The sequence below is a fragment of the Bradyrhizobium algeriense genome (assembly GCF_036924595.1).
GTDB lineage: Bacteria > Pseudomonadota > Alphaproteobacteria > Rhizobiales > Xanthobacteraceae > Bradyrhizobium > Bradyrhizobium algeriense.
In genome coordinates this window covers 7651368-8102604 of the sequence record NZ_JAZHRV010000001.1, presented here as the reverse complement: position 1 = coordinate 8102604, position 451237 = coordinate 7651368, and the positions used below count along the sequence as shown (strand labels likewise).

Annotated in this window: 419 protein-coding genes, 3 tRNA genes, 1 other RNA gene, 9 pseudogenes and 2 riboswitches (1 of these 434 running past the window's edge); of the genes and pseudogenes, 199 read left to right on the top strand and 233 right to left on the bottom strand. The window is 62.1% G+C overall.

Translation table 11 applies throughout. From position 1 onward, the window contains the following. Window positions 1–2678, bottom strand: a 2678-nt coding sequence (locus V1286_RS38785; protein ID WP_334489458.1) for a bifunctional diguanylate cyclase/phosphodiesterase, incomplete at its 3' end; no start/stop codon positions are given. A gap of 382 nt (window positions 2679–3060) precedes the next feature. Between V1286_RS38785 and V1286_RS38780 the strand changes: the two genes are divergently transcribed. Both V1286_RS38780 and V1286_RS38775 read left to right on the top strand, forming a co-directional pair. Further along, the gene (locus V1286_RS38780) at window positions 3061–3726 is read left to right on the top strand and encodes a DNA alkylation repair protein (RefSeq protein WP_334489455.1); all 666 of its coding nucleotides are present in this window, start codon (window positions 3061–3063) and stop codon (window positions 3724–3726) included. A gap of 823 nt (window positions 3727–4549) precedes the next feature. Beyond that, entirely contained in the window at window positions 4550–5644 is a 1095-nt protein-coding gene (locus V1286_RS38775) for a tripartite tricarboxylate transporter substrate binding protein (RefSeq protein WP_334489453.1), read from the top strand. A 94-nt stretch (window positions 5645–5738) separates the two neighbouring features. On the opposite strand, the gene V1286_RS38770 is transcribed toward V1286_RS38775, so the two are convergent. The 16 genes and pseudogenes from V1286_RS38770 to V1286_RS38695 form a co-directional block, all read right to left on the bottom strand. Beyond that, complete coding sequence (locus tag V1286_RS38770; RefSeq protein WP_334489450.1) at window positions 5739–6977, bottom strand: CHRD domain-containing protein; 1239 nt, start codon at window positions 6975–6977, stop codon at window positions 5739–5741. A gap of 812 nt (window positions 6978–7789) precedes the next feature. Then, window positions 7790–7865: transfer RNA gene (locus V1286_RS38765), tRNA-Phe, on the bottom strand. A gap of 139 nt (window positions 7866–8004) precedes the next feature. Continuing rightward, window positions 8005–8244 (bottom strand): DNA gyrase inhibitor YacG, encoded by a 240-nt coding sequence (gene yacG / locus V1286_RS38760; RefSeq protein WP_334489448.1) that lies wholly within the window; start codon window positions 8242–8244, stop codon window positions 8005–8007. After that, window positions 8234–8857: a Maf-like protein gene (locus tag V1286_RS38755; RefSeq protein WP_334489446.1), complete on the bottom strand. Its 624-nt coding sequence runs from the start codon at window positions 8855–8857 to the stop codon at window positions 8234–8236. Before V1286_RS38755 ends, yacG begins: the two co-directional genes overlap by 11 nt. A 340-nt stretch (window positions 8858–9197) precedes the next feature. Next, window positions 9198–9665, bottom strand: coding sequence for an arsenate-mycothiol transferase ArsC (locus V1286_RS38750; RefSeq protein ID WP_334489444.1), 468 nt, complete (start codon window positions 9663–9665; stop codon window positions 9198–9200). Between the two features lie 57 nt (window positions 9666–9722). Then, entirely contained in the window at window positions 9723–10226 is a 504-nt protein-coding gene (locus tag V1286_RS38745) for a UPF0262 family protein (RefSeq protein WP_334489441.1), read from the bottom strand. Next, entirely contained in the window at window positions 10223–11518 is a 1296-nt protein-coding gene (gene hisD / locus V1286_RS38740; protein ID WP_334489439.1) for a histidinol dehydrogenase, read from the bottom strand. Before hisD ends, V1286_RS38745 begins: the two co-directional genes overlap by 4 nt. A gap of 222 nt (window positions 11519–11740) precedes the next feature. After that, window positions 11741–12196 (bottom strand): DUF2948 family protein, encoded by a 456-nt coding sequence (locus tag V1286_RS38735; protein ID WP_334489437.1) that lies wholly within the window; start codon window positions 12194–12196, stop codon window positions 11741–11743. Window positions 12197–12210: 14 nt separating this feature from the next. Next, complete coding sequence (murA, locus tag V1286_RS38730) at window positions 12211–13500, bottom strand: UDP-N-acetylglucosamine 1-carboxyvinyltransferase (protein WP_334489435.1); 1290 nt, start codon at window positions 13498–13500, stop codon at window positions 12211–12213. Window positions 13501–13685: 185 nt separating this feature from the next. Further along, window positions 13686–14145 (bottom strand): annotated as a pseudogene (locus tag V1286_RS38725) (NAD(P)H-binding protein). A 17-nt stretch (window positions 14146–14162) separates the two neighbouring features. Continuing rightward, a complete protein-coding gene (locus V1286_RS38720; protein ID WP_334489433.1) occupies window positions 14163–14987 on the bottom strand; it encodes an alpha/beta fold hydrolase in 825 nt (274 codons plus the stop codon). Window positions 14988–15079: 92 nt separating this feature from the next. Beyond that, entirely contained in the window at window positions 15080–15580 is a 501-nt protein-coding gene (locus V1286_RS38715; RefSeq protein WP_334489431.1) for a hypothetical protein, read from the bottom strand. A 184-nt stretch (window positions 15581–15764) separates the two neighbouring features. After that, window positions 15765–15908, bottom strand: coding sequence for an alpha/beta fold hydrolase (locus V1286_RS38710; RefSeq protein ID WP_334489428.1), 144 nt, complete (start codon window positions 15906–15908; stop codon window positions 15765–15767). A gap of 213 nt (window positions 15909–16121) precedes the next feature. Beyond that, window positions 16122–16433 carry a UBP-type zinc finger domain-containing protein gene (locus tag V1286_RS38705; RefSeq protein ID WP_334489426.1) on the bottom strand — a complete coding sequence of 104 codons (312 nt, stop codon included), beginning with the start codon at window positions 16431–16433 and terminating at the stop codon, window positions 16122–16124. 51 nt (window positions 16434–16484) lie between these two features. Then, a complete protein-coding gene (locus V1286_RS38700; protein ID WP_334489424.1) occupies window positions 16485–18191 on the bottom strand; it encodes an FAD-dependent oxidoreductase in 1707 nt (568 codons plus the stop codon). Window positions 18192–18277: 86 nt separating this feature from the next. Then, complete coding sequence (locus V1286_RS38695; RefSeq protein WP_417021233.1) at window positions 18278–18490, bottom strand: hypothetical protein; 213 nt, start codon at window positions 18488–18490, stop codon at window positions 18278–18280. 572 nt (window positions 18491–19062) lie between these two features. Here V1286_RS38695 and V1286_RS38690 point away from each other — a divergent pair. After that, window positions 19063–19137 (top strand) — tRNA-Thr (locus V1286_RS38690). A gap of 136 nt (window positions 19138–19273) precedes the next feature. Here the strand turns inward: V1286_RS38690 and V1286_RS38685 are convergent. Further along, window positions 19274–20038, bottom strand: a complete 765-nt coding sequence (locus V1286_RS38685) for a Crp/Fnr family transcriptional regulator (protein WP_334490239.1) — start codon at window positions 20036–20038, stop codon at window positions 19274–19276. Between the two features lie 357 nt (window positions 20039–20395). Then, window positions 20396–21436, bottom strand: coding sequence for an HD-GYP domain-containing protein (locus V1286_RS38680; RefSeq protein ID WP_334489421.1), 1041 nt, complete (start codon window positions 21434–21436; stop codon window positions 20396–20398). A 296-nt stretch (window positions 21437–21732) separates the two neighbouring features. On the opposite strand from V1286_RS38680, the gene V1286_RS38675 reads away from it, so the two are divergent. Both V1286_RS38675 and V1286_RS38670 read left to right on the top strand, forming a co-directional pair. After that, on the top strand, window positions 21733–22722 hold the full coding sequence (locus tag V1286_RS38675) for a glycoside hydrolase family 16 protein (protein ID WP_417021232.1): 990 nt from the start codon (window positions 21733–21735) through the stop codon (window positions 22720–22722). 12 nt (window positions 22723–22734) lie between these two features. After that, window positions 22735–24198: a GH1 family beta-glucosidase gene (locus V1286_RS38670; protein WP_334489418.1), complete on the top strand. Its 1464-nt coding sequence runs from the start codon at window positions 22735–22737 to the stop codon at window positions 24196–24198. A gap of 5 nt (window positions 24199–24203) precedes the next feature. Here the strand turns inward: V1286_RS38670 and V1286_RS38665 are convergent, their stop codons facing one another. Continuing rightward, window positions 24204–24437, bottom strand: a complete 234-nt coding sequence (locus V1286_RS38665; protein ID WP_334489415.1) for a hypothetical protein — start codon at window positions 24435–24437, stop codon at window positions 24204–24206. Between the two features lie 101 nt (window positions 24438–24538). Between V1286_RS38665 and V1286_RS38660 the strand changes: the two genes are divergently transcribed. The 4 genes from V1286_RS38660 to V1286_RS38645 all read left to right on the top strand — a co-directional run bounded on the left by V1286_RS38660 (window position 24539) and on the right by V1286_RS38645 (window position 29377). Further along, window positions 24539–24859: a helix-turn-helix domain-containing protein gene (locus V1286_RS38660; protein ID WP_108514432.1), complete on the top strand. Its 321-nt coding sequence runs from the start codon at window positions 24539–24541 to the stop codon at window positions 24857–24859. Window positions 24860–25082: 223 nt separating this feature from the next. Further along, window positions 25083–25808 (top strand): outer membrane protein, encoded by a 726-nt coding sequence (locus V1286_RS38655; RefSeq protein WP_334489411.1) that lies wholly within the window; start codon window positions 25083–25085, stop codon window positions 25806–25808. A 215-nt stretch (window positions 25809–26023) separates the two neighbouring features. Then, on the top strand, window positions 26024–28150 hold the full coding sequence (locus tag V1286_RS38650) for a methyl-accepting chemotaxis protein (protein ID WP_334489408.1): 2127 nt from the start codon (window positions 26024–26026) through the stop codon (window positions 28148–28150). Between the two features lie 165 nt (window positions 28151–28315). After that, window positions 28316–29377 (top strand): MBL fold metallo-hydrolase, encoded by a 1062-nt coding sequence (locus V1286_RS38645; protein WP_334489405.1) that lies wholly within the window; start codon window positions 28316–28318, stop codon window positions 29375–29377. Window positions 29378–29408: 31 nt separating this feature from the next. Here V1286_RS38645 and V1286_RS38640 read toward each other — a convergent pair whose 3' ends face one another. Further along, window positions 29409–30794, bottom strand: coding sequence for a malonyl-CoA decarboxylase (locus tag V1286_RS38640; protein ID WP_334489402.1), 1386 nt, complete (start codon window positions 30792–30794; stop codon window positions 29409–29411). Window positions 30795–30799: 5 nt separating this feature from the next. Beyond that, a complete protein-coding gene (mdcA, locus tag V1286_RS38635; protein WP_334489400.1) occupies window positions 30800–32500 on the bottom strand; it encodes a malonate decarboxylase subunit alpha in 1701 nt (566 codons plus the stop codon). A gap of 111 nt (window positions 32501–32611) precedes the next feature. Between mdcA and V1286_RS38630 the strand changes: the two genes are divergently transcribed. The 3 genes from V1286_RS38630 (at window position 32612) to V1286_RS38620 (ending at window position 38506) form a co-directional block, all read left to right on the top strand. Further along, window positions 32612–33490: a LysR substrate-binding domain-containing protein gene (locus V1286_RS38630; protein ID WP_334489397.1), complete on the top strand. Its 879-nt coding sequence runs from the start codon at window positions 32612–32614 to the stop codon at window positions 33488–33490. A 146-nt stretch (window positions 33491–33636) separates the two neighbouring features. Continuing rightward, window positions 33637–34866 carry a 5-aminolevulinate synthase gene (gene hemA, locus V1286_RS38625; RefSeq protein WP_334489394.1) on the top strand — a complete coding sequence of 410 codons (1230 nt, stop codon included), beginning with the start codon at window positions 33637–33639 and terminating at the stop codon, window positions 34864–34866. Window positions 34867–34996: 130 nt separating this feature from the next. Continuing rightward, on the top strand, window positions 34997–38506 hold the full coding sequence (locus V1286_RS38620) for a PAS domain-containing hybrid sensor histidine kinase/response regulator (RefSeq protein ID WP_334489392.1): 3510 nt from the start codon (window positions 34997–34999) through the stop codon (window positions 38504–38506). A gap of 21 nt (window positions 38507–38527) precedes the next feature. On the opposite strand, the gene V1286_RS38615 is transcribed toward V1286_RS38620, so the two are convergent. From V1286_RS38615 to V1286_RS38600, 4 genes are all read right to left on the bottom strand, one after another. After that, complete coding sequence (locus V1286_RS38615) at window positions 38528–39199, bottom strand: HAD family hydrolase (RefSeq protein WP_334489390.1); 672 nt, start codon at window positions 39197–39199, stop codon at window positions 38528–38530. Between the two features lie 8 nt (window positions 39200–39207). Further along, window positions 39208–39882 (bottom strand): response regulator transcription factor, encoded by a 675-nt coding sequence (locus V1286_RS38610; RefSeq protein ID WP_334489388.1) that lies wholly within the window; start codon window positions 39880–39882, stop codon window positions 39208–39210. A gap of 237 nt (window positions 39883–40119) precedes the next feature. Then, window positions 40120–42252 carry a DUF294 nucleotidyltransferase-like domain-containing protein gene (locus V1286_RS38605; RefSeq protein ID WP_334489385.1) on the bottom strand — a complete coding sequence of 711 codons (2133 nt, stop codon included), beginning with the start codon at window positions 42250–42252 and terminating at the stop codon, window positions 40120–40122. A gap of 45 nt (window positions 42253–42297) precedes the next feature. Next, complete coding sequence (locus tag V1286_RS38600) at window positions 42298–42918, bottom strand: hypothetical protein (RefSeq protein WP_334489383.1); 621 nt, start codon at window positions 42916–42918, stop codon at window positions 42298–42300. Window positions 42919–43208: 290 nt separating this feature from the next. On the opposite strand from V1286_RS38600, the gene V1286_RS38595 reads away from it, so the two are divergent. The 6 genes from V1286_RS38595 (at window position 43209) to V1286_RS38570 (ending at window position 48769) form a co-directional block, all read left to right on the top strand. Further along, window positions 43209–43487 carry a DUF4212 domain-containing protein gene (locus tag V1286_RS38595; protein ID WP_334489381.1) on the top strand — a complete coding sequence of 93 codons (279 nt, stop codon included), beginning with the start codon at window positions 43209–43211 and terminating at the stop codon, window positions 43485–43487. A 12-nt stretch (window positions 43488–43499) separates the two neighbouring features. Then, window positions 43500–45479: a sodium:solute symporter family protein gene (locus V1286_RS38590; protein ID WP_334489378.1), complete on the top strand. Its 1980-nt coding sequence runs from the start codon at window positions 43500–43502 to the stop codon at window positions 45477–45479. Between the two features lie 172 nt (window positions 45480–45651). After that, complete coding sequence (locus V1286_RS38585) at window positions 45652–45972, top strand: YggT family protein (protein ID WP_202975772.1); 321 nt, start codon at window positions 45652–45654, stop codon at window positions 45970–45972. Next, window positions 45969–46292 carry a hypothetical protein gene (locus tag V1286_RS38580; protein ID WP_108514447.1) on the top strand — a complete coding sequence of 108 codons (324 nt, stop codon included), beginning with the start codon at window positions 45969–45971 and terminating at the stop codon, window positions 46290–46292. Before V1286_RS38585 ends, V1286_RS38580 begins: the two co-directional genes overlap by 4 nt. A gap of 97 nt (window positions 46293–46389) precedes the next feature. Continuing rightward, window positions 46390–46758, top strand: a complete 369-nt coding sequence (locus tag V1286_RS38575) for a hypothetical protein (protein ID WP_334489371.1) — start codon at window positions 46390–46392, stop codon at window positions 46756–46758. Window positions 46759–47119: 361 nt separating this feature from the next. Continuing rightward, window positions 47120–48769: an MFS transporter gene (locus V1286_RS38570; RefSeq protein WP_417021308.1), complete on the top strand. Its 1650-nt coding sequence runs from the start codon at window positions 47120–47122 to the stop codon at window positions 48767–48769. An 84-nt stretch (window positions 48770–48853) separates the two neighbouring features. Here the strand turns inward: V1286_RS38570 and V1286_RS38565 are convergent, their stop codons facing one another. The 3 genes from V1286_RS38565 to V1286_RS38555 all read right to left on the bottom strand — a co-directional run bounded on the left by V1286_RS38565 (window position 48854) and on the right by V1286_RS38555 (window position 50674). After that, window positions 48854–49327, bottom strand: a complete 474-nt coding sequence (locus V1286_RS38565; protein WP_334490235.1) for a secondary thiamine-phosphate synthase enzyme YjbQ — start codon at window positions 49325–49327, stop codon at window positions 48854–48856. A gap of 118 nt (window positions 49328–49445) precedes the next feature. Then, window positions 49446–49985, bottom strand: coding sequence for a hypothetical protein (locus V1286_RS38560; RefSeq protein ID WP_108514451.1), 540 nt, complete (start codon window positions 49983–49985; stop codon window positions 49446–49448). Window positions 49986–50050: 65 nt separating this feature from the next. Continuing rightward, window positions 50051–50674 (bottom strand): 2-hydroxychromene-2-carboxylate isomerase, encoded by a 624-nt coding sequence (locus V1286_RS38555; RefSeq protein ID WP_334489364.1) that lies wholly within the window; start codon window positions 50672–50674, stop codon window positions 50051–50053. A gap of 275 nt (window positions 50675–50949) precedes the next feature. Here V1286_RS38555 and V1286_RS38550 point away from each other — a divergent pair, with 275 nt between their 5' ends. The 5 genes from V1286_RS38550 to V1286_RS38530 all read left to right on the top strand — a co-directional run bounded on the left by V1286_RS38550 (window position 50950) and on the right by V1286_RS38530 (window position 53531). Further along, entirely contained in the window at window positions 50950–51321 is a 372-nt protein-coding gene (locus V1286_RS38550) for an AtpZ/AtpI family protein (RefSeq protein ID WP_334490232.1), read from the top strand. 69 nt (window positions 51322–51390) lie between these two features. Further along, window positions 51391–52146, top strand: a complete 756-nt coding sequence (locus V1286_RS38545; RefSeq protein WP_334489361.1) for a F0F1 ATP synthase subunit A — start codon at window positions 51391–51393, stop codon at window positions 52144–52146. Between the two features lie 56 nt (window positions 52147–52202). Next, complete coding sequence (locus V1286_RS38540) at window positions 52203–52433, top strand: F0F1 ATP synthase subunit C (RefSeq protein ID WP_016847054.1); 231 nt, start codon at window positions 52203–52205, stop codon at window positions 52431–52433. A 59-nt stretch (window positions 52434–52492) separates the two neighbouring features. After that, a complete protein-coding gene (locus tag V1286_RS38535; RefSeq protein WP_108514455.1) occupies window positions 52493–53041 on the top strand; it encodes a F0F1 ATP synthase subunit B family protein in 549 nt (182 codons plus the stop codon). A gap of 4 nt (window positions 53042–53045) precedes the next feature. After that, the gene (locus tag V1286_RS38530; protein ID WP_334489359.1) at window positions 53046–53531 is read left to right on the top strand and encodes a F0F1 ATP synthase subunit B family protein; all 486 of its coding nucleotides are present in this window, start codon (window positions 53046–53048) and stop codon (window positions 53529–53531) included. Between the two features lie 53 nt (window positions 53532–53584). Here the strand turns inward: V1286_RS38530 and V1286_RS38525 are convergent, their stop codons facing one another. The 5 genes from V1286_RS38525 to V1286_RS38505 all read right to left on the bottom strand — a co-directional run bounded on the left by V1286_RS38525 (window position 53585) and on the right by V1286_RS38505 (window position 59168). Next, window positions 53585–54190, bottom strand: coding sequence for a hypothetical protein (locus V1286_RS38525; protein WP_334490230.1), 606 nt, complete (start codon window positions 54188–54190; stop codon window positions 53585–53587). Between the two features lie 134 nt (window positions 54191–54324). Further along, window positions 54325–54912: a GNAT family N-acetyltransferase gene (locus V1286_RS38520; protein WP_334489357.1), complete on the bottom strand. Its 588-nt coding sequence runs from the start codon at window positions 54910–54912 to the stop codon at window positions 54325–54327. Between the two features lie 98 nt (window positions 54913–55010). Beyond that, window positions 55011–56300, bottom strand: a complete 1290-nt coding sequence (locus tag V1286_RS38515; RefSeq protein WP_334489355.1) for a M16 family metallopeptidase — start codon at window positions 56298–56300, stop codon at window positions 55011–55013. Beyond that, a complete protein-coding gene (gene thrC / locus V1286_RS38510) occupies window positions 56297–57715 on the bottom strand; it encodes a threonine synthase (RefSeq protein WP_334489354.1) in 1419 nt (472 codons plus the stop codon). The genes V1286_RS38515 and thrC overlap by 4 nt, the downstream gene beginning before the upstream one ends. Before the next feature lie 181 nt (window positions 57716–57896). After that, window positions 57897–59168, bottom strand: a complete 1272-nt coding sequence (locus V1286_RS38505; RefSeq protein WP_334489352.1) for a lipoprotein-releasing ABC transporter permease subunit — start codon at window positions 59166–59168, stop codon at window positions 57897–57899. 279 nt (window positions 59169–59447) lie between these two features. On the opposite strand from V1286_RS38505, the gene V1286_RS38500 reads away from it, so the two are divergent. Beyond that, a complete protein-coding gene (locus V1286_RS38500) occupies window positions 59448–60095 on the top strand; it encodes an MSMEG_1061 family FMN-dependent PPOX-type flavoprotein (RefSeq protein WP_334489349.1) in 648 nt (215 codons plus the stop codon). 222 nt (window positions 60096–60317) lie between these two features. Here the strand turns inward: V1286_RS38500 and V1286_RS38495 are convergent, their stop codons facing one another. From V1286_RS38495 to paoA, 4 genes are all read right to left on the bottom strand, one after another. After that, window positions 60318–60713, bottom strand: a complete 396-nt coding sequence (locus V1286_RS38495) for a (R)-mandelonitrile lyase (protein ID WP_334490227.1) — start codon at window positions 60711–60713, stop codon at window positions 60318–60320. Between the two features lie 161 nt (window positions 60714–60874). Further along, window positions 60875–63079 (bottom strand): aldehyde oxidoreductase molybdenum-binding subunit PaoC, encoded by a 2205-nt coding sequence (gene paoC / locus V1286_RS38490; protein ID WP_334489347.1) that lies wholly within the window; start codon window positions 63077–63079, stop codon window positions 60875–60877. A 4-nt stretch (window positions 63080–63083) separates the two neighbouring features. After that, complete coding sequence (locus V1286_RS38485; RefSeq protein WP_334489344.1) at window positions 63084–64034, bottom strand: FAD binding domain-containing protein; 951 nt, start codon at window positions 64032–64034, stop codon at window positions 63084–63086. Further along, window positions 64031–64684 (bottom strand): aldehyde dehydrogenase iron-sulfur subunit PaoA, encoded by a 654-nt coding sequence (gene paoA / locus V1286_RS38480; RefSeq protein WP_334489342.1) that lies wholly within the window; start codon window positions 64682–64684, stop codon window positions 64031–64033. Before paoA ends, V1286_RS38485 begins: the two co-directional genes overlap by 4 nt. Window positions 64685–64916: 232 nt before the next feature. Between paoA and V1286_RS38475 the strand changes: the two genes are divergently transcribed. After that, a complete protein-coding gene (locus tag V1286_RS38475) occupies window positions 64917–65810 on the top strand; it encodes a LysR family transcriptional regulator (protein ID WP_334489341.1) in 894 nt (297 codons plus the stop codon). A 60-nt stretch (window positions 65811–65870) separates the two neighbouring features. Here the strand turns inward: V1286_RS38475 and V1286_RS38470 are convergent, their stop codons facing one another. Both V1286_RS38470 and V1286_RS38465 read right to left on the bottom strand, forming a co-directional pair. Then, window positions 65871–66083 carry a hypothetical protein gene (locus V1286_RS38470; RefSeq protein ID WP_334489340.1) on the bottom strand — a complete coding sequence of 71 codons (213 nt, stop codon included), beginning with the start codon at window positions 66081–66083 and terminating at the stop codon, window positions 65871–65873. Window positions 66084–66515: 432 nt separating this feature from the next. Next, entirely contained in the window at window positions 66516–67160 is a 645-nt protein-coding gene (locus V1286_RS38465) for a response regulator transcription factor (protein ID WP_334489339.1), read from the bottom strand. Between the two features lie 113 nt (window positions 67161–67273). On the opposite strand from V1286_RS38465, the gene V1286_RS38460 reads away from it, so the two are divergent. After that, complete coding sequence (locus V1286_RS38460) at window positions 67274–68611, top strand: histidine kinase (RefSeq protein WP_334489338.1); 1338 nt, start codon at window positions 67274–67276, stop codon at window positions 68609–68611. Here V1286_RS38460 and V1286_RS38455 read toward each other — a convergent pair. From V1286_RS38455 to coxB, 9 genes are all read right to left on the bottom strand, one after another. Next, window positions 68599–69003: a nuclear transport factor 2 family protein gene (locus tag V1286_RS38455; RefSeq protein ID WP_334489336.1), complete on the bottom strand. Its 405-nt coding sequence runs from the start codon at window positions 69001–69003 to the stop codon at window positions 68599–68601. The two genes, V1286_RS38460 and V1286_RS38455, sit on opposite strands and share 13 nt — an antisense overlap. A gap of 161 nt (window positions 69004–69164) precedes the next feature. Continuing rightward, on the bottom strand, window positions 69165–69932 hold the full coding sequence (locus V1286_RS38450; RefSeq protein WP_334489334.1) for an SURF1 family protein: 768 nt from the start codon (window positions 69930–69932) through the stop codon (window positions 69165–69167). Next, on the bottom strand, window positions 69929–70318 hold the full coding sequence (locus V1286_RS38445; RefSeq protein ID WP_334489332.1) for a DUF983 domain-containing protein: 390 nt from the start codon (window positions 70316–70318) through the stop codon (window positions 69929–69931). Before V1286_RS38445 ends, V1286_RS38450 begins: the two co-directional genes overlap by 4 nt. Before the next feature lie 69 nt (window positions 70319–70387). After that, window positions 70388–71278 (bottom strand): cytochrome c oxidase subunit 3, encoded by an 891-nt coding sequence (locus tag V1286_RS38440; protein ID WP_334489331.1) that lies wholly within the window; start codon window positions 71276–71278, stop codon window positions 70388–70390. A 105-nt stretch (window positions 71279–71383) separates the two neighbouring features. Further along, the gene (locus tag V1286_RS38435; protein ID WP_417021307.1) at window positions 71384–72010 is read right to left on the bottom strand and encodes a cytochrome c oxidase assembly protein; all 627 of its coding nucleotides are present in this window, start codon (window positions 72008–72010) and stop codon (window positions 71384–71386) included. Window positions 72011–72060: 50 nt separating this feature from the next. Further along, the gene (locus tag V1286_RS38430) at window positions 72061–72225 is read right to left on the bottom strand and encodes a CoxF protein (protein WP_108522215.1); all 165 of its coding nucleotides are present in this window, start codon (window positions 72223–72225) and stop codon (window positions 72061–72063) included. A 7-nt stretch (window positions 72226–72232) separates the two neighbouring features. Beyond that, window positions 72233–73171 (bottom strand): heme o synthase, encoded by a 939-nt coding sequence (locus V1286_RS38425; RefSeq protein ID WP_334489327.1) that lies wholly within the window; start codon window positions 73169–73171, stop codon window positions 72233–72235. Window positions 73172–73230: 59 nt separating this feature from the next. Beyond that, window positions 73231–74850, bottom strand: coding sequence for a cytochrome c oxidase subunit I (gene ctaD / locus V1286_RS38420; protein WP_334489326.1), 1620 nt, complete (start codon window positions 74848–74850; stop codon window positions 73231–73233). Between the two features lie 82 nt (window positions 74851–74932). Continuing rightward, window positions 74933–75769 (bottom strand): cytochrome c oxidase subunit II, encoded by an 837-nt coding sequence (coxB, locus tag V1286_RS38415; RefSeq protein WP_334489324.1) that lies wholly within the window; start codon window positions 75767–75769, stop codon window positions 74933–74935. 569 nt (window positions 75770–76338) lie between these two features. On the opposite strand from coxB, the gene V1286_RS38410 reads away from it, so the two are divergent. Continuing rightward, a complete protein-coding gene (locus tag V1286_RS38410) occupies window positions 76339–76878 on the top strand; it encodes an invasion associated locus B family protein (RefSeq protein ID WP_417021231.1) in 540 nt (179 codons plus the stop codon). Window positions 76879–77146: 268 nt separating this feature from the next. Here V1286_RS38410 and V1286_RS38405 read toward each other — a convergent pair whose 3' ends face one another. The 3 genes from V1286_RS38405 to V1286_RS38395 are packed head-to-tail and all read right to left on the bottom strand — an operon-like array spanning window position 77147 to window position 78718. Beyond that, window positions 77147–77758 (bottom strand): TlpA family protein disulfide reductase, encoded by a 612-nt coding sequence (locus V1286_RS38405; protein ID WP_334489321.1) that lies wholly within the window; start codon window positions 77756–77758, stop codon window positions 77147–77149. A 50-nt stretch (window positions 77759–77808) separates the two neighbouring features. Then, a complete protein-coding gene (locus V1286_RS38400) occupies window positions 77809–78315 on the bottom strand; it encodes a DsrE family protein (RefSeq protein ID WP_334489318.1) in 507 nt (168 codons plus the stop codon). A gap of 10 nt (window positions 78316–78325) precedes the next feature. Further along, the gene (locus V1286_RS38395; protein ID WP_334489315.1) at window positions 78326–78718 is read right to left on the bottom strand and encodes a DoxX family protein; all 393 of its coding nucleotides are present in this window, start codon (window positions 78716–78718) and stop codon (window positions 78326–78328) included. Window positions 78719–78850: 132 nt separating this feature from the next. On the opposite strand from V1286_RS38395, the gene V1286_RS38390 reads away from it, so the two are divergent. The 5 genes from V1286_RS38390 to V1286_RS38370 all read left to right on the top strand — a co-directional run bounded on the left by V1286_RS38390 (window position 78851) and on the right by V1286_RS38370 (window position 82770). After that, window positions 78851–79273 carry a winged helix-turn-helix transcriptional regulator gene (locus V1286_RS38390; protein WP_417021230.1) on the top strand — a complete coding sequence of 141 codons (423 nt, stop codon included), beginning with the start codon at window positions 78851–78853 and terminating at the stop codon, window positions 79271–79273. A 159-nt stretch (window positions 79274–79432) separates the two neighbouring features. Beyond that, window positions 79433–80857, top strand: coding sequence for a metalloprotease TldD (gene tldD / locus V1286_RS38385; RefSeq protein ID WP_334489312.1), 1425 nt, complete (start codon window positions 79433–79435; stop codon window positions 80855–80857). Window positions 80858–80871: 14 nt separating this feature from the next. After that, on the top strand, window positions 80872–81645 hold the full coding sequence (lepB, locus tag V1286_RS38380; RefSeq protein WP_417021306.1) for a signal peptidase I: 774 nt from the start codon (window positions 80872–80874) through the stop codon (window positions 81643–81645). 111 nt (window positions 81646–81756) lie between these two features. Continuing rightward, window positions 81757–82095 (top strand): MmcQ/YjbR family DNA-binding protein, encoded by a 339-nt coding sequence (locus V1286_RS38375; protein WP_334489304.1) that lies wholly within the window; start codon window positions 81757–81759, stop codon window positions 82093–82095. 102 nt (window positions 82096–82197) lie between these two features. After that, the gene (locus V1286_RS38370) at window positions 82198–82770 is read left to right on the top strand and encodes a nucleotidyltransferase family protein (RefSeq protein WP_334489301.1); all 573 of its coding nucleotides are present in this window, start codon (window positions 82198–82200) and stop codon (window positions 82768–82770) included. A 12-nt stretch (window positions 82771–82782) separates the two neighbouring features. Here the strand turns inward: V1286_RS38370 and V1286_RS38365 are convergent, their stop codons facing one another. The 5 genes from V1286_RS38365 to V1286_RS38345 all read right to left on the bottom strand — a co-directional run bounded on the left by V1286_RS38365 (window position 82783) and on the right by V1286_RS38345 (window position 86757). Beyond that, a complete protein-coding gene (locus tag V1286_RS38365; RefSeq protein ID WP_334489299.1) occupies window positions 82783–83499 on the bottom strand; it encodes a cytochrome c biogenesis CcdA family protein in 717 nt (238 codons plus the stop codon). A 6-nt stretch (window positions 83500–83505) separates the two neighbouring features. Then, window positions 83506–83910, bottom strand: coding sequence for a thioredoxin family protein (locus tag V1286_RS38360; protein ID WP_334490223.1), 405 nt, complete (start codon window positions 83908–83910; stop codon window positions 83506–83508). 91 nt (window positions 83911–84001) lie between these two features. Next, window positions 84002–84526 carry a PAN domain-containing protein gene (locus V1286_RS38355; RefSeq protein ID WP_334490221.1) on the bottom strand — a complete coding sequence of 175 codons (525 nt, stop codon included), beginning with the start codon at window positions 84524–84526 and terminating at the stop codon, window positions 84002–84004. Window positions 84527–84801: 275 nt separating this feature from the next. Beyond that, the gene (locus tag V1286_RS38350; protein ID WP_334489297.1) at window positions 84802–86172 is read right to left on the bottom strand and encodes a glutamate--cysteine ligase; all 1371 of its coding nucleotides are present in this window, start codon (window positions 86170–86172) and stop codon (window positions 84802–84804) included. Between the two features lie 96 nt (window positions 86173–86268). Continuing rightward, window positions 86269–86757, bottom strand: coding sequence for a MarR family winged helix-turn-helix transcriptional regulator (locus V1286_RS38345; protein WP_212422353.1), 489 nt, complete (start codon window positions 86755–86757; stop codon window positions 86269–86271). 128 nt (window positions 86758–86885) lie between these two features. Between V1286_RS38345 and gstA the strand changes: the two genes are divergently transcribed. Beyond that, a complete protein-coding gene (gstA, locus tag V1286_RS38340; protein WP_334489296.1) occupies window positions 86886–87500 on the top strand; it encodes a glutathione transferase GstA in 615 nt (204 codons plus the stop codon). Between the two features lie 189 nt (window positions 87501–87689). Here the strand turns inward: gstA and V1286_RS38335 are convergent, their stop codons facing one another. The 4 genes from V1286_RS38335 to V1286_RS38320 form a co-directional block, all read right to left on the bottom strand. Continuing rightward, complete coding sequence (locus tag V1286_RS38335; RefSeq protein ID WP_334489294.1) at window positions 87690–89900, bottom strand: FAD-dependent oxidoreductase; 2211 nt, start codon at window positions 89898–89900, stop codon at window positions 87690–87692. Between the two features lie 153 nt (window positions 89901–90053). Beyond that, window positions 90054–91262, bottom strand: coding sequence for an acetyl-CoA C-acetyltransferase (locus tag V1286_RS38330; RefSeq protein WP_334489292.1), 1209 nt, complete (start codon window positions 91260–91262; stop codon window positions 90054–90056). Between the two features lie 64 nt (window positions 91263–91326). Next, window positions 91327–93117 (bottom strand): acyl-CoA dehydrogenase C-terminal domain-containing protein, encoded by a 1791-nt coding sequence (locus V1286_RS38325; protein WP_334489289.1) that lies wholly within the window; start codon window positions 93115–93117, stop codon window positions 91327–91329. Window positions 93118–93292: 175 nt separating this feature from the next. Next, window positions 93293–93679 carry a nuclear transport factor 2 family protein gene (locus V1286_RS38320; protein ID WP_334489286.1) on the bottom strand — a complete coding sequence of 129 codons (387 nt, stop codon included), beginning with the start codon at window positions 93677–93679 and terminating at the stop codon, window positions 93293–93295. Between the two features lie 128 nt (window positions 93680–93807). Between V1286_RS38320 and V1286_RS38315 the strand changes: the two genes are divergently transcribed. The 5 genes from V1286_RS38315 to V1286_RS38295 all read left to right on the top strand — a co-directional run bounded on the left by V1286_RS38315 (window position 93808) and on the right by V1286_RS38295 (window position 101033). Next, the gene (locus tag V1286_RS38315) at window positions 93808–94404 is read left to right on the top strand and encodes a PadR family transcriptional regulator (RefSeq protein ID WP_334489283.1); all 597 of its coding nucleotides are present in this window, start codon (window positions 93808–93810) and stop codon (window positions 94402–94404) included. Window positions 94405–94721: 317 nt separating this feature from the next. Further along, complete coding sequence (locus V1286_RS38310) at window positions 94722–98102, top strand: hypothetical protein (RefSeq protein ID WP_334489280.1); 3381 nt, start codon at window positions 94722–94724, stop codon at window positions 98100–98102. Window positions 98103–98238: 136 nt separating this feature from the next. Then, on the top strand, window positions 98239–99039 hold the full coding sequence (locus V1286_RS38305; protein ID WP_334489277.1) for a COG3904 family protein: 801 nt from the start codon (window positions 98239–98241) through the stop codon (window positions 99037–99039). Between the two features lie 288 nt (window positions 99040–99327). Continuing rightward, window positions 99328–100254: a sulfite exporter TauE/SafE family protein gene (locus V1286_RS38300; RefSeq protein ID WP_334489274.1), complete on the top strand. Its 927-nt coding sequence runs from the start codon at window positions 99328–99330 to the stop codon at window positions 100252–100254. After that, window positions 100251–101033: a TIGR02186 family protein gene (locus V1286_RS38295; RefSeq protein ID WP_417021229.1), complete on the top strand. Its 783-nt coding sequence runs from the start codon at window positions 100251–100253 to the stop codon at window positions 101031–101033. The genes V1286_RS38300 and V1286_RS38295 overlap by 4 nt, the downstream gene beginning before the upstream one ends. 134 nt (window positions 101034–101167) lie before the next feature. Here V1286_RS38295 and V1286_RS38290 read toward each other — a convergent pair whose 3' ends face one another. The 3 genes from V1286_RS38290 to V1286_RS38280 all read right to left on the bottom strand — a co-directional run bounded on the left by V1286_RS38290 (window position 101168) and on the right by V1286_RS38280 (window position 104317). Continuing rightward, on the bottom strand, window positions 101168–102517 hold the full coding sequence (locus tag V1286_RS38290; RefSeq protein ID WP_334489271.1) for an NRAMP family divalent metal transporter: 1350 nt from the start codon (window positions 102515–102517) through the stop codon (window positions 101168–101170). Between the two features lie 91 nt (window positions 102518–102608). Then, on the bottom strand, window positions 102609–103388 hold the full coding sequence (locus tag V1286_RS38285; protein ID WP_334489268.1) for an MBL fold metallo-hydrolase: 780 nt from the start codon (window positions 103386–103388) through the stop codon (window positions 102609–102611). Then, window positions 103385–104317: a DMT family transporter gene (locus tag V1286_RS38280; RefSeq protein ID WP_334489265.1), complete on the bottom strand. Its 933-nt coding sequence runs from the start codon at window positions 104315–104317 to the stop codon at window positions 103385–103387. The genes V1286_RS38285 and V1286_RS38280 overlap by 4 nt, the downstream gene beginning before the upstream one ends. Before the next feature lie 96 nt (window positions 104318–104413). Here V1286_RS38280 and V1286_RS38275 point away from each other — a divergent pair, with 96 nt between their 5' ends. Further along, window positions 104414–105277, top strand: coding sequence for a LysR family transcriptional regulator (locus tag V1286_RS38275; RefSeq protein WP_334489262.1), 864 nt, complete (start codon window positions 104414–104416; stop codon window positions 105275–105277). Window positions 105278–105404: 127 nt separating this feature from the next. On the opposite strand, the gene pdeM is transcribed toward V1286_RS38275, so the two are convergent. The 4 genes from pdeM to V1286_RS38255 all read right to left on the bottom strand — a co-directional run bounded on the left by pdeM (window position 105405) and on the right by V1286_RS38255 (window position 111203). Then, on the bottom strand, window positions 105405–106076 hold the full coding sequence (gene pdeM, locus V1286_RS38270; protein ID WP_334489260.1) for a ligase-associated DNA damage response endonuclease PdeM: 672 nt from the start codon (window positions 106074–106076) through the stop codon (window positions 105405–105407). A 51-nt stretch (window positions 106077–106127) separates the two neighbouring features. Then, window positions 106128–108704, bottom strand: coding sequence for a ligase-associated DNA damage response DEXH box helicase (locus V1286_RS38265; RefSeq protein ID WP_334489257.1), 2577 nt, complete (start codon window positions 108702–108704; stop codon window positions 106128–106130). Window positions 108705–108939: 235 nt separating this feature from the next. After that, entirely contained in the window at window positions 108940–110169 is a 1230-nt protein-coding gene (locus V1286_RS38260; RefSeq protein ID WP_334489254.1) for an ABC transporter substrate-binding protein, read from the bottom strand. Window positions 110170–110276: 107 nt separating this feature from the next. Further along, on the bottom strand, window positions 110277–111203 hold the full coding sequence (locus V1286_RS38255) for a class I SAM-dependent DNA methyltransferase (RefSeq protein ID WP_334490216.1): 927 nt from the start codon (window positions 111201–111203) through the stop codon (window positions 110277–110279). Window positions 111204–111355: 152 nt separating this feature from the next. On the opposite strand from V1286_RS38255, the gene V1286_RS38250 reads away from it, so the two are divergent. From V1286_RS38250 to V1286_RS38230, 5 genes are all read left to right on the top strand, one after another. After that, window positions 111356–112393, top strand: coding sequence for a ligase-associated DNA damage response exonuclease (locus V1286_RS38250; RefSeq protein WP_334490214.1), 1038 nt, complete (start codon window positions 111356–111358; stop codon window positions 112391–112393). Beyond that, window positions 112390–114042, top strand: coding sequence for a cisplatin damage response ATP-dependent DNA ligase (locus tag V1286_RS38245; protein ID WP_334489251.1), 1653 nt, complete (start codon window positions 112390–112392; stop codon window positions 114040–114042). Before V1286_RS38250 ends, V1286_RS38245 begins: the two co-directional genes overlap by 4 nt. Window positions 114043–114138: 96 nt before the next feature. Further along, window positions 114139–114441, top strand: a complete 303-nt coding sequence (locus V1286_RS38240) for a DUF6460 domain-containing protein (protein WP_334489248.1) — start codon at window positions 114139–114141, stop codon at window positions 114439–114441. A 25-nt stretch (window positions 114442–114466) separates the two neighbouring features. Next, window positions 114467–115201 (top strand): MBL fold metallo-hydrolase, encoded by a 735-nt coding sequence (locus V1286_RS38235; protein ID WP_334489245.1) that lies wholly within the window; start codon window positions 114467–114469, stop codon window positions 115199–115201. Window positions 115202–115203: 2 nt separating this feature from the next. Next, a complete protein-coding gene (locus tag V1286_RS38230; RefSeq protein WP_334489243.1) occupies window positions 115204–116529 on the top strand; it encodes an MATE family efflux transporter in 1326 nt (441 codons plus the stop codon). Window positions 116530–116734: 205 nt separating this feature from the next. On the opposite strand, the gene V1286_RS38225 is transcribed toward V1286_RS38230, so the two are convergent. Together V1286_RS38225 and V1286_RS38220 are read right to left on the bottom strand one after the other, a co-directional pair. After that, the gene (locus tag V1286_RS38225; protein ID WP_334489240.1) at window positions 116735–117832 is read right to left on the bottom strand and encodes a quinone-dependent dihydroorotate dehydrogenase; all 1098 of its coding nucleotides are present in this window, start codon (window positions 117830–117832) and stop codon (window positions 116735–116737) included. Beyond that, on the bottom strand, window positions 117829–118173 hold the full coding sequence (locus V1286_RS38220) for a DUF952 domain-containing protein (protein ID WP_334489238.1): 345 nt from the start codon (window positions 118171–118173) through the stop codon (window positions 117829–117831). The genes V1286_RS38225 and V1286_RS38220 overlap by 4 nt, the downstream gene beginning before the upstream one ends. A gap of 295 nt (window positions 118174–118468) precedes the next feature. Between V1286_RS38220 and V1286_RS38215 the strand changes: the two genes are divergently transcribed. Both V1286_RS38215 and V1286_RS38210 read left to right on the top strand, forming a co-directional pair. Next, window positions 118469–119122, top strand: a complete 654-nt coding sequence (locus tag V1286_RS38215; RefSeq protein ID WP_334489235.1) for a S24 family peptidase — start codon at window positions 118469–118471, stop codon at window positions 119120–119122. Window positions 119123–119135: 13 nt separating this feature from the next. After that, on the top strand, window positions 119136–119639 hold the full coding sequence (locus V1286_RS38210; RefSeq protein WP_334489232.1) for a mismatch-specific DNA-glycosylase: 504 nt from the start codon (window positions 119136–119138) through the stop codon (window positions 119637–119639). Window positions 119640–119680: 41 nt separating this feature from the next. On the opposite strand, the gene V1286_RS38205 is transcribed toward V1286_RS38210, so the two are convergent. From V1286_RS38205 to V1286_RS38180, 6 genes are all read right to left on the bottom strand, one after another. Further along, on the bottom strand, window positions 119681–120466 hold the full coding sequence (locus V1286_RS38205) for a class II aldolase/adducin family protein (RefSeq protein ID WP_334489230.1): 786 nt from the start codon (window positions 120464–120466) through the stop codon (window positions 119681–119683). Window positions 120467–120759: 293 nt separating this feature from the next. Then, on the bottom strand, window positions 120760–122400 hold the full coding sequence (locus V1286_RS38200) for a lysine--tRNA ligase (RefSeq protein WP_334489227.1): 1641 nt from the start codon (window positions 122398–122400) through the stop codon (window positions 120760–120762). A gap of 187 nt (window positions 122401–122587) precedes the next feature. Beyond that, window positions 122588–123502 carry a transporter substrate-binding domain-containing protein gene (locus V1286_RS38195; protein WP_417021228.1) on the bottom strand — a complete coding sequence of 305 codons (915 nt, stop codon included), beginning with the start codon at window positions 123500–123502 and terminating at the stop codon, window positions 122588–122590. Between the two features lie 92 nt (window positions 123503–123594). After that, window positions 123595–124185, bottom strand: coding sequence for an SCO family protein (locus V1286_RS38190; RefSeq protein ID WP_108522175.1), 591 nt, complete (start codon window positions 124183–124185; stop codon window positions 123595–123597). Between the two features lie 22 nt (window positions 124186–124207). Beyond that, window positions 124208–124333 (bottom strand): hypothetical protein, encoded by a 126-nt coding sequence (locus V1286_RS38185; RefSeq protein WP_274542300.1) that lies wholly within the window; start codon window positions 124331–124333, stop codon window positions 124208–124210. Between the two features lie 227 nt (window positions 124334–124560). Next, window positions 124561–125034, bottom strand: coding sequence for a hypothetical protein (locus tag V1286_RS38180; RefSeq protein ID WP_108522173.1), 474 nt, complete (start codon window positions 125032–125034; stop codon window positions 124561–124563). Window positions 125035–125322: 288 nt separating this feature from the next. On the opposite strand from V1286_RS38180, the gene V1286_RS38175 reads away from it, so the two are divergent. Both V1286_RS38175 and V1286_RS38170 read left to right on the top strand, forming a co-directional pair. Continuing rightward, window positions 125323–126981 carry an FAD-binding dehydrogenase gene (locus V1286_RS38175; protein ID WP_334489223.1) on the top strand — a complete coding sequence of 553 codons (1659 nt, stop codon included), beginning with the start codon at window positions 125323–125325 and terminating at the stop codon, window positions 126979–126981. Between the two features lie 145 nt (window positions 126982–127126). Continuing rightward, entirely contained in the window at window positions 127127–127477 is a 351-nt protein-coding gene (locus V1286_RS38170) for a RidA family protein (protein ID WP_247782935.1), read from the top strand. A 69-nt stretch (window positions 127478–127546) separates the two neighbouring features. Here the strand turns inward: V1286_RS38170 and V1286_RS38165 are convergent, their stop codons facing one another. Next, on the bottom strand, window positions 127547–128689 hold the full coding sequence (locus V1286_RS38165; protein ID WP_334489218.1) for an alpha/beta fold hydrolase: 1143 nt from the start codon (window positions 128687–128689) through the stop codon (window positions 127547–127549). Between the two features lie 207 nt (window positions 128690–128896). Here V1286_RS38165 and V1286_RS38160 point away from each other — a divergent pair, with 207 nt between their 5' ends. The 4 genes from V1286_RS38160 (at window position 128897) to V1286_RS38145 (ending at window position 131058) form a co-directional block, all read left to right on the top strand. Continuing rightward, window positions 128897–129259 (top strand): nuclear transport factor 2 family protein, encoded by a 363-nt coding sequence (locus V1286_RS38160; RefSeq protein ID WP_334489215.1) that lies wholly within the window; start codon window positions 128897–128899, stop codon window positions 129257–129259. Window positions 129260–129428: 169 nt separating this feature from the next. Further along, entirely contained in the window at window positions 129429–130115 is a 687-nt protein-coding gene (locus V1286_RS38155) for an RNA polymerase sigma factor (RefSeq protein ID WP_334489214.1), read from the top strand. Between the two features lie 90 nt (window positions 130116–130205). Then, on the top strand, window positions 130206–130727 hold the full coding sequence (locus V1286_RS38150; RefSeq protein ID WP_334489211.1) for a DUF4142 domain-containing protein: 522 nt from the start codon (window positions 130206–130208) through the stop codon (window positions 130725–130727). A gap of 10 nt (window positions 130728–130737) precedes the next feature. Then, window positions 130738–131058 (top strand): cupredoxin domain-containing protein, encoded by a 321-nt coding sequence (locus V1286_RS38145; RefSeq protein WP_334489209.1) that lies wholly within the window; start codon window positions 130738–130740, stop codon window positions 131056–131058. Between the two features lie 28 nt (window positions 131059–131086). On the opposite strand, the gene V1286_RS38140 is transcribed toward V1286_RS38145, so the two are convergent. The 4 genes from V1286_RS38140 to V1286_RS38125 form a co-directional block, all read right to left on the bottom strand. Then, window positions 131087–133162, bottom strand: coding sequence for a methyl-accepting chemotaxis protein (locus V1286_RS38140; RefSeq protein ID WP_334489207.1), 2076 nt, complete (start codon window positions 133160–133162; stop codon window positions 131087–131089). Between the two features lie 118 nt (window positions 133163–133280). Further along, on the bottom strand, window positions 133281–133841 hold the full coding sequence (locus V1286_RS38135) for a hypothetical protein (RefSeq protein WP_334489205.1): 561 nt from the start codon (window positions 133839–133841) through the stop codon (window positions 133281–133283). Between the two features lie 120 nt (window positions 133842–133961). Then, window positions 133962–134323, bottom strand: a transfer-messenger RNA (tmRNA) gene (gene ssrA, locus V1286_RS38130). 47 nt (window positions 134324–134370) lie between these two features. After that, the gene (locus tag V1286_RS38125) at window positions 134371–134739 is read right to left on the bottom strand and encodes a hypothetical protein (protein ID WP_334489202.1); all 369 of its coding nucleotides are present in this window, start codon (window positions 134737–134739) and stop codon (window positions 134371–134373) included. A 582-nt stretch (window positions 134740–135321) separates the two neighbouring features. On the opposite strand from V1286_RS38125, the gene V1286_RS38120 reads away from it, so the two are divergent. Beyond that, a complete protein-coding gene (locus tag V1286_RS38120; protein WP_334489200.1) occupies window positions 135322–136029 on the top strand; it encodes a DUF1579 family protein in 708 nt (235 codons plus the stop codon). 286 nt (window positions 136030–136315) lie between these two features. Continuing rightward, window positions 136316–137899: a hypothetical protein gene (locus V1286_RS38115; RefSeq protein ID WP_334489198.1), complete on the top strand. Its 1584-nt coding sequence runs from the start codon at window positions 136316–136318 to the stop codon at window positions 137897–137899. 841 nt (window positions 137900–138740) lie between these two features. On the opposite strand, the gene V1286_RS39175 is transcribed toward V1286_RS38115, so the two are convergent. Continuing rightward, on the bottom strand, window positions 138741–140960 hold the full coding sequence (locus V1286_RS39175; protein WP_465249081.1) for an FAD-binding protein: 2220 nt from the start codon (window positions 140958–140960) through the stop codon (window positions 138741–138743). Between the two features lie 383 nt (window positions 140961–141343). Between V1286_RS39175 and V1286_RS38095 the strand changes: the two genes are divergently transcribed. From V1286_RS38095 to V1286_RS38065, 7 genes are all read left to right on the top strand, one after another. After that, complete coding sequence (locus V1286_RS38095; protein WP_334489196.1) at window positions 141344–142039, top strand: GntR family transcriptional regulator; 696 nt, start codon at window positions 141344–141346, stop codon at window positions 142037–142039. A gap of 87 nt (window positions 142040–142126) precedes the next feature. Beyond that, window positions 142127–143725, top strand: a complete 1599-nt coding sequence (locus V1286_RS38090; protein ID WP_334489193.1) for an ABC transporter substrate-binding protein — start codon at window positions 142127–142129, stop codon at window positions 143723–143725. 42 nt (window positions 143726–143767) lie between these two features. Further along, window positions 143768–144784, top strand: a complete 1017-nt coding sequence (locus tag V1286_RS38085) for an ABC transporter permease (RefSeq protein WP_334489191.1) — start codon at window positions 143768–143770, stop codon at window positions 144782–144784. Continuing rightward, complete coding sequence (locus V1286_RS38080) at window positions 144781–145695, top strand: ABC transporter permease (RefSeq protein ID WP_334489189.1); 915 nt, start codon at window positions 144781–144783, stop codon at window positions 145693–145695. The genes V1286_RS38085 and V1286_RS38080 overlap by 4 nt, the downstream gene beginning before the upstream one ends. Before the next feature lie 2 nt (window positions 145696–145697). Further along, window positions 145698–147563, top strand: a complete 1866-nt coding sequence (locus V1286_RS38075; RefSeq protein ID WP_334489187.1) for an ABC transporter ATP-binding protein — start codon at window positions 145698–145700, stop codon at window positions 147561–147563. A 1584-nt stretch (window positions 147564–149147) separates the two neighbouring features. Further along, window positions 149148–150737, top strand: a complete 1590-nt coding sequence (locus tag V1286_RS38070; RefSeq protein WP_334489184.1) for a serine hydrolase — start codon at window positions 149148–149150, stop codon at window positions 150735–150737. Window positions 150738–151414: 677 nt separating this feature from the next. Continuing rightward, the gene (locus tag V1286_RS38065; protein WP_417021305.1) at window positions 151415–153265 is read left to right on the top strand and encodes an outer membrane protein assembly factor BamB family protein; all 1851 of its coding nucleotides are present in this window, start codon (window positions 151415–151417) and stop codon (window positions 153263–153265) included. Window positions 153266–153552: 287 nt separating this feature from the next. Here V1286_RS38065 and V1286_RS38060 read toward each other — a convergent pair whose 3' ends face one another. Beyond that, window positions 153553–155496, bottom strand: a complete 1944-nt coding sequence (locus V1286_RS38060; protein ID WP_334489179.1) for a PrkA family serine protein kinase — start codon at window positions 155494–155496, stop codon at window positions 153553–153555. A 537-nt stretch (window positions 155497–156033) separates the two neighbouring features. Continuing rightward, entirely contained in the window at window positions 156034–157044 is a 1011-nt protein-coding gene (locus V1286_RS38055; protein ID WP_334489176.1) for a phosphotransferase enzyme family protein, read from the bottom strand. 297 nt (window positions 157045–157341) lie between these two features. On the opposite strand from V1286_RS38055, the gene V1286_RS38050 reads away from it, so the two are divergent. Next, window positions 157342–158214 (top strand): tetratricopeptide repeat protein, encoded by an 873-nt coding sequence (locus tag V1286_RS38050; protein WP_247780910.1) that lies wholly within the window; start codon window positions 157342–157344, stop codon window positions 158212–158214. 56 nt (window positions 158215–158270) lie between these two features. Here V1286_RS38050 and V1286_RS38045 read toward each other — a convergent pair whose 3' ends face one another. Further along, window positions 158271–158804 (bottom strand): hypothetical protein, encoded by a 534-nt coding sequence (locus V1286_RS38045; protein WP_334489174.1) that lies wholly within the window; start codon window positions 158802–158804, stop codon window positions 158271–158273. A gap of 245 nt (window positions 158805–159049) precedes the next feature. Here V1286_RS38045 and V1286_RS38040 point away from each other — a divergent pair, with 245 nt between their 5' ends. Beyond that, on the top strand, window positions 159050–159349 hold the full coding sequence (locus V1286_RS38040; protein ID WP_334489171.1) for a hypothetical protein: 300 nt from the start codon (window positions 159050–159052) through the stop codon (window positions 159347–159349). Window positions 159350–159881: 532 nt separating this feature from the next. On the opposite strand, the gene V1286_RS38035 is transcribed toward V1286_RS38040, so the two are convergent. Next, window positions 159882–160103: a hypothetical protein gene (locus tag V1286_RS38035; protein ID WP_334489169.1), complete on the bottom strand. Its 222-nt coding sequence runs from the start codon at window positions 160101–160103 to the stop codon at window positions 159882–159884. Window positions 160104–160237: 134 nt separating this feature from the next. On the opposite strand from V1286_RS38035, the pseudogene V1286_RS38030 reads away from it, so the two are divergent. Next, window positions 160238–161588: pseudogene (locus tag V1286_RS38030) on the top strand (IS701 family transposase). A gap of 407 nt (window positions 161589–161995) precedes the next feature. On the opposite strand, the gene tnpC reads toward V1286_RS38030, so the two are convergent. From tnpC to tnpA, 3 genes are all read right to left on the bottom strand, one after another. After that, window positions 161996–163570 carry an IS66 family transposase gene (tnpC, locus tag V1286_RS38025; protein WP_334490203.1) on the bottom strand — a complete coding sequence of 525 codons (1575 nt, stop codon included), beginning with the start codon at window positions 163568–163570 and terminating at the stop codon, window positions 161996–161998. Window positions 163571–163642: 72 nt separating this feature from the next. Continuing rightward, the gene (tnpB, locus tag V1286_RS38020; RefSeq protein ID WP_334489167.1) at window positions 163643–163990 is read right to left on the bottom strand and encodes an IS66 family insertion sequence element accessory protein TnpB; all 348 of its coding nucleotides are present in this window, start codon (window positions 163988–163990) and stop codon (window positions 163643–163645) included. Beyond that, on the bottom strand, window positions 163987–164400 hold the full coding sequence (tnpA, locus tag V1286_RS38015; protein WP_334489165.1) for an IS66-like element accessory protein TnpA: 414 nt from the start codon (window positions 164398–164400) through the stop codon (window positions 163987–163989). Before tnpA ends, tnpB begins: the two co-directional genes overlap by 4 nt. A gap of 992 nt (window positions 164401–165392) precedes the next feature. Between tnpA and V1286_RS38010 the strand changes: the two genes are divergently transcribed. Continuing rightward, on the top strand, window positions 165393–166154 hold the full coding sequence (locus V1286_RS38010; RefSeq protein ID WP_334489162.1) for a Crp/Fnr family transcriptional regulator: 762 nt from the start codon (window positions 165393–165395) through the stop codon (window positions 166152–166154). Window positions 166155–167028: 874 nt separating this feature from the next. Here the strand turns inward: V1286_RS38010 and V1286_RS38005 are convergent. Then, window positions 167029–167484, bottom strand: coding sequence for a hypothetical protein (locus tag V1286_RS38005; RefSeq protein WP_334489159.1), 456 nt, complete (start codon window positions 167482–167484; stop codon window positions 167029–167031). Window positions 167485–167819: 335 nt separating this feature from the next. Between V1286_RS38005 and V1286_RS38000 the strand changes: the two genes are divergently transcribed. The 4 genes from V1286_RS38000 (at window position 167820) to V1286_RS37985 (ending at window position 171724) form a co-directional block, all read left to right on the top strand. Beyond that, the gene (locus tag V1286_RS38000) at window positions 167820–168134 is read left to right on the top strand and encodes a hypothetical protein (protein ID WP_334489156.1); all 315 of its coding nucleotides are present in this window, start codon (window positions 167820–167822) and stop codon (window positions 168132–168134) included. 487 nt (window positions 168135–168621) lie between these two features. Further along, window positions 168622–168963: a hypothetical protein gene (locus tag V1286_RS37995; protein ID WP_334489153.1), complete on the top strand. Its 342-nt coding sequence runs from the start codon at window positions 168622–168624 to the stop codon at window positions 168961–168963. Window positions 168964–169307: 344 nt separating this feature from the next. Next, complete coding sequence (locus tag V1286_RS37990; protein ID WP_417021304.1) at window positions 169308–170573, top strand: serine hydrolase domain-containing protein; 1266 nt, start codon at window positions 169308–169310, stop codon at window positions 170571–170573. Window positions 170574–171094: 521 nt separating this feature from the next. Further along, a complete protein-coding gene (locus V1286_RS37985; protein ID WP_334489150.1) occupies window positions 171095–171724 on the top strand; it encodes a cupin domain-containing protein in 630 nt (209 codons plus the stop codon). A 165-nt stretch (window positions 171725–171889) separates the two neighbouring features. Here the strand turns inward: V1286_RS37985 and V1286_RS37980 are convergent, their stop codons facing one another. After that, window positions 171890–173779, bottom strand: a complete 1890-nt coding sequence (locus V1286_RS37980) for a recombinase family protein (protein ID WP_334489148.1) — start codon at window positions 173777–173779, stop codon at window positions 171890–171892. A 610-nt stretch (window positions 173780–174389) separates the two neighbouring features. Here V1286_RS37980 and V1286_RS37975 point away from each other — a divergent pair. From V1286_RS37975 to V1286_RS37965, 3 genes are all read left to right on the top strand, one after another. After that, complete coding sequence (locus tag V1286_RS37975) at window positions 174390–175475, top strand: transporter (protein WP_334489146.1); 1086 nt, start codon at window positions 174390–174392, stop codon at window positions 175473–175475. 209 nt (window positions 175476–175684) lie between these two features. Then, complete coding sequence (locus tag V1286_RS37970; protein WP_334489143.1) at window positions 175685–176215, top strand: hypothetical protein; 531 nt, start codon at window positions 175685–175687, stop codon at window positions 176213–176215. A gap of 75 nt (window positions 176216–176290) precedes the next feature. After that, on the top strand, window positions 176291–176728 hold the full coding sequence (locus V1286_RS37965) for a hypothetical protein (RefSeq protein WP_334489140.1): 438 nt from the start codon (window positions 176291–176293) through the stop codon (window positions 176726–176728). A gap of 370 nt (window positions 176729–177098) precedes the next feature. Here V1286_RS37965 and V1286_RS37960 read toward each other — a convergent pair whose 3' ends face one another. Continuing rightward, window positions 177099–178259 (bottom strand): serine hydrolase domain-containing protein, encoded by a 1161-nt coding sequence (locus V1286_RS37960; RefSeq protein WP_334489137.1) that lies wholly within the window; start codon window positions 178257–178259, stop codon window positions 177099–177101. 202 nt (window positions 178260–178461) lie between these two features. Continuing rightward, complete coding sequence (ltrA, locus tag V1286_RS37955) at window positions 178462–179991, bottom strand: group II intron reverse transcriptase/maturase (RefSeq protein ID WP_334489134.1); 1530 nt, start codon at window positions 179989–179991, stop codon at window positions 178462–178464. 48 nt (window positions 179992–180039) lie between these two features. Between ltrA and V1286_RS37950 the strand changes: the two genes are divergently transcribed. Further along, window positions 180040–180279 (top strand): hypothetical protein, encoded by a 240-nt coding sequence (locus V1286_RS37950; protein WP_187436064.1) that lies wholly within the window; start codon window positions 180040–180042, stop codon window positions 180277–180279. A 276-nt stretch (window positions 180280–180555) separates the two neighbouring features. Here V1286_RS37950 and V1286_RS37945 read toward each other — a convergent pair whose 3' ends face one another. The 3 genes from V1286_RS37945 to V1286_RS37935 all read right to left on the bottom strand — a co-directional run bounded on the left by V1286_RS37945 (window position 180556) and on the right by V1286_RS37935 (window position 183931). After that, a complete protein-coding gene (locus V1286_RS37945; protein ID WP_334489128.1) occupies window positions 180556–181395 on the bottom strand; it encodes a substrate-binding periplasmic protein in 840 nt (279 codons plus the stop codon). A gap of 302 nt (window positions 181396–181697) precedes the next feature. After that, window positions 181698–182690 carry an ABC transporter substrate-binding protein gene (locus V1286_RS37940; RefSeq protein ID WP_334489125.1) on the bottom strand — a complete coding sequence of 331 codons (993 nt, stop codon included), beginning with the start codon at window positions 182688–182690 and terminating at the stop codon, window positions 181698–181700. A gap of 278 nt (window positions 182691–182968) precedes the next feature. Then, on the bottom strand, window positions 182969–183931 hold the full coding sequence (locus V1286_RS37935) for an ABC transporter substrate-binding protein (RefSeq protein WP_334489123.1): 963 nt from the start codon (window positions 183929–183931) through the stop codon (window positions 182969–182971). A 608-nt stretch (window positions 183932–184539) separates the two neighbouring features. Here V1286_RS37935 and V1286_RS37930 point away from each other — a divergent pair. From V1286_RS37930 to V1286_RS37920, 3 genes are read left to right on the top strand one after another with little or no spacing between them, the layout of a single operon-like run. Further along, complete coding sequence (locus V1286_RS37930) at window positions 184540–187527, top strand: GAF domain-containing protein (protein ID WP_334489120.1); 2988 nt, start codon at window positions 184540–184542, stop codon at window positions 187525–187527. Beyond that, entirely contained in the window at window positions 187524–187889 is a 366-nt protein-coding gene (locus tag V1286_RS37925) for a response regulator (RefSeq protein WP_247518347.1), read from the top strand. Before V1286_RS37930 ends, V1286_RS37925 begins: the two co-directional genes overlap by 4 nt. Before the next feature lie 14 nt (window positions 187890–187903). After that, window positions 187904–189022 carry an adenylate/guanylate cyclase domain-containing protein gene (locus V1286_RS37920; RefSeq protein WP_334489114.1) on the top strand — a complete coding sequence of 373 codons (1119 nt, stop codon included), beginning with the start codon at window positions 187904–187906 and terminating at the stop codon, window positions 189020–189022. A gap of 206 nt (window positions 189023–189228) precedes the next feature. On the opposite strand, the gene V1286_RS37915 is transcribed toward V1286_RS37920, so the two are convergent. From V1286_RS37915 to V1286_RS37890, 6 genes are all read right to left on the bottom strand, one after another. Beyond that, the gene (locus V1286_RS37915; protein WP_334489111.1) at window positions 189229–190212 is read right to left on the bottom strand and encodes an ABC transporter substrate-binding protein; all 984 of its coding nucleotides are present in this window, start codon (window positions 190210–190212) and stop codon (window positions 189229–189231) included. Between the two features lie 292 nt (window positions 190213–190504). Further along, the gene (locus V1286_RS37910) at window positions 190505–191494 is read right to left on the bottom strand and encodes an ABC transporter substrate-binding protein (RefSeq protein WP_334489109.1); all 990 of its coding nucleotides are present in this window, start codon (window positions 191492–191494) and stop codon (window positions 190505–190507) included. A 231-nt stretch (window positions 191495–191725) separates the two neighbouring features. Further along, on the bottom strand, window positions 191726–192688 hold the full coding sequence (locus V1286_RS37905; protein WP_334489106.1) for an ABC transporter substrate-binding protein: 963 nt from the start codon (window positions 192686–192688) through the stop codon (window positions 191726–191728). Window positions 192689–192929: 241 nt separating this feature from the next. Next, a complete protein-coding gene (locus tag V1286_RS37900; RefSeq protein WP_334489103.1) occupies window positions 192930–193904 on the bottom strand; it encodes an ABC transporter substrate-binding protein in 975 nt (324 codons plus the stop codon). A 229-nt stretch (window positions 193905–194133) separates the two neighbouring features. After that, entirely contained in the window at window positions 194134–195138 is a 1005-nt protein-coding gene (locus V1286_RS37895) for an ABC transporter substrate-binding protein (RefSeq protein WP_334489100.1), read from the bottom strand. A 228-nt stretch (window positions 195139–195366) separates the two neighbouring features. After that, window positions 195367–196365, bottom strand: a complete 999-nt coding sequence (locus tag V1286_RS37890; protein WP_334489097.1) for an ABC transporter substrate-binding protein — start codon at window positions 196363–196365, stop codon at window positions 195367–195369. A 351-nt stretch (window positions 196366–196716) separates the two neighbouring features. Between V1286_RS37890 and V1286_RS37885 the strand changes: the two genes are divergently transcribed. Then, a complete protein-coding gene (locus V1286_RS37885; protein WP_334489095.1) occupies window positions 196717–197967 on the top strand; it encodes an adenylate/guanylate cyclase domain-containing protein in 1251 nt (416 codons plus the stop codon). Window positions 197968–198443: 476 nt separating this feature from the next. Here the strand turns inward: V1286_RS37885 and V1286_RS37880 are convergent, their stop codons facing one another. The 6 genes from V1286_RS37880 to V1286_RS37855 all read right to left on the bottom strand — a co-directional run bounded on the left by V1286_RS37880 (window position 198444) and on the right by V1286_RS37855 (window position 203682). After that, complete coding sequence (locus tag V1286_RS37880) at window positions 198444–199163, bottom strand: hypothetical protein (RefSeq protein WP_334489092.1); 720 nt, start codon at window positions 199161–199163, stop codon at window positions 198444–198446. Next, the gene (locus V1286_RS37875; protein WP_334489089.1) at window positions 199160–200536 is read right to left on the bottom strand and encodes an ABC transporter permease; all 1377 of its coding nucleotides are present in this window, start codon (window positions 200534–200536) and stop codon (window positions 199160–199162) included. Before V1286_RS37875 ends, V1286_RS37880 begins: the two co-directional genes overlap by 4 nt. Next, window positions 200523–201263 (bottom strand): ABC transporter ATP-binding protein, encoded by a 741-nt coding sequence (locus V1286_RS37870; protein WP_334489087.1) that lies wholly within the window; start codon window positions 201261–201263, stop codon window positions 200523–200525. Before V1286_RS37870 ends, V1286_RS37875 begins: the two co-directional genes overlap by 14 nt. Window positions 201264–201273: 10 nt before the next feature. Further along, window positions 201274–201510 (bottom strand): PepSY domain-containing protein, encoded by a 237-nt coding sequence (locus V1286_RS37865; protein WP_334489085.1) that lies wholly within the window; start codon window positions 201508–201510, stop codon window positions 201274–201276. 78 nt (window positions 201511–201588) lie between these two features. Continuing rightward, window positions 201589–202425, bottom strand: a complete 837-nt coding sequence (locus V1286_RS37860) for a DUF1259 domain-containing protein (RefSeq protein ID WP_417021303.1) — start codon at window positions 202423–202425, stop codon at window positions 201589–201591. A gap of 792 nt (window positions 202426–203217) precedes the next feature. Further along, on the bottom strand, window positions 203218–203682 hold the full coding sequence (locus tag V1286_RS37855; RefSeq protein ID WP_334489079.1) for a MaoC/PaaZ C-terminal domain-containing protein: 465 nt from the start codon (window positions 203680–203682) through the stop codon (window positions 203218–203220). 334 nt (window positions 203683–204016) lie between these two features. Between V1286_RS37855 and V1286_RS37850 the strand changes: the two genes are divergently transcribed. Further along, window positions 204017–205975: an adenylate/guanylate cyclase domain-containing protein gene (locus V1286_RS37850; RefSeq protein WP_334489076.1), complete on the top strand. Its 1959-nt coding sequence runs from the start codon at window positions 204017–204019 to the stop codon at window positions 205973–205975. Between the two features lie 372 nt (window positions 205976–206347). Next, the gene (locus V1286_RS37845; protein ID WP_334489073.1) at window positions 206348–206800 is read left to right on the top strand and encodes a hypothetical protein; all 453 of its coding nucleotides are present in this window, start codon (window positions 206348–206350) and stop codon (window positions 206798–206800) included. A gap of 92 nt (window positions 206801–206892) precedes the next feature. Here the strand turns inward: V1286_RS37845 and V1286_RS37840 are convergent, their stop codons facing one another. The 4 genes from V1286_RS37840 to V1286_RS37825 all read right to left on the bottom strand — a co-directional run bounded on the left by V1286_RS37840 (window position 206893) and on the right by V1286_RS37825 (window position 212206). Next, window positions 206893–207126, bottom strand: a complete 234-nt coding sequence (locus V1286_RS37840; protein WP_334489071.1) for a transporter — start codon at window positions 207124–207126, stop codon at window positions 206893–206895. Next, window positions 207089–209617, bottom strand: coding sequence for an alkaline phosphatase family protein (locus V1286_RS37835; RefSeq protein ID WP_334489068.1), 2529 nt, complete (start codon window positions 209615–209617; stop codon window positions 207089–207091). Before V1286_RS37835 ends, V1286_RS37840 begins: the two co-directional genes overlap by 38 nt. A gap of 845 nt (window positions 209618–210462) precedes the next feature. Then, a complete protein-coding gene (locus V1286_RS37830) occupies window positions 210463–211494 on the bottom strand; it encodes an IS110 family RNA-guided transposase (RefSeq protein ID WP_334489066.1) in 1032 nt (343 codons plus the stop codon). Between the two features lie 247 nt (window positions 211495–211741). After that, window positions 211742–212206, bottom strand: coding sequence for a cupin domain-containing protein (locus V1286_RS37825; protein ID WP_334485667.1), 465 nt, complete (start codon window positions 212204–212206; stop codon window positions 211742–211744). A gap of 469 nt (window positions 212207–212675) precedes the next feature. Between V1286_RS37825 and V1286_RS37820 the strand changes: the two genes are divergently transcribed. Next, window positions 212676–213524, top strand: coding sequence for an SDR family NAD(P)-dependent oxidoreductase (locus V1286_RS37820; protein ID WP_334489064.1), 849 nt, complete (start codon window positions 212676–212678; stop codon window positions 213522–213524). 227 nt (window positions 213525–213751) lie between these two features. Here the strand turns inward: V1286_RS37820 and V1286_RS37815 are convergent, their stop codons facing one another. The 3 genes and pseudogenes from V1286_RS37815 to V1286_RS37810 all read right to left on the bottom strand — a co-directional run bounded on the left by V1286_RS37815 (window position 213752) and on the right by V1286_RS37810 (window position 218265). Further along, window positions 213752–216934 (bottom strand): ATP-binding protein, encoded by a 3183-nt coding sequence (locus tag V1286_RS37815; RefSeq protein ID WP_334489062.1) that lies wholly within the window; start codon window positions 216932–216934, stop codon window positions 213752–213754. 60 nt (window positions 216935–216994) lie between these two features. After that, window positions 216995–217120: pseudogene (locus V1286_RS39095) on the bottom strand (double zinc ribbon domain-containing protein); the annotation flags it as partial. A gap of 752 nt (window positions 217121–217872) precedes the next feature. Continuing rightward, window positions 217873–218265 carry a hypothetical protein gene (locus V1286_RS37810; protein ID WP_334489059.1) on the bottom strand — a complete coding sequence of 131 codons (393 nt, stop codon included), beginning with the start codon at window positions 218263–218265 and terminating at the stop codon, window positions 217873–217875. An 823-nt stretch (window positions 218266–219088) separates the two neighbouring features. Between V1286_RS37810 and V1286_RS37805 the strand changes: the two genes are divergently transcribed. The 4 genes from V1286_RS37805 to V1286_RS37790 all read left to right on the top strand — a co-directional run bounded on the left by V1286_RS37805 (window position 219089) and on the right by V1286_RS37790 (window position 223907). Further along, entirely contained in the window at window positions 219089–220543 is a 1455-nt protein-coding gene (locus tag V1286_RS37805) for an IS1182 family transposase (protein ID WP_334489056.1), read from the top strand. Window positions 220544–220839: 296 nt separating this feature from the next. Next, a complete protein-coding gene (locus V1286_RS37800; RefSeq protein ID WP_334489054.1) occupies window positions 220840–221328 on the top strand; it encodes a hypothetical protein in 489 nt (162 codons plus the stop codon). Window positions 221329–221731: 403 nt separating this feature from the next. After that, the gene (locus V1286_RS37795) at window positions 221732–222040 is read left to right on the top strand and encodes a hypothetical protein (RefSeq protein WP_334489051.1); all 309 of its coding nucleotides are present in this window, start codon (window positions 221732–221734) and stop codon (window positions 222038–222040) included. Between the two features lie 316 nt (window positions 222041–222356). Then, window positions 222357–223907: an amidohydrolase gene (locus V1286_RS37790; protein ID WP_334489049.1), complete on the top strand. Its 1551-nt coding sequence runs from the start codon at window positions 222357–222359 to the stop codon at window positions 223905–223907. Between the two features lie 257 nt (window positions 223908–224164). On the opposite strand, the gene V1286_RS37785 is transcribed toward V1286_RS37790, so the two are convergent. From V1286_RS37785 to V1286_RS37775, 3 genes are read right to left on the bottom strand one after another with little or no spacing between them, the layout of a single operon-like run. Then, window positions 224165–225196: an L-idonate 5-dehydrogenase gene (locus V1286_RS37785; protein WP_334490199.1), complete on the bottom strand. Its 1032-nt coding sequence runs from the start codon at window positions 225194–225196 to the stop codon at window positions 224165–224167. A gap of 31 nt (window positions 225197–225227) precedes the next feature. Then, window positions 225228–225995 carry an SDR family oxidoreductase gene (locus V1286_RS37780; protein ID WP_334489046.1) on the bottom strand — a complete coding sequence of 256 codons (768 nt, stop codon included), beginning with the start codon at window positions 225993–225995 and terminating at the stop codon, window positions 225228–225230. Between the two features lie 9 nt (window positions 225996–226004). Further along, window positions 226005–227204, bottom strand: a complete 1200-nt coding sequence (locus V1286_RS37775; protein ID WP_334489044.1) for a mandelate racemase/muconate lactonizing enzyme family protein — start codon at window positions 227202–227204, stop codon at window positions 226005–226007. A gap of 200 nt (window positions 227205–227404) precedes the next feature. Between V1286_RS37775 and V1286_RS37770 the strand changes: the two genes are divergently transcribed. The 8 genes from V1286_RS37770 to V1286_RS37735 all read left to right on the top strand — a co-directional run bounded on the left by V1286_RS37770 (window position 227405) and on the right by V1286_RS37735 (window position 236091). Continuing rightward, a complete protein-coding gene (locus V1286_RS37770) occupies window positions 227405–228160 on the top strand; it encodes a GntR family transcriptional regulator (protein WP_334489041.1) in 756 nt (251 codons plus the stop codon). A 176-nt stretch (window positions 228161–228336) separates the two neighbouring features. Further along, a complete protein-coding gene (locus tag V1286_RS37765) occupies window positions 228337–229578 on the top strand; it encodes an ABC transporter substrate-binding protein (protein WP_334489038.1) in 1242 nt (413 codons plus the stop codon). 152 nt (window positions 229579–229730) lie between these two features. Continuing rightward, window positions 229731–230633: a carbohydrate ABC transporter permease gene (locus V1286_RS37760; protein WP_334489035.1), complete on the top strand. Its 903-nt coding sequence runs from the start codon at window positions 229731–229733 to the stop codon at window positions 230631–230633. Continuing rightward, window positions 230633–231463 (top strand): carbohydrate ABC transporter permease, encoded by an 831-nt coding sequence (locus tag V1286_RS37755; RefSeq protein ID WP_334489032.1) that lies wholly within the window; start codon window positions 230633–230635, stop codon window positions 231461–231463. The genes V1286_RS37760 and V1286_RS37755 overlap by 1 nt, the downstream gene beginning before the upstream one ends. A gap of 29 nt (window positions 231464–231492) precedes the next feature. Beyond that, the gene (locus V1286_RS37750) at window positions 231493–232653 is read left to right on the top strand and encodes an ABC transporter ATP-binding protein (protein ID WP_334489029.1); all 1161 of its coding nucleotides are present in this window, start codon (window positions 231493–231495) and stop codon (window positions 232651–232653) included. 566 nt (window positions 232654–233219) lie between these two features. After that, window positions 233220–233432 (top strand): hypothetical protein, encoded by a 213-nt coding sequence (locus tag V1286_RS37745; protein WP_334489026.1) that lies wholly within the window; start codon window positions 233220–233222, stop codon window positions 233430–233432. A 1321-nt stretch (window positions 233433–234753) separates the two neighbouring features. Next, window positions 234754–235311, top strand: coding sequence for an HD domain-containing protein (locus tag V1286_RS37740; protein WP_334489023.1), 558 nt, complete (start codon window positions 234754–234756; stop codon window positions 235309–235311). Window positions 235312–235314: 3 nt separating this feature from the next. Continuing rightward, complete coding sequence (locus tag V1286_RS37735) at window positions 235315–236091, top strand: N-formylglutamate amidohydrolase (protein WP_334489020.1); 777 nt, start codon at window positions 235315–235317, stop codon at window positions 236089–236091. Between the two features lie 64 nt (window positions 236092–236155). Here V1286_RS37735 and V1286_RS37730 read toward each other — a convergent pair whose 3' ends face one another. Further along, entirely contained in the window at window positions 236156–237034 is an 879-nt protein-coding gene (locus V1286_RS37730; RefSeq protein WP_334489018.1) for an ASCH domain-containing protein, read from the bottom strand. Between the two features lie 577 nt (window positions 237035–237611). Here V1286_RS37730 and V1286_RS37725 point away from each other — a divergent pair. Further along, window positions 237612–237809: a hypothetical protein gene (locus tag V1286_RS37725; protein ID WP_334489015.1), complete on the top strand. Its 198-nt coding sequence runs from the start codon at window positions 237612–237614 to the stop codon at window positions 237807–237809. A gap of 79 nt (window positions 237810–237888) precedes the next feature. On the opposite strand, the gene V1286_RS37720 is transcribed toward V1286_RS37725, so the two are convergent. The 4 genes from V1286_RS37720 to V1286_RS37705 form a co-directional block, all read right to left on the bottom strand. Further along, window positions 237889–238791 carry a nucleotidyl transferase AbiEii/AbiGii toxin family protein gene (locus V1286_RS37720; RefSeq protein ID WP_334490197.1) on the bottom strand — a complete coding sequence of 301 codons (903 nt, stop codon included), beginning with the start codon at window positions 238789–238791 and terminating at the stop codon, window positions 237889–237891. Next, the gene (locus V1286_RS37715; RefSeq protein ID WP_334489012.1) at window positions 238766–239488 is read right to left on the bottom strand and encodes a type IV toxin-antitoxin system AbiEi family antitoxin domain-containing protein; all 723 of its coding nucleotides are present in this window, start codon (window positions 239486–239488) and stop codon (window positions 238766–238768) included. Before V1286_RS37715 ends, V1286_RS37720 begins: the two co-directional genes overlap by 26 nt. Window positions 239489–240098: 610 nt before the next feature. After that, window positions 240099–240320 (bottom strand): hypothetical protein, encoded by a 222-nt coding sequence (locus tag V1286_RS37710; RefSeq protein ID WP_334356901.1) that lies wholly within the window; start codon window positions 240318–240320, stop codon window positions 240099–240101. 96 nt (window positions 240321–240416) lie between these two features. Continuing rightward, on the bottom strand, window positions 240417–240740 hold the full coding sequence (locus V1286_RS37705; RefSeq protein WP_334356902.1) for a hypothetical protein: 324 nt from the start codon (window positions 240738–240740) through the stop codon (window positions 240417–240419). Window positions 240741–241194: 454 nt separating this feature from the next. Between V1286_RS37705 and V1286_RS37700 the strand changes: the two genes are divergently transcribed. The 3 genes from V1286_RS37700 to V1286_RS37695 all read left to right on the top strand — a co-directional run bounded on the left by V1286_RS37700 (window position 241195) and on the right by V1286_RS37695 (window position 243703). Beyond that, complete coding sequence (locus tag V1286_RS37700) at window positions 241195–241485, top strand: hypothetical protein (RefSeq protein ID WP_334356903.1); 291 nt, start codon at window positions 241195–241197, stop codon at window positions 241483–241485. Continuing rightward, window positions 241482–241622 carry a DUF968 domain-containing protein gene (locus V1286_RS39170; RefSeq protein WP_465249085.1) on the top strand — a complete coding sequence of 47 codons (141 nt, stop codon included), beginning with the start codon at window positions 241482–241484 and terminating at the stop codon, window positions 241620–241622. The genes V1286_RS37700 and V1286_RS39170 overlap by 4 nt, the downstream gene beginning before the upstream one ends. Before the next feature lie 62 nt (window positions 241623–241684). After that, entirely contained in the window at window positions 241685–243703 is a 2019-nt protein-coding gene (locus V1286_RS37695; protein WP_334489010.1) for an AAA family ATPase, read from the top strand. Between the two features lie 57 nt (window positions 243704–243760). Here V1286_RS37695 and V1286_RS37690 read toward each other — a convergent pair whose 3' ends face one another. From V1286_RS37690 to V1286_RS37665, 6 genes are all read right to left on the bottom strand, one after another. Further along, window positions 243761–244666, bottom strand: a complete 906-nt coding sequence (locus V1286_RS37690; protein ID WP_334489007.1) for an alpha/beta fold hydrolase — start codon at window positions 244664–244666, stop codon at window positions 243761–243763. A gap of 39 nt (window positions 244667–244705) precedes the next feature. Continuing rightward, window positions 244706–244957: an Ada metal-binding domain-containing protein gene (locus V1286_RS37685; RefSeq protein WP_334490195.1), complete on the bottom strand. Its 252-nt coding sequence runs from the start codon at window positions 244955–244957 to the stop codon at window positions 244706–244708. A gap of 52 nt (window positions 244958–245009) precedes the next feature. Next, window positions 245010–245846 (bottom strand): alpha/beta fold hydrolase, encoded by an 837-nt coding sequence (locus V1286_RS37680; RefSeq protein WP_334489004.1) that lies wholly within the window; start codon window positions 245844–245846, stop codon window positions 245010–245012. Window positions 245847–245871: 25 nt separating this feature from the next. Beyond that, window positions 245872–246720 (bottom strand): isocitrate lyase/PEP mutase family protein, encoded by an 849-nt coding sequence (locus tag V1286_RS37675; RefSeq protein WP_334356908.1) that lies wholly within the window; start codon window positions 246718–246720, stop codon window positions 245872–245874. 73 nt (window positions 246721–246793) lie between these two features. After that, entirely contained in the window at window positions 246794–247357 is a 564-nt protein-coding gene (ogt, locus tag V1286_RS37670) for a methylated-DNA--[protein]-cysteine S-methyltransferase (RefSeq protein WP_334489001.1), read from the bottom strand. A 63-nt stretch (window positions 247358–247420) separates the two neighbouring features. Continuing rightward, the gene (locus V1286_RS37665; RefSeq protein ID WP_334356910.1) at window positions 247421–248173 is read right to left on the bottom strand and encodes a glucose 1-dehydrogenase; all 753 of its coding nucleotides are present in this window, start codon (window positions 248171–248173) and stop codon (window positions 247421–247423) included. Window positions 248174–248321: 148 nt separating this feature from the next. On the opposite strand from V1286_RS37665, the gene V1286_RS37660 reads away from it, so the two are divergent. Further along, window positions 248322–249950, top strand: coding sequence for an AlkA N-terminal domain-containing protein (locus V1286_RS37660; protein ID WP_334489000.1), 1629 nt, complete (start codon window positions 248322–248324; stop codon window positions 249948–249950). Here V1286_RS37660 and V1286_RS37655 read toward each other — a convergent pair. From V1286_RS37655 to V1286_RS37640, 4 genes are all read right to left on the bottom strand, one after another. After that, entirely contained in the window at window positions 249929–250126 is a 198-nt protein-coding gene (locus V1286_RS37655) for an amidohydrolase family protein (protein ID WP_334488997.1), read from the bottom strand. The genes V1286_RS37660 and V1286_RS37655 overlap by 22 nt on opposite strands. A gap of 114 nt (window positions 250127–250240) precedes the next feature. Further along, window positions 250241–251023, bottom strand: coding sequence for an amidase family protein (locus V1286_RS37650; RefSeq protein ID WP_334488994.1), 783 nt, complete (start codon window positions 251021–251023; stop codon window positions 250241–250243). A gap of 172 nt (window positions 251024–251195) precedes the next feature. Continuing rightward, window positions 251196–252905: an ATP-binding protein gene (locus tag V1286_RS37645; RefSeq protein ID WP_334488991.1), complete on the bottom strand. Its 1710-nt coding sequence runs from the start codon at window positions 252903–252905 to the stop codon at window positions 251196–251198. Next, window positions 252905–253672, bottom strand: a complete 768-nt coding sequence (locus V1286_RS37640) for a response regulator (RefSeq protein ID WP_334488989.1) — start codon at window positions 253670–253672, stop codon at window positions 252905–252907. The genes V1286_RS37645 and V1286_RS37640 overlap by 1 nt, the downstream gene beginning before the upstream one ends. Before the next feature lie 191 nt (window positions 253673–253863). On the opposite strand from V1286_RS37640, the gene V1286_RS37635 reads away from it, so the two are divergent. The 4 genes from V1286_RS37635 to V1286_RS37620 are packed head-to-tail and all read left to right on the top strand — an operon-like array spanning window position 253864 to window position 257058. Continuing rightward, entirely contained in the window at window positions 253864–254106 is a 243-nt protein-coding gene (locus V1286_RS37635) for a hypothetical protein (protein WP_334488986.1), read from the top strand. Between the two features lie 50 nt (window positions 254107–254156). Continuing rightward, window positions 254157–255314, top strand: coding sequence for an ABC transporter permease (locus V1286_RS37630; RefSeq protein WP_334488984.1), 1158 nt, complete (start codon window positions 254157–254159; stop codon window positions 255312–255314). Beyond that, the gene (locus V1286_RS37625; protein WP_334488982.1) at window positions 255311–256054 is read left to right on the top strand and encodes an ABC transporter ATP-binding protein; all 744 of its coding nucleotides are present in this window, start codon (window positions 255311–255313) and stop codon (window positions 256052–256054) included. Before V1286_RS37630 ends, V1286_RS37625 begins: the two co-directional genes overlap by 4 nt. Next, window positions 256054–257058: an efflux RND transporter periplasmic adaptor subunit gene (locus V1286_RS37620; protein WP_334488979.1), complete on the top strand. Its 1005-nt coding sequence runs from the start codon at window positions 256054–256056 to the stop codon at window positions 257056–257058. The genes V1286_RS37625 and V1286_RS37620 overlap by 1 nt, the downstream gene beginning before the upstream one ends. Before the next feature lie 254 nt (window positions 257059–257312). On the opposite strand, the gene V1286_RS37615 is transcribed toward V1286_RS37620, so the two are convergent. Next, window positions 257313–257714: a winged helix-turn-helix transcriptional regulator gene (locus V1286_RS37615; RefSeq protein WP_334356919.1), complete on the bottom strand. Its 402-nt coding sequence runs from the start codon at window positions 257712–257714 to the stop codon at window positions 257313–257315. Window positions 257715–257820: 106 nt separating this feature from the next. Between V1286_RS37615 and V1286_RS37610 the strand changes: the two genes are divergently transcribed. Together V1286_RS37610 and V1286_RS37605 are read left to right on the top strand one after the other, a co-directional pair. Beyond that, entirely contained in the window at window positions 257821–258219 is a 399-nt protein-coding gene (locus V1286_RS37610; protein ID WP_334488976.1) for a hypothetical protein, read from the top strand. Window positions 258220–258229: 10 nt separating this feature from the next. After that, window positions 258230–259882 (top strand): amidohydrolase, encoded by a 1653-nt coding sequence (locus tag V1286_RS37605; RefSeq protein WP_334488975.1) that lies wholly within the window; start codon window positions 258230–258232, stop codon window positions 259880–259882. 146 nt (window positions 259883–260028) lie between these two features. On the opposite strand, the pseudogene V1286_RS37600 reads toward V1286_RS37605, so the two are convergent. The 10 genes and pseudogenes from V1286_RS37600 to V1286_RS37555 all read right to left on the bottom strand — a co-directional run. Then, window positions 260029–260406 (bottom strand): annotated as a pseudogene (locus V1286_RS37600) (amidase family protein); the annotation flags it as partial. Window positions 260407–260438: 32 nt separating this feature from the next. After that, the gene (locus V1286_RS37595; RefSeq protein WP_334488972.1) at window positions 260439–261122 is read right to left on the bottom strand and encodes a DUF2848 domain-containing protein; all 684 of its coding nucleotides are present in this window, start codon (window positions 261120–261122) and stop codon (window positions 260439–260441) included. Continuing rightward, complete coding sequence (locus tag V1286_RS37590) at window positions 261106–261798, bottom strand: ABC transporter ATP-binding protein (RefSeq protein ID WP_334356923.1); 693 nt, start codon at window positions 261796–261798, stop codon at window positions 261106–261108. Before V1286_RS37590 ends, V1286_RS37595 begins: the two co-directional genes overlap by 17 nt. Continuing rightward, on the bottom strand, window positions 261798–262544 hold the full coding sequence (locus tag V1286_RS37585) for an ABC transporter ATP-binding protein (RefSeq protein WP_334488969.1): 747 nt from the start codon (window positions 262542–262544) through the stop codon (window positions 261798–261800). Before V1286_RS37585 ends, V1286_RS37590 begins: the two co-directional genes overlap by 1 nt. After that, window positions 262541–263464, bottom strand: coding sequence for a branched-chain amino acid ABC transporter permease (locus V1286_RS37580; protein WP_334488966.1), 924 nt, complete (start codon window positions 263462–263464; stop codon window positions 262541–262543). The genes V1286_RS37585 and V1286_RS37580 overlap by 4 nt, the downstream gene beginning before the upstream one ends. After that, the gene (locus V1286_RS37575; RefSeq protein ID WP_334488964.1) at window positions 263464–264363 is read right to left on the bottom strand and encodes a branched-chain amino acid ABC transporter permease; all 900 of its coding nucleotides are present in this window, start codon (window positions 264361–264363) and stop codon (window positions 263464–263466) included. Before V1286_RS37575 ends, V1286_RS37580 begins: the two co-directional genes overlap by 1 nt. A 47-nt stretch (window positions 264364–264410) precedes the next feature. Continuing rightward, window positions 264411–265706, bottom strand: a complete 1296-nt coding sequence (locus V1286_RS37570) for an ABC transporter substrate-binding protein (protein WP_334488961.1) — start codon at window positions 265704–265706, stop codon at window positions 264411–264413. A gap of 68 nt (window positions 265707–265774) precedes the next feature. After that, complete coding sequence (locus V1286_RS37565; RefSeq protein WP_334488959.1) at window positions 265775–266155, bottom strand: cupin; 381 nt, start codon at window positions 266153–266155, stop codon at window positions 265775–265777. A gap of 16 nt (window positions 266156–266171) precedes the next feature. Next, window positions 266172–267641 (bottom strand): 4-hydroxyphenylacetate 3-hydroxylase family protein, encoded by a 1470-nt coding sequence (locus V1286_RS37560; protein WP_334488957.1) that lies wholly within the window; start codon window positions 267639–267641, stop codon window positions 266172–266174. 21 nt (window positions 267642–267662) lie between these two features. Continuing rightward, window positions 267663–268181 (bottom strand): flavin reductase family protein, encoded by a 519-nt coding sequence (locus V1286_RS37555; protein WP_334488954.1) that lies wholly within the window; start codon window positions 268179–268181, stop codon window positions 267663–267665. A 148-nt stretch (window positions 268182–268329) separates the two neighbouring features. Between V1286_RS37555 and V1286_RS37550 the strand changes: the two genes are divergently transcribed. Further along, complete coding sequence (locus tag V1286_RS37550; protein ID WP_334488951.1) at window positions 268330–268935, top strand: MarR family winged helix-turn-helix transcriptional regulator; 606 nt, start codon at window positions 268330–268332, stop codon at window positions 268933–268935. Window positions 268936–269458: 523 nt separating this feature from the next. Here V1286_RS37550 and V1286_RS37545 read toward each other — a convergent pair. After that, the gene (locus tag V1286_RS37545; protein WP_334488948.1) at window positions 269459–269929 is read right to left on the bottom strand and encodes a hypothetical protein; all 471 of its coding nucleotides are present in this window, start codon (window positions 269927–269929) and stop codon (window positions 269459–269461) included. Between the two features lie 332 nt (window positions 269930–270261). On the opposite strand from V1286_RS37545, the pseudogene greA reads away from it, so the two are divergent. From greA to V1286_RS37520, 5 genes and pseudogenes are all read left to right on the top strand, one after another. Beyond that, window positions 270262–270751 (top strand): annotated as a pseudogene (gene greA / locus V1286_RS37540) (transcription elongation factor GreA). 424 nt (window positions 270752–271175) lie between these two features. Next, window positions 271176–272441: an MBL fold metallo-hydrolase gene (locus tag V1286_RS37535; protein ID WP_334488946.1), complete on the top strand. Its 1266-nt coding sequence runs from the start codon at window positions 271176–271178 to the stop codon at window positions 272439–272441. A gap of 67 nt (window positions 272442–272508) precedes the next feature. Beyond that, a complete protein-coding gene (locus V1286_RS37530) occupies window positions 272509–273435 on the top strand; it encodes a hypothetical protein (RefSeq protein ID WP_334488943.1) in 927 nt (308 codons plus the stop codon). Between the two features lie 31 nt (window positions 273436–273466). Then, window positions 273467–274159 carry a metallophosphoesterase family protein gene (locus tag V1286_RS37525; protein WP_334490193.1) on the top strand — a complete coding sequence of 231 codons (693 nt, stop codon included), beginning with the start codon at window positions 273467–273469 and terminating at the stop codon, window positions 274157–274159. 143 nt (window positions 274160–274302) lie between these two features. Then, the gene (locus tag V1286_RS37520; protein ID WP_334488941.1) at window positions 274303–275316 is read left to right on the top strand and encodes a hypothetical protein; all 1014 of its coding nucleotides are present in this window, start codon (window positions 274303–274305) and stop codon (window positions 275314–275316) included. A 376-nt stretch (window positions 275317–275692) separates the two neighbouring features. On the opposite strand, the pseudogene V1286_RS37515 reads toward V1286_RS37520, so the two are convergent. Next, a pseudogene (locus V1286_RS37515) lies at window positions 275693–276116 on the bottom strand (PIN domain-containing protein). Continuing rightward, window positions 276113–276366, bottom strand: a pseudogene (locus V1286_RS37510) (FitA-like ribbon-helix-helix domain-containing protein). Before V1286_RS37510 ends, V1286_RS37515 begins: the two co-directional pseudogenes overlap by 4 nt. A 512-nt stretch (window positions 276367–276878) precedes the next feature. Here V1286_RS37510 and V1286_RS37505 point away from each other — a divergent pair. The 3 genes and pseudogenes from V1286_RS37505 to V1286_RS37495 form a co-directional block, all read left to right on the top strand. After that, a pseudogene (locus V1286_RS37505) lies at window positions 276879–277094 on the top strand (DinB/UmuC family translesion DNA polymerase); the annotation flags it as partial. Window positions 277095–277155: 61 nt separating this feature from the next. After that, window positions 277156–277419 (top strand): hypothetical protein, encoded by a 264-nt coding sequence (locus V1286_RS37500; protein ID WP_334488940.1) that lies wholly within the window; start codon window positions 277156–277158, stop codon window positions 277417–277419. Continuing rightward, window positions 277397–277657, top strand: a complete 261-nt coding sequence (locus tag V1286_RS37495; protein WP_334490191.1) for a helix-turn-helix domain-containing protein — start codon at window positions 277397–277399, stop codon at window positions 277655–277657. The genes V1286_RS37500 and V1286_RS37495 overlap by 23 nt, the downstream gene beginning before the upstream one ends. Before the next feature lie 54 nt (window positions 277658–277711). Here the strand turns inward: V1286_RS37495 and V1286_RS37490 are convergent, their stop codons facing one another. Beyond that, the gene (locus V1286_RS37490) at window positions 277712–277987 is read right to left on the bottom strand and encodes a helix-turn-helix domain-containing protein (protein ID WP_334488937.1); all 276 of its coding nucleotides are present in this window, start codon (window positions 277985–277987) and stop codon (window positions 277712–277714) included. A gap of 581 nt (window positions 277988–278568) precedes the next feature. Between V1286_RS37490 and V1286_RS37485 the strand changes: the two genes are divergently transcribed. The 6 genes from V1286_RS37485 to V1286_RS37465 all read left to right on the top strand — a co-directional run bounded on the left by V1286_RS37485 (window position 278569) and on the right by V1286_RS37465 (window position 282254). After that, window positions 278569–278934 (top strand): hypothetical protein, encoded by a 366-nt coding sequence (locus tag V1286_RS37485; RefSeq protein WP_334488934.1) that lies wholly within the window; start codon window positions 278569–278571, stop codon window positions 278932–278934. A 245-nt stretch (window positions 278935–279179) separates the two neighbouring features. Beyond that, window positions 279180–279506 carry a DUF6634 family protein gene (locus tag V1286_RS39090; protein ID WP_417021226.1) on the top strand — a complete coding sequence of 109 codons (327 nt, stop codon included), beginning with the start codon at window positions 279180–279182 and terminating at the stop codon, window positions 279504–279506. Window positions 279507–279645: 139 nt separating this feature from the next. After that, a complete protein-coding gene (locus tag V1286_RS37480) occupies window positions 279646–281052 on the top strand; it encodes an AAA family ATPase (protein WP_334488932.1) in 1407 nt (468 codons plus the stop codon). 122 nt (window positions 281053–281174) lie between these two features. Then, on the top strand, window positions 281175–281363 hold the full coding sequence (locus V1286_RS37475) for a hypothetical protein (protein WP_334488929.1): 189 nt from the start codon (window positions 281175–281177) through the stop codon (window positions 281361–281363). Further along, window positions 281360–281770, top strand: coding sequence for a DUF6634 family protein (locus tag V1286_RS37470; protein WP_334488926.1), 411 nt, complete (start codon window positions 281360–281362; stop codon window positions 281768–281770). The genes V1286_RS37475 and V1286_RS37470 overlap by 4 nt, the downstream gene beginning before the upstream one ends. A gap of 67 nt (window positions 281771–281837) precedes the next feature. Next, window positions 281838–282254 carry a hypothetical protein gene (locus V1286_RS37465; protein ID WP_334488923.1) on the top strand — a complete coding sequence of 139 codons (417 nt, stop codon included), beginning with the start codon at window positions 281838–281840 and terminating at the stop codon, window positions 282252–282254. A gap of 830 nt (window positions 282255–283084) precedes the next feature. On the opposite strand, the gene V1286_RS37460 is transcribed toward V1286_RS37465, so the two are convergent. From V1286_RS37460 to ku, 6 genes are all read right to left on the bottom strand, one after another. Further along, on the bottom strand, window positions 283085–286075 hold the full coding sequence (locus tag V1286_RS37460) for a transposase (RefSeq protein WP_334488920.1): 2991 nt from the start codon (window positions 286073–286075) through the stop codon (window positions 283085–283087). 2457 nt (window positions 286076–288532) lie between these two features. Beyond that, window positions 288533–288691 (bottom strand): hypothetical protein, encoded by a 159-nt coding sequence (locus V1286_RS37455; protein ID WP_334488917.1) that lies wholly within the window; start codon window positions 288689–288691, stop codon window positions 288533–288535. Between the two features lie 685 nt (window positions 288692–289376). Then, entirely contained in the window at window positions 289377–291053 is a 1677-nt protein-coding gene (locus V1286_RS37450; RefSeq protein WP_334488914.1) for a recombinase family protein, read from the bottom strand. A gap of 225 nt (window positions 291054–291278) precedes the next feature. After that, window positions 291279–291896, bottom strand: a complete 618-nt coding sequence (locus V1286_RS37445; RefSeq protein WP_334488911.1) for a cell envelope biogenesis protein TolA — start codon at window positions 291894–291896, stop codon at window positions 291279–291281. 22 nt (window positions 291897–291918) lie between these two features. Further along, entirely contained in the window at window positions 291919–292824 is a 906-nt protein-coding gene (locus tag V1286_RS37440) for a ribonuclease Z (protein WP_334488908.1), read from the bottom strand. Between the two features lie 82 nt (window positions 292825–292906). Beyond that, the gene (gene ku / locus V1286_RS37435) at window positions 292907–293833 is read right to left on the bottom strand and encodes a non-homologous end joining protein Ku (RefSeq protein WP_334488906.1); all 927 of its coding nucleotides are present in this window, start codon (window positions 293831–293833) and stop codon (window positions 292907–292909) included. 179 nt (window positions 293834–294012) lie between these two features. Here ku and V1286_RS37430 point away from each other — a divergent pair, with 179 nt between their 5' ends. The 7 genes from V1286_RS37430 to V1286_RS37400 all read left to right on the top strand — a co-directional run bounded on the left by V1286_RS37430 (window position 294013) and on the right by V1286_RS37400 (window position 300949). After that, window positions 294013–294417, top strand: coding sequence for a hypothetical protein (locus V1286_RS37430; protein WP_417021225.1), 405 nt, complete (start codon window positions 294013–294015; stop codon window positions 294415–294417). Window positions 294418–294439: 22 nt separating this feature from the next. Next, the gene (locus V1286_RS37425) at window positions 294440–294889 is read left to right on the top strand and encodes a hypothetical protein (protein ID WP_334488901.1); all 450 of its coding nucleotides are present in this window, start codon (window positions 294440–294442) and stop codon (window positions 294887–294889) included. A gap of 2 nt (window positions 294890–294891) precedes the next feature. Next, window positions 294892–295620, top strand: coding sequence for an SOS response-associated peptidase (locus V1286_RS37420; protein ID WP_334488899.1), 729 nt, complete (start codon window positions 294892–294894; stop codon window positions 295618–295620). A gap of 138 nt (window positions 295621–295758) precedes the next feature. Beyond that, entirely contained in the window at window positions 295759–296031 is a 273-nt protein-coding gene (locus V1286_RS37415; RefSeq protein ID WP_334488897.1) for a hypothetical protein, read from the top strand. Between the two features lie 42 nt (window positions 296032–296073). Beyond that, on the top strand, window positions 296074–297177 hold the full coding sequence (dinB, locus tag V1286_RS37410) for a DNA polymerase IV (RefSeq protein WP_334488894.1): 1104 nt from the start codon (window positions 296074–296076) through the stop codon (window positions 297175–297177). 308 nt (window positions 297178–297485) lie between these two features. Beyond that, window positions 297486–298592 (top strand): NAD(P)/FAD-dependent oxidoreductase, encoded by a 1107-nt coding sequence (locus V1286_RS37405; RefSeq protein ID WP_334488891.1) that lies wholly within the window; start codon window positions 297486–297488, stop codon window positions 298590–298592. Window positions 298593–298696: 104 nt separating this feature from the next. Next, window positions 298697–300949, top strand: coding sequence for a hypothetical protein (locus tag V1286_RS37400; RefSeq protein WP_334488889.1), 2253 nt, complete (start codon window positions 298697–298699; stop codon window positions 300947–300949). Window positions 300950–301162: 213 nt separating this feature from the next. Here the strand turns inward: V1286_RS37400 and V1286_RS37395 are convergent, their stop codons facing one another. After that, window positions 301163–301573, bottom strand: coding sequence for a hypothetical protein (locus V1286_RS37395; RefSeq protein WP_334488885.1), 411 nt, complete (start codon window positions 301571–301573; stop codon window positions 301163–301165). A 343-nt stretch (window positions 301574–301916) separates the two neighbouring features. On the opposite strand from V1286_RS37395, the gene V1286_RS37390 reads away from it, so the two are divergent. From V1286_RS37390 to V1286_RS37380, 3 genes are read left to right on the top strand one after another with little or no spacing between them, the layout of a single operon-like run. After that, window positions 301917–304604 carry a PD-(D/E)XK nuclease family protein gene (locus V1286_RS37390; RefSeq protein ID WP_334488882.1) on the top strand — a complete coding sequence of 896 codons (2688 nt, stop codon included), beginning with the start codon at window positions 301917–301919 and terminating at the stop codon, window positions 304602–304604. Continuing rightward, window positions 304601–307903, top strand: coding sequence for a UvrD-helicase domain-containing protein (locus V1286_RS37385; RefSeq protein ID WP_334488880.1), 3303 nt, complete (start codon window positions 304601–304603; stop codon window positions 307901–307903). The genes V1286_RS37390 and V1286_RS37385 overlap by 4 nt, the downstream gene beginning before the upstream one ends. A gap of 7 nt (window positions 307904–307910) precedes the next feature. Further along, window positions 307911–308207, top strand: coding sequence for a hypothetical protein (locus tag V1286_RS37380; protein ID WP_334488878.1), 297 nt, complete (start codon window positions 307911–307913; stop codon window positions 308205–308207). A gap of 94 nt (window positions 308208–308301) precedes the next feature. Here V1286_RS37380 and V1286_RS37375 read toward each other — a convergent pair whose 3' ends face one another. After that, a complete protein-coding gene (locus V1286_RS37375; RefSeq protein WP_334488876.1) occupies window positions 308302–309489 on the bottom strand; it encodes a toll/interleukin-1 receptor domain-containing protein in 1188 nt (395 codons plus the stop codon). 116 nt (window positions 309490–309605) lie between these two features. Further along, entirely contained in the window at window positions 309606–310286 is a 681-nt protein-coding gene (locus V1286_RS37370) for a hypothetical protein (RefSeq protein WP_334488875.1), read from the bottom strand. A 206-nt stretch (window positions 310287–310492) separates the two neighbouring features. Between V1286_RS37370 and V1286_RS37365 the strand changes: the two genes are divergently transcribed. Both V1286_RS37365 and V1286_RS37360 read left to right on the top strand, forming a co-directional pair. Further along, on the top strand, window positions 310493–310933 hold the full coding sequence (locus tag V1286_RS37365; RefSeq protein ID WP_334488874.1) for a hypothetical protein: 441 nt from the start codon (window positions 310493–310495) through the stop codon (window positions 310931–310933). After that, window positions 310917–311978 carry a TIR domain-containing protein gene (locus tag V1286_RS37360; protein ID WP_334488873.1) on the top strand — a complete coding sequence of 354 codons (1062 nt, stop codon included), beginning with the start codon at window positions 310917–310919 and terminating at the stop codon, window positions 311976–311978. Before V1286_RS37365 ends, V1286_RS37360 begins: the two co-directional genes overlap by 17 nt. Window positions 311979–312009: 31 nt before the next feature. Here V1286_RS37360 and V1286_RS37355 read toward each other — a convergent pair whose 3' ends face one another. The 5 genes and pseudogenes from V1286_RS37355 to V1286_RS37335 all read right to left on the bottom strand — a co-directional run bounded on the left by V1286_RS37355 (window position 312010) and on the right by V1286_RS37335 (window position 316637). Then, entirely contained in the window at window positions 312010–314154 is a 2145-nt protein-coding gene (locus tag V1286_RS37355) for a hypothetical protein (RefSeq protein WP_334488871.1), read from the bottom strand. Between the two features lie 2 nt (window positions 314155–314156). Beyond that, entirely contained in the window at window positions 314157–314918 is a 762-nt protein-coding gene (locus V1286_RS37350; protein ID WP_334488870.1) for a PP2C family serine/threonine-protein phosphatase, read from the bottom strand. Beyond that, window positions 314908–315585: a vWA domain-containing protein gene (locus tag V1286_RS37345; RefSeq protein WP_334488868.1), complete on the bottom strand. Its 678-nt coding sequence runs from the start codon at window positions 315583–315585 to the stop codon at window positions 314908–314910. Before V1286_RS37345 ends, V1286_RS37350 begins: the two co-directional genes overlap by 11 nt. Before the next feature lie 256 nt (window positions 315586–315841). After that, on the bottom strand, window positions 315842–316066 hold the full coding sequence (locus tag V1286_RS37340) for a WGR domain-containing protein (RefSeq protein ID WP_334488866.1): 225 nt from the start codon (window positions 316064–316066) through the stop codon (window positions 315842–315844). Beyond that, window positions 316063–316637, bottom strand: a pseudogene (locus tag V1286_RS37335) (recombinase family protein). The gene V1286_RS37340 and the pseudogene V1286_RS37335 overlap by 4 nt, the downstream one beginning before the upstream one ends. 131 nt (window positions 316638–316768) lie before the next feature. Between V1286_RS37335 and V1286_RS37330 the strand changes: the two are divergent. The 3 genes from V1286_RS37330 to V1286_RS37320 all read left to right on the top strand — a co-directional run bounded on the left by V1286_RS37330 (window position 316769) and on the right by V1286_RS37320 (window position 318106). Beyond that, window positions 316769–317602 carry a hypothetical protein gene (locus V1286_RS37330; protein ID WP_334488864.1) on the top strand — a complete coding sequence of 278 codons (834 nt, stop codon included), beginning with the start codon at window positions 316769–316771 and terminating at the stop codon, window positions 317600–317602. Window positions 317603–317757: 155 nt separating this feature from the next. After that, window positions 317758–317964, top strand: coding sequence for a ribbon-helix-helix domain-containing protein (locus tag V1286_RS37325; RefSeq protein WP_334488863.1), 207 nt, complete (start codon window positions 317758–317760; stop codon window positions 317962–317964). After that, window positions 317954–318106 (top strand): hypothetical protein, encoded by a 153-nt coding sequence (locus V1286_RS37320; protein WP_334488862.1) that lies wholly within the window; start codon window positions 317954–317956, stop codon window positions 318104–318106. The genes V1286_RS37325 and V1286_RS37320 overlap by 11 nt, the downstream gene beginning before the upstream one ends. A 3-nt stretch (window positions 318107–318109) precedes the next feature. On the opposite strand, the gene V1286_RS37315 is transcribed toward V1286_RS37320, so the two are convergent. Beyond that, window positions 318110–318589, bottom strand: a complete 480-nt coding sequence (locus V1286_RS37315; RefSeq protein WP_334488860.1) for a thermonuclease family protein — start codon at window positions 318587–318589, stop codon at window positions 318110–318112. Window positions 318590–318936: 347 nt separating this feature from the next. Here V1286_RS37315 and V1286_RS37310 point away from each other — a divergent pair, with 347 nt between their 5' ends. Beyond that, a complete protein-coding gene (locus V1286_RS37310) occupies window positions 318937–319182 on the top strand; it encodes a hypothetical protein (RefSeq protein WP_334488859.1) in 246 nt (81 codons plus the stop codon). Between the two features lie 24 nt (window positions 319183–319206). On the opposite strand, the gene V1286_RS37305 is transcribed toward V1286_RS37310, so the two are convergent. From V1286_RS37305 to V1286_RS37295, 3 genes are all read right to left on the bottom strand, one after another. Continuing rightward, window positions 319207–319425, bottom strand: coding sequence for a TIGR02391 family protein (locus V1286_RS37305; RefSeq protein WP_334490189.1), 219 nt, complete (start codon window positions 319423–319425; stop codon window positions 319207–319209). 14 nt (window positions 319426–319439) lie between these two features. Beyond that, entirely contained in the window at window positions 319440–320099 is a 660-nt protein-coding gene (locus tag V1286_RS37300; protein ID WP_334488857.1) for a hypothetical protein, read from the bottom strand. A gap of 528 nt (window positions 320100–320627) precedes the next feature. Beyond that, window positions 320628–320701 (bottom strand) — tRNA-Gly (locus tag V1286_RS37295). 142 nt (window positions 320702–320843) lie between these two features. On the opposite strand from V1286_RS37295, the gene V1286_RS37290 reads away from it, so the two are divergent. The 6 genes from V1286_RS37290 (at window position 320844) to V1286_RS37265 (ending at window position 324330) form a co-directional block, all read left to right on the top strand. Then, complete coding sequence (locus V1286_RS37290; RefSeq protein WP_334488854.1) at window positions 320844–321422, top strand: methylated-DNA--[protein]-cysteine S-methyltransferase; 579 nt, start codon at window positions 320844–320846, stop codon at window positions 321420–321422. Window positions 321423–321431: 9 nt separating this feature from the next. Then, on the top strand, window positions 321432–322271 hold the full coding sequence (locus tag V1286_RS37285) for a helix-turn-helix transcriptional regulator (RefSeq protein WP_334488851.1): 840 nt from the start codon (window positions 321432–321434) through the stop codon (window positions 322269–322271). Window positions 322272–322324: 53 nt separating this feature from the next. After that, window positions 322325–322684, top strand: coding sequence for a VOC family protein (locus V1286_RS37280; protein WP_334488848.1), 360 nt, complete (start codon window positions 322325–322327; stop codon window positions 322682–322684). 167 nt (window positions 322685–322851) lie between these two features. Further along, window positions 322852–323253, top strand: coding sequence for an SRPBCC family protein (locus V1286_RS37275; RefSeq protein WP_334488846.1), 402 nt, complete (start codon window positions 322852–322854; stop codon window positions 323251–323253). After that, complete coding sequence (locus tag V1286_RS37270; RefSeq protein WP_334488844.1) at window positions 323250–323780, top strand: hypothetical protein; 531 nt, start codon at window positions 323250–323252, stop codon at window positions 323778–323780. The genes V1286_RS37275 and V1286_RS37270 overlap by 4 nt, the downstream gene beginning before the upstream one ends. A 97-nt stretch (window positions 323781–323877) precedes the next feature. Beyond that, entirely contained in the window at window positions 323878–324330 is a 453-nt protein-coding gene (locus V1286_RS37265) for a hypothetical protein (RefSeq protein ID WP_334488842.1), read from the top strand. A 130-nt stretch (window positions 324331–324460) separates the two neighbouring features. Here the strand turns inward: V1286_RS37265 and V1286_RS37260 are convergent, their stop codons facing one another. Continuing rightward, window positions 324461–325903, bottom strand: coding sequence for an MATE family efflux transporter (locus V1286_RS37260; protein ID WP_334488839.1), 1443 nt, complete (start codon window positions 325901–325903; stop codon window positions 324461–324463). A gap of 210 nt (window positions 325904–326113) precedes the next feature. On the opposite strand from V1286_RS37260, the gene V1286_RS37255 reads away from it, so the two are divergent. Then, window positions 326114–327451 carry a PQQ-dependent sugar dehydrogenase gene (locus V1286_RS37255; RefSeq protein ID WP_334488837.1) on the top strand — a complete coding sequence of 446 codons (1338 nt, stop codon included), beginning with the start codon at window positions 326114–326116 and terminating at the stop codon, window positions 327449–327451. Window positions 327452–327540: 89 nt separating this feature from the next. Here the strand turns inward: V1286_RS37255 and V1286_RS37250 are convergent, their stop codons facing one another. Next, a complete protein-coding gene (locus V1286_RS37250) occupies window positions 327541–328647 on the bottom strand; it encodes a 2'-deoxycytidine 5'-triphosphate deaminase (RefSeq protein ID WP_334488835.1) in 1107 nt (368 codons plus the stop codon). Window positions 328648–328756: 109 nt separating this feature from the next. Further along, window positions 328757–328836, top strand: a riboswitch (SAM riboswitch). Window positions 328837–328908: 72 nt separating this feature from the next. On the opposite strand from V1286_RS37250, the gene V1286_RS37245 reads away from it, so the two are divergent. Further along, window positions 328909–330102 carry an O-succinylhomoserine sulfhydrylase gene (locus V1286_RS37245; protein ID WP_334488833.1) on the top strand — a complete coding sequence of 398 codons (1194 nt, stop codon included), beginning with the start codon at window positions 328909–328911 and terminating at the stop codon, window positions 330100–330102. Window positions 330103–330282: 180 nt separating this feature from the next. Here V1286_RS37245 and V1286_RS37240 read toward each other — a convergent pair whose 3' ends face one another. The 3 genes from V1286_RS37240 to V1286_RS37230 are packed head-to-tail and all read right to left on the bottom strand — an operon-like array spanning window position 330283 to window position 333318. Further along, complete coding sequence (locus V1286_RS37240; RefSeq protein ID WP_334488830.1) at window positions 330283–331314, bottom strand: SGNH/GDSL hydrolase family protein; 1032 nt, start codon at window positions 331312–331314, stop codon at window positions 330283–330285. Window positions 331315–331327: 13 nt separating this feature from the next. Further along, window positions 331328–332080, bottom strand: a complete 753-nt coding sequence (locus V1286_RS37235) for an SGNH/GDSL hydrolase family protein (RefSeq protein ID WP_334488827.1) — start codon at window positions 332078–332080, stop codon at window positions 331328–331330. Continuing rightward, window positions 332077–333318, bottom strand: coding sequence for an OpgC domain-containing protein (locus V1286_RS37230; RefSeq protein WP_334488825.1), 1242 nt, complete (start codon window positions 333316–333318; stop codon window positions 332077–332079). Before V1286_RS37230 ends, V1286_RS37235 begins: the two co-directional genes overlap by 4 nt. Window positions 333319–333551: 233 nt before the next feature. Between V1286_RS37230 and apaG the strand changes: the two genes are divergently transcribed. Beyond that, window positions 333552–333944 carry a Co2+/Mg2+ efflux protein ApaG gene (gene apaG / locus V1286_RS37225; protein ID WP_334490187.1) on the top strand — a complete coding sequence of 131 codons (393 nt, stop codon included), beginning with the start codon at window positions 333552–333554 and terminating at the stop codon, window positions 333942–333944. Between the two features lie 267 nt (window positions 333945–334211). Here the strand turns inward: apaG and V1286_RS37220 are convergent, their stop codons facing one another. The 3 genes from V1286_RS37220 to V1286_RS37210 form a co-directional block, all read right to left on the bottom strand. Next, window positions 334212–335219, bottom strand: a complete 1008-nt coding sequence (locus V1286_RS37220; RefSeq protein ID WP_334488822.1) for an Hsp33 family molecular chaperone — start codon at window positions 335217–335219, stop codon at window positions 334212–334214. 264 nt (window positions 335220–335483) lie between these two features. After that, window positions 335484–336410, bottom strand: a complete 927-nt coding sequence (gene argF / locus V1286_RS37215) for an ornithine carbamoyltransferase (protein WP_334488818.1) — start codon at window positions 336408–336410, stop codon at window positions 335484–335486. Beyond that, on the bottom strand, window positions 336410–337618 hold the full coding sequence (locus V1286_RS37210; protein WP_334488815.1) for an aspartate aminotransferase family protein: 1209 nt from the start codon (window positions 337616–337618) through the stop codon (window positions 336410–336412). Before V1286_RS37210 ends, argF begins: the two co-directional genes overlap by 1 nt. Before the next feature lie 516 nt (window positions 337619–338134). Between V1286_RS37210 and V1286_RS37205 the strand changes: the two genes are divergently transcribed. After that, window positions 338135–338644: a GcrA family cell cycle regulator gene (locus V1286_RS37205; protein WP_108519551.1), complete on the top strand. Its 510-nt coding sequence runs from the start codon at window positions 338135–338137 to the stop codon at window positions 338642–338644. An 86-nt stretch (window positions 338645–338730) separates the two neighbouring features. Here the strand turns inward: V1286_RS37205 and V1286_RS37200 are convergent, their stop codons facing one another. Further along, on the bottom strand, window positions 338731–339672 hold the full coding sequence (locus V1286_RS37200) for a LysR family transcriptional regulator (RefSeq protein WP_334488808.1): 942 nt from the start codon (window positions 339670–339672) through the stop codon (window positions 338731–338733). Between the two features lie 89 nt (window positions 339673–339761). On the opposite strand from V1286_RS37200, the gene V1286_RS37195 reads away from it, so the two are divergent. Both V1286_RS37195 and V1286_RS37190 read left to right on the top strand, forming a co-directional pair. Further along, window positions 339762–340781 carry a tripartite tricarboxylate transporter substrate-binding protein gene (locus V1286_RS37195; protein WP_334488805.1) on the top strand — a complete coding sequence of 340 codons (1020 nt, stop codon included), beginning with the start codon at window positions 339762–339764 and terminating at the stop codon, window positions 340779–340781. A 7-nt stretch (window positions 340782–340788) separates the two neighbouring features. Further along, window positions 340789–341367, top strand: coding sequence for a protocatechuate 3,4-dioxygenase (locus V1286_RS37190; RefSeq protein ID WP_334488802.1), 579 nt, complete (start codon window positions 340789–340791; stop codon window positions 341365–341367). Window positions 341368–341380: 13 nt separating this feature from the next. Here V1286_RS37190 and phoB read toward each other — a convergent pair whose 3' ends face one another. From phoB to V1286_RS37140, 10 genes are all read right to left on the bottom strand, one after another. Beyond that, window positions 341381–342082 carry a phosphate regulon transcriptional regulator PhoB gene (gene phoB, locus V1286_RS37185; protein WP_108519555.1) on the bottom strand — a complete coding sequence of 234 codons (702 nt, stop codon included), beginning with the start codon at window positions 342080–342082 and terminating at the stop codon, window positions 341381–341383. Window positions 342083–342093: 11 nt separating this feature from the next. Next, window positions 342094–342810, bottom strand: coding sequence for a phosphate signaling complex protein PhoU (gene phoU / locus V1286_RS37180; RefSeq protein WP_334488798.1), 717 nt, complete (start codon window positions 342808–342810; stop codon window positions 342094–342096). Window positions 342811–342821: 11 nt separating this feature from the next. Next, window positions 342822–343643: a phosphate ABC transporter ATP-binding protein PstB gene (gene pstB, locus V1286_RS37175; protein WP_334488795.1), complete on the bottom strand. Its 822-nt coding sequence runs from the start codon at window positions 343641–343643 to the stop codon at window positions 342822–342824. After that, window positions 343640–344485 (bottom strand): phosphate ABC transporter permease PstA, encoded by an 846-nt coding sequence (gene pstA, locus V1286_RS37170; RefSeq protein WP_108519558.1) that lies wholly within the window; start codon window positions 344483–344485, stop codon window positions 343640–343642. Before pstA ends, pstB begins: the two co-directional genes overlap by 4 nt. Window positions 344486–344489: 4 nt before the next feature. Next, on the bottom strand, window positions 344490–345488 hold the full coding sequence (gene pstC / locus V1286_RS37165; protein WP_334488790.1) for a phosphate ABC transporter permease subunit PstC: 999 nt from the start codon (window positions 345486–345488) through the stop codon (window positions 344490–344492). A 150-nt stretch (window positions 345489–345638) separates the two neighbouring features. After that, window positions 345639–346649 carry a phosphate ABC transporter substrate-binding protein PstS gene (gene pstS, locus V1286_RS37160; RefSeq protein ID WP_334488787.1) on the bottom strand — a complete coding sequence of 337 codons (1011 nt, stop codon included), beginning with the start codon at window positions 346647–346649 and terminating at the stop codon, window positions 345639–345641. A gap of 141 nt (window positions 346650–346790) precedes the next feature. Next, entirely contained in the window at window positions 346791–348092 is a 1302-nt protein-coding gene (locus V1286_RS37155; protein ID WP_334488784.1) for a sensor histidine kinase, read from the bottom strand. A gap of 42 nt (window positions 348093–348134) precedes the next feature. Next, window positions 348135–349196 carry a lysylphosphatidylglycerol synthase domain-containing protein gene (locus V1286_RS37150; protein ID WP_334488782.1) on the bottom strand — a complete coding sequence of 354 codons (1062 nt, stop codon included), beginning with the start codon at window positions 349194–349196 and terminating at the stop codon, window positions 348135–348137. Window positions 349197–349474: 278 nt separating this feature from the next. After that, window positions 349475–349771, bottom strand: a complete 297-nt coding sequence (locus V1286_RS37145) for a hypothetical protein (protein ID WP_334488781.1) — start codon at window positions 349769–349771, stop codon at window positions 349475–349477. A gap of 2 nt (window positions 349772–349773) precedes the next feature. Continuing rightward, window positions 349774–351168, bottom strand: coding sequence for an OmpA family protein (locus tag V1286_RS37140; protein WP_334488779.1), 1395 nt, complete (start codon window positions 351166–351168; stop codon window positions 349774–349776). 168 nt (window positions 351169–351336) lie between these two features. Between V1286_RS37140 and V1286_RS37135 the strand changes: the two genes are divergently transcribed. Next, on the top strand, window positions 351337–352395 hold the full coding sequence (locus V1286_RS37135) for a polysaccharide deacetylase family protein (RefSeq protein ID WP_334488777.1): 1059 nt from the start codon (window positions 351337–351339) through the stop codon (window positions 352393–352395). Between the two features lie 205 nt (window positions 352396–352600). Then, the gene (locus V1286_RS37130) at window positions 352601–353401 is read left to right on the top strand and encodes an SDR family oxidoreductase (RefSeq protein WP_334488774.1); all 801 of its coding nucleotides are present in this window, start codon (window positions 352601–352603) and stop codon (window positions 353399–353401) included. A 158-nt stretch (window positions 353402–353559) separates the two neighbouring features. Here the strand turns inward: V1286_RS37130 and V1286_RS37125 are convergent, their stop codons facing one another. The 5 genes from V1286_RS37125 to V1286_RS37105 form a co-directional block, all read right to left on the bottom strand. Then, entirely contained in the window at window positions 353560–353838 is a 279-nt protein-coding gene (locus V1286_RS37125; protein WP_334488771.1) for a hypothetical protein, read from the bottom strand. Between the two features lie 27 nt (window positions 353839–353865). Continuing rightward, on the bottom strand, window positions 353866–355302 hold the full coding sequence (gene boxB / locus V1286_RS37120; RefSeq protein ID WP_108519675.1) for a benzoyl-CoA 2,3-epoxidase subunit BoxB: 1437 nt from the start codon (window positions 355300–355302) through the stop codon (window positions 353866–353868). Between the two features lie 137 nt (window positions 355303–355439). Continuing rightward, window positions 355440–357128 (bottom strand): 2,3-epoxybenzoyl-CoA dihydrolase, encoded by a 1689-nt coding sequence (gene boxC / locus V1286_RS37115; RefSeq protein ID WP_334488768.1) that lies wholly within the window; start codon window positions 357126–357128, stop codon window positions 355440–355442. A 106-nt stretch (window positions 357129–357234) separates the two neighbouring features. Next, window positions 357235–357753 carry a DUF309 domain-containing protein gene (locus V1286_RS37110; protein ID WP_334488765.1) on the bottom strand — a complete coding sequence of 173 codons (519 nt, stop codon included), beginning with the start codon at window positions 357751–357753 and terminating at the stop codon, window positions 357235–357237. A gap of 30 nt (window positions 357754–357783) precedes the next feature. After that, window positions 357784–358602, bottom strand: coding sequence for an alpha/beta fold hydrolase (locus V1286_RS37105; RefSeq protein ID WP_334488763.1), 819 nt, complete (start codon window positions 358600–358602; stop codon window positions 357784–357786). Between the two features lie 353 nt (window positions 358603–358955). Here V1286_RS37105 and V1286_RS37100 point away from each other — a divergent pair, with 353 nt between their 5' ends. Beyond that, the gene (locus V1286_RS37100) at window positions 358956–360239 is read left to right on the top strand and encodes an IS4 family transposase (protein ID WP_334489483.1); all 1284 of its coding nucleotides are present in this window, start codon (window positions 358956–358958) and stop codon (window positions 360237–360239) included. Window positions 360240–360275: 36 nt separating this feature from the next. On the opposite strand, the gene V1286_RS37095 is transcribed toward V1286_RS37100, so the two are convergent. Continuing rightward, window positions 360276–361814, bottom strand: a complete 1539-nt coding sequence (locus V1286_RS37095; RefSeq protein ID WP_334490185.1) for a benzoate-CoA ligase family protein — start codon at window positions 361812–361814, stop codon at window positions 360276–360278. A gap of 134 nt (window positions 361815–361948) precedes the next feature. Between V1286_RS37095 and V1286_RS37090 the strand changes: the two genes are divergently transcribed. The 5 genes from V1286_RS37090 to V1286_RS37070 all read left to right on the top strand — a co-directional run bounded on the left by V1286_RS37090 (window position 361949) and on the right by V1286_RS37070 (window position 364741). Next, on the top strand, window positions 361949–362854 hold the full coding sequence (locus V1286_RS37090; RefSeq protein ID WP_334488760.1) for a helix-turn-helix transcriptional regulator: 906 nt from the start codon (window positions 361949–361951) through the stop codon (window positions 362852–362854). A 140-nt stretch (window positions 362855–362994) separates the two neighbouring features. Beyond that, the gene (locus tag V1286_RS37085; protein WP_334488758.1) at window positions 362995–363354 is read left to right on the top strand and encodes a PilZ domain-containing protein; all 360 of its coding nucleotides are present in this window, start codon (window positions 362995–362997) and stop codon (window positions 363352–363354) included. Between the two features lie 25 nt (window positions 363355–363379). Next, a complete protein-coding gene (locus tag V1286_RS37080) occupies window positions 363380–363610 on the top strand; it encodes a hypothetical protein (RefSeq protein WP_334488755.1) in 231 nt (76 codons plus the stop codon). An 84-nt stretch (window positions 363611–363694) separates the two neighbouring features. Next, the gene (locus tag V1286_RS37075) at window positions 363695–364234 is read left to right on the top strand and encodes a P-loop nucleotide/nucleoside kinase family protein (protein ID WP_334488752.1); all 540 of its coding nucleotides are present in this window, start codon (window positions 363695–363697) and stop codon (window positions 364232–364234) included. Window positions 364235–364258: 24 nt separating this feature from the next. Then, window positions 364259–364741, top strand: a complete 483-nt coding sequence (locus tag V1286_RS37070; RefSeq protein ID WP_334488749.1) for a GNAT family N-acetyltransferase — start codon at window positions 364259–364261, stop codon at window positions 364739–364741. Window positions 364742–364848: 107 nt separating this feature from the next. Here V1286_RS37070 and V1286_RS37065 read toward each other — a convergent pair whose 3' ends face one another. Next, window positions 364849–365640 (bottom strand): IclR family transcriptional regulator domain-containing protein, encoded by a 792-nt coding sequence (locus tag V1286_RS37065; protein WP_334488746.1) that lies wholly within the window; start codon window positions 365638–365640, stop codon window positions 364849–364851. 94 nt (window positions 365641–365734) lie between these two features. Between V1286_RS37065 and V1286_RS37060 the strand changes: the two genes are divergently transcribed. Both V1286_RS37060 and V1286_RS37055 read left to right on the top strand, forming a co-directional pair. Next, window positions 365735–367093: an aromatic ring-hydroxylating dioxygenase subunit alpha gene (locus tag V1286_RS37060; protein ID WP_334488744.1), complete on the top strand. Its 1359-nt coding sequence runs from the start codon at window positions 365735–365737 to the stop codon at window positions 367091–367093. Between the two features lie 211 nt (window positions 367094–367304). Beyond that, window positions 367305–368741 carry a glutamine synthetase family protein gene (locus tag V1286_RS37055; protein WP_334488741.1) on the top strand — a complete coding sequence of 479 codons (1437 nt, stop codon included), beginning with the start codon at window positions 367305–367307 and terminating at the stop codon, window positions 368739–368741. A gap of 150 nt (window positions 368742–368891) precedes the next feature. Here the strand turns inward: V1286_RS37055 and V1286_RS37050 are convergent, their stop codons facing one another. The 7 genes from V1286_RS37050 to V1286_RS37020 form a co-directional block, all read right to left on the bottom strand. Further along, window positions 368892–369605, bottom strand: coding sequence for an ABC transporter ATP-binding protein (locus V1286_RS37050; protein ID WP_334488738.1), 714 nt, complete (start codon window positions 369603–369605; stop codon window positions 368892–368894). Beyond that, complete coding sequence (locus tag V1286_RS37045; protein ID WP_334490183.1) at window positions 369598–370365, bottom strand: ABC transporter ATP-binding protein; 768 nt, start codon at window positions 370363–370365, stop codon at window positions 369598–369600. Before V1286_RS37045 ends, V1286_RS37050 begins: the two co-directional genes overlap by 8 nt. A gap of 4 nt (window positions 370366–370369) precedes the next feature. Continuing rightward, window positions 370370–371317, bottom strand: a complete 948-nt coding sequence (locus V1286_RS37040; protein ID WP_108519585.1) for a branched-chain amino acid ABC transporter permease — start codon at window positions 371315–371317, stop codon at window positions 370370–370372. Further along, window positions 371314–372231 (bottom strand): branched-chain amino acid ABC transporter permease, encoded by a 918-nt coding sequence (locus V1286_RS37035; protein ID WP_334488733.1) that lies wholly within the window; start codon window positions 372229–372231, stop codon window positions 371314–371316. The genes V1286_RS37040 and V1286_RS37035 overlap by 4 nt, the downstream gene beginning before the upstream one ends. Window positions 372232–372378: 147 nt before the next feature. After that, complete coding sequence (locus V1286_RS37030; protein WP_334488731.1) at window positions 372379–373554, bottom strand: ABC transporter substrate-binding protein; 1176 nt, start codon at window positions 373552–373554, stop codon at window positions 372379–372381. Between the two features lie 252 nt (window positions 373555–373806). Continuing rightward, window positions 373807–374694: a sigma-70 family RNA polymerase sigma factor gene (locus tag V1286_RS37025; protein WP_334488729.1), complete on the bottom strand. Its 888-nt coding sequence runs from the start codon at window positions 374692–374694 to the stop codon at window positions 373807–373809. 20 nt (window positions 374695–374714) lie between these two features. Continuing rightward, window positions 374715–375023, bottom strand: a complete 309-nt coding sequence (locus V1286_RS37020) for a hypothetical protein (protein WP_334488726.1) — start codon at window positions 375021–375023, stop codon at window positions 374715–374717. A 209-nt stretch (window positions 375024–375232) separates the two neighbouring features. Between V1286_RS37020 and V1286_RS37015 the strand changes: the two genes are divergently transcribed. Continuing rightward, a complete protein-coding gene (locus tag V1286_RS37015; RefSeq protein ID WP_334488723.1) occupies window positions 375233–376507 on the top strand; it encodes an NAD(P)/FAD-dependent oxidoreductase in 1275 nt (424 codons plus the stop codon). Window positions 376508–376510: 3 nt separating this feature from the next. Here V1286_RS37015 and V1286_RS37010 read toward each other — a convergent pair whose 3' ends face one another. The 4 genes from V1286_RS37010 to V1286_RS36995 form a co-directional block, all read right to left on the bottom strand. After that, window positions 376511–378187, bottom strand: a complete 1677-nt coding sequence (locus tag V1286_RS37010) for a tannase/feruloyl esterase family alpha/beta hydrolase (protein ID WP_417021223.1) — start codon at window positions 378185–378187, stop codon at window positions 376511–376513. Between the two features lie 91 nt (window positions 378188–378278). Continuing rightward, on the bottom strand, window positions 378279–379493 hold the full coding sequence (locus V1286_RS37005; protein WP_334488720.1) for an ABC transporter substrate-binding protein: 1215 nt from the start codon (window positions 379491–379493) through the stop codon (window positions 378279–378281). Between the two features lie 86 nt (window positions 379494–379579). Next, window positions 379580–379903, bottom strand: a complete 324-nt coding sequence (locus tag V1286_RS37000; protein ID WP_334488717.1) for a 2Fe-2S iron-sulfur cluster-binding protein — start codon at window positions 379901–379903, stop codon at window positions 379580–379582. 10 nt (window positions 379904–379913) lie between these two features. Further along, a complete protein-coding gene (locus tag V1286_RS36995) occupies window positions 379914–381149 on the bottom strand; it encodes a cytochrome P450 (protein ID WP_334488714.1) in 1236 nt (411 codons plus the stop codon). 80 nt (window positions 381150–381229) lie between these two features. Here V1286_RS36995 and V1286_RS36990 point away from each other — a divergent pair, with 80 nt between their 5' ends. Further along, the gene (locus V1286_RS36990; protein WP_334488711.1) at window positions 381230–381760 is read left to right on the top strand and encodes a MarR family winged helix-turn-helix transcriptional regulator; all 531 of its coding nucleotides are present in this window, start codon (window positions 381230–381232) and stop codon (window positions 381758–381760) included. A gap of 258 nt (window positions 381761–382018) precedes the next feature. Here the strand turns inward: V1286_RS36990 and V1286_RS36985 are convergent, their stop codons facing one another. Further along, window positions 382019–383206, bottom strand: a complete 1188-nt coding sequence (locus tag V1286_RS36985; protein WP_334490180.1) for an ABC transporter substrate-binding protein — start codon at window positions 383204–383206, stop codon at window positions 382019–382021. A gap of 137 nt (window positions 383207–383343) precedes the next feature. Here V1286_RS36985 and V1286_RS36980 point away from each other — a divergent pair, with 137 nt between their 5' ends. Then, window positions 383344–383859 (top strand): MarR family winged helix-turn-helix transcriptional regulator, encoded by a 516-nt coding sequence (locus V1286_RS36980; RefSeq protein ID WP_334488709.1) that lies wholly within the window; start codon window positions 383344–383346, stop codon window positions 383857–383859. A 10-nt stretch (window positions 383860–383869) separates the two neighbouring features. On the opposite strand, the gene V1286_RS36975 is transcribed toward V1286_RS36980, so the two are convergent. After that, a complete protein-coding gene (locus V1286_RS36975; protein ID WP_334488706.1) occupies window positions 383870–385732 on the bottom strand; it encodes a feruloyl-CoA synthase in 1863 nt (620 codons plus the stop codon). 35 nt (window positions 385733–385767) lie between these two features. On the opposite strand from V1286_RS36975, the gene V1286_RS36970 reads away from it, so the two are divergent. Further along, window positions 385768–386418 carry a MarR family winged helix-turn-helix transcriptional regulator gene (locus V1286_RS36970; protein WP_334488703.1) on the top strand — a complete coding sequence of 217 codons (651 nt, stop codon included), beginning with the start codon at window positions 385768–385770 and terminating at the stop codon, window positions 386416–386418. A gap of 212 nt (window positions 386419–386630) precedes the next feature. Beyond that, complete coding sequence (gene atzF, locus V1286_RS36965) at window positions 386631–388439, top strand: allophanate hydrolase (protein WP_334488700.1); 1809 nt, start codon at window positions 386631–386633, stop codon at window positions 388437–388439. Window positions 388440–388562: 123 nt separating this feature from the next. Here atzF and V1286_RS36960 read toward each other — a convergent pair whose 3' ends face one another. From V1286_RS36960 to ugpB, 10 genes are all read right to left on the bottom strand, one after another. Continuing rightward, a complete protein-coding gene (locus V1286_RS36960; RefSeq protein ID WP_334488698.1) occupies window positions 388563–389297 on the bottom strand; it encodes a GntR family transcriptional regulator in 735 nt (244 codons plus the stop codon). Next, a complete protein-coding gene (hpxZ, locus tag V1286_RS36955) occupies window positions 389294–389704 on the bottom strand; it encodes an oxalurate catabolism protein HpxZ (RefSeq protein ID WP_334488696.1) in 411 nt (136 codons plus the stop codon). The genes V1286_RS36960 and hpxZ overlap by 4 nt, the downstream gene beginning before the upstream one ends. A gap of 2 nt (window positions 389705–389706) precedes the next feature. Then, window positions 389707–391104, bottom strand: coding sequence for an AtzE family amidohydrolase (locus V1286_RS36950; RefSeq protein ID WP_334488693.1), 1398 nt, complete (start codon window positions 391102–391104; stop codon window positions 389707–389709). A 7-nt stretch (window positions 391105–391111) separates the two neighbouring features. Next, complete coding sequence (locus V1286_RS36945) at window positions 391112–391294, bottom strand: DUF4089 domain-containing protein (RefSeq protein WP_334488691.1); 183 nt, start codon at window positions 391292–391294, stop codon at window positions 391112–391114. Window positions 391295–391315: 21 nt separating this feature from the next. Beyond that, the gene (locus V1286_RS36940) at window positions 391316–393127 is read right to left on the bottom strand and encodes an ABC transporter ATP-binding protein (protein WP_334488688.1); all 1812 of its coding nucleotides are present in this window, start codon (window positions 393125–393127) and stop codon (window positions 391316–391318) included. A 109-nt stretch (window positions 393128–393236) separates the two neighbouring features. Next, window positions 393237–394136, bottom strand: a complete 900-nt coding sequence (locus V1286_RS36935) for an ABC transporter permease (RefSeq protein ID WP_334488685.1) — start codon at window positions 394134–394136, stop codon at window positions 393237–393239. A 9-nt stretch (window positions 394137–394145) separates the two neighbouring features. Continuing rightward, window positions 394146–395159, bottom strand: a complete 1014-nt coding sequence (locus V1286_RS36930) for an ABC transporter permease (RefSeq protein ID WP_334488683.1) — start codon at window positions 395157–395159, stop codon at window positions 394146–394148. A 12-nt stretch (window positions 395160–395171) separates the two neighbouring features. Next, complete coding sequence (locus tag V1286_RS36925) at window positions 395172–396791, bottom strand: ABC transporter substrate-binding protein (RefSeq protein WP_334488681.1); 1620 nt, start codon at window positions 396789–396791, stop codon at window positions 395172–395174. A 228-nt stretch (window positions 396792–397019) separates the two neighbouring features. Next, window positions 397020–397976, bottom strand: a complete 957-nt coding sequence (locus V1286_RS36920) for an aminoglycoside phosphotransferase family protein (RefSeq protein ID WP_334488678.1) — start codon at window positions 397974–397976, stop codon at window positions 397020–397022. Window positions 397977–398084: 108 nt separating this feature from the next. Further along, a complete protein-coding gene (gene ugpB / locus V1286_RS36915) occupies window positions 398085–399461 on the bottom strand; it encodes a sn-glycerol-3-phosphate ABC transporter substrate-binding protein UgpB (protein WP_334488677.1) in 1377 nt (458 codons plus the stop codon). A 206-nt stretch (window positions 399462–399667) separates the two neighbouring features. Between ugpB and V1286_RS36910 the strand changes: the two genes are divergently transcribed. The 14 genes from V1286_RS36910 (at window position 399668) to V1286_RS36845 (ending at window position 413052) form a co-directional block, all read left to right on the top strand. Beyond that, complete coding sequence (locus V1286_RS36910) at window positions 399668–399940, top strand: hypothetical protein (protein WP_334488674.1); 273 nt, start codon at window positions 399668–399670, stop codon at window positions 399938–399940. Further along, window positions 399937–402030, top strand: a complete 2094-nt coding sequence (locus V1286_RS36905) for a sensor histidine kinase (RefSeq protein WP_334488671.1) — start codon at window positions 399937–399939, stop codon at window positions 402028–402030. The genes V1286_RS36910 and V1286_RS36905 overlap by 4 nt, the downstream gene beginning before the upstream one ends. Next, window positions 402000–403745, top strand: coding sequence for an ATP-binding response regulator (locus V1286_RS36900; RefSeq protein WP_334488669.1), 1746 nt, complete (start codon window positions 402000–402002; stop codon window positions 403743–403745). The genes V1286_RS36905 and V1286_RS36900 overlap by 31 nt, the downstream gene beginning before the upstream one ends. Next, on the top strand, window positions 403742–404485 hold the full coding sequence (locus V1286_RS36895) for a response regulator (RefSeq protein ID WP_334488667.1): 744 nt from the start codon (window positions 403742–403744) through the stop codon (window positions 404483–404485). The genes V1286_RS36900 and V1286_RS36895 overlap by 4 nt, the downstream gene beginning before the upstream one ends. A gap of 432 nt (window positions 404486–404917) precedes the next feature. Further along, window positions 404918–405529, top strand: coding sequence for a sigma-70 family RNA polymerase sigma factor (locus V1286_RS36890; protein WP_108519611.1), 612 nt, complete (start codon window positions 404918–404920; stop codon window positions 405527–405529). A gap of 176 nt (window positions 405530–405705) precedes the next feature. Further along, window positions 405706–405906, top strand: coding sequence for a hypothetical protein (locus V1286_RS36885; protein ID WP_247782850.1), 201 nt, complete (start codon window positions 405706–405708; stop codon window positions 405904–405906). A gap of 264 nt (window positions 405907–406170) precedes the next feature. Further along, window positions 406171–406860, top strand: coding sequence for a cytochrome c biogenesis CcdA family protein (locus tag V1286_RS36880; RefSeq protein ID WP_334488661.1), 690 nt, complete (start codon window positions 406171–406173; stop codon window positions 406858–406860). Between the two features lie 16 nt (window positions 406861–406876). Then, window positions 406877–407443 (top strand): thioredoxin family protein, encoded by a 567-nt coding sequence (locus V1286_RS36875; RefSeq protein ID WP_334488658.1) that lies wholly within the window; start codon window positions 406877–406879, stop codon window positions 407441–407443. A gap of 86 nt (window positions 407444–407529) precedes the next feature. Next, entirely contained in the window at window positions 407530–408498 is a 969-nt protein-coding gene (locus V1286_RS36870) for a hypothetical protein (RefSeq protein ID WP_334488656.1), read from the top strand. A 146-nt stretch (window positions 408499–408644) separates the two neighbouring features. Then, window positions 408645–410054 carry a cytochrome ubiquinol oxidase subunit I gene (locus tag V1286_RS36865; RefSeq protein ID WP_334490178.1) on the top strand — a complete coding sequence of 470 codons (1410 nt, stop codon included), beginning with the start codon at window positions 408645–408647 and terminating at the stop codon, window positions 410052–410054. After that, window positions 410051–411058: a cytochrome d ubiquinol oxidase subunit II gene (gene cydB, locus V1286_RS36860; RefSeq protein WP_334488653.1), complete on the top strand. Its 1008-nt coding sequence runs from the start codon at window positions 410051–410053 to the stop codon at window positions 411056–411058. The genes V1286_RS36865 and cydB overlap by 4 nt, the downstream gene beginning before the upstream one ends. Continuing rightward, on the top strand, window positions 411055–411186 hold the full coding sequence (locus V1286_RS36855) for a DUF2474 domain-containing protein (RefSeq protein WP_334488651.1): 132 nt from the start codon (window positions 411055–411057) through the stop codon (window positions 411184–411186). The genes cydB and V1286_RS36855 overlap by 4 nt, the downstream gene beginning before the upstream one ends. Window positions 411187–411358: 172 nt before the next feature. Beyond that, entirely contained in the window at window positions 411359–411958 is a 600-nt protein-coding gene (locus V1286_RS36850) for a L,D-transpeptidase (RefSeq protein ID WP_334488648.1), read from the top strand. 53 nt (window positions 411959–412011) lie between these two features. Next, window positions 412012–413052 (top strand): amino acid ABC transporter substrate-binding protein, encoded by a 1041-nt coding sequence (locus tag V1286_RS36845; RefSeq protein ID WP_334488645.1) that lies wholly within the window; start codon window positions 412012–412014, stop codon window positions 413050–413052. A gap of 168 nt (window positions 413053–413220) precedes the next feature. On the opposite strand, the gene V1286_RS36840 is transcribed toward V1286_RS36845, so the two are convergent. Together V1286_RS36840 and V1286_RS36835 are read right to left on the bottom strand one after the other, a co-directional pair. Further along, entirely contained in the window at window positions 413221–414360 is a 1140-nt protein-coding gene (locus V1286_RS36840) for an acyl-CoA dehydrogenase family protein (RefSeq protein ID WP_334488643.1), read from the bottom strand. Between the two features lie 144 nt (window positions 414361–414504). Next, on the bottom strand, window positions 414505–415689 hold the full coding sequence (locus tag V1286_RS36835; protein ID WP_334488641.1) for an acyl-CoA dehydrogenase family protein: 1185 nt from the start codon (window positions 415687–415689) through the stop codon (window positions 414505–414507). Between the two features lie 159 nt (window positions 415690–415848). Between V1286_RS36835 and V1286_RS36830 the strand changes: the two genes are divergently transcribed. Beyond that, on the top strand, window positions 415849–416394 hold the full coding sequence (locus tag V1286_RS36830) for a carboxymuconolactone decarboxylase family protein (RefSeq protein WP_334488639.1): 546 nt from the start codon (window positions 415849–415851) through the stop codon (window positions 416392–416394). A 177-nt stretch (window positions 416395–416571) separates the two neighbouring features. Then, window positions 416572–417066 (top strand): VOC family protein, encoded by a 495-nt coding sequence (locus tag V1286_RS36825; RefSeq protein ID WP_334488637.1) that lies wholly within the window; start codon window positions 416572–416574, stop codon window positions 417064–417066. A 46-nt stretch (window positions 417067–417112) separates the two neighbouring features. On the opposite strand, the gene V1286_RS36820 is transcribed toward V1286_RS36825, so the two are convergent. Both V1286_RS36820 and V1286_RS36815 read right to left on the bottom strand, forming a co-directional pair. Further along, window positions 417113–417625 carry a DUF2938 domain-containing protein gene (locus V1286_RS36820; RefSeq protein ID WP_334488635.1) on the bottom strand — a complete coding sequence of 171 codons (513 nt, stop codon included), beginning with the start codon at window positions 417623–417625 and terminating at the stop codon, window positions 417113–417115. Further along, window positions 417618–418493: a class I SAM-dependent methyltransferase gene (locus V1286_RS36815; protein WP_334488633.1), complete on the bottom strand. Its 876-nt coding sequence runs from the start codon at window positions 418491–418493 to the stop codon at window positions 417618–417620. The genes V1286_RS36820 and V1286_RS36815 overlap by 8 nt, the downstream gene beginning before the upstream one ends. Before the next feature lie 74 nt (window positions 418494–418567). Here V1286_RS36815 and V1286_RS36810 point away from each other — a divergent pair, with 74 nt between their 5' ends. Next, a complete protein-coding gene (locus V1286_RS36810; RefSeq protein WP_334488631.1) occupies window positions 418568–419023 on the top strand; it encodes a helix-turn-helix domain-containing protein in 456 nt (151 codons plus the stop codon). Here the strand turns inward: V1286_RS36810 and V1286_RS36805 are convergent. The 3 genes from V1286_RS36805 to V1286_RS36795 form a co-directional block, all read right to left on the bottom strand. Next, window positions 419015–420244, bottom strand: a complete 1230-nt coding sequence (locus V1286_RS36805; protein ID WP_334488629.1) for an MFS transporter — start codon at window positions 420242–420244, stop codon at window positions 419015–419017. The genes V1286_RS36810 and V1286_RS36805 overlap by 9 nt on opposite strands. 119 nt (window positions 420245–420363) lie before the next feature. Continuing rightward, the gene (locus V1286_RS36800) at window positions 420364–420720 is read right to left on the bottom strand and encodes a nuclear transport factor 2 family protein (RefSeq protein WP_334488626.1); all 357 of its coding nucleotides are present in this window, start codon (window positions 420718–420720) and stop codon (window positions 420364–420366) included. Window positions 420721–420746: 26 nt separating this feature from the next. Next, on the bottom strand, window positions 420747–421994 hold the full coding sequence (locus V1286_RS36795) for an MFS transporter (RefSeq protein ID WP_334488623.1): 1248 nt from the start codon (window positions 421992–421994) through the stop codon (window positions 420747–420749). Between the two features lie 216 nt (window positions 421995–422210). Here V1286_RS36795 and V1286_RS36790 point away from each other — a divergent pair, with 216 nt between their 5' ends. Beyond that, window positions 422211–424277, top strand: a complete 2067-nt coding sequence (locus V1286_RS36790) for a prolyl oligopeptidase family serine peptidase (protein WP_334488621.1) — start codon at window positions 422211–422213, stop codon at window positions 424275–424277. 87 nt (window positions 424278–424364) lie between these two features. Here V1286_RS36790 and V1286_RS36785 read toward each other — a convergent pair whose 3' ends face one another. Continuing rightward, the gene (locus tag V1286_RS36785; RefSeq protein WP_334488619.1) at window positions 424365–424859 is read right to left on the bottom strand and encodes a type II toxin-antitoxin system HicB family antitoxin; all 495 of its coding nucleotides are present in this window, start codon (window positions 424857–424859) and stop codon (window positions 424365–424367) included. A gap of 93 nt (window positions 424860–424952) precedes the next feature. On the opposite strand from V1286_RS36785, the gene V1286_RS36780 reads away from it, so the two are divergent. Continuing rightward, entirely contained in the window at window positions 424953–425822 is an 870-nt protein-coding gene (locus V1286_RS36780) for a protein-L-isoaspartate O-methyltransferase family protein (RefSeq protein ID WP_334488617.1), read from the top strand. Window positions 425823–425837: 15 nt separating this feature from the next. Here the strand turns inward: V1286_RS36780 and V1286_RS36775 are convergent, their stop codons facing one another. Both V1286_RS36775 and V1286_RS36770 read right to left on the bottom strand, forming a co-directional pair. Next, the gene (locus tag V1286_RS36775) at window positions 425838–426524 is read right to left on the bottom strand and encodes a DUF938 domain-containing protein (RefSeq protein WP_334488614.1); all 687 of its coding nucleotides are present in this window, start codon (window positions 426522–426524) and stop codon (window positions 425838–425840) included. A 51-nt stretch (window positions 426525–426575) separates the two neighbouring features. Beyond that, window positions 426576–426941: an ArsR/SmtB family transcription factor gene (locus V1286_RS36770; RefSeq protein WP_334488610.1), complete on the bottom strand. Its 366-nt coding sequence runs from the start codon at window positions 426939–426941 to the stop codon at window positions 426576–426578. A gap of 155 nt (window positions 426942–427096) precedes the next feature. Between V1286_RS36770 and soxC the strand changes: the two genes are divergently transcribed. The 10 genes from soxC (at window position 427097) to V1286_RS36720 (ending at window position 435054) form a co-directional block, all read left to right on the top strand. Then, the gene (gene soxC, locus V1286_RS36765; protein WP_417021222.1) at window positions 427097–428404 is read left to right on the top strand and encodes a sulfite dehydrogenase; all 1308 of its coding nucleotides are present in this window, start codon (window positions 427097–427099) and stop codon (window positions 428402–428404) included. Then, the gene (locus tag V1286_RS36760; protein WP_334488607.1) at window positions 428388–429059 is read left to right on the top strand and encodes a c-type cytochrome; all 672 of its coding nucleotides are present in this window, start codon (window positions 428388–428390) and stop codon (window positions 429057–429059) included. Before soxC ends, V1286_RS36760 begins: the two co-directional genes overlap by 17 nt. A gap of 80 nt (window positions 429060–429139) precedes the next feature. After that, window positions 429140–429463 carry a sulfur oxidation c-type cytochrome SoxX gene (soxX, locus tag V1286_RS36755; RefSeq protein WP_334490175.1) on the top strand — a complete coding sequence of 108 codons (324 nt, stop codon included), beginning with the start codon at window positions 429140–429142 and terminating at the stop codon, window positions 429461–429463. Between the two features lie 60 nt (window positions 429464–429523). Continuing rightward, the gene (soxY, locus tag V1286_RS36750) at window positions 429524–430012 is read left to right on the top strand and encodes a thiosulfate oxidation carrier protein SoxY (RefSeq protein ID WP_334488605.1); all 489 of its coding nucleotides are present in this window, start codon (window positions 429524–429526) and stop codon (window positions 430010–430012) included. Between the two features lie 83 nt (window positions 430013–430095). Next, window positions 430096–430407 (top strand): thiosulfate oxidation carrier complex protein SoxZ, encoded by a 312-nt coding sequence (gene soxZ / locus V1286_RS36745; protein WP_334488602.1) that lies wholly within the window; start codon window positions 430096–430098, stop codon window positions 430405–430407. Continuing rightward, the gene (gene soxA / locus V1286_RS36740; RefSeq protein ID WP_108519630.1) at window positions 430404–431270 is read left to right on the top strand and encodes a sulfur oxidation c-type cytochrome SoxA; all 867 of its coding nucleotides are present in this window, start codon (window positions 430404–430406) and stop codon (window positions 431268–431270) included. Before soxZ ends, soxA begins: the two co-directional genes overlap by 4 nt. 8 nt (window positions 431271–431278) lie before the next feature. After that, window positions 431279–431584 (top strand): hypothetical protein, encoded by a 306-nt coding sequence (locus V1286_RS36735; protein ID WP_334490173.1) that lies wholly within the window; start codon window positions 431279–431281, stop codon window positions 431582–431584. A gap of 84 nt (window positions 431585–431668) precedes the next feature. After that, window positions 431669–433417 carry a thiosulfohydrolase SoxB gene (soxB, locus tag V1286_RS36730; RefSeq protein WP_334488597.1) on the top strand — a complete coding sequence of 583 codons (1749 nt, stop codon included), beginning with the start codon at window positions 431669–431671 and terminating at the stop codon, window positions 433415–433417. Then, window positions 433417–433875: a DsrE family protein gene (locus V1286_RS36725; RefSeq protein ID WP_417021302.1), complete on the top strand. Its 459-nt coding sequence runs from the start codon at window positions 433417–433419 to the stop codon at window positions 433873–433875. The genes soxB and V1286_RS36725 overlap by 1 nt, the downstream gene beginning before the upstream one ends. 138 nt (window positions 433876–434013) lie before the next feature. Beyond that, window positions 434014–435054 (top strand): MBL fold metallo-hydrolase, encoded by a 1041-nt coding sequence (locus tag V1286_RS36720; RefSeq protein WP_334488594.1) that lies wholly within the window; start codon window positions 434014–434016, stop codon window positions 435052–435054. Between the two features lie 118 nt (window positions 435055–435172). Here V1286_RS36720 and V1286_RS36715 read toward each other — a convergent pair whose 3' ends face one another. The 3 genes from V1286_RS36715 to V1286_RS36705 are packed head-to-tail and all read right to left on the bottom strand — an operon-like array spanning window position 435173 to window position 437846. After that, on the bottom strand, window positions 435173–436024 hold the full coding sequence (locus V1286_RS36715; protein ID WP_334488592.1) for an ABC transporter substrate-binding protein: 852 nt from the start codon (window positions 436022–436024) through the stop codon (window positions 435173–435175). Continuing rightward, on the bottom strand, window positions 436024–436806 hold the full coding sequence (locus V1286_RS36710; RefSeq protein WP_334488589.1) for an ABC transporter ATP-binding protein: 783 nt from the start codon (window positions 436804–436806) through the stop codon (window positions 436024–436026). Before V1286_RS36710 ends, V1286_RS36715 begins: the two co-directional genes overlap by 1 nt. After that, on the bottom strand, window positions 436803–437846 hold the full coding sequence (locus V1286_RS36705) for a FecCD family ABC transporter permease (protein WP_334488586.1): 1044 nt from the start codon (window positions 437844–437846) through the stop codon (window positions 436803–436805). The genes V1286_RS36710 and V1286_RS36705 overlap by 4 nt, the downstream gene beginning before the upstream one ends. Before the next feature lie 146 nt (window positions 437847–437992). Continuing rightward, a riboswitch (cobalamin riboswitch) is annotated at window positions 437993–438192 on the top strand. Between the two features lie 112 nt (window positions 438193–438304). Here V1286_RS36705 and V1286_RS36700 point away from each other — a divergent pair. From V1286_RS36700 to V1286_RS36685, 4 genes are all read left to right on the top strand, one after another. After that, complete coding sequence (locus V1286_RS36700; protein ID WP_334488584.1) at window positions 438305–440566, top strand: TonB-dependent receptor; 2262 nt, start codon at window positions 438305–438307, stop codon at window positions 440564–440566. Between the two features lie 128 nt (window positions 440567–440694). Next, window positions 440695–441699, top strand: a complete 1005-nt coding sequence (locus V1286_RS36695; protein WP_334488581.1) for a DUF6925 family protein — start codon at window positions 440695–440697, stop codon at window positions 441697–441699. Between the two features lie 114 nt (window positions 441700–441813). Beyond that, a complete protein-coding gene (locus tag V1286_RS36690; RefSeq protein ID WP_108519637.1) occupies window positions 441814–442053 on the top strand; it encodes a transcriptional regulator in 240 nt (79 codons plus the stop codon). Between the two features lie 6 nt (window positions 442054–442059). Next, window positions 442060–442350, top strand: a complete 291-nt coding sequence (locus V1286_RS36685) for a hypothetical protein (RefSeq protein WP_334488575.1) — start codon at window positions 442060–442062, stop codon at window positions 442348–442350. 119 nt (window positions 442351–442469) lie between these two features. Here the strand turns inward: V1286_RS36685 and V1286_RS36680 are convergent, their stop codons facing one another. After that, complete coding sequence (locus tag V1286_RS36680; RefSeq protein WP_334488572.1) at window positions 442470–442712, bottom strand: hypothetical protein; 243 nt, start codon at window positions 442710–442712, stop codon at window positions 442470–442472. Between the two features lie 167 nt (window positions 442713–442879). On the opposite strand from V1286_RS36680, the gene V1286_RS36675 reads away from it, so the two are divergent. Continuing rightward, window positions 442880–443035 carry a hypothetical protein gene (locus V1286_RS36675; RefSeq protein WP_334488569.1) on the top strand — a complete coding sequence of 52 codons (156 nt, stop codon included), beginning with the start codon at window positions 442880–442882 and terminating at the stop codon, window positions 443033–443035. Between the two features lie 114 nt (window positions 443036–443149). Here V1286_RS36675 and V1286_RS36670 read toward each other — a convergent pair whose 3' ends face one another. Then, window positions 443150–444400, bottom strand: coding sequence for a hypothetical protein (locus V1286_RS36670; RefSeq protein WP_334488566.1), 1251 nt, complete (start codon window positions 444398–444400; stop codon window positions 443150–443152). Continuing rightward, window positions 444393–444683 (bottom strand): hypothetical protein, encoded by a 291-nt coding sequence (locus V1286_RS36665; protein ID WP_334488564.1) that lies wholly within the window; start codon window positions 444681–444683, stop codon window positions 444393–444395. The genes V1286_RS36670 and V1286_RS36665 overlap by 8 nt, the downstream gene beginning before the upstream one ends. Between V1286_RS36665 and V1286_RS36660 the strand changes: the two genes are divergently transcribed. Both V1286_RS36660 and V1286_RS36655 read left to right on the top strand, forming a co-directional pair. Next, window positions 444673–445911 (top strand): MFS transporter, encoded by a 1239-nt coding sequence (locus V1286_RS36660; protein WP_334488562.1) that lies wholly within the window; start codon window positions 444673–444675, stop codon window positions 445909–445911. The genes V1286_RS36665 and V1286_RS36660 overlap by 11 nt on opposite strands. 77 nt (window positions 445912–445988) lie before the next feature. Next, complete coding sequence (locus V1286_RS36655; protein WP_334488560.1) at window positions 445989–447731, top strand: N-acyl-D-amino-acid deacylase family protein; 1743 nt, start codon at window positions 445989–445991, stop codon at window positions 447729–447731. A 20-nt stretch (window positions 447732–447751) separates the two neighbouring features. Here the strand turns inward: V1286_RS36655 and V1286_RS36650 are convergent, their stop codons facing one another. Together V1286_RS36650 and V1286_RS36645 are read right to left on the bottom strand one after the other, a co-directional pair. Next, complete coding sequence (locus V1286_RS36650) at window positions 447752–448411, bottom strand: glutathione S-transferase family protein (RefSeq protein WP_334490168.1); 660 nt, start codon at window positions 448409–448411, stop codon at window positions 447752–447754. A gap of 5 nt (window positions 448412–448416) precedes the next feature. Next, entirely contained in the window at window positions 448417–449691 is a 1275-nt protein-coding gene (locus V1286_RS36645; protein WP_334488558.1) for an MFS transporter, read from the bottom strand. Between the two features lie 259 nt (window positions 449692–449950). Between V1286_RS36645 and V1286_RS36640 the strand changes: the two genes are divergently transcribed. Together V1286_RS36640 and V1286_RS36635 are read left to right on the top strand one after the other, a co-directional pair. Continuing rightward, window positions 449951–450625, top strand: a complete 675-nt coding sequence (locus V1286_RS36640) for an ABC transporter ATP-binding protein (RefSeq protein WP_334490166.1) — start codon at window positions 449951–449953, stop codon at window positions 450623–450625. After that, window positions 450622–451237: the 5' portion of an ABC transporter permease gene (locus V1286_RS36635; RefSeq protein ID WP_334488555.1), read on the top strand. It continues 1847 nt past the right edge of the window; only the first 616 of its 2463 coding nucleotides appear in the window; it begins with the start codon at window positions 450622–450624; its stop codon lies beyond the right edge, outside the window. The genes V1286_RS36640 and V1286_RS36635 overlap by 4 nt, the downstream gene beginning before the upstream one ends.

Below are 451237 nucleotides of genomic sequence, written 5' to 3'. Positions count from 1 at the left end.
GCTACGGCTTGCCGCTCGCTCTCGGAAAGGACTTGCTCGGAAAGGACTTGCTCGGAAAGGACTTGCGGCAGCAATTCGCCGAACGGCACGGGCTTGCTGAAGAAATACCCCTGGCACATGGCAATTCCGAGCGAGCGGATCTTTTCGACCTGTTCGTGTGTCTCGACGCCTTCAGCGACGATCGAGAGGTTCAATGTCTTCGCAAGCTGGACGATCGATCCGAGGACCGCGAGGGTCTCGGAGCGACCGATCTTGTCGATGAAGGACTTGTCGATCTTGACTTTGTTGAACGGAAAGGCGGTCAGATAGGATAGTGACGAATAGCCGACGCCGAAATCGTCGAGCGCAATGGAAACGCCAAGCCTCTTCAGGCGCTCGAGCGTCTTGAGATTTTCCTGGCTGTCAGCCAGAAAGACGCTCTCGGTGATCTCGAGCTCGAGCCGTGTTTCGGCAAGTCCGCTGTCTGTCAACGCGACCATCACGCAATCGACGAGACTGCCGCTCGCAAATTGCAGAGCAGACAGGTTGACGGCAACCTTGATATCATCCGGCAGCATCACGGCGTGGCGACACGCCTTGGCGAGCACCAGATTGCCGAGCTCGCCGATCAGTCCGCTCTCTTCCGCCACCGGAATGAATTCAGCGGGAGGGATCAAGCCTCGGGTCTTGTGGCGCCAGCGCGCCAGGGCCTCAACCGACGTCGCGCGGCCCGTAGAGAGCTTGAACACAGGCTGATAGAAGACCTCAATCTCTTCGCGCCAGATCGCCTCGCGCAGCTCGATTTCAAGGATGTCGCGCTGGTCGGCTTCGGCCTTGAGCTCCGGCGAGTAGAGATTGAAACAATTTCGACCGGCATTCTTCGACTTGTAGAGCGCAAGATCGGCATTGCGAAGAATTTCATCGGTGCGCGTGCCATGCTCGGGCACCACGGCGACGCCGATGCTGCATCCGATCACGACCGGGTGGCCGTCTATTTCATAGGGTTCGGCAATTGCCTGGACCAACCGCGCGGCGAGTGTCGCGGCGCTGTCCTGCAGCGCGGACGACTCCGGTACCACGACCAGCGCAAACTCGTCACCGCCGATCCTGGCCGCCGTATCGACCTCCCGGACCTGCGCCTTGATTCGACCAGCGACCTCTTTGAGAAGCGCATCGCCGCATTGGTGGCCAAGTGCGTCGTTGACGGACTTGAACCTGTCGAGATCCAGCAGGAGCACGGCGAACGGCGTATGCTGCAGAAGATACTTGTCCAGCGCTTCGTCAAGCGACCCCTTGAACAGGTTACGATTGGCAAGGCCGGTCAGGCTGTCATAGTGAGCCAGCCTCTCGATCCGGTCCTCCGAAGCCTTGCGTTCGGTGATGTCTTCGTGGGTCGCAACCCAGCCACCGCTCTCGCGCCGTCCATAGGAAATATAGATGACGCGGCCGTCCGGAAACTGCACCGTGTTCGAGGTCTGTTCCGATTTGGCGAGCCGCTCGTTCAGGTCAGCCAGATAGGCGTCGAGATCGCGCACAGCGTCCTGCTTTGCAAACACCTCGCGGAAATTCATGCCGATCCGCACATCCTCCGGCGAAAGCCCATAGGCGTCGAGCCATTGTCGATTGAACGCGATCAGGCGATCCTGACCATCGAACATGCTCAGCCCTTGCGGCAGGTTTCGCAGCGCATCCTCGAACTTGCTCACGGAATCGCGCAATTCGCGCTGTGCGGCGTAGAGAGCCTTCTGTCTTCGCCAGTGGAGCGCGGTCGCCCCCAGGATGATGAAGGTGAGCAGAAGCGCTCCGCCGAGATAGATTTTCTGCCTGGCTTGAGCGCGCGAATAGATCTCCGGCTCCGAAATGCCGGCGGTAAAGATCAGCGGAAAAGCGTGCGATCTGCGCGCGGTGACTAATCTGTTGCTCCGGTTCGGGCGACCTTCGCTCCGGCCCCAATTCCAATATTGGCTATGGGAGCCGTCCCCTAACTCGCCTTCAACGTGGCCGGGACTGCGCTGTGCCAGCACCGTGCTCTGATCTATTCCCCGCGCGGCGAGCACGATGTAGTCGGCATTTCTGAGAACGAGGGTTCCTCCGACACCGAGCTTTGCGGTGTCGTAGAACCTGCCAATCAGGTCCACACTGATCGAGCCTACAACGACGCCCGCCGGATTTTTGTCGTTGTCGAACAACTTTCTTGCGAGCTGGATGGTCCATTTGTTCGATGCCCGCCCGAGCACCGGCTTTGCGACATAAAGCCGATCTTCGGCCATCTCCATCACCTTGATGAAGTGCTCCCGGTCCCCGAGATAGAGCGGCGGGCCGGAGTAGCCGGTCGTCGTATCGAACAAATAGCCGTCCCGTCCGATCAGCGCGAACTGAACCACGTCGCCGCTGGCCATCTGGGCTTTATCGGCCCAGAATTTCAAGCTGAAGGTGTCCGGATTCTGCACGTAAAGCGCCCGCGCGACCCGCAGTGACTGATCCACCCTTTCGAATATCCGCTCGGTATTTTCCTCAAACAATTCGGCGACACTGTTTCCGTGAGCCCGCGCCTGTTGCAGCGCTTCCGCCCGTTCCGAAGACGTGATCGCGAAGTAGCCGATCCACACAAGCGGCAAGAAGAACAGCGCGATCTGCAGCGGGGCATTTCGCAGGATCGCTTTTGCGGCTTTGCGGACCAATCTGCGGGCGTGAATCACGGCGTGCGACCCCGCGCAAGCCGGAACCGCAGAGTGGCGCTCTCGGAGCATGGCAACGCCGTCAAATATGACACCGACTATCTCCGCCTGAAACCACCGAGGTCCGCGGGGCGCGCGGCCGGGCGCTGCCGAGATCTTGCAATCCTCGAAACGTAGGGTCGGCAGCCTTAAGTTTTGGTTTCGCGGGGGCTCAATGTTTATGTTTAAAGCCCCGTATGATCACGGGGTTAGCGGCGATCCTGCGCCTTGGCTGATCTGCGCGCCCGCCAAGAGCCGGCTTGTGCCAATAGCGGCTCTCTGATCGTCGGGGACCACGAGCTGCTATCTAGCTCTGCGAGCGACCGAGGATTACTCTATCGTTAGGCGATCATGGAGGAACTGCATGTCCGCAGCTACTGACGTCATGGCCGAACTGGCCTTACTGGAAAATCCAAAGCTGCGGGCAGCCAATGAAGAACGCGGCGACGATCATGGCGTCAATCTGTCTGCCGTGCGTGCGGTCGCTAAGCGCCTGAAGACCCAGCATGAGTTGGCAAAAGAACTCTGGACCACCGGTGACACGGCTGCACGGCTGCTGGCGACCCTGATCGCCAGGCCAAAAGCCTTCTCCGCCGATGAGCTCGACACGATGATCCACGACATTCGCGCGCCAAAGCTTCTGGACTGGTTTATCACCAACATCGTCAAGCCCGGGAAGCACGCCGAAGAGCTGCGTCAACGCTGGAAGGACGGCACGGATCTGGTCGGACGCGCCGGCTGGAGCTTAACGACTGATCGCGTGGTCAAACGTGCTGCCGGGCTGGACCTGGACGGCCTGCTGGACCAAATCGAGATGGAGATGAAGGATGCGCCTGCACCCAAGCAGTGGTCGATGAACCACTGCCTCGCCGAAATTGGCATCCATCACCCCAAGTACCGCGCTCGCGCCATCGGCATTGGCGAAAAGCTTCAGGTGCTCATCGACTATCCGGCGTCGCCGGGCTGTACGCCGCCTTATGCGCCAGTCTGGATTGCTGAGATGGTGCGTCGTCAAAAGGCGTTGGCGTAGTCGAGTGTGGCCATAGAATTACGCTCGATCAACGCCTTCAATCGAGCGTGCATTGAGTGCACCGTAATTTCCAGTTTTTCCGCCAGACCGGCACGCACACCCATGCTACATACCGCCGATGCAAGTGCCGCTGGCCGAAGCGATGGCCTTGCTGGATTTGGCCTCGGCGAGAGGTTAGAATTTAGAGCGGCCCGCGCCTTTCTCAGGAGGTCCGACCATGACACGGCACCTTTTTTTCGCGATTGCGCTCATAGGCACCGGAGTGCTCCTCAACTCACCTTCCGAAGCACAGCATTGGCGATGTGAAGACAGAGCCGCGAATTGCTTGGGCAGGTGTACCGACAGGGCGGCAGGGATAAGCGACTGGGGACATCAGGGCAAATGTTGGCGCTGCGACCGCCAAGTGATCAAATGCATGATCAACGCGAACATGCGCCGGTATAGTTATTACTGAATCCGACGGCTTGCCCGTGCGGGCGCGCTTGGAGGCAGTATGACACGCTGGACCGCAGGTCTCGTCGCAGTCTTGCTGGTGGCCTCGCCTGCCGTTGCGGACGCGCAATCGAATTGCGAGGCGATACCTCGCGGACCGGCGCGCACCGATTGCTATCTCGGCCTAAGTCAGCTCTATCGTGCGCAATCGGATCTTGCCGCGGCCAGAGCGCTCGCGCAATCAGACGCCGCGTGGTATCGGGCAATTACCGGAATAGACCCTCCGAAACACAAACCACGTCGGCGACGATAAAGGCTCAGCAAGTAGCCTGCATGAGCCAACGGGTCGCGCGAACGGCCGCCCGCGACCCGTTGACTCATGCGGCTATGCTTGCTGTTCGCTGTTCTTCGCCGAGCCGAGCAGTTACAAGGCGATACGCGTAAATCGTCGGCCGCACTGTCCTGGCGGCGGGGTGACCGGCTAACAACAAGAAAAGGGTGGAATGTCATGCATGGTAAGGTCGTCGCACTGGTTGCAGCAGTAGTCGGTTTCGCAGCTTGCGGACCAGCCTGGGCGGGATGGCCGGACGACAAGCCAATCGAAGTCGTCATCGGCTTTGCGCCGGGCGGCGGAACCGACGTCATGGCACGCAAGCTGCTGCCGTTCGTCGAGCAGAGATTGGGCGGAAAGGCCAAGTTTGTCGTGCTGAACAAGCCTGGCGCCGGTGGAGAGATCGCGTTTGCCGCGATTGCGCGCGCGGCGCCGGATGCTTACTCGATCGGCGTCGTCAACGTGCCCGGCTACAATTTCATCCCGATGACGAGAAAGACCCAGTACGGCATGGATGAGATCCGTTTGATCGCGCGCGTGGTGGACGACCCGAGCGTGATCGTGGTGCCTGCGGAAAGCAAGTTCGCAACGCTTGCCGACGTTCTGGCTGCGCTGCGCAGCAAGCCGGGTTCGGTAACGCTCGGTCATAATGGTGCGGGCACGAATGGACATCTGGCGATCCGCATGTTGGCAAGCGCCGCCAAAATTGAGCCCAACGAAATTTCCTATCGCGGAACGGCCGCGCAGAGGACTGATCTCCTGGGTGGCCATCTGGAGGTTGGAATGGTCAGCCTCAGCGAAGTTCCTGAAATGCACGGCACCAACAAGGGACCACTCCGCGCCATTGCCATCCTGTCGAAGCAGCGTTCGCCATCACTGCCCGATGTTCCGACGGCAGAGGAAACAGGCATCCCGGTCACGATGACCGCGGAACGCGGCTTCGCCGCACCGAAGGCCATTTCGGACGAGGTAGCCAAAAAGCTTGAAGCTGCCATTGCGGATGGCTTGCGCGATCCGGAATACATCAAGAGCTCGCCCGGCGATGCCCCCGTTATTGCCTTCATGCCCGGCGCCGAATGGCAAAAGCGTCTCGACGACATGTCGCAAACCTTGCGACCTCTGGCGGAAGAGATGCGTGCGCAAGAGCAGAAGTGAAAACTTGCAAATAGCCCGCATGAGCGAAGCGATATGCGGGAATCGGCACTAACCAAAACCCGGATATCGCTGCGCTCATCCGGGCACGCTTGCTTCAAGCGGTCACGAGGAAATTCGCAGCGTTCAACTCGGTCGGAAGAAGACCCAAGAACAGCACCTGATCGCCCCCGCCGAGATCAAGGGTGGTACCCGAAGCTCCCGCGCTCAGATTGTCCAGCGGGTCGAAGTCGGCTCCAAAGCCTTCCAACACCACGACGTCCTGCGTTACGTCGAAGTCGGTAATGGTATCATCGCCTCGTTCAGTCTCGCGAAAGACGAACTGATCGGCCCCACCGAAACCGGCGAGGGTGTCGTCGCCGGCGCCGCCTTCGATCGTATCAGCAGCATTGCCGCCGATGATGGTGTCATTCCCGCGGTCTCCGAAGAGGCGGTCGGGCGCGTGATCCGCCAACTGCTGGTTGGCGACCGCTCGGATGAGGTCGTCACCGTTACCACCAAAGATCGTATCGGCGGCAACGTCGCCGCCTCTCAGCGTGTCATTCCCGGCGTCCCCAAACACGACATCGCCCGTAGGGTCGTTCCAGATAATGGAATCATCGCCGGCACCGCCGAAGACTGTATCCCTTCCAGCCATGCCGCCAACGTCGTCGTTGCCGCGACCGCCGAAAACCAGGTCATTGCCAGCGCCTGTATTGATGTCATCGTCTCCCTGGCCGCCCCTGATAATGTCGTCGCCGGCGCCGCCTTCAAGTCTGTCGTTCCCGGCAAGGCCACGGATGATGTCGTTGCCGCCGAGCCCGGGAAGGAAATCGTCGCCGGGCGTTCCGACGACAACGTTGTCTTTATCATCTGCGATTGCGATCAACTGACCCCGGATCTCGCCCCCCATAAATTCGTTCGTATGGACGTTGAAATAGATCGGGATCTCCGATCCCACCGGAGCTGAACCGAATTCGTCGGCGAAGTTGGCGATTGAAACGTTGGCGGGGTCAGTCGTCTCCCATCGACCACTAACCGTCCAGGAGCCATCCATATTCAGGGCGATGTTGAGATCATCGTTGTCCTGTGCCGGGTTGATCTGCCCGAAGACAACGGGCCCGTTTGCTCCTCGCACCTGATTGTGAAAATGCGTGGAGGTGACGTCGTCGTCGGTCGATGGCGTCTGCGCCGAATCACCCGTGACCGGACCGTAATCGACGCCCTCGATCCGAAACGTATAGCTTGCGGCAACTTCCGTGCTGTCAAAGATGACAGTGCCGAGACCGCTTGCGGTCGAGTTGTTCGGGGGGACTTCCTGAGTGCCTTCGAGAACCACGCGGAACGCTGTGGACATGAGAGCCTCCTCTGCTGTTTGCTCAGCAGGTCGGCGGCCAGCGACGCCGGCCTGCACATGTGGCAGATGTTGCACCGGCTCGCGCCGGCATGGATTAGGCGCCGCGTCGCTCCGCTATCGCGGAATCGGCGCTTGTCCTTCTCGCGGTATTTCGGCCGAGAACAAGGGATCGCTGGATCGCGCCAACCCAAGTCCGCCGCTGTAGGGCATCGACCGGGCGTCATTGTGATTTGTTTATAGCGATCGACACATTGTGATCGATGCAATGTCCGGTTGCCGACGCTGGAACTTGTGTTCGGTTCCAACCTGCAGCTTTTGTCCGCGATCACGATGTCGCATTCGAAAGCGTGGCGCGCAATTCGGATCAACCGGGCAGTTGCTCGGCGGCCTGATTAGTACTGGTGTGAGGAACGTCGGGTGACCCGGCAATTGGCAACACCAACCATGTGGCAACCCGCTGCCGCCCGGCATCGAGGAAACGACCTAATCACGAGTGAGATTGCGGCTGCGTGCGCCGCGCTCGAGCAGATGTGGAAATTTCAGGAGCGCTCCGGATGCGCCAAGGGCGATTATCCGGGCCTTGGTCGCGAGCGCGGGAGGTTTCGCGCCCGCGCAGTTAACCGCCCTCGCTTCAGCCGTCCGCGAACGGGATGTGAAGATGGTCGCGTTCGATCCGATTGGCGCCACCGGGAGCGCCGACGCGAATACGCAAAGCTATCGCTGCTCGGATGATGAATCGTGGCGTGGTCCCACTTTCAGGACGATTGGGACCTTTGGACCAAAATCGCAATGAGATCAGCTGCTTGGTTTCATGGTGCCCAGGGGCGGGATCGAACCACCGACACTGCGATTTTCAGTCGCATGCTCTACCAACTGAGCTACCTGGGCATACTCGAGGGCCCAGAAGGCCTTAGCGAGCGGGCGGTTTATAGAGAGGTCGGGCGGTCATGTCCACCCAGCTTCGCCTTCGGCTTCGCTGGGCGCGGCCCGACTTCGTACCCATCCCCAAATATTTGGCGAATCACGGCTATTCGGCGTCTTCGGGGTCGGTGTCGCGGCCGGGGATGACGTACTTGCCGGATAGCCAGCGGTTCAGGTCGACGTCGCGGCAGCGCGGGGAACAGAAGGGCAGCGTGGCGGGGTTGGCCGGCTTGCCGCATTCCGGGCAGGGCTTTGGCGGCGGCTTTCCGCCAGCATCCTTGGCCCCGCCGGCGTCCTTAGGCCCGCCGGCATGCTTGGCAGTATCCTTGGGCGGATCAGGTGGCATTCAACCAGCCGAAGCGGATCGGAAAACCCTCGCCGCCCAATAGCGTGACCGATTCGTAGAGCGGCAGGCCGACGACGTTGGTGTAGGAGCCGACCATCTTGACCACAAACGATCCGGCGATGCCCTGCACGGCGTAGCCGCCGGCTTTGCCGCGCCATTCGCCGGAGCCGATATAGGCTTGGATGTCGTCCTCGCTTAAGCGCTTGAAGCGGACGCGGGTTTCGATCAGGCGCTGGCGGAACGCCTCCTTCGGCGTCACCAGGCAAATGGCGGTGTAGACGCGGTGATTGCGCCCCGACAGCAGCCGCAGGCACTGCGCGGCTTCATCCACCAGATTGGCCTTCGGGAGAATGCGGCGGCCGACCGCGACCACGGTATCGGCGGCGAGGATGAAGGAGCCGCGCAGCTCGTCGTCGAGTTGGACGGATTTCAGCGCGGCGTCGGCCTTGGCGCGGGCCAGGCGGTTGGCGCAGGCGCGCGGCAGTTCGCCCCGCTTCGGGGTCTCGTCGACATCGGCCGGGCGCAGCGCGTCGGGCTCGATGCCGGCCTGGTTGAGCAGGCTGAGCCGTCGCGGCGAACCGGAAGCGAGAACGATTTTGGGGCGGCCAAGCATGCGGGATGTGTCGGGGATTGGATTCGGATGGGATGCGCGCGCGGAACCTATCGGAAGGCACTCCATTCCACAACCGGGGAACAAGTGGTTGAGCAGGCTTTGGTATCTTCGTCGTCCCCCGTGAAACTTTCGTGTCCCGGACGCGGCGCGGACCCTCCCCTGGAGGGGGAGGGTCGGCTCGCATTGAGCGCAGCGAAATGCGAGGCGGGGTGGGGTGATCTCTCCACTCGGGCACTGTTGGATGTGGAGAGACCGTCACCCCATCCCGCCGCTCCTTTCAGGAGCGTCGACCCTCCCCCCTCCAGGGGAGGGTTAGACAGAGCCAGTCGCCCGCGGAGAGCTACCCGCTCGCCGCGCCGGCCTTGGCAAACCTGCGGCGGATGCGCATCGACAGCCCGTCGCAGACCTCGCGATAGGCTTGCAGCTTCTGCTCGCGATTGCCTTCGGCGCCGGTCGGGTCAGGTGTCGGCCAGTATTCGACATCGGCGGCCATGGTGCGCGTCAGCTCCAGCGCCTTGTGATGGGCTTCCGGCGACAGCGTGATGATGAGATCGAAATTGAGCCCTTCCCAGTCCTCGAGCTCCTCGAACGTCGTGGGCCTGTGGCCGGAAATATCCTGGCCGAGTTCGGCCATCACGGCGACGGCGAACGGATCGAGCTCGCCCTTCCTGACGCCGGCGGATTTCACGTAGAGCGCCTGCGGGAACATCTGCTGCAGCAGGCTCGCCGCCATCGGCGAACGCACGCTGTTCAGGCCGCATGCGAACAGCACGGCCTGCGGATTGCGCGCGCGGGGCGGCGCATCCATGCGGTCAGGCTTCTCTGGTTTGGGACGAAACCCTTTCGGAACGCCGCTCAGGCATCGTCATGCGTCCTGCCCCTTCCAGTGCAGGACGCAGATCAGCGTGAACAGCCGCCGGGACGTTTCGAAATCGACCCGCACCTTGCCCTTCAGCCGTTCCTGCAGCGTGCGCGAGCCTTCGTCGTGGATGCCGCGGCGGCCCATGTCGATCGCCTCGATCTTGTCGGTCGTGGCGGTGCGGATCGCCTGGTAGTAGCTGTCGCAGATCATGAAATAATCCTTCACGATCCGGCGGAACGGCGTCAGCGACAGCAAATGCGCGACCACCGGCGTGCCGTCCTCGCGGCGGATGTCGAACATCAGGCGGTTGCCGGTGATCGCGAGGTGCAGCGTGAACGGGCCCTCGCCCGCCCCTTCCGGCGCGAACAGGTTCTGCTCGATCAAATCGTAGATCGCAATCGCCCGCTCATGCTCGATATCGGGCCCGGAACGCCCGATCGATTCCTCGTCGAGCGTCACCGCGACGATGCGGTTGTGCTGGTCATCGTCTGGTGGCGGCTTGTTCATGGCAAATTGAGGCGCAATCCGACGGAGCGTGAATGGGCGTCCAAACCCTCGGCCTTGCCCAAGGTCATCGCGGCAGGCCCCAGCGCGCGCAACTGGTCCGGCCCGCATCTAAGAATCGAGGTGCGCTTCATGAAGTCTAGCACGCCGAGCCCCGACGAAAACCGCGCCGAACGCGCCGTCGGCAGCACGTGATTGGAGCCGCCGACGTAATCGCCGATCGCCTCCGGCGTATGGGGCCCAAGAAAGATCGCGCCGGCATTGCGAACTTTTGCCGACAAGCCTTCCGCATCCGCGGTCATGATTTCCAGATGTTCGGCGGCGATGGCATTCGCAAGCTCCACCGCCTCGTCGAGCTGCTTGACCATGATGATGGCGCCGAAATCGTTCCACGAGGCCCGCGCGATGTCGGCGCGGGGCAGCGTGGCGAGTTGCGATTCCACCGCGCGTTCGACCTCAGTGGCCAACGCCGCGCTGTCCGTGATCAGGATCGACTGCGCGCTCGCATCATGCTCGGCCTGCGCCAACAGATCGGCGGCGATCCAGCCGGCGTTGCCGGTGTCGTCTGATATCACGAGCACCTCCGAGGGACCGGCGATCATGTCGATGCCGACCTTGCCGAACACCTGCCGCTTGGCGGCGGCAACATAGGCATTGCCGGGGCCGACGATTTTCGCCACCGGCGCGATCGTCGCGGTGCCATAGGCGAGCGCCGCCACCGCCTGCGCGCCGCCGACGCGATAGATCTCGGACACACCGCCAAGGTGTGCTGCCGCCAGCACCAGCGGATTGAGCTTGCCGTCGGGCGAGGGCACCACCATGACGACCCGCGGCACGCCGGCGACCCTGGCCGGCACCGCATTCATCAGCACCGAGGACGGATAGGCCGCCGTGCCGCCGGGCACATAGAGGCCGACCGCATCGACCGCGCTCCAGCGCCAGCCGAGCTCGACGCCGAGCGCATCCGTGAAGCGCTCGTCCTTCGGCAATTGCCGCTGGTGGAACAATTCGATCCGGTCGCGGGCGAATTTCAGGGCATCGACGGTTGCGGCGTCGCAGGCCTTGACCGCAGCATCGACCTCGGCCGCGGTCACGCGCAGACCGGCGGCGTCGATGTCGAGCCGGTCGAATTTCCTGGTCGCCTCGAGCAGGGCCGCGTCACCGCGCGCGGCCACGTCATCGACAATGGCGCGGGTGGCGCGCTCGACATCGGCCGAAACCTCGCGCTTGGCGGCGAGGAATTGCTTGAAGCGTGGGTCGAAATCGGCGCTGCTGGTATCCAGGCGAACGGGCATGGCGGCTTTCTGAGAGACAGCGAAGGCCCCTGCTCAATGGCGCGGCGGCCAAGGGCCGTCAACCCTTGCCGCCCCGGAAACAGGACCCGTAGGGTGGGCTAAGCCACCGGGTCGCGCGAATGCGCGCCCGATGACAGGCTCCGCGAGCCCACCAAAATGCCTCTCCACCAACGGACGAAGATGGTGGGCACGCTTCGCTTTGCGCACCCTATGGCACCGAAATCACCCCTCCGGCCCCAGGGGGGCCATGGCGAGGTCGCTGGTGCCGAGGTCGTCGGTGCCGAGGTCGGTCAGCTCGCACTCCAGGCATTCGACGTCCAGCCGCAGCGCCTCGCCGTGGCTGAACAGGAGAAGCGCGCTGCCGCCGGGAGCTTCGCCGGGGTGGAATTCGATCCCGACCAGTTCCAGCACCGCTCTCGGCTGCGCCAGATCGATGTTGCGCGACTTGCAGGCCAGAACACGGTCGAAACGCAGCGCCGCGATCGAACGGCGCGGCTCGGTTCCGCCTGACAGCGTCTGCTCCCAGTCCAGCCGGTCGATGCCGACCACCAGCCGCTTTTCGTCCTGCCGCCAGACGATGTCGGACGCCTGGACGCGGGCGTCCTGCACATGGGCCGATATGACGGCGAGATCATCGGCATCGAGCGCTATCAGTTTGAGCGGGTCGGGCCCCGGCATAAAATCCTCGATATTTATTCGCTGATGCGCTGGATCGACGCGCCGCAGGCCGAGAGCTTTTCCTCAAGCCGTTCGAAGCCGCGGTCCAGATGATAGATCCGGTTGACCATGGTTTCACCCTCGGCGGCAAGCCCCGCGATGACCAGCGACACAGACGCCCGCAAATCGGTCGCCATGACAGGCGCGCCGCGCAGTTTTGCGGTGCCGTCGATGGTCGCGGTTTCGCCATCCAGTGATATACGCGCGCCGAACCGCGCCAGTTCCTGGACATGCATGAAACGGTTCTCGAAAATTGTCTCGGTGATCCGCGAGGAACCGCCGGCGCAGGTCATCAGCGCCATCAATTGCGCCTGCAGGTCGGTCGGGAAACCCGGGAACGGCGCGGTCGACACCGTCACCGGCCGGATCCCGGCGCCGTTTCGGGCAACCCGGATACCGTCATTGTTGACGGTGATGAGGGCACCCGCCTCTGTCAGCACGTCGAGCGCCGACTGCAGCAGCTCGGGACGGGCGCCGGAAAGCTGCACGTCGCCGCCGGTCATGGCGACGGCCATCGCATAGGTTCCGGCCTCGATCCGGTCAGGCAATACGGTGTGCCGCGCGCCGTGCAGCTTCTCGACGCCCTCGACCACGATCCGCGGCGTGCCGGCGCCGGTGATGCGCGCGCCCATCTTGTTCAGGCAATCGGCGACATCTGCGATTTCAGGCTCGCAAGCCGCGTGGGTAATGATGGTCGTGCCCTTCGCAAGCGTCGCCGCCATCAGGGCTACATGGGTGCCGCTCACCGTCACCTTGGGGAAATCGATTCCCGCGCCGCGCAGGCCGCCGGGCGCCTTCGCGACCACGTAGCCGCCGTCGATGGTGAGCTCGGCGCCGAGTTTTTCGAGCGCCATAATCAGAAGGTCAACCGGCCGCGTGCCGATGGCGCAGCCGCCCGGCAGCGAGACTTTTGCCTCGCGCATCCGCGCCAAAAGCGGCGCGATCACCCAGAAGCTGGCGCGCATCCGCGACACCAGGTCGTAAGGCGCCGTGGTGTCGATGATGTTGGCTGCCGAGATGTGCAGGGTCTGGCCCTGATATTGGTGGTCGCCGGGCCGCTTGCCGGCGGACATGATGTCGACGCCGTGGTTGCCGAGGATGCGCTGCAACTGCGCGACGTCGGCGAGCCGCGGCACATTGTCGAGGATAAGTGTTTCCTCCGTCAGGAGCGCTGCGATCATCAGGGGAAGCGCGGCATTTTTCGCACCCGAGATGGCAATGGTGCCGTTGAGCTTGCTGCCACCGACGATACGGATGCGGTCCATGCGACCCCCTTGCGATGCGCAATTTTATGGAGTCTGCGCCCCCAGGGCAGAAGCCGTGACATTTGCGGCGATTTGATGGGGTCAAGACTCAACACAGCCGGTTCCAGGGCGCGCGAAGCGCGAGCTTTGATACGCAAATGCACATCAAAGCTCAGCCCTGCGGGCTGCCCCGGAATGACAACGGACTAAATCGCGTTGATATCTTCGCTCTCAAGTATCGGCTTCGGATAGCCATCGCGCGCGACCTTGATCATGACGCGGCCGAGCTGCTCGCTGGTGGTCATGTATTGCGGCGCGGTGCGGGCGAGATACGACAACAGCGGCACGGTCACGACATAGATCGCGTTCACCCAGCCAGTCTTCGACCTGACGCCGTGCAGCGGCCGGATGCCGGTAGCGCTCCGGATCCATGCCGATCGAGGAGACGCCGAGGCAGAAGAAGCAGGCGTCGTATCCCGAAAGCTGCGATTCGATCGCGGAGAAATCCGTGAAATTGTCGTGCAGGACTTCATGCAGCTTGGCGTGCTGCACCCGGGTCGGGCTACGCCCGACCGCGAGCACGCGCTCGACGCCGGCATCGATCAGGCATTCGCGGAGCACGCCCTGCCCGACCATGCCGGTGGCGCCAAACAAAATCGCCTTCATGTCAGGGTGAGCTCCGCTCATCCCTTGATGAACGCTAACAGATCGGCGTTGATGGTGGCCGCTTCGGTGGTCGGCATGCCGTGCGGAAAGCCCTTGTAGGTCTTCAGCGTGCCGTTCTTCAGAAGCTTTGCCGACAATGGCGCGGAGTCCTCGTAAGGAACGATCTGGTCGTCGTCGCCATGCATCACCAGCACCGGCACGGTGATCTTCTTGAGGTCTTCGGTGAAGTCGGTCTGCGAGAAGGCAACGATCCCATCGTAATGCGCCTTGGCGCCGCCCATCATGCCCTGGCGCCACCAGTTCTGAATGATCGCTTCCGAGGATTTGGCGCCCGGCCGGTTGTAGCCATAGAACGGACCCGACGGCAGCGCGCGATAGAATTCCGAGCGGTTGGCGGCAAGCTGCGCCTGCAGGTCGTCGAACACCGATTTGGGCAAGCCGCCGGGATTGGCCGGGGTCTGCACCATCAGTGGCGGCACAGCGCTGAGGATCGCCGCCTTCGCGACCCGGCTCTCGCCGTGGCGGGCGATATAATGCACCACCTCGCCGCCGCCGGTGGAATGGCCGACGTGGACGGCGCTCTTCAGGTCGAGATGCGCCGTCAGCGCCGCGAGGTCGTCGGCATAATGATCCATGTCGTGGCCGTCGGCCACCTGGCTGGACCGGCCATGGCCGCGGCGGTCATGCGCGATGACGCGGAAGCCGTTGTTCACGAAGAACAGCATCTGCGTGTCCCAGTCGTCTGCCGACAGCGGCCAGCCATGGCTGAACACGATCGGCTGACCCTTGCCCCAATCCTTGTAGAAGATATCGACGCCGTCTTTGGTGGTGATGGTGGGCATGGGAATTCTCCTCTTGCTTGGTTGCAGTCAACAGCACGCGGTCCGGCGAACAGGCGTTCCCCGGACCGCAGGCGACATTCGGTGAGGTCCGATCACGCGGGGCGGAAGCGCCGCCACACGCCGATGATCATGACAGCGAAAAACACCAGTGCGATGCCCTGGGCCACCGCGAAGATGGGCCCCGCGGGCGGGTTGCCCGGTGCCAGCGCCATCAGCGCCGGTATCTTGAGGAAGCTCTGGATGACAAGCACGAACACGTTGAAATACAGCGACAGCAGCGCGGTCAGCGCATAGATCCAGCGCCACGGCCCGGCCAGATTCATGGCGTAGAGCGCAATGCAGGCGATCGCCAGCAGCACCAGCGACAGAATGCCGATCATGTGCGACGGCAACAGCTTTTCGGAGAGCAGAGGTGGAATCAGAAAGCCGGTGGCGCTGGTCAGGATCGTGAACAAAAGGAAGATCGCCGTCAGGCCCGGCATCCGCTTCGAGCCGAGCATTCCGAACATCACAATCAGGCCCGCGACGATTGCGATCAAACTGATGACGACATGCACGAGAACAAACGTCGCCACACTCATACCCAAAATCATGATGCGCCCCTCCGTTGGAAACCTTCTAAAGGTTACGACGCAGCACACGAAATTTCCACACGCATCGCGTGCGGCGCCGGCAATGCAGGCATGTGCGTGAATGAAGACACATCAACGAAAGTTGTATGATGCACGAAATATTTGCACTGCCGTCACAAATGACGGCAAAAGCGTCGGTCGAATTTTAGCGATCGAGAAATTCGACCAGCTTGGGAATCACCTGGTCAGGCGCCTCCTCCATCAGCCAATGTCCCCGGCCCTTCACCAGCACGCCCTTCATCCTGCCTTGCTCGATCAGGAACGGACCGGCTGGTTTGGGCAAAGCCATGCAGCAGCACGACGGGATCGCCCTTGCCGGCCACCAGATAGTGCAGCTTGGCACCGTTGACGTCGGCAAATTTGCTCTGAGGCGACTCTGCGAACGAACCGCTCGAAGGGATCAATGCGACCGATAATGCCATCCAGATGCTCGACGCGATGGCGCGCAGCGTTCTCGGTACGCATTGCATGTGAGATTCCTCATTCTTCGTTGAAAGAGGAATCAGTAGTAGCGCGGTATCGGTCCGTTGTGTGGAGTTTTTCGGTGCGACAGGTCGAACAGCACTTCGTCGATGTAGCACCAGCCCCAGCCTTCCGGCGGATCGTAGCCTTCGATCACGGGATGGCCGGTGGCGTGAAAGTGCGCGGTGGCGTGCTTGTTCGGCGAATCGTCGCAGCAGCCGACATGGCCGCAGGTGCGGCAGATCCGCAGATGCAGCCACTCGCTTCCGCTTTTCAGGCACTCCTCGCAACCGAGCGCGCTCGGGGTCACCGTTTGAATGCCGGCGATATGGCTGCAGCCCTTTTTCGTCACCGCTTCACACCTCGCGCGTCTCTAGATATTGGCGCCCGCCCATACGCCGCATCATAACGACGGTTTCACGGCGTCGGCGAGATAGCCATGCAGCGCGGCCACCACCTGCGCGCCCTCGCCGATCGCGCCGCCGACGCGTTTGACCGAGCCGGCGCGCACGTCACCTACCGCGAACACGCCGGGCACCGAAGTTTCCAGCGTCGGCACCGGGCGGCCGAGATTCTGCTCGGACTGCGCCCCCGTCACCACAAAACCCGCGCGGTCGAGCGTTACGCCGCAGCCGTTCAGCCAATGGGTCGCCGGGTCGGCGCCGACGAACAGAAACAGGCTCCGGACATCGAAATGGTGCTGTTCGGGCGCCAGGCGGCTCTTCCAGCGAACGCGTTCGAGCGAGCCATCCTCGCTGCCCTCGACCGCAACCACCTCGGCGTTGAAGATCAGTTCGATATTGGGGGCCGCCTCGATGCGCTCGATCAGATAGCGCGACATGCTGGCCCCCAGCCCGCCGCCGCGGATGATCATATGGACCTTGCGCGCATGGCCGGACAGAAACACCGCGGCCTGGCCTGCCGAATTGCCGCCGCCGACCAATACGACGTCCTGGCCCACGCACAGCTTGGCCTCGATCGGCGAGGCCCAGTACCAGACGCCGCGGCCTTCGAATTTCTCGAGATTCTCGATCTCGGGCCGCCGGTAACGCGCCCCGCTCGCCACCACAATGGATTTGGCGCGCAACGACTGCCCGCATTCGGTCGCCAGCGCAAACACGCCGTCGCGCTGCGAACAATCCAGCGACCTGACACAAACGGGAATCAGCATGTCCGCGCCGAATTTTTGCGCCTGGGTGTAGGCGCGGCCGGTGAGCGCCTGCCCGGAAATGCCGGTCGGAAAGCCCAGATAGTTTTCAATGCGCGCGCTGGCGCCGGCCTGGCCGCCGAACGCCCGCGCATCGAACACGGCGACCGACAACCCTTCGGACGCGGCATAGACCGCGGTGGCGAGACCAGCGGGACCGCTGCCCACGACGGCCACGTCGTAGAGCTTCTCATGCGCCTGGTTGGTGATCATCCCCACCGCCAGCGCCAGCGACGTCTCGGACGGATTGCGCAGCACGGTGCCGTCGGGGCACACCACCAGCGGCAGATCGGCGCGCGAGGGCAAATAGCGCGCGATGAGGTCGGCGGCGTCCTTGTCGGTTGCGGGATCGAGCACGTGGTGCGGCTGGCCGTTGCGCACCAGGAAATTCTGCAGCCGCGCCGTGTCGCCGAGCGAGCCCGGTCCGATCAGCACAGGACCGCCGACGCCGCCCTGGATCAGGCTGACCCGGCGCAGGATCAGCGCGCGCATGATGCGCTCGCCGAGTTCGGCTTCCGCGACCAGAAGCGCGCGCAATTGATCCGGTGGAATCAGCAGCGTTTCGACGTCGCCCTCGGCATAGCCGTCGACCAGCGCGACGCGGCCGGAGAGCTGGCCGATCTCGGCCAGAAACTGCCCCACCCCCTGGTCGATGACCGGGGTGACATGGCCGAGGCCATCGCGCTGGGTGATCGCGACCGTGCCAGACAGCACCACGAACATGCCGGGGCCGACCTTGCCGGTCTCGAACAGGGCTTCGCCGTCCTTGTAGGTCCGAAGCTCCCCGAACCGGCGCATCCGCTCGATTTCAAGCGGCGTCAGTGTCGGGAATGTCTGCTCGTGACGTGGAAACGCGAAAGAATTGGCGCCGGTCGCCGGACCGGCCGTGATGTCTGCACTCATTATCGCCGCCTAAAAAGAAACAGAGCCGTGCAGAGACGAGCCATGCAACGCGGCGAGCGATCAGGATTTTCCCTCTGCGCTGCTGGCTAAGGCTTTTCTCCGCTGGCGTCATCTAGGGAGGCATCGGCGGTTTCGGAAGATGCACCGCCATCGCTGCGCCCGCGAGCCTGCGACTTTCGCCGCTTGAGATTCTCGCGCAACGCCAGCTTCAGCCGGTCCCGTCGTGAATCCTTCACACCCGAGTCGGTTTTTCCCGCAGCCCTGTCTTGATTGTCCTTCATCGTCAGTCCGTCGAACACGCCTTGATCGAAACGACGTCAGCGGACGCCATCGCCGGAAGATGGCGGGGTTCGACCATTCATACTGCAATCATGCGCCCGGCACATCGGGCGATTCGGCCGAACAGCTCTTTCACCGAGGCCGGATCGAGCTGATCGATGCCCTCGAATTCCTCGGAATGCGGCGGTAGGTGCATCGCTGCACCGGACTCAAAATTGCGAAAACAACCCCATGCAAGGTAGGAATGGGCCTTACATCATCCGAAAACGCAAGACCTGGTAGGGCGTGGACCCATGAGAGGCAGCATGCCCGGGATTGGACCGGGCATCACGAGAAATTGGAGCGAGTTGGAGACCAGGCGGCTTACGCCACAAATATTCGACGGCCTGCGCGACCCGCAGTCCGGACGAGATCGGGAACCAGAGTAAGGCCCAAACTTGTCGAATTGCCTGATGTCGCTATCCTCAGCGCCGGTTTTTGACGATTTTGAGCCCTTTCCGGCCCGCCCGCGCGCTTGCGCCAGAGGGGCCCTTGTGGCAAGAACCGGCCGCCTAGTGGGCGGCCATTTGGGTCGATTCCCGATACCGGGCATGCTGCCGTAGCTCAGTGGTAGAGCACTCCATTGGTAATGGAGAGGTCGACAGTTCAATCCTGTCTGGCAGCACCAGTTTTTCCTCTTGACCATCAGCCACAAGGCCTCGGCGCGTCGGGTTTGCGGTGGTCATTCGCTTCCCTCGAAAACGTTGCGATTTCTTGAGCGTCGTCGTGGCCGTCTGCAGGAGCTTATGTAAGGTTGAAAACCATCATGCACGGTGGAGTTTGTCGGCCGACGCAAAATGCGGATGCGCCCCCACGACTTCATGTGGGACGATCCGATCTGTTGCACCGCGTATGATGTCGTAGCATTCACAGGTTGCTTCCTCGAGCCGCGCCCTGTCGATTTCGACCAAGCCCCGTCGAGCGGATCTGATGGCACCTAAGGCGCGGAGTTTGGCAATCACCTGCGTCACGGTCGTTCGTCGGACCCCGAGCAACTGCGAAAGCGTCTCTTGCGTTAATGGTAGGATGTTGTTGTCCTCGGTTCGATCGTGCAGGTGAAGCAGCCAGTGGGCCATGCGGGCCTCGACCGAGTGCAGTCCGTTGCAGGCTGAGACGTGCTGGAACTGCATGAGTATCGACCTCGTGTGCGCCTCGACCACATGTCTGATGGCGCCGCTCTTCATGTAGGCTGCATGAAACCGCGACACGGAGATTTGCGATGCGGTGCCGCCCACCCGCACGACCGCGGTCACCGACGACATGAAAGAGGGTCCCAGCACCGATAATGAGCCGATCGCTCCCTCGCGCCCGATTACCGCAGTTGCGATCGTTTCTCCGTTCGGAAGGCCGAGCATGAAGGAGATGGCACCGCTATGGGGAAAGTAAACATGGTCGCGTCGATCTCCCGCTCGTATCACCACGGCGTTCTGTTCGAGCGACACCTTCTGAAGATGAGGGGCGAGCAGCGCGAGGTCTGCCGGCGGCAACGCGTTGAGAAGACGATTACCGGCGCTCGCCGGAACTCCCATCACGAGAAACTTCCTCCCTCAGACGACGCAGCTTTGCTGGAATGCCTTTGGCAGGAATGTCTTTGGCAGGAATGTCTTCTGCGTTGCGCCGACACCAACTCCACTTTCATCGTGCCGGCTTTGAACGGCGTTCTTGGATACGACACTTGCTGAGTACCCTAACGCGCCGCGCCAGTAAAGGTAAGGCGACCCCTTAATGCGGCGCCGCGAAGCGAAAAAACTCAACGATTTCAGCGGAAGGGTTGCCCCTCAACCCTGTCTGGCAGCGCCGTCCCCTTCCAATGAAATGGCCCGCCTCAGTTGGGAAACCTGCCCGAGATCGCGATCACCTCCGCATGGAGCGTCGGCAGGTGCCGTTCACCCCGCCAGCGCCACTTTCCGGAACGCCCTGACCAGCGCTCCCTCCAGCTTGCCCTCCATGCCGCAGAGGATCTGGTAGGCGTCCTGCCGCGCCATTGGCGGCCGGTATGGCCTGGACTCGACAAGTGCTGCGAAGATATCCGAGATCGTCAGCAACCTGACCAGATCGGAAATCTGCGAGCCCGCCAGTCCATCCGGATAGCCGGAGCCATCGAGATATTCGTGATGATGCCGCACGCCATCAAGAATTTCCGGGCTGATGCCCGCTACGCCCTTTAGCAGATCATGTCCGATCACGGGATGACGCCGGATGATCTCCTCCTCCTCGGGGTCGAGGCGGCCCGGCTTGTCCAGGATCGACAGCGGAATGCGCGCCTTCCCGATGTCGTGGAGGGTCGCCGCGATTCCGAGCCGCGAGACGTCGCCGCCGGAGAACCCGACATCCAGGCCGAAGGCGACCGCAACACCGGTCACCAGCAGGCAGTGCTGAAACGTGCCCTCGTGATAGCGCCGCACCTCGTCGAGCCATGTCGAGAGTCCATCCTGCCCGACACGGGCGATGATCTTCGACGTCGCACGCTTCGCATCGACAAGCTTCAGCGGCCTGCCACGGCGCACATCCGAAAACATCGAGGCGAAGGCTGCCACGCCTTCGCCCATCTGCAATGTCGGATCCGCAGCCTTATCTTCCTCGGCGGCTTCCGCCGCCTCGATCTGCGTGACCTTGAGAATGGCTTCCTTGGGGCGTGAAATGATCGCGGTCGCGCCGAGGGCATAGGCCTGCGCAACCATCGAGCGGGAGAGATTGTGAACGACGAACAGCTTCTCGGGAATGCGGGCGAGGTTTTGCAAAATGACCCTGAGCTGATCGACGCGCGTCATCTGCCGCAGGTCAATGTCGACCATCAGCACGCCATGCGACCTGATCCCGGTGCCGTCGCCGCCCAGCACCCAGGGAACCACGGCGTGTTGCGGTTCGAGCATCGCGCGAATCGCCGGTAACTTCGTCGGTTCGTCTGTGACAAAATAGACGAGCATCCAAAAACTTCCGTACCCGGTACTATTGAGGTATCTGCCCTTTAAAATTGAAGCATTGAAAAGAAAATGAACTCTTTTACTATTGGTTCGGACGACCGAGTTCCGCACTCGGCGCCATCGCATCAAGCATTTTAATCAACATCAAACTTGGCTACCTTGCCGTTAAGCAGCCTCCACGTATAACTACGTACCTCAAACAGGTGAGTACGTCGGTCGTGTTCCGAAGGATCGTCAGACCGAGGGCAACGTCCGTGAATGATCGCCTGTCGTGCCGAAGCGAGCCGGGAACAGAGAGATTGGCGCTGTACGCCCTGGTGCTGTACCCTTTGGTTTCGATCGGCTGCCTGTTCGCCGGCCCGGCGTTCGCGCAGGTCGATCTCGCCGGCGCGACAGCCAAACTCACGCTGCAGGTCGCAACCGACATCCTCGGCGAAAAATGCCGCCGCGTCGAGGCGCCGAACCCCGCATCGTTCGCATCGGTATCGCTGCACCGGACCTTCCACGACGATTTCGACGCGCATCCGCTGCTGGACGCCAGATGGGCGCCGTACTACGCCGGCGGCGCTGCCTGGCCGGAAGCGCGCTATTGGGGCGGCGAGGGCTCCGACTTCAGGCGCAAGAGCACCTACAACGGCGAACAGCAGATCTATGTCGATCCGCGTTATGGCGGGCGGGAAACAACGCCGCTCGGCCTCGATCCGTTCAATGTCAAAGACGGCATTCTCTCAATCACAGCCAGCCGCACCCCGCCTTCGCTCAAGACCGTGCTGTTCGACAATGAATATATCTCGGGCATCCTGACGACGCAGAGCCGGTTTTCCCAGAAGTTCGGCTACTTCGAAATGCGCGCCAAGATACCGGTCGGCGTCGGCGTGTGGCCGGCGTTCTGGATGCTCGCCGATGACGGTGGCTGGCCGCCGGAAGTCGATATCATGGAGGGCCGCGGGCAACGGCCCGGTGACATCGTGATGACGACGCATTGGCGAATACCGGAGACGCAGCGCGTGGAACGCTGCGGGTTTGACTTCATTGTGCCGGACGCTCCGACCGCGTTCCACGACTACGGCGTGCTGTGGCAGCCGGATCGCATCACCTATTTCATCGACCGCCAGCCGGTCTCCGAGATCAAGGTCCCGGTCGGCTTCCACGACCCCATGTACATGATCGTGAACCTTGCGATGGGCACGAAGACTCTCGAGGGCGTGGGGTTCGTCGATGGCGAATCTCCCAATATTGTCGCATTCGAGATCGACCGGATATCCGCCTATCAAATCGACGAACGCTGACCGGAGATGACGATGTTCGGAAAATTCTCGCGTCGGCATTTTGCAAAGCTTGCAGGCTTGTCTGCGCTCGGCATCGCCGCGGCGCCGGCCGACGTCGCCGCGCAAGCGGCACCCGAGCGGCCGGGGCCTGCGAGTTTTCCAAAAGACTTCTTGTGGGGCACCGCCACCTCGGCCTACCAGATCGAGGGCGCCGTGAACGCAGACGGCCGCGGCCGCTCGATCTGGGACACGTTCGCGCATACTCCCGGCAAGATCGGGGACGGTACCACGGGCGATTTCGCCAACGATCACTACCACCGCTACAAGGAAGACGTCGGCCTGATCCGCGAGCTCGGCGCAAAGGCCTACCGGTTTTCGATCGCGTGGCCGCGGGTGTTTCCGGACGGAACGGGCAAGCCGAACCCCAAGGGCCTCGACTTCTACGACCGCCTCATCGACGAGTTGCTGAAGCAGGGCATCGAGCCATACGCGACGCTGTATCACTGGGATCTGCCGCAAGCGCTCGAGGACAAAGTGGGCGGCTGGCGATCCAGCGAAACGTCAAAGGCATTCGGCGATTATGCCGCCCACGTGGCAGCGCGTATCACTGATCGCGTCAGGTCGATCTTCACGATCAACGAAGCCGGAAGGTTCGTGAATTTCGGCTATGGATGGGGCATCGATGCCCCCGGCCTCAAACTGCCGGACGCAGACGTCAATCAGGTCCGCCACCATGTGGCGCTGGCGCACGGCCTCGCCGTGCAGGCGATCCGCGCGCACGGGCGCGCGGGCACCAGAGTGGGTCCGGCCGAAAACATCGCGGCTTGCGTGCCGGCATTCGACACACCCGAAAACGTTCGCGCCGCCGAGACGGCGACGCGCGAATTGAACTCAGGCCTCCTCGGCGTCATCCTGGAGGGCAGATACACCGACGGATTTCTTCAGTTCGCGGGCAACAATGCGCCGAAATTTACCGCCGAAGAACTCAAGATCATTTCCTCACCCAATGATTTCGTCGGCCTCAACATCTACGCGCCGCAGTTCTACATCGCCGCTTCCGACAAGGCGCCGGGCTGGCACGTGCTGCCGTTCCCGGCCTCGTTCCCGCATATGGATTCGGAATGGCTGCGCGTCGGACCGGAGACGATCTACTGGGCGCCGCGGCTGGCGGCGAAGGTCTGGAATATCAAGACGATCTACATCAGCGAGAACGGCACCTCGTCGGAGGACAAGCTGCGCGCCGACGGCCAGGTCTACGACCTCGATCGCATCATGTACCTGCGCAATTATCTCAGGCAGTTGCAGCGCGCGACGTCGGAGGGCGTGCCGGTCCGCGGCTATTTCCTCTGGAGCCTGATGGATAATTTCGAATGGATCTTCGGCTATAAGCAGCGCTTCGGGCTTTATCACGTCGACTTCGAGACGCAGCGCCGGACGCCGAAACTGAGCGTCGCCTTCTATCGCGACGTCGTCGCGCGGAATGCGATCGGCGTCTGAATACTTCAATACCGCGCGGCTTGCCGCAGCGGCGCCGCGATCTCGCCGATGGAGCGCGACTTGCCGTCGATGGCCACAGTCGTGACCGGTTGCTGCGCCAGCTTGCGCGATGATTCGTGACCCATGAATACACCTGCCGCGGCGAACAGCAGCACGACATAAAGTGCGAACATGCCGCCGACCCATTTCCAGTAGATCTGGCGGGCCTCGGGGGTAAGGCTCTCGAGTAATTGGCGCATGGTTGCCTCCTCATCAGGAAACCTTATGCATTGCGTATAGCCCCGACCCTCGAAGCCGTATGTGACGTACTTCACAGATGTCGATTTGAGACGGAGAAGCCGTGACCGGAGCGGAATTGAAGAAACTTCGCCAGCATCTCGGTGAGGCCATCGGCCAGCCGCTGTCGGTGGCCGACATGGCCAAACTCTGCGGGCTGCCGGCTGCCGATGGCGCCGACACCATCCGCCGATGGGAGGTCACCGGGCCGACCGGGCCTGTGGCGGAGCTGCTGCGCATCCTGGCGATGGCCAGCGACCACTATCCGATCCTCGAAATGTTCAACGTGTTCGACCGCCACGACGTCCCGGTGAAGGACCGCCCCGCCCGCCGGCAGGCCTTCCGCGAACAGATGCGCGGCGACGTGCGACGCCGCATTGGTTAAGCAAAGCTTGCCGGGAGGCCCGAACGGGCCTGAAAATTAAGCCTTTCCTAACCTTTGATTAGGCCTTCATTAAGTACAAAAAACGTTTGTCTGCCAATGGGTTGGGTTCGTATCCGCTGTCGCTTCCAAGTGACAGCATTTTAGTCAAATGCCGTCTATGTGCGTGGGCATGGAAGGCGCCCCGCACGAGGGTGTCGCCGAACGGTTTTCGGAGACCAACATAATGAAGAAGATCCTCGCAGCCCTCGTGGCCTTCGCAGCCCTCACCGCCGCCGCGCCCGCCACCGGCGCCGATCTCGGCGCGCGCCCCTACTACAACAAGGCGCCGGTCTATGCGGCGCCGCTCTACAACTGGACCGGCTTCTACATCGGCGGCCATGTTGGCGGCGCCTTCAGCGGCAGCAACGACTTCAACGGCGCCGTTCTGAGCGATTCCAGCGCCCGCGTGCTCGGCGGCATTCAGGCCGGCCTGGATTGGCAGTTCGCGCAGAACTGGGTGCTCGGCACCGAGGGCCAGTATTCCTGGCTCGGCAAGAGCAATCTCACCGCCACCTTCCCCGGCGGCTACGTCTATACCAACGATCAGCGCGGCCTCGGCTCGATCACGGCCCGCATCGGCTACACCTGGGGTCCGGGCCTGGTCTATGTCAAAGGCGGTTACGCCTATTCCGACAACAACGAGAGGGTGACGCTGGGCGGCGTTCCGACCGCCTTCCTGCTCAATGGCAACCACAGCAACGGCTGGACCGTCGGCACCGGCCTCGAGTACATGGTCGCCCCGAACTGGTCGGTCAAAGGCGAGTACATGTATTACGACTTCGGCAGCACCCGCTTCGTGACCCCCGCCGCGCTGGCGCCGTTCGGAAGCTTCCACACCGACGACCACACCCTGAAGCTCGGCGTTAATTATCGCTTCAACTTCGCAAGCCCGGTGGTTGCACGCTACTGAACGCATTCAACTGCGAATTGCGGAAGGCCGGCTTTCACGCCGGCCTTTTTGTTTTTGGCCAACGTCTTTCCGGTTCACGGAAAAAATCCATCAAAGCGAGCAATCCGCTGTCAAAAATGCGGCGAAAGCCCTTCCGGTTCCAAACTTGTTAACCGGGTACCGTGATACTGCCGCGAGGAAACACCTCAAGGTAGCGTAGACGGGACAGCGGGAAAATGTCGGCACGATCCAAATCACGGCTCAAGGGTTTTCGCTTCGGCGTCAGGGGCAGTCTGTTTGCCGCCTTCGCCGTCATCGCCGGCATGGCGATCGTCATCTCCGCCGGCGCCGGCCTGATGCTCGGACGGCTCGGCGGGACCATGGTCGATCTGAGCGGACGGGATATCCCCCGTCTCGCCGCCAGCCTGCAGCTATCCGCGCAGAGCGCGAGCCTCGCCAGCCAGGGGCCGGCGCTGCTGGCTGCGCGCAGCGAGGAGGCGCTGAACGATCGCACCAGGAAAATGAAGGAAACCCAGGCGGTCGCGCTGCAGAAGCTCGGCGAGATCGTCGAACTCGGTGCCGACAAGGCGGTCGTTGCGGCGCTCACCGAGAACATGAAGAACATCGATGAGGTGATCAAGAGCCTCGGCTCGGCCGCGCGCGCGCGGCTCGAACTGGGCGCCCAGCACGAAAAGCTCTACGACGCGGTGCGCAAGGCCCAGCGGCGCTTCGTGGCCGCGGCCGGCCCTGCAGCCATCGACGCGCAGACCGAGCTCTACAGCATCTACGCGGCCCCCAACTTCTCGCAGGCCGAAGCCATCCGGGCACACAAAACCGCCGACCAGCTCGCCGATATCGCCGCCAGCGGCAATCTCATGGCGTTCGACATGATCGCCGCGCTTTCGACCACCAGCGGCGATGTGCTCGAAGCCACCGCCCGGGACTTCCGCACCGCGCAGGCGCGCGTGAAGTCGAATCTCGAAGCGCTGCCCAAGACCACGGCGATGCGGTCCGTTCAAAACACAACCTTGAGCCTGCTGGCGCTTGCCGACGGCAAGATGGGCGTCTTCAAGGTCCGCCAGCAGGAACTGGATGCGGACGATTACGGCCAGACCATTCTGGAGGAAACCCGCAAGCTCAATGTCGGCCTCGGCATCAGCGTGCAGCAACTGGTCGACGCCGTGCAGAAGGAAACCGACGCCGCGGCCTGGCAGGCGCGTCAGGAGATCTCGTTCGGGACCATGGTCATGCTCGCCCTCGGCGTCATGACGCTGGTCGGTTCGATCCTGTTCGTCTGGCTCTATGTCGGCCGCAACATCCTGCGGCGGATCAGCAACCTGCAGCGCTCGATGCAATTGCTGTCCAGCGGCGACCTCGAATCGGAGGTCTATCAAAGCCACCAGGAGGACGAGATCGGCGCCATGGTGGATTCGCTGCAGGTGTTCCGCGAGAGCATGATCCAGACCCGCGCGCTCTCCGCCGAGCAGGACAAGGATCGCATCGCCAAGGCCGAGCGCGCCAACCGCATGGAAGCGCGCATCGTCGAGTTCGAATCCACCGTTCGCACCGCGCTCGACAGCCTGTCGTCCGCGGCTGGCTCGATGCAATCGACCGCGCAAAGCATGTCGGCGACCGCCGATCAATCGAGCGCACTGGTGACCGCGGTGGCGACCGCCGCCGAGCAGACTTCGGCCAACGTGCAGACCGTGTCGTCGGGCACCGAGGAATTGTCCTCCTCGATCGAGGAAATCGGCCGCCAGGTCATCACCTCGGCGGAGATCGCCCGCAAGGCGGTCGACGACGCCGGCGCGACCGATGCCACCATGCAGGGGCTTGCGGACAACGCCGCCCGGATCAGCGTGGTGGTCGATCTGATCCAGACCATCGCCTCGCAGACCAACCTCTTGGCGCTGAACGCCACCATCGAAGCCGCGCGCGCCGGCGATGCCGGACGGGGATTCGCCGTGGTCGCTTCCGAGGTGAAGAGCCTTGCCAACCAGACCGCGAAGGCCACCGACGAGATCCGTCAGCAGATCGTCAGCATGCAGACGGTGACGACGACGGCAGTCTCCGCGATCAGGAACATCAGCACCACGATCGCCGAGATCAACGAGGTGACCACCGCGATCGCCGCCGCGGTCGAGGAGCAGGGTGCGGCGACGCGCGAAATCGCGCGCAACATCCAGCACGCCGCCGGCGGCACCAGCGAAGTCTCCACCAACATCGTCGGCGTCTCCAGCGCCTCGTCGCAGGCCGGAACCGCGGCCGGCCAGGTGCTGACCGCCTCCGGCGCGCTGCGCCGCGAGGCCGACGTGCTGCGTGAGGAAATCGACGCGTTCCTGTCGAACATCCGGGCGGCGTAGAAAAACAACGTCATTCCGGGGCTATGCGAAGCATAGAACCCGGAATCTCGAGATTCCCCGGTGTGCAACCGCACACCTGAGGTTCGCATCTTCGATGCGCCCCGGAATGACGGCCACCCGCTTTTTCGGCTGGCGCGGCGCCGCCTCTGCCGCTAAGCCGGTAGCATGCATTCGAAAACCGACATCGCGCAGTCCTCGGCCGAGGCACTGCGATACCCCTTCGAAAACCACCCCGGCCACGATCAGGTCGTCGAGGTGGTGCCCGGCGTGCTTTGGGTCCGCCTGAAGCTGCCGTTCCGGCTCAATCACGTGAACATCTATCTGCTGGCCGATGGCGACGGCTGGGCGATGATCGATTCCGGATTCGGCAATGAGGAATCCATTGCGGCCTGGACCACCCTGTTCGAGGGGCCGCTCCGGCATGTGAAGGTGACGCGGCTGATCGTCACCCATTCGCATCCCGATCACGTCGGCCTCGCCGGGTGGATCACGGAGCGCTTCGACTGCCCGCTGCAGATGTCGCAGGTCGAATACCTGCAATCGGTCTATCACCAGAACCGCGGCACCGAGGAGCGCCGCAACGCGCAGCGGCTGTTCTTCCGCCGGCACGGCATGGATGAAAGCCTGACCGACCGATTGCTCGGCCGCGGCCAGGATTATTTGAAGCGGGTTTCGGTGCTGCCGCCGTCCTATCGCCGCATCTCGCATGGCGACGAGGTCGTGATCGGCGCCCGCCGCTTCAAGGTGATCACCGGCGGCGGCCACGCGCTCGACCAGGTGATGCTGTATTGCGCCGCCGACAAATTGTTCCTCTCCGCCGACCAGGTGCTGAGCAAGATCTCGCCCAATGTCAGCGTCTGGGCGGTCGAGCCCGACCAGAACTCGCTCGGCGAATATCTGGCCTCGCTGGCGAGCCTGACCACCACGCTGCCCTACGACGTCATGGTGCTACCCGGTCACGGCGTGCCGTTCTACGGGCTGAAGACCCGCATCAAGCAACTCGCCGACCATCACGAGGACCGCTGCCGCCTGATCGCCGAAGCCTGCCGGGAAGTGCCGCAGACTTCCAAGGAACTCGTGCCGGTCGTGTTCCACAAGCATGTGCTCGACGAGCACCAGATGGGCTTTGCCGCAGGCGAACTGGTCGCGCATGTCAACTACATGCTGGTCGAGGGCCGGCTGACCTGCGAGGTCAGCGACGGCATATTGCGGTTCCGCACCACCTGAACGGCCCGGCCTGCGCTGCCGCCTTGGGTAGCTAGTTGAGAGCGGACGCTTCGCGGCGTTGCCGGGCCATGATCAGCGCGTCGACGTCAGGCGACCGCACCACCGTCCCGTCATGGGCGAAGGTCTCGTGGTTGGCCTCGATCGTGCCGGGGTCGTAGAGGTAATTGACCATGATGCCGAAGGATTCCTCGATGCCGCGCGGCGCGGCATTGCCGAGCCAGTTGATGCGCTCCAGCCGCGCGCCATTGCCGAGATGGAAGCGCGCGACCGGATCGATCGGCGGCTTCGATGCGACGGGTCGCGTCAGATAGGCCGCACAATGGTGCATCAGCCAGGGACGCAGCGCCTCGCTCCGCGACGCGTCGCGCCACCACCCGTCAATCTTGAGTTCGGCCAATGCCGCAGCATCGGCCGCGCTCGCATCCGCCAGCGTGCCCGTCAGCCAGCGTCGAAAGCCCGGCACCGGCGACAGGGTGGAGAAGCGGGTCAAATGCGGCAGCTCGGCCTTTAATTCCTCCACCACCTGCTTGATCAGGAAATTGCCGAACGAAACGCCGCGCAGGCCGTCCTGGCAGTTCGAGATCGAATAAAAGATCGCCGTGTCCGCGCGCTGCGCCCGCTGCCGCGCGGCATCGTCGTCGCCGTCCTGGACCAGCAGCGGCTGCACCGCTCCGGCGAGCCCCTGCACCAGCGCGACTTCAACAAAGATCAGCGGCTCGCCCGGCAGTGCCGGATGAAAGAAGGCAAAGCAGCGCCGATCGGGCGCGAGGCGCCGGCGCAGATCATCCCAGCCCTGAATCTCGTGCACCGCCTCATAGGCGATGAGCTTGTCGAGCAGCGCCGCCGGCGACTGCCAGTCGATCCGCCGCAGTTCGAGAAAGCCGCGGTTGAACCAGGATGCGAACAGATGCTTGAGATCGCCGTCCAGCGACTTCAGGGCCGGCTCGTCGCGGAGATGCGCCGTCAGCTCCTTGCGCATGGCGACCAGCGCGCCGGTGCCGCCGGTTGCCATGTTCATTCGCCGCAACAGCTCCTGCCGCGGCGGATCGGCTGCTTGCGCCAGCCGCGCCGCGCTCTCGGCCGTGGCGCCGGCAAGATAGGCTTGCGCGGCCGCCCGCAACGCGGCCGCGTCGGGCAGGAAGTTGGTGGCGAGATGGCGGTGGAAACGACTGCGATCGTCGGCATCGAGGCCCCGCAGGACGTCGTGCAGTTCGCGCGCAACCACCGCGCCGGAAGCTTCGCCGCGTTCGGACAGCAAGGCTGCCGCGAGCCGCTTCGCCTGATCGAGCGGCGCGATGGCATCGGGCGCCGATCCGGCGTCGGCGCTGCCGCGCAGGCCGAGCGAAATCCGAAGCCGCTCCAGCCAGGACGACCCTGATTGTACGTCGCGAAAATGGCTGGTTCGGGCGTTCTTCATGACGTTTATCCTTCTGCGGAATGGAGCGCCGGCTTCGCCTGGACGTCGGCCGTTGCGGGCGTCGCGACTGACGGCCGAAGGAATTTCGCCGGCGGCGCGTAAAGACCGCCGGAGCAGGCGACGAGATCGTCGAGCGTCTGCGCGGCGAGCAGATCGCGCGTTGCCGTCGTGGCGTCGATGCCGAGATCGGACGGTCGCATCACGATGCCGCGCCTGCGCAAATCCTCGGTCATTTCGGCCGACCGCGCGCGCCCGAATTCGGTGTCACCGGCAATGGCGCGCAGCGCTGCCGCGCGTTCCGCCACTGAGCGGCAAAGCAGGAGATTTGCGACGCCTTCCTCGGTGATCACATGGGTGACGTCATCGCCGTAGATCATCACCGGCGGCAATGCGAAGCCCGCGGCCGCCGCCAGGTCGAACGCATCCAGCCGTTCGACAAAGCTCGGCGCGCCATTCGGCTGCCGGGTCTGGACCATCTGCACCACAAGCTTGCGCCCGCGGATGGTTTCGCCGGCCTCCCTGCCCGCGCGCAACCAGGCCGGACTGTCATGCCGCCGTCCGCGCGCATCGGCGCCCATATTTGGCGCGCCGCCGAAACCGGTGATCCGGTCCTTTGTCGCCGTGGAGCTGTTGCCCTCGGCGTCGATCTGCAGGGTGCCGCCGATGAAGAGGTCGCAGGCATATTGCCCGGCGACCTGGGCCAGCGCGCGGTTCGAACGCAAATTGCCGTCACTGCCCACCGGAAACACGTCGGCACGCGCCGACATGTATCGCTCCATGCCGAGCTCGGAGCCGAAGCAATAGACGTTGTCGACGAAGCCGGCCTCGATCGCGGGGATCAGCGTTGGGTGCGGATTGAGCACGAAGTGTCTTGCGACCTTCCCCTTTAATCCACGCGCCGCGGCGAAGGTCGGAAGGATCAATTCGATCGCCGCCGTGGCGTAACCGATGCCGTGATTGAGCCGCTGTACTTCGTAGGGCTCATAGACGGCGGCAATCGCCATCATCGCCATCAGGATGTTCTGGTCGCGGACCTTTGCGGGATCGCGCGTGAACAGCGGCTCGATGAGGTATGGCTTTGGGCCCGGGACGACGAAGTCGACCCAATCGCCGGGAATGTCGACCCGCGGCAAGCGATCGACGATCTCATTGACCTGTGCCACCACGATCCCGCCACGGAAGGCGGTCGCCTCGGTGATGACAGGCGTGTCCTCGGTATTCGGCCCCGTGTAGAGGTTGCCGTCGCGGTCGGCCTTGTCGGCCACGATCAGCGCAACGCGCGGCGTCAGGTCGACCAGCATCCGCCCGTAAAGTTCGAGATAGGTGTGGATCGCGCCCATCTTGAGCGAACCCGTCGCGACCAGTTCGGCGAGCTTGCGGCTTTGCGGGCCGGCAAAGGCAAAGTCGAGCCGGCTGGCGATGCCGCGCTCGAACACCGCGAGGTGATCGGGCAAGGCCAGCACCGACTGCACCATGTGAAGATCATGCAGCCGCGCAGGATCGGCCTTGGCGAGTGCGGCAGCGAGAAAATCGGCCTGCTTCTGATTATCCCCTTCGACCGCGACGCGGTCGAAGGGCTCGATGACGGCCTCAAGCAGCGTCGTGGCGCGATCGGGCGGACAGACTTTTCCGTCGCCGCAGACCGATTGAGCCCTGCGCAAGCGATCGCCGCGGTTTGTCGATCTCGGGGTTGGTTGTTGTGACATCGTGAGCCCTTCCATGGTCCGGGATACCGATGACTAACGGTAGGGGCGGGATATTGATTATAGAAACGATATTTTATAATATGATTGATCGCAAAGCATAATCAGTTGGCCATGCTCGAATTCGACCTCCTCCGCACCTTCGTCGCAGTCGCCGATTGCGGCGGCTTCCACCGTGCCGCCGAGCAGCTCCACCTCACGCAGTCGACGGTAAGCCAGCAGATCAAGCGCCTCGAACTCGAGACCAGGCGGCCGCTGTTCCGCCGCACCACGCGGACGGTCGCGCTGACCGACGACGGCGAGATGCTGCTGGATGACGCGCGGCGGTTGCTGCAGCTCGAAGAAGCGGCGCGGCGTCGCCTCCACGCCCCGCAACTATCCGGCATGGTACGCCTGGGCGCGGTCGAGGAAGTTGCCAGCGGTTCGCTGCCGCCCGCGCTCGGCCGCTTCGCCAAATTGCATCCGCACGTGAAGCTCGAGGTGCAGATCGGCGTCAGTTCCGAACTGATCGGAGAGCTCGACGCCGGGCGGCTCGACGTGGTGCTGGCCAAGCGTCCGCTCGGCACATCACGCGGACGTCTTGCATGGCGCGAGCCGCTGTTGTGGACCGCCGCAGACACCTTTGAATTCGCTGCTGGCGCGCCGTTGCCGCTGGCGCTGTATCGCGAGCATTCGGTGTCGCGCGAGGCCGCACTTCAAGCGCTGCGCACCAGCGATCTTTCCTGGGAGATCGTCTACACTAGCCCCAGCCTGACCGGTGTCCGCGCCGCGGGCCTGGCCGGCCTTGCCGTTACACCGCTGCCGGTGAGCGCCATCGTCGGCGGCTTACGCGTCCTCGGCGCCGCGGAGGGCCTGCCGCGCCTTCCGGACCTCGAATTCGCGATCTTTGAACGGGACCGGCCCGCTGCCGCGGCGGCGGCACTGGCGGCAACGCTGGCATCTCTGGCGCCGGTTGCAGAGCAACCCGTTCCCAGGACCAGGAAGCGCAACTAGCGCCTTGATCCCGATCAACATTTGCGCTGCGTTGGTAGCATCCCGGAGCCGCGCCGAAATGTGGGAATTCGCATAGACACCAAAGCTGGAAAGGCTCTAAAAAGGCGCGAAGCCAATCCGGCCGGTTCCGGTTCCAGGTCCTTGTGATGGATTACAGTAAATTTTTCAGTGCCGCCCTCAACCGCCTGCATGACGAGCGGCGCTACCGCGTTTTCGCCGACCTCGAACGGATCGCGGGCCGCTTCCCGCATGCGGTCTGGCACTCGCCAAAAGGCCCGCGCAATGTCGTGATCTGGTGCTCCAACGACTATCTCGGCATGGGCCAGCACCCGAAGGTGGTCGGCGCCATGGTCGAGACCGCCACGAGAGTTGGCACCGGCGCCGGCGGCACCCGCAACATCGCGGGCACCCATCATCCGCTGGTGCAACTCGAACAGGAACTGGCCGACCTGCACGGCAAGCAGGCTTCGCTGCTGTTCACCTCCGGCTACGTTTCGAACCAGACCGGCATCTCGACGATCGCAAAACTCATTCCGAACTGCCTCATTCTGTCTGACGCGCTGAACCACAATTCGATGATCGAAGGCGTGCGCCAGGCCGGCTGCGAGCGGCAGATTTTCCGCCACAATGACCTCGCGCATCTCGAAGAGCTGCTGATCGCGGCGGGTCCCGAGCGGCCGAAGCTGATCGCCTGCGAGAGCCTGTATTCGATGGACGGCGACGTAGCCCCGCTCGCAAAGATCTGCGATCTCGCCGAGAAATACGGCGCCATGACCTATGTAGACGAGGTCCATGCGGTCGGCATGTACGGCCCGCGCGGCGGCGGCATTGCCGAGCGCGACGGCGTCATGCATCGCATCGACGTGCTGGAAGGCACGCTCGCCAAGGCCTTCGGCTGCCTCGGCGGCTACATCGCCGGCAATGCCGAGATCATCGACGCGGTCCGCTCGTACGCACCGGGCTTCATCTTCACGACGGCGCTGCCGCCCGCGATCTGTTCGGCCGCAACGGCCGCGATCCGCCACCTCAAGACCTCGAACTGGGAGCGCGAGCGCCACCAGGACCGCGCCGCCCGGGTCAAGGCGATCCTCAACGCCGCAGGCCTCCCCGTGATGTCGAACGAAACCCACATCGTGCCGCTGTTCGTCGGCGATCCCGAGAAGTGCAAGCAGGCCTCCGACATGCTGCTGGAGGAGCACGGCATCTATATCCAGCCGATCAACTATCCGACGGTTGCCAAGGGAACCGAGCGCTTAAGGATCACGCCCTCGCCCTACCACGATGACGGCCTGATCGACGGGCTCGCCGAAGCGCTGCTGCAGGTCTGGGACCGGCTCGGACTGCCCGTGAAGCAGAAATCGCTCGCGGCCGAGTAACCCTACCCCTCCAAACCTTCGCAAATTGGGCCGGTAACGCGGTGCGCTGCCGGCCCAAAGCGCTTATACTCGCCTCTTCCGGCCCCGGCGGTTTCGAACGCCCCAAGGCCGGGAAGGGAGACAAGCAGCGATGCTGCACGACTGGGGCGTAATCGCCGCCGCGTTCGCCTATATCGGCCTGTTGTTTGGCGTCGCCAGCTATGGCGACCGGCTGTCGCCGGGTCAGCGCGGCCGCGCCGGCATGCTGATCTATCCGCTGTCGCTGGCGATCTACTGCACTTCCTGGACCTTCTTCGGCTCGGTCGGTTTCGCCACCCGCACCAGCATCGACTTCCTCGCGATCTATGTCGGCCCGATCCTGATGATCGGGCTTTGCACGCCGTTATTGCGGCGCGTGATCCAGCTCGCCAAGTCGCAGAACATCACCTCGATCGCCGACTTCATCGCGGCGCGCTACGGCAAGAGCCAGGCTGTCGCCGCCACGGTGGCTGTCATCGCGATCTTCGGATCGGTGCCTTACATCGCGCTGCAGCTCAAGGCGGTGGCGTCCTCGCTGGAAACGATCCTGAGCGAGGACAAGCTGTTCTCCTCGATGCCGATCATCGGCGACATCGCGCTGGTCGTGACACTGGCGATGGCGGCATTCGCGGTGCTGTTCGGCACCCGCCAGACCGACGCCACCGAGCACCAGCACGGCCTGATGCTGGCGATCGCCACCGAATCCATCGTCAAGCTGGTGGCCTTCCTCGCCGCCGGCGCCTTTGTCACCTTCTGGATGTTCACGCCCGTCGAGCTGATCGAACGCGCAATGAAGACCCCGGAGGCGGTGCGCGCCATCAACTATGTGCCGTCGATCGGCAATTTCCTCACCATGACGCTGCTGTCGTTCTGCGCGATCATGCTGCTGCCGCGGCAGTTTCACGTCAGCGTGGTCGAGAACTCCAGCCCCGAGGAAGTCAGCCGCGCCCGCTGGCTGTTTCCGCTCTATCTGATCGCCATCAACCTGTTCGTGATTCCGATCGCGCTCGCCGGCCTCGTCACCTTCCCGTTCGGCGCCGTGGACAGCGACATGTACGTATTGGCGCTGCCGATCGAGGCGGATTCCCCGCTGCTGAGCATTGCTGTCTTCGTCGGCGGTCTGTCGGCCGCGACCGCGATGGTGATCGTGGAGTGCGTCGCGCTCTCCATCATGGTCTCCAACGACATCGTCTTGCCGCTCGTGCTGCAGCGCAGCCCGGCGACGCGCGACGGCAGCAAGGATTTCGGCGACTTCCTGCTCAGGATCCGGCGCTTTGCGATCTTCGCCATCATGGTGATGGCGTATTTCTACTATCGCGCGCTCGGCAATGCGCAGTTGGCGGCGATCGGCCTATTGTCGTTTGCAGCGCTCGCCCAGCTGGCGCCGGCCTTCTTCGGCGGCCTGTTCTGGCGCAAGGGAACCGCCCGCGGCGCCATGACCGGCATGCTGATCGGCTTCGCGGTGTGGGCCTATACGCTGTTCCTGCCGAGCTTCCTGGAGGGCAATCCCACCGGCCTGCTGCTGCTGCAACACGGACCGTTCGGCATCGAGGCGCTGCGTCCGCGGGCATTGTTCGGCGCCGATCTGCCGCCGCTGATGCACGGCGTGCTCTGGTCGCTCTCGCTCAACATCCTGACCTACATCGTGATGTCGATCGCGCAACGGCCGTCGTCGATCGAACGGCTGCAGGCGGATCTGTTCGTACCCAACACGCTGACGCCGATCGCGCCGACGTTCCGGCGCTGGCGGACGACCGTTACCGTGCAGGACATCCAGACCACGGTGGCGCAATATCTCGGCCCCGAGCGCGCTGCCCAGGCCTTCGAGGCCTTTGCCGCCGGCCGTCCCGGCAATCTCGATCTGGCCGCGCCCGCCGATTTCGAATTGCTGCAACACGCCGAACGCCTGATCGCCTCCTCGATCGGGGCCGCCTCCTCGCGCCTCGTGATGTCGCTGTTGCTGCGCAAGCGCACCGTCTCCGCCAAGGCCGCGCTGAAGCTGCTCGACGATTCCCACGCCGCGCTGCATTTCAACCGCGAGATCCTGCAGACCGCGCTGAACCATGTGCGCCAGGGCATCGCGGTGTTCGATGCGGATTTGCAGTTGATCTGCTCGAACGCCCAGTTCGGTGAAATTCTGGCGCTGCCGCCGCATCTCGTTCAGCTCGGCATCCCCTTGCAGGAAATCCTCGAATTCATGGGCGCCGTCAGCCCGGCCGACTTCAGCGACCCCGACGGGTTGCTGCAGCGGCGGCTGGATGCCTACACCACCGAGGGCGAGCCCTATCTGGAGCGCCTGCCCGACCGCCACATGGTGATCGAGGTCCGCTCCAACCGGATGCCGGGCGGTGGCTTCGTCGTTACCTTCTCCGACGTCACGCCGAGTTTCGAGGCCGCCGAAGCGTTGGAACGCGCCAATGCGACGCTGGAAAAGCGTGTCCGCGACCGCACCGAGGAGCTCACCCGTCTGAATTCCGAACTGGCGCAAGCCAAGAGCACCGCCGAGGACGCCAACATCTCGAAAACGCGATTCCTGGCAGCCGCCAGCCACGACATCCTGCAGCCGCTCAACGCGGCGCGGCTCTATGTGACGAGCCTCGTCGAGCGGCAGAACGGCGGCGAGGATTCGCGCCTGGTGGAGAACATCGACGACTCGCTGGAGGCGATCGAGGAAATCCTCGGCGCGCTACTGGACATCTCGCGGCTCGATGCGGGAGCGATGACGACCTCGATCTCAAGCTTCAAGATGGCCGACCTGATGCGCTCGCTCGAGATTGAGTTCGCGCCGATCGCCCGCGCCAAGGGGCTGGAGCTGACCTTCGTGCCCTGCTCGCTGCCGGTGCAATCCGACCGCTCGCTGCTGCGCCGGCTGCTGCAGAATTTCATCTCGAACGCCATCAAATACACCCCGCGCGGGCGCGTGCTGGTCGGCTGCCGCCGCCACGGACAATCGCTGCAGATCGCGGTCTACGACACCGGTGTCGGCATTCCCGTGACCAAGCGCAGCGAGATCTTCAAGGAATTCCATCGCCTCGAGCAAGGCGCGCGGATCGCCCGCGGCCTCGGCCTCGGCCTGTCGATCGTCGAGCGGCTGGCGCGCGTGCTCAACCACGGGATCGCGATCGATGCCAATGTCAGCGGCGGCTCGGTGTTTTCGGTGACCGTGCCGGTCGCCAAGGCGATCGACCACACCGCCGCGGTCACCAGCGCGACGCCGCTCTCCAAAACGCCGATAAGCGGCGCGCTGGTCGTCTGCATCGAGAACGACCCGGCGATCCTCGACGGCATGAAGACGCTGCTGACGGCGTGGGATGCCGAGGTGATCGCGGTGACCGACCCCGAGGCCGCGATCGCGGCGATCGAATCCTCCGGCAGCAGCGTGACCGGCCTTCTGGTCGACTACCATCTCGACCGCGGCAACGGCGTCGCCGCGATCCGCGAGATCCGCCGCCGCTTCGGCGAAAACATTCCCGCGATTCTGATTACCGCAGATCGCAGCCCCAATGTGCGGGCGGCCGCGCGCGAGGAGAACATCGCGATCCTCAACAAGCCGGTCAAGCCGGCGTCGCTGCGCGCTTTGCTCGGCCAGTGGCGGGCGCAACAGCTGGTGGCGGCGGAGTAGCTGTTCCGCCTTCGCTGGACGTCACCAGCTCATTGTCCCTTCGACCAGCCTGATCAATTCCGGGTCGTCGAAGGCTTTGGCCGTGCAGACGGCGCCCGCAGCGACCAGATCGCCATGCCCAAGGCTCGTTCGCATTCCAATCGTCGCAATGCCTGCGCCGGAGGCTGACTGAATCCCGGAGCGGGAATCCTCGAACGCAAGAGACAGGTCGGGCGCGGCGCTTACCGCGCGCAGGCCTTCCAGATAAGGCATCGGATGCGGCTTGCCGTGCGCAAGTTCGTCGCCAAGGATGACAGCCTTGAACCGGTGCATGATCCCCAGCCCGGAAAGCATCATTTCCGCATTCAGGCGAGGTGCGTTCGTCACCGCCACCATGGGGACGCTTGCACGATCCGCGCGGTCGAGCAGTTTCATCAGACCCGGTAACGGCTGAATTTGCCCCGATGCGAGCTTGCGGAAGGCCTCTTCCTTTTCCGCCATGATAGCCGCCTGGCGCTCCGGCGAATGACCCGGCAGAAACCGTTCGCTGATCGAAGTATTGGAAAACCCCATCAGCTCTTTCGACGCTCGGTCGCGATCGAACACATGGCCGTGCGACGCGAACACTTGATTGAACGCTTTCAGATGAAGCGCATCGGTGTCGGCCAGTGTGCCGTCGATGTCGAACAGCAGCGCTTTCCCGAATCCCGGCATGCGTGCTGCTACGTCGTCGGCGTGCCCTGGCGCCACGGGCCGCCGGAGATCTTCGCCGCCGCGATCACGGCCTGCGTGCGGCTCTCGACGCCGAGCTTCTGCAGGATCGCCGAGACATGCGCCTTGATGGTCGCTTCCGACACCCCGAGCTCATAGGCGATCTGCTTGTTGAGCAGGCCCTCCGACAGCATCATCAGCACCCGCACCTGTTGTGGCGTCAGCGTCACCAGCCGGTCGCGCAACCGCGCCATGTCGGGATCGTCGGCAGAGGTGAGATCGGTGTCCGGCGGAACCCAGACGTCGCCCTCCATCACCTTCAAGATGGCGTCGCGCAGGGTTTCGACGCCGAAGCGCTTGGGAATGAAGCCGGAGGCGCCGAAATCCAGCGAGCGTCGGATCGTGCCGGCATCGTCGCTCGCGGACACGATCACCACCGGAATAGCCGGATACTGCGCGCGCAGATAGATCAGGCCGGAGAATCCCGAGATCCCCGGCATGGTGAGATCGAGCAGGATCAAATCGACGTCGGAATCCCGTTCCAGCAGCGCGGTGAGATCGTCGAACGATCCGGCCTCGCTGACGACGGCCGACGCCACCACACTGCCCACCGCCTGCCGCAAAGCATCGCGGAATAGCGGGTGGTCATCGGCAATGACGAGATGGGTATTGGCAGCGGCGGTCATTCAGTTCTTGCGCGAGGTTGCAACGGCACGGACGGGAACAGGCCCGCTGCGTGAATTCAATTGTCCTCCGCCGGGCGGCCGCATGCAAGGCGCAAATATTGCCCTGCGCAGAAGCGGTTAACCGCCCCCTTGTGCATCGCACAATGACCTGGCCGGCGGTCACGCAGGTCGGCAGGGCGCGGGTATTGGCCGTCAATCTCCGCGCGGTCCTTGATTGGCGATTGGTAAGACAAGCCATCAGCCCTTGAACGGGACGTCGCGAAGCAATTCGTCGACGGATGCCACCGCTTCAAGCGCCGCCCGCAACCGATCCCTGTCGTGAGTTGACAGCCGATTCACCGAGACGGCATTGGAGGGCGGTATGCCGTGAGTGACATCGTCAACCTGCTGCGACACGATCAGATCGAGAAATACGCCATGCGCTTCGGCAAGCGCGTCCAGATCCGTTTCGCTGACTCGGAGCAACGCCTTTACGCCAGCTAATCGAGCCGGCGTCGATCGATCCATCACGTGATAGCGGATCGCCATGGCGCGCGCTGCGGAAACGACCCCGAACAGTCCTGCCCTCTTTAGATCGATGCGGCCCTCTTCGGTGCGGATGCCGCCAAGAAATCTCAGGCTCCGGGGAACGCTGATCCCCTCGACCAGAAGCTTGGCGAACGCGACCTGACCCTCGGCTGCGGCGAAGGCAGCCCGCCGCACGGCGACTGCAAGACTGCCGTCGCCGTGGACGGCGCGCAGGTCGAAGAAAATATCCACGGACAGCAGGTCCTTGGGATCGGATCGCGCGATCCAGTGGTCGATGCGGCTCTGCCAGGTCGCGACCGAGCCGCGCCAGGGCGGATTCTTTGCCATGACACCGCCCTTGCAGTAGGGCACGCCGGCCTCGTGCAGGATATCCGCGACCAGCGTCCCCAAGGCCGCGAACCAACGATCCTCGCGACCCTCCGGCTCGCCCTGTTCGAAAATGACGGCATTGTCCTGGTCCATCGCCAGCAGGCTTTCGCCGCGACCGGCCGACCCAAGAACGATCGTTGCGTAGCGGCATGGCGGGCCGCCCTCGCCGCGTTCCCGCATGATTCGCTCGGCGATCGCGGCGGCCTGTCCGGTGAGCCCACCGAGTTCGCGGGAAATCACTTCCGCTATATCCCGGCCGGAGAGTCCCTCGGCCAGCAGCGCTTCCGCGACCCCCGGCAGCTTGGCCCAGGCAACCGCCAGGCCGTGTGCGTCCACCGCATCATCGATCTCCTCGCCGAGCGAAATAGCCTCCCCGGCGCGCAGGCGGAGCAGGTCACGCGCGGACAATGCCCCGACCACGTGGCCAGCCTCATCGACGACGCCGAGGTGGCGGGTCTTGAGACGGTTCATGCGGCCGATTGCTCGATAGACGAACGCGTCATCGAGAACCGCAGCCAGCGGCCGGCTCGTGATTTGTTCGACCGGCAGATCGAGCGCGGCGGCGCCGAACCGGTCGATCGCAGATAGCAGGTCGCGTTCCGTGACAATGCCCGCTTCCGCCGCCTTGACGACGCCGGCAACCGCATGCGGCGCCACGAAGACAGCCGATATTCTTTCGCTCGCAAGCCGCGCGAGCACGTCGTGAACTGAAATGTCGGCCTCCACAAAGACCGGAGGCGTCCGCATGATGTCGCGATTGCGATGCCGATAGGCGTAGCTGTCGAAGCGCTTCAGGGTGCGTTCCGCATCGGCGCGTTCCGGAGCTGCGACGGCCTCGATCCAGCCGCTCCGCGCCTGATCGTCGAGTACGGAGGTGAGAGCGAGGCAGGCCCGTTCGGCCTCGGCGATGGTGCGGATCCCGTGATCGCGCAACTTCGGCACCAGCGCCAGAAACATCCGCGACGCCGTCGTGGCGTCACCGAGCGCGGAATGCCTGCCTGCGACGTCGACACCGAGCCATGCGGCGAGCTCCTCCAGCGAATAGCCCACCAGTTCCGGTGCGGCAATCTGCGCCAGCAGCCGCGTGTCTAGCGTGCGTGGTCGTGTCCACGGCAGACCGGCGAGGTCGCATTCCCGCCTCAGCACCGCAAGATCGAAACCGACCGAATGCCCGATTACGACGGCCTGACCGAGAAACGCGGTGAACCGCGGCCAGACATCGGCGAACAATGGCGAGCCGGCGACCATGGCATCGTCGATGCCGTGAATGTGGGTCGTCTCGGCGGGAATCGATTGACCGGCCGGCCGCAGCAACTGACGGAACTTGTCGCCGGCCACCAGCTTTCCGGCCGACAATCGCACCGCGGCAAGCTCGATCACCCGCGCCTTGCGTGGATCGAGCCCGGTGGTCTCGGTATCGATGACAACGGCGTCGAGCGACAAAAGCGGGACGACGCCACCTGTCCTGTCCATCGCCTCTCCCTGCCGGCAGCCGCACGCGGGGTGATGATCGAAGAACTATGCCACGGCAGCCGTGGTCATTGCCCGCTCCAGCGCCGCCCTGTCCATGCGCGAGATCAATTCGTCGTGGATGTTGCACAGGCTGACCCGGAGATAATTCCGCGTGGTCTGGAAATCCCGGCCGCGCAGCTTCTCGTGGATCGGCATCATTGCAAAATAGGCTTCCGCCAGCGGCTCGGGAATGTCCATCACCCGTTTGGGGGCGTGCCCTCCGACGAGATCAAGCCGATGCGCCAGGTTGCTGCGCGCGGCCAGCCATGCCTCTTCTCCAATCGACGGCGGAACGGGATAGCGGTCGAAAACCGAAAGAACGACTGATATCAGCTGGTCGAGCATTTGGCGGCGCGGCATCACGGACTGGGAAGCGAGCACCCCGTCGACCATTTCACCGACCATCGAGAGCCCCAGCGGAAAGGCCTGCCAGCGAGCGTGCTCGACGGATTGCGCAAACCCCTCTTCGGCAAACAGAACCTTGGCGTAGTGACCTGCCCGCGCACGCGAGTATTCGTAGATGCCCTTCTGCACGATGAAGGCCGATTGCGCGTTGATGAAGTCGGCAAGCTCCTCACGGTCGCGAATCGGCGGACGTGGACGAAACAACTTTTCGAACAGCTTCATCGCACTCTTTCCTGCCAAATGGACCAGGCCGGTTCGCCAGTCTATCCGGCATTTGCCAAGCTCGCACGCTCAAGTGCTGCATTGCCGCTCTTAGCAGCTGCAGCATACGTCTTATTCCCCCAAAGTATTATCGAGTTGGAACCGCCGCTGGTGTTAGCCTTCGTTGACTCCAAACCGGCGCCAGACCGGTTGAAGCCGCGGCATGGGGGGCGCCGCACTGAAGGGATTGCATTCCCCTCGATCATTCGATCCCGGCGCTGACCGGGGTCTTGAGGGAGGATTTGCAGCTCATGGCTAACTCCACTGATCTGAAAGCGAAAGAAGAAGCACATTGGGCGAAGACATCGCGCCTGATGTACACGCACCTGGCCGTCTGGTTCTTCTTCGGCTTCATCATCCACATGTTCGTGAAGCCGCTCAACAATATCATCATTCCGATCCTCGGTTTCCCGCTCGGCTTCTACATGGCCGCGCAAGGCTCGCTCATCGTGTTCGTGGTCATGCTGTTCATGTTCGCGAAGCAGCAGGACAAGATTGACCGCGAATTCGGCTTTGCCGAGGAAGATTGAGGGGGATCGACCATGGCTACACAAGGCACTGCCAGCACCTCAGACTTCATCAAGAATCTGGGGAAGATGTACGGTACTTATACCGGCGGCTTCATCGGATTCATCCTCTTCCTCGCGGTTCTCGAGCAAGTCGGTGTTCCGAACAAGATCCTTGGCTACCTGTTCGTTTTCTTCACGCTCGCCGTCTACGCCATCATCGGCGTGATGACGCGGACAGCGGAGGTCTCGGAGTATTACGTCGCCGGACGGCGTGTCCCGGCTTTCTATAACGGCATGGCCACCGGCGCCGACTGGATGTCGGCGGCGTCCTTTGTCGGCATGGCCGGCACCTTGTTCCTGCTCGGCTATGACGGGCTGGCATGGGTGCTCGGGTGGACCGGCGGATTTGTGCTGGTGTCGATCCTGATCGGACCATACCTGCGCAAGTTCGGCGCCTATACCGTGCCCGACTTCCTGTCGTTCCGGTACGGCGGCAATTTCGCCCGCGCGCTCGGCGTGATCGTGCTGGTTGCCTGCTCCTTCACCTATGTGACGGCGCAAATCTACGGCACCGGCCTGATCGCCTCGCGATTCCTCGGGATGCAGTTCGAGCTTGCCGTTTTCGCCGGACTTGTCGGCATCCTGCTCTGCGCGATGCTGGGCGGCATGCGGGCGGTGACCTGGACGCAGATCGCGCAATACATCGTGCTGATCATCGCCTATCTGACCCCGATCGTTATCCTGTCCACCACGCAGTACGGAATTCCGATCCCTCAACTCACTTACGGACAGGCGATTGTGGATATTACCGCGCGCGAGCAACAAATGCTGGCGACGGGTCTGACGACAGCCGCAGCGCTGAAGCCGCACATCCAGCCCTTCATCAACTATAGCCCGCTCAACTTCTTTGGGATCATCATGTGCATGATGGTCGGCACGGCTTCGTTGCCGCACATCCTGATGCGTTACTTCACCACCCCGTCGGTGCGTGAAGCGCGCCAGTCCGTGGCGTGGTCGTTGCTGTTCATCTTCCTGCTGTATTTCTCCGCGCCGGCCTACGCGGCGTTCTCCAAGCTGGAAGTTTATACCAACATCATTGGACGCGACCTGACGGCCATTCGCCCTTGGCTGTTCAGCTGGGGTGAGCTGGGGTTGATCCAGATCTGCGGCAAGAACGCAGGCAGCATCGATGCGATTGTCGCAGCATGCAAGGCGATTGCCGGACATCCCGGTGTCGTCAGACTGCAGGACTTCGTGATCAACACCGACGTGATCGTGCTCTCCACGCCTGAGATCGCGGGACTTCCGTATGTGATCTCGGGTCTGGTCGCCGCCGGCGGTCTCGCCGCCGCGCTGTCGACCGCTGACGGGCTGCTGCTTGCCATCGCAAACGCATTGTCGCACGACGTTTACTACAAGATGATCGACCCCAACGCGCCGACCATGCGTCGGCTCACGGTGGCTCGCGCTCTCCTTGTGGTCGTCGCCGTGATCGCGGCCGCGACGGCGGCAACCAAACCCGGCGACATCCTGGCCATGGTTGGCTGGGCGTTCTCGCTGGCGATGGCCGGCAACTTCCCGGCGCTGGTGATGGGCGTCTGGTGGAAACGCACGACGGCGACGGGTGCGGTCTGCGGCATCATTGCCGGGTTCGGATTGTGCCTGTTCTATCTCGTGACAACGCGGTACTTCCCGGGCGCAGGCGTCAAGTATTTCGGCATGACCTCGCTGACCAACCCGCTGACCGGGGCGCCGCTGGTCGACATCGCGAAAGCCATGGCATTGCCCAATGCCATGGAAAGCTTCCCCACCCTCGCCCACCCGATGGCCAACAAGGTCGGCTGGTTCGACCTCAACAACATCAACTGCGGATTGTTGGGAACGCCACTCGGCTTCGCGGTCATCTACATCGTCAGCAAGCTCGGCAAGGAGCCGTCTGCGGAAATGCAAGCCTATGTCGACGACATCCGCAAGCCGCGAGGCAGGACGGTGCTCGAGGAGAGGACGACCTGACGCTTCTCAAACTGGATATCGACAGACGGGGCCTTTCAGGGCCCCGTCTTTGTTTGTCGCATCATATCTGCCTTGCCCGGACATCCTGCCCTTGCCATTGTTAGAGAACGGCCGATTGCAATAATCGGCCTTCGTCTCATCAGATGGTGTCAGGCAGCGAGGAGAAACTTCCTTGGATTTCGCAAGCTCGCTCTCCGCATATTGGTACTTCCATCTGCCCAACTTTGTTCTTGCAGTATTGATGTACACGCTGCTTGGCCGTGTCCTGCTCGGTTTGATGGTGGATGCAGACTCGCCGAATTACATCTGGCGGTTCTTTTGCCGAATCACTGATCCCGTCGTCGCCGCTGTCGCGATCGTGACGCCGAAGGTGACCCCACCGGTGCTGCTTTGGCTGTTCGGCTTCGTCTGGCTGTTCTGGCTGCGCGTCGTGCTTCACTACACGTTGCTGTTGCTGAATCTCGCACCCAGGATCGGCGGAGCAGCGTCATGAACCGCAATTTCTATTTCATCGGGATTGCGTTTTTCGGAATGATCAACGGCATCTTCAACCAGCTCGCGCTGATTTTCACGCTGCTGTATGTCCAGTTGCTCGCCGGCCCGCTGCTGTTTGGCAGCCTGTCCCTGACGCTGATGTTCGCATCGCTGATGGTCTCGACCGCCACCGTCATCCTGGGTGGAATTCCGGCGGCGCTCTACGAGCGGGCCACCGGCGCATCGGAATCAACCAACGCGTCGCTCTGGATATGGCTTGCTGGAACCGCCATTCTCGCGCTTCCCGCCGCCGGTAACTTTCTCAAGATCGGGCTCTAATCGTCGATAGGCGGTGTTGAGGACAAGCCTTGCTGCCGCTACGCTCCGGCCCAAATTGAATCCGACATAATTCCTTCCATTGACGGAATGGCGGATCATGGAAGAGATGCGCCGTATTGCCTATGAGACCGTGCTTCGCGCATGCGGATTCGCGTCGCTGGCCATCTTCTGCATCATGATCGGACTGTCGTTTCTGCCGCGCTCGGCCTTTCAGGCGGGAGGTTTCCTCAGCATTGTGATGACGCTCGTTCTGGTGCTGAAAGCCCGTGAAGCCCTGACCAAAGATCATCGCCGGACCGAGATGTGGCTCTATCTCCCCAAGGAGAGACGTCCGCCCCAGGCCTCCGCGCAGAGGGTGATTTCGACGATCATGCGCGAGACCTATTTGATGTTCGCGCGCTGGACTGCGCTCATCTCCATCCTGCTGTGGAGCATTGCGCTTCTTTTTTCTGTTATTGGACTTTAGTTCGAGCCGCCTTCCGACGGAACGCCGCGGCCGTCAGGTCTCTGCTTGCTGTTGGCGAATGCAGAACGGTCAAAGCATTGAGAACGGCGTGCAATGCCAAGACCTTCTGTGTTCCGGAAATCGCACTGCCCATTGATTATGCAGCTTGAACCGTGCGGGCGCAGTAGCCGGCTCTGAGGTTCTGTCGTGCACGAAAGCGCGCAGCGCCAGCCGAAAGTACTATTGGGCCAAGCTCCCCGAGCATGTAGGAAGTCCCAAATAATTAAGCGTCGATCTGACGCAACACACATGTTTGTGAGTGAAAAAGGGGAGCGAATCGGAAATGTCTACAATGACTGCCACGTCCGGCAAGGCCGCCGGGATGACGAAGGACGAACGTTTCGTCATTCTCGCCTCCTCGCTCGGTACTGTCTTTGAATGGTATGACTTCTACCTGTTCGGCTCGCTTGCCAGCGTGATCGGCGCGCAATTCTTCGGCGTCATTGATCCCGCAACGAATCAGCCGATGTTCAACCAGGCCACCCGCGACATCTTCGCGCTGCTGGCGTTCGCCGCGGGCTTCATCGTTCGCCCGTTCGGCGCCATCGTATTTGGTCGCGTCGGCGACATCGTCGGCCGCAAATACACCTTCCTGGTCACCATTCTGATCATGGGCCTGTCGACCTTCATCGTCGGCATATTGCCCAACGCGGCGACCATCGGCATTGCGGCGCCGATCATTCTGATCGCATTGCGCCTGCTGCAGGGCCTCGCGCTCGGCGGCGAGTATGGCGGTGCAGCGACTTACGTCGCGGAGCACGCGCCGATGGGCAAGCGCGGCTACTACACCTCGTTCATCCAGACCACGGCCACGCTCGGCCTGTTCCTGTCGCTGCTGGTGATCCTGTTCACCCGTTCCGCACTCGGCGAAACCGAATTCGCGAAATGGGGCTGGCGCATTCCGTTCCTGGTCTCGGTGCTGCTGCTCGGCATCTCGGTCTGGATCCGGCTGCGGCTGAATGAATCGCCGGTGTTCCAGAAGATGAAGGACGAGGGCAAGGGCTCCAAGGCGCCGCTGACCGAAGCCTTCGCCAACTGGAGCAACGCCAAGATTGTCATCCTGGCGCTGATCGGCGGCGTGATGGGTCAGGGCGTGGTCTGGTACACGGGCCAGTTCTACGCGCTGTTCTTCATGCAATCGATCCTCAAGGTCGACGGCTACACCGCGAACCTCTTGATCGCCTGGTCGCTATTGTTCGGAACCGGCTTCTTCGTCGTGTTCGGCGCACTCTCCGACAAGATCGGCCGCAAGCCGATCATTCTGGCGGGCTGCCTGATCGCGGCGCTGACCTTCTTCCCGATCTTCAGGATGATCACGACCAACGCCAACCCAGCGCTGGAGAAGGCCATCGAGTCGGTCAAGGTGGAAGTGGTCGCAGACAAGGCAGGCTGCGGCGACCTGTTCAACCCGGTCGGCACCCGCGTCTTCACCGCACCTTGCGACACCGCTCGCGCCTACCTCGCGCAGCAGTCGGTCAAGTATTCGACCAGCTACGGCGCGGCAGGCTCCGGCGTGAAGGTTGTCGTCAACGGCAAGGACGTTCCTTACACCGACGCCAAGGCCTCCAACCCGCAAGTGCTGACGGCGGTGCAGGGCGCAGGTTATCCGAAAGCAGGCGACGCCCAGATCGTGAAGATGTCGCACCCATTCGATATCTTCCAGCCGCGGATCGCGGCTGTGATCGGGCTGCTGTTCATCCTGGTGGTCTACGTCACCATGGTGTACGGGCCGATTGCGGCGATGCTGGTCGAACTGTTCCCGACCAAGATCCGCTACACCTCGATGTCGCTGCCCTATCACATCGGCAACGGCTGGTTCGGCGGCTTGCTGCCGGCGACCTCGTTCGCGATCGTGGCCTCGACCGGCGATATCTACGCGGGTCTGTGGTATCCGATCATCTTCGCGTCGATAACGGCAGTGATCGGCTTCTTCTTCCTGCCGGAAACCAAGGACGTCGACATCACGAAGTAACCGCTTTCGTTCGGCGGTGGCCGGACGAAGAAACGACGAACCGGCCGCGGAGCGATCCGCGGCCGGTTTGCTTTTGCGAGCACCTCAACCGGTCATGCCAATGAACTGCAGCACGATCTCGCGCCGGTGCGGCCGCGCGCGGTGCTCGACCAGATAGATCGCCTGCCACGTGCCCAGTGCGAGCGCGCCCTGCAGCACAGGGATGTGCAGCGAGGTCGCGGTCAGCATGGTCTTGATATGCGCCGGCATGTCGTCCGGCCCTTCGGTGTCATGGCGCCAGCCGGCATTCTCGGGCGCGAGCCGGTCCAGCGCCGTCGTCAAATCGACGAGCACGGTCGGATCGGCATTTTCCTGGATCGTGAGAGACGCCGAGGTGTGACGAATAAACAGCGTCACCGCGCCTTCGCGCGCACGCACTTCTCGCGCGAACTTCGCGACCTCGGCCGTGAGATCGGTAAAACCCACGCCTGAAATCTGCACGGTCAGCAGCGAGGACACGATGGTGTTGGCGGCGACGGCGGTGGGCGTGGTGCGGGAGAGGGATTTGGGTGCGGGCATCAAATCAATCTTCGTAGGGTGGGCAAAGGCGCGCTTCGCGCCGTGCCCACCAGTTCTTGCACGGATAAAGATGGTGGGCACGCTTCGCTTTGCCCACCCTACGAATTCAACGCCCCCGTCAAATCTTGCCGTTGACGTCCCTCTGCACCCGGTTGGCCATCTCGATCAAGCGCCGCCAGGCCCGCTCCAGGAACGACATCATGCGATCCATGTCGCGGTCGCTCGGCAGCGGAATCTCGATCTTGCGCTCGGCCTCGGCTACCTTCGGCTCGCTCTTCTTCAGCGAATCCGATTTCGGCAGCGGCTCTTCGATCTTGCCGGGCACGGTCGGCTCGCGCTCGGCGAGTTGCGCCTTGAACCTTTCATTCTCGGCCTGCAGCCGGACAATGTCGGCTTGCAGCCGGCCGATTTCCGTGTCCATCGCCGCGCGTTCGTCGGGGACGGCGTAGCAGGCCCAGCCCGCGCCCGAATTGTTGCAGGTCGAAATCGCGCCGGTTCTTGTATCGAGCCGAAGCACGCCCTCCCCCGTCGGTGACAGCGCATAGCGGCCGTTCTCGGTATCGGGCGCGGCTCCCGCGAGCGCGTGGCCGCCGACTGTGAGACAAAGCGCCAGCACGGCGGGCCTTAAGAATTTCGAGGACGATTTCGCTGTGCTCATGGGCTTGCTCCCGCCTCAGGACAGTACCGGTTTCCTCGACCGCCGGGGCGCTTTCAAGGCACCCCTTACACGACTGAGCTATAGGGCGCGCGGCCGGACTTCAACGCATCTTCCAGCAATTCGAGGCGGTCCTGTCCCCAGAACACTTCGCCCTCGAGCACATAGACCGGCGAGCCGAATACGTCGGCCGCGAGCGCATCCTGCCGGTTCTGCTCATACGCCGCGCTGATTTCCTCCGCGCCGGAGCGCTCCACCAATTGCTTGCCGGGCAGCCCCGATTCGTCGGCGAGTTTTTCGATCGTTGCGGGATCGGCGAGATTGAGCTGATCTTCCCAGACCGCGGCAAAGGCCCGGCGCAAATAGCGGTCGGGATCGTGGCCGGCCTCGAGCGCCGCGATCACAACGCCGTCGGCGAGGCGGGCATTGAATGGCCAGTGCGCCGGCTGCAGATGAAATTTCAGTCCGCGCTTGTCGCGCCAGCGCTGCAGTTCGACCATCCGGTAGCGCTGCCGGACCGGGTGGCGCTTCATCAAAGGCAGGCCGCCGGTCTCCGAAAACAGATCGACCAGCACCACCGGCCTGTGATTTACCTTGAGATCATAAATACTTACCAGGCGCCTAAAGGACTGATGCCCGATATAGGCCCAGGGCGACTGGAGCGAGAAATAGTAATCGACCTGACGCGGCATGTGGGCTCCGGGGCCGGGGATTTTCGTTTCGCTTTGGCCATCCCAACAGAGCGTTCAAACGGGTGCAAGATCGATCCGTGTGGCAATACTGCTGCACTGCGATCGCAGGTCCACAGTGTCGCAGGCGACAACCGAATAAACTCAATCAAATCAATGAAATAGCTGGTTACGGCCCAATCTTGACTTGATTAGACGCGGTAAGTATGGTCCGCGCGGCTTTCAAGGGTGACGGGCGTAATTTCCATCAACCGTTGGCATCGTTTAATGTCTTGGGCATGGCCGAAGACAAGAATGACAACGCAAGTGGAAATCGCGATCAGCCGTCCTCCGACGAAGCTGCGCTTTCCGCAAGGCTCGGAAGTCTGGATCAACGGTTGTCCGAAATTCGGGACAGCCGCAAAATCAGGACTGATCAACCCGGAACTGAAAGCGGAGACAGAGCTGCCAGAGCTTCTGCCATGGCGCTTGGTTTCCGGCTTTCCTCGGAATTGGTCGCGGGCGTTGTCGTCGGAGCGGCGATTGGCTGGGGGTTCGACCGTTTATTGTCGACATCGCCGTTCGGTTTCATCGTGTTTCTGCTGCTCGGCTTCGTCGCCGGTGTGGTCAACGTGGTGAGAACTGCAGGCGCAGGTCCAGGCAGGCGCTGAGCGTCGACGGGAAGTCACGACATTTGAAATTCGATTGCCGGCCAGGCCGGTGGATAAAGAGCCGCGCGGATGAAAATCGACCCGATCCACCAGTTCAATATCGAACCCCTCTTCACGATCGGCCATATCGGCAACCACACGATCGCCTTCACCAACTCGTCGCTCTACATGTTCCTCTCGGTAGCGGTGATCTCGCTATTGATGATCGGCGGCATGGCGGGACGGCAGCTGGTTCCGGGAAGGCTGCAGTCGATCGCCGAAATCTCCTACGAGTTCGTCGCCTCAACGATCCGCTCTACCGCCGGCTCGGAAGGCATGAAGTTCTTCCCGCTGATCTTCTCGCTGTTCATGTTCATCTGCATTTCGAACCTGATTGGCATCATCCCCTACACGTTCACGGTTTCGAGCCACATCATCGTCACCGCGGCGCTGGCCTTCCTGGTTTTCTTCACCGTCCTGATCTACGGGCTCTACAAGAACGGATTGAAGTTCTTCAAGATTTTCGTGCCCTCCGGCGTGCCGATCTACATCCTGCCGCTGGTCATGTTCATCGAAATCCTGTCGTTCTTCCTGCGGCCGGTTTCGCACAGCGTGCGTCTGTTCGCCAACATGCTGGCCGGCCACATCGCGCTGAAGGTGTTCGCGGGCTTCGTCGCCATGCTCGGCGTCTCGCTCGGCGCGCTCGGCTGGGCCGGCGGCATGCTGCCACTGGCGCTCACTGTGGCGCTGACCGCTCTCGAATTGCTGGTCGCGTTCCTGCAGGCCTATGTGTTTGCGATCCTGACCTGCATCTACCTCAACGACGCCATTCATCCGGGACACTAAGCGGTCCGGGGAATTTCCACCCACACTTTGTCTTACCCTCTCAAGGAGCTCTAGAAATGGAACCGGCAGCAGCTAAACTTATCGGCGCGGGCATCGCATGCATCGGCATGGGTGGCGCGGGCGTCGGTGTGGGCATCATCTTCGGCAACTACCTCGCCGCAGCGGTGCGCAATCCTTCCGCAGCCCAGGGCCAGTTCGGCAACCTGATCTTCGGCTTCGCCGTAACCGAAGCGCTCGGCATCTTCTCGCTGCTGATCGCGCTGCTGCTGCTGTTCGTTCCGCTCTGAGCTGCACCCTATCGCGCCGCCCGGTCCGGGCGGCGCGCTGACAGCAACAGGAGAACTCCGTGGCTGAAAAGAGTCATGGTACCGGTGCCCACACCGGAGCAGACGGCGGACACGGCGGAGGATTTCCTCCGTTCGAGTCGAGCACGTTTGCTTCGCAGCTGGTGTCGCTCGTCATCGCATTCGTCGCACTCTATGTGATCGTATCCCGCATCGCGCTGCCGCGCGTCGAAAGCGTGATCGACGCACGTCAGAACGCGATCGAGGGCGATCTGGCCGCGGCGCAGAAGCTGAAGGACGAGTCCGACGCTGCGCTGAAGGCGTATGAGACGGAACTCGCTTCGGCGCGTTCCCGCGCACAGGCCATTGGCAACGAGACCCGCGAGAAGCTGAACGCGGCCTCGGAAGCCGAACGCAAGAAGCTGGAAGACCAGCTGACCACCAGGCTTGCCGCCGCCGAGAAGCAGATCGCGGCGACCCGCGAGACCGCGATGAGCAATGTCCGCGGCATCGCCGCGGATGCTGCCGGCGCGATCGTGCAACGCCTCACCGGCGTGCTGCCCGACAAGAAGACGGTGAGCAAGGCCGTCGATGCTACGTTGAAGGGATAGACGGATGTTCACCGAACCGGAAACCTGGGTCGCGATCGCCTTCGTCATCCTGATGGCGCTGTTTGCCTATCTCGGCATCCACAAGACGGTGCTGACGGCGCTCGATCATCGCGCCCAGCGTATCAAGGCCGAACTCGACGACGCCCGCCGTCTCAAGGAGGAGGCCGCCAAGCTGCTCGGCGAGTACCAAACCCGGCGCGCCAGCGCCGAGCGCGAGGCCGAGGAAATCATCGCCAACGCCAAGTCCGAAGCCGAGCGCATCGCGGTCGAGGCCAAGGCCAAGATGGAAGACTTCGTCGCCCGCCGCACCAAGACCGCCGAGAGCAAGATCGCGCTCGCCGAAGCCCAGGCGCTGGCCGACGTCCGCGCCGCCGCCGCCAACGCCGCGGTCGAAGCCGCCTCGACCATCCTGTCGCAGTCGGTCAAGGGCTCGGTCGCCGACGACCTGCTCACCAAGGGCATTGCCGAGGTTCGTGCCAAGCTGAACTGAGCGCTTTCGACCCATCCATCAAAAGCCGGCGCGAGACGATCGCGCCGGCTTTTTTATTGCTTCTTCTTTTTCGGCGCCGGGCGTTCGGGCTTCAGGGCCTGCGGGTCGAAGCCGATATAGAAAATGTAGCTGTCGCCGACGGCGCCGGGAGGCGCCGGATAAGCGAGATCTTCGGCCACCAGCGTAAACGGCTCGCTGCCGCCTTCCTTCATGGCGACGGTGGTCTGGTAGGCCTTGGTGGCGATGGTCTTCTCAGACACGCCGCCCTGCACCACCGCGACGCGAATCGGAACCTGGACCGACGACGGGGCGCCGGCGGGGCCGGCAATGACGCGGCCCTGAATGCCGATCCGCGCCGTGATCACGCCGCCATTGACGCTGCATTCGCGGGCCATTTTGGAGATCGTCACCTGAAAGCGCAGGTCGTTGCCGACCGGCTGCTTGCCGGGCGCCGCCACGGCGTAGGTGGCCGCGCCGGCCCTGACCGTGACCGGTGGACAGGTCAGATCGCCCGTGTCCTCGGGCACCGCGGCATTCGCGGCCGGCTCCTCGTCCGACTTGCCGCCGAACAGGCTCTTGAAACGATCGGTGATCGATTGCGCCGATGCCGGCGCCACCATCAGGCAGGCCAGCCCGCCCGCGACTGCGGCTGCCGCCATCACCCTGGCCAAACGATTGTTACCCATGCGACGTCCCTGAAATCCCATCGTCTCACGTCATTGTTCCCGGGCGGCGTTATAGCAGCCCAATGGCGGCGAACCCAAGGCACCCAAAAGGCTTGGAAATCAACGGTTCAGCCGCGGAAATCCTCATGCAGCAGGCCGAACAGCAGATGGTCCTGCCAGACGCCATTGATGCAGAGATAGCGCCGCGCCAGCCCCTCGCGGGTGAAGCCGCATTTCTCCAGCACCCGGATCGAGGGCGTATTGGAGGGAATGCAGGCGGCCTCGATGCGGTGCAGATTGAGCTCGCCGAACAGCGTCGGCAGCAGCACCCGCAGCGCCGCGGTCATGTAGCCGCGACCGGCATGGGGCTCGCCGACCCAATAGCCGATGGTGCCGGCCTGCACGATGCCGCGGCGAACATTGGCGAGCGTGATACCGCCGATCATGGCCCCGTCAGACTGGCGGAAGATGATGAACGGATAGGAGCGGTCGGCGGCGATATCTTCGGCGTAGCGGCGCAGCCTTCGGCGAAAGCCGGCGCGGGTCAGATCGTCCGACGGCCAGATCGGCTCCCACGGCGTGAGGTAGGCGCGGCTTTGCTCGCGCAATTGCGCCCATTGCAGGAAATCCGCCATTTGCGGCGCGCGCAGCAGGAGGCCGTGGCCGCGCGGCACGAGCGCGGCCGGTCCGCTGGTTGGCAAACGAAACAGGGCCATGCCCGTTACTCCCCGCCCTCTAACTATCGGAGCATGATCCTTGCGGAAAACCGGAACCCACTTTGCGCTAACGCGGCCCTCGGGTCCGGGATCATGCTCTAATGCAGCAGCGTCTTCGCCTTCGACCTGGTCAATCCTTCCGCAAAAGATACCGCCGTGTCCAGCCCCCTGCCGCTGCCAAGTGCCACGACCGCCGGCCGGCTGCGGGACAGCAGCGCATGCGCAGCGTTGCGGGTCGATTCAACGCTGACCGCATCGATTCTGGCGACCAGTTCTTCCACCGTCTGCGGCCGTCCATAGGCCAGCACGTGCCGCGCCAGCTGTTCGGCCCGGGAGGAGCAGCTTTCCAGCGCCATCAGAAGCCCCGCCTTCATCTGCGCCTTGGCGCGGGCGATCTCGGCTTCGGTCAGGGTTTCCACCGCATCATTGATGACGTCGACGATCACTTCCATCATTTCCGGCGCGTCGCCGGGGTCGGTGCCGGTATAGAGGCCGAAAAAGCCGGTGTCGGAATAGGGCGCGTGGAAGGTGTAGATCGAGTAGCACAGGCCGCGCTTTTCGCGCACTTCCTGGAACAGCCGCGACGACATTCCGCCGCCGAGCGTATTGGTGAACACCTGCAGCGAGAACAGCGATAGATCCGTCTGCGGCACGCCCTCGAGCGCCAGCGTCAGATGCGCCTGTTCGAGGTCGCGATGCACCACCCGCGAGCCGCCCTTGCCGAACATCGCAGGCACCGGCTTCGGCGCGGACGTGGCGTCGAAGCTGGCAAATTTTTGCGCCACTTCCTCCACCACGCGCTTGTGGTCGACCGCGCCCGCGGCCGCCACCACCATGTCGGGGCCGCGGTAGTGCGTCGAGAGATAGCCGCGCAGCATGTCGCGATCGAATTTCTTCAGGGTCTTGGCGGTGCCCAGCAGCGAACGGCCCATCGGCTGGTCCGGAAAGCAGAGTTCGTTGAGGTGCTCGAACACGACGTCGTCAGGGGTATCCTGCGCCGCGCCGATTTCCTGCACGATGACGCTCTTCTCGCGCTCGAGTTCATCGGGCACGAAGGATGGATTGGCGAGGATGTCGGAGAGCACGTCGAGCGCGAGCGGCACGTCGGCCTTCATCACCCGCGCATAATAGGCAGTGGTTTCGGTCGAAGTGCCGGCGTTGAGATCGCCGCCGACCGCCTCGATTTCTTCCACGATCTCCCGCGACGAGCGCCTGGTCGTGCCCTTGAAGGCCATGTGTTCCAGAAGGTGCGAGATGCCGTGCTCGTTCGGCTTCTCGTCACGGCCGCCGACGCCGGCCCAGACGCCGAGCGCCGCTGTTTCCAGATGCGGCATGGTGTCGGTAACGACGGTCAGGCCGGACGGCAGCTTGGTTACGTCAACGCTCATCCGGCAACTCCCTGCTTCGCGGCACGGCTCACCGAGCGCACGAATCGCTCCACTTCAGCTGAATCGTTTTTCATCACCGTGATGTGCTCGGATTTGGTCATGAGACCGTCGAGCCAGGCCGGCAATTGCGGCCGCACGCCGCAGGCGGCTTCCACCGCATCGGGAAACTTGGCCGGATGCGCGGTCGACAGCACGATGTTGGGTATCCCTGAATCCGAGGTGTCGCGGTCGGCCACCGCCAGCGCCACCGCGGTATGGGGATCGACGAGGTCGCCGGCCTCGCGCCAGGCGGCGCGGATCGCGGCCGCCGTCTCGGTCTCGTCGGCGCGGCCGGCATCGAACTCCTCGCGGATCGCGGCCAGCATGGCATCCGGCAGCACGAAACGTCCGGACTGTTTCAACGAGCCCATCAGCCGGCGAACGCTGTCGGCGTCGCGGCGGCTCGCCTCGAACAGCAGCCGCTCGAAATTCGAGGAGATCTGGATGTCCATCGAGGGCGAAGCCGAGGCGTGAACCTCGCGCACCTCATAGATGCCGGTCTTGAGCGTGCGCGGCAGGATGTCGTTGACGTTGGAGGCGATGCGCAGCCAGCGGACCGGCAGGCCCATCTTCTTGGCGACATAGCCTGCAAAGATGTCGCCGAAATTGCCGGTCGGCACGGTGAAATCCACTGTGCGTGCGGGCGCGCCGAGGGCGACAGCGGAAGTGAAATAATACACGACCTGGGCCACGATCCGCGCCCAGTTGATCGAGTTGACGCCGGACAGCGAGACCGCGTCGCGAAAGCCGTGATGGTTGAACATCGCCTTCAGGATCGCCTGGCAATCGTCAAAAGTGCCTTCGATGGCGAGCGCATGCACGTTGGACGCGCCCGTCGTCGTCATCATCCGCCGCTGCACATCGGAGATGCGCCCGTTCGGGAACAGCACGACCAGATCGACATTGTCGAGACCCGCAAACGCATCGACGGCGGCGCCGCCGGTATCGCCTGAAGTCGCGACCACGATGGTGGTGCGCTGGTTGCGCTTGGCCAGCACGTGATCCATCAGCCGCGAGATCAACTGCATCGCGACGTCCTTGAACGCCAACGTCGGGCCGTGGAACAGCTCCAGCACGAATTGATTGGGCCCGACCTGGTTCAGCGGCACGACGGCCGGATGGCGGAACGTGGCGTAGGCTTCATTCGCCATGCGCCCAAGGTCGGCGTCGGAGATTTCACCCGCGACAAACGGCCGGATCACGTCGACCGCGACTTCCCAGTAAGGCCGGCCGAAAAATCCTGCGATGGTCTCGTGCGAGAGCTGCGGCCAGACCTCGGGCACATAGAGGCCGCCGTCGCGGGCGAGCCCGGTCAGCATCACATCGCAGAAACCCAGGACGGGGGCCTCCCCCCGTGTCGAAATATAGCGCGTCAAACCACCCTCCAAAGGCGCAAGCCCTATGCCAAGCCTTTGATATTGATCATGAATTCATTTCGCTAAATGCGAAGCGATGGGCACCATAAAGCGTTTTGGGGCGAAGGGGAAATGGCATTGGGGTGAAAAAAGAGCGGGTGGCGAGTCGTTCCAGGGCATGGCAGTGCCCGCGCGCGTCCGGCTACTCATATCGAAGCGCATCAACCGGATCGAGCCGCGCCGCGCGCCACGATGGATAGAGTGTCGCGAGGAATGACAGCGTCAGCGCCATGATCACAACGGCGGCGGTCTCGCCAACATCGATCTCCGCCGGCAGCTTCGACAGAAAGTAGAGTTTTGGCGGAAACAATTCGGTATTGGTGAGCCAGGACAGGAATTGCCGGATCGATTCGATATTCAGGCAAATCAGCATGCCGACGAGAAAACCGGTCAGCGTGCCGGCAACGCCGATGGCGGCGCCCGCGATCAGGAACACCCGCATGATCGATCCTCGCGAGGCGCCCACGGTGCGCAGAATGGCGATATCGCTGCCCTTGTCCTTTACGAGCATGATCAGGCCCGAAACGATGTTCAGCGCGGCGACCAGCACGATCAAGGTCAGGATCAGAAACATGACGTTGCGCTCGACCTGAAGTGCCGCGAAAAAGGCCGAGGTACGCCGTCGCCAGTCGACAAGAAACACCGGCCGCCCGGCGGCGTCGGCCACCGGCCGTCGGAAGCCGTCGACCTTGTCGGGGCTGGCTTCGATGAAAATTTCGATCGCGCTGACGTCATCGGCGCGATTGAAATAGGCCTGCGCCTCGGCAAGCGGCAGAAAGACCATCACGGAATCATATTCCGACATGTCGATGCTGAACACCGCCGCGACCTTGTAAGGCTTGATACGAGGCGCAATGGCCTTCGACGTCACGGCTCCGCCGGGTGCTACCAGGGTGATGTTGTCGCCGGCGCGCAGCGACAATTGATCGGCAAGCCTGCTTCCGATGGCGACCCCTTGTCCCTGCTCAAATGCGTCCAGCGAGCCCTGCTGGATGTTGCCGGCGATCGAGGCGAGCTTGTTGAGATCATCAGGGCGAATACCGCGAACGAGTACGCCAGAGGCATTGTGCGCCGAGGACGCCAGCGCCGGACCGTCCACCACCGGAGCGGCAAGCCGAATGCCTGGAACCTGGCTGATGCGCTCAGTGACGTCCTGCCAATCCGTCAGCGGCTGTTCGATTGGCTGCACCACGAGATGACCGTTCATGCCGACGATCTTGTCGATCAGTTCCTTGCGAAAGCCGTTCATGACGGCCATCACGATAATCAGCGTCGCAACGCCGAGCATGATGCCGAGGAACGAGAAACCGGCAATAACGGAAATGAAGCCTTCCTTGCGACGCGCCCGCAAGTAGCGCCCGGACACCAGCCATTCGAACGCCGCGAACGGCAGGGGGCGCGGGGATTTTTCCATGGCCCCACTCTAGCGCGTTTTTGGTACGATTCGAGCGCTCGCTTCGATGAACAATCTTCATCCACTGCCATATTCCCGTCATGCCTGATCGGGCGGCACGAGCATGCGGGCGTGGAAATGAAGCCGGTGACGAGAATGATCGACCGCGCTACGGCCGGCATGAAGCACGACGTCGATGGCGACGTCCGCTTACGGTCGACCGAGATGCTTCTCTAAACATAGACGCTTTCGCTTTCCCGAGATAGGTTGTGACACACCGAGTAACTCGGAGATTCCGGTATGGCTGCGATCAGTAAGTTACGAGAACGTTTTCGCGACGTTGTCTCAAGCGAGGCGGAGATCCGAGCAGTCGTTGGGGACCCTCCCCGCCACTCGGTAGCGAAGGTCGTCACGTCCATCGACCCCATTGCACGCACATTCATCGAGCACGCGCCGTTCGCCTTCATTGCCTCGGCAGGTGAGGCCGGTCTGTTGGACATCTCGCCGAAGGGGGATTCTGCTGGTTTCGTGAAGGTCCTGGACGAGCAAACCCTTGCAGTTCCGGACCGGCTTGGCAATCGCCGCATTGAGACCTTTCGCAACGTGCTGCGCAATCCGAATGTCGGAATGATCTTCCTCATCCCGGGTGTAACCCACACGCTTCGGCTTAGCGGGAAGGCAATCATCGTAAGAGATGATGCTCTCCGACATACGATGTCGGTTAATGGCAAGGCTCCTAATCACGTCCTGGTGGTAGCTGTTGAAAAAGTCTACGCACACTGTCCGAAGTGCATGATCCGATCCGGTCTCTGGCAGCCTCATACGTGGGGCGAATCGTCAGCCGTACCCACTTTCGCGGAAACGCTGGTCGCTCACGCCAAGACGCAAGAAAGCGTCGAGCAGATGCAGGTCATCATCGAGAAAGGCAACAAGGAACGGCTGTATTGAGGACAGATCGTCGCCCGGTGGAGCATTGCACATCAACGTGCCGCCGGCGTTGCTTGCCCGCGCTGACGGCGTAATCGAATAGCTCTACTTTTGGCTGCGGTGCATGAGTGCGGAATTGGCACATCGCGTCATTTCGGTGCGATGCGAAATTTGATCGCGACGTGGCATAGCGGACATCCCAACAAGCCGCACCGATCAAACCCTCAAGACAACCGCGCTCCATCAAGCCCGGTATTGCTCGTCGCGGACCTTTTCCATCCAGTCGACGGCCTTGCCGTCGAGCCGCTCCTGAATGGCGATATGTGTTATGGCCGTCGTCGGCGTCGCGCCATGCCAGTGCTTTTCGCCGGGCGGAAACCAGATGACGTCGCCCGGGTGAATTTCCTCGACGCGCCCGCCCCAGACCTGCACCCAGCCGCGGCCGGATGTGACGATCAGGGTCTGGCCCAGGGGATGGGTATGCCATGCCGTCCGCGCGCCGGGCTCGAAGGTGACGCTGGCGCCGGCGACGCGCGCCGGATCGGGCGCTTGCATGAGTGGATCGACACGCACGCTGCCCGTGAAGTATTCCGCGGGCCCTTTGCCTGACGGCCGTGAACCGCTTCGCTTGATTTCCATCGTTCCATTCCTTGCCTGCGCCGGGACAGCCGGCGTGGTGCCTGCCGCCAGCACCGCGAGACCGGAGGTGGCGAGCAGGCGTCGTCGCGTGATCATGATGCTTTCTCTAGAGGCGCTTGCGTCGAGCTTCGGGATACGCGCGGCCGCGCGCGTTTCAGCGCTCAACCCACGTCCGGCATTTGTTCCAGGAGCTTGTCGAGCGTGATCGGATAATCGCGGACGCGCACGCCCGTCGCGTTGTAAACCGCGTTGGCAACGGCTGCCGCCACGCCGCAGATGCCGAGCTCCGCGACGCCCTTGGCCTTCATCGGCGACGACATCGGATCGGTCTCGTCGAGGAAGAACATGTCCTGATGCGGGATGTCGGCATGAACAGGCACTTCGTAGCCCGCGAGATCGTGGTTGACGAAGAAGCCGGCACGCTTGTCGACCACGAGTTCTTCCATCAGTGCTGCGCCGACGCCCATGGTCATCGCCCCGATCACCTGGCTGCGGGCCGTCTTCGGATTGAGGATGCGTCCGGCGGCGCACACCGCGAGCATCCGCCGCACGCGGATCTCGGCGGTCGCGGCATCGACGCCGACTTCAACGAAATGCGCGCCGAAAGTCGATTGCTGGTACTTCTTGGCGATATCGCCGTACTCGATTTCGTCTTCGGCCGTGATGCCGCCATCGGCCGCGGCCTGCGCCAGCGGCACGCTGCGATTGCCCGCGCGCACCTCGCCATCGGCGAATTCCGCCTCGGCGGAGTTGAAGCCGAGTTTCTGCGCGACCGCCTCGCGCAGCTTGACACAGGCGGCATAGACGCCGGCGGTGGAGTTGTTGCCGCCCCATTGCCCGCCGGAGCCGGCCGACACCGGGAAGACCGAGTCGCCGAGGCGTACCTTCACCTTCTCGAGCGGCACGCCCATCATCTCGGCCGCGGTCTGCGCGATGATGGTGTAGCTGCCGGTGCCGATGTCGGTCATGTCGGTCTCGACGGTGACGACACCTTTGTTGTCGAGCCGGACACGCGCCGCTGATTTCGTCAGCAGATTGTTGCGAAACGCCGCGGCGGCGCCGATGCCGACCAGCCAGCGTCCATCGCGGATCCTGCCCGGCTGCGGGTTACGCTTGCTCCAGCCGAAGCGCTCGGCGCCGGTACGCAGGCACTCGACGAGCTGACGCTGCGAGAACGGCCGCTCCGGCTTTTCCGGATCGACCTGGGTATCGTTGACGATCCGAAACTCGATCGGATCCATGCCGAGCTTCTCGGCCATTTCGTCGACGGCGATTTCCAGCGCCATCATGCCCGTCGCCTCGCCCGGCGCGCGCATGGCATTGCCTTCGGCCAGATCGAGTGTCGCGAGCCGCGTGGCGGTCATGCGGTGTGCGCCGGCATAGAGCAGCCGCGTCTGGCTGACCGCGCCATCCGCCTTGCCGCCCGGCAGGTCGCCCGACCAGCTTTCATGACCGATCGCCGTGATCTTGCCGTCCCGCGTCGCGCCGATGCGGATGCGCTGGATTGTTGCGGGCCGATGCGTGGTGTTGTTGAACATCAGGGGACGCTGCAGCGCCACCTTCACCGGCCGCTTGGCGGCACGCGCGCCCAGCGCGGCCAGCAGCGCATCGGCGCGCGGGAACAGCTTGCCGCCAAAACCGCCGCCGATGAATGGCGAGTCGAGGCGAACCTTCTCCGCCTGCATGCCCAGGATCTTGGCCATCTCGGCCTTGTTCCAGGCGATCATCTGGTTGGAGGTCCATAGCGTGAGCTTGTCGCCCTCCCATGCGGCGATCGTCGCGTGCGGCTCCATCATCGCGTGCGCTTCATCGGGCGTTGAGTAGCGCGCATCGAGCCGGACCGGCGCAGCCGCAAACGCAGCGGCGAAGTCGCCGACCGCCGTATCGCCGGGACCGTTCGTGATAGGATTTGGCTTCGCCTTGTCCAGCAACGAAGCGAGATCGAACGCGCCCTGCTCCCTGACGTAATCGACGCGGATGAGCTGCGCCGCGGCGCGTGCCTGCTCAAAGGTCTCCGCCACGACCACGGCGATGGCCTGGTGATAGTGCTGGATCTCGGGGCCGCCGAGCAGTTTTGCGGTGTTGAGCCTGCCCTTGTCGAGCTTGCCGGCATTGTCGGCCGTGACGATCGCGAGCACGCCGGGCGCGGCCTTGGCCTTGCCGAGGTCGATGCCGGCGATCCGTCCTTTCGCGATCGCCGAACCGACCACGTAGCCATAGGCAGGGTTCGAAACGACGTCGTGGCGCTCGTAGGCATAGGGCGCCGTGCCGGTGGTCTTGAGCGGACCATCGATGCGGCTGAAGGCTTGGCCGACAACCTTCATCTGGTCGATCGGATTGGTCGTCGCGGGGGTATCGAATTTCATGAGGTCAGCCCTTCGCTTCGGTAAGCACCGCGCCGAGCGTGCGCTCGGCCAGCGACAGCTTGAATGCGTTCTCGCGCGTCGGCTTCGCATCGGCGAACAATTGCGCGGCGACGGCCCTGGCGCCGCGCGGCATCTGGGCCTCCGCCGCCTCGATGCGCCACGGCTTGTGCGCGACGCCGCCAAGCGCAATGCGCCCGGTGCCGTCGCGCTGCACGATCGCGGCGACCGAGACCAGCGCGAAGGCGTAAGAGGCGCGATCGCGCACCTTGCGATAGACCTGCCTGCCGCCGACGGGTTTTGGCAGCGTCACGGTGGTAATCAGTTCGCCCGGCTGCAGTGTGGTTTCGATATGCGGCGTGTCGCCGGGCAGGCGGTGGAATTCGGCGATCGGGATCGTTCGCGTCGCGCCGTCCGGCCGCACGGTTTCGATCGTCGCATCGAGCGCGCGCATGGCCACCGCCATGTCGCTCGGATGGGTGGCGATGCAGGCTTCGCTGGCGCCCACCACGGCATGCTGGCGGCTGAACCCGCCGATCGCCGCGCAGCCGCTGCCGGGCCGGCGCTTGTTGCAGGGCTGGTTGGTGTCATAGAAATAAGGACAGCGCGTCCGCTGCAGCAGATTGCCCGCGGTCGTCGCCCTGTTGCGCAACTGGCCGGAGGCGCCCGCGAGCAGCGCGCGCGACAGCACGGCATAGTCGCGCCGCACGCGGCTATCAGCAGCGAGATCGGTGTTGCGCACCAGCGCGCCGATCCGCAATCCGCCATCGGATGTCGGCTCGATCTTGTCGAGCGCAAGGCCGTTGACGTCGATCAGATGCGCCGGCGTCTCGATCTCGAGTTTCATCAGGTCGAGCAGATTGGTGCCGCCGGCAATGAATTTGGCGTCCGGTTGGCGCATAGCGGAGGCTGCAGCCTCAGCGGGGTTGCGGGCGCGCTCGTAGGTGAATGATCTCATGCGGGCCTCCCGGCCACTTCTGATATCGCCTCGGCGATGTTGGAATAGGCGCCGCAGCGGCAGATGTTGCCGCTCATGCGCTCGCGGAGTTCGGCATTGGTCGGTTGTGCCGGCGCGTTCAGGTCGGCGCTGACATGGCTCGGAATGCCGGCCTTGATCTCGTCGAGCACGGCGACCGCCGAACAGATCTGCCCGGGCGTGCAATAGCCGCATTGATAGCCGTCATGTTTTACGAATGCGGCCTGCATCGGGTGCAGGTTTTCAGGCGTACCCAGCCCCTCGATTGTCTTGATCTCGTCGCCCTCATGCATGACCGCGAGCGTCAGGCAGGAATTGATCCGCCGTCCGCCAACGATGACCGTGCAGGCGCCACACTGGCCGTGATCGCAGCCCTTCTTGGTCCCGGTGAGATGCAAATGTTCGCGCAGCGCATCGAGCAGCGTGGTTCGCGTGTCGAGCGCGATTTCGCGCGGCCTGCCATTCACACTGAAGGAAACTTTCGACATCGAAACAGCCTCGGCGGCGGCCCGCGCAGGAGCCGCAGGTGTTTGCGCCTTGGCCATCGGGGACGCCGCGCTAAAAGCCACCGATGCGGCGGTTCCCAGCAACAGTTTCCGCCGCGATAGATCGAAGTCGCTCGGACCTTGCATGTCGTGTTCCCATTCTGCTGTCGTTTTCTGCTCGTTCGGACGATGTGCGGCGCGACCGGCGTCCGCCTCAAGCATCCGTAACGGCGCCGCGTTTTGGCTGTTCCTCGCCGGCGTTCACGTTTGAAAGAGCTGTCGTGGAGGACCGCACTCGCCGGCCTTTAACAAGCTAACGGCTGCACAGGGTTTCGATTAGATGGTACAATCAGCTCATACTTATGAAATGGATTCATGAATGGCGCGGCAGAACATCAACGATCTCCTGGCCTTCCTGGTGGTTGCGCGGGAGCGAAGCTTCACCCGGGCGGCGGCGCAGCTCGATGTTTCGCAGTCCGCGCTCTCTCATACGATCCGCGGGCTGGAGGAGCGGCTCGGCCTGCGGTTGTTGACCCGCACCACCCGCAGCGTCGCACCAACGGAGGCCGGCGAGCGGCTGCTGCGGACGGTGGCGCCGAAGCTGGAAGAGATCGACGCCGAGCTTTCCGCGCTGACCGAGCTTCGCGACAAGCCGGCCGGCACCATCCGCATCACCGCCGCCGAACATTCGGCCGTCACGATCCTCTCGCCTGCTTTGGCAAAACTGCTGCCGCGATATCCCGACATCAAGGTGGAGGTGAACGTCGACTACGGTTTCACCGACATCGTCGCGGAGCGTTACGACGCCGGTGTTCGCCTCGGCGAGCAGGTGGCAAAGGACATGATCGCGGTGCGCATCGGGCCGGATTTCCGCATGGCGGTGGTCGGCACATCAGGCTATTTCGCTCTTCACCCCAAGCCCGCCAGGCCGCAGGACCTCGTGGCCCATAGCTGCATCAATATCCGATTGCCGACCTATGGCGGGATCTACGCCTGGGAGTTCGAGAAGCGCGGACGCGCCCTGAAGGTCCGGGTCGACGGCCAGCTGGTGTTCAACAACATGACGCTGCGGATGAACGCGGTGCTGGCCGGGCTCGGCCTCGCCTATCTGCCGGAGGATCAGGTGCAGGCGCACCTTGCCGACGGCCGCCTGATCCGCGTGCTGGCCGACTGGTGCGCGCCGTTTCCAGGCTATCATCTCTATTACCCGAGCCGCCGCCAGCTCACCCCGGCCTTTGCCGTGCTGGTCGCGGCGCTGCGTTACCGGGGCTGACACCATCTTCCCTTTTTTCCCGACGATAAGCTCGGCTCTCCGGCCGCCGACGGCATACGCCTAGCCGGTCGGGGACCCGTCCAGTCTCTTGAGATATTTGAGACCCTCGACCGCCAAAAACTCCGTCTCGTTGTCGCCCGCCTCCCAGCGCTTGCGAATAAAATGCCTCAATTTGCCTCGCCGCGCGTCATTCTCATCGATGCCGCGGTTGATCAGGAGGTAGACACCCCACGCCCGTGCGCAGGCGATCTCCACGATATCCGGGTCAGCCATTCACCACTCCTGCACCGCTCCTGCCATCGACCAGCGAGGCGCATGCTGCCAAGTTTTCCCGCCAATTGCCATAACAATGCCTGAGAACGGAAGGACACTGGATGAGACGTGTCGGCCTGATTGGTCTTGCGCTGCTGGCAATGACCGTATCCGCTTCCGCCCGGCTGGGCATCGCCCCCTCGGCCACGCAGGACGGCGGAGTGATTGAGGTCAAGCATGGGCGCGGCCACGGACACATGCACCGGGGACGCGGACACCATTACGGGTGGCACAGGGGCCGCGGTCATCACAAGCATCGCCATTACCGCTAAGCCTTCGCTGGATTCGCCTTCGTCCATCCCATTGCCCGGGCAAACGCGAAGTGCAGCGACGCGAACGGGTCGCGCCCACGTGGCGCGGCCGGTTCAGCGGTCACCGAACGGCAGACAGCGCTCAGCCGAGCCCCATCTCCACCGCGATCCGGATCAGGTCCGAATGATTCTTGGCGCCGAGCTTCTGCTTGAGCAGCGAGGTGGTGTTGGCCACCGTCTTGTAGGAAATCTCCAGCGCGTCGGCGACTTCGACGATCTTGTCGCCGCGGCCGAGCAGCCGCAGGATTTCCAGTTCGCGCGCGGTCATTTGCGACGCCGGATTGGCCTTGATCGAAGCGCCAGAAAACGTCACCGCTTCCGCCAGTTGTGGTGAAATGAAATTGTCTCCCGCGGCCACCTTGCGGACGGCCCTCACCAGCATCCGGGGGTCGTCACCCTTCGAGACATAGCCCTGCGCGCCCATCTCGATGGCGCGAACCACAAACGCCGGATCGTCGTTCATGCTGAACATGATGATCCGCGCGTCCGGATCGTCCTTGCGGATGCGGCGCATCAGTTCGAAACCCGACACATCCGGAAGCTTGATATCGATCACGGTGACGTCAGGCCGCTTCGCCATGTAGGCGCGATGCCCGGACTTGGCGTCGGTGGCCTCGTCGATCTTCACGGAATTGTCAGACGCAAACAGCAACCGGCAACCCGACAGGACCACCGGGTGGTCGTCGACGATCAGGACCTTCGTTGCCGATCTGGTAGAATTCTGCATCATCTATCCCCTTTAAGATTAAATAGGCGGTTGGCGATATTTGAAAAGAGAAATCTTGGGTTGCGGGAGTTATATTAGTCGAAATGTGGAACAGGCTTTCTCTTCGAACGCGGTTGTTGCTGCTGCTCGGCCTGATGTTCGTGGCCGCTCTGTTGGCCGGGGGCGTTTCGCTCCGGATCTTCGCCACGGCGCAACTTATGGAGGAAACCGAACCGGCTGCTCGCTCGGCCAGGGCGGTCGCGGCTGCGCTCAACGACGCGCTTCGGACCTCCAGCAATCCGCAAGCGACGCTCGAAGCGTTCGTGCAACCGCTGGGTGCCTCCGCAACAATCCGGTTTCGGCGCCTCGGGACTGACCTCGATGTTAATGCTGCCGAGGTGCAGACCCCCTTGGGGACGGTGCCTGACTGGTTCGTCCGCCTCCTCGCCCTACCCGAATTCAAAGCCACCTTCCCGGTGACGATCGAGGGAAGGCAGGTCGGCGACATCGTATTTGTGCCCGACATGACCGCCGACATCTACGAGAAGTGGATCGGATTTCTGGCGATCGTCTGCTCCGGAATTACTTTGATGCTGTTGACGTGGGCCATTGCCCATTTCGCCGCGCGTTCCGCATTGCGACCGCTGCAAAGTCTGGGCGACGGCCTGACCCGAATGCGATCGGGCGATTACGAGCAGCCGATTGCTCCCGCCGGCCCGCCCGAGATCCGCAAGAGCGCGCAGGAAGCCAACGAACTCGCCCGCACCCTCAATCGCCTCAGCCAGGATAACCGCAGCCTGCTGCGCCGGATCGTGTCGCTGCAGGACGATGAGCGGCAGGATATGGCGCGCGAGCTTCATGACGAACTCGGGCCGCTGTTGTTCGGGATCCGCGCCAACACGGTGGCGCTTTTGGAATCCATCCCGTCCGGCCAGGCGAAGTTGAGGCGCGCCGCCGAGGGCATTGTGCAGTCGGTCGAAACATTGCAGCAGGCGAACCGCCGCATCCTCGACCGGCTGCGGCCGCTCTACATCCAGGAGCTCGGCCTGGAGAGGAGCATCCAGACGCTGCTGCAGAACGTGAAGGCACAGGCGCCGGATCTCAAAGTGACGTCGCAGATCGACACGACGCTGAACGAGGTCGACGGCTTGCTATCACAGACAATCTATCGCGTGATCCAGGAGGCGGTGACAAACGTGCTTCGTCATGCCAGGGCGAACGCGATGCATGTCGCGGCTGACATCCACGACCGCGAGGTGATCGTGGAAGTATCCGACGACGGCATCGGCTTTCCGGCGGACCGGATGTTCGGCCGGGGATTGACGGGAATGCTGGAGCGCGTTCGGGCGCTGAGCGGGACGCTTGAACTGCTGCGCGAAGAGGGACGCACCTGCGTGCGTTGCCGGCTTCCGGCAGGAGATTCCGCCGCCCATGCGCGAGGCGAGAAACAGGCTAACGGTCAGCCAACCTGATCGGCAACGCTGGCAACTTCCTGATGCAACGCCTGTCCCGTGGGAGCGCAAGCGGCCCGCTGGATCTTGGCGTCGCGCGAAAAGGTGAACGCGATACGGACCGGCTCGCCTTCATGGCTCAGATAATCGAGCACGACGCCCTCGGCGGTCGGCGTGATTTCCTCCAGCCCGAATGCGGTGGGTGCGAGCGCATCGAGGCGCGGCCGCCAATAGGATTCGAGTTCGGCGCGGCCTTCGCTGACCTTGCCCCCGCCGCACTGGCATTCGAGCCTCGCGTCGTCGGCATAGAGGTCAAGCAACGCCGCCAGGTCGCGCTTCCGGCACGCATCGAGCCAGTCGACCACCAGAGCTATCTGATCGAAATCATCCGCCAAATCCGCGATCCCATCCACGTCGCTATTCCTGGTCCCAAGTGCTGACGCGGGTGATGGAGTATGGCGATCGTCGTGAATGGACATTGAACGGCCTCTTGTCGTGTACGCACCGTGGAACTCAAACGATTGTGAGGAACAAACGTTCCGACAAGCTAGTCCGGTTGAATACGGGGAGGAACTCAGGCGCGGCGCTGGGCGCGCCACCAGACGCCGAAGGCGATGATGACTGCAAACGCCAGTGTGAACCAGGTGATGGCGTATTGCAGGTGATCGTCCTTGAGACGCACGGAGAGCGGGCCGGGTTTTGGAATGCCGCTCTCGGGCACGGGCGTTTCCAGATCGACATAAAACGGCGCGACGGCCTTGCCGCCCTCCACCCAGCCCAGCACGCGGGACATAGCGAGATGATCGCGGGTGAACCAGAGCCGTTTTGCCACGCTCTCCGGCGGCGTCAGCGCGCCGGCGCTTTCGGGAAAACGGATGTAGCCGCTGAGCTGCACCGGGTCACCGGTGATGAGCCGTCTCACGGCGCGATCCTGCTGGGCGCGGTCCTGCATCGTGTTCTGCACGAAGCCGGTGTTGACCACGATGGTGTTGCCACCGGCGAGCTGCGCCGGCAGGAAGGCCCAGGTGCCGGGGCCGGAGACGTCGTCACGGACCGCGGATCCCGCGCTGTAGACCATCGCGTCCGGCAACGGCGCGTAGGTGGCGGTGAAGCTGACACGGCGGAATTCGTCTTTGGCCGGCGTCAGCGCATTCCATTGCGACGACGCCGGCAGCGCCTCGGGCGCGGCGGCGAGCCGCTCGTTCAGCAAGGCGATCAGCGCGTGCTTTTCGACCCGGCGCTGCAATTGCCAAATCCCGAGGCCCGTAAAGGCCATCACCATCAGCAGCGTGAAGATGGCAAAACCGGTAACCGCCGGCCGCCGCGACGAGGGCCCGGTCATTTCGGCTCGCGGTCGATCAGCCGGCCGGGCGCCGCCTTGTGATGGAACTGCAGCGCGATCAACAACGACTTCATCGAGCGCAGCGGCAACAGCGTGGTAGCTATGATCAGCGGCAGCCACAGCGCCGCATGCAGCCAGAACGGCGGCTGATACTTGACTTCGACAATCAGGGCCGCGGTGACGACGATGGCGCCCGCCAGCATGATGATGAAGATCGCAGGCCCATCGCCGGCATCGATGAAGGCGTAGTCGAGCCCGCACGCTTCGCAATTCGGGCGCAGGTCGAGGAAGCCCGCATAGAGCTTGCCCTTGCCGCAACGCGGGCAGCGGCAGGCGATGCCGCGGAGTACGCTCTGGGTGACGGTGATTGCCGCGTTATCTGTCATGGCTTCACTTTGCAAAGAAAAAGGGGGCGGTCCTTCCGACCGCCCCCCTTGTAGCACGTCAAGCCTGTATCAGTGCCCGGCCACCGGTCCCGCACCGCGGAACCAGACGTAGATGCAGATGAACAGGAACAGCCACACCACGTCGACGAAGTGCCAGTACCAGGCGGCGAACTCGAAGCCGAGATGCTGCTTCGACGTGAAGTGGCCGGCATAGGCGCGCAACAGGCAAACCAGCAGGAACACGGTGCCGACCAGCACGTGGAAACCGTGGAAGCCGGTCGCCATGAAGAAGGTCGCGCCGTAGATGTTGCCGGAGAAGTGGAAGGTGGCGTGGGCGTATTCATAGGCCTGCACGCAGGTGAAGGCGACGCCGAGCAGCACGGTGAGGATCAGGCCGTATTTCAGGCCCTGACGGTCGTCCTCGAGCAGCGCGTGATGCGCCCAGGTGACGGTCGTGCCCGAGGTCAGCAGCAAGAGCGTGTTGAGCAGCGGCAGATGCCAGGGGTCGAAGGTCTCGATGCCCTTCGGCGGCCAGGTGCCCGGCACGCTGCAGGCGCCCATCGCCGTTCCCGGACCGCAGCCGAACACCGCATCGCGGGTGGCGTGGACCGCGTCGGCGGGGAACAGCGCGGAATTGAAGAAGGCCCAGAACCAGGCGACGAAGAACATCACCTCGGAGGCGATGAACAGGATCATGCCGTAGCGGTGGCTGATCTGCACCACGCGGGTGTGGTCGCCCTTGTACTGGGCTTCGCGGATCACATCGCCCCACCAGCTCGCCATGGTGTAGAGCACGCCGATGGTGCCGACGCCGAAGATGATCGGCGCCGCGGCGAACATGTGATGCATCCAGGTGATCGCACCCACCGCCATGATGAAGGCCGAGATCGAGCCTACGACCGGCCACGGGCTCGGATCGACGAGGTGGTAGTCGTGGTGCTTCGCGTGCGCCGTAGCCATTGCGGTCTCTCCGTTGGATGTGCCGTTCCCTTCGGCACATATTCGTCTCAAATTTCAAATCCGAAATCCCGTTAGATACGGGATTCCTGGTTCACAAGTTTCCCGTCACAGGCTTCCTTTGCGCCTGTCGCCTTCGCCGGCCGCGACCGGCTTCGGCGCCGGATCGCGCACGGGATAGAAGGTGTAGGATAGCGTGATCGTTTTCAGGGTGTCGTTCTCGCTGTCTTTCGCAAGCTGCGGATCGACGTAGAACACGACTGGCATCTCGCGCTTCTCGCCCGGGCCCATGGTCTGTTCGGTGAAGCAGAAGCAGTTGATCTTCTGGAAATAGGCGCCGACCGTCAGCGGCGCGACGTTGTAGGCCGCAACGCCGGTGGTGGGGCGCGCGGCCTGGTTGGTCACGGTATAGAATACGGTGACGACCTCGCCGATCCGGACCTCGATCTCGTTCTGCTCGGGCTCGAATTTCCAGGGCAGGCCGGGGCCGACATTGGCGTCGAACCGCACCGCGATCTTGCGCTGAAGCGGCGCGTCTGATGGCGCCGAGGTCGCGACCTGGGTGGTACCGTTGAAGCCAGTGGCGCGGCAGAACCAGTTGTAGAAGGGCACGGCGGCATAGGACGCGCCGACCATGAACACCACCACGAAGCCGCAGATCGAGGCGACCGCTGCATCGCGCGTGAGCGTACGGCGCGAAGCGGTCTTGCCGCTCCCCGTCACTCCCTCGCGCATCTGCGGTTTGTTTTCCATCTCAACTACATTCAAATATTAACATTCAAAGATCACATGGGCCGGACGAGAACGGCTGGCCCCTTGACCATGGTGACCGCGAAAAACAGCACGACGAGGACGCCGAGTGCGAGCGCAATCGCGATCGAGCGCTGGCGGCGGCTTCTTTTCTGCGCCTCGGTGAGGACGATTCCATCTGGCTTTCGATTGTCGTCCATGCGCCCCCTACCCGAACAAAGGGACGACGGCGCGGACGACCACTTCGAGCAGCAGGGTCGCAAACAGCGCAAACAGATACAGGATCGAGAACGCAAACAGCCGGCGCGTGGCGCGCAGCGCTTCCCTGCCCTCGCGGCGGCGATAGACCGCGATGGCCAGCCACATCATGCCGGAACCGAGCACCAGCGAGGTGACGCCGTAGACCGCATCAAAATAGCCGAGCGGCCAGGGCGCGGCCGCGATCGCGACCAGCACGATGGTATAGAGCAGGATCTGCAGCCGCGTCGCATCGGGTCCGGCGACCACGGGCAGCATCGGAACGCCGGCGCGGGCATAGTCGTCCGAACGAAACAGCGCCAGCGCCCAGAAATGCGGCGGGGTCCAGAAGAAGATGATCAGGAACAGGAGCAGCGGCTCGATCGACAGCGAGCCGGTGGCCGCGGCCCAGGCCACGACAGGCGGCAGCGCGCCCGCGGCGCCGCCGATCACGATGTTCTGCGCGGTCCAGCGCTTCAGCCACATGGTGTAGACCACCACATAGAAGAAGATCGTGAACGCCAGCAGCGCGCCGGCCAGCAAGTTGACGAGGATACCGAGCGTCAGCACCGAGAAGAACGCCAGGATCAGGCCGAACGCCATCGCCTCGCCCTGCGTGATGCGTCCGCGCGGGATCGGGCGGTTGGCGGTGCGCGACATCAACGCGTCGATGTCGCCCTCATAGGCCATGTTCATCGCGCCCGAAGCGCCGGCCCCGACCGCGATGCAGAGGATCGCGGTGAACGCCAGCACGGGGTGCACGTGGCCGGGCGCGATCACGAGGCCGACCAGCGCGGTGAAGATCACGAGCGACATCACCCGCGGCTTCAACAGCGCGATGTAATCACCGACCTCCGCCTCGGAAATCCGGGGCAGAGCATCGATGGCGTTGTGATCGACTACCGACAAGATCTATCTCGCTTCACTCAAGCCGCGGCGCGCAACGGCGGCGCGCCGCGAACGACCGGTTACTGAACGCGCGGCAGCACTTCGAACTGGTGGAAGGGCGGCGGCGACGGCAGCGTCCATTCCAGCGTGGTGGCGCCGGCGCCCCACGGATTGGCCTCGGCCACGCGCTTCTTCGCAAAGGCATCGACCACGCCGTAGATGAAGATCAGCACGCCGAAGCCCGAAACGTAGGAACCAAGCGACGACACCAGGTTCCAGCCCGCAAACGCGTCCGGATAGTCGACGTAGCGGCGCGGCATGCCTGATAGCCCGAGGAAGTGCTGCGGGAAGAACACGAGATTCACGCCGATGAAGGTGAACCAGAAGTGCAGCTTGCCGATGGTCTCCGAGTACATGTAGCCCGACATTTTCGGGAACCAGTAGTACCAGCCGGCGAAGATCGCGAACACGGCGCCAAGCGACAGCACGTAGTGGAAGTGCGCAACCACGTAGTAGGTTTCCTGCAGCACGCGGTCGACGCCGGCATTGGCCAGCACGACGCCGGTGACGCCGCCGACCGTGAACAGGAAGATGAAGCCGATCGCCCACAGCATCGGTGTGCGGAACTCGATCGAGCCGCCCCACATCGTGGCGATCCAGGAGAAGATCTTAACGCCGGTCGGCACCGCGATCACCATGGTGGCGGCGACGAAATAGGCCTGCGTCGCCGAGGACATGCCGACGGTGTACATGTGGTGCGCCCACACCACGAAGCCGATGCCGCCGATCGCGACCATGGCGTAGGCCATGCCGAGATAGCCGAACACGGGCTTCTTTGAGAAGGTCGAGACGATCTGGCTGATCATGCCGAAGCCGGGCAGGATCAGGATGTACACTTCGGGATGACCGAAGAACCAGAACAGATGCTGGAACAGCAAAGGGTCGCCGCCGCCGTCGGCGGAGAAGAAGGTGGTGCCGAAATTGCGGTCGGTGAGCAGCATGGTGATGGCGCCGGCGAGCACCGGCAGCGACAACAGCAGCAGGAACACCGTCACCAGGATCGACCAGACGAACAACGGCATCTTGTGCAGGGTCATGCCCGGCGCGCGCATGTTGAAGATCGTGGTGATGAAGTTGATGGCGCCGAGGATCGAGGAGGCGCCGGCCAGATGCAGCGACAGGATCGCGAAATCCACCGCCGGCCCCGGATGACCCGAGGTGGACAATGGCGCGTAGATGGTCCAGCCCGCGCCGACGCCATTGGCGCCCGGCTCACCCTCGACGAAGGTCGACATCAGGAGCAGCGCGAAGGAGGCCGGCAGCAGCCAGAACGAAATGTTGTTCATGCGCGGGAACGCCATGTCCGGCGCGCCGATCATCAGCGGCACGAACCAGTTGCCGAAGCCGCCGATCATCGCCGGCATCACCATGAAGAAGATCATGATCAGGCCGTGCGAGGTCACGAACACATTGTAGGTGTGGGATTCGTGGAAGAACTGGACGCCGGGATACATCAGCTCGATGCGGATCGCGATCGACATCGCCGCACCGATGACACCCGCGAAGATCGCGAAGATAAGGTACATCGTGCCGATGTCCTTATGGTTCGTCGAATAGACCCAGCGCCGCCATCCGGTCGGATTGGCATGGGCGTGGTCATCATGGGCGTGATCGTGGTGTGTCGCTGCGGTCGTTGCCATTTTGAAATCCTGCCTTGCAGTCCCTTTTCGGACCTTTTCAGGTCCCGTCGCCCTTGTCCCGTGCTTGTCCCTTGGCCGCGCCTTACTGCGCGGCCTGACCACCAGCCGAGGCGAACGTGTTCGCCGGATTGGTCGCATATTTCTTCTGCGCCGCCTCAACCCAGGAAGCGAATTCCTGATCGGTCACCACCCGCACCGCGATCGGCATGAAGGCGTGGTCCTTGCCGCACAGTTCCGAGCACTGGCCGTAATACATGCCGACCTTGGTGGCCTTGAACCAGGTCTCGTTCAGACGGCCGGGGATCGAGTCGATCTTGATGCCGAACGACGGCACCGCGAACGCGTGAATGACGTCCGCGCCGGTGGTCTGGATCCGGATCACCTTGTTGACCGGCACCACCATCTCGTTGTCGACGCCGAGCAGGCGCGGCTGCTTGTCGGCAGCCATCAGCGAATCGAATTCGAACTTGCCGTTATCCGGATAAGCGTAGCTCCAGTACCACTGCTTGCCGGTGGCCTTTACCGTGAGGTCAGCCTTGGGAATGTCGAGCTGCTGGAACAAGAGGCGGAACGACGGCACCGCGATGGCGACCAGGATCAGCACCGGAATCAGCGTCCAGGCTACCTCGATCAGCGTGTGGTGGGTGGTCCTGGAGGGGACCGGATTGGCCTTGGCGTTGAACTTCACCACCACGATGACCAACAGCACCAGCACGAACAGGGTGATCAGCGTGATGAGCACCAGCAGCAAGTTATGGAAGCTGATGATGTTTTCCATCACGGGGGTCGCGGCTTCCTGCAGCGTCATTTCCCACGGCTTGGGCTGCGCCCCAAAAGCCGCCCCGCCGGCTGCGAGCGCCACGCCCGCCACCGTCAACCCCAGCAATCGCCGGCCCATCAGGCCACTCGACATCTTCATGCCGCTCGCGCTCCTTTGAATAAGTCCCCAAAGCATTTCAGCCGAATGGCCGGAAATGCCGCACGATCCGCCCTCACAAACGGCCTACCGGAGGTACTTTTGGAAGTACACCTTCAAAAGTACCTGCAACAGCATTGCTACAGTACCCTGGGCCTGATCGTTAGAACGCGTCGAAATCCAGCCTCTCAAACCATAATTCTAAGGCTCTCGCAATGCAGTAGTGGGGCGCAACGCCATGCGTCACCTGCTATTCGCCGGATGTCGGATTTTCCCGGCAAATCAGCAAAAACCCGCCATTTTGCAAGGCTTCGCCGCTTGACAGCCCGGTTGCCGGATGTAGGCACAGTCACGGCGCTCCCGGGCGGCCTGATTCGCGTGAGGCCAGGGGCGGTCCTCAGGCGGCGTGGATTGGCTGCGGGACCGCCTTCAAGGCGCCGTCATTGCGTATCAGTCCGGTAAGCTCAATCACAATGTGGTGCCGGCCTGGGCCGGAAATGTCGCCGGCGCTGCCGGAAAGATAAAGATCAAGAGGACCGACCCGGATGGGGCGTTCGAAACATCAGGCGGGAATGCGTCAGACGGGATTTGGCCAGGCAAGACTTGGCTTGGAACCGGCCCGCTGGCTCGGCGGCCTGCTCGCCGCAGCGTTCCTGCTCGGCCTGACCCAGACGGCCAGCGCCCAAGGCGCGGTGCGCTCGGTCCATGGCGACTGGCAGATCCGCTGCGACACCCCGCCCGGCGCCCAAGGCGAGCAATGCGCCCTGATCCAGAGCGTGGTAGCCGAGGACCGCTCCAACGCCGGCCTCACCGTGATCGTGCTGAAAACCGCCGACCAGAAGAGCAAGCTGATGCGGGTGGTGGCGCCCTTGGGCGTGCTGCTGCCCTCCGGGCTCGGGCTGAAGCTGGACAACCAGGACGTTGGGCGGGCCGGGTTTGTCAGGTGCCTGCCGAATGGATGTGTGGCTGAGGTGGTGATGGATGAGAAGCTGCTCGGGCAGCTTCGGAGCGCCAAGACGGCGACGTTTATTATTTTTGAGACGCCCGAAGAGGGAATTGGGTTTCCGCTCAGTCTGAACGGGCTGGGTGAGGGGTATGACAAGCTGCCGTGAGCCGCCGACGCTAGATCGGGATGGGTTGGAGTCGAATCGATTCGCCGTTAGCGCGAAGCACGATCCCGTGTCCCGGACGCCGTGCATATACTCTTCGGCGGTACACCGCAGGGCCGGGACACAAAATCGCGAAAACAACCCCATGCAAAGTAGAATGGGCCCCGGCCCGCAGCACTTAGGCCGCTCGCGTCCGGGGCACGAGATGGTCCGTCGTCACGGCCCAATCTAATCTCCTCCTACTCCAGCCTCAAAGCCGGGTTCGTCTCGGTCACCCGCGCCCGGCACTGGCGTAGTAATCGAACAATCGGCCCGCTTCCTGCGAGAGCCAATCCGCTTCACCGGTAATGTAGCCTTCGACTTGCCCGGTGACGCCGAGCAGGAAGGAAATCGGCATGCCGTAAAGCGCGAACGGCGTGTCGACGCCGTCGCTTGCGCCGGCACGCGCTACCAGTCCGCCGGGATCGAGGCCGATCGCGAGGTCGCGAAGCTTCAGTTTTTTCACGAAGGGCGCGACCAGCGATCGATCGCGATCAGTCGCGATGGCCACGACTGCAAGGTCGGCGCGGCCGTTTCCCGCGAGCCGATCCAGTATCGGCAGTTCAGTGCGGCAGGCCGGGCACCAGGTGGCCCAGAAATTGACGAGCACCACCTTGCCGCGGAAGGACGCCAGATTGAGCGCCGCTGCGCCGAGGCGCGGGATTGGCACTGCCGGGACCGGACGCGCGCCGCGAACCTCCGTGAACTGATGCCTGACGGTTGCGAATGGCGGCGGTCCGCCGGCCCGCGCGCGCCCCGGCAACGCCGGCATCGTCAGCGAGACGGCCGCACCCATCATGCCGGCGACGACGGTGCGGCGGTTCGGCCTGCGATACGACGTCATGTCTGATACTCCGCTGTGCAGACCTGGCCCGTGCAGCTCTGGCCCATTTGTCACGACCGGATGTAGGACCAGTCGGCTTCCTGCAATTCAATGATGCGCCCCGGCCCGCTCGGCACGAGATCGACGTTGTCGATCAGCGTGATCGGATGCCCCTCCTGGCGCTCCATGCCAAGCTTGGTCGCCTCGCAAACCACGAAACGGATGTTCGGATTGACTCCTCTCAGTATCCGCAGCATGTCCTTTACCGGTGACGTGTCGGCGCGGAGCATGTGAACGCCGGCGTTGTAGGCGACGACTTCGATCGTGAAGGCTTCGTTCCGCTCCTGATAGTACTTCGGAAGGTTGAGCGAGGTCGAGATCAGCGCCCGCATCGTGGTAGGGTCATCGGTATTGATCGGCAGCACCAGCCGATGCATCCGAACCGAAGCGGCAGGTTTCGGCTGCGGCTTTGAGTCCGCGGCCCCCGATCCTGTCAGCAACAGGATCACGGTCAGCGGCGCCACGAAGGCCAGGATCAGCCTCATGGCAATCGTCAACTCGCGGCGAGAAAGGCGCATCGCAGCAGCCTCATGCGGTCTCGGCAAGCAATGCGATCTGACCCCGCTCCGCATAGGCGACCACAGCGTTCAGCGCCAGCAGAACAATGGCCGGCACCGCCGAGCCGCCGATGACGAATAAATGGGTGATCACCGCGCCGGTCATGATGCAGATCAGCAGCAACGCGCCGAGGGCAGCCTTCCGCGGCAGGAGCAGCAGGATCGCGCCGATGATTTCGAGACCGCCGGTGACATAGCGAAACCATTGTCCGAGCCCGATGTGCTCGAACTCGTCGACCAGCATCGGAACGCCATAGAGCTTCGCCCCGCCGGCCGCCACAAAGGCGAGCGCAAGCAATCCCCTGACGACCCACAAGGCGGCAGAGGTCCAGCGCGGTCTGGCAGGCGCAACAATTGTCGACATCGAAAAACTCCTGGAATGGTGAAAGCGGTGGTGGACAGAAGTGCCGTCCGCCGGCGAGCCCTGAGGGGCTGTCAAACCCAAAATTCGGGACTAAGATGAAATTGACAAGTAGGATGATTTTTCTGGGGTAGTATGAAAAAGCAGACTAATGAGAATGAAGGGCAAGAATGCCCCTCTGAGCGGGCCAGAGCGCAGTTGCATCGGGCGCTTCGTCTGCTCTCAGGCAAGTGGAAGGGCGAAATCCTCTGGCAGCTTGTCGACGGCAAGCAGCGATTCGGCCAATTGCGGCGCGCTATCCCGGACGTGACGCAGCACATGCTGACGACCCAGCTCCGCGACCTCGAAAGCGAGGGCCTGGTGAAGCGCACGGTATTTCCCGAAGTGCCGCCACGCGTGGAATACGAGATGACCCCGGCGGCCGGGCGTTGCGGCCAGTATTCGACGAACTGTTCCGCTGGGCCAATGCACACGCCAGGCCGGAGCCCGGTGCGGAGGTTGCCGGCAAGGCGGACAACAAGCTGCCGTGAAGGGGCTCCCCTTTCGGGGCTGTCATGACTATCTTTCAAGCCATCGTCGTTCCTGCGAACCATAACCACAGATGTCCATGTTGTAATGTGAACTCGCCACACGTCTGCGCTTACAATGCCAGCGCTTGTGGTTATGGTCCCTGCTTTCGCAGGGACGACGAAGCATTTTCGCTGAATCGGAGTCTGCATGACCAATCCCGCCACAACCTCCCTGCTCGACCGCGCCAATCTCGACCGCGATGCCGTCCGACGTGAGATTACGCGGGGGCTTGAGGGGGCCGACGACGGCGAGCTGTTCCTGGAATATGGCCAGACCGAAGCGCTCGGTTTTGACAATGGGCGGCTGAAGCAGGCCACTTATGACACGTCGCAGGGCTTTGGCCTGCGCGCGGTGAAGGACGACGCGGTCGGCTATGCGCATTCCTCCGACGTATCTCTGCCGGCGCTGATCCGCGCGGCGGATGCGGTGGCCGCTGTGCGCGGTGGCTACAGCGGCAATTTTGCCGCTGCTCCCGCGCATACCAATGTGCGGCTCTATGGCGACGACAATCCGCTGGATGCGCCGGGGTTTGAGGCCAAGGTAAAACTGCTGGCCGAGATCGATGCCTATGTGCGCGACAAGGATCCGCGGGTGCGGCAGGCTTCCATCAGCCTGGGCGCCACCTGGCAGGTGGTGGAAATCCTGCGCCCCGACGGCGAGAGCTATCGCGACATCCGGCCCCTGGTGCGGGTCAATATTTCGGTGGTCGCAGGGCAAGGCGACCGGCAGGAGAGCGGCAGCAAGGGTTATGGCGGCCGCGAGGGCTATGCGCGGTTCATCGAGACCAAGGCGTGGCGCGAGGCGGCCGACGGCGCGATCCGCGAGGCGCTGGTCAATCTGGAATCGGTCCCCGCGCCTGCCGGTGAAATGGACGTGGTGCTGGGCGCCGGCTGGCCCGGCGTGATGCTGCATGAAGCCGTCGGCCATGGCCTCGAAGGCGACTTCAACCGCAAGCAGACCTCGGCCTTTGCAGGGCTGATGGGCAAGCAGGTCGCGGCCAAGGGCGTCACGGTGGTGGACGACGGCACCATGGCGTCGCGGCGCGGCTCGCTCTCCATCGACGACGAGGGCACGCCGACCAACCGCACCGTGCTGATCGAGGACGGCATTCTGGTCGGCTACATGCAGGACCGGCAGAACGCGCGGCTGATGAACATGAAGCCGACCGGCAACGGCCGCCGCCAGAGCTACGCCCATGTGCCGATGCCGCGCATGACCAATACCTACATGCTGGCGGGGCAGCGCGATCCGGCGGAAATTCTGGCCTCGGTGAAGAACGGCATCTACGCCGCGAATTTCGGCGGCGGCCAGGTCGACATCACCTCGGGCAAATATGTGTTCCAGTGCACCGAGGCCTACAAGATCGAGAACGGCAAGCTCGGCGCGCCCCTGAAGGGCGCGATGCTGATCGGCAACGGGCCGACCGACCTGCATCGGATCACCATGGTCGGCAACGATCTGGCGCTCGATACCGGCATCGGCACCTGCGGCAAGAACGGCCAGGGCGTGCCTGTCGGCGTCGGCCAGCCGACGCTGCGGATGGAGAAGATCACGGTCGGAGGAACGGGCTAGTGAGCGACGAGAAGATGGTGAGCGACCGGAAGGAAAGCTCGATCGCCAAACCGGTGAGCTGGCGCGCGCAGGCCGTGCAGTTGGCTGCGATCGTCGCCGTCGTGTTCGTTGCCAAGGGCGCGCTGGCCGAGCCGTTTTACGTGCCGTCCGGCTCGATGGAGCCGACGCTTCTGATCGGCGACGCGCTGCTGGCCTCGAAATTTCCCTACGGCTACGGCGCGGCGTCGCTGCCGATCCAGATCACGCTGCCGGAAACCGGCCGCGTGTTCGGCGATACGCCCAAGCGCGGCGACGTCGTCGTGTTCCGCTGGCCGGGCGACCGCTCGCAGGCCTGGGTCAAGCGCGTGGTGGGATTGCCGGGTGACCGCATCCAGATGCGTCAGGGCCAGCTCTTCATCAACGACCACGCCGCGGCGTTGAAGCCGGAAGGCGTCGGCCAGGCGGAAGACGATCGCGGCAACACGGAGCAGGCCTATCGCTTCGTCGAGACGCTGCCGAACGGCGTCAGCCACGCGATCTTCAAGATGCGCGACAATGGAAGGCTCGACAACACGCCCGAGGTGACGGTGCCGCCGGGCCAACTGTTCGTGCTCGGCGACAACAGGGACAATTCCGCCGACAGCCGCGTCGCGGTGCGTGACGGCGGCGTGGGGCTGCTGCCGATCGACAATCTGATCGGCCGGGCTGATGCCGTGGTCGGCTCCTGGGATCTCGGCATGCGTAGCCAGCCGGTGTGGACCTGGCTGTCGGGTTTTCGGCTGGCGCGGTTTTTTACATCCGTGCATTGAGCGCGTAGAAGTAGGGTGGGCAAAGGCGCATTTGCGCCGTGCCCACCAACTCGCCGGCGATCAAGCTTATGGTGGGCACGCTTCGCTTTTGCCCACCCTACGGCACAATCCATGACCTTCGACGACGTCAGAAAAATCGCACTGGCCTGGCCTGAGGTCGAAGACGGCACCTCCTACGGCACGCCGGCCTTAAAGGTGCGCAAGAAGATGCTGGCGCGGCTGAGGGAAGACGCCGACAGCCTGGTGATGCCGGGCGTGCCAAGGGACGAGCGCGAGATGCTGGTGGAAAGCCAGCCGAAGGTGTTTTACTTCACTGATCACTACCGCGATTATTCGATCGTGTTGATCCGCCTGTCGAAGGCCAGCCGCGCCACCGTCGAGCCGTTCCTGCGCCGGCACTGGCGCTCGCTGGCGTCGAAGAAGGCGGTGAAGGAATTCGACGCAACATAGTAGAATTCGTAGGGTGGGCAAAGGCGCTTGCGCCGTGCCCACCATCGGCACTCCGCAGGGAATGGTGGGCACGCTTCGCTTTGCCCACCCTACGGCATGATCATGAATACCGACCAATTCCTCACCGCCGCCTTGCAAAATCGCGCCAACGAAATCATTGCCGAGGAACTGTTTCGGCTGGCGCTGCCGGATGCATGGCTGGTCTCCGGATGCCTGGTGCAAACGGTGTGGAACGTGCTGACGAAGCGCGCGATCGACTACGGCATCAACGATTACGACGTGTTCTATTTCGATCCCGATATGTCGTGGGAGGCGGAAGACAAGGTCATCCGCACGCTGGCCGAGCGTTTCGCCACACGCGGGATCAAGGTCGAGGCGCGCAACCAGGCGCGCGTTCATCTCTGGTACCCCAAGAAACATGGCCTGCCCTATCCACCGCTGCGTTGCTCGGCGCAAGGCATCGACCGATTCCTGACCAGGAACACGCAGATCGGAATCCGCCGCACGCGCGAGGCTTACGAGGTCTACGCGCCGAATGGTTACGACGATATCGCCGCACTGATCGTGCGGCCCAATCCCGGCGCGAATTTTTCCGCGGCGAATTACGAAGCGAAGGCGCAACGATGGAAGGCGCTGTGGCCGGAGATCACGGTGCTGCCGGCGGTTTCGGCCTGATCACCGGCGCCACTAGAACGAGGTCGTCAAATCCGTCAGCCATTGCGGTGAGGCATCGACCAGCGCGGCCTCGATTTTCTTGTCCGTACCGCTGACGATCGTAGCGCCAATCAGAATAAATGCGGCTCCGAGCAAGCCCTTGCCGAGCTTTCCCGCTGACAACAGGCCGGAGCGGACGCGCATCAGGGAGGCGCGCGACAGCAATCCCAGCAAAACCAGCGGCACCCCGGCACCGATGCCGAAGACCGCCATCGTCAATCCGACCTGCGGCAGGTCGCGGCCCTGCGAGGCCAGCAGCGACGCCGCACCAAGCGTCGGTCCAACGCAAGGCGACCAGACGGCGCCGAGCAGGAGGCCGATGGCAAACTGTCCGGCGAGGCCCGAGGAGGCAAAACCGCCGAGGCGCTGATCGGCCCAACCGGCCACCGGCCCGCCGGCCGCCGCGAGCCTCGCTTGCCAGGCGGGAACGAGCAGCACCGCACCCAGCGCGATCATGATCGCTGCGGCAGCCATGCGGAAGATTCCGGCATCGATGCCGAGGCCGAATCCGACCAGCGCAAGCAGCAAGCCAAGCAAGGCAAAAGAGATTGCGAGGCCCGCTGCCAGCGCAAACGCGCCGAACGCGTGCGCGGCGACGGCAGCGCCGAGCACGATCGGCACCAGCGGCAACACACAGGGCGACAGGATCGAAAGCAGTCCAGCCACGAAGGCCAGCGCGAGGGCGCTCACGGCAGCTCAGAGGCTCTTGTCGAGCAGCGCCGCGATCGAGGGCTGCTTGGTATCGCCGACGGAACGGCCCTTCTCGGCGGATCCCTTGAACACGATCAGCGTCGACTGCATCTGGGCGCCGAATTGCTTCACCACCGGTTTCATCGTGTCGAAATCGACCCGGAATACCTTCAAGTCCTTGAACTTCGGATCCGCCGTCAGCTTGTCGAGGATAGGTCCCTGCGCCTTGCAGGTCGGACACCAGTCGGCATGGATTTCGACCAGGATCGGGCCGCCCGCGGCCTGGGCCGCCTTGAAGGCCTCCGCCGAGAACGGAATGGGCGTGCCGGCCAGAGCCGGCGACAGCGAACCGGCGAACGCCAGACCGGCCGCGACAACGGCACCGCCAAAGAACCTCCGCGAGAATTTCATCATGATCTCCCTGAATACGCGCAGCCAGATGCGCTCGACCGGAACGAACAGTTCCAGTGCGCATGCCAATTACGTCGCAGGGCCTGAAATGTTACCTCACCACACCGGACGTGAACCCCGCCTTCCGCCGCGGCGGCTTGATGTCCTTCTTCAGGAAGCAGTGCGCCTCCTTGCCGGCGTAGCCGGGCCGGGCATAGGTCCAGGCGCGGCATTTGTTGTCGGCGGCGCAGGCGGCCTTGCAGGCGTCGTCGCCGTCGCCGCTCTTGAGATCAAAACTCTTGTAGTCGCCGCCGAAGCGGTCGATCGAGGTTTCGGTTGTCTCGTTGCGCCGTTCGACCACGCCGGCGCCGCGCACGCCCGAGACGCAGCAATCGCTCTGTACCCGCGCCGGCACGTTGCTCTTGAGCCAGCATACCGCGCCTTTGGTCAGGTCGGTCGGATAGCTGAAGGTCCAGGCACGGCAGCGGCGGTCGCGCTCGCACACCAGCGCGCATTCCGCCGGATCGCCCGAGATCACGGGCGAGCTGAGATAATCGCCGCCAGGACGGTCGAAATTGGCCTGCGCCAGCGCCGGGCGCGCGCCTACGGCCGCCGCCAAAAAGGCGAGCGTCACCATACACGCCCTGAGCAGGCGAACAGTCCCCATGCAAGGTTGCTTTCGAGTACGTTGCTTTCGAGTATGCGCTTCCAGCGCGGGATGGCCTTCGAAAAGCCGTCCCGCCCCAGCCCTTTGATTCGAGCATGATTTCCTTGGAAGACCGGCACCGGTCTTCCTTCGCGACAAACGCGAAAAACGCGTTTGCGCGGAGATCATGCTCCATCCGGCCGTCATTTGAGCGCCATCAACCTGTACGGTGGATGAACGGCCCAAAGGTTAAGCAACCCGTTAAATTAAAACGCGTATTCCTGATAGACGGGCTCCACGGAACCGCCCCACTCGCCGTTGAATTTGTCGAGCATTTCTTCCGCCGGCGTGCGGCCCGATTCGAGGATGCGCTCCAGCGGTTCGAGGTAACGGCTCTCGTCGCGGCCGGAATGATCGACGCGGCCACGCCGCCGCAAGCCGGCATGCGACAGCTTCAGGCATTCCCGGGCGATTTCGAACAGATAACGGTCCTTGATCCTGGCCTTAAAGCCGAAGCGCGGCACGTCGTCGCGTAGCGCCTGACGCTCCGGCGCGGTCCAGTGACTGACCAGCTCCCAGGCCTCGTTCAGGCTTTCGTCGTCATACAGCAGCCCGACCCAGAACGCCGGCAGCGCCGGCAGCCGGCCCCATGGCACGCCGTCCGCACCGCGCATTTCCAGATAACGCTTGAGGCGGACTTCCGGGAAAATCGTCGACAGATGGTTGGCCCAGTCCGACAAGGTCGGACGCTCCCCAGGCAGTGAATTGTTGCGGCCCTCGAAGAAGGCGCGGAACGAGGAACCTGCGACGTCGATATAGGTGTCGCCGCGCTTGACGAAGTACATGGGAACGTCGAGCGCATAGTCGACCCAGCGCTCGAACCCCATGCCGTCCTCGAACACCCACGGCAACATGCCGGAGCGCGCGTTATCGGTGTCGCGCCAGATCTCGGAGCGGAACGACAGGTACCCATTGGACTTGCCTTCGGTGAAGGGCGAGTTGGCAAACAGGGCGGTCGCCACCGGCTGCAGCGCAATCGACACGCGCAGCTTCTTGACCATGTCGGCTTCCGAAGAGAAGTCGAGATTGGTCTGCACCGTGCAGGTCCGGTACATCATGTCGATGCCATATTGCCCGACCTTCGGCATGTAGTTGCTCATGATCTTGTAGCGGCCCTTGGGCATCACGGGAATCTGCTCCCGCGACCAGGACGGCGTCATGCCGAGCCCGAGAAAGCCGATCCCAAGGGGCGTCGCGATCTCGCGCACCTGCGCCAGATGCGCCATCAGCTCGGCCTGGGTCTGGTGCACGTTTTCGACCGGCGCCCCCGACAACTCGAACTGCCCGCCCGGCTCCAGCGAAATCGCGCCGCCGCCGGTAACGTCGTAGAGCCCGATGATGTTGCCACGCTCCATGATCGGCTCCCAGCCGAGCAGGAGCTGCATACCTTCGAGCAGCGCGCCGATGCCGCGCGCGCCCTCGTATGGCACGGGCTGACGGCCCTCCAGCGTGAACGGGGTCTTCTCGTGTTCGGTACCGATGCGGAACTCGGACCGCGGCTTGCAGCCGGCCTCGAACCACGTGACGAGTTCGTCACGCGATTGCAGCGGCGTCATATCGATCTGGTCACGCGCCATGAAAAAATCCGGATATCTGGCGATTCGACCGAACGCGCCTTATGGCCAAGGGAATGCGGACGGCGTCGTCCGCAACAACGAAATATATCAGGGTTATCATCGCGCCGGCACGCCGTCGCGGGCAGCGGCGGCCTTGACGTCGGAGCAGGAGCAGCCCAGCCGGTCGAGCAGACCGCAAAGCTTCATGGCGTCGGCATCGGACAGTTTCGAGCCGACGTGCTTTTCGATCGCCGCCGAATAGGCGCTCCACATTTTCTTCTGCAGTTCGCGCCCGGCTTCGGTGATCTCCACGAACTGGCCGCGCTTGTCGATCTTGCATTCACGCCGCGCCGCCAGGCCCTCGTCCACCAGGCGGTCGATCAGCCGCGAGGTCGAATATTGCGGGATCAGCATCTGCTTTTCCAGTTCCACCGGGCGCATCTCGCCGGACGGCGCACGCGACAGTTCCAGCAGCGCGTCATACCAGGCCAGCGGCGGAAAGCCCGCTTTCTTCAAATCCTGCTCGACGGCATCGAGCACCCGGCTCTGCACCCGCATCAGGCGGATCCAGGCGGCGGTCGCCTCGGTCGATGGTTTGCGTTTCATCATCCAGTCCGTATCTGTCACAGATCAGTGTACCGCACTAAATGCAGCTGCATCAATCTTGACTATTACATGCAAATGCATTTAGTCACTCCACCCGATAATGATAATATCGAGGGAAGGAAAAGCCGATGAAACTGTATTATACGCCAGGCGCCTGCTCGCTATCCCCCCATATCGCGCTCCTCGAGGCCGGTCTGCCCTATGACCTGGTCAAGGTCGACCTGCGCACCAAGAAGCTGGAGAACGGTGACGACTTTTTGAAGGTCAACCCGAAGGGCCAGGTGCCGGTACTGGCGCTCGATTCGGGCGAACTGGTCACCGAGGGGCCGGTCATCGTCCAGATGATCGCCGACAAGGCCGCGGCTAAGAACCTCGCGCCCGCCCGCGATAGCGCCGAGCGCTACAAGCTGCTGGAGTGGCTCAACTTCATCACCACGGAACTGCACAAGAGTTTCGGCCCGATGTTCTCGCCGGTGCTGGCCGACGAGGCCAAGGCGTTCTTCAAGGACCGGGTGATGGGCAAATTCAAGTATGTCGAGGCCCAGCTTGCGGGGCGCGACTATTTGATGGGCAGCCAGTTCACCGTTGCCGATGGCTATCTGTTCACGATGCTGTCCTGGGCGGACCGGTTGAAGTTCGATCTTTCCGAGATGCCGAACCTTCTGGCCTACAAGGCCCGCATCGCCGCCCGCCCGAAGGTGCAGGAAGCGCTGACCAAGGAAGGCCTGATGAAGGCGGCGTGAGATTTTCAACGATGGAATGCGAAAGGGCCGGATCGATGATCCGGCCCTTTTTGTTTACGTCATTGCGAGCGAAGCGAAGCAATCCATATCGCGGCATAACGGATGGATGGATTGCTTCGTCGCTACGCTCCCTTGCGCAAACGCTTCGCGTTTGTCGCAGGCAATGACGGGGTTGGCTACTTGGCCACCTTACGCCGCCTTCTTCGGCGGGAAGCGGCCGTAGAAGGTCTCGCCGCTGGCCGCCATGTCTTCCAGCAGTTTCGGCGGGGTAAAGCGCGAGCCGTATTTGGCCTCTAACCTGTGGCAGAGCTCGACGAACTTCCGCGTGCCCATGAAGTCGATGTAGGACAGCGTGCCGCCGGTGAACGGCGCAAAGCCAAAACCGAGTATCGAGCCGACATCGGCCTCGCGCGGATCGGTGATGACGTGATCCTCGACCGTGCGCGCGGCTTCCACCGCCTGCACCACCAGAAAACGCTGCTTCAGCTCCTCGATATCGAGCGTATCCGGATCGAGCTGCTTGGGCTGCAGCGCCGACAGGCCCGGCCACAGGCTCTTCTGGCCCTTGCCCTTCTCGGGATAGTCGTAAAAGCCCTTGCTGTTCTTGCGCCCCAAGCGCCCCTGCTTCTCGACCAGTTCCACCATCAGCTTCTTCTGATCCGGGTTGATGGAATTGGGACCAAGATCGGCTTCGGTTGCCTTGATGACCTTCAGGCCGAGGTCGAGGGCGACTTCATCGGACAGCGACAGCGGACCGACCGGCATGCCGGCCATCTTGGCGCAGTTCTCGATCATCGCCGGCGGCACGCCTTCGAGGAACATCTCGTTGCCTTCGGCGATGTAACGGCCGACGCAGCGGTTGGCGTAGAAGCCGCGCGAATCATTGACGACGATCGGCGTCTTGCCGATCATCCGGACATAGTCGAGCGCGGCGGCGAGCGCGATGTCGCCGGTGTTCTTGCCGAGGATGATTTCGACCAGCATCATCTTCTCGACCGGCGAGAAGAAGTGAATGCCGACGAACTTGCCCTGCTCCTTGAAGCTTTCGGCCAGCGAGGTGATCGGCAGCGTCGAGGTGTTGGAAGCGAAGATCGCGTCCGCCCTGAGGTATTGCTGCGCCTTGGCAAAAGTCTCAGCCTTGACCTTGCGGTCCTCGAACACGGCCTCGATGACGAGGTCGCAATCCCCGAGCGTGGCGTAGTCGGCGGTCGGCGTGATGCGCGCCAGCAGCGCGTCGCGGTCAGTGGCCTTGGCGCGGCCCTTGGCGACCTGCTCGTCGATCACCTTCTGCGCATGCGCCTTGCCCTTGTCGGCGCTTTCCTGGTCGCGGTCGATCAGCACGACGTCGAGGCCGGCGCGGGCCGAGACGTAGCCGACGCTGGCGCCCATGAAGCCGGCGCCGATCACGGCGACCTTCTTGATCCTGGTCGGCGGCACGCTTTGCGGACGCCGGGCACCCTTGTTCAGCTCCTGCATCGACAGGAACAGGCTGCGGATCATCGCCGCGGCTTCCTTGGAGCGCAGGACTTTCGTGAAGTAACGCGACTCGACGCGCAGCGCGGCGTCGATCGGCAACTGCAGGCCCTCATAGACGCAGCTCATGATGGCGCGCGCGGCCGGATAATTGTCGTAGGTCTCGCGGCGATAGATGGCGTTGCCGGCCGGGAACATCATCATGCCGTTCTTGGAGAACACCGGACCGCCCGGCAGCTTGAAGCCCTTCTCGTCCCAGGGCGCGACGGCCTTGCCGCCGCCCTTGATCCAGTCCTTGGCCGCCTTGACCAGTTCGGAAGCCGGCACGATGGCGTGGATCAAATTGAGCGCCTTGGCCTTGTCGATCGTGACCGGATCGCCCTTGAGCAGGATCGTCATCGCATCCTGCGGCGGCACGAGGCGCGGCACGCGCTGGGTGCCGCCGGCGCCGGGGAACAGGCCGACCTTCACCTCGGGCAGGCCGAGGCGGGTCTTGGGATTTTCAGCCGCAACACGGTAGTGGCAGGACAGCGTCACCTCAAAACCGCCGCCCAGCGCCAGCCCGTTGATCGCGGCTGCCCACGGCTTGCCGCAGGTTTCGATGCCACGCAGCACCAGCGAAAAGCGGCGGCTCTGGTCGAACAGCATCTGGTTCGCCGCGACCTCGCCCTTTTCCTTGAAGACCTTGGCGTACTCCTTGTTCATACCTTCGAGCATGGAAAGGTCGGCGCCGGCGCAGAACGCTTCCTTGCTGGAGGTGATGACGACGCCCTTCACCGCGGCATCGGCCGTGGTCTGCTTCAGGATCTCTTCGAGCTCGGTGGTCGAGGTCTCGTCCAGCACGTTCATCGAACGTCCGGGGATGTCCCAGGTGACGAGCGCAATGCCGTCGGCGTCGGTCTCTACCTTGAAATTCTTGAAGGCCATGTTGGTTGCTCCCTCGGTGCCGGCAGCCGATGTCAGGCGCGGCGGTTGACTTGGATTTCGTAGGGTGGGCAAAGCGCAGCGTGCCCACCATTCCCAGCGGAGTTCGTGATGGTGGGCACGCTTCGCTTTGCCCACCCTACGAATTGCGTCGCGTCACACCCGCTCGATGATCGTCGCGGTCCCCATGCCGCCGCCGATGCACAGCGTCACCAGCGCGGTGGACTTGTTGGTGCGCTCCAGCTCGTCGAGCACGGTGCCGAGGATCATGGCCCCGGTCGCGCCGAGCGGATGGCCGAGCGCGATCGCGCCGCCATTGACGTTGATCTTGGCATTGTCGATCTCGAACGCCTGGATGTAGCGCAGCACGACGGAAGCAAAGGCCTCGTTGAGCTCGAACAGGTCGATGTCCGACTTCTTCATGCCGGACCGCTCGAACAGCTTTTCCGTGACGTCGACCGGCCCGGTCAGCATCATCGCGGGCTCCGAACCGATATTGGCAAAGGCGCGGATCTTTGCACGCGGCTTCAGGCCATGTTTCGCGCCCGCTCCCTTGCTGCCGAGCAGCACCGCGCCGGCGCCATCGACGATGCCGGAGGAGTTGCCGGCATGGTGGACGTAATTGACGCGCTCGATTTCCGGATGCGACTGGATCGCCACCGCATCGAAACCGCCCATCTGGCCAACCACGGTGAACGCCGGCTGCAGTTGCGCCAGCGACTGCATGGTCGTGGTCGGGCGCATGTGCTCATCCTTGGCCAGGATTGTCAGGCCGTTGACGTCCTTCACCGGCACCACCGACTTGTTGAAGCGGCCCTCGTCCCAGGCCTTTGCGGCGCGCTGCTGGCTTTGCACGGCGTAGGCGTCGACGTCATCGCGCGAGAAACCGTATTTGGTCGCGATCAGATCAGCCGAGACGCCCTGCGGCATGAAATAGGAAGGCACCGCCATCGAGGGATCCATCGGCCAGGCGCCGCCGGACGCGCCGATGCCGACGCGGCTCATCGATTCCGCGCCGCCGCCGATCACAAGCTCATGCTGGCCGGCCATGATCTGGGCGGCGGCGAAATTCACCGCATCGAGGCCGGAGGCGCAGAAGCGGCTGATCTGCACGCCGGGGACGGATTCACCGAGGCCCGCCTTCAGCGCCGCGAAGCGCGCGATGTCGGAGCCGGCCTCGCCGACCGGATCGACCACGCCGAGGATGACGTCGTCGACGACGTCTTCGCCGAGATTGTTGCGCTCCTTCAGCGCCTGCAGCGGCACTGTCGCCAGCGCCAGCGCGGTGACCTCGTGGAGCGCGCCATCGGCCTTGCCGCGGCCGCGCGGGGTGCGAACGTGATCGTAGATATATGCCTCAGGCATGACGCCCTCCTGGTATGAGGATCATAATATTATAGGCGATAAGGACAGGAAACGGCGGAAAATCTCAGAACGCTTCCGCCGCCAATTCCATGGTGGTCGCGCAGCCGGTCTGGATGCGCGCAAGATGGACGTGGGTTTCCGGCAGCATGCGCTCCATGAAGAAGCGGCCGGTCACCAACTTGGTGCTCAGATAGGGCGTGGCGCCACTGCTCGCAATCTTGTCCTGAGCGACCTTGGCCATCCGCGCCCACATATAGGCGAAGGTGACGAGCCCGAACAATTGCATGTAGTCGGTGGCGGCCGCACCCGCATTGTCGGGCTTGGTCAGCGCGTTCTGCATCAGCCAGCCGGTGGCCTGCTGCAGATGGCCGAGGGCTGCCGAGAGCGGGGTGACGAACGGCTTCATCGCCTCGTCGCCGCCGTGCTCCTTGGCGAAGGCGCCGACTTCGGCAAAGAACGCCATCACGGCGCGGCCGCCGTCGCGCGGCAATTTACGCCCCACAAGGTCGAGCGCCTGGATGCCGTTGGCGCCCTCATAGAGCATGGCGATGCGCGCATCGCGCACGAACTGCTCCATGCCGTGCTCGGCGATATAGCCGTGGCCGCCATACATCTGCTGCGCCAGCACCGCGTTGGAGAAGCCGACATCGGTCATCACGCCTTTCATGACCGGCGTCATCAGGCCCATATGGTCGTCAGCCTCCTGACGGTCCTTTGGGTCGGAGGAGCGGTGGGCGACGTCGCTCTTCAGCGCGGTCCACACCACCATGGCGCGCGCCGCTTCGTTGAAGGCGCGGATGGTGAGCAGCACGCGGCGCACGTCGGGATGCACGATGATCGGGTCGGCCGGCTTGTCTGCTTCCTTTGCGCCGGTCAGGGAGCGGCCCTGCAGACGCTCGCGCGCGTAATTGACAGCGTTCTGATAGGCGACCTCGGACTGCGCCAGCCCCTGCACGGCGACGCCGAGGCGGGCCTCGTTCATCATCACGAACATGCCCTGCATGCCCTTGTTCTCTTCACCGATCAGCCAGCCGGTGGCGTTGTCGTAGTTCATCACGCAGGTGGAATTGCCGTGGATGCCCATCTTGTGCTCGATCGAGCCGCAGGACACGCCGTTGCGCGCGCCGAGCGAGCCATCGGCATTGACCAGCACCTTCGGCACCACGAACAGCGACACGCCCTTGATGCCGGCCGGCGCACCTTCGATGCGCGCCAGCACCAGATGGATGATGTTCTCGGCGATATCGTGCTCGCCCGCAGAGATGAATATCTTGGTGCCTGATATCTTGTAGCTGCCGTCGGCCTGCTTGACGGCCTTGGTGCGCAACAGGCCGAGATCGGTGCCGCATTGCGGCTCGGTGAGGTTCATGGTGCCGGTCCACTCGCCCGCCACCATCTTCGGCACGAACATCTTCTTCTGCTCGGGCTTGCCATGCACCAGCAGCGCCGCGGTGGCGCCCATGGTGAGGCCGCCATACATCGAGAACGCCATGTTGGCCGCGCTCTGGAATTCGGTGACGACCTGGCTCAGCGTGACCGGCAGCCCCTGCCCGCCATATTCCGCCGGCGCCGACAGCCCGAGCCAGCCGCCTTCGGCGACCTGCTTGAAGGCTTCCTTAAAGCCCTTCGGCGTCGTCACCGAGCCGTCGTCATGCCGCTTGCAGCCTTCGAGATCGCCGACACGATTGAGCGGCTGCAACACCTCTTCGGAGAGTTTTGCGGCTTCGCCGATGATCGCCTCGCGCACATCGGCGGAGGCGTCGGTGAAGCCGGGAAGATTGTCGTAGCGATCGATCTGGAACACGTCGTTGAGCAGGAAGGTGACGTCTTCCACGGGGGCTTTGTAGATCGGCATGGTGTTCTCCCGGCAGCGGCGAATGTGACGAAGGCGCTTGAAATGAAATTCGTGTGACGTTCCGGACGTAGACCTTATCCGGTTCCGGAGATTCCAGGGAGTGAGCAGGCCGGCAAATATCTCGTCAGCCATTGCGGCGTAAACGGCGCCGGAGATGGTCGCGGCCTTTGCTCCCTCACCCTTTGGCGAGCTGCTCCCCCATCAAGCGGTGCAGCAGATTGATTCCCTTCAGCGGACGCACCATCACCTTGAAGTGCGTGATCTTACCGTCATCGCTAAAGGTGATGATGTCGACGCCGTTGATCTTGATGTCCTCGATCTCGTTTTCGAATTCGAGGACCGCGCCATCAGCGCTGCGCCATTCGCCGGTGTATTTGAAGCCGGGGCCACCGAGGACCTTCCCGGCGCTTGCCAGATATTTGAAGGTGATGTCGCGCCCGCGCTGCGGCGTGTGGACGACGGGGCTTTCGAACACCGCATCCGGGTGCAGCAGGTCCCACAACGCCGCCGTGTCATGCGACTTCATGTAGCCGTACCACTTGTCGAGGCCGCTCATGGTCATCATGTCTCCTCTGGCGGACGATGGCGGGCTGACGCCGGGGAATGGGTTTGTCCGGAGCTTATGCGCGTTGACGCATATGCAATTTTATGCATAATGTCAATCAATCCTGAAAACTGGAGGCCGGCGTCTTGGCGCTTGGTGACGCGATCCTTGCCTGCCTGACCGAACGTCCGATGACGGGCTATGAGCTCGCCAAGACGTTCGACAACTCCATTGGATTCTTCTGGAAGGCCGACCACCAGCAAATTTATCGGGAACTGACAAAACTCCGCGACCGCGGCCATATCCAGGGCCGCGAGGTGGTGCAGTCCGGCAAGCCGAACAAGCTGGTCTATACGCTCACGCCGGAAGGCCGCGCCGCGCTCAGGCATTGGGCCGCCCGGCCGAGCGTCCCGGCCTCGATCAAGGACGACCTGCTGGTGCGGCTCTATGCGCTCGACAGCGTCGACGTCGAACCGCTGCGCACCGACCTGATGGCGCGGCTGGAGCATCACCGCGACCGTTTCGCCCGCTACGAGCGCCTGCTCAACAAACGTTTCCCCCAGGGCATCGCGGCGCCGGCCGATGTCGGCAAACTGCTCGGACTTCGCGTTGGCCTCAGCTATGAGCGGGCGGTGGCGGAATGGTGCGAAGAGGCGATCGAGGCGCTGTCGGCCCTGTCGCCCAGTGCAGAGCGGACCAACGTCGTGTCGCTCGAAGACGGCCAGCGCGAAAATAGCGGCTAGGGCTTTTCCGATCCGATCGAATCGGAACCGTCTTCCGGATTCCTGATCTGACGCGTTTTCCTGACGCGAACCAGCCGCCACGGCGGATCAAGTCCGGGGGCAGGCTTTCGCCGGAAAATGCTTTAAATCCAAAGCCGAACTGGCACCCGGTAACTTTTGCGGCCGTCCGTCCCATTCCTTAACCCGTTCTTTACCGTAACGCGAAAAAGTCAGTTCCGAGGCAGGCGAGCCGCGCGGAAATACGATTGTCTCTTTGGTGGGACGCGCGGGGAGGCTGATGGCGCAGGTGGGGCGCCGAAGCGGAACCGGACGAAAGCATGAATTCGCGCGTATCGTGGAGTGTTGACGGCATCGATCCATCCGTCCGCGAAAGGGCTGAGGCGGCCGCGCGGCGCGCCGGCATGTCGCTGAGCGACTGGCTCAATTCGACCATCGGCGAACCGCTCCCGCCCAGCTTCAGCGCGCCTGCCAGTCAGCGGCCGGCGATGCCGAGCCGGGAAAGCCGCGACGTTGCCGACATTCACCAGCGGCTGGATTCGATCACAAAGCAGATCGAGCAGATTTCGCGGCCGGCGCCGCGCGGCGAGACGCCGCGTGGCGAAGCAGCGCGCGGCGAGCCGACGGTGGCCCGCCAGCTCAACGACGCCATTTCGCGCCTCGACGCGCGGCTGTCGCAGATTTCCAACCCAGCGCCGACCCGGCAGGCCCAGATGCAGGAAAAGCAGCGTCAGACCGAGCAGGTCGAGCGGGCCGCGGCCCAGGTCTATCGCCCCGCGCCGCCGCTCAATCCGGCCTCGCTGGATTTTGCGATCGCCGAAATCGCCGCGCGCCAGAACGAACTCGACAGTCCGTCGCCGCGCCAGATGCCGCCGCGCCATGCCGCGCCGACGGCCCAGCCCAATTTTTCGCAGCCCAATTCTTCTCAACCTATGATGCAGGCAGCGACGGCCGGTCCGGACTTTTCCTCGCTCGAACGTCACCTGCTCAAGATCACAAGCCAGATCGAGGCGCTGCAGCGTCCCGATCACGTCGAGGAATCGATTGCCGCGTTCCGCAGCGAACTCGCCGAAATCCGCCAGGTCATCACCGAGGCGGTGCCGCGCCGGGAGATCGAATCGCTCGAGAACGAAATCCGCTCGCTGTCCCGCCGCATCGACGAAAACAGGCAGCACGGCAGCGACGGCCAGACGCTGACCGGCATCGAACGCGCGCTCGGCGAAATCCGCGAGGTGCTGCGCTCGCTGACGCCGGCCGAGCAGCTCACCGGCTACGACGAGGCGATTCACAACCTAGGCGCCAAGCTCGATCTGATCCTGCGCTCGAACGACGATCCGTCGACCGTGCAGCAGCTCGAAAGCGCGATCGCGGCACTGCGCGGAATCGTTTCCAACGTCGCCTCCAACGATGCGCTGGCGCGGCTCGCCGAAGATGTGCACACGCTGTCGGCCAAGGTCGACCAGCTTTCCCGCTTTGACGGCAACAGCGACGCCTTCGGCATGCTCGAGCAGCGCCTGGCCGCGCTGACCTCGACGCTGGAAAGTAGGCAGGCGCCGGCGGCGAGCGACAATTCGGAATATCTCGAAAACGCGTTGCGCACGCTGTCGGAGCGGCTCGACCGTATCCCGGCCGGCAACGACAATGCGTCGGCGTTTGCCCATCTCGAACAGCGCGTGTCCTATCTGCTGGAGCGCCTGGAAGCCTCCGGCGATCGTTCCGCTGCGCCTGCCATCGATCTCGGACGGGTCGAGGAAGGACTGCACGATATTCTGCGTTCGCTCGAACGCCAGCATGCCAGCCTGGTCGCGCTCGCCGATTCCAACCGCAATTCGACCGACACGACCCAGCCGGTGGACTCCGGCATCGTTGATCTGGTCAAGCGCGAGCTGTCCGACATCCGCTTCAGCCAGTCGGAAACCGACCGCCGCACGCAGGACTCGCTCGAGACCGTTCACAGCACGCTCGGCCACGTGGTCGATCGGCTGTCGACGATCGAAGGCGATCTGCGCACGGTTCGCACCGCGCCGCCGGCGATCGCCTCTTCTCCTGCAGCCGCCGAAATGCGCGAGGAAGCGCCCCGCGTGATGACGCCGCTGCAGACCTATCCGCAGCAACCGAAGCCGGAATTGCCGAATCCCGCCGCACTGCAAGCGAGCCCTCAAGAACATTTTGCCGCCGCGCCGCGCGAATTCCACGCCGTGCAGCCGGCGGCCCCGGCCGCGCCGGTCGCTCCGCCCTTGCCGCCGAGGGCGATCAGCGAAATCCTGGAACCGCATGCCGCCGCGCCGCGCACCGCGATCGCGCCGGAATTACCGCCGGATCATCCGCTCGAGCCGGGTACGCGGCCGATGGTGCGCATGTCCTCGCCGTCGGAACGGATCGCGGCTTCCGAAAACGCGATCAGCGAGATCGCTTCCGGGCCCAAGGAGCCGGTGAGTTCGTCGAGCTTCATTGCCGCCGCGCGCCGCGCCGCGCAGGCCGCAGCAGCCGCGCCGCCTCCCGAGAAGGCGGGACGTTCACCGGCAAAGGCCGCGCCCAAGGACAAGGGCGGCGACAAAGCCAAGGCGGACGACAAGAACCCCTCGAACATTTCCTCCAAGATCCGCTCGCTGCTGGTCGGCGCAAGCGTGGTCGTGATCGTGCTCGGCACGTTCAAGATGGCGATGACGCTGCTCGATACCGGCAGCGTGCTGCAACTGCCGATGTTTGAATCCAGCGAGCCGGCCGCTCCAACGCCGGCCCCCGCACCGGCGGAGAGCAGCACCAGGCCCGCAATGCCCGCCGCACCGGCGCCCATGATGATCTCGCCGACACCGGTCGAAAAGCAGTCGAACAATTCTTCCGCACCGAACACGCTGGATAGCGCGCGGATCGCGGTCCCGCCGCAGGCCGCGCCGTCTCCGGCGGCAGCCAGCGACGTCACCGGCGCGATCACGGCGATGCCGGCCACCGGCGGCAAGGTTGCCATGATCGCCGTGCCGCCGACCGAGCGGTTGCCTGACGGCATCGGCGGCCCGGTATTGCGCACCGCCGCGCTGAAGGGCGACCCGGCCGCGGCCTACGAGGTCGGCGTGCGCTTTGCCGAAGGCAAGGGCGTTGCCCCGGATCTCGACCAGGCCGCCAAATGGTACGACCGCGCGGCGCAGGCCGGCGTGGTGCCCGCGATCTTCCGGCTCGGCACCTTCTACGAAAAGGGCCTGAGCGTGAAGAAGGACGTCGATATCGCGCGGCGTTATTATGCGCAGGCGGCCGAGCGCGGCAGCGCCAAGGCGATGCACAATCTGGCCGTGCTCGACGCTGACGGTGGCGGCAAGGGCGCCAACTACAAGAGCGCGTCGATCTGGTTCCGCAAGGCCGCCGACCGCGGCGTCGCCGACAGCCAGTTCAACCTCGGTATCCTCTATGCCCGCGGCATCGGCGTCGAACAGAACCTCGCCGAATCCTTCAAATGGTTCAGCCTCGCGGCAGCCCAGGGCGACGCGGATGCGGGGCGCAAGCGCGACGACATCGCCAAGCGCCTCGACGTCCAGTCGCTGGCGGCGGCCAGGCTGGCGATCCAGACCTTTACGCCGGAGCCGCAACCCGACGACGCCGTCAACGTGGCGTCGCCCGCCGGCGGCTGGGATTCAGCTCCCGCACCGGCCACCGGCAAGCCCGGCGCCAAGCCGGCTGCGACCAAGCGCACCGCCGCTGTTCATTAAGCAAAAGTCGCGATGCGCGCCGTCGCATAGACAGGTCGCGTCGCCGCCATATCCTCGGCCATAAATTCGTATAATGCTTCGGGCTAGAGCATTATCGGTTCTGATTGAATCAGAACCGAACTGCAACGAGGACCGATTGTCGACCGAAGACAGCCAAAGTGGGGATAATCGCTTCCGCAGGTCGCCGACCGGCCCCGCGGTCGCGCCGCCGCGCGGACCTGCCGGTCAGGCCCCGCCGCCGGTGCAACCGCCCCGCCGCAGACGGCATTTCTGGTCGGTCGCGATCTTCATCCTGCTGGTCTCCGGCGTCTGCATTCGCGCCTACCGCGACCTGTCGCAGCCCGAGGCCTGGCACTACTGGAAAGACCAGTATGTCTCGCCGAGCCTGACTTTTTCGCTGATCGACAGGGTCGACCTCGACGGCGCCGCGCAGGGCCGCCGCGCCCTCTTCGTCAGCGGCACCATCGGCCCCGCCGCCGCAACGCTGTTTCGCGACAAACTGGACCAGGTCAATCTTGCGGCGGGCGACATCGTCCTGCTGGCCTCCCCCGGCGGCGATCTGAACCAGGCCACGATCATGGGCGAGATCATCCGACAGCGCTCGCTCGCGACCGCGGTCGGCGGCGCCGACGCCTCGGGCCGCGTCAAGCCGGCCTATTGCGCCAGCGCCTGCGTGCTGGTCTATGCCGGGGGCAAGACCCGCTTCGGCGTCCTGGGCTCGGCCTTGGGTGTTCATCGGTTTGTCACAACCAGGCCCGTGGAAGACCCCGTCGCAGACACCCAGCGGATTGCCGGCGCCGTGCTGGGCTACATGACGAAAATGGGGGTCTCGTCCTCCATCGTGGAAGCGATGTCCGAGACCCGGGACATTCGCTGGCTCAGCCCCAAACAGGCGCTGGCGATGAACCTCGTCACCGACCCGCTCGGAAAGCCCTGAGCCAGCCGGATGCCGAGCTTGCGCGAACCGACCTGTCTTTCGGATTTGTAACGCGTTTCAAACGTCCTGGCGGACGCGTGGCCACGTGAGGCAAAAATTTGCCTTCCCGGGCATTTTTAGTCCCCCCTCCCCCCGAATTCAGTTATGCAAAGACGCGGGAACCGGCCCTGCGCACGCAAAGGTGCATGCGCGAACCGGATTCCCCACTGCCGGCAAATACAACAGAAACCATGCCCTGAGCGGCCGCCCGGCCGTCTCTGGCGGCAAAGCCACAAAAAGCAGACGCGCGTGCAGCTCTACCTCCCGATCGCCGACATTCCAGTCAATGTTTTCCTCATCCTGGCGATGGGCGCGGCGGTTGGGTTCGTGTCCGGCATGTTCGGGATCGGCGGCGGCTTCCTGATGACGCCGCTGTTGATCTTCGTCGGCATTGCGCCGGCGGTCGCGGTCGCCTCCGTCGCCAGCCACATCGCCGCCTCCTCGTTTTCCGGCGCGCTGTCCTATTGGCGACGGCGCGCCATCGATCCGCTGCTGGCGGCGGTGCTGTTGACCGGCGGCAGTATGGGCACCGCGCTCGGGGTCTGGACCTTCACGCTGCTGCGCTCGCTGGGTCAGCTCGATCTCATGATCGCGATGTCCTACGTGATCCTGCTGACCACTGTCGGCGCGCTGATGTTCTGGGAAGGCCTGCGGGCGCTGTTGCGGGCCCGCCGCGGCGGCCCGGTCACCACGCGCCGCCCGGGCAGCCATGTCTGGATCCATGGCTTGCCGCTGAAGATGCGCTTCAAGCGTTCGAAAATCTATCTGTCCGTCATTCCCATCGTGGTGATCGGCCTGATCATCGGCTTCATCGGCGCCGTGATGGGCATCGGCGGCGGCTTCATCCTGGTGCCGCTGTTGATCTACGTGCTGCGGGTTCCGACCTCGACCGTGATCGGCACCTCGATGGTGCTGACCCTGGTCACGATGGTGTTCGCCACCATGCTGCACGCGGTCACCAACCATCTGGTCGATGCCGTGCTGGCGCTGATTTTGATGGTCGGCGGCGTCACCGGCGCGCAGTTCGGCGCGCGCGCGGGGCAGAAAATCCGCGGCGAACATTTGCGGCTGCTGCTCGGGCTGCTGGTGCTCGCCGTCGGCGTCCGGTTTGCTGTCGAACTGGTGATCCGGCCCGAGGATCTCTTCACCATCCGCGAAACCGGGGTGACGGGATGACCAGGCGCCTCATCCTCATGCTCGGATGGCTCGCGCTGGGCGCCGTATTCGCGGCCTCGCCCGCGCAGGCCGAACGGCTGATCGTGTCGGTGTCGAACCACCGCGTCACCGTGACGCCGAATTACTCCGGCGAGGAGCTCGTGCTGTTCGGCTCGGTGGAGAAGGACGCCAATACGCCGGCCAATCGCACTTACGATCTCGTGGTGACGGTGGCCGGCCCGCGCGCCGACATGGTCACCCGCCGCAAGGAGCGCCGGTTCGGGATCTGGATCAATACGGACTCCCGGCAGTTCCTGAAAGTGCCGGCCTATCTGGCGCTGTTCTCCAACCGGCCGTTCGACGCCATCGCTTCCCCCGAGGTGCAACGGCGGCAGCAGCTTGGGTTGAACAACGTGTTGCTGACCCAGCGCGTCGGTGGCGATTACGCCGACGTGGTGCCGGACGACGCGTTCCGCAGCGCCTTCGTGCGGCTGCGAAAGCAGCACGGCCTCTATCGCGAGGAGACTTCGGCGGTGACGTTCCTGACGCCGACCCTGTTCCGCACCAGCATTCCTCTGCCCGCGGAAGTGCCGATCGGCCTCTATAACGTCGAGATCAAGCTGTTCGCCGACGGCGCGCTGGTGGCCAAGACCGACACCGCGTTCGAAATCGTCAAGGTCGGCTTCGAGCAGTTCGTCGCCACTACCGCGCAGCAGCACGGCTTCGTCTACGGGCTGATCACCGCCTTCATGGCGCTGATGACGGGATGGATGGCGTCGATCGTGTTCAGGAAGGATTGAGGGGGCGTTCGTCATTCCCGGATGGTCCGAAGGACCAGACCGCAGATGCGCAATTGCGCATCGGGGAATCTCGAGATTCCACAATGTGCAATTGCACATTGGGGTTTGGTGCTTCGCATCGCCCCGGAATGACCTCAAACAAAAAACCCCACGCCCATCGCGACGACGCTGAGCACCATCGCTGATGTCGACAGCCAGCCGAGCCAATAAAGCCGACCCCTGATGACGAAGCGACCCATTACGTCCCTTCGCCGCGCCATCAACATCAAGAGCACCATCACCGGCACGGCGAGGACGCCGTTAACGACGGCGCTCCAGTACAGCGCCGAGATCGGGTTGATCGGCGTGAAGTTCAGCGCGATTCCGATACCAGCCGACAGCGCCAGCACGGCGTAGAAGGCGGCGGCTTCTTTCGGTTTGCGCGCGAGGCCAACCGGCCATCGCCGCCCCTCGCCGACGGCGTATGCCGCGGCGCCGGCGAGCACCGGAATTGCCAGCAGGCCAGTGCCGACAATGCCGAGCGCAAAGATCACTTCCGCGAACGCGCCGGCGATCGGACGCAGGGCTTCGGCGGCCTCCGCCGAGGTCTGGATGTCGGTCTTGCCGGAAACGTGCAGCGCCGCCGCCGCGGTGACGATGATCGACAGCGCAATCAGATTGGAGAACGCCATGCCGATGATGGTGTCGGCGCGGATGCGGGAAAATTCCCTCCGCGCGCCGTAATGCTTTTCGACCAAGGGCCGCTTGTGCGTATCGACGCGCTGGTCCTCGGCCTCCTGCGAGGCCTGCCAGAAAAACAGATAGGGCGAGATCGTGGTGCCGAGGATCGCAACGATGGTGGTGAAATATTCCGTACTCCAGGTCAGTTGCGGAAGCAGGATGCCAGCCAATGCCTCTCCCCACGACACCTTCGCAAAGGCCAGCGCGGCGACATAGGCGAACAGGCTAAGCGTCAGCCATTTCAGCACCGCGACGTAGCGCTTGTAGTCGAGGAAGATCTGCGCCACCACCGACGTCACGCCGAACAGCAACACATAGAAGATGCTGTGGCCACCGATCAGCAGTTTGGTCGCATCCGCCATGGCGCCGAGATCGGCGCCGATGTTGATGGTGTTGGCGATGAACAATAGCACCATCACGCCATTGAGCAGCCATAACGAATAATGCCGGGACACATTTCCGGCTATGCCGTGCCCGGTGACGCGGCCGACGCGCGCGGAAATTTCCTGGATCGCCGCCATCAAGGGAAACGTCAGCAGCATGGTCCAGCCGATACCGTAGCCGAGCTGCGCGCCGGCCTGGCTGTAGGTGCCGATGCCCGACGGATCGTCGTCGGACGCGCCGGTGATCAGGCCGGGGCCGAGCGCCTTCAGCGCATCGCGGAAGCGAAACGGCCGCGGCGGCTTGGCCTTCGTGGCCGGCTCGTCACCGCCGGTAGGCTTGTTCGCGTGATGCTTCGAATTGGATTTGTTGCGCTCTGCCATGCCGGGTCCAGCCGCGGCGATAACGAACCTGACGGGAGCAGGTTCCGGGCCGCGACCTTGCCCGAGGACGCCGTGGCAGCCGTCGATGCCGTCACGCGGCGTGCGCCGGCTCGATGACGGTCGCCACGCCGGGCTGCAGGATGCGCAAGCGCGATCCAAAACCCAGCGTGTCGAAGGTGGCGCGTAAATCGCCGGCGTTCTGGCGGAAATGCGCCCAGCCGTCGGTATGCACGGGCACGATCACCGCATCGGAAAAGGCGCGCGCGGTCTCGATCGTGTCGTTGGTGTCCATGGTGAGATGGAACGGACCGCGGGTTTGCGCCGCGCCGGCGAACGGCAGCACCACGCCCGCGTTGAAGCGGCGCGCGACTTCGGCAACGCCGTCGAACCAGGTGGTGTCGCCGCTGATGTAGATCGGGCGGCTGCCTGCTCTGCTTGATTCCACCACGAAGCCGATGACGTCGCCCGACAGCGGCTCGATGCCGGCCGGTCCGTGACGGGCTGGCGTCGCGGTGATGGTCAACGACTGGCCGCCCTTCTTCAACTCGGTCGATGCCCAGGGCGCAAAACCCTCGGTCTTGCCGCCGAGCCGCTTTGCGCCCGCCTCGGTCGTCAGCACGCGCTGCGCTTCCTTAAGAAAGTCGCGGCCGGAATGGTCGAGATTGTCCGAGTGCTGGTCATGGCTCAGCAGCACCGCGTCGATCGCGCCGACATCGCGCACGCTCAACGCGGGCCCGGTCAACTTCTCCAGCTTCACATGCGGCAGTTGATAGGCGCCGGGTTGGTCGAAGGTCGGATCGGTGAGAAGGCGAAAACCGTCGATCTCGATCAGGGCGGTGGGGCCGCCGATCAGGGTAATGGATAGGCTCATGTCGCACTCCTCTTGCTCAACGCTGACGCCGCGGGGCGGGTCACCAGATAAATGCCGAGGGCCACCGGAACGATGCCGAGCAGATCGCGGAATTCGACGTGCTCGCCGAGCACGAGGAAGGCGAACAGCATGCCGAGCGGCGGCATCAGGAAATGATAGGCGCTCGCGGCAGTCGCGCCACACACTTTCAGGAGATGAAACCAGAGCAGATAAGCGAGAATCGAGCCGCCGAGCACGAGGAACGTGAACGCACCCACGAGCCGCGCGCTCGGCACGACGTCGGCGACGCTCGAGAACGTGAACGCAAGCGGCAGCAGCACGATGCCGGCTGCGAGATTCTGCACGCCATTGCCGACCCAGAGGCTGCCCTTCGGCGCCAGCACCTTGAACAGGATGGTGCCGGCCACGATCGAGGCCAATGACGCCAACGTGAACAGAATGCCGTGCCAGTCATCTGACCCGACCGACATGCGGTGCCAGACGATGAAGCCGACGCCGGCAATGCCGAGCAAAAGGCCCATCACCTTGCGCCAGGTCAAGGCCTCGCCGAGAAAGGCCGCCGCGAGTACCGCGGTGAACACCGGATTGGCGCTCACGATCAGCCCGCCGAGGCCCGCGGATACGGTCTGCAGCCCGGTGTAGCCGAGGCCGAGATAGAGCGCGTTATTGGCGACGCCGAGGATTGCGAAGATGGCTGCGTCGCGCCAGGTGAGCGAGGACCACGCTTCGCCGCGCAGCACCGTAATGCCGAGGATCAGGACACCGGCCAGCGAGAAACGCGCCGCGAGCAGAATCAGCGGAGGGCAATCGGTCACGCCGATCTTGCCGGCGACGAAGGCGAAGCTCCAGAGCAGGCAGAACAGCGCGATATAGAGCGGGAGCGGATTGAAGGCGGCGCGGGGAACCGCCACCGAGGGCACGAGCGACATGGAAGTCTCCTTTGCCCATGACCTAGGCCTACGCCTTGCTATTTGGAAATTAAATGATAAACTGATGTCCAGTGATTTTATAAATGGAGCATTCGCATGCTCGATCTGGAGCTTTTGCGCAGCTTTGTCAGCGTCGTCGATTCCGGCGGCTTCACCCGCGCCGGCGAGCGCGTCCACCGCACCCAATCGACGGTCAGCCAGCAGATCAAACGGCTGGAAGACGATGTCGGCCAGCCGCTGCTCAACCGCAACGGCAAGGATGTGACGCCGACCGAAGCCGGCGAGCGGCTGTTGTCCTATGCGCGGCGCCTGCTGGCGCTTGCGGAAGAAGCACGTGACGTGGTGGCGCGCCCCGAGAGCGAGGGCGCGGTGCGGCTTGGTGTGCCCGAGGATTTTGCCGCGTATCGCCTGGCGAAGCTGCTTGCGGCATTCTCGCGCTCACATCCCGGCCTACGGCTCGACGTCCGCGCCGATCAAAGCGCCAATCTGAAGCGCGATCTCGAACGCGGCGAACTCGACCTGGCGCTGTTCAAGCGCTCGGCCGGCGAGAAAGGCGGCATCGCCGTATGGCCGGAGCGCGTACATTGGGTCACCAGCAAGAGCCATCCGCGCGATACGCGCACCGGCTCGGTGCCGCTGATCGGATTTCCCACCGGCTGCCTCTACCGGGCAGGCGCGATCCATGCATTGGAAAGTGCCGGGCGTTCGTGGCACATGACCTACACCAGCTCCAACCTCGCCGGCATCCAGGCCGCGATCGCCGCCGGCATGGGCTTGAGCATTCTTTCGGAAATCGCAATCCAGGCCGACCATCGCGTACTGACCGCCAAGGATGGCTTTGCGCCGATCGACCGGACCGAAGTGGCGTTGGTGGCGGCCCCCGGTACCAGCCCCGCGACATTGCGACTGGCGGATCGGTTGGCCGAGTTCTGCAGCACGGTGCAGGCGAAGGCGGCGTAGCCGTACGAAGGATTGTGGGGTGGGCAAAGCGCAAGCGTGCCCACCGACTCGCACTTTGCTCTTGATGGTGGGCACGCTTGTGCTTTGTCCACCCTACGCCGCTGCGGCAAGGTGCGGGCGCGAACGCTCAATAACACCGGGACGCCGCAATTGCGTGCACCCTGTTGTCGCCGAGCACATGCGCCATGAATCCTGGCGAACCGAAGATTTTCGCGAATGCCACATCGCGAATGCTCAGGCCGCCCGTATAGGCGCCGAACGCGGGCATCACGGCGCGCTCGCCGTCGCTCGCAAAACATCGCCGCTCCATCGATCGTCCCCGAGTCGCGACGCGCGCCTTGGGGTGCAGATGGCCGGCGATTTCACCCGCCGCCCCTGTCGGCTCATGGCGGAATGCAATCGGGCCGATCGCGACTTCGCTCGCCACCACGCCGCCGAGATCAGACGGCAGCGCCGGATCGTGATTCCCTGATATCCAGATCCAGTCGCGCCGCGCCTGCATCGCCGAGAGCGCCTCGCGGTCGAACGCCGACAGCCGCTCATGCGCATCGCGATCGTGAAAACTGTCGCCGAGCGCAATCACCATGCGCGGATCATGCCGCGCGATCACGGCGGCGAGACGGCCGAGCGTCGCCACCGTGTCATAGGGCGGCAGCAGCACGCCGCGCGCGGCGAAGCTGGAGCCTTTTTCGAGATGAAGGTCGGAGACGACGAGCAGACGCTGCTCCTGCCAGAACAGCGCGCCGGAGAGGTCGGCAACGAACGTGACGTCGGCAACCATGACCTTCGAGGCGCGCATCTCTTGATCGTCTCCCGAAGATTGCGCCCCTGCCGTCACGTGCCTTCCCGTCTATCCCATTGCCTCTTTGACGAGTTCATCGGCGGCTTCCGCCAGCAACTCATCTCCCGCTTCGCCATAAACTGACTCGCGGCCGATTTCCAGCATCACGGGAACGGCGAGCGGCGAAACATGTTCGAGTTCCCGATGGGTGATTCGCCCCTGGATGCGCGAGAGCATATCACCCAGACGCTTGAGATCGAGCAGGCCGGCGGCGGCGTCCGCGCGCGCCGCGCGGAGCAGCACGTGGTCGGCCTGATGCTTGCGCAAGACGTCATAAACGAGGTCGGTCGAAAACAGCACCTGGCGGCGGCTTTTCTCCTCGCCGGTGAAGCGGCGCGGGATCAGGCCCGAGATCAGCGCGCAATTGCGGAAGGTGCGTTTCATCAGCGCGGATTCCGCCAGCCACGCCTCGAGGTCGTCGCCGAGCATGTCGGCTGCGAACAAGGCGGCTAGATCGAGCTTGCCGTGGCGGATCATGAACGACATGTCGCCGAGGCCCCACACCGCCAGCGCATATTCATTGGCGACGAAGCCGAGCGGCCGCACCCGCGCGCGCTCCATGCGCCGTGTCAGCAGCATGCCGAGCGTCTGGTGCGCCAGCCGCCCCTCGAAAGGATAGCAGACGAAGTAATGCTTGTTGCCGCGGGGAAAGGTTTCGACCAGCAGTTCCCGCACCGCCGGCACAAGTGAAAAGCTCTTTTGCAGCGACAGCCAGTCGCGCACTTGTTCCGGCAGCGCGTTCCATTGCCGCCGGTCGTCCAGCAGTTTTCGCACCCGTTCGGCCAGATAGGTCGAGAGCGGAAACTTGCCGCCCATGTAGGACGGCACCTTGGCGTCCTTGTCGTTGGCGCGGGAGACGTAGACCTGATCCTCGACCAGCGCCTCGTAGCGCACGATCTCGCCGCCGAACACAAAAGTGTCGCCGGCGACCAGTCCCTCGATAAAGTATTCCTCGATCTCGCCCAGCATCCTGCCGCCGCGGCCGATCATGCCGGTGGAGCCGGCGCCGCCACCGCGTCCGCGCACCAGCCTCACCTTCAGCATCGCCTCTTCGACGATGGTGCCGACATTGAGGCGGTAGCTCTGCCGCACTTTTGGGTTGGTGACGCGCCAGCGCCCCTGCTTGTCCTGCTTGATGCGCGCAAAGCGTTCATAGGTCTTCAGTGCGTAGCCGCCGGTGGCGACGAAATCGACCACGTCGTCAAAGTCGGTTCGCGTGAGCGAAGCGTAAGGCGCCGAGGTCAGCACTTCCGCGTAGAGCTCGTCTGATAGAAACGGCTCGCCGCAGGCGCAGCCGAGCACGTGCTGCGCCAGCACGTCGAGCGCGCCGGTACGCAAAGGCGGCGTGTCCTGTGCATTCTCCGCGATCGCATCGATCGCGACGCGGCATTCCAGCACCTCGAAACGGTTCGCAGGAATCAGCACGGCGCGCGAGGGCTCGTCGAGCCGGTGGTTGGCGCGGCCGATCCGCTGCATCAGGCGCGAGGCGCCCTTGGGCGCGCCGACATTGACGACGAGATCGATGTCGCCCCAGTCGATGCCGAGGTCGAGCGAGGACGTGCAGACCACGCCGCGCAGTTTTCCAGCCGCCATCGCATCCTCGACCTTGCGGCGCTGAGCGACATCGAGCGAGCCGTGATGCAGGGCAATGGCGAGGCCGTCGTCGTTCATGCGCCAGAAATCCTGGAACAGCATTTCAGCCTGGCTGCGGGTGTTGACGAAAACGAGCGTCGTCTTGTTGCGCTTGATCAGCTCGTACATTTCGCCGAGCGCATGGCGCGCGGTATGGCCGGCCCAGGGTAAGCGCTCCTTGGTGTCGAGCATCTCGACAACAGGCGCCGCCGCGCCGCCGGCCACGACGATGTCGGCGGCGACTTCCTTACCGTCCAGCTGCGGCACCAGAAAGCGCGCCAGCGATTCCGGCTCGGCGACCGTCGCGGAAAGGCCGATCGCGCGCATCTCGGGCGCCAGCCGCCACAGCCGCGCCAGGCCGAGCGACAGCAGATCGCCGCGTTTGGAGGTGACGAGCGCATGCAGTTCGTCGAGCACGATGCGCTTGAGCGAGGAAAACAAGAACGGTGCGTCGTCGGATGACAGCAACAGCGCCAGTTGCTCGGGCGTGGTGAGCAGGATGTCCGGCGGATAGCGCCGCTGCCGCTGCCGCCGCGAAACCGGCGTGTCGCCGGTGCGGGTCTCGACCTTGATCGGCAGCCCCATCTCGGCGATCGGCGTTTCCAGATTGCGCGCGATGTCGACCGCGAGCGCCTTCAGCGGCGAGATGTAGAGGGTGTGGAGACCGCCGGTGCGTTTCACGCTGCGGCCAGTGGAGATGAGGTTTTTCTCGCCGACGCTCTTCGTGGAAGAAGACGAAAGCTCCACCAGCGTCGGCAGAAATCCGGCCAGCGTCTTGCCGGCGCCGGTCGGCGCGATCAGCAGCGCGGAAGCGCCATCGTTGGCTTTTGCCAGCAGCGCCAATTGATGCTCGCGCGGCGACCAGCCGCGCGCGGCGAACCAGCGCCGGAAGCGGTCGGGCAGCAGCACAGCCGTTTCAAGCGGCGTAAAGGGCAAGGGATCGGGCGACGGCACGGAGAAGAGGTAAGCCGTCCGGGCGGGTTCGTCGAGGGGCTGCCCTTACCTCGCCCCGCTTGCGGGGAGAGGTCGGATCGCCCTTGCGATCCGGGTGAGGGGGCACAGGTCTATCGACTCGCACCGCCTGGCGGAGAGAGCCCCTCACCCCGACCCTCTAAGAGCGAGCTTCGCTCGTCTCGACCCCGTGAAGAACGGGGAGAGGGAGGAGATGCAGCGGCGGAGTAAGCTCGCCCTACTCCGTCACCGGCTTGTCGGAAATATCCCAGTCCTTGCCGTTGAAGATCGAGATGTAGAGCGTCTTCATCGGTGTGTAGTCGTCGGGCGTGTAGCTGTAGGTGACGCCGTCCAGCATGTAGGGGGAATGGAAGCCCGCCAGCGTCGTGGCCTGCTTCAGAACGTTGGCGCGGGTGAGTTCGTCGCCGCAGCGGCGCAGGATCTCCGCCATCGCCACCACCTGGCCGTAGCCGGCAAAGGCGATGGTGTTGTCAGGGTCGACATTGGGCAGGTACCTTTTGCGCAGCTCTTCGAACGCCATCACATCGGGATCCTTTTCGAAGCGCGGCACGCCGACCTCCTTGGCGTAGCGGATCGCGACGATGCCGGTGCAGTTCTCGAGGCCGGCGGCGCTGAGAATCGAACGGCCCGTCGATCCGGCGGACAGCAAATGCAGCGGCTTCCAGCCGAGTTCGGCCAGTTTCCGTATCGACTGTGATGACGCCTTGCCGGTCGAGATATTGTAGAAAACATCCGCGCCGGATTTCGAGAGATTGATGAGCTGCGAATCGATCGTCGGTTCGGTCAGATCGTAGGTCTGCTCCATGATCACCTTGGCGGTGCCGCCGGCATCTGCCAGCACCTTCTTGAAGGGTGCGAGGAAATCGCGGCCGAAATCGTCGTTCTGGTAGAGGATGCCGATCTTGGCGTTCGGCTTCACACCCACGACATGCTTCGCGAGAATGCGCGCCTCGGTCGGATAGAGCGGCAGGCCCGCCATGGTCCATTTGAAGTTTTTCGGATCGTTCCATTTCGACGCGCCGGTATTGAGCAGGAGCTGCGGCACGCCCTTCGCGTTGAGATATTTGTGCACGGCGGTCTGCGGCGCGGTGCCGAGCGAGCCGTACAGCGCCAGCACTTCCTCCTGCTCGACCAGCCGGCGCGTCGCCTCGACGCATTTCGGCGCGCTGTAGGCGTCGTCCATGGAGAGGAATTTCACCTTGCGCCCGTTGATGCCGCCCTTCTCGTTCAGCATCTGGAAATAAACCTCGCCGACCCGCCCCAGCACGCCATAGAGCGAGCCGGGACCGGAATGCGGCACGGTCTGCCCGAGCTTGATTTCGGTGTCGCTGGCGCCAGGATCGTATTTCTTCTCCGCCGCCCAGACTGATGGCGCGGGCATGGCGGATGCGAGGACGGTAGCGAGCGCGGTGGCGCCGAATTCGCGCCGGGTCTGCTTGTTCTTCATTGTTGTTTCTCCCTGATGGAAGCCTTGATCAGCCATTCCGGCAGCACTGGCAATAGCTGACATGTCGCACGCAATGCCGCCATTCGCGGCGTGCGTAGCGTCTAGACTCAAGTTTTTGCGGCGACGGCGACCAGGCCGGGCGCCGGAGCGCCGTCCTCGTTGCGGGCAGAGCGATCTTCCAGCAGGGGCAATTTGAGGCCGGTGGATTCGACCACGACGCGCACATAGGCTGCCGCATGGGCGTAGCGCAGCCCCTGGCCGATGACGACGCCTTCGCCGTCATGGGTTTCGGTGGTGAAGGCGAGCAGCCCGCCGGGGGCCAGAACGCGAGCGGCTTCCGCGAGCACCGGCGCGAGTTCGGCGACGTACACCATTGCATCCGCCGCAAGAATGAGGTTGGCGCTGGCATCCGGCCGCGCCCGCAGACCCTGCAACATGTCGGCGACATCAAGCTCGGCGTAGAGGCCCGTGGCGCGGGAGCGCTCGATCATGCGTGGCGACAGATCGACGCCGATGAAATGATCGACCGTGCGGGCGAAGGCTGCCGCCGCCAGCCCGGTGCCGCAGCCGAGATCGATCGCGCGCTTGAAGTACGCCGGCCTGCGGGCGGCCGATCGCACCGACAGCACGGCCTTGAACAGCAGCGCCGGGCCGCGATAGCCGAGGTCATCCACCAGCGAGGCTTCGAACCGCGGCGCATATTGGTCGAACAGGGTCTGCACGTAGGCCTGCGGCATGCCGGCCACCGGCTCGGCGCCGAGCCGCATCAATCGAAGTCCGGCACCGTGGCGGTCATTGGCATCGCTGGCCTGAGCCCTGCGAAACGCCGCGATCGCCGCGTCATGCTCGCCGAGTTCTTCGCGGATGCCCGCGAGCGTGAACCAGGCGGACGTGAAATCCGGCACCAGTTCGATCGCCTGCATCAGCAGGTCGGCGGCGGCCGGCAGATCGCCCTTCAATTGCAGGTCACGGGCGAATTCGAACCGGCGGTCGGCCATCAGATCGCCGGAAGACAGAAAAAGGCGGGCAGGCATTTCAGGAACCAAATTCTTCATTGCCAGCCACCTGACCTCGATCGGGGACGACCCGGCAATCCATCAATAAAGCAATTCTTCCGAGATGGAGGCGCGGGTCAAGCGTGCGCATGACGGCTAAACATCGCAGGGAGACCGCCTATATAGAAGGCATGCGTCCGCAGGACATCCTGATCCCCGCTCCGGCCGGCCTTTGCTGCAAGCCAGGTGGCTTCCATATCGACCCGGTGCGCCCGGTCGAGCGCGCCGTGATCACCCACGGCCATTCCGATCATGCCCGGCCCGGCCATGGCGCCGTGCTCGCCACGCAGGAAACGCTCGACATGATGCGGCTGCGCTATGGCGACAATTTCGCTTCAACCACGCAGGCCGTTCGCTATGGCGAAGAAATCCGGCTCGGCGACGTCACCATCAAATTCCACCCTGCGGGCCACGTGCTCGGCTCGGCGCAGATCGCCGTGACCTGCAAGGATACCTGCATCGTCGCCTCGGGCGACTACAAGGACGCCGTCGATCCGACCTGCACGCCGTTCGAGGTGGTGCCGTGCGACGTCTTCATCACCGAGGCGACGTTTGGCCTGCCGGTATTTCGCCATGGCGATGCGGCCGATGAGGTGAAGAAACTGCTGGCATCGGTGGCGCTGTTTCCGGAGCGCGCGCATCTGGTCGGGGCCTATTCGCTCGGCAAGGCGCAGCGCGTGATCGCGCTGTTGCGCCAGGAAAGCTACGACGCGCCGATCTATCTGCATGGCGCGATGGAAGAGATCACGTACTATTATCAAAGCCGTGGCATTACCCTCGGCGAACTTCGCCCGGTCAAGGGCGTCAAGAAGGCCGATCTAGCCGGCACCATCGCGCTGGCGCCGCCATCGGCCACGTCAGACATCTGGACCAGACGTTTTCCCGATCCGGTTACGGCATTTGCCTCGGGCTGGATGCGCGTGCGGGCGCGCGCCCGCCAGCGCGGCGTCGAACTGCCGCTGGTGATCTCGGACCATGCCGATTGGGACGGCCTGACCGCGACCATCGCGGCCACCGGCGCCGGCGAAGTCTGGGTCACCCACGGGCAGGAAGACGCGCTGGTGCATTGGTGCAAGTCGCGCGGGCTTGCCGCGCGGCCGCTCGATCTCGTCGGCTATGGCGACGAGGAAGAGCACGAGGTGGTCGCGGCCAACGAGGCCGAGGCATGAACCGTTTCGCCGAACTGCTCGATCGCCTCGCCTACGAGCCCGGCCGCAACAACAAGCTGCGGCTGATCACGGCCTATTTCCGCGACACCCCCGATCCCGACCGCGGCTACGCGCTGGCGGCACTGACCGGCGCGCTGTCGTTCAAGCACGCCAAACCGGGGCTGATCCGCGATCTGATCGCCGATCGCACCGATCCGGTGTTGTTCGCGCTGTCGTATGATTATGTCGGTGATTTATCCGAGACGGTTGCGCTGATGTGGCCGAAGACCCAGCTGCCCGGCCATAACAACCCGCCGCCCCCCACCCTCTCCGAGGTCGTCACGACCCTTCGCACCCTCGGCAAGGCCGACCTGCCAAAGCAGCTCGCGCGCTGGCTCGACGAGCTCGACGAGACCGGCCGCTGGGCATTGTTAAAACTCGTCACCGGCGCGATGCGGATCGGGATTTCGGCGCGGCTGGCGAAAACCGCGGCGGCTGCGCTTGGCGACAAGGACCCGCATGAGATCGAACTGATCTGGCCGGGGCTGGCCCCGCCCTATCTCGACCTGTTCGCGTGGCTGGAGGGTCGCGGCGAGAAGCCGGTCAACCGCGATGCCGCGCCGTTCCGGCCTGTCATGCTGGCGCATGCAATCGAGGATACGGACTTTGCCAGTCTCGATCCTGCGGACTTCATCGCGGAATGGAAATGGGACGGCATTCGCGTGCAGGCGGTCTCCGGCCGCGATGAACGCGGCCAGCTGCAGACGCGGCTCTATTCGCGCACCGGCGAGGACATCACCAAGAGCTTTCCCGACCTGGTGCCGTCGCTGCATCTGCCCGGCGCCATCGACGGCGAACTGCTGGTGCTGCGCGAGGGACGCGTGCAAACCTTCAACGTGCTGCAGCAGCGGCTCAATCGAAAAGTCGTCTCGCCGAAATTGATCAAGGATTTTCCGATTCACCTGCGCGCCTACGACCTGCTCGGCGACGACGAAAACGACCTTCGCGAACTGCCGTTTGTCGAGCGCCGCGCCCATCTCGAAGCTTTCGTCACAAAGCTCGACGATCCGCGCATCGACCTGTCGCCGACCATTGCCTTCGATAGCTGGGACGCGCTGATGGCAGCGCGTGCCGATCCCTCAAGCGCCGGCGCGGGAGAGGATGCCGAAGCCGTCGAAGGCGTGATGCTGAAACGGCGCGACGCGCCCTACCTGCCGGGCCGCCCCAGGGGCCAGTGGTGGAAATGGAAGCGCGATCCGCACATCATCGATGCCGTGCTGATGTATGCGCAGCGCGGCCACGGCAAGCGCTCGTCCTATTATTCGGACTACACCTTCGGCGTCTGGACCGCGGGCGAGGACGGCGAAGAGCTCGTGCCGGTCGGAAAAGCCTATTTCGGTTTCACCGATGAGGAACTCATGCAGATCGACCGCTTCGTCCGCCGCAACACAACAGAGAAGTTCGGGCCGGTGCGGCATGTGGTGCACGAGCCGGAGCAGGGCCTGGTGCTGGAAGTCGCGTTCGAGGGATTGGCGCGCTCGCCACGGCACAAATCCGGCATCGCGATGCGGTTTCCGCGCATCAGCCGGCTGCGCTGGGACAAGCCGCCACGCGAGGCCGACCGGCTGGAGAGGCTGGAACGGATGCTGAAGGACGTGACGGCAAATTAACATTCCGTGGGCGTATGGCGGCCATTGATTGACACGAGCGGGTTCCCCATCTGCCCCGCCGTGCCTATAATGCGCGCGACCCGCGAGGAGAGAGCGATGCCCAACGACGTCAGAGACCTGTCGGCCAGCAATGACGGTCTGTACCGTTTTCTCGGTGGCTCGCCGCTGTCGGTGGCGTTCCGGCTGATCCTGCTGTCGATCCTGGTCGGCGTGGTGCTCGCCGCCATCGGCTTCGATCCCTGGAATATCCTGCACAGCATCCAGACCCTGTTCCGGCGGCTGTGGGATCTCGGTTTTGACGCCGTTAACTGGCTGTGGCGCTACTTCCTGCTCGGGGCCGTGATCGTGATCCCGATCTGGCTGTTGTCGCGGCTGTTCGGCAGCGCCCGCGGGCGATAGTCACGCAACAGGCGGTGAGCAGCCAATGCAATTGCTATTTGTCGGCTGCGGCGACGCGCTCGGTTCCGGCGGCAGGTTCAACACCTGCTTCCACGTCACGGGCGCCAACGTCAATTTCCTGATCGATTGCGGCGCGTCGTCGTTACCGGCGCTGAAACGCCTCGGCATCGCGCGCGACGCCATCGACCTGATCCTGATCACGCATTTTCACGGCGACCATTTTGGCGGCCTGCCGTTCCTGCTGCTGGACGCGCAGTTCACGCGCCGCTCCCGGCCGCTCGTCATTGCCGGGCCACAGGGCATCGAGGCGAAGCTCCCCAATTTGATGGAAGCGCTGTTCGAGCACTCCTCGAAGACCAAACAGCGCTTTGATCTCTCGGTCGTCGCACTCGAACCGGAGCAGAGCCGGACTTTTGGCGGGGTCAAGGTGACGCCCTATCCTGTTGTCCACGGCGAATCCGGCGGGCCATTCCTGGCCTATCGCGTGGAGGCCGAGGGGCGCGTCATCACCTATAGCGCCGATACCGAATGGACCGATATGCTGATCCCGGCGGCGCGCGACGCGGACCTGTTCATTGCCGAGGCCTATTACTACGACAAGATCGTCAAGAACCATCTCAGCCTGAAGACGCTGGAAGCGCATCTTCCCGAGATCAACGCCAAGCGGCTGGTGCTGACGCATATGAGCGAGGACATGCTCGCCCGGCTGGGCGAACTGCCCTACACGACCGCCCATGACGGCATGGCCGTCGAGCTCTAGGCATGCATTCGCCCGTAGCGTCATCCAGAGTCACGACGGCACAGGTGTTTGCGATCGCGGGTCCCGCAATGGTCGCGAATCTTACCACGCCGCTGATCGGCATCGTCTCGACCACGGCGATCGGCCGGCTCGGCGATGCCGCGATGCTCGGCGGCGTCGCGATGGCGTCCGTGCTGTTCGACTGCATGTTCTGGCTGTTCGGCTTCCTGCGCATGAGCACGTTAGCGTTTGCGGCGCAGTCGCTGGGATCAGGCGAGACCTCGGAATTGCGCGCGATCCTGCTACGCGGGCTGATCGTCGCGGCGCTGACAGGGACGGCTCTCATCGCCTTGCAGATCCCGCTCGCGGCCCTGCTGCTCGGCGCGATGGGCGGCAGCGAAGGCGTCACGCGCGCCGCGAAGACCTATTTTACAATCCGGATATGGTCCGCGCCGCTGGCGCTCGGCAACTATGTCGTGCTGGGATGGCTGATCGGACAGGCTCGCGCCAAACTGGCGCTCGGCACGCAGGTCACCATCAACCTGATCAACATGGCGGCAACGGTGCTGCTGGTGTTGGTATTCGACCTCGGCATTGCCGGTGCTGCAATCGCCGCGTTGATTGCGGAGGCGGCGGGCCTCGCACTCGGTGGCCTGATCGCACACCGTCTCTCGCAAGGCCAACTCGCGATATCCAGCGCCACGCTGTTTGACAGCACCAAGCTGATGCGAATGCTCTCGGTCAATCGTGACATCCTGATCCGCACGGCATCGCTGATCGTGGCGTTCCTGTTCTTCACCTCGCAGGGTGCGCGCGCCGGCGACATGACGCTCGCCGCCAACGCGGTGCTGAACAATTTTCTCCTGATTAGCGCCTTCTTCCTCGACGGTCTCGCGAACGCCGCCGAGCAGCTTTGTGGCCGCGCCTATGGCGCACGCGACAAGAATGCTTTTGCCGGCGCAGTGAAGCTCGTTGTCATATGGGGCTTTGGCTTTGCCCTTGCGGTGGCCGGGACTTTTCTGCTGTTTGGCCCGGCGCTGATCGACATCATGACGGCGAGCGTGGACGTACGGCGCATCGCGCGGGATTATCTGCCGTTCGTGATCTTTGCGCCGCTGCTCGGCGTATTCGCCTTTGCCTATGACGGTGTCTATATCGGCGCCACCTGGGCGCGCGACATGCGCAACCTGATGGTGCTGGCGCTTCTGATTTTTCTCGGCGCGTGGTTTGCGTTGCGTTCGTTCGGAAATGCCGGGCTGTGGGCGGCGTTCCTGGTGCACTATGCGGCGCGCGGCGGGCTCGAGGCGTTGAGATATCCGGCGCTGTTGAGGAAGTCGTTTGGAACGTGACGGCTGCTGCGATGGCGGTCTGCTCCCTCGCCCCGCTCTTGCGGGGTCGAGACAAGCGAAGCTTGCTCTTAGAGGGTCGGGGTGAGGGGCTCTCTCCGCGAAGAGCGTTCGCGGATAGAGCCCCTCACCCGGATTGCTTCGCAATCCGACCTCTCCCCGCGAAGAGCGGGGCGAGGTGACTTCAAACGCGCTCACGCGCGAAAAACTACACCACCGGCCAATCCTCGGCCGTGATCGTCGCGGCATCGGCGCCGACGATCTCCGACAGCGAGTCGCGCCCGGTTCGCAGCAATGTCGAGGCGAGATCGTTCTTGATGTCGTCGACCAGGCCGAGGCCCTTGTAAACCAGCGACGAGTAGAGCTGGATCAGGCTGGCGCCGGCGCGGATCTTCGTCAACGCGGCGCCGCCGGTATCGATGCCGCCGACGCCGATCAGCGGAAACGCGCCTTCGGTGCGGACATAGGTCTCGGCCACCATGCGCGTCGATAATCGAAACAGCGGCCGTCCGGATAGTCCGCCCTGCTCTTTCGCGCGGGCCTGTTCGCGCAAGGACGAGGGCCGCGCCAGCGTGGTGTTGGCGACGATCATGCCGTCGACCCGGCGCGAGCGCGCGATGTGCACGACGTCGTCGAGTTCAGTCAAACTCAGATCCGGCGCGATCTTGAGCAGCACCGGCGAATCGCCGGCATTCCTGCGCACCCGCTCCCTGGCATCGATGACCTTGGCAAGCAGGTCGTCGAGCGCCGCGGATTGCTGCAGATTGCGCAGGCCCGGCGTGTTCGGCGAGGAGACGTTGACGGTGAAATAGCTCGCGACCGGCGCAAATGTCTCGATCAGCTTGACGTAGTCGGCGACGCGGTCGGACGAATCCTTGTTGGCCCCGACATTGACGCCGACGATGCCGCCATGGTGGGCGCGCGCCGCAAGCCGGCGCAGCGCGGCCTCGGCGCCGTCATTGTTGAAGCCCATGCGGTTGATCACGGCTTCATCCCGCTCCAGCCGGAACAGCCGCGGCCGCGGATTGCCGCCCTGCGGCCTCGGCGTCACCGTGCCGATTTCGACGAAGCCGAAACCGAGCCGCAACAGCGCGTCGGGCACCTCCGCGCTCTTGTCGAAGCCCGCGGCCATGCCGATCGGATTGGGAAAATTCAGGCCGAAGGCCCGCACCGCCAGCTTGTGGTCGTCGGCCCGCGGCTTGACCGGGGGCAGCAGCCGCAGGCCATGGATCGCCATGCGATGCGCGTCTTCCGGATCGAACCAGCGCAGCAGCGGCAGCGAAAAGGCGTCGAAGGCGCGGATCACGGGAGAAGCTCCGGAATGTCGTGATAGCCGTCGGACCGCGCGCGCATGTCGAGGATGTCGGTCACCGCGCCGAGATCGAGTTCGCCATAGAGATGCGGGAACAGTTCGTCGTTGCGCGAAGGCTCCCAGCGCAAGGCATCGCCGAGCGCATCCGCGTCGACCGCGACCAGGAACAGGCCGGTCTGGCCGAAATAATGCTTTCGCGCCGTCTCGGCGACCTGGGACGCCGTGGAGAAATGAATGAAGCCGTCGCGCAGATCGTCGCTGCTGCCCCGGTAGACGCCCTGCCGTTCGGCCTCGCGCCAGGCCGAGGCGGGAGTGATTTTATAGATCGTGCGCACGGCTTTCCGGGCTTGTCGTTGAGTGGCTTGGGATTTTCCCGGAAATGGCCGGGGTGGCGGCCGACCGTAAAGGCGGCAGGCCGCCAACTCAAGCGCTGCTGCACCAGGTGCTGCGCCTGTTCGGCTCTTATTCGACAGAACCGGGCGCCAATTTCTTGTTTTGAGGCGTTTTCTTCACGCGAACCGGTGTCCACCCGGATCAAGTCCGGTGCAGGCTTTCGCTGGAAACGCCACGCGAGATTTGCGCAAACCGGCCGAATGAGGCAATAATTCCTAGGCGATTCAGGGATTTTCGATGGCGAGACAATCCAAGGCGCAACGGATTCTGACCCATGGCCAGGTCTGGACCGCGCTCGACCGGCTGGCCGAACGCGCCGGGATGTCGCCGTCCGGCCTTGCCAAGCGCAGTGGCCTAGACCCCACGACTTTCAACAAGTCCAAGCGCATCACCGCCGATGGCCGCGAGCGCTGGCCTTCGACCGAATCGGTTTCCAAGGCGCTGGCCGCGACCAATTCGTCGATCGACACCTTTGTGCAGTTGATCGGCGATGGCGCGCGCAGCCTGCAATCGGTGCCGCTGCTGGGGCTGGCGCAAGCCGGCGGCGGCGGCCATTTCGACGAGAGCGGCTTCCCCGCCGGCCGTGGCTGGGACGAGGTGGCGCTGCCACAGGCCTCTGACGAGCACGCCTACGCGCTCGAGATCTCGGGCGATTCGATGAAGCCCGCTTATCGCGACGGCGACATCATCGTGGTGTCGCCGGGAACGCCGATCCGCCGCGGCGACCGCGTCGTGCTCAAGACGTCGGACGGCGAAGTGATGGTCAAGGAATTGAAGCGCCGCACCACCAGGACGCTGGAACTGCAGTCGCTCAACCCGGCCCAGGCCGATCGCACGCTCGACGCCGAAGATGTGGCGTGGATCGCAAGGATCGTGTGGGCGAGCCAGTAGGATTCGTCGCTCCGTGACTGATGTGCTGAGCGACCTGCTGCAACATTCCCTTCGCATCGTGTTGTGCGGAACCGCCGCCGGAACCACATCCGCCGCCGAGCGGGCGTACTACGCGCACCGGCAAAACAAGTTCTGGAAGATTTTGCACGAAACGAGACTCACGCCGGAGCCGCTGCAGCCGCGTCAATTCCGCAACCTGCTGCAATATGGGATCGGCCTGACTGATCTGGTGAAAGCGGGCGCGGGGATGGACCGTGCGACGCTTCCGAAGCTGACGACGGCGGACCGTGCCCGGCTGAGCGATGCCATCGCGACATTCCGTCCGCGATTTCTCGCCTTCACCAGCAAGACGGCTGGACAAAAATTCTTCGACGGCAAGCGAGACTATGGCGAGCAGTTGGAGCTGATTGGCGATACCAGGGTCTGGATATTGCCTTCGACCTCGGGCGCCGCCAACGGAAGCTGGCGGCCGGAAATCTGGCACCGATTTGCGGATAAAGTCAGAGCGGCGAGCTGACTGCCTTCCCTTCTCCCACAAGGGGAGAAGGGAAAAAGAAACTACGTCGCGTAATCCGGCTCCTTGCGGTCCAGCATCCGCTTCAAGGCATCGAAATGCCGCTGGGCCGGAGTCGGTCCCTTGTAGAGATGCTCGTCCTTGTAGTCGCGCTTGGTTTTCTCCACCACGGGCGCCGGAAGCTGCTTCAACCTCTGCCCGGTCCACATCGCGTAGATCTGCACCTGCGCCGCACGCTCGACGTAGTAGAGCATGTCGTAGGCTTCGGCGACGGTGGCGCCGACGGTGGAGATGCCGTGATTGGCCATGAACAGCACGGTCTTGTCGCCGATGACTCTTGCGAGCCGCGCGCCTTCGGCGGGATCGAGCGCCGGGCCGGTATATTCGTCGTCATAGGCGATGGCGCCCGACAGCCCGACCTCGGTCTGGCCGATTTCCTTGATGCGGGGGTCTTCGAGCCGCGTCAGCGCGCTGGCGTGCGGCATGTGGGTGTGAAACACCGCCTTCGCCTGCGGCAGCGCCTTGTGGATCGGCGCGTGGATGCAATAGCAGGAACGCTCCACCTCGCCCTCGCCGCGCTTGACCTCGCCGTCGTCGATGCCGACTTCCATGAAGCAGGAAGCGGTGACCTCGGACCAATGCGTGCCGAACGGGATCTGGTAATAGCGATCGGTGCTATCAGGCACCACGAAGGTCAGATGGTTGAAGATGCCTTCGGAAAAACCCTGGATGAACGCCAGCCGGTGCGCGGCCGCGAGATCGACCCGCGCCTGCCATTGCTCGGTGCTGACATTGTCCTGAAGCGATTTTGGCGAAACCCTGAACTGCATCAGCTTTCTCCCTGATCCGCTGTGATGCCTGCCCCTCGGCGGAGGCTTTGACGGCTGTTATGGGAGGATTGTAGCGCAATCCGGCGCGGGCATGGCTGAAATTGCAGCGGGCCTGCCATCCGACTTTGCGGGCTCTGCCTCGGACCGAGGCGTAGCCCGGATGGAGCGAAGCGCAATCCTGGACCGCTCACGCCGCTTGCACTTTCCCGGATTTCGCTGCGCTCCATCCGGGCTACGAACTGGGTCCCTGCGCCCGTACGCAATTGCGCACTAGGCAGGGACGACGGAGAGAGCTACGCGCTCCGTGCCAGCGCTCCGTCGATCATGTTGACCGCATTCGTCACGCCATACACCGCGACGAACGAGCCGAAGCGTGGGCCCTTCTCCTGGCCGAGCAGCACCTGATAGAGCATGTTGAACCAGTCGAGCGAGACGCCGGGCCGGCCATCCTTGCCCTTCTTCACCGGATCCAGAAACGGCTCGCGGCGGCCGATTTCGTAGACCACGTTCTGGATGTCTTCCGCCGATGATCCCGCCGGCATGTTCGACAGCGCATCGCGCAGGTCCTGCAGCGCGGCGCGCTCGCCCTCGGTCGGCTCGCGGAACTGCTTGGTCGGCGCCACGAAGTCGCGATAGTAGTTGATGGCGTAGCCGACCATCGCATCGAGCTTCGCATGGGTCTGCGGCGTCACGCCGGGACGATAGCGCCCGATGAAACCCCACAGCGTCTCGGCATTCTCCGCATTCGACGACGACACCAGCGTTAGCAACAACTGGAACGTGACCGGCATGTCGGCCTTCGGCGGCTTGCCGGCATGGATGTGCCAGACCGGATTGGCGAGCTGCTGCTTGGCATCCTGCCGCGTGAAGCCGTCGAGGAATTGCTGATAATCGTCGACGTTGCGCGGGATGACGTCGAAATAGAGCCGCTTCGCCGCCTTTGGCTCGCGGTACATGAACAGCGACAGCGATTCCGGCGACGCATAGCGCAGCCATTCGTCGATGGTGAGGCCGTTGCCCTTCGACTTCGAAATCTTCTGGCCCTTTTCGTCGAGGAACAGTTCGAAATTGAACCCCTCCGGCGGCGTGCCGCCGAGCGCCGAACAAATCTTGCCGGAAAGCTTCACCGAGTCGATCAGGTCCTTGCCTGCCATTTCATAGTCGACGCCGAGCGCGAACCAGCGCATCGCCCAATCCGGCTTCCACTGCAGCTTGCAGTGGCCGCCGGTGACGGGAACGGTGACGCTCTCCCTGGTCTCGGGATCTTCATAGGAGATCGTACCGGCCTTGGCGTCATGCGCGGTCACCGGCACGTAGAGCACGAGGCCCGTGCGCGGGCAGATCGGCAAGAACGGCGAATAGCTCGCCGCGCGCTCCTCGCGCAATGACGGCAGCATGATCGCCATCACCTTCTCGATCCGCTCCAGCATGCGCAGCAGCGCGGCGTCGAACTTGCCCGAGGTGTAGTAGTCGGTCGCGCTTGCGAATTCGTAGTCGAATCCGAACTGATCCAGGAAGGCGCGCAGCCGCGCGTTGTTGTGCTGGCCGAAGCTTGGATGGGTGCCGAAGGGATCGGGCACCTTGGTCAGCGGCTTGCCGAGATTGGCTTCCAGCAGCTCCTTGTTCGGCACATTGTCCGGCACCTTGCGCAGGCCGTCCATGTCGTCGGAAAACGCCAGAAGCCGCGTCTTGATCTTGTCCTCGGTCAGCACGCGGAAGGCATGGCGCACCATGCTGGTGCGCGCGACCTCGCCAAACGTGCCGATATGCGGCAGGCCCGATGGACCGTAACCGGTCTCGAACAGCACCTCGTCCTTCGGGTTTTTCTTCAGCCGCGCGACAATCGCTTTGGCCTGCTCGAACGGCCAGGCGTTGGATTGTTCGGCGAGCGCGCGCAAATCGCTCGGGCTAAAGGCATGGTCTATCGTGGACATTTTGTAAGGGCTCTCTCCGGAAGCCGCGGAAACTAGCGCTTCCGCGCAAAAATGCAAAATGACGGCCGAAACTCCGTAGGGTGGGCAAAGGCGCACTTGCGCCGTGCCCACCCTCTCTCGCCGGTCTGCGTCTCCGATGGTGGGCACGCTTCGCTTTGCCCACCCTACGAAGCTACGAAGCAAACTCCTAAAACGGACTGATCGAAAAATACCGCAGCCACAAATCAGTGAAGCGGCCTTTTTCCCAGATCCGGAACAGCGCCCAGTTCAGCGACGTCCGCAGCAGATCGTTGCCCTTGCGAACGGCGATGCCGATGCCCTCGCCGAAATAGCGGCTCTCGACAAAGGGCCCGCCCGAGAACGCGCAGCATTCGCCCGAATCGGTGCCGTTGATCCAGAACGCCAGCGAGATCGCGTCGCCGAAGATGAAATCGACCTCGCTCCGCCGCAAGGCGAGCCGCAACGCGTCGTCATTGGGATAGGATTTGAGCTCGGCGTCGGTGAACATCGCCTTCAGATAGGCCTCGTGCGAAGTGCCGGCGATGACGCCGACCTTCTTGCCTTCGAGATATTCAGGGCGGATCTCCGGCATGACAGCGTCGCGCCGCGACACGAAGCGCGCCGGCGCGCGGTAATAGGGATCGGTGAAATCGAGCCTGGCGCGCAAGGCCGGCGTCACCGCCATGGAGGCGATGATGGCGTCGCCGCGGTTGCTGGTAATGGCGTCGACCAGCGTCTCGAACCGGCGCATCTGGACGGTGCAGGAAATCTTGATCTCGTCGCACAGCGCGCGCGCCAGATCGACATTGAAGCCGGCGGGATTGCCGTCGGCACCGGTGAAGTTGAACGGCGGGTAATCGGTCTCGGTCAGGAACCGGATCACGGTGAGGCGCGACATGTCCGGCCGATCCGGACGGCGCCGCGGGTCCCAGAAACCAGGCACCGCCTGCGGTGCCGCCTCGACCGCCGGGCGGGGTTGGGTCTGCGCCTGCGCAGCACCGCCAACAGCCATCAAGGCGAACGCAATCGATAGCCCGGCCAGCCAGGCGCGGACGCTTCGACGCAGTCTTGCATTGGTTAACGGTGCGTTAAGATATGGCATCTTCGGCAATGCTTGCGGAATTCACGGCCTTATAGACCATCCGACCCATGATGCGAGGGCCGTTTTTGGAGCTTTTGGCCAGCCCTGCCGGCTTAGAGATAGCGCTTCAAATCCTTGGCCGCTTCTGCTGGCGTCCGTTTCAGGTTGAAGGGCGCTACGAAATGGCCGTCGCGGTCCATCAGATAGACCAGCGCGGTATGGTCCATGGTGTAGTCGCCGTCCTTGAGCGGGACTTTTCTGGCATAGACCCGATAGGCTGAAATCACCTTGGCTACCGCCGCAGGCTCCCCGGTCAGCCCCTTCAAATGCGGATCGAAGCTGGAGAGATAGTCCTTCATCGCGGCCGCCGTGTCGCGCTCGGGATCAACGGAAACGAACCAGGCGTTGACCTTGTCGGCGTCCGTGCCCATTGCCTTCAAGACCTCGGAAATCTCGAACAGCGAGGTCGGGCAAACATCCGGGCAATGGGTAAAGCCGAAGAAGATCAGCGTCGGCTTGCCCTTCAAATTCTGCTCGGTGACGGCCTGGCCGGCCTGGTCGGTCAGTTGAAACGGACCGCCGATCGCAGCCGGCGCGGTCACGGTGCGCAAGCCGCCCATCGCCCACAGCATGATCACCAGCCCGACCACGAGGCTCGTGGCAAAGGCAGCGATAATCACCAGCGGGCGGATCGTCCGGTCCATCGTGGATTTCCTTTTCGCCGTATCAGAAGCAGGCCGAGATGCCGGCGGCGATCATCTCGAAAAACACCGCGGTGCCGTAATGGAACCACAATGCCGCCGCGCCGAGCACGGCCAGCGCGCCGAGGGCGGCTGCGCTCCAAACGATCATGGACGCCACCCTGCCCTGACGCGAGGTCGCGGTCATCATTCCGGCTTGGGTGGAGATCGGTTGAGCCATGCGTTTCAGATAGGGCTAGTTCCCGGGGCAGGCAAGCGGAATGGCCGCGCCGGACATCACGTCATGCGGAGGGGCAGACTGGGCGAGAGGTGCACGAAAAGTAAATGGCCGGAAGACCCGGCCACGACGTCACCTTTCGGCGAAACGGCCGCCCTGGTTCAGCGCGATGATGCCGGCTTGTTGGTGGAGGCTTGCGCGTCGAGGTAGCAGGGCTTGTACATCGACTGCAGCTGCTTGCCGCGCAGGAAGAGCATGCGCTGGGTCAGGCCGCCACGCGCCGCAATCCACTTCCGGACCGCTGGCGGATACATCGAATACAGCATGTGGGTGGCTTCGGCGTTGGTGACGGCGCGGCCGTTGGCGCCGAAATCCCAGGCGGCATGAAAGCCGAGATTGGCGTGTGACGTCACACAGATACGGTCATGGGGAACCGCGCCGAGCACGATGGTGCAGGCCGAGGCGCAGAGCCCATCGATGATGACGGTTTCGCCCGAGGTGCGCAGGCCCTGGTACTTGTCGACATAGGTGCCGATCCGGCCGCCGCGGTCGTCGGCAATCCGCACCACCGCATGGCTCGCCCCTACCCCCGCCAGCAGCAGCACCGCTGCAAGCAACCCCGTCACCAGCTTCATATCCCAGCCCCAGTCGAAGAAATGTCGAAACCGAATCTGATTGTCTTAGTGATGCAAGACAGGATGTAGCGTCGTTTGAGATCGTGATTTTGTCTAGGCAGACACAGCCCGTCAAAACAAATTCAAATTAAGTGTTGCCGGGCCGCTGCACCCTCCGCGCGAAAAGGTCCCATACTGGAACAAACGACTCTCGCCGAGGGTGGCGACGCAGCCACAGGCAAGACGCTTTGCCGTTGACCGCGCGCGAGGACGCGGGCTTGAATCATAAATGGCACGGGGGAGGAAACGATGACTGAGGTCACAGACGTAATTGTGGTCGGCGGCGGACTGGCGGGGCTGGTCGCGGCGACCGAAATCGCAGACGCCGGCAAGCGCGTCATCGTCGTCGATCAGGAAGGCGAACAAAGCCTTGGCGGACAAGCCTTTTGGTCGTTCGGCGGACTCTTCCTGGTGGACTCTCCCGAGCAGCGCCGGCTCGGCATTAAGGATTCCTACGAGCTCGCACTGCAAGACTGGATGGGGACCGCGGGCTTCGACCGCGACGACGACCATTGGCCCAAGCAATGGGCGGAAGCCTATGTCGCGTTCGCGGCTGGCGAGAAGCGCAACTGGCTGCGCGCGATGGGCCACCGTATTTTTCCGGTGGTCGGCTGGGCCGAGCGCGGCGGCTATGACGCGATGGGCCACGGCAATTCGGTGCCGCGCTTTCACGTCACCTGGGGCACCGGCCCGGGCATTGTCGAGCCGTTCGTACGCCGCGCACGCGAAGCGCAAACAAAAGGCCGGTTAACGTTCAGGTTTCGCCACCGCGTCGACACACTCGTGATGGCGAACGGCGCGGTCGAGGGCATCAGTGGTTCGGTGCTCGAACCTGACAGCGTCGAGCGCGGCAAGAGCTCCTCGCGCAAGGTCGTGGGCGATTTCAGCTTGCGCGCGCAGGCCGTGATCGTCGCTTCCGGCGGCATCGGCGGCAATCACGACATGGTCCGGCAGAACTGGCCGAAGCGCCTGGGCGAGCCGCCGAAATTCATGATCTCCGGCGTGCCCGAACATGTCGACGGCCGCATGATCGGCATCACCGAGGCCGCCGGCGCGCGGCTGATCAACCGCGACCGGATGTGGCATTACGTCGAGGGTATCCGAAACTGGAATCCGATCTGGCCGCGCCACGGCATCCGCATCCTGCCCGGCCCGTCGTCGATGTGGTTCGACGCCACGGGCAAGCGGCTGCCCGCGCCGCTGTTCCCCGGCTCCGACACCCTCGGCCAGCTGCACTACATCATGTCGACCGGATACGATTATTCCTGGTTCATCCTGACCCAGAGCATCATCAAGAAAGAGTTTGCGCTCTCCGGCTCCGAGCAGAATCCGGACCTCACCGGCAAGAGCTGGCGCATGACCATCAAGCGCGCCACCAACAAGGGCGCACCAGCGCCGGTGGAAGCGTTCAAGAAGAACGGCGCGGATTTCATCGTGCGCGACAATCTCGCCGACCTCGTCAGCGCGATGAATGCGCTTTCAGGCGACGGCCTGCTCCAGCACGACCACATCAAGGCGCAGATCGAGGCGCGGGACCGCGAGATCACCAACCCCTACGTCAAGGACGCGCAGGTGATGAACCTGCACAATGCGCGCCGTTACATCGGCGACAAACTGATCCGCACGGCGAAGCCGCATCGTATTCTCGATCCCGCACACGGCCCGCTGATCGCGGTCAAGCTCAACATCCTGACGCGCAAGACGCTGGGCGGCTTCGAGACCGATCTGGACTCGCGCGTGTTCGGCACGAGCGGCGAGATCATCCGGGGACTTTATGCCGCAGGCGAAGCCGCCGGCTTCGGCGGCGGCGGCGTGCACGGCTACCGTTCGCTGGAAGGCACTTTCCTGGGAGGATGCCTGTTCTCAGGGCGAAATGCGGGACGCGCGGCGGCAAAGGCGGCGGGGTGAAACGCCTCCCCGTCAAGGCCTGGCATAGCCGCCTGAAGGACGGCGTCGCTTCCGCTCGCCTGTGCCGAGGTTCGATGCAAATAACGCAGTAGTCCTCGAGGCGTGAGCGCGCTAAGAAGCCGCCGCCCCTTATCAGGAGAAAAACATGACCATCCAGCGCTTCGAAACCGGACCTCGCATGAGCCAGGTCGTCGTCCACGGCAACACCGTCTATCTCGCGGGCGTCGTCGCCGGCAAGGCGGCCGGCAAGAGCGTGACCGAGCAGACGCAAGACATCCTCGCGATCATCGACGGCCATCTCGCCAAGGCCGGCACCGACAAGTCGAAGCTCTTGTCCGCCACGATCTACATCACCGACATGAAGACGTTTCCCGAAATGAACGCGGCGTGGGACGGCTGGGTATCGGCCGGCAACACGCCGGCGCGCGCCACCGTCGAGGCCAAGCTCGCCGCGCCGCAGTACAATGTCGAGATCATGGTGGTCGCGGCGAAGTAAGGCCTACCGTAGCAAGGCATCTAGCTGCCCCGGATTGCAGACGCAATCCGGGGCATTTTCATTTGCATCTCACGCGCGGATTTTTGCGCCGGCAACATCGCTGATGTCGGCCTGAAGCCAGCGGGCGATCCGGCGCCAGGAATGGCTCAAGACCTTGCGTCCCATGAAAAGGCTGAGGTGACCGCACGGCTCGCAGGCCCGTTCCAGCCACGCCGACCGCGTGCCCAACAGCGGCACCGTGGCGAACGCCTGATCGCGCGGAACGACGATGTCGTCCGCTCCCGCCAGCAGGAAGACCGGCACGCGTACTTCAGTGAGATCGATCCTGCGGCCGAGCGCGACGAAGCGGCCTTTAGCGATCAGGTTTTGCCGGAAAACCTGCTCGGCCACCTCGAGATAATAGGTCCCCGGCAGGTCCAGCGTCGCGCGATCCCAGCGTTCGAAACGATCCAGCAGCATCTGCGCCTCATCCGATCCATCGCCGAGATTCTTTTGCAGCACGGCTTCCACGTCATGCTGGCTGAACGGAATGTTCCAGAGCTTAAGCATGTGCTCGCCGCTGACGAGGCCATCGCCCTGCTGCACCATCTGCTCGAAGGCCTGATGCGGAAGTGCGGCCACCATCTTCGAGAGTTCTGACGGCGTGGAGATATCGACAGGCGCGCCGGCAAGCACGAGCCGCCGCACCTTGCCGGGAAAACGCGCGGCATAGACCAGCGACAGCCATCCGCCCTGGCACAGGCCGACCAGATCGACCGGCGCGCCAATCTCGTCGATCGCCACATTGAGCTCGGCAAGATAATTGTCGATCGACATCTGGCGCATGTCGGCCGTGGCCGAGCACCAGTCAGAGACATAGACGCGGTCGATGCCGCCCTTGTGCAGCGCCTCGACCAAACTGTGGCCCGGCGCAAAGTCCGCGACCAGCGCGCTATGCAGCGCATAGGGCGCGCAGACGAGAACCGGCTGTTGCTCCGCCTTCCCTTGCAAGAATTGCCGTAAGCGCATCGATGGAAGTTGCAGGGTCACCGTATTTGGCGTGGTCCAGGCGAGCGGCGCTTGCTCGGGCGCACGGGAAGGCGCGGGCTTGGGATCGGCGAACCATTGCGCGTAGCTGTCGAACGCCAGCTTCGTGGCTTGCAGCGGCCACAGCCATACCTGTTGCGCCCAGTCGGCGCCCGCATGCTGCTCCGGCTTTGTCTTCTCTGTCACGCCCAGCTTTGCTCCTGATCAGGAACCAACGAGGTCGAGATCGTGCTTTTACGCCAAATCCGGCGCGGGCCCTAGCCCGATTGATCATCACCTCGAATCCCCAGACCTCCGAGGTCAAACCCTTGACCTCGGAGGTAATCGATTAGCGCGGGCGAATTTCCAATAGTCGGTCAGCCGGCCCATTCGGCACATGCGAAGGAGAGCACGATGACCGACATCAGCAAGATTGCCCGCAACTACATCGATCTGTGGAACGAGCGAACGCCCGGCCGCCGCCGCGAAATGCTGGCTGCGAACTGGACCAGCGACGCCCGATATGTTGACCCCCTAATGTCGGGCGACGGCCATGACGACGTGGACGCGCTGATATCGGGCGTGCAGCAGCGGTTTCCGGATTTCAGGTTCAGGCTGATCGGCGAGCCCAATGGCTTTGGCGATCATGTCCGCTTTTCCTGGGGACTGGGACCCGATGGCGGCGACAGCCCGATCAAGGGAACCGATTTCGCAGTGCTCCGCGATGGACGCATCCGCAGCATCATCGGGTTCCTCGATCAGGTGCCGGCGGCTTGACGGACATGTAGGGTGGGCAAAGCGAAGCGTGCCCACCATCCATTTCGCGAATGAGAGATGGTGGGCACGGCGCAGACGCGCCTTTGCCCACTCTACGGCTCCGAAATATTCCAGGAACCTTTTTATCCTCCCCGCATCCAATCCCAATACCCTGTTATTGGTGGACATCATGCGTCAGGTCCCTGTCCCGAATATCGCGCCGCTCGACACCGGCGACATCGAGCTGGTGCGGCGTGCGCTGGCCCGCGAGGAGGCGGCGGTGCGCGCGATCATGCAGGCGAACAACCGCCGGCTCTACCGGCTCGCCCGCGGCATCCTGCGCAACGATGGCGAGGCCGAGGATGTGGTGCAGGAAGCCTACGTCCGCGCCTTCACACATCTGGAAAGCTTTCGCGGCGATTCCAGCCTGTCGACCTGGCTGTCGCGGATCGCCATGAATGAGGCGCTCGGCCGGCTGCGCCGCCAGCGGCCCGCCGTCGAGATCGATTCATTGCCGCAGGGCGCGCTTGAAGCCCAGATCATTCCGTTTCCTCTTGCCGCCGCCAACGATCCGGAAAAATCAATGGCCCAGCGTGAAATCCAAGCCGTCGTCGAACATGCCATCGATGAATTGCCGGAAGCGTTCCGTCTCGTCTTCATCACCCGCGTGATCGAGGGCATGAATGTGGAAGAGACTGCCGAGATCCTCTCGCTCAAGCCCGAGACCGTGAAGAGCCGGCTGCACCGCGCCCGCACGATGCTGCGCGACATCGTCGAGAAGAAAATTGGTCCCGTGGTGATGGAAGCGTTCCCATTTGCCGGCAAGCGCTGCGAGCGGCTGACGGACACGGTGCTGAAGCGACTAGGATACGGTTAATTTTTCCGGGAACCTCTGCACTCCACGACCATCCAACTCCTGTGCATCAACAACGCGCGGCCTCAGCGCCGCGCCACAGGAGTGTCAGACATGTTCGTTCGATTGAGCGCGGCGATCGCCGCATTGAGCATCCTAAGCAGCGCTGCGCTGGCGCAAGGCGCAAAGCCCACCGATCCCCAGATCGCGCATATCGCCTACACCGCAGGGGTCATCGACATCGCTGCCGCCAAGCAGGCGATCGAAAAGGCCGGCAACAAGGACGTCAAGGCGTTCGCGCAGGACATGGTGCGCGACCATGAGGCCGTGAACAAGCAGGCGCTCGACCTCGTCAAGAAGCTGAACGTGACGCCGGAGGACAACGACACCAGCAAGGCGCTGTCGAAGCAGGCCACCGAGAAGCTTAATGAACTCGCCAGGCTGAAGGGCGCCGAATACGACAAGGCCTATGTCGCCAACGAGGTCGCCTACCACAAGGCCGTCAACGGCGCGCTGGAGACGCAGCTGATTCCGTCGGCCAGCAATGCCGAGTTGAAAAGCCTGCTGCAGACCGGCCTGAAGATTTTTCAGGGCCACCAGCAGCACGCCGAACAGGTCGCCGCCAAGCTGAAGTAGGGAGCCCGCCATGCGTCCGGGACGCTGTCTACTTGCCATGGCCGCCCTGCTGTTCGGCGCCATGGCCGTCCCGGCGCAGGCGGCGACGATCCAGATTACGACGACCGACCTGGTGTTCGCGCCGGCCGAAGTTTCGGCCAAGGTTGGCGATACCATCGAATGGATCAACACGGACGTGTTCGTCCACACCGCGACCGCCCGCAATGGCGACTTCGACGTCAACATACCGCCGAAGAGGACCGTGACGTCAGTGCTGAAGAAGGCCGGCGTCGTCGAGTATTACTGCCGGTACCATCCGAACATGAAGGCGGTGCTGACGATCGCGCCCTAACAGCGTCCGCTTTTGCGATGGGGGCGGCTCAGGCCGCCCGCACCGAGCTGAGGAACTTGCCGACCTCGCGCTTGAGCCGGTCGCTTTCGCCGGACAATGACTTTGCCGCGCCAAGCACCTGGGCCGAGGCGGACCCGGTCTCGCTGGCGCCACGCTGCACGTCGGCGATGTTGGAGGAAACCTGCTGCGTGCCGTGCGCGGCCTGCTGCACGTTGCGGGAAATTTCCTGGGTCGCCGCGCCCTGCTCCTCGACGGCGGCCGCGATGGTGGAGGCGATCTCCGACATCCGTCCGATGGTATCGCCGATCTCCTTGATGGCGCCGACCGATTCCTGCGTCGCGGCCTGGATGCCCGATATCTGCTGGCTGATCTCGCCCGTTGCTTTGGCCGTCTGTTCGGCCAGCGCCTTCACCTCGGACGCGACCACCGCAAAGCCGCGCCCGGCTTCGCCGGCCCGCGCCGCCTCGATGGTGGCGTTGAGCGCCAGCAGGTTGGTTTGGCCCGCAATGGTGTTGATCAGCTCCACCACGTCGCCGATCCGGGCGGCCGCCTTGGCGAGTTCGGCGACGCGGTCGTTGGTCTTCTGCGCCTGCTCCACCGCTTCACCGGCGATCCGCGCCGAGCCCTGGACCTGCCGGCTGATCTCGTTGACTGACGACGCCATCTCTTCGGTGGCGGATGCGACCGACTGCACATTGGTGGAGGCTTCCTCGGATGCCGCCGCAACCATGGTGGCAAGCTCCTCCGAACGCTCCGCGGTCGCCGTCAGCGTGCCGGCGGAGGCTTCCAACTCGGTCGAGGCCTGTGACACGACCTCGACAATCTGGCCGATCATCGCTTCGAAATCGCCAGTGATCCGGTCGACGCGCTGGCCGCGCCTGATCTTTGCGTCGGCCTCCACCGCGGCCGCCTCGTCGGCAGCCTTCTTGGCGATCAGGGCGTCCTTGAAAACCTGCAGCGAGCCGGCCATCGCGCCGATTTCATCAGCACGCTCGACGGTCGGGATCGTGACGTCGTGCCGGCCAGCGGCGAGATCGCCGACCGCGCCGGTCAAGGTCGCCAGCGGCGTGATCACGCGCCGGCGCAGCATCACGGTGACGCCGGCGAGCACGCCGAGCAGCGCCATAACGGCAAGGCCGGCCAGCGCCAGCATCGTCAAGGCCGCGTCGCGCGCGGCGCCCACACGTTCTCCCGCTTCCGCCAACGCGGCATCGCGCACGGCGAAGAAGGCCTGCACCGCCGGCACGATCGTGCTGGCGAGTTGATCGGAGCCGATGGTGTATTTGCCATCGTTGCGTCCGGCCGCCAATTCCTTTTCAAGCCATGGCGCGGCCTTTCCGAAATAGGCCTCGATCGCGTCGTTCATCGCTTTCGCAAGACGCGGCGGGCTGCCGATCTGATCCACGCCGGCCTCGATCCGTTCGCGGTCGAGATCGACGCGGCCCTGGGCGCGGTCCATGCTGGAAATTTCAGCCGCCGTCAGCGCACGGCGGGTGCTGATCGCAAGCGACACCGTAGCAGCCCGGCCGCCGGCCGAGATCCGCAGATCCTGCGACGTGCGGGCGACATTTAGCAGCGCCGTCAACGACGCGTCCGCCATCGCGACCTGATTTTCAAGGCGGTTCAACAGCGGTTCGAGAATCCCGACAACCCCGGCAATGCCCGGAAGGAAGCCCTTGATCGCGGCCTGATCGCGCGCGCTCATTGGCAAGGCCATCGCGCGATCGCTCGCTGCGCGAACCTCGGCCAGTTTGACCGCCGCCTGATTGAGGCCCTGGACGAGCGCCGCGCCATCGCTGAGCGCGCCGACGGCGGTTCGCGCCTTTGCGAACGCGGCATCTGCGGTCTGCACGGCCTTCGCCGCCACATCGAGCTGGGCCTGCGTCGCGGCGCCTTCCTGAAACAACGGACCGACATAGGGCGCGCGGTAGGCGGCAACCTGCTGGCCAACCGCAAGCACCGTGCCATAGGCCTCTACCGCCTGGATCGCTTCGGTCTTGCTGGCAAAGGTACGATATTGCGGGACGAGAACCCCGGCGCCAAGGATGACCGCCAGGACCGTCACCGAGAGCATCGATACCGCAAAGAGTCGACCGATCCGCATGTTGTGATTCCGCTGCATGAGGGAGCGGTCAACGTAGGCGGATCTGCGCTAAGGCAGCCTTAATGCAGGCTTTAATGCAGGGCGGTAGAACTACGGGGCTGCACGTGGCTCGGGGCCGTCACGACCGCAGCACCATCACCAGCCGCAGCGCGACCGCCGCCTGCCAGACCGGATAGAGCAACGAGGTCCGGTCGAGGCCGAGCGCATTGTCGAGCGCCAGCAGCGTACCGGCGAGCGTCCCCGTGATCAGCATCGGCCACCATGCGGCGGCATTGCGCGGCCCCGCCGGCAGCAGCGCGATTCCGAGCGCCATCAATGCCGTGCCGACGAGGCCGCCGGTCAATCCGGCGAGCAGATAGCGCATGACCGTGGCCGCGCCCGCGGTCTGTCCCTCGATAAAGATCGCCGCGTTCACCGCGCAGACAAAAGCGATCATGGTGATGATCGCGGCAAGCCCCGCCGCCCAAAGCGGATTGGCGCTGAAGCGCCGCACCAGAATGAAGACCAGCACGGCGAACGGCACCGCGATCAGCGAAATGCGAAGCTGGCCGGGCAAGCCAACGATCTGATCGATCAGCGTTGGCAACAGCGGCGTAAGGATGCCGGAGATGACGCCGCCGGTGGCGACCATCAGCAGATTGTTGCGGGAGGTGTCGGCGGAAGTGATCGCCTGGGTCAACGCGCACTCCTCTTTTGCGACACGCCTCATGCCTAACACGGCAGCGACGGAAATTGAAGACAACGCGCGAGGAGCGGGCCGGGCCGCAAATAAAAGCCGCGCCAACCCGAAGGCTGACGCGGCGATGGCCGTTCTGTTGCCAGGTGGACCAACCCCGAACAGGTTACGCCGCGAGGCGCACTTCGTTCAATGCAACGTTATCGTTTGCATTTAGGTTTTTGACCCGATAACGGCGGTATCATGCCGAGCACAATTCAGAGCTTCTTTGCGACCATCGATCCTGGTTCGCCCCCGCCCTAGCAGCCCTGGGATTCGGCCTTTCGGCAGAATCGATCTCACCGAGATGAGACCTTTAAGCTCAAGCTGCTAAGGTGGAGGCGCCGGGTACTGCCCCCGGGTCTGCCCGCAGTCCACTCTAAGGTTCAGCGCCATCGTCTTGCGACGAAGCGACCCTACGCGCGATCGAAAGCGAAAGATAGGCTTCCGTTGCCCGTAGTCGACGAGTCGAGCTGGCGACAGGCCTAAAGCATCACAATCCACCCTTCGGCAAGAAGAAGCAGAGCTCGTCGCCGGTCCTCCTGTTTATGAACAGCACGGGCAAATGATCTGGCGTGTCTTCAGACTTGATGATGTCGGGTGGGATGACTTTCCATTGGCCGTCTTTGAGGTATTGCCACTGGTCCGAATGGTCGTCTGCGACGCGAAAGCGTGTTTTGAATACATCGCCGTTGTCGCAACACGATTTCCAGGGAACACCGAGCCGGCGTTGGGCGGCAGGGTTCATTTCCTGTCTGTTGAACCACTCGTGGTGCGGCATCGACGCATCGTGAGCGTCAGCACGAAAGGACGCCAGAAGGAGAATACCGAACATCGTTAGTACGCGACCGAAAGCTTTCATGGCAGCCTCCATTGTGGACTGTCATCAATTCGCGAATCACACGAACTCCCGGCAATTAAGGAGGCCAGATTCCAAAAAAGAATGGGAGCCCATTTTCTGAGCGGCCAGCTTTTTCAGACAAGACTGTTGCTTTCCTGTTCGCGCGGAACGAAGTCGGAGGTCCTGCCACTGCAGCGAAGAAGCTTTCGGCGTTCTTCGTCAGCGCATCGATTTACCGTCGAGCGAGCTCTCAACCGTAGAAACACGGGGGGCTGAAATGCGGACTGCACTCATCGTCGCAATCACGCTTACATTGCGATTGGTGCACAGGCGCAAACGAGGGCCGACCGGTCCCCATCGGGCGGATCCGTGCAGGCCGCCGGCAAAGTGCGCGTTGAAACGCAGGCACAGTGTGAGGCGCGGCAACAGCAGTTACGCGACCCCGTCTTCGGCATCCGCATTCAGGCGGGTGATGCGGCGCGGTTCTGCAACAGACAACGGTCGAGGCGATGAAACCGATGCAGGGATAGGGATGCACCATGGAGTGGAGCGGGCGAAGGAAATCGAACCCTCGTATGCAGCTTGGGAACCTGCCGTTCTACCATGGAACCACGCGCGCACGCCTGTCGTCGCCGCACCAAAAGGATCGTGCGCCATGGGAACGTCATTGTCGACGGCGACTTATTCCGCATGCGGAACGCTCTGATCTTGCTGGTAACGGTTGTGCTCGCGGTCGCAGCGATGCTCAGTGGTGCGGATAGGGCGGCGGCGGAGCAGAATGCGCCGTCTGCAATCGCTCGGGTGATGGTGCCTGGTCCGGAGTATGACCTGATCCGCGCACTGGAAGGCGACTGGAGTGTGCAGCAGCGAGTATGGCCTGGGCCGGGGGCAGAGCCTATTGCCTTGACTCCCATGGTTGCGGAGCGACGGCTGATCGGCGAGGCCTTTCTTCAGGAGATCATGAAACCGGCGCCAGGCAGCGAGCAGGAGCCATTCGCCCGCCATGCCTACCTGTCATTCAACAATGTCGATCGGCGCTATGAGTATGTGAGTCTCGATACGCGCTATCCCAGGACGATGTATGAAACGAGCTTCGACGCCGAGCGCGCGCATCGCGACCGCATCATTGAGGTATTCATCGAAGCGTTTACCCACCCTGGTTGGGGAACGGAGTTCGTCGGACAGGCCATGAAACAACGGCGCGAGATCATCGTCGAGGGCGATCGTCGCAACGTCGTACGTCAATTCTGGACGCCGCCAGGCGGCAGCGAGTTCCTCGCCATCGAGTATGTTTATGTCAAGCGGCAGTGAGCGCACAGCCGTGACCCTAGCCGGCCGTTCCGTCGATCCCGGACCACGGCCCACGCCGTCGCGAAACCAGCTGCCCCACGCGGCGAACAGTATTGGAGCGGGCGAAGGGAATCGAACCCTCGTATGCAGCTTGGGAAAACGAATCTACTCCACCCAACCGAATGATTCACGATCTGTTAACCTATTGATTTTGCAAGAATTCCTGTCAGAATAGGACTTCCTGAAAGGCTCGATTGCGGCAGGGTCTTTTTAGCTGTTTTTGTACGCACGTTGTACGGACGGGAAGATGTCCTCAAAGACGATTTACGAACGAGAATCCCGGGCCTTGACAGACAATGACGTTCAAAGCGCGATTTCCTACAGCAACAGTAAGTGGATCATTGGCAAGATCTCTGAATGGCGAGACACGAAAACGGTTGGTTTGACGCTGCGTATCACGCCCGGCAAAGTCGTTTGGTACGTTCGCCGCCGCGAGATTACGCTACGGCTCGGGTTGGCATCAGACATCGATCTAGACGCAGCTAGATATTTTAGCGAACAGACCCATTTGGCGGCAAAGCGCAAGCGCAATCTGCGAGAGTTCGTAGAGACGCTTGTGCACTTGGAGACCAGCCACAAGTACAAGGATCCGTGGGGTAGTGCCCAGATTGCGGATCAGTTCGCGGACGAGACCTCTCTCCTAGCCTACCGAAAGCGCATCGGTGACACCGGCGCCACATGGACGTGGAAAGCACTCACTCAAAAATTCCTTGCGTATCAGTTACCGAGGCTAAAGCCAAAATACCGCAAGCAGTATGAGCACTACCTCACACTCAAGGAATTCTCGTGCATCAACGACAAACTTGTTGGCGAGATAAGGCTTAGAGATCTTGAGCGATTAAGAGATGAAATACATCTCAATCATGCTGCATCGGCAGTACACCGAGCACTAACCCAGTCAAAGCGAATGTTGACATGGGCTTGGAAGTATCAAGCCACGGCTTCGGGCCTCGATGAAGTCCAGGCTGAATGGTGGACGAGGTGGTCGTTCGAGTACAAGACCAAGCAACGCACGCATGCCCCTACGATTGAAGAGATAGCGCGGGCCTTAGTAATTGCGGAGAAATTCCGGAATTTGGCCGATGGCGAGCACGAAACCTATCCCGGCACGATTGGAGCCCTTTGGGGAGTTGCACTGACGGCACAGAGAACGGGTGCTTTCCTCCAGTTGCGGCTAGATCGACTTTTCGAGGCTTCGAGAATCGACCGAAAACTGCGCGGGTGGAAGATTGCAAACTGGACGTCGGAGGAGATGAAAGGCGGCCGAGATGGTGGTCGACCTCATTCACTTCCGATCCCTCCAGCAGCGCTGAAGGTAATGGCAACGTTTCATAGGGAAGCCGGTGGAAAGTCCTCTTGGATGTTTCCCGGGCGAGACGTGCGCAATCGAGTCACTCCTGCCGCACTTAACCTCTTGATGTATCGGCTCCAAGGCCGCGTTTACGATCACACGGTTCGACAAAAGCCGGCGCGAAAGGGAAAGCCAGGGCCAAAGCCGAAGCCGAGAAAGATGCGACCTGACCTTTTCAAGGAGTACGGTATCCGACCGTTCACACTGCATGACGTTAGAAGAACCGTGACAACGTTTCTTGACGACAGAAGATTGGGCGGCGCGGCAACAGCTATCCTGGGACACAAGACAGCACACTCCAGCATCGACGAACGCGAACAGCTCGCGTCGGTGACCGAACAACACTACAACCGCTCGCAGAAAATCGATCTCAAAGCTGAGGGTATGGCGATCTGGGTGAAAACACTTCTGGCGGCTTGCTATGCAGAACGACGGAAGCTCGAGGATTCACGAGCGCACCGACGGCGATTGGCCGCGTGACGCAGCAGTTTCACCACCACGCTGGCACTGCAAGCAAGCGATCAAGTTCAGGAGGGATCTCTATAGCGGAAGGCGGAGAGGGAGGGATTCTCTGCCAAGGTCCCATGGACCTCGAAAACCGCTGCAAAATCAGCGTTTCCAGACAGCCGCGGTGGGCTGTGTGTACCGCCAGTATGTACCGGAACCGATAGCCAGCTCAAGCGGGTTCGAGCAGGTGGTAAACGTTTTCTATCGTCCTGCCATCGGTCGCAAATCACACCGGGCCTGCTAGCGACACAGCCGCCGCATCAATGCAGCCGCGGCGGGATCACGGCGTGGTAAATTTCGCGCGGACCGCCAATTTCTGCTAACGGCGCTTTCTGAGACCGATATGTCGATCCAACCGAATGCCCCGCTTTGCACGAAGAGCTGCCCTCCGAGGGCAAGGGTCACACGTTCGAATCGTGTCGGGTGCGCCATTCTGTCATCATCTGCGAACCCGGAATCACTTCGTTCCGGATAGCTCGCATGGATACTTCCGACAGGGCCAGGTTTCCCCCATTGCTGGATGATCCAAAGAACTCTCGTCCCGCTCAAGCCCACGCATACGCATGGCGAAACGGTACCGTCCGGATGTGGCTATTGGAGTGATTGATATTGGGCGAGTCCCGAATTGAAGGTTGGGTAGCTCCAGACAAGCCACGTCCCATCAAAATCCGGTGGGGGCCGACAAAAAAGTCCGATGATCTTAGGGAATGATTTGGCGTGCCACAGGCAGCAACGCGGCCCGTTGAGCACTTCGCCCTGCGCATCGTCGAAGTCCAGCCGGCCCTTGAATTCCGAAGCCGACAGGTCCTAGGATTCAGCCGTGGTTGAGGAACTCGTCCAGCGTTTTGGCATCCGGCATGGCAAAGCCGGACTGGGGGACCCGGCTGACGCCCATCCCGCCCAGGCGGCGCAGTTTCACGGCCATCTCGGCTGCCTTGATCACGACTGTCACGCCGTTGACGACCGGTGCGCCATCGACATTGGCGCCACGTGCATTGCCAAACAGCATCATCGGGATTCCTCCCGTAGGCACGATGACGTCGGCCCCCGCGTCGAGAAGCTTGCGAGCCTCGCGGATGAACATCACCTCGAGTTCGGTCTTCCTGGCCGACGACGCGAAGGCTTCCATGTAGTCGCTCATGCTGGCGTCGATGGCGCGGATGCCTGCCACGCGTTGCTGCAGCCCGTAGCGCTGGACCTGGTCGGTGTGGATGGGGATGAAGGCCGGATTGATGGCCAGCAAGCCGAGCTTGCGTCCCAGGGTGCAGGCATGGAGCAGGGTGCTCTCACCCAGACCCAGCACGGGAATGTCGACCGAGGCGCGGGCTTCGTACAGCCCCACGTCCTGGAAGTGGTTCATGAAGAACACGTCGTAGCCTTCGCGCTCGGCCCGAATCGCCCCGCGGATGACTTCGCGCGAAAAGCGAAACTCGGAGAGTGCATGCACCGTCGTGACTGATGGCGTCGTGGTGTGGAATTCGATCTCGAAATCGGGATCGATGCAGGCCTGCATGTAGGGCAGCAGTTGCTCCAGATAGGCCTGATGTCCCGTCTTGTCGGTGGCTCCTTGCGCCCAGATGCGGAATTTCTTGCCGGTAGCGGTCATGATGGGTTCCTTTGCAACGAAGAGAAATGAGACAGGGCTCAGAGAACCTTGCCAGGATTGAGGATGCCCTTGGGGTCCAGCGCTTGTTTGATCGCGCGCATTGGCAGCGAGTTCGGCCGGGCTGCGGGTGTGGCCCAGGACCTTGCGTTTGAGGATGCCGATGCCGTGCTCGGCCGAGACGGCGCCACGATAGCGGCGCACCAGATCGTACACGATCTCTTCGATGGCGCGGGTTTCTGCCGCTGCACCATCTGCGAGGTGTGCGATTACGTGCAGGTTGCCGTCGCCAAGATGGCCAAAAACCAGTGCCGTGCACTGGGGCCAGCGCTGGCGCAGCAGGGTCTCGCATTCGAGAGCGGCCCGGCCGATGTCGCTAATCGCGAAACTCACGTCGAACGCCGCCATGCCGGGCAACAGGATCGGAAACTCGGCGGTGGCATCGCGCACCGCCCACAATGCACGCGCATCCGAGGTGGAGCGCGCGACCGTCGCATCCTCGAGCACGCCCTCTACCAGCATGCGGCCGAGGAATTCGTCGAACTCGGCGGGGTGGCCCGTCGCGTCGACGCCGGCGGTCTCCATCAGCACGTTCATGGCGTGGCGCCCGGACAGTGGCGCACGAAGCCCCTTGACCTTATCCAGCATGAAATCCAGGTAGCTGGGCCACATCACCTCGAACGCCAACACGCCGCCGGGCAGTTCCGCCTTCGCGCGCTGCAGCAGGATGGTCGCGGCGTCGTAGCTTGGCAGGCCGCACCACGCGGTCGAAACAGATTTCGGTTGTGGATGCAGTTTCAGGACGACGCGGGTGACGATCCCCAGCGTTCCCTCAGCTCCGGCCAGCAGGTGACGCATGTCGTAGCCCGTGTTGTTCTTGACCATCTTGTGCAGACCGCCAACCACGCTGCCGTCGGCCAGTACCGCTTCGATGCTCAGCAACTGGTCGCGCATGGTTCCGTAGCGGATGACGCGGTTGCCGCCCGCGTTGGTGGACAGGCTGCCGCCGATGGTACAGGTGCCTCTTGCCCCGAGGTCGAGTGCGAACAGAAAACCCGCCGCCTCGGCCGCTTCCTGCACGGCGTGGAGTGTGCATCCGGCCTGCGCCGTGAGGTTGCCGGACACTGCATCGATCTCCTCGATCGCGTTCATCCGCTCGAGGCTCACGGCCACCTCGCTGGAGCCGCAGCAGGCACCGCCGGCCAGGCCGGTCAGCCCCCCCTGGGGAACGACCGGCTGCCCGAACTCATTGCAGATGTGTAGCATCCGCGCGAGTTGTTCGGTGTTGCGGGGCCGCAGCAGCGCCAGCGGCACGCTGTACGGAACACCACTCCAGTCGCCATAGCGGCGATCGGGAATGCCAAGGCCGGTGGCCACGAGGTCGTTGCCGAGCGCCTGTACCAGGGCATCGATTGCTTTTGCAGAACTCATGATTTGGGAAAAGGCCTTTCTGGACCGGAGTGAACGACGGTTACGCCTGGACGGTCTGCATGGCCTGCCGCCGGTCGCACGTCCGATGTCATTGGCGACGGCAGCGCCCGTGCCGATGAAGACGACGTCGAGGTCCTCGACTGCGCAGGCATTCTGCGCGCACCCATGGCAGTCTCGATCTTCGTCCCCCACTGCCACGCGAGGCCTGCCGCGGAGGGCTCGGGACATGTACGAAGCGATTGACAACAATATATTGTTATGTGAAATGTAAAGTCAACGCGGTTTTGAAATCCAATAAAATTCCGGAAAAATCGTGAAATGGAAACGGGATTCTGCTGATTTCTTCGTCGTACCCCTCAAAACAGTATACAGTGGTGAACGCCATGAGCGGCAAGACATCAAAGGTCATGGAAGCTTCCGTACCGGATGCGTCGGGGCGCCTGAGCCTGAGTTCCATCGCCCATGACGCGCTGCGCGCGCGCCTGCGCGCCGGTCTGGTGACTCCGGAGGACCGGCTGGTCGACATGGAAATCGCCACGCAACTGGGCATGTCCCGCATGCCCGTGCGCGAGGCGCTCCTGCAGCTGGTGGCCGAAGGCTGTCTGGTCAGCACCGCGCGGGGCTATCGCATCCCGACCCTGAATCGCGATGACGTCATGGAAGTGTTCGAATTACGCAAGCTGCTCGAGCCCAGGGCCGCCGCACTCGCCGCCCGCGACATCTCACGCGAGGGAATCGCGCAGCTGGGAGCGGCGCTTGGGGAAGCCAAGACCGCCCAAGCGACAGTCGATTTTTCGCGCTTGTTCCGCGCGAACGCCGATTTCCGCGAGACGTGGCTCGGCGCCGTGCGCAACAGCCGCCTGGCGGCGGTGATCACGCGGTGCGCCGACCAGGTGCTGACCGTGCGCATGAGTACTTTGCGCGACCCCGCCATTCAGGTGATCGTCGTTGCGGGGCTGCAGGAACTGCACGCGGCATTTGCGAGGCACGATTCCGTCGCGGCCCACGATAGCATGGTCCGGTTCGTGTTTGCGGCCGAGCGCGGCTACGCCGCGCTCGCCAATGCGAGTGTCGAATGATGTCCTCGACTCGACCGCCAAGCGCGTAAACGTTTTGCTTTCGCTCTGGATCTCTCGTTCATTTTTTTCCACTTCCCAGGGGTACGCATGATGACAGGTCACTTGCATTTTCCCGCCGACCCGCATGAGATCGATGTGCAGTCGGCACTCAAGGACCCGGCGCGGCGGCGCATGATCCTGGGCTCGCTGGCTGCCGGCGTTGGCGCGCTCATTCCCTGGGAGCTGGCGCGCGCGCAGGTCAACGACAAGTCCACGCTTTCGATCGCCTATCCGGTCGACGTCCCGACCTGGGACCCGAACGCCTTGTCCATCCCCACCATCCAAAACCTGTACCAGTCGGTTTTCGACTCGCCCTTGCGCTATTCGCCGCAGTTGAAGTTGCAGCCGCGCCAGGTGACGGAGTGGAAGTGGGTCGACGACAAGGCGACCCGCCTGGAGATCACCCTGCGCGACGACATCGTCTTCCACGACGGAACGCAGGCGACCATGGAAGACGTCAAGTTCAGCCTGGCGGATCGCGCCAAGGCCGACAAGAAGCTGCTCGTCGGCGGCATGCTCAATACAGTCAGCGACATCGAGGTGGTCTCGCCGACCAAGGGCGTCATCGCCTTCAACCGCTCCACGCCGGCTGCTCCCATCTATTTGGCGTTTCTGGCCGCCTACATCGTGCCCAAGGCTTACATGGAGCGCGTCGGCGCGGAGGGCTTCAATGCCAGGCCGATCGGCGCCGGCCCCTACCGCATGATCGAGCACCTGCGCGGCTCGCGCATCGTGCTTGAAGCGTTCGACAAATATTGGGGCGGCTCGCCTTCGATCCGGCAGATCGTCTTCCAAATCGTCCCCGAAGCTTCGGCCCGGGTCGCGTTGGTCGAGTCCGGGCGGGCCGGGCTGGCGACCCGCCTGCCCGTGCGCGAGCTGCAGCGGCTGGCACAGAAGACCGGCATCGAGACCAAGGTCTATCCGTTCTCCGAGGTCTACATGATCCGGATTCCCAGCTACGTGAAGCCCATGGACGACGACCATGTGCGGTCGGCCATGCACCTGGCCATCGACAAGGCGGCCCTGTCCAAAGCCTTCTACGGCGGCGTGGCCAAGCCGCTATCGGTGATGACACCCGAAGGCACGCCGTCCTATGTGGCAGATTTCAACTATCCGTTCGACAGGAACAAGGCCATCGCCGAACTGAATGCCGCCGGTTTCGGGCCGGGCAATCCGGTGTCATTCACGCTGCTGTCCACCAACGGCGTATTTCCCAATGACTACGACATGGCCCGTGCGATCGCGGGGATGTGGAAGGCGGTTGGCATCAACGCCACGATCGAAGAGACGACGCCGGCGAAGCTCGTCGAGGCGGCCCAGAACGGCAAGCTGACCGGCCCACTGCTCTACAGCTGGGCCAACAGCACTGGAGACCCGGAAAACTACGCCGGCCGCATCTTCGATCCGCGCCTGCGGTTCTCGACGTGGAAGGACATGTCGCTGTCGCCCCGCATTGATGCGCTCATGACGGAAGTCGACGAGGCCAAGCGCATGGCCGGCTACAAGCAGCTGAACGTCGAATCGTCACAGAAGTCCTGGGCCATTCCGCTGCTGCAGGCAGTTGAAACAGTGGCCTATTCGGCCAGCTTGGAGCCGACCTTGTTCGACAACGGCTACATCCTGCCGGCGGAGTTCAAGTATCGCTGATCACCTGCTGACATGACAACTTAACCCGCCCGGTCAATCGACATGTTCCAGGTCGTTTCTGCCATCATATTGCGCCGGCTGCTGCTGGCCATTCCGACCTTGTTGCTGCTGTCACTGGTGGTGTTCGTCGTGCTGCGCATGCTGCCTGTCGACCCGCTTGCGATGCTGCTGCCCGCATCCGCGACCCCCGCCGATGCAGCTGCGCTGCGGCAGCAGCTCGGTTTCGACAAGCCCATTCCCCAACAGTTTCTGATCTGGCTGTGGGAGGCGATGAACGGCAACCTGGGCAACTCGATCAACTTTCGGCAACCCGTCGTCCAGCTGATGCTTGCCGCCGTCCCCGCCACGCTGGAACTCACGCTGACGAGTTTGCTGCTCGCCCTGCTGATCAGCGTGCCCGGCGGCGTACTCGCCTTCGTGCTTTACCAGCGCAGGCGCGAAGCCACCGCCGACGTGATCGTGGCGCTGATGCAGTCGATCCCGTCCTTTCTCTGGAGCCTGCTGCTCATCCTGGCATTCGGCGTGTTGTGGCCAGTATTGCCGTTCAGCGGGCGGGTCGGAGACGGCGTCGCGCTGCCAGGCATCACAGGGATCGCGCTCATCGACCTTCTGCTGGTGGGCCGGTTCGACGCCTGGCTGAGCGCGGTGTCCCACCTTCTGCTGCCTGCGCTGGCACTGGCGCTGGGCTTTGCCCCGCTGGTGATCCGCGTGCTGCGCTCCAGTCTGATCGACGCCGCCAACGAGCCCTATGTTGAGGTCGCCCGGCTGCGCGGCTTGTCGGAGACGCGTATCCTGTGGCGCCACATGCTCAAGAACGCCTCGCTGCCCACCATCACGATGATCGGCGTGCAGTTCGGCTTCCTGTTCGGCGGGGCGCTGCTGGTGGAGATGATCTTCGGTTTCCCCGGCGTCGGGAACCTGATGGTCCAGGCGGTCAAGGGCAACGACTTGCCTTTGATCCAGGGGATCGCCCTGATTTTTTGTGTCCTGATGCTGGCAATCACGATCATCGTCGACGTGCTGTACGCCGTGTTGAACCCGCGACTGAGAACCCTATGACTGCAAGCGCCCTGACGATCTCGCCGGCCCCGCGCGAGGGACGATTTCCGGTGACACGCGCCGCACTTCGGCAGCTCGCTCGTCAACGCCGGGTGTGGGTGGGCGGTGGCATCCTGCTGGTGATCCTGCTGCTGGCAGTGTTCGCACCCTTGGTGGCGCCCCACGATCCGCTGGAACAGGACCTGCTGCACATGCTGACGCCTCCGATGTGGGCTGCGGGCGGCAGCGGAGAATTCCCGCTCGGGACCGATGGCCTCGGACGCTGCGTCTTGTCGCGGGCCATCTTCGGCGCGCGGGTGGCCTTGACCGTGGCCATCGAGGCGGCGCTTGGTTCGATGCTGCTGGGCAGCGCACTCGCCCTCCTGGGCGGCTATTTCGGCGGCCTCGTGGACCGCGCTATCAGCTACGTGGTCGACCTCTGGATGTCGTTTCCGCCGGTGGTGTTGTCGCTGATCTTGCTGGTCGGGCTGGGCACCGGTGTGGACAAGGTGATCCTCGCCGTCGTGCTGGTGGACTGGACGCGGTTCTGCCGCGTCATTCGCGCCGACGTTTTGGTGATCCGCCGCCGCGATTATGTCCTGGCCGCGCGGTTGATCGGCTTCAGCCACTTGCGCACAATGCTGCGCGAAGTCCTTCCGGCGGTCGTGCCACTGATGATCACGCTGTTCTCGATCGAGATGGGCGTCGCCATCATCGTGGAGGCCACGCTATCCTTCATCGGGCTGTCGGTCCCGCCTGAGATCACGACTTGGGGCCAGATGCTGGCCGACGCCCGCAACGACATGCAGAGCGCCGCCTGGGTCATGCTGACGCCGGTGCTGTGCATCATCGTCACCGTGCTGGGCTGCAACCTGTTAGGCGATGGCGTCCGCGTCGCACTCGATCCTCGCCTGCGGCTGCGGGGGGAGTGAACATGTTGTCGATCACCAACCTGACATTGACGGCTCGCCTCGGTGGCCAGCGCGTCGAGGTGCTGCGCGACGTCTCCCTGAAGCTGGAACGCGGCAAGGTGCTCGGCCTGGTGGGCGAGTCCGGAGCCGGCAAGAGTATGATCGGCCGGGTCATCGCCGGCCACATTCCGACGGGCTTCGAGGTCTCGAAGGGCCGCATCGTGTTCGAAGACACGGATCTGCTCGCGCTCAACCGCAAGGCCTGGCGGCGGCTGTTGGGACGGCGCATTGCGTTCGTTCCGCAAGAGCCGTTGACCGCGCTCAATCCGGTGGAGACCATCGGCCAGACCTTCGCCGAGCACCTGACCCATCTTGGGGTGCCCGCCGCCGAGAGACGACCCCTGATGTTGCGGCAGCTCGACTCTGTGCATTTGCCTAACCCGAATGAACTGATCCACCGCTACCCGCACGAACTTTCGGGCGGACAATGCCAGCGAGTCCTGATTGCCATGGCCTTTGCCGCCAATCCGGCACTGATCGTGGCCGACGAGCCTACGACAGCCCTGGACGTCGTCAGCCAGGCGACCGTGCTCAGGCTGCTGGCCGAGCAAAGACGTATCCATCAGACGGCGATGCTGCTTATCACGCACGACCTGCGGCTGGCCTCTCATGTGTGCGACGATATCGTCGTGCTGTATGCGGGCGAACAGGTGGAATACGGACAGGCCACGGAAGTGCTGCGCCGCTCGCGTCATCCCTATACATGGGCGCTGGATCGCGCCACGCCGAACGTCCATGGTCCGCAGCGTCAGCTGCCAGCGCTGGCTGGGCAGATGCCCGGTGTGTCCGCACTGGGCGGAATCAGCGGGTGCCGGTTTGCGGCGCGCTGCTCGCAAAGCCAGACGGCGTGCATGGCTCAGCCGCCGGCGCTTGCAGAGTGCGCCAGCCGCCATTGGGTGCGCTGCATCTATCCGCGCGAGGTCTCGGCCGGCGCGAGGACGGCGGCCGATGAAGGCAGCGCAACAACCGCCACCAGCGGGTGGAGCGCCCCGCGCGGTGATGCTGCTGCGCCGTCCCTGGTGGAGCTGCAGGATGCGACGCTGCGGTACACCGCGCGCCGCGGCGTGCTGGGTCAGCGCAAGGTGCACAATGTGGCCGTCAACCGGTTGTCGCTCAAGGTTCAGCCTGGCCAGTTCGTGGGGATCGTCGGGGAAAGCGGCAGCGGCAAGAGTTCAGTGGCGCGCCTGATCGTGGGAGCGGAGTCGCTGACGAGCGGCAGATTGCTGATCGACGGGCAGGAACGAGTCGGCGCCAAGGCCCTTCGGCTCACGCGTGAACACGTGCAGATGATCTTCCAGGACCCGCACTCCGCGCTGAACCCGCGCCGCTCGGTGTACCGGCTGCTGACGCAGGCCTACGAGTCCGACCACATGGCGTCGAAACGCCATCCACGGCAGGAGCGCGCGCACGAACTGTTGAACGATGTCGGGCTGCCGCTGGACGCGCTGATGCGCTTCCCCAGTCAATTGTCCGGCGGACAGAAACAGCGCGTCAACATCGGCCGGGCTTTGTGTGTGATGCCGAGACTGGTGGTGGCCGACGAGATCGTGTCCGGCCTGGACGTGTCCGTGCAGGCACAGGTCCTCAACCTCTTGATCGAACTGGGGCGGCGACACGGCATTGCGCTGGTGCTGATTTCACACGACCTGTCGGTGGTGCGCTACCTGTGCTCGCGGGTGGTGGTGATGCAGCATGGAAACGTAGTGGAGCAGGGGAATACCGAAGAGGTCTTCGCGAATCCTCAGCATCCCTACACCCGGTTACTGCTGGCCTCGGTGCCGCCGGCGGACCCGTCGATCGCGTGGCCGCCCGAGATCGCCGTTGCCTGAGAGAGCACGGCCACGGCCGTGCTCGTCGGACGGAAGCGGCTTGATCGTCACGGCGTCGAACGTCTGATTTGCCGGCGAAATGGCATCCGAAACGCCAAAGGCGACCCTTCCGGGTCGCCTTTGCCAGTATCGCACGAATGGTTGCGGGGACCTGCAACCATCTCAAATTGCTGTTTCAGGCGCTGGCCTGACCCGATGAGCTTTGCCCTCCGAAGGCAAAGGTCACACGTTCGAATCGTGTCGGGTGCGCCAGTTCCTCCTTACTTTACAGCGCGATATGCGAGTCTTGACCAAGACTCCAGCTTTGTCGCATTCGAGCGAGTAAGCAATCTGGAGAAAATCGCCGCCCCGTGCAAATTGCGTGGCAACCTGATGTGTCGGTTGGAAGCTCGCTATTCTGAAAACAGCGATCGTTTCTACAAGCGGTCGGATTGGCGCTCTCAGTGCTGGTTGGTCCAGTCCAAAAGGAAGTTTGGACTAGTTCCAGTTTACGGGAGCTAGCGACATCTAACATCCACACCTCAACGACCGCCTTGCGCCAGAAGCGGTCATCCCGTCCATCTGCGTGTCGGCGAAGCTGCCGGGGTAGTCCGGTCTTCGTCGGCCAGTAATTAGACCGGCTGCTTGTCATCTCCGCCTAGGAAAGAATGGGTGGCGCAAGCCAGGACGGCAGATCCGAACCATGGCTGTACGTTCATTTTGGATCGGTCGTCCTGAGCCGCGGGTGGGGCTGTCTTGACGTGGGATATCCGGCCGTCTGGACTCAGACGAAAAAATAAGGAGACACCACGTGCCTCCCTCTCCTTCATGCGAACCCGTGACCGTGCTCGATCCCTGCGCGGAATTCGCGGCTATTTCTGAATGCAGGTATCCGCGGTCCCTCTGGCGCATTCGTCGAGGTCGGAAAATACCAGGTCATCCACTGATCCGGCAAAGCGCGGGGTGTGCACACATCACGCGAGGGCTTCATCCGGTCGCAAGACGGCGTGACCATCGTTTACCCTCTTCGAAGCGCGCGGTATCAATTCTAATATTATGGTGTACTCTGAATGCGTGCATGTCGATGGTCGGCCTGCATTGAGACAACTTTTGGGATGATGGAGGGCAACATGGCCAAGAAAGCGAAGAAGGCAAAGAAGACAGCCAAGAAGACGGCCAAGAAGAAAAAGAAGTAGTCGTTCGACGAAACCTCATAGCAATCGGATAGCGTCTGAGGTCCGTTGCGCCCTTCGCAGCACGGATCGGCGGCAGCCTTCGTCGCAGAATATCCGCGCAACGAACAGTCTGACCGGACCTTTATGCAGATGGCTGCTGCATAATGGTCCGGTTTTTCATTGAGGCTTGATCAAGGAGTCGTCGCCGGACTGCCTAGCGCACATGACAATTTAGGCCAACGTCCGCTTCGCGCCGCCAAAACCGGACGTTCTCTCAGAGTCGCTTGCCGGACCCATTGAGACATTGAACCCGATCAGCAGTTATGGGACGTTTTGGTAGAGAGACAGATTACCTTGCAAAAATTCGGCAGCAGCGACGACTGCAGTTCTTTCAACCGCGTATTACAACAGCGAACGCCGGAGTGCCATCATGTCCTTGCTGGAATCGGTTGTGTCACTTCGCCCGACCAAGAAGGTAATCACCACCGGCCTGGTTACTTTCTGTCTTCTCTGGGCTGACGCGCCGATGCCGAGCCGTGCCGATACATCACCGTCCCAGACCGCCGGCGTTCCGATCCCCGATGGCCAGATCGACAAGGCTATCGCCAGCCTCGACGCGATCGCCAGCGATGTCATGAAGAGAAGCGGCATCCCGGGCATGTCGGTCGCGGTGGTGCGGGATGGCAGGACGGTCTACGCGAGGGGTTTTGGTGTCCGGAAAATCGGGGAGAGCCAGTCTGTCGACGCAAACACCGTGTTTCAGATCGCGTCGCTTTCGAAATCGCTCGCGGCCAGCGTCGTCGCCCATCAGGTCGGCGCTGGCATCGTCAAGTGGGACACGCCCCTCGTCGCGCACTTGCCCTGGTTCAAGCTTGTTGATCCGTGGGTCACGCAGCATGTCACCGTTGCCGACATGTTCAGCCACCGCTCGGGTCTGCCGGCTCACGCCGGGGATGATCTGGAAGATCTCGGCTATGATCGACGAACCGTGCTGGAGCGGCTGCGCCTGCTGCCGCTTCACGGCTTCCGCGACATTTACGCCTATACAAATTTCGGCCTGACGGCGGCGGCGGAGTCGGTAGCTGCCGCATCGGGCAAGGACTGGGAAAGCCTTTCCGAAGATGTCCTTTACGAGCCGCTCGGCATGACGGCGACCAGCTCTCGCTTCGCCGACTTCGAAAAGCGGCCGAACCGCGCCTTGGGACATGTGAAGGTCGGCGACGGCTTCCGGCCGAAATACCAACGTTTGCCCGACCCGGAGTCGCCGGCGGGCGGCGTCAGTTCGTCGGCGAACGATCTCGCCCGATGGCTGGCGTTGGTGCTGCAGAACGGTAAATTCGAAGGTCGGCAGATCATTCCAGTCGATGCACTGCTTCCGGCCGTGACGGCCGAAATCATTTCGACCCGCTCCTCCGCGGTCGACGCAAGGCCAGGCTTTTACGGATATGGATTCGGCGTCGGAATCACACCGGCTGGCCGAACGATGATCAGTCATTCCGGCGCTTTCGCATTGGGTGCCGGGACCCATTACGCGATGATCCCGTCCACAGGCGTGGGGATCACTGTGCTGACCAACGCGGCACCAAGCGGCGCGGCGGAGGCGCTCGGTGCGTATTTTACGGATCTTGTCCAGTTCGGCATGGTCACGCGGGACTGGTTTGCCGCCTACGCTCCCATCATGGCTGGACTCATGGCGCCGACGGGCGATCTCGTCGGCAAGTCACCACCCGCCAGTCCGGCGCCGGCGGCAAAGCTTTCGTCCTACGTCGGTGTCTATGCCAACCCCTATTTTGGCAGTGCCGAGATCGCCGACGTGAGCGGCCATCTGGAGCTCAAGCTCGGCCTGTCGAACACGCCATACACGCTGACACACTGGGATGGCGATGTATTTTCGGTGAGCCCTTCCAGCGAGAACCAAACCGATGGTTCTTTGTCGTCGGTCACATTCCGACAGGCCGGCAAGGAGCTGAAGATCGAATATCTCGACGGCAACGGGCTCGGCCTGTTCCTGCGACGTTGACCACCGCCGCTTGATTCATGGCAAACCCGCCGGAATGCCGGCAGCCGGGGAGCGATGAGCTCAGGTGGTCTTAGGAGCCGTGAGCTAATCGCACTGCGCGCATTGCGTAATTTGTTAAACCGGATCAACGTGATTTGCTCCGTCCAGTCCCTCCCGTCGGCGCTTTGGCGCGTTTGAGACATGCCGACGGACCGTGAAATCGTCCGGTGATCGGAGAAGATCGGAAGCGATTTTCAGACAGTCGAAACGGCGCTTCTGACCCCAACTGACGATGGAGCCATTGCAACTCATGATGATGCACGGACAGGCAGCCTGCCCGCTGGGCTGATCGGATGGCGCACCTGGAAATATCGCGGCGGCATCACCGCATGCGCCGGCCTGCGTATTCTGGCAAATGTCCGTTTCGCGCCCAAACCGTTCTCCCGAAGCGCACACAAGGCAGGCGCCGCGGAAAGTGGATAAGCCGCGGCGCGGGCGGCCGTGACAGGACCGTATGGCATCGGTAGTCCTAGATCCCTGAGGTTCGCGTTGGTTGTTCATTCGTGCTAGGCGTGGACTGCTGCGCGGGCTGATCTACTGTTGCCGAAGCACGCGCCAGCTATGCGAGGGAGGCGAGAATGACGAGTACGCCCAGGCTCCGCTCTGGATGCACTCTCTCCGCACGTCTCCTGCTTGGAGTGGGCATATTGCTCGCTGGCGTCCTCCCGGATCGGGCGGAAGAGGCGCTGAGCTCGGGAGGCGAAGCGCTCTACCGCACGCGCTGCGCATCGTGCCACGAGGGCGGCGTGGCACGCGCGCCTGACACCAACGCGCTGCGGCAGTTCAGGCCTGAGCGGATGAGCTTTGCCCTGATGTTCGGAATGATGAGCCAGCAGGGACGCGACCTGAGCCAAGGCGAAATTCAGGACATCGTTCGTTATCTCGTCGGGGCACCGCCGCAGCAGCAGCAGCAGCCGCTGCCGGATTCCAAGTGCCGTGAGCAGGGCCCGATGCTTGCGGACGCTTCGTTGCCACGCTGGAACGGTTGGGGCGTCGACCTCGCTCAACGCCGGTTTCAACCCGCTGCCATGGCCCAGCTTTCGCCAGACAATGTTCCGCTCCTGAAGCTGAAATGGGCGTTCGGCTTTCCTGGCGATACCAAGGCCTATGCGCAGCCGACAGTTTGGGGCGGCCGAGTCTTCGTGGGCAGTGCGGGGGGCAAGGTCTATGCGCTGGATGCCAGACTTGGCTGCCAGCGCTGGGTGTTCGACGCCGGCTTCGGCGTACGCACCGCGATCACCATCGGCGAGGATGAGCGCGGCACGACCGCTTATTTCGGCGATCAACGCGGTGAAGCCTATGCGCTCGATGCCGAGAGCGGGAAGCTGTTGTGGAAGAGACGAGTCGATGCGCATGCGGGAGCCGTGATCACCGGCGCGCCGACATTGGCCAATAACGTGCTTTACGTGCCAGTCTCTTCGTTCGAAGAGGTATTGGCGATCGATCCACGCTACTCTTGCTGCACCTTCCGCGGTCTGATTGCCGCGCTCGATGCTCGGACCGGCGAAGTGCTGTGGCGCGGCTATGTCAGCCCGCCGGCGCAGCCCGTCCGCGTGAATGAGATCGGCGTGCAGCTCTTCGCGCCCTCTGGCGGCGCCATCTGGTCGTCGCCGACCATCGACCCCAGATCAAACCGGATTTACGCGACGACGGGCGACAGCTATCTGGACCCGGCCTCCACGACCTCCGACGCCTTTGTGGCCTTTGATCTGGCCACCGGACGGCTCGCATGGTCGCAGCAGATGACCGAGGGTGATGCATACAATATGGCGTGCAGCGGCCAGTATCGCTCTAACTGCCCCGGCACCAAGGGTCCCGATTTTGATTTCGGCTCCTCTCCGATACTGGTCGATTTACCTGACGGACGACGTGCGCTCATTGCCGGCCAGAAATCAGGCATGGTGCACGCGCTCGATCCGGATCGCGATGGCGCCATCCTCTGGCAGCGCCGGGTGGGACTCGGCAGCACGCTCGGCGGCGTGCAATGGGGCTCCGCTGCGGACGATGCGAACGTCTATGTCGCGGTGTCGGATGTCGGGATGAAGGCCGTGCCGCAGGCCACCGCCGGCGCGCAGAAATCTGTCTTTGGGGTTACCATGAAGCTCGATCCGAGCCAGGGCGGCGGGCTGTATGCGATGAACCAGACGACCGGCGAAATCGTCTGGCACACGGCACATCCGGGCTGCGGCGATCGGCCGGGATGCAGCCCTGCGCAGTCGGCTGCGGTGACCGCGATCCCTGGAGTGGTGTTCTCCGGCGGACTGGACGGCCACCTGCGGGCCTATGCCGCCAAGAGCGGCGAGATCGTCTGGGACGTCGACACCATGCAGGACTACGCAACCGTAAACGGTGTGTCGGCGCATGGTGGCGCGCTCGACGGGCCGGGGCCGGTGATCGCCGGCGGCATGCTCTACGTCAACTCCGGCTACACAAATTACGGCACCGCACCCGGCAATGTGCTGCTCGCCTTCTCCGTGGACGGACAGTAGGCGGGGATATTTCGCGCGATCAGCGCGGAATGGTATCCACGAGAAAGGTCCGCATTGCGCCAAAAGCTGTCGGTCGAGGAATGTCCGGGTTGGGTGTGCGCCGTGCAAAGGCGGCGCTTTCCAGTGGGTGCAAATCCCATCCGGCAACCGCTCCAATCGGAGCAGTCATGGAGGTAACGAAGTGGCTGAAGCCTTATTAGCGTGTCACAAATTGGCGGTTCTCAAGGCTTTTGCTGCCCGGATTCAGGCGCCGATCGACGATGTGCATAGCCACCCTTGCATTTGCCTCAGCCGGCTTGCTTCACCCGCATGTACCATTCGACGAGGCGGCGAACCTGACGCTCAGTATAGCCGCGTCCCACCATGCGCGCGACAAACTCGCCGTGCTTCTTTTCGGTATCGCCGTCCTTTTTCGAGCCAAACGAGATAACCGGAAGAAGGTCTTCGACCTGCGAAAATATCCGTTTTTCGATGACTTCTCGAATCTTCTGATAGCTGGTCCAGGACGGGTTTTTGCCGCTGTTCTGTGCCCTCGACCGCAGCGAGAACTTGACGACCTCGTTGCGGAAGTCCTTCGGGTTGGTGATGCCCGCAGGCTTCTCGATCTTGGTCAGTTCCTGGTTGAGAAGGTTGCGATTGAGCAGTTGGCCGGTATCGGGGTCCTTGAAGTCCTGATCTTCGATCCAGGCATCGGCATAATCCACGTAGCGATCGAACAGGTTTTGACCGTAATCCGAATAGGATTCCAGATAGGCTTTCTGGATCTCGTGGCCGATGAATTCCGCATAGCGCGGCACGAGTTCGGCCTTGATGAATTCGAGATAACGCTTTTCGACTTCCTCAGGAACCTGCTCACGGCGGATCGAATGCTCGAGCACATACATCAGATGGACGGGATCGGCGCCAAGTTCCGCGGTATCGTGATTGTAGGTCGCGGCTAGGACCTTGAATGCAAACCGCGTCGAGACGCCGGCCATGCCTTCGTCGACGCCGGCAGCATCCTTGTATTCCTGGACGCTGCGGGCCTTCGGATCGGATTCCTTGAGGCTTTCACCGTCATAGACCCGCATTTTCGCGAACAGGGTAGAGTTTTCGTGCTTGCGAAGACGTGACATCACCGAGAAGCGCGCGAGCGTTTCCAGGGTTGCCGGCGCACACGGCGCGGAAGCGAGTTCCGATCCCTGGATAAGCTTCTCATAGATCTTCTGCTCCTCGGTCACCCGCAAGCAGTACGGCACCTTGATCACGCAGATGCGATCGATGATGGCTTCGTTCTTTTTGTTGGCCTTGAAGCTTTGCCATTCGGCTTCGTTCGAATGCGCGAGAATGACACCGGTGAATGGAATGGCCCCGATATTCTCGGTACCGATGTAGTTGCCTTCCTGGGTCGCCGTTAACAGCGGGTGCAGCATCTTGATCGGCGCCTTGAACATCTCGACGAATTCGAGGACGCCCTGGTTGGAGCGATTCAAGCCGCCGGAATAGCTATAGGCATCAGGGTCGTTCTGGGCGAAGGTCTCCAGCCTGCGAATGTCGACCTTGCCGACCAGCGAGGAGATGTCCTGATTGTTCTCGTCGCCAGGCTCGGTTTTCGCGACCGCGATCTGCCGCAGGCGCGAGGGCTGGATTTTGGCGACCCGGAATCGTGAAATGTCGCCGCCGAATGTTTCCAGCCGTTTGTAGCACCACGGACTCATCGGTCCATGGAGGCGACGGCGCGGAATGCCGTACTTTTCTTCAATCATCGGCCCCAGCGATTCCGGATCGAACAAACTCAGGGGGCTCTCGAACACTGGACTGAGTTCGTCGCCGGCCTTCAGCACGTAGATGGGATGGACTTCCATCAACGATTTCAGCCGCTCCGCCAGCGACGATTTTCCACCGCCCACCGGCCCCAGCAGATAGAGAATCTGCTTGCGCTCTTCCAGACCTTGAGCTGCGTGCCGGAAGAAGCCGACGATGCGCTCGATGGTTTCTTCCATGCCATAGAATCCGGCGAAGGCCGGATAGGCGCGCATGGTCCTGTTCAAAAAGATACGGCCAAGGCGGGCGTCCTTGGCCGTGTCAATCATTTGAGGCTCACCGATCGCAGCTACCAGGCGCTCGGCCGCATTGGCATATCGCATCGGATCGCCTCGACACGATTCCAGATATTCCGCCATCGACATGTCGGTTTCGCTTCGAACCTCAAAGGACCGAGCGAAAGCATTGAACAGAGAATCGGCGTACATGATCCCTCTCCTCAAACTGCTGGAACGCGCGGCGAAGTCCGACGGCCGACCGAACAGATCGTCCGACTGCCGGAATCAGTTAGGATCGCGCGGCATCAACTAGTCAGCGACTTGCTGCTTCGCCGTGGACGCGCGAAAATCCCGAGGTGGTTATCTTATGGCCCGAGCAAATCTAATCGACGTAGGCCGCCCTAGCCGCGATCATTTTTGGCCTTCGGGCGCTTCGACCCGTTCTCCGCGCTGGGCTGCGTGTTGCGGACGGCCTCGGTCAGCATCTGGCGCAGCTCAGCCTTCGTCTCGGCGGCTCCCGCGTAAAGCTAGATTTTTGCCATTGGGTCACGGTGACTATGTGGGGATGCCCGAGGGAGAAGTAAATGCCACTGGGGCCGCAAAATCAGGGGCAGCCGACATCAACTATTTTGAGGATAATCCACGTCCGCTCCGGAGCGCTTAACGGACTCAACTGAGACATCGCGCTACGTCCGAAATGTGCCAACAAGCGACATAGGGGCCTTTGCCCCAGAGAATCCGATTTGCTCAGAACAGCCCTGGCGCCAGTTTCTCCTTTTCCCACGACAGCATGAAATCCAGCTGTGCGGCGATCCAATCAGCGGCCGCGGCTTGCCTGCCCCATTCGTGGATACGACTGGCATACTCCCCCATAAGCCAGATGTGACGGATGGGAACGAAAAGATGCACGGCTTCAAGATCCGCAGGCGGCACTTCGCGTATCGTGCGATAGCCTTCAATGAAGGCGTGCCAGAATGCGTGTTGCTTTCGCCCGAACGTAACACAACGCCAGAGAAATACCGCGACATCGTAAGCCAGATATCCCGGACCGCCATCGTCGAAATCGAAGAAGACCGCTTGGCCGGCCATGGGTCCCTGCAGCGCAACGACGGCGTTGTAACCGTGGCAATCACCGTGGCAGCGCGTCCAGGAAAGTCCGTCCCGTTCCGCGAACCCAGCTGACAATCGCCCAGTCAAATCGACCAACCCTGTGCGCACGGAATCGCTGAGATCCTCAAGCGCCAATATGGCGGATAAGGGTCTGTGCAGCAGATGGTCAATGTCGAGCCGGTAGCGGCCCTCGTCGCCTGAGGCGAAGCCGCCGGCGACATCATGAATCCGCGCCAGGGTCACCCCGTTTGCTCTTGCGTCGGCGGCGGAACTTCCTGCCTGAGACGGGCGTCCTTCTGCATAGCGGAACAGGACAGCGGGACGCTGACCTTCCGGAAAAAATGCCGACGTAAAAAGCGATCCGTCACGCATCGGAATGGCGGCAGCCACGGGAATGCCCTGGCTGTCCAGATGAGCGAGAAACGCGGTTTCCGAGGCAACGTCGGCGTCACCGCGCGCGCGTCGCGTTGAGATGCGAAAAATGAAACGCTCGCCGTTCTTGGTCCGAACCTCGAAGGTGTCGTTGAAGCCGCGGCGCAACAGCTTGCACGCAATCGAGCCGGGCAAGTCGTAGTGCATTGAGACAAAATCCGCCACCGCCTCTGCGCGCGGCGTTGAATAGAGAACCGGAAGAGATGATGAAGCCATCTGGATCGCTCCGTGCCGTGAATGTACTCGTCGAGTCCATCCTGCGATGGACCGGCGGCGCGTTATCGGCTCAGAACTCGGAAATAATCCTGATCAACATCGGGAAATCCTAGATGGAAGCCGGGCTTATACCATTCTGGTGTCGGCCTGTCGACGCTTGGAAGCGATCCGCCTAAGTGCTGCGTGACGTCGCATTTTTTGGGTCAATCGCGTCGATTTAACCCGACTTCCAGTCCACCCCGGTGAACGGACATTCTCATGACAGGCGGGCATGTCTCAAAGGTGCCAATAGGCGACATGCTTGCAAAGGCACGGATCCGGGCTAATGCGCAATGGTCGTTCGTTTGTGTCCGCAAGAGGCCGTCGGCGGTGAACCTATCGCGGGCGGCCCGCGACAAACAAGCCGCCATCGTCGCGACGGCGGCGCGTGCCGCGCCGATCGCGCGACGCCAATTGAGGTTTCCCATGCCGATCGTCCGAATCCTCCTGGTCCTTCTCGCGCTCGCTTCGCCGCTGTCGATGGCGGGAGGCGCTGTTGCGGGGCCGTTTGAGGATGCGCAGGCGGCGCATAGCAGACGCGACTACGCAACCGCGCTACGGCTCTGGCGTCCGCTGGCCGACCAAGGCAATGCCGAGGCGCAGTACGCACTCGGGTTCATGTACGACGGCGGCCAAGGTGTGCCGAAAAATTACGCTAGGGCTGCAAAGTGGTGGCGCCTCGCAGCCGATCAAGGCCATACCTTCGCCCAGTACAACTTGGGGACCTTGTACGACAACGGCAATGGGGTGCCTCAGAACAAAGCTGAAGCATTGAAGTGGTATCACCTTGCCGCCGAGCGCGGTAACGATGGTGCGCAGTTCAACGTCGGGGTCCTGCATTTCGCGGGCGTGGCCGTGTCCGAGAACCGGATCGAGGCTGCGAAGTGGTTTCGCCGCGCTGCAGACCAAGGTCATATTGGAGCGCAGGTATATCTTGGCCTCTGTTACGCTACGGGACTAGGCGTGCCGCAAGACAATATTCAAGCATACATGTGGCTCAGTTTGGCGGCTGCGCGAAGTGACCAAGATGCGATCAGCAATCGAAATCGCGTCGCGCAGCAGATGACCCCGGCACAGATCGCCGAAGCGCAGAAGCTGGCGGTTGAGTGGAAGTCGAAACCGGAACGGTAGTATTCCAGTGCGTCGCGGAAGCAATGTCTGCTGTGGATCAGCAGCGGACTCGTGCTTCACTTATTCGTAGAAAATGGGCTTTGCCCCCGGAGAAATGCGGATACTTCGGCCTCCCATCGAGCGTGCTGGGAGGGGCTGATCATGAATGACGCCAGACGACGAATGCCGTCTTCTGCCGAGTAGATTATCACCGTGTATTCCTGACTGAGTTGGTCAGGTGTTCGGGGAATGGCGACCGGGTGGGCAAAGTCTCGGTAGTCTGTTCGTAGCCCCATCCGGACATCGAAGACACGACCGTTTTCGGCGCTGCCTCTCTTTAAGTCGGTAATCTCGACTTTTGTCGCGAACACGTCGTTACCAGGTACCTCGCCGTGACGGCCAAGGAGCCAAATTGGCGGCTCTACAAAGCGAGCCTTAGCGACGATAACGTCCCTCGCGTTGGCAGGCAGGTTGTTCGGCACGGCGCCATCTGACGTCTCATCAAGAAAATATGCGATGGGCGCCTTGGCTTGCGCGTGCGCAAAGGGCGGTGCGCAGACTATCACGCCGCTCAAAGCAGCGAAGGCAAGACATAGCTCAAACAATTTCATTTATGCGCTGCATCGCATCAGGGATGTAGTGCTAGTCTACACCATTTTAGGATGGTCGAACAGATCAGGTCCGCTAAGGGTCAATCGCGTCGTTCTGGCTGTGCGCCGATGACTTCCGGTCTACCCCGATGAACAGACATTCTCAGTGTCCGCCGGCATGTCTCAAAGGTGCCAGAAGCGGAAGTAATTACAAATGCCTTCGATGCTTTCATTTAGTTTTAGGTAAATCCCGCCACAACTGTTGCATGAATCCGCTTCTCTACTTTGCTTTTGGAGCGCTTTGCGTTGCCGCTGCGGCGCTCATCATGGTCCTGCAATTTGGATTTCGCTTTTCTCCATCGCAGCGGCTTGCATTTAAAAAGATCACCAACGTCCTCCACGCAATCTGGGCGTTCTGCGCGATCAGCTTCGGAACGATAGTCGGCGTGGCATATGGATGGGACACGCACGGTTGGATTGGGGCCATTGCTGTTGGATTTATCGGATGTTTCGCCGGCGCAGTAGCCGCGGCTTCACCCGCGCTGATTCTTCAAATCTTTCGTTGACTTGTCCGGCCCTCACGGGACTGCTTGGAAGGCAACGCCCGACAGCTAGAGGCTTTGATGGGAACTCAATCGATCTAGTGCTCAAGGAAGAGGGATGCCTGTTTCAGCTAAGGTCCGAGTTTGGCGGTTACGAGCGCGAAGTTTCGCAGTCGGTGGAGCCCTATGTCTCGCCTTGATTTGCCTGCTGAAGATTTTCGATCCAACCAACTTCGCGAAGAACTTGATTGGTCCGCTTGTTCTAGTGTTCGTCTTTCTCTGGTTGTTCGGGCTATATTGTACCCACCGGTACTGGAAGGATTTTTGCGAAGATGAAATCCGGCGCGGCGGATCAAAGAAAACCGCGCGTGAAAAATGGCATTTACTGCACCGACCCCCGGATTAAGTATTGGCAGCTATGGGTCATTCCCGTCATTCTGACCGCCGGCGGATCACTTCCGGTCTACCCTAGGAAACAGACATTCTGGTCGTCCGTCGGCATGTCTCAAAGGGGCCAAACATTTTGAAATGAAGGCGGCCGCCAACTGAGGCCGCCTTACGGAAGTCCAAGTTCTTCGATCGCGCGCGCCGAAATTTGCGCTGGGTCTTTGAGGCCCGTCTGACCGATCTCGATTATTTTCTTGGCAATGAATTCGGCCAGAGGATCGTTGCGGTCTTTTACGGACAGAACGCTCAACGTGTGTTCGTAGGCATCGGCAAGCCGCTTTACCTCGTCGGGACCCAACGGAACGTTCTGCAATAGTCGGTAAATGGGCACTTTTGACCTCCTGCCGCACTGTAGCACGCTGGATCTAGTTCGAGGGGACACGAGACTAGCTAACTCGACTTAGCACTACTTTGGCAGATTGTTAGATTTGGGCGTTTTATTAGGATTCCCGAATCGATTTTTCAATGATTCATGGGTGGTCGGCTCTTGGAGGGCTGACCGATGGCGGAATGGGAAGACGAACTCGAACGTTGGCTGAAGCCGTTCCTGGATCGACTGGGTCATAAGACCCGGCAGCGGATGTGCCCCTTGTACGTTGCGGGATTGATCGGCCCTGGCGATCGCAAAAGCGTTCAGCCGATGGCAGAACGCCTTGCAACCGGCAACTACGATCAGTTGCACCATTTCATCGCCGATGGCGTCTGGGACGCGACGCCGCTAGAATCCGAACTGCTCAACCAGGCGGACCGGCTTGTCGGCGGCAAGGATGCGGTGCTTGTTATTGACGACACGGCAATGCCGAAGAAGGGCGACCGCTCGGTTGGTGTCGCGGCTCAATATGCGTCCTCTCTTGGCAAAACGGCAAATTGCCAAACGCTGGTGTCGCTGACACTTGCGCGCGGCGAAGTGCCCGTGATGGTCGCATTGCGTCTCTTTCTGCCCGAGAGCTGGACAGCCAATGTGTCTCGATTGAAGCATGCTCGCGTGCCGATCGAATACCGAACGGCACGATCCAAGCCGGAAATTGCTTTGGCCGAGGTTGATCGAGCGATGGCAGCCAACGTGCGCTTTGGATGTGTGCTGGCGGATGCAGGATACGGGCTCAGCGCACCGTTTCGACAAGGGCTAACCGAACGCGGGCTGGCCTGGGCCGTCGGCATTCCTCGGCACCTCAAGGTGTACCCGGTTGATGTACAGCTCATTTGGCCGATTACTAAAGTCCGCGGGAAACCACGAAAGCACCATGTGCCCGATATCTTATCGATTGCGGCAGAACAGATGCTGGCCAGCGCCAAATGGAAAACCGTGAGTTGGCGCAGCGGGACGAAGGGTCGGCTGAAAGCCCGATTTGCGGCTGTCCGTGTTCGCACCGCCGACGGCCCTCCGCAGCGGATATGGGATAAAGGTCAGCAGCATCTCCCGGGCGACGAAGCTTGGCTCATTGGTGAACAACGTGCTTCAGGGGAGAAGAAATACTATCTCGCCAACCTCCCTGCGGCGACGGATCTGCGCACACTGGCCGCTACCATCAAGGCACGATGGATTTGTGAGCAGGCGCATCAGCAGTTGAAGGAGGAGCTTGGACTTGATCACTTCGAAGGGCGATCATGGCAGGGCCTGCATCGCCACGCCCTGATGACAATGATTGCCTACGCCTTCCTGCAGCATCGTCGCCTCGCATACGCGGGGCGGAAAAAAAAGAATCAACGGGCCTCCGCCTCAGCCAACCATGCCCGCCGTACGTCACGCCATCGTCGACCTCATCCTTCGGCCGCCGTCAGAGCGATGTCCACATTGTCGGAAACGTATCCGTGACGAACTTCAAACGATTCTGCCAAAGTAGTGTTAGGCTCTGGGACTTAAATACGGGACAGGACCCGCAGCCGTATCGTCCTTGTTAGGGACATTCCCAGCCTACGACGCCGATCATCGCAAATGCGTGTTTCATGGCCGAATCCGCGGGCTAAGGCCCAGCGCCGCGGGGCAATGGGGACGCCGCGCTGGGCTTCCCGTCAGTGCTGGCATCGATCAAATAGATGGGCACCAACATCGCCGGAATGGTTCAACGCTAGTGCACTACACGAAGAAAATAATAGCTGACGCCACCGAGCACGATGATCGTGGGGACGGCCCAAAGGATGAATACGGGGGGCATGGTGTTCCTCCGTACGCATCCGGCGACGGCCCCGGGTAGGCCGTTTTTGGCGACAGGCTGACCGCGCTTAAGCGGCGTGAGCGACGCTCTGAGGCTGCCAATTCCAAGGCAGCAGTTGGTGAATGCGCTTGGCAGGGTGATCCGGCAGGCGCGCCAGCACGTCGGCGAGCCAAGCCTGGGGATCAATGTCGTTGAGCTTGGCGCTGGCAATGAGGGTGTAGATCGCCGCCGCACGCCGGCCACCCTCATCGGAGCCGGCGAAGGTCCAATTTCTTCTTCCCACAGCGACCGCCCGTAGCTCGCGTTCGGCGGCGTTGTTCGACATGCACAGGCGCCCATCGTCGAGGAAGCGGGTGAAGGCATCCCAGCGGCTGAGGCAGTAGTTGATCGCCTTGGTCGTGTCGTTGTTCCTGGAGAGCTTGGCGCGCTGCTCGCGCAGCCACGCCTCCAGCTCGACGATCAGGGGGCGGCTACGCTCCTGGCGCACGCGCAGGCGCTCCTGCGCAGCAAGACCGTTGATCTCGCGTTCAATGGCGAAGAGAACATCGATGCGCCTGACCGCCTCGGCCGCGATCGGCGCCTTGCTGAGCCGCGCGAGATCAAAGAACTTGCGCCTACCGTGCGCCCAGCATGCAGCCTCGATGATCGGGCCTCCCTTGCGATTGGCCTCGTAGAGCTTGCTGAAGCCGGCGTAGGCGTCGGCCTGCATCAGCCCTGCATAGCCCGCCAGATGCTGCTCCGGATGCGCACCGCCACGATCAGGCGAGTAGAAGAACACGGCCGCCGGCGGATCTGGGCCGGCAAACGGGCGGTCGTCGCGCACATAGGTCCAGAGCCGGCCGGTCCGGGTCTTGCCCTTGGCCAGGACCGGCACTGTGGTGTCGTCGGCGTGGATACGTTCGGCGGCAAAGACATGGCTTCGGATCGCATCGACCAGCGGCATCAGGGTTGCCGCCGCGGCGCCCACCCAGTCTGCGAGCGTCGAGACATCGAGGTCGAGGCCTTCGCGCCGGTAGACGTCGCTCTGACGATGGAGCGGCAGGTGCAGGCCGTACTTGGCGAACAGGACATGGGCGAGCAGTTTCGGCCCGGCACGCCCACGCGCAATCGGGTGCGAGGGAGCCGGAGGTTGGGTGATCGTTTCGCAGGCCCGGCAGACGAACTTCTCGCGTACGTGCTGGATCACTTTCCACTGGCGCGGAATGAGCTCCAGCGTCTCGGTTACGTCCTCGCCAATCTTGCGCAATCGGCTATCGCCGCAGCATGGACAGCTCGCAGGCACCGGATAGACAACGCGCTCCCGCGGCAAATGCTCTGGCAGCGGCCGGCGCGTCGGCTTGCGGCGTTCGAATGATGGCACCGTGATCTTGTCGGCTGCGACCATCTGCGCCGCGGTCTCGGCTTGCGCGGCGTTCTCCTCGAGATCGGCGAGCTGCAGCTCGAGCTGATCCAGCAATGCGCCGCGCTCCGAGGACTGGCCGAACTGCTCGTGCCGCAGCTTCTTGATCGTGAGTTTGAGCTTCTCGATCAGCAAGGTCCGCGCCTGGGCCTCCGCCTCCGCGGCCAAGCGTGCCGCTCGCTCGGCGCGCAGCATCGCCTTCAGCGTGGTCACATCGTCGGGGAGAGAATCATCGGCGCCCATCGCCGACCAGAGAATCACATCACGCCGGCGCTGTCCGAACTGCCGTCGTGTTATCGATTCAAATCCCAGCGATCAGCCAGCCGCCTGCGGTCGCCACGTGTGTTGCGGCATCCGCCAGTCAATGCCCTCAAGCAGGTAGCCAAGCTGGGCTGGGGTGATGGTCACCACGCCATCAGCCGACGACGGCCACAGGAAGCGGCCGCGCTCCAGCCGCTTGGCATAGAGCGACATGCCCAGCCCATCGTGCCAAAGGATCTTGATCAGCTTGCCGCTTTTGCCACGGAACACATAGAGGTCGCCGCCGTGCGGGTCCCGCTTGAAGGCTTCCTGCACCAATAAGGCCAGCGAGTTCATGCCGCGGCGCATGTCGGTGTGGCCGGTCGCAATCCACACCCGCACCGCCGGCGGAATCGGGATCATCGCTGCCGTCCATCAGCCAGCGCCGCGACCGCGGCCTTCAGCGTCGCCGCGTCGACCGCGCCCGTGATCCGCATCCGAACCCCGGCAGCAAACTCGATCTCGATCGACCCGTCGCTGCTGGCCGGCGCGACTGGACCAGGCCTTATGCCGGAGTCCGGGACCACCCTCGCTGGTACGAAGCCCATTTGTTGCCCGGGGGCATCCCTCGGCTCTGGATGGAACGACCGCCGCCATCGGAGCAGCAATGAGCGCGAAACACCATATCGCCGCGCTGTCGCCGCGACCTGGCGCGGCGCCTGCAAGCTCTCCAGGACGATCTTGAGCTTCTCATCCTCGGACCAGCGACGCCGCCGACCGGTGTCCACCACTTCAAGCCGCTCGACTTGGGCACTGCGCCTATCACTGTCCATAAGGACAGTTCTCAACAATGCGCCTCACTCGACAAGGCGGCCGTCACCGGATGCGTACGTTCCTCCTCTCAACAAACAAAGAACGGAGGGGAACGGTTGCGTTAACGCATGGTGCAGCGGAAAACCTTGAGCGCGCTGTCCCACTAGCGTTACCTAGGCACCTTCCGCATCAGCATCAAATCAGGCGAACGTAGGTGATGGCATGATCCTCGTCATATGCGGTGCGCGTTGGACCCGCAGGGGCGAGGTCAAGACTTGCGGATTGAGTTGCGGCTCTTTCATATGTCTCCCTGGTTTTTGGCGAAACGCGTCAGAGAAAGGATGGCTATTCCGAATCACGCAGGGAACTGCCGTGAATGTATGCCGCGAGCGCTGGCTGATCCTCATATTCAACATAAGTAGGAGACGGATTTCGGTGCTACGCGACCCTTGTGAAGAGAGCATCGTTTGCTGCGTCAGTACTTCCGCGCGGCAACGGCATCGATACTGCGATTTGCACTTACTCTCTTCCTTTACTCGCCGCGCGGCCCGCCGCGCTCACATTTATCCGTTCGTACAATGAGGACTTAACGTTGAGCCAACGCACAGTTGGAATGCCCGAGGCCGATGAATTGAAAGACATGACGAGGTTGTTAGCGAGCTTATGGGAAGCCGCGCAGCGGCTTCCTGAGGGATCAGAGCGGCAGGACGTGTTCAGACAGATTGGTAGCTTCCATAGGCGGGTGGCGGCATTAATTGCACGCGCTCTTTAAGCTCTCAGGTCGTGTCCGGCTCTGCGGTGGCCACCGCTCCAACTCGCGCCGGAAGATTGCGTTTTGGAAGTTGTTGATGCACGCCGACACGGCGCAGCTCGACGCCCTTTTCCCGAGTGAAGGTGTCTCGTAAGTGAGTTCAATATCGGTGCGCGTAGAGGATCAAACTATGTTGAGACCGCCGTTCCGCGACGCTCCAAATGGAGCAGACTGCGGATGCCTTACCGCTGGGTCCCGACGGTGACGGCTCCCGGCGGAATTTCTAACGGCCTTCTTGCAGCGCTGCCGGCGACGGACCTCGAGTTTCTGAGGCCCGAGCTAGAGGTGGTCGCGCTCGATCAGGACGCGGTCCTTTCGCGCGCGGGTGAGCCGATAGAGTATGTCTTCTTCCCTCATGGCGGGGCCATCTCGCTGATGATCGACATGGCGGACGGACAGACGGTTGCCACAGCCGCAGTCGGACGCGAGGGCGCAGTAGGCATGCTCTCGGTGCTCGGGCCGTCACCGTCGGCCGCTACCGCGGTCGTACATGCGGCAGGCACCGCCGCGCGGATCTCTGCGTCGCGATTTCACGCCGCTTTCAACCGCAGCCCTGCGATCCGGCACGCGGTCCAGAAATACACCAGAGCGATGCTGGTACAGTTCCAACTCGGCTCGGCCTGCAATGCGCTGCATCCGGTCGAAGCCCGCATGGCTCGCTGGCTGCTCCAGCTTCGCGACCGCATCGGCCACGACGTACTCCCGCTCACCCAGCAGGCGCTTTCGCAAATACTCGGTGTACGACGAACGACGGTGACGCTCTTGATGCGCAATCTGCGCGCGCGTGGGGCGATCAGGTCTGATCAACGAGGCCGAATCGAGATCGACCGATTGCGGCTCGCGGCGGCAGCGTGCGAATGCCACGATACCATGCGTCTCGAAGTCGAGGAGATCTTCTCGATCAATATGCCCGATCTCGCGCGGTGGCGCGTCTCAGGAGTTGAATCGGGCGATGCTATATGAGGGCGTTTCGGCCCGACGACCCCTATCCCGCTTGCTGAGGTAAGAGAGAGCGTTAGCGGTCAGCCAATGTCGGCTGCGGGTCAATCGCGTCATTTTGCTCGCCGGCCGACTACTTCCGGTCTCCCCCTGGAAACCGACATCGTCAGGGCCGGTCGCCATGTCTCAAAGGTGCCAAGAGCAGACTTCGACAGACCACCAACGGAAGCGAGCCCAAAGCGTCGCCTGATCAGTCGCGCAGTTTGTCAAGAACCCACGTTCGATTGAAGAACGGCTCGGCCCATACAGACGGAAATAGGCGAACCGGGATTTGCCCGGGATCATGGGCACCAAATCGCGCAAGGTTGGCCGCGGCGTCGCGGCCAGCGCTACAGGTCAACGCTAACTGATCCGCAGGGCTTGAAGGTTTGGAGCGAGCGCCCGTGCAAGCACCCCTCATGTTTCTGGGCGTAGGCAAGCACGCCCATGATAATCAAGGCCACCACGACCAATCCGGCTACTAGGTTCTGCACCATGGCTGTCACTCCAGGTGAATTCATGAACAAGGCGACCGGCGCGAATCGTGGGGATCAACGCCGGGGCGGCGCTCGCTCTCGAGCCGACCATGGGGCTGCGGTTGAAATGATCAGCGAGAGGTTGCGCAGCCAAAGAGAGCACAATTGTCGGCCTGATGGCAGTGCAAACTTGTTGCCGCGCTGCGCAAATTCGATGCGCGATCAGAAGCCGCGTCTTCGAAAATTCGCCTGTTTGGCGCCATTGCCGCGTTGCTGGCGCTTTCGGGGCGAGCGGCCGAAATGAACCTTGATGATCTGCTGCTCGTGCGCCTGCCGGCGCCGCCCGAAGGACGCCGTGCCCCGCTCCAGGTGATGGACGGCAACTACCAGAGGCTAAGCGGCGTTTGTCCGTGGTGGAACGCCATGGTCGCCCGGCAATGACCTGAATTCGATTCCCGCGAAAACCAACAACGGCCGATGCCAGCAACAGATTGGTGGCGATGTCGACAACCACGACGGCGGCGAGCTCGGCAGCCCAGGTCGCAACAAGTCGTCTGCGCTGGCGTCACCGCACCTTTGAGCTCGATCAGGTTCGCCAGGTCCCGGTCGTCGGCGAAATGCTGCCGGCAAACGTCCGCGGGCCGCCGCTTTTCCTTGTGGGCGATCAGGTGACACGCGGCGAGCCGCGCCACCAGGCCGCCAGGCGGCCGCGGGCGTGCGCGAGGCTCGGCCAGCCGGCGCACCTGGGTGTCGAGCCGCGACACGACGGCGTGCACGTCTTTGAACTCGCGACGGACCAGGCCAAAAGATGCGGTGATGTTTTCAAGATCGGTCGACATGGCAATTCCCTCGGCGCAACGCCGGGTTTGAAGTTGTTGGCATGCCTTTGCTCGGGGTGCGGTCCGGTGATCAGCCGGCGCATTATCGCGAGCGTTCGGAGTGTACGCCGACGCGGAGTGGACGCAAGGTCCGCTGGACCTGTTCAATTAGCGTAGGTTCACCCGCACAATGACTGCGCAAATAATACCATCACCCCTTAATCACATTAGCGCTCGGGAACCGCGTTGGTTGGTGCTCGGGAACCGCGCGGCGCAGCGATCATTAAAGGTGAAAAAACCCGTCGCACCGAGCCACGACCGCCAGTTCTGACAGCCGCCCAGAATGGTGAAACGGCATGCCGCTTTCCGACCAACATCGCCACGCCGTGCTGCTAGCCGGCCGCACCCAGGATGTCAGCGTTATCACCACCATTGTCGCAGAGGTGCTGCTGGCAAGCCCAGGAACGAACCTGTTCGAAATCGAACAAGCGTTTCGGGATAATGCTTCGGCGGCCTATTTGGTCGCCACGACCGAGGGGTTCGTGGTCGTGCTCGGTGCGATGGCAATGCTGGTGGCGGTTAGCAAGGAGGGCATGACGGTCGAGCAAAACCGGGCGGCGCTGGCGACGTGCCGACCATGGCCGGCACGACCCGCCGGATCTGCGAATTGATCCAGGTGCAACGCGATAAAGGCCGTTATGCGCTGGTGTTTTTTCGGATCAATCAAATCGCCGCGACACGTGAACTCGTTCACAGCCACTTGCGCTCTTCCCGGTACATAACGTGGCCGCGGAGGGCACACGCTATGACCCAACCTGCAAAGCGCATACCCAGATGGCTGACGATCGACCTGCTGGTGATCGTCATATCCCTGGCGATTATCGGGATCGGGATAGGGATCGGGATTGCTCCCTAGCACGAACCTCAACCGGATCGGTTCTGGCAGCTACCCAGTACTACCCAAATTGGTACATCCAGACTGCCGGCTTTCCGAACGGTTCGGTTCTCATAACATCGCAAACCAGAGGAGGTCTCTTGTGTGCGCGCTCCGGCGAGAAACCCTTGGCTCCCCCCTGCACCAGCGCCAAGGGCATTTAATCTCGTCGGGGCGCGCAAGCAAGAATTGCCTGGCGCAAAGCTCCTCGGGACGCTGTGGATGTGACTTGCAAGCGGAACGGCGGTGACCATGCGTGGTCGTTTTTACGGATTAGTCGGGTGTTTAATATATCAAGCACCAAACGCGGCTGCCCGAGTTGCATCGGCTGCGAACAGTCCGCTGCCAAACGCGACGGGCGGCCAAAAAAGGCCTCGACGGACGCGGGGCTTTCCGATGTGGGCATTTCTTACGATCAATTCTCGCGCTGGCAGAAACTCGCGGCCATACCCGAGGAAATTTTCGAGCGCCAGATGCAAGACAAAACTCACGTGCCGACCATGGCCGGCCTGATGCGCGCCGTTGCCGAGCCGTGGTATCCCGGCGATCAGCGCGATCGCAATTGACGCGCCAGCCTAGCGACGGCGGACGGGACTTCCGGTTCACCCCGAACAACGGACATGAACATGTCAGCCGAATTGGCCTGCTAAGTGCCATGAGCTGACTCATGCAGCGCGGCACAGGACATGCACGCACTACGATCGTCACGAGTGCAAGCCAAGGCCAACGCCCTATCAAGCGCGAATCGAGATCATGTCGCCTGCCCGACGACTGCTCCAATTGGGCAGCCATGCTGTCTTGTAACGAGCCCGAGCCGGCAGGAACGATAGCGGGTGCAGAACGACGAGACCTTTTGGCGCGGAAAAGCGCGGCCACCATGGGCAACGCGTTCAATTCAGTGGCAGCCCCGATCGCCCGGCGCATCGCCTTGGTGGCTGCTTTCGTGGCGCATTGCACAAACGGAAGCGGGACAGCTGGCGCGGCCGATGCGCCCGCGCCAGCACCGGAAAAGCTGCAGCTCATTGCCGAGTTCTTCAACAACGAGGTTGCAACAGGAAAGCTGCCGGGCGCCGTTATCCTGATCCAGCAGCATGGCCGCCCCGTCTACCTGAAGTGCTTTGGCGTGCGCGACGTCACAACCAAGCTCCCCATGACGCCGGACACGATCTTTGCCCTTCATTCCATGACCAAGCCGATCACGAGTCTGGCGGCGATGATGCTGATCGATGCCGGCAAACTTGCACTGGACGATCCCGTCTCAAAATACATCCCGGCCTTTGCCAATATGCAGGTGGGGTTGGAAAAGACGGATGTACGGGGCGAACCAACGCTGAAGCTCGTCCCGGCCGTGCGGCAAGTGACCATCATGGACCTGCTCCGGCATACTTCGGGCATCAGTTATGAATATATCGGCGGCAAGTGGGTGCTGAAGGTCTATTCGCAAGCGCATCTGTTCGACGGGAAATTCGACAACAAGGAGTTTGCCGAGCGCATCGCGAAACTACCGCTGGCACGGCAGCCTGGCACACTCTGGCGCTACGGTCATTCCACCGATGTGCTCGGCCGCGTAATCGAGATTGTCTCGGGCAAGACGCTCTATCACTTCATGAAGCAGCACACCTTGGATCCGCTGGGCATGAACCACACCAAATTCGTGCTCGACGCGACCCAGGAACTCACGCTGATGGCGGAGCCATTGCCAAGCGACAGGGTACTCGTCGATGCGGAGCGCGAGCGCCGTGCGCATCCGGAGTGGGAATCCGGCGGCGGTGGACTGGTCTCGACCATCATCGATTATGCGCGCTTTGCGCAGATGATCCTCAATGGCGGCGAGCTTGACGGCACGCGTTATATCAGCCCTGCGGCATTCGAGGACATGACGACGGACCATGTCGGGCCGGATTCTGGCGTCGGGCGCGACTACTTCTATTTTCCCGGCGACGGCTTCGGGTTCGGCTACGGCCTCGCCGTGCGTACCGATCCGGGGGAGGCAAAACCACCGCCGCCGGGTTCAATCGGCGAACTGAAATGGGACAGTGGCAGCGGCACCTATTTCGGCGTCGATCCCAAGCTCGACATTATCTACATCCTGATGGCGCAGACGCAGAACGAGCGCGCCCGCACCAGGGTTGCGTTCAAGAAACTGGTCTATGACGCCTTCGCCGCAGGCAATTGAAGCGACTGAAGTGCGCGCTCCGCCTGTCCAGGCGACGCTTGTTCTTTCTACTCACTATAGACGAGACTACGGCCTCGCCGAACCTCCGCTTTACCGCTGACAGCCGCCGCGACGAGGACGGCGAAGATGGTCAGGGTTGGGTCATTCGCGTCATTTTGGTCGTCGGCCGACTACTTCCGGTCTTCCCCTGGAAACGGACATCGTCAGGGCCGGTCGCCATGTTTCAAAGGTGCCATGAACAGACAGCGCCACTGTCTTGAATTTAATGCTGACCTGATCACACTTCGCCGGTCAATGGCCGAGCCCGGCAAAGGCGGTGCGCAGGAGACAGCGCGCCTTCTTCAACCGCAAGCAGGATACCCCCCACAGAGCGGGTAGTTAGGCTCTTCTACTTCCTACGGGCCATGAACCAAGGGTCGGCGGATGGCGGAAACCTGCCGATCTTCGAACTCATAAGTAGCGATCCGGGAGGAATTCTGCGTCGTCCAGGTGCAGGGCGCTCCGAACAGGGAGGACTTACCATGAACCATTCGTGCGGTCATAGCGTGCTCACCGCCATCGGTACTGGCTTAGCTGCCATTTGGGTTGCCATGCACGCCAAACTCATGAAGACGCGTTTCGGCCTTCTCTATTCACTTGTTGCGGCTGTTGTCGTCCTTGCTCTGCCCTCCATCTCAGCCCAGGTCTCCGCGGGCGAGGAGGCATTCATCGTCCTGCCCGGCGAAGCATCCCGCTACAGCGGACAGCAAGGCCGAGAGGGAGATTTCACCGAACTATTGGCGACGGCTGATAGAACTGGAGGTGTGCTCGGCTTCTTTCGTCAAACCATCGCACCCAAGAGCGGTCCCCCTACGCACCTGCACGAAATGGAAGCTGAGTTTTGTTACGTTGTGAGCGGTCAGTTCAACTTCAAACTGGGCGAACGCATTGTGAGCGCGCCCGCCGGGGCCTTTGTCTTCATTCCTCGCATTACTCCGCACACGTTCCAGAACATCGGGACGGAGCCCGGTGTATTGCTGTTCGGTGTAACGCCCGGTGGTTTCGAAAAGATGTTCGCGGAGCGGCAAGGTGTGGATGCCGATACGAACCAGAAGCTGATGGCAAAGCACCACATGCAAGTCGTGGGGCCGCCTCTTCAAGGCGCAAGATGAGTTTCTGCCGAGCTAGTAGAGCAGGATGGTAAGTAGTGGACTTCCGCTAAGGGTCATTCGCGTCGGTTTGGCCGAACCACGCCGACTTCCGGTCTACCCCGGTGAACGGACATTCTCAGGATAGGCGGGCATGTCTCAAAGGTGCCAATGGGCGACATCGTGTGTCTAATTTCTCTTTCCACTGACCTTACAGCGCGGCCAACCGAACCGAACGAGCTTACCATCCAACTGCACGATGCCAGCCTGCCTATACGCCTCACGAAGCGAGCCGAAATGGTTGATGACGCAGTCCGCCGAGGGTAGAGCCGGGTCCGCATTAATCAAACGTGCGGAAATCACCCCCGTTTTCTTCGCCAGGTTTTGTAAGCCGATCAAAATGCCATCCGAACGATAATGAAGTCCGATGCGTTGATCAGAATGGCGGCGCTGCCGTCCTATCGTCTTCTTGCCGTCTCGCTTTCGCTTACGAGCAGCCGAAACACGTTGTGAGTGAGTGAGCACAGGTAACCCCGCGAATCTCCTAGCTCCATCGAGAGAGCCAAATCGTCTAAGGTAATAGTCGGCACTCGGTGCGGCTTCGTTTTGATTGATCAAGTTCCCAGTTGTGTAACCGTACTCCTTGTGCAACTTACGCAACGCTCGCGCCAATTTCTCGTTCGACCATCGAACCCCCTGATAAATTTCGTCGCACCCCGCTGCCCTCCGTCGTTTCCACGCACGCTTCTGCGTCTCACCATGCGAAACGACAGGCAGGCCTGCTTGGTGAATTGCATTAGACAACGTACCGAATCGCTTCCTGACGAATGCTGCAGACGGCAAGTCAGCGCTCTCGTCGATGAGGTGATTCGAAACAAATCCGTGAAGGGAATGGATTTTCCTCAGCCCGGCGAAGAGCGCTTTGTTGCCCCAGAACTTTCCGTTCAGGCCGAACAGTCTCTTAACCTTCGGCACGAAGCCGACCACTGCATAGGCAGCGTCTAGCGACCCGAAGTGATTAACTACCGTCTCGTAACACGGTCCGCTCTCGGCTTCACCGATCACAATCTGAGTGAGACGTCCCTTTTCGGAAAGCAAGGTGCGTAGTGAAGCCGCTATCGATTCCTTATCCCATCGAACCTGGGATTGAGCGAGGCGCTCCTGAGCCCTTCTAAACTGGCTGGCGGATACCACAGGCTCGAAAGCTGGAAACCTCGCCCATAGTTCCTCAGGATTCCTCTTCGTAGGGCTCTGCAACTCTGATGTTGTCACGTTATATGTCATTTGCCCGATGCAAAGCTCGCAAGAAAGGATATGCCGGACAGCTTGATGCCCCAGCGCTTTACCTCCGTAGCCTGGTATTCCTTTCTTGGAGAGACGCCTTGTAATCTCAGCAATGGATAAACGATATTGTACATACAATTTGAAAATTCGCCTTATCACCGCGAGTTCTTCCGGCGGTCCCGGAACGATGACAACCTTGTCCGAACTCAGCGCTTTCCTCTCTCCAGAGCCTAGGATTTGTCGAGGATTGCGCGAGGCATCTACAAGAAGCCTGCGGAAACCGTATGTGAGGCTCCCACCTTGGCGGAATCCCAACAGAGCCTGCTGGTGATGAGCACGGCGCACCTTTGCCGAAAGTTCACGGCTGTATTCACCAGCCATCACGCGTTTCAAATGCTTGACGATGGTTGTAGCTGGTACGACATCATTGCCGAAGGGCTCGGCGCAATAAATTACTGGAACACCTGCTTGCCGGCACAGAAACTCATAGTGTCCCCCTTGGTCAGGGTTCTGAAAGCGCCCCCATCGGCTGACATCAAGCACCAAAATAACATCGAAAGAACGTTGGGTAGAAAGAGCGTCGGAGAGCAGTTGCTTCAATGCCGCTCGCCCATTTAGAGAAAGACCGCTCTTTCCAGCATCTCTGTAGGATGCGACGATATTGTAACCGTGACGCTGAGCATACTCCGCGATGGCGTTCTGCTGGTTTTCAGTGGAATAGCGTTGCACATCGGAAGACATGCGCAAATACTGCGCAGCTCGTACCAATTCTCTGTTTTCAGGCGTGTACATCATGTGCGGACACGCGCATGCAACTGCCAAACACCGCAATCTTTGGTAGAATGCGCTTGATTCGGGTTGAATGTCCAGCGAGTTTAGGCGACCGCTTTAATTCAAAGGCCGCATTCGGCAACGCAGGGGCCTGAGTCAGCCAGCTCGTTGCAGTCAATCCAGCAACCCTCTCTGCCGAGTATCAAGATGTCGCCGGGAGGGCTTGCTCACCTACAGTTATACTATTTTCGCGATTTTAGTATGACGCGGCTATCGTCATTAGCGCGCGGCCTGCGCTTCGTCCGCACTGGGTCCAGGCTGTGTGAAAAGTCAAAAGTTCGAAGTGCGACGAGAATGATATTCTTGATTTCGATTTCAAAATTGAATGCGCTTGCGATGTGGGCACATGAAAAGCCCTTGAACGAGTAACTTGTTCTATCGCGATTGATCGCCTTTGCGTTTTCACACGGCCTGGGTCAAAGTCGGAAGTTGGCTCGCCTGAACGGCATATCCGTTCTACCCCTCAACAGCAGACCTCATCGGATCGCTCCGGCACGTCCGGTTCGTGCCACTAACGGAAGTGCGGAAACTCACGTATGATGGATGCCACGCGGTGAGGTCAAAGGGGGGGACAATGATCAATCGACTCTCATTCCTAGTGGCTCTGGTTGCATCGACGGCCATCGGTGCGAGCGCCGCATCGGCCCATCATCCAGGTATCGGCGGCATCGGCGGTGCTGGCGGCATTTTCACGATTGGCGCCGGCACCCTCGATCAGGGGCAGTTCGCCTTCTCCGCGTTCGTTGATTATCTCCGGCTGAAACAACTGAGCGATCCGACTCTGCTCGCCAATATCGGTAAAGACGTCCATGGCCTGCAAACGGTTGAGAGTCGAGCGCTTGCGTTTGCCTATGGCATCACCAATGACCTAACGATCTCGGCGCGCCTACCATGGGTGCGACGTACCGGCATCCTAGAAGGCGTGCAGGAAGATCCGGCCGATCCCGCAACGGTACGTGATCGCGGCAATACATCTGGCTTTGGCGATGTGACCGTGCTTGGCCAATATCGCTTCTTGAACAATCAGGTGAGCGGAACGCAAGCGGCGGTGCTGTTCGGCGTCAAGGCACCAACCGGTGCGACCAACCTGGTTGACCCGTTCGGCGAGCTATTCGAGGCCGAATTTCAACCTGGATCTGGCTCTTGGGATGGGCTGTTTGGCGCCGCTTTCAGTCAGCGATTGACTCCGGCCCTGAGCTTTCACGCTAACGTACTCGCGATTGCGACCGGGACCGGGACGCAAGACACCAATCTGGGCAACCGATTTCTCTACAATGGCGCGCTGGCCTACCGGCTGTTCGGCGAAACCGCGAGCGAGCCGCATTCGCACGACCCGCGCAACGCCTATGCGCATGCCGGCCATGATCATTCGCGGATGGTGACCAAGGCTCCGATCGCGGCCACTCCGCACGGTCACATTGCCCTCGACGCTCTGCTCGAGGTCAATGGCGAGTGGCACGACAAGCAGCGAACCGCCGGCGTCATTGATCCGAATTCAGGGGGTAACACGATATTCATTTCGCCGGGTTTGCGCCTGACGGTTGAGAACTGGTCGAGCTACGTGCTGGTCGGCATCCCGGTCGTCAATGATTACAATGGAATTCAAGCGACCCCCACGTGGCGCGTCCTGGCCGGGGTCTCCGCCGTCTTCGGGCCCTGATCCACATAGGCCCCAAGAGACGCGCCACTTTGGCGCGCTGAACGCTGTGCCTGTAGGACAAATCCCCGCCAATCCTTGCCGATTGCGAGAAGAAGTATTTCTGCTCACTTTTGTCGCGATATCCCTTAGTCTATCGTGGCACGTTTTGACCGCTCGAGCTAAAACGACTTTCCATTCGAGTGCAGTAGTTCTTCATCGATTCGGTCCGTATGACGTCCTATGAAACAAATCATTCGCCTCCACCTGTGGCGCAACCGGCGGTCGATGGGGTGCTGGCAGCTTTTCAGGCTTGCCCGCTTGTGGGTATAGGCGACCATCATGGCTTGGCACAGGAATCGGTCTACGTGGACTTGGTAAGCGATCCAAGGTTTGCGAGAGACGTTCGCAATGTCGTTGTTGAGTTTGGCGGCGCCGCCAGCCAGCACATCGTTGACCGTTATGTGGCGGGGGAATCAGTCCGCTACGAAGAACTTCGAAAGGTGTGGAGCGAAGTTGTCGGCTGGGTACCGACCGTTCTAGACCTCGGCTTGATCAGGTTCTACGCGGCAGTGCGGGCAGCAAATTTGCATTTGCCTCCAGAGCAACGCATCCGCGTTTGGCTCGGTGAGCCGGAGATTGACTGGACGAAAATCAAGTCCAGTGAAGAGCTTCGTGCGCTACTGGGCTCACGCGATACTCACGCCGCAAGAATAATTTCTGACAATATTCTGAGTAAAGACAAGAAGGCTCTTGTCATCTAAGGGACGGGACACTTCCTGCAGGGTCTTGACCAGCCATCTCTCCGAGATCTGATCGAAGAGGACTATCCGGGATCAATGTTTGTCGTCGTACCCTACACCGGTTTCGCAGATGAGGCTTCTATCGAGGCATTTGAAGGCCAGTTTGGCAATTGGCCGACACCGGCGTTAGTGTCACAGATCAAGGGAACGTCTCTCCACGACATACTGAAGCTTCTGGGCTTTCAGGTCATCGACGTCGGCAAAGCGCATGGAAGTCAGGAGCTACCGGACGCTCAGCGTGCCCGGCTTGCGCGGCTTGAAAGGGCTGTTGCAGAGTTCACTGCTGACGCGATGTTGTACTTGGGTCCCACCGCAAGCCTCACCATGTCACCAATCGATCCGCGCCTTTATGTTGACTTGGATTTCTTGGAGGAATTGAGCCGTCGCACGGAGCTTCTTGTTGGCCAATCCATTTCATTGATCGAGGCAATAAATATGGGCGCGCCGACGCCACGTCTCGCACGCCCATCCTGATCGGATCAGTGCCTGACAAGCCGCGTCGCGTCGGGACATATGCTGACGGTGGGCCAATTCAGGAGCGTGACGCGGTCTCCGTGGTGGTCCCGTTTTGGTCATTCGCATCGATTGGCCCGGCGCTGATCAGCACCATCGCGGTCGAGCCGGTCGAGGCAAGCGCTGACGGGTATTCGAGCTGCCGACTGACATGATCGATCCACACGGTGATGTCGGAGTTGGGTCAAAAGCGTCACTTTCACAGCGCGCCGCGAACTTCTGCTCTTCTCCGATCAGCGGACATCGCCGACCGGGTGCGTCAGGTCCGAAAAGGGCCAATAGGCGACACGAAGGCGCCGCTGCACCGTGGCCTACTGCCAGTCCCGCCCCATCAGGAAGGCATTGCCGCAGGCAGGATAAACTCAAACTCGTTCAGCAAAATAGTCTCCGGAAGGTTCATCCGGTTCGGCAGCCATGCATGAACGAGCGCCACCAGGCCCAAATCCGGAATGATCATCAATCGCTGACCACCCCAGCCCATCGCACCGGCCCATTCGACGACTCTTCCGCGGCAGAACGAGCGCCCGAGCCACCAATGATAACCGTACAGGAACATTCCCGGTCCGTTGTTGCGAGGCTTGATCGAGTCCGCGATCCAGGCCGACGGGACAATCTGCCGGTCATTCCAGACACCGCGGTTTATCACCAGCTGACCAAGCTTCGCCCAGTCGCGTGGGCGAGCCCGCAATGCACCGCTCGCCTGCGGCTGACCATCCGGCAATTGTCGATTCCATTCGACGTCCTCGATGCCCAGTGGCGCGAGCAATTCGTCTCTCGCCAGCACGTCAAGCGACTTGCCACTCGTCTTCCGCAAGACCGCGCCAATCAACTCGGTCGCTCCGCTATTGTAGTTGTACGTGTGCCCCGGCGGCGCAGCGGCCGGCCGTTCCAGGACGTAGCGATAAGCGTCCTTCGCGCCACGCATGTTGCCGAGGCTATCGAACGGCGGCTTAAACTCGGACCAATCAAGGCCGTCCGACATCGTCAGCAGATGGTACAGCGTGATCCCGCTCTTCTCTGGCGTGCGCACATCGGCATATTCCGGAAAGTAATCCAGAACCAGTGCATCCAGAGTTTTGATCCAGCCACGCTGCAGGGCGACGCCGACCAGGAGCGAGGTCACGCTCTTGGTCATCGAGTTGCCATTGTGCCTCGTCGTCGCGTTGAACACAGTATGCTTTGCTGGCTCAAGACCATTTTGATCCTGCCCGGCAGCGTACTGCTCGTAAACAAGCACACCGTCGCGCGCAACGATGATGGCGTGAACGTTGTCGAGCCGGCCATCGGCCACACGCCGACGCATATCCTGCAGTAGCGCGGGGTCGAACCCATGCCCTGCAGGACTTCCGACACGCCAACCGTCATGAAGATCCGCAGGACTGTCCGACACGCTCTCCGAAGTCATCGGGGCTCCTTTTGCTGAACCGTGCCCGGCAAGCAGCAATGCTCCGGAGCCGACAATGACGGCGCGTCGATCCACGCTGCTAACCACGTTGCAAACTCCGTAAATGAGAACGAGAGGTTGTCTCTTCGGCGGTAAGAAATCAAGTCCAACTACGCTGCCAAGCCAATTCTATTGCTCCGGGTCACAAGGCGACACGACCCAGGCCTCTTCCTGTGGAGCCAAAGGTCCGCTTCGGGTCAAACGCGTCATTTCGACTGTGCGCCGACTACTTTCGCGGTAGGGACGCGAGTTACCTCGCGCCCCCCGCACAGATCCGTACGGGCCCAATTCGGGCATACGGCTCCCACCTTGGGTGTCTAACGGCGAAGCGACTCTCCGGCCACGGATGAAGGATTCGCGGTTTCGGGAGCCAGTCGTCGGCCAACCGCTTGATCCGCTCCCAGGTCGTCCAGTCTTTCTGGCTCCGCTGCCGTAGCGTGCGCCGCCAGAGATTGGTGACGTGGAATAGGAACGCGGTCAGCGTCGAACTATTTGTCGGCACCGCGTGGTAGTTGAAGTAGCCGGTGACGACCTGCTGCAACCATCTTCCCTGCTGGGGAATCGGCTGATGCATGCACCGTCGCAGTTCCTGTTTGATGGCTTGCAACTTTGCCTGCATGCGATCCCGCCGGGACTTCCGTTTGATTTGGAATTTGCCCCGACGAGTTTTGCCGCAGATAAAGGTGAAGCCCAGGAAGGTGAAGGTCTCCGGTTTGCCGAGCCCGCGCCGCTTGCGGTTTTCCACCGCGAAGCGTCCAAACTCGATCAGCCGGGTCTTCTCCGAATGCAGCGACAGTGCAAACTCCTGTAACCGCTTACGCATCTCGTCGAGGAAGCGACGGGCGTCGGTCTCGTGCTCAAAGCCAACAATGAGGTCGTCGGCGTAGCGCACGATGATCATATTGCCCGCAGCCTCACGCCGTCGCCAGCGCTCGGCCCAGAGGTCGAAAGCGTAGTGCAAGTAGAGATTGGCCAGAAGCGGTGAGATCACCGAACCCTGCCCGGTCCCCTTGTCACTGACCGTCACGATCCCGTCTTCCAGGACGCCTGCCTTGAGCCATTTCTGGATCAGGCGGATGATGCGTCGGTCGCCGACGCGATGTTCCACAAACTTGATGAGCCACTCCTGGCTCACTGTGTCGAAGAACGAGCGGATGTCGGCGTCCAGTATCCAGTTCACCTTTGTGCTCGTGATCCCGACCATGAGCGCATCCATCGCATCGTGCGTGCTGCGTCCGGGTCGGAACCCATACGAGAACCCGAGGAAATCTTCCTCGTAGATCGCGCTCAGCACCGCAGCCGTAGCCCTCTGGACGATCTTGTCCTCAAGGGCGGCGACCGCGATCGGGCGTTGCCGACCATCCGGCTTGGGTATGTAAACCCGCCGCGACGGTAGTGCCCGATACGCTCCCCGATGGACGCGAGCATGCAGGTCCTCAAGATTGCGCTCAAGGTGCTGCTCGTAGTCCCGACATGTCAGCCCGTCCACTCCAGCTGCAGCATTCTCCTTGAGTTCAGAGAATGCCTCTGCGAGGTGATCAATACTGACGTGATGGAAGAGCGCGGTGAACTTCTCCTTCTTCCTTTGCCTTGCAGCTTGCCGTATGCGCGCCAGCGCCTGTGACACGGTTCCCCGGTACTGTGCCCGGCCCGTGCTTTGCTGACTCACATTCCCCTCGGCCCCCGCCCTTGGCTCCACCAACTCCGCAGCCGGTTGCCCGGCTTTGTTCGTCGGCTTCACAGCTACTATGGCGGGGTCAGACTTCTCATGATCGTACATCGTCGGCTACGGCTCCTCGCCTTCCCGACGCGGACCAGTGCAGCACGCATGCTGGCGCTGGCCGACCATGAGATCTCCCGGTTCCCGAGCAAGGAGCGTGCGCACATGCCAGTGTCTAAGACCACGCCGGGCCGTCTGGGCGCTCGCGTTATCGCGCCCATCCGTGTTGCCTTCCGTCACCGGAACGACGTCGGCACCCAGGATGAGGGTACTTTCGCGGCTCAATGGCTGGCCTATGCGCTCCCCTGTCAACGCTTCGCCAATACCCTCACGGGTATCTGCGCATGACTCGGGGTCGATGCGGTTCGCTACTCCTTCATCGTGATGGACTTGCACCATCTACTCCTTGCCGGTCTCCCGGCGCACTCCGGTCTACCCCGGTGAACGGACATCCTCAGGATAGGCGGGCATGTCTCAAAGGTGCCATAAGCGGAAGAACTGTTCAGTAGCACAGTGCAGCTTCCTGTCCGTGAGCAGACGCCTTAACATCAAGGCATCTAGCCTTGCTTGCACCGTGAAGATAGAGCAGTGGGCGTAGTGTCAGTCGCACCAGGCTTTGCATCCTTACTGTAGACCTGCGCCGGAAGGGGGTAGATAGGTAATGCCATACTTCGCGTAGATCTGCGCTGGTATCCGCTGCTCGACAACTCGTGACACCGCAGCATCCACGGCTGCAAGCAGCGCATCGTCCGCTCGGCGAAGCCCGACTGAAACACTCCAGCGCAGTGCCGGTTCTGGCTCGTATCCGTCGGGTATCCTTACTGCCGTGCTGGGGTGTTCGTGCCGATACCAGCCGACAACCACGGGGTTTGTGGCGCCGACTTCGATTTCGCCTGCCTCGATAGCGGCAATTATGTCTTCTTGAGAGGCGAAGACCGAAACGCGGAAGCCGTGTTTGGCCAACCACTCGTGCTCGACGGTGCCAGCCATGACGCCAATCTTCTGACCGTGCAAATCCTCAAGCCGACGAACCGAAGATCGAGATGAAATGGCGAGGACAACACCACTGTCTGCGTAAGGTCTCGAATAGCGAAGAGGTAGATGGGTTGTCAGCGGCCCGGTAAGTCCCTCCCGATCGTAGCTTGCGGCGGAGGCGACGACGTCCATCAAGACATCGCAATCCGAGTTCTTAATATCACCGGCGTTTCGAACCCAGGTCACACCGAGCTCAAATCCCATCTCGTGCGCCAATACTTCCGCGAGCTCGACTTTGAACCCGGCAAGACCACCTCTATCGGTGAGGTTCGAATAAGGGAGTGCGGATGGGTTGGCGCAGAGGCGTAGGATACCATTCTGCCGCACCTCTGCTAGTGATGCACCGTCCGCACGGTGTGTTGTGCCTTGGGCGATGAGCGTCGCGAGTATGGCGATAGCAGCACTGCCAGGGATCAGACCATGATGCATCAACGAGGCTCCAGATTCCAAAGTCGCGCGCCGAGGCAAGTAAATAGTAGCGGTGTCGTCAGGCGACAACCCGAGTACTGCCGCCTGCCGTCAACACGATCAGTTGCCCCATCTCCTCACATCTGAGGTTCGCATCTAGGCGCGATCGGAAGCGCGCTGCCTAGGTCGCCTTAGGGTCAAAAGCGGCGGTGGAAGGGAGCAATGATCGATGTCCGGTTTGCCGCTGACAATCGACGTCACAAGGGCTTAGGCGCGGTTCGGCTGTGGGCCAACAACGGACTCATGCAACGCAGCAAAAAGCGCTATTCGATCACCTCGTCAGCGCGCGATAGGAGCGCAGCGGGTACAGTAAGGCCCAACGCTTTTGCGGTCTTTCCATTTATGATCAATTCGAAGCGAGTTGGCTGCAGGACTGGCAAATCGCTCACCTGGGCACCTTTGAGGATGCGGCCCAAGTAGGTGCCACCTTGACGATATACCTCAGCGCGGCTTGCGGCGTAGCTCATCAAGCCACCAGCTGCAACGAATTCGCGATACGACAAAATCGCCGGGATTGCGTGACGAAAAGCAAGCGCGCCCAGTTGTTCGCTGCGACTAACGAGGAACGCATCGGCGCCGATCAACAGCGGCCCCTTTCGTGTTTTGGCAAGGTTTTCGAACGCCACATCGATGTCGTGTTCGGCCGCGATATCAGCGGCATGTATGTCTAACTGTAATCCAAGTGTGCGCGCAGCGTACTGCATGTCTACAACGGTCAACTCCGCAACTGGGCTATTGCGGTTGATGAACAGCGTGATGATGGCAGCGTCCGGCAACATCTCATGCAAAAGCTCCAGCCGTTTTGGGCCCAGAGTGACATTGAGCAAAGTCACTCCGGTGACATTTGCAGCCGGACGGTTGAGGTTTGAGACGAGCCCGGCCCGAATCGGGTCGTCTCCTCCCAGGAAAACAATCGGAATGACGGTGGTGGCCGCTTGCGCCGCACGCGCCGCAGTTGTCCCGTCGGCGGCAATTACAGCCAAACGATGCCGCAGCAGATCGACGACCAGCCCCGGAATTCGATCGTATTGACCCTCCGCCCAGCGATATTCGATCGTGACGTTTTGGCCCTCGGTGTAACCGATTTCCTCCAGGCCCCGACGGATTGCGGTCAGGCGGCCGGCATATGATTCGGCAGAGTCGGAGCTGAGAAGCCCGATTAGCGGCATCGCTGACTGTTGCGCGCCTGCCGCGAGCGGCCACGCCGCTGCACCGCCAAGCAGCGTGATGAACTGGCGCCGTCTAATGTCGAACATGGGGCTTCCTCCCCTCAGGCAGGCGCCGCCAATAACGAGCACTGCAGCCGACGGCCCGAGCGATCGGTCTGCCCGAACAACGATAGCACATCACGGCGCGACAGCAGACTGCTGCGATGCGGAATTTCGATCGGGCTGATGACCGCCTTGGGTCATTCGCGTTGGTTTGGCCGGACCACGGCGACTTCCGGTCTGCCCCGGTGAACGGACATTCTCAAGATAGGCGGGCATGTCTCAAAGGGGCCAAAACCGGACTCATGCGCCACAGCAAGAAAACGCTATTCGATCACCTCATCCACGCGCGTAAGCAGCGACGGAGGAATGGTGATGCCAAGCGTTTTGGCGGTCTTGAGATTCACGATTAGCTCAAACCGGGTCGGTTGCGCGACTGGCAGATCGGCCGGGCGTAAGCCCTTCAGTATCTTGTCCACGTATATGGCCACTTCCCGCCACTGGTCGGGATCAGAGGCGCCGTACGACATCAGACCGCCCGAAGAAGGAAACGAACCAACCATCGAGAACGAAGGCATCTGATGCTTCAGTGTGAGTTCGATGACATCCCTCCGTACCAAGGTTGGTTGAATAATAACTGCATCCACCTTGCTTTGGCTCATTCCCTCAAAATGACCCTCGGCATTCTCCGTTGGATGCATCATTACCCGATTGATCTCGATGCCAAGGGCCGGTGCTGCGAGCTCGATCTGACTGAGAAAGGGCTTGCTGAAGGGGTCCACCGTGTTCGCCAGAACTGCAACGCGGCGAGCGGCCGGCAACGTCTCACGAATGAGTTCGACGTTCTTAGCCATGACTTCTGCAGCGATAGCCGTATTTCCGGTGATGTTACCTTCAGGCCGTGCCAGGTTCTTCACAAGTCCGGTAGCAACCGCATCGCCGACTGCCGCCATGATGATGGGAATGCTGTTCGTGGCTTGCTTCGCCGCCATGGCAGATGGCGTTTGCCAAGCGACAATAACGTCGGCTTTGAGGCGAACCAATTCACTAGCCAAATCTCCAAGGGCTGCCGCATCGCCACCCGCGGATCGCAGCTCTAGGCGAAAACTCTGGCCTTCGATGTAGCCAATTTTTCCCAGCGCTTCTCGAAGAGCTTTCAAAAAGGGACCGGGATTAGGATTCCCCAAAACGAGTACGCCGATTGTCGGAACTTTGATTTGCTGCCCAAACGCAGCAAAGGGACATATTACGGCTCCGCCGAGGCTTAAGAGAAATTCACGCCGTTTCATCCTTGTCCCTGAGAGCAATGAAGCGCGGCTATTCATTTAATTGCCCGAAGCCCAACGTGGTTTCCGGTGCCTGTTTTAGCCGCTTAACAGCTACCTGTATATCCAATTGGACTGGGTCATTCGCGTCGGTTTGGCCGGACCACGGCGACTTCCGGTCTACCCCGGGTGAACGGACATTCTCAGGATGGGCGGGCATGTCTCAAAGGTGCCAACTCGGACTCATGCACCGCAGCAAACTACGCCCTCATTGGATCACGTCGTCGGCGCAGCTAACGCATGCGATGGGAGGTGGAGCGCTGTCAGTGTCTCAAAATTACGAAGCGTCCGGGCCGAGTTTGGCTCCGAGATGATTGCTGCCGCACTCGCCATGGGCAAGCACGTCGCCGCGCTGCCAAGGAATGAGATGAATTCCTTTCGTCGCATGCGCCCTCCCCCTCAGAGGACCACGCCTGTGGCATGGAGAGTTTGGCAGCTTGGTGGTTGGTCGCCAGGGATTATCGCTTTCGGTACCTCTCTGCTGGGCGAGCAACCTCGGTTCCCGTCACCGGCCTGCCGGCTCCCGATCCGCAGAATGAGACAAGCTGCAGCATTGCTGCTAGATTTGAGCAATGAGCATCTCCCTCCACCCGGACACGCCACGGGGTCGGACGCTAGCGGGATCGCCGGTAGCGAGCGCGGGGTTGGGAGCGGTTTCATCCGGCGCGAGGAACCGCAGCGGGCTCTTCATCAAGTACGTTGCGCTGTTTGTCGCCGTGGTTGGCGTCGCGCTGCTAGCCAACGGGAGTTTCGAGGTTTTCTTCTATTACCGCGAGCACAAGGCCTCGCTGATCCAGATTCAGCAGGAACAGGCGGTGGCTGCGGCGGCCAAGATCAGCCGGTTCATCAAGGAAATCGAGAGCCAGCTCGGATGGACCACCCAATTACCATGGTCGGCGGGTTCAATCGAACAGCGCCGCTTTGACGCGCTACGATTGCTGCGTCAGGTGCCGGCGATCACCGAACTCGCGCAGGTGGATTCTGCCGGCAAGGAGCGGCTGCGCGTCTCGCGCTTGGCCATGGACGTGATCGACAGCGGCCTTGACCTTTCAAAGGAGCCGAAATTCACCGAGGCCGTCGCCCACAAGGTCTACTACGGGCCGGTCTACTTCCGCAGGGAATCCGAGCCCTATATGACGTTGGCGGTGGCCGGCACCCGTAAGGACGCTGGCGTCAGCATCGCCGAGGTCAACTTGAAGCTGATCTGGGACGTGGTGTCCCAGATCAAGGTTGGCGAGCACGGCCGCGCTTATGTCGTCGACGCTGAGGGCCGGCTGATTGCGCATCCCGACATCAGCCTTGTGCTGCGCAACACCGACATGTCCAAGCTCGCGCAGGTGCAGGCGGCGCAAGCTGGGCAGGCGGGCGGCACAGCCGACGAGCTGCAGGGCGCGCGCAACATCCAGGGGCAAGAGGTGTTGACCGCATCCGCGCCGATCTTACCGCTCGGTTGGACCATGTTTGTCGAACTGCCGGTCGAGGAAGCCTATGCCCCGCTCTACACCGCCTTGCAGCGGCTAGCGTTCGTGCTGCTTGCGGCATCAGTGTTTGCAGTGCTTGCGGGAATCCTGCTGGCGCGACGCATGGTCGGCCCGATCCAGGCTCTGCGCGCGGGCGCCGCACGCATCGGCGCCGGCGATCTCGGCCAGCGCATCTCAATCAAGACCGGCGACGAACTGGAAAGCCTCGCTGACCAGTTCAACGAAATGGGCGCGCGGTTGCAGGAATCTTATGCCGACCTGGAAAACAAGGTCGAGCAGCGGACCGCAGAATTGCGGGAGTCCCTGCAGCAGCAGACGGCGACCGCGGAAGTGCTCAAGGTAATCAGCCGGTCGGCCTTTGACCTGCAGACGGTGCTCGATACGCTGGTCGAATCTGCCGTGCGGCTGTGCGAAGCCGATTCCGCGCTTATCTCCAACCTCGAGGGAGAAGCTTATCGGGTGGTAGCAACCTTTTCCTTTGCGCCCGAATACAACGCGCTCATTCGAGGTCGCGTTTTGCCCGTTGGGCGTGGGAGCATGACCGGACGGGTTGCATCTGAGGGACAGGTCGTCCACATCGCCGACATCGCTTCCGACGAGGAATACTCCATAACCGAGACGGTGACGCTGGAAAAAACTCACACCATGCTCGGCGTGCCTCTACTGCGCGAGGGGGTCGTGGTCGGTACGATCAATCTCGGACGCCAGCGGGTGCAACCCTTTACTGACAGGCAGATCGAGTTGGTTCGGACTTTCGCCGACCAGGCCGTGATCGCGATCGAGAATGTTCGATTGCTCGATGAGCTTCAGGCGCGAACGGAGGAGCTCGGGCGCTCGGTCCAGGAGCTGAAAGCGCTCGGCGACGTCACGCAGGCGGTGAACTCGACGCTTGATCTCGAAACCGTGCTTGCGACCATCGTCGCCAACGCGGTGCAGCTCTCGGGTACCGATGCCGGCGCTATCTACGTGTTCGATGAGGCGCACCAGCAGTTCCGGCTGAGCGCCACCTACGGAATGGACGAGGCGCTGATTGCAGCGATCCGCGACCAACGAATCGGCGCCGGTGAGAGGCTGATGCAGCAGGCCGCTTCGGTTCGCGGACCCCTGCAGGTCCCCGACCTGCGTCAGGAGCCCTCCTCGCCGACGCTGGAGCTCATCCTACGCGCCGGCTATCGATCGCTGCTGGCTGTGCCGTTGCTCAGCCGCGACACCATCGTCGGCGCCCTGGTGGTACGGCGGCGCGACACCGGTACGTTCGCGGCTGGCAAGATCGACCTCCTGCAGACCTTCGCGGCCCAATCCGTGCTGGCGATCCAGAACGCCAGGCTGTTCCATGAGATCGAGGACAAGAGCCGGCAGCTCGAGATTGCGAGCAAGCACAAATCGCAGTTCCTCGCCAACATGAGTCACGAGCTGCGCACGCCACTCAACGCCATCCTCGGCTACACCGAGCTGATCCTGGACAACATCTATGGTGACATGCCCGACAAGATGCGAGCGGTGCTCGAGCGCGTTCAGAGCAACGGCAAGCACCTTCTTGGTCTGATCAACGACGTCCTTGATCTGTCCAAGATCGAGGCGGGTCAGCTCACCCTGTCGCTGACCGACTACTCGCTTAGAGACGCCGTACACGCCGTGGTCGTCGCGGTCGAGTCGCTCGCGACCGAAAAGGATCTGGCGCTCAATGTTGAAGTCGCCCCGGATCTGCCCATTGGCCGCGGCGATGAGCGTCGCCTCGCGCAGGTGTTGCTCAACCTTGTCGGCAACGCCATCAAGTTTACGGACCGGGGCTCGGTGTCGATCAAGGCTTCGGCAGCGGATGGCACGTTTACGGTCGCCGTTCGTGATACCGGGCCCGGAATTTCGGCAGACCATCAAGTGACGATCTTCGAGGAATTTGCGCAGGCCGACACATCCTCGACCCGCAAGAAGGGCGGAACGGGGCTCGGCCTGTCGATCGCCAAGCGGATCATCGAACTGCACCACGGGCGGATTTGGGTGGAATCGGTCCTTGGCGAGGGCGCGACATTTTCCTTTATGATTCCGGTGCGAGTCGAGCAACAGGCGAGGCAACCATGACCAAGCGCATCCTGGTGATCGAAGATCAGGAGGACAACCGGCGAATCCTGCGGGATTTGCTTTCGAGCGTCGGATACGAGCTGATCGAAGCCGAAAATGGCGAGGACGGCGTTGCGGCAGCCGCCGCGGATCGGCCCGATCTCATCCTAATGGATATACAGCTGCCCCTTCTGGACGGCTACGAGGCGACACGCCGGATCAAGGCTCAATCGGCGCTCTCCGCAATCCCCATTATCGCGGTGACCTCCTACGCCCTGAGCGGAGACGAGGACAAGGCGCGGGCTGCGGGCTGCGAGGGCTATGTCACCAAGCCCTTTAGTCCGCGCGAGCTGCTCGCCAAGATCCGGGAATATCTGCCCTAACGAGCCGAGCTCCGATGCACCATCCTCCCCGCATTCTAATCGTCGACGACAGCGAGGCGAACCGCGACATTCTCAGCGCACGGCTTGCGCCACACGGCTATGAGCTCATGCAAGCGGCCGACGGAGAGGAAGCGCTCGCTGCCGCGAGAGAAAGGGCCCCGGATCTGATCCTGCTCGACGTCATGATGCCCAAGATCGACGGCATCGAGGTCTGCCGCCGGCTCAAGCAGGATGCCGAGCTGCCGTTCATGCCCATCATTCTGGTGACGGCCAGGGCCGATACCAGGGATGTGGTCACAGGGCTCGAGGCCGGGGCCGACGAATATCTGACCAAGCCGATCGATCAGTCCGCGCTGGTAGCGCGTGTGAAATCGGTCCTGCGCCTCAAGGAGCTTCATGACAAGGTGCAGGGGCAGGCGCACGAACTCGCCGACTGGAACCGCACGCTCGAGCAGCGCGTCACGGAGCAAGTCGCCGAGATCGAACGCATGGGCCGGCTCAAGAGCTTCCTGGCGCCGCAGATTGCCGAGATCGTTCTGTCCTCGGGCGAAGAGCTCTTGGACAGCCACCGCCGCGATGTGACCGTGTTGTTCTGTGATCTGCGGGGGTTCACGGCCTTTGCGGAGACGGCCGAGCCGGAGGAGGTAATAGCGGTTCTGCGCGAGTACCACGCGGACCTCGGTGGGCTCATCCACGAGTTCGAAGGCACGCTGCACCGCTTTGCCGGCGATGGCATCATGGTCTTGTTCAACGATCCGCTGCCATGTGTCGATCCTGCGCTGCGCGCCGTTCGGCTCGCCGTCGCGATGCGCGACCACGCTGCCGCGCTTGCGACCAACTGGCGCAAGTTGGGTCACGAACTCGGGTTCGGGGTCGGCATCGCCCACGGCTACGCCACGCTCGGCCGCATCGGTTGCGAGGGCCGGTTCGACTATTCGGCCACCGGCTCGGTCGTCAATCTCGCCGCGCGACTGTGCGCCGAGGCGAAAAACGGACAGATCCTGATCGACAGCAAGGTGTTCGCGGCGATCGAGGAGCTTGCAGAGACCGAGCCTGTCGGCGGGCTCGTGCTCAAGGGCTTTCACCGTCCGATCCAAGCCTTCAATGTGAATGTGTGCGCACTTCACCCGTAAACGAAATTCAAGACTTGGTCGACTGAATCTCCAGACCGGTCGCAATTGTGTCGCTACGCCGATCTGAATCCCCATAGCCCACGTCCGGCCACTTACATGCCTCTCCCGCGGTTCCTTGGAGGTTTGCGACGCCGACCCCCGTGTGTGCGGCACCACCATCATGGGGCCGGCATCCGAAAACCTTCACAAACCCGGAAGTGCCGATCTTATTCGATCACCTCGTCGGCGCGGACGAGTAACGAAGGCGGCACGGTGAGACCGAGCGCTTTGGCCGTCTTCATGTTGATCACCAGTTCGAATTTGGTCGGCTGCTCCACTGGCAGATCGGCAGGCTTGGTGCCTTTGAGAATCTTATCCACGTGGCCGGCTGCACGGCGGAAAAGATCGGCTATATCGGGCCCGTAGAACGACAATCCGCCGGCATTGGCGTAGTGTCGGAAAAAGTAGTTTGCCGGAAGATGATACTTCGCCGCGAGCGCGATAACTCGTGGAGCCTCGACAAAGGTGAGAGGATCGCCAAGGTCAACTATGCCATCGGCGTGCTGGGCGGCAGCCGAGGCAAAGACGATGTCCAGTTCCTCAGCCGTGCTCGCCTCTACTATCGGGAGAGCCACGCCTAGTTTGCGGGCCGTTTGGGGCAACTCCTCGGCTACTATCAACCTGTGAATTGGATTGCCCGGATTGACCAAGATCGCAATTTTCGAGGCGGTAGGAACCATTTCCCGCAGGGTTCCTATCATTTTGCTGGTGAACTGTCCCGGTACCACTGTCGCAAAACCCGTAATGTTGCCACCTGGTCGCGATAGGCTTTGCACGAGGCCGAGCCCCACGGGATTGCCCACAGCCACGAATACAATCGGAATGGTGGCAGTTGCCGATTTCAGGGCTGCGGCTGCCCGTGGTCCCGCGACGATGAGCACATCGGGACTGAGAGCAATCAGGTCGGCAACCGAAGCTGGCAGTCGATCCGGGGGGTGGGAAAAACGATACTCGATAATCAGGTTTCTTCCGTCTATCCAGCTGTGGCTTCGCAGTCCATCAAACAACGCAAGCTCGGTTTGATTGAGGGCCTGCCCGCTCCCATCACCTACAGCAAGAAAGCCAAGCCGACGGCGTGTCCCCTGCGCCCACGAACGCTGTGGCGAAACGAGCAGCGCCGCAGTCGCCGCTATGAACTCCCGCCGCTTCATTCGATCCTCGTCGCAGCATGAGGAGACGGGTGAGAGTATCAGATTTCGATGGTCGTCGCACTCAGTGCTGGCGTAGATGCTGCGTCGCAAACGCGGCGCGTAGCGCACAACTGCTATGGGTCAAAAGCGCCGTTTTGAGCGCGCGCCGATCACTTCCGATCGACCCCTATAAGCAGACAATTTTATAGCCAGTCAGCACTTCGCATTTGTGCCAACTGCGGACGTGCCGTCACACACGTCCGGGGCAGCTATGTGCCAACTTCGAACTCATGCACCGCAGCAAACTACGCCCTCATTCGATCACCTCGTCGGCGCGGGCGAGCAGCGATGGCGGCATGGTCAGCCCGAGCGCCTTGGCAGCGCTGAGATTGACAATAAACTCGAACTTGGTTGGCTGTTGAACTGGAAGATCCGCAGGCTTGGTGCCCTTCAGGATCTTGTCTACGTAGGTCGCAGCGCGCCGGGACAAATCCGATAGGCTCGCGCCATAAGCGATGAGGCCTCCAGCCTCCACAAATTCCCGAACGCCGTGGATGGCAGGCAAGCGATTTCTCGCTGCGAAGTCGACAATCTGTTTTCGATAACCAACGGTGAGTGGGTCTTCGACCGTAATCAGGCCCTCTGGACGTTGGACTTTGGCAGCCTCGAACGCTGTATCAAAATCATCGGGACTGCGCACCTCAAGCGATTGCAGCGTAATTCGCAATGTCCGGGCGGCACGGTCCGTCTCTCTGAACACATCCGCCGCATAGGGATTGGCAGCATTCCACAGGATGGCCGCTCTGGAGACGTCGGGCAGAAGCTCCTTGAGTAGCTCCAACCGCTTCCCGCCCAAATCCGGAGCCATTAGGCTCAAACCTGTGACATTCCCGCCTGGGTGCGCCAAACTCGGAACAAGCCCGCTCCCGAGTGGATCGCCAGCAGGCGCCGTGACAATGGGGATCGTCGAGGTGGCTTGCTTGGCGGCGAGTGACGCCAATGTTCCGTTTGCAACGATGACATCGACCTTGAGGTGCACCAACTCTGTGGCCATGCCGGGTAGCCGATCCGAATGACCTTGTGCGAATCGGTACTCGAAGGCAATATTCTTCCCTTCCATCCAGCCCAACTCACGGAGGGCTTCAACGAAAGCTCGTTCGAGTCCGACGCCACCCTGCGCAGCTGCGGCGCCCGCGTTGACATAACCAATACGGTATAACTTGCCCGCCGGCTGTGCTCCTGCATTGAGCGGCCAAGCAAGTGCCACGCCGCCAATGAATTTAACAAATTGCCGCCGCCGCATGGCTGTCTCCCGGATCAGGAGAACGTTAGTCCCAATTCAAATTATCGCACTGAACGGGGTTCGGGGATAGCGTCAGCCGCGGTCGGCGGGAGGTGGCTGATGTCTCAAACGGGTCATTCGCGTCATTTTGGTCGTCGGCCGACTACTTCCGGTCTTCCCCTGCAAACGGACATCGTCAGGGTCGGTCGCCATGTCTCAAAGGTGCCTGCCATAAGCAGACATTCACCGGCCTCATTCAATCACCTCGTCGGCGCGGGCGAGCAGCGACGGCGGGACGATCAGGCCGAGCGCTTTGGCAGTCTTCAGGTTGATCACTAGCTCGAATTTGGTCGGCTGCTCGACCGGCAGATCGGAAGGCTTGATACCTTTGAGGATCTTGTCGACGTAGCCGCCAGCACGGCGGAACAGATCGGGGATTTCGGGGCCGTAGATGACCAATGCGCCATCGGCCAATATCCGGAAGAGATGGATCGCAGGCAGATGATGTTCCGCGGCGAGCGCGACAACTCGCGGGGCCTGGCGAACGGTCAGAGCATCGCCAAAAACAACCATTGCATCGGCGCGCTGGGCGGCGGCCGAAGCAAAGGCGGTGTCGAGTTCCTCGGCCGTGGTCGCCTCAACCATCAGCAGAGCTATGCTTAGCTCCCGGGCTGTGCGGGGTACCTCATCGGCTAAAATCTGCCTCTGCATTGGGTTGTCCCGATTGACTAAGAGCGCAATTTTCGAGGCGCCAGGAACCAGTTCCCGCAGGATTTCTATTTGTTTTCCGATGAAATTTCCCGGCACCACCGTCGTAAGACCGGTCATGTTGCCGCCTGGACGCGACAGGCTTTGCACGAAACCGATCCCCACAGGATCGGCCACAGCCACGAACACGATCGGAATGGTAGTGGTTGCCGATTTCAGGGCTACGGCTGCTTGTGGCCCGGAGGCAACTACCAGATCAGGAGTTAGAGCCATCAACTCGGCAACCAGCGTTGGCACGCGATCCGGGGTTTCGGCATAACGATATTCGATGAGCAGGTTCTTGCCCTCGATCCAGCCCTTTTCGCGCAAGCCACTGCGCCACGCTTCGCGAGCTATCGGATCTAAGAAGCCGAAGACACCGATCCGGCGAGGCGTCCCTTGCGCCCACGAACGCCGTGGCGAAACGAGCAGCGCCGCAGCAGATGCTATAAACTCCCGCCGCTTCATTCAATCCTCATCGCAGCTTGAGGAGACGCGGGTGAGAGTATCAGATTTCGATGGTCGTCGCACTCAGTGCTGGCGTAGATGCTGCGTCGCAAACGCGGCGCGTAGCGCACAACTGCTATGGGTCAAAAGCGCCGTTTTGAGCGCGCGCCGATCACTTCCGATCGACCCCTATAAGCAGACAATTTTATAGCCAGTCAGCACTTCGCATTTGTGGACTCATGCGTTGCAGTAATCAGCCGCGTCATTCAATCACCTCGTCGGCGCGGCTGAGTAATGAAGGCGATACCGTGAGCCCGAGGACCTTGGCGGTTTTGAGATTGATAACAAGTTCGAATTTTACAGGTTGCTCGATAGGCAAATCCGCCGGCTTCTCCCCGTTTAAGACCTTTTGCACATAGCCCGCCAAACGTTTGGCCTCAAAAATCCGACTCGGCCCGTAGGACAGCAAAGCACCGCTGTCTGCGAATTCCCGCCACGACGCAATCACTGGAAGATGACGCTCTTGGCCGTGTTGTGCGATTTTAGCGGCAACAATGCCAGTAAGGCGTGACGAGATGACGAGCAGGCCATCGGCGCCACTTGCACCCACCCCCTGCAGCGATGCATCGAGATCGGCGATCTTGTTTATCGGGTGGGTCGTTAGCTCAAGGCCGAGCGATTCGGCTCCGCGCCGTGCAAAAGTCACTTCGTCATCGAAATGCTGCGGATTGAATATCACCGCAACCTTCCTGACGTTGGGCGCCACTTCCTTGAGCAGTTCCATCCGCTTCGCCGCCATTTCATCCGTAAGAAACGTGATCCCAGTGAAGTTCTTGCTTGGTCGAGCAAGAGACACGGCAATTCCCGACCGGATAGGGCTATCACTAACGCCACCGACGATGGGTATGCTACCTTTGCTTGCCTCAAACAGTGGCTTGATAACATCACCGCCAACAGCGAGCAGAAGGTTGGGCCTTTGCGCGACAAGTTCGGTGGCCAATTCCGCAAGTCGATCCGGCATACCGTTGGCATAGCGGAAGATGATTTCGATGTTGCGGCCATCGAGAAGTCCGGCCTGTGCGAGGGCGTCCTTCAACGACTGATCGACTGGTCCCAATTTTTTGGCGTCGCCAAATACTAACCACCCAATCCGGGGCAGCGATTTCTGCGCACGCACGGCAAGCGGCCAAGCTGCCACCATGCCGCCAAGAACCGCTATGAACTCGCGCCGCTGCATCCGGACACGCTCATTTAGTTCATCTCAAAATCTAATCTAACACCTTGCGAATGAGCGGCGAGCCAAAAATGGCAAGCAAACGGCATCAAACGGTATCAGGGCCTGATGTCTCAGATGGGTCAAAAGCGGCGGTCTCTGCGCGCATCAGGTTCGGTTCCGCTCCGAGAGCCGCCTTCTGCGGCGGTTCATGGGCAGTTCGGCTAGGGGGCCATGAACGGACATGGCAGAATTATTCGATCACCTCGTCGGCGCGGGCGAGCAGCGCCGGGGGCAGGGTCAGGGCGAATGCTTTTGCCGTCTTCAGGTTGATTAGGAGTTCAAATTTGGTCGCCTGATAAATCGGAATGTCACCCGGTTTGGCACCTTTCAGGATTTTGTGCACGTCATCAGCTAACCGCCTGAACAGCTCCGTGAGATCGAGCGCATAACCCATCAGCACGCCGGCTTCGACGTAATCGCGGTACGGACATATCGTCGGCAAGCGTTTTTTCGCGGCGAGCTCGGCGATGAGCTGGCGGTTGGCGTAAAGGTCGCCCTCTCCGCTCACCAGCAGCGCGTCCGGCCGTTGCTCTGCTATCGCATCGAAGACGCGCTCAATCTCAGAGGGTTTCCCCTCCTGCGGGAAGACAAAAGCCAGCGAAATTCCCAAACGCGCGGCGGCGCCCCGCAAGACTTGCTCCACAGACCCTTCCCATCCGCCGCGCATCCCCAGGAATACGGCCTTCTGCATCGAAGGAATGGCTTCTTTCAAGAACTCCAGCCGCTTGCCCCAGATCTCGATGCCGGCATCAAGCGTGATGCCGGTGAGGTTGCCGCCGGGCCGCTGCAGGTTGGTCACCAGCCCCGCCTGCAGCGGATCCAGCATGAAAGCAACAATCGGTATCGTACCGGTTGCCGCCTTGAACACGGTCACGACGGGATTCGTTCCGGTGACGATCACATCCGGGTTGCGGGTCACGATTTCACGGACCACTTCGGCATAACGGTCATGACGTCCCTCGGCCCAGTAGCGTTCGATGATCAGACTTTGTCCTTCCACGTAACCCAAACGGCGCAACTCGCCGAAAAAGGCGCGCCATGCGCTGCCCCCGCCCGTTTCAGTCAGGAGCGCCGGCGGGATTGCCGGATGGAACATCGCCAGCCGCGGCGGTCTCGCCGCTTGCTGCGCGCGCGCCGCCAGCGGCCACGCCACCGCCGCGCTGCCGAGCAGAGTAATGAACTCGCGTCGCCTCACTGCCATCGCCTCCCGCGCTGACCAAAACGATAGCACACCTCAGTACGGTGGGAGACTGCTGCGCTGCGGAATTCCGGCCCAGCTTAGGACCGGATTGGGTCAAAATGCTAAGAACTCAAGGTAAGCAAATCTAGTCCGCCATGCCTCACTGAGCGGACCTCAATGAGGCGGGTCGCCACTTCGCTGATGGGCCAACTGCGGACTCACGCGCTGCAACAAAAAGCGCCATCATTCGATCACCTCGTCGGCGCGGGCGAGGAGCGACATCGGGACGGTCAGACCGAGTGCCTTCGCTGTCTTGAGGTTGACGATCAGCTCGACTTTTGTGGACTGTTGGACCGGTAAATCGGCTGGCTTCGCACCTTTAAGAATGCGTCCGACATAGGCGCCAGACAAACGATAGGAGGCCGTGACACTGCCCCCGTAACTCATCAGCCCGCCGGCGGCTGCAAACGCGCGGTATTGAAAGATCGCTGGTATTGCGTAGCGGACTGTCAGTGCAGCCAGCGTTTCGCTTTGGCTGACGAAGAAACCGTCGGTACCTATCACAAGCCCACCTATTTGCATCCGCTTGAGAAGCGCGAACACATCTTCGAAATCGCGTTCGGCACTCGCATTCAGCACGCGGAGTTTTAGGCCGAGCGCGATAGCTGCCGTTTGCAGGTCCCTGGACTGGACCTCGGTTACGATTTTATTTGTCGGGTTGAGGAGCAGGCCCAGCGTGGTCGCCGCTGGAACGACCTCGTGGAGTATTTCCAACCGTTTCCGGCCAGTATCTAGGTTCAAAGTAACCACCCCAGTGGCATTGCCGCCGGGACGGTTGAGGCGTGCAACAAGCCCGGTTTGGACGGGATCGAGACTACCGTGAAAGACGACGGGTATAGTTGTCGTTGCAGCCGTCGCGGCTAGAGAAGCTGGGTTTCCGCCAATCGTCGCAATGACAGCCACGCGGCGGTTGACAAGATCGGCAGCCAATGCCGGAAGTCGATCGTATTGGTCATCCGCCCAGCGATACTCAATGGTTACATCTCGACCTTCGACTAAACCTGCCTCGCTCAAACCCTGCCGAAAGGCCGCGAGCTGCGCCGCGTATCCTTGCGCTTTTGTCGCTCCCAGCAGCCCGATTATCGGCATGGATGGCTGCTGTGCACGTGCGACCAGCGGGATAACTGCCATGCCACCGCCCAGGCTGAATATGAATTCTCGCCGTCGGATGCAGGTTGCCATGCGACCCTCCCGTGGGGTCATGTCCATGCAACTGACCGGACGATATCACGCTTCAGCGGTGGAGCGAACATGCTTTTGCGCTGCGAACGTCCTGGGCCGCCCATGTCTCAGTTGGGTCAGACTCGGAAGTTCAAATCTTCAAGACTGGTTTCCGGTTTACCTTTGACAGCCGACGTGGAGAGGACAATTGCTTTGTTCGGTTGAGGGCCAACAGGGGACATTGAGCCGTTCCCGACAATCCAGGCTGCTGCTATAATTCCGGTCGGCCGGAAAGTCCCGGCAAGCGTGGGGTCGTCAATGCAGCCAGACACCCGATACGCCAAGAGCGGCGACGTTCACATCGCCTATCAAGTGTTCGGTGAGGGCCCGCTCAACGTTGTCTTCGCTCCGCCGGGCTTTACCAACGTCGAGCACTGGTGGGACGAACCGGAGGTCAGTCGTTGGCTGTTGCGCCTGGCGCGCTACGCCCGGGTGGTGATGTTCGACAAGCGCGGCACGGGCCTGTCGGATCGGGTCGCTGACTACCCGGGCCTCGACCAGCGCATGGACGACCTGCGTGCGGTTACGGACGCCACCGGCATGCAACAGGCGGCGCTTCTCGGCATTTCTGAAGGCGGCACGATGTCGGCGCTATTCGCCGCGACCTATCCCAGTCGCTGCCGCGCGCTGGTGCTCTGCAACGCCTATCCGGCATCGACATTTGCTCTGTCGACGCTGGAGCACTCTCTCGACTATATCGAGCGTGACTGGGGCAGCGGCGACAGCGTGGCAAGGTTTGCGCCCTCCCGCGTCAATGACTGCGCGTTCAAACGCTGGTGGGGCAAGAACGAGCGAGTGTCCAATAGCCCTGCTGGCGCCGCCGCGTACGCGCGCATGAACCGTCTGATTGACATCAGCGACATCGTCTCGACGATCCGGGTCCCGACTCTCGTCATCCACCGGACGGACGACAGGAACATCAGCGTCGAGGGCGGCCGGTTTCTCGCCACGCATATTCCAGGCGCTCGCTATCTCGAGTTCCCAGGGGTCGACCACATCCCCTTCGTCGGCGACAATGCCGACGACATCGCCGATGCGATCGAGGAGTTTCTGACCGGCTCGCTTGCGCCCGTCGCGGTCGACCGCGTGCTTGCCACGGTGCTCTTCACAGACATCGTCGGCTCGACCGAGAAAGCCGCCGCGCTCGGCGACCATCGCTGGCACGACCTCCTTGACACTCATCACACCGCGATACGGCGCACCCTCTCACGCTTCCGCGGCCACGAAATCAAGACGACCGGCGACGGCGTTCTTGCTACTTTCGACGGTCCGGCACGCGGCGTGCGCTGCGCTTGCGCCATCGCCGACGAAATCAGGCCGCTGGGCATTGAAGTCCGCGCCGGACTTCATACCGGCGAGTGCGAAGTGATCGGCGATGATATCGGCGGTATTGCCGTTCACATCGGAGCGCGTGTGGCGGCGCTCGCCGGCGCGAGTGAGGTGTTGGTGTCGGGCACGGTCAAGGACCTAGTGGCGGGTTCCGGCTTGCGTTTTGGTGATCGCGGCAATCATTCGCTCAAGGGTGTCCCCGGAGATTGGCGCATCTTTGCAGTCGAACGGTGAATGCGCCGTTCTAACCAATTCGGATTGACGCTGCTCTCTTCTCCCCGCGCAAATGTCTCTTGCGGGTCAATCGCGTCACTTTGGCCGTCGGCCGACTACTTCCGGTCTTCCCCTGTGAACAGACATCGTTGCCGTGCGTCGGTACGTCTCAAAAGTGCCAACAGCTGACAATGCAAGAGACCGTGCAACTGGATGCCCGCGATGCACGACGATAGGCGCCCAACCTTTTCGATCGCCGCCTCGTGCTTGACGCAGGAGCCGTCCTCCAGGAAGATTCGCCCAACGAAATCGTGCAACGCCTCGAACGCGGCGCGGCCGAGATCGTTGGCAACGAAGACCTCTCGGATGGCCCCGAGACAACGCGCGCCTTAGCTGCGCCGGCCATATCCAACCGCGAACAAGCGATTGCCTGCCATTACCACTTGCGGTTCATCGCAGTTCGCCTTTTCTCGGCACGCTGCTCGTCCAGCCTATTTTCAGTCGACCCTAATCGTGTAGTCGCTGAAATACATGTGGCTGTCGGCCTTGGACCACAGGCCGATGCGACCTGACACGGGCTGCGACAGCGTATCTTCAAGATAGAGCTTGCCGTCCAGATAGCCTTCGACCTTGGAGCCGCTGACCCGGACCTTGAGCTCATGCCATTGCTTGGTCGCGGTCGGCGTATTGCGTACCCATTTGACTGAGGAGCGCTTACCTTTTTCGAACTTCCACAGCACGAGGTTGTTTTCGAGGCAGTTGGCGCGAATGGTCAGGTAGTCGCCATTCGGCTTGAGATTGAACAGGATTCCAGCGCCCTGATCGATTCGGCCCGACAATCCCTCAAAGCGCATCGTAATCTCGCCGCCTGTGAAATTTTCGACGTTCGGCACGACGGCGTAGGGAAAGTAGGCGTAGGCCTGAACGCGGTCGAGAAACTCCGCGTAGCGTTCGCCATAGAGGGCGCGCGCTTTGTCGGCAATACCCGCCGATGACTGCCCTTCCTTCCATTGCCGCCCGTCAACTGTGAGCACCTTTTTTCCGCTGTCGTTCTCAATCCGCCAGATGCCCACGACCGGCACGAATGACTTTGGTTCGCCCCCGACGGTTTCGCCGGAAAAATCGATGGTCGTTGGCTGCGCGGCGAGTCCTGGCAGAGCCAGTGCCGCGAGACCGATTGCCGAAACAACACAAGCAATTATGTTTCTGTTATTCATGACGTGCCTCCTTCATACGCGAGAGAGTTGGAAGGTGGGCGGCGGATCCACCACCAGCAAAGAACAATCAGAAGCGGCAGTCCGCCGAAAAACCAGAAAAGCGCGGCATCAGTGCCGGCGACCAGCGGATAGCCGGGATATTCGCCGCCGGGTGTTGGCGCCGGCGACGAAACACCCGCGAGCGCGTAGAGCAGCGGCAAAATCTCGCGAGGACTGGTTGACCGGCTGATGTCGGATCGATTGCCATAAACGTATTCGACCTCGCCATAGGACTCGTCGCTGCTCCCGCCCGAGAAACCTTGCCGCCGGCCCGCGAGAGTGGCCGATACGTTTGGCATTGTGCGCTCCAGTTTTGCCAAGACGTTGCGTTGCAGGTCGGCATAGCGGGGGTCCTCGGGCGCGAGATGCACGGTCACGAGCAACGGGAGCCGGAGCGTCGCGAGCAGCTTCTGATCAGCTAACGGAAAGGAATTTCGCCTGTCCTCGGTGACGTCGAACGTCAGCCTCACCTGGGCCGCAGCACCGAGCATCAGCGCTACGATCAACACCCACGGCAGCGAGCGACGTAGTTTTTCGAGTGGTGGAACACCGGGCGGCAACCAAACCGTAGTCAACGCAATGAGACCAAAGATCACGAAAGCAGCTCCCAGCACGTGGCCACCCGAGAGCAGCCCCTGCTCGAACGGGCGCAACGTCTGGGTCAGCGACAGCTGCGCGATCCATGACAATGGTCCGGGGTTGCCGGCGACGGCGAAATCCAGGACCCATGACCCGATCGTGACGGCAAGCGCGATAATCGCCGCGGTAGACGCACTATCCGTGATCGACGCCGAGAACAGCGCGAGCGCGCCGACCAGCAGGCCATAGACCAGATGGCCAAATAGAAGGTTTGCCGTCTCCACCGCCGCCACATGCCCACCCAGGATGCGCCACAAGATAAGGGCGGAAAGCGCCGGGATACTCGCAAGACTCCATGCGCCAAACACGGCGGCGAGCTTGGCGGAGACGAGCGTCGATGGACGATATGGCAACTGCACAAGCAGGCGAAGCGCGCCGGTTTCCTTCTCCTGGCCAAGTGCGCGGATGGCGACGAACGGAAACAGTAACGTTACCGCTACATAGAACGAGCCGAGCGTAGGCACCAGAATGCCGTCCAGCGGAGATAGGCTGTTTGCCATGACTGGAGATTGCAGGGCCGCCGTGCTTGCTTCGCCGTAAAGCGAAACAGCTTGAAAAAAGCTGTAGCCAATCAGCGGGCACAGCAGCAGTAACATCGTCCACAGCGCCCGACCACTGGTGATTTCCCGCAGCTCCTTTGCGAGCAGCGGCCACAGCGGCGCGGCGCGCAAACCATATGTCTTAGGTGAGCGCAAGAAAAATGTCCTCCAGCGAGCCGGCAGGCAGCGACGCTCGTGTGCGCAATTCGTCCAGTGTGCCTGAAGCGCGAACCCGGCCACCGGCGAGCAGAATCAGGCGGTCACAGACACGCTCTGCATCGACCAGCTGATGAACGGCGAGAATGAATGTCCGGCCGTGAGCGGCTTGGTTGCGGAGCACGTCGACGATCTCGCGCGTTTGCCGCAGATCGAAGCCGTCGAATGGCTCATCCATCAGCAAGACAGAATGTGGCGTCAGCAGAGCCAGCGCCAGCAACAGTCGACGGTTGTACCCTTTCGACAGCGCATGCACGCGCTTGCGAAGAACGGGCCTCAGCCCCACTGACGTGACCGTGTCTGCAGTTTCTGCCTTCGATCGCCGGTAGACACCGGCAAAAAACGACACGACCTGGAAGGTCGCCTCGTCGCGATAGGGACGCACGCCATCCGGCAGATAAAAGAGTGCGTTGCGACGTTCCGATGCAGGCAGCGGCTCGCCATGCCATAAAACGTCTCCGGCTTCAGCGGGAAGAAGGCCGACGAGCGTTTCCAGCAGCGTGGTCTTGCCGGCACCATTCGGTCCGATAATGCCGACAACCTCACCCGCGCTCGCAGAAAAAGTTACGCCATCAATGGCACGCTCCTCGCCGTACCATTTCGTCAGATCGATGACGCGCAATGGCGGGACAGAGTTCTCGCCGGATGGCAACTCTGCGGAGAGCATGGAATGGCTCCTAGCGCCGCTCCTGGACTTTGCCGCTGCTATCGACGACGAGTGACACGTCCTTGCCGTCTTTCGTCGCCTTGACGGAAGTGCCTTCAGCGGTGGATTTGATGTCGCGGATTTGCGAATAACCTGCCGATTGCAGCTTGGCCACCAGCTCCTCTTGGGTCAGGGCATGAGCGGGCGAGAAGGCGCCAGCCATCATAAGACAGCAAAGGACTGCTTGAGAGAAGGCTCGTGCTGACATGGTCTCTACTCCTTCTTGATTGCGAAGAGAACTCCGTGGCGCGCGCGACCAGCATCCGAGCGACAGCAAAGCGGGCGCTTAGTTCAACGCGACCGCAGCCTTGTCGAGCGCCGCGCGCAAACCCTTCGCCAGCTTCACTGCATCGTCGTTGGCCCAGAAATGGCAGAAGAACAGCCTCGGCTGCTCGTCCAGCATGTGGCTGTGCAGCGCGGTTACCTCTATCCCATTACTCCGCAATGCCCTGATCACGGGGTTCACCTCGTCGGCCGTCAGGACGAAGTCACCGGTAGTCGCCGCCTTGCCAGCGCCTGTGGGCTGGAAACCGATGGCCTCGGCTACTCCCATGGGACCGACCGGAGCGAGCTGCATGCCGCCCTCGCTAATTGGATCGCGCCGCGGCACCGCGAACTGATAGACGCCGCCATTGTTCTGGCCCTTGGCGCCGATGATCTGGTCGAGCTGCGCCGTGTCGAGATCAATCGGTGGTGGCGCTCCGCCCGCAGGTGCGGTGAGCGGAGTTTTGCTGGCGGAAAGCGCATCGCGGATCACCGCTGCCATTTTGACGGGGTCGCCGTGACCTCCGACATGCATGTAGAAAGTCGCCGGGCTGGCGCGTAGCACATGATTGTGCACGGCCGTGATCTCCAGGCCGCCTTCGATCAGCTTGAGCATGACCGGATTGATTTCCGTTTCCAATAGGACGAGATCGCCCATCGCCATCGCGCCGCCATGGGCCGGCTTGAATGCGACCCAGCCGCCCAACGCAAGCGCCGGTTTGATCACAACGCTGTCAAGCGTGACCGAGAGATCGGTGCGCGGGAAGCCGTAACGATGCACATCGCCGCTCACCGCGGCTTTTCTGCCAAGGGTCTCATCGACCTTTTGCCAATCGATCTCCTGCGATCTCGCGGCCATGTTCAGGGACGCCGCAAGGATCGAAACCACAAACAAGAGCGCCAGACGCATGATCACTCTCCTTCTTCCGGCTGATTGCGCGTGAGGCCGTCCACTATCCCGGCACTCAGCCCCAGGAGTCCGAGCGCTATTGCGAAGCCTTCCCTCACCCGCGCAGCATCGCCGTAGTAGGCGGTGGTCGAGCCGACTCGGCTGCCGGCAGGGCGCTGTACCTCGGACTCGCCAGTGGGCGAGCCGCAGCTTCCAGATCGGGATGTCTGATTGTTCTGTTCGTCCATGCGCAACCCTCTCGACAAATCGAGTGTTTGCGCAGAGCTTGGACGATCAACGTCTAAAGGGGAGTCTGCATATCCCCGCCGAAATTATTACCGCGGATCGTATCTTGCAGGCAATTGGAAGCGAGTGCATCGGCAGGAACCCTCCGTCACAAGGGCGTGTGCGAAGAACTCATCGCGCCGAGGAACCCGCCAACCGTTCGGGATTGTCCAGACAAACGGGATCAGCAACAAATGTCTGGTAGGGGTCAAACTGAGAAATACTCGAAACGAGCAGATATTTTCCGCTCTCCCGCCGATAACAGACATCCTCGGCGACCGTTTGGCTAGGCTGAGTTCAGGCGGAAGGAAGTGTTTTCATTCCAGATCCAACATGACGAGCACCCTGCCCGCGCCTGAGCAGGCTGACAAGGTTTTACGATCTCCTTGGCGGTTGGAAACTGGATAGTTTTCTAGTCATTCGTTATCGACCACGAGATCCTGCGTATGAACGGCCGCTTTGCGCCAACACCGGACATTACCGAGGAGACGCATTCGCGTCCGGCCTCCGCGCAACGAAAATGGTGGAAATGCATTCCAGGACCGTCTCGCGCTTTTGATTGCGCAGCAGGTTTTGGTTGCGGACTATTCCCCAATCAGGTTTCGATTTCGAGGCGCGCAGCTCCAGAATCGTCATTTCGAGATTGAGCGCGTCACCCGGGCGTACCGGGTTCGTCAGCTTCAACTCATCCCAACCCAATCCCATCAGGACCTGGAAGTGCGGTTGAAGCTGACCCGAGAGCAGGATGTAGATCGCAAACGTATGCGACCCCGATGCCGTCAATCCGCCAAAGACCGATTGTGCCGCGAGTTCCTCGTCGATGTGGCGGGGTATCGGATCATATTGTTTGGCGAAACGGATAATCTCTTCCTTGGAGAGCGAATAGGGGCCCGCCGCGCTGCGGATTCCGATTTGCAGTTCTTCAAAATAAAGGTTGGTCATCGATGCCTCCGTCGATGAAGCGAGAGGCAATGCGACCTCCCGCTCGCCGGTTCAACGGGCGACATCGTAACGGCTAAAATTGGCCCCGGTTAGTGGCAATCGCTGGTTTGACCCCATGTCCGAGTTGGGTCTTGGTTGTGTAAAAACGTCCTAGCGGAAGCATAGACGCGTTCGCGAGCTTGGCGACGTGGCGGGGGCGCAGTCACACAGCCAGGGTCATGACCGGACATCCCCGCGATCAGACCTTTGGCGGTGCGGCTCACCGGGGAGACCTACCGGCTGTGCCATCCACAGGCCCGCAATTAGGTGTATAAGGAGGCTGGAGGTCAGCGCCATGGTTGCGTCGGGGCAGGACCGCATCGAACGTCGGCTTGCTGCCATACTGGCAGCCGATGTGGCTGGCTACAGCCGGCTGACCGGCGTGGACGAAGAGGGCACGCACGTCCAGCTTCAGGCCCATCTGCGCGCTCTTGTCGATCCTAAGGTTGCCGAACACCGTGGCCGGGTCGTCAAGAACACTGGGGACGGAATGCTCGCAGAGTTTAGCAGCGTGGTGGATGCAGTGCGCTGCGCGGTTGATGTCCAGTGCGGGATGGCCGAGCGCAATGCCGGGGTGCCGGACGAGAAGCGCATCGAGTTCCGCATGGGCATCAATGTCGGCGACATAATCATCGATCGAGGTGACATTTTCGGCGACGGCGTGAATGTGGCGGCACGTCTGGAGGGATTGGCGAAGCCAGGTGGCATTTGTATCTCCGATGACGCGCACCGGCAGGTTCGGGGCAAGTTCGATGTCACTTTCGAGGATGCAGGCGAACGGCAACTCAAGAACATCGCACGGCCAGTGCGGGTCTTCCGAGTCGCTCTCGATGATGCGCGGCCCGCCAAGCTCTCACAGCCGCGCAATGCGGCGCCGCCTGTACTTCGCGCCAGGTGGAGCACACGCGTCAGGGCGATCGGAGCCGCAGTTGTACTGATCGCCAGCGCTGTCGGCGCGGCACTGTACCTCCACCTCGGCCGCGCGCCCGTACAGTTGCCAGACCAGCTGGCAAAGCCCACTGAGCGCTTCTCCATCGTCGTCCTGCCCTTTGCCAACCTATCCGGCGATGCGAGCCAAGACTATCTGGCAGACGTCATCAGCGACGAACTGAGCACCGGGTTCTCGCGTTTTCGGAACAGCTTCGTCATCTCCCGGTCAACCGCTTTCACTTACAAGGGCAAGCCAGTCAATGTTCGGCAGATCGGCAAGGATCTCGGCGTGCGCTATGCGCTAGAAGGCAGCGTACAGCCGAGTGGTGACCGGCTGCGTGTGAATGCCCAACTCATAGATACCGAGAACGACGCGCATCTCTGGGCTGATCGGTTTGATGAGAACCGCTCCGACCTCTTGCAGATGCAAGATGCTATTGTAACGCGCATCGCGTTTGCGATCGGTATCAAATTGACTGAAGAGAGAGCCAAGCAGGCACAAACTCGCACGGCCAATCCCAATGCGGACGATCTTGCTTGGCGCTGCTCCGCTGCGGTTAATCGAGCGGTTTGGACGCCGGAACGCGATTCGGCCTTTCGCCTCTGTGAGCAAGCGTTGGAGATCGACCCTGAGAATGTTCGCGCGCTGTCCCATTTGACATTCAAGTTCACCCAGCGCGTTGCCTTTTTTGATGCACCCGATCGTCAAGCTGATCTTCGTCGTGCTGACGAACTTGCGTCCTTGGCGGTAAAGATCGACCCGGGTTATCACATAGCTCACGCCGCAAAAGGCGATGCTCTATTGTTGGCGGGGCGGCCTCGGGAGGCGATCGATTCATATGAGCGCGCCCTGATTTTAGCCCCAAACAGCATTCTGGTTGGATTGCCCTTGGCCTACACTAATATCGCTCAGCCGGAACAGGCCATCGCCTATGCCGACAGGGCGATGCGGATCAGCCCACACCACCCCGGGCTCGTCGGACCAATGTTTCATTTCGCCAAGGCGCGCGCCTTCGGTATGTTAGAGGACTACGAGCAGGCGCTTGTATCTATTGAGCGGGCTGAAGCTGCTGCTCCCGAGTTTCTGGTTTTGGGATTGGTGCGGTCTGTGCTGCTTGCCTTGGCAGGCAAGGAGGACGAGGCACGCGCATCAATGCAGCGCTACTTGGCGAACGACAATGCCCCTATTCGGACCATGTCTCAATGGCGTGCCCGATGGGCTCACGCATCGTGGCCGTCCTATAATCCGCGTATCCTTGCGCGTCTTGTTATATGGGGGAAGAAATTCGACGATGGCCTCCGAACAGCCGGACTGCCGGAGTGATCAAGCGGTTGCCCGCGCCGACGAGGTGATCGCAACAGCAGCTCGCTGCATGTCTCTTATGGGTCAATCGCGTCGATTGGCGATGTCAGAGTTACTTCCGCTTTTCCCCCGATAGCCGACCTTCGTCAGATGGATCGGCAAGTCCGAAAAGTGCCAATAGGCCGACTTGACGTAGCGGCAATGCACGGCCCGTAAAATTGACCCCAAATCAGGACAACCCTGCATTATTGGGTAATCAATTGGCAAACTTCGGCCATTAAAAACGCTTGCCCTTCGTAGCGCGACCTCGAAGTGTCGGTACTACGCGACACAACGAGCGCGCCAGTTCATGGGATCGGTCTTATCTTGAGGGAACGAACGAAAATCCGTCGCGTGACAATCATCGTCATTGCCTCGGCTTTGACTTTAGCTATTGGCTTCATTGTGTACCGAAATGTTGTTGGCTTTTGCAACTCGCAGGGAAGGTATCTCGACGATGCGGAAATGATCCGCCAAGCAATCCTTTACAGTCTACAAAAGCCTCCTCACGAACGCGTACCATCCCCAGATGTCATCCAATACCGCTCGGTCGCAGAGTTCATGGACCGAAACCGTGACTGTTGCATCATTCATCGCCATGACCGGGGTGAGTTTGAAAACGTCTTGGCAGATCGATGGGTACGCATATTCGGGTGGTACGTTCTCGTTGTAGATCTTTGGTATCAATACAAGGAAGCCGCACCGGATAACTTTTACGAAGCGTCCATCGCGATGAACTCGTGTGGACGGTTCGTGGAACGGCATGTTTCGCTGAACTCGCGTCCTAGGGTGCCAATAGAGAAGTAGATGACGATAGGTCCGCCTTGGGTCATTTTCGGAAGTTGGCCCTCGTGACAGGAGTGTCCGTGCGAGCTTCATGAGCAGACATCCTCGGGCCATCACAGCAGGTCCGAAAAGTGCCATAAGCGGTCATTCTGAAGTCGGCTAAACGACACGCCGGCGATGCGCGAGCGGAAGCCATCGAGTGCGGGAGGAGCTCCGAAGTCGTCGATCACTTGCTGCAGATAATAGCCGACCACGCCGAGCTTAAGCTTATTGTCGAAGAAGTGAGAAGCGTTGCGATCGTGCTCGTGGTCAAGCGTGGACGAGGCCCGCCTCGACCCGCTTCGCATCCACCAGCCGCTTCACTTCCTCCAGGTATGCGAACGCATCGGCGTGGGTCCTGATCAGCTTAACACGGGCACGTATGACGGCATGTTGTTCGGGGGGAGTGACCTCGAGGTGTTGGACGAGCGCGGAGTTGAGCGTTGAGGCTGCTACGCCCTCAAGATCCTTGGAGATGAGCGCGGTAGGATGGGGGGGAGCGTTTCTCGGTGCCGGTGCTGGGGCGCCAATTATGGCAGCGTTTGGCAGCCTCATCGGCGCGTCGGTTCGGGCCACGCTCCCGGCGAGGTGATCCACACCGCCAGTGATGCCATCTCGCCCCCCAAGCGACGGGAGCGCAAACACCCGGCGGAGAGTCGCGGGGATCGCGGTGTGATCATACACTCTATGGTCGATCAAGTTGCGAGGGATGAGCGGAGACACGACCACCGCCGGAACCCGCGGTCCTAGCTGATCGAAAGTAAAACCGCGTTCGCGTCCACGCTCTCCTGTTCCTTGGGCCGAGGGTGGAATGACATGGTCGTAGAAGCCACCATGTTCGTCCCAGGTGATGATCAGAAGACTTTTCTCCCACACGGGCGAGCTACGAACAGCCTCGTAAACCGCTTTGATGAGGCGCTCGCCTGCAGCAACGCTACCGCTGCCATGGGGGTGCTGCGAGTTGCCGCCCCGGAAACCGAATATGGCGTCGTAGTCCGGCTCAATGTGGACATAGCCAGCATCAAAAGATGGATCGTTTACATCTTCCGCAAAGTCTTCGAAATCCTTAATGTCATAGACCACGCTGACGCCATCGAGCCAGGCAGCTGTCGGAAAACTGTCCCCCCCATAGATGCGGTACTTCACGCCAGCCTGCTTGAGAAGTCCGAACACGGTCCCGCGTGGGAACTTTAATCCGCCGTCTGGGATCACCACCTGTGAAGGACGTTCGAAATCTCCCATATTGCAGTCGAAGTCACCGGACGTCTCGGCATACATAAACATTCTGTTGGGCTCGGTCGGCCCTGGCAGCGACGAGAACCAACGGTCGCAGACCACGAACTCCCGCGCCAGCGCGTTCAACACCGGCAACTGGTCCGGAGTGAAGCACTTCATCACGTTCCCGGCCCCCTCAGGGCCCACCCGTGGACCGTCGAATAGAGGCAAGAATTCTTCTTTTCGCTTCGCGTACGACGACGCGTAGCCGGAGCAGTTGATCGGGGGGTATTCACGGGCGATTGCGCTCGTCAGGTCGCCGTGGCGCCAGCCCCCAGAGTCCGACCACGACAGTTCATGGATGTGGTTGCCGCTTCCGCGATAGACCACATGCTGGGTGCCACCGAGCACGTATCCCGCTGGATCGCCTGCGGCATTTGGAGCGCCGGTTGCGCTGGTCAGGTCGCCGCGGCCCCAGCCCTGATCCCACCAGAGTTCATGGATGTGGTTGTCGCTCCCGCGATAGACCACATGCTGGGTGCCACCGAGCACGTATCCCGCTGGATCGCCTGCGGCATTTGGAGCGCCGGTTGCGCTGGTCAGGTCGCCGCGGCCCCAGCCCTGATCCCACCAGAGTTCATGGATGTGGTTGTCGCTCCCGCGATAGACCACATGCTGGGTGCCACCGAGCACGTATCCCGCTGGATCGCCTGCGGCATTTGGAGCGCCGGTTGCGCTGGTCAGGTCGCCGCGGCCCCAGCCCTGATCCCACCAGAGTTCATGGATGTGGTTGTCGCTCCCGCGATAGACCACATGCTGGGTGCCACCGAGCACGTATCCCGCTGGATCGCCTGCGGCATTTGGAGCGCCGGTTGCGCTGGTCAGGTCGCCGCGGCCCCAGCCCTCAGAGACCGACCACGACAGTTCATGGATGTGGTTGTCGCTCCCGCGATAGACCACATGCTGGGTGCCACCGAGCACGTATCCCGCTGGATCGCCTGCGGCATTTGGAGCGCCGGTTGCGCTGGTCAGGTCGCCGCGGCCCCAGCCCTCAGAGTCCGACCACCACAGTTCATGGATGTGGTTGTCGTTCCCGCGATAGACCACATGCTGGGTACCGCCGAGCACGTATCCCGCTGGATCGCCTGCGGCATTTGGAGCGCCGGTTGCGCTGGTCAGACCGCCGTGGCGCCAGCCCTCAGAGTCCGACCACCACAGTTCATGGATGTGGTTGTCGTTCCCGCGATAGACCACATGCTGGGTGTCATCGAGCACGTATCCCGCTGGATCGCCTACGGCATTTGGAGCACCCCAAATCGGGTACCTAACGCCTTCACCGCACAGCTGCTCGAGGACGTGGCCGAAGTCGTGACCTGGACCGGGATTTATGCGGTCGGCCGCGCCCCCGGTGACAGGGTACGCGCGGCCCTTGAAGCTGTTCGATTCGGTGCTATTCAGCCCGTTGATGGTTGCTGGTTGCCCAGTCTCGGCATCGGTCCCAGTGATGCCAGAGAACCCCAGCATGTGGTCGAAGGACCGATTTTCCATCATCAACACAAAGACGTGTTTGATAGGCGTGGGCATGGCTATGTCCCACTTGTAGGCTTCGGTAAACCCTAATCAGTATTATAACGCAAACACACCAGCTCGCCAAGCGGCTCGCACGCAAAGCTTCGTGAGCGGCAACGGCAGCGGGCTAGGTACTCCCTGCGGCTCTAGGCGCCTCTGCTGTGCGTTCTTCCAGCAGATCAAGCGCTAAGGCGATTGGATGGCCATTGCGACCTAGCTCGTCAACAATCTCGACTTGCCGCGCGATATGTCGGTCGATCAGTGCGACGTGGCGCTCTGCCTGAGCGAGATGTTCCCGGATGATGTGCAGGTCCATAGCGGGAACGCTATGCCTCGCGGATGATGGAACTGTTCAGCCACAAACCTCACCTGAAAGAATCCCGCTTGATGGAACGTCGGGCGAAGGTGGGCGTGCTTGTTGCGCACGCGCCTCAAGCTCTTCAGCGGACCGATGAGGCGCTATCGGAGGCCACATGACGGTACATGCACGGCCCATGCTCCACATACCTGTCGCCGTCACTCTGGGGTCCGCAAGTGTTGCACGACAGGTGATGTTGCGCGTCGGCAGATGTCTCATATGGGTCATGTGTGGACGACGCCCGCGTTGCAAGAAGAATCTGACGTTCGGCTTGCGGTCGGGTACAAGTCATGTGTCCGGCCTGTTTGCGCGGCACCATGACCGCTGGCCCTGATGTAGTCCGCGGATCGGGTCCCAATCATTCGCACGGGCTTTGACGCCCATGACCCAGAAGCGGGTTGTCCCAATCGACGGCTCGACCGTTTCGCATCACGCCATCATCACCCTCGCAATTCGGTTGTCTTGCTCCGCCGTCGCCTCAGGCTCCCATTGCCAAGCCTCTTCAGGCGGCTGCAGCAAGCTCCGGCGCTCGATAGTATCCTCCCTTGGCCATGATCGCCCAAGCGATGCGCGCCATCTTGTTGGCAACGGCAACGGCGACGAGCTTGGCCGGCTTCTTGGCCAGCAGCCTGATGATCCAGGGGTGCTTTTGCGGCTGCTGCCGGGCGTGTCGAACAACGGCTGTTGCACCGATGACGAGCAACCGTCGGAGATAGCGATCTCCCTGCTTGGAGATGCCGCCGAGCCGCTCCTTGCCCCCCGTCGAGTGCTGCCGCGGAACAAGTCCGATCCATGCTGCAAAATCCCGACCGGATTTGAAGTCACTCGGGTCTGTGACAGTGGAAGCGATGGCCGTGGCCCCGATCACGCCTATCCCGGGCACGGTCTCGAGGCGACAGCTCATATCATTGGCACGATGATGGGCGTGAATGGCGCGATCCAGGGTCCCGATCTGCAATTCCAGAGCAGCGAGTTGATCGACAAGGGCCTGCAATGCCTGTTTCATCGCAGATGGAAGAGCTTCGCGATTACTCTCGTCCGTGATGATCGCGGCAAGCTGCGCGAGACCTTCGCGTCCCGTCGCCGCAACGAGGCCGAACTCGGCAAGATGGGCTCGGAGCGCATTGATCAGCTGCGTGCGCTGACGGATTAAAAGATCCCGCGTTCGATGCAACATCAGCAAGGCTTGCTGATCGGCCGACTTGATCGGCACGAACCGCATCGATGGGCGTGTCACGGCCTCACAGATGGCGGCTGCGTCGGCAGCATCGTTTTTCGACCGTTTGACATAGCCCTTCACGTAGCTCGGCGGCATCAGGCGCACGGTGTGACCGAGCTTGGAGACTTCACGCGCCCAATGATGAGCGGTTCCGCAGGCTTCCATGCCGACCAGGCAAGGGGGAATCTTGCTAAAGAAGTCGATGACCTGCTTGCGCCGCAACTGACGAGTGATGACGACCTTGCCCGCACTATCCACGCCGTGCACTTGGAACACGTTCTTGGCGAGATCAACGCCGATGGTGCTAACCTGCATGTGGACGACCCCCCTCCGGTGATTCGTTGTTGAACAATCACCCTTTGGCACATTCGATGCCGGGAGCGGGCGTCGTCCACCACATCATTCGCGTCGGTTTTGCCGCGTACCGATGACTTCTGGTCTACCCCTATAAACAGACATCGTTATTGTACGCCGGGATGTCTCACATGCGCCATTACGTGCTGTCAGTCGGGCCAGAAAAAGCCCGGCCGTTAAGCCAGGCTCTCCCGTTGGCGTGTTTATTTCACTGCGTCTTCTTGCGCGGGTCGTCAGCCGGGTTGATGTAGTCGATGCCTGCTGGCCCGAGATACTGAATTTGGATGATCGCCTCCTCGTTCCCTGTCCAAGCGTAATGTGGGTGGTTCGCCGGGTGCGTATACAACGAACCCGCCTTCAACATCTCGCTTTTCTTTTCTAACTTTTCACCCTCGCCGGTCCCGAAGGTACCGCTGATCACGGTGGCAACCTCGACAAAGGGATGAGTGTGTGGCGGAATTTGATAGTTAGGTGGAAACTTAACGCGTTGGACGACCATCTCAGCTTTTGCCGGATCGCCCAGAATGGTCGTGAATTGCGCACCCTTCGGTAGGGTCGGGCTGTCCTTCCAAGTCAGCGCATCGGGCTTCACCACGATCCCCATCATGGCACCTTGCGCCAATGCCGAACTCGCCAACGCGATCAAGCCGACCAAGATAAGAAGCTTTTTCATGGAAGTCCTCCCTGGCATGGTTGACTAAAAGCCCTGCGCGCCGCGATCGACACGCGTTCCAACGACGCGCCAAAGGTTCGTAACATTAGGGCAGTCAATGAGCGGCGGCCATATAAAATTGAGCGTGCGAGTGACCTCGAGCGCCCAGCCGCCTATGTCGGGCCCGGTTCCCAAACCATTTGGGGGAGCGCCCTTGCGGGCCTTAGTGGATTGTAGGGCATCGCCTCGGCGCTCGATTGACGGAAGGCGCAGAGGACCGCTTAGGGTCAATTGCGTCGTTTGACCTCTGCCTGCCATTTCCGGCCTACCTCGAACAACGGACATCAACAGACCGGTCTCGTTGGTCCGGTTCGTGCCACGAACGGATATCCGGCACGCTTTCCAATCGCTCGAAAACGCGGTCATATGGCGTCCGAGGACACTTGGCGTTTGGGGGCGAGGGTGTCCGCTTGCACGGGGGAGAATGCGCATGAAGGAACTCGCTGGAAAGACTGTGTTCGTGACCGGTGCAGCGTCAGGCATTGGACTGGGGATCGCGACCGCCTTCGCCCAAGCGGGAGCGAAAGTCATGCTTTGCGACATTGAAGAAGCGGCTCTGTCCGCAGCGCTCAAGCAACTGAGGCTCACCAACGTCGATGTCGACGGCGTGAAGGCGGACGTTTCACTCAAAGCCGAACTCGTGGCGGCCGCCGAAGCCACGACTGCCCGCTACGGCAAGGTGCATATCCTCGTCAACAACGCGGGCGTCGGCGGCGGTGGGCCTTATGGCACCTGGACCGAGGCGTCGTGGGACTGGACCTTGGGCGTCAACCTGATGGCGACCATTTGGGGGATCGAGATTTTCGGGCCGTTGATCGAGCAGCATGGCGAGGGTGGACACATCGTCTCCACAGCCTCGATCGCTGGCCTCATTTCGGGGCAGAGCAATGCATACAACGTTTCCAAGTATGGTGTTGTCGCGCTGTCAGAGGGCCTGCGGCGTGAACTCGCGCCCCGCGGGATTGGCGTATCGGTGCTGTGTCCAGGGTTCATCCGCACTCAAATCATGAACTCAAGACGCAATCTCCCTATGCGCTTCGAGGGGGAGGTCCGTGCCTTGCCGACTTCGGGCCCACTTGCCGAGCAGATCAATATGATCCGGGAACGCGTCTCTCAGGGCATAGATCCGATCTATGCCGGTGAACTCGTCCGCGAAGGCGTCGAAAAGGACTGGCCATATATCTTCACCGATCTCGAATTTGAGCCGATGATCGAAGCGCGCTTCGCCGCAATCAAGCAAGGCTTTGACAACATCCGCGGGCGCAACCCGAAACGTTGAGCGCGCCGCCCTTCCACCAGCCTTAGCGGCTAAAACGAATATTCGGATAGGGCTGAAACCGGCTTCAAAACCGTTGCGCAGTGGACGGCCAATGTCTCAGTTGGGTCAGACTCGGAAGTCGGCCTCTGCAGGAAGCAGGTCCGCTCTTCCGCAAAAAGAGGACATCCAATGTGCTTCAAGGCAGTCGGAATTCGGGCTGGCAATGACGATCAGCCGGGCTTCGACTTCTATGCGCTTAGTTCGTCGAGTAAGGCTCCCGCATTTTTCAAGTCGGGTGTATCGAAGCCCTCGGTGAACCAGCCATAGACCTGCGCGAGGAGACCGCGTGCTTCATCGCGCTTGTCCTGGTCGCACCAGAGCCGGGCGAGGCTTATGGCGGAGCGGAGTTCCCAAAGCTTCGCCTCCTGCTGCCGCGCGATCGCGATGGCATGGCGAAAGTTGGCCTCCGCCTCGGCCTCGGCGTTTTGGCGGGTGGTCCGCAGCAGTTGGCCTCGACGGCATCGCAGTTCCGCCTCGAACCATCGCACGCCCGATTTCTCGGTCAGAGACAACGCCTCAATTAGTCGGCCGAGCCCGTCTTCGGGCGCTCCCGTCTTCACGTGCGCCGTGGCAAGCTGCGCGAGGTAGAACGGAAGTGTCCACGCCGCGCCGGATGCTTGGAATCTCTCGATCCCGAGCCGCAGCAGATCGGTCCCGGCGTCGGATTCCCCGGCCTCGACCATGGTCCAGCCGCGATACGCGGTTCCCATCGCGAGAAAGAAGGCAAAGCCCTGCTCGGTAGTAAGCGCGATGAGCTCATCCGCGAGCAGGCGCACAGTCCGTGGATCGTCGAGCACGAAATACAGCCGGCAGGCGACGCTTAACGCGAATGCGAGGCTGATGGGGTGCGACAGCTCGCGCGCCTCTGCCAGGGCTTCCCTGCTCTGCGCCCGGGCCTGATCGAAGAAACCTAGAAGCCCAAGCGTCAGCGATAGGAAGGAGAGCGTCGCCACGCGGGCATTCTCGGCGAACAGAAGCGTCAGAGATCGATGCTGCGTGGGGTCGTAAAGTGCGAGCCCCTGCTCGAGATGTGCGCGCGCCAAACGCAACTCTCCGCGATGCAGCCAGCTATCGCCGACCGCCCGATGACCGGCGACTAAGGCGGCCCTGTCGTTTTGTCGTCCGGCCAACTCGAGCAGTTCTTCGGCGGCGCGATGCGATAGTTTCGTCTCGGCGCGCACGTGGTGATGAACGAATTCGCCCCACAACGTCTTGAGCAGATTTGGCGTGTCGTTCAGCAACTCGCAGAGACGACGCGCCCGCGCGTAGGACTTTCCGGTCTCTTCGGCCGCATGGCCCTTCGCGGCGATCAGCGCGCCGCCGATTGCGAGCTGAAGCTGGAGTTCGGTGCGCTGGCTCTCGGCGGTGTCCGGTAGATGGGACAACAGATCGAGCGCCTTTCGCATTTGTCTGATCGCTTCTGCCGTGGCTGAGCGCGCTTTGGAACGTTCGCCGGCCTCCTGCCAATAGGAAACCGCCTTCTCGATCAGACCGGCATTTCCAAAATGATGCGCGAGGATCTCGGGTTGCGCTTCGGCCGTTGTCGCGAGCTTCTCCTCCAGCGCGCCAGCGATTCGGGCGTGCAGCTCACGACGCTGGCCGCGCAGCAGCGTGCCGTATGCCGCGTCCTGCACCAACGCGTGTTTAAAGAGGAAACTGGCCTCGGGTGGTTCGCCGCGCCGAAACACCAACCCGGTATCTATCAGGCGGTCTAACGCTGATCGCAGCTCGTTCTCGCTCCGCCGCGCGGCGGCGGCGAGCAGATCGTAGGAGAACTCCCGGCCGATGGCCGCGCCGACTTGTGCGACCTCCTTGGCGACCTTGCCGATATGGTCGAGCCTCGCCATCAGCGAAGCGTGCAAGGTGGGCGGGACCGCGAGCCCCGGGAGCGGCGCAGTGGAGATGGCGCGCTCGACCCCGGCAGCACCCGCTTCGAGCACAGCCTTGGTCAGTTCCTCGACGAACAGCGGCACCCCGTCCGTTCGCTCGGCGATCTCAGTGACGAGCTCGGGCGGCAGTCCCCGGTCGCCAGTCATGCTCCGGATCAGCGCGGCGCCCGCCGTATGATCAAGACGGTTCAGAACCAACGTGCTGACATGCGATTTTCCGGTCCATCCGGACTGAAACTCGGGACGGAAAGTGATCAGTGACAGCACCGGCAGTGCCGTCTCCCGATCGATGGTCCGGTCCAGCAATTCGCGCGAGCTCGGATCGATCCATTGCGCGTCCTCGAAGACCATCATGATTGGATGTCGCCGGGCCAGACCCCCAAGCTGCCGAAACAGGGCATCGAAGGTCTTCTCTTTCTTTCGCTGTGGCGTAAGGGCAATCGGCGGAAATCGCTTGCCGGTCGGGATCGATAGCAGCTCGGCGAGGATTGCGATGTCCTCGTCGGGCGGCAATGCCGGGGATAGCACCGCTTGCAGCTTGTCGAGCCTGTGCTCCGGCGTGTCGTCACGCTCGAAATCGACGGTGCGCTGCAGCTGAGCAATGAAGGGATACAGCGCGCTGTCCTGATGATGCGGCGAGCAGAAATAACGCAAGCGGGTGTGTGGCTCGCCCGCAATGCGCTCCTGGAGAGCCGCGACGAGGCGCGATTTGCCAATCCCCGGCTCCCCCACCAGCAACACTACCTGGCCAGTGCCCGTCCTGGCACGCTGCCAATGCTGCACCAGCAGTTCGAGCTCCTCCTCGCGCCCAACCAACGGCGTGAGCGCTGCCGCGTGGAATGCCTCGAAGCGGCTTTCCGCCTTTCCCTCGCGCAGCACCCGCCAGGCGCGCACCGGCGCTGCGAAGCCCTTCAGCGGCACCACGCCGAGATCCTCGTAATCAAAGAGCCCGCCGATGAGCCGCCGCGTGTCCTCGGCGATTACCACGCCGTCGGGCTCGGCGAGCGCTTGCAGTCGGGCGGCCAGGTTCGGCGTTTCGCCGAGCACGGCCTGCGGCTCGGCGGCCTCACTGCCGATGAGGTCCCCCACGATAACGAGACCAGTCGCGAGCCCGAGGCGAACTCGCAGCTCAATATCCGGTGGGGCGCCCGGCGCGTGCCGGGCTGCGGCAATCTCAAGCGCGGCGCGCACCGCGCTCTCGGGATCGTCCTCGCGCGCTGATGGATGACCGAACAGGATCAACATACCATCGCCGATGTAGCGGCTGATGGTGCCACCGTACTTGCGAACGATGGCCGCCACGCCATCGCGGTATTCGGCGATGACCTCCCGGAGATCTTCCGGGTCGAGCTTTGTCGCAAGCGCCGTCGAACCGACGAGATCGCAGAACATCACCGTGAGTTGGCGGCGCTCGGCGGAAGAGCCTGGCGCGGATGAGAAAGTAGGGGGCTCCGTGGCCCGCACCACGGTGGACGTCGACACTCGGGCCGCTGCCGATACTCGCGCAGCTCCCGTCGGCATGAGCGCTGCGCCGCAGTCGCCACAGTACTTTTTACCCAACGGGTTGTCGGCTCCGCACGCATGGCAGCGCAACAATAGCGGAGCACCGCAGTCGCCGCAGACCTTGTTATCCGCTGGGTTGACTCTGCCGCAGCTCGGGCAATCCATGTCGCACCCGATCCAATTGCTGATCTACATGAGCTCTCATCGGTTTTCCCTCTAAGAGTGAACCTTCAGAGCGCGACATTGCTCCTTGGCTCCAGCAATTCCGGGCTAATGCAATTGGGAAGCTTCCTGGCTGTGGCATTTGCCATTTCGAACGCAGCTGCGCCTCGTGCGATGAACCGTTTGTTCATGGCAAGCTCCCTAGAAAACAGGGATATTCGCACCACGACTTCCAGCATTAATCTTAGTCCAATCCGCTCGCAACACATGTGCGCCGTTTCACATCTATCGGTTTGTCCGCTCCTGGCAGCCTTAGGCTTCAACTTGCACCGGCTCCAACCGAGCATCGTGCCGTTCAAGTGAGCACATGGAACAGCGCGCGGTATGGTCAAGGCATGAACGTCCAGAGGACCGGACGCCGATAAACGGGCGGCCGGCAGACAAACGGGACATCTCAGACAGTCAGTAATTCAATTGACGTCGGCCATGAATGATAAGACATGGCGAGCCAAATCCCTTGCGTGCAGGCGGGAGAGGCCAGCGCGCATCGATGTCCAATCTACCGCTGACAGTCGACGTGACAATGGTCTAAGCGCTCAGGGCCTAGAGCGGAAATCAATTGGCGGGTGTGCTTAGACCAATTCGTCGCCGGTGATCCCCCGGGGATAAAAATCAGCAGAAGAAAAGCCCGGCTTTTTTTGGGCTGGGCTCTCGTTAAGTGTTGGTGCACCCGGTTCTAGGGGGCATCGAGGTTCTTATTTGATTTCCCACGTCGTGTTATGCGGGATGTCCATCGCGAAATAGCCGCCGGGGCCAGCTGGCGCAGGCATGCTTATGCAGGCAAATGGCTCACTCCCGGTGATCCCCTTATACTTCCCGGTACCGCCAGTGATGATATGGGTGCCACAATCCATTTTCGGCTGCGACTTATCGAGGTCGCGGGTATCGAAGGTCAAGAAGATCTTGTCACCGTCGCTGTCGGCCAGCACGCAGGCGCCGTCAATGTATTTCTTGTCGCCGGACGAAACGTTCAGCGCTGCGCAATGAGCCGACATCTTGTCCAGCGTCTTCTCTCCCTTCATGTTTTGGGTCGTCCCGACCGCCTCCAGCGCGGTGGCCGTACCGAGACCAGCGATGTCAATGCTCATCAACGGCTTAAAAATGAAGTGTGTCACGTAGGGCGTAGTCCCTTTCTTTTCAATCGGCTGCCCCGTGACAACCGCGGGGGCAAACGCTACGAGTACCCCTGCGAACAGCGTTGGTTTCGCAAGTGTCATCGCTGCGGCGGGATGCCGCGCTTATGCTGAAGTTGATGGGCCTCATTGATTCCTCCTTGGATCAAGCGCCGGCTCACGCCTATGCCGCGAGCTGCCGCGGAGTTGGAGACGACGTGCTTGCACGTAGGACGCGTATCATTGTCGTTGCTGCTATCGAATTTCCCGCAGGCGCTGAACGCCAACGCGATCCGCTCTAACGACGCTTCGCCGCAGACGGACGAAGTATGTGGGAGATTGTGGCTCCGATCGCCGGTTCATGACGTTCTCTCGTAGAACCGGAGTCAGACAGGGCTGATGAACGGTTTACACACCTGCAAGAAGGCATAACCCGCACGATCCGAGCGAGCGGCATGATAGCATCAAGTGCGACCGACGTCAGCCATCATGTCGTCTGGAAAGTGCAGCGTGTATCGTCAGTTGCCTTGACCTATCTCCATGCGGAATCTGACGGCAACGCTTGAAATTACGGTTGAGACAGGTGCGATCTCAGTCTTGCGTCCGCGGGCATTAGTTGCCGCGGGTGGTCTGTCCGCCTCGGGGTCACAAGCGGAGATCGAAGGATCGCTGATGCGAAGTCCGGACTGCCCTCAATACCGGACCAGCCGCAGCCGACGAAGTTGGTCAGCTTCGGGTCCAGGCTGTGTGAAAACCCCGTCGATGCTATGATTCTCTTGCTGAATCGACGGGGGAAGTGATGCGGGGTTTCGTTCAAGGGGCGGATCGCCAGCAGACGACGCTGTTGCCGGAATGCCTCGATGATTGGGTCGACGAGAGCAATTCTATTCGCGCGGTCGATGTGTTCGTGGATGCGTTGGAACTGCGCGACCTCGGGTTCGATGGCGTTGATCCTGCGGCGACCGGCCGGCCGGCGTACCATCCTTCGCCGATGCTCAAGCTCTACATTTACGGCTATCTCAACCGGGTGCAATCGAGCCGGCGGCTGGAGCGCGAGGCTCGCCGCAATCTCGAGGTGATGTGGCTGACCGGACGGCTCGCGCCGGATCACAAAACCATCGCCGACTTCCGCAAGGACAATGGCGCAGCGATCAAGAAGGTTTGCGCGCAATTCGTCGAGTTGTGCCGCAAGATGGGCCTGCTGACGAAGGCCAGCGTTGCCATCGACGGCAGCAAGTTCAAGGCCGTGAACAGTCGCGACAACAACTTCACGCAAGGCAAGATCCAGCGCCGCCAGAAGCAGATCGAAGAGAGCGTGGCGCGCTACATGAGTCAACTGGATACCGCCGACCGTCAGACTGCCGCAGGAGAAGAGCCGTCGGAAACGGTGCTGCTGACCAAGACGCGGCTTAGGGAAAAGCTGGCGAAGCTCGAAGAAGAAGTGAAACGGCTGGCCGCGATTGAAAAGGCATTGCTCGCCTCGCCCGACAAGCAGATATCGCTGACCGATCCCGATTGCCGCTCGATGGCAACGAGTGGGCGCGGCTCCGGCATGGTCGCCTACAACGTACAAAGTGCGGTCGACACCACGAACCATCTGATTGTCGCGCACGAGGTCACCAACGTCGGCACCGATAGATCGCAACTGGCGGCGATGGCGCAGGCAGCGAAAGCCGCGCTGCGCAGCGATCATTTGGACGTCGTTGCGGATCGGGGCTACTTTAAAGGTGAGGAACTTCTGGCATGCGAACAGGCCGGGGTCGCGGTCACGCTACCCAAGCCGCAAACCTCGGGAGCCAAGTCGGCAGGCCGCTTTGGGAAACCTGATTTTGTCTATTTGGCCAAGGACGATGTCTATCGCTGCCCGGCCGGCGAGAAGCTGGCGCACCACTTCACCGCTGATGAAGATGGCCAGAAAATGCGGATTTACTTGACGAAGGCGTGCCGCACATGCCCGTTCAAGGATCAGTGCACAACGTCCAACGAGCGCCGCATCAAACGCTGGGAACACGAACACGTCGTCGAGGCCGCGCAGATGCGGCTCGATCAGAACCCGCAAGCCATGCGTGTGCGCCGCGAAACCGTCGAGCATCCGTTCGCCACACTGAAGATGCGGATGGGGGCGACACACTTTCTAATGAAGCGGTTGCCCAATGTCGCGACCGAAATGGCGCTGAACGTACTCGCCTACAACCTCACGCGCGTAATGAACATCGTCGGCATCAAGCCGCTCCTGGCGGCAATCCGGGCGTGAAGAACTCGTGCTGTTATACGCATCGTGTGACCGTTCAGGCCGCTCAGCGTATCCCGAGGTTGCGCCCGGGTTGACTCCAGACCCGATACAGCAAAATACGCTCAGACCGTCGTGTCGACGCGGATCGTCCCCGGTTGCGTGCAGTTTTTTGGGGGCGGAAAAACGTTTTCACACAGCCTGGGCCATTTCCGGACTCTGAGATCGTCAAAATAAGACGTCTCGTGCTAGAGGAAGTCCGCATTGCGCCGCGCGGACGAACCCGCGTGCCGCAGCAACTGTGATCGAATGTCAAGCCAATGAAACGCACCACGCTTCTTGTCGCTTTTATGGTGCTCGCCACCGCGGCATTTGCGCACCAGGATCGTATCCTTTCCGTCCACGCGGATGGCGTCATCCCGGAGCTTCCGTCGGCCTATCAGACAACGCGCCTACACGTTGCCTTCTCCGAAGCCGATGCGGGGACCTTGCAGCAACTGAACTTCCTGTCCTCTGGAGGGGAAACCCGCGTTCAACCATGCTTACTAAGGCTGGTTTCGAGTGGCTCCTTTCGCAGCCTTTTTATCACAGGCTCCTGGTATCATGACGAGTCGATAGTGCCGCATTATATCGGAGTTCAGTTCCGCGACTCGCCATCTCCAGAGGGCTTGCCGGCGCACCTGGGCGTCCGCTTTCTCTTCAGCCTTCGCGACGCCAAGCTTCTCGAAGTCGAGCGGGTTGTTCTAATCCCAGGCCAGAACACCGTTCGCCTTCAGAACATCCGCCTGTCCAATGGCTGCCCCGAGTAAGAGCGCCAGCAAGTTTCCACGCGTCGGTGGCCAATGAAGACGGAAGGCGCCTGACTTCCGCGTTGGGTCAAACTGAGAACTCGACCCGCTGTCGCGGCATGTCCGTTCTGCCGCCAGGAGCGGACATGCCGTGACCGGCCGCTTTGCGCCACAAGCGGCCGATCAGAGACGGCCGCTTGGGTGAGATCAAAGGTCAAGACGGCTTTGAAGCTATGGTCTTCGGCTCGCCATAGAGCGACGCGGAGGGCGAGATGGTGGAGGAACTGTCATGCCTACGCCGCCATCGGCGTCCGGGGAATATCGCGGAAGTTCGAATGATCGAATCGCTGATTTACGGCAGTTCGAGGCGGAGGAGCCGCCTCGATCGTGTCACTGACAAGCAGCATCTGCAGGGAGAACACGTATGACGAATTCCGAGGATAAACCGCCTCCCGCAGTCGGGGCCTATTGGATCAAGGAGGAAGATTATCCAGCGTTGCTGCAACTTTTCGACGATGGCGACAAGATGCCACCGAACTGGAAAGAATGGCTGAAGATGGCCGAGGAAATGGAGCAGGGGCTCAAGGCCTATGGACACGTCGTGCTGCGTGTTTACATCGACCCCGCCACATTCCCGGACTGGTGCGCCGCCCATGGCACAAGCCCGGGCAGCACCGGACGCAGAAAGTTCGTCGCGGCGGCGGTAACCGAGAGTTATGGCCGACAGGCCTGACCAGCACCGTCTTGGCGGGACGCCGGCCCATCGCCAGCCCAGACCGTCATCCAGGGGACCTGCTCTCAGGCCAGTACCCGAATCCGGTCGGCACGGAATTAAACTAGATGCATTCTGCATCCATCGAACTATTGTTCGTCATCGAACAACGCGAGGCGGAGGAAATTTCATGATAAGGAAGGCAAACCCTCTGGTGATCCTGGGATTTGGCCTGTGCCTCGCCAGCCCAACGCACGCGCAGCAGGCGGACTCGAGTTCGCCCGACCTGGTTCTGATCAACGGAAACGTCCTGACCATGGATGATCGGTCATCCGTCGTGGAGGCGCTGGCCGTTCTGGACGGCAAGATACTCGCAACAGGAAGCAACGCGTCGGTCAAATCCATCATCAGCACACGGACACGTGTGTTGGATCTGGCCGGCAAGACTGTCGTTCCCGGGCTGATCGATACTCACGCGCATTTCAAGGCTGCCGGTCTCTCGGAGTACGTCGTGAGCATGAGCAAGGCGAAGACGGTCGTCGAGGCTCTCGATGCGATCAAGACATTCGCTGCCAAGAAGAACCCGGGCGAATGGATCGTGGGCGGCGCATGGCATCCGCCGTCGCAGCTCGCTGAGAAGCGCTATCTCACCAAACAGGAAATCGATGGCGTCGCTCCGAACAATCCCGTCTACCTGCGGACCGTTGGTCACTTTTCGATGGCGAACGGCCTGGCACTGCAGAAGGCGGGAGTCGACAAGAGCACGCCGAATCCAAGCGGCGGATCTTTCGAAAAGGACGCATCCGGGGAGTTAACCGGCGTTCTCGTCGAGACTGCGATCGATCGGGTCGAGAAGGCCGTGCCGCCGTGGAGTGAGGAAGACGAGGTCCGGCAGTTCAAGATCGCCGAGGGAGTCCTGAACAGCTTCGGGATTACGAGCGTGGTCGAGGGAGCGACGGAAGCTCGGGACATCCGGACACTTCAGAAGATCGCTGTTTCTGGAGAAGCCACTCTCCGCGCGGGTCTGATGTTCCGGCCGGAGCCGCCGGCGGACATGGCTGCGTGGGAAACGGTAATGTCCGGTAACGGCGCGTCGTCCGGATTTGGTGACGACTGGCTGAAGTTTGCCGGCATCAAGATCTTCTACGATGGCGGCATGACTCTGAAGACCGCGCTGACCCGCGATGTCTATCCCGATTCGCATGACGACTACCGCGGCATCGCGCAGCAGACGCCCGAGCGATTGAAGCAACTCGTGTCGATCTGCAACCGATACAATTGGCGCGTAGGCGTACACGTCGTGGGAGACCTCGGTATCGACCATGTACTCGACGCGTTCGAGGCTGCGGACAGGGAAAAGTCGATCCGCGACCGGCGCTTCATCCTCATCCATGCAAGCTTGATCCGGCCCGAACAGATGGAGCGCGCCCACAGGCTAGGAGCCCGCGTCGATTTTCAGAACGTATTCATGTGGGACAAGGCGGCGACCGTAGAGCGCTTCCTCGGGCGAGCGACTGCGGACCGTGCCGTGCCCACAAAGACCTTGATCGAGAGGATGGGCATCAACAGTCTCGGAGCTGGAACCGATTTTCCAGTCAATCCCATCAACCCGCTCCTCAACATGTACATCATGGTGACGCGGAAGGACCCCAACGGCAACGTTTACGGCGCTTCCGAAGCCATCAGCCGCGAGCAGGCTCTTCGCCTCTATACGAGTGCTGCTGCACGTTACACGTTCGAAGAAGGGCGGAAGGGTACGCTTGAGCCAGGAAAGTTGGCCGACCTAGTGGTTCTCTCGGCGGATTACGTGGCCGTGCCGGAGGATCAGATCAAGGACATCAAGGCCGACGTAACGATAGTTGGCGGCAAAATCGTATTTCAGCGCTGAGCCGCGGCGCCGGTAAGCGAGACCATAACGATCGAAGGCATTGGTACCTGGGCGAACGACCGCTTCGCGCCACGAGCGGCCGTTCGCTTATCGCGCATCAGCCGAAGACTGCTCGTGACTTGGCGCGGCGCCCGCGGCTTGGGTGCCACCGTCAATCGTGCGCGACCAAGACCGAAAAAAGCATTTCCCTACTCAAGGCCTCGAATTTCGTGCCGGAATGATGCGCATTTCACCAAGAAGCCACTTTGGAAATCCTTCTAGAACGTTAGTTGAACCTTCATGGATTTCGATCGGTCGCTGGCGAGTTCGAACGCGTCGATCGCCGATGCGAACGGCAGCGATGCTGATATCAGCGGTTTCACGTCGATCAGGCCCTCGCCCATCAAGCGCAGCGCCAGTTCGAATTCCGGATCAAAGCGAAACGTGCCGCGCAACTGCAATTCCTTGGCAACGATCGTGTTCACCGGAAGGGTCATTTCGCCGCCGAGCCCGAGTTGTACGATGATTCCGCCTGGACGCATAAGATCGAGTGCGGCGCGCAGTGCCGCCTGATTGCCGGAGGCCTCGAACAGGATGTCGAACACCCCCTTGCCGGTACGATAGGTATCGAGCGCGGAGGCTTCCGTCGTACTGTTGACGGTACGGCTCGCTCCGAGTTTGCGCGCAACAGCGAGGGGTGCGTCGGCGATATCGGTGACAACGACCTCCGCAGCACTGCCGTAGCGCGCCACAACGACCATCAGCGCGCCGATCGGACCGCAGCCCGTCACCAGGACGCGCTTTCCAAGCAGCCGGCCCGCCTGCTTTCCGGCGTGCAAGCAAACCGCGAGCGGCTCGGCCATCGCGGCTTCGCCGAGGGAAAGGGAATCGGCGATCGGCAAAGCCTGCGACGCGTCGACCGTCACGTTCTCGCGAAAGCCTCCCTGGACGTGCGGCATGCGCATTGCACTGCCCATGAAGCGCATGTCCAGGCATTGGTTGCGCATCCCCTCGCGGCAATGGAGGCAGACGCCGCAGGGCTGGCTCGGATTTACGGCTACCCGCATGCCGGGCTTGAGGTGCGATACATCGCCGCCGACCGCGGCGATCACGCCAGATATTTCGTGTCCGAGCGCCATCGGCTGCTGGATCCGGACCGTGCCGAAGCCGCCATGGTGGTAGTAATGCAGGTCCGAGCCGCAAATGCCGCCGGCGGCAATTTTGACGCGCACCTGGTTGGCACCGGGGGCCGGATCGGGAAAGCACTCGATCCGCAGGTCTTTCGGAGCGTGGATGACGACGGCTCGCATGAACATGTTCTCCCTGATCCTGCAGTCGCGCCTACATCGCAGCCAGCATCCCGCCGTCGACATAGATGATCTGGCCGTTGACGTAGTCGGACGCGGTTGAGGCGAGGAACACCGCGGCGCCTACGAGTTCATCGGGCCGTCCCCAGCGCTTCGAAGGAATGCGGGACATCAGCCAGGCGCTGAATTCGGGATTCTTGACCAGGGCCTCGTTCATATCGGTCAGCATGTAACCGGGTCCGATGGCGTTGGCCTGGACGCCGTTCGCCGCCCATTCGACCGCCATCGAACGCGTGAGGTTCTTGATGCCGCCCTTCGCCGCCGTATATGGCCCGACAGTCGGCCGTGCCAGTTCGCTCGCCAGCGATCCGATGTTGATGATCTTACCGCGCTTGCGCGGGATCATCCGTTTCGCCGCTTCGCGCCCGACGACAAAAGCGCTGGTGAGATTGGTCTCGATCACTTTGCGCCACTCGGCTGAAGAGAATTCGATCAGCGGCTTGCGTACCTGAATGCCGGCATTGTTGACCAGGATATCAATCTCGGTTCCAGCAGCGTCGAAGTGCGTAAAGGCCTCGATGATTCCGGCTTCATCGGTCACGTCGAAGGTCGAACCCTCGACCGCGTACCCGACGGCGCGGATTTCGGCCACAGCGGCTTCGACGCGAGCCGGATCGACGCCGTTGACGATCAATCGCGCGCCCGCTCTTGCGAGCCCCTCGGCGATGGCGCGGCCAAGTCCGCGTGATGAGCCGGTCACCAAGGCCGTGCGGCCGGACAAATCGAACAACGCATGGGACATTGCGAACCTTCAGACGTTGGAGCGGCGCACGGTCAAATCCGGACGGTGGTAGACCGCGGGTAGCAAGTCGATGCAGAGGCCCTCCCCCTCCATCGGATAGACGTATCCGTCCATGATCACGGGCATATTGGTGACGAGCTCATTGTACCAGCCCTTGTAGAAGGCGCGCACGGATTCCTGGATCAGCGTATTCGGCTGGCTGAACGACATGTGCACAGCGGCGGCAAAACCGACCGGGCCGATACAGTCATGTGGCGCAAAGGGACGGTGGTAGGTTTCGGCCATCGCGGCGATCTTGCGCCCCTCGGTGAGGCCGCCAGTCCAGCACAGATCGGCCATCACGACATGCATCGCGTCGCGATCGAGCATGTCCTTGTAGGGATAGCGCGAGCCGAGCGTCTCACTGGCGCAGACCCAGACGTCGGTCGAGCGCGCGTATTCGGCGAGCGCCTGCGGCGAATTCATACGGATCGGGTCCTCGTACCAGGTCGGCTTGTAGGGCTCGAGCGCCTTTGCGATCTTCATAGCGGTGGGCAGATTCCACAGCGAGTGGAACTCGACCATGATCTCCATCTTGTCGCCGACGGCCTTGCGGATCTTCTCGAACGGCTGGATGGCCTTCTTCATCTGTTCCGCGCTGATGAACAGGCCCTGGTTCTCCTGCGCCGCCGGATCGAACGGCCAGATCTTCATCGCACTGATGCCACTCTCCAGCAGACTTTCGGCCACCGCGTCGGCGCGATTCATGAAGCCGTCGAGGTCTTCATAGGGACCATCCGACACGCCGAGGTTCCAGTTGGACACCGGCTTGATGTTGGTAGAGCGGACGTATTTGTAGCCGGCACAGGTGTTGTAGATGCGCTGCTTGTCCCGGCACAGGCCGCCGAGCATCTGATGCACTGGTTGGTGACAGACCTTTCCGAACAGATCCCACAGCGCGATGTCGATGGCAGAGGCCGCGCGATATTCGACCCCGGTCGAGGACTGGGCCATCGGCAGGTTGAGCATGTCGCGATGAATCGCCTCGATATGAAGCGGATTGCGGCCGAGCAGCCGTCCCGCAAACGTATCGTGGATCTGCGCCTCGACCGCGCCGGCGCCGTAGAAGGTTTCGCCGAGGCCGATAACGCCGACGTCTGTATGGACCCGGACCCAAAGCACGTTGGCGAATTCTTCGGTGCGCAGAGTCTCGATCGAAATGATCCTCAAGGCGGGCATCCTCCCATCAGGCTGGGTCCTCGCGCGACGGCCAATCGAGGCAGAGGACTCTCTTGTTCATTGCAGCAAAGCGACTCGCAGCTTCCACCGCGAGGCAATCGAGCGTACCTCCAATTGTAATATTTCACAACATGTTTTAAGGTTATGCTTATAGTAGAGGATCGGCAGGAATGCGGACAAAGGAGCCGGGGATGGCAAAGCGCAAAGGCACTCTTGAATTGGTGCGCCCCGACGCAAGCGACGCGCCGAACAGACGAAATCGCATCAACTTCTTCGAACTCGCCTATCAGCGCATTGAGGACCTGCTGGTCAACTGTGAGCTAAAGCCTGGGCGGTCGCTCACCGTTCAGGAACTGCAGACCATTACCGGTTTCGGCCGCACGCCGGTGCACAACGCCGTCAATCGGTTCGCTGCCGACACGCTGATCGTAATACGGCCCCGCCACGGCCTGCAGATCGCGCCGATCGACTTGGCCCGCGAACGCATGCTGCTCGGCCTCCGACGCGACATCGAGCGCACCGTCGTCAAGCTTGCCGCCGAGCGCGCCAGCCTTTCCCACCGCAACCAGATGCTCCACATTGAGCGTGTTTTGAAAGAGAAGCGCGACACTCTGAGCCTCGCTGAATTCAACGCTCTTGATCGCCGCATCGACGCGCTCATTTTGGCGGCGGCCGGAGAACCATTCCTCGAGCACACGCTGCGACCGCTTCACACCCTCTATCGCAGGATCGGCTTCATCCACCACCACTACATGCCTGGCCAGTCCGACCTTGGCGGCACGGTCGACCACCATCTCGCGGTTCTCAACCTCACTGCCAACCGACATGCCGAACGCGCCGTTGCGGCCATCGACGCCTTGGTAGCGTTCGTCGATACGATGTTCGATGCGATGGAAACAGGCATCGACCCCAGTCTGCTCGATTGCAGCATCGAACCGCTCGTCTGAGCGGGTTGCCTTCCCCATCGGTACCGCGCTGCCTAGGGAAGGCGATCACTGTATTGACTTCTGTAATATATCACAATATTCTAGTAAATAACGACGCTGCATGAACGATGGCGTCCGGATTAAAAAGACACCCGACGTCATGAGATTGATCGGGGTGCGGCCAACGGGAGGAATGCATGACGTCCAACAAGCGCGTTTCGATGATTGTTGCGGCCGGAATGGCGTTCGCGCCTCTCCTCGGTTCGACTGCCGCCATCGCACAGTCGAAGGAAACGATCACTTTCGCCGGCGCCACCTTTGCTGAAGCCGGCCGCGGCGAGAAGCTCAAGGCCTGGGTCGAGAAATTCAACAAGAGCCAGGACAAGATCGAGGTCCAGCCACTCGCGATCCCGTTCTCCACGCTCGCCAACACGGTCTTCACCCAGATGGGCGGTGGTGGCGGTCCGGATCTCGTGCGCTTCGATCAGATCGATTTCTATGCGGCCGTGCCTGCTAATCGGCTTCTGCCGCTCGACGACGCGATCAAGGACACCGATTACAACTTCACCGCGCCGGACAAGTATCTGAAAGTGGGCGGAAAGCGCTACGGCGTCGCGTTCGAGATCAGCAACTACGTGCTGATCTATAACAAGTCGCTGGTCCCTGGCGGCAAACCGCCTGCCACTTTCGAGGAATTTCTGGCCAGCGCGAAGGCGGCCACAGTGGACGGCAAATTTGGCTTCGCGTTCCGCGCGACGATGGCCGAGCGCGCGGGCTTTTGGCAGGACGTATGCAATTTTGTGTTCGGCTTCGGCGGGCGTTGGAGCGACGACGCCGGCAACCCGACGGTCAACAGCGACAAGGTGGTCGAAGGCATCGCCGCCTATAAGAAGGTGTACGACCTCGGCGCGATACCGAAGGGCGCCGATGCAGCGACCTATCGCCGGATGTTCTGGGAAGGCAAATTGGCCATGGAGGTCGATAACGGCGGCGTCGCCGCCATCTTCAATCAGCAGGCCCCCGACCTGCCGCTCGCAGCCGCCCCCTCGCCGTTCCCGACGAGAGCGCAGGGCCTGATCCTGGCGCCGCTGACGATCAACGCCAACACAAAGCACAAGGATGCGGCGATCGCCTTCATGAAATGGGTGCTTCGTCCGGAAAATCAGCGAGAACTTCAGGACATCATCGGCGCCAGCAGCGTCGCCACCATTGTCGAGCGTTCTGCTGACGACATCGCCAAGAAGCCGTGGCTCAAGGTCTTTGATGACCAGACGCCGAACGCGGTCCCGCAACTGGTCATCGGCCTTGAGACCAAGACGCCGGACATCCAGCAGATTGTGCTCGAGCAGGTCTTGAAGGTTCTGCAGGGTGGGATGGACCCGAAGAAGGCGATGGACGACGCCCAGCGCATGGTGACGGCGCGCGTGGTCAAGAAGTGATCGCATCGTATCGATTACACGGCGCAGCTTGGCCGCAACCAGCTTACCAATTCAAGCGGTGAGAAAAGACGTCGATAAGGCTCTTGCGGTGAGAGACGCGCCCGGCTTCCGAACCGTGCCCTCCTTGCAGGAACAGCGAAAGCGGAGTGCCCATGGCCGACGAACGCTTGCACGGGAGCGCCTGGACTCCGTACCTCTTCATGGCGCCGGCGGCAGGCTATCTGCTGTTCTTTCAGGGTTATCCGCTGATCGAGGAACTCTATCTGAGTTTCACGTCAACTTCGCTGCTTTCGCCGCGCGATCACACCTGGGTTGGACTCGACAACTACCGGGACTTATTCGCGACGAGCGATTTCCATCACGTACTCTGGATTACTGCGCTCTATACCGCGGCTTGCGTGGTGCTGTCGATCGGCCTCGGCCTGACCGCCGCCTTGCTGCTGGATGAATCATTCCCGGGGCGAGCAATAGCGCGCACCCTGGTAACGATCCCCTGGGCCGCGCCGCCGGTCGCCGTCGCTCTCGTCTACATCTGGATGTACAATGCGCAGTACGGCATCTTCAGCCGCACGCTGCGGGCGCTCGGAATAGCTTCAGGCACCGAAAACTGGCTCGACGACCCCTCCCTGGCTCTGCCCGCGATCCTGCTCACGACCGTCTGGCAAATCTTTCCCTTTGCCTCCGTCGTCATTCTGGCAGCGCTCCAGGGCGTGTCGAAGGAACAACGGGAAGCGGCAGTCATCGATGGCGCCGATCGATTGAGCGTATTTGCCGCGGTGGTGTGGCCGACGATCCGGCCGACAGTCGCGCTGCTGGCGTTGTTCATCACCATCTGGTCGCTGCGCCGGTTCGATTTGATCTGGCTGATGACCCAAGGCGGTCCGATCGGCGCCACCAATACGCTGGTGATCGAACTTTATCGCCAGGCTTTTGTCTATCGCGATCTCGGGCGTGCCGCCGCGGTCGGCATGATCGGCCTCGGTACGGCATTAGCAATGACGCTGGTCTATTTCCGCTACACACAGCGGGCTGAGCGCGCCCAGGGGAACGACTGATGGGAGTGCTTTCCTTGCGACAGGGCTTGCACCTCGCCGCCATCCTGGGGCTTCTCGGCGCCGCGGCCTTCCCGCCGTACTGGATGTTCGTCACATCGCTGACGCCATCGGCCGCACTCTTCGCCGATCGCGCGCGTCTTCTGCCGACGCTTTCCGAGGCGGCGGCCTATCGCGAGGTTTTCCGTACCATTCCTGTGGCGACCTGGCTCGTCAACAGCGCTATCGTCGCGACGGGGACGACGGTGCTGAGCATCGCTCTCGCGATTCTACCAGCCTATGCGTTGTCGCGCTTCCGCTTCCGCGGTAAGGGCATTTTCGGGTTCGCTCTCTTTGCAACGCAGATGCTGCCTGAAGCGATGCTCGTGGTGCCGCTCTACGGCATCTTCGCCCAGATGTCGCTGCTGGACAGCCTCATCGGCCTTATCCTGGCGAACACTGCGTTCACGGTTCCCGTCATTACCTGGATCCTCAAGGGCGCCATCGACGGCATACCGATTGAGGTCGAAGAGGCGGCGCGGATTGACGGGTGTTCGCGGATCGACATCGTTCTCGCCGTGGTGGTGCCGTTGGTCGCGCCGACGCTTGCCGCCGCGGCGGTGATCGCCTTTTTTCACGGGTGGAACGAATATGTCTTCGCCCAGACACTGGTCAGCAGCGAGGCCTTGCGAACGGCCTCGGTCGGGCTCGCGGGATTTGTCGGCGAACTCTCTACGCCGGTGCATTCGGTCATGGCGGTGAGCGTGATCTACACGCTGCCGGCCGTGATTTTTTATCTTTTCGTGCAGCGCTATGTCGTCTCCGGCATGACTGCGGGCAGCGTCAAGGGCTGAGGCCGTTACATTCAACAGAGGCGTTACTGATGGCCGCAATCGAACTCGTTCACATTACCAAGTCGTTCGGAACCAAGACGGTGATCCAGGACATTTCACTCGACGTGCAGGACGGCGAGTTCCTCGTGCTGCTTGGCCCCTCCGGCTGCGGCAAGTCGACCCTGCTGCGAATGTTGGCCGGGCTGGAGACGATCTCAGGCGGCGAAATTCGCCTGGGCGGTCGCCGCGTCGATCAATTGCCGCCGAGCGACCGCGACATGGCCTTTGTTTTCCAGTCCTACGCGCTCTATCCCCATATGACGGTCCGTCGCAACATCACGTTCCCACTGATCATGCGGCGCTTCCGCTGGTGGTTTCACATTCCGCTCATAGGAGGCCTCGGCAAGCGCCAGGTCGAAAAATTGCCTGAGGTTAGCGAGCGCGTCGACCGCACTGCGAAGATCCTCGGTCTGACGAGCATGCTCGATAGTCATCCGCGCACGCTTTCGGGCGGGCAACGCCAGCGCGTTGCCCTGGGCCGTGCCATGGTGCGCGAGCCGGAAGTGTTTCTCATGGACGAACCGTTGTCCAATCTCGACGCCAAGCTGCGCACCACCATGCGGGCTGAGATCACCAAGCTGCATCGGGAGGTCGGCGGGACCTTCGTCTATGTCACCCACGACCAGGTCGAGGCAATGACGATGGGTACCCGCATCGCACTGATGCGCGATGGCGTCGTTCAGCAGTACGGAACTCCGCGGGAGTTCTATCAGAACCCGACCAATACCTATGTGGCTAGATTCATTGGCACACCGCCGATGAATCTGATCCATGCGACCGCAGGTAACGGTGCCCTGCGGGTAGGACAAACCCTGTTGGCGGCTCCGTCGCATCTCGCCGCAACCGCGTCGGGATCCGATCGGCCCGTGCTTCTGGGGCTGCGCCCCAACGCCGTCATGCCCGTCGAACAGGGCGGACCGGAAACCCTGGCAGGCCGCGTCACGCTGGTCGAACATGTCGGGGCGGATACGATCCTCGGAGTCCGGCTTGATGGCGCGGTAACGGCGCATGATGACGAAGGGGCTCCAAGCAGTGATGTCATGGTGACGGTGCCCGGCTATTCACTGCTCGCGCTCGGCGACGCCGTCGGGCTGCGCGTCACGCTCGCTGATGCAGTGTTGTTTTCGCCGGAGACCGGCCAGCGCCTGTGATCGCCACCCCGCACTTCTGGCCAGAAGCTCCGAAAGGAGGCCGACGCAATTTTCGGCTCGGCGATGCTGCGCTGACGCCTTCTGTCAACCGTCCCTTACTTCATCGTCCGGCTCGCTCACCTCAGATAAATTACTCGTGCATCGCCTTCAATTTGTTGACCTGCTCGGCCCAGGCTGGATGGCCGCTTTGCGCCAGCAGCGGCCGCTCACGAGCGCTACATCTCCGCCGCTTAACTTTGAGCGATCGTAACGTACCAGCGTCCTCATTCGGGAAACTGGGCCATCCGCAATCCTTCGGCGACATGCTCGGCATCGGCCGGCTTTGCAAACTGATGCAGATGGAGCCATTTTTTGATGGTGAAGGCAGGATCCCGCCGTAGCACAACCGCCGCCGCTTCCTGGGCCTCCCCATCATATCCGAGCTTGGCCGCGGTCGCGGCAAGCCAAACGAAGGTTGGTCGAAAAGTCGGCGAACGACGAGCCGCAGTCCTGAGATTTGCAATCGCGTCGGTGTATCGGCCGATCAAGTAATAGGCGTTTCCCAAGAAAGTCAGGCAGGTCGGTGCATGGAAGGGGTCGAACCGGATGATCCGTTTCAGGTGGTCCATTGCTTCTTCGGTGCGGCCCCAACGGGTGAGCGCGAGTGCGAACCGATAGTCCGCAAGATTCGGATTGAGTTCGAAGGCGCACTCGAATTCTGCGCGGCTTTCGGCGGGCCTGTGGAGCCACTGCAATATTGCCGCAAGCGCCAGACGGGCGTCAGCCAGATGGGGATCTAGTTCAACCGCTCTCTGCGCCAGTGAGAGGCCTTGCTCGAGTGTTGCCGGCTGCTGATACTCCCGGGCGAGCGCTTCATGCGGCCACGGCTCGAACCAGGCAGCAGCATAGGACCGGGCGAGACCTCGACAGACTCCCTTTCAACAGGCTTGCTGCCGGCAAGCCTAGATAGGCACGAGGCAAGCAGAATGGTAACTCGCATGCGGCTCAGACCAACAATCCAAAACCGGGACAAAAACCGGGACACCACACCGAATGCATTCGTCGCCTGAGCCTTCAAGCCATTGATAATGCAGATCCAAACTAAAACTCCATGCAGCACCTTATCCCAGTGGCCGGTATCGTCCGCTCCTGATCGCATTCAAATCGCAGTTCCTTTCCACAGCGGATCACTATGGCGAGCTTGGCGAACACGGTCGACAATTCGCAGCATTCCTAACCTACGCTGCTTTGGACCCCGTCAAAGGTTATACGTCGGCTGACTTTGGGACCGCCATTGGGGCAGTACCGCAAGAGGGTCTGCACGAAGTCGCGCGAGCACTCTCGCAAGCCCTCAAAGGCGGTGCTGAACAACGGGAGGACTATTGGAAGAACCGTGTCCGCCCATTCTGGCAGGAGGTCTGGCCCAAGTCACGGACCAAGCGTCAGACAGCATTGCAGAATCCCTTGCGCGCATGAGCATTGCAGCAGGCGGTGAATTTCCTTCGGCCGTTGCTGTTGTTGTTGACTGGCTACGGCCGATTGAGCATCCCCACTAGGTTGTGCACCAACTGCATGAGTCCGAGTTATCTGCCCGATTCCCGGAAGCTGCATTGCGTTTGCTCGACGCCATTCTCACTGACCAGCCGTGGGCACCCAGAGAACTTGCGCAATGCTTGGAAGCCATTGCACAGGCGATGCCGAGTTTGCGTAATGATCATCGGTACCCGCGGTTGGTCGAGTACGCGCGACGGCACGGCATCTAATGCCGCAATTGGTCCCGCCATTTGAATCTTACCGCTTGGTGGTCGTCGCTTCAAATTCCCGCTTGTTTCTTGCTTATTGACAGCCGCCCGTACTCAGATGCGTTACCAACGGGTTGCTTGTCATGGAAATTTTGCAAGGGCGCGAAGCGAAAGTCTAACGACTCCGGTGGCCGTTTTGCTCCCTACCCCGCAAAAACCCGGATTTGTGGATCGTCTGTATCGCTGGCCATTTTTTTGTGATTCGTAATGTTGTTTCGGCATCTGCTGACTGGCACGCGGCGATTTGCAGGTCACCGCGCCTAAAGGCGAAGTCGAGCGAATGACCAACCACCTCAGAAGGAGGTTTCGAGAGATCATCATGAAGGAATGGATTGCTGTACTGCGAGCTGCTGACGCTACCGCGCGGTGGCACGTTCACCAGCGACGCAAAGGCGCAGCTCAAGAACCCTACATTAACCACTTGCTCGAGGTCGCGAGCCTCATCGCCGATGCGACCCATGGTCAAGATCCCGAGCTGGTCATTGCAGCCCTCTTGCATGATGCCGTCGAAGACCAGGAAGTTCCCTTCGAACTCATTGCAAGAGAATTCGGCGACCGGGTTGCCGCGATTGTTGCGGAAGTCACCGATGATAAGTCGCTGGACAAGGCAGAGCGTAAGCGGCTCCAAGTCGAGCACGCGCCGAAAAAGACTGAAGCCGCGAAACTCATCAAGCTCGCCGACAAGACGAGCAACGTGCGCGCGATTGCGTTTGCGCCCTCTCCCGACTGGTCTGTTAGACGCCGACTCGAATATATCGACTGGGCCAAGAAGGTTGTTCAGGGCTTGCGCGGCGCCTCTCCTTGGCTCGAGGAGCAGTTCGATCGCGCCGTTGAGAATGCTGAACGGTCGTTGGCCGTTCCCAAATCGCGGACCTGAGGAATGCGTGGCATGCCGTCGCCAAATCTCTTACTTCACATTCCCCATAGCTCCCGGCTCATTTCGCCTGAAGAAAGAGCGCAACTTGCTCCGGACGACCGAATGCTGGAGCTGGAGTTGCTTCGCATGACCGATGCGTTCACGGACGACCTGTTCGCACCCACGCCGTTCGAAGCTGCGCGGATGGTCTTTCCCGTCAGCCGTCTGGTCTGCGACGTCGAGCGATTTCCTGACGACGCCGACGAACCGATGGCTGTGCGGGGCATGGGCGCCGTCTACGTGAAGACAACGGATGGACGGCCCCTGCGCGAGCACCTGACGACGGCCGAACGGGCCCGGCTTATCGAGACTTGGTACCGCCCCCATCATCAGAAGCTCACAGACTTAGCGGCGCAACTAATTGCCGAGGGGAGGAGCTGCATTATCGTCGATTGCCACAGCTTCTCATCGCGACCCCTGCCGCATGAACCCGACCAGGACCCGGCCCGACCGGATATTTGCATCGGAACGGACGATTGGCATACGCCCGCACGACTTCGCGATGAGCTGATTGCCGCAGCGTCCGCTGCCGGATTTTCCGTGCTTATCGATCGTCCCTTCGCTGGCGCACCGGTCCCTGCAAGACACTATCGGCGCGAGCCGAGCGTCCAAGCCGTGATGATCGAGGTCAATCGACGGCTCTACATGAATGAAGAGACTGGCGAGCGACTGCCGAGCTTCGGCGAGGTTCGGAAAGCCGTTTCCGACATGTTGGCAGTAGCCGGTCAGTATTCGCGGTGAGGCGGATGCGGCTCGGATCTGTGCCGCTCGATCCGCACGCATTTCCCGAACGTGGCTGCTGTGGTCAGGCATTCGCCACCTTGGAGACTTCGTAACGGTACGGCGCGGTGTTGGTCAGGCGCAAGGAGTCACCTTCCTTCACGCCTGCACGAGCAAAAAAATCAGCGACCGCTCCGCGCTCACGAAGAATGCGCTTTGCGCGATCGATATCGGTCTCCACAGTGGCCCCGGGAGTGAACGTGACCGAAATCATGCGCGAAGCTGCTTCCGATCTGTTCCTACCGCCGATCGCGTCGGTGGGAAAGAAATCGAGCGGGAGGTAAAGGTGATCATTGCGGAGATTGCCGCCTGTCACTTTGACGATGCGGCTAATCTCCGATTCCTCTGAAAGTGGCTGGCCCACGGTTTGCGAGCCCTGCGTCGCTTCTACAGGCTCGACCGCGTCCTTGTGCAGCCATGAGGACAGGCGACCCAGCAGTGACAGCCCAGAGGCCTTTTTATCATCATCCAGGCGGACGAACTTCCGATCCGCCGCGATTTTTTGTCCAGCCCCCACCAAACTACTCTTTGCCTCAACTGCGCCAACCACGTCCACATCCAGGTTGACCCATATCACCGCTCCGAATGGATGTTTGTAGGGCACTGGACTGGTGAGCGGCCGAGCGTTCACGAGAACCCAGGGAGTCCGCCAGCCATCGACAAATGCCTGATCCTGCCGGTCCGGAGGAATGCGATGCTTTGGTTCAGCATCGGCATAAGCGAGGGGTGATGAAAGCGGAGCCAGCGAACCGACGACGTTGGCAATGCCGACGACCTGACCGCTGCCTTTGCGGATAAGCGCAATGCGGCCTCGGTGATGACAAGCCGTCTTGCGCATTTCCCAAATCTTCTCGCCAGCCAGGATCAAGCTGATCCACGGTTCGTCGATGATTAGACCCTTCATGCCCCAATTTCCTCTCAGCCGATGCGCGCCCAACTGTTTAGGTCTGTCTTCCGAGAGACATTGACCAGCGCAACCTAGACATTAAATTGGGCGGTTGGGAAACACTTAACTCCGGTAGCGGACCTTTGAGCAGGGGATTGGGACGGGTCGCGCTGCGACTGAAGCATCTATTCGAAAAGCATCCGAAAAGGTCGTTCTCAACGTCCGAACTTTGTCAAAGTGCAGGGCAGCTCGTGCAAAAGAAACACAGGGTCTCCGTCTTACGCGCGCTGCAGACACTGTTGACAAGAGAGAGCCTTGAGATCTGGCGTCTCGAGCTTAGCCACGAGAAAACGGATTTGGAGTGGTTCGGTCCGCGGTGCCCGCATATGCCGAGAACCGCGCGACGTCTTCGTGCGTGAGCAAATCCTCGGTTGGAGAAAAGTTGGAGAAGCGCTACGCGAAGAGCGCCAGAATGCAGCCAAGTAATTTGAAATTGTTGGCGCTCCCTAGGAGAATCGAACACCTGCTGATGCTTGGGTGATGCGGGGCCATGGAAGGCCCCGATGGGCCGGGCCTCCGAAACAAGGAGGAAACCATGAGCACCTTCACCACGATCACCTCGCTGCAACGCATTACCGACCGGGAGCTGGACATCCGGTTGGAATCCGTGACGGACAGGCTCGCCGGCTGCCGCGAAGGCACGCCGGAGCGCCGCGAGGCCTTAGCGACGCTCGCCCTGATCCGCCGCGTGATCGCGCAGCGCCAGACGAGCAGGCCGAAGCCGGGGTGGTAGACCCGGCTTTGGTCGCTGCGCCAAGCACACCGCTACGCAGAACATGTCCGCGATGCCGTGGAGCAGATGTGCTAGCACGCTATCCTGCCCGCTTCACCGCGTCGGCCTTGAGAGCAGCTGCATCATCCTTGCGCGTGCGCTTGCTATCCTGCGCGATCCTCTTTTCAAGATCGGTCATCGGTCCCAGCCAGCGGTAATTGTCGGTGACGCGCTTGATCATCGCTTTCAGATCAGGCTGTTCGTCCTTGCGCAGCAGGTTTCTAAGATCGTTCAAATCGTAATCTTTGCCGCCCTCGACCTGCTTTGCGAATTTATCGTAGTCGAGATTGTCCTTGTCGCTCTCCCACAGCTTGATGACGGCAAGCGATCGCGTGAGATCGCGGTCGAACTTCATGTTCACCGCTTGCGAGAGATCGTGAAGGTCGCGGATTTTGGAACGCTGCGAGGCGGCCCGGATTTTCTCGGACAGCACTTCCTCGTGGGCAAGGCAGGGAATATCTGCAGGCTTGAATGGAAGCTGGTCGAAGTATCCCTGCTTGAGCTGCGGCAGTGTGCGGACGGGCAGAATAGGCTTTTCGCGCAGGCTCACCTGGATTTTGATCTTGATGCCCTTCTCGTTGCCTGCATGGGAGCAAGCGGGGTTCGCAAAGAAACTATTGTCCGTAAAATCCCAATCCTTACCGTCAATCTTGAAGCTGATGCCGTGATAGGACTCGCCGAGCGCATCAAGAACCATTTGCATCACCTGTTCGTCGGTGAACTCCGAGCGCAGCGTAAAATCAAGATCGGTTGAATAGCGCCCCCGGGGACCGAAGATCATCTTGCGCAGCATCGTGCCGCCCTTGAAGGCGACGTGCTCGGTGATTCCCTTCTCATGAAAGAGCTGGAGGAGATCAGTGAGGATGATATCGATTTCGACTTTCTCGATATCCCGCGCGCCGGACTGGGCCGCGACCTTACGGATTTGCTCGGTCGTCAGCATTCGTCCTGCCCTTTTTCCTGATGCGCGGCACTTCCGAAAGCAGTTCGTCCTTGCGCGCGTGAACGTGAAGTTCCCATTCTGGCGCGTACCCGATATCGCCTTCCCTGCGCGCGCGCACGCCAAACGTCGAGCGCGTTTTTTTTGGGATGGCGGCGCGAAGCTGCTGCCGTAATTCGTCCTTGAGCGGTCTTTCGACAAGGTCACTCAGGAAGCCAAGACGCTGCAGCAGCGCTTTTGTTTTCATCTGCAATGCCGCCGTCATCAGTTTTTCCTGATCGATTTCCGCCATGGCGGCATGAACGATGCGCGTTAGTTCCGCTGGGCCTCCGGCAAGATCGGGCCTGTCGATGCAATCGACCAGCGTTTTCTCGGGATCGGAAATCCGCGTGCCGCGCCCGTACACATTGTAGGAGTTGAAGCCGAAGAACTTGCGGGCGGAGGCGGTTACAAAGCGGATTTCCGCGCCCTCTATTGTGCGCGGCGCCATCTGCTTGCGAACCGCGACAAAGACCGTCGCCGGCTTTTGCGTCGTGAACCCATGAAAGGATGCCGCAGACCACCAGCCTATGTATGACTCGTCCACGACGGCCGCGGCGACGGCAAGTGGATTGTTTTCGCCGATGTTCTCGGCCCCGCGCTCGGGCGGCAGCAGCATGTAGCGCCCGCCGACGAGGCGGGTGAGCCAGCCCTTGCGCACGAGGTTTCGGATGACCTTGCGGCCCGTCTTCTCGGACTCAAGCAGGCTTATGATATCGTCCGCCTCGACGATATCCCTTCCCTGCTCGCGGAATGACAGGACGACGCGGGCTTCCGCCGGCCCGAGCGTCCTTGGAGTGGTTTCCATGGCGTTTTAGCCCTCTGGGGGCAAATCCTCCATATAAACTACTCCCAATGGGAGACTGTCAAGCTGAAGGGAGTGATATGTATAGAAAATTAGCCCTGCGGAAGGTAATTTTATATACAGACTACTCTCCAGGCTCCCGGGCGCGGTCTGCCTGGGCCCCCCCCCCCGCATCATCGGCAGCAGCAACCATCCCCTGCCGCGCCTTCGGCGGCGGCTGAAGATGATGATGCTGCTGATCATGATGCCGATGATGCCGCCGATCATCGGCAAGATGTCCGAAACGGGCAGCAGCATCACCATGGGCCTCATGACCGGCATTTAGATGATGACGATCGAGCGGAATAGTGTCTAGGCGCCGTCTGGACGCTTCGCAAGAAAAGCGCAGATAGCGCAGGCGACGCTCACGACAAGCTCCGCATCATCGTCGCTGACATTCTTGCCTTTGCGCAAATGCCGCGCGCGGTCAGAAGCGAACCCCCACAGCATCGCGCGCGGTGCATTCAAGCGCTGCGACAGCGTGCTGGATGGCGGCAGGATTCGTCGCGAGCCTCTTCATGCGCTTCGACCAGCCGAAGAACAATTTCATGGCCGCGACGTACCCGTCCTTCACCGTGACCGGCGACAGCTTCGACGCGAGCAGCGCGTCGCGCCAGTCGAGCAGGTGCTGCTCGGTTACGCGGGCCATGTCACGGCTTCCGATCCGTCGCATGAGCTGCTCGAAGTAGGGCTCCCATTTTTTCCGGGTCGCCGGCGAAGTATTCTTGGCCTCGCAGAACTTCGGCTAGAGGCTGCCGAATTGCCGCTCGGGATTCGGCGAGACGAATTTTGGATAGCGCGCGGCTTCCTCGTCGGGCTTGTAGTCGCCTTCGGCGTTTCGGAACAGGGTTCGCGACGCGTGCGTCTTGGCGGCGAGGAAGGCTTTGAAGAAGGCATCGTACTTCTCGCCGAGCAGGCGGATGCCGCGCCGTAGAAACGCGCGCGCGTCCCCACCGACCTCCAGCCATGCAGCGGTAGGCAGTATCCGCCTCGACTTCACTTCGGCGATCGCGTGCAGGCTGTCCTGCAATACGGAAGGGCGGCCCTCCGCGACGATACCCCGCACCAACGTGCTAGGACTTATCCGCTCAGGATTTTGTACGATTGTTGTACGAAGCGCTCCAGCGAACAACGACGTCGCCGCCCAGAAATCGCAGAACCGCTTGTCGGCTTCGCCAACATTGTATGACGCGCTACAAATTTGAACTCGTGCCCTCCAAGCTGGACTGAGCGGCACGTACGTCTGACGGAGTTAACGTCGTCTCCGTTCCGCAGCTTCAATGCTTAGAACTGGCCGCTCATAACTATCTGATTCCAGATTCGAATCCAGGCGACCTCATGCGGTAAGCGGACTGTTGTGCGGACACTGAAAGAACGACTCGATCTCATTTCTAAGAACGACTCGATTTTGAACCGTGGATGGCTCCACGAAATTCCTTCACGGCGTGGAGGATTTTGCCGCCACCTCAGCATCGCTGCCCCTACCAACGATGACGACTACGACACAGCCATGGGGATAAAACGTGCCGCATAGCAAAGCCGCGCAGATGAAGGAGCTGGAGCAACTTGCTTCCTCCAACATCGCTACGGCCGATACGCTGGAGGCCAACGGCGCAGATCGGGAGTTCACCCAGGAACTACGCGACCGAGCGGCGCTCTGGCTAAGCGCGGCAGAAAACCTGAAGAGAAGCACAATGCGTGAGAAAAAACCCAAAGCACCTCGCCCGCATCCGGCAAATGCCGTGCAGTGTGTGCGGCAAGTGTCCGCCGAGAACCCCACCACCCTCGGGGTGCCTAGTGGGGCACAGGGATAGGATTAAAGGCCCCGGACGATACAGTCATCCCCCTCTGCCACCACCACCATGAATCTCACCGGATCGGCGTAAAGAGCTGGGAAGCCAAATACGGCAGCCACGAGAACCATTTGGGGAAGACCCGCAACCGGCTGTAATACCCCCTTGAGGTCACACTACCGCAACGGGTAGAAATGTCCCGGGCACGAAGGGGGAACTATTGAAACTCACCAATTTCTCCGTCGAGAATTTCCGTTCAGTCGAGAATAGCGGCGACATTCCTATTGAACAGCTCACCGCCCTTGTTGGACGCAATGAAAGCGGCAAGTCCAACCTCTTGCTCGCACTGGAAACCGTCAATCCTATCGGCGGCCGGAAGGACATCGACCCTGTTAAGAACTTCCCCCGGGGTCGGCACCTCAACCAGTGCAAGCCGAATACCGTCGTGGCGAGGACGACCTGGGAGCTTTCAGACAGGCAGAGGACAGAGCTGGCCGGGATCATCAAAGACCAGACCATCTCAAAGGTCGTTATCGCTCGCACGTATCACGCAGCCCAAACCTCCGTGGAACTGGTCGGCCTCAAGGCACCCGTTCTCGATCCCAAGAAGGTGACCGGGCAGTTGAGACGGCTCACGCCTGTGCTGGATGGCGTTGTCAACGGACTCTCAGAGCCCCACCTCGACCCCTCCGAGAAAGCACTCCAGGCGCTGACGGACGCCGCCAACAAGCCGGATGACCCGAAGGCGTGGGGAGCAAACGTGGTCAAGACGTCGAAGGCGTTCCGCGCTGCCATGGGCGCAGCCGGGATTGCCTTGAACGAAAATGCCGACGAGTTGCTTGCCGGATTGGAAGAATTAGCCTCCGACATCTCCACTTTTGACGAAGCCCACGGCAAGGCCAGGGCTAAGGTTCTGGAGTGGGTGCCGCCGTTCATCTATATCGCTGAATTTCCGGAGCTGGATGGTCACCAGAATCTGGCGAAGATGCAGAAACGCCGCTCCGAGAACCAACTCACGGAAGCGGACAAGAACTTTGAAAAGTTGGCGCAGGTCGCCGGCTTCGACCCTGACGAAATTCACTCCCTCCAAAGCGACCACGAGAAACGTCAGACGCTCCTCAGCCGAGCAAGCGCGCTCATCACCAAGGAAATGCGCCGCCTCTGGAAGGATAAGAAGCTGACGGTCCGGCTTTCGCCTGACGGACCTAACCTCGACACCCTGATCTACGACGAGAATGTTGAATACCCTGTCGAAGTGAACTTGGATGAGCGGAGCCGTGGCTTCCGCTGGTTCTTCTCGTTTTACATTGCATTCTCGGCCGACACCCAAGGTGGTGACGCAACTGACGCAATTCTCTTGCTTGACGAGCCTGGACTGTATCTGCACGCAAGATCACAAGAGGATTTGCTGCACCATCTGCGCGACGACTACGGAAACCAGATTATCTACACCACGCACTCACCCTTCATGATTCCTCCGGATCTTATCGAAGTTGTTCGCACGGTGAACATCACGGAGAAAGGCACGCAAGTAACGAAGGACCCGAGCGGCGACGCGCGCACGCTTTTCCCGATACAAGCTGCCCTGGGCTACAATCTCTCGCAAACGTTGTTTGTCGGCTCTGCGAATCTGGTCGTTGAAGGCGTAACCGACTTTTGGATTCTCTCTTCGGTCAACGATTACTTCGCCGAGACAGGCAAGACCCGCTTGGTCGAAAAGATGGTGCTCACGCCCGCGGGTGGTGCTGGAAAGGTCAGCTACATGACTTCCCTGCTCGCCTCGCAGGAGCTCGACGTGATCGTTTTGTTGGATGACGACAAAGCCGGCCGAGATCAACGCGAGGAGCTGATCAAGTCAAAGGTGCTGCGCGATACGTCGATTGTCTTCACCGCCGCAGCCTTCGACCCTTCGCCAGCAGAGTCGGACATTGAGGACATAATCGACCCGGCCATTTACACCGACCTCGTCAACAAAACATACGCCAAGGAGCTGAAGGGAAAGACACTCAATCTCAATTCCAAAATCCCTCGCATCGTGAAGCGGTACGAAGAAGCATTTGAAGCGATCGGCATGGAATTTTTCAAAACCCGGCCCGCACGTGAGTTCATGGTGCAGATGGGCAAGGACCCGACCAAGGTCTTAACCGGAACCAGCATTGAGCAATTCGAGCGCCTTATTCAGGAAATCAACTCACGCTATCAGAAGCACAAGGCTGCGGGGCGCAGCGCATTTCAATGACGCCGTCAATGTCGCTGTGATGGCTTCTCAACGAGGACCTAGCTCACGTCAGGCTCCTCAATCGTGTTGCGCTGACGCGCTTTCCAAAAACGCGCGAATATAGCGATTGATGAGCGCCGGATGCTCATCCAAGATCCAGTGGCTTCCGCCCTCGATGCGGTGGATCGTCAAGTGGGGAACATACTTGTCGAGCCCATCATAATTTTGGGGTACAAGGAACTTGTCCCGGTCGCCATAGATGACGAGAGTCGGCATGGTAATGATTTGCGGAGATATCTCGTGGACATAGTTGCCATGGGCCGGTGACAATCCCTCGGCAGGCCCCCACCCTTCCGCATGATACCAGGCAACCATTCCTTCAATAGCACCTGGCTGACGCCATGCAGCGAGGTAGGCTTCAAGGTCATCCTTCGTGAAGAAGGAATGCTCAGCAAATGTCCGCTTCAACGCCTCGAAATCGTTTGCTGCAATTTTTGCCGCGCTATCCGGCCGGCGCAGCCTTAGCCAATGCTTGCCACCGACTATCTGGCTCTCGTTGCAGTGAAGGTCGCGGTCGAAAGTTGCAGGGTGCGAACCGGACATGACCACCAGGCGGTCGAGCATCTCGCGATGGTGCAGGGCGAACGAATATCCGACGGCTGTCCCCCAATCATGACCAACCATGATGCAGGTCGAGAAGCCCAGATGCTGGACCAGACACTTCATGTCATCTGCCGCAACCCAGACCCCATTGTCCCGGAGATTTTTTGGTCGCGACGACAGATTCACGCCGCGCAGATCGACTGCCACAACCGTGTGGTCCTTGGCAAACTCGGCGAGCTGATGGCGGAAGGCATACCAATGCTGTGGAAATCCGTGCACGAACAACATGAGCGGGCCGGAGCCAGCAATGACGTAGTGCAGGCGCGCCCCTTCCACATCCACAAACTGGTGTCGAAGCTCGGTCGCTGCGGTGGTGCTCATGGGAGACTCCTTGCAAGAAGCTGGAAGTTCGGCTGCGGGCTAAGTACTCGGGCTTTGCGGGGCCGCCAAGCTGGTCTTCGCCCACTGGGCGCGGTCTTTACGCCAAAGAGCGTAGCGGTCAGGAAGACATCGCGCGCAAGGTCGGTAGCCGGCGGCGATAGCGGTCGTTTCATCGGCGAAGAACACGCGATGGCGCGTGTAATGCCCGCGCGCGATCCATTGCCGGGCGCTCCGACAATCGAGCCTTCCATAGCCTTTGAGCCGCCGATGCCCTCCGAGCAAGCCAGGCATATCACTAAGATACGAGCGGCCATCGGCGCCAACCAGCTTGTACGGCATGGCGTTATCTCCGCGTCACGGCTCCCGCCGAGACCGATGAGCCCTCTTCGATTTCGTCGAGAAATGCCAAGACCGCGTCGGCGAAATCATCGGCCCTGTCGATCATGGGGCAATGGCCGCTTCCGAAGATGCAGGCCTGCTTTGCCCCAGGTATCCCTGCGGCTAACTGTTCGGCGTGCAACTTCTGGAAATCTCGGTCTTCATCACCCCAAACGACGAGCGTAGGAGAGCGGATCGCGCCGAGGCGGCCGAGTGTGTCGGCCTTCCTGGCGGCTGCGATTTGCCGCCGGACCGCCTCTCGCGGCGGCCGCGGGCCAGAGGCGAGAAAGACTTCGACGATCTTGGCAATCGGCGTCTTGCGAAAGAATGAGGGCCCGAAATTGAAGTAGATGCTCTGAGTAGCAAAGGCCTCATCCGATAGTTCTCGGCTGAAGGCTTCACGTATAGTCAGTAAAGCATCCAGCTCGCCATCGCCCTTCGACCACGTATTGGCGAGGATGAGGCCATTAACGCGGTCTGGCGCGCTCAGGGCGAGCTCCTGCGCGATCTGTCCGCCCAGCGAGTGTCCCATCACGTGGGCCTTCTTGAGCCCGAGATGGTCGAACAAGGCCAGGACATCGCCGGCCATGTCAGCAGGACCGTAGCTTGGCGCCTCGCAAACGCTGCTCCTGCCCGCATCCCGATTGTCGAACGAGATGACCCTGTGCGTGGCGGAGAGCTTCGGTAGAACGCGCCGCCATAGCCGCTCGTCGCCTGTTACCCCGGGAATCAGAACTAGCGGTTCGCCCGCTCCTTCCTCTGTGTACCAGAAGGTCAAATCGCTGTGCTTGAATGTTGCCATGGCAGGCTCCTTGGAAGAATAACGGCTATCGGCCGGCGGGAAAAAGCGCTTCCGCTTCGGCAAACCCATAGAAGCGGTCGGCAATTGCGTCCCACGTACCGGATGAGCGGATCTCCGATGCGATGTCGCGAAGATGTGCGAGAACCGAAAGCATGGCTGTTTGCCCAATGCTGACCCGGCTCGCGCCCGCCTCGAAGAGCGCCTTTGCGCTGGGCGCTCCAGGCATCGCCATGAGGCTAATGGGCCCACCGATGGCTCCCGAAAGATTTCGGATCGTGTCAGGATCCGTCAGCAAAGGGATAAAAACGATGTCGGCCCCGGCTTTCAGATAAGCGGCTCCGCGCTGAGCCGTGATTGCTGCGCGCTCGGCCGCATCTGCCCCGACGCCGGCAAGGAAAGTGTCAATGCGGGCGTTGATGACGAGGGGTACACGGCTGTCGTTCGCGGCTGAACGCGCAGCTGCGATCCGGTCCTCCTGCGCTGCGATTTCGAACAATGGGGATGCGCCATTCTCATGCCTGCTATCCTCGAGATTGACGCCCGCAATACCCAGGTCGAGAACACCTCTCACGGTCCTTTCGACGTCGTAGGGTGATGCCCCATAGCCAGCTTCAATGTCCGCATTGACCGGCACCGATACCGCCGCGACGATCGATGCAAACTCGTGCATCATCGACCCGCGAACGAGCTTCTGGCCGTCCCTGCGGCCACGTGCGTACGCTATTCCCGCGCTCGTTGTGCCGACCGCTGGAAAGCCTGCTTCCTCAAAGATTCTGGCGCTCGCCGCATCCCACGCGTTCGGCAAGATGAGGCTGCCGGCGCGGTTTAACTCCAGAAACTTGGTCGCACGATCGAGGTGAGCATCGAATTTCATTGACGTTTCTTTCTCGGCTGGTCGCAGAGCATCTGCCTCAATCGCGCGCACATCTCCGTAATAAGCACCAGGATCAAGGCGCGGCCGATCGGGTTGGCAGGAGCACGCCTTCATGCTCGAGCAGCCAGCGCTTGCGCTCGAGCCCGCCGCCGTATCCCGTCAGCGACGAGTCCTTACCGATGACGCGATGGCAGGGAACGACAATGCCAACGGGGTTTGAACCATTTGCCATGCCGACGGCGCGAATGGCGTTCGGGCGGTCGATCTCGGTGGCAAGCAATCCATAGCTTGTCGTCTTCCCGGCAGGGATCTTGCGCAGAGCCGACCAGACTTCTCGCTGAAACGGTGTGCCGCCCGTCTCGACAGAGATTTCATCGATGGCTCTGACATCTCCCGCAAAGTACTTCTCCAAGCTCTGGCGCGCGGCAGATTGGTCAGCCGCTTGAACAAGACGATAGCCACCGACGCCATAATGCAATCGCAGAAGGCGGTGCACGCGATCCTCGAAATTGAGCCAATCGAGGGCTCGCAGGGCGTCACGCTCGTCGGTCACAACGAGCATGTCATCCAGAACTGTCGACACCCGCTCAAGGCGGAGGACGAGGACGTTCGAACCGTTTCTTGCATTCCTAGCCAACGGACTCCCCCTCTCCTTTCCCGTGATACCGACGCTTCCTGTTTCGCGCTCGGATCGGTTCGGCTATTGAGCGACGAAGCCGCCGTCGATGACAAACGGATGGCCGGAAACATAGGATGCAGCTTCGCTCGACAGGAAGAGCACGGTCCTCGCGACTTCGTCCGGCTCTGCAATGCGGCCCGCGGGCATCGCGCCAGTCACGCGTTCTTCAACGCCAGGCATCGAAAACCACCGCTTGACCATTTCCGTGCGCGTTGCGGCCGGACAAATTGCATTCACACGAATGCCCTTCTTTGCGTATTCGAGCGCAGCGGCCTTTGTCAGGCCGAGAAGGCCATGCTTGCTCGCGATGTAAGCCGATTGTCCAGGGCTTGCCACAAGACCGCTGACGGAGGCGGTGTTGATGATCGACCCTCCGCCATTGGCGAGCATCGCCGGGATTTCATATTTCATCGACAGGAAGGCGCCGAGAAGATTGGTCGCGAGCACGTTAACGAAGCCAGCTTCTTCTTCGTCGGCGATCAGCTTGCCCGCACGACCGATGCCGGCGTTGTTGAAGGCGATGTCGAGCCGGCCAAATGTTTCGACCGTGCGCGACACCATGGCGCGGCAGTCATCTTCCTTGGACACATCGGCCTTGATGAACGCAGCCGTGCCGCCCGCATCCTTGATTGCGGCGGCTACTGCCTCGCCCTCCTTTTCCCGGCGGCCAACGATCATTACTTTCGCGCCTTCCCGCGCAAAAAGCTGAGCCGTTGACTGCCCGATGCCGGTGTTGCCACCGGTGACGAGCGCTACTTTGCCTTCCAGAATCATGCTCTCTCTCCAAAATTGAGCCTGCTGCATCGCAAATTGCAGGCTGGTTTTCTCGCAGGAATCGGACCTGGTCGTCGAAAACACCCGGGAGAGGTGATAGAGTCCGGAAACTGCCAGACTTCACTGGAGCGATATGAGATTGAGTCTCATGGATCTTAACCATGACGCCTGTTACCGAGCGATCTCGACCCGGGATGTTCGGTTCGATGGCCGGCTCTTTATCGGCGTTAAGACGACCGGCATCTATTGTCGGCCGATCTGTCCGGCGCGCGTTCCAAAAAAGGAAAACGTAACATTCTATTCGACGGCGGCGTCCGCCCACGAGGCGGGATTTCGTCCGTGCCTTCGATGCCGGCCCGAGGCCGCGCCCGACCTTGCCGCCTGGCAAGGAACATCCAGCACAGTGTCGCGCGCCCTCTCCCTCATCGAGGGAGGGGCTATGGACGATGGAGACGTCGTAGCCCTTGCCGATCGCTTGGGCGTTGGCGAGCGTCAGCTGCGTCGCCTGTTCCGCCGGCATTTGGGGGCATCGCCCATAACCGTAGCCCAAACGCGCCGCGTGCTATTGGCGAAGCAACTGATCCACGAAACCAGCCTCCCGATGACCGAAGTGGCGCTCGCCTCTGGTTTTGGCAGTGTGCGCCGGTTCAATCAGACGTTCCAACAATTGTACGGCCGCGCGCCAAGCGCTTTGCGTCGAAGCAGGGCCCCTGACGTATCCTTGGACGCTGCTGGCAGCGTGACGATCCGCCTGCGTTATCGTCCGCCCTATGACTGGTCGGCCATGCTGGGGTTTCTGCGGCTCCGCAGCATTCCCGGGATTGAGACGGTCGCTGGAGACGCCTATGCCCGCGCCATCGAACTCGACGGAGCGCAAGGGATCATCGTGGTTCGGCCCACCGGCGAGAATGCGCTTGAGGCCATGGTCAGGTTTCCGAAACTGTCAGCGCTTCCCGCTATCATCGCGCGCTTGCGGCGCGTGTTCGATTTGGCTGCTGATCCCGCGGCGATCGAGTCGCATCTCACCAAGGACCCCGCGCTCGCGGCCATGATTAAGGCGCGGCCGGGGCTGCGTGTGCCAGGCGCTTGGGACGGCTTTGAGCTTGCGGTGCGGGCCCTGCTCGGCCAACAAGTTACCGTGACTGCCGGAATCACGCTTGCGGGCAAGCTGGTTGCCGCTCACGGTAAGCCGCTGAAGACGAGGCATGCCGACTTTCCCGAACTGACCCATGTGTTCCCGCGTCCGAAGCGGATTGCGGAATCGGATCTTTCGCATCTTGGAATGCCAAGGAAGCGGATTGCCGCGCTGGCGGCCCTCGCCAATGCCGTTGTCGCCGACCCCAAGATCTTTGGTGCGCGTCGAAGTCTCGACGAAGCGATCGTGCAGCTTCGATCCCTCGCTGGTGTCGGCGAATGGACAGCCCAGTACATCGCGATGCGTGAGCTTCGTGAACCGGATGCCTTTCCGGCAGCAGATATCGGCCTGATGCGCGCGATGGAGGACTCGACGGGGCGGCGCCCAACTCCAACAGAGTTGCTAACGCGCGCGGAGGCTTGGCGGCCATGGCGCGCCTATGCCGCACAGCATCTATGGTCGTCTTGGGCTGATCGAGCCGCCCAGGAACGTAAACCGAAAGGAGGCTCAAGAAAAACGCATGCAAAGGAACTTGTAAGCGAGCTTGAGCCTAGTATCCAATCCGCTGGCGCGATCTTGTCGCCCGAATTTAGCGATGAGGTCCGAAAAGCGCTAGGCGATCAATCCAGTTCCGCGACGTAGAGCGCCTCCTCGTCCATCGCGGCCATCATCGGCATCAGGAGATCGAGCCACTCGAGGAGGCGGCGTTCCGGACCGATCGTGCGGCCGAACACCATGCAGAGATGCGTATGGGCATTGACAAGCCCTGGGAGCACGATCCTGCCGGTGGCATCGACGACGAGATCACAATTCGGCACGGGATCAGCGGTACAACGCTCAACGGCGACGATGTCGCGGCCACGCTCCACATGCGATCTTGCTAGGGTCTTTCCACTCGATCGTGGATTCGGCGGCCCATTCGCGCGAAAAGCTTAAACAGCATGCGAATAGCCTCGCAGCAGCGTCTCCACACTAGACGCAATCTCCAGCAAGCGCCGGTCTGCGTTCCTGCGGCCGATCAGCATCAACCCGGCGGAAAGACCGTCGAGCGATAACGGCAACGAGATCGACGGACAATCGAGCATGTTGGCGACGCGTGGATTGCGAAGTACCAGTCCATTGAACTCATGGAACGCGCTGTCCTCCTCCACCGATGACAGAAACGGCGCACGGATTGGCGTCGTCGGCAGAATGAAAACTTCATTCTCGGTGAAAGACTGTTCAAAGGAACGGATGGCAGCGTGCCGGAGCCGCGCCATGCGCACATAGTCAACAGCGAGGATGCTGGCGCCCGCTTCGATGCGAACGCGGGTTTTCGGATCGACCCCATCGAGCGTCGATATCCCGAGGCTACGCAGCGTCGCACCGACCTTGATGGACGGAAACGTGCCGATCTTGTCGATCCCTGCGACATTATCGAGAGCAGCCTCGATCGATCCATCGTCGATCTGCAAGCCATATGATCGAAGCCGCTCTACGGTACTCTCAAACGCGTTGAGCACTTCGGGCTCGCAGCGATGAAACAGGCGACCGCGGGCCACAATGAGACGGAAGGTGTTGGGAGAGGCTACCCGCGGTCGCGACGGCACGCCTTCCCCCGAAAGCACCTGATCCGCCACGAAGCAGTCCGCGACCCCCAGGGCGATCGGACCGATCGTATCGAGGCTCGTCGACAGCGAGAACTGTCTGGAGACAATATAGTTCTTCTTAAACAATATAGTCCTTCCTAAACAATAATGCTCTTTCAGGCGTCCGAGATCAGGAATCTGTTTGTCTGATGTCTCACCAAGTTTTGGCAGGACAATTGAGTTTTGGCCGAAAAGGGTCTGCAGCGCAGCCTTGGCGGGACGCCTGTGATTCAAGCTCCCAAACTGGGAGCCAGCCGCATCAGCGCGGAGCGTGCGTCAACGGAACAGTAGGCAGTACGGTCACGGGCAGGTTGACCAGTAAAGATTCAAGCGCTGGTTTATACCAACGGCCTGCCGATCCGGTTCGCGGTGACGCCCGGTGAGGCCCACGGCTTGCCGGCAAACTCCTGTGTCGTCTGGTCAGATCGACTAGGCGCTCCGCTTTACTTCGGCGGCGACATGGTCTTCGGCAATACGCTGACCGGAGCACCGCGCACAGCGAAGAAATTCCCGGCGAGGGTCGATCGCTCACCTTACAGCAACTCGGCGGGCAAGACCCGCTATTGGCCGGCTGCTCCTGTGCTGCTCCTCGTTGTGGGCAATCACTCTGGGCATTGAGGACACTTCGCTCGCGCGCAGGTTCGTTCTCATCTGCTCGCGGGATCTGGATTCGAACTATCAAGCCAGTCGGAAGCCGCTGGAGCAGGCTGATCTCACCGCGGTGCCCGCTCACGGCATCGCGCGCAATAGAAAGCCCAAGACCGAAACCATCCCCCGCGAGTGCGCGCGCGTCATCACCCTTGAAAAAAGGTTCGAAGACCTTGGTTCGGAGAGCGGCCGGGATGCCAGGTCCGTCGTCAGATATGTCAATTTCTGCTGTCCCATCGTCACGGGTTCTCAGGTTCACAGTGACGAACGAGCCGTGCTTCACACCGTTCGCAACGATATTGCTGATCGCGCGCGTGAGAGTGGCCGGTCTACACGTCCAAGTGAGCCGACCCGGTCCCTCATAGGAAACGTTATGGCCCACATCGGCGAAATCGGCACAGACAGTTTGCAGAAGGCTGGGCAGATCGACGCGTGACATTACCTCGGATCTTGCGTCATGGCGGAGATAATCCAACGTCTCGTTCAGCATGTGGCTGATTTGCTCGATCTCGCGCAGCATGCTTTCGCGCAAGCTTTGATCGGCAATCCTTTCCGCTCGCAGCCTCAGACGCGTGAGAGGCGTTCTGAGGTCATGACTGATGGCGGCGAGCATGCGCGTTCGATCATCAAGAAGGTTGCGGATACGGATCTGCATCTCATTGAGCGCGTCTGCGACCTGGGCGATCTCACGAGGAGCGGGGCGGTTGACCGCGTGATTGCTATCAGGAGAACGTCCAAATGATTGCGCTGCCGCGACGACGGCGGAGAGCGGCGCAATGATCCACCGGACAGCATAGATTGAAAGGAACAGGACGAAGACCAGAACGGTCGTTAGCGTCAAAGTGGTCGGCGCCAGAAGGAAGCTGTATGCGCTTGTCCCTGGAGATGCTGCAAAGATCAGGGCGGCGCGATCGTCCATTTTCACGACCAGTTGATAAGCGGGACCGGCCGGATATCGGGAGTCGGCGATAACCTCGATATTCTGACTAGATTCCAATTGGTGTGCGATTAGTCCAGACAGCACAGGCAGCTTGGCGTTGGGAGGCGATGCCTCCAGATCGGCCAGAGCCACGTATCTCACGTCGATGCCAGAACGCTGGGTGGCGGCTATGATGACGCCCACCTCAGTTGGACTGGCTGCAGAACGCACAAGCCGGGTAATGTTGGCAATCCGTCCGGCTACAGCCGACGGGCCATCTCTGATGCCAAAGAACAGCAACATGGTGACGGTGAGCACGACCCCGAGCACCACGGAAACTGCGACAATGCTGGTGATTTGCGTTGTGATGCTGCGAGGGATCAGCCGATCCGGAAATTGCATCAGGTTTCCTCTACGTCCGGCGTGAACAGGTAGCCGCCTAGGCGTACCGTCTTGATCAGCATCGGATCTCGCGGATCGACCTCAATCTTCTGGCGAATACGGCTGACGTGAACATCGATGCTCCGTTCGATCGGTCCTGCCAGGCCGCCATGAACCAATTCTAGCAGGCGCTCGCGCGAGAGAACGCGGCCGGGATTTCTACAGAAAGCCAGGAGCAGGTCGAACTCTACGCTAGTCATCGCGATCCTAACCCCTTCGGGGTCTTGTAACTGCCGCGTCGTGGGATTGATCCGCCATCCGGCGAACGCCAACTGTCGCGCGCGGAGGCGCGCGGTCTCGCGCCCGTCTAGCGCGCGGCGCAGGAGCGCGCGGATGCGCGCCACCAACTCCCGCGAATTGAACGGCTTGGCAACATAGTCGTCAGCACCGATTTCCAGGCCGACGATTCGATCGACGTCCTCGCCCCGCGCTGTCACGATGATGATCGGTATTGCGGACGCCGCCCTGAGCCTTCGGCAGATGCTGAGGCCGTCTTCACCTGGCAGCATCACATCCAGTACGACTAGATCGACCGTTTCTCGTGCAAGGAGCGCATCCATCTCCACGGCCGAACCGACGGACAAGGCAACGAACCCGCTCTCCGATAGCACGTCCGTTAGCATCCGCGAGATCTCCGGGTCATCCTCCACGAGCAGGATGTGGGGCCTTGCAGCCGGGTGAGCGGTGTAGGCGGGTGGCACGACTTCGCCGCACTCAAATATCGACATTTCGGCAGACTCCGCAGATAGCCCCATTATCCCAGCGACAATCTCCGACGTCACGGGCTCAAGTATTTATTTTTATTACGGCATCGACGCAAAGAGGCCCCACGGCAACATCTATTAACATGACTTAAACCTGGACGCCTCCGATAGCGCCTATGTGTGCATCGCAACGTTACGCACGGAGGTTGCCGATCATGAGACGAATTCCACTCGTCCTCGCCACAATTGCTGTCGTTCTACCCAATACTGCTGAGGCTCAACCGAAGCAAAGCCCGCAAGCTGAGATGAGCCAAGAGGTCAGACAGATGTGCCGGCAGGAAATCCAAAAAATCTGCCGACCGGGATTTGTGCCGAACCGGGCTGCGATCCAGCGCTGCATTAGTGAAAACAAGGAAAAGCTCCCCAAGCAATGCCTGCCGATCTTCCAGGGCAATTGATGCCCACCGCAGCAGCGCCCTCTTCGCGAGCGACTGAGCGGCGAAAGGCGATGGTCTTAGTCGCAATCAAGATGCTCACTGGAGATCGAGGAAAGTACCTGGGTATGGTACTGGGGCTTGTTTTTACGACCTTCATCATGACTCAGCAGCCGGCGATGTTCTTCGGGCTCGTGAAGAGGAGCTACGGCTTCGTCTCGGACGCGGCACTTGCCGACATCTGGGTGATGGACCCGATGGTGCGCTATATCGACGACATCAAACCGCTGTCGGACACGACCGTCGCACGCGTACGCGGCGTTGAGGGTGTTGGCTGGGCCGTGCCGATCTATAAGGGCACAACACGGGTCCGTCTCGCCGACGGCAATTTCCAGAATTCCGTCCTGATCGGCCTCGACGATACGACATTGATCGGTGGGCCGCCCATCATACTGTCCGGCAAACTCGCTGACCTTCGGCGAGCAGACGGAGTGATCGTGAGCGCTGACGGGGCGAACAACCGCTTTGCTCGCCCAAGTCCACGCTCCAGCGAACCGCCGATTCCACTCATGATCGGTGATGTCATTGAGATGAACGAGCGTCGGGCGGTGGTCGTCGGCATCAGCGAAGCCACCACAACCAACATGGGCGTGCCAACCATCTACACGACTTATTCTCGCGCCAAGTCTTACGTACCGAGCGAGAGGAAAACGCTGTCCTTCGTTTTGGTTAAGGCGAAGGCTGGAACTGAAGTGGGCCTAGTGATCTCCAACATTCGCCATTGGACGGGGCTTGCCGCCGTTACCAGGGAGCAATTCGAGCAGATGACGCTCTGGTACGTCATCCAAAACACGCCCGCGTTCACTCTCTTCGGACTCTCCGCCATCATCGGCTTTGGTGTCGGCGGCCTAATTGCCGGCCAGACCTTCTACAACTTCACACTTGAGAATCTACGCTATTTCGGCGTCATGAAGGCAATGGGTGCGACGAATCGAACGCTCCTCACGATGATCATGGCGCAGGCGCTCGTTGCTGGCGCGATCGGTTACGGTCTCGGCGTGGGTCTCATTTCGCTGTTCAGCCTTGTGATCGGACCCCGATTTCCGTTCGAACTGAGTTGGTCGCTGTTTCTCGTCAGCGCCTGCGGAATCGTTCTTCTATGCGTGATCGCTTCGGGCCTGAGCATGCGCAAAGTCATCCGTCTAGATCCGGCCTCCGTGTTCAAGACATGATCGCTGCAGCTGCAAGACAACATCTCGATGCTGGAGCAAGCGTCGTCTGCACCGACCTCACCAAAGTTTATGGGCAAGGCGCGCAGCAGGTGACCGCGCTACGCGGTGTCGATCTGGAAGTCGCCCGGGGCGAGCTCATCATGCTCGTCGGCCCATCCGGCTGCGGAAAGACGACCTTGATCTCGATTATCGCCGGCCTTCTCGATCATGACGGCGGGCGATGCGTTGTGCTCGGCGAGGATATTGAACGGATGGATCAAACGACCAAGGCCGCATTCAGGCGTCAGTCGCTTGGCTTTGTGTTCCAGGCTTTCAACCTGATTCCTCAACTGACGGCCGCTGAGAACGTCATGATTCCGCTCCTTCTGAACGGGATGAATGAAAGCGACGGCATTGCTAAAGCGCGTCAGGCGTTGGAGCGGGTCGGGCTCGCAGAACGTTCCGAACACTTTCCTTCTCAGCTGTCTGGTGGTCAGCAGCAAAGAGTGGCGATCGCTCGTGCTCTGGTCCACGAGCCGGAACTGGTCGTTTGTGACGAGCCGACCAGCGCGCTCGATCATGCGACCGGGCAACACGTGCTCGAGATCCTGCGCGGCATCGCCACAGGTGAAGGCCGTACTCTCATCGTCGTCACTCACGATCAGCGCATCCTCAGCTTTGCCGACCGGATCGCGCATATGGATGACGGCCGCATTACCCATTTCGAGGAGCCACGGAACGCAGCGGGAGCGACGTCTTGATGAAAAGCCGGCTTACCCTCCCGACACTAGGTGTGCTCGGCATTCTGGGCGGCCTCTGGCTTGTCCTCCAGGCAGGTACACCGCGCCCGGTAGCTCAGCCGATTGTGCAGCCGGCAGCAGCACCCTATCAAAGCTATGTTGCCGGCGGCGGCATGATCGAGGCCAGCACCCGCAACGTCGCTATCAGCACGCCAACCAGCGGGGTGATTGCGAAAGTCAATGTGAAGGTCGGCGACCGCGTGGAGCAGGGCCAGGCGCTATTTCACATCAATGGGCGTGATCTGGAAACCCAGCTTATCACGCGCCAGGCCGCTACGACGCTTGCGAAGATGCAGGTTCGAGAGGCCGAATTGTTGCTCGCTAATGCGCGTCGCCGGTTGGATCAAGCCAAGCCTCTTCACGACAGAAACGTGATTAGCCCGGATGAGTTCGCCGGCCGCGGACACGAGGCAGCGCTTGCGGACGCCAGACTCGCCTCTGCACGAGCCAATGCGGATCTAGCGGCCGCTCAACTGCAGGAAGCCGAAGCGGCGGTCGAGCGCCTCACGGTGCGTGCTCCCGTTGCCGGAGATATCCTTCAGGTGAACGTCGCCCCAGGAGAATATGCCCAGACCGGCACACTCTCCAAACCTCTCATCTTGATGGGAGACACGCAGACGCTCCATGTCCGGATTGATATCGACGAAAATGATGCATGGCGCTTTATTCAGGGCACGCCAGCCAAGGGTTTCCTTCGGGGCAATAGCGCGATCAGCTTCGATTTGCGCTTCGCCTACGTCGAGCCCTTTGTCGTGCCAAAAACTTCCCTAACGGGGCTCAGCGCAGAGCGCGTCGACACGCGCGTACTCCAGGTCATCTACAGCGTCAATAGAGGGGATCTCCCGCTCTATGCCGGCCAACAGGTCGATGTCTACGTCAAAGCCGACGGCCGTGCCGTCGCGCCCAGGCGGGCAGACCCACAATCGGTCGAACATCGCCATCGGCCAACCGTGACCGTTCGATGAGGCAGGTCGGAAGGGAAATACCTTTTTGCCAGCTTTGATCATCCCGTTGATATGGCCGAGTCCTATCGCCCTGGCTGGATTTCGCGTGTAGATCTCTATGGCAGTTCCGAGATCAAGTGCCTGCTCGGCCGAGAGTGCGCCTGAACAACCACCCTTGGGATTACGTCGCGCGCAGGCACCCCCTCGGCGCGATCCTGCCTCGCGCGTGAGAAGATCGGATAGTGATCTTACAACGGGATAATCGGTGATACTGGTCACCGCGCCGTTTCAGACGTGCCACCAGAGCTCCATGATTTGCGGCGGATGCGGGGCGCGCGCCACAACTCTCCCTTTTCGGCGAGAAGCCCGTTGCCCCAATCGGACAAGGGCAGCAGCAGCTGGACGAGTTCGCGCCCACGTTCTGTTAGTGCATAGCGCGTTTCTTTTGCATTGCAATCGTCCGCGCGTCGCACAATCCCGCTGGCCCTCATTTCGGAGAGAACGGTCGCAAGCACCTGCTGGCGAATATTGCCAACCGAAGCACGAACTTCGCCGAAGGTGAGATCGTCGAGGGACAGAAGATAGAGCACGCGCGCCTTCCACTTGCCGGCAACCATCGCGAGCACGGCTTCCACGGGACAGGGGTCGAGCGCCGGACGTTTTCGATGATAGACCATCGGAGCCTCCTAGTCATAATTTTATGTGTCTAGCTCGCCTCTAGTCTATATGTAACCGTTCCCTGCCAAAATGAGAGTACCGCCCGCAGGCGGTGAAGGGGACTCGATGGCGGACAAGATTCTCGGCGGATTGCTGTGGGCCGGTGTGGCCTATTTCTGTTGCATGGCGGCGGCGCATTTCGTCGGCTTCAAGATGCCGCTCCTATTCATCTACTATGATACGCCCCTCTACGCCTATCAGGACAAGATCATCGCTTTCGCGGTCGTGGCCTATATCTGCCTTTTTTATTCCGCCGCGCGCATACCGGATGTCGTGCCTGCGGCGCTCGCGGCCCTCTGGATCACGGTGATCGGCCTCTGCCTCGTCAATCTGTCAGACGCGCTGCGCATCGTTCTTGCAGGCAAGGGCACGACCGCCTATTGGCTGCAGACGTCGCTACTCGGCGTCTACACACTAACACTAACCCTTTGCTGGCGACGGGCGAAATCGCAGCCTGCGACCTGAGTCCGTGACAATGCAAGCCGCAGCCGATCTTATTCTCGAAAACGCGAAGATCTACACGGTCGACACGGGCAATCCCTGGGCCGAAGAAGTCGCGGTCCGCAAAGGTAAGATCATCTATGTGGGGTCGGCTGGCGGCGCGCACGCGCTCCGCAACGCCCAAACACGGGTTATCGACGCAAAGGGCCGCATGGTCCTGCCGGGCCTGGGCGACGTGCACAATCACCATACGCGCGGCGGCCAGCTTGACCTGTTCGAACTCTCGTTTCCCGCGAGCGCGACTTTCGACCAGATCATCGCGCTCGTTGGCGAACGCGCGGAGCGGCTCGGCTCGGACGAGTGGATTTGCGGCGGCATCTGGAGCAGCGAACTCATTCCGCGCCTGCGTACCTCCGAGGCGCGTGCCGCGCTCGATGCCGCGAGCGGCGGGCGTCCGGTGATGCTGCGCGACGATAGCCTGCACAATCGTTGGGTGAACAGCCGCGCGATCGAACTAATGGGTTTGACAGCCGCTACACCTGATCCGGAACTCGGACGTATCGAACGCGATCCCAAGAACGGCGCTCCAGTGGGTCTGCTTCTGGAAAAGTCGTCTGCGCTGGCGGAACGGGCTGCCCTTGTGTCAATCGCTGATCCGATCGCCCGAGAAACAGCCTCGACGAAGCGGGCAGTCGAAATCCTCAACGGATACGGCGTCACCGCCTATCAGGACGCTAATACCACGCTCACCATGTTGCAGGCACTGGCCGGACTCGACCGGCGCGGCGAACTCAACGCTTGGTGCGTTGGATCGCTGCCGGTTTTCGACACTTTGACCGGCACGGAATTTTTCGGCGAGGCGTTGATCTCGCGAAGCGAGCAATATCGCACGCCGCATGTGCGGCCGGATTTTCTCAAGCTGTTCATGGACGGCGTGCCGATGACGCGCACTGCCGCCATGCTCGAAGCCTATCTGCCCGACGAGCATGGTCGCGCAACGGTCTGCCATTCCTTTCTGCGCCTGCCCGATGTTGTGCACTGGCTCGTGCGCGCCGAGACGCTCGGGAAAGGAGTGAAGGTCCATTGCGCGGGCGACGCCGCCGTGCGCGACATTCTCGACGCCGTCGAAATCGTGCGGCGGATGCGTGGCCCGGGACCCGTGCACCATATCGCTCATGCGAGCTTCATCGATCCCGCCGATATTTCGCGATTCGCGGAACTGAATGTTGTTGCCGACCTCTGCCCCGCGATTTGGTTTCCTTGCGCCATCACGGTCGCCAATGCGGCGGTGATCGACGCCGGCCGAGCCGAACGCTACTGGCCAAACCGCGATCTGCACGCGACGGGCGCCTTGCTGGCAGCGGGCTCCGACTGGCCGGTTGTGGGTCTGCCCGACCCTTGGTTCGGTCTCGAGGGCCTGGTCACGCGGTGCAATCCGAAGCGACTGCATCCCGGCGCGCTCTGGCCGGAACAGGCGCTCGATCTCGAAACCGCGCTGGAAGTCTATACGCGCAATCCGGCGCGTGCGATGGGTCTCGGCCATGTAACCGGCTCGATCGAAATTGGTAAGTCCGCCGACATGGTTGTCCTGGAACGCAATCTCTTCGAGATCGAACCCGGTCGCATTTCAAAAACGCGCGTGCTCGCAACCTTCTTCGAAGGACGCCTCGTCCACGGCGAGATCTGAGGGCGGCTTGAGCAACAGCTCAGGCAGTTAAACCGGGAAATCGAACGACCGGCGGATGCGATTGCAAAAGGACATGGCGATCCATCCGATGACGAGCCTCCCGGAGCGCGCCTGCGGTCTCGGGGGTTGCCCGGCGTGCCGTCGTGGGGATTCGTGCCGAGCGCGGAAAAGGCAAACTCGGTCGTCTGTGCCTTGCCGACGATGATAGCACCCGCCTCGCGCAACCGCCTGACAACTTCAGCGTCCTCAACGGCGGGCGGCAGACGGCGCAGCACGGCGGAGCCCGAGCTCGTCACCGTTCCAGCGACATCGAACAGTGCTTTCACCGAAACGATACGGCCATCAAGCGGGCCGCGCGTCGCACCGGCGGCGGCACACCGATCCGCGGCCTCAGCCTCGCGCCGGGCGCTTTCCGCGAACACGGCGGTGAAGGCCTTTTCAGCCTCCGGCGAACGAATTCGCGTCAGCGCCGCTTCCAGCCGCGCAACGGCCGACGGCTGTGATCTGTCAGATGAGGCTGTCATTTGGTGCCGAAACCGGTTCCGCGGACTGATGATCAGGAAACGACAGGCAGCACGTCGATGTCGTAGCCGTGGGTCAGCGCGCGGTCGAGGACCGGATCATATAACTCCATGTCAAAACGCGTCCCCGGCCGAATGCCGCCGATCGCACCGGGCGTGCCGCAAAACATCAGCGTGCCGGCCGGTAGCGTGTCCGAGCCAGTGTGACGGCGAATGAGATCGCGCGGCGTCCTTAGCGACGAAACCGGGCTCTCCTGGTAGAGAACCCGCTTACCGTCGATCGTGGCCCACGAGCGAAGGACCAGTTCATCCCAATGCCCTTCGACATCAGCGTAAGACCAGAGCCGCGCGCCGACCGGCTTGCCGCAAAGCTGCTTCGAAAGGGCGATGCCTGACGCTTCCGCCTTGCGGTCGGTATGGTCAGATCCGATGCCGATCCAGAGCCCGTCAGCCATGGCGACAATGACGGGCTCGACCTCGCCAGAACTATCCGGGCCGAGCACGGTCAGGCGGCTTGCCTGAGTCAACGTTTGTGCTGCGACGCGGTAGTAGAGCGGTGTCGTCGAGGGGCGCGGAATGCCGAGCGCAGCGAGCTCCTCGATGTGGTGCTCGATCGCCGCGGCATCCCTGCCGGCCCACCCCGCGATGACGAGAGAGTTGATCTCGACCCCGACACGGTCGGTCCGGTCTTTGGCGATGCGGTCAAATTGCAGCAACATGGGATTCCCTATCCTTGGTCGATGTGGCGAGGATTTCGCCGCGCTCGATCTGCAGTGTCCTGTCGGCGATCCGGTCGAGCAGCGCCGGCGACGATTCGGTGATCAACAGCGAAAGCTCCGGTCGCCGCTTGCGCAACTCGCCGAGCGTGCGCGCATAGTTGAGCGCAAGCGCCGGCGCAAGACCCTGGAAGGGTTCATCGAGCAATAGCACCTTGCGTGCCACCGTGAGCGCGCGGCCGAGCGCAACCATCTTGCCCTGCCCGCCGGAGACGCCACCTGCCGGCCTTGCCCGCATGACATGCAGCTCGGGCAGCAAGCTGTAGACCTCATCGAGCCTTCGCTCGATCTCCGCCTTCTCGAGCTTCAACGCCAGCGCCGGAAGGCGAATGTTCTCGTCCACGCTCAATTCCGAGATCAGCCGGCGATCCTCCGGCGCATAGCCGATTCCGGCGCGTGCGCGGTGATGGGCCGGCATACGGCCGAGGTCGTCGGCGTCGAGACGGATGTTGCCGCCATCAAGGCCAAGCAGCCCCATGATCGCGCGCAGCGTCGTCGTCTTACCAGCGCCGTTGCGCCCGATCAGCACCGTCGTCTTGCGCTCGACGATGTCGCAGCTCACCTCGCGCAACACGCGAACGCCTTCGATCGAGACACAGACCTTGTCGAGGCTGAGCATCACGCCACCCCCACGACGCGTTCGCGGACCTGCGCGTTCTTGAATACCTCGTCGGGTCGCCCTTCGGCCATGATGTTGCCGGCGTTCCAGACCAGGACACGGCTCGCGTAGCGGGCAACCACGTCCATGTCGTGCTCCACGAACAGCGCCGTGATGCGGCGCTGGCGGAGCGCACCCATCAGCGCCTCCATGAGCTGAAAGCGCTCGAGCGCGCTGACGCCGCTGGTCGGCTCGTCCAGCAGCAGAAGGCGCGGCTTGAGAGCCAGCGCAACCGCGATGTCCAGGAGCTTGCGATGCCCTTCGGGCAAGGTGCTGCTGATCCGCTCACTGTCGTCGGCGAGCCCAACCAGGTCGAGCAGCGCCTCCGCCTCCTCGCGTCGCGCCGCGGTCTCGAGCGGGCGGCCCGCGCTCCACAATCCATCCGTTGCCGCCAGCGCCAGCATCATGTTGTCGATGGTGCGTTGCGCGGAGAACAGCTGCGGAATCTGGAAGGCGCGAGCGACGCCGCGGCGCGCGATGGCGCGCGGCGACAGGCGGGTGATGTCGTAACCATCGAGCTGCACGCTGCCGGATTTCGGCCGGATGTAGCCGGTGCAGATATTGAGCAGGGTCGTCTTCCCCGACCCGTTCGGTCCAATGATTGCGAGGAATTCGCCGTCGTGAATCGCGATGCTCACACCGTCGGCAGCCTTGATCCCGTTGAACGCGACATGAAGGTCCTTGGCCTCGAGAATGGGACGCGTCATAGGCTTGACGCCTCCTTGCGCGAGAACAGTCCATAAAACCCTTGCGGCATGAACATGATCACGGCGATCAGGGCCACGCCCACGATCAGATTCCAGGCGTCGGTCACGGTGACGGCGGCGCTGTGGAGCAACTCCAGGAACAGCGCTCCGAGGAAGGCGCCGGGCACGCCGCCGATCCCGCCGAGCACGGCGATCAGCACCAGATGGCCGGACGCGGTCCAAAAGGCGAATTCAGGCACCACTCGACCGATCGCGAAACCGGCGATCACGCCACCAAGCCCCGCCAGCGCCGCCGAAATGGCGTAGGCAATCAGGAGGATCGCCCAGACGGGTATTCCGAGATACTCAAGCCGGATCTCGTTGGTGTGGACCGCCGAGAGCGCATGGCCTAACGGACTGTTCAGGTAGCGCTGGACGGCAAAGCCGACCAGCACCATCAGCGTCAGGCTAAGATAGAAGAGCATGCTCTTGAAGACAGGCTCGGTCACCACGATGCCGAAGATGCCGGGAATGGGAACGGGCAAGCCGTCGGTCCCACCGGTGACTCCATAAAGCTTGGAGCACAATGCGTAGAAGACCATGGAGACCGCGAGGTTCAGCATCGCGAAGAAGATCGCGCGATATCGGACAAGGAACGATCCCGCGATGGCGCCGACCAGCGCGGCGGACAGCACCGAGAGGACCAGGAGCAGGCCGAAATCATTGATGCCGGCACGCGCCAGGAATGCGACACCATAGGCGCTGGCGGCAAAGAACATGGCATGACCGATCGAGATCAGCCCGGCGCGGAGCAGAATCGCAACGCCCAGCGCCGCAAAGCCCTTGGCGATCGCAAGCGTCAGCACGAATTGCAGCCAGGGTGCGGCGACCGGCAGCACGGCAAGTGTGAGTATCGCGGCGGCGGCAAAGATCGCTCGCATCATATCCTCCGCGCCGTCACCGATCCGAACAGGCCGTAGGGACGGATCAGGAGGACGACAAGCATCGCCGCATAGGGCGCAACGGCATCCAGCGACGGCGCCAGATAGATCGCGAGCACGCGCGCCAGACCGACGATTAGCGAGGCCACCGCGGCCCCTTCGATCTGTCCGAGGCCCCCGATCGCCGCCACCGCAAAGGCGAGCACCATGGTGTCGGCCCCGAGCCCCGGGGCGATGCCGGACGTCGGCGTCGCCAGGGCCCCTCCCAGCGCCGCCAGGAACACGCCGAGCGAGAACGCCAGGATGAAAATCCGGTTGGTGTCGATGCCCATCGCCTGCGCCATCTCACGGTCGGTCACGACAGCCGTGATCAGGCGCCCAAGCCGGGTATGGTTGATCAACAGCCGCAGACCGATGACGACGAGAAGCGCCATCCCGATCAAGAGGATCTGGTAGTTGAGATAGACGACCCCGCCGATGCTCGACGTGCCGAGCAATCGCATAGGCGCATCCTCGTAAAAGGAATTCACGCCGAAGATCACGCGCTGCAGGTCCTCCAGGATGAGGAACAGCCCGAACGTGATCAGGATCTGGACGGCTTCCGACTTGCCGTAAGTCCAACGGACCAGACCGCGCTCGATCAGCGGACCGAATATCGCCGCAACGAGGACGGCGCTGAACAGCAACGCCACGAACGACAGATACGGGTTGAGCTGGCGGTTCGCAATGAACAGGCAGATCGATGCCGCGACATAGCCGCCGATCGAATAGAGGCTGCCATGGGCCACGTTGAGGACGCGCAGCACGCTGAAGACCAGCGTCAGGCCAACCGCCGCAAAGAATATCAGTGCGGCGCTGGCCAGACTGTCCAGCAGCAGGGGGATGATTGCATTTGACATCGGCCTATGCCTTGCGTGTTTGGAGACAAATCGCGGCTACCGGCCGCCTATTTGTAGCTTCCCGGCTTCGGCAGGCTCTTCGCGAACTCCGGCTTCAGCGTCGAAATCCAGGCCAGCGGGTCCTGCCCGGCCTGTGGCATCAGGCTGTCGCCCTTGTAGCGGACCATGTCACCGATCACGGGGAACTGCTGCGCCGCTGTCTTCACGGTGACGCCGACGACCTGGTCGACGAGGCCGTCATTGTCGGCGCGCGTCTGCGCGGTGCCGGTCAGGGTCGCGACCTTGCTGCCCTTCATGGCGTCCGCCAGCTCGGCGCGCGTCGGCCACTTGCCGCCATTCTTCTGCATCGCAGCCTTGTAGGCAGCTTTTACGTAGATCAGCGCGTTGGCCATCTTGATGGACGGGAACACCGGATATTCGCCGAAACGGGCCTTGTATGCCTCGGCAAACTTCGCCGTCTCGGGATTGGCTTTGGCGTCCGGCGACATCCACCAGCCGTCGCCCAGAACCCCGACTATCACGCCGTCGGGTAACGGCACACGCTGCAGCACGGTCTCGCCGAGCGCAAGGACCACTTGACTGGACGTGAATAGCCCACGCGGCGCGGCCTGACGAACGAAATTTTCGAGGTCGGCGCCCCAGAGGTTTGAGAAGACCACATCTGGACGCGCGGTGGTGAGGCGCGAAATCTCGGTCTGGTAGTTTGGCGAGCCGAGCTTCGGATAGAGCTCGGCGACGATCTCGACGTCTGGCTTCAACGCCTTCAGCGCTGCGGTGAAGATCTTGGCTGCATCATGACCGAACGCGTAGTCGGGATTGATGATCGCGACGGTCTTCACGTTCGGCTTACGCTCCAGAAGATAGATCGCGTAGGCGATGAATTCAGGCACGGTGTTGCCGTTGGGGCGGAATACGTATTTGCTTTTGCCGTCGATCAGAAGCTGATGGGTGTCGCAATTCCACCCTACCGTCGGGACCTCAATCTGCTCCGCGATCGGTGCCAGCGCGAGGCAGTTGGCGCTCGACAAGGCCGCGACCATCACCTGGTTCTTGGCGTCACCTGCGAGGCGGCGATACTCCGCGATGACGCCCTGCGCGCCTTGTGCTTCATCGACATAGGTCGCACTAACAGGCACACCCTCGATGCCGCCCTTGGCGTTGATCTCGTCAATCATCAGGTCAGCCGCGTTCTTGCCGGGCATCCCGTAGGCTGCCGCAGGACCCGAGGTAAACGTGAAGATTCCGAGCCCCAATGAGGCAGGCTTTTGCTGCGCGGCGGCTGACGCCGCCGACGCAAGACCAATGACAAGCGAAACCGCAGACAAGCCGCTTCTCAGCTTCATGATTCTCCCCTCTCGTCAGATTGTTTTGGTGTTTTTGATCGAATGCGATGGTGACGCCGCTGTTGGCGTCACACCGGATCGAAGTAGTGCATTTCCAGCAGCAGGCAGCCGTTGACGGATTTGAACGGCCCATGCGGTGCATGCGGCGGCCGGCAGGCGTAGGTGTTTGGCGGGAAACTCTTGCCGCCCTCGCCTTTTTCGTCATTGCCGACGATCAGGTCGCCCGAGACCAGATAGACCTCTTCCCAGTACTCGTGCGAAAACGGCGCGGTCGTATAGACGCCTGGCGCGAAGCGAAGCAACCGGGTGCGCGTACCGCGCCGATTCGTCTCGTCGAGACCGCCCGCAATGATCTTCTGCTGGATGCCCGGCGGATACCCCACCGGGACTTCCCAGCCGGTATTCATGTCGAGCGTGTAGAATTCGTCGTGCTTCTTGTTGACAGGCATGGGTTGTCTCCTTGGTTCAGGCGGCCTTGCTGGAAGAAGAGACGCCGTTGAGGTCGTAGGAATCGAGCATGCTCTGGACCAGCCGATCGGCGCCGACCCAATCATAGGTGCGATAGGAGTGCCCCTTGGTGACGAAAGTCGCGCCGGCGTAGAACATCTCGTACTGCTGATGGCGCGAGCCGAACTCGGAGCCGACGGCATCCCAAGCGAGCTTGTAGAACTTCACGCGATCATGCGAGTTCGCCTTCGGGGACTGCTGGGTCTTGCCGATCAACGCCGCGATCTCGGGATTGGCGAAGTCGGCGACTGACGAAGGCAGCATGATCATGCCGCCGCCGGCGAGTTCGCGCAGCGAGCCGAGGATGTGTGAATAAAGCTGCTGCGTCAGCACCTGCGCGGAATAGAGCGTGTGACGGTCCGGGATGAAATAGGGACCGATCTGCTTGCCCTTCGCCTCCATGGCCGCAACCAGCGCGTCGACCATACCGGTCTCGGCTGCAAGCTGGCCGAGCATCTCACGCACCTGCGGAAACTGGGTGACTCCGTTCATCTCGGCGATCCGATGAGCAAGACCCGTCAGGAACTTGAGCTTCACGCTCAATCGGACCATCGCCTGGTAGTTCTGGTACACATGACAGGGTGTGGCGTGAAACTGCTTCTGGCACATCTCGACATTGCTTTCGACGAACACTCGGTCCCACGGCACCTTGACGTCGTCGAAATAGAGAACGGAGTCGTTCTCGTCGAACCGGCTGGACAGAGGATTGTCGAACACGGCGCCCGCCGCGTTCTCATAGGATTTGCGCGACAGCAGCTTCAGGCCCTTCGTACTCATCGGAATCGCAAAGGACATCGCATAGCGCTCCTCACCCGGGCGCATCGGCTGGATCGTCGTGACAAAGACCTCGTCGGCCACGACGCCGCCGGTGGCCAGCATCTTGGCGCCACGGATCGTAATGCCCTCAGCATCGCGATCGACGACGCCGGCGGTGAGAAACGGATCCGCCTGGTCGGCCGCACCCTTCGAACGGTCCGCCTGCGGATTGATGATGACGTAAGTGAGGTAGAGATCCTTGTCGCGCGCGTAACGGTAGTAGCTCTCGAGCGCCCCGGCGCGGGCCGGATCATACTCCTTGAAGACGTCGAGCCCCATGTAGAGGCCGGAAATGCAGGACGCCACGTGGTCCGGGGCGCGGCCCATGAACCCCGCATGCAACGCGGCCCAGGCCTCAAGCGCCTTCCGCCGCTTCACGAGCTCGGCATAGGAGGCCGGAAGCTGCCAGATACGGTTGGCGCGGCCTGCGCCTGTGTCGAACGTCATCAGATCCGCATTCTCGGGCGCGCTCGCAAAGCCAAACAACCCCGCCATCGAGCCAGCGAGATTGCGGAAGGCATGGTGCGCCGTTACATCGCCGACTGAGGCGCCGTCGATGTAGATGGTCCGGCCATCCTTCAAGCCTGACAAATATTCCTTTGCGCTACGCATCGCGGTTTCTCCAGTTCGAAGCTAGTAGTGAATGGGAAGCGGCCAGGTCGGCTCGCGTTCGGCTTCGTCCACGAGATCTCGGTAACGACCGCGAAAGAAGACCAGTGGGGCGGCCGCCTCAGAGCGGGTCGTGTGACGGACGACGCGCACGACAAAGATGATGTGGTCCCCGCCGTCATAGTTCGCGTAGGGCGCGCATTCGAAATGCGCCATCGCACCCGAGATCAGCGGGGCCTCGGCATGGCCGACCGAGGTCTTGACCTGGTCCCATTTGTTGGAGAGGGCTCGCGCAAATTGATTGGAGATGTGCTCCTGGTCGCGCGCAAGGATATTCACGGCGAAGCCCTTCGCTTCGAGCATCGCAGATAGGCTGCGCGCCTTGCGGTCGACGCTGAAAAGAACGAGCGGCGGATCAAGTGAGACGGAGTTGAACGAACTCATGGTCACACCGATGAGCTCTTCGCCCTTGCCGCGCGCGGTCACTACCGCAACACCGGTCGCGAACTCCCCGAGAGCACGCCTGAATGCACGGTCTTCCATTGGTACACGCGCCTCGATTCCCCATCCCTGAAATATAATTCCTAGATAGCTTTCTGACAAAGCTATTTGGAGATGTCAAGCCCTCTTGCTGAGCAGGCCCACGCATGGTTTCTAGGCAAGACCCATGGAATCGCCGGGAGAATGACTTTTGATCGATGCGCTTTTGACAGCGTCCAAGCCCGAGCTGCTCGATAAAGATGGAGACGGCACGCTTCGCGGCCTCCTCTACGACTATTTCGCTTTCGGGCGCAGCCTGGAAGCCGCCCGTGAGACGTTCGCGAGCTTTGTCGGTCTATCGCCTACCCAGTATCTGATATTGATCGCGATCAAGAATTCGACGGCGGAAGAGCCCATGGGGGTCAACCAGGTCGCCGAACGCTTGTATCTAAGCGGCGCCTTCGTCACCAACGAGATCAACAAGCTGGTGTCTGACGGGCTGATCGAGAAGACCCCCCATCCCGGCGACGGACGTCGGGTGCAACTTGCCCTCACCCAGCACGGAGTGAGCCGACTGATCCGCCTTGCGGCCTTGCAACGCCCGGTCAATGACGCATTGTTCGGAATGCTGACGCGCGAGGATTTCAAAGTGTTGTCCCAGCTGCTGTCTCGTCTTGCTTCGAACGCCGATAGCGCGTTGAAGCTCGCCGAACATGTTCAAGCGACGCTCAAGTTTCAGGAGAATCAGCGGGCTTCAGCGGCCAATTTGCCGGAGTCCCGCAAGAAGCGGCGTGCGAGGCCCCGCAACGGTCGGTAACGCCAATAGGGCAGCTATCGTTTGCCACATCGCTCATGTCACCTCTGAGCGGACCGTTGTCTGTCTCAATTCAAAGACGGAAGTCACGGCGCGCAGAAGGTGGGAGCTCAGACTTGCCGAGGCCGTCCAAAATCTGCGGTGCCCCAATTCGCCGATGGCCGGCAATTGGACCTACGACATTTAGCAGGCGATGAGACGTGCAAAGTTCAAGATCGTGTGCATTTGCCAAATCGACTCATGAATTTTTGTTTTGGACAAAAATCAACTCGCGAGTCTTTGGTTTTTCGACTCGCGAATTTTTGGCGACGAATAAGAAATCAATGACTTAGGCGACTCGCCTTTGATTGGTCCCGACATTTTTTTGTTGTGCGGACACTTTGAAAACGACTCGATTTGGGTTTTTAGAGCGACTCGATTTCGTTTTAAGAACGACTCGATCTCTCATCTCGCTGAAACAGCAAATTCCGCATCGACTTTTTCGCCGATATTTCGGGCTCCAAAAAGAAGGGGGGACGCAAATCGACTACTTCCGTTGCCCAAACCTCTTCATTCCACCGCACCATTTGCGACGGCAATAAAGCGCATCGGACTTCTCGATTCGAGTCCACCCACAATCTGCGCCCGAGAGAAAGCGCCGCTCCAGCTTCAATCGTTCTTCTTCCCTCCATCGGTGGTACTGCTCTTGCTGCTCCCGCCTGAGCCGCTCCTCCTCACGCTCTATGTGCTCTTGCAGCGCGCCAATGATCGCGCGGATCTCTGTGCCCAGCGCCTTCTCTGCCTGATATAACACGAGGCAACCGTCCTTGAACTCGTCCTTTGGATAGGTTGTATGTGGCTCTTCCCAGATCGCGCGTAACCGCTGCTCAATATCCGTCTTCGTCAGCGGGGGACCAGGCCACGTATTTAGAAAGGCTTGAAGATCTTCTGGCGGTATCCAGCAAGGAGCTGCGGCTTGTACGACCTCCTCCCGCTCCGGCCCCCACTTCTTCCACATGGATCTCGCTCTATCGAGAGCGTTCACGATGTCCCGTGCGAGTCTGTGTATGCTGTGAGGATCACGCAGATGCCGCAATGAGGGGCTCTTTACGTAGTCAAATAGTAATGAGGCAACCGCGTATTGGCGATCAGCGTCCATCTGCTATTCCTTCAGTCGATGCGGCATATCGAGGCCGGTTGAAGCCAACATCACTGCAGAGTTTAATGGATAACGGAGCACAAATGGTTCCCTGACGAAACTCTCTGACGCCGAGGCGATCCTTAGCGATGTGAGCCAGTGTAGCGTTTCCACACAACAAAATCCGGATAGCCGAAAATTGGAGATTAGGAGTGAGCGTCGCTTTTACAAAGGAAGAAAGTGCTGAGACTGCATCCGAGACGCTTTTGCCAGATCGTCCGATTTCACCCCATCCCAATCTGGTAACTGAGACGGGTCTGAAGGCCTTGGAGCGACAACTCCATGAAGCCCGCGCGGCCTACGAAGCCGCTCAAAAGACTGACGACGTCAATGAAAAACGGCGACTTTCGGCAATCCCCATTCGTGACACGCGATACTTTTCCGAGCGACTGCGAACGGGTCAGGTCCTTCCCAATCCCACGTCTGCGGACGTCGTCGCCCTTGGAAGCACAGTGACATTCAATCGACTGGACGGTCGCGCACAGAAGTTTCGCATTGTTATTGTTGGCGAGGACGGAGCGGATCCGAAGGCAGGGTTCCATTTCGTTTGCTTCCCCTGTCGCGAAATCACTGATGGGTAAAGCCGTGGGAGACACCGTAGGCTCTGGCACAAACGAAATTGAGATTATCGCCATTTCTTGAATCTCACCCAGAGAGGAGAGGGAATAACTTGGATCACGTGGTGGCGCCCTTGCCTGCCCAGCTGGCAAGAGTTATGCCCGAGGATCGTTCGGCGGAGCGGGCTCCCCATACTTTTCAAGACCAACGCCAATAGGTCCGTGCAACTCGACAGCTCCCGAATGTTGCTTGAATGCAACATCAATTATTTCTTGGCTTTAAGCCGCAATTTCCGGGGCCTTCAACTGAATATAGATATCTGATCGCTAAATTGGAGCCTACTTTGCATTCGTGGACCAAATCTTAGCATCCACCCCGATTCTCCAGATCGAACCCCTAGCCGGTTCGCTTCAGCAGGACGGCCGCCCGCATAGTCTCTCAGATCACGAACTGCTCGAGCAGATCACATCCATTCCCCGCTGACCCTCGCTCAAATCCAGAAGGCCTTATGAATACTAGATCCATGGGTGCATTTCGCGCTCGCGTTCACCGCGGCACTCGGCAAATTGGTGGGACTTGCATCGAACTGGAGGCGGATGGCCAAAGGATCTTGCTCGATCTGGGCTTGCCGCTCGACGCTGATGGAGCTTCGGACGATTTGCTGCCGGATGTCGCAGGGCTTCAAGGCGAAGACCCAAGTTTGAGCGCGATTGTTATTTCGCATGGGCACGGCGACCATTGGGGATTGCTGCCGTTGTGCAAGCCCGCGATCCCGTTAGTCATGGGGGCTGCAACGGCTCGCATTATGGGTGCCGCGGCACCGTTTGCGCCCAATTTCTTTGCGCCCAAGGTGTCGAAATATCTGAGTGACCGAACTCGCCTCCAGATTGGACCGTTCCGTCTTACCCCTTATCTTGTCGACCATTCGGCCTATGACGCCTACGCCCTGGAGATCGAGGCAGCTGGCCGCCGGCTGTTCTACAGCGGCGACATTCGCGCTCACGGTCGCAAAGCGGCTCTCTTCGAACAATTGGTGAGGAAGCCACCTCAACAGATCGACACGATGCTGATGGAGGGTTCGAGCCTCGGCCGACTCAACGAACACGACCATTTCGAAAGCGAACAGGAAATCGAGGCCAGGCTCATCGAGAATTTCAGCCGGCCAGGGTTCGTCACGATCTCCGCGTCGGCGCAGAATATTGATCGCATGGTCGGCATTTATCGCGCCTGCAAGCGGACGAACCGCACGCTTCTGCTCGATGTCTATGCGATGGAGATCCTGAGAGCGACCAGCAATCCAAACCTGCCGAACGTGGGCTGGCCTAACCTCTCGGTCTACGTTCCGGAATATCAACGCCGGCACATCGCCAGAAATCAGCGTTTCGACCTACTCGAACCTTACAAGTCCGCACGCATCTTCCGCGAGCATATAGCTGCAATCGCCGACAGGGTGGTGATGCTGTTTCGACCCGCAATGATGCGCGACGTGGAATTGGGCAACCTCTGGAACGACGCGAGGGCGATCTGGTCCCAATGGGACGGATACCTCCACGATGGTCCTGGCGCGAAACTAAAGGCCGACCTGCTGGGCCGAGGGATCCGGCTGGACGTCATTCATACATCGGGCCATGCCAGCATCGCCGATCTCAAGCGGTTGGCCAACGCTCTCAATCCGGGCCGGCTCGTGCCAATTCACACATTCCAGGGTGACCGGTTCTCCGACTATTTCGCGAATGTCACGCGTCGCGACGATGGCGAATGGTGGGATGTCTAGATCGTCTTTTTTTAGCACTGCAAAACAAGGGGCAATAGAGATGGGTAAGGCAATATCCGAGAAGTTTATGAAGGACCTGCAGGAAGGAGGTCGGCTGCATGAGCTTACGGAAAGGGTTCAGCGGGACGATACGCTGATGCTCGCGCTTCGCGACCACTATATCAACATCTACTATCGCGGCGGAAGCATCCTGCATCTTGAAGATAAGAACGGCGGATATGTTGGGACCTTCGATACCAACTATGCCCAAGGCAAGCCGGTCAAGCTGCCCCCTAACGTTGTTCAGGAGCCCAAGGATTGCTCGGCTTGGGTTGCCGCGCTGCCGGAGCTCAAGGAAATAATGAATTCGCACTTTGCAAGGAAACACAAATCCGAGCGCGAGTTTCAGCAGCTTGTCGCATGGGAGAACAACAGATCAGCTATATCGAACGAGACCGAATACTTTATCACGGATATCGAATTTGCTGACCCCGACCAGGGAGCCAAGCTCGACATGGTCGGGCTCAAATGGCTAAGCAAGAATAAAAAGGATGAGACCCGCTGCACACCTGTTCTCGTCGAAATGAAATATGGCATCGGAGCTTATGATGGCACCGCTGGCATCGCGAAGCATATCGCAGATCTCGAAAAGATCCTGGCTGATCCCATAAAGCGTGAAAGCCTCAACAGGACGATCGAACAGCAGTTTGAGCAGTTGCTTCAACTAGGACTCGTCCGTTTCAACAAGCATGTAAAATACGATCGGGCGATTGTCTCCGGTCGACCTGAAGTGGTTTTTCTCCTCGCCAACAATAATCCGCGCAGCACGAAGCTGTTGAACATTCTTGATGAGGTCAAAGAGCCTGCAGATTTCGACCTTCGCTTCTTCAATGCCAGCTTTGCTGGCTACGGAATGCATAATGCATGCATGCTCGATCTGACCAAATTCAAGGAGCTGTTGCGGCAGCTGGCGAAAGTTAGTCCGCCTGCGCACTTCGCTGGAGCAGACGCGTAAGGTAAACCGCTGTAGCCACCTGGAGTGAACTCTGACGCATTCGCTTACGTTCGCCATCGGCGATATTCACGGGTGCTTTGACAAGCTACGAACGCTTCTTGCCCTGTGCGAGATTGTTCGAGGTGGAGAGGATGCCCGGTTTATCTTCATTGGCGACTACATCGACAGAGGACCGGACAGCAGGCAGGTGGTGGATTTCCTGATCCGACGACAATCGGATCTGGGACGCCGCTTCATCTGCTTGCGCGGCAATCACGAGGAGATGTTGGTCCGCGCCGCGGACAAGCATCGCTCGGATCACGATCTCATGACTTGGTGGGGAAACGGGGGTGAGCAAACCCTCAAAAGCTATGGTGTTGACGATCCCAGCGAGCTGCCGGCTGAACACTTGTCATGGATGAAGCAGCTCCCGCTGACGCACATAGACCGGCATCGCCTTTTCGTCCACGCCGGTGTCCGGCCTGGTGTTCCGCTTGCTCTCCAGTCGGAAGAGGATCTTCTCTGGATACGGGAGCCGTTCCTATCCTCAAGGGACGATCATGGGGTGCTGGTTGTGCATGGGCACACCCCAACAACGTCACGGCAAGCCGATCTGCGGGCAAACCGGTTGAATCTCGATACGGGTGCCTGTTTCGGCGGTCCGCTAACGGCCGCGGCGTGGTCTGGCGCGCGGCGCGCGCCGATTATGTTTGTCACGGACACAGGCGAAATTGTTCGTTTGTAGACCGGCGATGCAAGAGCCTCCCAACCCAAGAGCCAGCCTCTTTGGCTGCGACGCGGGACAAGTGGGTGCGCGACCTAGACCGGTAGGGGCTTCCGTTCAGGAAATGACAAGATTGATTGTACGACTGATACTAAGGGTGGACGATGGATTGGTTTGAAAGAATTACGGGGTTTCGCGAATGCGGCTATCAGGACACCCAATCCAAGCTAGCCGTGGAAGGCGCGCAACTGCGCTCCCGCGCGAACGGCAAGGTTTACGGGATCGGACGCCTACGTATTCCTACTCTTGGTGAGCTGAGGAATTCGGCGAACTCAGCAAAGCTCGGCGCAGGAAATCTGACCATCCGGCTGGTGTCTGGTGATGTCAGAGCCATGCACCGCGACACGGACAACGCGACCGCCCTCTTTCAGGTGGCCTCCCAGTTCAATCTGTTGGAAATGGTATCTCCCAACGTTACTCCGGACATGGGGGTGACAAGATATGCAAGCGACCCCACCCAGGGCCCTGCCTGCGCGATAGCCGCAGGGGCGGCTACGATCTTCCGGAACTATTTTGCACCCGTAGGCGATCAGCAGGGGCAAACCGCTGAACGGCAGGTCGATTGCCTGAACCGCATCGGGCAAGAGCTCGAGACTGCGTTGGGACGACCGGTTTCAGAACTGTGGGAAATGAGGAACGGATATGCCCTATGCACTGCGGATGGCCTACGTAGCATAGCACGACATTTGGAGAGTCTGGACGAGGACTCCCGCGATTCGCTTGGGGCAACTCTTCAGATCGGACTGCATGAAGACGTCGAAATTACCGACGGATTCCGAGATCAGCCAGTGGTCGTATCTCAGGCATTCTGTTCCGCCTTGCCAGTTGCCTACAGCGGCCATCCGAAATCTCTTTGGGAGCCCTTTGCGAGATTGGTTCTCGAGGCTGCGTATGAGGCGACTCTGCTTTGTGGAGTCTTGAACATGGAACGCGGGCGCTCCAACCGAGTGCTGCTGACCGCACTAGGCGGCGGAGCTTTCGGCAACGATCCAAGCTGGATTCACGACGCCATGGTCCGTGCTTTGGACCGCGTCAAAGAGTTCGGCTTAGATGTGCGACTGGTCAGCTATGGATCTCCGCGGCCGATGTATCGCGCGATCGTTGATCGATTTCCGTGAGGTTGGCGGAACAGGTTGCCGCCGCCCATGACGCGCGCTCCTCGGCGACCGATTGGATCACGATGTAATCAAAAATCGATTGCAGCCCGGCTGTTCGGAACGTCTTCCTCGCTCATTCGTCTTAGTGTCCGCCGCCTGCTGCTCGAGTGGCGAGCTTCCGTTCCATTTGGCAGGCATCCTCCCGCGGAGGCTGCCTTTGAAGATCCAAGATGGACTTCGAAATTCTGGCTATTCGGATTACAATGTTGAACCCGCAATCAACCGACGTTTTTCCGAACAGTCTCGCTCAAGCTTGGTGAAGGGGATGGTTTTTACCCAGATCAGCAATTCCTTGCGGTTTCTGCCGTCACGGTGACGCGCCCGCTCGACAACCCTATCAGCTGGTCAGGGTCCAGGGATCGATCATCGTCAGACCGGCGGCATTGAACGCACTCGTGTCGCGCGATGCCACGGCGAACCCGTGCGCGGCGGCGATCGCAGCGATGTAGCCATCGGGCGTGGGGAAGCCTTTTCCGGCCGCGCGCGCCTTGACGGCGAGTTCGGCATAGCGCCGCGCCGCGGCGGTATCGAAGGGCAGGATGCGGGTCGCGAACAGGTCCAACACGCCGTCGAGCGCAGCTGCCAGCCTGTCCTTGCGCTTGCCGCGCGGCAGCGCGCCGATGCTGAACAAACAGTTCGGCGATGGTGACGCTGGAGAGAAACAGCGTCTCGGCCGCCTGGGCGTCGAGCCAGTCACGGACCGATGGGTGCGGATTGGGCTTCATCGCCTCGGAGACCACATTGGTATCGAGCAGGATCATTCGAAGCGCATCGGCTCAGCGGGACGCGCGTCGCGGCCCTGTTCAAGTGCCTCGACATCGGCATTGGTGAGGCCGATCTTCCGGCTCATCTCCGAAAGGGCGGTGCGAGCCGCAGCCGGCCCTCGGGACGCACGGCTGCCTCCAGAATGGCGCGCATTTCCGCTTACGCGCTGCGATTGTGCTGCGCCGCGCGGACTTTCAGGGCGCGATGCGCCTCCTCGGAGAGGTTGCGGATGGTGACAGCGGCCATGATGGCGTCCTTCGGAGACTGACTGCGATGCTATCAAAGTAGAGTGTTTCAAGAATGATTGCGGCACTCACGCGCCGCCGAACCTCCAGATCGGGATGCCGAACTTCTTCACCTGAGCATCAGTATAGGAAAGAGATGGTCTGCATCCCTCCAAACCGCCCCGAGAACGAGTTGGTCAACCAAGGCCGGGGAATACCAAAGGATTCGAGCGCGGTTGCCCGGACGGCTCCAGTGTTCTCGCGCAACGGATAATAGGTAATTTGCCATCACCCCACACCATAATCCGGATAACACCAATTATATGACTTATCATATAGACTGATGCGTGGGGCTTACTGACCGTGCCGAAATGGCTCGATCAGGGTTCGATGAGCGGTTTCCCGCCCGAAATTCGCAAATTGCAAAAGCGCTCGCACGCAATGTACTACGATTGCGAAAGGACAAGGCTGGACGCAGGACGAACTGGCGGCCAAGCTGGGCATTGAGCAGATGGCGGTTACCCGAGGTCGAACGTCACGCTCAAGGTGAAGTTCGCCGATTTCGATATCATCACGCGCAGTCAATCCGTTTCTACAGCCATAGCGAACCGCGACGATCTCGCGCATCTGGCGATCGGCCTGCTGGAGGACAACATGCCCCTTCCGAAAGCGGTGCGCCTCCTGGGCGTGTCGCTCTCGTCCCTGCAAGGCGCGGACGACGCCGAGCCGCAACTGGATTTCGAGATTTGAAGGGGTCTTGAGTGCGGCCTGTAGGTGCGCGTGCGACGCACCGGAGGATCGCAGAAATCCAATGCTTAAAAACGACTTCACTCCGGCCGCCATGGCCGAGGCATTGGCCAAATCAGCCGACTACCGGGTCCTTCAGCGCCCTGTTCGTCGTGGAGCTTTCACTCCACCTGTCGGCCAAAGCACGAAGACCGGCATCCTGCTCGACGTGGAGACGATGATCTGGAATTTACACAGCGACCCGTTGTCAATTTATATGATTAATCATATGGACCCGCTCCAAAGTTCATTTGACCGTGCCGTTCATGGTGCGGTCAGGATTCGATGAGCGTTTTCCCACACGCGATTCAACCATTGCCAAGGCATTGGGTCGCAACGTTCGAAGACTGCGAAAAGACAAAGGCTGGAGCCAGGACGAATTGGCCGCCAAGCTTGAGGTGGAACAGACGGCCGTCTCACTGATTGAGAATTGCCGCGCCAATCCTACGCTTCAGACGCTTGAGGCAATCGCGGATTGTTTCGGGGTTCGGTTCGTAGATCTGTTCGACACCCGCACCTCGAAATGAAATGCTCTTATCCTGCTCCCTTCCTGAAAGCGCGAGGCGAACTGCATAGTTCGCCTAGCGCGAGGGCTTCGTGGGCTTAGGTTGCCGAAAAGCAGGACCAGAAATGCCTGTTCCGAGCGCGCCTGCGAACCGAAAGTTGATTCCCGCCGCCTCAAGCGCATTTCGGATGTTGGTCAACGTACCGTCGTACGGAACCGAGCGCTCCGATTCAAATCGGGCGATCGACGTATGCGAGACTCCGGATCGAATGGAAAGATCCTCCTGGCTCCAGGAAAGCCACGCACGGGCCGCGCGGACCTGAGCTGGCGAAAGAGGAGGCTCGTTAACCATAAGTCAATTCTGTCTCGTGCGACTTACACCTGATGTGGGACAACATTCCAGTTTCGTGCTATCCATTAAGAAGATGTTAACCCTTTCTTCGGCGCACGTTCCGAAGTCGGGATTGGCATCGAGTGACGGCTCCGGTCCAAGCGTACAATTGAATCCTTGAAAAGGATTAAGGCGACCGTGAGTTTGATGCCGCCGGACGAATTCCGGCTACTTCAGACTTCAAATCCCGTAGTCCAGTCCTTGAAGGGCTGGAAAATGAGCGTGCACGCGGCCCTCAAGCCTCTCGGAAAGCGAGATCAGAACGAGACGACGTCTCAAGACGAGGCGCCCATGTCGTTCGAGTCCGATCATATGATTTATCACATCAAATGCGGATTTTTCCGGTGCCTAAAGAGCTCCCACCGAATGCTTCGAACGGATTGACCAGCGGGTTTCAACGCTCTCCAACTCAAGCGGACTTCGTGGCTCGCGCGAGGCGCAACGTGCCGGTCACCATCTTGTATCCGCACCCATTCAGTTGGTGGCGTACGCTCCGCGCTGAACAATTCAAACACGTTCATGTCCGAACCGCTCGGAGGCTGTTGACGAAGTTCGCCATCATCGGAGAACCGCGCTGGAACCTCGGAGCGGCTGGCGATGCTGCAGTGGGGATCGGTGTGGCTCTTCGCATTCAAAAACACGCCGGCAATACTACTGTCCAGTTCGACCTGGCCATGACCGCAGTCACGTGTGCGGCGATCGAAGGAAACTTGGCGGCCACTTTCATGCTGTCCTCCGTACTCAAGCGCAGAAGGGACATCGATGGGCTTTGCGGGCCTCTCGCGGACAGCTGGCTTGTCTACCAGGTTCGCAAGCGCCCGCGACAATCTTTGAGCTGCTGGGAGCGTCTAGTTGGGAGCATGATCGAAGAGCGCTTCGGCGAGGCTCCTCAATATCGAGACGAGTAAGATGAATTACCTCAAGTACATCTCAAGTCCCGCCTGGTGGCACAAGCCAGTCCGCTTGCGCGAATTCGAAGCGCCTCTTCATTCCGGATACCCCCTCAAGGAGCGGAACCAAAAGCACCGATGTGCTTCTTCCGGCTTTTGTGTAGCGAGGGCACGTCGCCCCGGAGCAGTGACCTGCCCGCGCTACCCAGCGTAGTTCCTAAGTTTAGGAAAATCCTTGGCTCATCCAATCCTCGGAGGCTGCAATGGCGACAGTGACCACTTCTCGCAACATCGGCTCTCTTTGCCGCGAATTAGAGAAGCTAACGTGCGATTTGCGTACCTTAAGCCAAGGCAGTCGGCCTTCCGAGCAAGATTTGCAAGCTTGCCCACTACTCGACAGGTGGTCGTTCGGGTTCTTGCCGGCTCCCTGTCTGCTAGGAGCGATATCTCATCACCCCATATTCGGTGCTCGTCCGCACATCCACACATCGGAGCTGGTGCTAATCGATCCGGACAAGCGGTGGGCCCGCACCTGGTCGAAGTTCTATCGGTTAGGAAAGCAAGTAGTCCCCGAGATTGAGAATGTCTGACAGCCACGATGCAGACAGAGCTCCGCGGCATGAGCTCTTGGCGTACCGCTCAACGGTTGTTGCGATGATCGATGACGTCGGCCACCGACTAACGTTGCGAAGCGCTGCCACCTAACGACCTAGACCGAGGAATTGATTTATGGCCGATTCAGCAGCCACTCAACTCTCGTCCACCCCGTTACCGGTCGAGCTATTGTGGCAGCGCGGCTGGCCGCTGGCCGCGCAAGTCTTCTGGTCGCGCATTGCTGGAATCGCGGGCGTCCCGCGTGATGACCTCGCGGCCCATTTCTGGTCAGAAGACAAGGACCGCTGCAAGCAGGCCAGCCGGAGCTTTGCCGACCTGCTGTTCGCCGCTGGCCATGGCGAGGAAGCACTCGCCGCGCTGATGCTCGCCGCCGATCCGGCCGTGCCGCAAAGCTTCGAGATCGTGCTGCCGCAACTCGCCTATGCCATCGAGCATTTCTGGGACTGGCCAGTCGCCAGTATCACCAGAGATCACGCCTTGCAGCGCCTGTTTGTCTGGTGGCGGGCGGCACGGGGAGATTTCGCCGAAGACGATCGCAGCATCTTCCTCATCATTAGGATGGAAATGCTGGAGCAGACCGATTCTTCCGAGGGGCTGCCGACGTCCGCCAGAGAACGCACCACGCGCAACGAGAACGAGAGAAGCCGGAACGATGCGCTACAGGCGCCCGGCCTTGTCGTGATGGCGAAAGGCAAGGCGACCAAGCTCACCAACGACCACTCCGAATTCAGGAACCTAATCGATGCCCACCTGCCGCTGGTTATCGCCCGCGACCTGACCGTGGTGCGCGCAACGCTCATCGCTGAGTATCCGCATGCCACGACCGCGGTCGATCTCATCCTGCGCCCCCTGCGCGAGGGCGAGCCGGTGCGGCCTGCCCCTGTCCTGCTGTTGGGCCCCGCGGGCAGCGGCAAGTCGCGCCTGGTGCGAAGGACTGCTGAACTTCTGGGGCTGCCGGTCTACCGATATGACGGCTCTTCCGCCAGCGACAACATGTTCGGCGGCAGCCCGAGAGCGTGGGGCAACAGCACGCCCTCCGCCCCGGCTCGTGCGGTGAATCAAACGCGAGTTGCCAATTGTGTCGTGATGGTGGACGAGCTCGAGAAGGCCGGCACCGCCTCACGGAATGGCAGGCTGTGGAACGCGCTGCTGCCGTTCTTGGAGAGGGAGACCTCCTGCCGCTATCGAGACGTCTCGCTCGACTGTGAACTGGACTTGTCCTGGATCTCCCATATGGCGACCGCCAACAGTGTCGAGGGACTGCCCGATCCTCTGAAGGACCGCTACCGCATCATCCGCGTTCCGGCCCCGACGCTGAAACACCTGGCGCAGCTCGCCGCCGGCGTGCTGAAGGAGATCGCGATCGAGGCCGGCGAAACGGGATTTGTCCAGCCCCTCGCGAACGACGAACTCGCCGTGATCGCTCGCGCCTGGGAGCAGGCCGGTCTATCTCTCCGCAACCTACAGAAGATCATCGCCGCCACGCTCGAGGTCCGCAACGCCACCGCGGTGAGGCATTGATGTCGCTGGCGCAAGTCTATCTCGACCGGCTGCTGAAGCTCGACATCGAGAGGTAACTGAAGGAGCCGAGTGCCATAGCACTCTCGGAGACCCCTCTCATCGAGGACTGGCGGGTCGATCTCGTGTTCGAGACCACAGAGAGTCCTTCGTCCATTCTGGTCGAGGACGCGAGGGTGCTTGCCGGCCGCGCGCAGGCTTCCGGCGGCGAGCTTGTCGCGACGACGCGGCTGGTCTGGCTCGACCGAAACAGTTCATGGGCGAGAACGAAGGACGGCCTCTACCGGCTCGGCCAACGGGCAACGTCGTCATGAGCCCGCAACGTCTTGAGCTTGCGAATGAGCTGGACCAGCAAAATCGGGGAAGTCTGACCATGTCGACCGATGACCATGACGACAACGGCACCGACGCGCGGCGGAAACGCGATGTCGAGTCCTACCTGAAAGGCGAGGCACCGCCGCCGCCCGAGCTTGCCTCCGCGCCGCGCCTCCAAGGCTGGCGAGCGGTCACCGTGCGCGTCAGGAGCGACGATGGTCGGCTGCTCATGGTTTTGATAGGGCACGTCTCGGGCCATCCCTACCTCGCCGACGGCCGGACGATTCACACATCGGAAGTGATCTGGCTAGACCGCAACCGACAATGGGCGCGCAGCTGGAATCGCGTCTATCGGCTTGGCGCGCCGGCCGGCGGCGGAGTCGATCCCGGTGAAACTGAGGCGTGAGCATGAAGCGCACCATGTCAAGACCAACCCGATTGGGAAGGGAGTGGAGAGAACAAGGAGTGAAGGCATGAATCTTACCGAAGCTATGATCGTGCGTCGTACTTTCATCGCACCCGGCCATCGTCACCGCCGCTGCGTTGCCTTTCACTGTCAGCCCTTCGCCACCACCAATTCGATCTCGTCGATGAGGTTGCCGTCTTCGGTGATCGTTACCGCGCCGCGTTGTCCCGCCGGGCCGATCACTGCACACCGGAAGAGCACGTCGCTAAATCGGAAGGAGATCTGCGGCGCTACGTGTGCGGATGCGATCGGCCCAGCGACTTTGGCTTATCGACAGGCATCAGCCGGAATACCGGGTTTCGGGTCGCACTTTTCCCTGGATATGCGGCGCGGTCGAACGCGGTTGTTCTCCAATTTTTGTGGGTACGGTTCTGAAAACGAAAGCTGCTTCGATCCGGCAATGATCATCGAGGTGAACGCATGACGGAATGTGTACCAGTGGAAGGGGTCGAAGAATGAAAGACTCAAATTGGGACGTGCCGCCTAGCGGGCACCTTAACTTAGATTTTCCGGCAATCAGCCGGAGTGTCCGCCTTTATGCTCGCGACGCCTTCGTCCGAGAGGTGGAGGCAGCTAATCTGTTGCTTAAACTCGCGCGAGCGCTCGGTGAACATCGGGCGCCGTCCATGCATTTCGAAGAGTACCAGCGAGGGCTCTTTTTGCCGAATGGCGCTTGGGATTATGTGCCTCAATTTTTCGAAGTGACGCAATCTCATCAAGGGGCTCAGCAAAACTCTGCGGGCTCAGCAAGCCTCGGATGCACCACGTGAACACTGGGCGCGCGCCTGGGACCTTCTTGAGCCAAATTGTCCAGCTCGACCTGGATGGAATGCTCTTGCGCCCTTTTGATCCACTCTTTGTACGCGTGCACTAACTCTACGGAGTCGCGGAGCCACACATGAAGACGATTAACCCGAAATCACAGCCTCCCGAGACGAAAGCGCGCGCTCTCGTTCGTGCGCTCGCATACATGATGGCAGACAGATATTTCGATGACCGCCGGCGAAATTGGCAGGCCAGGATCAATCTCGATGCTGTGGATCCTTACCAAAGGTCGAAGCGTCCCCGAAAGTAACGGTGCCTTCTGGCGCCTGTATCAGCGAGGTGCGCCTTTCGGTCCACCTCAAGAGGCCCATGTACCTCCGACCTGCTTTAGTCGTTGGGCCAAAAGAGAGCTTCATGGGAGCTATCGCGTCCAAGCCGGTCGCCGCTAAAATCAGCGATCGGGGTGGAGCGCCGCGTCCGGCCGTCGGATCACATCTCCGCTCCGGCATAGATCTCGCGCAGAGGCAGGGAGAGGTTCATCGCTTCGAAGATGACCGCATCATCCGCCTTCAAAACGCGACAAATCCACTTGCCGCCCTTTCTCTGGTGATGGTCGATGCGCATGCGCGCCGTGGAAACCACGAGAATGTGCTGGAGGCCTCCGGCTGCACGATAAGATGCGACAGTCGTGGCCGTCTGCGCGCCGCCCTTGTGGTGGCCGCGCTGCGCGACGATCACCGGCTGCGTGAATATCTTTCCGACGATCGCGTCAACCGGCCCGACGACGACGTTGGGTCGAAGGAGGGCTCTACCTGGAAGGCGGACTCGCGACCCGGACAGGCCGACCGCCAGGTCCGTACCCGTGGTGGCTGAGCGCAAAAGCGTCCCGATGTTCGCGAAAATCCCTCTCGAGTTATCCTTTCCGCGGTTGTTGATCACGGTGTTGCGCGTCTTCCTACGGTCGAGACTGGCGCCATGCCGATCGATGACGTCGACCGCAAGCCCGTCGAGGATTTCTGGGAATTTAACGCGCAATGCTTCGACGATTCTGCCCCACCCGCCGGAACGCGCCAAAGCCGCCGACGCACGCGAAAAGTCGCTGCCTTTGCCCCAAGGAGCGGGCATACGATTCCAAGTGATGCCGGAGCGGAGCTTCAGGACGATACCGTCGATAAGCTGACGCGCGTCGAGCGCTTGCCGTCCCTTGTTCGGCTCGAGAACACCCGGGTCGATCAGATCTTCGATGGCTCGGAATTGAGCATCCGTCAGGCTGAAGCGTTTCTCGGCCGCCCACGTCGCCGCTAGTTTGGTACCATCGTTGTCGAACAACCAAACCGGATCTTTGCGATGGGACCAGGCTTCGAATTCGCGCACGTCCAGACCCTCCGGCCACGACGGGTCGACCGCGCCCAGTCTCGTAATGATCTCGGTCATGCCGCCCATCCGAACGAACCGTCCGATGAGAGCACGCATGCCATTTGGCTCGCCAAACATTCGAGGTAACCGCAACGGGTCGACGCCGGTTCGGAACTTGAAGATGCAAGCGTCGGCCAGAGCGCGCGTCGGCATGGCCCGCGTGACGTTGCGGTAGACCTTGCTCATATTCGGCAGATGCGGTGCCACGATCTCCCACTGCGCGTCGGTGAGCGCGTAGTGGCCGGATGCGGCCAGCTCGTCCAACGCTGCGGACATCTTTTCAGTCGATTTGAGCAGCCTCATCCCGCGGATTTCCTGTCTTTCCAGGATCCACGTGCGCTCCGTGCGCTCCTTCGGTTCGAGGATGAAGCCTTCGACGTCGAGTGCGACCTCGATCTCGGCTCGGCCGACCGGTACGTTTTCGCGGCGGACCACTACCGTGCCGATCATGGACCGCAATCTTGACGCGACCTTTGCCTCGTTCTCACTCTCGGGCCTGAACGGAAGGTGTCCGTCGACTAACTCGAAGGCCTCGGACAAGTCGCCGGCGGCGCGTTCGACATCGACCGTGTCCGGATCGATCTTTGGAAGCTTCACGATGTCCGATTCCTTCTGGCGCAGAGCCTCCTCGAGCGCCTCCACCTTTTTAGCCACCCGGTCCCGACCGAAGCCGCTCTTGAGCGCATTCTCGAGCAGATCGTCGATCTGCGCGTCCAGGTCGTCACGCTCCCTCTGCATCTGGGCTCGCCGGAGCTCCTGTTCCGCTGCCCGCATCCTAACGCGTTCGATGAAGTCGGCGCGGAAGTCGGCGCTTTCGCACAGCGGCAGGGCGTGCCTTCGGAGGGAACTCATGATCACGCGCTGCACGTCCTCGACCATGATGTTGCTTTGTCCGAGCCGGCTGACGCAGCCGTGATAACCTCGCTGCTGCGAGCATTGGTACACCTCGTAGCCGTTGTTGCGGGTCAAGTGGAAGCGCTGGCTCGAAGCCCTTCCCGGACAATCGCAGATGGGATTGACGAACGGATCTCGGACGGATGTCTGACCCGCACGCTCGGCAGCTCCGGGGCCTCGACGTCGCGCCGTTCTCGCTCTGTCGGCCGCGACAAACTCCTCGTCCGTCACGATCGCATAACGCTCCTCGTTGTATCCCACGACCCACTCCTCGACGTCACGTTTGAAGTGGTTCTTGATGACCTTCATCTTCACGCTGATGTCGCCGAACGCCGGCTCGTGGTCCTCGTCCAGAAGTCTCGTGGTTTCCTGGTCCGTCGTTCGGAAATTGACGACGCCGATGTAGGCTAGGTTGTTGCATATCCGGGCGATGTCCCACTTGTCCCACGTCGTGGTACCGTTGGGACTTATGAAGCCCTCTTCGCTCAACTTGGTCGCCACGACCGCATCGGAATGGTACGGCGTGAGTTCGAAGGCGCGCTTCACGGCCTTCGCCTGCTCCACGGACTTGACCGGAAAGCCGGGAACGTCGCTCTCTTCGTAGCCGAAGCATTTGAACGGCATGCCGCCGCGGCGTATCAGGTCGTAGAGCCCGTCGGTCGTGAGCTCGACACGCCGAAATCGATCCGCCTCGGCGCGCTTGGCCTCGTCGAGGAGCTCTTGGCGGCTGACGCCTCGGTCGAGGTTCCAGACGTGAAGCTCGACCCCGTAGGCCTCCAACAATTCCCCGATCCTGGTGGCATCCCAGATCACGCGCGTGAGGCGGTCCATCGCCTCTATCACGATGTGGCGGACGCTGCCGGTCTTCACGAGTTCGAGCAACGCCATGAGGTTGGGCCGCTCCTGGAGAAGCGTTCCGCTACGCGCAGGATCGGAGAACATCATGTATTTGGCGCCGTCGAGCCTCCTGTCGATGTAGTCCCCACATCGTCCTTCCTGGCGCTCGATGCTCCGCTGCTTCTGCTCAGACGAGGAGAAGCGAGCGTACACGCACACGAGGGTCTGGGTCGGATGACGCTCGCCCGGCTTTGGCAGCCACTTGGTCCGAGCCGTGGGACTTTTGCGCTGAAGGATCGTCAACGAAGCGAGGTCGTGGGTAGTGCGAGCCAAGTTCGTCTGCCTCCTGCGGGTGGCCCCTGGGCCGAGAATGAAGATGTAAAAATAAACGTATTTATATGGAAGGCAATAGACTCGCTGGATTTTTTAGCGTGAACAAAAGCTTAACGGGCAGGCTATCGCATCTCGGTTGGCTTGTGCGAATTCTTCGGCGTTTGCAGTTCTGAGCAGCCACAGAACTTCAAAACGTGAACTCGCGCACATAATCGCCGCACCTAATCGGAACGGCGGGAATGAGCCGATATAACAACGTGTTAGCGAGGCTATTGGGCATCGCTCGAAAGCACGCGGGGGTTGAATTCCATGGCTGAAAACCCTCGGGAGCGGTTTGAGCAGCGGTTAACCAGTATGTATTGAATTCGTTTAATTAGCCGTATGTGCAATTGGCCTGCAGTGAGGTAATGCCTCCGGTAGCGACGCATTAGTGAGCCCGCCGGAAGCGATGAACTTGATCGACGCTTTTGCTGCTGCCGGCGCCCCCGTCTGCATGGTGCTCCGCGGGCCGGCCGGGTCGACTATTCTCACTTCTCAGGACTCGCGCTGATAGCGTTGCGCGGTCGCACGCGCGCGCCCAGTTCGCCAGCCGCGCGCCGGCAAGAAGTCCCGGACGGCGAAGCCGGAGACTTCGGCTGGATGCAATCGGCAGTACAAGCGCGCATCGTGTTCGGCGGTCGCGTACACCGGCCGAGAGTTGATTATTTCAAATAATTGTAGCGCCCAAGAGAAGTATCGGGATTGCCGTTTCCCCTGCCAAACGCGAGATTGGCCCGATATGCGCAAGCAATCATTACCGTAGCTGGCCTTCGAGCTTTGGTAATCCCGCTAGATCCCGTTCCCGTGCCGCTCCGCTAACAATTGCAAGCCCGTTTGGACATTCACCGATTGATCGACACCGATAGTCGACTGAAGCACGTTGTAACCGCGGAGCATTAGCGAGCGCTGGGAGACTTTTGGAGGCTTCCCACAAGCCGACCTACTAGCCCGCGAACCCGCGCAAGACGCGCGGAGTCAAGCCTAACTATCTCTAGGTTTCTTCCATCGGCAACGAGGTACTCCGTCTCGGCGAAATCGCTCGCGAGTGCCCGGGCAACGAACAAGCGAGAATACGACCCTGGTCGCGGATCTGCCGTATCTAGAAAGATGGAGAAAAGACCATCTTCCCAGTATTCCAGGTCAGCGGATTTTGGAAGTTGGACCACACCGTGAGGAATTGCCCTCGAGATGTCGCCGGAGCAGTCAAGTAGATCCGACCAGAGATACTCGGGTATAGCAACGACACCCACAGGGCGCCCAGTATCGAGGATTGGCGGTGGCTGGTTTTCGTGCACGAAAGGTAGAGAAACTTCGGCCAATCTTGCGAACTTTGAAGGGTCGCGTAGTACCTGATGAATCCTTGAATCCAAGTCGGCTCCGAGACCAGACGGCAATCGGCCGGTCGATAGCCAGTCGGATGAGACGGCAAGTTCCCTCGCATACTCTTCAAGCAACCCGTCGCTGATCCCGTTGGCACCATTCTCGTGCTTGAGATACGTTGGGGTTTTTATGCCCATTTTTCGAGATGCGACGATGGCGCTTGGCAGCCCTCGAAGGATTCGCGCGCATCGAAGTCGTCGAGCGACCTCTTGCCTAGGAGCTTGAGCCGAATTCCGAGCCTTATCGAGCTGCCGATCTATAGTCTGCGGATCAGGACTATGGATGGAGGTAGCAGAAACTTTGAAGGATTTCGCATAGACGCTTATATCGGCGTCAGGAATGTTGCGCGCTCCGCTCTCGTGTGAACGGTAGCGACCGACCGACCATCCGAAATGCGCTGCGGCTGCGGCGGACGTGTCGAATCCTGCAGCCTTTCGGGCAGCCTGTAAAGCTTCATGGATCGGAGGCGCATGCCTGCTAGGTGTCCGCACGAGCGCTTTGCTTCGCGTGAGTTTTTTGGTGCTGTGGATTTATTACGCAAGGATTCGAATATCGCAAGCGCCAAGGTTTCACATCGTTCGGCCTGCACTTCAATCAATACAGTGAATTATTCGCATTTGCACGCGGAGATATCCGCCGCTGTCGAGGCAGCAATCGCGCGTCGGAAGCCAAGGACACGCTCGATCACCGCCTGCTCGACGTACTCCGCGAGACCGGCGCACTACGGACGACCTGGGCTCGTCCCACGACGAAACCGTTTCGCGCGTGCGAGAAAAGACGCCGTTTCATGCTGTGAAAGCGACTGCCGCATGTCCGACCAATGGTGGCATTTTCGGGGTCGATCAACCACCCAGATAGGCGTATTCCATGTCTGCGGCTGGACCTGTGGGCCATCGTGATCCGCAGACGCGCACAAAGGAAGCACGCTATCTGCGACGCGACATTCTGCGTGGTCCAGCGGCGCGACGAATCGAAGCGGCTCGGTCGACCGCTGACGGCCCTCTACAGTCTGGCTTTCGCGCTCACGAGCGCGGCATGCTATTCGGCCGCCGCCGGCGCGGCCACCGCTTGGCGATCGGCATAGCGGATCCAGCACTTGTCGTCGGGCCCACGGAATTCGACCCGCTTCCGCAGATGCTCGACCCCGACCGCCACGTCGGCGAAGTAGTCCGTCTTGCGATCGTGGCCCACGATCACGCAGCGACCGAAGAGGTTCGCGTCACCATATCGCGACTGCCAGGCTGACAGCAGGTAGTCACCCGTCGGAAGGCGGATATTACCAGTCGTGCACGCCGCCCAGCAGACGCTCTGCGGCCAGAATGGGGGCGACCCGGGCGGAGGGGATCGCCCGCCCTAACAGGGCCGCTCGAAGAGCGGGTCTGCACAAGCGCGTGCCAAGAGTTCGGGCGTGGAGATCCGAGAAGCGCGGAAGACCGGGGAGACCACCCCGCCGGCGCTTGCCGGCGCTTTACCCTGGCGCGGCGCGAGGGGCTGCGGCCCTTAGGACTCGCGCAGTGCGAGCGAAGTCGCCTGAGTCCGACAAAACTAAAGCCGCAAGAGCGTCAGCATAGCGCCGACGCGGGAACGCGGCGGGACGCGGGACCGACTGCAGTCGCGAGACCGGTTAGGTTAAGAAGGCACCCCGCAGAGGCGCAGTGATAGCGCCGCCGGAATGACATGACGGCGGGGCGCCGGCGGCGAGCCCCCAACTTCGGAAAATCCGAAATTCCAATTGACTGGTCAGGCAAATCAGCGTTCTATGGGGCTCCTGGGATGTTTCCAGGGAGAATGTAATGTCCAACCAGCGTTCCGAGCTCGTCCAGATTTCGAAGCTCAATGGCGATTTCAGGAGAAACTAGGGCAAGGTATTGGGCGCAATTCTCTATCTGCGTTCCATTAGTGCCGCGCGGACGTTCCTGGTTCGGGGCCGGCTTGGTTTCTTTCGCTTGTTCGTTCGCCTTGGCCTGGTTGGCGAGACACGGCTGGCCGATACAAATCTCGCTGTGATGTCCCGAATAAGCTCGCTAACGGTGTCGACGCGAACAGCCTGGTGGCGAGCTAAAAGGCCATCTGACAGCGTCAAGTAAGGCGTCGTAGTGTCCGCTGAGGCCAACAATACATAGTCTTGAACCACCTCGTTGGAGTCGTTCAGTCGCAAGTAAACACACAGCTCGGATCGCTCCTTCCTCAGGTGGGCTCTCCATAGTGCAACGTGGTTTGGAGTCCTCTTCGCCATTTTCCGGACCACCTGAAATGAGATGATCTTTCTGTTTCCGTTCCGTGCCAGCCCTATACCATCGCTGGTTGGCTTCAAGCGAATCCCGCGATCGGTCCTTAGCGCCTTCGCAACCTGTGTTGCGAGCTTTGACAAACGCTCGGTCCAGTGATCTCGCACGTCAAACCACCTACAGTCGCGCGAACCTTCATAGCCGATGAGCTTGTAGGCATTTCTTATCGAGCCGAAATGCTTGACGTAACATGCGGGAGAGGGAAGTCCCGGCGCGTTTTTGATGATACTGGAGCTAAGCTTTCCCTTGCGACCGAGCGTGAGACGGAGCCTGCGGAGCATCTGATCTTCCGGGATTGAGATATAACGCTCGGCCATGATTTTTTGGGCGCGCGCGAAGAGGTCTTGATCAACCACTGGAGCGACCACCGATGAGGTCCGAATCCACAGGTGATCAGGGTTGTTCACCTGCTTCTGTCCAAGGCGCCGCGAGGTGCGGTTGTAAACGAGGTTTCCGATATAGTTCTCGTTCTTGAGAATGTAGTGGACCATCAGGTAGGACCAAGGACGCCCATGGTGATTGGGGATATTGGCCCTATTGAGCTGCCGTGCGATTTCAACGTCGGTCTTTCGCTCCATGACGAACTGCTGGAATATCCATTTGACGATCGCCATTTCTTCGCCAGACCCGAGCTGAAGCCGCACGCGGTCCGTTTTCAGGGCCTTGTACTCGCCCTTCCTGAGCCGACCTTTCGAGCGTTGCTTCTCATCGACCATCTCCCTGCCGAGCCCGAACGTCAGCGAACCACCAACGCGATAGCCAAGGCCCGCTATTCGGCAGTGGCCGGCGTGCACCTTGACGCCAAGCTCCCGGCTAAACTCAGCCGCCATGACGCGCTTGATGTTCTTTAAGATGCTCGACAGAAGACTTCCGTCGTTTTCGAATTGTTCAGCGCAATAGGCGACCTTGACGCCGCTTTGCTTGCAGACAAACTCATAATGCGCGCTCTCATCGACATCCTGGAAGCGTCCCCATCGGCTGACGTCGTAAACCAGAACGTGCTCAAAGTCCGTGTTTCCTGATTGAACATCCTTGATCAGTTCGGCGAGGGCCGGCCGCCGGTTGATCCTCACTCCGCTGCGCCCTTCGTCGACATAAGTCCGAACGATCGTAAGGTTTCGTTGCTGCGCGTATGCGGCGATGGCGGCCGCCTGGTTCTGGGTCGAATAGCGCTGAAGATCGGTGGACATTCGAACATATTGCGCCGCGCGAAGCGCCTTCTGGGCTTTTGCCAGTTGGGTATTGCGGCGAATGACGAGCGCATTGACCATGGATCAACTCTCCGGGCGGAAAACGCAATGAGGAACGCCCGGTTCCTCTAGGGGCTAGGGACAGCGTTGCGCCGCCCGAAAGCGCTGGATGCGCTAATCGCTCTGTTGGAGAGCAATAGGCTGCAGCGCTCACCGTGCTTTACCAGAGTATCAATCGTATCGAGCAAGTGACGGGCCGCGGTGTCATGGTTAACCACTCACCGGTTGCTTCCAGGTAGTGGCTGCTTACCCTCGCGCCCGTCGCAACGCAGCTTCCAGTCGCGTCCTCTCCTTCTCCCAACGCACCTCTTCGGCCTGCGACTCGTCCTCGAGAGCCTCTAGCTCGGCTCGAATGCCTGCTGTTTTCTCTTCGTGCTTCTGACGGGCTGCGTCCAAGGCGCCTTGTGCCTTGTCGATGGCGTGCTGCCGTCGCTCGCGCTCCTTCTCCCGGGCGGCTTCTTCCTTCGCGCGTTCGCGCTCGCGGCGATTCTGCTCCTTCTCAAAAGCGAGTGCAGCCTTCCGGTCGGCCGCCGGGTCGTTGCCTCGCCTCGGGGGCTTCTGTGCCCTGCGGCTCTGCGATTTGCGGCCTGACGTCTTCGCGCCATGGCCGCCGGCGAGATGGGTAGGCAGTTCGGCGTGCGCCTTGAAGGGTCCGCTGGACCCGACGGGGCGTTTCAGAACGACGCCCGGCGCCGCCATGGTCGCTGCGATAACGTCGGGATCCTCACTTTGCGTCGCCACGCCCTGGTGAAAAAGATTGCTGTCCGCGCCCCAGGCTTCCAAAGCCGCCTTCATCGAGGGCGCCGCTATCGCCAGATCGAAAAAGCCTAATGATGTCTCGTAGGTCTTCAGCTTCTTCGCCATGCATGTACTCCGCAGCGGCCGGTTAGATCACGATATGATCGAAATCCATGGCAATCCGGCTGTTTGGAAACGTCTTCGTCGCTTCCGCCAATAGGTCTTCATTAGTATAACGGCCGGAAATGTGAGTCAGGACGAGCTGCTTCACGTCGCACATTGCGGCAAGCGCGGCCGCTTCACCCGCGGTGAGATGTCCGTAGTCACGGGCAATCGCCGCGTCGCGGTCCAGAAACGTGGCCTCGATCACCAGCACATCCGCGCCGCGAACCGGTTCGGCCAATCCCTCGGTGGTTTCGGCATCGCCGACGATGACCAGCTTCCTGCGCCGCTCTGGCGGGCCGAGGATGCTTTCGGGATCAATTGTCCTACCGTCCGCGAGTGTCGCCGGCCTCCCTTCCGCCAGCTCCTTGCGCACCGGACCGTCGGGCACACCGAGAGCGGCGAGGCGGTCCGGCCGAAGGTGACGGCGAGCCCGGCTTTCAAACGAGAAGCCGAAACTGTCGGTATCGCGGTGGCGGACCGGGAAGCAGGCAACTGTGAACTCGCCTTCGTCAATGACCTGACCTGCCGTCAGCGGAACAAGCTCGAGTGGAATAGGTGCCCTCCCCTCACCCCAGAGGCCGGCGAGCATCCCGACGACGACTTCGAGTGTGGCCGGGCTTGCGTGAATCGTCATGACATCAGCGCTCTGTCGCAGCCGCAGAGTCGAAAAGAGACCGGGAATGCCGAGCACGTGGTCGAAATGGCCGTGGGTCAGCAAGAGCCGATCGAGCCTTCGAAAGCCCGCGCCGCTGCGCAGCAGCTGGCGTTGCGTCCCCTCTCCGCAATCCACCAGAATGCGGTGACTTCCGGCCTCGACGAGGAGACCGGGATGATTCCGTTCAGCCGACGGAACGCTTGCCGATGTCCCTAGGAATGTGAACGCGAACATCGTAGGCCGGCTTCTCCCTCTTACCGGCATTGGTAGCCAAGAACGCTCACGCGTGGTTTTCGCCGATCACACGGTATCACAATCAGGCGGACTTGCGTTGCGGCCTGGCTGCCGGCTTCCTCGCTGCCGTCTCCTTCGGCTTTTTGCCGGCGATCGGCATCAACATTTCCTTCTGTCCGGCTGCCGCCTTGCGCGGCTTTTTCACCGGCTTCTTCGTGGCCTTCGTTTCGGCCGCAGCCCCGCCGACGCTTCGCCGCAATGCCTCCATCAGATCGACCACGTTCTCGCCGCGCGGCCGCTCCTTTGGCGTGATCGGCTTGCCGGCACGCTTCTGGTTGATGAGGTCGATCAGGGCCGTTTCGTATTGATCCTCAAATTTCTCCGGCTCGAAGCGTCCAGACTTCTGGTTCACGATATGCCTGGCGAGATCCAGCATGTCCTTCGTGACTTTAACGTTCTGGATATCGTCGAAATACTCCTGTTCGGAACGAACTTCGTAGGGATACCGCAGGAGCGTCCCGACCAACCCTTTGTCCAGCGGCTCAAGCGCGATGATGTGCTCGCGATTGGTCAACACTACACGGCCGATCGCGACCTTGTTCATCTCGCGGATGGTCTCGCGGATGACCGCGAAGGCGTCGTGGCCGACCTTCCCGTCCGGACGCAGGTAGTAGGGACGGATCAGGTAACGTGGATCGATCTCGGACTTCTCGACGAACTCGTCGATCTCAATGGTGCGCGTGGACTCCAGCGCGATCTCTTCGAGCTCTTCCTTCGTCACCTCGATGAATTGGTCTTTCTCGAGCTGGTAGCCCTTGACGATGTCCTCGTTTGGCACCTCGTCGCCGGTGTCTGCGTCGACCTTGAGGTATTTGATGCGGTGGCCGGTCTGCCGATTAAGTTGGTTGAACGAGATTTTCTCGGACTCGGAGGTGGCCGGATACAGCGCGACCGGGCACGTAACCAGGGACAGACGCAGAAAGCCTTTCCAGTTGGCGCGGGGGGCCATGTACGCAGTACTCCGTTTTCGAGCGGCTCCGATTCAAGACGATCGAAAGGGGCTGGTTCCGACACTCCACTCTGTTTTGCGACTCTCAATTTGGCTACGGCCCGTCGCAACCAGAAAAATCATTCCCACCCACCGTTGGTCGGACTCGACATTTGTTCTCGATATGTTCTGGTTATGCCATGAGCGATCGACCCGCGAGTTGGCGGATGCCTACCCCGAAACAAATGGAAAAGCTGGTAACTTCGATTGGAGGTAAAGCCGCGGGGACGCGCCCTCTCGGCCCCCAGGACGAGATGCCGGACGAATATTGGCAGGCCGTGCTGAATGATGCCTATGTCGGCAACAGACCTTTGGGACAACCGGGCGCAGGGCAGCGTCTGTCCGAAATCCCGCAGCATATCTTGCGGGTGTCCTGCCGTCGGTGCGAGCGCATTGTCGAAATCCAGAAGGCCGATGCCATCCGCCTGTATGGGCAGCAAGCCAGCTGGAAGGAGGTCGGGCAACGACTGCTAGACAACACCTGTCAGAACCGGACTGGCCGCCATGAGGAAGACGGCTGCTGGCCGGCCTTCGAGCCCATCTGATCATGGCCCGGCTTCGTTCCGGATGACCCCCAAGCATCACCCGACGCCTTTGTCCGGCGGAGACCGCAAGGCCTTGAAGAAGGAGCTCGGCAAGGCGCGGGCGATGACGGGCATTTTGGCCACGCAGTCGGACGAGCTGCGCGCCAAGGGGGACGCACTGATACGCCAAGCCGATCGGCTCCCGGCTGAAAGCTGGAACGAGCGGATGTGGGCGGACGGAGAACCGATCGATCCCTCTCCCACCGTCGACCAGGCGATAAACGGCGGCTATCCTTGGCTTCAGATCGAGTGCTCGCGCTGCAAAGCGCCAAGCCAGGTCGATCTCGCTGCCCTGCCCCATCCACCGACAACCTTCGTTCATGATCTCGCCGGCAGGTTGCGCTGTCAGAAATGCGCTAAGGCGGGCCGGCGCCCCTCGGCGACGCTGCTGCAACTAACTCAGCGGCCGCGCAACGTGCCTCCGGAGGACTGAACGTGTGCAACCTCTATTCGATGACCAAGAACGTTGACGCGATCCGTCGCCTGTTCAGCGCACTCAACAGTCGCGTTGGCAACCTGCCTTCAATGCCCGGCATCTTTCCGGACTACCCAGCGCCGATCATTCGCAACGCGCCCGACGGCCGTGAGATCGTCATGGCTCGATGGGGCATGCCGTCCTCCCAGCAAGCGCTCCTGGACGCCACCAAGAAGCGAGCCCAGAAGCTCGAGGCTAAGGGCAAGCCAGTCGATTTCAAGGAACTGCTTCGGATGGAGCCGGACAGTGGCACCACCAACATTCGAAACGTGGGCAGCGCGCACTGGAAGCGGTGGCTCGGGACCGAGCACCGTTGCCTAGTCCTCTTCACGTCGTTCAGCGAGTACGACACGATCGATGGCAAAAAGGTGCCGGTATGGTTCGCTCCGGACGAAAGCCGCCCGCTGCTGGCGTTCGCCGGCCTCTGGACGAACTGGACGAGCGTCCGGAAAGCCAAGGAAGGAGAAGTCACGATCGATGTCTACGCCTTCCTGACCTGCAAGCCCAACGTCGAGGTGGAACGCGTCCATCCCAAGGCGATGCCGGTGATCCTGACGACAACCGAAGAGTACGATGTCTGGCTGCGCGCCCCCTGGAGCGAGGCCAAGGCACTCCAGCGCCCGTTGCCGGACGGGGCGCTGAAGATCGTTGCGACCGGCGAAAAGGAAGATCCCGCGCTGGCCGCCTGACATTTTGCACAGACCGATGGAACGATGGAACACGTGGAAAAGCCAGAGGCCATGCAATTCGGAATCCCTGACCTGTGTTAGCAGCCCGGAACGGACGGCGGCGAGGCGTGAGGATTCGCCCGGTAGGAGCCATTTCGAATGCTGATGACAAAGGAGAGACAAACCGCGATCCAGACGCTACGCGGCTGGGCGATTTCGGTGCTCAGTGAGGCCGGCGCCATTCGCGAATGTGAGGAGCACGGGTGGATGCAGGACCGCGCCGATCCACATGCCCACGACCGCGCATTTCAGATCGCTCGGACGGATCCGCCGGCCGGCGTTTCATCGCAAGTGGCTGCCGTCGCGATCGCCGAGGTACTGGACTCGATCGGCGACACCTGCCCTGAATGCCCCTCGGCGGATGGAGATTGACTTGGCCGCGACTTGGCTTGCGGTCCCCTATACAATCCGTCCATGGTCCCTCTCGATCCGGAACACAGGGCTTCGAGCGCTCCTCACCGCAAGATCATCCATATCGACATGGATGCCTTCTACGCGTCGGTCGAACAGCGCGATAATCCGGACCTGCGCGGCAAGCCGGTGGCAGTGGGCGGTTCCGCCGAGCGCGGCGTCGTCGCCGCCGCGAGCTACGAAGCCCGCCAGTACGGCGTTCGCTCTGCCATGCCCTCGGTCACCGCGAAACGGCAGTGTCCGGACTTGATCTTCGTCAAGCCACGCTTCGAAGTTTACAAGGCGGTCAGCCTACAGATTCGCAAGATCTTCGCCGAGCACACGCCAATCATCGAGCCACTTTCGCTCGACGAGGCCTACCTCGACGTCACCGAAAACCTGCAAGGCATCCTGCTGGCCAGAGACATCGCGCTAAGGATCCGCGAGAAGATCAAGGCTGAAACAGGCCTGAACGCCTCGGCGGGCATCTCCTATAACAAGTTCCTGGCGAAGCTCGCCTCCGATCACCGCAAACCCAACGGGCAGTACGTCATCTCGCCGGAGATGGGACCGACTTTCGTCGAGACGCTGCCGGTGGGGAAGTTTCACGGCATCGGGCCGGCGACCGCCGCCAAATTCAACGCGTTCGGGATTTGGACCGGCCTCGACATTCGCAACCAGTCCCTCGCTTTCCTGCAGGAGAACTTCGGCAAGTCCGGTACCTATTACTATTGGATTTCGCGCGGCGTCGACGACCGCCCCGTACGGGCCAATCGTATCCACAAATCGGTCGGCGCCGAGAACACGTTCTTCACCGATCTCACGGAGTTCGACGCAATGCGCGCCGAACTCCAGCCGCTAATAGAGAAGGTCTGGCAACATTGCGACTCGGCGGGCACCCGGGGGCGAACGGTGACACTTAAAGTGAAGTTCGCCGACTTCGAGATCATCACGCGCAGCAGATCCGTGTCTGCGGTTGTCGCGAATCGCGACGATCTCGCGCGTCTGGCGATAGGCCTGCTGGAAGAGGCGATGCCCCTTCCAAAAGCGGTGCGCCTCCTGGGAGTGTCGCTGTCTTCCCTGCAAGGCGAGAATGACACGGAGCCGCAACTGGATTTCGGGATTTGAACCGCAATGGCCAACGCGGTAAGCATCCAGCCAGTCTACGTGATGGCATCGGTCAACCGGCGTGATTAGTCTCAGGATACAGCCACTCTTTCGATGAATCTTGGTTCCAAACCGTTGGAACTGCACGCCAGAGACGCCAGGGTGTGTCGGCCCTTTCATCAGCGCCCACGTGCGCAACCATCGTCGTTCCGACAGCGGACACGTCTGTAACTAAAGGTACGTCGATAAGCTCAAGGAGACAAAGGGACAGCCGACGCGTTAGCATCCGGACTTCCTCGGCGTTTTGATAGCTTGCAAGCGGAGAGACCATGCGGGTTGTGATTTGCGGTGGCGGCGTAGTGGGCGCCTGCACAGCCTACTTCCTCAGCCGACGCGGCGCCCAAGTGATCGTGGTTGAGAGCACCGAGGTTGCCGCCGCAGCATCTGGAAAGGCCGGCGGATTTCTGGCACTCGACTGGTGTGCCGGCACGCCGTTAGACGCGCTGGCCCGACGCAGTTTCCAGCTGCACGCTGCTTTGCCGCAGGAGATCGCCGACGATTGGGGCTATCGTCCCATGACCGCTTACGGCGGCTTCGTCGCTTCCGAGCGCGACCCGCGCCGCCAGAAACCTTCGGAGCTCGATTGGCTCTCCAACGGCGTTGTTATTGCGTCGCGGTTAAGCACCACTGAGACGACGGCAATTGTTCATCCCCGCATGTTCACCTCCGCTATGATGCGCGCCGCCCACGCGCGCGGCGCCGAATTGCGCCGCGGGCGCGCTACTGGCGTGGTGAGGCATACCCACGCCACGACTGTGCGGGGCGTCGAAGTTGACGACGACATCCTTGAGGCAGACGCCGTAGTTGTCGCCATGGGACCGTGGTCATTGCTGGCGGCGGAATGGATGAGCTTGCCGGCCGTTTTCGGGCAGCGTAGTCCGAGCCTTGTCTACGATACCGGCGCAGACGTTCCCCCACACGCACTATTTCTAGACTATCACGACGAGACCGGTGACATGGTAAGCGTTGAGGTGTTTCCGCGCGCAGACGGCAGCACCCATATTACGGCTCTATCCGACGTGGTCCCGCTGCCGATCGACCCCGCCGAGGTGAAGCCGGACCCAGAGGCCATCGGTCGCCTGCAGGCCATCGCCGAACGATTGTCGCCGGTCTTCCACGCAGAAAAGATCCTCGCGCGGCAAGCCTGCTTCCGTCCGGTCACACAGGACGGCTTGCCGCTGATCGGCAAAGTCCCACGCAGCAAGGGGCTCTATGTCGCTACCGGTCACAATGTCTGGGGTATCCTCAACTCACCAGCGACCGGCGAAGCGATAGCCGAATTGATCACTGACGGCGCAGCACAAGACATCGATCTGGCCCCGTTCGACCCGATGAGGCTGCCTGCGCTGGATCCCTCCCTGCTGCGTACGGATTGAATCGGCGATCTTGCAGTGGTTGACGAAGGCACCTCTCTCAATTGCAATGAATTATGTGATCCGATATTCTCCGGTGAATTTTAGGCGGGGCGCGAGCGATGAGAGTGGGCGTCCGCAAATTCCTATTGTCCTTTGCATGGTGTGCGGCCTTGGGGCTCCAGCCCAAAATCATGCGTCCCGGCCCGATCGCCCAGCGCATCAACGTCGTTCGCGCAGCAAGAGCGCCGCTGTTCGTCGCGATCGTAGCAGGTCTTTTTCTCGCTTATCCGCCGCAGACACGCGAGATCTACCGCGCCCTTGCTGAAGACCTGACCGGTAATCTCTGGCAACTCGCACTTTCTCTGGTGATCCTCTGCGCGGCCTGCTTTGCCCTGTCGTTCATGGCACGCGAACTGTTGCGCGAAAGCAGCGTTCCGAGGACGCCGCGCTTTACGCGCAGGCTACTGCCAATCCTGTGCGGCGGATTGATCCCCGGCAGCCTGTCGGCCGGCCTGTACATCGCCGCCCACGAAGCCAGGATCGGCACGCCGCCTGCGGAGACTCTGGAGAAGATGCCGGAACTGGGAGTACTCCTGCAGGCTCTCGATGCGTCGAGGGCCAACCTGATCACAGCCGGACTGATTTGTACGCTGATCACCATTAGCCTCACGGTGCCAAACGCCGGCCTCCGGTCGTTGCGGGTTCGCGAATTCTTTGCTCGTCACCCGCTCCGGATCGCGCACATGGTCTGGTTTAGCCTGTTTTGCCTCGTATTCTTTTCGGCCTTTTCGGTAACAGGAAGCCAATTGGTTGGTCCGATCGGGATTTTCCTGCTCGCTGTTATCGGCGTCGGCGCAATGGCGTCTCTGCTGACCCGCGCTGGGGACCGGCGCCACCTTCCAGTCCTCTCGTGCGTGATCCTTATCGCTATCTTGCTTTCCCTTTTCGATCTGACGGACAACCACCGTATCCAGCTCATAAACACGGATTCTCCTCGCCTTCAGAGGGCAGTGGACGTTTTCAGGCAGTGGTACGAGAGTCGCGCTGACCGCGAATATTATGCAAGCCGTCAAAGGCCATACCCGGTCTTTATCGTGGCGGCGTCTGGAGGTGGCCTTTACGCCGCGCACCATGCCGCGACGGTACTGGCGCGGCTTCAAGACCAATGCCCGAACTTCTCGCAGCACGTCTTCGCGATCAGTGGTGTTTCCGGAGGCAGCCTTGGCGGCGCTCTATTCGCAAACCTTGCGCGGAAGCAGGCGTCGAACAGCGCGCATGTGGATTGTCTGTCCGGCCCCCCGCCCGGCGGAGAGGGCGATTTCGAGAAGCAGAGCAACCGCTTTATAGAGACCGATTTCCTATCGCCGCTACTCGGGGCAACGCTTTTCCCTGATGCGATGCAGCGCTTTCTGCCCGCGTTTACATCGCGTTTTGACCGCGCTCGAGCTTTCGAAAGCACGCTCACCCGGGCCTGGTCAAAGCTTTACCCCGAAAATAAGGATAATCCGTGGGGGAAGCCCTTCCTTGAAGGCTGGAACCCCAAAGCCGCCGCGCCTGCGCTTATCCTGAACAGCACAAACGTCGAGCACGGATACCGTATCGCCATGACGCCGTTTGAGATCATCGACATGGGTGAGCTGGACAACATCGTTTCGCTCTCAAACCTCGCGGAATTTCACCGCCTCAGCGAGGTGAGAGCGGGTGACAGCTCCACGGCACGCCTGAGGGACACCACGCTCGCGACCGCCGTATCCCTGAGCGCACGTTTTCCTTGGGTCTTGCCGGCCGGCCGCCTGACAACGCAGCGCGATGGGCCTTTGCGCATTGTCGACGGCGGATATGTCGAGAATTCGGGCTCGGAAACAGTATTCGATCTCGTGCAGGCGCTCGCACGATTTTATGAGAGCGAGAACAGCCTCAGAGGAGACCTGCCTCCTGTCCAGATACATGTCATCGCTATCACAAATCTTCAGATTCTACAGGCGCACGGGTCGTTCGGTCTCGGCGAAGCCTTGTCGCCGATCAGAACCATGCTGAGCGCGCGAGATACGCGGGCTGTCGTCGCCTTGTCGCGGCTTTGGCGCTTCATTGAGGTCTGCGCCATCTACTCTGAATGCGGCAAGCGCGTTGACGGTAGCTCATTCACACTCAACCTGTTCGATTTCGATCTGCCGCTCGGATGGCTATTATCTCCCTCAACTCGAAAGATCGTCGAGATTCACAGCGGGCTCTCGCACCGCGCCGGAACCTACCTTGGCGGAAGCAACATCGACGATCGCGACAAATTTGCGCGCCTGGGCGCTTACGCAGCAAACAACGACACCGCTGCCTGCAATGTGGTTGCCCTCATACAGGTTATCAAAGACCGTCGCTGTTGATAGCGTTGCCGCCTCGAAAACCGACCTTCCTTACAACTGGTCTGTCGCCATAATCAAACGCTAACCAGGACAATCATCCTCCCGAGCCACAAGCTGCGCGACCACAAAAACCCGTCGGCGTTAGGTAATAGATCTCCAGGACGACAGAGCGTACCCGGACTGATTGTCCGCGTCGGCAAGGCGTGAGGCCGCCAGCAAACTCGAGGGACCGGACTATCTCGTTCGCGAATGGCCTGCGCTCCTGGAGGGCGATCCGCGTTCAAGCCGCGCGAGGACTTCGTCGACATCGCCCGCAACCGCAAGATAGCGGCGGTTGGCGAAATTTATCTGGGAGACACCGTTGACCTGGGGATGCGGCACGACGCTGACCCACGCCGTCCGACTCACAAAGCACTTCGACTTGGGTGGATCGGCTGCGGTGAACTCGGCAAAATCCGCGCCGAGGCGTATTCCCATTTCCCCGATCGCGACCAACACGTTGATCGAGCGCCCGCCGGCCGAATCGACAAGCAATTCTGTTGCTGCGTCGGCCAAGGACGGATCGGGAATGGCCGCACAGATCGCGGCGGTGTTGACAGGAACCGTTCCGTACGGAGGCCCCAGCGGGACTTTGATCGTAGCCAATGGAGTTTCTCCTCCTATCCGCAAAAAAGGCGGGGCGCCCCTCACAGCCGGTGTAAGCTCCTGATCTCGCCCGCTCAGGAGCCGATCTGCGCGCGCTGCGGAGAGGCTGACCATAACGAAGATTACCGCGGCGAGAATTCGATTTACGGCAGGCTATTGAATGAAGTTTTCCCGGAAATCTACAACCTTTGCGAGCGTCAAACAAGCATCCCGGCTCGGCAAAATGAACAACGTGGCTCCAACCAGCTTGCGAGTGGTCGCCTGAAAAACATCCAAGAAGATCGGACTTGCTTTTGGTGATCGGTGTTGTCTGCGATGATATATCTACCGTGCACGGCCGTAGGTGCTGGCCAAGCAAGTTGGCGGAGACGTGGGAGTTCGTTCGCTGCAAATCCGGACCACCATCATCGAAGGGTCTCTCGCCTACCAGATGCGCCGAGCAAAGGCGGCTCAGGCGAATGAGTGCGGCCTTCAGATCCTAAACCTACCGCAGCTTGCGGCGAGACTCGCGGGTGGCTTTGTTACGCCCGTCACGGTCGAGCAGCTCGACTTAGCTATCCAACGAGCGCTTGAGGAGGGAGGCTTCGCCGAACTGGAGGGCGTACGACACCTTCCGGGCATGACCCGGTCGGTCTCAAGGACCCTACGCAAGGTTTGGGACGCGGATTTCCGCCTCGAGACGGGTGCAGCCGGAGGCGTCCGCATCCGCGAGTTGGCTCTTATCGAAGAGCGAGTGCGGCGTCATCTGCCCTCCAGCATGATGCTGCCGCGTGATTTGCGGGATGCGGCCTTGGCGAGAACCCCTCACGCAGCACGGCTCGTCGGCCGTGTCACTATCGAGCGTCTCTCGTTCATCGCCCCCAATTGGCGCCCCCTGATCGAAGGTCTCGTCGAAAGAGTGCCGTTAGAGTGGCACGCTCCGATCCAAGCCGAGACGGATTGGTTTTCGGGGTCGGTTGTCCGCCTCGAGGCATCGGGTCATCAACAGGTCACCACCGCGGTCTCTTGCGCTGATCCGCGGCACGAGGTGGTCGAGAGCCTTCGTTGGGCTCGCCAACTGATCGCATCGGGCAAAGCGCACCCTCAGGAGATCACCATCGCATCCGCCGGTACCGCGGCTTGGGACGATCATTTCTATGCATCGACGGCGGACGCCGGATTAAGACTGCATTTCGTGCACGGCATTCCCGCCCTTGCTACCCGAGACGGTCAACGAGCGGCGGCGCTGGCGGATGTCCTGCTGCACGGCCTGAGCCAGTCGCGCGTGCGACGTCTCGTCTCCTTGTGCCGGGGCGAGGGCGGCGCCCTTGACGAACTTCCTCAGGGATGGCTGTCGTCGATCCCGCGCGGAGCGGCGTTGGCCCAGCTCGAGGATTGGCGCCGCGCGATTTCGATGGCCATTCTAGGCGATGCGTCCTTGGTAGCGATACAAGGCGCCATCCCCATATTGGAAACGTTGGCAAGGGGGATTACGGCCGCTCAACAGGCGTCCGACCTCCTTCTGCGTGGCCGTTCGGCCCAGCTTTGGCAAGCTGCCCTGCGTACGGCGCCGCCCGACGCGGTCGAGTTCGCCCTGCAAAACGCGCGTTTCCCGTCGGAGAACGACGCGGCTGATTCGATCGCTTGGTGCGCTGCGCGGGATCTCGCGAGCGCGCCCCGCCCTTACACGCGGCTGCTTGGGCTCACGAACCGGGGCTGGCCGCGACGCTCCGGGGAGGATTCCATTCTCCCCAACCACCTGCTGCCCGCGAGTGAATTTGACGTCGATCCGACGGCAAAGGCGGATCGGCGGCATTTCGAAGCCATCATCGCCGGAGCCGCCTGCGAGGTGGTGTTGTCGCGGAGCCGTCGGAGCGCGCAAGGTAGCCGTGTCGGAAGAAGCCCGTTGCTGCAGGACCGGCCGGAGATTCCGCTGTCGCGAGCGCGCGTCCCCGAACACGCCTGGAACGAAGCCGACCGCTTGATGGCTCGACCGGCGGACTCAGCGAAGGTTGATCGGATTAGATCGGCGAACGCATGCTGGACGAGCTGGCACGAAGAAGGTCTTACGACGCACGACGCACAGTTTTCCGCAGACCATCCCGCGATGCGACGGGCGATCGACCGTGTGCAGTCGGCGACTTCGCTTCGGCTCATGCTGCAGGATCCCATGGGGTTCGTTTGGCGTTACGCGCTTGGTTGGCGAACCCCGCAGGAACGCGAACAACCCCTCTCGATTGCGCCTGACGCCTTTGGCAAGTTGGTTCACGAGTTGCTGCGGCGTGCGGTCGACTTGCTCGAACCTCGGCCGGGCTATGCGCGAGCATCGGATCAGGAGATCGCAGACGCGCTCGAGGACGCTGCTCGAGTGGTGCGAGAAGCATGGCCGCTCGAAGGTCCGGTGCCACCGAGTTTGCTTTGGAAGAATACGGTGGACTATGCCGCGTCCCTGGCGCTCGTCGGATTGCTGCGCAAGGAGATCGCGGAAACGACCACGCGAAGTTGGACTGAAGTTCCGTTCGGACAGCCCGAAGGTTTCGTCGCAGGACGGGAACTGCCTTGGGACGCCACGGCGCCGGTTTCCGTGCCGAACACGCCCATCCGTCTTCGAGGCACCATCGATCGCCTAGACTTGCGAACCGCGCCGGCCGCTGTGCGCGTGACGGACTATAAGACAAGCGAGCCCCCGAGAAATGCCGCGCGCATCACCATCGGAAGAGGCTCCGAATTGCAGCGTGCGCTCTATGGTCTCGCGTGCCGTCAGCTCCTGCCGGGCGACCCGCAGATCGTCGCCAGACTCCTCTACCTGCGCGGCGAACAATCAGCACACCGGCTCCAAGACCTCGACGGCGCCATCGAACAGATCGCAGCCTTCGTCAATGTTGTGGTTGCCATGCTGATGCGGGGCACCGCCGTACCAGGCCCGAACTCCTTCGAACGGACTAACGATCTGCGATTGGCGCTCCCCGCTTCTCCCGGCTATCAGCGGCGCAAGCGACTGGCCTTCGGCAAGGCGAGCGAAAGCATCGCACGGCTGTGGAGTTCGGAATGACTTTCGTGGTCGATAATGCCGAGCGCATGCGAGCTTTGACGGACCTCGATTCCACGCTGCTGGTGGAAGCCGGTGCTGGAACGGGAAAGACTTCTCTTCTCGCCGGCCGCGTCGTGATGCTGCTGGCGTCCGGCATATCGCCGGGCTCGATCGTCGCCATTACGTTCACCGAGCTTGCGGCCGGCGAACTACGTCATCGCATTTCGGACTATCTGGACGCCCTGCTCGACGGCAGCGTTCCCCGCGAACTTCGGCTTTGCCTACCCGATGGCCCGACGCCCGAACAAAGGCGATCGCTGGTGGCGGCTTCCGAACGGCTCGACGAGTTGACTTGCGGAACGATCCATTCCTTTTGTCACGATCTCCTGCTGTCTAATTCGGTGGAAGCCGGAATCGATCCGGGCGCGGAGGTGCTCGACGCGGACCAAGCGGATTTCGTGTTCGATTCGACTTTCGATCGATGGTGGCGGGATCGGCTCGATCGACCTCTTCCGGTGGCGGACGACCCAGTCGCGTCGGTGGCCCGTAGAAATCCTACAGGCGCCGAAGAGCTGTTGCGGAGATTTGCGAAGTTCCGTCGACGCTATCGTTCGGCCAGGCCCCTGCCCTCGGACCTCGACGCTGCGGCGGATCTGGAATTCGTGGAGAGCGTTCGTGAATTCCGTCGCTGGTGCGATCACGTCGACGTTCCGCCCGAAGCCGATCCGGATATCGTCGCTCTTGAGACGCTGGCCTCTCACTTCGGGGGAGCTTTCGATCCCCTTCCCGGCTTCGAGCGGCTCTGGGAATTGGCCCATCCACCGAGCCTGGCCATCATGCGCAAGGACGCGTTCGCCTTGCGCGATTACAGGCGCCGCTCCTTGTGGCGGAGGGCGGCCGGGCGAGAAGACGGCGATCGCCTGGCAGATCAGGCGGAGGAATACTACGTCCGATGTCGGACGGCATACGGGGCGTTGATGGGTCGGATCGCGACCGCGATCATCGGCAGTTTTTCGATCGAGCTGGACGGCGTGCTGGAAGCTTACGAGGCCTTCAAACGACGCGCCGCCGTTTTGGACTTCGATGATCTTCTGTACATCTGCCGCCAGGTGCTGCGCGATTTTCCGGTCGTGCGAAACACGGCCGGCGAGCGGTTCTCTCGAATTCTCGTCGACGAATTCCAGGATACCGACCCCGTTCAGGCAGACATTATTTTTCTGCTGTGTTCCGGCGCCGCGGATGCGACGGCGTGGCACAGGAGATCGCTGAGGCCGGGACAGCTTTTCGTAGTTGGCGATCCCAAGCAGGCAATCTACCGATTCCGGGGTGCCGATCTCGCAACCTATCTGACGGTGCGGCAGGCCATCGAAGATCAATTTCCAGGCAATGTCGTCCGAGTATCGGCGAACTTCCGCTCACGCGATTCGATCCTTCATCACATCAACAACTGCTTCTCGCTGCATCTGTCGCAGCAGGAAGCCGGTTACATCGCGTTGCAAGGCACTCGCAGCGTGTCCGACCAAGTCTTGCCTGGCGTCGCGAAGGTATCCGTCGAGCTACCTCCAGAGACGCGGGTCGCCAGCGCGCGCGATGAAGAAGCCCGCGTCGTCGCCGAACTCTGCGCTCGGCTGATCGGGAATGTCGAATTGAGGCTCAACGACGGTAAGGTTCGACGACTGGCCCCCGGCGACATAGCGCTATTGGCTCCTGTCTCGACGGATCTGTGGCGATACGAACGCGCTCTGGAGGAGGCTGGCCTGCCCTTCGCCTCGCAGGCCGGCAAAAACCTCTTCAAGAGACAGGAAGCCCAGGACTTGGTGGCACTGGTCAGGGCGCTGGCCGACGCCCGAGATACCCTCGCCCTCGGATCCCTATTGCGCGGACCGTTGGTTGGCCTGACCGAGCGCGAGCTTCTGAACATCACTGGCGGCCTGCCGCCGTCGGAGGATCCCGACCAAATCACCGGACTGACGCTCCTGACCGATCCGGCGACTGTTCAGCACGATACCGCACGCGAAGTCCTCGGCGTTCTCCGCGATCTTCGTAGACGCGTGAACGGCACCAGTCCGGCGCTGATCCTTGCAGAAGCGATCGAGCGACTGCACGTACGCACCATCGTGGCTGCGCGCAGCGCGGACCAGTCCGTCAGATCCCTAGCAAACATCGATGGATTGCTCGAGCGCGCCCGTAGCTACAGGGTCCGCGGATTCGCGCAGTTCGCGAGGGACATCGACGAAGAGTGGTCGGGCGGATCGAGCTCCGCGGAAGGCATGGTCGAGGCCGATGGACAATCGATCGAGATCGTCACCGTTCACAGTTCGAAGGGCCTCGAGTGGCCAGTGGTCATTCCAATCAACCGTGCATCCATGCCGCGGCGCGCCGAGACCTTCGTGTATCGGCGCAGCGACGAGAGTCTTCATTGGGCGCTCGGTCAAATAATTCCACCGAGCTTGGGGGACGCCCTTCTGACGGAGGAGGCCGAAAAGCGAGCTGAAAACTTGCGGCTTCTTTACGTCGCCTGCACTCGGGCGATGGAGTCATTGATTATACCGGACTTCACCTGGAGCAACGACGAATCGTGGGCCAAGCTGTTGAGCTTCCGACCGGACACGATACCGGAGCTGAATGTCTCGCGCTTTCCCCGAGCCAGCATTTCTCCGCCGAGTGCGGCCGAAAATCTGCAGAGCGCGGAAGTATTCGCGGAGGAGCAATCGCGGCTCGAGGCTTTGCCGAAGGTTCGGTGGATCACACCGAGCGATGGCGATCCCGACGTGATCACGGAACAGCTCTCGTCGGAAGTGCACGAAGAAGAGCCACTTCGTCCCCCATCGACTCTGGAGGGCGGCCGCATCCGCGGCATACTTCTGCACAAACTGATGGAAGAGCTGGTGACCGGCGAACTGGAAGAGAGCCAGGAAATGGCGACTTCGAGAGCCGCGCGGCTGCGCGACCAACTATTTTCCGTGTCGTCATCCACCGCGCCCGTGGATGCGATTGAGCTTGCGAGTACAGCGCTCAACACCCTCCGGCTGCCCGACATCAAGCCCTTTCGCAATCGGCTGATGGCGGAGGTACCGATCTACGCAATCGGCCCGGCGGGCCCAGGTGATTTGATCGCCGGCCGGGCGGACGCGGTCGCAGAAGCCGCCGACGGCAGCATGGTCGTGTTCGACTGGAAGAGCGACATTTCCCCCAAAGAAGCCGACCGTTCAGCGTACAGGCAGCAGTTGGCGCAATATCTTCACGCAACCGGGGCACAGCGCGGAGCCGTCGTCTACATGACGTCCGGTCGCGTTGACTGGGTGACGGTTCCCGCTTGAACGGCTCATGATTGATCATATCGGACCCGCAGCTGACGCAGCATCAGATCGGCAGAAAGCCGTCTACCGCGACTCACGTACAAAAGGCCAACTTATCCAGGGTGAGCAGCGCCTGCAACGCGCGCACAAGCGTGTACGTGTACGTCTCCGCCGCTGCCGCACCGTGGCCAACGGCATGGCGGGAACTGGCGTTACCGGTGGTGCCGACGGGGTGGAGCCGCGATTGGCGGAGGTGATGGCGGCAGCCAACTATCACCTTGTGCGTGGCGGGCATCAGCGGCTTGAAGTTTGGGCGAGCGCGTGAGTGCTGCAAGCCTGATCATGCCTGCGGCAGAGCCGCCTCAACGCTCCGGGCGCCGATCTTGCCAGGGTCGTCCCTTTCGGTGACCAGAATATTTTCAAGCTCGGCTCTTCACAAATCGCCGCATGTTCTGGTTGCCGACGATTCGAAAAACGGCCCACGGCGCGGTGCCGATGCCCTGGTAGTCCACAATGAGAGACCGCTCTAGCAAATAATAAGTGGTCGAGTTCAACCGGCGTGGCTCCCATTCATATCGCTTTGCGATTTCTTCGCAGTTATCGGGAAACTTCGGGTCGCTCATGACGTCGGCCGCCAACCGGAGCGCATCATCGGCCGTGTTCCAAGCTTTCCAGTAACGGTCGAATTCAGCGAAAAGCGCCCCTTCGACCAGGACGGAGCCAGTCGAAATCCGTAGAAAGCCCGAAAGCTCATGAAGGGCATCTTCAGTGTCTTCGACGCTGAGGCCTAGTTCCTTGGCGAGATCCTCGACTTCGCAGATCGGATCGCCGAATAGGCCGTCTTTGGATTTTTTCACGAAGTAGCGAGCAATCGTATTGGCAGCCGCCGAGTAGCCGGTTTGTGATGCCTGACTGGTTAGCACCGCCGCGGGCGCCGGTCCGCGTGGGGGCTTTCGGGTTACACCGTGAATATCATTGATCAACTGGGCGATGTCGGCACCGGTTGTAATCGCCGCGGAGGCAATGCCCGACAGCAAGGGCGGTAGTTCGGACGCTGGAAGGTCATGACGAACGGGAAGAAAGCGGCATTGGTCATTCAGCTTGCGAACCAGGGCGGCATCCATTTCCTGATTGACCCAAGGCTTCTTGATCGAACGCGGCGTCAGCAATGCCAAAAAGTGCGTGCAGCCGGCTATTCCCTCGTCGATTTTCTGACGAAGGCAGTCGCCGGTCGAAATGCACCATTTGTCCCACCACACTTCGATGCCGGCGCCCTCCAGCGCCTCGGCGACTCGTCGCGCGATGTCAATGTCGTCGGACGTATAACTGATAAAGACGCGCGGGTGGCTTTCTGGTGCCGCGCCGGTTTCAGCCATTGATTCGCCCCCCAGCCGCTCGTTGACCAGCGCAACAAGGGCTGGCGAGCCTTCGACGTGGATTTTCAGATCGTCGAGGCTGTTGCCACGAACAACGATCGTCGGGAATTCCCCTGTATCCGGATCGCGGATGTTGCCAACTTTCTCGCGAATATGTTCGCGAACACTCTCCAACACCGATGCCATGACGGCGTCCTTGAGGTTGCTGGGATCGAGCGCCTTGCCACCCATTGAAAATCTAATCACTGGCAAACCTCTCCGCCGAGAATCGCTGTTTCATGAAACAGCGGAAGGGTCCGTTGCGATAGTCCCTTTCTGCCTTGCATCACGATCCGGAAATCGACGAATCACATCGCCGGCAGGAATTGCAGGACCCCATCTGAAACCCGCGTTAAATTTGTCGCCGGATCAACGATGAGAATAGGGACGCCGGGATAAAGGTCGTTCCACTTCGAAGCCCCGTTTGTCCACGCGGCGGCGCTGGGAGACAGCCAACCGGTCAAGGTGATGATGTCGGCGTACCGCTGGGCCAGCGGAAGCCCCAGGATCGGCTCGTAATGGGCGACGCGGTTTCGCAAGGCCCGAAAATTTTCGAGCTGGAGAGCGATGTCTTTCCGCTGGATGCCGGTGGTCTGGAAGATCGGGCGCAAATGTTGCCAGAGGTGATTGCTGTGCCTACCGAAAAGCGAACTCCAGAAGCCGAAATTGAGCTCGGCCACCATCTGGCCGTGAGTGCCGGCTTTGCGGTTGCGTGCCAGCTGGTCACGGGCTTTAACCACGCAGTCCTGCTGGTAGTGGTGGCGCAGGGCCTGGGGGTCATCCATCCAGTCTAAGCCATAGACCGCACTCAGTTTGCGATCGGCGACATTGCGAATCGCCACCTCGAGCATATGTAGGGGCCCGTACAGCGCCTCTGACAGCTGGACATTAAAGGTGTATAGTCGGCGGGCGAGAGCATCATCCTGGCCGGCCCATAGCCGGTAAGTGCTGAGACGGTCAGCCGAAATGGCATCTACAAATGTCGGCATGGCCCCCTGAAAACCCTTGAACTTTTCCCCTTCATACCCTACTATATACAGGTACGCCCCGTTTGGTCCCTGCGCTTGCATACCTTCGGGGCAAGCTTTTTAAGGGCCCGGTAGAGCATTTGCTCCCGGGCCCTTTGCTTTAGATTCCGCTGGATAAGCCCAGAACCGGGCATTGGCGCGGTTCCGTCTTTGTTCTAAAGTGCAGCATGCCGCTGTCCCCCGAGAAAATTGCTGACCTGAGGTTGAAACACCTGGAGATGATCCAGGCGGTGGTTGGCCGCATGTCGTCGCAATGCGCCACCCTGAAGAACTACTGCGTCACCATCTCGGTTGCGGTAGCAGGCTTCGCCATCACGCTGCAGCGCCCGATCGTGGCGCTGCTGACGCTGGTGCCGATCTTGTCCTTCTCATTCCTGGACGCCCGGTATCTCCAGCTGGAGCGCCGATTCCGGGAGAGGTTCGACGCGGTTACCGCGGAAGGCTGGGACACGCCGCCGACCTTCAGCATGGGCAACAGGGCCAACCCGGTTTCGCCATACTGGTCTGCGTTCTTCAGCTGGTCGGTCGCAGGATTCTACCTGCCGCTCGCAATCGTGGCGGTCGCGGCGGTAGCCATTGCAAGGCAGGTCTATGACAAACTCTTATGATAAAAATGCGTTGGTAAACGCGCTGCTCGGCAATTCGACGCTGCCCAAGCCGGAATCGCCTTTTGGCTCGCTGCTGCGCAGCACTGAATTTGGTTCTCTCTTTAATCCTCCACCTGCCCCGACGCCACCACCGCAAAACGCTCTGGCGGGGTTGCTCGGCATGATTGGACAGCCGTCTTCGCCTCCGCCAAACGCGCTGTCGGGCTTGTTCTCGCCGTTCGCGCCGTCCACCCCCTCCACCAACGCGCTGGCCCAGAACCCCTTCTCCCCTTCTACGACGTTTGCCGACCTGATTGCTCCGCCGGCAACGCCCTCCAGGCCCCTTCCCAGGCTATTTGACCTCGTTGCTCCACCGGTAGCGCCAGCCAGGCCGGCGCCCATCTACGCGCCGGCAACGATCAAGCGGAAGGGGTTCTTCTCCTTCCACTACGCCGACATCCTCCGCGTCAATAACGTGCGCAACGCCTGGAAGATCAATGCCCCCGGCCGGGAGGACAAGCGCCAGTTCTTCGATCGCTCCCTATGGGAATCCGTCCAGCGCAAGAACCCGGAAGGTCTAAAAAACCTGATCCGTAGCGGCATGGCCCACGCTTCCGCGGTCTGCGTCCTCGTAGGTAGCGAGACCTGGAGCCGGCCCTGGGTCAGGTATGAAATCGCACGGTCGGTCATCGACAAGAAGGGCCTGCTCGCGGTCCACATCAACAGCCTGAGGCACCATCAGCGCCTGGCGCCCGGTGTCCACGGCGATAATCCTCTCGACTTCATGGCCGTCGGCTGCCCCAAGCAGGGCGTCTATTTCCTCTATGAGCGCGTGTTACGGCAGGTCGTGCAATACGGGCAGACGACCTGGGAGTGGCAGTGGGAGAAGTACAGCAAGTTCAGCTCACCCGTGCCGCTGCCGAAATACATGCAGGCGAACCCGCCAAAGGTCGGCTTTCTTGTGCCGCTTTCCAACGTCACGGCCATTTACGACTACGTTGCCGAGGAAGGTCACAAAAACATTGGCGCGTGGATCGACACCGCGGCGTTGCGGGCAGGCCGCTAGGCTGCCCTGCGAACGAGCGCTCTCGACAATCCTAGTTGCGCGAGCCGGTGCAAGCTGGATAACGGCTACATCCCCAAAAGCTTCGGCCCGCCTGCCGCCCGCGCCGGGCAAGCCGACGCCTCATCGGTGAGCCACACCGTGGACAGTTCGGCACTCCTTGAGATGTTGTTGCAGTCGCGGGTGTCGAAGGCGGCGCCGCCGGGGTTGCCGTCGCCTTTCGAGTTATTGTGACGGGCGCGGAGAATGGAACAGGCACGCCGAGCAGCTGAAGGTTATGAGCGGCCTTCGAGCGCTCACCAAGAGCGGCCATGAGCGGCTGATCGACTGTCTGGGCGCGTATCGCGACGCGCTGTGGGCCTGACTGAAGGGCAGCGAGGCCTGAATTTATCTTGGATTGCAGATCGGCTCGCTTGACGGCCCAGGCTGACCGAACGGCGTTCTCCGCCTGTGCATCAGATGGGCTGGGTGCCGGGTCGTATCGAAACCTAGCCTCATGTGCACGCCGCCAGGACATCATCTTGGCGGTCATGGCCTCGCCAAAGCCTGGAACGGCCCGCACTGCGGTTTCGTTCACGTCAGCAGCGGTTTCGATACCAAACGAAGCAAGGGTGGCAGTTTTAGCCGGCCCTATACCCGAGATCTTCGCGGCTCGAATCGGGAAGCGATCGAGAAAAGCGTCGCGCTGTCGCGCCTCTCTGGTCGATCTTAGGTTCGCTAAGTCACGGTTGAGGCTTGTATCGAGCTGGCGGTACTGAGCAATCCACGTGTCGAGGTCGTCGCGAACGCCGTATAGCTCGGTGAGGCCGATACGCTGCAGAAAGGCGGTTTCCGCTTCCCGCGCCCGTTGGTCAGCGAGCGTAAACGCGCTCCTGAACGGTCCCGCATCGATACCCCCACCAAACAGCTTGTACAGACCAAAGGCGCCAAGCCCCAGCCAGACAATTGCTAGAGGAGAAAGAATGACCAGCCCCGCTCCGGCAGCGATGAGCGCAGCCACCCCTGCCGCCTTGTTTGCCATGACGTCGCGCTTGGCACTCGCAATGGCGCCGTCCGTGCCGAATGTGCCGACCCATTTGGGAATGAGACTTGCGGGCTGAGGTAAGGAGACCGCGCGAATCTGAGCCCAAATGCGCTCGACGTCGAAAGTCCCGGTTGGTGGAACGGGAGTGTCGCCACCCAGAAAGTCTGGGAACATGTCGACGCCTGATTGGACAGTCAGGCGACACCAAACACACTCGTGCGCGGCGGATGGGTAGTAGTGAGTCTTGACCTTCGTGCAATGGCTAAGCTTGGCTTCAAAGTCTTTGAGCAATGAAACCCAAGTTGCGGCATCGGGTCGTGCCGCAGGCTCTAATCCGAATGCTGCCTCGAATGCTTGCCCAATCGGCGCCGGAAAATCTTTGAGGGTGATGGAGCCAGGTGGCGGTGTGGTGCGGGTTTGCGCCTGGCGGACGATCGAAAATGCGAAGCGGTTCTGCGCAATGGCTTCGCCCATCGTGAGGTCTGGCCCCGCGAATCGTCCCGCATAAGGATGCTTGCCCATCGCCAAAAGCTGAAAAATGGCGACGGCTAGCCCGAAATGGTCCTGAGCCTTCGTTCTGGTGACGGTCTTTAAGTCGCGCCCTTGCAATTCAGGGGGCGTAAAGTCTGGAACACCCACCACGCAGGGGTAAGCACGCCCGTTGATAGTAAACTGGAAGCTATCGGCGTCGATCAACGCAACGGTGGCCCCTTCTGAAACGAGCACACCAGAATGGTTAAAGTCACCGATGACGCATCCCGTTTGATGGATTGTTCCTACAGCCCGCGCGACGTTGAGTGCGGCGTGAATGAGGTGCCGGTAATCCGCTTTGGGATATCGAAGCTTGCGGGACTTCGGGCTATAGAGTTCATGCATTGGCCAAAAAGCTTTGACCAACCGCATCGTAAAACCCCGGAAGCCACCCGTCAGATCGGTGATGATTTCCGAAGGGAATGCTACCAGTTCCGTAGATGCCGCGAGCGCGCCGTTGACCATGGCGCGGACCTTCGGCTCGCGACTACCACGCAAGCTGTCCTTGTAAATCTTCACAGCCTGATCGGGCAGATTTTCGACGAGAAAGACTTCGCCTTCACCGCCTTTGCCTACCAGTTTGCCTAGCTTGTATGTTTTGCCCCCGATCTTGACCGACTGCATAATCAGACACCCGAAAGCAAGACGAGCGTTTTGTCGTCGTCGGTTCGGTCGCAGACAGGGGGACTATCGAGATATTGCCCCAGCGCCAGCGACAGTTTCGTGAGTCTGCCGCTCTCTGGCGACTGATCGACCGGCCGGATCATCGGCTCGAAAAAGCGAGCGTGAGGCTGAACTGTGGCGTGCTCAAGTGCGAGATTTTCAATTCCGTCCGAAAAGAGAGCGAATGCATCGTGCTCTAGCGGCAGTCTAGCTGTCCGGAGCCGCACTTCCGGATCGTCCGTAACGAAAAAAGTTGAAGATGCAAATTCGCCATTCTCGGGCCAGCAGATCGCCTCCCATATGCCAGCACGGCGCCCGACCAGAGCGCTGTCACCAACCTGAAGAGAGAGGAGCTGACCATCCTTCACCACGAGCAAAACCAGAGTCGCTGCAAACTGCCGGCGTGTAAGGCCTCTCTTGGTTGCAGCCTTGGCGAGTTGGTCGCGCAGTTCGTCGAGCCAGCCCATAATCTGCTCGTCGTTTGGCAAGGCCTGACCGGGCGTCAACCACGCCCGCATTTTGACCATGAGAGAGCGGCAGACGAGCGAAGCCCCCTCCCCGCCATGACTCGCGCTGCCAGCGCCGTCTGCGACGACGACGCAAATTGCGTTTTCCGGGAGGCTGGAGACCGAATAAGCATCTTGCTTCCTGGTCCCCGCCCGCAGGTGGGATGTGCCAGTTCTGGAAGCAGCAGCCCAACGCCAGCGGGTGGGATTAGCCGGCAAAGGCCCAACCGTTCGGAGCCGTGGGATTGACCAATGGCGGCTCGTCGTCAGGGCCCGATTTGGACACCGCGCTTAGCGAACCCGACAACCATAAGAACAGTTCGCGGAAAGCCAGTCCCTTAAGTTTGAGCGGTTGCCGTACTGCAATCTGCGACAAGATTGACAGGTCCGCGCCCTCGACCCCAACCGCATAGAAGAGAACTTCTTTGCGCCCTTCACTCTCATGGACGCGGTGTTTGGCTTCTTGCCAACTGTCGGTAGGCGCCCCGTCCGTGATCAAGAAAATCCAGGGCCGATTGTATTTGATGCCATTTGCGCGATAGCGGTCTTTACGTGCACGTAGCATGTCGAGTGCTTGGACAATGGCTTCGCCCATCGGCGTGGCGCCGCTTGCTTCAAGCATCTCTGGAAAATAGCCGTCAACCGTCTTGAAATCAGCCCGGGTCTCGACTGGGCCGAAGGTCACGATAGCGAGTTCAACTCGTTTGGCGGCCATTGGATCGTTCTGCAAGTCTTCCTTGAACGCCAAGAGCCCTTCATTGAGCTGCCGAATTGGCTCGCCACGCATCGACGTGGAGGTGTCCAGCAAGAGGATACAAGGACAACGCTGCTCAGGATTTTCTGCAAATTCTGCATCCGCAAATGGCTGCTGCTCAAAGTCGTTCACATCATCCTCCATCGCCCTCTAGGGCACCTTGGCATCCGACAAATCAGGCCGATCTTTACCTACTATTCCGAGAACAGGACACACTTTTATACCTAAAGGTTATTGGAAAATCGATTCGGTTGTGCCTAGCCTCAGCCTGGGCGAGACTACTCTGTCAGCCCCGCCGGGAGACGGTGGATTAAGCAAGAAGCTGGCGCTACGTTTCAAATTTCCGCTCTCTCGACACGCTTTGCTGAGGTAAGCCAGGATCAATCGTCTAGCGGTAGCCGCGCTTTCGCTTCTGCGCCCATTTTGAGATCATGGCGATGTCGGCCAGGCCGCGGGACGAATACGCTTCAATCCGAACTGTGCCAGCACGCCCAATGCGCCCCCATTCTCGCACAAGGGAGCACTCGCCAAACAGCGTAGGCTGAATATCTAGCTTGTAATACCGTGCCATGTTGTAGTGATGGTCAACACGGGTGAGCATGATTGCGGTCATGCGATTTCCTCCTCTTCTTTTTGAATTTGCAGGGCGCGCGATATGGTTGAGGCATGACAACCAAGCAGCGCACTAATCTCCCGCAGGCCGCGCCCTTCACCTTGCAGATCCCGCGCGTGCGCGATCTGCTGCTGGCTGAGCTTGAACTTGGGCCCGAAGCTTCGGCCTAAAATCCGCGCGCGCTCCCTGCCCTCTTTCGTCCTGGCCAAGATAAATGCGCGTTCGAGCTGGGCGAAAGCCGAAAGCATCGTCAGCATAGCCGCGGCTTGCGGTGAGTTCGTGTTGGCCCAAGGCTCGGTCAACGACTCGAAGGTCGCGCCCTCGCCTCGATGTCATGCACGATGTTAAGAAGATCACGCGCCGAAGGCGCCAGGCGGTCAATCCGCGTGACTGCTAACACATCGCCCTGGTCGAGCGCGGCAATCGCACGGGCGAGCTGTGGCCGGTCCGCCCTTATCCCGCTTATCTTTTCGCTGAAGGCCTTGACAGCGCTAGCGGCCTTTAGCGCATCGACTTGCCCAGCATGATCCTGCTCGGTGGTAGAGACGCGGGCATAGCCGTATTTCAACACTGCCAATTTGCAACAGACTTATGCAACGGTCAAAGCCGTTGCGAAGACTTATGTCTACCAGTGTTGCATTAATCTTGACTTGTGCAACAGCGGCGTGTTTGCACTAAATGGCTCAACCCGCGAGCGCGGGCATGGCGGGGGATTCTATGGAATGGATCGGCCTAATCGTGGTTGCTGCCGGCGCGTATTTTCTGGGACGTGGTTCGCGTTCCACCAAGACCAAAGGGTCTGCCGCGGTCACCCGGTCCGGGCTGAGTTCTGCATCCGATCGTGACCTGATGCTGGCCACCTTTCGCCGAGAGTTGGCCAACTACCTGGTGCGGTTTGATCCTGATCGATTTTTGCGCCTGTATCACAAGGCGCGATCAGTTGAAGCTGAAATCGAAAAGGCTAGCAACAAGGAACGCGAGGCGCACTTTCTTCTCATCACGAAGCGATACCCGCTCTATGAGGATTTCGATTTCCTCGGTACGCGCGAGCACGTCCTTTATGCCGACGCCTTCGATCGTCATTCCATTGACGAGATCGAGGAGCATTTCCTAAACCTCGTCAAATTCCATGCGCTGCAACGTGCTGACGACAAGGACTGGGAGTTCAGGGGGCCAGCGACCAGCGATCGAGACCTTGACCACCTGGAAAAATATATCCCGAAGATCAAGGACACCCGTTTCCTACAGAAACTCCAAGCTGCATTGCGCGAGTTTTTGGCTCAGAGAACCGCTACCAACTTCGAGCTACCCCGCGGCCAGGTAGTGTATGAAACAAGCACATTAGTGGTGTTTCGAGTGCCCCACATAGTGGAAAGCCGGTACGGATTTCATTTCAAAGAGACGAACGAGTTTGGATTATACAGCGTTTACTATTTCGATGACGGCGGACGGTCCTCTGAGAGGTTCTATCGCTCCGACGCAACTTTTGAAGCTGAACAACACCTCGATCACTTGCGCATTGACGAATCAATCTAAATCCTCGCCCTCTCCGCCAGCGGATTCACGGCCTGGGGCTGGCGGCCGTGATTAATAAACCCATTTTGTGGCTCCGGCGGTCTGTCACCTGCCTACGACCGGGCGTATTACATCGTTAGTATTTTATTCAGCAATTGGGCGTAGTGTTTTTGCCCATGAGCAAACCAGTCATCTCCTTCCGTCTCTCCGAAAGCGAACTGCAGACCCTCGATGAGGCCTGCCGTCGCTTTAACGAAAGCCGTTCACAGGTGGTCAGCCGGGCGATCAAGTCCCTTCTGACGGAATATGTCGACCGCGACGGCAAACTCATTCGACAGCCGTACTGGATGCCCAACATGGACGGGAAGTACAATGCGAGTTGATCCCAACCGGCTGATTCTCGTACTCGCTGTTATCATCCTTGCCGGCATGGCCGGTGCATGGAACTACCGGCTTGAAATCGGTAAGGAGGGTCTGAAGTTTGAGACCAACGCCGCAAAGGTTGTTTCTCGCCAGATTGACTAGGAACTATCGTCTTGCTGGAAACTGCCGCTCGATGATCTTGGGCCAGTCCGGCATCCTGGGACAGCGCGTCTTTCCGCACACAAACGGAACGGCCAGTTCTTCAGCTATCAGCGTCTCGCCGACGTTCTTCCCGTTGAGCGCCAGCAGACCGCACTTCCTTCCGCCGTTGCACTCCTTCGTCCCGATGGTGCTTGCGGGGCAGGAGCAGACAACTTCGGTCAAGTCCAGCGGGCCGCTGTGTAGCAGTTCGCCAAGGCGCTGCATGACTATGGTCGCCAAAGCCCTTTCATCCGCTGACACCTTGCGGCGTCGCGTCCAGATTTCGGGAGTATCGAAGCCAACCAGCCGGTACCGCTGTGGCCCGACGTCGATGGTGTCGCCGTCTACCACGGCAATGGCGTCAACGCTGATGGGCTCTGGATGAACGCTTTGCCCAGACAAGGCCAAGAGAACGGCCGCTCCAGCCAGCGCAAGGCGCTTCATTCTTCTGTTCTTCCGTTCGGCAACGATTCGCGGCCTGGTTATCAACACCCGCCAAAGACAGTAGCGGGTGGCTGTTCCACTCTCAACCGGTAGCGCGATTTGCCAGCACGCATGTCCGGCGCTGAGATGCGCCATGCCCTGGCGCCGCAAACCCAATTCTCGCTTGCGCTACTGGTCGAACGGACGACCAGCGGAGGCCAAGGCGCGCGGCTTTAAGACCATCCTGGTCTACTGCGTTGGGCCGCCCGATCGAAACCCTCGCCCCCGGTGCTGGCATTCGTCGGCCGTGCCTGACGCAGGATCCAAAGGGACGCCTGAATGAATTGCAGACGACATGCCTATCCTCGATGAAACGGATCGGAAGCCTCTCAGCGAACCTGCGTGAATCCTTCAAGGGCGACCTGTTGAAACAAGTTCGCCATCTGATGCGCATACTCATCGACGAGGTCTATCCTGAGATGATCGCGCAGGAGCGCAATGAGGCACGGTGGAACGAAATCAAAGAGCGGACACGTGTGCAGGCGGGGCAGCTAAGCGACCTGCTTAACCTCGAACGCAGTACCGCATCGCCTCAGATGTCGGACTTGCGTTGAATGTTCCTCGATATCCGCAGACAATCAGACGCGTGGAGGCATACGGGCCTGATCGAGACGTCGGTGGATTAGGGAGACGATCGAGAGAAGATCTTCGGCATCCTCCTTGGACATCGGCCAATGAATGCGCGCTTCGTGGGCCGCTGTGTTTCGGAACATTCCGAAGGGTCCGCGAACAAGATTAGCAAACCCACTTTGTTCGCTGCGCTCGCTCATGGAGGGGCGCGCGTTGATCGCCAACAGGGGAGGGTCGCCGCCTAATACACGGTCGACCAGCGCTGCTCCGTCATCGGATATCCCGACCGAGACCGCATCTTGACCGCGACGCTCTTGACCGCCTCCTGAACCGCGTGAAAGTAGTCGTCCGACAGCAACTCTGCACGGCAGCTTCGTGCCGGGTCCTGTATGCCGAGCAGACCGTCACGGGTCGTATGCAGCAAGTCGCGATGTTCGGGCCGATCGGGAAGAAATTCTCCGGCGTCGACCGCCACGTAAGCGAGCGATGGCTCGGCCGCCGCCTGGAGTAAGGCTACGAGTGAATGCAGGTGGCCGACCCAGAAATCCTCCGACAGGGCTGAACTGTTAGATGGGGTGCCCCCGTCGGGAGTACGGTAAGCGGCGGCTTCTGTTATGATGAATGCGCTCCCGCTCGGCGCGCGCCTCACGATTTCGACCAGGGATGCGGCCTCAAGACTGCCGCTGACAATACAGCTGACGACCCGGAAGGCCCTCTCGATCTGGTCCGAGGCAAGTTCGGAGCTGACGTAGCGCCGCCAAGCTTGCGGAAAGCACCGCTTCACTTGGGCCAGTGTCGCCTCTGCGTCGTTGCCGGGCGGCAGAACGACGACGATACTCGCAAGGCAGGCCGATCGCCTTTGCGAAACATCCGCAGCAGTGCGGCGATGGAAGCATTCCACCTAGGGCTATTGTCTCCCAATAGGAACAGATCCGCGCACCCGAGCGCGGGTCCGTTCTTCCGGAAAGAACTCCAACAGCCCGTCGTCATTCGCTTCGGCGGCGTCCGACATCCGGTCCTCCGCTTTCGGGCGCCCCGGTCGCTCCAGGCAACTTCAGTTGGAGACGAGAACTGCCCCTGTTGAGTGCGCAGCAAAGATCAAAATCTTTCGCCGGCTCCAAGGATTCGATTGCCACTAAATCAGGCGCCAAGATGCCGTGCGAGCGAATGCGACGTCGGCGTCGACAAGACACCAACTGGACACCACCCGCAGGCCAACAGCCAAATGATTGAAATCTGGCGCTCCTAGGGGAATCGAACCCCTGTTTCAGCCTTGAGAGGGGCTAAGCTTATCCCACCGGTTTTCGGGGACGAGCTTGATTTGCCTTGGCCTGAGAATTGTACAGCCGTTGTACGGATTTTCGTTTGGAAGCGAGCCGCTGTTCTCTAATTTCCTAAGAAGAGCCCATTATATCAGCATTTCTGAGCTTGGAGCGGGCGAAGGGAATCGAACCCTCGTATGCAGCTTGGGAAGCTGCCGTTCTACCATTGAACTACGCCCGCGGGTCGCGCCCCATGATTAGCCGACCTCGCGCGATCCGCCAAGCAGTTCCGTTGCCCGTTTCGCGTCACTGTTAACTTCCCCAAAATTCCGGATGCGCTTCGTCAGGCCGATGTTATGATCCCTTCGGGGCTTGGTGAGTGTATGACGGGGCGTGGCTACACTATTTTTGACACGGGGATCGGCCGCTGCGGCATCGCGTGGGGACCGTCGGGCATCATTGGTGTGCAGCTTCCTGAGGTGCGCGAGATCGATACGCGGCGGCGGCTGTTTCAGCTCTATCCGGATGCGCGCGAACATCGCCCTCCCCCGAATGTCCAGGCTGCAATCGACGGCATCACAGCCCTGCTGCGCGGGGCGGCGTGCGATTTCGCCGAGGTTGCGCTGGATATGGCCGGCATTCCGGCCTTCAGCCAGCGCGTCTACGCCTATGCGCGCGAGATCCCGCGCGGGGAGACCCGGACCTATGCGGAAATTGCCTCGGCCTTGCGCGCATCTGGCGCGGTCTATTCGGTGGCGCAGGCGATCGGCCGCAACCCTTTCATGATCATCGTGCCCTGCCACCGCGTGCTCGAAGCCGGCAACTATGCCGACAAGATCTCGCCGCACGGCGGGGCGATCTCCAAGCGGCGGCTGCTCTCGATCGAGGGCGCGAGCCCGACCGCCAGCAAGACGCTGTTCGACGTGCTGCTGCCGGTTGCACCGCCGCGCGCGCATCCCTAAATCTGCGGGATGACGGCGACCACGCTTCTCGAACGCAAATCCATTTCGGTTTCCGACTTTCGCTGCACCGCGGTGCCCGGCGACAAGCCGTTTGCGGAGCAGCATAGCCGTTATTCGATTTCCTATGTGCGCAAGGGCAGTTTCGGCCTGCATTGCCGCGGCAAGTTCAGCGAACTGGTGGCGGGATCGGTTTTGATCGGCCATCCCGGCGATGAATATACCTGCACCCACGAGCACGTCTGCGGCGATGAGTGCCTGTCGTTCTTCCTCGCGCCCGAACTAGTGGAAGCGATCGGCGACAGCCAGATCCCCTGGCAGATCGGCTCCGCACCGCCGCTGCCGGAACTGGTGGTGCTTGGGGAACTGGCGCAATCGGCAGCAGATGGCAGCAGCGATATCGGGCTCGACGAGATCGGTCAGGTGCTGGCGAGCCGCTTTGTCGAGGTGGTTTCCGGCAAGCCGCGCAAACAGGGCCCCGATGCGGCGCGCGACCGCCGCCGCGCGGTAGAAACCGCGCTGTGGATCGATGCCCATTCGCACCGGCCAATCACTCTGGAAGACGCCGCCGATCAGGCCGGAATCAGCCCCTTCCATTTCCTGCGGCTGTTCTCGGATGTGCTCGGCGTGACGCCCCACCAATATCTGCTGCGCTCGCGGCTGCGCCATGCGGCGCGGCGGCTCGCCGATGACGACAGCCCGGTCACCGATATCGCCTATGATGTCGGCTTTGCGGACCTGTCCAATTTCGTGCGCACGTTTGGCCGCGCCGCCGGCGCCTCGCCGCTAAAATTCCGCCAGGCCTCGCGGGGTGACCGCAAGATTTTCCAAGAACGGCTGGCCCTCCACTGACTAGGCTTTCTCCAGGCCGCGCGACTTCGCAGCGCTTCCAACTGGAGAAACTCATGTACGACCACATCGGATTACGCGTCGGCAACCTCGACGCCAGCGTGCGCTTCTATACGGCGGCGCTCGCGCCGCTCGGCTTCGTGCTGTGCTCGCGCGACGATGCCGGCGCAGGCTTCGGCCCGAAGGGCGCGCCCGCGCTCTGGCTGCATTTGCACAAGGGATCGGCGGGGTCAGCGGCGCATGTCGCGTTCCGCGCCAAGGATCATGCGGCGATCAAGCAATTCCATGCCGAGGGCCTGAAGGCCGGCGGCCGCGACAATGGCAGCGCCGGACCGCGCGCCGATTACAGCCCGACCTATTACGCGGCGTTTTTGATCGATCCCGACGGCAACAATGTCGAGGCGGTTTGCACGTGATCTCTCCGCGTCATTGCGAGCGAAGCGAAGCAATCCATGTCTCGGCAAGTGGCGAGATGGATCGCTTCGTCGCTGAGCCTGTCATCTGGGCGCGCATTCGCGCGACCCGTTGGCTCCTCGCAATGACGAATTCAACAATCATCACCTAACAACAACGGACTAGAACCATGGCCTCCATCCAGAAAGAAATCATCATCGACGCCTCCCCCGACGACGTCTGGGACGCGCTGCGCGATTTCGGCGCACTGCATACGCGGCTGGTGCCCGGCTTCGTGACCGACACCCAGCTCGACGGCGACGCGCGCATCGTCACGTTTTCGAACGGCACGGTCGCGCGCGAAATCCTCGTTGACTGCGACGACACGAAGCGGCGACTGGTCTATGCCATCGTCAGCGAGCGCATCAGGCAGCATAGCGCCTCGGCACAGGTTTTTGCCGAAAGCGACGGCCGCACCCGCTTCGTGTGGATTGCGGATGTGTTGCCGAACGAGATCGCCCCCTATATGGACGCGCAGATGAATCTCGGCACACAGGCCATGCAGAAGGCATTGGGACGCAGCGCGGCATGACGTCAGCGTTTCTCGACGCCCTCGGCGCGGACGGCCCCTCGGCCGACCGCGCCGGCAAGATGGATCTCTACGGCCGCTTCGTCGGTTCCTGGGATCTCGATGTCAGGCATTTTTCCGAAGATGGCCGCGAACGCCGCCGCGCCGGCGAATGGCATTTTGGCTGGGCGCTGGAGGGGCGCGCGATCCAGGATGTCTGGATCGTGCCGCCACGCGGCGAACTGCGCAACCGCGATGCCGCGGCCAATTTCAATTCGTACGGCACCACGCTGCGGGTCTACGATCCTGATATCGACGCCTGGCGGATTCAATGGACTGACCCAGTCACGCGGACTTTCCTGCAGATGATCGGCCGGGCGGAAGGCCGCGACATCGAGCAGATGGGCACGCGGCCGGACGGCCAGTTGGCCCGCTGGAGTTTTAGAGACATCACCGCCAACTCGTTCCTCTGGCGCGGCGAAGTCTCGGCGGATGCGGGTGCAACATGGCGCGTCGTCACCGAGTTCACCGCCCGCCGCAGGAAAGCGTGATCTTTCGCACAGATCGGTTCCCTGCCCGCTCCTAGCCTCGGCGCGTGCGTCCGAATGGCGCCGCGCCCGCGGCCGCCCGCGCATGAGGAGTCGAACCATGACTGGAGCTGACAAGGTAGTCTGTCAGGCGGCCACGCTGCTTTTGCTGTTCACCCTGACTGCGACGCCGGCCAAGGCGCAATTCGCCGGCGGCGGCGGAGACATGATGACGCAGATGGCGCCGATGCTTGAAATGATGAAGGCGAAAATGGGCAAGCGCCGCTTCGCCATGATGATGCAGACCATGGGCCCGATGATGAGCCGCATGATGGAAGGCGGTGGCGGTGGCTTTGGTGGCATGACGGGCGGAATTTCAGCCGGCGGCGGCTACGTCCCCGAGGGTTATGGCGTGGGCACCGGCGGCATGAATTTCGGCAGCACGGGCGGCGGAGATGTCATGGGCATGCTCGGCGGCGGTGGCGGTGGCGAGCTGATGAGCATGGTCCCGCAACTGATGCGCATGGCCAATGTTGGCGGCGGCCGCCACGGCCGGCGTCACCGGCGGCGGTAAGGATCCCGTCATTCCGGGGCGATGCGAAGCATCGAACCCCGAATCTCGAGATTCCCCGGTGTGCAATTTAACACCTGAGGTCTGGTGCTAACGCACCATCCCGGAATGAGGTCTTTGTTAGTAGCGGATATCACGGCAGCGCCGGCCGCACGGTGGGGACGGCGCGCTGCTTCGGCCCCCAGCGGGTCAGCATCACGCTGACGCACGACAGCACGCCGAGCAGCACCATCGAGGCCGCCGCCAGCTTGAAGAAGTCCTGCGCGGTCGCATCGTGCGCGGACAGCCACCAGCCGCCGGTGCCGATAAACAACAGCCGCGCGGTCTGCGCCAGCACCGGGCCGATCATCTTGGCCGCGCCTTGCGATGAAAAATAGCACGTCGTGGCAAGGCCGAGGAAAGCATACATCGGCGCCGCCGTGGACAAATACTGCCGGCTGGCGGCGCGTACGCTCGCATCGTCGGTGAAGAGATTGACCCAGATGTCGGGGAATACAGCAATGACGCTCGCAACCGCGCCGAGCGAGACGAATGCGACGACCCCCGCGATCCAGCAGATCCTGCGGGCCCGCGCGATACGTTCCGCGCCGATCGCCATGCCGACCATCGGCACCGAGGCGATGCCAACCGCAAATGAAATCGACGTCAGCATGAATTCGAGCCGCGCGCCGATGCCGTAGCCGGCGAGGATTTCGGTGCCGAAACTCGCCAGCATGTGGGTGAAGATGCTGATGGTCAAAACCGATTGCAGCGGCGAGAAGCAGGAGATGGCGCCGACTTTCAGAATGTCGATGAACATCGGCATGCGAATGCGAAGGCCGCGAATTTTGGGAATGACGCGCGCGCGGCCCGAGAACAGATACCAGGACATCACGGAGATGCTGATCATGTAGGCGATCAGCGAACCGGCGGCGACGCCGCGCATGCCGAATTGCGGGATCGGGCCGAGGCCCAAGCCCAGCGTGCCGCCGAGAATGATCTGGCAAATGGCCGACGAGAGCATCATGAGCGACGGCAGCTTCATGTTGCCGGTGCCACGCAAAATGCCCGACATCGTATTCATCAGCCACGGCACCACCGCGCCGCCGAAGAAGATCTGCGTATAGGCCACCGCCTGCGCCAGCACATTGCCGCGCCCGCCGAGCAATTCCAGCAGCGCAGGGCCGAAGATCAGCATGCCCAGCATGAAGGTCAAGCCGAAGCAGAGCCCGATCAGGAGCGCATGCGCAGCCAGCGTCGAGGCGCGGTCGATATCGCCGGCGCCGAGCGCGCGCGCGATCGCCGAGGCCACGCCGCCGCCCATGGCCCCGCCCGACATGGTCATGGTCAGGATCACGATCGGAAAAACCAGCGCCATCGCCGCCAGCGATTCCACGCCGAGACGCCCGATATAGGAGGTCTCCGCGATCACGACGCAGGTGCCGGCGGTCAGCGCGATCACGTTCGGCCAGGCCAGCCACAGCAGCGTGCGCAGGATCGGGCCGTCAAGCAACGCATTCTTCACCGGCGCTTCAGGCGGCGGAAGCAGGCGTTCCTTCTCGTCGACAGGAATTTCGGCAACGCCGATATCGGACATTTCTGCTCCCCGCGCGCGGACTTGGGTAGCCGCGGCGCGCGCTTTCCTAGCATGACGGGGAATGATTCCACGTGCGAAAGGCGCAATGGGGGCCTGCGCGATTGCAGGCGAGGCGTCGCCGGCAGCCCATTTCACGCGAAATTCATGCCGGACCACGCGAACGTTCCGGCGGGGACCGCATTGTACGATCAACCTGCCGAGGAACCCGCCATGCGTAACAACCTCCTTCTCCAGGCAGTATGCATCGGCGCGCTGGCGCTGCCGCTGGCCGCCTGTAACGACCCCAAGGACACCGCGACCGTGGCGCAGAGCTATGGTCCTTCGCCCAACCTGCCACCGCCGGAACATTCGTGGATCCCGACGGTCGATATCGCGTCCGTCAACCGCTGGCCCGACGGCGCCAAGCCGATCGCCGCCAACGGGATGACGGTCAATGCCTTCGCCAGCGGGCTCGAGCATCCGCGGACGGTCTATGTGCTGCCGAACGGCGACGTGCTGGTCGCCGAGAGCAACGCGCCGCCGAAGCAGAGCGGCATGAGCATCAAGGGCTTCATCTACGGGTTGGCACAGAGCCGGGCGGGCGCAGGGGTTCCGAGCGCCAACCGCATCACACTGCTGCGCGATGCCGATGGCGATGGCGTTGCCGAAACGAGAAGCACATTCCTCAGCGGGCTGAATTCGCCGTTCGGCATGGTGCTGGTCGGCGAAGATTTCTATGTCGCCAATGCCGATGCGATCGTGAAATTCCCCTATCACGAAGGCGACACCAAAATCAGCGCGCCCGGCGTCAAGCTTGCGGACCTGCCTGCCGGCACCCGCAATCACCACTGGACCAAGGACCTCACCGCCAGTCCTGACGGCACGAAACTCTACGCAACCGTCGGCTCCAACAGCAATGTCGGCGAAAACGGCATGGAAGCCGAGAAGGATCGCGCGGCGGTTCTGGAGGTCGACCGGGCCAGCGGCCAATGGCGCGTATTCGCCTCGGGCCTGCGCAACCCCAACGGCCCGGCATGGAATCCGAAAACCGGCGAGCTCTGGGTCGTCGTCAACGAGCGCGACGAACTCGGCAACGATCTCGTTCCCGACTACATGACCTCGGTGAAATCAGGCGCGTTCTATGGCTGGCCGTACAGCTATTATGGCGATCACGTCGACACGCGCGTCGAGCCGCAACGGCCCGACCTGGTGCAGAAGGCGATGACCCCGGACTATGCGCTCGGCGCGCATACGGCCTCGCTTGGGCTCGCCTTCAACACCGGCAATCTGTTTCCTCCCGAGATGAAAGACGGCGCCTTCATCGGCCAGCACGGCTCGTGGAATCGCAAGCCCCGCGCCGGCTACAAGGTGATCTTCGTTCCGTTCAAGGACGGCAAGCCTTCGGGTGCGCCGCAGGACGTGCTGACCGGTTTCCTCAACGACAAGGGCGAGGCGCAGGGCCGCCCCGTCGGCGTGCGCCTCGACAAGCAGGGCGCGCTGTTGGTCGCCGACGACGTCGGCAACACGATCTGGCGCGTAACGCCGGCGGCTACGTCAGCATCGCGGTAGATGCACCGTCATTGCGAGCGAAGCGAAGCAATCCATTCCTCAGCTTGCGGCGCGATGGATTGCTTCGCTTCGCTCGCCGCAATGACGAGTCACACCCGGAAATGCTTGGAGAGCTTCAACCCCTGCGCCTGGTAGTTTGAGCCGATGCGCTGGCCGTACAAGGAGTGGGGCCGCGACAGCATTTTCTCATAGACCAGGCGGCCGACGATCTGGCCGTGCTCGAGGATGAACGGCACCTCGCGCGAGCGCACTTCGAGCACGGCGCGCGCGCCCTGCCCGCCGGCGCCGGCATAGCCGAAGCCGGGATCGAAAAATCCCGCGTAGTGCACGCGGAATTCGCCGACCAAGGGATCGAACGGCACCATCTCGGCGGCGTAATCCGGCGGCACCTGCACGGCTTCCTTCGAGGCCAGGATGTAGAATTCGCCGGGATCGAGGATGAGGCTGCCGTCCGGGCGGGCCGGGATCGGCTCCCAGAACTCATCGACCGCATAGCCGCCGCGTCGATCGATATCGACCACCCCCGTGTGGCGCTTGGCGCGGTAGCCGACGAAGCCTGATGTGTTTTCGCCGGAGAGATCGACTGACAGCGCCACGCCATTGGCCAAATCTGCGTCGTCGATATCGACCAGCCGCTCGGCGCCGTGCAATGCGTCGAGTTCGTCGGCGTTGAGGATGGCATCGCCGGTGCGGAAGCGCACCTGGCTGAGCCGCGAGCCCTCGCGCAGCAGTACCGGAAACGTCTTCGGGCTGATCTCGGCATAGAGCGGGCCGTGATAGCCCGCGCCGATCATGTCGAACCGTCGCGTGCCGTCGGCTATCACGCGGGTGAAGACGTCGAGCCGCCCGGTGGAGCTCTTCGGATTGGCGGCGGCAACGATCTGCGGCGGCAACGCGAGACTTTCCAGCAGCGGCACGATGTAGACGCAGTTGGTCTCCAGCACCGCGCCGTCGGAGAGGTCGATTTCGTGCAGCTTCAACTCGTCGATGCGCTCGGCAACCGTGGCGCCGGGACCGGGCAGGAAGCTCGCGCGCACCCGGTAGGCGATGTTACCCAGCCGCAGATCGAGGCTTGCCGGCTGGATCTGGCTTTCGACAAAGGGATATTCCGGCAGGATCAGGCCCGCATCCGCCATCGCCGCGATCATGCGGTCGGGCAGAATTCCGTTGGCGTCGGGCGGAAGCGTGAACGGCACGGCGCGATCCTCAATACGGCCCAAATGTTATCCAAACCTCGTAAATATGGGCTTTTAGGGGTTATCCGATGGCCGCCTTGACGGGAAGGGCGCGAGGTAATATCAGCATGACTTATCCCGTGGTGATTTGAGCCGGCCGGCTTGCAGCCACGTTAAATAAATCGCTAAACAGGCCGGGGACACGTGTGATCCCGGCCTGTGGAAATTTTTCCAGGCCGGTTTTTTGTGACCATTTTCAAGGATGGTCACGACGGAGGTCACATGCCTGAGACTGGTTCTACCAAGCGCTATCGTCCCGAAACCCGCCTTGTCCATGGCGGCACGCTGCGCTCGCAATTCGGCGAGACGTCGGAGGCGTTGTTCCTCACCCAAGGCTACGTCTACGACAGCGCGGAGCAATGCGAGGCCCGATTCAAGGGCCAGGAGCCAGGCTTTATCTATTCGCGCTATTCCAATCCGACGATTGATATGTTCGAGCGCCGCATGATCGAACTCGAGGGTGCGGAAGCCGCGCGCTCGACCGCGACCGGCATGGCCGCGGTAACGACCGCGATCCTCGCACCGCTCCGGGCCGGCGACCACGTGGTTGCTTCGAGAGCTCTGTTCGGCTCGTGCCTTTACGTGGTGCAGGACCTCTTGCCGCGCTACGGCATCGAGACGACGCTGGTCGACGGTCTTGATCTCGACCAGTGGCAGCGCGCATTGCGGCCGAACACCAAGTCCTTCTTCCTGGAGAGCCCGACCAATCCGACGCTCGACGTGCTCGACATCCCGGCGATTGCCGAGATTGCGCACAGTGGCGGCGCACGGCTGATCGTCGATAACGTCTTCGCCACGCCGATCTGGCAGAGCCCGCTTTCGCTTGGCGCCGACGTCGTGGTCTACTCCGCGACCAAGCATATCGACGGCCAGGGCCGCTGCCTGGGCGGCATCATCCTGTCGTCGGAAGCTTTCATCGCCGAGCACATCCACAACTTCATGCGCCAGACCGGGCCATCGCTCTCGCCGTTCAACGCCTGGGCCCTGCTCAAGGGCCTGGAGACGCTTGGCGTGCGCGTGCGCGCGCAGACCGAGACGGCAGGCAAGGTCGCCGACGCGCTGGCGTCGCACCCGAAGATTTCGCGGCTGATCTATCCCGGCCGCGCCGATCACCCGCAAGCCGAACTGGTGAAGAAGCAGATGCGCGCCGGCTCGACGCTGGTCGGCTTCGAGGTCAAGGGCGGCAAGCAGGCCGCATTCCGCTGCCTCAACGCGCTGCGGATCGCGCGCATCTCCAACAATCTCGGCGACGCCAAGAGCCTCGTCACCCATCCCGCGACGACGACGCATCAACGGCTGACGCCGGAGGCGCGCACGGAGCTCGGCATCAGCGAAGGTTTCATTCGTTTCTCGGCCGGGCTTGAGCATGCCGATGATCTGATCGAGGATTTTGCGGCTGCGCTGGAGAAGGCGTGAGGTTCGCGCTTACCCTCCCCTGGAGGGGGAGGGTCGGCTCGCGTTGAGCGCAGCGAAATGCGGGACGGGGTGGGGTGACGGTCTCTCAACTCGGGCACTGTTCGCGAGGAGAGACCGTCACCCCACCCCGCCGCGCGTTTCACGCGCGTCGACCCTCCCCCTCCAGGGGAGGGAAGCGCATCACATCGGCCTATACGCGCGCACGTCCGACGGCACGTTGACGCCGAGCTTGATCTGGCCGACCGACTTGATGATGTCGTCGCCGAGCAGTTGGGCGAAGCAGGCGTAGCCCCAGTCGCTCATGTGCAGGCCGTCGGCGATCACGAAGTTCTCGATCGGGATCGCTTGCTTTTCGTGCCAGTCTTTCATGACAGCGAAGCGCGGAAACAAGCCGACCTTGCGAAGCTCGGCGGTCTTGTTCAGCAGCGTCATCATCTTGCCGGCGCTTTCGGCGTGTTCGTTGACCCGCGGCGAATATTGCGGATCGATCAGCACGACGTCGGCGCCAACCGCCTGAATGCGCGTAATGCCCTCTTCGACGAGTTTCGCGGTCTCCGCCGGATCGAGGTTGCGCAGCACCGCATTGGTGCCGACCTGCCAGATCACCAGGTCCGGATGCAGGTCGATGACGGCGGTCTGCAGCCGCTTCATCATTTCCGGCGCATCCTCGCCGCCCTTGCCGGCATTGATGACGGAGATGTCGGCCGTCGGATATTGCCGGCGCAATTGCGCGGCGAGCCGGTTGGGATAGTTGAAATCCGGCGAGGTCGCACCAAAACCGGCGGTCGACGACGATCCGAACGCGACGATCACCACCGGCTGCCCCGCGACGAGCTTGCTCGCGACGCGCGGCAGCGACCCCATCGATTTGGAGGCGCCCTTCGGCGGCAGGCACGGAACACGGCTGAAGATGTCGCCGGCCGATTTCGCAACCTCCTTCACCTTGTCGATCGCCTTGCCGGTGATGCCCTTCTGCGCCGTCGGATTGACGGCGGCCGAGGGAACGGCCTGCGGCGGGGCGCTTTCAGCCGAAGGCTTTTTTTCAGCCTTGTTGTCAGTTTTGGCGTTATCGGACAGCGCCGCCTGCTGGGCGGTCTGTTGCGGGGCCGTCTGGGCAAGCAGCGGAAGCACCGAGGCGGGCATCAATAGCGCCAGGCTCGCGGCAAAGACGATCGGCAATGTCGACAAACAAAAAGGGTAGTAACGACTCATTAACGCTAGTTCCCTAATTCTGCTGCGCCTGATCGAGGCGAGCCGCATCGAGCACAAATTTCGACAACGCGCGGCCGAGGCAGCCATGAACCCGTTTGGCCATGTCGGTGCCGTGAAAAGTACTGAACAGGTCGAAATCTCCGGCATCATTCCAGTGACGCATGATGGCAAACCGGTCAAACAGCGGAACATTAAGCTGCTGCGCCACCACGCGCATATTATCTAGGTATGGCGGCGCAGAAATCATCGTCTCCGTGCGCGGGCTGTATTGCGGATTAATCAGAACCACATCGGCTCCCGCATTTTGCAGCGCAGCAACCCCGTCCCCGACGGCGCCGCGAAAATCGTCGGGATCGACGGATCGCATAGCATCGACGGTTCCGGTCTGCCAGATGACCAAAGTAGGCCTTTTTGCTTCCACCAGCTTAACGAGGGTGGTGTCAGTCTCCTCCGCAGTTTTCCCGGGCTGTAGTTCTACGGATAGGTTGATCTGGATCGAGGGCAGCTTCTCCTTCAAGGCGGCCTGCAATTGGGCGGGATAGGCGCTGTCGGCCGAAGCGGCGATGGTCGAGGAACGACTACCCACCACGAGGATGGTCAGCGGCCGGCCGTTCTTGACGGCCTCGGTGACCTTCGGCAGCAGGCTTTCGGTGCTCAGCAGATAGGCCGGCACCTCGCAGGTGGCATCCTCGGCCCGCGCCAAACCGGTAACCGCAAGGCCGGCGAGCAGCGACAGGGCTAGTACGGCACCAGAACCGGGCCTCATACGCTCCCTCCAGCCATATCGGCATTGCCGCCCGTGCGCTTGGTCCTGGACGCATCTTTGTCGGCCGAATGCTTGTACCACGAAATCACCCACGCGACGCCCCACATGATGAGGATTCCGGCAAGGCTGACCAGGGCGTGCGTGACAGCACCCCCGCCAACTTCGGCCAGCACGAAGTGCCCTGCGAAGGCCAGGAAGACGCCGAGGCAGAATATCTCAAGCGAATGCTGACCACACAGGATCAATGGTCGCAGCCAGCGCGATTTCAGACCCGACCAATCCTTGGGCAGGATGCGCACGGTGAGCGCAGCCAGCGCCAGGAAATGGGCAAACCGCAGCACGTCCAGATCCGTCTTGGTGATCGGATACATCCACTGTTCGAGCCGCTTCGGCATCAGGAAGTTGAGCTGCGGGATGTGCCAGGTCAAGGTGACGAAGAATGCGAACGTGACATAGACAATGCAAATCCACATCGTCACCGGCGACGACAGGACTCGCGACATCCGTGCGGCGCCGCCCAGCGCGCACCACGCGCCGAACACGAACAGCAACTGCCAGCAGAACGGATTGAAAATCCAGAAGCCGCTCGGATAGGCCGCCAGATACCAGTCGAACTGCCAGGTCAACGCATACAGCAGCACCGACAGGCCAAGCGCGACGTCGGCCCGCCACTTCATCAGCCACAGGATGACAGGCAGAAACAGCATCAGCACGATGTAGAGCGGCAGCACGTCCATATTGACGGGACGGAAGCGCAACAGCAGCGCCTGGATGATAGTGACATCCGGCTGCTTGAGAAAATCCATGATGCCCATTTCCTCGCTGTAGAGCGGGTTCTCGAAACGGGTGGCGACGTAGGAAATTTCGGCGAGGAAGATCACGAACAGGAACACATGGGCGACGTAGATCTGCCAGACCCGGCGCATGATGCGCGCGGTGGCCACCACGAAGCCGGCCTGCAGCATCGCGCGGCCGTAGACGAAGGCGGCGGTGTAGCCGGAGATGAAGATGAAGATCTCGGCGGCGTCGGAAAATCCGTAATTGCGGATGGTGAACCAGGTCAGAATGTTGGTCGGCAGATGGTCGATGAAGATTAGCCACAGCGCCAACCCGCGAAACAGGTCGAGCCGCAATTCGCGCTCGCCGGCAACGGGCAGCGTGATCGCCGGCGCGGAAGCCACCGCGGCCTTGGTATCGCTGATAGGCCTTCCGGCAACTGGATCGGCAATGGACGACATCTGGCACCGCTAGCTTAGCTTTTACGCGTGCACTGTCCGGGGAGATAATATCGGCCCGCAACTTGCAAACAAGATACGCAAACAGATACGGAGCCGGACCGCGCGCGGGTGCGCTCTAGAACGGAACTATGTTGAAACCGCGATCAAACAAGCGGCAAACCCGGCTGACCGGAGATTGTTCCCCCGGCATTCTTGGCTATGATACGGAACAGGATTTCCGAAAGCTTGCCCGCATGTACCGCGCCGTCACCCGCCAGATCGAAGTTACCGTCGAGCCGAACTTCCTCCCCGAGCGCTCGTCGGTCGATCGCGGCCAATATTTCTGGTCCTACACCATCGTCATCACCAATACCGGCGCCGAGACCGTGCAGCTCCGCACCCGGCACTGGATCATCACCGACGCCACCGGCCACAAGCAGGACGTCCGCGGCGAAGGCGTGGTCGGTGAGCAGCCTGTGCTGGCGCCGGGCGAGCGCTTCGAATACACGAGCGGCGTGCCGCTGCCGACCGCGTCGGGCTTCATGACCGGGCGCTACCAGATGGTCAGCGCAAGCGGCGAGCGGTTCGAGGTCGATGTGCCGACGTTCTCGCTGGATAGCCCGGATAACAAGCGGGTGTTGAATTAGGGGCAACGTGCCTTCCTTCGTAGCCCGGATGGAGCGCAGCGCAATCCGGGACAGGTTTGGCCGGCGGTGAGAATCCCGGATTGCGCGGAGCCTGTCATCGGGCGCGCATTCGCGCGACCCGTTGGCTCCATCCGGGCCACGGATTCCGACGGATTTCAGGGGCATCGTTCCGGCCCCTTCATTGCGAGCGAAGCGAAGCAATCCATAGCGCGGCTTGCGGAGACGTGGATTGCTTCGCTTCGCTCGCAATGACGGCGAAACGGTCGCCTACTCCTCCACGCCCGCTTCATGCGGGGTGAACTGGTAGACCGAGGAGCAGAACTCGCAGGTCACCACTACCTTGTCGTCTTTCACCATCTCGGCGCGGTCTTTCGGCGCAAAGCTTTTCAGCATCGCAGAGACCGCCTCGCGCGAGCAGGAGCATTGCGCGCGCAACGGCAGCGGCGTGAACACGCGCACGCCGCGTTCGTGAAACAGCCGATACAGCAGGCGCTCGCCCGACAGATCGGGATCGATCAGCTCGACATCCTCGACGGTGCCGATCAGCGACTGGCCCTCGACCCAGGCATCATCCTCGGCAACGGAATGCGTCACCGCGCCATCAGGTGCATCGCCGGGATGCAAATCGGCCTGCCGCGCGCGCTCCGGCGCCTTGGGCAGAAACTGCAGCAGCATGCCGCCGGCGCGCCAGCGGTGCTTCGGGCCGCTACCGTCGCCGCCGCGCCATTCCTCGCCGACCGCGAGCCGCACGCGGGTCGGGATCTGCTCGGAGCGCAGGAAATATTCATGCGCGGCGTCCTCGAGACTGCCACCGTCGAGCGCCACCAGGCCCTGGTAGCGGCTCATGTCCTGTCCTTGGTCGATGGTCATCGCCAGATGGCCCTTGCCGAGCAGTTGGCCAGAATCCTGGCCTTCCTTCAGCCGCCTCGCGTCATAGCGCGCATAGGCGCGCAGGCGATCCGGCGACTGGAAATCCACGATCAGGAACGAGACCGGGCCGTCCGTCTGCGTCTGCAGGATGAAGCGGCCGTCGAATTTCAGCGCCGTGCCGAGCAGCGTCGCCAGCACGATCGCTTCCCCAAGCAGCTTGCCGACAGCAGGCGGATAATCGTGCTTGGTCAGAATGTCGTCGAGCGCGGGGCCGAGCCGGGTCAGCCGCCCGCGCAGATCGAGTTCTGCGACCTCGAACGGCAGCACCGCGTCATCGACGGGAACGGACGAGGGCGCGCGAACGGGCGCCTCGGTCGTGATTTTGATATCTGATTGTGAATCCATGGCGCCTTATCTGGTGTCGGAACATGCAAAACGAAAGGGGTTGAAGAGCGGCGAAACTATCTCCACACGTCGTCCCTGCGAACGCAGACCATGACCACCGGCGTCGTTGGGCCGCAGGTCCGTAGCCCGGATGGAGCGGAGCGCAATCCGGGACCGCTCACGCCGCTTGCACTTTCCCGGATTTCGCTTCGCTCCATCCGGGCTACGAACTAGGTCGCTGCGCCTAGTGCGCAATTGCGCACTAGGCAGGGACGACGGAGAGAGCTACGCCACTTCGTTAAAACACCAGGCCAATATGCCCTTTTGCGCGTGCAGGCGATTTTCCGCTTCGTCGAACACCACCGATTGCGGACCGTCGATCACTTCGTCGGTGACTTCCTCGCCGCGATGCGCGGGCAGGCAATGCATGAAGATCGCATCACTCTTCGCCAGCGACATCAGCTTCTCATTGACCTGATAGGGCTTGAGCACGTTGTGGCGATGTTCGCCGTCCTTGTCGCCCATCGACACCCACGTATCCGTGACGACACAGTCGGCGCCGCGGACGGCGGCCTCGGGATCGTTGCCGAGCACGATGGGCGCTTGCGTCGCCTTGATCCAGTCCTTCATCGCCTTGTTCGGCGCGAGCTGCGGCGGGGTCGCGACATTGAGCTGGAACTTGAAACGCTCCGCCGCATGCGCCCACGACGCCAGCACGTTGTTGTCGTCGCCGGTCCAGGCCACGGTCTTGCCCTCGATCGGCCCGCGATGCTCCTCGAAGGTCATCAGATCGGCCATCACCTGGCAGGGATGCGAGCGCCGCGTCAGCCCGTTGATGACGGGCACGGTGGCGTGCGCGGCCAGTTCCAAAAGCGCGTCGTGATTGAGGATGCGGATCATGATCGCATCGACATAGCGCGACAGCACGCGCGCGGTGTCGGCGATGGTCTCGCCGCGGCCGAGCTGCATTTCGGCCCCGGTCAGCATGATCGACTCGCCGCCGAGCTGGCGCATGCCGACATCGAACGACACCCGCGTGCGCGTCGAGGGACGTTCGAAGATCATCGCCAGCGTTTTGCCTTCGAGCGGCTTCTTGCCCTTGTCATGTGCCTTGAGCTTCGCCTTCATGTCGGCGCTCAGCGCCAGCATGTTGCGCAACTCCTTCGGCGGCAATTCGTTGATGTCGAGGAAGTGACGGACGGATTTGCTCATCATCCCGCCGCCTTCTTCAACTGATTACCCGACAGCGCGACGCAGGCGCGCTCGAGCATCTGAACGGACTCGTCGATCTCGGCCTCGGTCACGATCAGCGGCGCCAGGAACCGCACCACATTGTCGCCGGCGCCGACGGTGAGCAATTTCTCGCCGCGCAACGCATTGACGAGATCGCCTGAGGGCACCACGGCCTTGACGCCGACCAGGAGCCCCTCGCCGCGCACTTCCGAGAGCACGGCGGGATAGCGATCGACCACGGAGGCGAGTTTCTGTTTCAGCAGCAGCGACATCTTCTGCACATGGTCGAAGAAGCCGGGCTTCAGCATCACGTCGAGCACGGCATTGGCGGCAGCGATCGCCAGCGGATTGCCGCCGAAGGTCGAGCCGTGCGAGCCCGGCGTCATGCCGGAGGCGGCCTCGGCGGTGGCCAGCACCGCGCCGATCGGAAAGCCGCCGCCGAGCGCTTTCGCCAGCGACATCACGTCCGGCGTCACGCCGACGCGCTTGTAGGCAAAGAGATCGCCGGTGCGGCCCATGCCGGTCTGCACCTCGTCGAACGCCAGCAGCAGGCCGTACTCGTCACAGAGCTGGCGCAGCGCCTTGAAGAAAGCCTGCGGCGCGGAGCGCACACCGCCCTCGCCCTGCACCGGCTCGATCAGGATACCCGCGGTGTGCGGCCCGATCGCCTTCTTCACCGCTTCGAGATCGCCATGCGGCACCTGGTCGAAGCCGTCCATTGGCGGGCCAAAGCCTTCGAGATATTTGGCGGAGCCGGTGGCGGCGAGCGTGCCGAGCGTGCGGCCGTGGAACGCGCCCTCGAACGTGACGAGCCGATAGCGCTCGGGATGCCCCTTGGAGAATTGATAGCGGCGCACGACCTTGATCACGCCTTCCATCGCCTCGGCGCCGGAATTGCAGAAGAACACCAGGTCGGCAAAGCTCTGCTCGCAGAGCCGCGCGGCAAGTTTATCGCCATCCGGGCTCTTGAACAGGTTCGACATGTGCCAGAGTTTTGTCGACTGTTCCTGCAGCGCCTTGATCAGGTGCGGATGGCAATGACCCAGCGCGTTCACCGCAACGCCCGAGGTGAAGTCGAGATAGCGCTCGCCATTGGTTGCGGTCAGCCAGCAGCCCTCGCCGCGTTCGAAGCCGAGATCGACCCTGGCGAAGACGGGGAGCAGATGCGACGTGGCGCTATTGGTCATGGCGATCACAAATGGTTTGCACTGAAGGTTTGAGACCCGCTTTCAAGACCTGCCGCGGAGCACACGCGTGCAGTGGCGCGAAGGCGGCAACGGCCGGTCTTGCGAAAACGAAACGTGCCGCCTCTTAAGGGCGGCACGTAGGAGGCATTCTATGTGGGCGGGGGGCGCTGTCAACACGCCACGAAGCCGCCTCTCCTGCACTGCAAGATGGGAGAATCCGTAGGATTGCGGTGTGGTGGAAAACACGCAGTGCAATGCCTAGATGTCGGAACATGTGGACGCGCGGGCCCGGACTCTTGCGCCGGAGTCACGCCATATTGTAGCTTTTGGGCTGTCGGGTACGACATCTCGTGCGGCAGTTCTGATCCCAAGAGTCCATTTTGTACAGCGTAGACGTTCGGGCCGGTTTCCGCGCCCGGCGAGGGCTAAGGGATTCTGACCGCAGGGATTTTAGAGACGAATGACGTCGCCAGCGCTGCCCCTGATTGGCCGGCGCGATGCGAAGGGAAGAATACGATGACGGTATTGACCTGGTCCGACGATCGCGTCGAGCAGCTGAAAAAGCTCTGGGAAGCCGGATTATCGGCCAGCCAGATCGCCGCGGAACTCGGAAATGTGACGCGAAACGCAGTGATCGGCAAAGTGCACCGGCTGGGCTTGTCCGGCCGCGCCAAGAGCCCCTCCTCGGCCGCCCCGCGGCAGCGCAAGGCGCGTCCGGCCCAGCAGATGATGCGGGTGTCGCGCCCGGTCTCGCGCGGCAACACCGCGCTGGCGCATGCCTTCGAGGTCGAGATGGAGCCCGATCCGATCGCCGTCGACAATGTGGTGCCTATGAGCCAGCGGCTGTCGCTGCTCGAACTGAACGAAGCCACCTGCCACTGGCCGGTCGGCGATCCCTCAAGCCCGGAATTTTTCTTCTGCGGCGGCAAGGCACTCGCGGGCCTGCCCTATTGCGCGCATCACTCGCGCGTTGCGTATCAGCCGGCTGCCGACCGGCGCAGGCAGCAGCCGAAGCCGACGAGGTAGTTGCTATCGTCCCGGCCTTGAGCCGGGACCCATAACCACAGACGTTCGTGGTCAGGTTTGGCTGGTGCGCCAGCCCGTTTCAACAATCAACGCCGCACGCGGACAAGCGATTTCGTGACTTCCCGCGTGCAATCGATAAACGACGCGACCGCAGGGCCAAGCGTTCGATTCTTCAAAAATACGATTTCGGCCGAAATCCGTGGGCCCGCCGATTTTAACGGCAAAACCCTCAAAGCGGCTTGATGCGCGCTTAATGCCGCGACGGACATGGGAAGAATTCCTACAAATTCTCCGCTCGCAATAAGCGACACGGTGAGCTGAATAGCTATCGTTTTGACCAACGGCTTCGGTGGCGAAAAGCCATTCGCTCGAAATACCTCGCCAACGAGCGCGCCTGGCGCGCTGTCATAGGGTGGCAGGACCCAATTGCCCTTAATGATGTCCGTGAGGTCAATTCGGCGCTTTCGCGCCAATTCACTTTGCGCCCCCACAACGAAGACAAAGGGTTCATCGAACAGGACTTCGGAATGGAAGTCCTCGTGCTGTCCCGTGGCTCTCGTAATCAGCAGATCAATTTTGCGCTCGCGCAGTTCCTGAATTTGATGTCCACCCGGATTGGTCAGCTTCACGTCAAGCTGAACGCCGGGATGTGCCTTGGAAAATTCCCGCACGATAGCCGGCACCAGGCTGTGCAGAATGATGTCGGTGCATCCCACCCTCACCTCGCCCGAGTTTGGATCGGACAAATGTTGGAGCGAGCGAAGGCCTTGTTGCATCTCGTCGAAGACATTGATGCCGCATCGAAGCAACACCTCGCCATAGGCCGTGAGTTCGGCGCCCTGCGAGCCTCGATCGAACAATCGCACGCCGAGCGTGCCTTCAATTTCGGATATCGCCTTGGAGACGGCAGGATGTGAAATTCTGAGCCTGGCAGCCGCCTTCGCCATGCTGCCGGTGTCGGCAACCGCCATCACAATATGAAGGTCCCGCAACTTGATGCGGCGGCCAATTCGATCCGACCAGTCCATTCGGGCTTAACCCAGCGGTTACAGGGATGCCGCAATTTTCGGTCTACCAGATAATGCCCCGGTCGACCAGAGTTGGCGGCGGTTCGATGATGACCGACCGGACAAATTCGCTGGAGAAGGACGATCACATGATCACGAAGCGAAGATTCGTATCGATGGCGTGCGCGGGCGGCCTCGCCGCCATTGTCCCCGACGCGATCCGCATGGCGAGCGCCCAGACAGCTTCGCGGATGCTGGTGGGGTTCGGTGCGGGGGGCGCGATCGACGTGATTGCGAGGAGGCTCGTTGAGGGAATGAAGGATCAATCACTTTCATTCATCGTCGACAATCGTCCCGGCGCCGGCGGGCGTCTGGCGCTCGGCGCGCTGAAAAGCGGCCCGGCCGATGGCACGGCGATGATCCTGACGCCCGCCTCCAGCTTCGCCGTATTTCCCCACGTCTACAAGTCGCTGGGCTATGATGCGTTCAAGGATTTCGCTCCCGTCACCACAGTCTGCTCCTTTCCATTTCTGATCACCATCGGTCCGATGGTGCCTGCCGACGTCAGGACGCTGGCCGATTTCGTGAAATGGTGCGCGGCTAATCCCAAGCAAGCCACCTACGGTACGGCGGCGGCCGGGTCGATGCTGCACTTCACCGGCGTGAGCCTGGCCAAAGCGGGCAGGTTCGAATTCGTGCATCTGCCCTATGGCGGCCCCGGCGGCATTCAGGATCTGATCGGCGGTCAAATCGCCGCTACGATCTATCCAATCGGCACTGCACTGCCGCATGTGCAATCCGGCGCCATAAGGGCACTGGCGACAACTGGATCGCAACGATCCCCGCTGCTTCTCGATGTGCCGACGGTTCGGGAGGCCGGATATTCCGCGCTCGAAGCCAACGAGTGGTTTGGCGTCTTCGTTCCGGCAAATACGCCTGCCGGAACGGTGAACCGCCTCAATGAGGCGATCCGCGCGGTGGTGAACACCGACGCCTTCAAAACGGCCTTGGCCAAGCTTTCCGTAGATCCCGCCGGCCAAACGCCGAAGGAATTTGCGCAACTGATCAAATCCGATTTCGACCGTTGGGCCCCAATTGTCCAGGCCTCCGGCTTTACGCCAGAAGATTGAGGGGGTCATGGACAACTCAACGGGCACGCGGCTGCACCGGACACCGGACCAGATTCTCGGTCCCTACTTCCCGACCGGGCAGACGCCGGCCTCACAGGCCGACCTGACCTCGGTCAAGGGTTTCGAGGGGTGTGCGCAGGGAGAAATCATCGAGGTCACAGGGAGGGTGCTCAATCTCGACGGCGAACCCGTTCGCGGGGTACCCGTCACGATCTGGCAGGCCAACAGCTTTGGCCGCTACGTGCATGCCAACGACCTAAATCCTGCGCCGCTCGATCCCCACTTTGTCGGTTGCGTCGGCATTCTATCTGATAGCGACGGCGTCTATCGGATCAAAACCGTCAAGCCTGGAGCTTATCCCGCAGGTCCAGATTGGATGCGCCCGCCTCATATCCACTTCGAAGTTCACGGCCGATTCGAGCGGCTGATCACCCAGATGTATTTTCCCGGCGAGCCGCTCAATGCCTGCGACAGGCTGCTCAACGCTGCGCTGCGTCCCGATCTGCTGATTGCAGAGCCACTTCCATCGGAAGATGGAGCAGACCATCGCGTTCTGAATTTCGATATCGTTCTTGCGCGGGGCTGACTTCGGTCGCGCCCTACTCCACCTTCGCAAACCTGTCATCCAGCGCATAACCCGCGCCGCGCACGGTGCGGATCGGGTCCTGTTCGCGGCCCGGGTTGAGCAGTTTGCGCAGGCGGCCGATATGGACGTCAACGGTGCGCTCGTCGATATAGATGTCGCGGCCCCAGACGCTGTCGAGCAACTGCTCGCGGCTGAAGACGCGGCCGGGATGCTCGAGAAAAAATTCCAGCAGGCGATACTCGGTCGGGCCGAGATCGATGGAGCGGCCCGAACGCGCGACGCGGCGTTTTTCGCGGTCGAGTTCGATGTCGCCATAGGTGAGCACGGTGGCGAGCCGCTCGGGACTTGCCCGCCGCAGCAGGCCCTTCACCCGCGCCAGCAGCTCCGGCACCGAGAACGGCTTGACGATGTAATCGTCGGCGCCGGTCGCCAGGCCCCGCACCCGCTCGCTCTCCTCGCCGCGTGCCGTGAGCATGATGATCGGCAATTGCTTGGTCTCCGGCCGGGCGCGCAGGCGGCGGCAGAGTTCGATGCCTGACAGCCCCGGCAGCATCCAGTCGAGCACGACGAGATCCGGCACGCGCTCCTTCAGCCGCGTATCGGCGTCGTCGCCGCGGGCGACGGTTTCGACGTCATAGCCTTCAGCATCGAGGTTGTAGCGCAACAGCGTGGTCAGCGCTTCCTCGTCCTCGACCACCATTATGCGCGCGCTCATTCTTGTATCCCTCAGCTATTCGGTATCGTGGTCGCAAACGTCGTCATGTCGCCCTTGGGGCGCTGGTCGAGCATCTGCTGTCCCTCGATCATGTAGAATACGGTTTCGGCGATGTTGGTGGCGTGGTCGCCGATCCGTTCGATGTTCTTGGCGCAGAACATCAAATGAATGCAGAACGAGATGTTGCGCGGATCCTCCATCATGTAGGTGAGGAGTTCGCGGAACAGCGAGGTGCAGATGGCGTCGACTTCCTCGTCGCCCTTCCAGACCGCCATAGCCGCCGGCAGGTCGTGCGCCGCATAGGCATCCAGCACCGACTTGACCTGCGACTGCACCAGATCGGTCATGTGCTCGAGGCCGCGGATCAGCTTCAGCGGCTGGAAATCGTTCTCCAGCGCGGCGACCCGCTTGCCCATGTTCTTGGCGAGGTCGCCGATCCGCTCCAGATCGGTAGCAACCCGCATGGCGCCGACGATTTCGCGCAGGTCGATCGCCATCGGCTGGCGCCGCGCGATGGTCAGCACCGCGCGTTCCTCGATTGCATGCTGCAGGCGGTCGATTTCAACGTCGGCAGCGACAACGCGCTTGCCGAGCGCGACGTCGCGGCGGATCAGCGCATCGACGGATTCGGTGATCATGCGCTCGACCAGGCCGCCCATCTCGGCGACCAGGCGGGTCAATTCCTGAAGATCGCTGTCAAATGCCTTGGCGGTGTGTTCAGAAGCCATGTGTTATCTCCTCAACCGAACCGGCCGGTGATGTAGTCCTGGGTGCGTCGATCGCTCGGCGAGGTAAAAATCCTGTTGGTGTCGTCGAACTCGATCAGCTCGCCGAGATACATGAAGGCGGTTTTGTCCGAGACGCGGGCCGCCTGCTGCATGTTATGGGTGACGATGGCGATGGTGTAATCCTCCGCCAGTTCCTGGATCAGTTCCTCGATCTTGGCGGTCGAGATCGGGTCTAGCGCCGAGCACGGCTCGTCGAACAAAATCACCTCGGGCCGCACCGCGACCGTGCGCGCGATGCAGAGCCGCTGCTGCTGGCCGCCGGACAGCGAGAGGCCCGAGGCGTTCAGCTTGTCCTTGACCTCGTTCCACAGCGCGCCGCCGCGCAGCGCCTTCTCGACCCGGCCATCCATCTCGGACTTGGAGATCTTCTCATAGAGGCGGATGCCGAAGGCGATGTTTTCGTAGATCGTCATCGGGAACGGCGTCGGCTTCTGGAACACCATGCCGACGCGGGCCCGCAGCAGATTGAGGTCGAGCTTGGGGTCGAGGATGTTGGTCTGGTCGAGCATCAATTGCCCGGTCGCCTTCTGGCCGGGATAGAGATCGTACATCCGGTTGAAGATCCGCAGCAGCGTGGACTTGCCGCAGCCGGACGGGCCGATGAAGGCGGTGACGCGGTGGGTGCCGAGCGTCAGGTTGATGTTCTTCAGCGCGTGATGGTCGCCATAGTAAAAGTTCAGGCCGCGGGCGGTCACCTTGGGCGCGGCCTCGGGCAGCGCCACCTGCGGAACGGGCCCGCTCGCGGAACTCACGGATACGGAGAGATCGGTCATTTGGATGTCCTCTCGGCGCCGAGAATGCGCGCGCCAATATTCAGGGCAAGTACGGTGAGCGTGATCAAGAGCGCCCCGCTCCAGGCGAGCTGTTTCCAGTAGACATAGGGGCTCTGCACGAAGTTGTTGATGGTGACCGGCAGGTTGGCCATCGTCTTGGTCATGTCCAGGCTGAAGAACTGGTTCGAAAGCGCGGTGAACAGCAGCGGCGCGGTTTCACCGGCGACGCGGGCGGTGGCGAGCAGCACGCCGGTGATCAGGCCTGAGCGGGCCGCACGATAGGCGATCCGCCGGATCACCAGCGAGCGCGGCAGGCCGAGCGCGGAGGCCGCCTCGCGCAGCGGATTGGGCACCAGCCCCAGCATGTCCTCGGTGGTGCGCACCACGACGGGGATCACGATCACGGCGAGCGCCAGACAGCCGGCAAAGGCCGAGAAGCCGCCCATCGGCACCACGATGGCGCCGTAGATGAACAGGCCGATAATGATCGACGGCGCGCTCAGCAGGATGTCGTTGATGAAGCGGATCACCGAGGTGAGCCTGTCGTGCTTGCCGTATTCGGCGAGGTACGTGCCGGCGAACAGGCCGAGCGGCGCGCCGATGCCGACCCCGATCACGGTCATCATGATCGAGCCGATGATGGCGTTGCGCAGGCCGCCATCGGTCGAACCCGGCGGCGGCGTATCCTGGGTGAAGACGGCAAGATTCAAGCCGGCAAGGCCGTTGTAGAACAGCGTGAACAGGATCAGCGCCAGCCAGGTCACGCCGAACAGCGCAGCTCCCAGGCACAGGAACTTGATGATGATATTGTTGCGGCGGCGGGATGCGTAAATCGGGTTCATGGTGCTAGTTCCCCGCCTTCTTTTCCAGCCGCATCAGCATCAGCCGCGCGGCTGCGAGCACGAAGAACGTCAGAACGAACAGCAAGAGACCAAGCAGGATCAGGCCGGATTGATGCAGCCCGTCGCTCTCGGCGAATTCGGACGCGATGGCGGCTGAGATCGTGGTGCCCGGCGCGAAGATCGAGGACTGGATCTTGAACGAATTGCCGATGATGAAGGTGACCGCCATCGTCTCGCCGAGCGCGCGGCCAAGCGCCAGCATGATGCCGCCGATCACGCCGACCCTTGTGTAGGGGATGACGACGTTGCGAACGACTTCCCAGGTGGTGCAGCCGACGCCATAGGCGGCTTCCTTCAGCACCGGCGGCACCGTCTTGAAGACGTCGACCGAGATCGCGGTGATGAAGGGCAGCACCATGATCGCAAGGATCAGCGCGGCGTTGAACAGGCTGAGATAGGACGGGGGACCGGCGAAGATCGTGCCCAGCACGGGGACGCCGTCGAACACGCTGATCATGAAGGGCTGGAAGGTGTTGGCCAGGAACGGGCCCAATATGAAGAAGCCCCACATGCCGTAGATGATCGAGGGAATGCCGGCGAGCAGCTCGACCGCAAGTCCAATGGGGCGGCGCAGCCAGATCGGGCAGATCTCGGTGAGGAAAATCGCGATGCCGAGGCCGACGGGAATGGCGATCATCATCGCGATCACGGAGGTGATCAGCGTGCCGTAGATCGGGCCGAGCGCGCCGAGAACAGGCGGATCGGCCGACGGCGCCCAGCGCTGCGTCCACAGGAAGGCTACGCCATATTCGCGGATGGCGGGCCAAGCGCCGACGATCAGCGAAATGATGATGCCGCCCAGGATGAGGAGAACCGAGATCGCGCAGGCGCGCGTGATCCAATAGAAGGTGACGTCGCCGAGCTTGAACGCGCTGAGAGCCCTTGCGCGATCATAAGGTCCGGCAGCCTCCATTGCGTCGCTATCAACCGCCATTTCTGCCACGCCCAATCCCCTTTACTATAGCCCAATGACCCGGACTTCGGTGCACGGCTTTTTCGGCTCGCGCATTGTTCTTGCCTCTCCTGTCCCGAGAGGGGTGCTCAACCCCGGACACCCCGGGTTGAGCGATCGTGTTGCGAGGCGCAGGCCCGATCAGCTCTTGATCTCGGCCGACCAGGTCTTTTCGATCAGCTTGACGACCGATTCCGGCATCGGGATGTAGTCGAGTTCTTCGGCCATCTTGGCGCCCCTCTCGAACGACCATTTGAAGAACTTGATGGCTTCCTGGGACGCTGCCTTGTCGGTTGCAGCCTTGTGCATCAGGATGAAGGTCGCTGCGGTGATCGGCCAGGAGGCTTCGCCGGGCTGGTCGGTAAGGATCACGTAGTAGCCGGGCGCCTTGGCCCAGTCGGCGTTGGAGGCGGCCGCCTGGAACGCTGCGATGGTCGGCTGCACGGTCTTGCCGGCCTTGTTGATCATCGCCGCATAGGTCAGCTTGTTCTGCTTGGCGTAGGCATATTCGACATAACCGATCGCGTTCTTGGTCTGGCCGACATTGCCGGCAACGCCTTCATTGCCCTTGGCGCCGACGCCGGTCGGCCATTCGACCGCGGTGCCCATGCCGACCTTGGCTTTCCAGTCGGCGCTCGACTTCGAGAGGTAGTCGGTGAAGTTGAAGGTGGTGCCCGAACCGTCGGAGCGGCGCACCACGGTGATGGCGTCAGCCGGCAGCTTCAGCTTCGGATTGAGTTTTGCGATCGCGGCATCGTCCCACTTCTTGATCTTGCCGAGATAGATGTCGCCGAGCACTTCGCCCGAGAGCACGAGTTCGCCCGGCTTGATGCCTTCGAGGTTCACGACCGGCACGATCGCGCCCATCACCATCGGCCACTGCACCAGGCCGTCCTTCTCGAGCTGCTCATGCTTGAGCGGCGCGTCGGTAGCGCCGAAGGTCACGGTCTTGGCCTGGATCTGCTTGATGCCGGCGCCGGAGCCGATCGACTGGTAGTTCAGACCGTTGCCGGTCTCCTTCTTGTAGGCGTCCGCCCACTTCGAATAGATCGGGAAGGGGAAGGTGGCGCCCGCGCCGGTGATATCGGCAGCGAAGGCCGACGTCGAAGCGGCGACCAGGCCGGCAGCGACGATTGTCCTGAGGAAATTCATGGTGGTCTCCATCTGGTGAGCGAAGCGCCTGTTGCGCCCGATCGCGCTCACGTGCCGCTCATCTAGGAGCGGTCGATAGAGCTTTTACGAAGGTTCGGTGACAGTTGGATGACACAACCAAGCAATTGAAATCGCTTGTATTTATAGCGCTGATGGGGTCTTCGCCTGGGGAAAACAGGCGGTAAAGACCGCGCCGTTTTTGGGCACGCTTTCGATCAAAAGCCGGCCGCGATGGCGGTTAAGAATATGTTTCACCAAGGATAAACCGAGCCCGGTTCCGCCCTGCGCGCGGCTGTCGCCGACATCGACCCGGTAGAAGCGCTCGGTCAGCCGCGGCAGGTGTTCCGGGGCGATGCCGGGGCCGAAATCCCGGACCATGATACGTACTTCCGGCGCGCCCTCGCTGGACGTGGCCTGGGTCAGGGAGACGATCACCCGCCCACCGGACGCGCCATATTTGAGCGCGTTCTCGATCAGGTTTTCGAACAGCCGCAGCAGTTCCTCGCGGTCGCCCGCGATGGTCACCGGCGCTTCCGGCAGGTCGATCTCGATCGCGACCTGACGCTCCCGGGCGAGCGGCTCCAGCCCGTCGGCGACCTGGCGAATAATCGGCACGATATCGACTGACGCGTCGGGCCGGACATGGGCCGACAATTCGACCCGCGACAGCGAAAGCAGATCGTCGATCAGCCGCGCCATTCGCGTCGCCTGCGTATGCATGATCGACAGGAAGCGTTCGCGCGCCTTGGCGTCCTCCTTGGCAGGACCCTGCAGCGTATCGATGAAGCCGGACAGCGCCGCGAGCGGCGTCCGCAGTTCGTGGCTGGCATTGGCGACGAAATCGGCACGCATTTCCTCGACCCGCCGCAGCGGCGTCTGGTCGTGGAAGGTCATCAGCATGCATTTCTCGGTGCCGCCGAACAGCGTCGGCACCGGCACCGGCGTGATGATCAGTTCCATCCAGCGGTCGACCGGCACCTGGTCGTGGTAGCTCGCCCGGCGCGGTTCGGTGGTCGCAATCGCCTCGCGCAGCGCGGTGATGATTTCGGGCGAGCGCAGCGCGAACTGGGCGAGCTCGTTCTTGCGCAGCGCAGGCGCGAGCTGGGCGGCCGCTGCGTTGAGATGGATGACGCGGCCGGCGCGGTCGAGCAGCACGGCCGGATCCGGCATGCCGGCAACGACGGCGCTGACGGCGGCAGACTCCACCGGGCTGACGGCGCGGACGTCGTCACGGGAGGCCGCCACATGATGCAGCCGCCACGGCACCAGCGCTGCGGCGGCGATACAGATGAAAACGGCCACGGCGCGCGCCAGAGAAAGATCGGCCAGCACCACCAGCGCGCAAAGCGCGAGCCCGGCGGCGAGCAGGATGATCGCCGAATGCCGCAACCGGTCCGGCCACGGTGCAAAGAAGGAGGCAGAGCTGGAATCGTCGATCGCCATGGCGCAGGCTTTTCCTCTATTCGCGAAGCCCCCGCCGCATCATCAGGTGCCCGTGTCGCCACGCTCGCGCACATAGACGGCGGCCTCATGCCTCGTCGGCTCGGCGTCGGCGCCCGCCGCCAACTGGCGCAGGCGCTTCGATCGCGCGCCGAGGATAATCTCCCGAAGCGTCAGCAAGATTACAGATATGACAAACGGCCCGATATAATAGAGGACGCGGAACAGCAGCATGCCGGCGAGCAGTTCCTCCCGGTCCATCTGCCAGAGCCCGACCAGCATGGCGGCATCGAAAACGCCGAGCCCGCCCGGGGAATGGCTGGCAAACCCCAGCAGCGTGGCCGAGACGAAGATGACAGCGACGACGACAAAGCCCAGATTGGGTTCGTCCGGCACCAGCACATACATCGCCAGCGCACAGAAGCCGAGATCGATAATGCCAATGGCGATCTGCAGCAGCGTCAGCGGCCCGCCCGGCAGCGTGACCGTCCACGGCCCGCGGCCGACGCCGCGCGGCGCGGCCCAGACCCAGGCTACATAGCCAACCAGTCCGAGCAGGATGCCGAACGCCGCCACGCGGTTGAGCCAGACCGGCAACTGATCGATCGAGGCGGCGGCTTCCGGGTGATAGGCGATGCCCAGTCCCAGCACCGCGGCATTGCCGAGCCAGAAGGTCAGCCCGGCGAGGAAACAGATCTTGGCGACATCGATCGCGTTCAGCCCCCAGGCCGAATAGATCCGGTAGCGCACCGCGCCGCCGGTGAAGACGCTGGCGCCGACATTGTGTCCGATCGAATAGGAGGTGAAGGCGGCCAGCGCGTTGACGCGGTAGGGAATGTGGCCTTGGCCGATCGCGCGGACCGCGAACCAGTCATAGAAGGTCAGCGTGAAATAGCCCGCCGCCACGAACAGGGCCGCCAGCGCGATCTGGCGCGGCTCGGTGCCCTTGATGGCGTCGATCACCTCATCGGTGTCGATGCCGCGAAGCATGTGATAGAGCACGTAGCACGCAACGGCGATCACCGTGATGCTGATCAAGACCCCGAGCTTGTGCAGGACCTGCTTCTGGCGCAGAAACGACATCGCCCTGCGTATTGCTTCCAGCATCTACACCTCGAATTGCGCTTATGCGACGACGGCAATGGCCTGAACCCCGCCTACGCTACGCTGCTCCCCTGCCCCTCTGGTAGCGCGTTTTGAGCCGGAGTGGAATTCGCCTGACGAGAATAAAACACGCTTCTTCAACATATTAGGCGCCAGTTGACGACGGTAGAAGTACGGTTTTGCAGCAATCCCGCCGCCCGACGGCGATTCGGGACCATAGCCGGCGCCGGTCAACAACCTGTGACAATGCTGTCGGAGAAGCTGGCCGGCTCATGCTGCGGTCAGGCCGACGGCGCACTGCGCGATACTACCCAGTCGCGCAACCATGATCCGACCGCACAGCCGCAGAGATAAAACCCGAACATGATCAGCCCGAGGTCGAGCCAGTAGCCGAAGCGGCCGGGCACGACGCGCGCGAGCGCAGCTCCCATCAGCGCCGCGACCAGGGCGGAAAGCGCCCATCGCAGCTTCCGCGGGACGCCTTTGCCGTGCTGAACCACGGATATCCAACCCATGGCGAAGCCGAGCAGCACCGATGCCAGCAACCAGCCCCAGTAGAATGTGGTCAGATAGGCCATGCTCACTTCACCACGAAATCGATGCGGCGGTTCTGCGCCTTGCCCTGGTCGGTATCGTTAGCCGCAATCGGCTGCGTCGAACCATAGCCGACCGCGCTGAACCGGTTGGCCGGCAATCCCGCCTTGACCAAATAGTCGGCAACCGCCTGGGCACGCTTCTCGGACAGGGCCTGGTTGGCCGCCTCCTCGCCGTTGGTATCGCTATGTCCTGATATCTCGATATTGGCGGTCGGACAGCGCAACGCGGTTTCGATCAGGCGGTCGAGCAAGCCGGCGGAATCCGCGACAATGTCGGCCTTGCCGGATTCGAAGCGGATCCGGGCCTTGCCGAGCAGTTCGGAGAATAATTGCTGGCAGACGGTCGCATCCACCGGCGCGGCGGGCGGCTTGACCGAGATTTCCGGCTTGAACTGCCAGCCCTGCGGAAAGTCCTTGCCGAGGCCGGCGCGGATCTGAACGGCGGCGGCTTCATAAAGCGCATCGCCCGACAGCTTGACCTCCCGGTCGGAGATGACGAGCGTGCCGGTCGACAGCCGCGACAGCGCACCGAGCGCGGGCACCACCGCGGCGGCAAAGCCCACGGGGGCGCCGATGCTCGCCTTGAGGTTGTCGACGACCTTTTCGCTGAAGAACTTGCGTCCCGCCGCCGCCACCAGCGCGGTGTGGGCGTTGCTGTCAGGCACATTGCCGGTCAGCGTCAGCGTCACCGCGACCGGATCCTTGTAGGCCTGCAAGATGTAAGGCGGCGCCTTGACCTCGTTGGCCGCGACCGAAAATCCCTCGGGCAGATTTTTCAGCGCGGCGGCGATGGCTTCCCGGCCGCCGAGTTCGCGCGCCATGCCGGACAGGCTGACCTTGGTGTCCGACAGCGTGATCTTGCCATCCTTCAGCTTGCCGACCTGCTCGAGCAGCAACAGCGCGGCATTGTCGAAACGCGGCGGCGCCCCGCGCGACAGATTCATCCGGTCGACCACTTCGACGCCACCGAGGCTGGCGCGGGCCGCCTCCATCAAGCGGCCCTTGCTCGCCGGCAGCGGCGAACTGCCCGACAGCGTCACCCGCAGGACGTCGCGTTCGGCCGACCAGACAAACGGCTTGGCTTCAGGAACGAGCCGGGTTTCATCGTTAACCAGGCGCACACCCGGCACGGTTTCCACCGACGCCACCGCACTCTGCCGGCCATCTTCCGAGAAAGCATCCGCCGCAAGGCTCACGTCGCGGCCTGCGACCGAGATTCGCCTTTTGTCGAGGATGGTGTCCTTGAGGGCGGCGGTCGAACGCTGCGCCAGGTCGGCTTCAAGCGGTTCGGTGCTCGTCCAACCCGCGATAGCCCAAAACATGACCAAAGGAATGACGCCCGGCCACCATTTGCCACTCCACCTGAAAAGTCCGTGCATTCGAGTTCCCGCCGGGGTCCGGAACGGAGAGAAAACAAACCCTTGCGGGGCTGTCAAACCCGAAATGTCGTGAGGGCCGAAACGCTCTGAAATTGGTCAGGCTAACTGTTTCTTCAGCGGTCTTTCGCTAATTTCACTCCGTAAATAACCGGGCAGCCCTGCATCTCGATGAAACTGCTTCGCAACACCGTCATCCGCGCCGGACTGGAAGCGCTGTACTTCTCCGGAGCGCATTACCTGCTGCGACCAATCTTCGCAGGTGTCGGCGTCATTTTCATGCTGCACCACGTCCGCCCCCGCCGCGACGACGGGTTTCAGCCCAATTATCATCTCGAGGTCGAGCCAGAGTTCTTGCGGGCGATGCTGGCGCATCTTCGTAACCTCGACGTCGACATCGTCACCTTGGACGAGGTGCATCAGCGGCTCCAGCAGCGCAAATTCGCGCGGCGCTTCGCCTGCTTCACCCTCGACGATGGCTATCGCGACAACCGCGACTTCGCCTTACCGGTGATGCGCGAATTTGACGCGCCCCTCACCGTCTACGTGACAAGCGATTTTGCCGAAGGCACCGGGAGGTTGTGGTGGGTCGCGCTCGAGCGGGCGATCGCCAAGGCATCCTCGATCGAAATCCCCTTCGGCGGCACAGCTACCCGCCTCGATACCTCGACGCCGGCCGCCAAGCAGGCGGCCTTCGACCGCATGCACGAATGGCTGCGCGCGCTGCCGACCGAACACGACATGCAGCGTGAAATCTCCGCGCTATGCACGCGGTATGACGTGGACGAGACTCCGATCGCCCGCGAGTTCTGCATGTCCTGGGAGGAATTGAAGGGATTCGCTGATGATCCCCTGGTGACGATCGGCGCGCATACGATCACGCATTGCAATCTGGCGCGGCAGAGCGAGGAGACCGCCTCGTTCGAACTGGCCACCAGCCGCGCGCGAATCGAAGCTGTGTTGCAGCGGCCGGTGCTTCATCTCGCCTATCCCTATGGCGACCGGATCGCGGCGGGCCAGCGCGAATTTGCCCTGGCGAAGGCCGCCGGATTCAAGACCGCGGTCACGACGCGGCCGGGCATGATTTTTCCGGAAAGCGCCGAGCATATGACCGCGCTGCAACGGGTTTCGCTCAACGGCAATTACCAGGATGCGCGCATCCTCCCGGTCCTGACCTCCGGCGCCGCCACCGCCATGTGGAGCGGCTTTCGCCGCATCGACGCGGCGTAGGGTTTCTGGCCGTAGCCCGGGTGGAGCGCAGCGCAACCCGGGGCCATCTCACAAGCTGACAGACTGATCCGGATTGCGCGGAGCCTGTCATCGGGCGCGCGTTCGCGCGACCCGTTGGCTCCATCCGGGCTACGGGTTCATTTCCCTTCCTTGACTCCCCTTGCTGCCCCGCCCAAAACCACGGGCAAAGCCAATGGAGGAACGCATGTTCAAGGATCTGTTTTCGCTTAACGGCCGCGTTGCGCTGGTGACAGGCGGCTCGCGCGGCATCGGCAAGATGATCGCGGCCGGCTTTCTCGCGCAGGGCGCGGCGAAGGTCTACATCACCGCACGCAAGGCAGGGCCCTGCGAGGCGACCGCGAAAGAACTCTCCGCCGCCTATGACGGCGAATGCATCGCGCTGCCGATCGATATCTCCACGGTCGAAGGCTGCGACAGGCTGGCAGGCGAAATCATCAAGCTGGAGCCGAAGCTCGACATCCTCGTCAACAATGCAGGCGCGGCCTGGGGCGCGGAGTTCGACGAATTCCCCGAGAGCGGCTGGGACAAGGTCATGGACCTCAACGTCAAGTCGCTGTTCTTCCTGACCAAGGCGCTGGCGAAACCGCTGCGCGCGGCGGCCTCGCACGAACGGCCGGCCAAGGTGATCAACATCGCGTCCGTCGACGGCATTTTCGTCAATCCGAGCGAGACCTATTCCTACGCCGCGAGCAAGGCCGCCGTGATTCATCTGACGCGGCGCATGGCAACGAAACTGGTCAAGGACAATATCAATGTCACTGCGATCGCGCCGGGGGCATTCAAGTCGGACATGAACCGGGCCGCGCGCGACCACTCGGACGAAGTCGCAAAGCGCATTCCGGCGAAGCGTATCGGTACCGACGAGGATATGGCAGGGGTGGCGATCTACCTCGCCTCGCGCGCGGGCGATTACGTGGTCGGCAACACCATCGCCGTCGATGGCGGCGTGGTCTACGCGAACGCCGGGCTTGAGATCGCGGGGTAGTGCGGCGGCGGTGGTGCGCTCCCTCGCCCCGCTCTTCGCGGGGAGAGGGGGCTCTCTCCACCAGCGTGATCTAACGATAGACCTGTACCCCCTCACCCGCCGCGCGAAGCGCGTCGACCTCTCCCCGCAAGCGGGGCGAGGTTAAGACCTCTTACTTGTCAATCTTTCCCGTATTCGAAATCCGCCCTCGGCGCGTCAGGCAACTCGCGCTCCAGCGCTTCCCGATATCGCAGACACCCGCGCAAAAACTTCGGCCAGGGCGGTACCGCCACTTCGGGCGTGACCCGCTCGGGCAGCAGGCCCCAGAGATCGGGATGGTGCCAGCACAGGTCGTGACCGGTGCTGTCGCGATGCGCGCGGATGCCCGCCCTTAGACGCTTCACCTCCGCGACCAACTGGTCGCGGTTCAGTGCTTCGAGGTCACGGTCGGGATCCATGTTACTGCTCCCCGATTGCGGGGCGTTTCAGGTCTCGATTTTCACGTACTCGAAATCGCCGGGCTTGTTGTCGATGCCGACCTTCGGCGGCGAGATCCAGTTGGCGTAGACGCCGACGTCGGTCACCGGCTTCATCAGCGAGGCGATGAAGTCGCCGTCCTGCGTCGAAGGCAACCATTCGCCCTTGCGTTGGTTCCAGGTGGCGTCGTCGATCAGGATGCCTTCCGGCGTGGCGTTGATATCCTTGAACTCGCCGATGTGGCGGTGGAACGCGACGTTCGGCAGCGTCAGCTTGTACTGATAGCCGGCGAGCGAAATGATCTTGTTCCAGCGCAGCATGCCCTTGACGCAATCCTGCGTGTAGTCGTCGCGCAGGCGCATGTTGAGCGCGGTCAGCGCCGGCTCGTCGACGCGCTTGATCACGCCGTCGACCAGCTTGAGCACCGGATAGGTGGCGTTCTTGAGCTGGTGGTCGTCGTCGATCTGGGTTTCCTTGTAGCGGCCCTTGATGCCGGCGTTGAAGGCATTCGCCGCGTTGGTCGAGACTTCCGAACCGAACAGATCAAGCGACAGCGAATAATGCAGATGCAGCTTCTTCTGGATGGTCGGCAGGTCGATCACGCCCAAGGCACGCACCTTGGCGATATCGGTGGGATCGGTGATGCCGGCCTCCCTCATCGCCTCGCAGGTGCGCTGCACGACGCGGCTGATGCCGGTTTCGCCGACGAACATGTGATGCGCCTCTTCGGTCAGCATGAAGCGGCAGGTGCGCGACAGCGGATCGAAGCCGGACTGCGCCAGCGAGTGCAACTGCATCTTGCCGTCGCGGTCGGTGAAGTAGGTGAACATGAAGAACGACAGCCAGTCCGGCGTCGCCTCGTTGAAGGCGCCGAGCATGCGCGGCGAGTCCGCGTCGCCCGAGCGGCGGCGCAACAAATCGTCCGCCTCCTCGCGGCCGTCGCGGCCGAAATATTTCTGCAAGAGATAGACCATCGCCCAGAGATGGCGGCCTTCCTCGACATTGACCTGGAACAAATTGCGCAAATCATAGAGCGAGGGCGCGGTCTTGCCGAGATGGCGCTGCTGCTCCACGGAAGCGGGCTCGGTGTCACCCTGGATCACGATCAGGCGGCGCAGCGTGGCGCGGTGTTCGCCGGGGACTTCCTGCCAGGCCGGCTTGCCGTAATTCTCGCCGAAGGGAATGACGCGGTTCTCTTCCTGCGGCGCCAGAAGAATGCCCCAGCGATATTCCGGCATCTTGACGTAATCGAACTTGGCCCAGCCGCGCGGATCAACCGAATAGGCGGTGCGCAAATATACCAGCGACTGCTGAAAGCCTTCCGGGCCCATGTCGCCCCACCAGTCCATGTAACCGGGATGCCAGCCCTCCAGCGCTTTCAGCACCTGGCGATCCTCGCTGAGATTCACGTTGTTGGGAATCTTGGTCGAATAGTCGACGTTCATGAAGTTCATGGCCGTGCTCCTTTGTGCACATTTGCCGTCATGCCCGGCCTTGTGCCGGGCATCCACGTCTTTTCTTGCTGATGAAAAGAAGACGTGGATGGCCGGGACCAGCCCGGCCATGACGCAGCAATACCTGTCTAAACCCGCGTCATATCGAATTGCGCCTTCTGGCCGGTGCCGTAGCGGCGCAGCGCGCCGTCTTCGCCGACCGCGTTGGGGCGCTGGAAGATCCAGTTCTGCCACGCCGTGAGGCGCGAGAAGATTTTCGATTCCATGGTCTCAGGGCCGACGAAGCGCAAATTCGCTTCCATGCCGGTGAGGCCGTCAGGCGAGAAGGACGTGCGTTCTTCCAGGAACACCCGCACCTCGTCGTCCCAGTCGATGTCGTCGAGCGCGAAGGTGACGAGGCCGAGCTCTTCGGCGCCCTCCGCATCGAGCGACGTGCCGATGGTAGCTTCCGCGCGCTCCAGATCGGACGGATCGGCCTGGAAGCGCGATTGCAGCCGGGTCAGGCCGTGGCACATCGGATAGGGGCCGAAATTCATCGCGGTGAGCTGGATCGCCGGAGGCGCGCGGTTGTCGCCCTGCCGCGAGCCGATCAGCATGTAGGAGCGGTCGGCGGCGAACACGAGTTCGGCGAGCGTGCCCGCGAAGCAGGAGCCGGGCTCGACCAGCGTCACCAGCGTGCGCGAGGTGACGTCGATGCGCTTCAACACCCGCTTCCAGTAGTGCCTGATTTCGTTGACCAGCCAGTGCGCCTTGTTGGCTTCGAGGAAGGTGTCGCAGGCCACCACATTGGCGGCGTCGCCATGCGACTTGAACACCAGCATCGCGATTTCGAGTTCGTTGATGCGCAGATGAAGGATCGCGTCATCAAGCTCGCGCGCCACCTGCAGCGGCCAGAACGACGCGCCTTGCGCGATCAGGCCGTCGATATCGGCGGGCGGAGCGGACTCCGGAGCCTGGATCGAAATAGTGGCAATCCGCGCCGCGCGATCGATATCGACATTGACAAAACCGTAGCGGATGCCGCTGTCGTCGATGGTGCGGGTGAGCGGCGAAAGGGTGATGCCCTTGCCGTTGCCGTTGCGCTTCGAGGCGGCGGCAAATTCTTTGGCGCGATCGGCGACTTTGCCTTCGAGCTTGCTGTTGGGCACGATCTCGTCGACCAGCCGCCATGCGACCGCGCGCTTGCCCTTGATGCCTTCCTCGATGGTGCAGAAGAAGTCGGCATGGTCGCGCCGCACCTTGCGCTTGTCGACCACGCGCGTTAGCCCGCCGGTGCCCGGCAGCACCGCGAGCAGCGGCACTTCCGGCAGCGACACGGCGGCGGCGCCGTCATCAGCCAACATGATGTGATCGGTCGCCAGCGCCAGTTCGTAGCCGCCGCCGGCCGCGGTGCCGTTGACGACGGTGATGAAGCGCTGTCCGGAATTTTCCGATGAATCTTCCAGGCCGTTACGGGTCTCGTTGGTGAATTTGCAGAAATTGACCTTGTGGGCGTGGGTGGCGCCCGCCAGCATGCGGATATTGGCGCCGGCGCAGAACACGCGGTTCTTAGCCGATCGCATCACCACCGCCTTCACTTCGGGATGCTCGAAGCGCAGCCGCTGCACGGCATCGGCGAGTTCGATGTCGACGCCGAGATCGTAGGAGTTCAGCTTGAGCTGATAGCCTTCGAACAGGCCGCCATTCTCGTCGACGTCCATGGTCAGCGTTGCGACGTCGCCCTCCACGCCGAGCTTCCAGTGCCGGTAGCGCTGCGGATCGGTTTGAAAATCGATGTATTTCGCGCCGCCTGCGAGGACGCGATCTTCACCGGCCATGAGCCACCCTCTGTCGTTTTCTCAGGATTTGCTTGGTTCGTTAGATGCACAATAGTGCATGTTTTTGAGCAAGTCTAGCCTAAAACGCCAGAACATGCATTTTGTTTCATGTTCGGCCGGCGGCCGCAAAAGCCACCAAATCGGCCTTGCCAAGCGGTTGGCGGGCCAGCTTGGCCTTAATGAGCGCCACCAGCGCCCCGACCGGAAAGCTGTCGGCAAAACCGTCGCCGCCGGCACTGCGCATGCCCAACGCCTCGAGCTCGCTGAGCGCCTCGCCGAGCAACCGTGCCGCGACGTGCGCCTTCTGCATGCGCAGCCGCAGATTCGCGGTCGCAATCCGGATACAGGCGCGCAACAGAATCCGCTCGCGGCCGCCCTGCGGCGCCGCCGCCCACACCGCCTCCAGGATCTCCTGCGCCTCCCAGAAGTAGCCGTGGTCATTGAGCATGAGGCCGTAGCGCAGCGCCGGATGGCGCGCCGGCACGTAGCCGCCAAAGCGCGGCGGCACCAGAGCTGTGATCTGCGCCAGCGTTTCGTAATCGGCGCTGGATTTCTCGGGCTCGCCGGGCACATAGGCCCATCGCGGCAGCGGCAGATTGCCCGTGGCTGGCGGCGGCGTGGTCATCGGAGCGCGGCCCCGGAAAAAAGAAAAGCGTTACGCGGCCCGTCCGTGCGAGCCGTCATCGACGTGCAACACCGCGTTTGCGAATTCCGAAATCGCATCGAGCGTCGCCCCCGGGGCTTCGCGATGCGGCTGATGTCCCGCTCCCGGAATCACAGTCACATCGACCGGACAGTAGCACTCTTCCTGCGCGATCTCGACCTGGCGCATGGTTCCATACTGGTCGTCCACACCCTGCAGGATCGCCACCGGGACGCGGATATAGGCGAGGTATTCCGAAATGTCCCAGTTGCAGAAATCCGGATCGAGCCAGGCGCCGTTCCAGCCATAGAAGGCATTGTCGACATCCCTGTGCCAGCGCGACAGCTTCCCCTTCAGGTTCGTGGTCTCGTAGGCGTTCTGGATCTGCGCAATCGAGGCGACGGAAATATCCTCGACGATGAAATGCGGAGCGATCAGCGCGAGGCCTTCAACGCGGTGATCCTGACGCGAGCCCGCATAGATCGTCGCGATCGAGGCGCCGTCGGAATGTCCGAGCAGGAGGCCGCGGCGGAAGCCGATCTTGTCGAGCAGCTTTGGCAGCACGTCGAGCGCTTCGACATGCATGTAGTCGAGCGGCCGCGGCAGTTTCACCGGTGTCGATGCGCCGTAGCCCGCGCGTGAATACACGAACACGCCCGCGCCGGTCGCGTCCTGAAGTTTTTCGGGAAAATCGCCCCACAGCCCGGTCGATCCAAGGCCTTCATGCAGCATCACGATAACAGGCGCGGCCTCGGGCGACGGGCCGATCATGCGGTATTCGAGATGGGAGGCGCCGACGGTGAGGAAGCCGGAGGGGGTAAGGGTTGTCATGTTCTAGGTTTTCCGAAAGTGATCCAGACATCGCATCCTCAAGCTGGTCGTCCCGGCCTTGCGCCGGGACCCATACTCCGCGGCTTCTCGTATGGGCAGGATGGCCGACACCTTCTTTAATCAATAGAGGCCGCGGCGTATGGGTCCCTGCGTTCGCACTAGGGTTTCTACACGTCTGGCGCGACAGATTGACTCGGTGGGTCATGATGTTATCCCGCGTTTGCGGTTTGTATGATTCTGTTTCTGACGCTTTGATTCGAAGGAGCGTCGGAGATGGAGCACGAGCCGGATTTGTCACTGGGTGAGTTTGGCGACGTTCGCCTCGATAAAAGGGGGCGGCGTTTGTGCAGGCTATGCTTTGCACGCGCAGTGTCTGCTTGCGCCGGATGGCGCAGGGTGACTGGGCCGCGTACATGGCGTACTGGCGGTTCGTGAACAATCCGCAAGTCACGACCGATCGACTGATTGAAGGCTGGAGCAGGCAGACGGCGACCGTGGTCGGCGGGCGTCATGTGCTGGCGATCCAGGACACCAGCGAGGTCAAGTTTCAGACGCGGCAGGGATGTCGGCGTGGACTGGGCAAAGTCGGCAAAGGCAATGCCCGCGGCGTGTTGCTGCATGCCATGATAGCGGTCGATGCCGACAGCGGGGCCTGTCTCGGTCTCACCGGCGGCAAGGTGTGGACGCGCAGGGGCAAAGTTAAGACCCCTCACGACGAGCGGGAGTTGGCCAACAAGGAGTCGGCGCGCTGGGTTACGACGGCTGAGCAGGGCTGCGAGGTTCTGGCTGCGGCGCGCATGATCACCGTCATCAATGACCGTGAAGGGGAGTTCTTTGCGCACTGGGCGCTGACGCCCGGCGACAACGTCCACCTGCTGACGCGGGCTATGCATGATCATGCGCTGGCCGACGGCGGAACCCTTTATCAAGCGGTGGAGCGAGTTCGCTTCTGCGACAAGGCGGTGATCGATCTGCCGCAGCGGATGGATCGCCACGGTCGCCAAGCCCATCTCTCGCTGCGCTTTGGAACCGTCGTGCTTAAGCGGCCGGCGCGACCCGGCGTGAAGGAACTGCCTGAAGGCGTCAAAGTCAGCTTCGTGGAAGTCGTCGAGTTGCACCCCCCGAAGGGGGCTGAGCCCGTTCATTGGCTGCTCTTGACCACTCATTCGATCGCCAATGCGGCCGATGCTTGGCGGATCGTCTCCTGGTACAAGCAGCGCTGGATCATCGAACAGCTCTTTCGCTCGTTGAAGAACCAGGGCTTGCGAATCGAGGACAGTCAGCTCGAAAGCGCCGAGGCCCTGATCAAGCTCGTGACGATCGCTACTAAAGCGGCATGTATCGTCATTCAACTCGTTCAGGCCCGCAATGGTGGCGAACAATTGTCGGTCAAATGCGCCTTCACCCCCGAAGAAATCGAAGCACTTGCCGCCATCAACAAAACCATGAAAGGCAGGACCGAGCTTCAGAAGAACCCGCATCGCCCCCACACGCTTCAGTGGGCGGCATGGATCATCGCCAAGCTCGGCGGATGGACCGGCTACGCCTCGCATCGGCCACCCGGACCAATCACATTTCACAACGGAATGGCTCGCTTCCAAATCATCGTCGCTGCCAGAGCCATCGAAAATGTGTAGAAACGCTAGTGCGAACGCAGGGACGACGCCCGGAGGTTATGATGCCCCATCCCGCAACTTGAATCTCTGAATCTTCCCCGTCGCCGTCTTCGGCAGACTGTCGACCACGTCGATCCAGCGCGGATATTTCCACGGGCCGATCTTCTGCTTGACGTGCTCCTTTAGCACCTCATGCAGATCGTCGGTCCTGGCGTCGGCGCGCAGCACGACAAAGGCTTTCGGCTTCAACAGCCCTTCCGGGTCGGCTTCGGGTACGACGGCGGCTTCCAGCACCGCAGGATGGGTGATCAGCGCGCTCTCGACCTCGAACGGCGAGACCCAGATGCCGGAGACCTTGAACATGTCGTCGCTTCTGCCGCAGAAAGTGTAACGGCCGTCGGCGTCGCGGATATATTTGTCGCCGGTGCGGGTCCAGTGGCCTTCGAAGGTCGAACGGCTCTTGGCGCGCTGGTTCCAGTAGCCCTCACCGGCCGAGGGCGCATCGACCAGCAACTCGCCGACCTCGCCGTCGGGCACCTCAACGCCGGCTTCATTGACCAGCCGCACCTTGTAGCCCGGCACCGGGCGGCCGGAGCAGCCGTATTTGATGTCGCCGGGCGCGTTGGAAAGGAAGATGTGCAATAGCTCGGTCGAGCCGACGCCATCGAGAATGTCGACGCCGAAGCGCGCCTTCCAGGCATTGCCGACCGATTCCGGCAGCGCTTCGCCGGCGGAGGTGCAGATGCGAAGCCGGTTGCCGGCGCGGGCGTCCTTCATCGTCTCGTCGTTGAGCATCGCGGCAAACAACGTCGGCACGCCGTAGAAGATGGTCGGGTTATATTTGTTCATCAGCCCGAACATCGCCGCCGGCGTCGGCCGGTCGCTGTGCAGGACGGTGGTGGCGCCGACCGACATCGGAAACGTCAGCGCATTGCCGAGGCCATAGGCGAAGAACAGCTTTGCCGCCGAGAGACAGACATCGTTCTCGCGAATGCCGAGCACCTGTCTGGCGTAGGTATCCGCCGTCGCAGCGAGATTGGAATGCAGGTGGCGCACGCCCTTCGGCATGCCGGTCGAACCGGATGAATAGAGCCAGAACGCAGGCTCATCGGGATGCGTCGCGGCGGTCGCGAATGTGTCGCTCTCGCGCGCCAGCTCGTCTGCGAGCTTCTTGTGGCCGTGCGCGTCCCTCCCCGACACGACGACGTGCTCGAGATCGGGCAGCCGCCCGATCACGTCCTTCACCACAGGCAGCAGCGCTTCTGAAATGAACAGCACGCGCGCGCGGCAATCGGCCAGCACATAGGCATATTGCTCCGAGGTCAGCAGCGTGTTGAGCGGCACCGGCACGATGCCGGCGCGGATCGCGCCGAGGAACACGGAAGGAAAATCCACCGTGTCAAGCATGATCATCGCCACGCGCTCTTCGCGGCGGACACCGAGCCGGCGCAGCATGTTGGCTGCGCGGCGGGTCTGCCGCTGCAGGTCGCCATAGGTGAGTTCGGAGACGGTATCGGTGAAGGCGAGCTTGGCCCCGCGGCCCTCGTCGACATTGCGATCGAGCAGCCAGGTCACCGCATTGTACGAACCGGACATGCCGCCCACGACGCTTCTCCCCATGTTTTAAGAATTATAATTCATACAAAGACACCGGCTGTGCTTGCTGTCAATCCTCATCGGCACTATGTTTCCGAAATCCGTTCACCAGCAGGTAAAGCCGAACGAGGGAAATGACCGAGGCCAGCGACCCCGAAACCGGCTTTCTCGAGCAGCTCGGCCAGCGTGTGCGCACCATGCGGGCGCTACGCGGCATGTCGCGAAAAGTGCTCGCCAAGGTGTCGGGAATTTCCGAGCGCTATATCGCGCAGCTCGAAAGCGGCCAGGGCAATGTCTCGATCGTGCTGCTGCGGCGCGTGTCGAACGCGATGGGCGCGCATCTCGAAGATCTCATCCCCACAACCGAGCCGGCGCCCGACTGGGCCATCATCCGCGACCTCTTGCGCAAGGCGACGCCCGCCCAGATCGCGCAGGTCAAGGACGCGCTTGCCGGCGGCGGCATATCGGCACAGCGGCGGATCTCCTTCGCCGGCATCGCCCTGATCGGCTTGCGCGGCGCCGGCAAATCCACCCTCGGCCGGATGCTGGCGAAGAAGATCGGCTGGAAGTTCGTCGAACTCAACAAGGAGGTCGAGGCGCAGAACGGACTATCCGTCGCCGAGATCATCGCGCTCTACGGCCAGGAAGGCTTTCGTCGCATGGAGCAGGCGGCGCTGACGCAGCTACTGGCGCGGAAAGAGTTGATGGTGCTGGCGACCGGCGGCGGCATCGTCTCCGAGCCGTTGACGTTCGACCTGATCCTGTCGTCGTTCTACACCATCTGGCTCAAGGCCGAGCCGGAAGAGCACATGGCCCGCGTCCGCGGCCAGGGCGATCTGCGCCCGATGGCGGATGATCGCTCCGCAATGGCGGAGCTGCGCAACATCCTGGTCAGCCGCGAGCCGCTCTACGCCCGCGCCTCCGCCGTGGTCGATACCGCAGGACTTTCAGTCGATGCGGCAGCGGCGCGGCTGAGCGATGCGGTGGCGCCGGTGCTGCGGGACAAGCACGCGTTCGGCCTGCACAGCGCGGCATCCTGATCTCCCTGCAATAACACTACCGCCTGTAGGGGCGGGCTCGGCTCGTAACCGCGTGACCGCGGTTAACCACGGCAGGGGTTTCGTGCAGCAACACACCTTTGAATTGTGTTACCAATCCGTTAATCGAATGGAGAGGAACCATGCTCGAGCGCCGTCAACTACCCAGAAACCGCGTCTATTATGGCGGCCTCGTTACCTTCAACGGCCGCAATTCGACGATCGCCTGCGCCGTGCGCAACTTCAGCATGTTTGGCGCGAAGATCGAATTTGAGGGCGCGGCCCTCGTCCCCGACGAGGTGGACTTCGAAATCGAGCGCAAGGCAATCTCGTGTGCGGCGCGCATGGTCTGGCGCAGCCACGATGCGGCTGGCCTGGTGTTCGCCAATGTGCATGAGGACAGCGGCGTCGTTCCGCTGGCCTGGGCGCGCAAGCTGCGCGCCAGCGAGCGGGCCAACAGGCGGCTCCAATCCCGCCTCGATCAGCTCCTTTCCGAATACTGAGTGCGGCCATGTCCGGTCGGACCGCATGAGTACGGTTGAAGGCGAAGACGCCCTCCTCCTTGCCGTCGCCAGCGCGCCGAAAGACCGGCGGCGCCGGCTGCGTTCGATATTGCTGGCGTTGATGGCGCAGTACACGATCGTCACGATGATCGTCGGCCTGTCGGTCGCCGGCATCCTTCGCTATGCCGTGACCCCGCAGATCGTCGCCAAATTCGAGGCAATCGAAGCCGCGCTCAAGCGCTTGCCCTCTCCATAGCGTGCCTGGACCGCCTGAAAATTGTTTCACGGCGCCGTAACTACCGATTCCCGCGGTCCAGACTTTTCGCGATACTGATGGCGCATGAAACTGCTTTTTCTCCATGGGGCGCCCGCGGTCGGCAAGCTGACGGTTGCAAAGGCGCTGCTCCGGATCGTGCCGGGGCGGCTGATGGACAATCACGCCGCCATCGATCTGGCGCTCACGATCTTCGACTTCGGCGCGCCCGGCTTCTGGGAGCTTGTCCATGACGTCAGATGTTCGGCCATTGATGCTGCCGCCGAACAGGACGTGCCGCTGCTGGTCACAACCTTCTGCTATGCCGAACCTGACGACCGTGTGCAATTCGGGCAGTTCGAGGAGATCGTGCAACGGCGCGGCGCAAAATTGCTTCCGGTCTTCCTGCACTGTTCGCGCGAAGAGGCCTTGCGCAGGGTCGGCAATCCCGACCGGGTGGCGCGGCGCAAGATAATTTCAGGGGATCACCTGACCCGGGATTTCGACCGCTACGACCTCACCGCCGTGCCGCGGCCCGATTGCATCAAGCTGGATACCGGGGTGAATCCGGCGGAAGTGACCGCGAAAAACATCGTCGGTCATTTCAGGCTGGACGTTTTGCCCTGACACACCCTGCATGGCGATGAGAATATGAAAATCGAACCCGCGTCCAAATCTGACATCCCGGCCATGATGCGCATCGAGCGCGGTGAGGGCTATGCGCGCCTCGTCGGCCGGTGGGAGGCCGCGCAACATGCGGCTGCGATCGAAAACCCGTCCTGCAGATATTATCTGGCGCGAGAGGAAGACGATATTGCAGGATTTGCGATCCTGCAGAATGTCGGAAGCGAGAATCGATGCGTGCGGCTCCGCCGCATTGCCGTCCAGCATGCCGGGCGCGGCACCGGATCGCGCTTGCTGCGCTCTGTCCTCAAAATCTGCTTCGACGATCTGGACGCCCATCGCGTCGAGTTGTTCGTATTCGAAGACAACGACCGGGCCCATCGCGCCTATCTGAAGAACGGATTCGTCGAGGAAGGCGTAGTACGGGACATCCACCGGGACGCGGAGGGCACCTTCCGGTCCATGTGCCTGATGTCCTTGCTCAAACCGGAATGGAAGCGCCCGGCGTAGCGGAGGGTTCAAGGCTTGACGGCAGCTGGTTCTGGCGTCTACGGCGGATTGGAGGAATACGGATGGCCGCAAAATCGCCTTGTGCTTCAGACCGGATAATCATCCCGTCACACCAGCATCGATTTCACCGAGGCCGCCGCCTCGCGCAATCGCGGCAGGAAGCGTTCGGTCATCTCGGCGGATGACACGCGGTCGACATGCGCGCCCATGTTGATGGCGGCGACGATCGTACCGTCATAGCGGCGGACCGGGACAGAGATCGAGCGGAATCCGGGCTCGGCTTCGCGATCGACCAGCGAATAGCCCTGGGCACGATCGGCGATGATCGTTTTCAGCAGCAGCTTCTTGTCGGTCACCGTGAAAGGCGTCAGCGGCGCAAGGTCCATCTTGTCGAGCGCCACGGCCAGTTCGTCGTCTGGCAATCGCGACAGCAGCACACGGCCGACCGAGGTGCAGAACGCCGGCAGCCGATAGCCGATATCGATGCCCGCGGAAAATATCCGCGTCGGGCTGGCGCGCGCGATGAAGACGACGTCGTCGCCGTCGAGGATAGCCATCGACGAAATTTCCTGCGCCTCGCCTGACAGGCGGTCGAGCGCCGGCTGCAGCACCGAGACGACATGGTTGGAAGCGAGATAGCTGGAGGCCAGCACCAGCACGCGCGGCATCAGGCGGAACAGCTTGCCGTCGGTGGCGACAAAGCCGGCGCGTTCGAGCGTGAAGAGAATCCGCCGTGCGGTCGCGCGCGGCAGGTCGGCGGCCTTGGCAAGGTCGCTCAGCGTCATCGGCTGCCGGCTGCCGCCGAACACCTCCAGCACGCGCAGGCCGCGGTCGAGGCTTTCGATGAAATCGGTCGCGCCGCGGTTGTCTGCGTCCCCCACGCGCTTAAGCTTCGGCATCGCTGCCTCCATAATCCGCTTGCCTAACGCTCAGCCTACGCTAAAATCGCACAGAAGTTCAATAGGCGAACAAATCTCCCGGAGACCTCTCGCCATGATGAGCCAGGAAGCGAACGACCTGATTACCCGCACCGGGCGCAAGGACCCCTGCGGCAAGCTGATGCGGATGTACTGGCAGCCGGCGGCGCTGGTGGATGAGCTGCAGGGTCCGCGGCCGGTTCGGCCGGTCAAACTGCTCGGCGAAAACCTCGTGCTGTTTCGCGACGAGGGAGGCCACTACGGCCTGATCGATCGCCACTGCGCGCATCGCGGCGCCGACCTCGCCTTCGGCCGGCTGGAGAATGGCGGGCTGCGTTGTGCCTTTCATGGCTGGCTGTTCGACGTCTCAGGCCAATGCCTGGAAACGCCTGCGGAGCCGAAGGACTCAAAACTGTGCCAGGGCATCAAGCAGCGCTCTTATCCGGTGGTCGAGAAGAGCGGCATCCTCTGGGCTTATCTGGGCGAAGGCGAACCACCGGCATTTCCGGAGATCGACTGCTTCGTCGCGCCCGACAGCCATACCTTTGCGTTCAAGGGCCACATCAATTGCAACTGGCTGCAGGCGCTGGAAGTCGGCATCGATCCGGCGCACGCCTCGTTCCTGCATCGCTTCTTCGAGGACGAGGACACTTCCACTGCCTACGGCAAGCAGTTCCGCGGCGCTTCCGCCGGAAGCGATATGCCAATGACGAAGATTTTGCGCGAATACGACAACCCGATCATCAATGTCGAGCACACCGAATACGGGCTGCGCCTGATCGCGCTGCGCGAGATCGACGAGGAGCGGACGCATGTGCGCGTCACCAATCAACTATTTCCGCACGGCTTCGTTATCCCGATGAGCCAGGAGATGACGATCACGCAGTGGCATGTGCCTGTCGATGACGAGAACTGCTACTGGTACGCGATCTTCACCAGCTACACGGCGCCGGTCGAGAAGAAGAAGATGCGCGACCAGCGGCTCGAATTGTACGAGCTGCCGGATTACAAATCGCGCAAGAACAAGAGCAACGATTACGGTTTCGATCCGCACGAACAGGCGACCGAGACCTATACCGGCATGGGAGCCGACATCAACGTCCACGACCAGTGGGCGGTGGAATCGATGGGCGCGATCCAGGACCGCACCAACGAGCATTTGGGCACCTCGGACAAGGCGATCGTGCAGTATCGCCGCTTACTGCGGCAGGAGATCGAAAAGGTGATCGGCGGCGAGAAGCCGTTCATGTTCCTGGACAGCGCGCATGCGCGCAGCATCCAGGGTCCGGCCACCATGGACGGCATCGGGCCGACGCGCGGCTGGGAAATCTACTGGATGGAAGTCGACGTCAAACGCCGCCGCGGCGCGCCGTGGGCGGCGCCGGTGCCGACCGAGATCGCCGGCAAGATCCGCCATCTGTCGGCGGCGGAGTGAGAATGTTTTCCCGAGCACCGATGTTCGCGTTACCTCTCCCCGCTTGCGGGGAGAGGTCGGATCGCGCTTGCGATCCGGGTGAGGGGGTACAGGTCTATCAACTGACATCAACTGGGTGGAGAGAGCCCCTCACCCCGACCCTCTCCCCGCAAGTGCGGGGCGAGGGAGAAGTAAGCCGCTGCGCTTCGGCCTCGAACCGGGGAGTGACGCGTTGAGTTTCGTGGAACGTCACGGGCTGTGGTCTGGAGAACAGCAGGAAGCGGCCGGCCGCCTGCGCAAGATCGTTGAAGAGCAGAAGCTCGAAGTCATCAGGCTTTCATTCCCCGACCAGCACGGCATTTTGCGCGGCAAGACGCTGGTAGCATCCGAAGCGATTGCGTCGCTCGAAAGCGGCTGCTCCATCACCACCACGATGCTCGCCAAGGACACCTCGCACAAGACGGTGTTCCCGGTATTCACGGCCGGCGGCGGCTTCGGCATGAAGGAGATGGAAGGCGCCGCCGACGTCCTGATGGTCGCGGATCCGACGACGTTCCGCGCGCTGCCCTGGGCGCCGACCACGGGATGGCTGCTGTGCGACCTCTACTTCAGCGACGGCCGTCCGGTGCCGTTCGCCACGCGGCACCTCTATCGCAAGGTGCTCGATCAACTGGAAAGCCGTGGTTACGATTTCGTCGCGGGGCTCGAGGTCGAATTCCACCTCTTCAAGCTCGAAGACGCGCATATGGCCCCGGAGGATGCCGGCCAGCCCGGGCGGCCGCCTTCGGTCAGCCTGCTGTCGCACGGCTATCAATACCTGACCGAGCAGCGCTACGACCTGATGGAGCCGGCGCTGGAAATCATCCGGCGTGATGTGCTGGGGCTCGGCCTGCCCCTGCGGTCGGTCGAGGTGGAGTTCGGCCCAAGCCAGTGCGAATTCACCTTCCAGCCGACCAAGGGGCTGACGCCCGCCGACAACATGGTGCTGTTTCGGTCCGCCGTGAAGCAGATCGCCCGCCGCCACGGTTATCACGCCACTTTCATGTGCCGGCCGAAACTGCCGAACGTATTTGCCTCCGGCTGGCACCTGCATCAATCGCTGGTGTCGCGCGCGAACGGCGAGAACGCGTTCATGACCAGGGATGACGGCGAAGCGCTGAGCCCGTTCGGCCGTTTCTATCTCGCAGGACTACTGGAGCATGCGCGTGCGTCAACCGTGTTCACGACGCCCACCATCAACGGCTACAAGCGCTACCGCTCCTATTCGCTGGCGCCCGATCGCGCGATCTGGGGCCGCGACAACCGCGGCGTCATGATCCGCGTGCTCGGCGGCCCGGGCGACTCTGCCACGCGGCTGGAGAACCGGATCGGCGAGCCGGCAGCCAATCCCTATCTCTACATGGCCTCGCAGATTCTCTCCGGCCTCGACGGCGTCGACCGCAAGCTCGATCCGGGGCCGTCGGCGGATACGCCGTATGAGACGAAGGCCGCGCTGTTGCCGAAGAGCCTGCGCGAGGCGGTGTTCGCGCTGAACGACGATCCGTTCTTCCGGCAGGCGCTGGGCGCGGAGTTCGTGGACTATTACGTCCACATCAAGAATGCCGAGATCGAGCGGTTTCAGGCCGAAGTGTCGGACTGGGAGCACCGCGAATATTTCGAGATGTTTTGAGGGAGCTGACGCTCTCTCGTCGTCCCTGCGAACGTAGGGACCCATAACCACAAATTTTTATGGTTACGACAGGTCGTCGAACAGCATCCTTAAATCGATAGATCACGCGGTATGGGTCCCTGCGTTCGCAGGGACGACGATAGAGATGCCTCAAATCCCCAGGTACCTGTGCTGCAGATCCGGCTCGGCGATCAACTGCTCGCTCGTCCCCGTCCACACCGTCCGCCCGCGCTCGATGATGTAGTGGCGGTCGGCGATGCGGGAGAGGTTGGCGACGTTCTTGTCGATGACCAACACCGATTGCCCGCGGCCCTTCAGCATCGACAGGCAATTCCAGATTTCCTCGCGGATCAAAGGCGCGAGGCCTTCGGTGGCTTCATCGAGGATCAACAGCTTCGGATTGGTCATCAGCGCGCGGCCGATCGCCAGCATCTGCTGCTCGCCGCCCGACAGCGTCACGCCCATGTTGCCGCTTCGCTCGGCGAGCCGCGGAAACAGCGCGTGGATTTTGTCGATGGTCCAGGGATCGGGATTGCCCTGACGGTTGCCGGAAGCCGCGACCAGATTTTCATACACCGTGAGGTTCGGAAAGATCTGGCGGCCTTCCGGCACCAGGCCGATGCCGAGTTTTGCAATTTTATACGACGGCAGGCTGCGCACTTCCTCGCCGGCGAAGCGGACCTTGCCTGATCGGGCCGGCGTCATGCCCATGATAGAGCGGATAGTCGTGGTCTTGCCCATGCCGTTGCGGCCCATCAGGGCGACCATCTCGCCGGAGTGGACCTTCAACGAAAGCCCGAACAGCACCTGACTGAGGCCGTAGCAGGTCTCGATGCCGTCGATTTCCAACAAGGTTTCAGCCATGACCGACCACCACATGCTGGTCGCCGAGATAGGCGCGCTTCACCTCCTCATTGCTCCGGATCGCATCTGGATCGCCTGAGGCGATGACACGGCCATAGACCAGCACGGTGATGCGGTCGGCCAGCGCGAACACCGCTTCCATGTCGTGTTCGACCAGCACGATCGTGACTTCCTTTCGCAATTCCTTCAGCAGCGCCACCATGCGCGCGGATTCGGTGACGCCGAGGCCGGCCATCGGCTCGTCGAGCAGCAGCAATTGCGGCTTTGTGGCGAGCGCCACCGCGAGCTCCAGCTCGCGCTGTTCGCCGTGGCTTAATTCGGACACTGGCACGTCGGCCCGTTTCGCAAGCCCTACCCGCGTTAGCGCCGCCTGCGCGGCGTCGCGCAGATGCCTCTCCTTGCGCGCGCTGCCCCAGAATCGGAACGAGTGCCCGTCGTGCGCCTGGGCTGCGAGCGCAACATTGTCGGCGGCCGTGAAGTCCGGCAGCAGCGAGGTGATCTGGAACGAGCGCGCCAGGCCGAGCCGGCTACGTTGATAGGACGGCAGCCGGGTGACGTCGCGGCCGGCAAAATGAACCGTGCCGGAATTCGGCATCAATTGCCCGGTCAACTGGCTGATCAGCGTGGTCTTGCCGGCGCCGTTCGGACCGATGATGGCGTGCAGTTCGCCCGGCACGACGTCGAGCGACAGGTTGTCGGTGGCAAGAATGCCGCCGAAGCGCCGGACCAGGTTTTCGACGCGGAGCAAGGGATCAGCCAAAGAATCAGCCACGGCTCAACCTCCCGAGCACGCCCATGATGCCGCCGCGCGCGAACAGCACGATCAGCAGCAACAGCGGGCCCATGATCAACGCCCAGTATTCGGTGAATTGCGACAGGACTTCTTCCAGCAGGAGGAACACGATGGTGCCGAGCACCGGCCCGAACAGCGAGCCCATGCCGCCGAACACCACCATCACCATGAGTTCGCCGGAGCGGGTCCAGTACATCCCGGCCGGGCTGATGAAGTCGGTATTGTTCGCCAATAGCGCGCCGGCAAGGCCGCAGATGGTGCCCGAGATGACGAAACAAACGAGACGATATCTGTTGGCATGAAAGCCAATCGCCTGCATGCGCTGCTCGTTGGAACGAACGCCCTGCACCACCATGCCGAACCGCGAATTGATGATGCGCCAGATCAGGTAGACGCCGCCGAACAGGCAGCCGAGGCAGAGGTAATAGAACTGCACGCGGTTCGACAGGTCGATCAGGCCGCCGAAAGTGCTGCGCTTGTAGATGGTGAGGCCGTCGTCGCCACCATAGCGCGAGAGACCCGAGGCGATGTAATAGGCCATCTGCGCGAAGGCGAGCGTGATCATGATGAAATAGACGCCGCGGGTGCGCAGACTGAGCGCGCCGATCACGAGCGCATACAGCGCCGATGCCGCCAGCGCCACCGGCCACTGGATGAAGCCGGAGCCGATGCCCTCATAGGCGAGGATGCCCACCGCATAGCCGCCGATGCCGAGATAGGCGGCATGGCCAAAACTCATCATGCCGCCATAGCCCATGATGAGGTTGAGGCTGGCGGCGGCGAGCGCAAAGATGACGATGCGGGTGAACAGCGTCAGGATGAAGATGTTGCCGGTCAGCGCGGAATAAAGCGGCAGCAGCAGCAAGCCAAGCGCGACGAGCGCCACGACGACGTTACGGACGTTGAGTTGAGATTTCATCGCTTGGCGGCCGGAAACAGCCCCTCCGGCCGCACGACGAGCACAATCGCCATCAGCAGATAGATCAGCATCGAGGACAATGCGGGTGCCGCGGTGGAGGCTGCGGCGGAACTCAACACCATGCGCAGCAAATCAGGCAGGAAGGCGCGGCCGAGCGTATCGATCATGCCGACGAAGATCGCAGCAAGGAACGCGCCGCGGATCGAGCCGATGCCGCCGATGACGATGATGACGAAGGCAAGGATGAGGATGTTCTCGCCCATGCCGATCTGCACGGTGAGGATCGGCGCTTGCATCAACCCGGCAAGGCCGGCGAGCGCGGCGCCTAACCCGAACACCAGCGTAAACAGCAGCTTGATATTGATGCCGAGCGCGCCGATCATTTCGCGGTTGGAGGCGCCGGCGCGGATCAGCATGCCGATGCGGGTCCGCATGACGACGATATAAAGCAGCGCCGCGACCGCCAGCGCGACCACGATGATCGACAGCCGATAGGCCGGATAGAACACGCCGGGGACGATCTGCACCGGCACGGTCAGCCAGGCCGGCAGCGGCAGCGACAGGCCGGCCGGGCCCCAGATCAGCCGTACCGCGTCGTTGAAGAAAAGAATCAGCCCGAAGGTCGCCAGCACCTGGTCGAGATGGTCGCGGCCGTAGAGATGCCGGAGCGCGATGAATTCGAGCGCGATGCCCAGCAGCAACGTGGCGCCGAGCGCCAGCAGGATGCCGAGCACAAAACTGTTCGTCCAGGCCACGAAGGTGGCGGCGAAATAGGCGCCCATCATGTAGAGCGAGCCGTGCGCCAGATTGACGAAATCCATGATGCCGAACACCAGCGTCAGGCCGGCCGCCAGCAAAAACAGCAGCAGGCCGAACTGCAGGCCGTTCAGCGATTGTTCTACGAGGACGAGCATGGATCCCTAAACTCTAGGCCTAACAAAACAGCGGCAGCACATCTGCGCCGCCGCCATTTTCTTGTTGGGCGGATGATCTGTCGCAAACCACCCCCGGGTCAAGCCCGAGGGCGTATCCGCGAGATCATGCACCGGCCATGCCAACCATCACTTCTTCATCGGACATTTGTCGGCGAAACGGTCCTGGTCGTCCTTGACGATGGTCGCCACCGTCTTGAGCGCGAGCTGGCCGTCGGCGTCCTTGACCACGTCCTGCAGGTAGAAATTCTGGATCGGGATGTGGTTGTTGCCGTACTTGAACGGACCGCGCACCGACTTGAAGTTCGCCTTCTCCATCTCGGCCTTCATCTCGTCCTTCTTCGAGGTATCGCCCTTTACGGCGATAACCGCGCTGTTGATCAGGTTCGCGGCGTCATAGGACTGCGCGCCGTAGAAGGTCGGGCGCAGGCCGGTATACTTCTTGCGATAGTCTTCGACGAACTTCTTGTTCTCGGCGTTCGGCAAATCGTTGACCCATTGCTGCGCGCCGGGAACGCCGAGCGCGTTTTCCTTTTGCAGCGGCAATGACAGTTCGTCGATGGTGAAGGCCGTATAGAGCGGGATCTGCGCCTTGATGCCGGCCTGTGCATACTGATTGAGGAACTGCACGCCGGCAGCGCCCGGATAGAACACGAAGATCGACTCGGCCTTGGAGTTCTTGGCCTTGGTGAGTTCGGCGGAGAAGTCGAGCTGGCTCGGCCACACCGTATATTCCTCGCCCACGACCTGGCCCTTGAACGTGCTCTTCACGCCGGCCAGCATGTCCTTGCCCGCCGCGTAGTTCGGGCCGATCAGGAACACCGACTTGACGCCCTTCTGGTTCATGTAAGTGCCGACCGCCTGCGGGGTCTGGTCGTTCTGCCAGGAGGTCGAGAACACGTAGGGCGAGCAGAGTTCGCCGGCGAGCTGCGAGGGCCCGGCATTGGCCGAGATCAGGAAGGTTTTTGAATCGACCGCGGTCTTGAGCGAGGCCAGCAGCACGTTCGACCAGATATAGCCGGCGATGAAATCGACCTTGTCGGACTGGATCAGCTTTTCGGTCTTCTGCTTGCCCACATCAGGCTTCTGGCCGTCGTCCTCATAGATCACCTCGACGGGCTTGCCGCCCATCTTGCGGCCGAGATGGTCCAGCGCCAGCTCGAACGAGTTGCGCATGTCGTTGCCGATTACAGCGGTCGGGCCACTGAAGGTCGAAACAAAGCCGATCTTGATGGTATCGCCTGCGAACGCCGTCTGCGTCAGCGCCAAAACGGTTGCGCCCGCCAGCCAGAATGCCTTTTTCATAATCACTCCCCTCCTCGTTATCGAACCAGACCCGGTCGACCGGGCGAACCGGGCTTGTCTCGCACGCCTCATTATCAGGTGAGGTATTTTGTGCGCGAAATCGCTGGTCTGCGGCAAGCATGAACCGCCGGCCCGGCTTTGGACCTTCGGCTCATGCCGCCGATGGCCTGCACCATAATTCGCGGATGGTAGGGATGGCAAGAACTATAGTTCCGGTTGCCGGGGCAACAATTGTCGCACGTGGCGAGCGGTTCAGACCGAATATTCCGCGCCGTCGATCGCGTACGCCGCATGGCGGAAATCACGGATGGTCGCGACCTTGCCGGCCGCCCATCCCAGCAGCATGAAGTATTTCGGGGCCCCATCAAGCTCGTTCGGGTCGAACACTAGAATAGCGGGATGTCCCTCCACCAGACCCGGCACGAGACGCCAGTCGCTCACCTTGGCGTAATTGCCGAAATAGCGGGACACTTCGGCCTTGCCGTTCAGGCGGGACTTGCTGACGAGATCGAGCCTGACGTCGTCTGCGATCATGGCGCGGATCGCGTCGAAATCGCGCGCGTTGAAGCGGGCGACGTAGGCGCCAAGCCGCGCGCGGTCGGCATCCGATAATCGCTGTTGCGGCGCGTCGTCCGGCTCATCGGCGATTTCCCGCAACTGCGCGCGGCCGCGATGCAGCGCGGCCTTGGCTGCGGGCAGGCTGCAATCCATCACCTCGCAGATCTCGTTGAGCGAGCAGCCGAGCACGTCCATCAGGATCACGCTCGAGCGTTGCGCCACCGGCAGGCGCATGAAGGTGCGCAAGGAGGTGGCGGCGATCTGGCGGCTCTCCACGGCATCGAGCTGGTCAACGATCATTTCCACCTCCTCACCCGAGCGCAGCGCCTCCTGGCGGTTGCGCCGGCGCAGGAAATCCAGCGCCGTGTTGTGCGCGATCCGGAACAGCCAGCCCTCGGGATTGCCGATGTTGCCGGCGGCGGCATGCGCCTCCACCGCCTTGATCAGCGCGTCCTGCAGCACGTCCTCGCCGTCGATCACAGAGCCGACCATGCGCGCGCAATAGCGATGCAGCCTTGGCCGCATCGCTACCAGCAGGCGTTCGAGGTCGAAGGCGGCGGACGTCTCGGGCACAACTGTCATTCTGCCTCCGGCAATCGGGTTCAGTTCTCGCCCAACATGCGATAATTGCCGACGATGGCGGCGCCCTTAGGCAGCGGCGGTTCGACGCAACGGTCCCGAATGCCGCTCTGGAACGCGGCGAATGCCGCCAGCTTCGGCAACGGGCTGGAGCCGTCATCGGCCGCGCTCTCGACCAAATGGATGAAGGTGTCATCCTCCAGCCGCAGCGACATATAACGGAAGCCTTCCGGCTGCGCCGCCTTCAGTTCCGCAAACACCGCCGCGACCAGTTCGGCATTCCTGTCGGCCATTTCCGGCTTTGTCCTGTATCTTACCACGGTCCGTCGCATGGGCTTCTCCTCGTTGGCGGCTGCAAAGGCAGCGCTTCGATCCCGAGGACGTTTGGAACCAGCCAAAGGATGCGGTCCCGAAAAAATCTTTTCGCCCCTTCGCGCGATACGCATTCGCTATCGACCGATTAGCAAAGGCGCCTTGGACCGGTGAGAGAAATGGCTACATAATCCATGTGTTGAGACATCCGAAACCGGGGTTGCATGCCATGACGACAGCGCCGAAACAGCCCCATCACGTGGTGATCGTCGGCGCCGGTTTCGGCGGCCTGGAGACCGCCTTCGGCCTCGCCGGTGCGCCGGTCAGGATCACGCTGATCGACCGCCGCAACCATCATCTGTTCCAGCCGCTGCTCTACCAGGTCGCAACCGCTTCGCTGGCGACGTCGGAAATCGCCTGGCCGATCCGCTATTTGCTGCGCGGACGCAAGGAGGTGACGACGCTGTTCGCAAATGTCAGCGGCGTCGATGCCGCGGGAAAGCGCGTGCTACTCGATGACGGCGATGCGCTGCCCTATGACACGCTGGTGCTCGCCACCGGCGCCCGCCACGCCTATTTCGGCCACGACGAGTGGGAGCCGTTCGCGCCGGGCCTCAAAACGCTGGAGGACGCCACCACGCTGCGGCGGCGCATCCTGGTCGCCTTCGAGCGCGCCGAGCGCGAGACCGACCCAGTGCGGCGCGCGGCGCTGCTCACCTTCGTCATCATCGGCGCCGGCCCGACCGGCGTCGAAATGGCCGGAACCATCGCCGACCTCGCCAGGGACACGCTGCCGCCGGATTTTCGCAACATCGACACCCACAAGACCCGCGTCGTCCTGGTCGAGGCCGGCCCACGCGTGCTCGCCGGTTTTCCCGAGGACCTCTCGGCCTATGCGCAGCGTTCGCTGGAGGAGCTCGGCGTCGAGGTGGTGCTGGGACAGCCCGTCACCGAATGCGCGATCGACGGTGTCGTCTATGGCGGCAACAGACTGGAGGCCAGAACCATCGTCTGGGCCGCCGGCGTGCGCGCCTCGCGCGCGGCGGAATGGCTGAACGCGCCCGCCGACCGCGCCTACCGCTTGAAGGTCGAGCCAGATTTGACCGTGCCCGGCCATCCCGACATCTTTGCCGTCGGCGACACCGTGACCATCGCCGGCCCCGACGGCAATCCGGTGCCGGGTATCGCGCCGGCGGCGAAACAGCAGGGACGCTACGTGGCGGCGCTGATCAAGGCGCGCTTGAGCGGCGGCACGCTGCCGCCGTTCCGCTACAAGCATGCCGGCAGCCTCGCGCAGATCGGCAAGAAAAAAGCGGTGATCGATTTCGGCCGTATCAAGCTGCGTGGCAATCTCGCCTGGTGGATCTGGGGCATCGCCCACATCTACTTCCTGATCGGCCTGCGCAACCGGCTCAGCGTCGCGCTGAGCTGGCTGTGGATCCACGCCCGCGATCAACGCGCCGCCCGGCTGATCACGCAAGGCTCGAGCAAGGTCACGGGATAAAGTTCACGGCGCGCAGGAAAAACTTGCCGCGCGATTGACCTCTCCCGATTTGTAATGCGGCCATGCCGGCCACTGGCACAAGGGAAGCGCGCGCGTCGTTTCGAACCCCGGCGCTTCGACCTTCTGCTCGGTCACCTCGAGATCGCCGGGCGCCTTGCCATTCTCGACCCAGTCGACCAGCACAGCCAGCATGTCGACATTGGCGGGCGCACCGGAGCCGACGTGATCGACGCCGGGCGCCGTGTAGAGCCGGGCGAACTCCGCCGTCTTCTCCTTGCCCAGCTTGCGCTGCACGTTTTCGAAATAGCGGATTCCCGCGTAGGGGCTCTGGGCGTAGTCGGCCATGTTCTCAAGAATCACGAGCCTGCCGCCGCGCGCGGCAAAGCGGCTGAGGTCCGGATTGGTCGAGTCCATCAGCTTGGATACCTGAAGCAACCGCTCCTTGTGATCGTCAGGCTTGTAGGTCGTGACGTCGAGTTTCGGGTCGCGCGCGAAGACATATTGGATGCCGCCCGCACCGTAGATCCAGGCGATGCCGTTGCCCGGTACTGGCGGCTGCGCCGGCGCCGCCTTGCCGAGCCACCAGGCGCCCCAGCCGCCGGTCGGACCGAAGGCTGGGGTGTTTTCGCCTGAGACGCCCCAGCCCGGATAATCATCAAGGCCGTTCTCTAACGGGAAGGAGAACTTGTAGGTCGAATGCAGCGTCTTGATCGCCGCGATCTGCGGCTCGCTCAAACACTGGTCGCCGTTTTTGCCCTCCGTGCAGTGCAGTGAGTCCGGCTGGAATTTCGCCTTGCAGCCGACCGGATCCAGAACAAGCAGATCCTCGGCGCCATCAGCCTTGTCGCAAGCCTGCAGTACCGCCTTGGCCACGAGTTCGACTTGCGCAGGCCGAATCCAGCCTTCGCCCATCGTGGCTAACCCCGCCCGCGTCCCGGCATGCTGCAAGCCAACCCAGTTGATGACGGGCACGCGGGCAAAGATGCCGTCAAAGTCCTCGGGATAGCGCTGCGCCATCGTCAGCGCCTCGCGGCCGCCTTCCGACGATCCCATGAAGTATAGTCTTGTCGGTGGATTGCCATACGCCCGCACCATCAGCGCGACGGCGGCATCCCGCACGCGCTTATAGGATCGATGCGCGAAATTCTCAAAGGCCTCATCGTTGAGCGCGAACACCTGTGGCGGCTCGCCCGGCTTGGTCTCGTGGCCGGAATCCGTGCCATAGGTGACGAAGCCGCGTGCCAGCGGCGAAGGTGTCCCGAACGGATAGGCCGGCGGCAAGGTAAGGCCTGTAATCAGCACACCGTTAAAACCGCCACCGCCATATTGCAGCGAGCGGCCGTTCCACTCGACCGGGAGGTTTACCTGGAATTTGATAGGCGGCGCCTTGGGATCGGACGGTGCGATCTGGCCGAGCACCTTGCAGAATTCCGGATTGGCCGGCGTGACGCGCGCGGCCGGCGTCGGCCCCCTTTCGGCGACCGCGAGCGGAGTAGGCGCGATCATGGAGGCGGAGTCGATCCGGACAGCATTATCGGCCGGTCGGATGAGGCCGCTGCAGGTCGCGGCCGGATCGCCGGTCATCTTCGCGGCCATCGCATCCGTACTAATGAGCGATGTCGCCGCGAGCAACGAGGCCAACTGAGTCCACGCGCGCAGATCGAACTTGAAGTGTTGCATCGTTTCCCCCGCTATCGTCTTGCAGCCGCGTTTTGGCCGGCCGTCAGGCCTACAATGGTTTGCGCCACGCAGACGTCAATCGAAATAAGCCTCACTTCACCAGCGAGCAGCCGCCGTCCGCAAGCGGGCGGAACGCCTGGTCGGCCGGAATGGTCGAGACCAGCTTGTAGTAATCGTAAGGATATTTCGACTCTCCCGGCTTCTTCACCTCGAACAGATACATCGGGTGAATGACGCGGCCGTCCTGGCGGATGGTGACGTCGCCGAACAATTTGTCCTTGCCCTTGAACTTCTTCATCTGCGGCACCGCATCTTTTGCATGGTCGCTGCCGGTCGCCGCCACCGCGTTGAGATAGGCCAGCGTGGAAGCATAGACGCCGGCCTGATTGCCGCTCGGCATCTTGCCGTTCACGCCCGGCCGCGCCGCGAAGCGTTTTGCAAACGCGCGGGTGTCGTCATCCATGTCCCAGTAGAACGCCTCGAACAATTGCAGGCCCTGGCCTACCTTCAAGCCCATGCCGTGGACATCGTTGATGAACAGCAGGAACGCCACCATGGTCTGGCCGCTTTGCTGGAGGCCGAACTCCGCCGCCTGCTTCACCGCGTTGACGGTGTCGCCGCCGGCATTGGCGAGCCCGATCACCTTGGCCTTGGAATTCTGCGCCTGCAGCAACAGCGAAGCAAAATCCGCCGTGTTGAGCGGATGCTTGGCCGAGCCCAGCACCTTGCCGCCGTGCTTTTCGATGTAATTGGTGGCCTCGGCCTCGATGCCCTGGCCGAGCGCGAAATTCACCGTGATGAAGTACCATTCCTTGCCGCCGCGCGCCATCATCGCCGCCGCGGTGGAGTTGCCGGTCGCCCAGGCGTCGTTGACCCACTGGATGGTGTTGGGCGAGCAGGCCTTGCCGGTCAGGTCGGAACTGGCGGTGGATGACGCGAGGAACGTCATGCGGCTGTCGCGCAGCAGCGAGTTGATGGTGAGGCCGACGGCCGAGTTCGGCACGTCGACCACCGCATCGACGCCGTCGACATCGAGCCATTTGCGCACGATCGCCGAACCCACGTCGGCCTTGTTCTGGTGATCGGCGTAGACAATCTCGACCTTGATGCCCTTGCCGCCGCCGTTGAAATCTTCCGCCGCCATCCGCGCGGCCTCCACCGAACCCATGCCGTTGGTGTCCTGGAAGATGCCCGAGATATCGTTGAGCACGCCGACGCGCACGACATTGTCCGATATCTCCGCGCGCGCCGCGCCCGATACCGCACATGACAAGGCAAGCGCCAAGCCGAACCTGCAAACCTTCATTGTTCTCTCCCTTTGGAATCTGATTTTAAGTTTCCCGGACTGCGCCGGGTTAATTTCATTGCGCGAAGCGCGCTGCGATTACGCCGTCACAATTGCCGGTCCGGCAGGCTGAGGACCAAACCATCGAGATCAGCGGCGAGCTTGATCTGGCAGGACAGGCGGCTGTTGATCCGCCGTTCGGCGGCGGCGCCGTCCAGCAGCGCGTCCTCGTCGCCGCCCATGGCCGGCAGCCGGGCGAGCCAGTCCTCCTCGACATAGACATGGCAGGTGGCGCACATGGCGTTGCCGCCGCACTCCGCCAGGATTCCGTTGATGTCCTTCCGCGTCGCGGCCTGCATCGCGCTTTCGCCCACGCTCGCCTCGATCTGCTGCGCGCGGCCATCGGGATGGATGAAGGTGATGCTTGGCATAAGCGGTCCGTCAGGCCGGAGAAATCGTAATGGGGAGACTTTCGAGGCCGCGCAGCGTGTTGTTGTAGCGGCGCTTCACCGGACCGGTGATCGCGATGGTCGCGACCTTGCGCGCGATCGCGGCCAGCATCACCTCGCCTTCGACACGCGCGAGAAGCTGGCCGACGCACATATGGATGCCCGAGCCAAACCCGACATGGCCCGAGGTACGGCGGGTGACGTCGTAGCTGTCAGGATTTTCCCAGCGACGCGGATCGCGGTTGGCGGCGCCGAGGAACATCAGCACCTTCTCGCCTTCGCCGATGCGATGGCCGGCGAGTTCGACCTCCCGCGTCGTGGTGCGGAAGAAGGTTTGTACCGGGCTTTCGTAGCGGATCGCCTCCTCGAACGCATTACGCGCCAGCGTCGGATCGCTGCGCAGCCGCGCGAGTTGATCGGGAAAGCGCGCCAGGCAATAGATCGCGGCGCCGATGCCGTTGACGGTCGTGTCGAGGCCCGCCGAAAGCAGCGAGCGCACCAACAGCGGCGCCTCTTCCGCGGTGATGTCGCCCGCATCGGCGCGGGCATGGACACAGGCGCCGAATCCGCCGGGCGCGAGATTTTCGCGCTGGCACTGCGCGGCGACATAGGCCTGGTGCGGCGCCGAGCGTTCGATCGCCTCCTGGCGCAACTGGTTCGGCGGCCCGAAGGAGTTGAACACCAGGCTCGCGTAAGGCAGCAGGTTCTCGCGCCCCTCCTGCTTCAGGCCCATCGCATCGGGAAACACCGAGAGCGGATAGGCCTCCGCAAGATCGGCAACCGCGTCGAAACTTCCACGCGCCAGCAATTCGTCGACCTTGGCGGCGGCCATCGCCGTGAAATGGTCGCGCACCCCTTTCATCGCCGTCGGCGACAGCACTTGGGCGAGCACCGTGCGCGTCCTGGTATGCGCCGGAGGGTCGGCCTCAAGAATGATGCTCTGCGGGCGCCACGGCTTTTCCTTGGCGAAATCGCTCAGGCCCACGCCGCGGCTCGAACAGAACGTCAGGGGGTCGTTGAGGACGGCATGCACCTCCGCATAGCGCGCCACGCCGTAGACGCCCCATTTGTCGAGCCAGACCAGCGGCCCGGCCTCGCGGAGGGTGTCGTGGATCGCGTGCGGATCCTCGAAAAACTCGTTCGAGAACGGGTCTACGTCCAGGCTTGGCACACCGGCCGGCGCCGCCCGCGCCGGGGTTGCAGAATCTGTGCGGGAGGTCGCGCTCATGTGGGTCTCCTGCATATTGTTCTTGCGGAACGGTGTGCCCTGTCTCTATGTCTGGAATGCTGGAGCGGCTTCGGAAGAGCATGAGCAGGAACAAACAGGCGCGCGCGCCCCGCGCGGGCACGGCAGGCAGGAGCGGACGCGCCGAGCAGGTGCTCGACCTCGACCGCTACGTCCCGGCGCTCATCACCTTCATCGCCAACAAATTGTCGCGCAGCGCGACCGTGGTCTATCAGAAGCGCTTTGGCGTCAACGTCACGGAATGGCGGATCCTGTCGCTGCTGGCGATCGAGCCGGAAATTTCGGCGGCCCGCATCTGCCACGTCATCGGCTTCGACAAGGGACCGGTCAGCAGAACCTTGGCAGGAATGGAGGAGCGCGGGCTGGTCAGCATCAGGGCCGACCGGCAGGACGGACGCACCCATTCGATCTCGCTGACCGCGAAGGGATTTACCACCCACGACCAGGTCATCGCGGTCGCGCTCGAGCGCGAACGCCGCCTGCTCTCCTGCCTGAGCAAGCCGGAGCGGGAAACCCTGATCGGGCTGCTGCTGCGGGTTCACGGCAATCTCGATGCCGTAAAAGGCGCGGGCGAAATCAACGACCGGGACTGAGCGGAACGCGTCGGCCACGCCGCGCTGAACGACGACGACGCCATCGTGCTGCGCGCGCAGTACCGCACTGTGTCGTGACGATCCGACACGCCCAAACATCCGTTTCTCCCTGCGCGGCCCGGCACTCTCTGCGCTCTGCGATCGGCCGCTTGTCGAAAACAGGCTCGCACAAATTAGTTGCCTTGGCAACATAAACGGCAGGCCTCGACGATCGATTTTCGGCTGCTGCCGGTTCCTGCCGGCAGCAAGCCGATCAGGTCATTTCTTGACCAGCGGGCAGTTGCCCTCGCTTTCGGGGCGAAACGCCTGATCGCCCGGAATTGTCGCAACGACCTTGAGCAGGTCCCACTTCGACGTGGACTCGTCGGGCTTCTTCACCTCCAGCAGATAGAACGGGTGAATCTTGCGGCCGTCGCTGCGGATGCTGCCCTTGCCGAACAGCGGATCGTCGGTCGGCATCGCCTTCATCGCCGCGACCACGGCCTTGCCGTCGGCGGCACCGCCGATCTTGTCGACCGCTTTCAGGTAATGCAGCACAGACGCGTAGACGCCGGCCTGCATGTCGTTCGGATAATTCTTCTGCGGATGGCGTTCGGCGAACCGCTTGGCGAAGGCACGCGTGCCGTCGTTCAAATCCCAGTAGAACGGATTCATGATCTGCGCGCCCTGCGCCGCCTTTAGGCCGAGCGCGGGAATGCCGTTCATGCCGAGAATCAGCCCGACCAGCTTCTGCTTCTTCGTCAGCCCGAACTCTGCCGCCTGCTTGATCGAGGTGATGGTGTCGTCGCCCGCATTGGCCACGCCGACGATATCGGCGCCCGAGGCCTGCGCCTGCAGAAGGAACGACGCATAGTCGGCGGTGCCGAGCGGATGGCGCACGGCGCCGAGCACTTCGCCCCCCGAGGCCTTGACGCCTTCGGCGGCCTGCCTCTCCAGATCGTGGCCGAAGGCGTAATCGGCGGTCAGGAAGAACCATTTCTTGCCGCCCTGCGCGACCACGGCTTTGCCGAGGCCGCGGCCATAAGCGTAGGTGTCGTAGGTCCAGTGCACGATATTCGGCGTGCACTTTTCGCCGGTGAGAAGCGCGGTTCCGGCGCCCGAACCGATGAAGACCTTGTTCTTCTGCTCGCTCATATTGGCGACCGCGAGCGCGATCGCCGAGTTCGGCAGGTCGAAAATGGCGTCGATGCTTTCGGTGTCATACCAGCGCCGCGCGATGCCGACGCCGACATCGGTCTTGTTCTGATGATCGGCGGTGATGACTTCGACGGGCTTGCCGGCGGCCTTGCCGCCATAATCCTCCACGGCCATTTGCGCTGATATGACCGAGCCTACGCCCTGATAGGTCGAAAACACGCCCGACTGGTCGTTGAGCACGCCGATCCGGACGCGCTCCTGGCCGTGGGCCGTACTGGCAAGCATGCCGCCGAGCGCGGCAACGAGCATTCCTGTGCGAAACAACTGTCGCATACATTCCCTCCCTCTATGGAAACGGCGGCCTTCGCGACCACTTCGAAATTACTTATAACTTATAAGTATTTTGAGGATTGTCAATTCACGTGGTGCCGTGCGAGCTATTGCCCATGGGAAGAATCGCCAAAGCTTCGACGCGCAAGGGCAACGGGGCCGCGAGACCGGCCGAGCCGGGTGCGGGCCGAGAGCTCGATCTCACCGCGCTACGGCAGACCCCGGGATTCATGATCCGGATCCTGCAGTTGCAGAACTTCGAGGCGTTTTATCCGTATTTCGACGCGCTAAAACTCTCGCCGCTCGAATACGCCATCCTCGTCGCGGTGCGCGACAACAGGACGGTGACGCAGAGCGAACTTGCCGGCGTGCTGAAAATGCAACTGCCCAATTTGGTAAAAATCCTGTCGCGGATGGAGGAGACCGGCGTCTTGAAACGCAAGCGGTCCACGCGGGACAAGCGGGCGGTCGAGCTCAGCCTCAGCGCGGCGGGCGAGCGGCGCGCCGACGAGGCCAGCCGGCTCGGCGAACGTTTCAATGCACAGACGCTTTCCGCACTCAGCAAGCCCGAGCAGACCGCCTTTCTCCAGATGCTGGTGCGGCTGGTCGAAGCGCACAAGAGCGGGTTTTGAGGCGCAGGTCTCAGCCGGCGCAGCCGATCCATTCGTGCGAGGAATCGTCGTCCAGCGTTGCCACCGCGGCCGCGCGCCGCGTCAGCACCGCGCGCTGGTTGATGTAGCCCTTGTCGGTGATCTCGCCACCGTCGACGGAGGCGATCTCGGCCAGCAGCAGCGCCCGCGTGGCATGGCCAGACGAATTGCCGCTCTGGGCTTTCAGTTTGGCAAGGCCTTGCGCGATTGTAGCCCGCACCTTGTCGTGACCGATCACGCCGTTCACGTCGGCATTATCAGGCAGGCCGGCGTGCGCCCGGCAGGCCGCGATGTTTGGAAATACCAGAAAGCGGATCTCATCGCCGCCATGGCCGGTGACGACAATGTCCTGTGCCAGCGGCGCCAGCGCAGCAATGCCCGCAACGCGCAAGGTGCCGACGCTGACCCAGGTGCCGGAATTGAGCTTGAAGTCCTCGGCGACGCGGCCGTCGAAAAACAGGCCGAGCTCGGGACGCGCCGGATCGGCGAAAGTCACGGCGTCGCCGATCAGGTAAAAGCCTTCCGCGTCGAACGCCTGCGCGGTCAATTCCGGCGCCTTCCAGTAGCCGGGCGTGACGTTCGGGCCGCGCACGCGCACCTCCAGCTTGTCGCCCGACGGCACCAGCTTCAACTCAGTGCCGGGAATCGGCACGCCGATATTGCCGGAGCATTTTGCCTGGAAATGGCAATCGGTCGCGAGCGGCGAGGTTTCGGTCGAGCCCCACGCCGACACCATCGGCATCGCGCGGCCGACGGTCTTGATCGAGAGCTCCTCCAACGCATCCCAGAGATTCTGCGGCAGCGCCGCGCCCGCATAGAAGGCGAATTTCACCTCGTTGAAGAATTTCTTGCGCAACTCATCATCGCTTCGCAGCGCCGCGATCAGCATGTCAAAGCCACGCGGCACGTTGAAATAGACCGTCGGCATCACGCTGCGCAGGTTGGCCAGCGAGGTCGCGAACAGCCCGGGCGCCGGCTTGCCGCCATCGACATAGAGCGTGCCGCCGTTGCGCAGCACCAGATTGAAATTGTGGTTGGCGCCGAAAGTATGGCTCCACGGCAGCCAGTCGAGGATGACGAGATCCTCGCCGCTATTTTCGAGGAACGTCCAGGTCTGCGCCTTGGCCTGCTGGCTCGAGGTCAGCATGCGCTGGGTGTTGATGACGGCCTTTGGCGTGCCGGTCGAACCCGACGTGAACAGGAATTTTGCGATCGTGTCGGGCGCGATCGCGGCAAAGGCTTTTTCGACGTCGGGCGTTTCCGGCGTGGCCGCAATGTTGCGAAACGAGATGGCGTCGGTGTCCCCAGCGCTGCCGCTGACGATCGCGGCCGAATGCAGCGGCCTGATCGCCGCCAGCGCCGCCGCGAACGGTTTCGTGCCGGAAACATAGATCGCGCCGGGCTCGAGCAGCGTGATCATGCTCCGGAGCTTGTCGAAGTCTTTCGACATCAGCGAATAGGCCGGCGAGATCGAGGCCGATGGCACGCCAACATGCTGGGCCGCGAGCGCGAACAGCGCGTGTTCGACGCTGTTATCGGACAGGATCACCAGCGGACGCTCGGCGCTCAGCCCTTGCGCGAGGACCCACGCGGCGCTCGCGCGAACCTGCATCAGCGCGTCCTGGTAGGTGACCGTCGACCACGGCGCATCGGCGCTCGTACGATCGGCGAGAAAAACCCGCTCCGGCGCCTGCCGCGCCCAATGCTCCAGCCAGTCGCCGATGCAACGCGCGCCCGGCTGCAGCCGCACGGTCGACCGCACCAGAATGCTGCCGTCGGCGCGGCGGTCGGCGACAATCGCGGGCATCGCGAACAGGCTGCGGGAATTGTCACCGCTTGCGGCGGCGAGGGTCATGGTTTCCTCCTGTCCCGGCTGGTTACGGGATTGCCGTGCGTCATGCCGGCGTGCAGCTCGAAGGGCTGCTTGGCCCTAATGTTGAGCACAACAATTGTTGTCGTCAACAACAATCTTCCCCTGAAGTGCGCGAAGCGTTAGAAGGAGAGGCGATGGCGGGAAACAGTCACATGCCCAGAACGGCCAAATCGCGCGCAAGCGCGCGACCGCGTTCCGGCCGCAAGCAAGCCGGAAACGGCAGCGCGCAAAGCAGCGTCATGGATGACGAGATCGCCCTCGACGCGCTGGCGGGCCACGCCGGTTATGCGGTACGGCGCTTCCAGATCTGGATTTTTCAGGATTTTATCCGCACGCTCGCCGCCGTCGACATCCGGCCCACGCAGTATTCGGTGATGACGGTGATCGGCGCCAATCCCGGCCTGAGCCAGATGGCGGTCGCCAAGCGGCTCGGGATCGAGCGCGCCAGGTTGGTGCATCTGGTGGACAGTCTCGAACATCGCAACCTCGTCAGCCGCATCCAATCGGCCACCGACCGGCGCTCCAACGCCCTGCACCTGACCGCGCGCGGCAGGACCGCACTGGCGCAGTTCAGGCGGCTCGCCGCTGAACATGAGCGCCATGTGGCCGATAAAATCGGCAAGGAAAACCGCGAGCGGCTGCTGCAAATCCTGTCCGCGTTCACCTGAGCGGGGCCGCAGCCTCGCCTTAGGCCTCACCGCTCATATTTTAGGCATATACTCGGCCGCGCCAAGCACGCAGCATGAGCATGCTCGTGTCCTAAACAACTGATATTACGTACCTATCGTTTAAGGCTGGCGCCATCCAACGATTGTACACAATGGCACATCGCTTGCTTTCATTCGCGGTAACCTTTGCTCGCCGGAGTTTTTTGCTCGCCATGGGGTCTGACACGCCTGAAACCGTTGCCGCCATCGTCGCCGCGCACCGCGCCGCGACCATGACCCCGGCGCAAACCATCGCCCGCTTCTATCAGCGCATCCGCGCCTATAACGATCCGGCCGTGTTCATCAGCCTGCGCGACGAGAAGGAGGCGCTGGCGGATGCCGAAGCGCTGGCCTCGAAGGATGCGGCGGCGCTTCCGCTGTATGGCGTGCCGGTCGCGGTGAAGGACAATATCGACGCGCAGGGTTTGCCGACCACGGCGGCCTGCCCGGCCTTTTCCTATTTGCCCGCGCAGGATTCGACCGCGGTCGCTAAACTGCGGGCGGCCGGCGCCATCATCATCGGCAAGACCAATCTCGACCAGTTCGCAACCGGCCTGGTCGGCGTCCGCTCGCCCTACGGCATTCCCGTCAATCCGATCCGCGCCGATCTGATTCCAGGCGGATCGAGTTCGGGATCGGCGGTCGCGGTTTCCGCAGGCCTCGTGCCGCTCGCACTCGGCACCGACACCGCCGGTTCGGGCCGCGTACCGGCGATGCTCAACAACATCGTCGGACTTAAGCCGAGCCTCGGGCTGATCTCCAACGCCGGGCTCGTTCCGGCGTGCCGGACGCTGGACTGCATTTCGGTGTTCTCGCTCACCGTCGACGACGCGATGACCGCACTGGCTGCGATGGCCGGCCCTGATGGCGCCGACCCGTTTTCGCGCGACCGGCCGCTGGGAGCCGTGTCCGCGTTTCCCGGCCAATTGCGATTGGGCGTGCCGCGCAATGGCCAACTGATCTTCTTCGGCGACCGCGCCGCGGAGAAAGCCTATGGCGAAGCGCTTGCGCGCTGGACATCGCTCGGCGCCACGCTGGTCGAATTCGATCTCGAGCCGTTTTATGAGACCGCGCGGCTGCTCTATGAGGGCCCGTGGGTCGCCGAACGTTATCTTGTCATCCGTGACCTCTTGGCGTCATCGCCGGATTCGATCCATCCGGTAACGCGCGAAATCACGGCCGCCGGTGCGCGGCTCACCGCCGCCGACACCTTTGCCTCGCTCTATCGGCTGCAGGCGCTGCGCCGCGTGGCCGAGCGCGCCTTCGCCAATCTCGACGCGATGGTGCTGCCGACGGCCCCGACCGCCTATTCGACCGCGCAGGTGCTGGCCAATCCGATCGAGCTCAACTCGAGGCTCGGCACCTACACCAATTTTGTGAATTTGCTCGACCTCTGCGGCCTCGCGCTGCCGGCCGCGATGCGCGCGGACGGCATTCCATTCGGCATCACGCTGCTTGCGCCCGCCGGACGCGACGCAGCGCTCGCCAGCATCGGACGGGTGTTTCATGCCGACACCAAACTGAAGATGGGGGCCAAGGGCCTGACGCAGCCCGCGCTCGCGCCATTGCCGGCCGGCACCAGCAACGATGAAATCACCATCGCCGTGGTCGGCGCGCACCTCTCCGGCATGGCGCTCAACGGCGAACTGCAGGTGCTCGGCGGACGCCTGCTCGAAGAGGCCACCACCGCGCCCGATTACAAACTCTATGCGCTCGACACCACGCCGCCAAAACCTGGCATGCTGCGCGTGGACACAGGCGCGGGCAGCTCGATCAAGCTGGAGCTATGGGCGCTGTCGGCCGCAGCCTTCGGCAAGTTCGTCGCCGCGATCCCGCCGCCGCTCGGGATTGGGACGGTACGGCTCGCAGATGGAAGAGGTGTGAAGGGCTTTGTCGTCGAACCTGCCGCGATCAATGGCGCACGCGATATTTCGGCCTACGGTGGCTGGCGCGCGTTCATGGCGGAGAAAGCGGGCGTCTAGCCGTCATTTTGTAGGGTGGGCAAAGCGAAGCGTGCCCACCATCAATGCAGCAGCGGAAAGATGGTGGGCACGGCGCTTAAGCGCCTTTGCCCACCCTACGGTCTTGCGCAAGCGGCGAAAGCCTTACACCGACACCGCGTAGAGCTCATACTCCCCGCGCACCAGTTCGATATGGGCGCGCATCGCGGCCGCTGCACCCGCCTTGTCGCCGCGCATGATGGCGACCACGACGCGGTCGTGCTCGGCGTGCGATTTCGCCAGCCGCCCGAGGTTGCGGAACTGGGCGCGGCGGAACGGCTGCACCCGCACCCGCGTCGCCAGCGTCATCTCGGCGATATAGCCGTTCTGCGAGCCGGCATAGATCGCGTTGTGGAAGCGCTCGTTGACCTCGTGAAAGCGTTCGGGATTGCCGGCGTGGCTCAGCACCCGCAATTCCTCGTGGACCGCTTCCAGCTTCTGGCGATCCCCCGGCGGCATCCGCTCCGCCGCGAGCCCGGCGCACAGCGCTTCCAGTTCCGCCATCGCCTCGAACATTTCAGTCAAACGATCCAGCGAGGGCTGCGCGACCACGGCGCCGCGGTGGGCGCGGGCTTCGACCAGCCCGCTCGCCACCAGTTGCCGCAGCGCCTCGCGAACCGGCGTGCGCGACACGGAAAAGCGCCGCGCGATATCGGTCTCGTCGAGCGCCGATCCCGGCGCCAGCACGCCGCGCACGATCTCGTCGGCCAACTGCAGCCGCAGCTCTTCCGCGCGCGTGACCTTGTTCCGCAGCGACGAAGGCCGATCGACGCGCCGGACCGGCGTCTCGGCCTCCGCGCCGGATGGCGGCGTTGGCGTGCGAAGATCGTCAAGACTCATGACTTCGAATCCACCTTGGGAGCTTCGGGATCATTGATGATGCTGACATGGGCCGCGACAATCCTCCACCCTTCCGGAAAACGTACCCAGGTTTGCATCTGCCGTCCGACTTTGCCCGGCGCGCCCTCGCGATAGAACAGCGTCGAGGCGACCGCCGCGTCACGGCCATAGGTCGTGATCACGGTCTTGTCGGTCCGCCGCATCAGCCCGACCGGCGAGCGGGCGGCGCGGAACGCCATGATCGCGTCGTAGCCGTAGAGATTTTCACCAATGCCGTAGCGCAGCGTGCGGCGATCGTTGCGGAACAGTTCATCGAGCACCGCCACATCGTTCGACACCAGCGCCTTCTCGTAGCGTGCGAATTGCGCGGTCACTTCGGCCAGTACGTCGGGAAGATCGATCTCCATCGTCATAATCCTCTCGGGGCTGGAGCCGCGGCAACGCCCATACGTTCCAGCGCATGTGCAACCCGCAACGCGATATCTTCGCGCCAGGGAGCGGCGATGATCTGCACGCCGATCGGCATCGGCTCCAGCGGCACCGGCACCGCGACGACGGGCAGGCCGATGAACGAAATCGGCTGGGTGTGGATGCCGATATTGGCGCGCACGGGGAGCTCGACGCCGTCGAGCACGAAATTCACCTGACCGAGCTTGGGCGCGATGCAGGGCGTGGCCGGGGCGATGATCACGTCCACCGACTTGAACAGTTCGAGCACCTTTGCGCGATACCAGCGGCGGAATTTCTGCGCGCGATCGACCAAAGGCGCCGGGACCATCGCACCCGCGATCAGGCGATCCCGCACCGCCGGATCGAAATCATTCGGACGTTTTCGCAGCCGGTCGAGATGAAGCGATGCGCCTTCAGTGGTGGAGATCACGTAAGCCGCCGCGCGGGCGCGCGCTGCCTCCGGAATTTCGATTGTTTGCGTGGCATCGAGCGCCTTGGCAACGCGCGCGACAGCCTCGACCGCTTCGGGAAAGACGTTCTTCTGAAAATAGCCGCCGGCCACCGCGACCCGCAGGCCCGAGACACCCTGCGCCAGCAGTGAGGTGACCGGTTCAACCGGCCGTGTCGTGCAGGCCGCGTCATCGGCGTCAGGGCCCTGCATGGCGTCATAGGCCAGCGCGAGATCGCCGACGCTGCGTGCGAACGGGCCGAGATGATCGAAGCTTGCGACAAAGGGAAACGACCGCGCCCGCGACAGCCGGCCGTAGGTCGGCTTCAAGCCAAAGACGCCGCAGAACGACGATGGCACGCGGATCGAACCATTGGTGTCGGATCCCAGGGCGATCGGAACGAGCGCGCCGCCAACCGCACTGCCGGAGCCGCCCGAGGAGCCGCCGGTCATCCGCGTCGGATCATGCGGATTGCGCGACGGACCGTCATGCACGTTCTCGCCCGTAAAATCGTAGGCGTATTCGCCCATGTTGAGCGCGCCGACCAGCACGGCGCCGGCGGCCTCCATGCGCTCGATCAGCGTGGCATCACGCGGCGACGGCGCCAGATCGCGATTGATCTTCGACCCGGCGCGGGTTGAAAGACCTTTGACGTCGAACAGGTTCTTGACCGCGAACGGCACGCCGGCGAGCGGACCGACCTTCTGGCCGGCGGAGATCGCGGCATCGACCGCGCGGGCTTTTGCACGCGCACGGTCGGCGGTGACGTCGGTGAACGAATTCAGAACGGAATCGTGTTTGGCGATCCGCGCCAGCGCGGCCTCGGTCGCGTCAAGCGCGGACAGCTTGCCGTCTGTTACGGCCTGCGCGATTTGTTGGGCTGACAGCCCGTCGGTGTTTACAGTCATGGCGCTATCAGGCTGTGTAGACACTGGCCGGCTCGGTTTCGTCCGGCAGCGGGAATTCATCGACCAGCCGCGCCAGCCTCAGCGACACTTCGAGATTTGCCCGCACGGCAGGCCGCCAGGCTTCCTCGACCGGCAGCGCCAGCGCGTTGGATACGGCGTTGATGTAATCGTCCAGCGGATCGGCGGGCATTTTTCGCTCTCACTCAACTCTCTAGTGAACCGGCAACGGCGGATGCGGGATCGCCGTCAGCAATTCCTTGGTGTAGGCATCCTGCGGATCGCCGAGCACGCGCTCGGACGAGCCCTGCTCGACGATTCGCCCCGCACGCATCACGATGACACGATCGCACAGCAAGCGCACCACGTTCAAATCATGGGACACAAACAAATAACTCATGCCCATCGACGCCTTGAGATCCTGCAGCAGATTGAGCACGACGGCCTGCACGGAGACGTCGAGCGCCGCCGTCGGCTCGTCGAGGATCACGAGCTTTGGATGCAGCGCGATGGCGCGTGCGATGCCGACACGGGCCTTCTGGCCGCCGGATAATTGGTGCGGAAAGCGATCGAGCAGGTTGATGGGCAGGCCGACCAGGCCGGCCAACTCCTCGCAGCGCGCGCGCAGCGCGTCACGTCCCCTGACGTCGCCGAGCTGCATGATCGGATCAGCGATGGCCCGCGCCGCCGTGAAGCGCGGGTTGAGGCTGTCGGTCGGGTCCTGGAACACCATCTGGATGCTCTTGCGCTGCGGCAGTCGCGCAAAGGCCTGCGGCAGGATGGCGCCGATTTCCTCGCCATCGAACAGGATGCGGCCGGAGGTCTGGTCGAGCAGCCGCATCACCATCATCGATGTGGTGGATTTGCCGCAGCCGGACTCGCCGACCAGGCCGACGCTCTCGCCATGCCCGACGGTGAAGCCGATGCCGTCAACCGCGCGGAATATTTCCGTCTCGACCGGCGGCTTGCGGGAGAACAGTTTGCCGAGCACGGCGGTGGCGCCTTGGCGCGGATATTCCTTGACGAGCTTTTCGACGAGGAGGAGGGGTTTCTGCTCCCTCTCCCCGTCCTTCACGGGGAGAGGGTCGGGGTGAGGGGCTCTCTCCACGATCGCAGTCCGCGGAGGCAGCCCCTCACCCGCCGCACTTCGTGCGTCGGCCTCTCCCCGCGCGCGGGGCGAGGCTGAAGAAAGCGCCGCAGGGTCTTCTTCCGGCAGCAAATCCCGCAACGACACGCCGATCCTCGGCGTCGCGCGCATCAGTTTCTTCGTATAGGCGTGCTCGGGCCTGGCAAAGATATCCGCTGACTTCGCCGTCTCCACCACCCGGCCCTTCTCCATCACCACCACGCGGTCGCAATAGGCGGCGGCGAGCCCCAGATCATGTGTGATCAGGATGGTCGACATATTCCGGCGCTTGGTCAGTTCCACGATCAAATCCATCACCGCCTTCTGCGTGGTGACGTCGAGGCCGGTGGTCGGTTCGTCCGCGATCAGGAGCTGCGGATTGCAGGCCAGCGCCAGCGCGATCACGACGCGCTGGCACATGCCGCCGGAAAGTTCGAACGGATAGGCGTGATAGCGCTCGCGGGGACGGGCGATCTTGACTTGCTCCAGCGCCTCGATCGCCTTCTCGCCGCGGTCGCTGCCCGCGCTCTGCACATGCTGGCGCAGCACGTCCTCGATCTGGTCGCCCACTTTCCGGATCGGGTTCAGCGCCGCGCGCGGATTCTGAAAGATCATCGAGATTTCGCGGCCGCGCAAATCGCGCATCTCGTTTTCGCTCGCGGCCCTGACGTCGATGCCGGAGAACATCACCGAGCCGTCGGCGATCCGGCCGGCGCGGTCGAGGATCCGCATTACGGCATAAGATGTCACCGATTTGCCGGAGCCGGACTCGCCGACGATGCCAAGCGTTTCGCCCTTGCCGACCGAGATGTTGACGTGCTGCACCGCCTTGACGATGCCACGGCGCGTGGTGAATTCGACGGTGAGGTCGTTGACGTCGAGCAGGGGCTGGGCGGTCATGACGGCCTCCGCAAAAATATCGAAAACAACCCCATGCAAAGTAGAACGGTCAGCCCCCCTGTCGCATTCCCCCTGCGGGGACCGAGACGAGCAAAGCTTGAATCAGCCATCACGTCCTCCGCTGCGGATCGACGATGTCGCGCAGGCCGTCGCCGAGCAAATTGAAGCAGAACACCGCGATCATCAGCGCAAGCCCCGGGAACAGCGCGATCCACCATTCGCCCGACACCATGAAGCCCGCGCCTTCCGCGACCATGATGCCCCATTCCGCCGTCGGCGGCCGCACGCCGAGCCCGATGAAGGAGAGGCCGGCGGCGTTGAGAATGGCGTAACCCATGGTGAGCGACATCTGCACGATCATGATCGGCATGATGTTGGGCAGGATGTGCACCAGCAGAATCCGCATTTCGCCGTTGCCCGACAGCCGCGCCGCCTGCACGAAGCCGGCGTTGCGGCGCACGTTCGCCTCGGCCCGCGCCACGCGGGCATAGAGCGGAAAGTTCACGATCGCGGTGGCGATGATGATGTTCTGCACGGTATTGCCGAGCGCTGCGACGATGCCCATCGCCAGCACGAACAGCGGAAACGCCATGATGGTGTCGGCGACACGGCCGACGATACGGTCGGTCCAGCCGCCGAAATAACCGGCGGCGATGCCGGCCAGCCCGCCCATCAGGAACACCAATGCCACGGAGGCGACCGCGATGAAGGTATCGAGCCGCGTGGCGACGACGACGCGGCTGAAAATGTCGCGGCCCAATTGATCGGTGCCGAACCAGTGCGCCGCGGATGGCGGTTTCAGGGCTGCAGCGGTATCGCTGGCGAGCGGATCGTAAGGCACGATGTAGGGGCCGAAGATCGCGGCGAACAGGATGATCACCAAGAGGCCGAAGGCGAACGCCGTGACGCGGTTCTCGCCGAGCACGTAGCGGGTGTGCTCAAACATCGCTGATAGTCCCGAGGTACGCGCGGGTCCGACGGGCTCAGCGGCAGGCGCAACGCTACTCATCTTCCAACCTCACCCTTCCAGTCGCACGCGCGGATCGATCACGCCGTAGAGAATGTCGATGATCAGATTGAGCAGCACGTACATGACCGCCATGGTCAGCACGAAACCCTGCACCGGCGCGAAATCCGACGAGATCAGCGCTTCCACCGCGTAGGAGCCGATGCCGGGCCAGGCGAAAACTTTCTCGACCAGCACATTGGCCCCCAGCAGGAACGAGAACACCATGCTGAGCGTGGTGATGACCGGTAGCATCGCGTTGCGAAACGCGTAGGTGACGATCACGGTCGACGGCGACAGCCCGCTGGCGCGCGCGGTGCGGACGAAATCGGACGCCAGCACCGCCAGCATCGAGGCCCGCGTCATGCGCGCGATCGGCGCCAGCGAGAAGATTGCAAGCGTTGCCGCCGGCAGGATCAACTGGCTCAGCGCGGAACGAAATGTCTCGAGATCGCGCGCGATCAGGGCGTCGATCAGATAAAGGCCGGTCACGGCGGGCGGCGCGCTATAGAACACGTCGAGGCGGCCGAGCGGCGCCGGCGACCAGCCGAGGCGGAAATAGAACACATAGACCAGCACCAGACCTGTAAAGAATACCGGCAGCGATACACCGGCCGTCGTGGTGATGCGACAGAGATGGTCGATCCAGGAGCCCGGGCGCGTTGCCGCCAGCACGCCGAGCGGGATGGCTATCATGACCGAAACGACGAGGCCGAGCAGCGTCAGTTCGGCAGATGCCGGCAGGCGGTTGCGAATTTCGGTCGCGACCGGCTGGCCCGTGGTGAGCGAGTTGCCGAAATCGCCATGCGCGAGATCGTTGGTGTAGCGGAAAAACTGCTCGATCAGCGGCTTGTCGAAGCCGAGTTTCTTGCGGATCTGCTCAATGGCTTCCTTGCTCGCCGCGGGTCCGGCGAAATAAGCCGCGGGATCGCCGGGCAATGCGCGCGTCAGGAGGAACGTGACGATCACGACCCCGATCAGCGACGGGATCGCAAACATCAGCCGCTTGCCGATCATGGTCAGCATGACGCTCGCCTCTTATGCTTTCACGAGCGCGCGATAATCCAGGCGACGGTGGAACCAGTACTGATAGCCCGACACATTCTTCTGCATCGCGACGTTGACATAGGGCTGATACAGCGGGATGCGCGGGATGTCCTTGAAGGCGAGATCGACAAAACCCTTTACGTCGGTGTCGTATTTGGCGGTGTTGCCGATCGCCGCGGCGTCGACGGCGCCGTGGATGAACTCGTCCATCGCCTTTGACTGGTAGCTCATGGTGTTGAAGATCGAATTCTTGCCGTCATAGCACCAGATGAAGAAATACTCGGGATAATCGAGCCAGCCGGAAAACACGTTGGTGTAGAGCGGCAGCACCTTCTTGTTCAGTTCGGTGCGCCAGTTGGCGCCGGGGATCTTGTTGATGGTGGTCTTGATGCCGATCTGCGCGAGGCTCTCCTGCACCAGCACGCAGAGCGGTTCGTTGACGCCGGCGAAGCCGAGGTCGAACGACAGCGTGGTCTCGAAACCGTTGGGATGGCCGGCCTCCGCCAGCAATGCCTTGGCCTTGGCGATGTCAGTGACGTATTTGGTCGGCTGCGGCCACGCCACCTCGGTGGCCTTGTCGGCAGCGGCGCCGAACATCGGCTTGGCCAGGCCGAACAGCACCGCATCCATGATCTTCTGGTAGGGGATCGCGCACGCGACGGCCTGCCGAACCTTGGGATTGTCGAACGGCGGGATCTTGACGTTCATGCCGATGTACTGGACGCCATTGGAATACGGCACCGAGACGATGTTGAGCTTGCCGCTGTCCTTCAGCTCGACGAAATCCTTGTTCGGCAGATCGTAGGAGATGTCGGCGTCGCCGCGCTCCAGCAGCGCGCGGCGGTTGCCGGCTTGCGGCACCATGCGCCAGATCACGCGCTTGACCTTCGGCAAGGGACCGCCGACCCACGAATCGTTGCGCTCCATGATGACTTCGGTGCCGGCGGTCCACTTCGTCACTTTGTAGGCGCCGGAGCCCGCGGTCTGCTGCTTGGTGTATTCGAGACCCCAGGGATCCTTCTCGGTGGCGTTCTTCTTCACCAGCTCGGAATTGACGATGCAGGGGACGATGACCGCGAGATCCGGCAGAGTCAGGCGATCCTTCTTGGCAAAATCGACCCGTACCGTGTTGTCGTCGACGACGACGAACTGCTCGGGCTTGGTCAGGGAGCCCGCGCCCATCTGGAAGGTCGGAAAACCGCCGACGCTCACCGCGCGATCGAGCGACCACTTGACGTCCTTGGCCGTGACCGGCGCGCCATCGTGGAACGTGGCTTTCTTCTTCAGCTTGAAGGTGACCGACATGTCGCCGACATTCATGTCCTCGGCAAGTTCAGGCTTGAACTTGTCGCGGTCGTAATACGGCACGCCGCCCGGACCGCTCTTCATCTCGTGGCTGATCAGGCGGTCGTAACAATTCCACGACACTTCATAGCCGGGCACGTTGGTGCCGACGCCGTGAATGTCGAGGTTGTTGGGGCCGCTTTCCGAGACAATCAACAGCGTTTCCGACCGCGCATCAGCCTTGGCCGCGGACCAGATCGCCGGCGCGGGCACCATCGCGCCCGCGGCAACGCCGGTGACGGATTTGAGGAAATCGCGACGCTTCATGGGTGATGCTCCAAACGCCAGAGGGGAAACGGCTTTGGAACGGGATCGCAAGGTTTGTGCCAACCGTTAAAACAAAGCTAATCCTCGCCTAAGCCGCTGATTTATCGGCAGGATGGACAACAAACAGGGATTCTCGATTGAGCGCGCCGGCCCATTGATTGCATACAAAGAGGCATATTTGCCTACTTTTAACGCAGATATTTTGAGCGCTCCATTGCTGTGCGACACTCAAATGGGCCAGAGCAAATCCTGCAGTTCACGGAGGTCAGCGGCCTTCTGCTGCCAGCCCGCGATACAGATGCTTCTGGCGGGATCACTGTGACGATGCAGCAGCAACAGCACCATCAGCCGCCGTTTCAGGTCGGGCGTGATATCCGCAGCCGAATATCCGAAGCCCCCAAACAGGCTCCGCACCCGCCGCGGCATGCCGGCGGTCATGAAGGCGCTCGGCCCCAGCAGGTCGTATTCGCCCCTGCCCGTCATCACGTCGCCGAAATCGATCAACCCAGCGAGGTGCCAACCGCCGCCATCGCGGCTCAGCAGGAAATTCTCCGGGATGTATTCGCCGGTCAGGATCACCGGCGGCCCGTCCAGCGCAATCAGCATGGGCGCCGTATCGCGCAGCAGTTCGTCCAGTCCATCCAGAAATTTCTGCGGCAATCCGAGACGCTCGTGCCGCGCACGGCATCCCTCGATCTGCCCGGGCATGAAGACGTCCCAGTTCGGCTCGATCTGCGCGAGCACCCCGGCAGGAACGCGCTGCACCTCGGCAATGGTCTCGCCTATTTCGGCAAGAACGCGTTCCTTGTCCGCTTCCGGCATAGACGGCCACGCGTCCCCACCCAACACCCCCGACAGCCGCGTGATGACGAGATATGGCCATCCGTCGCGCTCCCCTTCGGCGACGGTTTCGGGGATCGCGATACGAAGCTGTCCACGGAGCTGCGCGAGCGTGCTTCGTTCTGAAGCAAATTGGCTGCGAAGAAATGGCGGGAAAATCTTCAGGATGAGTTTTTCATCGAGCGCCACGACGACGTTGGTGCCGGTGGTGAAGACGTGCGGCGCCGCGCATGCCAGGCCGTGGCTGCGGGCGATATCGCGCGCGATCGGCAGCCATTGCGCCGGATCGGCGCGCCAGGCGCGGAAGGGTTCGTAGTCGGTGAATGCCGGCAGCGATGCGGTCATGGTGGCGTTGGACCTTATTTTTCGTCATTGCGAGCGAAGCGAAGCAATCCACGCCTCGGCGCGGGGACAGATGGATTGCTTCGCTTCGCTCGCAATGACGGGGTGGATCTATCTGTCCGGATTGGCCCGCTCGAACTGGCGCAGCAGGCGATTGCCGCGCTCGACGGCGAGGTCGAGGGCTGCCTGCGCGGACTGCTTGGCGCTGAAAACCTGCTCGAGTTCTTCGTCGATCACGCTGCGGATCAGCACAAAGGACCCAAGCCGGATTCCCTTCGAATTCTCGGTCGGCGGCTTCAAGGTGAGTTGCTCGATACCGATCGCCGCACCGGGATCGCGATCGTAGAAGCCTTGCGCGCGGGTGAGGTCGAAGGCGGCGCGGGTGATCGGCAGATAGCCGGTGTGCTGGTGCCAGGCGGCCTGGACTTCCGGCTTCGACAGATAGGCGAAGAACCGCGCGACGCCGGCATATTCGGTGCGCGGCCGGTCGCGCAGCACCCAAAGCGTGGCGCCGCCGATAATGGAGTTTTGCGGGGCGCCTGTAGTTTCGGGCCGGTACGGGATCATGCCGTAACCGACCTCGAATTTGGAATTGGCCTTGATGTCGGCGCGCGTCCCGGACGAGCCGATGAAGATGGCGCATTCGCCCTTCTGAAAACGCGGCTCGGCCGATTGCCCGCGGCCGCTATAGTCAAAAACTTTCGTCGCCTGCCATTCCGCGAGCTGCGCGATGTGCCGGACCACGTCCTGGTTATTGAAGGTCAGCTCCGCATCGAGACCGCCAAAGCCATTGGCCCGGGTCGCCAATGGCAGATTGTGGAACGCGGAAAAATTCTCGACATGGACCCAGGAAGGCCAGGACGTGGTGAGCCCGCAAGGCGAGCCGGCCGCGCGCAGGCGCTTCGCCGCAGCGCCGACCTCGGCCCAGGTCTTCGGCGCCACCTCCGGATCGAGGCCCGCGGCGCGAAACAGGTCCTTGTTATAGTAGAGGATCGGCGTCGAGACATTGAACGGAAACGACAGCATGTTGCCGGCGACGTCGGAATAATAGCCGGTCACGGCCGGCAGATACGCCTCCGGCGAGAAAGGCTCCGACTGATCGCGCATCAAGTCGAACACCGGATAGATCGCGCCCTTTGCCGCCATCATGGTCGCAGTCGCGATCTCGTTGACCTGGACGATGGCGGGCTGGCTTCGCGAACGGAACGCGAAGATCGCTGCCGTCACCGTCTCGGTGTAGTTGCCCTTGTATGTCGGCACGATCCGATAGTCGGACTGCGACGCATTGAAATCGGCCGCCAGCTTTTCGAGCTGCTTGCCGAGCTCCCCCGACATCGCGTGCCACCACATGATTTCGGTGGCGGCCTGCGCCGGAGACGCAAGCGCCGTGGCGGCGAGGGCTGCGAATTGCAAGAATCTCAAGGCCAATTTCACTGGTGATTTCCTTGCTCTGCCGCGCCTTCGATAAATGGGTTCCCAAGCCCTCATAAATCGCTGCGGCTGCGGTTTCAATCCGCCCGGCATCGCCGCAGCGCACAACACAATTTAAGATTGTAGCGAGATTATCAGGATTACTGGCGGAAAACCGGCTGCCGGCCCAACCGCCAATAGCCAAGCATCGGTAAATTCTGCTAAAAATGCTTGAACCTTTTCTCCCCCACCGCAGACTCAATCTCTAAGGGGATTTGTCGCCTGTGTATCGCCGCGCCAACCTTTCGCGGACCTTCGTGCTTGTTGGTGCGCTGTTGCTTACGGCGGTCTCAACGGGTGCTGTTGCGCGCGAGTTTGGTATGCCCGATCCCCGGAACGAGAGGCATTTGATCGACGCGTTCCATTCCCGCCGGCTCGGCGCGGAGGAAGCCCTCGAACAAATCAAGACCGGCGCGGCCGGTCTCAACCGTACCATCGTTGCATTGATCGGGGCGACGACGCCGCTATTGATCACGCGTCTTCGTGGAGTGGAATGAATTTGACCGGCGCACCGCAACAACAGCGAGCAGCGGAACGGCCGCCGAGCTTCGCCGCGCGCGGGCGTTTTCGCGTCGTGCAGTGGCTGCGCGCGGTGCCGATCCGCTGGCGCATCCTGTCGATCGCGGGATTGAACTCCGCCGTCGTCGTGGTGCTCGCCGTATTGATCTGGAACGGCGCCAAGGTGCTGGGCTCGGCCTGGGACGACGTCCGGCAGGTGCGCGAGTCCGACAAGATCCTGGCATTGCTGGAAAGCGAAACCAGCCGGCTGCAGAACCTGATCCATCGCTACATCAACCAGCCGAGCCCCGACCTGTTCGCCGAGATCCTGCTGCTCCGGGAAGCGGTGCTCGGCACGCTGACCACGCGCGCCGCGAACGATCCGATGCTGTCAGGATCGGTCGAGCGGCTCGAACACGTCACCGACCGTTTCCTCAACGGCTTCGGCGAATTGCGCGCCGTGCAGGCCACCATCACCAGGACCTATGAGCAGCAGGTGCTGGGCCCGGCCCGGGAAATGGCCGGGCTGTATTCGATCATCGAGGGCGCCACCGGGCATCGCGATGCGCAGATCTGGCCGGCACTCGGGAAATCCCGCGAGGCGTTCACGGCCATGCTGGTCGCTACCAACGCCTATTATCTGTCGCGCGCCTCGACCTCCGCCGAGGACGCCCGCAGGAACACCGAGACGATCGAGAATACCATCCCCGCGATGGCCGACCTCGCCGACAACGACCTGCAGCGCATGGCGCTGACGCGGTTGAAGGCGCGGACGGTGGCGCTGCGCGAGGGGATGGCCAAGCTGACCGAGCAGCTCACGATCCGGACCGAGCTCTTGCGCAACACCATCGATGCCAGCCAGGCCGAGGCGATCGGCGTCATCGACGAGTTGTCGGTCAAGATGCGCCAGCGCGAGCAGAAGGCGCAGGAGACGTTCGACAAGACACTGGCGGGCATCTCGCGCCGGGTGCTGTCGATCGCGGTGATGTTCCTCGGCATCATCCTGTCCGCCGGCGTCCTGATCGCGCTCTCGATCCGCCTGCCGCTGCAGCAGATCCTGCGGGCGATGCATGCGATCACCTCGGGCAATTACGATCGCCGGGTGCAGGGCACCACCGCCCGGGACGAAGTCGGCGCCATGGCGCGCGCAGTGGACGTCTTCCGCGAAAACGCCATCGCCAAGCGCAAGACCGAGGACGAGCTGCGCGCCTCGAAGGAAAGGGCCGAAAGCGCGCTGCTCGAGCTCAACACCGCGCAGCAGAACCTGATCGACGCCGAACGGCTGGCGGCGCTCGGCGGACTGGTCGCCGGCGTCGCCCATGAGGTGAACAACCCGATCGGCATCAGCCTGACGGTGGCGTCGAGCTTTGCGCGCCGGGCTGAAACGTTCGAGCAGGAATTGCGCACCGAGCCGCTGCGCCGCTCCAAGCTCGACGAATTCGTCAAGTCCTCGCGCGACGCCGCAGGGCAACTGGTGGCGAACCTACACCGCGCCGGCGAGCTGATCCAGTCGTTCAAGCAGGTGGCGGTGGACCGCTCGCACGCCGAGCGCCGGCAATTCAACCTCAGCGAGGCCACCGACCAGATCGTCGCCAGCCTGAAACCGGTGCTGAAGAAGGCCGCGATCACGCTGTCGGTCGACGTGCCGGAAGGGCTTTTCATCGACGGCTATCCCGGCTCCTACGGCCAGATATTAACCAATCTTTTCCTCAACGCCGCCAATCATGCCTTTGCCAACGGCCGGTCCGGGGCGATCACGATCTCGGCGCGGGCGCGCGGCAGCGACGATGTCGAGATCATTTTTGCCGACAATGGGGCCGGAATGACGCCGGACGTGCAGCGGCAGGCGTTCGACCCCTTCTTTACGACGCGTCGCAACGAAGGCGGTACCGGGCTGGGCTTGCATATCGTCTATAATCTTGTCACTCAACAGCTCGGCGGCCGGATGATGCTGGAGTCAAGGCTGGGACAAGGCACCACATTCCGCATTATCATGCCTAAAGTCGCCCGGGGCGAACCCACGATTACAGACCAGACAGCAGCCGACGGAACTCCTCAATGGCCGAACAGGACGATGTCCTCCACCTGATCGACGATACCGGGACCGTTCCGGAGGACTCGTCCGCCCGCAAATGGAAGATCGCCGTCATCGACGACGATGCCGCGGTGCACGAGGGCACCCGCTTTGCGCTGAGCGACTACAATCTCCACGGCGCGACGCTGGAAATCCTGTCGGCCTATTCCGCGGCCGAGGGCCGCACCTTGATGCGCGAAAATCCCGACGTGGCGGCGGTGCTGCTCGACGTCATCATGGAAACCGATGTCGCGGGCCTCGACCTCGTCGAGTACATCCGCAACGAGCTCAAGAACGAGACCGTCCGCATCATCCTGCGCACCGGCCAGCCGGGACAAGCGCCCGAGCGCCGCGTCATCGTCCAGTACGACATCAACGACTACAAGGCCAAGACCGAGCTCACGGCCGACAAGCTGTTCACCTCGCTCACGGCGGCGCTGCGCAGCTACCAGCAGCTCGAGCGCATGGTGCAGACCAGGCGCGGGCTTGAAATCATCATCGACGCCGCCTCGACGCTGTACGACTTCAAATCGATGCAGCGGCTCGCGGAAGGCGTGCTAACCCAGCTCGCATCATTGCTCAATGTCGACTGCGCCGGCATCCTGGTGCTGCGCGACGACGGCGCCCCTGGGAGCGAATTCTCGGTCCTCGCAGGCTCGGGCTGCTACAGCCGCTTCATCGGGACCACGAGCTCCAAGGCGCTCGATCCGGATTTGCGGCAGATGGTGGAAGCCGCGTTCCAGCGTCGCAAGAACGAATTCGCCGACCACCGCAGCGTGCTTTACCTGCGCACCGGCTCTGGCCGCGAAGTGGTGGTGCTGCTGCAGGCCGAGCGCCAGCTTTCCGACACCGACCGCGCGCTGGTCGAGATTTTCTCCAGCCGGCTGTCGATCGCGTTCGACAACGTCATCCTCTACCGGCAACTGCACGAGGCCAATACCCAGCTCGAGGACCGCGTCGCCCAGCGCACCCGCGCGCTGATGCAGGCCAACCGAAGGCTCTCGGCGCAGTGGCTGCGGCTGCAGCGCGCCAACGGCTTCAAGAACGAGATACTCGGCACCGTCGCGCATGATTTGAAGAACCCGCTCGGCGTGATCCTCGGCCGCACCGAAATGCTGACCGAGCTGATCGGCGCCGGCTCGCCCAAGGAGAACGTCACCGCCCAGGTCGAGCATATCAGGGACGCCACCAAGCGCCTGACCTCGATGGTCGATCACCTGATTTCGGATGCGATGGCGGACGCCTTCGACATCACGATCCGCCGCGAACCGGTCGATATCGCAGCGCTCGTGACCGAAGTCGCGGATTCCAACCTGCCCTCGGCGGTCAACAAGCAGCAGGCCATCAGCGTGTCCGCCCCGCCGAACATCGTCACCATGTGCGATGCCGACCGGATCCGCGAGGCGATCGACAACCTCTTCAGCAACGCCATCAAATATTCACCGATCGGCGGCAAGATCACGGTAGCCGTCACCCATGAGGGTGGCGACACGGTGATCCGCATCGCCGACCAGGGCGCCGGCCTTTCGCCGGAGGATCTCGGCCGGCTGTTCGGCCGCTTCCAGCGGCTTTCGGCCAAGCCGACGGCCGGGGAAAGTTCGACCGGCCTTGGACTGTCGATCGTCAAACGTATCATCGACATGCATGGCGGCCATGTGACCGCGGAAAGCGCCGGCCCCGGACAGGGATCGACATTTACCGTTACACTGCCTGCGACAGAGACGACATGACCCAGAGCCCGCACATCATCATCGTCGACGACGAGGCGCCGGCCCGCGAGATGGTCGGCGATTACCTCAAGATGCACGGTTTCGGCGTCACGCTGTGCGACGGCGGAAAAAGCCTGCGCAGCGTGATCGAGACCAACGTGCCCGACCTCGTCGTGCTCGACCTCAACATGCCCGAGGAAGACGGGCTTTCGATCATTCGAGACCTGAAGAGCCGCATCAACGTCCCCGTCATCATGCTGACGGCGACCGCGAGCCCGATCGACCGCGTCGTCGGGCTTGAACTCGGCGCCGACGACTACATCGCAAAGCCCTGCGAGCTGCGCGAACTGATGGCGCGCATCCGCTCGGTGCTTCGCCGCAGCACGCCGGCCAAGGCGGCGACAGCACCTGAGGCTGCGGCTGCAACAAAGACGGAGAAGGCGCAGTTGGTGCGGTTCGGCACCAAATGGCTGGACCTTGAAGCCCAGGCGCTGCGCGACGACGAAGGTAACGAGCATCCGCTGACGGCCTCCGAATTCGGCCTGTTGAAAGTGTTCGCAGCCAACCCGAAGCGGGTTTTGTCGCGCGAGCGGCTGCTGGAGCTGGCCAATGCGCGCGACGCCGAAGCCTTCGACCGCGCGGTCGACCTGCGGATCATGCGCATCCGGCGCAAGATCGAGATCGACCCGACCAAGCCCGCCGTGATCCGCACGATCAGGGGCGGCGGCTATCTGTTCTCGCCGACGGGCGAGAAGGGTTAGCGTTGTGCGCTCCCTCGCCCCGCTCTTGCGGGGTCGAGACGAGCGAAGCTCGCTCTTAGAGGGTTGGGGTGAGGGGCTCTCTCCGCGAACACTGCTGTCAATTGATGGACCTGTACCCCCTCACCCGGATTGCACCGGACGATGCTTCGCATCGCCGAGGCAATCCGACCTCTCCCCGCAAGCGGGGCGAGGTTAAAAGCCCCGTCCTTGCTAAAAGCATCGGAACAAATCCGCGTCCGAAATCATCCAATTTTCCACATATTGAAATTACTCGCCTTTCACCCCCGAATGTTTCGTCGCAGGCCCCGCGACGAAACAATTCTCTCCTGCACGAAACCATTTTCCCCCTTTGGAGCAGACATCCCGAAACCGAGCCTCATTAACAATCCTCCCAACGAAACGCCGCCGGGCGTGGGGAATTGGGAGCCTGTCATGTCGAACGTTATCGCCATCAACGCCGCAGCCAAGAAGTCGATTGCCGCCGCCCGCGCGACATCCGACGAAATGCTGCTGCAGAGTATTGCCAAGGGCGACCGCACGGCGATGCATGTGCTTTATTCCCGTCATAACGTCCGGGTTTACCGCTTCGTGCTGCGCATGGTGCGCGACACCACGATGGCGGAGGACCTCGTCAGCCAGGTGTTCCTCGACGTGTGGCGGACCGCCAGCCAGTTCGAGGGCCGCTCGCAGGTTTCGACCTGGCTGCTGTCGATTGCCCGCTTCAAGGCGCTGACCGCGCTGCGCCAGCGCAAGCATGAGGACATCGAGCAGGAAGACGTGCTGGAGATCGCCGACGAGGCCGACACGCCGGAAGCTTCGCTCGACCGCAGCAACACCAGCGCGATCCTGCGCGCCTGCGTCGCAAAACTGTCGCCGGCCCATCGCGAGATCATCAACCTGGTCTACTACCACGAGAAGTCGGTGGAAGAGGCCGGCGCGATCATCGGTATTCCCCAGAGCACGGTGAAGACCCGGATGTTCTATGCCCGCAAACAATTGGCCGAGTTGCTTAAGGGCGCCGGCGTGGACAGTATCGCTGCATAAAGCGAAGATATTTCAACAGGTTAATACGGCATTGGGGCGAGGAACGGGTCGATTTCGACGGACAAAGATTACCTCCGGCGAAACAAATGAAACAATTGGCGACATCACCCAGAAAAACTCAGCCCCTATACCTTTCATCAACAACTTAAACGCCAACGCCGAACAGGAGAGCGAACATGCTGAAGCCGTCCTTCCGCCTTTTCATCGTCCCGCTCGGCGCCGTCGCGACGCTCGCCACCCTGTCGGCCCAGAACGTTCAGCCCCGCGCCCAGCGCGACAGCGGTTCGACGTTCGTGCGTGAACAGGTGGTGGACTGCGGCACCAAGAGTCCCAAGGAGGTCTGCGTGATCTCCTACGACAGCGAGACCCCCCGCTGAATTTCTCGCCTCCCAAGTTCTGGTTTTCCAAGTTCTAGCCTTCCAAGCTCTCAACCTCCCAAGTAACCTCCAACGACCCGGCCGGGATGCCCCCCAGCCGGGTCGCTTTGCGTTGGCGCCTGATTTCGTGTGCATCGAGCGAAAAAGTCTCACAGAGACGTGACGCCTCCCGACCTTCGCGCGCGTAACGCCCTGCCCCATCACCGCGAATTTCATCAAGCACCCCGGCAAAGGTTCCGCCGGGCCCGGTGATGGACGCCTTCGATGCTCAATCTCGTTCTCGCGCTGCTCGCAGGTGTCGTCACCGTGGCTGCGCCTTGCACGCTGCCGATGCTGCCTATCCTCCTCGGGGCATCGGTCGGCCAGACCGGCAAGGCACGGCCGGCGATGATCGCGCTCGGCTTTGTGATGTCATTCTCGATGGTGGCATTGCTGCTGAGTGCGATCACGCGCGTGTTCGATTTCGATCCGAATCATCTGCGAAACACCGCGGCGGTCGTGCTGGTCGGCTTTGGATTGCTGATGATCTGGCCGACGCCGTTCGAGTGGCTCGCAACCCGGATCGGCAGATTCAACGGCCATTCGGCCGCATCCCGTCAGGGCGTGATTGGCGGCTTCGTGCTGGGCACCACGCTCGGCCTGGTCTGGACGCCCTGCGCCGGCCCGGTGCTGGGTTCGATCCTGACCGTCATTGCGACGTCGAAAGACACCGCCTGGGCGAGCCTGCTGCTCGTCGTCTACGCCATCGGCGCGGCGCTGCCGATGCTTGCCATCGCCTATGGCGGCCAGGCCGTCACCACCCGCGTTCGCAGCGTCGCGCGGATTGCCCCGCGCCTGCAGCAGGGGTTCGGCGTCGTCGTGATCGCTTTCGCGCTGCTCGCTTACTTCCAGTACGACACGCTGATCGTGGCGTGGCTGACCGGATTTTACCCCAATGGCCAGATCGGCCTCTGATCCAATGGAGACCACCATGACCCTACGCTCGCTCGCCACATCCGCCGGGATTGCGATGCTTTCTCTCGCAGGCTCCGCGGTGCCAGCCTTCTGCGGTGATGCGGCACGCGCGACGGAAACACCGTTCACGGTCGCCGCGACACAGGCCACCGCGCCCGATTTCGTCGGCCTCGGCAACTGGTTCAATTCCGCGCCGCTCAAACTGGCCGATCTCCGCGGCAAGGTCGTGCTGGTGAATTTCTGGACCTATGGCTGCGTCAACTGCGTGAACACGCTGCCGCATGTCACCAAGCTCTACGCCAAATACAGGGATCGCGGTCTCGTCGTCGTCGGCATCCACACGCCGGAATTTCCGTTCGAACGCTCTGCGTCCAATGTCCGGACGGCGCTGAAGCGGCACGGCATCACCTATCCGGTGGCGCAGGACAACGACTCGCAGACCTGGAACGCCTACCGAAACCGCTATTGGCCGGCGCAATATATCGTCGACCAGAATGGCAAGATAGTGTTCCAGCACGATGGTGAAGGCCAGTACGAGGAGATCGACCGAACGGTGGCGCGGCTGCTGAACGCGGCGAGCTGAGATAAATCAACTGAGGCTGTCACATTACGGTCGCATACTTTTGCGGCTTGACGTGACCACGCCGGTCATGATGTTTGCCGCCGACGATGGATACCGCGGCAAGCGAGAATGAAGTCAGGCTGCGCAAGGGCACGTCGCTCAATGAGCGGCTCGTTCTCGCAGGCATTGCCGCTATTTTGTGTTTGATCGCCCTGCCAGGCCTCGCTCACCTTGCAAACGACCAATGGCTCGGCATCGCCGCCCTGTTTGCGTTGCTGTTCGGGTGCCTGCTGCTGAGCGCCGCGCTCTTTGATCGCAACGTCGTCTGGATCATTACGTCAGGCGAAATCCTGATCGGCGAACAGCGTCCATTCGGGAAGTTGCACCGAAGATTGATCAGAGACGACGAAATAGCCGGGATGCGTCTGCGAAAGAGCATCGGCAAATCGGTGGAGTTCGCCCTCGTAGTCGAGACCGAATCGGGGGATACGCTCACCTCACCTCCGCTGCCTGATGTCACCCAAGTGCAAAAAACCACTTTGCAGGTCGCCTGGCTGCTTCAGTTGCCCGCTCCCGAATTAGCCGAGAACCCGCTCGACGCCGCCAATCCCCGGATACGACTGGGTAAGCCGATCAGTTCCAAACGCATCCGGGCTTACAGGGCTCTCGTCGTGCTGTTCGCCTGCTCGCTGAGCCTTCCATTCGTCTATGCGCTCTGGAGCGGCAAATTGTCCACCCTTGGAATCGCCGTCTGGTCGCTCGGCGCGATCATGGCCTTCGTGCTGATCAGGCATCTCTATCGGACCAGTGCATTCTGGATTGTCCGCGACGGCGCCATCAGGTTTGAACGGCTGTCGTTGAAGGGTACGATAGAGACGGATACGGTCAGCGATGACGATGTCGAGCGCATCGACATCGAAAGCGGCGGCCGGAGGGGCAGCCACTACGTCATCGCGATCCGGCTCCGCACCGGCAGGAAGATCCGCAGTCCGGTGCTGGTCGGTAAGGAGCAGACCCGGGCCGTGCGGGCAGAGATCGCCCGGCGACTGGCACTGAATCCATCGGACGTCGGCTAGACCTGCACGCCTGTTCCGCTTGGCGCGCAGGTATGATCGTCGTATCGGGCGTGGTAGGATACACGCCTGGTTCGGGCGCAATTTTCGAAAACTCTGGTTCGGTTTTTTCGAGATCGCGCCCGATGAAACTGCGACAGGTGGTGCCGATGTTCGAAGGCTGGGATGCGGTCGTATTGGCCCGGGCGCAGTTTGCTTTCACAATGTCGTTCCACATCATATTCCCTGCCTTCTCGATCGGGCTTGCCAGCTATCTCGCCGTGCTCGAAGCGCTGTGGCTTTGGACCGGACGCGAGGTCTATATCAACCTGTTCAACTACTGGCTGAAGATCTTTGCCGTCGCGTTCGGCATGGGCGTGGTGTCGGGCATCGTGATGTCCTACCAGTTCGGCACCAACTGGTCGGCGTTTTCCGACAAGACCGGTCCGGTGATCGGCCCGCTGATGGCTTACGAGGTTTTGACTGCGTTCTTCCTCGAGGCAGGTTTTCTCGGCGTGATGCTGTTCGGCCTGCAGCGCGTCGGTCCAAAGCTGCATTTTCTGGCGACGCTGATGGTCGCGATCGGCACGCTGATTTCGGCGTTCTGGATTCTATCAGCGAATTCCTGGATGCAGACGCCGACGGGCCACGCCATCAACGCCGACGGGCAGTTCATCGCCGCCGACTGGCTGAAAGTGATCTTCAACCCGTCATTCCCCTACCGTCTCGTGCACATGGTGCTGGCGGCCTATCTGACCACCGCGCTGGTGGTCGGCGCGGTCGGCGCCTGGCACCTGCTGCGCGACCGCCACCTCGCCGGCCCGCGGGTGATGTTTTCGATGGCGATGTGGATGGCCACGTTAGTGGCGCCGATCCAGATCCTCGCCGGCGACCAGCACGGGCTCAACACGCTGGAGCATCAGCCGGTGAAGATCATGGCGATGGAAGGCCATTTCCAGAGCCACAAGGACGGCGCGCCCCTGATCCTGTTCGGCCTGCCCAACCAGAGCGCCGGCAGGGTCGACTACGCGATCGAAGTGCCGAAGCTGGGTTCGGTGATCCTCAAGCACTCGCCGGACGCGCCGATGGCCGGCCTCGACACGGTGCCGCGCGAAAACTGGCCGCCGGTGCCGATCACGTTCTGGTCGTTCCGGATCATGGTCGGCATGGGACTGCTCATGCTGGCGCTCGGTCTGTTCAGCCTGCTGATGCGCGTGCAGGGCAAGCTCTACGATTCCCGGCTGTTGCACTTGTTCGCGGTCGCAATGGCGCCCGCGGGCTTCATCGCCGTGCTCGCGGGCTGGATCACCACCGAGACCGGACGCCAGCCGTTCACGGTCTATGGATTGCTGCGCACGGCTGAATCCGCCTCCCCGCTGGCGGCGCCCGCAGTCGCCTCCTCGCTGATCGCCTTCATCATCGTGTATTTCGCCGTCTTCACGGCCGGCGTGATCTATCTGCTGCGCCTGATGGCGGCCCCGCCGCATCCCGGCGAAGAGGGGCCGTCGCACGAGGTCCCGATCCGCTCGGCCGGCATCACGCCCGCCGCGGGCGCGGTTACCGAGGGAGCCGCCCGATGATCGCAATCGACCTCGCAATCATCTGGGCCTTCATCATCGCCTTCGCCGTGTTTGTCTATGTCGTGATGGACGGCTTCGACCTCGGCCTCGGCATCCTGTTTCCGCTGTTCCCGGAGAAACGCGATCGCGACGTCGTCATGAACAGTGTCGCGCCGGTCTGGGACGGCAACGAAACCTGGCTGGTGCTCGGCGGCGGCGGGCTGATGGCGGCGTTTCCGCTGGCCTATGCGGTACTGATGCCGGCGCTTTACACGCCCATGATCGTGATGCTGCTCGGCCTGGTGTTCCGCGGCGTCGCCTTCGAATTCCGTTGGCGCACGACGGCCCAGCGTAACCGCTGGGACATCGCCTTTTTCGGCGGATCGCTTTTGGCGACGCTGGCGCAGGGAATCGCACTCGGCGCCATCCTGCAAGGCGTGCATGTCGAAGGACGAAGCTATGCCGGCGGCTGGTGGGACTGGCTGACGCCGTTCAGCATCCTGACCGGTGTATCGCTGGTGGTTGGCTATGCGCTGTTAGGCGCGACATGGCTTGTCATGAAGACGGAAGGCGAGTTGCGCGACCGCGCCTATCACCTGAGCTGGGTCCTGTTGCTCGCGATGCTCGGGACCATCGCCGCGGTCAGCATCGCGACGCCGTTCCTCCATATACAGTACACCGAGCGCTGGTTCGCCTGGCCGAACGTCCTCATGACGGCACAGGTACCGATTTCGGTTGCTGTAGTCACCGCCCTGCTGCTGCGCAGCCTTGCCAGGAAATATGACTACCAGCCGTTCTTCCTGACGCTGGCGCTGTTCGCGCTGTCCTATGCCGGGCTCGGCATCAGCATGTATCCCTACATCGTGCCGCAGAGCATCACGATCTGGCAGGCGGCAGCGCCGGCAAACAGCCAGATCTTCATGCTGTTCGGCGTCGCCGCGCTGATTCCGCTGATCCTCGGCTATACCGCCTGGGCCTATTGGGTGTTTCGCGGCAAGGTCAAACCCGAGAGCGGGTATCATTGAGCCAGATCAAGCCAGAACAGCGCCCGCTGACACAGCGTCTGCTGTGGTTCGTCGCGCTTTGGCTCGGCGGCGTCGGCACCGTGACGCTGATTTCATTTTTGCTGAGGCTGTGGATCGCGCCGAAATAAGGCCAGCCAGACGGCCCAATATGGCAGAGCGTAAAATTAGAAGGCATTTCAGTTACATATTCGCCACATTCGCCCTAAACTTGCCATCTAGCTGGCCCTGAGATTTTATGGTTCCGTTGATTTGGCCAAGTCCACCGCCACTTGGCCCAGCGCGCCAGAAGGAGAGTTCGCGATGACGAAGTTTCGGCACCTGATCTGGATGTTGATCGCCACGGGCGGCCTGATCCTTTCGGCCCCGCAGAGCCAGGCCCAGACGCGACAGCCCGACGTCGGCGACCAGCCCGGGCTTATCGCTGACGAATCCGTCGAACTCGATCCGCAATTCAAGAAGACGGCGGTGTTCTATCGCACCAGCGAGGCGCCGGGCACCATCATCGTCGTCACGGCCGAGCGCCATCTTTATCTCATTCAGGGCAACGGCCGCGCGCTGCGCTATGGCATCGGCGTCGGCCGCGAGGGATTCCAGTGGCAGGGCCTCGTCAACATCACGCGCAAGGCGGAATGGCCGGACTGGACGCCGCCGCCGGAGATGATTGCGCGCCAGCCCTATCTGCCGCGCTTCATGGCCGGTGGCCCCGGCAATCCGCTCGGCGCGCGCGCGATGTATCTCGGCACCACCGTCTACCGCATTCACGGCACCAACCGGCCCGACACCATCGGTACCGCCGTCTCATCCGGCTGCTTCCGGCTGGTCAACGCCGACGTCGCCGACCTCTATGAGCGTGTGCCGGTCGGCACCAAGGTCATCATCCGGCAAAAGCCGGAACTGTAATTGCGACACGGCCTCTCCTGCCGATCCATTCCCTGAAATTAGTGAGTTTAAAAATGCTACGGACATTTCGAGGCGGCCTCCTCATCGGGCTGGCGGTCGCAATCGCGGTCGCGGCTATCGCGATCACCTATGAGCGTTACGATACCAAGACCCTGAAGCGAACCATCCGCCGCGGCGACGTGCTGTGCGGCGTCAACAAGGGTCTGCCGGGCTTCTCAATTCCCGACGACAGGGGTGACTGGACCGGCTTCGACGTCGATTTCTGCCGCGCGGTGGCCGCCGCCATTTTCGACGACCCCAAAAAGGCGAAATTCGTGCCGCTGGACGCCAGCGAGCGTTTCAAGGAGCTGCAGAGCCGCAAGGTCGACATCCTCTCGCGCAACACGACCTGGAGCATGTCGCGCGAGAGCAACAACTACCTCTATTTCCCGGCGGTGGCCTATTATGACGGCCAGGGTTTCATGCTGCCGCGCTCGCGTAACATCGATTCAGCGCTGGACCTCAATAACAGCAAGGTTTGCGTGCAGGAGGGGACAACGACGCTGCTCAACCTCGCCGACTACTTCCGCGCCAACAACATGAAATACACGGAGGTCAAGTTTCCCAGGCTGGAAGAGGTGCTCAAAGCCTATGAGTCCGGCAAATGTGACACCTTTACCGGCGACGTCTCCCAGCTCTATGCACTCCGGTTGAACCTTACCCAACCGAACGACAACGTCATCCTGCCCGACGTCATCTCCAAGGAGCCGCTCGCCCCCGTGGTACGGCAGCGCGACGACGACTGGATGATGATCGTGAAGTGGACGCTGTATGCGATGATCAACGCCGAGGAACTCGGCGTCACCTCGAAGAACATCGACGAGGCGCTGAAGTCGAAGAAGCCCGACGTCATGCGGCTGGTCGGCACCGAAGGCAGTTACGGCGAAGACCTCGGACTATCCAAGGACTGGGCCGCCCGGATCATCCGTCATGTCGGCAATTACGGCGAGATCTATGACCGCAATGTCGGCGAAGGATCGAAGCTGAAGATCCCGCGCGGGCTGAATTCGCTCTGGAGCAATGGCGGCATCCAGTACGCTCCGCCGATCAGGTAGGTCTCTCCGCTAGCCACACCCACTACTGTCGTCGCCCGGCTTGACCGGGCGATCCAGTATTCCAGAGACGTCGGCGATTGAACGAAAGGCCGCGGCGTACTGGATCACCCGCCTTCGCGGGTGACGACACTAGTGTGTGGGGCGCGAGCGGGCGCAGGCCGATGAGTATCAATAACTCTTCATCCGCGCCAACTGATCGGCGTGGTAATTGCTGTCGCCGAATAATTCCTGACAGACCCGCGCGCGCTTCATGAAGAAGCCGATGTCGAACTGGTCGGTCATGCCCATGCCGCCGTGCATCTGCACGCCCTCCTGCACCGCCAGCGTCGCCGTCGTGCCGGCGCGGGCCTTGGCGACTGCGACCGCCGCGCTTGCGCGATCGAAATCGCCGTCAAGCGTCTGCAGCGCCTTCAGGACGGCGGCGCGGGTGATCTCGATATCGATGTAGAGCTGCGCGGCACGGTGCTGCAGCGCCTGGAATTCGCCGATCAGCTTGCCGAACTGCTTGCGCTCCTTCAGATAGCTGACGGTGCGGCTGAACACCTCCTCGCTCAAGCCGACCATTTCGGACGCCACCGCACCGCGGCCGATATTGAGCACGCCGTCCAGCAGCGCCGCACCCTGGTCGACTTCGCCGAGCACGTGATCCGCGTCGACCTCGACATTGGCGAATTCGATTCGCGCGGCGTTATGCGCATCCACCATCACGGTGCGTTCGATCGCGACGCCATTGGCCTTGAGATCGACCAGGAACAGCGTCAGCCCGCTGCGCTCGCCGGCAGCACCGCCGGTGCGGCCAGCGACGATCAGGAGATCGGCGGTGTGGCCGTCGACCACAAGCGCCTTGGCGCCGTTGAGCTTGAAACCGTTGCCGGAACGAACCGCCTGCAATTTGGTCTGCAGCGGGCGATGTTTTGCGCCTTCGTCGATCGCAAGCGCGGCCAGCAGCGAGCCGTCGGCAATCCCAGGCAGATGCGCCGATTTCTGCGCCTCGCTGCCGCCGCGCGACAACGCGGAGACCGCCAGCACCGCCGTCGACAAGAACGGCGACGGCATCAGCGTGCGGCCGATTTCCTCCATCACCACGCCGGCCTCGACACAGCCAAGCCCGCTGCCGCCGAAATTTTCAGGCACCAGCAGGCCGGAAAAGCCCATCTCGGCAAACGCCTTCCAGAGGTCGCGGGAAAAACCCGTTGCGTCCTTGCTGTCGCGCAGACCGCGCAGATGCGACACCGGCGCCTTGTCGCTGATAAGGCCGCGCGCGCTGTCGCGCAGCATGGATTGTTCTTCGGTGAGGACGAGGGGCATTGATAGATTCCGATAACGCTGTGTTGATGGACTAACTTTGTTGCCGTCATGCCCGGGCTTGTCCCGGGCATCCACGTCCTTGGTCGCAACAGCAAGAAAGACGTGGATGGCCGGGTCAAGCCCGGCCGTGACGGTTAGAGCGCGCTACGCCCCCGGCAGATCGAGGATGCGCTTGGCGACGATGCCGAGCATCACCTCGCTGGTGCCGCCTTCGATCGAGTTGGCCTTGGTGCGCAGCCAGGCGCGCGGGCGGGCGCCGCCTCTGGAGCGTTCGCTTTCCCATTCCAGCGCATCGATGCCGCCCGCCGACATCAGGATTTCGTGGCGGCGCTTGTTGAGCTCGGTGCCGTAATACTTCATCGCCGAGGAAAACGCCGGATGCGACTGCCCGGCTTTGGCCAGATCGACCGCGCGTTCGGCCGCCGCGCCAAGTGCCGCCTCGTCGATTTCGAAGGTCGAGATCTGGCTGCGCAGCATCGCGTCTTCCAGCCGGCCTTGCTCGTCGGTGCCGACGGAATCGGCGGCGACCTGGCCGAGCGGCCGGCCGACGCCGCGCTCGCCCATCCCCGAAATCATCGCGCGTTCATGCTGCAGCAGATATTTCGCGACATCCCAGCCACGGTTGACGGTGCCGACCACATGCGACTTCGGCACGCGCACATTGTCGAAGAAGGTTTCGCAGAACGGCGAATAACCCGAGATCAGGAGAATGGGTTTTGTCGACACACCCTTCGAGGCCATGTCGAACAGGATAAAACTGATGCCGTCATGCTTCTTCGCCGTGGGGTCAGTGCGCACCAGGCAAAAAATCCAGTCGGCGTAGTTCGCGTAGGAGGTCCAGATCTTCTGGCCGGTGATGATGTAATCGTCGCCGTCGCTCTCGGCGCGGGTCTGCAGCGAGGCGAGGTCCGATCCGGCGTTCGGCTCCGAATAGCCCTGGCACCAGCGGATCAGGCCGGCGGCGATTTTTGGCAGATGCTCCTTCTTCTGCGCCTCGTTGCCGTATTTCAACAGCGCCGGCCCGAGCATCCAGATACCAAAACTCGACAGCGGGGAGCGGGCGCCCATCGCCGCCATTTCTTCACGCAGCACCTTGTGCTCGGCGCGATCGAGCCCTCCGCCGCCATATTCCTTCGGCCAGTCCGGCACGGTCCAGCCCTTGTCGCGCATCCGCTCGAACCAGACGCGTTGCGGCTCGGACGAGAATTTGGCGTTACGCCCGCCCCAATAGGTGTCGTTCTCCGAGGTCATCGGACGCCGCATCTCCGGCGGACAATTGGCCTCCAGCCAGGCGCGGGTTTCACGGCGGAATGTTTCCAGATCGGACATGTCGGCGTTTCCATGTGGGATGTTGAGGTGACCTTAGCCCTCGCGTTGCGGAATTCAATATATGTCTGACGTCAGCCCATGCCGCGCCGACGGTGGTCATGATGCCCGATCGGGTGTATGCGCAAAGCCGTACCGATTGAAAAACAAGAGGAAACGGGCATGCGGTTGAAGTTGCTTTCGCCTGGCGAAATGAGCGCCGAACAAAAAGAAACCTACGACGAAGCAGTATCCGGCAAGCGCGGCGCCCCGCCGGCGCCGATGATGGCCTGGCTCAACAGCCCGGACATGGCGCGGCACGCCACGCGGCTCGGCGAACAACTCCGTTTCAACACGATCTTTCCCGCAAAGCTTTCCGAGATCGCGATCCTCGTCACCGCGCGGCACTGGACCTCGCACTACGAATGGTACGCGCACAAGCGCCTGGCGCTGAAGGGCGGCATGGACCCGAAGATCATCGAGGATATCCGCGACCGCCGCACGCCGACCTTCGACGACCCCAAGGGCCAGATTATCTACGACCTCGCCAAATCGCTGCATGAGGGCAAAGGTGTCTCGAAGCCGCTGTACGATGAGGCGGTGGAGGTGCTTGGCGAACGCGGGATTGTCGAAGTGATCGGGCTATGCGGCTATTACACCATGGTGTCGATGACGCTGAACACGTTTGAGTTCGGGCTGCCGGAAGGCGAGATATCGGATCTTGCGTGAGCTCTCTCCTCCCCCTCTCCCCGCTCTTGCGGGGAGAGGGTCGGGGTGAGGGGCTCCCTCCGCGAATTGTGACCTGACGATAGACCGGTACCCCCTCACCCGGACTTTCCGCTTCGCGTAAAGTCCGACCTCTCCCCGCAAGCGGGGCGAGGTTCAAGAATCGCGAGCGGAGACACCATGCCCCAGAACCCACCCATCATCGCCGGCACCCGGATCGGGCATGTCCATCTCAAGGTCGCCGATCTCGAGCGTGCGCTCGGCTTCTATTGCGGCGTGCTCGGCTTCGAGGTGATGCAGCGGATGGGCTCGGGCGCGGCGTTCATTTCGGCGGGCGGCTATCATCATCACATCGGGCTCAACACCTGGGAAAGCAAAGGCGGCCATCCGCCGCCGCCGGGCACCACCGGGCTGTTTCACACCGCCATTCTCTATCCGACGCGCCCGGCGCTGGCGGATGCGCTGTATCGCGTGATCCAGGCCGGCATCGAGCTTGATGGTGCCAGCGACCACGGCGTCAGCGAGGCGCTGTATTTGCGCGATCCCGACCAGAACGGCGTCGAGCTCTACCGCGACCGGCCGCAGGAGGACTGGCCTCGCGCGCCGGACGGCTCGCTCGCGATGTGCACGAAACGGCTGGATCTGGAGGATTTGCTCAGGCAGCGGGAAACGTAGCCACGTATTCATCGTAACTCGAGCGAGTGAACCGCGCCTTGTGTTGTTAGCGCTGTAGAAACGCGTTCAACAGACTTGTAAGCCAGCCCGCTGCATAGAGGCCAACGCCGAAAATTCCGTGCGTCGTCAGGCTGTGGAGCCGGGCGGCAACGGGACGCGGCGTGCGGCTGGCCGCAATGCCGGCGCCCATTCCCGGCTGCATCAACAGAAAGGGCGCCGCCACGCTGCCAATTCCGACGATCAGTGCGGGGCCGATCGTCGGGTGGCGAACCCAGTCGAGACCCCAGATCGCCAGCAGCACGGCCGCGAACGCGATACCGATCAGATAATGCGCGGTCCACCCGATCAGGCGCTCACCCCACACTGGCGGCGAAGCAGCAATCCGATCATGACGAAGGCGCCCACGCGCCAGATGGCCGAGCCATCGACCGACCAAGGCATAGTCCAGCGCAGGAACGCCGAACAGCCATTTTCGGGCGATGGACCACAAGTCCATCACCGCCGTCGCGCCGATCCCGATCAGAACAATGCACGCGAGATAGTCCGCCGCCTCAGCCACGCGCGGTGACCCTCGATGCAACTGACGGCGCTCGGGCACCGACCATCCAGCAGGCGGCGGTAAACCGGACGTCCGTTCCGCGCACGTAGGAATCAAAGGCGGGGCGAACCGTTTCGATGACTTGCGCGCGGGTCTGGTCGTCCGTCTCCTGAAGGATCAGGCCCACAGGGCCGAGCCGGGTCAGGTAACGGACCAACTCCTTCTCGGGCAGCGTGCAGTCAACATCGATCGGCCGAATATCGATATCGGTCCAGCCGCTCTCCTCGAGGATGGTGCAGACCCGGTGCCGGTCCGCGAAGGCGAATTGCCCCGGCGCGTCCGGCCGGCGGGCGGGAAGGTTTGGCAGCAGTGGTGCCGCGGCGCGCTCGGCTGTGGTCATGAACGGATTTTCCGCAGCACTCCGCCAGGCGATAAACCGGAGTTCGGCGCCATCCTTTGCGGCACGCCGCAAGTTCGCAAACGCCCGGACAGGATCGTCGAAGAACATCACGCCAAGGCGCGAAGTAATCAGGTCGAAGCTTGCTGGTTCGAACGGGTGGCGCTGCGCGTCGGCGCGCATGAAGCTTGCCGGCGCGCTTTGCCGTTCGGCGCGAATCCGGGCAGCCGCAATCATAGGCTCTGAAATGTCGACGCCGACGCACGCGCCCTTACCTCCGAGCGCCCGCGCGATGGCGAGCGTCGTGCCGCCCGTGCCGCAACCGACGTCGAGCACGCAACCTGCGGGTCCGGCGGGAGCCGTTCCGAGGAGAAGATTCTCGAACGGTTTGAACATCTGGTCGAGCAGATCCTGCGTCTCGACCCACGCGCGTCCAGCCGGGCCGTTCCAAAGCGCCGTCTGCTCGACATCGGTCTGATGGGCGGTATCCATGATGGTCTCCTTTTTCTTGCCTTGAGACGCCGAAGGCTGCACTCTGCCAGTTCAAGTCGACTTGAGGTCAAGAGATGAAATATATGGACATAGCTGAGGTGGCACAGCGGTCCGGCGTTCCTGCATCGACGCTGCGGTACTATGAGGAGAAGGGGCTGATCGCCTCCATCGGCAGGCGGGGTCTGCGCCGTCTGTTCGATGCCGGGGTACTGGAACAGCTCGCGCTGATTGCGCTCGGGCGCGCCGCCGGGTTTTCGCTCGACGAGATCGCGCTGATGTTCGCGCCGGACGGACGGCCACGCATCGAGCGGCGGATGCTTGCGGCCAAGGCGGACGAGATTGACAGAAATATCCGCAGGCTAAGCGCCATGCGCGACGGCCTGCGTCACGCCGCTGCCTGCCCCGCGCGGACCCACATGGAATGCCCCACTTTCCGCCGCATGCTGCGAGCCGCCGCCTCCGGCGCAATAGGCCGAAGGACGCGGGAGCCACCCTTCGAGACGCGCCTTAAGCGCCGCTCCTCAGGATGAGGTCTTTGCGTGTCCCCGAATCATGACCAGCACGGCCGCCGTCAGCTCCACCGCGATGCAGCCGTAGAACGGCAGCGTATAGCTTCCCGAGAGATCGCGCAGCAGGCCGACCGCGCCGGGGCCGAACGCGTAGGTGATCTGGTTGATCGCCGTGATCAAACTGACCAGCACGCCGAACGAACGCGGGTCGAATTCGCGCTGCACGATCAGCGCCGGCAGCGTGATCAGATTGCCGACCGAAAACCCGAACAGCGCGCAGGCTGCGATCAGCGCGTAATCATGATGCACGTTGATGACGATGACGAGCGCGACCGCCTGGCTGACAAAGGAGAGCGAGGACGCCAGCCGCTGGTTCATCCGGTCGATCACGAAGGAAAACAGCACGCGGCCGACCACCGCCATCGCCGTCAACAGCGCCATCGCAACTGCCGCCTGCTGCCGCCCGATCACCGAATCCAGAAACGCGATCAGATGCACGATGAAGCCGACCTGCGCGAACAGCACCAGCGCGAACGCCGCTGACACCGAGAGGAAGCCGACATCGCGGAACGCCCGTGCGCGAATTTGCGTCGGCGACGGCGTGTCGGCAGCGTCGATCGCGCCCGCGCCCGAATGAGCCGGCGGCCGTCCGACGGCCAGCAGGATCACCGGAATCATCACGATAACCATCGCCGCGGCCGAGGCGGTCATCGCGCCGGCGAAGCCGAAATAGCCGATCGCCATGACCATCAAGGGCACACCGACAATGCCGCCAAAGCTCGCGCCGTTCAGCGCCAGGCTGATCGCCATGCCGCGCTTTTTGTCGAACCAGAGGCCGAGCGTGTTGGTGATCATGCCGAGGCTGGTGCCGGCCCAGCCGAAGGCGAGCACGGCGTTGGCGAGATAGAGCTGCCAGGGCTCGCGTACCTGGCCGATCGAGATCGCGGCCAAAGCCATGGTGCAGATGCCCGCGATCATGCAATTCCGGGGGCCGAACCCCTTGATCGCCTCGCTGACAAAGGCGACCAGCGCCGCGCCCGACAGATAGAAGAACGTCGTACCCGACGAGATCAGCGACGCCGGCCAGCCGTGCAACCGCTGCAACTCGGCGACATAGACGCTCTGGCCATAGAAGCCGAACGCCCAGCCGAAGGTCGCCAGCAGGAAACAGACGACGACGATGCGCCAGCCGTCGTAGCGGATCGAGGTTTCGTCGCGAGGGGTGTAGTTGAGAGCGTCCAATAGAGGCCTCTTCGTTGCTGTCGCGTCATTTCCGTGCTTGCCCGGCACATGTCGGCAACAGCAAACAAGGCTGCAAGGGCCATCAATTCGACGGACACCGAACTGTCAGCAGGTGGCAGCTAGGGCTTCGACGGGTCGTAGAAGAACCGTTCGCGAAACACCCTGTCGCCGCGCCATTCCTGCAGCGCGACCTCGTCGAACCGGCCGGTCTTGCCGGAATGATAGACGAACTCGAACACCCAGTTGATTGCGACGCGATCGCCCTCGACGACCGAGGCAACGCAAGTCGACGTCACGCTCTTGACGCGCTCCAGCACCGCGCGCTCATGCGCGACCAGGACGTCGCGACCGACCCGCGGCGGCGCCGCGTTCTCCTGCATGCTGGCATCTTCCGTGTAGAAACGCTCGATCGCTCCGGCGTGGTCGCCGGAGACGACGGCTGCAATGAACTCATCGAGACGGGCGCGCGTCGGCATGGGGCCTCCTACAGCTTCAGCAGTAATCAAATACTCGGATCAAGAATTTCGTTGACCGCCTGCAGCCTCGCCCGACGCTTGGCGAGCGAGGCCAGAGACAGCACTGCAAGGCCGAGCAGCACCGGCGGGAACACCACCATATTTACCATCGACCAGCCGTAATGCGCCAGCAACTGGCCGGACGAGAACGAGCCCAGCGCCATCATTCCGAACACCAGGAAATCGTTGAAGGCCTGCACCTTGTTGCGTTCCTGCGGCCGATGCGTCTCCAGCACCAGCGCCGACGCCCCGATGAAGGCAAAGTTCCAGCCCACCCCGAGCACGATCAGCGTCGCCCAGAAATGCATGGCGGTGATGCCGGCAAGGCCGATTCCCGCCGCGGCCGCCTCCAGCAGCAGACCGAGCGCAACGATTTTCGGCGCGCCGAAACGTGCGATCAGCGAGCCCGTGAAGAAGCTCGGCCCGTACATCGCCACGATGTGCCACTGAATGCCGAAATTGGAATCGCTGACGGTCAATCCGCACATCTTCATGGCGAGCGGCGCAGAGGTCATCACGAGGTTCATCATGGGGTACGCAATCACCCCGCATAGCGCGGCTGCAATGAAGCGCGGCTGCCGCGCGATCTCGAACAGCGGCCGGCCGCCGTGCATATCCGCCGGCGCGGGCTTCGGCGCATCGACACCCCACAGCACCGCCATCGCCACCAGCGCGACGAAGGCCTGCACCACGAAGCTGAACGCAAACAGATAAGGCGGCCAGATATCCATGGTCCATTGCACGAGCTGCGGACCGAGCACACCGGCGAACACGCCGCCCGCCATCACCCACGACATGGCCTTGGGCCGGAACGCTGTGCTGGCGCCGTCGGCGGCGGCAAAACGATAGGACTGCGCGACCGCGCCGTAGAGACCGCCGAGAAACGTCGCGCCGCAGAACAGCCAGAACGAGGCATACAGGACCGCGATGGCGGCAAGCGCGCCGGTCAGCACGCCGCAGAACGTGCCGATGATGAAAGCCATGCGGCGGCCATAGGCGCGCGAGATCGCGCCGGTCGGCAGCGTGCCGGCGGCGAGCCCCAGCACATACATCGAGAGCGGAACGGTGGCGAACGAGATGCCCGGCGCCAGCGTCGCGCCGACGATCGAGCCGGTGGCGAAAATGACCGCCGAATTGGCGCCGGTCAGCGCCTGCGCCGCGGCGAGCCGCAGCACATTGCCGCGTGCGCGTGCGTCATTGGCGATCTCTTCGGTAGCTGTGGTGGTATCCAACATCGGCAATTCCGCCCCGGCAGGGCCCCGGGGAGGAGCCTTATCGATTCATTTGCGGGCACTATGAAGACGCTGGGCGACGCGATCAACCGGCGCAAACGGGCGCGCGCTATGCGAAGCGCGCGCATTGGACAGCACACCGGCAACAGCCTACATCGAGGGTCGCCCGATCATGCCCTATTGCGGTACAAGCGACCGGCATTTCCTGGAGTTCAAGCCATGCCAATCGACGACAGGCCGACCATCGCCGCGCCCGACGATGATCCCTATCTCTGGCTCGAGGAAGTCGAGGGCGAACGCGCGCTTGATTTCGTCGACCGGCAAAGCCGGCTGACGCTGGAAACCTTCGGCGGCCGACCATTCGAGACTGATCGCGATGCGCTTGCGGCGATCTATGATCGCACCGACAACATTCCCTATGTCACGCGCCAGGGCGCGCTCGTCTACAATCTCTGGAAGGATGCCAAAAATCCGCGCGGCCTCTGGCGGCGCACGACGCTTGCGGATTTTCGCAATGCGGAGCCAGGCTGGGAGACGCTGCTGGACATCGACCGCCTCGCCACTGAAGAAGGCAAGGATTGGCTGCTCAGCTGGACGCAGCCGCTGCCGGGCAACTCACGCGTGATAACAGCCCTTTCGCGGGGAGGCAGTGACGCGGTAACGCTGCGGGAATTCGATCTGGATGCCAAAGCTTTCGTCGCAAACGGATTCACCCTGCGTGAAGCCAAGAGCGGCGTCGAATGGGTCAACGCCGACACGCTGCTGCTTTCGAGCGCCCTGGGCGAGGGCATGGCGACAAATTCCGGCTATGCGAGAACGGTCCGGCTGTGGCGCCGCGGCGAGCCCGTGGAAAGAGCGCCGGTACTGTTCGAAGTGCCGGCCGACCGGATGGCCGCGTACTGCAGCGTTGACGACACCGGGCCAACGCAGCGGATGTGGTTCATCGATCGGATCGACTTCTTCAATCTTAATCTCTGGCTCGGCACCGAGGCCGGTCCGCGCACAAAGCTCGACCTGCCGACCGACATCTGGATGGAAGCGCATGGCGACTGGCTGGTCGTGAAACTGCGCAGCGCCTGGACGATCGCCGGCAAGACCCACGCGCCGGACAGCGTGCTCGGCATCTCGCTCTCGGCCTTTCTGGCGGGCGAGCGAAACTTCACCGTCGTTTTCGAGCCGGAGCCACGGCGGGCGCTACAAGGCTTTTTCTGGACGGCCGGCAAACTTATCTTGTCTGTTCTCGACGAGTTGCGCCCGGTGTTCGAAATCTGCACGCCGTCGGCAAGCGGCTGGGCGCGCGCGCAACTACGGGGGCTTCCCGAAATCGGTGTGGTCGATGTCTGGCGTCTCGACCGTCACGAAGCCGAGAGCAACGGCGACCTGCTCGCCAATGTGCAGGATCCCGTGACGCCGCCTTCGCTGCTGCTGATCGAGGGCACAGCCAGCCCCGCTGTATTGAAGCGGGCGCCGGAGACCTTCTCCGCCGACGGACTTATCGTCACCCGCCATGAGGCGATTTCGGTGGACGGCGAGCGCATTCCCTATGTGCAGACCGGTCCCGCCACCGAGACCGGCGATGCACCGCTCTATATGAGCGCCTATGGCGGCTTCGGCGCTGCGGTGAAACCATATTACAACTCCGCGCTCGGCAAGCTCTGGCTGGAGCGCGGCGGCACCACGGTGCAGGCCAATATCCGCGGCGGCGGCGAGTTCGGTACGCGCTGGCACGATGCCGGCCGTTACGCCGGAAAGCGGCTGGCGCATGATGATTTCGCGGCTGTTGCCGCCGACCTCGTCAAGCGCGGCGTGACGCGCGCCAATCGAATTGCCGCCGAAGGCGGATCGAACGGCGGCATCCTGATCACCAACATGCTGGTGCGCTACCCCGAAAGATTTGGCGCGCTGTTCTGCACGATTCCCCTGATCGACATGCGCCGCTACACGAAGCTGCTCGCGGGCGCGAGCTGGATCGCGGAATATGGCGATCCCGACAAGTCCGCGGAGTGGGAGTGGCTGAAGACCTATTCCGCCTATCACGCTGCAACACCGGGCCAGAACTACCCGCCGATCCTGATCGCCACCACGCGCCGCGACGACCGCGTTCATCCCGGCCACGCCCGCAAGATGGCGGCCAAGCTGCAAGCGATGGGATACGAAGCCCATTTCTACGAACCGGCGGCGGGCGGTCACGGCTACGGCAAGGACAACCGCGAACGCGCCGGGTTCATCGCACTCGGCTACACATTCCTGAGAAACAAGATCGGCTGGGCGGATAACGCCACGTAGTGTTTCGCTTTGGGCCGAAGCGCGGGCCAGCGCACCGCAGCCGCTCTCGCGCGCGGCCAACAGATTACGCCACGCGAAAACGCGCCTTTACGGCCGCCTCTTGCCTGGTCTCCTTTGGGCTCGCACCGCACCGGTCTTGTGGACCTTTGAGCGAGGATCCGCCGCGCCGGCGTGCGGGAAACCCGGATTCCAATCAAGCGCGATCGTAGCTGCGAAGCCGAAGAAGCTGGAGCGGCTCATGCCAAGCTCCGTGGCGCGCTTGTCGATCCGCGTAATCAGGCTCTTCGGCAAATAGACGTTCACCCGCTCGGACGGATCGGGCGGATCGACCCCGACGATGAAATAGGCGACGACGTCGGCGCCCTTGGGCAACGCGATCTGCGCGATCGGCGTCGGCGCCGGCAGCGGCCTGCCCTGCTCTGCCATGCCGTCCACCGCTCGCGCCAGCGCACCCTCCGCTTTCTCGATCGCCTCTTCCTGCGACCGCCCGCCGGCCACGCAGCCCGGAAAATCGGGAAACCATGCGCCGAGCGCACCGCGCGGACCGCGCTCCAGCACGGCCGGATAGAGCCGCTTTTTCAATCTGGCCTCCTTACGATGAGTATGCTATTTAACACACCTATCGGTGTGTCAAATCACACAAGACTGATAGCATGGGCCGGGATGGAGAGCAAAATGGACACGCAAGCCGAACTCCGCATCGTTCGTGCGGCATACGCCAAGCAGGTACTTGCCGCCGCAAGCGTCGACGATGCGCGCCTTGCCCAAGCGTTTGCTGTCATCCCCCGCGAGGATTTTCTCGGCCCAGGTCCGTGGCTGGTGCGACGATGGCTGCGCGACTATGTGTCGACACCCGACGCCGACCCCGTCTATCTCTATACCGACGATCTGGTCGCGCTGGTGCCCGAGCGCCGCGTCAACAACGGGCAACCGTCGTTGCATGCCCATCTCATCCATCAGGCATTACCCGCGGTCGGCGGGCACGTGGTGCATGTTGGCACTGGTACGGGTTATTACACCGCCATCCTCGCGCATCTCGTCGGGCCGTCAGGGCGGGTAACGGGAATCGAATATGATGGGAGCCTCGCCGCGCGTGCCAGAGCCAGCCTGGCGCCCTATGCGAATGTCGCGGTGATTGAAGGCGACGGCACGCAGGTGCCGTTCGATGCCGCCGATGTCATCTATGTCAACGCCGGCTGCACCCAGCCAGCGGCACGCTGGCTCGATGGCCTTGCCGATGGCGGCCGCCTCATCATGCCGATGACGTCGGATCAGGGATTTGGCGGCATAGCGCCGGAGCGCTTGGCGAGCGCCGGCGCAGTGTTCCGAATTGAGCGAAGAGCCGCGAACTATTTGGCACAATGGATTTCGCCAGTTGCGATATTCCCCTGCGCCGGCGGCCGCGACGAGGCGTCCGAACGAGCGCTTGCTGAAGCCTTCGCCCGTGGCGGCTGGCAAAAGGTCACACGACTGTACCGGGACCAGGACGTTCCTGACGAGCGCTGCTGGCTTCGCGGATCAGAGTGGTGCCTCGCCTATCACTGAGGTGCGGAGAGGGCGCTACGCCGATGCGGCCGATCGCCCGTAGACCAAGATCAGGTTGTTGGCGGGCATTGGCACGGTTTCGATCAGGGCAAGACCCGCTGCCGCCGCAAGCTTCTCGAGATCGGCGATGTCGCGCACGCCCCATTCGGCATCCTGCTCGCGCAGGCTGGTGTCGAACACGGCGTTGCTCATCGCGGTGTGCTTGCCGTCGCGCTTGAAAGGACCGTAAAGAAATAACCGGCCGTCAGCGCGCAGATATCGCCCCACGCCGGCGAACAGGCCCTCGGCGACGCGCCATGGAGCTATGTGGATCACATTGGCGCAGAACACCGCCAGCAATTCCGCCGGACCGCCGCCGTCTTGCATGGCCGAAGACCATGCGGGATCGGTGAGATCGATCCGCAGCGGCGGACGGATGTTCGGCATGCCGGCATAAGCGCGCCACGCTTCGATACTCTTCAGGTGCCGCTCGTTGAGATCGCTCGGCCACCAGATGATATCAGGAGTATGTTTTGCAAAGTGCACGACATGCTGGCCGGTGCCGCTGCCGGCCTCCAGCACGTCACCAGATTTGCCGGCGAGGAATTTTTGCAGCACCGCCCAGATCGGCGCATGGTTGCGATGAAACGCCGCCGCATCGAGCCGGCCGTCGGGTTCGACCGGCCGTCCATCCTTGCCGAATTCCACCACATATTCCGCCACGTTAGCCTCGCGCAAAAATCGCCATGATCCTGAACATGTGGATGCGGCGCGTCACTTCAATTCGCCGCAATACATTTCCTTCAGCACCTGCAGCAGGCGCAAAGCACGCTCATCGGCCACGCGATAGTGCAGCGTCTGCGACGTCCGCCGGAATTCGACCAGGCCGTCGGCGCGCAATTTCGCCAAATGTTGCGACAATGCGGACTGGCTCAGCTTGACGATGCCGACCAGTTCCCCGACCGTCATCTCGCCGCGCACGGCGAGAAAGCAGAGGATCAGCAAGCGCTTTTCGTTGGCGAGCATTTTCAGGAGTTGGGTAGCTTCGCCGGCCTGCTTCGCCAGCTGCTTCAGCGCCGCCGCATCGTCGGCGCCGGGGGCCGATTGTGGCTCTTGGGCTGTCGCCGCGGCTGCTCTCATCGCGTCCAATCCAGGATGGTTTTCCGTGCCTGCGAAGCACACATGACATACTAACGTCCGAGCCTTTATTTAGCATTGACTAAATTAGCAAATGTCGATACCGGTTCAAAAAAGCAAGAAATGATGCGGCGATGTGGCCGGGAGGGGAAGAAAACGTGCGGCCTGACCCGTTACGCAGCAAGGCTGTTCTCTCCGATCTTGCCGGCGCGGACGCGCCTTTGGGGCGACGCCGCGTTCTTGGCCTCGGCGCAGCGCTGGCCGGCAGCCTCGCCTTCGGCAGCAAACCCGCGACCGCCGGCCCCGCGCAGGCGTCTCCTCCCGCGGACGCTCCGTGGTCGCAATCGATCGGCGCTGGCGTGGTCGATCGGCCCTATGGCCGGCCTGCGGATACCGAAGCCTCCGTCATCCGGCGCAACGTTCCCTGGCTCACTGCCAGCGCGGAATCGTCCGTAAGCTTTTCGCCGCTGCAGGACCTGCACGGCATCATCACACCCAATGGATTGTTCTTCGAGCGCCACCATGCGGGACGGCCCGACATCGATCCGGCGCAGCACAAACTGATGATCCACGGGCTGGTCGAGCGCCCGCTGCTGCTCACCATGAAGGACATCCTGCGCTTCCCGCAGATCACGCGCATCCATTTCATCGAATGCCCGGCCAATGGCGGCATGAACTGGCGCGCCGCGCAGATGAACTCGCTGCAGTTCAGCCACGGCATGGTCAGTTGCGCCGAATGGACCGGCGTAAGACTGTCGACGCTGCTGGAAGAGGTCGGCGTCAAAAAGGAAGCGAAGTGGGCGATGGTCGAAGGCGCCGATGGCGCGCATATGAACCGCAGCCTGCCGCTCGACAAATGTCTCGACGATTGTCTCGTGGTCTACGCGCAGAACGGCGAGGCGCTGCGGCCCGAACAGGGCTATCCGCTGCGGCTGGTGGTGCCGGGCTGGGAAGGCAATGTCAACATCAAGTGGCTGCGCCGGATCAAGCTCGGCGACAAACCCTGGCATTCCCGCGAGGAAACCTCGAAATACACCGACCTGATGCCGGACGGCACCTCGCGCGGCTTCACCTGGCTGATCGACGCCAAATCCGTCATCACCTTTCCCTGCCCGGAAAAGCCGCTCGATGGGCCCGGCCTCTATGAAATCAGGGGACTGGCATGGACCGGCAGCGGCAAGATCAGGCGTGTCGACGTTTCCATGGATGGCGGCGTCAACTGGCAAACCGCGCGGCTGCATGAGCCGGTGCTGTCGAAGGCGCTGACGAAATTCACCCTGCCCTGGCGCTGGGACGGCCGCCCGGCGCTGGTCGCATCCCGCGTCATCGACGAGACCGGTTATGTGCAGCCGACGATTGCGGAGCTGCGAAAGCAGCGCGGCTCGAACTCGATCTATCACAACAATTCAATCCAGACCTGGCAGGTCAAATCAGACGGAAGCGTCTTCAATGTTCAGCTCGCGTAAGATTTGCCTGGTGATCGTGGCCATCTTGCTGGCGGCTGGAGGCCTCGCCGGCGCGGCAGAGCCCGGCTCGTTCGGTTACGGCCGCGTGGCGAGCCCGGCGCAGATCGCCGGATGGGACATCGACGTGCGCGGCGAGGACGGCGCAGGCCTGCCACCGGGCAAGGGCACGGTTGACCGGGGCGCCGACGTCTATGCCGAACAATGCGCCGCCTGTCATGGAACCTTCGGCGAAGGCGAAGGCCGCTTCCCCAAGCTGGTGGGCGGCGTCGGATCGCTCCGGGACGAGCGCCCGGAGCCGACGGTCGGCAGCTACTGGCCGTTCGCCCCGACCCTATGGGACTATATTAACCGCGCCATGCCGATGTCCGCGCCGCACACATTGTCAGCAGATGACGTTTATGCTTTGACCGCCTATATTCTGAGCCTGAACGACCTCGTTCCCAATGAATTCGTTGCCGATCGCAACAGCTTGCCGAAAGTCAAAATGCGCAATCGCGACAATTTCATCTGGACCGACCCGCGCCCCGATACGATGGCCAAGCCCTGCATGAATAATTGCGTCAACGCCGCCGATGTCAGGCTATCGTCGACGGCGGAAGGCAGAGACCTGACGCCACGCACGACCGGGCCGCTCGACACGATGCAATCGAAATAGAAACGACGGAAACGCCCGTGACCGATCATTCCCTGACGGAATCCGCAAGACTTCTGGCGTTAAGGCTCCCGGCGCTCACGCTGGCGCTGGTGATCGGCGCTTTGCTGTCGGCAGGCACGGCGCATGCGCAGTCCGCCGCGGCCGAAGGCCAGAAGCTCGCCTTCGATCGTAGCAAGGGCAATTGCCTGACCTGCCACGTCATCAAGGGCGGCAACCTTCCAGGCTCGATCGGACCGGAACTGATCGACATCAAGAGCAAGTATCCCAATCGCGCAGACCTCGTCGCGATCGTTCACGATGAAACCGAGCGCAATCCCCTGACCGTGATGCCGCCATTCGGACGAAACCGGATTCTGACTCCAAAGGAAATCGAAGCGGTCGTTGATTTCCTGCAAACGCTGTGACGCAGGACCAAGAGATTTAAGGCTGTGACGTGCGCGCGCACGCTTTAGGAGACGATGGACATGACTGACGTCGGATTTTCGGCCACGCGGCGACTGCTCCTGCAGGGTGCAGGCGCAGTCGCGCTCGTCGGACTCGGTAATCTTCCCTTTGGCCTGACACCGGCGCTTGCCGCAGCCAACGACAAATATCCGGAAGAGGCGTTCAAGGCCAAGAGCGAAGCCGACGCGATCAAGGCGCTCTACGGCAAGACGGCGGAGCCTTCGGACAAGGTCAAGATGGACGCGCCCGAAATCGCGGAGAACGGCGCCGTGGTTCCGATATCGGTGACGACGACGCTGCCGGACGTGACCTCAATCTCGTTCCTGGTCAGCGAAAATCCGGTCGCGCTGGTGGCGTCCTACAAGATTCCGGCCGGCACGCTTCCAAACGTCGCCAACCGCATCAAGATGGCGCGAACCAGCAACGTGATCGTGGTCGTGGAAGCCGGCGGCAAGCTCTACAGCGCCAACAAGGAAGTCAAGGTCACCGTCGGCGGTTGCGGCGGCTAACGGGCAGCGCCGCATGATCCGGGAAACCAGACACCGGTTTTTCGACAAGATCATGCGCCAAGGAACAGGCTAGGAGAATTCAGATGGCATCGACCATTCGCGTGCGCGCCACTTCGAGCGGCGAGACCACCGAGGTGCAGGCGCTGATCCAGCATCCGATGGATTCCGGCTTCGTCAAGGACGCCAAGGGCGAGATCATTCCGCCGCATTTCATCCAGCAACTGACTTTCGAGTATGAAGGCAAGAACGTGTTCACCGCCGACTGGGGCGGCGGCGTGTCCAAGGATCCCTACGTCAAGTTCGCCTTCAAGGGCGGCAAGAAGGGCGACGAGTTGAAGATCAGCTGGGTCGACAACAAGGGCGCGACCGACACCACCACGGCGAAGATCCAATGAAGCTGCGATCCGCGATCTATCTGGCGTCCGCCGCGCTTGCACTCGCAGCGCTGACGCTTGCGGGCAGCCTGCCCTCTGATGCCGCAGACAAGATCGACCCGGTCGCCGACGCCAAGGCGTTCCAGAAATTCTTCACCGACAAGTTTCCCAAGGTGAAGTTCGAGGATTTCGTCAACGGCCCCTATTCGATGAACGAGGACCTGCACCGGCAGTGGCAGGAGAAGGAGCAATTCCCTCCTTACGAATTCTCGCTCGAGATGGGCAAGGAAATGTTCTCCAAGCCGTTCAAGAACGGCAAGAGCTACGAAGATTGCTTCCCCAACAAGGGCATCGGCATCCGCCAGAACTATCCTTACTTCGATGAGAAGGAAGGCAAGGTCATCACGCTGGAGCTCGCACTGAACCGCTGCCGCGAGGCCAATGGCGAACCGCCGTACTCCTATGTGAAGGACGAAATGGCAGCGCTGACCGCCTATATGGCCTTCACTTCGCGCGGCAAGCCGATGGACATCAAGATCCCGAACGATCCCCGCGCGCTCGCGGCCTACGAGAACGGCAAGGAATATTTCTACACGCGACGCGGCCAGCTAAACTTCTCTTGCGCCACCTGCCACGTGCAGAGCCCGGGCGAGCGCATCCGCGCCGAAATCCTGGCGCCTGCGCTTGGCATCGTCAACGCGATGCCGATCTACCGTTCGGAATGGAGCGGCATGGGCACCACCAGCCGCCGCTTCACCACCTGCAACAGCCAGATCCGCGGCGTGCCGCTGAGCCCGCAGGATGATGAATACCGCAACGTCGAATACTACCTGTCCTATGTCAGCAACGGGCTGCCGATTTCAGGCCCGGGAGCGCGGCCATGAGGAACGTGATGCAGAAATCCGCGTTGATTCTGGCACTGCTTGCCGCAGGCGCGGTGTCCGCGCTCGCCGCAGGCTCCGAGGACGACTTCAAGGCGGCTTACGCCGCGGCTGAAGCGGCCAACAAGGAGGCCGGCAAACTGCGCAACCAATGGACCACCACGGCGGCGACGCTGACGGCGGCGAAGAAGGCGGCTGACGCCGGCGATTTCGACAAGGCCACGGCGTCGGCCAAGGAAGCCGAGGCCTTGGCCAAGGCTTCGATCTTCCAGGCCACCAGCGAGAAGACCCGCTGGAAGGATATGGAAATTCGCTAGAGCATGATCCGGAAAAGCGGAAACCGGTTTTCCGCCAAGATCATGCTCAACAATTAAGAGTCTTTACGACGCGCGGAGACCCGCATGACCATCCGCCGCCGCGATTTCCTGACGCTAGCGGGCGCCGCCACCCTGTCCGGCAGCCTGCCACGGCTGGCGCGCGGCGCCGAGAATGCGGGCGTTTACGATCTCGAGCGCTTCGGCAATGCCCGCATCCTGCACATCACCGATACCCATGCGCAGCTTCGGCCGGTGTTCTTCCGCGAGCCGAGCGTCAATCTCGGCATCGGACCGATGCGGGGCAACCCGCCGCATCTGGTCGGAAGGGCGTTTCTCGATCGCTTCGGCATCCGGCCCGACAGTGCCGACGCCTATGCTTTCACCTGCATCGAGTTCGAGAAGGCCGCCGGGAGATTCGGCAAGCTCGGCGGTTTTGCGCATCTCAAGACATTGGTCGACCGGATGCGCAGCGAGGCCGGCGCGGGGCGCGCGTTGCTGCTCGACGGCGGCGATCTCTGGCAGGGCAGCGGCCTTTCCAACACGCTGCAGGGCGCCGACATGGTCGACGCCGCCAACCTGCTCGGCATCGAGGCGATGACCGGCCATTGGGAATTCACCTATGGCGAAAAGGCGCTGCGCGCCAACCTCGAACGCTTCAAGGGCGAATTCCTGGCGCAGAACGTCTTTCTCACGGAAGAAGCCGCCTTCAACGACGCCAAGGCGTTCGATCCAGCCTCGGGACGCGTCTTCAAGCCGTCCATCATCAAGGAGATCGGCGGGCATCGCATCGCCGTGATCGGGCAGGCGTTCCCCTACGTGCCGATCGCGCACCCGAAGCGTTTCACGCCGGACTGGAAATTCGGCATCCGCGATGAAGAGCTGCAAAAGCTCGTCGATATCCATCGCAACACCGACAAGGCCGATGCCGTCATCCTGCTCTCGCATAACGGAATGGACGTCGACCTCAAGCTTGCCAGCCGCGTCACCGGCATCGACGTCATTCTCGGCGGCCATACCCACGACGCCGTGCCGCAGCCGATTGCCGTGACCAATCCGGCGGGCGTCACGCTCGTCACCAATGCCGGCTCGAACGGCAAGTTTCTGGCGGTGCTCGATCTCGAGGTCGGCAAGGGCAAGGTCAGCAACGTGCGATACCGGCTGCTCCCGGTGTTTTCGGAACTGCTGAAGCCCGATCCGGCGATGCAGGCGCTGATCGACAAGATACGCGCGCCGCATGCGGCGACGCTGGATGAAAAGATCGCCGCCGCCGACCGCCTGCTCTATCGCCGCGGCAATTTCAGCGGCAGCATGGATCAACTGATCTGCGACGCACTGCTCGGCGAACTGAACGCCGAGATAGCGCTGTCGCCGGGCTTCCGCTGGGGCACTACGGCGCTCGCAGGCCAGCCGCTGACCATGGAGGACGTGATGGCGCAGACCGCCGTCACCTATCCGGAGACCTACATCCAGACCATGACCGGCGGCCAGATCAAGGACGTGCTGGAAGACATCTGCGACAATCTCTTCAACGCCGATCCCTATTACCAGCAGGGCGGCGACATGGTGCGCGTCGGCGGGCTCGCCTACACCTGCAGTCCGAACGAGAGCGTGGGCAAGCGGATTTCCGAACTCAAGCTCGATAACGGCCACGCGCTGGAGGCCGGCAAGCGCTACAAGGTGGCGGGGTGGGCCTCGGTCAACGAGCAGACCGGCGCGCCGGTCTGGGACGTGGTCGCCAAACATCTGCGGTCGGGCAAGCCGCCCAACCGGTCGCTGCCTGGCGTCACGCTGAAAGGCGTCGAGGACAATCCGGGCATTGCGGGACAAGGATGATGGGTTTTTCGGCCATCACGCGCACCATGGCCGCGGCGCTTCTGATCGCGGCCGCCGCGTCTGCGACGCACGCCCAGCAGGCGCCGCTGCAGGACAAGCCGTTCGCCGAGCACAGAATCGTGCTGCAGCTCTCCGACAACGACCCGCGCAAGCAGGGCCTCGTGCTCAGCGTCGCCAGCAATTTGATGAAGCATTACGACCCCGACAAGGTCGCGATCGAGGTCGTGGCGTTCGGCCCCGGCATCGAGCTGCTGCGCCCGGAAAATCCCAATCGCAAGATGGTCGAGAGCCTGGTGGCGCAGGGTGCGCGTTTCGACATCTGCCTCAACACGGTTGATACAATCGAACGCGAAGCCGGCAAGCGGCCGGAGTTCATTTCAGCAGCGACGCCGGTGCAGGTCGGCGTCGCGCAAATTCTTTTTCTGACCGAAAACGGATATACGCTGGTGCGGCCATGATCACCGACATCGTGATTGCGAGTGAAGCGAAACAAATCACCTCTCCCCGTGGGCCGTGGTACAATTGATGGATTGTAGGAGCAGGGCTGGAGCTACATCCGCCCCTGATCCGATCTGAATTAACGCGGACGTGTAGCCATGATCTTTCGTCAGCTCTTCGACAGTGTTTCGGGCACCTACAGCTACCTGCTGGCGAGCCGCGCCGGCGGCGAGGCGTTGATCCTCGACCCCGTGCTGGAGAAAGCCGACCGCTACTGCCAGCTGCTGCGCGAACTGGATTTGCGACTGGTGAAGGCGGTCGACACCCATCTGCACGCCGACCACGTCACGGGCCTCGGCGAACTGCGCGACCGCACCCAGTGCATCACCATCATGGGCGAGCAGAGCAAGGCCGACGTGGTGTCGATGCGGGTTTCCGACGGCGACAAGGTGATGATCGAGGGCCTCAGCCTCGACGTCATGTACACGCCCGGCCACACCGACGATTCCTACTCTTATTTGATGGGCGACCGCGTCTTCACCGGCGATACGCTTCTGATCCGTGGCACCGGCCGCACCGACTTTCAGAACGGCTCTTCGCGCGCGCAATACGAATCGATCTTCAACCGGCTGCTGAAATTGCCGGATGAAACCATGGTATTTCCCGCCCACGACTACAAGGGCGACACGGTTTCCACCATCGGCGAGGAGCGGCGTTACAATCCGCGTCTTCAAGTGCGCTCGGTCGACGAATATATCGAGCTGATGGCCAATCTGAAGCTGCCGAACCCGAAGATGATGGACGTGGCGGTGCCCGCCAACATGCATGTCGGCCTGCATCAGGAGGATCTCGCCAAGCAGGGGCTCGCGCTCTCTGCCCGCGACGCGATCAACCGTCTCGGCCGGCCCGACATCCTGCTGGTGGATTTGCGCGAAACCAGCGAGCGCGCCAAGCACGGCACGATCTCGGGCGCCCTGCATGCGCCCTATCCCGGCATCGCCGAGAGCCTCAAGCCCGGCGGCATGCTGCGCGAAGTCGCCGCCGCCACCGGCCGCCGCGTGGTGTTCTTCTGCGCCTTCGGCGAACGCTCTGCGATGGCGGTGACTGCCGCGAAGAACGCGGGGCTCGCCAACACCGCGCATATCGAGGGCGGTATCGATGCGTGGAAGAAGGTAGGTGGACCGGTGGTGATGGGGTGAGATGCCCGTAGGGTGGGCAAAGGCGCCCTTGCGCCGTGCCCACCATCCATCAACACATTCGCTCTGGACGGTGGGCACGCTGCGCTTTGCCCACCCTACGAAACTACGAACTACGAAATTAGTTTCCCACCCGCTTCACCTCCGCCGTCAGCGCATCCAGCGCATCCGCCAGCAGCACGCCGCCGCACTCGGTCATGCGCTCCGGAATCACGATGCGCTTTTCCGGTGGATAAAAACGCTCCAGCGCCGGATGCAGCAGGAACGCCTGGCCGTCGTCCCTCGCAGTGTCGCCGGCCTGCGAAACCACGATGAAGTCCGGCCGTAAGTTCACGATCGCTTCCAGCGAAGCAAAGCCGCCGAAGGCAAAGCCGAGATCACCGGCTGCGCTGCGCAAGCCAATTTCGCTGAGCAGCGACCCGACAAAGCTGTCGCTGCCCGCCACCCAGCCGCGCCGCGACAACGGCAGCACGCGGTAATGGCGCTCCGAGACCGCGTGGCGGGCGCGCGCCAGCGCGGCATCAAGCCGTGCGATTTCCGCCGCCGCGCGATCGGGATGACCGGTGATGTCGCCAGCCTCGCGGATCTGCTGCCGCGCTTCGTCGAGGGTTCGCGGCACGGCGAGTTCGGCGAGACGAAGCCCCTTGGCCTTCAACAGTTCCCGCGTCGAGCGCTTGTCGAACGCGCTGGCGACGACGATGTCGGGCCTGATGAGCAGCACGTCTTCGGCTCCTCCGGAGAGAACCGGATAGCGGCTCATGTCGCCCGCCTGCGATTGCCAGCCGTCCCGCGAAAACCGGCTCAATCCCAGAATCTGCTCGGGGTCGGCCAGCGTCAGCAGCAATTGGTCGGTGCAGACATTCATCGACACCAGGCGCGGCAGATTGGCTGCGAACGCAGTGCTGCCCGGCAACGCAAGTGCCATCACCGCGACCAGAAATGCCAGCCGCCATCGCACCAGATATCGATCCATCAGATATCCGCCCACGGCACGATCACGGCCTCGCGCTGGAATTCCGCGCGATAGGCCGAGATCCTGAACACGTCAGCCATCACCTGCTCGGACAGCGCCGCCGCCGGCCCGCCCTGCGACACCAGGCGGCCTTCGCGCAGCACCAGCACATGGTCGGCAAACCGCGCCGCCAATCCCAGATCATGCGTCACGACAATGACGAGCACGCCCTTGTCGGCAGTCACCCGCAGATTCTTCATGACGTCGATCTGATGCCGCGGGTCGAGCGAGGCGGTCGGCTCGTCGGCCAGGATGACCGGTGCCTCCACCGCCAGCGCGCGCGCCAGCGCGACGCGGCTGCGCTCGCCGCCGGACAATTCCGTGACGCGGCGATCGCTGAACGCCATCACGTCGACCGCCTGCATCGCGCGCAGCACCGCCTCCGCATCTTTGGGCGACAGCCGCGCCGGATCGGTGGCGCCATGCGGATAGCGGCCGAGCGCCACGATGTCGCGCGCCGGCAGCGGCCAATGCACCACATGCCCCTGCGGCAGATAGCCAAAGCGTTTTGCGCGCTCGCGCAGCGGAAGCGAAGCTAGTGCGATGCCGCCGATCTCGATCTCGCCTTCGGACGGGATCAATCCCGCCAGCGCCCGCAACAGCGTGGTCTTGCCGGCGCCGTTCGGCCCGACCAGCGCCACCAGATGTCCCGGCGACAGCGCCAGCGAAACGTCTTTCAGCACGACGCGGCCGGCGAGCCGCACGCCGAGTCCCCTTGCGATCAGAAGCGCCACCTCGCTCATGCGACGCCTCCGCCGAGCGCGCGGCGTTCGCGCATGATCAGATAGAGGAAGAACGGCACGCCGATGATCGAGGTCAGCACGCCGACCTTGATGTCCGATGTCGAGGGAATGATACGAACAGCGATATCGGCCGCCAGCAGCAGCGCCGAGCCTGCGAGCGCGCTCGGCACCAACAGCCGTCCCGGATCGTGGCCGATCAATGGTCGCATCAGATGCGGCGCGACCAGCCCTATGAAACCGATGGTGCCGGTGACGGCGACCGCGCCGCCGACGCCGAGCGCCACGCCCGAAATCACGAACAGCCGCAGGCGGCCGACATCGACGCCGAGGCTTTGCGCGGTTTCCTCGCCCAGGCTCAGCGCGCGAAAGGCATGGCGCTGGCTGAACAGCATGATCGCGCCGGCAATGATGAAGGGAAACGCCAGCATGACATGCTGAAAACTGCGGTCCTCCAGCGAGCCGAGCAGCCAGAACGCGATCTCCAGCACCACGAAGGGATTGCTGGAGAGGTTCATCACCAGCGCGGTGGCCGCGCCCGCGAAGCTCGAAATCGCGAGGCCCGAGAGGATGAGGATGAGCAGCCCGGCATTGCGCCCGGCGATGGTCAGCAGCCCGAACACCGAAACGAACGCCGCGATGATCGCCGCGACCGGCAGCGCGTAGGAGCGCACGTCGGCCAGCCCCAAGGCGATCACCAGCACCGCACCGAACGCGGCCGATTGCGGCGCGCCGAACAACTCGGGCGAGGCCAGCGGATTGCGCAACAGGCCCTGCAGCGATGCGCCTGACAGCCCGAGGATGGCGCCGATCGCCAGCGCCAAGAGCGTCCGCGGCAGGCGGATTTCCCGCACGATCACCTGCGAAACCTCGCTGCCGCCGCCGAACAGCGCTTCCGCCACGGCAAGCGGCGACAGCCGCACCGGACCAATACCCAGCGAGATCAGCACCAGCAGCCCAACGAGGGCGGCAAGCGCCGCGGTCGCGCCGATCCGCCGGCGCGCGGCATCCTCGTTGGTCACGGTTACAGCCTCAACACTCATTGATCGTCCTAAAGCAGGTTTACCCGCTCCGGTACAGGAGCGCAGGCAAAGAACAGGCAGGAGTGCTCATGCGGCAAAAATAGCGCACTCGTCCAGTTGACATCGCAAGCGCGCCCAAGGCGGATTGACTCGAACTTTGGCAAACTTCTACCATAGTTCCCGACGGTTCCCGTTTTTGGGGATCAAAAGGGAATGCGGTGCGGGGAAGTCCCCCAATTCCGCGGCTGCCCCCGCAACTGTAAGCGGCGAATCCTTCGTCATAGGCCACTGGGAATCTCGGTCCTGGGAAGGCGACGATGGGTAACGACCCGCGAGCCAGGAGACCTGCCGTCAGCCGTGGTCACACGCGAAGATGTCGGTCGGGGAGTACAGGCATTAGCTTCACCTAAGCTGCATTAGCACATGGTGAGACTTGGTTCGCTGTGACGTGCCACTGACGTCATACCGAGGTCTGAACCATGTCTTCCACCATCGCCACGCGGCAGCGCCGCTACTGGCTTGCCTCCAGTTTCCTGATACCTGTCGTATCGCTCGGCATTTCCGGCGCGCAGGCGCAGCAGACGCCATCCGAGCAATTGCCGCCGATCGAGATCACCTCGCCCACCGACCCGAACCGGACCCGCGCCAAGCCGACCTACGGTGAGCCATCAACCTCGCGCCGCGCGGTGCCTCGCACATCTCCGACACCCCGCACCGACGCTGCGTCGGCACCCGGCCCGGTAGCGGACTCGTTCTCGACCGGCGTAGGCGCTGTCCGGCAATTCAACGGCATCGTCGGCACATCGACCGCGGTCATAACAGCGCAGGATATCGCGCGTTCGCCGGCCTACACCGTACAGGAAATTATCGCACAGACACCGGGCGTGCAACTGACGAGCCTGTTTGGCGGCGTTAATGGCGCAAGGACCAGTGTTGACCTCCGTGGCTTCGGTGCGTTCGCCTCCTCCAATACCCTGCTCCTCATCAATGGACGCAGGGTCAATGACGTCGACATACAAGGTGTGGATTTCTCGACCATTCCGCGCGATTCGATCGAGCGCATCGAAATCACCCGCGGCAACAGTGGCGCGGTGCTGTACGGCGACAATGCGATCGGCGGCGTCATCAACATCGTCCTGAAGAACGGCGTCGGCGGCCCACCGGTCGCGATCCGCGCTGAAGCCGGCGTCGGATCGTTCAACCAGCGGCAGGCCTCGATTTCGGCCGCGACCAATTACGGGCCGTGGTCGACGTCGTTCTACGGCAACGGCATCAAGTCCGATGGCTATCGGGTCAACAACGCCCTCGACCAGCGCAATGGCGTCGGCAATTTGAATTACACCACGCCCGGTCTCACCGCGTTCCTGACGCTGTCGGGCGACGACCAGAAGCTGGGTTTCCCCGGCGGCCGCACCGTTGATCCGGCGACCGGCCTGAACCAGCTCGTCACCAACCGCCGCGGCACCAATACCCCGTTCGACTATGGCAACCAGCAGGGCGCCAACGCCACTGCCGGCTTCACCAAGACCTTGATGAACGGCGTTGACCTCATCGTCGATGGCGGCGTGCGCGACAAGAAGCAGCAGGCCGGGTTCTTCGGGCTGTTGCCGACGATTCCGTTCAACTATGTCGACAGCCATCTGCAGACATGGTCGATCACGCCGCGCTTGAGCATCAAGAACGTGATCTTCGGAATGCCTTCGGCCATCCTGACCGGCGTCGATTATTACGACGCGACCTATCACTCAGAGCGTCCGGTCGCCAAAGGCATGATCCCCATTCACACCTACGATTTGTCACAGCAAACGCTCGCCGGGTACTTTCAGCAAACCATCGGGTTACTGCCGACGACAGATTTTTCATATGGCGGACGCCTGCAACGGACCACCCTGAAAGCCCGGGACATTCTCCAGAACGATCCGAACTGCGCGATATTCTTTTCGTGCAGCGTCCAGAATTTCCCGCTGGATTCCGAGGAAGGGCAATACGCCCTGCATATCGGCCTCGAACATCGCTTCAATAATGTGTTCTCGGTGTTTGGGCGGGCCGCACGCGCGTTCCGCACGCCGAACGTCGATGAAAGGCTCTCCTCGGGTCCCGCCTTCGACCCCTTCTTCAACGCGCTTCCCGGTGACTTCAGGCTGAAGACCCAGACCTCTCATGACATCGAGGGCGGCGTTCGCATCAAATCCGGACCGCTCGAAGTTCAATCGAGCATCTATAACATGGACCTCGAGAACGAACTCCAGTTCAACCCGATACAACGCTTCAACGTCAATCTCGATCCGACCCGCCGCTACGGCTCGGAAACCAGCGCGTCGTTTCGTGTCAGCGATACCGTGCAGTTGCGCGGCGGCATGGCCTATACCCGTGCGGTGTTCCGCGAAGGCCCGTTTGCCGGCAACGACGTTCCGCTGGTGTCCCGCTACACCGGCAGCGCCGGCGTCAGCTGGAATATCTGGCAGAACTATCTCGTCGCCGACGCCACGGTGCGCGCCTGGAGCGAGCGCTTCATGGACAACGACCAGGCCAATACCCAACGCCTGATTCCAGCGAGCGCAACGGTCGATTTCAAGCTGAGCGGCGCGTACGAGCGCTTCTTCTGGTCGATCTCCGTCAACAATATCTTCGACGCGCTGTACTACGACTACGCCGTCGCGAGCATGTTCACGCCGGGTCGCTTCTCGGCCTATCCGCTTCCCGGCCGCACCTACATGGTGAAGGTCGGCGCGACGTTCTGACCGCAATAGCCGGTTCGGCGCCATGCCGAACCGGCTTGTCCTGACCTGACAAGACGGTATTCTCCTTGCGCCTATTGCCCGGGAGAATTTTTTTTCATGCCTGCCCCGCTTCCGTTCCGCAGGCGGCGATGAGCGCCGCAGCCATCGATCTCTTGCCGCGGGAGATATCCAATCCCGATACGCAATGGAGCCTCGGCACCTTCGGCGCCATCGCCGAATTTTCGCGCGCCCCTGACGAGCCGGTGCGCTTGAGCCAAACGCCTGAGGCCGTTTCGGCCGTGACGGCGCGCGGCGGCATTGCCCTCAAACCGCATCCCGCCATCCGCCCCTTCGCGTCGGAAGGCATCACCAGGACCGGGTGGAATCAACGGGTCGCGCTTTGCCTGCCGCGAGATGATTGCGCCATGCACCAGCGCATTGCGCTGACGGAGATCGGCCCTGATCACGAAGCGCCGCGTGAGGAAGACCGGAATTGTGTTCTGTTCGATCTGGGTTTCGGCGCGCTGCAGATCGATTGCTGTATTCGAATCGACGATCACAGCCTCGCTGCGCGATTGCGCGAACATGCCGGCCGCGCCGTGTTCGAGCCCGGCAATCCCGCCATGGCAATGATCCTCGCGGCCAATCCGCACCGCGTCTTCATCAGCCGGCTCGGCCGCATCGAGGTCTATCAGCCGATCCCGCCGCCCTTGGGCAAGAGCCCGGAGGGACCGCACACGCATGTGCTGCCGCGGCTCCTGCAAAGCCGGCGAACCCATCCCGCGACCGAGCCGGTGCCTCAGGGGTGGATTCCCTGCGCGCATCTCTATCCGCCGCATCCGGCACGGGACGGCCTGGGCGAGGCCCGGCCGTTCTACGCCACCCACCATCATGCCTTTCAGCGGATGATGGCCGCGTGCGGCGATCCCGCAGCCCTTGCGACCAAGCGGCGGGTGGTCGATGCGGTGCTTGCCGGCGAGCCGCCCACGGCGGTGGCCGGTGACCGCCACGGCCGGATCAGCGTCCGCATCGCATTGCGGCAGATGAAGTCGCAGGGCCATGCGTCGGCGGCGCTGAGCGCCTGGCTGGCGAGCTTCGATGCTGCGGCGCCCGACGAGGCCGACGACGACGCGGCCCTTCAAAATGAGGGCTGATTTGACAAGAAAGTGCGGCTTTTTCGACCGAAAATAACATCCTCTGCGCCCCGATCCGTGGTAAACCGCCGGCAGACCGCTCGACGATATCTGTCGTGATTTCAGAGGTATGACATGGACGATGAGCCGAAGAGCGCCGCCGAACTGAAGGAGATTCGGCTGAATCGGAAGCGCACCCAGGAAGTCGAAGGCATCAAGGCGATGGCCGAGATCGCGGCCGCCGACATCGCGATCCGAAAGCGGACCGAGAAGTTGCGCGCGCTCCGTCTGGCAAAGGAAGCGGCCGACCGTGAAAACCCGCCGGAACCGGCGGTTAAAAGCAAGGCCAAGACCAAGGCCGCGAAAAGAGGCTGATCTGAAATGACGAAAGAAGATCGTGATCGCGCCCAGGCCCGTGTGGACAAGGCGACAAAGGCCGCCCAGGACGCGAGATCCGGCAAGGCCGAACGCGACGCCAGCGCCAAGGCTGTGCTCGACAATATGGCGAAGCTGAAGGCGTTGCGTCTCGCGCGCGAGGCAGCCGAGCCGCAACGTGCTCCCGCCGCGAAGGCCGCAAGAAAGGCGCCCGCCAGCACCAAGCGGTCGAACGAGAAGCCGGTGGCCTTGTCCGACTGGCTGGCGAGCCAACAGAACGGCGGACGGCGAACCTGAGGTCGGACTCTTAGGGGTGTCTCGTCATGCGGGCGTCTCGTCACGCCCGGGCAAAAGCGCGAAGACGCTTCGCGCTTTTGCCGGGCCGAAACGAAAAGTCGGTCAGATATCCGCCGCGTTTACGCCGGCCCAGGCCAATCGATCATCGAACGCGTCTTGTTCTCGGCATCGTAGACCTGCACCTGAAGCATCTGGAACCTGTTCTTCAGGGCCATGCCCGCCTCTTCGGCAGCCTCGACTGTGTCGTGATGCGATTTGAAATGACCGTCCACCACCAGCGAGTAACCGGTGGTCGGCGCCTTGTCGGCGCGGATGGTTTTGCGCGGCTGCGGTTCTTCCGCCGCAGGGCGGGGCTTCTTCATGCTGGCTCCGTGTGAAGGCCCTTTTGGACTGAACGCCGCAAAAAGGGCAGGAAAGTTCTTGTGGCCGGCGCTAACATGCCGGCCCAACGCGATCGGATTGAGATCATGCCGATACTCCGAATCGGCAAGCAGAGCAACGTCGATTCATCCGACGAAAAAGGCATCAGATGGGCGGAACTGGCAGGAAGAACGAGCCTCCGAAGCCGGCGGACGACAAGCCGAAAAAACCGGAACGTGCGCCGGTCGAGGACGAGGACTACGAGGACGGCGACATCGCCACGCCGAAGCGCGACCGCCACGGCAATGATGATGAGCCGTTGTAGCACAACAGCTGGAACTTCGTAGGTGGGCAAAGCGCAAGCGTGCCCACCATTCGAGATGACGGTCGAGGATAGATGGTGGGCACGGCGCAAGAGCGCCTTTGTCCACCCTACGACTCACGTGCCAAACCCCTCCCCCTCTATCGCTCGAATACTCCCGACATCGAGCAGATGCGCACCAAATCCGCCACGCGCGAGTTTTATCGCTGACTTCGGCGAAGCCAGCAGCAAAGCTGCCGTCACCGCAAGCGGCACAGCGCTGATCCAATCTGATCGCATCGGCGTGAGTTCTTCGCTGCTGCCGGCATAGGGCGCGCTGTTCGCGCACAGACGCACGATTTCCCTGACGACGTCGGACCGCGTCCCACCGCGCGCGGCGCATCCGAGCAGCGCCTGCATCGCCAGATGTGTGAGCACGCCCTCGCGGCTCTCCGGCAAGGGCGCAGGTGTCTCTCCGAGCGAGATCTGAAGCAGCAATCCAACCAGATCGATGCCGGAGCGATACGCGTTCATTGGCTCGACCAGACGCGGATTGCCATCGATCAGCAAAGGCGCGTCGCCATGATCCGGCATGATGTAGTCGATCGACAGCGCACCGTGCCAATCGAGCGCCTGTCCGACCTTTTCGAGATGCGCGCGCACGATGGGCCGCCTCACGCTCTGCTTGATCGCCTCGCCGCCGCCTATGCCGGGCATGACCTGCCGATAGGCATGAAAGCCGATCATCTGGCCGCGGCAAAACACCGACTGCGCCTTCTCGGTCGTGCCCGCGACAAGGTCTTGCACCAAAATCTCGTCGGCAAGTGCATCGCCGGCGCCGAGATCGTGCAGCGGGCTTTCGAGATCGTCGGCATTGCGTATGAACCAGATGCCGCGGCTCGCGGTGCCGACCGACGTCTTGACGACGGCAGGAAATCGGACGGCTTCACGCAATTGCTGCGCCGACGTCACGATTTGCGTCGGCGGCTGCGGCAGTCCCAATCGATCGAGCAGCCGGCTGAAGCCTGCCTTGCTGTGCGCGGTACGGTAGCTCTCGAAGCTCGGCAGCGCGAGGCCGACGCAGCCTTCCATGCGCTGCCTCGCCCGGGCAAACAAAAATCCCTGCTCATGCGTCGGCAGCAGCACATCGAATTTCCCGTCGACCAGTCGCTGCTCGATGAAGGCCAGATAGCCGGCGGGGTCATCCCGCAGTCCGGGGCAACGGTGAAACTTCGCAACCAACCGCGAGAACCGCGAAAGGCACCACGGCGAGGGATCGCAGACCTCGATGTGGTGGCCCGAAAGACCCAGAATCGTAATCGCCTCCCGGGCCGAGGTAGAGGAACCTTCGGAGACGAGCACCCGGAGCGGTTTTGCGGGATCAGGCATGCCGGATCATTGCCGCGCCGGCCGCCTTTGTCTCCCGATTTAATGATGCAATCGGCGTGTCCCTGCCCTCCGCCGGGGCAGCCATGCAGCGGTATTCATGGACAAATAACGGCTGGACGATATTTTCGCCGCTGCCAGGAGCCTTTTTCGTTCCGATGGAATCGGAACGGGGCTCTGGATTTTTGATTTGACGCGTTTTCTTGACGCGAACCGGTTCCACTTCGCTGGAAAACGCTCCAGGGGCCGGAAGTGACACGGGATTTTGAGCTGACATGGTCGACATTCTGGCCGCACCGCAACAAGCCAAAGCGGACACTTCGCTGCGTACGCTCGCTGCGATTTCGGTCGCCCATTGGGTCAGCCATTTCCATCTCTTCGTGCTGCCGATGCTGTTTCCGTTCCTCAAAGAACAGCTTGGCGTCGGCTATATCGAGCTCGGTTTTGCGCTCACCGTGTTCGGCGTCGTCTCCGGCCTGACGCAGGCGCCGATCGGCTACCTCGCCGACCATATCGGCGCGCGAAAGGTGCTGCTGATCGGCCTCACCGTCGGCGGCCTGGCGCTGATCATGCTCGGCCTGCATCTGAGTTACGTCTCGCTGATCGTCTGCGCCGCGCTGCTTGGGCTCGCCAACAGCGTCTATCACCCGTGCGACTATGCGATCCTGTCGACGCATATGGATGAAGCGCGGATGGGCCGGGCGTTTTCGGTCCACACTTTTGCGGGCTTCCTTGGCGGCGCGGTGGCGCCTGCGATCATGGCCGCGCTGGTGGCAATCGTCGGCGGTCTCGGCGCCCTGATCGTGGCCGGCGCGGTCGGCCCTGTTGTGGCGCTGCTGTTGATCGCGGTCCGCATTCCCGATGCGAGCTCGGCCGATCGCAAGTCCGATGGCGTGCCGGCGCCGCAGCAGAGCATCGTGACGCCGGCCATCATCGTGCTGACGATCTTCTTCATGCTGCTCGGCCTGTCCAACGCCGGCATCAGCAATTTCGGCGTGGTCGCGCTGATGAGTGGCTATGGCGTGACATTCTCGGCCGCCAATATCGCGCTGACCGCCTTTCTCGGCGCCAGCGCGGCCGGCGTGCTGGCCGGCGGCTACCTCGCCGACCGCACGAAGCGCCACGGCAATGTCGCCGCCGCGTGCTTTGCGATCAACGCCGTCATCATCACGATCATTGCGACGATCAACCTGCCGTCGGCCGTGCTGACCGCCGCGATGGGGCTGGCCGGATTCCTCGGCGGCGTCATCGCGCCCTCGCGCGACATGCTGGTGCGCAACGCCGCTCCGGCAGGCGCGGCCGGACGGGCGTTCGGCATCGTGTCGACCGGATTCAATTTCAGCGGCATCCTCAGCCCGTTGTTGTTCGGCTGGATCATGGACCAGAACATGCCGCATTGGGTGTTTGGCGCCTCCGTCGCCTTTATGGTCATGACGGTGCTGCTGGCGCTCGTAACCGACCGCAAGCCGCAGAGCCGGTCAGAGAGCTCGGTCAAGGACCTAATGCATTCCTGAGGCTCATCCCGGGCGGTTGACAGCATCAGGGGACGTCGGATGATGCGCCAACAAAAACCATAACCGGGATGGAAGCCATGACCTCGACCCCCGACCTCGTGATCCGCGGCGGCACCATTGCCGATGGCAAGGGTGGCGAATTGTTCGAAGCCGATGTGGCGATTTCCGGCGGGCGCATCACCGAAGTCGGCAAGGTTGCCGCGAAGGGCAAGGAAGAAATCGACGCCAAAGGCAAACTGGTTGCGCCGGGCTTCGTCGACGTCCACACTCATTATGACGGCCAGGTCACCTGGAGCCAGGACATCACGCCCTCGTCGCAGAACGGCGTGACGACAGCGATCATGGGCAATTGCGGCGTCGGTTTCGCGCCCTGCCGTCCGGCCGACCACGTCAGGCTGATCCAGTTGATGGAGGGCGTCGAGGACATCCCGGAGCCAGTGCTGAGCGCCGGCATTCCCTGGGCCTGGGAAAGCTTCCCGGACTACATGGAGTGGCTGTCGAAGCGGAATTTCGACATGGATATCGGCGCGCAACTGCCGCATGCGGCGCTGCGTGTGTACGTGATGGGCGAACGCGGCGCGCGCCGCGATCCCGCAACGCCTGAGGACAACAAGGCGATGGCGGCGCTCGCCGGAGACGCCGTGCGATCGGGCGCACTTGGCTTCTCGACCTCGCGCACCCTCAACCACCGCACCTCGACCGGCGACTACACACCGACGCTGAAAGCGGGCGAAGATGAATTGACCGCGATCGCCAGCGCGATGCACGGCGTTGGCCGCAGCGTGCTGCAATTCGTGCTCGACCAAAGCACCGTCGACGAAGATCTGCCGATGATGCTGCGGGTCGCTGAAAATACCAAATGCCCGATCTCGTTTTCTGTAGCCCAAGCCGACAAGGCGCCGCGACGCTGGCGCCAGACGATGGACACCATCAACGAAGCCGCCGCCCGCGGCCTGTCGATCACGACACAGATTGCCGCGCGTCCCGTCGGGCTGCTGCTTGGGCTGGAATTGTCGCGCAATCCATTCCAGACCCATCCGAGCTACCGCGCGATCGCCAAGCTGCCGCTGGCTGAGCGGCTGACGCATTTGCGCCGGCCCGAAGTGCGCGCCGCCATCCTGAGCGAGACGGCGACGGCGACCGACGATCCGCTGTTCTTCCGGCCAAACTACGACAAGATGTATCAGCTCGGTAATCCCCCGGACTACGAGCAGCCGCCGGAAAATGCGCTCGGCCCGCAAGCCCGCCGCCAGGGCCGGCAGCCGGAAGAGCTCGCCTACGACGCGATGCTGACGGACGAGGGCCGCGGCATGCTCTATGTGCCGTTCCTCAATTATGCCGACGGCAATCTCGATGCCGTATATGAGATGCTGCGCGAACCCAGCGCCGTGCCGGGCCTCTCCGACGGCGGCGCGCATTGCGGCATCATCTGCGACGCCAGCTTCCCGACCTATCTGCTGACGCACTGGACGCGCGACCGCAGCCGCGGCGAAAAGCTGTCGATCCCGTTCGTGGTGGCGGCGCAGTCGCGCAAGACCGCACTCTCGGTCGGCCTCTACGACCGGGGTGTGATCGCGCCGGGCTTCAAGGGCGACGTCAACGTGATCGACTATGACCGCTTGCACCTGCATCCACCGAAAGTGCATTACGACCTGCCGGTCGGCGGCCGTCGCCTGATGCAGCAGGTCGACGGCTATGAGGCCACCATCGTCTCCGGCCTGGTGACGCAGCGCAGCGGCAAGGCGACGGGTGCCCGTCCCGGCAAGCTGGTGCGCGGCGCGCAGGGCTCAAAGCCGCAGTTCGACGCGGCGGCGAGTTAGTTCGTTTCCGTGCTGCAGGATTATGCGGGTCGGAGCATCGAGAGCCGCAGATCCGATCCCACCGGCATCAGCTCGTAGGGCGGTTTCCAGCCCGGCAGCGCCGCGAGGCGCTCGCGCCAGGCATGGAGCGCCGGAAAAGCCGCCGCGATGTCGAAGCCGGTCTCCTCCTTGGGGTAATACACATATCCCGCCATGGAAAAGTCCACGATGGTCGGCTTGTCGCCGAGCATGAAGGCGCGATCGGCGAGATGCTTTTCGGCAATCGCAAAGCTCGCCTCGGTACGCGAGCGCAGGAACGACAGGATGGCCGGATGCACCGGCTCCGGCATGAATGACCTCTGAAACCGGTGCATCGCATGATTGTTCGTGAACTTGTGATTATCGAACATGATCCAGCGCAAGGCCTCGTATCGCTGGTCAGCGCCGGGCGCAAACTTGCCGGTGGTTTCCGCGAGCCAGATCAGGATCGCGCCCGACTGCGACATGAACTGCCCGTCGACTTCCAGCACCGGGACCTCGCCCATCGCGTTCATATTTGCCCGCCAGCCCGGATCGCGGGTCTGGCCGCCGGCAAAGTCGACCCCCACCGGCTCCCAGTCGAGGCCGGCGCAATTCAGATAGAGCGCCAATTTATAGGAATTGCCCGAGGCACCTATGCAATGCAGCTTGTAGCGGGCCATTCCGCTCACGCGAACTTCGGCTGCGCCGCCGCCTCGCGCATCAGCCTTGCGCGCTCCGTGTTCGGCCAGAGCAGCAACAGCCCGAGCAGCCCCGACGCCGCCATCACTACCGCATTAATGGTGAAGCCGGTCATGTAGCCGTCGAGCGGCACTGCCGCATTCTGGATCACGACGCCCATCACCAACGGGGCAATGAATCCCGCCAGCGTATAGATCGCGCCGTAGATCGCGAGCACGGCGCCGCGCTGCTGGACCGGCGTGAATTCGCCGAGCATCGGCGGGCAGACGACATAGATCGAACCGCAGAGCCCGGAGCCGACCACGAGGAATGCGATCTGCCATCCCGCGCCGTTGACATGCGGCAGCGCCGCCAGGATCGACCCGCCGACGATCAGGGGCACTGACCCGAGCACGCCGCGAGCGCCGCGCGTGCTGTATCCGCGCATCAGCATCACCTGCGAAATCCAGCCCGTCAGCAGCACGATAGTGGCGCCGAACACCCAGGGCAGCACAGAAACCCAGCCTGCATCCTGTTGCGAAAAGCCGAGCCCCTTGACGATGAAGGGCGTGAACCAGGTCAACCCGAGCGACAGCGCCCAATAAGCGCCGAAGGTCGCGGCGCAGCAGCCGATGAAGGTTCGCGAGGTCAGAAGCTGGAAGTAAGGTACGCGCTGGTCGCCAGCCGCCGTTGCGACCGTCTGCACCAGCGGCCCTTCCTTGCCCATCGCCAGCCACGCCACCACCCACATCAGGCCGACGACGCCGAGCGCACCGAAGGCATAGTGCCAGCTATGATTGACGATGATCCAGTTCAGGGCGGGCACCGCGAGGATCACGCCGAACGCCGAGCCCTGCGAGAGAATCGCGGTGGGGAGCGTTCGCTTCTCGTCGGGAAACCACTTGTAGACTGCGTGCGCCGCCACCGCGAAGGCCGGCCCCTCGCCCGCGCCGAGGATGATGCGGCAGATCACGAGCGTGGTGAAACCGACGGTGCCGACCATCGGAAACTGCGCCACCGACCAGATCACCGCCATCGCGAGCAGCACCCAGCGGGTGTCGATGCGGTTGACGATGAACCCGACGACGATGGCCGAGATCGAAAACAGGATGAAGAACGAGGAGCCGAGGAAGCCGAACTGCTCCGGCGAGAGCTTCAGTTCGTCCATGATCGGCGCGCCGGCGAGGCCGACCACGATCTTGTCGGCAAAGTTCACCAGCATGAACAGGAACAACAGGAAGGTGATTGTCCATGCGCCCTTGGGCGTCGGCTGCGCGGTCATGGCTGGTTTCCCCGTTTACCTTTGCTGGCTCTTAGGATCGGCCGGTTCCAATGCTACAAGGGGGCTCGCGGGCAAGGCAACCCGGATTTTTCCGCGGATGCCGCTTGCGCAACTGCCGGCTGCTGCGGCAGGCGCGCGCCACAACCGGATCACGATCACGTCGCGGCGCGATTGAGGCGTGATCCGGGGCGTCCGCCCTGATATGTTGCATGCCATCACGTCAGGGGATTTTCATGGTCAGATCGGTCCATCGTCGCGCATGACCAACGGCAATCCCAACGTGCTTCACGTGACCGGCCTGACCAAGAGCTACCGCACGGCCGGCGAAGAGATCGCGGTGCTGCGCGGGGTGAACCTCTCGGTCGCCGCGGGCGAGAGCGTCGCGCTGACGGGTGAATCCGGCAGCGGCAAGAGCACGCTCCTGCACCTGATCGCAGGGCTCGATGCAGCCGATGCCGGCGAGATCAGGCTGGCCGATGCACAGGTCTGCGAACTCAACGATGCCGGACGCGCGGAATTGCGCCGCGACCGGCTCGGCCTGGTGTTTCAGCAATTCAACCTGATTCCGAGTCTCACGGTGGAAGACAATTTGGTTTTCCAGTCGCGCATTGCCGGCCGTCATGACGCGGCCTGGCACCGCGAACTGGTGGAGCGGCTCGGGCTCAGCAATTTCCTCAAACGCTATCCCGAGCAATTGTCCGGCGGCCAGCAACAACGCGTCGCGATCGGCCGGGCACTGGCGGTAAAGCCGCTGCTGCTGCTGGCGGACGAGCCTACCGGCAATCTCGACGAGGACACCGCCGACGAGGTGCTGGCGCTGGCGCGCGATCTGGTGGCGCGCAGCGGCTGCGGTTTTCTGATGGTGACCCACAGCGAACGGCTCGCCGCCACGCTCGACCGGAAGGTGAATCTCCATGCCGGGGTGATCGCGTGAAACGCGCGCTGTGGACGCTGGCCGTATTGCTGAGCCATTGGCGGCGGCATCCGATGCAGCTTGCGACCCTGCTGATCGGATTGATCTCGGCGACCGCGCTGTGGAGCGGCGTTCAGGCGCTCAATCAGCAGGCGCGCACCTCCTACGATCGCGCCGCCGCCACGTTTGGCGGCACGCGCACCGCCATGCTGGTCGCCCGCAGCGGCGCAAGCTTTCCGCAAGAACTCTTCGTCGATTTGCGCCGCGCCGGCTGGCCGGTCTCGCCGGTGCTCGAAGGCCGCATCCAGATCGAGGGACGGTCGTTCCGGCTGCTGGGCATCGAACCGGTGACGCTGCCCGCGGAAGTCGGCAACGCGCCTGCGATCGGCAGAGCCGATCTGCTATCCTTCATGACGCCGCCGGGCGCGATGCTGGTGGCGCCGGAAACGCTTTCCGATCTCAAGCTCGCGGAGGGCGCCCGCCCGGAGGCCAATGGCGGCGCGTTGCTGCCGCCGCTTCGCGTGCAGCCTAATCTCGTACCTGGCGTATTGGTCGTCGACATCGGCATCGCACAGGGCCTGTTGAAAATGCCGGATCAGCTTTCGCGCCTGCTGATCGGCAAGACGGCGGCCA

Excerpts from the sequence above, each read along its gene's own strand:
- V1286_RS38780 (WP_334489455.1), top strand. The coding sequence starts at position 3,061 with ATGTCCGCAGCTACTGACGTCATGGCCGAACTGGCCTTACTGGAAAAT.
- V1286_RS38770 (WP_334489450.1), bottom strand. The coding sequence starts at position 6,977 with ATGTCCACAGCGTTCCGCGTGGTTCTCGAAGGCACTCAGGAAGTCCCC.
- yacG (WP_334489448.1), bottom strand. The coding sequence starts at position 8,244 with ATGCCACCTGATCCGCCCAAGGATACTGCCAAGCATGCCGGCGGGCCT.
- V1286_RS38755 (WP_334489446.1), bottom strand. The coding sequence starts at position 8,857 with ATGCTTGGCCGCCCCAAAATCGTTCTCGCTTCCGGTTCGCCGCGACGG.
- V1286_RS38750 (WP_334489444.1), bottom strand. The coding sequence starts at position 9,665 with ATGGATGCGCCGCCCCGCGCGCGCAATCCGCAGGCCGTGCTGTTCGCA.
- V1286_RS38745 (WP_334489441.1), bottom strand. The coding sequence starts at position 10,226 with ATGAACAAGCCGCCACCAGACGATGACCAGCACAACCGCATCGTCGCG.
- hisD (WP_334489439.1), bottom strand. The coding sequence starts at position 11,518 with ATGCCCGTTCGCCTGGATACCAGCAGCGCCGATTTCGACCCACGCTTC.
- V1286_RS38735 (WP_334489437.1), bottom strand. The coding sequence starts at position 12,196 with ATGCCGGGGCCCGACCCGCTCAAACTGATAGCGCTCGATGCCGATGAT.
- murA (WP_334489435.1), bottom strand. The coding sequence starts at position 13,500 with ATGGACCGCATCCGTATCGTCGGTGGCAGCAAGCTCAACGGCACCATT.
- V1286_RS38720 (WP_334489433.1), bottom strand. The coding sequence starts at position 14,987 with ATGCCCACCATCACCACCAAAGACGGCGTCGATATCTTCTACAAGGAT.
- V1286_RS38715 (WP_334489431.1), bottom strand. The coding sequence starts at position 15,580 with ATGATTTTGGGTATGAGTGTGGCGACGTTTGTTCTCGTGCATGTCGTC.
- V1286_RS38710 (WP_334489428.1), bottom strand. The coding sequence starts at position 15,908 with ATGGCTTTGCCCAAACCAGCCGGTCCGTTCCTGATCGAGCAAGGCAGG.
- V1286_RS38700 (WP_334489424.1), bottom strand. The coding sequence starts at position 18,191 with ATGAGTGCAGACATCACGGCCGGTCCGGCGACCGGCGCCAATTCTTTC.
- V1286_RS38685 (WP_334490239.1), bottom strand. The coding sequence starts at position 20,038 with ATGGGAGTTCCGGCGAGCGCCGGTAATCGTCTTCTCAACGCGTTGCCG.
- V1286_RS38680 (WP_334489421.1), bottom strand. The coding sequence starts at position 21,436 with ATGCTCGTCTATTTTGTCACAGACGAACCGACGAAGTTACCGGCGATT.
- V1286_RS38670 (WP_334489418.1), top strand. The coding sequence starts at position 22,735 with ATGTTCGGAAAATTCTCGCGTCGGCATTTTGCAAAGCTTGCAGGCTTG.
- V1286_RS38665 (WP_334489415.1), bottom strand. The coding sequence starts at position 24,437 with ATGCGCCAATTACTCGAGAGCCTTACCCCCGAGGCCCGCCAGATCTAC.
- V1286_RS38655 (WP_334489411.1), top strand. The coding sequence starts at position 25,083 with ATGAAGAAGATCCTCGCAGCCCTCGTGGCCTTCGCAGCCCTCACCGCC.
- V1286_RS38650 (WP_334489408.1), top strand. The coding sequence starts at position 26,024 with ATGTCGGCACGATCCAAATCACGGCTCAAGGGTTTTCGCTTCGGCGTC.
- V1286_RS38645 (WP_334489405.1), top strand. The coding sequence starts at position 28,316 with ATGCATTCGAAAACCGACATCGCGCAGTCCTCGGCCGAGGCACTGCGA.
- V1286_RS38640 (WP_334489402.1), bottom strand. The coding sequence starts at position 30,794 with ATGAAGAACGCCCGAACCAGCCATTTTCGCGACGTACAATCAGGGTCG.
- mdcA (WP_334489400.1), bottom strand. The coding sequence starts at position 32,500 with ATGTCACAACAACCAACCCCGAGATCGACAAACCGCGGCGATCGCTTG.
- V1286_RS38630 (WP_334489397.1), top strand. The coding sequence starts at position 32,612 with ATGCTCGAATTCGACCTCCTCCGCACCTTCGTCGCAGTCGCCGATTGC.
- hemA (WP_334489394.1), top strand. The coding sequence starts at position 33,637 with ATGGATTACAGTAAATTTTTCAGTGCCGCCCTCAACCGCCTGCATGAC.
- V1286_RS38620 (WP_334489392.1), top strand. The coding sequence starts at position 34,997 with ATGCTGCACGACTGGGGCGTAATCGCCGCCGCGTTCGCCTATATCGGC.
- V1286_RS38615 (WP_334489390.1), bottom strand. The coding sequence starts at position 39,199 with ATGCCGGGATTCGGGAAAGCGCTGCTGTTCGACATCGACGGCACACTG.
- V1286_RS38610 (WP_334489388.1), bottom strand. The coding sequence starts at position 39,882 with ATGACCGCCGCTGCCAATACCCATCTCGTCATTGCCGATGACCACCCG.
- V1286_RS38605 (WP_334489385.1), bottom strand. The coding sequence starts at position 42,252 with ATGGACAGGACAGGTGGCGTCGTCCCGCTTTTGTCGCTCGACGCCGTT.
- V1286_RS38600 (WP_334489383.1), bottom strand. The coding sequence starts at position 42,918 with ATGAAGCTGTTCGAAAAGTTGTTTCGTCCACGTCCGCCGATTCGCGAC.
- V1286_RS38595 (WP_334489381.1), top strand. The coding sequence starts at position 43,209 with ATGGCTAACTCCACTGATCTGAAAGCGAAAGAAGAAGCACATTGGGCG.
- V1286_RS38590 (WP_334489378.1), top strand. The coding sequence starts at position 43,500 with ATGGCTACACAAGGCACTGCCAGCACCTCAGACTTCATCAAGAATCTG.
- V1286_RS38580 (WP_108514447.1), top strand. The coding sequence starts at position 45,969 with ATGAACCGCAATTTCTATTTCATCGGGATTGCGTTTTTCGGAATGATC.
- V1286_RS38575 (WP_334489371.1), top strand. The coding sequence starts at position 46,390 with ATGGAAGAGATGCGCCGTATTGCCTATGAGACCGTGCTTCGCGCATGC.
- V1286_RS38570 (WP_417021308.1), top strand. The coding sequence starts at position 47,120 with ATGACGAAGGACGAACGTTTCGTCATTCTCGCCTCCTCGCTCGGTACT.
- V1286_RS38565 (WP_334490235.1), bottom strand. The coding sequence starts at position 49,327 with ATGCCCGCACCCAAATCCCTCTCCCGCACCACGCCCACCGCCGTCGCC.
- V1286_RS38560 (WP_108514451.1), bottom strand. The coding sequence starts at position 49,985 with ATGAGCACAGCGAAATCGTCCTCGAAATTCTTAAGGCCCGCCGTGCTG.
- V1286_RS38555 (WP_334489364.1), bottom strand. The coding sequence starts at position 50,674 with ATGCCGCGTCAGGTCGATTACTATTTCTCGCTCCAGTCGCCCTGGGCC.
- V1286_RS38550 (WP_334490232.1), top strand. The coding sequence starts at position 50,950 with ATGGCCGAAGACAAGAATGACAACGCAAGTGGAAATCGCGATCAGCCG.
- V1286_RS38545 (WP_334489361.1), top strand. The coding sequence starts at position 51,391 with ATGAAAATCGACCCGATCCACCAGTTCAATATCGAACCCCTCTTCACG.
- V1286_RS38540 (WP_016847054.1), top strand. The coding sequence starts at position 52,203 with ATGGAACCGGCAGCAGCTAAACTTATCGGCGCGGGCATCGCATGCATC.
- V1286_RS38530 (WP_334489359.1), top strand. The coding sequence starts at position 53,046 with ATGTTCACCGAACCGGAAACCTGGGTCGCGATCGCCTTCGTCATCCTG.
- V1286_RS38525 (WP_334490230.1), bottom strand. The coding sequence starts at position 54,190 with ATGGCGGCAGCCGCAGTCGCGGGCGGGCTGGCCTGCCTGATGGTGGCG.
- V1286_RS38520 (WP_334489357.1), bottom strand. The coding sequence starts at position 54,912 with ATGGCCCTGTTTCGTTTGCCAACCAGCGGACCGGCCGCGCTCGTGCCG.
- V1286_RS38515 (WP_334489355.1), bottom strand. The coding sequence starts at position 56,300 with ATGAGCGTTGACGTAACCAAGCTGCCGTCCGGCCTGACCGTCGTTACC.
- V1286_RS38505 (WP_334489352.1), bottom strand. The coding sequence starts at position 59,168 with ATGGAAAAATCCCCGCGCCCCCTGCCGTTCGCGGCGTTCGAATGGCTG.
- V1286_RS38500 (WP_334489349.1), top strand. The coding sequence starts at position 59,448 with ATGGCTGCGATCAGTAAGTTACGAGAACGTTTTCGCGACGTTGTCTCA.
- V1286_RS38495 (WP_334490227.1), bottom strand. The coding sequence starts at position 60,713 with ATGGAAATCAAGCGAAGCGGTTCACGGCCGTCAGGCAAAGGGCCCGCG.
- paoC (WP_334489347.1), bottom strand. The coding sequence starts at position 63,079 with ATGAAATTCGATACCCCCGCGACGACCAATCCGATCGACCAGATGAAG.
- V1286_RS38485 (WP_334489344.1), bottom strand. The coding sequence starts at position 64,034 with ATGAGATCATTCACCTACGAGCGCGCCCGCAACCCCGCTGAGGCTGCA.
- paoA (WP_334489342.1), bottom strand. The coding sequence starts at position 64,684 with ATGCAAGGTCCGAGCGACTTCGATCTATCGCGGCGGAAACTGTTGCTG.
- V1286_RS38475 (WP_334489341.1), top strand. The coding sequence starts at position 64,917 with ATGGCGCGGCAGAACATCAACGATCTCCTGGCCTTCCTGGTGGTTGCG.
- V1286_RS38470 (WP_334489340.1), bottom strand. The coding sequence starts at position 66,083 with ATGGCTGACCCGGATATCGTGGAGATCGCCTGCGCACGGGCGTGGGGT.
- V1286_RS38465 (WP_334489339.1), bottom strand. The coding sequence starts at position 67,160 with ATGCAGAATTCTACCAGATCGGCAACGAAGGTCCTGATCGTCGACGAC.
- V1286_RS38450 (WP_334489334.1), bottom strand. The coding sequence starts at position 69,932 with ATGACCGGGCCCTCGTCGCGGCGGCCGGCGGTTACCGGTTTTGCCATC.
- V1286_RS38445 (WP_334489332.1), bottom strand. The coding sequence starts at position 70,318 with ATGACAGATAACGCGGCAATCACCGTCACCCAGAGCGTACTCCGCGGC.
- V1286_RS38440 (WP_334489331.1), bottom strand. The coding sequence starts at position 71,278 with ATGGCTACGGCGCACGCGAAGCACCACGACTACCACCTCGTCGATCCG.
- V1286_RS38435 (WP_417021307.1), bottom strand. The coding sequence starts at position 72,010 with ATGCGCGAGGGAGTGACGGGGAGCGGCAAGACCGCTTCGCGCCGTACG.
- V1286_RS38430 (WP_108522215.1), bottom strand. The coding sequence starts at position 72,225 with ATGGACGACAATCGAAAGCCAGATGGAATCGTCCTCACCGAGGCGCAG.
- ctaD (WP_334489326.1), bottom strand. The coding sequence starts at position 74,850 with ATGGCAACGACCGCAGCGACACACCACGATCACGCCCATGATGACCAC.
- coxB (WP_334489324.1), bottom strand. The coding sequence starts at position 75,769 with ATGAAGATGTCGAGTGGCCTGATGGGCCGGCGATTGCTGGGGTTGACG.
- V1286_RS38410 (WP_417021231.1), top strand. The coding sequence starts at position 76,339 with ATGCGTCAGACGGGATTTGGCCAGGCAAGACTTGGCTTGGAACCGGCC.
- V1286_RS38405 (WP_334489321.1), bottom strand. The coding sequence starts at position 77,758 with ATGACGTCGTATCGCAGGCCGAACCGCCGCACCGTCGTCGCCGGCATG.
- V1286_RS38400 (WP_334489318.1), bottom strand. The coding sequence starts at position 78,315 with ATGCGCCTTTCTCGCCGCGAGTTGACGATTGCCATGAGGCTGATCCTG.
- V1286_RS38395 (WP_334489315.1), bottom strand. The coding sequence starts at position 78,718 with ATGTCGACAATTGTTGCGCCTGCCAGACCGCGCTGGACCTCTGCCGCC.
- V1286_RS38390 (WP_417021230.1), top strand. The coding sequence starts at position 78,851 with ATGAAAAAGCAGACTAATGAGAATGAAGGGCAAGAATGCCCCTCTGAG.
- tldD (WP_334489312.1), top strand. The coding sequence starts at position 79,433 with ATGACCAATCCCGCCACAACCTCCCTGCTCGACCGCGCCAATCTCGAC.
- lepB (WP_417021306.1), top strand. The coding sequence starts at position 80,872 with ATGGTGAGCGACCGGAAGGAAAGCTCGATCGCCAAACCGGTGAGCTGG.
- V1286_RS38375 (WP_334489304.1), top strand. The coding sequence starts at position 81,757 with ATGACCTTCGACGACGTCAGAAAAATCGCACTGGCCTGGCCTGAGGTC.
- V1286_RS38370 (WP_334489301.1), top strand. The coding sequence starts at position 82,198 with ATGAATACCGACCAATTCCTCACCGCCGCCTTGCAAAATCGCGCCAAC.
- V1286_RS38360 (WP_334490223.1), bottom strand. The coding sequence starts at position 83,910 with ATGAAATTCTCGCGGAGGTTCTTTGGCGGTGCCGTTGTCGCGGCCGGT.
- V1286_RS38355 (WP_334490221.1), bottom strand. The coding sequence starts at position 84,526 with ATGGTGACGCTCGCCTTTTTGGCGGCGGCCGTAGGCGCGCGCCCGGCG.
- V1286_RS38350 (WP_334489297.1), bottom strand. The coding sequence starts at position 86,172 with ATGGCGCGTGACCAGATCGATATGACGCCGCTGCAATCGCGTGACGAA.
- V1286_RS38345 (WP_212422353.1), bottom strand. The coding sequence starts at position 86,757 with ATGAAACGCAAACCATCGACCGAGGCGACCGCCGCCTGGATCCGCCTG.
- gstA (WP_334489296.1), top strand. The coding sequence starts at position 86,886 with ATGAAACTGTATTATACGCCAGGCGCCTGCTCGCTATCCCCCCATATC.
- V1286_RS38335 (WP_334489294.1), bottom strand. The coding sequence starts at position 89,900 with ATGGCCTTCAAGAATTTCAAGGTAGAGACCGACGCCGACGGCATTGCG.
- V1286_RS38330 (WP_334489292.1), bottom strand. The coding sequence starts at position 91,262 with ATGCCTGAGGCATATATCTACGATCACGTTCGCACCCCGCGCGGCCGC.
- V1286_RS38325 (WP_334489289.1), bottom strand. The coding sequence starts at position 93,117 with ATGCCGATCTACAAAGCCCCCGTGGAAGACGTCACCTTCCTGCTCAAC.
- V1286_RS38320 (WP_334489286.1), bottom strand. The coding sequence starts at position 93,679 with ATGACCATGAGCGGCCTCGACAAGTGGTACGGCTACATGAAGTCGCAT.
- V1286_RS38310 (WP_334489280.1), top strand. The coding sequence starts at position 94,722 with ATGAATTCGCGCGTATCGTGGAGTGTTGACGGCATCGATCCATCCGTC.
- V1286_RS38295 (WP_417021229.1), top strand. The coding sequence starts at position 100,251 with ATGACCAGGCGCCTCATCCTCATGCTCGGATGGCTCGCGCTGGGCGCC.
- V1286_RS38290 (WP_334489271.1), bottom strand. The coding sequence starts at position 102,517 with ATGGCAGAGCGCAACAAATCCAATTCGAAGCATCACGCGAACAAGCCT.
- V1286_RS38285 (WP_334489268.1), bottom strand. The coding sequence starts at position 103,388 with ATGAGCCTATCCATTACCCTGATCGGCGGCCCCACCGCCCTGATCGAG.
- V1286_RS38280 (WP_334489265.1), bottom strand. The coding sequence starts at position 104,317 with ATGTCGCTCGTGCCCTCGGTGGCGGTTCCCCGCGCCGCCTTCAATCCG.
- V1286_RS38275 (WP_334489262.1), top strand. The coding sequence starts at position 104,414 with ATGCTCGATCTGGAGCTTTTGCGCAGCTTTGTCAGCGTCGTCGATTCC.
- pdeM (WP_334489260.1), bottom strand. The coding sequence starts at position 106,076 with ATGCGCGCCTCGAAGGTCATGGTTGCCGACGTCACGTTCGTTGCCGAC.
- V1286_RS38260 (WP_334489254.1), bottom strand. The coding sequence starts at position 110,169 with ATGAAGAACAAGCAGACCCGGCGCGAATTCGGCGCCACCGCGCTCGCT.
- V1286_RS38255 (WP_334490216.1), bottom strand. The coding sequence starts at position 111,203 with ATGCCTGCCCGCCTTTTTCTGTCTTCCGGCGATCTGATGGCCGACCGC.
- V1286_RS38250 (WP_334490214.1), top strand. The coding sequence starts at position 111,356 with ATGCGTCCGCAGGACATCCTGATCCCCGCTCCGGCCGGCCTTTGCTGC.
- V1286_RS38245 (WP_334489251.1), top strand. The coding sequence starts at position 112,390 with ATGAACCGTTTCGCCGAACTGCTCGATCGCCTCGCCTACGAGCCCGGC.
- V1286_RS38240 (WP_334489248.1), top strand. The coding sequence starts at position 114,139 with ATGCCCAACGACGTCAGAGACCTGTCGGCCAGCAATGACGGTCTGTAC.
- V1286_RS38235 (WP_334489245.1), top strand. The coding sequence starts at position 114,467 with ATGCAATTGCTATTTGTCGGCTGCGGCGACGCGCTCGGTTCCGGCGGC.
- V1286_RS38230 (WP_334489243.1), top strand. The coding sequence starts at position 115,204 with ATGCATTCGCCCGTAGCGTCATCCAGAGTCACGACGGCACAGGTGTTT.
- V1286_RS38215 (WP_334489235.1), top strand. The coding sequence starts at position 118,469 with ATGGCGAGACAATCCAAGGCGCAACGGATTCTGACCCATGGCCAGGTC.
- V1286_RS38205 (WP_334489230.1), bottom strand. The coding sequence starts at position 120,466 with ATGCAGTTCAGGGTTTCGCCAAAATCGCTTCAGGACAATGTCAGCACC.
- V1286_RS38200 (WP_334489227.1), bottom strand. The coding sequence starts at position 122,400 with ATGTCCACGATAGACCATGCCTTTAGCCCGAGCGATTTGCGCGCGCTC.
- V1286_RS38195 (WP_417021228.1), bottom strand. The coding sequence starts at position 123,502 with ATGCCATATCTTAACGCACCGTTAACCAATGCAAGACTGCGTCGAAGC.
- V1286_RS38190 (WP_108522175.1), bottom strand. The coding sequence starts at position 124,185 with ATGGACCGGACGATCCGCCCGCTGGTGATTATCGCTGCCTTTGCCACG.
- V1286_RS38185 (WP_274542300.1), bottom strand. The coding sequence starts at position 124,333 with ATGATCGTTTGGAGCGCAGCCGCCCTCGGCGCGCTGGCCGTGCTCGGC.
- V1286_RS38180 (WP_108522173.1), bottom strand. The coding sequence starts at position 125,034 with ATGAAGCTGGTGACGGGGTTGCTTGCAGCGGTGCTGCTGCTGGCGGGG.
- V1286_RS38175 (WP_334489223.1), top strand. The coding sequence starts at position 125,323 with ATGACTGAGGTCACAGACGTAATTGTGGTCGGCGGCGGACTGGCGGGG.
- V1286_RS38170 (WP_247782935.1), top strand. The coding sequence starts at position 127,127 with ATGACCATCCAGCGCTTCGAAACCGGACCTCGCATGAGCCAGGTCGTC.
- V1286_RS38160 (WP_334489215.1), top strand. The coding sequence starts at position 128,897 with ATGACCGACATCAGCAAGATTGCCCGCAACTACATCGATCTGTGGAAC.
- V1286_RS38155 (WP_334489214.1), top strand. The coding sequence starts at position 129,429 with ATGCGTCAGGTCCCTGTCCCGAATATCGCGCCGCTCGACACCGGCGAC.
- V1286_RS38150 (WP_334489211.1), top strand. The coding sequence starts at position 130,206 with ATGTTCGTTCGATTGAGCGCGGCGATCGCCGCATTGAGCATCCTAAGC.
- V1286_RS38145 (WP_334489209.1), top strand. The coding sequence starts at position 130,738 with ATGCGTCCGGGACGCTGTCTACTTGCCATGGCCGCCCTGCTGTTCGGC.
- V1286_RS38140 (WP_334489207.1), bottom strand. The coding sequence starts at position 133,162 with ATGCGGATCGGTCGACTCTTTGCGGTATCGATGCTCTCGGTGACGGTC.
- V1286_RS38125 (WP_334489202.1), bottom strand. The coding sequence starts at position 134,739 with ATGAAAGCTTTCGGTCGCGTACTAACGATGTTCGGTATTCTCCTTCTG.
- V1286_RS38120 (WP_334489200.1), top strand. The coding sequence starts at position 135,322 with ATGGAACCACGCGCGCACGCCTGTCGTCGCCGCACCAAAAGGATCGTG.
- V1286_RS38115 (WP_334489198.1), top strand. The coding sequence starts at position 136,316 with ATGTCCTCAAAGACGATTTACGAACGAGAATCCCGGGCCTTGACAGAC.
- V1286_RS39175 (WP_465249081.1), bottom strand. The coding sequence starts at position 140,960 with ATGAGTTCTGCAAAAGCAATCGATGCCCTGGTACAGGCGCTCGGCAAC.
- V1286_RS38095 (WP_334489196.1), top strand. The coding sequence starts at position 141,344 with ATGAGCGGCAAGACATCAAAGGTCATGGAAGCTTCCGTACCGGATGCG.
- V1286_RS38090 (WP_334489193.1), top strand. The coding sequence starts at position 142,127 with ATGATGACAGGTCACTTGCATTTTCCCGCCGACCCGCATGAGATCGAT.
- V1286_RS38085 (WP_334489191.1), top strand. The coding sequence starts at position 143,768 with ATGTTCCAGGTCGTTTCTGCCATCATATTGCGCCGGCTGCTGCTGGCC.
- V1286_RS38080 (WP_334489189.1), top strand. The coding sequence starts at position 144,781 with ATGACTGCAAGCGCCCTGACGATCTCGCCGGCCCCGCGCGAGGGACGA.
- V1286_RS38075 (WP_334489187.1), top strand. The coding sequence starts at position 145,698 with ATGTTGTCGATCACCAACCTGACATTGACGGCTCGCCTCGGTGGCCAG.
- V1286_RS38070 (WP_334489184.1), top strand. The coding sequence starts at position 149,148 with ATGTCCTTGCTGGAATCGGTTGTGTCACTTCGCCCGACCAAGAAGGTA.
- V1286_RS38060 (WP_334489179.1), bottom strand. The coding sequence starts at position 155,496 with ATGTACGCCGATTCTCTGTTCAATGCTTTCGCTCGGTCCTTTGAGGTT.
- V1286_RS38055 (WP_334489176.1), bottom strand. The coding sequence starts at position 157,044 with ATGGCTTCATCATCTCTTCCGGTTCTCTATTCAACGCCGCGCGCAGAG.
- V1286_RS38050 (WP_247780910.1), top strand. The coding sequence starts at position 157,342 with ATGCTTGCAAAGGCACGGATCCGGGCTAATGCGCAATGGTCGTTCGTT.
- V1286_RS38045 (WP_334489174.1), bottom strand. The coding sequence starts at position 158,804 with ATGAAATTGTTTGAGCTATGTCTTGCCTTCGCTGCTTTGAGCGGCGTG.
- V1286_RS38040 (WP_334489171.1), top strand. The coding sequence starts at position 159,050 with ATGAATCCGCTTCTCTACTTTGCTTTTGGAGCGCTTTGCGTTGCCGCT.
- tnpC (WP_334490203.1), bottom strand. The coding sequence starts at position 163,570 with ATGGGCGCCGATGATTCTCTCCCCGACGATGTGACCACGCTGAAGGCG.
- tnpB (WP_334489167.1), bottom strand. The coding sequence starts at position 163,990 with ATGATCCCGATTCCGCCGGCGGTGCGGGTGTGGATTGCGACCGGCCAC.
- tnpA (WP_334489165.1), bottom strand. The coding sequence starts at position 164,400 with ATGGACAGTGATAGGCGCAGTGCCCAAGTCGAGCGGCTTGAAGTGGTG.
- V1286_RS38005 (WP_334489159.1), bottom strand. The coding sequence starts at position 167,484 with ATGTCGACCGATCTTGAAAACATCACCGCATCTTTTGGCCTGGTCCGT.
- V1286_RS38000 (WP_334489156.1), top strand. The coding sequence starts at position 167,820 with ATGCCGCTTTCCGACCAACATCGCCACGCCGTGCTGCTAGCCGGCCGC.
- V1286_RS37985 (WP_334489150.1), top strand. The coding sequence starts at position 171,095 with ATGAACCATTCGTGCGGTCATAGCGTGCTCACCGCCATCGGTACTGGC.
- V1286_RS37980 (WP_334489148.1), bottom strand. The coding sequence starts at position 173,779 with ATGATGTACACGCCTGAAAACAGAGAATTGGTACGAGCTGCGCAGTAT.
- V1286_RS37975 (WP_334489146.1), top strand. The coding sequence starts at position 174,390 with ATGATCAATCGACTCTCATTCCTAGTGGCTCTGGTTGCATCGACGGCC.
- V1286_RS37970 (WP_334489143.1), top strand. The coding sequence starts at position 175,685 with ATGACGTCCTATGAAACAAATCATTCGCCTCCACCTGTGGCGCAACCG.
- V1286_RS37965 (WP_334489140.1), top strand. The coding sequence starts at position 176,291 with ATGTTTGTCGTCGTACCCTACACCGGTTTCGCAGATGAGGCTTCTATC.
- ltrA (WP_334489134.1), bottom strand. The coding sequence starts at position 179,991 with ATGTACGATCATGAGAAGTCTGACCCCGCCATAGTAGCTGTGAAGCCG.
- V1286_RS37950 (WP_187436064.1), top strand. The coding sequence starts at position 180,040 with ATGCTGGCGCTGGCCGACCATGAGATCTCCCGGTTCCCGAGCAAGGAG.
- V1286_RS37945 (WP_334489128.1), bottom strand. The coding sequence starts at position 181,395 with ATGCATCATGGTCTGATCCCTGGCAGTGCTGCTATCGCCATACTCGCG.
- V1286_RS37940 (WP_334489125.1), bottom strand. The coding sequence starts at position 182,690 with ATGTTCGACATTAGACGGCGCCAGTTCATCACGCTGCTTGGCGGTGCA.
- V1286_RS37935 (WP_334489123.1), bottom strand. The coding sequence starts at position 183,931 with ATGAAACGGCGTGAATTTCTCTTAAGCCTCGGCGGAGCCGTAATATGT.
- V1286_RS37930 (WP_334489120.1), top strand. The coding sequence starts at position 184,540 with ATGAGCATCTCCCTCCACCCGGACACGCCACGGGGTCGGACGCTAGCG.
- V1286_RS37925 (WP_247518347.1), top strand. The coding sequence starts at position 187,524 with ATGACCAAGCGCATCCTGGTGATCGAAGATCAGGAGGACAACCGGCGA.
- V1286_RS37920 (WP_334489114.1), top strand. The coding sequence starts at position 187,904 with ATGCACCATCCTCCCCGCATTCTAATCGTCGACGACAGCGAGGCGAAC.
- V1286_RS37915 (WP_334489111.1), bottom strand. The coding sequence starts at position 190,212 with ATGAAGCGGCGGGAGTTCATAGCGGCGACTGCGGCGCTGCTCGTTTCG.
- V1286_RS37910 (WP_334489109.1), bottom strand. The coding sequence starts at position 191,494 with ATGCGGCGGCGGCAATTTGTTAAATTCATTGGCGGCGTGGCACTTGCT.
- V1286_RS37905 (WP_334489106.1), bottom strand. The coding sequence starts at position 192,688 with ATGAAGCGGCGGGAGTTTATAGCATCTGCTGCGGCGCTGCTCGTTTCG.
- V1286_RS37900 (WP_334489103.1), bottom strand. The coding sequence starts at position 193,904 with ATGCAGCGGCGCGAGTTCATAGCGGTTCTTGGCGGCATGGTGGCAGCT.
- V1286_RS37890 (WP_334489097.1), bottom strand. The coding sequence starts at position 196,365 with ATGGCAACCTGCATCCGACGGCGAGAATTCATATTCAGCCTGGGCGGT.
- V1286_RS37880 (WP_334489092.1), bottom strand. The coding sequence starts at position 199,163 with ATGAATAACAGAAACATAATTGCTTGTGTTGTTTCGGCAATCGGTCTC.
- V1286_RS37870 (WP_334489087.1), bottom strand. The coding sequence starts at position 201,263 with ATGCTCTCCGCAGAGTTGCCATCCGGCGAGAACTCTGTCCCGCCATTG.
- V1286_RS37865 (WP_334489085.1), bottom strand. The coding sequence starts at position 201,510 with ATGTCAGCACGAGCCTTCTCTCAAGCAGTCCTTTGCTGTCTTATGATG.
- V1286_RS37860 (WP_417021303.1), bottom strand. The coding sequence starts at position 202,425 with ATGGCCGCGAGATCGCAGGAGATCGATTGGCAAAAGGTCGATGAGACC.
- V1286_RS37855 (WP_334489079.1), bottom strand. The coding sequence starts at position 203,682 with ATGACCAACCTTTATTTTGAAGAACTGCAAATCGGAATCCGCAGCGCG.
- V1286_RS37850 (WP_334489076.1), top strand. The coding sequence starts at position 204,017 with ATGGTTGCGTCGGGGCAGGACCGCATCGAACGTCGGCTTGCTGCCATA.
- V1286_RS37840 (WP_334489071.1), bottom strand. The coding sequence starts at position 207,126 with ATGCGAAGCGGGTCGAGGCGGGCCTCGTCCACGCTTGACCACGAGCAC.
- V1286_RS37835 (WP_334489068.1), bottom strand. The coding sequence starts at position 209,617 with ATGCCCACGCCTATCAAACACGTCTTTGTGTTGATGATGGAAAATCGG.
- V1286_RS37830 (WP_334489066.1), bottom strand. The coding sequence starts at position 211,494 with ATGCAGGTTAGCACCATCGGCGTTGATCTCGCCAAGAACGTGTTCCAA.
- V1286_RS37825 (WP_334485667.1), bottom strand. The coding sequence starts at position 212,206 with ATGAAAAAGCTTCTTATCTTGGTCGGCTTGATCGCGTTGGCGAGTTCG.
- V1286_RS37820 (WP_334489064.1), top strand. The coding sequence starts at position 212,676 with ATGAAGGAACTCGCTGGAAAGACTGTGTTCGTGACCGGTGCAGCGTCA.
- V1286_RS37810 (WP_334489059.1), bottom strand. The coding sequence starts at position 218,265 with ATGAGCATTGACATCGCTGGTCTCGGTACGGCCACCGCGCTGGAGGCG.
- V1286_RS37805 (WP_334489056.1), top strand. The coding sequence starts at position 219,089 with ATGCGGGGTTTCGTTCAAGGGGCGGATCGCCAGCAGACGACGCTGTTG.
- V1286_RS37800 (WP_334489054.1), top strand. The coding sequence starts at position 220,840 with ATGAAACGCACCACGCTTCTTGTCGCTTTTATGGTGCTCGCCACCGCG.
- V1286_RS37795 (WP_334489051.1), top strand. The coding sequence starts at position 221,732 with ATGACGAATTCCGAGGATAAACCGCCTCCCGCAGTCGGGGCCTATTGG.
- V1286_RS37785 (WP_334490199.1), bottom strand. The coding sequence starts at position 225,196 with ATGCGAGCCGTCGTCATCCACGCTCCGAAAGACCTGCGGATCGAGTGC.
- V1286_RS37780 (WP_334489046.1), bottom strand. The coding sequence starts at position 225,995 with ATGTCCCATGCGTTGTTCGATTTGTCCGGCCGCACGGCCTTGGTGACC.
- V1286_RS37770 (WP_334489041.1), top strand. The coding sequence starts at position 227,405 with ATGGCAAAGCGCAAAGGCACTCTTGAATTGGTGCGCCCCGACGCAAGC.
- V1286_RS37765 (WP_334489038.1), top strand. The coding sequence starts at position 228,337 with ATGACGTCCAACAAGCGCGTTTCGATGATTGTTGCGGCCGGAATGGCG.
- V1286_RS37760 (WP_334489035.1), top strand. The coding sequence starts at position 229,731 with ATGGCCGACGAACGCTTGCACGGGAGCGCCTGGACTCCGTACCTCTTC.
- V1286_RS37755 (WP_334489032.1), top strand. The coding sequence starts at position 230,633 with ATGGGAGTGCTTTCCTTGCGACAGGGCTTGCACCTCGCCGCCATCCTG.
- V1286_RS37750 (WP_334489029.1), top strand. The coding sequence starts at position 231,493 with ATGGCCGCAATCGAACTCGTTCACATTACCAAGTCGTTCGGAACCAAG.
- V1286_RS37745 (WP_334489026.1), top strand. The coding sequence starts at position 233,220 with ATGGAAGGGGTCGAACCGGATGATCCGTTTCAGGTGGTCCATTGCTTC.
- V1286_RS37740 (WP_334489023.1), top strand. The coding sequence starts at position 234,754 with ATGAAGGAATGGATTGCTGTACTGCGAGCTGCTGACGCTACCGCGCGG.
- V1286_RS37735 (WP_334489020.1), top strand. The coding sequence starts at position 235,315 with ATGCGTGGCATGCCGTCGCCAAATCTCTTACTTCACATTCCCCATAGC.
- V1286_RS37730 (WP_334489018.1), bottom strand. The coding sequence starts at position 237,034 with ATGAAGGGTCTAATCATCGACGAACCGTGGATCAGCTTGATCCTGGCT.
- V1286_RS37725 (WP_334489015.1), top strand. The coding sequence starts at position 237,612 with ATGAGCACCTTCACCACGATCACCTCGCTGCAACGCATTACCGACCGG.
- V1286_RS37720 (WP_334490197.1), bottom strand. The coding sequence starts at position 238,791 with ATGCTGACGACCGAGCAAATCCGTAAGGTCGCGGCCCAGTCCGGCGCG.
- V1286_RS37710 (WP_334356901.1), bottom strand. The coding sequence starts at position 240,320 with ATGGCCCGCGTAACCGAGCAGCACCTGCTCGACTGGCGCGACGCGCTG.
- V1286_RS37690 (WP_334489007.1), bottom strand. The coding sequence starts at position 244,666 with ATGAGCACCACCGCAGCGACCGAGCTTCGACACCAGTTTGTGGATGTG.
- V1286_RS37685 (WP_334490195.1), bottom strand. The coding sequence starts at position 244,957 with ATGCCTGGCTTGCTCGGAGGGCATCGGCGGCTCAAAGGCTATGGAAGG.
- V1286_RS37680 (WP_334489004.1), bottom strand. The coding sequence starts at position 245,846 with ATGGCAACATTCAAGCACAGCGATTTGACCTTCTGGTACACAGAGGAA.
- V1286_RS37675 (WP_334356908.1), bottom strand. The coding sequence starts at position 246,720 with ATGAAATTCGATGCTCACCTCGATCGTGCGACCAAGTTTCTGGAGTTA.
- V1286_RS37665 (WP_334356910.1), bottom strand. The coding sequence starts at position 248,173 with ATGATTCTGGAAGGCAAAGTAGCGCTCGTCACCGGTGGCAACACCGGC.
- V1286_RS37660 (WP_334489000.1), top strand. The coding sequence starts at position 248,322 with ATGGATCTTAACCATGACGCCTGTTACCGAGCGATCTCGACCCGGGAT.
- V1286_RS37645 (WP_334488991.1), bottom strand. The coding sequence starts at position 252,905 with ATGCAATTTCCGGATCGGCTGATCCCTCGCAGCATCACAACGCAAATC.
- V1286_RS37640 (WP_334488989.1), bottom strand. The coding sequence starts at position 253,672 with ATGTCGATATTTGAGTGCGGCGAAGTCGTGCCACCCGCCTACACCGCT.
- V1286_RS37635 (WP_334488986.1), top strand. The coding sequence starts at position 253,864 with ATGAGACGAATTCCACTCGTCCTCGCCACAATTGCTGTCGTTCTACCC.
- V1286_RS37630 (WP_334488984.1), top strand. The coding sequence starts at position 254,157 with ATGGTCTTAGTCGCAATCAAGATGCTCACTGGAGATCGAGGAAAGTAC.
- V1286_RS37625 (WP_334488982.1), top strand. The coding sequence starts at position 255,311 with ATGATCGCTGCAGCTGCAAGACAACATCTCGATGCTGGAGCAAGCGTC.
- V1286_RS37620 (WP_334488979.1), top strand. The coding sequence starts at position 256,054 with ATGAAAAGCCGGCTTACCCTCCCGACACTAGGTGTGCTCGGCATTCTG.
- V1286_RS37615 (WP_334356919.1), bottom strand. The coding sequence starts at position 257,714 with ATGGTCTATCATCGAAAACGTCCGGCGCTCGACCCCTGTCCCGTGGAA.
- V1286_RS37610 (WP_334488976.1), top strand. The coding sequence starts at position 257,821 with ATGGCGGACAAGATTCTCGGCGGATTGCTGTGGGCCGGTGTGGCCTAT.
- V1286_RS37605 (WP_334488975.1), top strand. The coding sequence starts at position 258,230 with ATGCAAGCCGCAGCCGATCTTATTCTCGAAAACGCGAAGATCTACACG.
- V1286_RS37595 (WP_334488972.1), bottom strand. The coding sequence starts at position 261,122 with ATGTTGCTGCAATTTGACCGCATCGCCAAAGACCGGACCGACCGTGTC.
- V1286_RS37590 (WP_334356923.1), bottom strand. The coding sequence starts at position 261,798 with ATGCTCAGCCTCGACAAGGTCTGTGTCTCGATCGAAGGCGTTCGCGTG.
- V1286_RS37585 (WP_334488969.1), bottom strand. The coding sequence starts at position 262,544 with ATGACGCGTCCCATTCTCGAGGCCAAGGACCTTCATGTCGCGTTCAAC.
- V1286_RS37580 (WP_334488966.1), bottom strand. The coding sequence starts at position 263,464 with ATGCGAGCGATCTTTGCCGCCGCCGCGATACTCACACTTGCCGTGCTG.
- V1286_RS37575 (WP_334488964.1), bottom strand. The coding sequence starts at position 264,363 with ATGTCAAATGCAATCATCCCCCTGCTGCTGGACAGTCTGGCCAGCGCC.
- V1286_RS37570 (WP_334488961.1), bottom strand. The coding sequence starts at position 265,706 with ATGAAGCTGAGAAGCGGCTTGTCTGCGGTTTCGCTTGTCATTGGTCTT.
- V1286_RS37565 (WP_334488959.1), bottom strand. The coding sequence starts at position 266,155 with ATGCCTGTCAACAAGAAGCACGACGAATTCTACACGCTCGACATGAAT.
- V1286_RS37560 (WP_334488957.1), bottom strand. The coding sequence starts at position 267,641 with ATGCGTAGCGCAAAGGAATATTTGTCAGGCTTGAAGGATGGCCGGACC.
- V1286_RS37555 (WP_334488954.1), bottom strand. The coding sequence starts at position 268,181 with ATGGAAGACCGTGCATTCAGGCGTGCTCTCGGGGAGTTCGCGACCGGT.
- V1286_RS37545 (WP_334488948.1), bottom strand. The coding sequence starts at position 269,929 with ATGTGGAAGAAGTGGGGGCCGGAGCGGGAGGAGGTCGTACAAGCCGCA.
- V1286_RS37535 (WP_334488946.1), top strand. The coding sequence starts at position 271,176 with ATGAATACTAGATCCATGGGTGCATTTCGCGCTCGCGTTCACCGCGGC.
- V1286_RS37530 (WP_334488943.1), top strand. The coding sequence starts at position 272,509 with ATGAAGGACCTGCAGGAAGGAGGTCGGCTGCATGAGCTTACGGAAAGG.
- V1286_RS37520 (WP_334488941.1), top strand. The coding sequence starts at position 274,303 with ATGGATTGGTTTGAAAGAATTACGGGGTTTCGCGAATGCGGCTATCAG.
- V1286_RS37500 (WP_334488940.1), top strand. The coding sequence starts at position 277,156 with ATGCTTAAAAACGACTTCACTCCGGCCGCCATGGCCGAGGCATTGGCC.
- V1286_RS37495 (WP_334490191.1), top strand. The coding sequence starts at position 277,397 with ATGGTGCGGTCAGGATTCGATGAGCGTTTTCCCACACGCGATTCAACC.
- V1286_RS37490 (WP_334488937.1), bottom strand. The coding sequence starts at position 277,987 with ATGGTTAACGAGCCTCCTCTTTCGCCAGCTCAGGTCCGCGCGGCCCGT.
- V1286_RS39090 (WP_417021226.1), top strand. The coding sequence starts at position 279,180 with ATGGCGACAGTGACCACTTCTCGCAACATCGGCTCTCTTTGCCGCGAA.
- V1286_RS37480 (WP_334488932.1), top strand. The coding sequence starts at position 279,646 with ATGGCCGATTCAGCAGCCACTCAACTCTCGTCCACCCCGTTACCGGTC.
- V1286_RS37470 (WP_334488926.1), top strand. The coding sequence starts at position 281,360 with ATGAGCCCGCAACGTCTTGAGCTTGCGAATGAGCTGGACCAGCAAAAT.
- V1286_RS37465 (WP_334488923.1), top strand. The coding sequence starts at position 281,838 with ATGAATCTTACCGAAGCTATGATCGTGCGTCGTACTTTCATCGCACCC.
- V1286_RS37450 (WP_334488914.1), bottom strand. The coding sequence starts at position 291,053 with ATGGTCAATGCGCTCGTCATTCGCCGCAATACCCAACTGGCAAAAGCC.
- V1286_RS37445 (WP_334488911.1), bottom strand. The coding sequence starts at position 291,896 with ATGGCGAAGAAGCTGAAGACCTACGAGACATCATTAGGCTTTTTCGAT.
- V1286_RS37440 (WP_334488908.1), bottom strand. The coding sequence starts at position 292,824 with ATGTTCGCGTTCACATTCCTAGGGACATCGGCAAGCGTTCCGTCGGCT.
- ku (WP_334488906.1), bottom strand. The coding sequence starts at position 293,833 with ATGGCCCCCCGCGCCAACTGGAAAGGCTTTCTGCGTCTGTCCCTGGTT.
- V1286_RS37430 (WP_417021225.1), top strand. The coding sequence starts at position 294,013 with ATGAGCGATCGACCCGCGAGTTGGCGGATGCCTACCCCGAAACAAATG.
- V1286_RS37425 (WP_334488901.1), top strand. The coding sequence starts at position 294,440 with ATGACCCCCAAGCATCACCCGACGCCTTTGTCCGGCGGAGACCGCAAG.
- V1286_RS37415 (WP_334488897.1), top strand. The coding sequence starts at position 295,759 with ATGCTGATGACAAAGGAGAGACAAACCGCGATCCAGACGCTACGCGGC.
- dinB (WP_334488894.1), top strand. The coding sequence starts at position 296,074 with ATGGTCCCTCTCGATCCGGAACACAGGGCTTCGAGCGCTCCTCACCGC.
- V1286_RS37405 (WP_334488891.1), top strand. The coding sequence starts at position 297,486 with ATGCGGGTTGTGATTTGCGGTGGCGGCGTAGTGGGCGCCTGCACAGCC.
- V1286_RS37385 (WP_334488880.1), top strand. The coding sequence starts at position 304,601 with ATGACTTTCGTGGTCGATAATGCCGAGCGCATGCGAGCTTTGACGGAC.
- V1286_RS37380 (WP_334488878.1), top strand. The coding sequence starts at position 307,911 with ATGATTGATCATATCGGACCCGCAGCTGACGCAGCATCAGATCGGCAG.
- V1286_RS37375 (WP_334488876.1), bottom strand. The coding sequence starts at position 309,489 with ATGGGTGGCAAGGCGCTCGATCCCAGCAACCTCAAGGACGCCGTCATG.
- V1286_RS37370 (WP_334488875.1), bottom strand. The coding sequence starts at position 310,286 with ATGCCGACATTTGTAGATGCCATTTCGGCTGACCGTCTCAGCACTTAC.
- V1286_RS37365 (WP_334488874.1), top strand. The coding sequence starts at position 310,493 with ATGCCGCTGTCCCCCGAGAAAATTGCTGACCTGAGGTTGAAACACCTG.
- V1286_RS37360 (WP_334488873.1), top strand. The coding sequence starts at position 310,917 with ATGACAAACTCTTATGATAAAAATGCGTTGGTAAACGCGCTGCTCGGC.
- V1286_RS37355 (WP_334488871.1), bottom strand. The coding sequence starts at position 314,154 with ATGCAGTCGGTCAAGATCGGGGGCAAAACATACAAGCTAGGCAAACTG.
- V1286_RS37340 (WP_334488866.1), bottom strand. The coding sequence starts at position 316,066 with ATGACCGCAATCATGCTCACCCGTGTTGACCATCACTACAACATGGCA.
- V1286_RS37330 (WP_334488864.1), top strand. The coding sequence starts at position 316,769 with ATGGCGGGGGATTCTATGGAATGGATCGGCCTAATCGTGGTTGCTGCC.
- V1286_RS37325 (WP_334488863.1), top strand. The coding sequence starts at position 317,758 with ATGAGCAAACCAGTCATCTCCTTCCGTCTCTCCGAAAGCGAACTGCAG.
- V1286_RS37320 (WP_334488862.1), top strand. The coding sequence starts at position 317,954 with ATGCGAGTTGATCCCAACCGGCTGATTCTCGTACTCGCTGTTATCATC.
- V1286_RS37315 (WP_334488860.1), bottom strand. The coding sequence starts at position 318,589 with ATGAAGCGCCTTGCGCTGGCTGGAGCGGCCGTTCTCTTGGCCTTGTCT.
- V1286_RS37310 (WP_334488859.1), top strand. The coding sequence starts at position 318,937 with ATGAAACGGATCGGAAGCCTCTCAGCGAACCTGCGTGAATCCTTCAAG.
- V1286_RS37290 (WP_334488854.1), top strand. The coding sequence starts at position 320,844 with ATGACGGGGCGTGGCTACACTATTTTTGACACGGGGATCGGCCGCTGC.
- V1286_RS37285 (WP_334488851.1), top strand. The coding sequence starts at position 321,432 with ATGACGGCGACCACGCTTCTCGAACGCAAATCCATTTCGGTTTCCGAC.
- V1286_RS37280 (WP_334488848.1), top strand. The coding sequence starts at position 322,325 with ATGTACGACCACATCGGATTACGCGTCGGCAACCTCGACGCCAGCGTG.
- V1286_RS37275 (WP_334488846.1), top strand. The coding sequence starts at position 322,852 with ATGGCCTCCATCCAGAAAGAAATCATCATCGACGCCTCCCCCGACGAC.
- V1286_RS37270 (WP_334488844.1), top strand. The coding sequence starts at position 323,250 with ATGACGTCAGCGTTTCTCGACGCCCTCGGCGCGGACGGCCCCTCGGCC.
- V1286_RS37265 (WP_334488842.1), top strand. The coding sequence starts at position 323,878 with ATGACTGGAGCTGACAAGGTAGTCTGTCAGGCGGCCACGCTGCTTTTG.
- V1286_RS37260 (WP_334488839.1), bottom strand. The coding sequence starts at position 325,903 with ATGTCCGATATCGGCGTTGCCGAAATTCCTGTCGACGAGAAGGAACGC.
- V1286_RS37255 (WP_334488837.1), top strand. The coding sequence starts at position 326,114 with ATGCGTAACAACCTCCTTCTCCAGGCAGTATGCATCGGCGCGCTGGCG.
- V1286_RS37245 (WP_334488833.1), top strand. The coding sequence starts at position 328,909 with ATGCCTGAGACTGGTTCTACCAAGCGCTATCGTCCCGAAACCCGCCTT.
- V1286_RS37240 (WP_334488830.1), bottom strand. The coding sequence starts at position 331,314 with ATGAGTCGTTACTACCCTTTTTGTTTGTCGACATTGCCGATCGTCTTT.
- V1286_RS37235 (WP_334488827.1), bottom strand. The coding sequence starts at position 332,080 with ATGAGGCCCGGTTCTGGTGCCGTACTAGCCCTGTCGCTGCTCGCCGGC.
- V1286_RS37230 (WP_334488825.1), bottom strand. The coding sequence starts at position 333,318 with ATGTCGTCCATTGCCGATCCAGTTGCCGGAAGGCCTATCAGCGATACC.
- apaG (WP_334490187.1), top strand. The coding sequence starts at position 333,552 with ATGTACCGCGCCGTCACCCGCCAGATCGAAGTTACCGTCGAGCCGAAC.
- V1286_RS37220 (WP_334488822.1), bottom strand. The coding sequence starts at position 335,219 with ATGGATTCACAATCAGATATCAAAATCACGACCGAGGCGCCCGTTCGC.
- argF (WP_334488818.1), bottom strand. The coding sequence starts at position 336,410 with ATGAGCAAATCCGTCCGTCACTTCCTCGACATCAACGAATTGCCGCCG.
- V1286_RS37210 (WP_334488815.1), bottom strand. The coding sequence starts at position 337,618 with ATGACCAATAGCGCCACGTCGCATCTGCTCCCCGTCTTCGCCAGGGTC.
- V1286_RS37205 (WP_108519551.1), top strand. The coding sequence starts at position 338,135 with ATGACGGTATTGACCTGGTCCGACGATCGCGTCGAGCAGCTGAAAAAG.
- V1286_RS37200 (WP_334488808.1), bottom strand. The coding sequence starts at position 339,672 with ATGGACTGGTCGGATCGAATTGGCCGCCGCATCAAGTTGCGGGACCTT.
- V1286_RS37195 (WP_334488805.1), top strand. The coding sequence starts at position 339,762 with ATGACCGACCGGACAAATTCGCTGGAGAAGGACGATCACATGATCACG.
- V1286_RS37190 (WP_334488802.1), top strand. The coding sequence starts at position 340,789 with ATGGACAACTCAACGGGCACGCGGCTGCACCGGACACCGGACCAGATT.
- phoB (WP_108519555.1), bottom strand. The coding sequence starts at position 342,082 with ATGAGCGCGCGCATAATGGTGGTCGAGGACGAGGAAGCGCTGACCACG.
- phoU (WP_334488798.1), bottom strand. The coding sequence starts at position 342,810 with ATGGCTTCTGAACACACCGCCAAGGCATTTGACAGCGATCTTCAGGAA.
- pstB (WP_334488795.1), bottom strand. The coding sequence starts at position 343,643 with ATGACCGATCTCTCCGTATCCGTGAGTTCCGCGAGCGGGCCCGTTCCG.
- pstA (WP_108519558.1), bottom strand. The coding sequence starts at position 344,485 with ATGAACCCGATTTACGCATCCCGCCGCCGCAACAATATCATCATCAAG.
- pstS (WP_334488787.1), bottom strand. The coding sequence starts at position 346,649 with ATGAATTTCCTCAGGACAATCGTCGCTGCCGGCCTGGTCGCCGCTTCG.
- V1286_RS37155 (WP_334488784.1), bottom strand. The coding sequence starts at position 348,092 with ATGGCGATCGACGATTCCAGCTCTGCCTCCTTCTTTGCACCGTGGCCG.
- V1286_RS37150 (WP_334488782.1), bottom strand. The coding sequence starts at position 349,196 with ATGCTGGAAGCAATACGCAGGGCGATGTCGTTTCTGCGCCAGAAGCAG.
- V1286_RS37145 (WP_334488781.1), bottom strand. The coding sequence starts at position 349,771 with ATGGCCTATCTGACCACATTCTACTGGGGCTGGTTGCTGGCATCGGTG.
- V1286_RS37140 (WP_334488779.1), bottom strand. The coding sequence starts at position 351,168 with ATGCACGGACTTTTCAGGTGGAGTGGCAAATGGTGGCCGGGCGTCATT.
- V1286_RS37135 (WP_334488777.1), top strand. The coding sequence starts at position 351,337 with ATGAAACTGCTTCGCAACACCGTCATCCGCGCCGGACTGGAAGCGCTG.
- V1286_RS37130 (WP_334488774.1), top strand. The coding sequence starts at position 352,601 with ATGTTCAAGGATCTGTTTTCGCTTAACGGCCGCGTTGCGCTGGTGACA.
- V1286_RS37125 (WP_334488771.1), bottom strand. The coding sequence starts at position 353,838 with ATGGATCCCGACCGTGACCTCGAAGCACTGAACCGCGACCAGTTGGTC.
- boxB (WP_108519675.1), bottom strand. The coding sequence starts at position 355,302 with ATGAACGTCGACTATTCGACCAAGATTCCCAACAACGTGAATCTCAGC.
- boxC (WP_334488768.1), bottom strand. The coding sequence starts at position 357,128 with ATGGCCGGTGAAGATCGCGTCCTCGCAGGCGGCGCGAAATACATCGAT.
- V1286_RS37110 (WP_334488765.1), bottom strand. The coding sequence starts at position 357,753 with ATGACCACGCCGCCGCCAGCCACGGGCAATCTGCCGCTGCCGCGATGG.
- V1286_RS37105 (WP_334488763.1), bottom strand. The coding sequence starts at position 358,602 with ATGACAACCCTTACCCCCTCCGGCTTCCTCACCGTCGGCGCCTCCCAT.
- V1286_RS37100 (WP_334489483.1), top strand. The coding sequence starts at position 358,956 with ATGCTTTGCACGCGCAGTGTCTGCTTGCGCCGGATGGCGCAGGGTGAC.
- V1286_RS37095 (WP_334490185.1), bottom strand. The coding sequence starts at position 361,814 with ATGTCCGGTTCGTACAATGCGGTGACCTGGCTGCTCGATCGCAATGTC.
- V1286_RS37090 (WP_334488760.1), top strand. The coding sequence starts at position 361,949 with ATGACCGAGGCCAGCGACCCCGAAACCGGCTTTCTCGAGCAGCTCGGC.
- V1286_RS37085 (WP_334488758.1), top strand. The coding sequence starts at position 362,995 with ATGCTCGAGCGCCGTCAACTACCCAGAAACCGCGTCTATTATGGCGGC.
- V1286_RS37080 (WP_334488755.1), top strand. The coding sequence starts at position 363,380 with ATGAGTACGGTTGAAGGCGAAGACGCCCTCCTCCTTGCCGTCGCCAGC.
- V1286_RS37075 (WP_334488752.1), top strand. The coding sequence starts at position 363,695 with ATGAAACTGCTTTTTCTCCATGGGGCGCCCGCGGTCGGCAAGCTGACG.
- V1286_RS37070 (WP_334488749.1), top strand. The coding sequence starts at position 364,259 with ATGAAAATCGAACCCGCGTCCAAATCTGACATCCCGGCCATGATGCGC.
- V1286_RS37065 (WP_334488746.1), bottom strand. The coding sequence starts at position 365,640 with ATGCCGAAGCTTAAGCGCGTGGGGGACGCAGACAACCGCGGCGCGACC.
- V1286_RS37060 (WP_334488744.1), top strand. The coding sequence starts at position 365,735 with ATGATGAGCCAGGAAGCGAACGACCTGATTACCCGCACCGGGCGCAAG.
- V1286_RS37050 (WP_334488738.1), bottom strand. The coding sequence starts at position 369,605 with ATGGCTGAAACCTTGTTGGAAATCGACGGCATCGAGACCTGCTACGGC.
- V1286_RS37040 (WP_108519585.1), bottom strand. The coding sequence starts at position 371,317 with ATGAAATCTCAACTCAACGTCCGTAACGTCGTCGTGGCGCTCGTCGCG.
- V1286_RS37035 (WP_334488733.1), bottom strand. The coding sequence starts at position 372,231 with ATGCTCGTCCTCGTAGAACAATCGCTGAACGGCCTGCAGTTCGGCCTG.
- V1286_RS37030 (WP_334488731.1), bottom strand. The coding sequence starts at position 373,554 with ATGAAAAAGGCATTCTGGCTGGCGGGCGCAACCGTTTTGGCGCTGACG.
- V1286_RS37025 (WP_334488729.1), bottom strand. The coding sequence starts at position 374,694 with ATGACAGTTGTGCCCGAGACGTCCGCCGCCTTCGACCTCGAACGCCTG.
- V1286_RS37020 (WP_334488726.1), bottom strand. The coding sequence starts at position 375,023 with ATGCGACGGACCGTGGTAAGATACAGGACAAAGCCGGAAATGGCCGAC.
- V1286_RS37015 (WP_334488723.1), top strand. The coding sequence starts at position 375,233 with ATGACGACAGCGCCGAAACAGCCCCATCACGTGGTGATCGTCGGCGCC.
- V1286_RS37010 (WP_417021223.1), bottom strand. The coding sequence starts at position 378,187 with ATGCAACACTTCAAGTTCGATCTGCGCGCGTGGACTCAGTTGGCCTCG.
- V1286_RS37005 (WP_334488720.1), bottom strand. The coding sequence starts at position 379,493 with ATGAAGGTTTGCAGGTTCGGCTTGGCGCTTGCCTTGTCATGTGCGGTA.
- V1286_RS37000 (WP_334488717.1), bottom strand. The coding sequence starts at position 379,903 with ATGCCAAGCATCACCTTCATCCATCCCGATGGCCGCGCGCAGCAGATC.
- V1286_RS36995 (WP_334488714.1), bottom strand. The coding sequence starts at position 381,149 with ATGAGCGCGACCTCCCGCACAGATTCTGCAACCCCGGCGCGGGCGGCG.
- V1286_RS36990 (WP_334488711.1), top strand. The coding sequence starts at position 381,230 with ATGAGCAGGAACAAACAGGCGCGCGCGCCCCGCGCGGGCACGGCAGGC.
- V1286_RS36985 (WP_334490180.1), bottom strand. The coding sequence starts at position 383,206 with ATGCTCGTTGCCGCGCTCGGCGGCATGCTTGCCAGTACGGCCCACGGC.
- V1286_RS36980 (WP_334488709.1), top strand. The coding sequence starts at position 383,344 with ATGGGAAGAATCGCCAAAGCTTCGACGCGCAAGGGCAACGGGGCCGCG.
- V1286_RS36975 (WP_334488706.1), bottom strand. The coding sequence starts at position 385,732 with ATGACCCTCGCCGCCGCAAGCGGTGACAATTCCCGCAGCCTGTTCGCG.
- atzF (WP_334488700.1), top strand. The coding sequence starts at position 386,631 with ATGGGGTCTGACACGCCTGAAACCGTTGCCGCCATCGTCGCCGCGCAC.
- V1286_RS36960 (WP_334488698.1), bottom strand. The coding sequence starts at position 389,297 with ATGAGTCTTGACGATCTTCGCACGCCAACGCCGCCATCCGGCGCGGAG.
- hpxZ (WP_334488696.1), bottom strand. The coding sequence starts at position 389,704 with ATGGAGATCGATCTTCCCGACGTACTGGCCGAAGTGACCGCGCAATTC.
- V1286_RS36950 (WP_334488693.1), bottom strand. The coding sequence starts at position 391,104 with ATGACTGTAAACACCGACGGGCTGTCAGCCCAACAAATCGCGCAGGCC.
- V1286_RS36945 (WP_334488691.1), bottom strand. The coding sequence starts at position 391,294 with ATGCCCGCCGATCCGCTGGACGATTACATCAACGCCGTATCCAACGCG.
- V1286_RS36940 (WP_334488688.1), bottom strand. The coding sequence starts at position 393,127 with ATGACCGCCCAGCCCCTGCTCGACGTCAACGACCTCACCGTCGAATTC.
- V1286_RS36935 (WP_334488685.1), bottom strand. The coding sequence starts at position 394,136 with ATGAGTAGCGTTGCGCCTGCCGCTGAGCCCGTCGGACCCGCGCGTACC.
- V1286_RS36930 (WP_334488683.1), bottom strand. The coding sequence starts at position 395,159 with ATGCTGACCATGATCGGCAAGCGGCTGATGTTTGCGATCCCGTCGCTG.
- V1286_RS36925 (WP_334488681.1), bottom strand. The coding sequence starts at position 396,791 with ATGAAGCGTCGCGATTTCCTCAAATCCGTCACCGGCGTTGCCGCGGGC.
- V1286_RS36920 (WP_334488678.1), bottom strand. The coding sequence starts at position 397,976 with ATGACCGCATCGCTGCCGGCATTCACCGACTACGAACCCTTCCGCGCC.
- ugpB (WP_334488677.1), bottom strand. The coding sequence starts at position 399,461 with ATGAGGGCTTGGGAACCCATTTATCGAAGGCGCGGCAGAGCAAGGAAA.
- V1286_RS36905 (WP_334488671.1), top strand. The coding sequence starts at position 399,937 with ATGAATTTGACCGGCGCACCGCAACAACAGCGAGCAGCGGAACGGCCG.
- V1286_RS36900 (WP_334488669.1), top strand. The coding sequence starts at position 402,000 with ATGGCCGAACAGGACGATGTCCTCCACCTGATCGACGATACCGGGACC.
- V1286_RS36895 (WP_334488667.1), top strand. The coding sequence starts at position 403,742 with ATGACCCAGAGCCCGCACATCATCATCGTCGACGACGAGGCGCCGGCC.
- V1286_RS36890 (WP_108519611.1), top strand. The coding sequence starts at position 404,918 with ATGTCGAACGTTATCGCCATCAACGCCGCAGCCAAGAAGTCGATTGCC.
- V1286_RS36885 (WP_247782850.1), top strand. The coding sequence starts at position 405,706 with ATGCTGAAGCCGTCCTTCCGCCTTTTCATCGTCCCGCTCGGCGCCGTC.
- V1286_RS36880 (WP_334488661.1), top strand. The coding sequence starts at position 406,171 with ATGCTCAATCTCGTTCTCGCGCTGCTCGCAGGTGTCGTCACCGTGGCT.
- V1286_RS36875 (WP_334488658.1), top strand. The coding sequence starts at position 406,877 with ATGACCCTACGCTCGCTCGCCACATCCGCCGGGATTGCGATGCTTTCT.
- V1286_RS36870 (WP_334488656.1), top strand. The coding sequence starts at position 407,530 with ATGGATACCGCGGCAAGCGAGAATGAAGTCAGGCTGCGCAAGGGCACG.
- V1286_RS36865 (WP_334490178.1), top strand. The coding sequence starts at position 408,645 with ATGTTCGAAGGCTGGGATGCGGTCGTATTGGCCCGGGCGCAGTTTGCT.
- cydB (WP_334488653.1), top strand. The coding sequence starts at position 410,051 with ATGATCGCAATCGACCTCGCAATCATCTGGGCCTTCATCATCGCCTTC.
- V1286_RS36850 (WP_334488648.1), top strand. The coding sequence starts at position 411,359 with ATGACGAAGTTTCGGCACCTGATCTGGATGTTGATCGCCACGGGCGGC.
- V1286_RS36845 (WP_334488645.1), top strand. The coding sequence starts at position 412,012 with ATGCTACGGACATTTCGAGGCGGCCTCCTCATCGGGCTGGCGGTCGCA.
- V1286_RS36840 (WP_334488643.1), bottom strand. The coding sequence starts at position 414,360 with ATGCCCCTCGTCCTCACCGAAGAACAATCCATGCTGCGCGACAGCGCG.
- V1286_RS36835 (WP_334488641.1), bottom strand. The coding sequence starts at position 415,689 with ATGTCCGATCTGGAAACATTCCGCCGTGAAACCCGCGCCTGGCTGGAG.
- V1286_RS36830 (WP_334488639.1), top strand. The coding sequence starts at position 415,849 with ATGCGGTTGAAGTTGCTTTCGCCTGGCGAAATGAGCGCCGAACAAAAA.
- V1286_RS36825 (WP_334488637.1), top strand. The coding sequence starts at position 416,572 with ATGCCCCAGAACCCACCCATCATCGCCGGCACCCGGATCGGGCATGTC.
- V1286_RS36815 (WP_334488633.1), bottom strand. The coding sequence starts at position 418,493 with ATGGATACCGCCCATCAGACCGATGTCGAGCAGACGGCGCTTTGGAAC.
- V1286_RS36810 (WP_334488631.1), top strand. The coding sequence starts at position 418,568 with ATGAAATATATGGACATAGCTGAGGTGGCACAGCGGTCCGGCGTTCCT.
- V1286_RS36800 (WP_334488626.1), bottom strand. The coding sequence starts at position 420,720 with ATGCCGACGCGCGCCCGTCTCGATGAGTTCATTGCAGCCGTCGTCTCC.
- V1286_RS36795 (WP_334488623.1), bottom strand. The coding sequence starts at position 421,994 with ATGTTGGATACCACCACAGCTACCGAAGAGATCGCCAATGACGCACGC.
- V1286_RS36790 (WP_334488621.1), top strand. The coding sequence starts at position 422,211 with ATGCCAATCGACGACAGGCCGACCATCGCCGCGCCCGACGATGATCCC.
- V1286_RS36780 (WP_334488617.1), top strand. The coding sequence starts at position 424,953 with ATGGACACGCAAGCCGAACTCCGCATCGTTCGTGCGGCATACGCCAAG.
- V1286_RS36770 (WP_334488610.1), bottom strand. The coding sequence starts at position 426,941 with ATGAGAGCAGCCGCGGCGACAGCCCAAGAGCCACAATCGGCCCCCGGC.
- V1286_RS36760 (WP_334488607.1), top strand. The coding sequence starts at position 428,388 with ATGTTCAGCTCGCGTAAGATTTGCCTGGTGATCGTGGCCATCTTGCTG.
- soxY (WP_334488605.1), top strand. The coding sequence starts at position 429,524 with ATGACTGACGTCGGATTTTCGGCCACGCGGCGACTGCTCCTGCAGGGT.
- soxZ (WP_334488602.1), top strand. The coding sequence starts at position 430,096 with ATGGCATCGACCATTCGCGTGCGCGCCACTTCGAGCGGCGAGACCACC.
- soxA (WP_108519630.1), top strand. The coding sequence starts at position 430,404 with ATGAAGCTGCGATCCGCGATCTATCTGGCGTCCGCCGCGCTTGCACTC.
- V1286_RS36735 (WP_334490173.1), top strand. The coding sequence starts at position 431,279 with ATGCAGAAATCCGCGTTGATTCTGGCACTGCTTGCCGCAGGCGCGGTG.
- soxB (WP_334488597.1), top strand. The coding sequence starts at position 431,669 with ATGACCATCCGCCGCCGCGATTTCCTGACGCTAGCGGGCGCCGCCACC.
- V1286_RS36725 (WP_417021302.1), top strand. The coding sequence starts at position 433,417 with ATGGGTTTTTCGGCCATCACGCGCACCATGGCCGCGGCGCTTCTGATC.
- V1286_RS36720 (WP_334488594.1), top strand. The coding sequence starts at position 434,014 with ATGATCTTTCGTCAGCTCTTCGACAGTGTTTCGGGCACCTACAGCTAC.
- V1286_RS36715 (WP_334488592.1), bottom strand. The coding sequence starts at position 436,024 with ATGGATCGATATCTGGTGCGATGGCGGCTGGCATTTCTGGTCGCGGTG.
- V1286_RS36710 (WP_334488589.1), bottom strand. The coding sequence starts at position 436,806 with ATGAGCGAGGTGGCGCTTCTGATCGCAAGGGGACTCGGCGTGCGGCTC.
- V1286_RS36705 (WP_334488586.1), bottom strand. The coding sequence starts at position 437,846 with ATGAGTGTTGAGGCTGTAACCGTGACCAACGAGGATGCCGCGCGCCGG.
- V1286_RS36700 (WP_334488584.1), top strand. The coding sequence starts at position 438,305 with ATGTCTTCCACCATCGCCACGCGGCAGCGCCGCTACTGGCTTGCCTCC.
- V1286_RS36695 (WP_334488581.1), top strand. The coding sequence starts at position 440,695 with ATGAGCGCCGCAGCCATCGATCTCTTGCCGCGGGAGATATCCAATCCC.
- V1286_RS36690 (WP_108519637.1), top strand. The coding sequence starts at position 441,814 with ATGGACGATGAGCCGAAGAGCGCCGCCGAACTGAAGGAGATTCGGCTG.
- V1286_RS36685 (WP_334488575.1), top strand. The coding sequence starts at position 442,060 with ATGACGAAAGAAGATCGTGATCGCGCCCAGGCCCGTGTGGACAAGGCG.
- V1286_RS36680 (WP_334488572.1), bottom strand. The coding sequence starts at position 442,712 with ATGAAGAAGCCCCGCCCTGCGGCGGAAGAACCGCAGCCGCGCAAAACC.
- V1286_RS36675 (WP_334488569.1), top strand. The coding sequence starts at position 442,880 with ATGGGCGGAACTGGCAGGAAGAACGAGCCTCCGAAGCCGGCGGACGAC.
- V1286_RS36670 (WP_334488566.1), bottom strand. The coding sequence starts at position 444,400 with ATGCCTGATCCCGCAAAACCGCTCCGGGTGCTCGTCTCCGAAGGTTCC.
- V1286_RS36660 (WP_334488562.1), top strand. The coding sequence starts at position 444,673 with ATGGTCGACATTCTGGCCGCACCGCAACAAGCCAAAGCGGACACTTCG.
- V1286_RS36665 (WP_334488564.1), bottom strand. The coding sequence starts at position 444,683 with ATGTCGACCATGTCAGCTCAAAATCCCGTGTCACTTCCGGCCCCTGGA.
- V1286_RS36655 (WP_334488560.1), top strand. The coding sequence starts at position 445,989 with ATGACCTCGACCCCCGACCTCGTGATCCGCGGCGGCACCATTGCCGAT.
- V1286_RS36650 (WP_334490168.1), bottom strand. The coding sequence starts at position 448,411 with ATGGCCCGCTACAAGCTGCATTGCATAGGTGCCTCGGGCAATTCCTAT.
- V1286_RS36645 (WP_334488558.1), bottom strand. The coding sequence starts at position 449,691 with ATGACCGCGCAGCCGACGCCCAAGGGCGCATGGACAATCACCTTCCTG.
- V1286_RS36640 (WP_334490166.1), top strand. The coding sequence starts at position 449,951 with ATGACCAACGGCAATCCCAACGTGCTTCACGTGACCGGCCTGACCAAG.